This window comes from Sorangium sp. So ce381 (genome assembly GCF_051473845.1).
Lineage (GTDB): Bacteria > Myxococcota_A > Polyangia > Polyangiales > Polyangiaceae > Sorangium > Sorangium atrum.
On sequence record NZ_CP150336.1, the window covers coordinates 8,689,356 to 9,150,728 of the forward strand.

Here is a 461,373-nt window from a genome sequence, read left to right on the forward strand (position 1 = left end):
GCCTTCAGCACGGTCTCGCGCGAGATCGAACGCGTGAGTTCGCTACCGCCTTTCATGGGCACGCGCGCGAAGTGCGGCGCGGCGTCGACCCGCGCGTGCAGCGCCTCCAGCGAAATGCCCGCGATGCGCGAGACGCTCTCCTTGTCGTGGATGCTCACCCAGGAGAGGGCGAGGTCGCGCGCGAGTTCCGCGGCGTTCGCATTGTAGGTCGCGCACATCTCGACCGGGGCGCGCCATTCCTGGTTGATCGTGCAGGCGCCGGTCGGCACACGCCCGCTCGCATCGGGTGCGCAGAGGCGAAGCAGCAGCTCCTCGATGTCACCCTGAACCATGTGGTAGGCGACCGCGGCCTCGGCCTTCACGGAGCGCGGGCCGTAGCTGCCCACGAGGATCTCAAAGGGGAAAAAATCCCACGCGCGTTCGCCCGCGGTCAAGCGGAGCGGGCCCCAAGGATGGCGACGCTCGCATTCGTCGGTGTAGCACTTGAGCTCGAATATCATGTCGCGTTCGGAATCGTTCAGCCTCATGCCGGAGAGGAGGTGAGCGTTGTTCGTTCCTCCGAAGTGGACGCGGATCATCGCGAGCACTTCGTCCACGGAGCGCGTCTCGCACCCCTCCTCGGAGCTCATCATCAGGCTGATGAGAGCCCCCGGGCTGACGAGCGCCGACAGCGCCGCGGCGAACGCGTCGAGCCGTCCTGCGTCGTCACACCACGCATAGAACCAAGGTTCTGATTCGCTCATAGCCGGATCACCATGATGATTTTGTCGGAGTCTATCAGGGTCACTCTCTTGCGCGTGCTTAAGTTGAACAGGTAGCCGTCCCGAACGATAATGTTTTCATCATCGAATTTCGCGCCCTGCTCCATGATGAGCTCGTACCGGGCCACGTCCCCATCCAGCCCCTTCTCCTTCAGCGCCTTCATCGCGTTCGTGAGTTGCTTGCGCACCTTGCTGACCGGGATCGTTCCGCCCTTCGCCTCGCTCACGATCAGTTGGTGCCCGCTGGATATCGACACGAAGTCGGGCGCCGCCCCCTCGCTGCCACCAGGGCTTGAGTGCTTTGGAATGCCGACCACCTCGCGCACGCCGTCATCGCCGACCCCGACGAGCGATCGGCCGTCGTCCACCAGGAACTTGGCCGCCTTCTTCTCGAAGATGTCCACCTCGAACTTGGTGATCGCCCCGGTGAGCGTCTTGTACCCCCGGACGCGGTTCGTCTTCACGATCTTGGCGAAAAACTCCTCGATCTCGGCGATCTCCCCGGCGACCCGGATCGCGGCCGGCCGCAGCCCGCTGCTGGTCTTGACCGCGCGCCACATCGGCCCGATCGCCGCGACCCCGAACCCCACCCCAGAGAAGATCCGCTCCTCGTCGCTGAGCTCTCGCCCCGACGGCAGGCAGAACGCCTTCCCGGTGACCGCCTCGCACAGGTCGAGCGCCGGCCCGACCACGGGCACGAACCCCACCCCGATGCGCGTCGTCGCGTGCACCAGCGTCTGCATCACCTCCGCGTACGCCTCGAAGCCCTCGCCGACCGTCGACATCGCCCCCGCGAACGCGCTGATCGTCTGGTAGAGCTGCGTCTGCTCCAGATCGAACCCGTCCCCTGTCCACAGGTTGAGGTTGTCCTTCATCTGGTCCGCAAGCGCATCGAACCGCGGCTTCAGCACCGTGTCCACCTGCACCCGCAGGTCCGCCGGCACCGGCGAATCCTCGAACCAGTCCGACGCATCCATGAACTGCCGCACGAACCCGGTGATCCGGTTCTGCGCCTTCAGGAACGCGTTGGTCTCCGCGAGAGACACGCCCATCCGGTCGCGCAGCGCGATCTCCAGCGCCGCGCTGTTGGCCCTCCACGCCCGCACGTTCGCCACGAAGTCCGCCCGGAGGACCACCACCCGGCCGCTGACGTCCGCCTCCAGCGCCGCGAGCACCGCGTCCGCGTACGCCGCGTAGGGATCCCGCCCCTCCTCGAACGCCCCGTCGACCCCCGCGACGTCCGGCACCTCGACCCACGGCACCTCGCTCTCCCCGAGCGCGTACGCTTGCGGGTCGTCCGGATCCCACCCCTCGGCGCGCGCGTCTTCCGTCGCCAGGTCCGCCACCTCGTCGGCCTGCGCGCCGAACTCGTCCATCAGCCGCGCGACCTCGTCCTCGAGATCGCTGACGCTCTTCTTCAGGTCGTCGACGAGCTGCTCCATCGCCGCGCGCGTCTCCGGCGCGACCGCGTCCTTGTACCGGTCCAGGATCGCCTCGAGGTCGGTCCGCGAGATCTCATCCAGCGGCCGGCTGACCAGGTCCTTCAGCTCGGTGTCGAGCTGCTGGAGCAGGTCCAGCTTCTCCGCCAGCAGGCCCACCGCCCGTGCGTTCGCCACGAGCGCCGCGCGCTCCTTGGCGATCTCGGCCAGCAGGATCTCGATGTCGCGCGCCAGCGCCGGGTTGACCTCCGCGAGGCTCAGGTCGAGGGTCGTGGCGCCGGAGAACGCCGTCCCGCTGCGCCGCACATGGAAGAGCGGCTTGTTCAGGCCGAGCGGCTCCGAGACGAGGCTCACAAGCTCGTGCGCGTCGGTGCACCAGTCGTCACCGCCAGCGTTCCGCACACCGAAGTGGAAGTCGTTCGCTCCGAACCGGAGCAGCACCGAGTCGAACTCCGCCTCCGCCTGGTGGCTTTGCGAGCCGTCATCGTGGGTCACCAGCGTGTCCGGAACCTCGTAGGTGGGGAGCGGCGTGTCGTTCACATGGAAGTACGTCCCTCCGTTGTGAGCGAGGAAAGGGGCCTCGCACGACGCGCTGGATTCCGTGCTAACCCAGTCCAGCCTGTACGGCGTGCCGGCCCACGCGAACGAGGGCGCCACCACCGCCAGCACCGTGACCAGCGCGACGAGCCTCTTGAACACCGCGGCGCTCCGGCCGTGCAGCGCAACGTCCTTGCAGCCTCTCATGTCCCCTCCGCGCCGCGCACGGCGGCGTCATACGCGATCGCGGCGCCCTTCACGTCCCCCGCGTCGAGCCTCGCCTGAGCCGCGTCGAGCTCCGCCGCGGCCATGCCCTTCTCCCGCAGCGCTGCGAGACCCGCCGCGATCTTCTGCGGCACCCCCGTCCTGAGCTCGGCCTCCGCGGCATCGAACCTTCCTCGAAGCTCCGTGCACCCGGCCTCACGCCAGGACGACCCCGCCGCTGCGCAGAGCGGTCGCAGCTGCGCCAGCGCCAGGAGCTCCCCGCACCGCTCGGCCAAGAGCGGCAGCCCGAGCTTCTCGCTCACCGGCGGCGCCGCCGAGAGCGCCGCGACCTGCGCGCGCGCACGCTGCTCGAAGGTGTCCGACGCCTTGCGCGTCCGCGACCCTGCGACGGCCTCGCGCGCCCCCTCGTCCATCTGCAGCACGCGGAGCGCCTGCCGGCGCAGCGCGATGCCGCCGAGCAGCGCCGCCGCGGTCGCGTCGCTCCGGGCGACCCGCGCCTTCACATAACCCAGCATCGCGTTCAGCGAGCGCAGCGCGCCCGAGGTCATGTCCGGCAGCACGGCGCTGTGCGTCGCGAGCAACTCCCCGTGCGGCGCCATCGCCTCGTCGAACGAGGCCGCGAAGACCTGGAGCGTCGCCGACCACCTCAGGATCTCCGCGGTGAGCTCACCGGGCGTGCGGCTCGCCTCGCGCGCCGCCGCGAGCACGGCCTGCTCCACGCCGTCGAGCCCGTCGATGTCCGACTGAGACGCCTGCGCCGAAAGCGCCGCGTACGCCGCCGTCTCCGCCGCCTCGGTCGCGCGGTACGCGGCGAAGCGCGCCGCGACGCCCGCGTATTTCGATCGCAGCGGCGCGACGTCGCTCCGGGCCTGGTCGAAGACCGCCTGCACGGCCGCCATCGCCTGCCGGTCGGCCGCGAGCGTGGCGGCGAGCGGCTCCCGCTCGGCGCTGGCCTTGTCGATCATTGCCGCCGTGAAGTTGCCGGCCGCGTCGACCGGCGCCTCCGCGAGCAGCACCCTCTGGCGGTCCCTCGCCTCGTCGAGTAGCCGTGCGAGCTTGCCCGCGAGCGTCGCCCGCAGCGACTCGGCGTTCCTCGCGTCGTCGCGCACGTATGCGATCGCCTCGTCGATGTGGCTGAACCAGACGCCGAGCGAGGTTTCGCTCGCGACGATCTCCTCCGGCGTCTTGTTGTTCGGCCAGGTGGCCCACACCTCGATGGGCAGAGCGCCGTCCTTCTCGGCCTGGGCCCACGCGGCGCCCGGTCCCACGTTCTCGCCCACGCAGTGCTCCTCGCCGCCCACCGAGGCCGCGCAGAAGCTCCCGAACGTGTCGTCCCCAAACTTCCACAAGCACCCGGCCGCCGTCGCGCCGAACGTCAGCGCGCCGATGGCCGCCGCAAGGATCGCCCTCCGTCGCGCCGGTCTGGATCTTTCGATCATGCTCATTGCCTCCACCCCGCGAAATTTCTCGCCCGCGCACGCTCGCTCGCCGATTTTCCAGAAGCAAGCGTCCCCACCAGAGCGCTAGGACATTGCTCGGCCGTGGATCGCGCCCCGAGCGCCAGGTTGTCTGTCCTCAATGCGCGGACAGTCGCCGAACCGGAGAGGTGTGCTTGGGGGTGCGTGGCGCCACCGCCTGCGGACCGGCCGCGGGGTCGAGGCGGACGCCGCTGAGCTCGTGCCCCTCGCCGGCGAGCTCCGCGAGCGAGGTCTCGGCGTCGTGCTCCTGGGGCGCCGCGCGGCTGTCCACATCGCCCCCAGCAGGCCCGCGGGCGCTCTCGTGGAGTTCCGGGCGTGCCACCGTCGGCGCCCTGTAACTACAGGGTTCGCCTGAAGTGTCGTGATCCTATTCAGGGAAACGCAACGTCTCGACCCGGGTGCCGTCCTCCCCCCGGATCTCTTCGCCAGACCAATCCCAGCTCACGCCGCCCTTTCCCGGCGGTCCGAGAGTATAGGTCACCCCCTCGAGCGTGAGCTGAGCTTCGCCGAGGTAGGCGATGCCGATCGAGTCGCCGCCGCGCCCGGGGCCGCCGTAGCCGCCATCGCCTCCTAGTACTACAGCCGCGGCTAGTGAGCCCGGGCCTGGGCGAGCGGCCGGTTGCCGCGGCGCCGGTAGCAACAGGCGCGAGCCTGCGCGCGCTTTCGGCGTCGCCACCTTAACGACGACCGGAGGTCTTGACCCGGGATACCTACGTTCATATCGGTCCACGATGGACCAAACGTTCGATGCTTCGATCTACGTTCGCGCTCCCATCATCAACATTGCCAATGGCGTGACCCTCGCCAACGCGCTGGTCGCAGCCTGTCCGGAGACGGCGCCGGAGAACGTCGCCAAGGCGTGTACGAAGCTGAAGGCCGCCGCGGAGGCAGGCCAGAAGGCGCTCACCACGCGCCGCCGTGTCAACGGGGCCCTGTCCGAGGACGATGTACGGGTGCTCGACCGGGAGGCCGATGCGAGCATCGGGGCGCTGCGCATGCGCCTCATCGCGACCTCGATGCTACCCGAGGGGCGCTTCCCGCAGGCGCGGCGCGCCGGAGAGCTGGTCAAAGAGCTCTTCGGCGACGACGGTCTCTCGTTCCTCACCGCCGAGTACCCCGTGCAGAACACGGTGATGGCCTCCATCGCCGCGCACATCGAGGAAGCGGGCCTGAAGCCCGAGATCGACGCGGTCGCCGGGCCCGAGTTCCTCGAGCAGATCGGCAATGTCCTGCCGCGCTACGACGCGATGGTGCGAGACAAGCTACAGAAAGAGACCGCCGCGACATCGAACCTCGCGACGTACGTGCGCGCCATCCAGTCCGCCATCGTCAGCTACGCGACCAAGGTCGCCGGCATGGTCGACGAGGACGAGCCCGAGACCGTCGAGTCCGTCCGGAAGGCCCTCCGCCCGCTCGACGTGCACCGCGAGGCCAGCGCCCGGAGGGCCCAGGGCGGCGCCAAGGGCGAGGCGACGAGCGGCGCCCCGGCCGCCTCCCCGGCGACCGGCGCGGGAGCCGACGGAGCCGGCGAGCTGACCGCGCCGGTCTGACACGGTCCCGGCGTCACCCTGTCGACGCTCACGATGGCTGCTGCTCGGTCGTGCAGGCCGGTCGCTGGCCCTCACGAGGATGAGCGGTCCCACTCGCGGTCCGTGATGGTCGGCCCAAGGCCGCGGCTGCCGCGGCCGGGTCACGCAGAGCTGCTCTCTGCAACTCTTCAGGTACACCACAACGCCGTCCTGCGGCAGCGGAAGCGCTCTCTGGCCATTCAACGGCACCCGAGCGACGTCTCTCTGGAGCACCGCACTCCTGTCGTGCGCACCAGCCCGTGCGCGCTCATCGCGATCGCCACAGTCCGCTCGACATCGGGCGATGTTCACGCGTCCTGCGAGCGCCCTGGTCGTCACGAGCAACCGTCATGACCGATGCGACCGATGTAACCGATGTGACCGATGTAACCGGTGTGACCGATGTAACCGATGTGACCGATGTGACCGGTGTAACGCATGTCGTTCCTGATCCAGGCGGTCTTCCGTCACGCTCTTTCGCTCTGGATGAGGCTGCGAATGCAGAGCGCCGACAGCGTGGAGAGCCCAGATTGTGCATGCGCCGACCGGTCGCCTGCGCTATACTGAACAGGGGCTAGGGGGATTGATATATTCCTGCCGGGCAGGACAGAGGTGATCGATGTATTCAGCGAATCGTCGCCGGAATATCGAGCGGGAGGAGCGCATGCTGCTCCGTGAGAAGCGGGAGCAGGCGGCCGGCAAGCTCCTTCAGAAGGTGCCGCAGCTCGCGAGCCTGAACCTGGAAATTCGTGAGACCCGGCCCAATTCGGCCATGAATGAGACGCAGTACATCCGCCGCGTCGTCGTCGAGCATGCGCATGCGCTGTTCGAAATGCCGTGCTCGTACTCTTCCTGTGACAACGGCGGCTACGACGTGACGCAGCAGATCCTGAGCAGCCTCGCTTCGCGCACGGCGCGGTTCGAGGGTGAATGCGCCTGTCGAGGGAGCTGTGGCGGCGAGTGCTGCTCCCGGGTCCTCCGCTACGTCGCCACGGCCACGTACCGTAGCCCGGAAGCGTAGGGCGAGAGCTTATCGCCCGGGACGGCGTACGTCTCGAGCGGCGGCCGGGGCGCTGTCCGCGCCTCGGCCCGCGCTGCGCGTTTCACTCGGTAATGGGAGGCTGTGGCCCCGGGACGATCCCTGCGATGTCCGGATCCTCGCCCGGTGTTCCGCCATCACCGGGGCCCTTTTCCTTGCGGCGCGCGAGGCGGTTCGCGTCTTTCTCGCGCTGCTTTTCCTGCCGAGCGCGTTCTTTTTGCCGCTTCATTGCTGCCTGTTTCTGCTGCATAGGGAGCCAGGCCTTTCAGCGCCACCGGGCGCGTTCTTCAGCACCTCGCGGTGCGTCCTGAAGGCGCAGGCGCGGCGCACGAGCGACGCCGCGCCGCGCCCGCGAGATCAGTACCGGTCGCCGCGACCGCCGCGGCCGCCGGAGCCGCCGCGACCGCCGCGGCCACCACCACCGCCGCCGCCGCCGCCGAAGCCACCACCGCCGCCGCCGAAGCCACCACCACCGCCGCCGCCGCCGCCGCCGAAGCCACCACCGCCGCCGCCGAAGCCGCGGGCCGGGCGCTCCTGCGCCTCGTTGACCTTGAGCGCGCGGCCATCCAGGACGGCGCCGTTCAGCTGCGAGATCGCGCTGTTCGCGGCCTGGGCCGAGCCCATGGTCACGAACGCGAAGCCACGCGGCTGCCCCGTCTCACGGTCGGTCGGCATCGCGATCTCACGGACCTCGCCGGCTGCGGCGAACGCGGACTCGAGGGTCTCGCGGGTGGTGCTGAACGAAAGGTTTCCTACGTAGAGACGATTTCCCATGCCATCCTGCTTTTTTTACGGCTTTCTGGTGCGCCACTGCGGCGCTCTCGGCCTGCCATCCGACGAAGCCGTAACGGATCGAACGGAGACGTGCCGCGCGGAACTCCCGCGCGGTCACACGGTGCGTCGTCCAGTCGTCCGAGCGAGCTGCAGGCTCCCTCACGCGAGGGAAGCGGGAAAGCGTCGTATCGAGGGCCAGGGACGTTCGTGAGAAGAAGCATCCTAGCCCGATGCGCCGTCGTTCGCAAGCGGGCCGTCCGTGGTGCACGGCGTGCAGGCCCCCGCGCGAGCGCGGACGCGCGGCGCCGGCCTCGACGAGGGCGGGCGCGCCTTGGTTCGGGCGTTCGGGCCATGCCGCTCCGGCGCTGACGTGGAAGATGTCCTGCGCCTCGGGCAAGATGGCGCGGATGGATACGGCGACTCGTGACGAGGTGCTGAAGCGCTGGCGCGCGCGCGGCTTCCACGGCGGGCTCTGGACCGATCCGCCCGGCCGCGTGTGGAGGGACTACGTTCACGACGAGGACGAGCTCTTGATGGTCCTCGAAGGCGAGCTCGAGCTCACGCTCGCCGGCACGACGATCGTGCCCCGCATCGGCGAGGAGATCGAGATCCGCGCCGGCGTGGTGCACACCGTCCGCAACCGGGGCGAGACGACGGCCCGCTGGCTCTACGCCTACGGGCGGCTCGGGTGACCGCCGGTACGGGCGAGGCCGTCCGCTGCGGCCGCGACGTCCCCCCGCGGCGCGGGTGAGGCCGCGGCGGCGCCGGCCTCGGCGGGGGCGGAGCGGCTCGCGAGCCAGAGCCAGAGGACCAGCGCGCCGAGCGCGACGCGGTACCAGCCGAACGGCGCGAGGCCATAACGCTTCAGATAACGCAGGAAGACCGCGATCACGAGCAGGGCGACGGCGAACGAGACGGCGAGCCCGACCACGAGCGCCACGATCCCGCCGGGGGCGTCGAGCAAGGCGCGGCCGTTCTTGACGAGATCGAAGACGGTCGCGGCGCCGAGCGTCGGGATGGCGAGGAGGAACGAGAACTCGGCGGCCGCGGCGGTGCTGAGGCCCGAGAGCTGCCCGCCGACGATGGTGGTCATCGAGCGGGACGCGCCGGGCCAGAGCGAGAAGCACTGCGCGAAGCCGATCGCGAGCGCGCGCTGGAGCGTGACGTCCTCGACGCGCGGAGCGCCCTGATCCGGCCGGCGGCGGCGGACCGACTCGACGCCGATCATCAGGAGGCCGCCGGCGATGAGCGCGACCGCGACGGGCCCCGGGCCGAACAGGTACGCCTTGATGGCCTTGTGGAAGAGCAGGCCGACCACGGCGGCGGGGAGAAACGCGAACGCGAGGGCGAGCGCGAGGCGGAGGCTGTCCGGATCCCGCCGGACCATGCCGCGCACGGTGGTCGAGAGGCGCTCGCGGAAATAGACGACGACCGCGAGGACCGCGCCGAGCTGGATCACGATATCGAGCGTCTTCGCCGCCTCGCTCTGGTGACCGAGCCACGCGCCGAGCAGGATGAGATGACCGGTGGACGAGACGGGAAGGAACTCGGTCAGGCCCTCGAGGACCCCGAGCAGGACGGCATCGAACCAGAACATTGCGCCGAGTCTACCCTCACGCGGGCCAGAGGTGCGCGAGAGCGCGCACGGGATCGCGCCGCGTGGCGGGATCGCGGCGCGGCGGCGGCGGCGCGATGGAGAGCGCCGGCCGTCGGCGCGAGATCCCGTGGGGGCAGGGCCCCCCGACCGCCGCGCCGCCAGCCACGCGGGCGAGCGGCGCCGGCGGCAGGGCGCGCCAGCGGGGCACGCTCGACCGCGCGGCGCGCGTCGTCCTCGCGGGGACGATCTCGCCGTCGATGGCCGCGCAAAGCGCGGAGAGCCGCGCGCCGCCGTGTTCGCGGCCGCGCGTGGAGGAAGCGGGAGAAAGCGTGGTAGTCGGCGCTCGCCTGGGCCAACGAGCGGAGAGGGCGCCGGCACAGCGGTAATCGCCGCAAACATCGCCCGCATCGAGCAGGAGCCGTTTCACGAGCCATCGCTTGACGGACTCAACAGGAGTGATCGAGGCGACCTGCCGGTCGCTGCCGCAGTTCGCCCCATGGCTCGACGCGGGCGATCGCACGGACTGACGCAAGCTGCAGAGCACGAAAACGCCAGCTCCACACGAACAGGGCAGCTGACACAGGGGAAGCCCCGACAGAAACAGGGAAGTCCCGATCAGCACGTAAGTGCCAGCCGTGCGAAACCGTGCGAAACCGTGCGAAGAAGAGAAGAAGGGCATCGCGAGTGCAGTAGCTCACACGATAGTCATGTGAAGATTCGAACAAGTTGCATTTGTTTCCGCCGTGCATCGCGACCGTGACCCGAGGCGCGCGCCCGCAGCCGCACTGAACTGGGCCGTTCGCGTTGCATCTTCGACGTCCCGAGTGCCTCCACGACACCGTCCAAGCAGGTCGAACGGAACTCGAGATCTTCGCGCTGGGCTGTCGAGAGAGCATGTTGCGCGGTTGACGCGAACAAACATCGTCGTGTACACCTCGATAGAAGAGGCCGTCGGCGCCGGGGGGTGCCGTGCAGGCCCTCGACACCACGCAAGCGCGCCCGCGCGACTCCGCGGCACAGCGGCAGGAGATGCGGGCCCGCCATCGTCGCAGGGAGGCAGCCACCGTGTCATCGACCGTAAGAGTCCATCGCACCTCTTCGCAGGGTCAGCACAGGGACGCCACGATCTCGTCTTCCCGACGAAAGTATTGCGTCCTCGTCGTCGACGACGACGAAAGGGCGCTGAGGTCCATTTCCGCGGTCCTCTCCGGGGACGTCGACGTCGTGGAATGTACGTCGGCGGAGCAGGCGCTCGTATTGCTCGAAGCCAGGGAGTTTCACCTGGTCTGCTCCGACGTGGTGATGCCTGGGATGAAAGGGGACGAGCTGCTCCGGAGGGTGGCGAACATGCCCGTGTACACCAGCTGTCTCCTCATCACCGGCGCCGAGGAGTACACGCGCTCGAAGGAGGCCGTGTATCACCACGTCCTGCTCAAGCCGTTCAATCCGGCCCGGCTCACGGCGCTCGTCCTTCAGCTGGCGCGCCTCACCGAGATGAAGCGCTCGGTCCACTCGATGGCGGACTCGCTCACGCCGACGGACGCCGGGAGCGAGCTCATGTCGTGCGGCTGGCCCGACGCCGGCATGGCGCCGGAGTCGTCGCAGGCGCCGAGATCCACGAAGCTGGAGGCCTGCGTGACGTGCGGCGCCACGCCGCACGATCTGCCGCATGAGCCCGAGCCGGCGAGGGCCGCCGCGTCCACGCTCCGGGCCCGGAAGCGATGGGCCCGGTGAGCCTGCTGCGGCGCCGCCCCGCGACCGGCGCGGGCTGCGGCGCGGCCGCGTAGTGGCGCGAGGCTGACGCGGCCGACGCAGCCGACGCGGCGCGGATCAGGCGCCGCTCGGGCCCTGCTCTTCCCACCACCTCGCCATGCGCACCTGCATCTCCTCGACCGAGACGTCCTCGATGAAGGCCGACAGGATCCACTGGTGCCCGAACGGGTCCTCGATCCTGCCCTCCCGCCGGCCGTAGAACTGGTCCGCGATCGGGTAGATGATCTTGGCCCCCGCCTCGACGGCGCGCGCGGCGACCGCGTCGGGGTCCTCGACGTTGAGCGCGAGGACGATCGGCGAGCCGCCGAGCGCCTTCGGGCCGCGCGCGTTCCACTGGGGGGCCTCGTCGGCGATGCTGACGATGGAGTCGCCGATCACGAGCTCGGCGCAGACGATGGCGCCGCCGAGCTTCGGGTCGGCGAGGCGCAGCTTCTCGGTCGCGCCGAACACCTTCTTGTAGAACGCGATGGCGTCGGGCGCGCCGGCGACGACGAGGTGCGGCACGACGGCGTGGTACGGGGGCGGGGCGATGGGGTGTGGTCGCTGGGTCATGGGCGAAGGATGCCCACGCGGCCGGAGCGGGTATTGTAAAAACATGCCGGCCGGCCGAGCCGGCCGAGCTGGGAGCGCCGGCTCGGCCAGCGCCAGTGGTCAGCCGCCGAGCGGTACATGGTTCCGCTCGCGGCGCCTCGTCACGTACTCGGTGGGCGTGAGGCCGGCGAACGCGCGGAAGTCGTGGATGAAGTGCGCCTGGTCGTAATAGCCGCACGCGGCCGCGACGCCCGCCCAGGAGACGCGCTCGCCGCGCTCGATCGCAGAGACCGCCTGCTGGAAGCGCTGCACACGGCAATAACGCTTCGGTGTGAGGCCGACGCGCTCGGTGAAGCTCCGGATGAACCGCTTCGAGCTCATCCCGAGCTGCCCTGTCACGTCGGCCACGGTCCACGCGCGGGACGGGTCCGCGAACGCGGCGAGCGCGAAGTCGACCGAGGGATCGCGCTCGATCGACGCGCGCGGCCGGAGAAGGCGCGCTGCGAGGGCGGACTCGAGCGCGCGGAGCCTCTCCTCGGGGGTCTTCGCCTCGAGCACGCGCTCGCGGACGAGGGCGGCCTCGCGCCCCCACAGCGCGTCGAGCGAGACGTGGGCGCCGCCGAGCTCCCCGGCGTCCGGGCCGAAGAACGGGGCCGCGCCGCCCGGGGAGAGCTCCGCGCCCACGATCGCGCGCTGCTCCGCCGAGTCGATGGCGAAGTGCTCGGCGTGGGCGCCGCAGACGGCGATGCCGGAGAGGCGGTGGCAGCGAGCGGCGCCGTCCTCGGCAGCGTTGTCGTACCAGCGCAGCTCGTCCTCGGCGAGGTTGATGAGGAGGCTCATGGCGCCGCTCGGGAGCACGCGCTCCAGCAGGTCGGGGAGCTCGGGGGCGGCGTAGTACCAGAGCAGGCGGACGAAACGGCCGAGTGGAGGAGGCGGGGTGTACGTGACGAAGCGCATGGGCGGCCCGTGGAGAAGCATGCCACGGACGGAGCATCGGGGGGCCGAGGAGGTCGTTCCGGGCGCGTCGTGTGGCCGGGGAACGTGATCGGGTGCAAGGCGGTGCTCTGCGGCTGGACGGTGAGGAAGGCGATCTCTAGGATGCCGGCTCGTGCCGGCGGCTGGGCGACAGGTGAAGACCAGGACGGGGCAGGGCAAGACCGCCGGGGCGAAGCGCCGGTCCGAGGCGGAGCGCGCGGCGGAGTCACCCGAGGCGTTGCTCGACAGGATCTTCGCCGAGGTGCCGGATACCCTTCAGGCGAGCGACAGCTTGCCCGAGGTGGTCCGCAAGAACCGGCGAGAGCGGGCACGGCGGCGGCTGCTCGATGCGCTCGCGGCGCGCGGGCCTTACCCGGTCCCGGAGGGGCTGCGCGGTGAGCTGCGCGCGCTGGTAGAGCGGTGGGGGCAGAAGGGCTTCGAGGATGCCTTTCCGGATGCGGATGCGTTCGAGATCCGGTGCGCCGAAGAGCGCGCCGTGCTCGATGCAGCGGCCCGAGGCGACGACGAGGCGCGCTTCGCGGCCGCGGAGCGCGCCTACCGGCGGGGGATCGAGGCGAGGTACGGACAGATCGAGATCCGCGGACTCCAGCTCAGTGCGCGCGTCCGGCAAGATCTCGAGATCGCCTATGTTCCGCTGCACGTCGAGGAGCCGTCCGATGCGCTGCCCGCGGCGAAGCCCAAACGGGCGGCTGGCAGGCGGCCAAAGGGCGGAGCGAAGACGGCGGACGTCAAGGCGGCCACCGCCATGCTGCGCGCGCTGGAACGGCCTCGCGTGCTCGCGACGGATGCGCTCGTGCACCATCCACGGCTCCTGATCGTCGGCGAACCGGGCAGCGGCAAATCGACGCTCCTCGCGTACCTAGCCACGCGCGCCGCTCGGGACGAGCTGGCGCTATCGACCCAAGAACCCGATCTGGAGTCGATTCCGTTCCTCATGCCGGTGCGAGCACTTCACGAAGTCGCGGCAAGCCCGGAGTGGATCGCTTGCGCTGCTGACGCGGAACCCTGGTTCGTGGAAGCTGCGCTCCGACGCCGTCGAGCGTTGCTCCTCGTCGATGGCCTGGATGAAGCACGGACGCAGGTGGCAGGGAAGGTGCTCCCTACCCTCACGGCGATGCTCGACGCATATCCGGGGACCTCGATGGTCGTCACGACGAGGCCGGTCGCCGCTCCTGGCAAGGACGAGGCTGCCTCCAGGGGCTTCGCGCGCGCACGCCTCTTGCCCATGATACGTGACGAAGTCGGCGTCTTCATCGATCGATGGTGTCTGGCCGCCGAGCTGAGCCTCAACAAGCCGCGCGGACAGGCCGAGATCGACGGCCGCGCCGCCGCAGACGACCTGAAAGAGCGGGTGCGAGCGAGCCGGGCGATCGAGAAGCTCGCGCAGACTCCCCTCCTCTGCTCGGTCATCTGCGTTGTCCACCGGTTCCTCGGGCAGCGGATCCCGGAGCGCCGGGTCGCCCTGTACGAGGCGATCACCAACGTCTTGCTCTACGAGTGGGACCGGGCCAAATTCGCGGAGGGCGCCGCCATCGGCAAGCTCGACGCCCACGCGAAGCGCGCCCTGCTCGCCCGGTTGGCGCTCTCGATGCACAGGGCGCGCGTGGCGGAGCTGCCCGCATCGGAGGTCGTAGAGAGGCTCGCGGCTCACCTGCCGGATCTCGGTCGGCCGGAAGAGGAGGCTGCTGAGATCGTGGCCGAGATCCGCGACCGCAACGGCGTGCTCGTGGAGCGGGCGCCGGGCTCCTTCGCGTTCTCGCACCTGACGTTCCAGGAGTACCTCGCAGCGATGGAGCTGGTGAATGCGCGCGCCTACGGCGAGCTGCTGCGCAACTACAAGGACAAATGGTGGCACGAGGTCATCGTCCTTTCAGCCGGGTTTCCAGGGGCGCACGCTGACCGGATCATCCGCGGGTTGCTCGACAAAGACGGCGATGAAGTGGCTGAAGGCACGATGCTCGCGGCGCAATGTGCCGAGACGGCCATCGAGGTGAAGCAATCGCTGCGGAAGGAGATCGAATTGCGCGTGGCGAGGCTGGTTCCACCAGCGAGCCCCGTAGATTTCCAGACTCTGCTTGACCTCGACGAAGTCGCTGGGCCGGTGCTCGTTCGCTCGCTCGACAAGGCGAGCACGGAAGGCAAGGCGTCGATCATCTTTCTACTCGCCATGATTCGATACGAGCCAGCGACGAGGGCAATCTTGAAGCTCCTCAAGGATCCGAGTCAAACAGATCGCCCATTTGCCGACTATCAAGAAATGACCGCTTTAAGCTACACCCTTGCCGAATGCGCCGCATTCTTCATGGAGTGCCTGATCGAGGTCTCAGACGCAGCGTTCTCCGCATCACTCGACGCCATCCCCTCGGCCGACCCAAGCGCCATTGAATATCTGCGGGCTCGCAGGGACAAGGAGAAAGACGTCCGAGAGCGCTACAAGCTCAGCCTGCTCGTCGCGCGCGCCGAGGCCGCGGACGCAAAGTCGTCGCTTTCTTCCGCGTCGCCTTCGCCCAGGCGCGCCGCACGTTCTGGTTGATCGCTTCGGAGAACTCGTCGGGGCCGTCGATCAATAGTTTCTCGAGTGGAAAGCCGGGACGGCCTATTAACGGAACAACGTACTTGAGGTATCTCTCGATCGCCTTTCCCCGGTGCCAAGTGAGCCAGTCCCGCCTTAAATCGAGGTCCTCGATCGTGCGCTTCGCCTGCTCATCTCCCTCACGGGCCCTGATCGCGCCGCTCCTCATAAACACGAAACGGCTACCCGGCTCGCCGTCGTCGGGCCGGACGTATCCCCCGCTCGGCCACGCGTCGCCCTTGGCCACGTTGCACCCCATGCAGGCAAGGAAGTAGTTGTTCCAGTCGTATGCGTGTGCGGGGAAGCGCGCCTTGGGGCGAAAGTGATCGACCTGCCCGGGCGGCCTTTCCTTGCCTCTTGTCCCGGGGTGCGTCGAGCTGACCGGTGACTGGCAGTAGGCGCAGAAGCCCTGCGACATCGCCGCGATAGCCGTCCGCACGCAGGCCTCGGCGCGCCACACCGGAGGGAAGTCCCGCTTCCCCTTCCGGTTGGCTGGCAGCACGTCCGGCGCGTAGGACGTGAACCCCCTCTTGCGCTTCGCCCCTTGCTCGGCGAGCTTCTCGAAGGCCTTCGCCTTCTTCCAGAACGCCGCCGCATCCGGGAACGCCGCGTCGACCGTCTCTCGCCAGTCAGCGGGCGCTTCGACGCCTTCTCGCCGGAGCCGGATCATCCCGTTTTTTTCCCTTCTCAGAGAGCTGTAAGTCCAGTTGCTTCAGCAGCGCGATCTGCGTCCGCGCGATCCCGGACAGAAGCGGGCCATTGCCCTCACGCTCCTCCTCCCGCGCAAGCACGCCTTGGAGCTCATCCAGGTGCTTGAGCAGCGTCTGCCGGTCGCGCGCCGTCGCCGTGCCGTCCTCCACCTTCCGTGTCAGCACGGCGGCCTTCTTCTCCAGCGCCTCGTACGTCGGCGAGAGGCGTGACGGAACATTAAAGACAGCGTCATCGACCATCACCGAGTCGACCTCGGCACCGTCGAGCCGCTCCAGATCGCCCTTCGTCAGCCGCCGCACGGTCGTGCCCTCGCCCGGTTTCTCGTCCAGCACGAGGACCGCGATCGCGCGCTCCTTGTCGTCGATGGCGGCCTGCACCACCGCGGGCGAGTGCGTGGTCAGCACAAAGCGCGTGCCCGGAAACAAGCTCGTGAGCTGGTCGATGATCCGCCGCTGCCAGCGCGGGTGGAGGTTGAGGTCGACCTCGTCGATGGCCACCATCGCCTCGCCAGCGAGCGGATCGTCGAGCGCGGAGAAGGTCTGCGCGTAGCGGATCGCGAGATCCAGCACGACCGAAAGCATCGCGCGGTACCCGTCGGAGAGCTCGATGATCGAGAGCGAGACGCCCCCGCGGCGGAACGCCACCACCCGGCGCCCTTCCTGCTCGACGATCTCCACGTCTTCGATGCGCGTGTCGAGCCCCATGAGCCACGCGCGAAGCCGCTTCCAGACCACCAGCGCTGTGGGATCGTACTCTCCCCGCTCCTCCAGGAGCGCGACGTACGCGGCGAGGTCCCGGAAGAGGTACTCGTCGAAATCGGTCAGCGTGCGCGTGGCCTGGCGTCGCAGCGCGTCTTCGAGGTGAGCGGGAAGCGCGCGGGCCAGCGCCTGCTCCCACTCCGGACCGAGGAGCGCGGGCCCGGTCGCCTGGCGTGGCCTGACCGGCGGGCGCAGGGCGCGATACTGCCCATAACCGAAGATGTGGTGCCCGCGTGGGAGCCGCGCGCGCTCGGAGCGCCCTGCCCCATCGGTCCAGCGCGCGATCGGCTCTGCGCCAGCGCCGTAGAGCGCGATCGACCCCGCTGACTCGCCATGGCCGTGGCGCAGCGGAAACTGATCGAGCCCCTCGCCGTCGCCGGGCGCGAGCGATGCGAGCGCCTCGACGATGCTCGTCTTGCCGGAGCCGTTCTGCCCGATGATGACCGTGACCTGCGCCCCGAGCGGCACCTCGCTGCGCACGAAGCACCGGACGTTCTCGAGGACGAGCCGAGATCTACTGGCGGTGCCAGCTCCCGCCGAGGGCACGGGCGGTGACTTGCTCTGCTTGCGACGCGTCGTCACGCGCCAACTATAGCCAGAAGCATCGCAAAGGGCGCGCTTCCCGGTGTAGCTTCAGTGAGCCAGGGCGCGCTCAGCGGCGCATGTGCTCGAGGCCGCGTCGTGCGTGCATTACCGGCACGGCCTTCTTCCCGTTTCAATAGGGCGGCAGCATCCTCCGGAGTCCGTGGCCCAGCGCCAGCACCAGGAAAACTAGGTTGCGCAACGGCAATACCGGCCAGAAGAGGCCGAGAGGCCCTTCCGCTCGGGCGCTTCGCTCCTCCCCCGGCGCGGCCCCCTCCCCGGGCTCGCCCCGGAAACACCGCGCGAGCCGCGCGCCGAGCCGCCGCATCCACGCGACCGACCGTGGGAAATCGGCGATCCCGTCGAGCCACGCGCCAGGGATCCCGCGCGCTCCCAGCGTCGCGCCCGCGAGGCCGCCGACGATCGCCCCCGTGCTGTCGGCGTCGCCGCCGAGCAGGATCACGTCCTCCACCGCGCGGCGGAAATCGCCCGGGTGCGCGAGCCAGCAGAACAGGGCCGCTGGAACGGTGTCCACGATGAAGCCGCTCACGCCCTGATGGAGGCCTATCGCTGCGGCGAAGTCCTCCGCCGAGGCGCGCCGGCCCAGGAGCTCCGCCGCGCGGTCGAGCCTGCGGCGGAGCTCCTCGTCCGCCACCCGCTCGCGGAGCAGCGCGAGCAGCTCGGCCGGGTTCACCTGCTCTGGCGTGCGCACGGCGGCATACGCGGCCGCGAGGGCGATGATCTGCGCCCCCTCCTCGGCGCGCGGATCGGTGTGCGTGAGGCGCGTGGACGCGCGCACCATGGGCTCGATGCGCGACGGCGTGAGCGCGAGCACCGCGCCAAGGATCGGCGCGCGCATCGCGGCGCCGTTGCCCGCGGAGAAGACGCCGCTCCTCTCCGGAGAGAACCCGAGCCACAGCTTGAGGATCGCCCGCAAGGTGGCGTAACCGACGCCCGCCGGCAGCGAGGCGAGCCAGCCGCGGAGCTGCCACGCGAGCGCCCGCGCGAACCGCGCCGCGTCCCCCGGCGCGGCCAGGAGGGCCTGGGCCGTCATGCACGCGTGCTCGGCGTCGTCGCTGATCATCCCGCGGCCGAGCACGAAGCGGTGCTCGATCGGCGACGCGCCGAAAAGGCGGGCGGCGCGCCGGCGCGACAGGCCCTCTCTGGGCAGGCCGAGCGCGTCGCCGACCGCCGTCCCAAGGAGGACGCCGGCGAGGCGGTCCTCGCGATCGATGGGTATCGTCTCGATGGGCATGCGAGCGCGCGCTTCACGTTCCGTGCCCGGAGAGCGCAGCGGAGATCCGCGCCGCCAGGCGCCGCTGCCAGGGCGCCTGGCCTGCCAGGATGGCAGTCCCTCAACACGATGATCGACACCGTGTCGCGAGAGCCGCGGTAACCCGCTCCGGAACCAGGCCCTCCTCGGCGCCTTCGGCGCTCCGCGCGCGTGGCCGGCTACGCCCGCCGGCGCCGCCGCGCGAGCGCGAGGCCCGCGAGCGCGGCGAACGCAGCGGCGCCGCTGCCCGGGCCCGCCGAACCGCCGGCGCTGCACCCGGCCGCCGCCTGCGCACCGTCGGGCGCGTCGCCGGCGAGACCGGTCGCCTCTTCGAGATCCGACAGAGCCGGCAAAGCGTCGGACCCGTGGCGCCTCAGCAGCGCCGGCTCCTCCTCCAGCGCGTCATCGCCGATCGGCCGGACGACGACCTCCTTGTCGTAGCCCTCCAGGCCCTTCGAGCCGGCTCGCAGCGCCGCGACCGGCGGCGCTGCGGCGCCGGTCGCCTCGACCCGGAACAGCGTGTTGCCGAGCGTCACATACCAGCTCCCGTCGAACCAGCGCGCGTGGCCGAGCGCGCTGCTGATCTCCTCGGGCGCGGCGCCCGGGCGGCCGATGTAACGCTTGCCCTCGTTGAGGAACACCACCTCGCCAGCATCGCTGATGCCGTCGTGGCCGACCCGGAGCTTCTGCTGATCGAGCTGGCTCGAGGTCTCGAAGGAGCTGAGCTGGTGCAGCTCGCCGTCCGGGGTCCGCAGCCACACCTGGTTCACATCGCCGTCGCTCCTCAGGAACCCGGCGTGCCCCGCGTGCAGGAGCAGCCCCGCGGGGTCGCCCGCGATCGAGTCGCCGAGAGCCACCTCCTCGCCATCCGCCGTGTACAGGAAGCTCGAGCTCGTGCTCCCGTCCGACCACCGGCCGGCGACGTTCGTCCCGTCGGTGATGGGCCGCTCCAGGTTGCCCGGGTGATCTCCGAGGGTGCCCACGAGCAGGTGGCGGATGAACGGCTCTTCGTACGTTGCGTAATAGATGTCACCGGACGCCGCGATGTCGGCCTGGAACGGCGAGTCGCTGCCCGTCCGGCTCCAGATGCCCCGACTCCACCCCGTCGACGGCGTGTGCGCGTACGCCCTGCCCCCGTCCTCGGTGACCCACACCAGCGAGTCGCCGTTCACCGCGTCCAGCCGGCCCGAAGTGATCCTGGTCCACACGCCGTTGACCGACGTGAAGATGCGACCGTACCCCGACTGGATCGCGGCGCCCGACGGCGTGAGCGCGCCGTAGGTGGGGGTGCTCCCGGGCGGATCCTGCGGCAGCGTCGCGAGCCAGCTCACCTGCTGCGAGGCGCGGTCGAGGATGCCGAGCGACTGGAACTGACTCAGGAACATGACACGGTCAGCGTCGAAATCGAGGATCGAGCCCTGGACGCGATGCACCGCGACGAGCTTCGGGCTGCGCTCGATGTAGAGCGGTCCGTAGGTCGCCGAGGACTCGGTGCCTGCGCTCACACTGCCAGAGATCGTGAGCGTGAGCTCTTCCCCCGATTCGAACGCCGGGAAGGGGCGTGTGAGGAGCATCAACGTCCCCGGCGGCGTGCTCGAGGTGCGGTCGACGCAAGCGGTCGCCGTCTGCGTCCGGCCTCGGACATCCACGCAAAGGCGCTGGCACTCCTGGGTTGATGTCGCGAAACACCTCACGTCGAGCGGCACGTTCCCGGAAATGACGGTGTGCGGGCGCGGGCTCGAGAGGTAAAGAAGCGGCGTCTCCTGGGCCAGCGCAGCCGCGGCCGTGAGCGACAGGAGCGATGCGGCGGCGAGGCTGATCAGCGTACGAGAATCGCGCATGGGACCTCCAGTTGATGAACACTTGGATGCTGCCCCGTGGAGCCGTGTTCATGGCATCCTCGCCAGGGGCAGCGCGGCGGCTCCTTGGAGCAACGCGAGCGCGAACGGAAGCGGCTTCGCCCCCCCGCTCGCACGCTATCATCGGGTCATCCCGGTCACCCGAGCGCTCGAGTCTGCCAGCTCCGATGTGCTCCGAGCACCGACGGCGAGCTCAGCGAAGCGACCATCGCCGAGCCCGCCCCCCAGGACGCCTGCGCCTCAGGGGCAGCGCGGAGCTGTGTACTCGCCGCTGGGATCGGTGTCCCAGAGCGAGCCCAGGGTGAGACGGAAGCGCACTTCGGCGTTGTCGATGGAGAGGATCTCGAGCGTGCCCGGCCCGAACGACCCGCCTCCCCACGGGCAGTCGTCCGGCCGCGGAGAGTAGGGCTCACCCGTCTCGCTCATGTAGCTATAGCTGATGAGCGCGGGATCCTCGAGATCGTAGACGCCGACCTGCTGGTAGGCGCCGGGTAGCACGATGCTCAACTGCCAGTGCCCGCCGCAGCGGAGTTGGGTGGTCGGGGAGCCGCACGAGACACCCAGATCCGAGGCACGAAGGAAGAGGTCGTTGGGATCGAGCGCCGGGCCGTCGCCGCCGCCCGACCCGCTGCTGCCTCCGACGTCACCCTGGCTCTCCCAGTACCGGTCCCAGAGCACATCCATCTGAGCGCGCGTCAAGGCGACGGCCGGCAACGCATCACCTGGCTCCGCGTCGCCCCCGGAGCTGCCGCTGCCCGCAGTGTCGTTCGAACCGCTCTCGACCGGCAGCGCGGCGGGGTCGTTCGCGCCGCCGTCGTCCGTCGCGCCTTCGATGAAGCTCACGTTACAGGCGGCCAGCAGGAGGGGCGCCAGGACAACCAGCATGGAAGCGTTCTTTGTCTTCATGACGTCCACCACTGCATGACCAGCGCCAACGTGACGGCCAACAAAAACCACGGCAAATGGCGGTGTGACATGCAATGTGTGCCGCGGATGTGCCAGCATGCGCCTTGACGCCCTGGTACCACCCCCCGGGGTGTGCCGCCGGCTTCCTGGCGTCCCACGGCACATCGTCAACGATGGGGGCTGAGCCACCCCACGCGCCTCGATCGTCGCGGGGTCGAAGCCCGGTCGACCTCGAGCCGCCCACCCGCCGGGCCGCGTTCACTCCAGGGCCCGCGGGTACGACGCTGTCGCTCTCGGGCATGAGCCGGCCGGCTGCGGCCCGTGAGGGCCGTGCCGCCCACGCTCGTCCCTCGCACCCCCGGCAGCGCCGGAGGTGCGAGGCGCGAGCTCACCACGACGTCAGCTGAGCTTCGATCCTGTGTTCAGTCGCCTGCTCGTAATCGTAGGCGAACCCGAGCAGCTCAGCCTCGCTCCAGCGGGGGCCGACGAAGATCAGGCTGAAGGGAGCCCCGTCGCTGTATTGACCGGCGGGCACGACGACCCCAGGCAAGCCCGCGATGTTGATCGCGGACTCCGTCGTCGCGGGATAGGTGTCCGAGCCAGACAGCTCCGGCAGCGTGTCGTAGGTCTGCGGAAACGCGAGGCCGTCCAGATCGTGCACCGTCATCACGGAGTCGAAGACGTTCACGTACTGGTCGCGCAGGGCCCAGAAGCCCGACAGATCGGGCGCGTCCTCCGGGAAGAGCAGCGAGGAGGCCAGCACGGGGAGCTTGTCGACATACCAGGACAGCGGACCGTCGACCGGATCGAACGGAGATATCCCCGTGAAAAACGCCAGTCCGTCGATCGAGCCGACGATGGTGCCGCCGACCTTCACCCCCTTGAGGTAGCGCTGGAAGTCGTAGGCCACAGACTCCGTCCCTCGCATGTCATAGGGCTCATCGGGCAAGGCCAGATCGGCGAAGCCGCTCCCGGCGAAGGGATCCTCGACGACGATCGCGCCTTGGTCCTCCAGCTCCTCGATCGCTTGCTCGTACAGCGCTTGCGTCTCAGGAGACAGGCCGCCGTGACGCCACCCTGGGCCATACAGGCCGATCCGCTTTCCGCAGAGGGCGCTCTGGCTCAGCCGGCTCGTGTAGCCGCCCACGGGCAGGTGTCCATTGGACAGGCTCGTCTTGGGGTCTTCCGGGGAGTAGCCCGCGAGGACATCCATCACCACGGCGGCGTCGCGGACAGTCCGCGCGATCGGGCCCACCACGTCCCTCGTGCTGCCGGCCAGGGGCACGACGCCGGCCGTGGGGACGAGGGCGAACGTCGGCTTGATGCCGACGAGGCTCTGCGCGGCCGCAGGGTTCTGGATGGATCCCCCCGTCTCCTCCGCGAGGCCAAGCACGGCGAAGTTGCCGGCTACCGCCGTGGCCGTACCGCTGCTGCTCGCCCCGGGCACCAGGGTCGGATCCACGGCGTTGTAGGTGGGCCCCGCCCAGCTGCTGTTCGCTCGGGTGCCGTCGTCGCTGAAGGCCGGGATGTTCGTCTTTCCGAGGATGATGGCCCCGGCGGCGATCAACCGATCGACGACGACGGAGTTCTTGATGGGCAACAGATCGACACCGCCGGCGACCTGCGAGCTGAGCGGAGCCCAGCCTGCCGTCGACGGCAAGCCGACGTGATCCATCGACTCCTTGATGACGACGGGGATCCCGGCCAGGGGGCCGAGGGCCACGCCGTTCCTCCGCTTCCTGTCGATCTCGCGCGCCTGCGCGACGGCGTTCGGGTTGAACGAGGTGAACGCGTTGTAGGAGGACTCGTACTGCGAGATCCTCGAGAGATAGGCGTTCGTCAGAGCCTCCGCCGTGTAACGGCGCATCAGGTACGCCCACTGCACCTTCGCGATCGTGAGCTCAGATACGTCGATAGCGGGAACGCCAACGGAGGTCGTCGCACCGTAGGTGGTGCTGGGAGCCCCTGCGGCAATACCAACGGAAATGGCTGCTACCAAGGCAGCGCCAGATAGAATGTTCTTGTTCACGATGGACTGCTCCCTCTCACTTCAGGATATCGACCCTATGCCGAATGAATCTCCGCCGTCGGGCGCCGATTCGAAAACTCGAGCTCGAATCACACGAGCACAGCGGACCAGAGCTCGACGAGGCATGGAATCGTCAGGCTCCGCCCGATCAAGGCCATGGGACGGCGCTCGTCGCTCAGGACGAATCGCCGACTCGTGACAATGACAAAACCAACCAGTCCAGCGAACCCAATGATTCGCGCCATCTCGACGGTTCGTCGAGAGCCAATTCAGCTAGGATGTGCAGCGGCCTTGAGCAGGAAATTCTTCGCGGCTTTTTACCAGCCAAGCAGGTGACACAGAGACAGAAGAAGCGCGCCTCGAATGCGGTTGCTCTCCTACAAAGATGAAGAATATCCGAGAGCTAGGCGCATCATACTTCATGTAAGATATAGCAAGTCGGGGTTCGGTGGCAAGTTGATGTTCGAATTTTTTGAATTGTTTGGGATTGTCGCTGCCGCCCTGGTGGCTCCACGTCTCGCGGCTCTAGCGGCTCTGGCGGCTCTAGCCCCTCTGGCCCCTCTGGACGCCGCAGCGCGGCTTGCTGGCACGCACCGTGCACCGCGCTCCGACGGGGCGGGGCCTCGCCGGCAGCGACGGAGCAGCCTTGTGACCGGTTGTCATCGCCATGGCGCAAATCGCTCGCGGTGCGAGCCGGAGCCGGGGGCGGGGCGGCGTCGGTCCTGTCCATCTGGCAAGGGGCGTTGCCCGTTGCCCGGCGGCCCAGCGATGCGCGGAGGGGCACGCTCGCCGAGGCAGCCGCTGCCCCGGGCGGGCCCGTGTCGTTCACGGCGCATCAGCCATCATCCGACAGTCAGCAGCGGCCTGCCCCCGGGTCGCAGAACATTCTTTGAATCACGCAATCCGCTCTCCCTGGAAAGCGACCCCCGATCAACGGCTTACCCACCCATCGACGGGGCCTCCTTATACATACTCCACGGCCTGCGGGCGCTCGTCCACGTCGGCCCGGCTTCGCCCCCGGCGGGGCGATGCTGCAGAGCCAAGTGCGGCGCGGCGCCGGCGCACACCGCCCCGGCCACGTCAGAGAGGTTGTCCCCCGATCTGAGCTGCTCACGGAGGATCAGAACACCGGTCTCGGGGAACAGCGACAGGCTTTGAGGGGACAGACGACTCAGAATCCTTCACAAGAAATCGTCCACTGTCTCCTCGCCCCCTCTGGACGGACGGCGGCGGCGCTGTCCGTGGAGATGGGGGCGACGCTCCGCACCTCCGCGCCCGTCGGCCTCGGCGGCGAGCCCTGGCGCTCGTCGTGGACTTTCACGGCCGAGGACGCCGATACTCGAGGTGATGCAACCAGGGGAAGTGCTCGGAGACCGCTTCGAGATCGTGAGCCAGGCGTGCGCCGGCGGCATGGGGGCGGTCTTCCAGGCGATCGATCGGCGCTCGGGCGAGCCCGTGGCCATCAAAGTGTGCCTCGACGAACAGAGGACCGGCGACGAATCGCGCCTCTCTCGCGAGTCCAGGGTGCTCGCAGAGCTGTCGTGCCCAGGTATCGTGCGCTATGTCGCTCACGGGCTCGGCGCCTCGGGCGCGCCGTGGCTCGCCATGGAGTGGCTCGATGGCGAGGATCTCGAGCAGCGGCTCCAGCGCCAGGTGCTCACCGTGGACGAGGCGATCGCGCTCGCGGCGGGCGCCGCCGCCGCGCTCGCGGCGGTCCACGCGCGCGGCATCGTCCACCGCGATCTCAAGCCGAGCAACCTGTTCCTTGTGAACGGCGACGCCGCGCGCGTGAAGCTGCTCGACTTCGGCATCGCCGGGCTCCCCGAGGCCACGCGGCTCACGCGGACAGGCGCCTTCGTCGGGACCCCCGCGTACATGGCGCCAGAGCAGGCCCGGAGCGGGCAGGACGTCGACACGCGCGCCGACGTCTTCGCGCTCGGCTGCGTGCTGTTCGAGTGCCTCACGGGCCAGCCGGCCTTCTGCGGCGCTCACCTGATGGCCGTCCTCGCGAAGATCCTCCTCGACGAGGTGCCGCGGGTGAGCTCCCTCTGCCCCGACGTCCCCCCCGCCCTCGACGCGCTCTGCGCCCGGATGCTCGCCAAGGACCCGGACGACCGCCCCCGCGACGGCGCGGAGATCGTCGCGGCGCTCGAGGCCATGGGCGTCTCGCCGCTGTCGGGCGCGCCGTCGACGCCGCGCTCGAACCCGAACCGCCAGTCCTCGCTGACCCGCAAGGAGCGGCGGGTGCTCTCGGTGGTGATGATGGGGCCGGCGCCGCGGGTCGCCGCCTGCCCGGCGAGGGCCGACTCGGAGACGCTGGTCGCTGTCGTGTCGCCGGAGCTGCGCCAGGAGATCGAGGCGCTCGGCGCGTGCCTGGAGCTCCTGGCGGACGGGTCGATCCTGGTGATCCTCCTGGGAGCAGGCGTGGCGACGGATCAGGCCACGCAGGCAGCTCGCTGCGCGCTCCTGCTCCGCGCCGCCAGCGTCGACCGTCCGGTGGTCCTCACGACCGGCCGCGTGGAGGTCACGGGCGGCCGGCCCGCCGGCGACGTGATCGACCGCGCGGTCCGGATGCTGGCGCAGCCCGCGGCGGCGCTCCCGGGCGCGCCGGCGGCTGGCCGCGGGGCGCCCATCGCGCCCATCGCCATCGACGAGGTGACCGCCGCGCTGCTCGACGCCCGCTTCGAGGTCGTCGAGACGGAGGCGGGCCTGTGGCTCCGAGGCGAGGAGCCGCTCGCCCGCGGCGCGCGCATGCTGCTCGGCAGGCCCACGGCCTGCGTCGGGCGCGACTGGGAGGTGGCCACCCTCGAGGCCCTCCTCGCCGGGAGCATCGAGGAGTCGCGGGCGCGCGCCGTGCTCGTCACCGCGCCGGCGGGGATAGGCAAGTCGCGCCTCGCCTACGAGATCATCCGCCGCGTCCGGCAGCGCGACGAGCCCGTCGCGGTCTGGATCGGCCGCGGCGACCCGCTCCGCAAGGGCGCCCCGTTCGGGATGCTGCGGCAGGCCCTCCAGGGCGCGTGCGGGATCCGCGACCGAGAGCCGATCGAGGCGCGCCGGGAGAAGCTGCTCGCGCGGGTGACCGAGCGCGTCCGCGCGGCCGACGCGCAGCGCGTGGCGGAGTTCCTCGGCGAGCTCCTGGGCACGCCGTTCCCCGACGAGGACAGCGCGCCGCTCCGCGCCGCCCGCAAGGACGCCCCGCTGATGGGCGATCAGATGCGCAGGGCCTGGCTCGATTTCGCCTCCGCCGCGTGCGCCGCGCAGCCGCTCCTCCTCGTGCTGGAGGACCTGCACTGGGGCGACCTGCCCACGGTCCAGTTCATCAACGACGCGCTGCGCCGGCTCGTGGACCAGCCCCTCCTGGTGCTCGCCCTGGCGCGCCCCGAGGTGTACACGCTGTTCCCCGGGCTCTGGGCCAACAGGGATCTCCAGGAGCTGCGGCTCAAGGAGCTGAGCCCCCGGGCGGGCGCGCGGCTCGTGCGGCAGGTCCTCGGCGACGGGGTGAGCGCCGAGACCGTGACGCAGCTCGTGGCGCAGGCCGACGGCAACGCGTTTTACCTGGAGGAGCTCATCCGGGCGACCTCCGAGGGGAGCCAGGGCGCGCTTCCGGAGACCGTGCTGGCGATGGTCCAATCCCGGCTGGAGCGCCTCGACAGCGCGGCGCGGCAGGTGCTGCGCGCGGCGAGCATCTTCGGGCGGGTGTTCTGGCGCGGCGCGGTGGAGGCGCTGCTCGGAGGCCGCGGCGGCGTCTCCGGGCTCGCGGAGCACCTCGATCGCCTCGAGCGGCTGGAATGGATCGGCGCGCGCGACGAGGCGAGGTTCGAGGGGGAGCGGGAGCTCGTCTTCCGCCACGCGCTCGTGCGCGAGGCGGCTTACGGGATGCTCACCGACCAGGATCGCGCGCTCGGCCACCGGCTCGCCGGCGAGTGGCTCCAGCGCGCGGCCGAGCCCTCGGCCGCGGTGATCGCCGAGCACTTCGATCGGGGCGGCGAGCCGCTGCGCGCCGCCGCGTTCTACCATCAGGCCGCGGCGCAGGCGCTCGCCGCGAACGACCTCGTCGTGGTGCTCTCGTGGACCGGGCGCGCCATCGAGCTCGGGATCAGCGGCGAGGCGCGGGGCGAGGTCCTCCTGCACCGGGCCGAGGCGCACCACTGGCGCGGCGAGCTCGTCGAGGCCGCGCGCTGGGCGACCATGGCGGTGGAGGAGCTGCCCCGGCGCAGCGCGCCCTGGTACGCCGCCGTGCGCGAGGCCGCGATCGTGCTGGCCCGGCTGGGGCAGCACGATCGTCTCGCCAGCCTCAGCGGCGATCTCGCGGACGCCTGGACCGGAGAGGGCGCGACGGGCCCGCTCCTGGCGGCGTCCGCGGGGACGGCGCTCTACCTGACGATCAGCGGCCTCTACGCGCACGCCACGCCGCTCCAGGCGCTCATCGACGCCGCGGCCGAGCGCTTCTGCGACGATCCGGCCGTGAGCGGGGTCGTCCTCCGCGAGCGCGGCTGGCGCGAGCTGTACGCGGGCCGGTACGGCTCGGGCCGGGCGCTGTTCGCGCGCTCGGTCGCCTTCCACGAGCGCGCGGGGAACCTGCGCCTGGCCTGCTTCTGCCGGCTCGATCTCGGCTTCCAGGAGCACCAGCTCGGCGCGTACGCCGAGGCGGAGGCCATCCTCCGCGCCGCGCTCGCGGACGCCGAGCGCATGGGCCTCGACGGCTGCATGGCGGTCGCGTGGAGCACCCTCGGCGCGCCCCTCTGCCGTCTGGGCGCGCTCGACGAGGCGCGCGAGGCCCTGAGGAAGGCCATCGCGTTCCTGGAGGCGCAGGGGGATCGCCGGCTCGCGGGCGCGTCGCGCACCTACCTCGCCGGGTGCCTGATGCGCGCGGGCGATCTCGCCGGCGCCGAGGCCGAGGCCCGGCGCGCCGTGGCTCAGCTGGAGAGGATAGGTCCGCTCGTCGTGCTGGCGCGGGCGACGCTGGGGGCCGTGCTGCTCGCGCGCGGCGAGACCTCCGAGGCGCTCGCCGAGGCGCGCGCGGCGGTCGCGTTGCTCGATCGGCTGGGCATGGTCGAGGAGGGCGCGGCGTTCACCCGCCTCGTCCACGCCGAGGCGCTGTTCGCGGCGGGCGACCTCCCGGCGGCGCGGACCGCCATCGCGCACGCCCGGACGAGGCTCCTCGACGTCGCCGCCCAGCTCGACGATGCCGCGCGGCGCGAGCAGTTCCTCCAGCGCGTCGAGGAGAACGCACGCACGCTCGAGCTAGCGCGCGCGTGGGTCGACGAGGGGGCTCCGCAGGACGACGAGGAGTCTAGAACATCGATCAAGCTGAAACCCGGAGAAATTTCACAGGGAGGCGGGGAGGCGGGGAGGAAGAAAAAATGAATTTCTCCCTCTTGCCGTCTCTCGCTCCCCGCCTCCCCGCCTCCCTGTGAAATTTCTGCTCTTTCTCGTGGTTTCAGCCCGTTTGTCGCGCTAGCGCCGCCCCGCCCTGCGCCGGTAGGCTCGGCCCGTCGAGCAGCGCGCCGACCGCCGCGAGCGCCGCGAGGAGGACGGCCGCCCCTGCCCACAGCGGGCCCGCGGCCATGTGCGGCGACGCGTAGAGGTACGCGATCGCGCCGAGCAGCGCTGCGAGGAAGAGCGCCGCGGCGAGCGCGCGCGCCCGGCCGGGGCGCGCCACGTCGTGAAGGACGTAATCCGGATCGGTGCGCAGCGGGCCCTCGTCGGGCGAAGTCGCCGTGGACCGCCACTCCGGCGGCCGGAACCAGACGAGCAGCTTGCCGGAGAGGCGCGGCTCCGCCGCCGCCATGCGCGCGAGCCTCCGCCACGGGTCGACGTTGGCGCGCAGCGCGCTGAAGCTGGCGAGCGGCTGGACCACGCCGTACCGCGGGGGCGCCCCCTCGGCGCAGAAGGTGCCGAACAGCCGATCCCAGACGATGAGCACGCCGCCGTGGTTCCTGTCGAGATACGCGGAGTCGACGCCGTGGTGCACGCGGTGATGAGATGGCGTGTTCAGCACCCACTCCAGCGGACCGAGGCGGCCGACGAGCTGCGTGTGAATCCAGAACTGATAGAGGATGTTCAGCGTATACGTCGTGACGACCATCCCCGGCGGGAAGCCGAGCACGGCGAGCGGCCAGAAGAATGGCCAGTAGAGGGCCCGCTGAAGCCAGCTCTGGCGCAGCGCGACCGAGAGGTTGTAGTCCTCGCTCTGGTGATGGACCGCGTGCGCGGCCCACATGAAGTTCACCCGATGGCTCGCGCGGTGCGCCCAGTAGTAGCAGAAGTCGACCGCGACGAAGCAGGCCGCCCAGCTCCACGGCGCGCCCTCCGGCAGCCGCGCGAGCGCGGCGCGCTCGAACAGGAACAGATAGACGAGCACGCCGCCGCTCACGACGGAGACGATGACCTGCTGCCCGACCCCGCACGAGAGGTTGGCGAGCGCGTCGGAGAAGCGGTAGTCGGGGCGCCCGCGGCGGCGGCAGAGCCAGAGCTCGACGCCGATGAGCGCGAAGAAGGCCGGCACCGCGAACAGGATCAAGCTCGGCGACATCCCCCGTCCTCCACGGAGCCGCCGCCCGGCGGATCGGCTCACGCCCGCCCAGTCTAGCCTGGAATCCCCCCGGCGCGCCCGGAGACGCACCCTGCGAAAGGCGCCACACCGGCCGACCTGTTCCCTGTTGACGCTGAACCGTTTAAGTGGTCTGCCACGGGCCACGCCGGCGCGCGAGCGACCACCCGGAGCGGAGATTTGTATCGTCGCGGAATCCGCGGGAGCTCACCGGTGCCGCCGGCGATGCCACCCCGCGACGGTGGCGCAGCAGCTCGGCAGATCCCTGCGAACCGGACGCGCGCTCCGGGCTGCAGGGCGCAGCGATCCGTGAGGAACGACACTCGAACCACATGAGGAACCGACCATGAAGAAGACCTTCTTGCTCGCTTTGGGTTTGCTCTCCCTCGCCGCATGCTCCTCCTCCGACCCGGCGGACCCCACGCCCTCCGGCGGCACGGGCGGGTCCGGCAGCACCGGCGGCGGCGGAAGCGGCGCCACCGGCGGGAGCGACGCCACCGGCGGCGGCGGAAGCGGCGCCACCGGCGGAAACGATGCCACCGGCGGCGGCGGGGACGGAACCGGCGGCGGCCAGGAGCTCGACTGCGCTCAGCAACCGGAAAAGTGCTACGTCCGCGCCGAAGGTAGTAAGCTGCGCCTCGACGGGAAACCGTACAGGTATATGGGCACGAACTTCTGGTCGGCTCCCTACATCAGCCGCGAGCGCCTGCGCACCGAGCTCGACATCCTCGAGGCCCACGGCGCCCTGAACCTCAGGATCATGGCGCTCAGCGAGGGCGACATCCCTGCGGCGCAGCAGAACGATCAGCAGTACGGGCCACAACGGATCTTTCCGGCATCATCCGACAAACCGTGCGCCGATGCACAGCTCGAGGCGTTCGCCGACAACCTGGTGACGGTGCTCGACGAGATGCACAGCCGCGGGATGAAGGCGGTGATGACGCTGAACGACTTCTGGCACTGGTCCGGCGGTATGCCCCAGTACATGAAGTGGGCTCACGAGCAGCCGACCCTCTCTTGCGGAGAGGACTTCAGCGCGTACCAGGTCGGCCTGACCCACCCCACGACGGGCGCTGCCCTGCTCGCGGCGGACCACCACGTGCCGTTCGCCGGCTCGATCCGGTTCCAGCAGGGCACAGGCCAGGACTGCCAGGCCGTGGCCATCGGCGAGTGGGCCATCCCTCACTCGGGCACGCTCGATCCGAACACGAACCCCTGGCCCGACCAGATGGATCTCTCGTCGCTGTTCTTCTGCAACAAGAAGGCCCAGGAGTTCTACTTCAGCCGGGCCAAGGTCCTGATCGAGAAGCTCAAGGACCATCCGGGGATCATGGCGTGGCAGCTCGGGAACGAGCCGCGATCGTTCAAGGGCTGGGGCCCGCTCTTCAAGCTCTGGGTCGAGAGGAACGCGAAGTTCATCAAGGACATCGATCCGAACCACCTCGTCTCCATCGGCTCGGAGGGCGACCTGTCCTATAACTGGGGCGACTACGCCAACAGCGATTACAAGGCGTTCCACGACGTGCCCGGCATCGATTACCTCACCTTCCACGTGTGGCCCGAGAACTGGGAGTGGTACGACCCGTCGCTGCCGATGGACAGCGCGGCCGACAAGGGGCTCCTGGCCGCCATCACCGAGAGCAACGGGTACATCGACGCGCAGCTCGCGCACGCCAGGGCGCTGAACAAGCCGATCGTCGTGGAGGAGTTCGGGCTCGCCCGGGACGACAAGTCCGAGCCGGTCTCATCGACGGTCGCCAAGCGGAACGAGTATTACGCCTCGATGTTCGACGCCGTCGTCGAGAACCCGGAGCTCGCAGGCGTCAACTTCTGGGCCTGGGCCGGGACCGGGAGGCCGTCGGACGACGGCAACGACTACTGGCTCCTCGGCAACGACTACATCGGCGATCCGCCCCATGAGCTCCAGGGGTGGTACTCGGTGTACGATGACGACACGGAAACCCTGAATCTTATCATGAGCTACGCCGACCAGCTCAACTCGACGCAGTAGCGCCGGCGGCCAACACACAGACCCTTTCCCATTCATCTCACGCGGAGGTCACCTTGATTCGTCGCTCCACCTTTCTCATGGCGTTGTTCTCGCTCGCGTTCTCGGCCGGCTGCTCGAAGCCGGAGTCTGAAGGCGGCGCAAGCGCGAACAAGCCCGAGGCAACAGCAGCCGCCAAGGGTGCGGAGGCCAAGGGTCCGGAGAAGAAGAAGGAGAAGCTCACCATCGGCTTCTCCATGGATACCCTCAAGGAGGAGCGGTGGCAGCGCGACCGCGACCTGTTCAAGGCGAAGGCCGAGACGCTCGGCGCCCAGGTGCTCGTGCAGTCCGCGAACGGCGACGACGCCCTCCAGAACTCGCAGGCGGAGAACCTGCTCACGCAGGGCGTCGACGTGCTCGTGGTCGTGCCCCACAACGCCAAGACGACGGCCACCATCGTCGAGTCGGCGCACAAGCAGAACGTGCCCGTCATCGCGTACGACCGGCTGATCCTCGACTCCGACGTGGACCTCTACGTGTCCTTCGACAACGTCAAGGTCGGCGAGCTCCAGGCCGAGGCGCTCGTGAAGAAGTTCCCGAAGGGGAACTACATCCTCATCGGCGGCTCCCCGACCGACAACAACGCGAAGCTCTTCCGCGAAGGGCAGATGAACATCCTGAAGCCGCTCATCGACAAGGGCGACGTCAAGACGGTGGCGGACCAGTGGGCCAAGGACTGGCAGCCGGTCGAGGGGCTCAAGATCACCGAGAACGCCCTCACCAAGAACAACAACAACGTCACGGCGGTCGTGGCGTCGAACGACGGGCTCGCGGGCGCGGCGGTCCAGGCCCTCGGCGAGCAGAAGCTCGCCGGCAAGGTCGGCGTCTCGGGCCAGGACGCCGAGCTCGCCGCCTGCCAGCGGATCGCGGCCGGCACCCAGAGCATGACCGTCTACAAGCCGCTCAAGCTGCTCGCCGAGAAGGCCGCCGAGCTCGCCGTCAAGCTGGCGAAGAAGGAGCCCGTCGGCGAGAAGACGCAGACGGTCAACAACGGCAAGAAGGACGTCCAGAGCGTGCTCATCACGCCGATCGCCGTGGACAAGGAAAACCTCGCCTCGACGGTGATCGCGGACGGCTTCCACAAGGTCGAGGACGTCTACAAGGACCTCCCCAAGGACCAGTGGCCGGCCAAGTAGGCCCCTAGCTGGACATCCCAGGCCCGGCGAGCGCCCCGGCCGCCGCGAGGCGGCCAGGGGAGCCGGGTCGGGTCCGCCCCTCCCCGCCTGCGCCCGTCTCGACGGCCGCGATCTTCAATGAGGCTCTTCGCCCGGAGAGCCACCGGCACGCCACATCCCCCCTCGATCACGGCCCGTGGGCGGCGCATCGTCCGAGGCAACCCCGCTCCGCACGGCTGAACGCCGCGCGTCGTCGGGGCCTTGCGATCACGGCGATCCTCCGTGATCCAGGGGCTCCTCGAATCCGGAGCTTCCTGCGTGGACCGGAGCCGTGCGCTGGTCATGATGCTGCGCCCTCGCAGCGCCGCGCGAGGCAAGGAGACGCGATGTCCTCCATGAAGCGACGACGGCCACGGAAGCACGGTCCGACCGCGACGGGGCTCACGGCGCTCCGGCGAGGTGGCGTCGTGAATGCGGCCATGGGGGTGTGTCCGGCCGCCCCGGGCTCGGCCCCGACCCTCTCCGGCGCCGCGATCCCCAGGTACACGCGGCCGTTGCTCATCCCGCAGGTCATGCCCCTGGCCACGGGGCTCGGCGCGGGCAGCGCGGGCCGCGATGCCTACGAGATCGCCGTCCGGCAGATCGAGCAGCACCTCCTGCCACCCGAGCTGGGTTTGCCCCCGACGACCGTCTGGAGCTACGGCTCCGTCCATCACCCGGAGACGTTCGCCTATCCGGCGTTCACCATCGAGGCGACGTACCGCAGGCCGGTGCGCGTGAAGTGGATCAACGATCTCAGGGACCCAGCGACCGGCCGCTTCCTCCCTCATTTGCTCCCCGTCGACCCCACCCTGCACTGGGCCAACCCGCCCGGCGGGGCGCAGGGCCGCGACAGCCGGCCCGCGTTCCCTGGCGACTGCCCGCCAGGACCGTACCGGGGCCCGGTGCCGATCGTTACGCACCTCCACGGGATGGCCAGGATGGGGCAAGAGAGCGACGGTTATCCCGAGGCCTGGTATCTCCCCGCGGCGACCGACATCCCCGAGGGGTACGCGGCGACCGGCACCTTCTACGACTACTACCAGCGCACATCCCCGCTCGGGGACCTGTGGGAGCCGGGCGCGGCGGTGTTCCAGTACCCGAACGACCAGCGCGCCGCGACGCTCTGGTACCACGACCACACGCTCGGCATCACCCGGCTCAACCTCTACGCGGGGCCGGTCGGCTTCTACCTGCTCCGCGGCGGGCCGGACGATCTGCCGCAGGGCGTCCTGCCCGGACCAGCCCCGCGACCGGGAGACCGGCCAGGAGCGAGGGTGTACGAGATACCGCTCTTGATCCAGGACCGCTCCTTCAACGACGACGGGTCGCTCTTCTATCCAGCGTCGCGCGGGCTCGCCCCCGAGCTCGCGGACGTGTACATCCCGAAGGGCGATATCCCGCCGATCTGGGTCCCGGAGTTCTTCGGCGACGTCATCGTCGTCAACGGCCGGCCGTGGCCCTATCTCGAGGTCGAGCAGCGGCGGTACCGCTTCCGCATCCTGAACGGCAGCGCCTCGCGGTTCTTGATCCTGAAGATGGATAACGGCCTCCCGTTCTGGCAGATCGGCTCGGACGGCGGATTCCTCCCTTCCCCTGTGGAGCGCGGAACCCTCCTGCTCGCTCCGGCCGAGCGCGCGGACGTGATCGTGGATTTCAGCGGCGTCCGCGCCGGCGCCGAGCTCGTCCTCCTCAACCTCGGTCCGGACGCGCCGTTCACCGGCGGCCCGCAGACCGCCGCCGATCCGGCGACGACAGGGCAGGTGATGCAGTTCCGCGTCGTGCCGGCGACGAGCAGGGACACGAGCACGCCACCGCACCAGATCGAGCTGCCGCGGCTCGCCCCCCTCGGAGATGCGGCGCTCGTGCGCCAGGTGTCGCTGAACGACCTGAGCTCCGCGCTCCGGCCCGACGCCGGCCTGAGCGTGGCCGCGCTGGGCACGCTGGAGCCTCCTCCGCGCTCCCGCGCCGCGAGGCCGCTCTTCTGGCACGATCCCATCACCGAGAACCCGGCCCTGGGATCGACCGAGGTGTGGGAGATCTACAATTTCACCATCGACGCGCACCCGATCCACGTCCACGAGGTCCACTTCGCGATCGTCGATCGCCAGCCGTTCGACGGCGCCCCGCGCCCGCCGGAGGCCGGGGAGGATGGCCGCAAGGACACCGTCGTCGCGCTGCCGTTCGAGATCACGCGCATCAAGATGGTGTTCGAGAGCCCTGGCCGGTTCGTGTGGCACTGCCACATCCTCGAGCATGAAGACAACGAGATGATGCGGCCTTACCAGATCGGCTCGACGCCGGACGACATCCCGGGACGGTAGCCACGCCGCGCGCCCCCCCGATCCACACTTCCTCTCAAGAACAAGCGAGGACGCAAGCCGCGCGCACGGCGCGTCGCCCGGGACGGGCCCAGATCCATGCCGATACGCGCGCCTCGCGGGAGGGCTGGTGATTCCGGAGCATCTGTCATGATCGTGGTCGACGACAAATCCGGAGCTTCCTGGATTGCTCGAATCCCTTCGCCCGTCATGATGCCCCGCGCTCACGGCGCGGGCCGTGATCCAGGGAGATGGGGTGTCCTCCATGAAACGACGAGAGCTCCTGAAACATGGTTTGGCCGCGACAGGCGGGCTCCTGGTGCTCCGGCGCGGCGTTCTGGCGAGGGCGTCCCTCGACACGTGCACGGTCCTCCCGCCCGAGGAACCGACCCTCGCCGGCACCGTCATCGCTCAGTACCAGTACCGCCGCCCGCTGCTCGTGCCGCCCGTCATGCCCAAGGCGAACAGGCGCCACGACGCCGGCGCCCGATTCGACTACTACGAGATCGCCGTCCGGCAGTTCGAGCAACAGGTCCTGCCGCCCGAGCTGGGCCTGTCGCCGACGAAGGTGTGGGGCTACGGCTCGATTCACCACCCGGAGACGTTCAGCTACCCCGCGTTCACCATCGAAGCGAGGTACCGAAGGCCGGTGCGCGTGAAGTGGATCAACGAGCTCAAGGACCCAGCGACCGGCCGCTTCCTCCCTCACCTGCTCCCGGTCGACCCCACCCTCCACTGGGCCAACCCGCCTGGCGGCGTGGAAGGCCGCGACAGCCGGCCCACGTTCCCTGGCGATTGCCCGCCGGGACCCTACCCGGGCCCGGTGCCGATCGTCACGCACCTCCATGGGATGGCCGGGGTGGCGCAGGAGAGCGACGGCTACCCGGAAGCCTGGTTCCTCCCCGCGGCGAGCAATATCCCCGAGGGATATGCGGAGACCGGCACCTTCTACGACTATTACCAGGGCACGTCGCCGCTCGGGGACCTGTGGGAGCGGGGCGCGGCCGTGTTCGAGTACCCGAACGACCAGCGGGCCGCGACGCTCTGGTACCACGACCACACGCTCGGCATCACCCGGCTCAACGTCTATGCGGGGCCGGCCGGCTTCTACCTGCTCCGCGGCGGCCCAGGCGATCTCCCGCCCGGCGTGCTCCCCGGCTCCGCGCCGCCGCCGGGCCACAACCATGGATGCGGGCCGTACGAGATCCCGATCGTGATCCAGGACCGCTCCTTCAACGACGATGGGTCGCTCTTCTACCCGAAGACACGCGGGCTCCCCCCCGAGCTCGCGCACCTGTATGTCCCGAATGGCCCCTTCCCGCCGATCTGGGTCCCGGAGTTCTTCGGCGATGTCATCGTCGTCAACGGCCGGCCGTGGCCTTACCTCGAGGTCGAGCAGCGGCGTTACCGCTTCCGCATCCTGAACGGCAGCGACTCGCGGTTCTTGATCCTGAAGATGGATGATGGTCGCTCGTTCTGGCAGATAGGCTCGGACAGCGGGTTCCTCCCCCGCCCGGTGGAGCGAGCTACCCTGTTGCTCGCCCCGGCCGAGCGCGCGGACGTGATCGTGGATTTCAGCGATGCCCGCGCGGGCACCGAGATCATCCTCCTCAACATCGGTCCGGACGAACCCTTCAACGGCGGCGTGCAGCCCCCGGCCGATCCGGCGACGACAGGACAGGTGATGCAGTTCCGCGTCGTGCCGGCGACGAGCAGGGACACGAGCACGCCCCCTTGTCAGCTCAGGCTGCCGCGGTTCGAGCCGCTCGGAGACGAGGACGCGGTGCGGCGGGTGTCCCTCAACGAGCTGAGCCTCGCGAGCGCCCCCGAGGCCGGCCCGCTGGCGGTCGTGCTGGGCACGTTCTCGCCGCCGGGCTCCAACACGCCGAAGCCGCTCTTCTGGGACGATCCCATCACGGAGAACCCGGCCCCTGGATCGATCGAGATCTGGGAGATCTACAACTTCACCATGGACGCGCACCCGATCCACATCCACGAGGTCCTGTTCCAGGTCGTCGAACGCCAGCCGTTCGCCACCCCGCCGCTCCCGCAGCCCCCGCCGCGTCCGCCCGAGGCGGGCGAGGAGGGCTTCAAGGACACCGTCGTCGCGCTGCCGCTCGAGATCACGCGCATCAAAGCGAAGTTCGAGAAGCCTGGCCGGTTCGTGTGGCACTGCCACATCCTCGAGCATGAAGACAACGAGATGATGCGGCCTTACCAGATCGGCCACCCGCCGCCCGGGATCCCGACCCGCTGATCCCGCCCCGCCTCACGCCGCGCGACGTCGCGCGGCCCCGCGCACGCCTCGCGCGGCGGCGCAGGTCCTGCGAGCGCCCGGCCGGTCCCGGTGCCGTGCCCGCGCTCATCAGCCCGCCGCAGGCCCCGCGAGATCCAGGATCCGACCGCTCCCCGAGGTGCTGCTGGAGCAGGCTCGTCAGCTGTGCGGTCTGCTTCTTGCTGCGCGCAGGGGCACGCGAGCACGTCGCCACATCCGAGGAGACCATGAGCGCCCCGTCGGTCCTGCCTGAATCCGATCCCGCACGCCCGGTCCGCCAGCTCATCGATGCAGCGTTTCCTGAGGCGCGCGTCGAGGAGATCACCCCCCTCGGACCCGACGACCGCTCGGGCCACGACCAGACCGAGAAGGCCGCCGGCTACGGCGTACCCCGCCGGATCACGGTGGTGAGGCCCGATGGCTCCAGGCAGAAGCTGGTCCTGCACACGTCGACCGCGGACGCGTTCGGCCACGACAGGCGCGCGGATCGCGCGGCGGAGGCGCTGCTCGCCTTCGACACCTTCGGATCGATCCCGGCGCATGTCGAGGTCGTGGACGTCGGCTCGCTGACGCGCGACGGTCGCTTCCTGTCCCTGCGGGATGCGGGCGAGTTCTATCTCCTGACCACGTACGCGGAGGGAGACGTCTACGCCGCGGATCTGCGCCGGATCGCGAAGGAGCGGCGCGCGGGCCCGGAGGATCTCGCGCGCTGCGAGGCGCTCGCCAGGTACCTCATCGCCCTCCACGGCGCGAAGGGCGCGCAGCCGGGCAGCTACCGCCGCGCGGTGCGCGATCTCGTGGGCCACGGCGAAGGCATCTTCGGCATCATCGACGGCTATCCGGACGACGTGCCCGGCGCGCCGCCCGAGCGGCTCCAGGCGATCGAGCGGCGCTGCGTGGCGTGGCGATGGAAGCTCCGCGGCCGGGATCAGCGGCTGGCCCGCACGCACGGCGACTTCCACCCGTTCAACATCGTGTTCGACGAGGCGTCGCGGCTCACGCTGCTCGACACGAGCCGCGGGTCCCAGGGCGATCCCGCGGACGACGTCACCTGCCTCGCCCTCAATTACGTCTTCTTCGCGCTGGACGCGCCCGGCGCATGGCAGGGCGGCTTCCGCGCGCTGTGGCGGCGGCTCTGGGAGGTCTACCTCGGCTGGAGCGGCGCCGCGGGGCTGCTCGACGTGGCGGCGCCGTTCCTCGCGTGGCGCGCGCTCGTGCTGGCCAACCCCGGGTGGTACCCCGCGGTCACGGCGCGGGCGAGGGACACGCTGCTCTCCTTCGTGGAGCGCGCCCTCGACGCCCCCCGCTTCGATCCGGACGACGCCGAGAGGCTCTTCGCGTGAGCGGCGGGGTCGTCTGGATCACGGGGCTCCCGTCGTCGGGCAAATCCACGCTGGCCGCGCGGGCGCATCGGGCGCTGCTCGGCGAGGGGCGCGCGAGCTGCGTCCTCGACGGGGACGAGGTGCGCGACGCCCTGGTCCCGCGGCCCGGCTACGACCCGCGCGCTCGCGACGATTTCTACGAGACGCTCGCGCGCCTCGCGGCGCTGCTCGCGCGCCAGGGGCCGATCGTGATCGTGGCGGCGACGGCGCACCGCCGCGCCTACCGGGAGCGCGCCCGCGCGCTCGCGCCGCGGCTCATCGAGGTCTACGTGGACGTCGCGGCGGCGACCTGCAGGGAGCGCGACCCGAAGGGGCTCTACCACGCGGCCGGCGCCGGGGAGCTCGGCGCGCTCCCGGGCGCGGGCGTCGACTACGAGGCGCCGCTCGCGCCGGAGCTCGTCGCGCGCGGCGGCGAGGACGAGGCGGCGCTCGCGGCGCTGATCGAGCGCGCGAGATCCTGGTCCGCCTCGGCGGGAGCGGGGCCGTGATAGACACGGTCGCCGTGCCCGCGCAGGAGACGCTCTTCGACGAGATCAAGCGGTACGTCCGCTTCAGCGAGCAGGACGAGCGCTGGCTCGCCGCGCTCCGCGCGCACGCGGAGCCTCACTTCCCCCGCATCGCCGACGAGTTCTACGATCGCATCCGCGAGCACGAGGGCGCGCACGACGTCTTCACCGGCGAGGAGCAGGTGGAGCGGCTCAAGCGATCGCTCGTCCGCTGGATGACGCGCATCTGCACGGGGCCCTACGACGGCGCGTACTTCGACGAGAGCGCGAAGATCGGGCGGATCCACGTCCGGGTGGGCCTCCCCCAGCGGTACATGTTCACGGCGATGACGCTCATCCGGCTCGCGTTCGACGAGATCGCCGAGAGCGCGCTCGGCGCGGAGGTGAACCCGGTCAGGGCGGCGGTGAGCAAGGTGCTCGATCTCGAGCTCGCCATCATGCTCGAGACGTACCGCGACGACTTCCTCGCGCGCGCGCAGCGCGCCGAGCGCCTGGACCGCGAGGAGGTCGGCCGCACGCTCGCGCGCACGGAGCACCGGTACAAGAGCGCGGTCGAGCTGGCCCGCGTCCTCGTGGTGGGCCTCGACGCGCAGGCGATCGTGCGGCTCTTCAACCGGGAAGCCGAGCGGATCACGGGGCTCGGGCGCGAGGACATCCTCGGGATGCCGTTCGCCGATGCGCTCCTCCCCGAGGAGATCCGCGCGGATCACGGCGCGCTCGTGGAGGACGTCGCCGCGGGCCGCCGCGCCAGCGTCGATCTGCTGGAGAGCATCGTCCGCACGCGCGCCGGCAAGATCCGCGAGGTGCGCTGGCAGCTCGCGTACGCACCTTCCGCGGCCGACGACGAGGTGGTGCTGTTCGCGATCGGGCAGGACACGACCGACGAGAACGCGCTCGCCGCGCGCGTGCGCCAGAGCGAGAAGCTCGCCGCCGTGGGGACCCTCGCGGCCGGCCTCGCGCACGAGATCAGGAACCCGCTGAACGGCGCGCAGCTCCACGTGACCTTCCTCGAGCGGGGGCTCGCGCGCGCCGGCCTGAAAGATCCGGACACGCAGGAGGCGATCCATGTCGTCCGCGACGAGATCCGCCGCCTGTCCGCCCTCGTCAGCGAGTTCCTGGACTTCGCCCGGCCGCAGCCGCTGTACCTCCGGCCGACGCCCGTCGTCCCGCTCTGCGAGCGGGCGGCGCGCGTCGCGGCGTCGTCGGACGGCGCCGGCGCGCAGGCCGTCGTGAAGGTGGATCTGCCCTCGACCGACGTCGTGCTCGACCTCGATCCCGCGAAGATCGAGCAGGTCCTGCTGAACCTGCTCCGCAACGCGATCGAGGCGGCGGACGCGGCCGGAGGCGGCACGGTCACCCTCCGCGCGCGGCGGCAGCCGCGCCACGCCGTCCTCGAGGTGGAGGACGACGGCCCCGGGATCGCGAGCCCGGACGCGCCGATCTTCGATCCGTTCTTCTCGACGAAGCCGAACGGCACCGGGCTCGGGCTGGCGATCGCCCACCGCATCGTCACCGATCACGAGGGGACCATCGAGTTCCAGAGCCGCCCGGGGAAGACGCTGTTCCGCGTGACCCTGCCGCTGCGCCGCTCCGGCTGACCTACGCCGCTCTGCTCGGCGCGCGCGGCCCGCCGCCCTCACGGGCTGGCACGCAACTTGGTAGAGATCCGGGCGTGGAACCGCGCAGCACCGAACAGCCGCTGATCCTGCTCGTGGACGACGACGCTCGGAGCGCTCGCCTCCTCGAGCGTCTGCTCGAAGAGGACGGCTTCCGGGTGGAGCTGGCCACCGACGGCGCGCTCGCCATCGCGCGGCTGGCCCGCCATCCGATCCCGGACATCCTGGTGACCGATTTCCGGATGCCCCACGCCGACGGCATCGCGGTCGCGCGCTACGCGAGGTCGCTCCGGCCGGCGCTCCCGCTGTTCTTGCTCACCGGGTATCCTGAGCTCGTGGCGCGGCTCGGGCGGGGGCTCGAGCCCGCGGCGGTGGTGCACACCAAGCCGGTCGACTACATGGCCCTGAGCGCCGAGCTCCGCGCCAGCGTCGACGCGGCGCTGAGCGGCTCCGCGCAGCCGAGCTCCCGCTCCCCTTCCCCGGCCTGAACAGGGGGGCGCGCCCGACGCTGCGAACGGCTTGCGTCCGCGTGCAACGGCTGCGGCCCGCGCCCGTGTACAGTGCTCGCGGCGCGCGTCGCCCCGCCCGCGGCGCGGCCCCTCCCGCCGGCGTCCTCGGGACGCGCGCGGCCGCGCCGCGGCCGAACGAGGGTCGCGGCGCCTCGCGGACACGGTATCTTCGGAAGGAACGATATGAACGCTGAGAAGAAGCAGAGCTCGAGGGTGCTCGTCGTGGACGACGAGGCGAGCGCGCGCTCGGGGCTGGAGAAGCTCTTGCGCCAGGAGGGTTATACCGTCGACGCGGCGGCGGACGGCGTCGAGGCGGTCGAGGTCGCGGCGGAGCGGCCGCCGGACGTCGTCATCACGGATCTGAAGATGCCGAGGATGGATGGGGTGGCGCTGCTCGGGAAGCTGCGCGAGCAGGATCCGGCGCTGCCGGTGATCGTCGTCACCGCGTTCGGGGACGTGACCTCGGCGGTGCTGGCGATGCGGGCGGGGGCCGAGGATTACCTGACGAAGCCGGTCGACTTCGACGCGCTCCTCCTCACGCTGGAGCGCGCCCTCGAGCGGAGCGCGCTCCGGGTCGAGGCGGAGAACCTCCGACGGCAGCTGCGAGAGCGCCAGGGCGAGGGCGTGGAGGGGCTCATCGGGACGAGCCCGGCGATGCAGAAGGTCTACCGGATGGCCCGGCAGGTGGCGGGCGCGCGGGCGACGGTGCTCATCACCGGCGAGAGCGGCACGGGCAAGGGCGAGCTCGCGCGCGCGATCCACGCGAAGGGCCCGCGCGCCAAGGGGCCCTTCGTGACCCTGCACTGCGCGGCGCTCGCGGAGTCACTGCTCGAGAGCGAGCTGTTCGGCCACGAGCGCGGCGCGTTCACCGGCGCCGACAAGCGGCGCATCGGGCGCTTCGAGCAGGCGCACGGCGGGACGCTCTTCCTCGATGAGGTCGGCGAGATCGCCCCCTCGACGCAGGTGAAGCTGCTCCGCGTCCTCCAGGAGAGGACGTTCGAGCGCGTCGGCGGGAACGACTCCGTCACGGTCGACGTGCGGCTCATCGCGGCCACGAACCGCGATCTCGCGGCGGCGGTGCAGGAGGGCCGCTTCCGGGAGGACCTCTACTACCGGCTCAACGTCGTCCACATCGACATGCCGCCGCTGCGCATCCGCGACACCGACGTGCTGCTCCTGGCGAATCACTTCCTGCGCCGGTTCGCGTCGGAGAACCACCGCAAGATCGAGGGGTTCACCGACGAGGCCCGGGCGAAGCTCATCGCGCACCGGTGGCCGGGGAACGTGCGGGAGCTCGAGAACGCGATCGAGCGGGCGGTCGTCCTGTGCGACGACGCGCGCATCGACGCGGAGCACCTCCCCATCGACGCGGCGCCCGTCGCCAAGGGGGCCCTGCGGATCCCGGGCGCCACCATGGCGGAGATAGAGCGTTACGCCATCCTGTCGACGCTCGAGGCGACGAACGGCTCGACGACGCGCGCGGCCGAGCTCCTGGACATCAGCATACGCACCATCCAGTACCGCCTGCACGAATACGGCCTGACGGCGAAGTCCAAGCGCCCGCCGGCGGCGGAGTAGAGCGGTCTCCGCCCACCTCTCCACCACGCAGAGCAGAGCGGCGGTCACCCTCTGCACCATGCAGAGCAGAGCGGACGGTCACCCTCTGCACCACGCAGACCAGAGCGACGGTCACCCGCACAGGAGACGGGCCCAGATCGGCGTTTTCGGCGCGCAAGCGCACTCCGGTGCGCTGAGCACCGAAAACGCCGAGGTGGGCCCGTATCCGAAGCGGCTAGACCACGTCGTGCATCCAGCCGTGGCGATCGGGGGCGAGGCCGTGCTGGATGTCGAGAAGCGCGTCGCGGAAGCGCGCCGCCACGGGGCCCGTCTCGTTGTCGTGGATGGAGAAGGTCCCCTCGCGGGACTTCACGGCGCCGATGGGCGTGATGACCGCGGCGGTGCCGCACGCGAACGCCTCGGTCATGCGGCCCTCGCGCACCGCCGCGCGCCACTCGTCGAAGGTGACCCTGCGCTCCTCCGCGGCATAACCGAAATCCCGGGCGAGCTGGATGATGCTGTCGCGGGTGATGCCCGGCAGGAGCGTGCCTGTCAGCTCGGGGGTCACGATCACGGGGCGCCCCCGCTCCTCGTAGACGAAGAAGATGTTCATTCCCCCCATCTCCTCGACGACGCTGCGCTGGACGGCATCGAGCCAGACCACCTGCGCGCAGCCCTCGGCCGCGGCGTTCATCTGCGCGAGCAGGCTCGCGGCGTAGTTGCCCGCAAACTTGGCTGCGCCCGTGCCGCCCGGCGCCGCCCGGACGAAATCCTCCGAGATCCAGACCGTCACCGGCTTCACGCCCTGAGGGAAATACGCGCCTGCAGGCGACGCGATCACCAGGAAATCGTAGTCGCGCGACGCCCTCACCCCGAGCGCCACCTCGGTGGCGAACATCAGCGGTCGGATATACAGGCTCTCGCCAACCGGCGAGGGGACCCATGCGCGATCCTGGCGGATCAGGGCGTCGACCGCGCCGACGAACAGGTCGACCGGCATCTCCGGCATCGCCAGCCGGCGGGCAGAGCTATTGAAGCGGCGCGCGTTCGCCTCCGGCCGGAACGTCTTGATGCGCCCGTCCGGCTGCCGATAGGCCTTGAAGCCCTCGAAGATCGCCTGACCGTAATGCAGCACCATCGCCGCGGGATCGAGCGTGATCGGGGCGTACGGCCTGAGCTGCCCGCGGAGCCAGCCCCTGTCCGCCGCGTACGGGATCACGACCATGTGCTCCGTGAACACGCGCCCGAAGCCAGGGTTCTGCATGCGCTGCGCGCGCTCCGCGTCGCCGAGGGGATGCGGCGTGGCTAGGATCTCGAGATCGACCTTCGTGGCAGGCGCGCTTTCAGTGCTCATCGTGCTCGACTTCCGCGGCGGACAGCGGTCGACCCGGCTCGGGTGGGCCGATGCGCGTCATCGTCGCGCGGCATTTTTCGAAAGAATTCTGGCGGGATGCAAGCACTTTCTCGCGAGAAAGCACCGCGGCGACGCGCATAAGCGGGCGCGCGAGCGGGCGGCACGTCACGACCGCAAAAAGGGATTTCTGTCGCGCTCCTCGCCGATCGTCGTGGAGGGGCCGTGTCCGGTGACGACCCGGGTCGACGGATCGAGCGTGAGCAGCTTGCCCCGGATGGATGAGACGATCGCCCGCGAGTCGCCTCCCCACAGATCGGTCCGGCCGATGCTGCGCCGGAACAGGGTGTCCCCCGTGAACGCGACGGCGCCCGTCTCCGCGAGCACCAGGAACGAGACGCTGCCCGGCGTGTGCCCCGGCGTGTGGAGCACGTGCAGATCGAGCCCGCCCGCCTTCACGACCGCGCCGTCGTTCAGGTCGCCGTCGACCTCGCACCGCTCCGGCAGCGCAATGCCGAGCATCGCCGCCTGGACGGGGAGCATGTCGTAGAGGAAGCGATCGGCCTCGTGGATGCGGGCCGCGGCGCCGGACCAGCGCTGGAGTGGCGCCGTGGCGCCCACGTGATCGATATGGGTGTGCGTGTGCACGATGGCCGCGACCTTCGCGCCGGCCTGCTCGACGCGCGCGCGGATCTTGTCGAAATCGCCCCCGGGGTCGATGACCACGGCGCCCTTGCTCACAGGGTCGACGAGGATCGAGCAGTTGCACCCCAGCGGACCTACGGAGAACGTCTCGAGCAGCACGGGGCGAGCTTGTAGCACGCTGCGCCCCGACCTCCACGCGCGACATCGTCGGCGAGGCGGCGCCGCGAGCCCCGATCGACCGCCGCCCGGAGCGCGCGGCGCTGCGGCGCTGATGGGCGCGCGGAGAGCTCGCATCCTCGGGGCCTCGGACGCTCGATCCCGCGCGCTGGCGCCCGCGGCCGCTACTTCGGGGCGCTCACGATGGTGCCGTCCATGCCGAGTCCGTTGGTCCAGTAGACGCGGGTCGCGTCGAGGGCGATGCCATAGGGCGACGGCTCCCCGGCCGCCACGGCCCCGATGATGCCGTTCGGCAGCATCCTCATGACGTTCGGCGACGTGGGGTCCGCCCAGTAAACGCCCGTCGCGTCGGCGGCGATGCCCCTCGGGTTCCCCTGCCCGCGCGCGATCACCGTGGGCTCTCCGCCGGTCTTGGCCACGCGCACCACGTTGCCGGTCCTGCTGGTCGTCCAGTAGACGTACGTCGCATCGACGGCGATCTCGCGCACCTGGCCTTGATCGGCCGCCAGCGTGGTGAACGGGCCTTGGCCCCTGGAGTCCTTGGGAGCGGACATCACCATGCCGCGCTCGTCTCGCACGGTCCAGTAGACGCGCGTCTCGTCGACCGCGAGGGCGTGGGTCGTCCCGCCCCCGTCCGAGATGACGGTGAACGGCCCGTTGCCGTTCGAGTCCTTCCGCGCGCGGACCACGGAGCCGCCGCCCTCGCGGTTCGTCCAGTAAACGAACTCCTCGTCGATCGCGACGCCGAACGGCGCGGCCTGCCCTGCGGCGATCGCCACCGGCGCCTCCTGGCCGCCGACCCGCGCCCTCATCACCCGGCCGTCGTTCTCGCCGGCCACGCCCTGGTTGGCCCAGAAGACGTGGGTGGCGTCGGCCTTGATATCGGCCGGCTGGACCTGCCCGGTAGCGATGTTGATCGCGACAGTTTCGCCTTGCGTCCACTGCCTGACCACGCCCTGCTCCCCGTTGGTCCAGAACACGACGCCGTTGGCGACAGCGAGGTACAGGGGATCCTGCTGGCCCGAGATGTGGATCGAGGTGCGGATGCACGTGCCGTCGCGGCAGGTGCCATCGCACTCGACGGGGCAGGTGCCGCAATGGAGGGCGTCGTTGGTCACGTTGACCTCACAGCTGTTCTCGGCATCCGCGTCGCAATCGACGTAAACGTCCCCGCAGACGGGCGGCTCGTCGACGATGGGCCCCACGCCCCCGCTACCGCCGCTCCCCGCGGTCGCTCCTCCCACGCCCGGCTCGCCCCCGGTGCCCTGGCCGCCCACGCCCGCCGCGCCCCCATCGCCCGGCGCGCCGCCCTCGCCTCCTCCCGCGGAAGCCGTGCTCCCCGGACCGGACCCACCGGTAGTGAAGAGGTTCGACGCCTCAGGCGTGGAGCAAGCTGCCACGGCGAGTCCGGAAACGAGCCCGAGGAGAACGGTGCGACGCATTGTGCTGTGCATGGAAACCTCCACCCATACAGGCTACACGAGCCTGTCGAAAAAACGCATCTGTGAACTTGATGTGTTTTCAAACCTAATTCGTCCGCGCACGACCGGGCACGCCTCGTGCGGATCCGGAGGAGGATGACGCCGATGCGGCGGGCGAGGGCGCTCGTGGCAGGACAGCAGGCTCGACCCCGGCGCTGGTTCGGCCGCCCCGCGGGCGCGCGGCTGGAGCTCCGGCGATGTCGCTGGATCTACCGACAAGTGGTCGCGCTCCGCCGTCGACGGGCGAGCGCCGCTCGTCGACGGCGGAGCGCAACGGGCTTTCGCCACGTCCGGGGCGCGCGCGACTCCGCATCTCGTGCGGCCGGCGCTCGCCCATCGCGCGATCGCGCGGCCGCGCGGCCGCGAGGCACAGGTGATGAGCCGTCTCCGCGCGCCCCGGCCGGAGACATGATGAGGCCGCGCCATCAGAGCAGGAGACGGCGCAGCCAGGGGACTCACGATCACGGCGGAGCGGTGGAATCTCGAGAGCGCGCGCGGCCACGGCGGCGGGCGCGATCTCCCGAGGGCCTCTCGGGAGGCCTGGCTCACGCGTGCTCCGTGAGCTCCAGCTTCAGCGCCGCCCGCCCGCTCCCGAGCGCGCATCGTCCCCGCGCCCAACCGGGAAGATGGCGCTGGGCGCGGAGGGGCGCTACCCTCCGGACGCCGCGTGTGTGAGCATACGATGTCATCCAGGGTGGATCCACTGTTCCGCCGCGTGGCGCGAGGTCACGGGGGAGCGCGCGGCGCGGCTGTGCGTGCCCTGCGCTGCGGCCTCTTCAACGCCGCGCGCGGGGCTCGGCCTGGAGGCGCGGCCGTATGAGCGAGTCCGTGTTCATCGCGGGAGGCCAGGCGAGCTCCGCGGCGCGAGAGCGCGCGATGACGCTCGTCGGGCGCACGCTCGTCCACCGCTATCGCCTCGAGGAGCTCGTCGCGATGGGCGGCATCGCCGCCGTCTTCAGGGCAAAGAAGCTCGCGACCGGCGAGGACGTGGCCGTCAAGGTGCTCCACCCGGACGCCGAGGAGCTTCCGGAGCTCATCGAGCGCTTCGAGCGCGAGGCGCTCGCCGGTCGCCACATCTTCCACCCGAACGTCGCGGCGGTCTACGAGATCAACCAGCTCGACGACGGCGCGTGGTTCATGGTGATGGAGTTCATCCGCGGCACCACGCTGCGGAAGCTCATCGACCAGGGCCCCGTCCCGCCGGCGCGCGCGGCGAACATCGCGCGCCAGCTCGCGAGCGCGCTCAACGCGGCGCACGACTTCGGGATCGTGCACAGGGACGTGAAGCCGCTCAACGTCATGGTCCTCGACGGGCCGGAGGAGCGCGTCCTGCTCATCGACTTTGGCCTCGCCAAGGTGCCGATCGAGCAGTTCTCCATCACCGACGACGGCTCGCGCCGCTCGCTCACGAACGCCGGGGTGCTGCTCGGCACGGTGGCGTACATGGCGCCCGAGGCGGCGCTCGGCATGCGCTCCGTCGACCGGCGGGCCGATCTCTACGCGCTCGGGGTCATCCTCTACGAGATGCTCGCGGGCAAGCACCCCTTCACGGCGGTCGAGCCGTCGGCGCTGTTCGCGCAGCACCGGTCGGCCGTGCCGCCGCCGATCGCCGAGCGCTCCCCCGGCGTCGTCGTCCCGCCCGCGCTGGAGGCGGTCGTGATGCGCCTGCTCGCCAAGGACCCGGACGACCGCTTCCCCCACGCGCGCGCCGTGCTCGTGGCGCTCGACGCGGCCCTCCAGAAGATGAGCGCGCCGGACAGCGGCATCGCCATCGCCGCCCCGGCCAGCCTCCGGGCCGCGGCCAGCTTCATCGAGCGGCGGACCTCGCGGGCCGTGATCGTCGGCGCGGGCATCCTGTTCTTCGCGATCGGGAGCGTGATCGCCTGGCTGCTCGCGTCGCGCTGAGCGCGCGCGGCGTCGTCGCGCGCGCTCGGCGTCATCGCGCGCTCGGCGTCATCGCGCGCTCAGCGGCGCTCGGCCTGCTCGCAGGTTCCCACGGAGAGCCCTGCGAGCGCGGAGTGATCGACGCACCGCTCGCCGCCCGGGCACGGCGCGCCGCGCTCGCCGCGCGGATCGCAGAGCGCTCTGCAGGTGCTCGAGGGGTCGCAGACGCAGCCGGGCGCGCACGCAAACGCCGCGTCGCACGGCTGCCCGTCCGAGCCCGCGCCCGCGTTCCAGCACGACGTCGAGCCGTTGCCCCAGAACACGCAGGCAGCGCCGTTGGCGCAATCCTGCGCGAAGAGATCGCAGCCGTCGCCGTCGATGCAGGCCCCCCCCGTGAACGAGCCGCTGTCGAGGAAGCACGCGCTCCCGGGCGCGCAGTCCGAGGCGGCGCGGCAGGTCGCGGCGCAGACCTGGGCCGGGTTGCACGACTGCGCCGGCGCGCACTCCGACGCGGCGAGGCACGCCTCGCCGGGGCCGGCGCCCGTCCTGGGCTCCCGCGCGAGGCTCGTCTTGCGCGGCAACGCGAGCGCCTCGCGATCGAGGAGGACGCCCGACTTGTAGACGCGCGACACGCGCTCGAGCGCGCGGACGTCGGCGAGCGGATCGCCGTCGACCACGAGCACGTCCGCCAGCGCCCCCCGCTCGATGCGCCCGAGATCGGGCCGCCCGAGCACGTCCGCGGCGCGGCGCGTGGCGGCGGCGAGCGCCTCGAGCGGCGGCATCCCGACCTCGACGAGGAGCGCGACCTCGCGGCGCAGGCTCAGCCCGTGAAAGACGCCCGGGTTGCCGGCGTCGGTGCCGGCGGCGATGGTGACCCCGGCCTCGTAGCAGGTGACGAGGTTCGCGATCGCGTGGTCGCGCCGCCGCCCCACGAGCTCCAGGAAATGCGCCGTCCTGAGCTCCGCGAGCAAGGAGGGATCGCGCAGGGCCGCGATCACGCCGATCGGCACGTCGTCGACGAGGGTGGGGTCGTCGAGCTCGGTCAGCGCTCCGTGGGCGGTGCGGTACAGGCCATCCGCCACCGCGAGGGTGGGGACGACGACGGCCCCGGCAGCGGCCATCCTCCGCGCGAGCTCCGGTGAGATTCGGTCCTCGTCCGGGATGTGCGCGAAGAGCGTCACGCCGCCGTCGAGCGCGGCCTCGACGTCCGCGGCCGCCGTCGCGTGGGCGATCACCCGGACGTCAGCGGCCGCGGCGGCCTCCTGGATCGCCGCCACGGACGGGCGCGTCAGGCGCGGGAGCTGCATCGATCCGCCCGCCTCGAGCACGATCTTGATGAAATCGGGCGCCCACGGGAGGAGCGCCTCGAAGGCCCCATCGACGTCGGCGGGCGAGTCGATGAAGACGCAGGAGTCGCCGGGCGGGCTGCCCTGATAGCAGGGATGCCCTCCGGTCGGCGTGAGCAGCGGCCCGGCGGCGAAGAGCTGCGGCGCGAGGAGGTCGCCGGCGTTGATGCGCGCTCGCTGCTCGAAGATGACGTGCTGGGATGAGCCGAGGTCGAGGTACGAGGTCACGCCCGCGCGGAGCATCGCCTTCGTGTGGTCCTCGAGGTGGAGCTCGGCGTCGTAGTACGCATAGGGCCCGGCGACGCTCAGCGAGTGGACGTGGAGATCGATGAGCCCGGGGAGGACCGTCTTGCCGGCGACGTCGACGACCTCGCCGCCCCCGGCCTCGACGCCGGGCTCGGCGTCGCCGAAGACGACCTGCTTCACCCTGTCGCCCTCGATCACCACCGTTGCCCTGGCCGCGCGCGTGCCGTCGAACACCATGCCTCCCTTCAGCACGGTGCAGCCCGCACACCCCACGTCGGTCGCGCTGGGCGTCGAGGGGCGCTCCGCGACGCCGCAGCCTGCGAGCCAGTGTGACGCCGCGACGACAGACAAAGCGAGGCGACCCATCGCCGATCCGAGCGAAGTACGACGCATGACACTCCGTTGTTGATGGGCGCCTCTGGCACCCGAGGAGAGGCGGACCGGGTACCGGAGGCAGCGACGAAAAGCAATCGAATGAGGCGGCGTGCACAGGGCAGTGCGCGCGCGCCCGCAGCGTGCCGCGTTATCCAGGATCGTTCGCGCCGAGGAGGCCTGCGCGGGCGAGGCGCTCCGTCCCCGACGCCCCTCTCGGCTCTCCGGCCCGAGCGGAGGATCGCTCCGCATCGCGGGCCGGCTTGACAAATAGGCCTATCCCGGAAGCGCCGCCGCTCGATCCCACGGAGGGAGCGCAGGGTTGAACTCTCGATGTTGTCCCGGCCTTCTCTGCTGCTCCGGCGGCGTTCAGGGCCAATCGGGAGAGCCGCCGGCGCGGGGCGAGCGAGAGAAAGGAGCCCGCGGATAACCCCCTTTGGCGGCGGCATCTCTCGTGCTGTCCACGGTTCGGGGCGCCCCTGGAATGATCGGGAGTCCAACCGAACTTCCGTCGCCCGGCGACGAGCCACCGTATTGACGAAGACCCTTTGCGTGCCTCACCTACTCGTGGGAGGCTCTGCGATGAGTGATCCGAAAAGCGAAAACAATTCTCCGAAAGATCTGGACGTGACGGTGAAGGAGCTGCGCAACGCCATCAACGATTTGTCGGCCAGGCTGGACGACATGGCAATAGCGACTCCGGCCAGCTACAACTGCGGCTGCGGCGGCTGCGGCCACTGCGGCGGCTGCGGCTGCGGCGGGTGCGGGTGCAGGTGCGGCGGGTGCAGGTGCGGCGGGTGCAGGTGCGGCTGTAGCTAGCCCTCAGGCCGCCCGGGCCCAGCGATAGAGCTCTGGAGGAGGACGAGGAGCGCGAAGTTCGAGAAAGGCACCTTCCCGTCTTCCCCGGCTCACCACGACCGCACGACGTCGCGCGGTCGTGGTGAGCTTGCGAGTTTCTCCTCTCCTTCGCTTGTCGGGGCGCGACTCCCCGAGCAACAGAGTTGAACCTCTTTACCGAAGGTGCAGGGCGGCCGCTCGTCGAGGGGCCGCCGCGCTGCGCTTTCCTGGAGATCTCGCGTGGCTACTCAACTGCCCAGCTCAGCGACCACCGCTCCCTCGCTCGACGGGACCGCCCCGCCTGCGCCGGCCCAGGTGCGCGAGAAGATCGCGCGTTCGCGCGTCCTCGTGGTCGGGCTCGAACCGTGGGGCGCCATCGCGGCCACCGAGCTCGCGTGTCTGGGCGTCGGCGCGCTCCACGTCCTCGACGACAGGGAGGTCACGGCCGACGATCTCGGCCCCTTCGCCGAGGCGGATCTCGGAAAGGATCGCGCGCGCTCGCTCTCCACGGCGCTGTCGCGGCTCGCCCCCGGCTGCGCGGTCACGCCCGGGACGCTGCTCGCCGCCGCGGGTCGCCCGATCGTCCAGGAGGACACCGGCTGGGACCTGATCCTCGCCTGCGTCTCTGGCGATGATCTCCTCGTCCTTCAGGGCGTCGCCCGCTTCGCTCACGCGGCGTCCGTCCCGTCGCTCAGCGCGCACCTCGAGGGGCTCGACGCGGTGATCGGGCCGGCCGTCGTGCCGGGCGAGACCGCGTGCTGGGAGTGCTGCCGCCTGCGGAGGCTCGCGGTGAGCACCCAGCGAGAAGCGGATCACGCGCTCCACGCGTCGCTCCTCGCCGCGCGCCCGGAGCGCCGCGCGCGCACCTACCTCGCGCCGATGCCGGCGTTCCTGGGCCACGCCGTCGCGCTCGCGGCCCTCGATCTGCTGATGAACCGCGCCGCGTCGCGGCTCGCGGGCCGCTTCATGGTCCAGGGCCTGGTCGACCCGGAGGCGTCGCTCCACTCCTTCCTGCAGATGCCCTGGTGCGCGGTCTGCGGCGGCGCCGCCGAGGCCCTCCGCACCGGGGGCGCGCGTCGGGGCGGGGGCGCGCTCCTGCGCGACGCGCCCGACGCCGCGGCGCTCCGGCGGATGCTCGCCGGCGTCGTCGACGCGCGGGCGGGCATCGTCCAGCGCCTCACGCTCGACGCGACGAGCCCGGCGCTCGCCCCCGAAGCGTGCCTCACGGCCACGGCGTTCCTCAGCGACTACACCGACGGCTCGCCGCACGCCCACGGCTCGCGCGAGCCGCAGGTCGGCACCGGAAAGGGCGTCACGGCCGTCGAGGCCTTGATCAGAGCGACCGGCGAGGCGGTCGAGCGCTACTCCGCCGAGTTCGTCGACCGAAAGCAGCTCCTTCGCTCCTCGGTCGCCGAGATGAAGGGCGACTTCATCGCTCCGGAGCAGCTCTGTCTCTACAGCGAGGCGCAGTATGCAAAGCCCGGATTCCGCTACGCGCGGGTCGATCCGGCCGCGCCGATCGACTGGGCCCTCGGGCGCTGGATGGACACGGGCGCGCCCGTGTATGTGCCGGCGCTCCCGACCTACTACGGCTACTGCGCAGGACACGACGCGCACTTCTGCCAGGTGACCTCGAACGGGCTCGCGGCGGGCGCGACGCTCGAGGGCGCGGCGATGGGGGCCGCGCTCGAGCTCATCGAGCGCGACGCCTTCATGATCTCGTGGCTCGCTCGCCGGCCCGGGCGGCGGATCTTGCCTGATGACTCGCTCGACCCCGAGCTGCACGAGATCGCCCGCCAGCTCGAGGAGCGCGGCGCCCGGATCGAGCTGTATCTCCTCGACGCGGGCGTCTCGGTCCCCGTGGTGATGTGCGTGGGTTACGGCGACGGCAAGCGCTGGCCCGGCGCGGTGGTCTCGATCTCCGCCCACCTGAGCCCCCTCAACGCGATCAGGAAAGCGATCCTGGAGCAAGGCCAGATAGGCAATTACGTCTTTCGCCTGATGACGGGCGAGTCGCTCGTCATCCCCGAGCGTCCGGAGGACGTGCTCACGCTCGAGGATCACGCGATCTACTACCTCCCCGCGAGCCGCGCCGCGGCCTTCGCCTTCCTCCGCAAGGGGGGCACGGTCACCGCCGCCGAGCTCGAGGAGCCCGAGGAGGTTTCGCTGCCCGAGCTCACCCGGCGCGTGCAGGCCGCGGGACTGCGCATCGCGATCGTGGACGTGACGGCGCCCGACCTGGCGGCGACCCCGTTCCGTGTCGCCCGGGCGCTCGGGCCCGCTTTCCAGCAGATCCATTTCGGCCACCAGCTCGCTCAGCTCGGTAATCCGCGTCTCCGTTCGATGACCCCCCACGGCATCAACCCTGACCCTCACCCGATGGCCTGAGAGAGGACACCATGGCAAGGAGCAAAGAGGCGGACATTGCGCGGCTCTATCATCTCCAGTCCTCCCACGTGAGGTCGCGGCCCCTGGAGCCGCCGTTCGACGGGGATCTCCGGCCGCTCAACTTCCGCACCTACGTCGGCTCGGCGCGCACGCCGCTGCCCGGGCGCGACTTCGCGATCGACGCCCCGCTCGGCGCGGTGCTGGAGCAGCGGCGGTCGCAGCGCGAGTTCGCCCTCAGGCCGATGCCCATCGAGGCGCTCGGGCGGCTCCTCCACGCGAGCTACGGCGTCCGTGGCACGCGAAATGTCGAAGGGGCGTGGACCTGCGATCGCCCCGCGCCCTCGGCCGGCGGCCGGTATCCGCTCGAGATCTACGTCGCGACGCAGGCCGTCGAGGGGGTCCCGGACGGCCTGCACCACTACGACCCCCGTGCGCACGAGCTCGAGCTCCGCCGGGAAGGCCTCGCGCACGCCACGCTCGTGGATCTCACGGCGGGTCAGGACATGATCCTGAACACCAATGTCGTGGTCATCATCACGGCAGTGCCGTTCCGCACGATGTGGAAATACGGCCAGCGCGGATATCGCTTCCTGTGGCTGGACGCCGGGCACCTGGGCCAGAACCTCTATCTCGTCGCGACGGCCATGGGCCTCGGCCCGGTGGCGATCGGCGGATTTTACGACGAGGAGCTCAAGGCCTTCCTGGCGCTCCCGGCCGAGGAAGACACGATGTACATCGTCTGCATCGGTCAGCCCGCGCCGGCCGGGGGCCGGAAGGGGCCTTAGCGTGCCTGAACCAGAAGCGTCGGAGAGCACCATGCCCAGCATTCGACTCAGCCGCTCGGCCAGCATCACGCCCACCGACGTGGGCGTCATCCTCAGCTCCGATCTCGGCACCTTCCAGCTCACCGGCCTGGACGTGAGCGCGTTCGTCGAGCGGATGGTGCCGCTGCTCGACGGGTCGCGCGACCGGGAGGCGCTCGTCGAGGCGCTCGCGGACTACTCGCGGCAGAGCGTGACGGCGTTCCTCGACCTGCTCGCGGCGCGCGGGCTGGTCGAGCCGGTGGCCGCAGAGGCGCCGTCCGGCGACGGGGAGCGCCTCCGCGGGCAGCGCGAGTTCCTCCGCAAGTGGTCGTCGGCCCCGGAGCAGGCTGCGCAGCGGATCGCGAACGCGCGCGTGCTCGTGGTGGGCCTCGAGCCCTGGGGGACCTCGGCCGCCCTGGCGCTCGCGGGGGCGGGCGTCTCCGCGCTCCGCCTGATCGACGGCGGCGCGGTCGGCCCGCGCGACGTCGCGGTGGTCCGCGCGCGGGGGGCGGCGGCGCTCGGCGCGCCCCGCCGCGGCGCCGTGGCCGCGCTGATCCGCGAGCACGCGCCGCTCTGCCGGGTGGACGAGAGCGCCTCCGGCGCGCTGGAGGGGGACGATCTCCTCTCGCCGGAGGGGCTCCCTCACCTCCTCGTCGCGGCGGTGCGCGGCGACGACGCGGAGCTCCTGGAGCGCGTCGCGCGGTTCGGCCATCGCGCAGGGATCGCCTCGCTCTTCTCGCACCTCGCGGGGACGACGGCCGTCCTGGGGCCCCTCGTCTTCCCGGGGAAGACGGCGTGCCGGGTCTGCGCGGCGACCGAGGCGCTCAACCCCTCGCCCGCGGCGCGCTCCCTGGCCGAGCCCGCGCCGCACGCCGGCACGATGGGTCAGCTGCTCGGCCACCTCGTGGCGATGGAGGCCCTCAAGGTGCTCTCGGCGTACACGCCCTCCAGGCTCGGGGGCAGGTTCCTGATCCAGGACCTCGCGACGCTCGAGACATCGCACCACACGCTCGTGAGGCTGCCCTGGTGCAAGGTTTGCGGCGATGGATGACGCGGGGCCGGAGGTGCTCTAGCCTGCGGCCGTGAAGAGGCCTCCCCTTCCAGCCGCCTCCCGCAGGGACGACGCGCTCGCCGCCGGCGTGCCCCGGCAGCCGGACCGCCGGGCGGCCCTCGACCGGTCGGACGTCTCGCGCGCGCGGCCTTCGCCGCGCGCCCATGGCCCGGGCCTCGCGCCATGATCGGTCGAACCCTCGACGACCGCTACACGATGATCCGGCTGCTCGGCCAGGGCGGGATGGGGGCCGTCTACGAGGCCCGGCACGCGGGCACCGGCCGCCGCGTCGCGGTGAAGGTCATCCTCGGCCAGGCCGCGGACGACGAGCTCGTCCGGCGCTTCCAGCGCGAGGCGCGCGCGGTCGGCGCCGTCGAGTCGGAGCACATCGCGCAGGTGTTCGACACCGGGCGCGACCGCGAGACCGGCGCGCCGTACATCGCGATGGAGTTCCTCGAGGGCGAGGACGTGCAGGCCCTCATCGAGCGGCTCGGCCCGCTCCCGGTCGATCTCGCGCTCCGCATCGGGCTGCAGGCGTCCCTCGGCCTCGAGCGCGCGCACGAGGCCGGCATCGTCCACCGCGACATCAAGCCGGCGAACCTGTTCCTCGCGAGGAAGCAGGGCGGCCAGCGCGTGATCAAGGTGCTCGACTTCGGCGTCGCCAAGGTGACGGACAACAGCCTCGGCAACGGCGGGATGACGAAGAGCGGCGCGCTCCTCGGCTCTCCCCTCTACATGTCGCCCGAGCAGGCGCGCGGCAGCGGCGCCATCGACGCGCGCTCGGACGTCTGGTCGCTCGGCATCAGCCTGTACCACGCCCTCTCGGGACATCGGCCCAACGAGCACCTGACCGGCCTCGGAGAGCTCGTCCTGGCCATCTGCACGACCCCGGTGCGCTGGATCCAGGAGATCGCGCCCTGGGTGCCGCCGGAGGTCGCCCACGTGGTGCACCGGGCGCTGGTCATCGATCCGGCGGGCCGCACCGGGAGCGCGGGCGAGCTCGCGGCGGCGCTGCGCGCGTTCCTGCCGGGCGGCGAGGCGATCGTCGAGGCGATGCTCGTGCCGCTCGACGCCGCCACGCGCGCCTCGCGCGCGTCGTTCGGCGCCATCTCGGCCCCCCCGCACGGGTCGAGCGCGCCGTTCGGCGCTGCGCTGACCCCACCGCGCACGTCGAGCCCGTCGTTCGGCGCCGCCTTGACCCCGCCCCACGCGTCGAACCCGGCGTTCGGCGCCGCCTTGACGCCGCCGCGCGCGTCGGCCGCCCCATTCGACGCCGCCTTGACCCCGCCGCGCGCGTCGGCCGCGCCATTCGACGCGGCGGGGCGCCCGCCGGGCGGGCAATCCGGACCTTATGCGCTGTCGGCCACGGCGCCCGCCACGAGCGTGCGGCTGTCGAACCGCCCCGAGCGTCCGGCGTCGCGCCCGCCCGTCGCCCTGATCGCCGGCGGCGTGCTGGCCGCTGCGCTCGCGGGCGGGGCGGGCGTCTACCTCGCGGTGCGCAGCGCGCCGCCGGCCACGCCCGCGCCCTCGGCCGAACCGGCGCCGCCTGCGCGCACCGAGGCCGAGCCGCCGCCCCCGTCCGCCGGCGTCGAGGCCAGGCCGACGCCGACGCCGTCCGCCAGCGCCGAGCCGCCGCCCGCCGACACGCCCGAGGATCCGCGGGCAGCGGCCTCGTCGACGCCCGCGGCGCTGCCCTCTGCTGCGGCGACCGCGCGCGCCGCCGCGTCGGCGAGCGTCGTCGCTCGCCCGCCCGCGCCGAGGCCGTCCGCGGCCAGGCCGCCGCCCACCAGGCCCCCGAGGAATGACGATGACGAGACATCGAGGAAATAGCCGCGTCGCGTGGTGTGTCGCCGCGCTCCTGTCGCTCTCCGCGGGCGTCGCGCGCGCGGAGCCGTCGGCGGACCAGGCGGCCGCGGCGGAGGCGCTCTTCCGCGAGGGTCGCGATCTCGTCGCGCAGGGCAAGCTCGCCGAGGCGTGCCCCAAGTTCGCGGCGAGCCAGCGGCTGGACCCGGGCTACGGCACCCAGTGGAACCTGGCGGACTGCCTCGAGCGGCTCGGCCGCTCCGCGAGCGCCTGGGCGGCGTTCCGCGAGGCGGCTGACATGGCGAGCCGGGCGGGCCAGGCGGACCGCGAGGCGAAGGCGACCCGGCGCGCGGCCGATCTGGAGAAGAAGCTCGAGCGCCTCGTCATCACGGTGACCACGCCGGCGGACGGGCTCGTCGTGAGGCGCAACGGCGCGGTCCTCGACGCCGGCGCGTGGGGCGCGCCGCTCCCTGTCGATCCGGGCAAGCACCGCGTCGAGGCGACCGCGCCCGGCAAGAAGCCGTTCTCGGTCGAGGCGCAGACCGCCGGCCCCGGTCAGGTCGTCACCGTGGAGGTCCCGCCCCTCGAGGACGACCCCGCGGCGACCGCAGCGGCCCCGCCGCCGCCCGGCGAAGCGCCCGGGCCGCCCGCTGCGCCGCTCCGGCCGGGCGCGGGCGGCGACGGAGATGGCGGCGCGGGCACCCGCCGCACCCTCTCCTTCGTGGCAGGCGGCGTCGGCGTCGCCGGCGTCGTGACCGGCTCGATCTTCGGGCTCCTCGCCAGCTCGCGGTGGAACCGGGCCCAGGACGAGCACTGCCGGACCGAGACGCTCTGCGACGCCCGCGGCGTGGCGCTGGTCGAAGACGCCAAGAGCGCCGCGAAGCTGTCCACCGCCGGCTTCATCGTCGGCGGGGTCGGGCTCGCGGCCGGCGTCGCGCTGTTCGTGACGTCGCTCGGCGACACGGAGCCCGCGGCGGCGCGGATCGTGGTCGCGCCTGCCGTCGGCACGACCGGCGGCGGGCTGGCGATCCACGGCCGCTTCTGACGCCCGGCCGCTTCTGACGCCTGGCCGCTGCGGCTGCCGCCACGGCGCGCCGCGGCGGCGGCCGGCCCCGCTGCAGGCCAGCCGCCGTGCCCGGGAGAGCGCGACGCGCCGCTCCCGGGCGAGCGCGCCTCACTCGTCGATCACGAACTCCACGCGGCGGTTCTTCGCCAGGCTCGCCGGATCGGTGCCCTCGGCCACCGGCCTGTCCGACCCGAAGCCCTCGGCCGTGAGCCGGCCCGGGCTGACGCCCTTCTGGATCAGGTACTTCCGGACCGCCTCGGCCCGCTGCTCGCTCAGCTCCTGGTTCAGCTCGGGCGTGCCGGTCTCGTCGGTGTGCCCCTCCACCCGCAACCGCTCGATCTCGGGGTTCGCCTTCATGACGAGCGCCACCTGATCGAGCGTCCTGTACGACTCCGGCTCGAGCTCGGCCGAACCGGTCCGGAAGCGGATGGTGTCGCGTATCACGAACTCACCCTGCTCGTACGCGACGCGCGGCTCGCCCTTGTCGGGGCAGCCGTCGTCGTCCTCGACGCCGTTGATCGTCTCCTTCTCGTCCGGGCACTCGTCGTCCGCGTTCGGCACGCCGTCGTGATCGTCGTCGGCGTCCTCCTCGGGGCAGCCGTCGCTGTCGTAATCGCCGTCGCGATCCTCCGCGACGTCGGGGCACTGGTCGCGCTCGTCGTCGACGCCGTCGTGGTCCCTGTCGTGCGAGGTCGGCGTGTACTTCACGCCCGCGAACACGCGGAAGATCGGCACGCCGTAGCCGGCCAGCGCGCCGATCCCCGGGCCCGCGGTGATCTCCCACTCCTCGCTCGGGTTGATCTTCACGTAGCCGAGCGCCTCGAGCGGCGTCTCCTCCTCGTTCAGGTCGTCCGCGGCGATGCCGATGCCGCCGTTCGCCTCGGCGCCGATCTCGACCTTCCCGTCGATGCCGCCGAAGCGGTAGCCGAGCGCCGCGGCGTACGTCAGCTCGCTCGCCGCCTCGACGTTCGCGTACGTCGTCCCCTCGCGGATCGCGACGCCCGCGTTGACGCCGAACCGGAGGCCGGGCGCGAACCGGTGGTCGAGCACGATGCGCGGCCAGAACACGACGTTGCGCGCGCCGCCCGCGAAATCGCCGGTGTGCGTCGGGACGCGCAGCTCGGCCACGAGGCCGAGGCCGATGGAGTCGCGGTCGTCGAGCAGGCGCAGCTTCGGCACGAGCCGGATGTCGCCGAGGCCCGCGAACGACGGAGAGCCCTCGCCCGACTGCGCGAGGAAGAACGGGACGTCGAGGCCGATCGCGAACGGCTCGGCGATCGTGACCGACGCCATGAGATCGGCGCCCAGACGGCCGCTCACGATCTGGCTCCGCACCTCGCCGTCGCCCGTCGCGACGATCAGCGGGTTGCGCGCGTAGTTCAGGAACAGCCCGAACGCCCATGGATCGCCGGGCTCGCGGACGCCGGAGCCCTCCGTGACGACGAAGGCGTCGTGGGTGACGGCCGGCTTGAAGCGCTCGACGTCGATGTCCGTGCTCTGCGCCGACGCGGGCGTCGCGGCGGCGAGGACCGCGCAGGCAGCGCAGGCGGTGGCGGCGAGGATCGGTGCGCGCATGGATCTCCTCTTCATCGGCTTCATCGGCCGGCTCCGGGCCCGCGGCGCGGGCGCCTCCGCAACCGGAGCGCGAGCCCGCCGGCGGCGAGCAGCGACAGGGCTCCCCCTCCGTACGGCGCGGGCCCCGCCGCGCAGGCGCAGGCGCCGCCCTGGACCGCATCACCCGGCAGGAGATCCGGTTCGCCCGGACCGCCCGCGCCGCTCGACGCCGCGCCGTCGACGCAGCGCCCGGTCGGCGCGCAGCGCAGGTCCCCGCCGCACTCGGACGAGGCCGGCGAGCACGGGCCGCACTGCCCGCCGACGCACACGAGATCGCCGCACGCGGCGTTCGACGTGCAGGTGTCCCCGGGCGTTGGGACGCACCGGTGGTCCGGGGAGCAGTCCTCGTCCGCGTCGCAGTCGACATCGTCGACGCACGACACCGGCAGGATGCAGTCGCCGTCCACGCAGATGCCCCCGCCGGCGCAGTCCGCGTCGCGCGTGCAGCCGGAGGGCGGGACGATCACGTCGGGCACGCGGTCGCCGTCCGCATCGCCGGCCACGCACGGGGCGGAGATGCCGATGTCGAGATCGCCCGGCCCGAGCGCCGCCGCGTCGTTCACCGACCGGAAGTACAGGTTCGCCTCGCACGACACGCCGACGCCCAGGAGGAGATCGAGCGCGATGGATGCCTGCGCGTACCCCCGCGTCGCGTCGTTGATCAGCAGGGGGTCGACGTCCGTCCCTGCCTCGGTCGCGATCTGCGCGTCCGTCACGTCGACGGGTTCGTACTGCCCCGACGCCCCCGAGAAGGACCAGACCCCCGCGCGCGTGCCGTCGCCCTTCACGCCCAGCACGATCTCGTAGCCGCCCGGCGACTCGTCGTTCGTGAACCGTTCATCGATCCCCGCCGTCGCAGCCGTGCCGCCGGTCTGTCGGTTCCTGTCGGTGTCGATGAACACGAAGAGCGTCGCCTCCCTGCCGATCGAGGCCGTCTCCGACACATACCCGCGCACCCAGAACCGCCCATCGGCGGCGACCGCGTACGCGGAGCGAAAGTCGATCGATCGCTCCGGCGTGTCGAAGGTCGCCTCGCCGTCGCCCGCGACGTCCTCCTTGCCGTAAGGCCACCGGGGCTCCCCGGTCCTGTCGATCGCGACGATCTCGTCGAGCACCGGCGTCGTCCGCCCGCCCGTCCACGTCTGAGCGGACGAGCTCCTCGGAACGAGCGCGACGCCGAGCGCCGCGCCTACGGCCAGCGGCGCGACCCACGAGCGCCCCCGCGCGCACCCATCTCTGTGTTGTGCCATGGCGGGGAGCATCCTCGCACAGGTCGCTGCGACCCTTACAAATGAAAGGCGATTCGCGCCCAGAGTGCGCAAGGGTGCGCGCCTGCAATACCATGCATCCATACAATCGTCCTACCCACGCGCACGGGATAAGCCCTCACCGTCGATGCGCTGTCGATGCGCTCACCCTCCTTGCCGATTGAGCCGCTGATCATCGCTCCTCCCCGCGTACACAAGCGAAGCGCGGAGAGCACGGTAGAGGGCGATCGCGCGCGCCGGAGGCGCGGTCTCCGCGCGCAGCGGCCCGGAGCGCCGAGCAACCGTGACGCGGGCGACCGAGCGCCCCTTCTTTTCATCACCGAGCGGTTCGCCGCGGCCTCAGCCGTGCGCAGCTGGCTTGGCCACGCGCCTGTGTTCTGTAACTGTCCCGCGGTCAGTTACGCGTCGCTGCGCCGCCGTGGGCTCGGGGGGTCCGAGCGCTGGCGCCTGGCCTCGCGAGGTGAATCCCTCTTCCGATCGAAGGAACCGCGATGCATTGCACACTCCAGAAACACCGCCCCGGAGCGCTCCGGGTGGCTTGCCTGCTGCTTGGGTCGCTCGCCGCCGCGTGCTCGGGCGAGGGTCCGGCGCCGCTCGAGGGGAGCGCGTTCGACGTCGAGCGTTACGACCTCCGGGGCGAGTTCGACTGGGAGCGGAGCCGCCTCGTGGCGACGCTTGGCCTCACGCTGTCGCTCACCGGAGACGGCCCGAGGACGGTCGTCCTCGACAGCGCCGTCACCGAGGTGAAGGAGGTCCGGCGCAAGGGCGGCGGGGCGCTGCCGCACGCGCTCGATCCGCAGCGTCAGGCGCTCGCGATCGATCTCTCGAGCGAGCCCGAGGCGATGAGCGGCGCGCCCATCGCGCTCGAGATCGACTACGAGGCGCTCTCCGACGACGCCCTCCGCGCGGTGCCGGCGCGGATGGGCGATCCGGTCGGCGTGCGCGCCGTCTACACGGTGTCGGAGCCGCTCGGCGCGTCGCGGTGGATGCCGTGCCACAACGCGCCCTCGGACCGGGCCATCTTCTCGATCGCCATGCGCGTCGACGGCGGCGAGGCGATGATCGCCAACGGCGATCTCGTCGGCGACGAAGACCTCGGGGCGTCGGGCCACCTCGTCCGGTACGAGACCGCCTACCCGCTGCCGACTTACCTCATGGCGTTCGCGATCAGCGACTTCGAGGTGGAGCGCGGGACGAAGGGCGATCTCCCCATCGCGGTCTGGCACCGCCGCGGGCTGCCGGGCGATCACGGCGGGATGGTGGACGAGCTCTCGCGCGCCATCGGCCGCTACGAGGAGCTGCTCGTGCCGTACCCCTTCGAGAAGTACGCGCTCGTGCTCCTGCCGGACTTCTCCGTGGGTGGGGTCGAGCACGCGAGCATCACCTTCCAGCGCGAGGAGCGGAGCACGCAGCCCGCGCTCTCCTCGGATCTCCTGCTCACGACGCACGAGCTCGCGCACCAGTGGTTCGGCGACCTCGTCACGGTGGAGACCTGGGACGACCTCTGGATCAAGGAGGGCATGGCGACGCTGCTCGAGCAGGAGGCCGTCCGCGTCTACACGGACGAGAGCGGCGCGGGGACGCTGAACGGCGACGAGCTCGGCCCCCGGGACGGCGACGCCGTCCGCGATCCGTCGCTCGCGCCGGGCGAGAAGTACACGAGCGGCCCCTACGGCCGCGCCGCCTGGCTGCTCACCCAGATCCGCAGCCTCGCCGGCGAGGAGGCGTTCTGGTCGGCGCTCCGCGGGGTGCTCGGGGAGCGCCGGTTCGGGACCATCGGCACGGACGATTTCCTCGACGCCTTCGCGCCGGCGCTCGGCCCGGAGGCGGCTGCGCGCGCGCGGCGCGCGGTCGTCGCCAAGGCGCTCCCGTGGCTCACGGTCGACCCCGCGCCCTCCGGCGGGGCGTTCGTGACGGTGCACGATCCGGAGGGCGCGCTCGTCGCCCCCCTGGAGCTCGCGTGGGTGGCCGGCGACGGCCCGACCCGCGTGCAGACGCTCACGCCCGGCGAGCGCGTCGAGGTCGCGCCCGCGCGCCCGGGCGAGCTCCTCGTCGTCGATCCGCAGGACCGCCACCCCGAGTGGGCCTTCCTGAGCACCGAGCACGATCTCGAGGCCTACGCCGCGACGCTCGCCCCGCGCCGCGTCCCCGCGGGCCCCGAGGGCGTCTCGTGCTTCCTCGACGTGGGCGGCGCGCACCAGCTCGCCGCGCTCCAGGACGGCTTGCCGAAGGGGCTCGCGCCCGAGGCGTTCGAGGCGTTCGTCGAGGGCCTCGACGGCGAGGCGGCCCGGGCGGTCTCGCTCGCCGCGGCGTGCGACGCCGCGTGCGCGGCGGGCCTCGACGCCGACGTCCGCGGCGCGTGGTCGAGCGTGCTCACCGGCATCTTCGCTGGAGCGCCGTACAGCTACGGCCTCGACTACGTCGCGAGCTACGCGTCGTGCAGCGCGGTCGTGTCCCCCGAAGAGCTGTTCGCCGAGGACTGGTCCGCGCTCGAGACCGGGCTCGCCTCGGGCGGCGTCTCCGACGCGCGGCTCCAGTACCTGTCCAAGTTCAAGCTGCCGCCCGAGGCGGCGCTCCGCACGTGGGGCAGGGTCGCGCAGATGGCGAGCTCGGTGCGCGCGCGCGTGCTCGCGATCCGGCACCTCGCGACGTACCTGGACGGGCTCGACCCGGCTGCCCTCTCGGTCTTTCGTGCCTTCTTCGCCGGCGTGCTCGGCGCGACCGATGTCTCCGACGTCCTCGCCGCGGATCTCCGCGCCGTGGTGGCCTCCGCCGCGCCCGCGGCGGCCGGCAACCAGGGCGCGCTGGACGGCCTCGCTCGGGTGCTCCGCTCGCCCGCGGCCCGCTCGGCCCACCCCGCCGCCGTCTGCGCGGCGTTCGCGTTGAAGGGCGGTGACGAGCAGGCTTTCCGCCGCTTCGCCGCGGGGCTCGAGGGCGCCGACTTGACGGACACCGCCGCCGAGCTGCTGCGCTCTCCCGCCGATTGCCGCTGACGCTCGCTCGCCGCGACATCGCATCTCCTCCCGCCGGCCTCGCTCCATGGCGAGGCCGGCCCTCTGCGCGGCGACCGAACGCTGCTATGCTCCGCTGCCCATGTCGGAGCTCATCCAACTTCTTCGCCAGAACGCCCCGATAGCTCGCATCGCCGAGCACCTCGACGGCCTGACGCACGAGGAGCGCCGCAGCGCCCTGTCGACCACGACGCGCGCGGATCAGCGGGCGCTCTATGCCGCCGCGAGCCACGCCCCCCCACTCACACTCGACTTCTTCGTCCCGGACGGCACACCGCGCCGCGTGGCCGTTCATCATGAAGGCAGGAACAGCCTTCCTCTCCCGTCCACATTCCGCTCCTTCGAGAAGCGTTTTGCCTTGCCCGAGGACGGCAGCGCTCGGCTCTTCGGTTACAACGAGGGACTCACGCGCCCCTGGATTGGCCCGGGCTTCTTCGTCGCGGTCCCGACGGCCGGCAATCCTGCGTGGCAGGAGCGTGGCGCCATCGTGATCGACTACTTCCAGGTCCCTGACGGCCCCGTACCTGACGGTTGGCCCCGGGTCGTCCCCAACAGCAAAGGACTCCAGTTCTTCGTCTACAACGGAACCCGCGATTTCATGCGTCGGGTCTCGAAGGACGTGTCCATCGGCGCCGCGTTCAAGGGTGAGCGTCCGCTCGACCATTACTTCACGCTCTGCCGGTCGCCGTCCGCCTAGCCGATCCCTGTCGGATCGTATTCCCTCGTCCCCCATCGACACGGCGATAGGCCCCATCCCCTCATGGGCGCTAACCACGCTCGTTCGGTCACGTTCACGGCTCGAATCCGGCCCCCCTCCGCCGGTCACCAACGTTTACGTGGTCGTGAACGTGAACGTGAACGTTTACGTGGTCGTGGTCGTGGTCGTGGTCGTGGTCGTCAACGGTAGGTCGTGAACGACCACGACCACGACCACGTAAACGACCACGACCACGTAAACGACCACGTAAACGTTCGGATGTAGGAGAACGCGGCGCGAAGCTTCGTGAACGCCTATGCCCCCCTAGTTCGGCGGGGTCCCCCCGCCCAACCGCGCCAGCATCCCCTTTCGCAGGAGCCCCACCTTGTTCCGCATCGCGGTCACCTGTTGCCGCATCCCATCCGCCTGCTCGGCGAGGTCGACGATCCCCGCGGCCGTCGCCGCCTGGGCCAGCGCGCGCGCCTCGTCGGCGAGGCGCCCCATTCGCCCTTCCACCTCGTCCATCGCTGCCACCACCTCGTGGATCTGCTCCGGCGTCGTCGCCTCCCGCTGGCGCGCCGCGGTCTCCTGCACCAGCTGGTTGATGCTCCGCCCTTCCTCCCCGAGCGCCGCGAAGCGCTGGAACAGCTCCCCGAGCTGCTCCGCCCGCCGCTTGATCTCCTCGCCGCGCGCCGCGAGCGCCGTGGCGGTCGCCTCATGGCGATCCCGCGCCGCTGCGATCGCCGCGATGAGCGACCCGAGCGCCATGCTCACGCGCTGCTGCGCCTCGGCGGCCTCGGTCGTCGACTTCGCCGCGCGCTCGATCCCCTTGCGTGTATCGAGGGAAAGCCGCCGCGCCGACTCCGCGAGCTCCTCGAAGCGGGCGAGCTCGCGCTCGAGCGCGCACGCCGCTTCTGCGAGCTCGCCCCCGCCCTTGCCGGGCTCGTCCTTCCCACCCCCGCGGCCGTTCTTCTCGCGCTTGTTCACATCGCACTCTCCCTGCGCTGCCTGTCCCACCTCCCGGGAGGCCCCGCCGTTTCGCCCGCAGGCGATGTCCGGACCGGTATACTGTATCAAAACGGCGGCTCGTACGTCGAACGCACCTCGGAGGAACGGATGCGAAGCGCGTGGCTCGTCCTCGTCGGAGTTCATGCCCTGCTGGCCTGCGGGGCGGCGCCGCAGAGAGAGCCCGCCGCCGACGCCGACCCCACGCACGTCGGGGTCGCCGCCCCGCGCGCCGTCCCGGAGGGCTCGACCCGTGAAGCGCGCGCCGCCCTGCGCTCGCCCGAGGAGAAGGAGCGCGCCGCCCTGCGCCCGTCCAGGAGCACGCGCGCCCGCGACGCCGCGCCCGAGACCCCCAAGCCGCGCGCCCCGATCCCGCTGTCCAACAAGGCGAGCACGCCTGCCCGCTCCGCCGGGAACGCCCCTCCGCCCGCCCGCTCGCCCGTGAAAGAGCGCGCCCAGATCCCGCTCCCCGGGAAAGGCAGCGCCGCGCGCTCGATCGAGGCCGATTGCAAGGCGCTCGGCCCGGAGGTCCAGAAAGCCTCGAGGATGATCGAGGTGCTCCGGCAATCCGACCTGAACACGCCGCCCGACGTGCTCGGGAGGATCGCGGATCGGCTCGATCTCTGGGCCCGCGCGGCCGCGGTCCACACCTCCGATCCGGAGCTCGACCAGGGCGCCAGGGACATCCGGGAGAGCTACGCCCGGACCGGCGCCGCGACCCGCAAGCTCCAGGCGTCGCTCGGCACACACGACCGCAAGAAGGCTGGTGTCGCCCGCGCCGGCCTGGAGAGGGAGCTCGACCAGGATGCCAAGGTCGTGAGGGGCATCGCCGCCCGTTGCAAGAGCAACCCCTATGAGCCGAGCAAGGGCAAAGCCCACATCCCGCCTCACATCGTGCGGAGCGTCGTCCAGGAGCGCTTCGGCGAGATGCGCGCTTGCTTTGAAAAGGGCCTTCGCCAGAACCCCAAGCTCCAAGGGCGCCTGCCCGTGCACCTCGTCGTCGACGGCGAAGGGAAGGTCACCTACGCGGGTGACGCCGACCGCCCGCCTGAGGACGCGCCGCTCCTCATCGCGCTGCCCTCGCCCGGCGCGACGCCGCCGTCGTCTCCCGCTCCCCCGCTGCGCGATGCCAAGGTCGTCGGCTGCGTGCTCGACGTCTTCCGCGGCCTCCGATTCCCCTCCGCCGCAGACCGCAAGAGCGTTGCGACGGTGGTCTATCCCGTCGTCTTCGGTGTGGACGACAACCGCTCTCCAGCGACCTCCTCCAGGTGACGCACAGCGCAATCGCGGCAGCGGGGCGCTGGCCCCTTGCCGTCCGAGCGAGGCCGACGCCAAGCACGCTCAGCCTCACTTGCACCACTTGCAAAGTTATTTCCTTCTCAGGGGCCTAGGGGTAAGCATTCCGCCGATGAAGCTCTCGCTCACCGAGCTCCAGGACATCCGCCGCACGCTCGCGGCGCGCATCGTCTTCGGCCTCTCCACGCCCGGCACCGAGATCGCCGCGCTCCCTGCCTACCTCGCGCCGCCGCCGGGAGGGATGATGGGCCGCGCCGTGGTGGTCGACGCTGGGGGCACGAACCTGCGCGCCGCCATCGTGGAGCTCTTGCCGGGCGGCGAGTCGCGCATCGTCGCCGGGCCCGTGCCTGCGAAGTTCCCGGGCGGGCCGGAGATCGCGGGCGACGCCTTCTTCGATGTGCAGGCGGAGCTGGTCGAGCGCCTCGGCGCCGTGCATGGCTTGCCGGTGGGGTACTGCTTCTCGTATCCGTCGGAGACGCTGCCGTCGCTCGACGCGCGGCTGCTCCGCTGGACCAAGGGCGTCCAGATCGCTGGGGTCGAGGGCACCAGCGTGGGCGAGCGGCTCGGCCGGGCGCTCAGCGCGCGGAGGCTCCGGCCCGGTCCGGTCCGGGTGCTGAACGACACGGTGGCGAGCCTGCTCGGGGGTGCCTTCGCGCACGGCGGGTCGCAGCCCGCGGCGTTCATCGGGCTCATCGTGGGGACGGGGACCAACATGGCCACGTTCCTCCCGGCCGGCCGGATCCCGAAGCTCAAGACGGGTCACTTCGTCGCGCCGATGGCGGTCAACCTCGAGAACGGAAACTTCAATCCTCCGCACCTCCAGCCGTTCGACGCGGAGCTCGACGCGACCTCGGAGAACCCCGGAGCGCAGCGGTTCGAGAAGGCGGTGTCCGGGGCCTACCTGCCCCGGCTCTTCGGGCGGCTGTTCCCCGAACATGCCCCGCTGACGAGCGCCGCGGATCTCGTGCGGCTCCGCGATGAGGGCGCCGAGGAGACGCGGCAGGTGGCCGGCGACCTGCTCCAGCGCTCGGCCGACCTCGTGGCGGCGGGGCTCGCGGCCGTCACCGACGTGCTCGATAGCCCTCCTGGGGTCGGCGTCCTCGCGGAGGGCAGCCTCTTCTGGGGCGATCCCCGCTATGCGCCGCGGGTGCAAGAGACGCTGCGCGCCCTCGTCGGCTCGCGGGTCGAGCCCCGGGTCGCCCGTCTCGAGCACGTCAACCTCATCGGGTCGGCCTGCGCCGCGCTGTTCGCCTGATCGGCCGCGCGCCGCTGCCCCTCGCCGCTCGCTGCGCGGCGCGGGAGGCGCCGGACCTCTCGGCGCGCAGGCTGCGCGGCCAGGCGGGAGCACAGGGATGCCCGGAAATCTTCGCCCGATCCGGCCTTCGCAGGACCGGTCCAGCGCGGCAACGCCCGCGCCCGCCTGGCTGCGCGACGTCCCCGTGGGCGGTTCAGGGCGGCAGGATCACACATTTCTGGCCGAATCCGTTTTTTGCGACCACCATGACGCAGCGTTGACCCCCTGGGAGGAGTTCGGCCGGTGATGTGTGAAACAACAGCGCGCTTCGCCTCGACCGGACCGGTCGGGCGGGTGGGGCGCTTCCGGTCGTCGCGGGCGGGCCCCGGTAGCCGGAATGGCTATTGTCTTTAGAGAGATGCTCCCGTCGAACCGCAGACTCGCGTTCCGCAGGCAGCCGCACCTGCTCGATGACACCGGGAGCGTCGGCGTGTGGATCACGCAGCCGGCGGGCATGGTCGTGCAGCTCCTGCGGGAGACGGTGGCGACCGGTGAGGCGGCGCGGTTCATCTCGGTCGACGCGTACCAGAAGCTCGTGGGCGTCATGCGCCCGGGGGAGCGGGCGTTCTTCATCTACGATATGGCGCTCATGGTGCGGTACGAGAGCGAGGCGCGCGTGATACTGACCCAGTGGGGGCTCAACGTGCGCGACAAGATCGAGCACATCGTCGTCCGCCCGCCCCCGGAGATGAACAAGCTCGGGCGCATGGGGATCCAGACGATCGCGGCGGCGATGAGCCTGGCGGGGGTGCAGCTCGACATCGTCGACGACCTGGAGCCGTTCCTGCGCGAGCAGAACCTGCGGCCGCGGATCAGCCTCACCTGAGGGGGGCCTCGCCGGAAGCCCGGCCCGAGGAGACGCTAACGAAGCTTCGCGCCGCGTTCTCCTACATCCGAACGTTTACGTAGTCGTGGTCGTGGTCGTGGTCGTGGTCGTGGTCGTGGTCGTGGTCGTGGTCGTGGTCGTGGTCGTCAACGGTAGGCCGTGAACGACCACGACCACGACCACGACCACGACCACGTAAACGTTTACGTTTACGTTTACGTTTACGTCTACGTTTACGTTACGTAGTGGCCGATGGTGGGGTGGAGGAAGACGGACTTCGTACCCTGAGGACGGGAATCGCGCGGGGCGTCAGTGCCCGCCGCCGGTGCCCTTGATGTCCAGCTGAGGACGGGAGGGGTGCGGCCAGTCGAGGTGGAAGAACTTGCCGCGCGGCTGATCCGTGCGCTCGTAGGTGTGCGCGCCGAAGTAGTCTCGCTGAGCCTGCAGGAGATTTGCAGGCAGGTGGGCCGCGCGATACCCGTCGTAATACGACAGGGCCGACATGAACGCGGGCGCCCAGACGCCGTTCTGCGCGGCGATCGACACCACCTTGCGCCAGTTCGCCTGACCCTGCTTGATCTGATCGTTGAAGTACGGATCGAGCAGCAGGTTCGTCAGGCCAGGGTTGCGCGTGTACGCCTCCGTGATCTTCTGGAGGAACCGGGCGCGGATGATGCAGCCGCCGCGCCAGATGCTCGCGATCGTGCCGAAATCAAGCTTCCACTTGTACTCGGCCTGCGCCGCCGCCATGAGCTGGAAGCCCTGCGCGTAGGCGCAGATCTTCGAGCAATACAGCGCGTCGCGGATCGCCGTGATCGTCCCCTGGCGGTCCGCGACCGGGGTCGGGGTCGGGCCAGAGAGGTGCTTCGAGGCCTCGACGCGCTCGTCCTTCAGCGCAGAGAGGCAACGGGCGAACACCGCCTCCGCAATGGCGTTCGCAGGGATGCCCATGTCGAGCGCGTTGCTGCTCGTCCACTTGCCCGTGCCCTTCTGCCCCGCCGTGTCGAGGACGAAATCGACAAACGGCTTGTCCTTCTGGACAGGGTCCTTCTGCTGGAGGATGTCGGCGGTGATCTGGATGAGGTACGAGTCGAGATCTCCGCTGTTCCACTCGGAGAAGACTCGAGACATCTCGTCCTTCGACAACCCGAGCAGCCCGTCGAGGAGCGTGTACGCCTCGCAGATGAGCTGCATGTCGATGTACTCGATGCCGTTGTGGACCATCTTCACGTAATGGCCCGCGCCGTTCGGCCCGATGTACGCCGTGCAGGGGACCCCGCCCTCCACCGGCTTGCCGGGGGACGCGCCCTCGATCGGCTTGCCGGTCGCCGGATCGACCTTGGCGGCGATCGCGCGCCAGATCGGCTCCAGGTGCTGCCAGGACGCGGGATCGCCGCCGGGCATCAGCGAGGGGCCGAAGCGCGCCCCCACCTCGCCGCCGGAGACGCCCGAGCCGAAGAACTTGCACTGCTTCGCGTACTCCTGCTCCCGGCGGATGGTGTCGGTCCAGAGCGAGTTGCCCAGATCGACGACGATATCGTCCGGCTCGACGCCCGCCTCGATGAGCTGCTTGACCACCATGTCCACCGGCGGACCGGCCTTGACCAGGATCACCGCCTTGCGCGGCTTCTTCAGCGCGCGGACGAAGTCCTTCAGCGTCTCGCAGTAGACCAGGCCGCCGGGCGTGCTCGGGTTCCTCGCGACGAAGTCCTTCGCGACCTGCACCGTGCGGTTGTACACGGCCACCTTGAACCCGTGGTCGGCCATGTTGAGCGCGACGTTCTCGCCCATGACGGCCAGCCCGATCATGCCGATGTCGCAGCTGGATGTGGCATCATTCATCCCGGTTCTTCTCCTTCACACGTGGCTCTTTCGCCGCCAGCGACCGCCGTGCTGCGCGGCCAGGACGACGGGTCAGCAAGCCGCGAGCCGCGAATCGCAGGCCGCAGGCCCGCGCGCCGTCGATCTCGCTGGGTCGGCTGGGAGCCACGGGCGCGCATTCTGAGCAGGCCGGCGGCGCGGCGTCCAGTGCGCTCGCGCGTCATGGTACGCTCTCGCCGATGCGACCGGGCCCGGCGCTCGCACGCCTCCTGCTCCTCGCCTCAGCAGCCTCGGCCTGCGGGCCCGCCGCGTACAACGTCCGCGCCGCCCGCGCCTTCGCGAACGAGGACGCCCGCCGCGCCATCATCGACGATCGCGCCGCCGATCTGGAGCGAGCGGCCTGGCTTGCCGACGAGGTCCTCTCGAGCACCCCGTACTCCCCGGGAGACGCGTGGATCGCGGCGCTCCGGCTCGACGACGACGAGGGCGAGCGGCTCCGCGCGCGCCTCGAGAAGACGCCCCCCTACGACGGAGAGCACGAGGTCCCCCTCGCCAAGCTCTACCGCGCGAAGCTCGACGAGGCGCTCGCGCGCGCGGCGGCGCGCGGTGAGCGAGGCGCGCCGCCCGCGTTCGCGCGCCTCTTCGACGCGCTCGCGGCGCTCGCGGCGCCGGCGCGCGAGGCGGGGGCCGCCAGCGCCGCGAGCCGCCTGCCGGCCGCATGGCAGGCGCTCGCGGAGCACGCGCGGGCGCTCGCCGCCGAGGAGCGGGACGTCGAGCGGCTCTCGGCCGGGAGGCCCCTCGGCGCCCCCGACACGCCCGAGATCGCCGCCGCGAAGGCGAGGGCCGCCGCGCGGCGGCGGGCGCTCGCCGGAGCGCACCGGGACGTCGCCGGCGCCGCGATCGCGCTCCGCGCGGCGAGCGCAGGGCAGGAGCCCGCCCGGACGATCGCGCGCGACGCGCTCCATGTGCTGTCGTTCCTCCTGCGCATGCACATCGAGGCGCTCGCGGTGGCGCCGTACGTCGTGAAGCAGGCCCGGCGGGTGGCGCGGGACGAGCCCGGTACCAGGGCCGCCGTGGCGCGCGCAGAGGCGATCTCCAGGGTGCTCGAGGAGCAGCGCGCGGCGCTCTCCGCCTGCGCCGAGGCGCTCTCCGCGCCGGCGCGGACGCCGCTCGAGGACACGGCGGGCTTCGAGGCGCAGGAGGGCTTGCTCGAGCAGGGCCGGGCGATCAGCCTCGACGCCGTCCACCTGAAGCTGAAGGGCGACGTCGAGCTCCTATTCTTCCACCAGCTCGCGAGCGCGGGCTCCTCCGGCGGCGTCAACGATTACCGGGGCAGGACGCGGCGGCTCGCCTACGACGTCGATCCGGTGTTCATGGTGGGCGGCCGGGCGCTGCTCACGTACGACTTCGATCACGTGCGCGACGCCGCGCGCCTCAACGCCGGCTTCAAGACCGACCGGCTGTTCTCGTCGGGCGGCGACATCCGGTACGACGGCTCGCTCGGCAGGCTGCTCGGGCTGAACGGCCTCGCGAGCGACGTCTTCGACATCGGCGCCGACCTCGCAGGCGTCAGCACGAGCCTCAAGATCGCGCGGTTCACCGCCGGGAACGTGACCGAGCTCGCCGTCGATCCGGCGACCGACCGCGACGCCGGCGCCGTCGCCAGCGCGCCCTTCCAGCTCCTGCTCCGCCAGATCGACGTCGGCTTCGACGTGACGAAGCTCTTCCCGGAGGCCGCGGACGACCTCTACCTCGAGGAGCTGCTCGTGGGCTTCAGGTACATGGACTACAAGCTCCCCCGCATCTTCTACGCGCTCCGCGAGCGGGACCCGGGCGAGGGCGACGTCTACGTCTTCGAGCGGCAAAGCCCCGCCCAGAGCGCGACGTCGCGGTTCTACCAGGGCGGCTTCAGCGTGCGGATGGGCAACGGCGAGTGGCCGCGGCTCGCGCCGTTCGGCGATCTCGGCCTCTACGGCGGCGCCGGCCCGGTGCGCTACGCCTTCTCCGCGGATCCCGCGGTCCCCGGCGTCGGGCCCGAGGTCGACGAGGCGACGATGATCGCGTTCTCCGGCAACGTGTCGGTGGGGCTCCGGCTCCGCTTGACTTCGTACCTCAGCCGGCTCCGCCTGCTCACCGAGCTGTCCTACAACGTGGAGGCGATCGGCCAGGGTATCATATCGAGTATCCGCGCGACCAGGCGCGGAGACGAGACGATCTACACGATCGGTCGCAAGCTCGATATCGGCGGGTTCGACGTGTTCCACGGGCCCCGGCTGCTCGCGGTCCTCGTGCTCTGACCGCTGACAGTGCCTCTGACGATGTCTGACGATGTCGATGTGTCTGTCGTGAAAAACGGTCGGAACGGACGGGACGGACGGGCGCCACACCACCGCTGCAGAGACGCCTAACCCACGGAATCACTGGATCTTCTCGCGCCGACGAGACGAGCGACGACCGTCGAGGCTCCGCGCGGGCGGCGCGAGCGGCGCCGGTCAGCGCAGGGCGCTTACCTGTTGCCTGGTGCGCGCAGATCCAACGAACGCGCCCTACATTGGGAATGCCCATGTGGGGAGTCTCACGCTCCGCAAGTTTGTAAGGTCTGCAAGTTAACGAGTGCGGTCGTCCGACCAAGTGGTGTAACCTCGTTCGACGCGGGTGAGACTATGTCGCTGAACTTCAACGAGGGGATGCTGTTCGCTGGTAGGTACCGCGTCGTGCGCAGCATCGCGACGGGTGCGATGGGGGCGGTCTACGAGGTCGTCCACATCGAGACGGATCGCCGGCGGGCGCTCAAGGTCATGCACCCGCACCTCGCCGAGAACCCCGAGTTCCACGCGCGGTTCAAGCTCGAGGCGCGCATCGCCGCGCGCATAGCGACCGAGCACATCGTCGAGGTGTTCGACGCCGGGATCGACCTGGACACCGGCATGCCGTTCCTCGTGATGGAGCTGCTCCGCGGCGAGGAGCTCAGCAAGCGCATCCGCCGCGGCGGGCGTCTGCCACCTGAGAACGCCATCGCCTACCTGCGCCAGACCGCGCATGCCCTGGACAAGACGCACGCGGCCGGCGTGGTCCACCGCGATCTGAAGCCCGCGAACCTCTTCCTCGCGGCGAGCGACGACGACGACGAGATCCGGATCAAGGTGCTTGACTTCGGCATCGCGAAGCTGGTCGCCGAGACCGCGGTCGAAGGGGCGAACACCGCCGCCCTCGGGACGCCGCTCTACATGGCGCCCGAGCAGTTCAGCGGCGAGACGATCACGCGGGCCGTGGACCTCTTCGCGCTCGGCATGATCGCGTACACGGCCCTCGTCGGCAAGGCCTACTGGCTGAACGACATGCGCGAGTACAGCAACTCGCTGGCGTTCGCGGTGATCGCGATGCACGGCCCGCAGGAGCCCCCGTCCGTGCGCGCGGAGAAGGAGGGGGTGAAGCTGCCCCCGGGCTTCGACGCGTGGTTCGCGAAGGCGACGGCGCGCGAGCCCGGGGCGCGCTTCCCGACCGCTTTGTCCACGGTGGAGGCGCTCGCCGAGGTCTTCGACATCGCCCCCATGACGGTCAGGTCGTCGCGCCTGCTCGGGCTGGAGACGCCGATCCCGCGGATGAGCCAGCTGCACCAGGGGCCCGCGTCGTCGATGCCGGTGGCCGCCCAGTCGTCCACGGGCGTCGAGACAAGGGTCGGCACCGGAAGCGGCGCGGCCGCAGCGCCGCGGAGCCGATCCGCGATTGCCATCGCGGCCATCGCCCTGGTCGGCGGCAGCGCCATCGCGCTCGCCGCGTTCAGCAAGGGCGGGTCCCCGGCCCCCGGCAACGCCGAGCACGCGCAAGCGGCGCAGGCGGCGGCCGTCGCGCCCCCCTCCACGCCGCCCGAGGCCGCGCCGGGCGCCGCTCACCCCGACGTGGCCGGCACGCCCAGGTCGACCGACCTCGCGGCGTCTGCGAGCCCCGCCGCCGCGCCGCCCGCGAACAGCAGCCTGGGGATCGCTCCCGAGGTGTTGGCGAGCGCGAAGGCATCGCCGGCGCCGCGCACCCCGGCGCCGCCGCCCGGCGCCTGGCGCAAGATCGCGCCGACCGCCTCCCCCGCCCCCGCGGCGAAGCCCCGGGAGCGGGAGTCGCTCTACGGGGCAGACTGAGCGTCGCGCCGACCCACAACGCGCTGATTTTTTGCCTGGGGCGGTCCCAAAGGAGGTATCTCATGTTACCTCCGATGCGAACCTTCTGGCCCGGCGCCGTCTTGAGCGGATTACTGAGCATTGCTATCGCCGCGCCGGCGAGCGCGCAGCCCGACGCCGTGGCCGTGGCCGAGTCGCTCTTCAACCGGGGCCTCGCGGACATGCTAGCCGGCAAGTTCCAGACGGGCTGCCCTGCCCTCACCGAGAGCTATCGGCTCGATCCTCGCCCAGGGCGGCTGTTCACGCTCGCCGAGTGCGAGGCCAAGTGGGGCCGCACCGCGACAGCGGTCTCGCGCTACAACGACTTCCTCGCGCTCTACTCCCGCATGTCGGAGTCCGAGCAGGTCAAGCAGTACGATCGCTACAAGATCGTGCTCGAGCAGCGCGACGCGCTCGTGCCGCTCGTGCCGCAGCTCACGCTGTCGCTGCCGGCCGACGCGCCCGCGGGGACGCAGGTGCAGCGCGACGGCATCACGCTGGAGGGGCCTTCGCTCGGGATCGCGCTCCCCGTCAACCCGGGCGAGCACGTCGTGACGACGAGGGCGCCGGGCGGGCCCACGCACGAGGTGCGGTTCACGATCGAGAAGTCGGAGCAGAAGACGATCGAGCTCGAGGTGAAGCTCCCCGAGACGCCGCCGCCCGCGACGCCGACGGATCAGCCGCCTCAGCAGTCCGCCTCGCCGCCGTCGCAGCGCGACGAGGGCGCGTCGCGGACGCCGCCGGCGCCGTCCGGGACCAGCGGCCGGCGCGTGCTGGCCTACGTGACGGGCGGGCTCGCCCTGGGCGGGCTGATCGCCGGAGGGGTGACGGGGTGGCTGGCGCTCGACGAGAGCCGCCGCGCGGATGAGGACTGCGACGACGTCGGCTCCGGCAGGGCGGTATGCAAGACCGCCGAAGGGAAGGCCGCTGGACAGCGCGCGAAGGACCTGGGGCTGGTGAGCACGATCGGCTTCGGCGCCGGGGCGGCGCTGGCCGGCACGGCGCTCGTGCTCTTCCTGACGGAGCCCTCCTCGTCCAGCTCGCAGGCCAGCGCAACCACCGGCGCGCACGCCGGCGCCGCGCCCCGCCCGCAAGCAGGCGCAGTGAGCTGGTCGCTGCTCGCGGGACCGACCGGCGGCGGCGTCGTGGTGCGCAGCCAGTGGTGAACCGGCCCGCGCCGATCGCCGCCTTGGCGCGCGCACGGTAGCGCGGCCCACGCGCACGCACGGCAGCGCGGCGCGCGCACGGTAGCGCGGCCCACGCGCATGCACGGCAGCGCGGCCCACGCGCATGCACGGCAGCGCGGCACGCGCTCACGCCGCCTCGAAGCCGCGCTGTGATGCGACGTCCAGGGGAAAGCCATGACGGCCCCACCGCGCACCGTCGAAACCTTGCGCCTCGTCGTGGGGCGCGACCGAGCGTAGTATCCCATGGAAAACTACAGGCCGACGCGCCCGGGCGGGTGAGGCGGTGAGGAAAGGGCAACTCATGATCACGAAGACCACGATGGCCATGTTCGGGATCGCAGCCTCCGGTCTGCTCGCAGGCTGCACGGAGACGCTCGATTCGCAGCAGATCAAGACCGGAGGGATCTCGGCGACCCTGGAGGCGATCGCCGAGAGCGCGTCGTCGACGACCGTGCGGGCCACCCTCAAGGCCGGCGGCGACGAGAGCAACACGTACGTCATCCTGAGCGCGGGAGATCGGATCTCGGCGACCGTGGACGGCGAGGCGGTCGCGATGTCCGCCGAGAGCTCCGGTGTCTACGAGGCCGGCGTCGACGTCGGCGCAGGAGGCACCGAGATCAAGGTGCTGCTGGACCGCGACGACGAGGACGACGACGACGCGACGAACAACGTGGGGACGCTCCCCGATCCGTTCGACCTCGAGGCGCTGCCCAGAGAGCCAGTCCCGCGCGGCGAGGACCTCACGATCGCGTGGTCGCCGAGCGCGTCCGGGGACGACATGGTGATCGACGTGAAGGGCGACTGCATCTTCTCCAAGACGTTCGATGTAGGAGGCGACCCGGGGACGTACACCATCGACGCGGGCAAGCTGGAGGCGACCAGCTCGCGGGAGCCCGAGAGCTGCGACGTGGACGTCGTGATCCGCCGCTCGCGCAACGGCACGACGGACAACAACCTGGATCCGGAGAGCTCGTTCGAGCTGAGCCAGGTCCGGGGAGGCCGCTTCACCTCGGCCCCCTGACAGCGGGCTCAGCCGAGCACCTCAGCCGAACAGCGCGGCGTAGTCGTCCTCGCGGAAGCCCACGAGCACCCGGTTTCCCTTCACCAGCACAGGCCGCTTCACGAGCTTCCCATCCTCGGTGAGCCACCGCACGACCTCGTCGTCGCTCGCGGCGTCCACCCGCGCCTTACCGAGCGCGCGGTAGCTCTGCCCGCTCGTGTTGAGCCATCGGCGCACCGAGAGCCCGCTCGCAGGGACCCACCGGGCGAGCTCGGCGGCCGTCGGCGGCTCATCGACGATGGGGCGCACGGCGACGTCGATGCCGCGCTCGCCAAGCCACTTCAGCGCTCGCTTGCAGGTGCTGCAGCCGGCATAAGAGAGGATCTGGACCTTGCTCATGCCGGGCCTTCTGCCCTCTCGGCCGCGCGACATCAAGCGCGCATGAGCCCGAAAAATAGATAGAAAGCGCGCCCATAGCAGGAGAGAAAAAAACGGGCTCCTGTGCAATGCGCCCGGAATGCGCCAGAAGACGAGCAAGGCATCGATTCACCGCGGGCGGCTCATGGCGCGCGCGCCGGCGCCGACGGCGGCGGGCGAAATGCCCCATCGCGCGACGGGCCGTCTGGTATAGGGGGCGCGGAAAGGAGCCGCCCCCAGCGGCAGTGCGCCTCGTGATCCGTCTCGATTCCATCAGCAAGCAGCACGGCAAGCAGATCCTCTTCCTCGAGGCCTCCGCGGCGGTGAACCGCGGCGAGAAGGTCGGCCTTGTGGGGCCCAACGGCTCGGGCAAGACGACCATCTTCCGGATGATCACCAAGGAGGAGGCGCCCGACGGCGGCCAGGTCGCCATCGACCGCGGCGTCACCATCGGCTACTTCAGCCAGGACGTCGGCGAGATGAAGGGCAGGAGCGCCGTCGCCGAGACCATGGACGGCGCCGGGCCGGTCTCCGACGTCGCCGCGGAGCTCCGCGAGCTCGAGGCCGCGCTCGCCGACCCCGAGCGCATGGATGAAATGGAGAGCTTGATCGAGCGCTTCGGGCAGGCCCAGGCCCGCTACGAAGAGCTCGGCGGCTACGCGCTCGACGCCAAGGCGCGCGAGATCCTCGCGGGGCTCGGCTTCAGCCAGGCCATGATGGACGGCGACGTGGGCGCCCTCTCGGGCGGGTGGAAGATGCGCGTCGCGCTCGCCCGCATCCTCCTCATGAGGCCCGACGCGCTCCTGCTCGACGAGCCGACCAACCACCTCGACATCGAGTCGATCATCTGGCTCGAAGGCTACCTGAAGCAGTATGCCGGGGCGCTCGTCATGACCTCGCACGACCGAGAGTTCATGAACCGCATCGTCACCAAGATCATCGAGATCGACGGCGGCGAGCTCACCAGCTACTCCGGCGACTACGAGTTCTACGAGCAGCAGCGCGCCGTCAACGAGCAGCAGGCCGAGGCGCAGTACGAGCGCCAGCAGGCGATGCTCGCGAAGGAGATGCGCTTCATCGAGCGCTTCAAGGCCCAGGCCGCCAAGGCGGCGCAGGTCCAGTCGCGCGTGAAGAAGCTGGAGAAGATCGACAAGGTCGAGCCCCCGAAGCGCAGGAGGACGATCCGCTTCGAGTTCAAGCCCGCGCCGCGCTCGGGCGACGACGTGGCGCGGCTCAGCGGGGTGAAGAAGTCGTTCGGCGGGCGGTCCATCTACGACGGATTCGACCTCCTGATCCGCCGCCGCGAGCGCTGGTGTGTGATGGGCGTGAACGGCGCCGGCAAATCCACCCTCCTCAAGCTCGTCGCGGGGGCCTCCGCCCCGGACGCAGGCGGAGTGAGCGTGGGCGCGAGCGTGAAGCTGGGGTATTTCGCGCAGCACGCGATGGAGCTCCTCGACCCGACCCGGTCCGTCTGGGAGTCCATCGTGGCGAGCTTCCCCCAGGCCTCGATCGGCTCGCTCCGCACGCTCGCCGGCGCGTTCGGCTTCTCCGGCGACGACATCGACAAGCCCTGTCGCATCCTGTCCGGCGGCGAGAAGGCGCGCCTCGTGCTCGCGATCATGCTCTATGATCCGCCGAATTTCCTCGTGCTCGACGAGCCGACGAACCACCTCGACATGGCGACCAAGGAGATGCTCGTCGAGGCGCTCTCCTCGTTCGAGGGCACCATGCTGTTCGTCTCGCACGATCGCCGCTTCCTCGCCGCGCTGTCCAACCGCGTCCTGGAGCTCCTGCCCGACGGCCCGCGCGTGTATGGCGGGGGATACCTGGAGTATGTCGCCCAGAGCGGACACGAGGCGCCAGGCATCCGGAGCTGACCCGCGCCGACGTGGCGCTCGCGGCGCGTGGCACGTGGAGCGTGGCGCGCGCGGCGAGCAAGCTCCGCCCGTGCGCGGCGCTCTCTCGTCGATTCGTCGGTTCGATTCGGCGCGAGGTGAACACGTGCTCAACGATTCGCGCTATCGTGAGGTCCCCGATGGATCTGCTCGGTAGACCGAACCCAAAGCGGCTCTCCGACTTCATCCAGCGCCACCACGACGCGCTCCTGGATGCCTGGAAGCGTCGAGTCCAGGCGCTCAGCCCGGCGCGGCGGCTGCCAGCGCCGAGGCGGACGGACCACCTCCCGGACCTCCTCGCCTACATCGCCGAGGGCACGCGCAGCGCGGGCACGGCGGCCGCGGTCGAGCGGAAGCTCCGGGGGGTCCCTGGGCTCCACGCGTTGAGCCGACTGGCCCACGGATACGACCTCGCCGATGTCGTGATGGAGTACGCGGCGCTCCGCGCCGTCATCCTGGAGCTCTGGGAGCGGGACGGCGACGGGGCCGGGGGGCGTGAGCTCATCCAGCTGAACGGGACGATCGACGAGGCGATCGCCGACGCGGTGTCCCGTTACCAGGCGGCGCGCGTGCGCCTGCTCCAGGCGCTCGACGCCATCTCGACGGCCGCGCTCGGCAGCAGCGATCTGGACGCCTTCCTGAAGGCGCTCCTCCGCGCCACCCGGGAGGCGGCGGCCGCCGTGGACGTGGCGATCGTCCTGCTCGGGGACGGGGACGCCCTCGAGGTCCACGCGACCGCGGGCCTCGACGACGGGCCGCTGCCCGGGCCCCCGCTCGAGGCGGCGCGAGAGTTCGCCCGCGCGGTCCTCGCGCTGCGCGGCCCCACGTCGCTCGACGCCGCGGCCGGCGGCATGCCCGTGACCGCGCGGGAGATCCGGGCGAGGGGGCTGCGCGCCGTCTACGGCGTGCCGCTGATCCACGAGGGGCACCCCATCGGCGTCGCGATCCTCGGCTCCCGCAACGCCGAGGAGTTCTCCGAGGACGACGCGCTGATGCTGCGCACGATGACCAGCCGGGCGACCGGCATCATCGTGCAGGCGCAGCTCGTCGCGAAGGAGCGCGCGTCGCGGCGCCAGGCGGACGACGCCCGCGCCCTGCTCGCGACCGTCGTCGAGCAGATGCCGGCGGGGCTCGTCATCGCCGAGCCGCCGACGGGGCGCGTCCTCCTCTCGAACCCCCAGGCCGGGTCGATCTTCGGGCTGCCGCTCCTGGAGATCCAGAATGTCGATGGATACGCCGTCTGCCAGGGCTTCGACCCTCGCTCGGGCAGGCAATACGAGGCCCGGGATTGGCCTCTCGCGCGGACGATCACGACAGGCGAGGTCGTGCTCGACGAGGAGATCGACATCGTCCGCGACGACGGCGCGCGGGGGCGGATCCTCGTGCGTTCGGCGCCGGTCCGGGATCCGGTCGGGCGCGTGTTGGCGGCCGTCGTGACCTTCTTCGACATCACGGAGCGGACGCGCGCCGAGCGGGGGGAGCGCTTCCTGGCCGCCGCGAGCGCGGCCCTCAGCGACACCCTCGACTTCCAGGGCACGCTCGACCGGGTGGGGCACCTGACGGTCCCCGAGCTGGCAGACTGGTGCGTCATCCAGACGCTGCCGGATCTCGAGCAGTCGCGCGGGATCACGGTGACGCACGCGGGCCCGGAGGAGCTCCAGAGGGCGCGGGCGCTCTTCCGCGAGCAGGATCCCCCGCCGCCGCTGGCCGCGCTGCTGGAGCGGGCCCTCTGCAGCGAGCGCCCGGAGCTCATCGGGGATCTGTCGCACCCGCTGGTCGCCTCGCTCGACGAGAACGGCGCCTTCCGCCGGTTCGCCGGGGCGCTCGGGATCACCTCGGCCATGGTGGTCCCGATGGTCGCGCGGGGCCGCACCTTCGGCTGCATCACGCTGGCGACGGCGGGGTCCGGCCGGGTCTACGACGAGGCGGACCTCGCGGTGGCGCACGATCTGGCGCAGCGGGCGGCGCTCGCCGCGGACAACGCCCGCCTGTACGAGGCGGCGCAGCGCGCGATCGAGCTCCGGGACAACGTGCTCGCCACGGTGTCCCACGACCTCAGGAACCCCCTGAGCGCGATCCTCACGGCGGCCGCCGTGATGATGAAGCGCGCGGCGGCGCGGGGGGAGAAGGGCGACACGAAGGCGATCCAGGCGATCCAGCGCTCGGCGCACCGGATGGATCGGCTGCTCCACGACCTGCTCGATTTCGCCAGCCTGCGCGCCGGCCGGCTGGCGCTGCGCCGGCAGCCGCAGGATCCGCGGGAGATCGGCAGGGAGGCGGTCGAGACGTTCGAGTCGCAGGCCCAGGAGAAGGGGATCCAGCTGGGGGTCGTGGCGGCCGACGACGTCCCGCTGGTCACGTGTGATCGCGATCGGGTGCTCCAGGTGCTCACCAACCTGCTGAGCAACGCGCTCCAGGTGACGGGCGCCCAGGGGGCGATCACGCTGCGGTGCGAGCGCGGGGAGGAGCACGTCGTCTTCTCGGTGGCCGACACGGGGCCGGGGATCCCGGAGGACGAGCTTCCCCACCTCTTCGAGCGGTTCTGGCGCGGCCAGCGGAACGGCTACAAGGGCACCGGGCTCGGGCTGGCCATCGCGCGGGAGCTCGTGGCGGCGCACGGGGGGACGATCCACGTGGAGAGCCGCGTGGGGGTGGGGACGACCTTCAGGTTCACGATCCCCGTCATGGACGAGGGGTGAGCCGGGGGCGGCGGGCAGACAGGGCAGCGCCCGCAGAGGAGGAGTGGACGATCGAGCGCGCCGGTCCCAGGAGTCCTCGGGAAGGAGGAGACATGGGAGTCGAGAAGACGCACGATCCGCCGAGCGAACTGCGCCTCGCGCACGAGGTCAGCGAGGAGAAGCGGCCTCTGCCGCAGACGGATGTCCCGGGCGTCCGCGGGCCGAGCTTGCCATCGGGTGAGGGCGAGGACGCCCTCCTCCTCTGCTGCGAGATTGAGAGCTGGGGCAGCGAAGGCGGCGCCGGCTCGTACGCGGGGGGGCCGATCATCTCGACTACGAAGATCTCCGCGCCGAGGTCGCCCCGCGCGTCGGGGTAGCGGGGAAGCATCGCTGAGCCGCTCGGCCGGCGGGCGCGACACCAGGGCGACCGGTGAGCGCTGCAGACAGCGAGAAGAGACCGAGTCGACCGCGGATATTTTCAGACGCCAACCGCGCCACCTCAGGGCAGCTGCGCGGACCTGGGCGCGCACCGCTGCATGTAGGCCGGCTCGGGGCAGCCATCGTGCGTCAGGATCTCGCCGTCCAGGCACTTCACGAGCGCCGCCCGGATATCGAGGCACCTCCCCCGCCCCGCCGCCACACACCGGTGCTCCGTGGTGGTCCCGTTGGCGCAGCCGTCGAGCTGGCCCTCGGGACACTCGAGGAGCGGCCCAGTCGAACAGTCGTTCTCCCGCCGCTCGCCGGCCGCCGTCGACGTCCCCTGGGTCGCCGGCTGCTGGCTGGAGCAAGCCGCGCTCGAGACGAGCGCGAGCCCCGTGAAGACGAGCCCCGTGAAGAAGGGGCTCAGGCCCCGGCGGGGCGAGTCGCTGCGCGTGTTCATACCGTCGTTCTCCGTGGATGAAGCCCGGCCGCGGAGCCCCGATGGCGGGTCGCCGCCCGAGCGGCCGGCAGCCTACTCCACTCCACGGGACGACAGGGGCCCCGCGCGCGCCCGCCCCGTCCCGCCGGCGCGGCCCAGGTCAAGATCCGATGGCCCTGGTCAAAACGCGCCGCCGCCGTGCGCGAGCAGCGACCAGCTGTCGCCGCCCGTCCGGTTCGTCACGCCGCCGATGGTCAGATCGTCGAAGAACGCAGGGCGGAAGTTGAACCGGGCGCCCACCTTGACGTTGCGCGTGACGAGCCGCTCCACGCCCGCGGTGAGCGGCACCGACACAGCGAACGGGTCGCCGCCGCGGCCCGCCCAGCCCACGTAGCCCACGCCCGCGACCACGAACGGCTGCACGATCGCCTCGTCAGCGCGCAGGATGTTGTAACGCAGGCCCGCGTCGAGCGCGGTCATCACCAGCGATTTCCCCGCGATCGTTCGCTGGTTCACCGAGCCGGTGTAGTTGCCCTCGACGGCCACGCGCGGCGACATGGTCCCGGTCACCCGCACGTTCCAGCTCGGCCCGACGCCCGCGGCGCCGCCCACGTAGCCCAGCACGCCAAAGCCGCCCTCGACCGCGAGGGTCGGCTCGGGGATGCGCCGGATGAGCGGTTGATCCGCCGGAGGGATGTTGCCTGTCGGCCGGGCGTGCTGATCCCGGCCCGCCGTGCCCTGCGCCTCCGCCGCGCCGGCGAGCGCCATCATTCCGGCGGCGGTCATGGCAGCCGCCGCGAGTCGTCGCGTGCTCATTGCAGTTGTCTCCGGTTGGCTCGTTCCGTCTTCGACGACCGCCTCGTGCACACCCCAGGCCACACGCGGCTGTGCAGCGCAGGTCCGGCGGGCTGCGCCCTGCGCCGCACCGGCGGCCGCGACCGAAACCACGGCGCCGCTCGCACGTAGCTCGGACATGGAACCCATGGAACCGAGGCGCCGAGCGGGCGGGCGAGCCAGGGCGATGACCTTGATCTCCCTTCCCGGGCGCCGGCCTTCCTGTTCAAGTGGAGACCGCCGCGCGCCCTCGTGCGCGGGCGCGCAACAACCCGATAGATCCAGGAGAGAAGCGTGAAGACGATCCGGACAAGGACCTTGCTGCTCCTCGCGCTCGCGGCCGCCGGCCTGGGCGCGGCCGCGTGCCAGGGGGAGCAGCCGAGCCTCGCGCCCGCCGCGACAGAGCTCAAGGCGCCGGAGCCGAAGGCGCCCGCCGCGGCGGCCTTCGCGATCGACCGCGCGGGCAGCAAGGTCGAGCTCGTGATGGATGCGCCGCAGGAGAAGATCCGCGGGCGGATCGCGGGCGCCGCCGCGGGGACGCTCCAGGTCGACCCCGCCGACATCACGAGGACGACGGGCCTCATCACGGTCGACCTCTCCACGATCGAGCTCTTCCAGACCGCCGTGGGCGACGACGGCAAGCCCGGCGAGGAGAAGAAGAGCGACCTGCAGAACCAGCACGCGCGCACCTGGCTCGAGATCTCGAAGGACACGCCCGACGACGTCCGCGCGAAGAACGAGAAGGCCCAGTTCGCGATCCGGTCGATCTCGACCTCCGGAGAGAAGGACCTGTCGAAGCTGCCCGGCGCGGAGCGGACGGTGACCGTCACGGCGTCGGGCGACCTGCTGCTGCACCAGCGGCAGTCCCCGAGGACCGTGGAGCTCATCGCCACGTTCAGGTACGAGGGCGACAAGCCCGCCAGCGTCACCGTGAAGACGGCGAAGCCGTTCCCGGTGGGGCTCGCCGAGCACGACGTCCGCCCGCGCGAGGCGTTCGGCAAGCTCGCCCAGAAGACGCTCGAGGTGCTCTCACCCAAGGTCGCCAAGGAGGCCTTGGTGACGCTCGATCTGACCGCGACCGCCGGCGCGGCCCCCGCGGCGCCGGCGGCAGCGGACGGCGGCGCGCGGTGAGCGCGGCGCGCCGCCCGCGAGTGAGCCGTTGCGGCGACGCAGCGGCTCTGAGATGACACGGCGGTCCGGAAGCCGCCGGGAGCCGGATCATGCCTGTGCCCGCCGGAGGGCGCAGGCCCGTCGAGACGACAACGGTGGGCGAAGACCCGCCGAGACGAAAATCAGAGGAGCCACACGATGCTGTCGAAGAAGAGCATTTACGAGACCCTCGCCGCGTTGAGCACCGGCGCCATGGTGATGAGCGGCTGCGCCGGCGCGCAGGCGCCGGTCAACGCGAGCGAGGTCCCCGCAGAGCAGGCCCCCCCCGCCGCCCCGGCCGAGCCCGCGCCGGCGCCCGCGCCGACCGAGGCCGCCTCCGGCGACGCCGCCGCGGGCGCGAACGTCCCCGCCGCCCCGGCCGAGCCCGCGCCGCCGAGCGACGCGCAGTCCGCCGCGACCTCGCCGAAGGTCGCCCCGACGGCCACCCCGGCGGCCACGGCCGCGCCGCCCACGCCGCCCACCGCCGCCCCGGCCAAGCCCGGCGCCAAGAAGACGAGCGCCGCCGGGAAGAAGCCCGGCCACGCGGGCTGCGGCCAGGGCACCTGCGGCTGATCGCGGCCTCCCGCGCCCTCCCCGTACCCCCATGACCGGCAGCGCGCTCACCGGCGTCGGCCTCGGGCTCCGATGGGAGTTCCTCGACGAGGTGCTCGCGGCGCTCGACGCGCCCGATCGCGGCGCGCGCGACGCGGCGCTGCCCGTCCCGTTCTTCGAGCTCTCCCCCGAGAACTACATGCGGCGCGGCGGCTACTTCCCCGCCGCGATCGAGCGCGTCCGGGAGCACCGCCCGATCCTGACGCACGGGCTCACGCTGTCCGTCGGCGGGCTCGATCCGCTCGACGCCGGCTACCTGCGCGCGCTCGGGGGGTTCCTTGAGCGGCTCGATCCCCCCTTCCACAGCGACCACCTCTGCTTCTCCGGGGTCGACGGCGCGTTCCTCCACGACCTCCTGCCGCTCCCGCACACGTCCGCGGCCGCCGCCCACGCCGCGGCCCGCATCCGCGAGGCGGAGGAGCGGCTCGAGCGCCCGATGGCGATCGAGAACATCACCTACTACCTGGTCCCGGGCCGCGCCTCGCTCGACGAGGCCGACTTCCTCGTCGAGGTGCTCGAGCGCGCCGGCTGCCGGCTCCTGCTCGACGTGAACAACGTCTACGTCAACGCCCGGAACCACGGCTTCGACCCGATCGCGTTCCTGGAGAAGATCCCGCCCGAGCGCGTGGCCGCGATGCACGTCGCGGGGCACGAGTGGCGCGACGACGCGGAGCTCCTCGTCGACACGCACGGCGCGCCCGCCATCGCCCCGGTGCTCGACCTGCTCGCCCGCGCGGTCGCGCGGACCGGGCCGGTGCCGGTCGTGCTCGAGCGGGACAACGACGTGCCGCCGCTCGGCGCGCTGCTCGCCGAGCTCGCCGAGGTCGAGGCCGCGTACCGGCGCGGGCTCGCCGCGCGGGAGGCGCGGGCGTGAGCGCAGCGCGCGAGGCGGGCGAGACGCGCGAGGCGGGCGGGACGTGCGAGGCGCGCGGGACGTCGAACGCGCCGCCGCCGGAGCTCGCGGCGCTGGAGCGGGCGCTCCAGCGGAGCGTGACTGCGCCGGACGGCGAGGCGATCGCGGCCGATCCCCGCGCCTGGCTCGCCCGCGCCGGGCTCGAGGGGCCGGACCTCGAGGCGATGGCGGCGCTCCCGCCGAAGCGGCTGCTGCTCTACCGGAGCCTCATCCGCCGCGGGCTGACGGGCGCGATCCGCGCCGGGATCCCGCGGACCGCGGCGCGGCTCGGCGCGCGGTTCGAGGCGGACGTGGCGCGCTTCATCGAGGCGGAGCCGCCCCGGTCGCGCTACCTCCGCGACGTCGCGTTCGAGTTCGTGGGCTTCGCGGCGCCGCGCTGGGCCGGGGATCCGGAGGTCCCCGCGTACCTTGCGGATCTCGCGCGCCACGAGCTGGCCGCCTTCGCGGCGGCGTGCGCCGAGCAGGACGAGGAGGTCGCCGCGGGCGGGGCGTCAGGGCCGCCCGGCGACGAGGCGCTTGCGACACCGGGCGATGAGACGCCGGGCGACGAGGCGCCGGAGCCCCTCGGCGAAGCGCTGTCGCTCGACCGGGGCGCGCGCTTCCAGCGGGCCGCGGCGCTTGTGCGCTACGAGCACGCGGTCCACAGGCTGCAGGGCGACGAATCGGCGCGCGACGTGCCGGCGCGCGAGCCCACGCGCCTGCTCGTGTACCGCGACGCGGCGCACGACGTGCGCTTCCTCGAGCTCACGCCGCTCGCGGCCGAGATCCTGGGCCGCCTGCTCGCGGGCGCCGCCCTCGGGGAGGCGGTGGTCGCGGGCTGCGCCGCGCTGGGACACCCGGTCGACGGGCCGGTGCTGGAGAGCACCGCGGCCCTGCTGAGCGACCTCGCCGAGCGCGGGGCGCTCCTCGGGCCGTCCCGATGATCGCCGGCGCGCAGACGGTGTATGCCGTCAGGACCGCCATGGATGAGCTCGCCCTGAACGAAGCGATGGACCGGTACGCGTGCGGCGACGCGCGCGCGTTTCCGGAGCTGCACCGCGCGCTCGCGGCGCGCCTCCTCGCGTACCTCACCCGCATGAGCGGCTCGGAGACGCTCGCGGGCGACCTGACGCAGGAGACGTTCCTGCGGATGCACCGCGCCCGATCGAGCTTCGCCCGCGGCGGCGCCGTCGCGCCGTGGGCCTACGCCATCGCGCGCAACGTCTACCTGGATCACGCGCGCGCCCAGAAGCACCGCGGCACCGAGCGCCTCCCGAGCGATCCGGGCGCGGAGCCGCCGGACGCGCGCGGCGCGGACGCCGAGGCGGTCGCGATCGCCTCCGAGACGGCGCGGGCGGTGGAGCGCGCGCTGGCGGGCCTGCCGGCGTCGCAGCGCGAGGCGTTCATCCTGATCCGGTACGAGGGGCTCAGCGTGCAGGACGCCGCGGCGGTCCTGGGGACGACGGCGAGCGCGGTGAAGCTCCGCGCGTTCCGCGCTTACGAGGCGCTGCGGGCGGCGCTCGACGATCTCAAGCGGCGGCCCGAGGCGGAGCCAGGAGGCGCGGAAGAGCGCCGCCGGGGCAAGGGGCAAGGGGGCGTCCGGGGAGGTGCCAATGTCGACTGATCGGGACTTGCTGAGCGAGCTGAAGGACATCCCCGATCCCGCGGCCCGCGTCGCCGCCCGCCCGCCGCCGGCCCCGGTCGACGCGCCGGCCGAGCGGTCGCCGACGCGCCCGGCGCGCGAGCGCCGCGTCGCCGGCGCGATCCTGGCGGGGCTCGCGTGGATCCTGCTCCTGACGTGGTGGGAGGGCTTCCGCGACGACCTCGGCTCGCCCCGGGTCGCCCTCCCGCTCGTCCTCTGGGCGGCGCTCTCCGGCCTCGGCCTGCTGCTCGCGTTCTTGCCGCGCGCCCGGGGCCTGCCGGCCGGCGTGCGGGTGCTCCAGGCGCTCGTCGCCGCGGTGGCGGTCGGGTTCCTGGCCGCGGCGGTCGTCACGTCGCGCGTGCACGACGTGCTGGCGCCCCTGATGGTGCACCTCGAGTGCAGCGCGGTCGCGCTCGGCATGGCGATCGTGCCGTTCGCGCTGGCGGCGCTCGTGCTTCGCCGCTCGTTCCTCTCCGCCCCCGCGTGGCGGGGCGCGGCGATCGGGGCCCTGTGCGGGATCGGGGCGGCGATCGGCATCCACTCCCACTGCTCGCTCGACGAGGTCGTCCACGTCGCCTTCGCCCACGGCGTCCCCATCGCGGCCGGCGCGCTCCTCGGCGCCGCCGCCGGGGCGCTGCGCGGGCGAGCCTGAGGCGCCGCGCGGCGTCGCACATCCTCCCCGGCCATCGCTGCGGGGCGGCGCGACCGCCGCGGACCTGCCGCCGCGCGCCGCGAAGAGGACCGCGCCGTGGCGCTTGCGCCGCGGCGCTGGCCAGGTCTAACGCAGGAGGCAGGAGAAACCAGGTCGATGCAGCGCGCGCTCCTCTTTCTGACGGCAGGGCTGTGGCTCGGATGCGGCGGCTCCGGCGCCGGAGCCGCGAACGACGGCGCCACGACGGGCGTCAGCGCCGGCGGCGGCGCGAGCCAGGGCGACGGCGCGAGCGGCAGCAGCGCGAGCGTCAGCAGCGCGAGCGGCGGCGGCGCGGGCGGCAGCGGTGGAGCGGGCGGCAGCGGCGCGGGGGGCGGCGGCTCGCAGGCCGAACGCTCCTTCGTGGTCTATGTCGGCGGTCACGAGGGGCTCTTCGTCTTCCGCCTGGACGACGCCGACGGCGCGCTCTCGGCCGTGCAGGGCCCGCTCGACGCCGAGATGAACCCGACCTTCCTCGCCGTCGATCCCGCGCACAAGCATCTCTTCGCGGCGAACGAGCTGAACGAGGTGGACGGGGAGCTGTCGGGCGCGGTGAGCGCGTTCCGGATCGATCCCCAGGGCGGGACGCTCGAGCTCGTCAACAGGGCCTCCTCGAAGGGCGCGGGCCCCGCCCACCTGTCCACGGATCGCTCCGGGCGCTTCGTCCTCGTCGCCAACTACGCCGGCGGGACGGCGGCGGTGCTCCCCGTGGGCCAGGACGGCGCGCTCGGCCAGGCGGCCTTCGACGTGTCCTTCGGCCGCCGGGCGAGGTCGCACCACGCCATGACCGATCCGGCGAACCGGTTTGCGTTCGTCACCAACCTCGGGCGCGACGAGATAGCGCAGCTCACCTTCGACGCGGACACGGGCCAGATGGAGCCGAACGACCCGCCTGCCCTCTCGCTCCCCGCGGACACGACGCCTCGGCACCTCGAGTTCCACCCGAACGGCCGGTTCGCCTACGTGATCAACGAGTCTGCCGGCTCGATCACCGCCCTGAGCTACGATCCGTCGCGCGGGACGTTCACCGCCCTGGCCACCGTCTCGACCCTGCCCGACGGCGCGAGCGCCGAGGGAAACGCCTCCGCCGAGGTCCAGGTGTCCCCGTCGGGCAAGTTCGTGTACGGGTCGAACCGCGGCCACGACAGCATCGCCATCTTCGCGGTCGATCCCGAGCGGGGCACGCTCACGCCCGCCGGCCATGCGTCGACGCAGGGCATGACGCCGCGCCATTTCCAGATCTCGCCGACAGGCAAGCTGATGCTCGTCGCGAACGAGGAGTCGGGGAACATCGTCGCGTTCCACGTGGACGAGGCGACGGGCGCCCTCGAGCCGACAGGCCGTGTCACCGAGGTCCCCGAGCCCACGTATGTCGGGATCGTGGCCCTGCCGGACAGGTGACCGCCGGGGCGCCCTCTCCCGCGCCCCGGTGACGTGTCGCTACATCGCCGAGAGGCGCCTCTGCTTCTTCTACTCACGCGCCGGGATGCGGAAGACGAACCCGCTCGTGCTCGGCGACGCGACGGGACCCGAGCCGACGTCGATGGAACCGTAGAAGGTGCCGGCGACCCAGAGCGTGCCGCCGGAGGTGAGCGCCATGCCTTCGGAGGAGCCGGCGCTCGACGGGTAACGGTGGAGCGCCGTGACCTCCGAGGACGCGCTCGCGCGCAGCGCGAACGGGGTGTAGTCGAAGGTGACGAGATCGTCGTAGCGACCCGCCGCGTAGACGCCGCCCGCCATGTCGGGCGCGAGGCCGTACATCGTGCCGCTCGGCTCCGGCGTGATCACCCACTCGGCGGTCCCGCTCTCCGTGAGCTTCGCGACGAACGGCGCGCCCTCGATGTCCGCGTCCACCGTCGTCCCGAGCACATCGCTCTCGCCGCTCACCGTGCCTGCGAGGAACGTGCCCTCACCGACGGCGATCTCGTTGCCCATGTCGAACACCGGCCCGCCGAAGCGCCGCGCGAACCGGCCCTCCCCCGCGCTCGAGAAGCGGGCGATGAAGCCCATCATCGTCGAGCCGGCAGGCAGCGACAGCGCCGTGCCTTCGATGGTCAGCGCCCCGTCGGCGTAGCCCGTGATCGACACGTCGCCGCCCTCATGGACGGCGATGCCGGCCACGGCGCTGCCGGCGCCGCCGGCGTTGTTGAACACCTTGGCCCAGGCGACGTCGCCCCCCGGCGTGAGCTTCAGGAGGAACGGGGACTCGCCATCCACCGCCAGGAGGCCGTCGCCAAAGTCGATATCGTCGTCGACATAGCCACCCACGTAGACATTGCCCGTGGCGTCGGTCGCGATCGCAAAGCAGCGATCCGCGGCCGTCGAGGCGAAGCGCTTCGCCCAGAGCACGTTGCCGTCGGCGTCGAGCTTGGCCACCATCGCGTCGGGATCTTCCGTCGCGCCGGACAGCTTCATGCCCCCGATCGTGACCTCGCCATAGAGCTCGCCCGCGATGAGCACATTGCCCGCTCGGTCGACGGTCACGGCCGTCGCCGAGGATTGCTGGGCCGTGACGATCGGCGCCGACCAGAGGAGATCGCCCTCGGGATCGAGGCGGATGAGGAACGCTCCCAGCTTGGTGATCGTCCGGTCGCCCAGCGTGATCTCGCCGAACCCCTCGCCGCTCACATAGGCGCCGCCGTCGTCGGCTCCGGCGATCGCGATGTGAAACACCATGTTGCTCGCCGCCCCCGCCGGGTGGAGGAAGATGGCCTCAGGCGCGGCGAGATCGACGCCGCCGCCCGATCCTCCACCGGTCGCGTCGCCCCCGGCCCCCGCGCCGCCACCGCCGGTGCTGCCGGCATCGCCGCCGCCGCCCGCGCCGCCGCCGCTGCCCGCGGTCGCCGCGGCGGCCCCCCCGGCTCCGCCCCCTCCCGGGCCGGACGGCTCGACGTCGTCACTACAAGCCGCGCACAGGAGCCCCAGAGTCAACCAGGTCAAGATTCTCATCCACGCACCGTAGACGAGCGGACCTGCCCTCGCGCGTCATTCGCGCTCCGGCGCTGGACAGAGCACGTTCGCCACGCCGGATACCGCTGAAGTTTATCAACGCGGATAGAACCAACAGGGACAGACGCGCGCCGGCGCTCAATCTCGGTCTGTTTCGAGGGTCTGAGCCTGTGTGCACGAGGATGCGCGGCGAGCGACGCGCCGCCGTGGATCACCGCCCGAAATGGCGCTTCGGCTCCTCCCCCGCCTTCCGCAGCACCACGATCTTCCCCGTCGGCGTCCCCACGGTCTTCACGAAGGCGGCCCGCTGTCGCTCGAGGACCCAGCTCGCCTCGGCGAGCTCCTCCTCGGCGCGCTGGCCCTTCACCAGCAGCACGAGCCCGTTGGGCCGCACGAAGGGCACCGTCAGGGGGATCAGCATGACGAGGCGCCCCACCGCGCGCGCCGTCACCGCGTCGAACGCGCCGCGGAGATCGCCCTTGCCGAGCTGCTCGGCGCGCTCGGCGCGCACCGACACGTTGGTGAGCCCGAGGCCCGCGGCCACCGCGGCGAGGAACGAAGCCTTCTTCTGCGTCGCCTCCACCAGAGTCACCTTCAGATCGGGCCGAGCGATGGCGAGCGGAAGGCCGGGGAGGCCCCCGCCCGATCCGATGTCGGCGAGGCGCGCCCCCGCGCTCAGCTCCTCCAGCAGAGGCACGAGCGTGAGCGAATCGAGGATGTGTTTCTCCCAGACCTCGACCGGATCCGTGATCGAGGTGAGGTTCATCAGCTCGTTCATCGCGAGCAAGCGCGCGAGGTAGTCGCCGAGCTTGGCGATCACCGCGGCGTCGAGGGTGACGCCGATCGCCGCGAGGCGCTCCGCGAAGCCCTCCGGAGGCGTGAGCGGAGCGGGAGCCGGCAGCGGGAGAGGAGCGCGTTCGTCAGGGGGCATGGAGGTCCGCACACCCTAGCAAGCTCCCGCCCGTGAAGCGCCGCAATCCTCGCGCTCGCCCTCCCCGCCCGCTCCGAGGCCGTCCTGATTTTTCTCCAGGATCGCCGCGCAGAGCGCCAGGCCGATGCCCTCGCGATCCTCCTCGGTGATCGCCCCCGCCGGGTAGCCGGCCACGACGGCATCGCCCTTCTCCCGCGCCCCGGTGGCGGATCGCTACATCGCCGAGAGGCGCCTCTGCAGCTCTTCGGGAGAGACGTCCTCGATCCGGCTCGCGAAGGACCAGCGATGGCCGTACGGATCGCGGAGCCAGGCCGCCCGGTCTCCGAACGGCTTGTCCTGCGGCGGGCGATCGATGGTCGCGCCTGCCGCCGCGGCCTGCGCGACGAGCGCGTCGACGTCCTCCACGTAGACGACGACGGCCGGGCTGCTGCCTCCCAGCGTCTCGGGGCTGACGGCGCCGAGCTCGGGATACTCGTCGGACAGGAAGAACCGGGCTCGACCGATGGACAGCTCGGCGTGCCCGATCCGCCCGTCGGGCATCGGGATGCGCGAGTCCTCGCGCGCGCCGAACGCGCGCTTGTAGAACTCGATGGCTTCCGCGGCGCTCCGCGCGCTCAGGTAGGGGAAGCACGTCTGACCTTCCGGAACGGGGTGGACCTTGCTCTTCGTCATCGTCGCGCTCCTTCGTGCTCGTGTCGGATGGTTGCCGATCATCCTGGAGCATCGCGCCGACCGCGTATTGGACGAAATTTACCTGCGGGCCCGGCCGCGCGGGCTTGATCATGCGTAACACATCGGTTACACATCACGCCGATGGACGCCGTTGCCCAGGCGCTTGCGGATCCGATCCGGCGTGAGATCCTGCGGATGCTGCGCGATCGCACCGCCACGGCGGGCGCCATCGCCGGCGCCTTTCCGGTCAGCCGCCCGGCGGTCAGCCGGCACCTGCGCGTGCTGCGCGAGGCGGGCCTGGTGCGCGACGTCCAGTGCGGTCGCGAGCGCGAGTACCGCCTCGATCTCGGTGCGCTCGCCGAGCTCGAGGCGTTCCTGCGACAGCTGCACACGGCGAGCCCGTGGCACCGCCGGTTCGACGCGCTCGAGACCGAGGTGCACCGCGTCGGCCGGCAGCGGCGCATGGCGACCGCTCCCCCGTCCCGCGACGAAGCGAAACGAAGGAAGGAGACCGCATGAGCCCATCGCCTCGCGCTCTCGGCCAAGGACGAGCACGGCGGGTGGCGGTTCGAGCTGTCGCTCGCGGCGAAGGGCGAGATCACCGAGCTCACCTTCATCCAGCGCCTCGCCGATCCAGCGCTCGCCGGCGATGTCGGGCCCGGCTGGGAGTATTACCTCGACATGCTCGAAGCCTCCAGGCTCGGCGAGCCGCTGCCCAGCTTCGCCGATTACTATCCTGCGCAGCGCGACTACTACCTCGGCGACGCGCGCACGGAGGCGTAGCGCGACGCGCGGGCGCTCGGCAGAAGTGATCGTGATCTCCCCATCTCCGTTCGGCATGTGCAGGTCGGTGATCTTCACCAGCGCCTTGGCTTTGACCTTCTCGATGACGTACATGGCATCGCTCGACGTCGCCGCGAGGTCGCCCGTCGCGCCGTTCTTGAAGCCGGAGTCGGACACGTGGACCTTGCCGTCCGGAGCCGCCGCGATGTCGTTCAGCAACGTCGTACCGGGGATGGCGATATCACCCTTCGGCGCCCCGGTCTTGAGGTCGAATATCCGGGCGGCGAACCTACCACAACGCCGAGAGCTCTGGCCGGGCGCCGAGACGCTCGAGAACGCAAGCGGCTTCCGCTCGACGAGGCTCCTGAAGTCGTTCAGCGCCGCCCACCGTGCGCCAGAGACTCGTTCGAACCGTCCGCGCAACGGCTTGACGAGGGAGACACCTGCTATCCCATGGCGCAGGACCGCATTCGGGCCTTGCAGCGCAGAGTCGATTCATGAGATTCTCCGTGGGGAAGTTCATAAAAGGCAACGATCTGGACAGACCTGGTCCGCCGGCTTCGGTTGACCAATCGGCTGATGGTTAGGCCTTATGAGTACCACGAGAGAAAAGGCACGGTTGTACGCGGTCGCTGCGCACGGGGACCAGCGGTACGGCGACCGTCCGTACTCCTTTCACCTGGATGCGGTCGCGGCGCTGGCAGAGCCGTACGGAGACGAGGCGGTGGTGGTCGCCTATCTGCACGACGTCGCAGAGGACACCGACGTTACTCTCGCAAATATTGAAGCGGAGTTCGGATCGCGAGTGGCCACATGCGTGAGCTTGCTCACCGACGAGCCTGGCGCGAATCGCAAGGAGCGGAAAGCGAGAACCTACGCCAAGCTGGCGCAGGCCAAGGGCGAAACCGAGCTCGCTCTCGTCGTGAAAGCGGCGGACCGCCTCGCCAACGTGCGCGCGTGCATCGCTGACCGCAAGGAGAGCCTGTGGCGGCTCTATCAGAGCGAACAGAAGGCGTTCAAGCAAGCGGCCTTCCGCAGCGGACAATGCGATTCGGTGTGGTCGGAGCTTGACCGATTGCTCGCGGATGGAGCCTTCGATCGCCAGGTCTGACCCCTCCCTCGAGCGGACAGGTCGCGGCAAGCCGGGCCCTGCCGCTCATGTCGAACGGTAACCAGATTCGAGAGCGCATGAGCAGAGAGAGCGAGGTTCTGGAGCCGGAGGTCGAACGCAAGCTGGCCGCCGCGTGGCATTCGGAGGAAGACCGCGCTTCGGCTCGCGCCCAGCTCGGCCGCTACGGCGTCGAATCACACGAGCGTGACACCGAGCGCGTCCGTCTGGCGATCATCAAACTCGGCGGAGACGCCCTCGGGGAGCTTCACCTGCTGACCGACGCCGCGAAAGGCGACTACCGCGGTGTCTTGATGTGGGCCGAGTCCCCGGAGGAGGCAAAGGCACTCTGGGCAGTGAATCCGGACCTCACCGACCAACGGGTGCCTAGAGCGACAAACGGGTTGAAACCACGAGAAAGAGCAGAAATTTCACAGGGAGGCGGGGAGGCGGGGAGCGAGAGACGGCAAGAGGGAGAAATTCATTTTTTCTTCCTCCCCGCCTCCCCGCCTCCCTGTGAAATTTCTCCGGGTTTCAACGTGATCGATGTTCTAGTCGGGGTCGGGCAGCCCACGGGCGCGCCGCTCGCGGACCCGACCTTCATCCATGCTGAGTTGCACGATCAGGTAGATCCAGAGTGGGAAGAGCGTCCGCACGATGTCTATGATCCTCCCGAGCGAGGGAGAATGTGCGTCGTGGCAAACAACGGCCGGGGCGCCGAGCGCGATGCCACAGACCACGATGCCGATCGTCCTTAGTGGCTGGGGGACAATCATGACCGCTCCGCTAGAACGGGACGGCGCACAGGAGGCCCATTGCGACGCCGCCCCAGAGCCCGGTGTCGTCGCACTGCTGACGCGCCCTCGCGGTCCTAGCCCGCGGACACACCGCGTAGCGCAACGTCAAGAGAGATCCGCCGGCGTAAAGGCCGCACATCAGGAAGCTGATCGGGCCGATGCGCTGATGGGCATCGCCGGTCGGGTCGTCGCCATCGGAGACGGGCATAGCGCTCTCATCCTGCGCCGCAGCGTCATCGAGCATCGAGACGCAGGGCACGTCCGCGTAGGCTCCCGGGTCGAGCGGGTCGAAGATGCGGATCGCCGCGCCCGGGCTGTCGGCGCACGCCGCGGCCAGCTCGGGGCGCCCGGTCGCCACCATCTGCGGGATCGCGGGCTCCTCCGGGACGAGATTCAGCTCGAAGCGACGCGGCGGAAGGCCGGCCTCCTCCGCACCGCCCTCCTCTCCCGCCGTGTTCGGTTCGTCTGCTGTTCCACAGGCCGGTGCTCCGATGAGCGCGGCCATGGCCAGGCCGATCCTGGTGTGCATGGTCCACCTCCACGCGACGCATTCCGTCGCGCGCGGGACTTTGTTGCCAGCGGCATGCCAGGGCCGCATGAACCAGCGCGCGCGTGAGCTCAGGGCAAGCGCGCTCGCCCGCGACCACAACGCGACCTGGTCCCCCCGCGAGCCGCGCTCGCCCGCCACCACAACGCGTTCTGGTCCCCCAGCGACCGCGCTCGCCCGCGACCGCAAGGCATCCTGGTCCCCTCGCTCCCCGGCTCGCCCGCCACCACAACGCGTCCTGGTCCCCCCGCGAGCGCGCTCCCCCACAACCACAACGCGTCCTGGTCCATCGCGAGCGCGCTCCCCCACAACCACAACGCGTCCTGGTCCATCGCGAGCGCGCTCCCCCACAACCACAACGCGTCCTGGTCCGCGGAGTTGCATCCTGTGAATACCCCTCGGCTTTTCAAGAAAACGCAAGCCAGATCACAATCGTGGGCTCACCTCACGCCGGATCGGCCAGCGGCTCCTCTTCCGCCGCCTCCACCGGCGCCGCGGGCGCCTCGACACCGTCGCTGGCCTCGCTGCTCGATCCAGCCGGCCGCGACTCCCACGCCGCGAGCGGCGCAAGCAGCGCCGCGCTGACCTCCTCGCTGCCGGGCACGTCCGGATCCGCGTGCGCGGCGACCCGGGCCGCATAGTCGCGGAGGGCGGCGAGCGTCGCCAGGAACGCGGCGCGCACGTCGCCCGTCGGAGCGCTCTCGGGCTTCGGCGCGGTGATGTGCAGGGCCCGGCCATAGGCCTCGTGCGCCTCCTCCAGATGAGCGAGGTAGCCCTCGCCGCCCAGCTTCTTGAACGTCCTGTCGTGCCGCGCGCTCCGGATTGCGTCGAGGCGCGCCTTCGACTCCTTCCATTCGAGCTTGTACGGGAGCCGGGTGAAGGAGAGGCCGTCCGGATAAAGGAGCTTGAAGAGCTCCTTCGCCTCATCGAGGCTCGGGTTCCGCTCCAGCGGGAGCTTGCACCAGCCTCCGAGCCAATCGAACGTCGCGCTCCACGCGTTGTCGAGCATCCGATCGGCCTTCGGCTTGGTCTTCGTCTCCGCCGGATCGCCCCCTTGCGGCCGGGTGAGCGCCTCGAGCGTCGCGACCGCGGCGGCGAGCCGTCCCTTCGATCGCCCGATCGCCTCGGGGAGCTTCTTCGGCTTGAGCCGCTTCTCCCTCGCGTCAGCCACCGTGATGAGCTCCGTGGCGAGCACGACCGACTCGGCGGCGTTGAGGCGCGGGAGAGCGACGAGATCCTGGGAGGTGAATGAACGAGCCATGGCGAACTCCTTCCCTGAGACGGCACAATCGGTTGCGCCGGGGGCAAACGCCATGGCAAGAATGGGACCGCACGCGGCGACCGAGGTTTCGCGCTCTGCAGCGCGCTGCAGATGCTGCTGGGCCGGCCAAGCCAGGCCTGGCTTGGCCGGCCAGGCCTGGCTTGGCCGGCCACGCCGCGCGCCAGAGCGGAGATCGTCATCAGAGCGCCGCGCCGCGCTCTCCGCATCTATCTGGAGAGCGCGCTCCCCGGGCGCGGCTGTCCCCCTTCAGAACGAGGCATCGAGCTGGAGGCGACCGACGTGGCGGGCATCGGCGCCTTCCTTGCCGAAGATGTAGAAATAATCGCCCTGGAGCTTCAGCGCATAGCCGTTCAGGTACACGTTGAGCCCGCCGCCGACCTGCTTGCCCTGCGCGTCGACGAGATCGACGAGCTTCGGATCGGTGCCGCGCTCCGCGAAGATCTGGTCCCAGCGCGCGGCGACCTCGACCCGATCGGTCAGCAGGTAGCCCGCCTGGGCGAAGTAGCCGTAACCCGATCGGGTCCACTCCCGCACGGTCGCGCCGTCGACCTCGCCCTCGAAGGAGTCCTCCTTGGCGTGGCGCACGACGGCCTCGGCCGAGAGCGAGAAGCCGGCGTATTTGAAGACGAGATCGGCCGCGCCGTGCAGGTAGTCGGCCGCGCCGAGCGTGAGCGTCGTGCCAAAGGTGCTGTTCTGGCGGTTGGTCTGGTGGTTGTAGGCGCCCGTGACGCCCACCGCGAGCCGGGGCTTCGCCTCGCGCGCGAGATCGGCGTCCTGGTCGTCGTCGAACGCGCCGAACGGGCGGACGGCGAGCCGCGCCACCGCGAGCGGGCCGTGCTTCTGGCCGCCGAAGCGATTGCGCCCCTCGCCGCCGCCGACGAAGAGGTTGTAGGACAGCTTGCCTCCGAAGCCGAAGAGATCGGGCGACGAGAACATCAGGCCGACGTCGCGATCGAGGTTGAACTCGCGGACGGCGATCGGGCGATCGGTCTGCTGGAGCGAGGGCTCGCGCAGGGTCCGCGCCCGGTTGAACGGGGTGAGGAACTGGCCGACACGCACGTTGAGATCGCGGATCCCTGTGTACTCGATGAAGGCGTCCAGGATGGGAGAAGGGCTGTCCTTCTCGAAATCGTTGCCGCCGAAGGCGAGCTGCACGTTGTACTTGAGATCGGGCGTGAGGACATGCCCGCTCGTCGTGAGGCGCACCGTCCTCACGTTGATCTCGTGCGTATCGTCCTCTCCCGTGTGCGTGATGGTCTCGCGGACCTGCAGGCGGGCCCGGATCGTGGACGAGAACTTGTCGTCCGCCGTCTTGACGGTGAAGCCCTTTCCAGCAGCCGCCGTCACCTTGACGCCGCTGCCCCTGTCCTTCTCCGCGCTGGCCCGCTCCTCGGCGGCCGCCTTGCGCTCGGCCTCGAGGCGCTCGAGCAGCGCGCGCTGCTGCTGCTCGAGCTCTTCAACGCGGCGACTCAGCGGCTCGACGCCGGCCGCCGCCCCTGTCTCCTGCGGCGCCGGGGCCTGGGGCGGCGCCGCGGGCTGCTGAGCGGACGCCTCGAAGGGGAGCGCGGCGGCGACGAGCGAGAGCGCAGCTGCCGCGCGGACGGTGTGCGACTTCTTTCCGTTGATCGATTTCAAGCGCGTTGTTCCTCGGATCAAACCAGCTGCTGACGGCGCAGGGCGCACGGCGCGCGGCGCGCACGGCCGGCACCAGCCGCCGGCGCGAACGCGCACCACGCCCTCGCAGGCGGCGGACCGTCGCTCCCCGGCCTGCGCTCCGCGTCCCACGCACGACGCGCAGACGAGAGGCCGCGGTCAGGAGCACCCGGCTGGGCAGCAGCGACGCCAGCAGGGAACCACCGAGTGCGTCATCCAATATAACGGACGACGATCTCTGTCAAGAGATGGATCGCGATCACAAAAATCCCCAGATGCGGGTTCCCTCACCATCCAACGGGCCTTGGAACATCCGCCATATCGGACAACCGGAGCGGGCGCCGCCTCCGGATCGGGAGGGCGCCGGATCGCGCGAAAGGGTTCCAACCGACCGCGAGGCAACTAAGATGGCCCCGACGCACGCACGAGGCGCTCCGATCGGCGCCCCGCCGCGGTGCGTAGGGATCTCATGAGCCAGAACCCGGACCGCAGCGATCCGCTCAACATCGCCGGCAGCCTGATCGCCGACAAGTACAGGATCGATCACGCCGTGGGCGAAGGCGGCTTCAGCGTCGTCTACAGGGCCGAGCACGTCATCTGGAAGCAGCCCGTCGCCCTCAAGTGCTTCACCCTCCTCGCGGGCGCGCCGGCCGAGCAGCGAGAGCAGCTGCTCCAGGCGTTCATCCAGGAGGGCAAGCTCATGACCGAGCTCTCCAGCCGCTCGGCCGCGATCGTCCAGGCCCGCGACATCGGCACGTTCAACGCGCCGGACGGGCAGTGGCTGCCCTACATGGTCCTCGAGTGGCTCGACGGCAGGCCGCTCGATCGGGTCCTCTTCGACGAGACGAGCGACGGCGCGCCGCCGCGCGACCTGCGCGCGACGATGGCGCTGCTCGAGTCGGCCGCGATCGCGCTCGATCTCGTGCACTCGCGGAGCATCGCGCACCGCGACATCAAGCCGGCGAACCTGTTCGTCGTCGGCCAGCCGCGCGACGCGTCCACGTTCGTGAAGGTGCTGGATTTCGGCATCGCCAAGGTGATGGCCGACCACGCGGCGGCGGCGACGGCGCTCGCCCACACGGGCAAGGACATCACCGCGTTCACGCCGAGCTACGGCGCCCCCGAGCAGTTCAGCCGCACCCACGGCGCGACCGGGCCCTGGACCGACGTCTTCGCGATGGCGCTCATCATGATCGAGGTGATGCTCGGCGGAGCGCCGGCGCTGCAAGGCGACGACTACCTCCAGCTCGCGGTCGCGAGCCGCGATCCGTCGCGCCGGCCGACCCCGCGGACGCTCGGCCTCGCGGTCAGCGACGAGGTCGAGGCGGTCTTCGCGAAGGCGCTCGCCGTCGCGCCGGCGGACCGCTTCCCCACCATGGGCCGCTTCTGGGCGGCGCTGCACCGGGCGGTCTTCCCCGAGGACCCGGCCTGGGCGCTCGCCACGGGCGGCAGCTCGCTCGCGCCCCCGTCCGGCGCGCCGTCGCCCCGCGCGTCCGCGCCGCGGCTCCCGTCCTCGCCGCGGATCTCGCTGCAGGCCCAGACCGCGCCGACGATGGCGGCGCCCTCCACGGCCCCGGGGCCGCTGCCCACGCCCACGTCGCAGCCGGTCGCCGTGGCCGGGGCGAGCACCGCGGGGGGCGCCGCGAGCGACGCGGCGCCGAGGTCGAAGGGCCCGCTGCTGCTCGGCGGCGTCGCGCTCGCGCTCGCGGCCGGCGGCGCGATCACCTGGAACCTGCTGCGCGGCGCGCCGCCTGCGGAGGAAGCGTCACGGAGCGCGCCGGTCGCGACAGCGTCCGCCACCGCGGCGGCGCCTACGGCGAGCGCCGCGACCGCGGCGGCCGCGCTCTCCGAGCGGCCGACCGAGTGCCCTGCAGGCATGGTGCTCGTCCCGGGCGGCAAGTTCTTCATGGGCTCCGACGAGCCGGAGTTCAAGCTGTGGCAGCCCGCGCACAAGGTGACGATCGACACGTTCTGCATCGACGTCCACGAGGTGACCGCGGGCGACTACATGGCGTGCTCGGACAAGGGAGAGTGCAAGCGGCCCCCGGCCGCGCCCGACTTCCCGAACACGGACGGTTCGCCCGCCGCGGCGCACCAGAAGACGCTGACGGTCCTCGCCGAGCAGTGCACCTTCGGCAAGCCCGAGCTCGCGAAGCACCCGATCAACTGCTTGCCGTGGAGCCTCGCGAGCGCCTACTGCCAGGTCCACGGCAAGCGCCTGCCGACCGAGGCGGAGTGGGAGTACGCGGCGCGCGGCTCCGACGGGCGCAAGTTCCCCTGGGGCGACAAGCCCGGCGATCAGACCTTCATGAACGCGTGCGGCACCGAGTGCACGGCGTGGGAGAAGGCGCACGGGCTCAAGCCGAGCGAACGCATGTACGAGGCCGACGACGGCTTCTCCGGCACGGCGCCGGTCGGCTCGTTCCCGAACGGCAGGACGAAGTTCGGGGCCGACGACGTTGTCGGCAACGTGTGGGAGTGGACCGCGGACTGGTTCGAGACCTACAAGGACGAGGAGCAGGTGAACCCGAAGGGGGCGCCGGCCGGCGATCGCAAGGCGATCCGGGGCGGCGCTTACAACGGCGGCTTCGCGCTCTGGCTCAACCCGGCGTTCCGCTACCACCAGCTCGCGACGGCGAGCGCGCCTGGCATCGGCTTCCGCTGCGCCGCGCGCCTGTAGCCGTGCCGGTCCCCACGTCCCAGCTCGCGAACCCCTCCATCGCCGGCCCGCTCGGCACGCTGGCGTTCTCGCAGGTGCGCCCGCTGAGCTCGTCGCTCGCGCTGCGCGCGATCCGGTGGCACCAGAGCCTGGAGCGGCTCGGGGTGGTCCTGCCGTTCGCGCTGGTGCACGACGCGGGCCTGCTCTTCTCGACGCCGCGCGAGCAGCTGGAGCTCGGTCCGCGCTGCGACCCGAAGGAGCTCGCGGGCCGGCTCCGGGACGCGGAGCGCATCGTGGAGGGGTACCGGGCGGTGCTCCGGGAGCTCGCCGAGAGCGAGGCGGCGCGATGCGCGGCGCAGCTCCGGATGAGCGACGACCTGGTGACGGTGGTGCTGTCGCGCCTCTTCGGCGCGGTCGCGGCGCGGACCCACGCGCCGCCGGCCTACCGCGCGATGCTCCCGGCGGACGCGTCGCTCTTCGAGGGGATCGAGCCGCAGCTCCGCGGGCTGTTCCTGTCGGCGCGGCGCGAGTTCGAGCAGCGGGCGCTGGAGGCGCTCGACGTCTCGCGGCTGTACGTGCTCACGATGTCGGACGCGCTCGACATCGAGACGCTGCGGCTGTTCGGCATGCTGGGCTCGGAGGCGTCGGCGGGGGCGCTCGCCCAGGTCGATCTGCTCGCGGCGCTCTCGTCGCCCGAGGCGAACGACATCGTGAATTTCTCGCTGGAGATCCTGCCGAGCGTGCTCGAGACGAAGACGCGCCCGGCCGCGGGCACGACGGCGGCGCACGGCTATTCGGGGCTGGGGACGCGCGGCTCGATCGACAGCATGGTGCTGACGGAGCTCGCGTGGGACGACATGGAGCTGGCGCGCCGCATCGCGGACAACGAGGTGCTGTATTTCGCGCGCGAGCAGAGCCGGGACGAGCAGCGGCGCATCCACTACCTGCTCATCGACGCGTCGGCGTCGATGCGCGGCGATCGCCAGACGTTCGCCCGGGGGATGGCGATCGCGACGGGCAAGCGGCTGCTGCTGGAGGGCGAGGACGTGGCGTTCCGCTTCTTCGACGCGCGGCTCTACGAGCTCTACCGGGCGAAGAACGGGCAGCTGCCGACGGCGCACCTGCTGTCGTTCAAGGGGGAGCGCGGGAGGAACCCGGCGCGGGTGTTCGCGGAGCTCGCGACGGATCTCGATCTGACGCGGCACCACGATCCGCGGACGCCGGTGGTGCACCTCTTCACGCACGCGGCGCTCTACATCCCGCGGGAGATGGTGCAGGCGGTGCAGAGCCATGCGCACATCTCGGCGGTGTTCATGCTGCCGTCGGGGGGGCAGCTGGACCTCGACTACCTGGATCTGCTGGATGCGCACTGGGTGGTGGACCACGCGACGGTGGCTAGTGGGGCGGCTCGGGCTAGCGCGGCCAAGGCGATCCTTGGGGAGAAAGACCGGCAAGACCGGCAGGACCGGCCCGAGGAGGGAGGTGGTGCCGCACGGCGCCTGGGGGCCCCGCCTCACGGGTAAGCAGGGGGCGGCCTTGGTGGCCGCAACGGGAGACGCGGGGGTGGCCTCGATGGTCCCCGGGCGCAGCCCGGTCCCGGCCCTCGCTAACATGAGCTCGGCGCTAACGGGAGCCCCCGGCGCGCTCGGCGCACGGCCCCTACACCCGGTACACCCACCAGACCCGCAGCACGCGCTCTCGGGCGTCACGCGTCAGCCGCACGCGGTACGACCCGACGCGCAGGCGCAGCGTCACGGCGTCGTCCTCCGGCAGGCGGTAGAAGTCGCCCTCGCCCGTCTTGGCGAAGCGCTCGACGGCCTCATCGATCCGGGCGGCGTCGGTCCACGGGAGGCGCTCCAGCGCGACGCGTCCGGGCGGGGTCCAGTCGACGAGCCACGTCATCGAGGACGAGAGGCCGTGCGCCCGCGGGCCCGCATGATCTCCTCGTACTCCACCAAGGCGCCCTCGGCTTCCGCTCGCCGCCGGATCTCGGCCATCACCTCCTCGTGCGGGATGAAGGGCCCCGCCGCGCCGGCCGCGACCGCCTCGCGCTCCTCGTCCGAGATCTGCTCGTCGTAGACCACGGGTGCGAGGCGGAACGCCCGCAGGACCGGGTCCTCCTCGTCGAGGTCGGGAGCCATGGCGGGCGCGGCGCTGTCTCGTCGGGGGCTCATGCCTGCAGGCTACTACGGGCCCCTCGACGGATCGACGGTGCAGGATGTGGAAAAATAGACCGCTGACGGCAATGCACGGCGTCAGCAGAGCCGCTCCCGCTCCCAGCGTTCCTGCACGTGTCGGCAGCGCGGACGCCCTCGACGAAGAGCCCGGCGGCCTCGTGGTCGTCCAGGTCCAGGCCGAGCCGGAGCAGCACCGCGCGGTCGCGCGGCGGGACCGAGCGGAGGATCTCCGCGGCGGAGCGGCAGCGAGGCACCGGCGCGGGCCTGCCACGGACGTCGTCCGACAGCCCCGCCCAAGGATGCTGGCGTTCCCCTGCTGGCATCCCAGAGCGGACAGGCCGCGTCGTCGCCGAAGTCGACCCGCTCGGCCATCCGCCCGTCGCAGTTCTGCCCCATGGCAGTGCGCAGCTCCGTGTAGTTCGGCGCTCTCACCGAAATGGATGGGGAGATGGGGAGCGGACTTTCCTTCAGTGATGCGCGATCAAGCCCCGCATCTCGAACGGGTTCACCTCGTACTCCTCCTCGGTAATGAAATCGTCGATGCCGAGCCACTCCGCCAGAGGACGGCATTCATCCACCCTCCATGGGGCAATGAGCGCCGCGATCTCCTCGGGCGTGCGCGGGTAGACCTTGACCCCGGCGAGGGAGCCGGCGCTGCTCAGCTGGCCCGCCGCCGCGGCGCCGCGCGACATGACGAAGCTGAGCGCCAGCACGCTGCCAGGGGCGCAGAACGCGTGCAGCTTCCGCAGGAGGTCGCGCGAGCTCGCATCGTCCATCATGTAGAGGATGCCGATGCCTCCGACCGCGATGCGGCGCTCCGCGCCGAAGAAGCGCGCCGCCGCCGCGAGCAACGGCGACGGGTCTCGCAGATCGGCCTGGATGTAGCGCATGTTCTGCTTGTCAGCCAGGATCTGCTCGCCGTAGATCACGCTCACCGGGTCGACGTCCGAAAACAGGATGCGGGCATCAGGCAGGTAGTCGTTGAGATGGCCCTGCGTCGGTAACCCCGAGGCGAGATCGAGCACGCTCGTGATACCCGCCTCGGACCATTGCTGGCCCACGAGCTGGATGAACCAGCGGTTGAGCTTCGCATATTTCGGATAGGTGGGTACGAGCTTCATGATCGCCGTGGCAGCGACGCGATCCACCTCGTAGTTGTGGTGCCCTCCGAGAACGTAGTCGTAAACCCGACCGACGTGCGGCTTGGTGGTGTCAATCTCCATGGTTTCCTCCCTGGGGTGAGCTCACGGCGCGCCCGTCAACGGCCGCGATACGAGCGAGCAGCCCCTCGCTGCGGGGGCGGACTGCCACAGACCTCGAGCCCTTCCCGCCGCAGCGCATAGAGGATGCCGCTCTGAAGATTGGCCAGGACCACGATGCCCGCGAGGCGGGCGTCCTGGTCGCTCAGCGCGCGGGCTGCCTCGGGGCGGATGCCGACCAGCACCGGGTGGGTGCCGAGGAGGTCGAGCGCACGCGCGGTGCGCACGAGCGCGTCGACGGCCTCCGCGTCCATCGCCGGCACGCCGGTCACGTCGATGATCGCGGTGCGCGCTTGCCGGTCCACCACCTCTCGCAAGAGGCACTCGGTGATCCTCCCCGCTCGCTCGGTATCGAGCTTTCCAATGAGCGGCAGCACCAAGATATGATCATACACGGGCATGATCGGCGTCGAGAGCTCGATGATCACACGGCGCAGCTCGCGCTCGCGGTTATGGATGGCGCGCTCGAGCGCGAGCTGCATCTCGTCGCGCTGGACACCGACCTCGCGCTTCTCCTGCTCCGCCACCGCGTCCACGAGCAGCGTCAGGTAGTCGTTCACGCGCGCCACGGCCTCCAGCGCTCCCGGCGTACTTCCAGGCAGACGCGCCAGCACCTCGCGCAAGAGGACACGGCTCAGCCCGAGGAGAGCCCGCAGCCCGAGCCCCTGCTGCCCGAGCTCTTGCCCGAGCGACACGACGGGCGCCGTGTCGCCGGCAGAGGAGAAATGGAACAGCTCGTCGAGGATCTGCTGCGCGACCTGCGGCAATCGAAATGGTGGGAGACCGCTGCGGTTGTGTAGGGCGTTGTCCTTGAGCACCTTCGCCGCGCTCTTCGCCAGCGCCTGGCGCTCCGGGCCGATCCAGCTCTGCATAGGAGGTCCGCTTCCTCGGTCTTGGCCGTGTTATGTCGTAGAGGTGCTCATGAAGTAGGAGAGTAGACCGCCTTCGGATCGGGTTTGTTGATCTGAGAGCCAGACTGGAATGGACCTCGGCCTCATGCCGCGATCCACTCACCATGAAGGCGAATGTATGGCTTCGCGAGGAACGCGCCCCCGAGATGCGGTCTCACTCCCCCCGTGCTGTGAACCTATCGTATCAGTGTCCTGACTGTCTATGTTCCATGACAAAAGCGGCCTGCAGCGGCGAGACCACCGCACAAGGTGTGGCCCGCGCCCCTTCAGAGCCAGTTCTGCCCAGAGCGGCGCCCGACGGGGGGCGACCTCGCCTCGTACGCCTCGGGATCGTACGCCTCGGGATCGTTACGGCGTTCTGCCGTGATACGCCGGCTCGTTGCCGGGCTTCCACTTGATGTTGCAGCCGATACTCGGGCGCTGCTCCGAGGGGACAGGCGCCGAGGAGAGCACCGCGTCGATGGCGGCGCGGAGATCGCGGCCCGTCACGGGGACCTCGTTGCCAGGGCGGCTGTCGTCGAGCTGACCGCGGTAAACCAACCGGCGATCCGGGCCGAAGAGGTAGAAATCCGGCGTGCAGGCGGCGCGGTACGCCCTGGCGACCTGCTGGGCCTCGTCGAGGAGGTAAGGGAACGTGTAGCCGACCTCGCGCGCCTCTCTGGCCATCGCCTCGGCGTTGTCGGCTGGATACGCGACGATATCGTTCGAGTTGATCGCCACGATGGCCACGTCGTCAGCGCCATAATCGCGCCTCAGCCGGGCGAGCTCGTGGCGGATGTGTTTGACGAACGGACAATGATTGCAGATGAACATCACGAGGAGCGCCCGCTGCCTGGTGAAATCCGACAGCGCGACCTGCTTTCCGGTGAAGTCGGGCAGCCTGAAGTCGGGCGCCGGGGTGCCCAGCTCAAGCATCGTGGACGGGGTGCGTGCCATGACAGGATTCTCCTCTCGCTGTGACGGCGCGCACCCTACCACGCCGCGGCCCTCGCCGCTGAACACCTCCCCCGCCCCCGCGCCCGCGGCGGCCGTCCTCTGGCTCGCGCGGCTCGCGCGGCTCGCGCGGCTCGCGCTCCCCTGCCCTCTCCATCGCCGGGGCGCGCTCAAGGTCTGAGCGCCTGTCCCGGCAGGGCCATGGGGCGCCCGCGGGGCGCGGCGGTCACCTCGGGAAGTGGCGCTCGATCATCGAGAAGAACGCCGCCCCGCCCGGCTCGCCGCCGATGCTCCAGTACGTCACCCCGCCGAGCCCACCCTGCTCGGCGACGACGACCTTCTCCTCGAGCGACGCGAGGTCCTCGAAGAAGAGGCGCTCGCCGCTCGCGAGGAGCCGGTTCGGCGACCTCCCCGCGGCGAGCCGCCCGCCCTCGTCGTCCGGACACCGGCTCATGTGGTCGGTGCTCGTCTCGTAGCCGTCGCCCGCGAGCTCCAGGCACTTGCTGAGCGGCTCGCACCCCACCACGGCGCCCCCGCTCCCCGGCGCCTCCGGCCCGAGGAGACCGTAGTTCGGCAGCCCGAAGATGAACTTCTCGCGGCGCGCGCCGCCGTCGAGCGAACCGATGTACGAGACGGTCTCCTCGAGCCACCCGAGCGGCGCGACCGGGCCCACGTGCGGTCCGCCGTGCCAGTGGTAGTCGTAGCTCATCACGTGCACGTGATCCGCCGAGGCGCTCAGCGCCTCGTAATCGAATACGCCCTTCGCGGACCCGACCGCCGGCACCGCGAGCGAGAGCTCCTTTCCTTGCGCGTGGAGGGCGCGCGCGAGCTCGTCGATGAACGCCGAGAACGCGGCCCGCTCGGCCCGGACCGTCTCGCCCGGCCCGAGGACGGACGAGAGGTGCTCGTAATCGATGTCGATCCCGTCGTAGCCGTTCTCCATCACGAGCGCGACGACGCCCGCCACGTGCCGCGCCCGGAGCGCGGGATCGTGGAGCATGGCGTGCACGGCGGCGACGTCGGGGCGGTCGATGGCGGCGATGAGGGGGATGAGCCGGGTTTGCGCGCCGCCGGCCGTCGTGCCGTCGAGGACGCGCCGGTCGTGGAAGCCGGCGAACGGCGCCTCCCGGCCGCGCGGGTGGTTCTCGAAGCTGGTCGGCGAGGCGACGCGCCACCACTTCGGGTGGACGGCGTCGAACGCCCCGGCGTGGGCCGCGAAGGTGTCGTATCCGAGCTCGGTCGACTCGGGATCTCCGAGGAACTCGTGCAGCCACCCGCAGAAGCGGTGATCGCCCGGCGCGCGCGCCGCCTGGCCCGCGCGCTGCGCGCGGGGCGCGGCCGACGCCGAGAGCTCGGCGCTCCCCACCTCGTCGAGCGACGGCGCGCGCTCGGCCGCGCCACCGCAAGAGACGGAGAGCGCGGCGGAGCAGGCGAGCATCAGAGTCTGGTGAAACAGCTTCATATCGTCCGCGCTCTAGCAGCCCACCGCCGCATCGACAGCCCGGTTCTCACGCTTCCGCGGGCCGCCTCACGCCGAGCCCGCGATGCGCCGTTTGACGGCTACTCCATCCCCGCGCCCCTGAGGAATCCCCTTATTTTGCAGCCCTTCTCAGCGGGAAATTGAACAGGGAGGCGGGGAGACGGGGAGTATTTTGAAGATTTCCCTCCCCGCCTCCCCGTCTCCCTGTGAATTTTCCGAAGAATCTGAGGGGATGCCTCAAGCCCTCGCCCCACACGCCGCGCCCTCGCGCCTCGCTCCGCCGGCGGCAGGGCCGGCGACGCTCACGCGCACGCCCGCCGCTCCCTCGGCCAGGGCCGGTGTACTACGCTCGCTCCCGGCATGACCCAAGGCGTCCGCCCCCTGCACGAGCTCCGCGACGAGGCGCGCTCCGCGCTGGCCAGGAGCGATCTCACGCGCGCGCGCGACGCGCTCTTCAGCGCCCTCCAGCACACCATCGCCCGCGAGGAGGAGTACGTCGCCATGACGGACGAGCTCCGCGACGTGCTGGTCCGGCTGGGCGACGCGCGGAGCGCGCTCACCGTCTCCTGGTACGGCGGCAACGAGCAGAGCCAGCGCCCGCTCATCGCCAAGGTCCCGCCCATCGACCGCGCGCGCACCGTGCTCGCCTGGGCCGAGCGCGAGCAGGACCCCGAGCGGCAGAGGCGGCTCTACGGCCGCGCCGCCGACGAGTACGAGGCCGCCGGCCTCGTCGCGCAGGCCGCCATCGCCCGCGAGCGCGGCCAGGACTTCGCCCGCGCCCGCGCCCTCTGGTCGCGCCTCGCCCAGCTGCTCTCCTCGTCGGGCAGCGACCTCTACGCCGCCGGCCTCGCCCGCTTCAACCTCGCCCGCACCTCGCTCCGCACGGGCGACGCCGCGGCGGCGCGCGAGGCCGTCTTCGCCTCCGTCCACCTGCTCGAGGAGGCCGCCGACAGGTACGAGACCATCGGCCAGCGCGAGCGCGCCTTCGACTGCTACCAGGTCCTCATCGCCGTCGGGCGCGAGAGCCGCGCCTTCGAGCACGTGCTCGAGGGCTACGTGAACGTCATCCGCATCCTGCGCGAGGACCACCTGCGCTACTACGCGCTCCAGTCCTACGAGGAGGCCGTCGCCGCGGCCGAGAAGCAGGGCGAGATCTCCGCCGCCGCGACGCTCGCCCGCGAGATGGCCGCGTACGCCCGGAAAGAGGGGCTCACCGCCGTCGCCAACTTCGCCGTGCTCGCGCAGGCCCGCCTCTGGCAAGAGGTGTCCGCCGTCTCGCAGAAGCGCGCCGCCCCGCCCGAGATCGCCGAGAACGCGCTGCTCGCCGCCGTGATCGCGCTCGGCGAGGCGGGGCAGTACAGCAAGGTGGGCGGCGTCTACCGCGCCCTCACGCAGCTGCCGCTCGAGGAGACCCGGAAGAAGCACTACGCCCGCGCCGGCCGCCGCTACGTGAACGCGCAGGACCTGCCGATCGACGCCTCGCCGCTGCCGGCGCACCTCCGCCACGAGCTCGGCTTCCCCGACGTCTGGCACATCGACCTCGTCGAGTGGGAGCAAGCCGGCAGCGCCGCCCAGGCGTGCGGCGACATCGTGCTCGACCCGGCGCAGTGGTCCGAGGTCACCCGCCGCCGCGCCATGCTCGCCCGGCTCACCGCGCTCGCCGTCGAGGGCGCGACGCCCGAGGCCGCCCCCGCGCAGCAGCTCATCAGCCTCGCGGAGCAGCTCGCGACGGTCGAGCTCTACACGATCCTCTCGCCGCTCGAGCGCCTGTTCCGCCGCGCCGAGCCGAAGATCCGGGTCGCCGTCGTCCGCGCGCTCTCCCACTTCCTCTACAAGCGCACGTTCATCACGATCCGCGACGCGCTCGTGGATCCCGATCCCACCGTGGTCCACGAGGCCGCCCGCGCGCTGGAAGAGCTGCGCTTCGCCCACGCCTTCGATCCGCTCGCCCGCATCTACCGCGAGTCGCAGGCCGCCGCCGTGCGCGCCAGCGCCGTGCGGGCGATCGCGAAGATCGACACCCTCGAGGCCGGCGAGATGCTCCTCGGCATCCTCCAGCACGAGGGCGCCGAGGAGCGCGCCGTAGCCGTCGAGGCGCTCAAGCGCGTGCGCGGCATGAAGTTCGTGGAGCTCGCCCGCGGCTCGCTCGCCGAGCTGACAGGCTCCGCGCAGGCGGTGGTGCGAGAGATCCTCCAGAGTCGTGGCCTCGGCCCCTGAGCGCGCCTGCACGACCACGCGCCTGCACGACCGCGCGCCCGCCGGCCGCGCCGGGGCTCCACGACGAACCACGACGGAGCCGCGCGGGGGTGATCCGCTGTCCGGGCGGCGAGCGCAGACTGCGCCTGGCTCCTCCCCTCTCTCACGCACCAGAGACCGCGCCTCGGGCGAGCCTCCGACGAGGAGGACGAGCAACCCCGCGATTGTGCGCTGCGGCAAGGGGATTCCCCTAACGAGTTTGGTTCTCGCAGCGCTTCTGGAGGGTGCACGTCGACATCCAGTCGGGATACCCTGCACGCGCCAATCCAACTCATCCCGAGAGCGCCTCGGAGCGCGATGGCGTAAGCATGGAAGCGGACGGAGCGCTTGGGGGAGCGCTGGGAAACCGCCGTCCGGGCTCCCGATGGTGCGCTGCTCGACACAGGTCGACTTCTCAGCGCGCCACCGGCGGCTCTTGTCTCGTGTGGGCAGCAGCTGGGCGCCGTGCCGCGGCGCCCAGCTGCCCGCCGCCAGCGCGCGCCGCTAGCGCGCGCCGATGCCGATCCAACGGCGGCCGGAGCGCGGCAGGTGCCCTGGCGCAGGGCGGCCGCGCAGGGCGGCCGGAGCTCGACCCGGGCGCGGGCGCTCAGCTGCGGAGGATCGACTCGAGCGCGGGCACGATGCGGGCGTAGCGGAACTTGTATCCGAGCTCTTCCGCCCGCCTGGGATAGACGCGCTGCCCGGTGGTGATGATCTCGGCCGCGTCGCCCATCCCCAGCTTCACCACGGCCTCGGGCACGCGGAGCCACGACGGCCGGTGGAGCACCGCGCCGATCGCCTGCGCGACCTCGTCGCCGGTCTGCGCGTACGGCGCGGTCATGTTGAAGGGGCCGCGCACCGCCTCGTTGTCCAGGGCGAGCAGGGTCATCCCCACGACGTCGTCGCGGTGGATCCACGAGATGACCTGCTTGCCGTCGCCGACGGGCCCGCCCAGGAAGAACCGGAAGGGGGCGATCATCTTGTCGAGCGCGCCGCCGCCCTCGCCGATCACGACGCCGATGCGCAGCTGCACCGAGCGGACGCCGTGCTGCTCCTCGACGGCGCGGGCCGCCTCTTCCCAGCGGACGACGACGTCGGCGAGGAAGCCCTCGCCGGGCGCCGCGTCCTCGTCGAGCACCTTCTCGCCCGGCTGCGGGCCGTAGTAGCCCACGGCGGACGCGCAGAGGAACGTGCTGGGCTTGCGCTTGGCCTTGCCGATCGCCTCGCCCATGAGGCGGGTCGTGTCGATGCGGCTCCTCACGATCTCGCGCCGCGCCTCCTCGGTCCACCGCTTGACGATGGTCTCGCCCGCGAGGTGGACGACCGCGTCCACGCCGTCGACCTCCTCGAACCACGGCCCCGCGGCGTCCGAGCTCCACGACACGACGCGCGCCCCGGGCAGCGCCGCCTGCGTCCGCCCCACGTCGCGCGTCAGCACCGTCACCCGATCACCCCGCGCAAGCAGCTCCTTCACGAGACCGCGCCCGATAAACCCGCTGCCGCCAGTGACAAGAACCGTCTTCACGCGATCTATCTATCACGGCTCGGACGGAGGCGGGGCGTCCCTTCGAGCGCCGCCCACGGAGCGCTCGGACGGCCCGGCAGCTGTCCAGTCGTGACGCCGAGCGCTGGAGACGGTAAGACGCCGGACGTGATGGATGACCTAGAGACCTTCAAGAAGCTTCCTCTCGGCGGCCTCGATCGCCGCTCGCTCGTGGGCTCGCTGGCCGAGCACGGCGCGCGCGTGGCGACCGAGCAGCTCGCGGCGCACCGCGCCCGTATCAGCCCGGCGGGCGCGCGCATCGCCCCGGACACAGCGGTGCTGATCCTGGGCGGCTCGAACGGCATGACCCGGGCGCTCGCCCTGCAGCTGCTCTTCGGGGAGCGGGCCGCGGTCTTCGCCGTGCACTTCGACAGCGAGAAGATGCAGATCGGCCCGCACCACGTGAAGGCGATCACGGACGCGGCGGAGGCCGAGGGGCTCACCGCGCGCTTCTGGAACAACGACGCCACGAGGCCGCAGGTGATCGACGAGGTCGTCGCCGCGCTGAAGGAGCGGTATCGGGCGGTGCACCTCGTGAACGGCATCGCGGCCGGCGCGATGAAGCGGTACGCGGAGCACGGGCCGACCAAGGTGAAGGACCTCGACGTCGCGTTCGATCCGGTGCTCCAGATCCCTGATTTCTCGCGCCCGGAGAACATCCGCAAGCTCGGGCTCGTCGAGGTGGACGTCGCGAACGAGGCGGACATCGAGCGGACCAACAAGTTCATGGGCACGTCGTCGCTCTTGTGGGCCGAGCCGCTCGCCGCGGCGGGGCTCATCGCGAAGGGCGAGAGCGTTGTGTCCTTCTGCGACTACGACTACCCGAGCGACGATCCGGTCTACGCGATGGGCCCGCTCGCCGGCGCGAAGATCCTGCAGCGCAAGACGATGGCGGAGATCCAGGAGCGGTTCGGGGCGAAGACGGCGCGCATCTGCTATCCGGCCCTGGCCACGACGGCGCTCGGGGCGATCCCCGGCGGGCTGCTGATGTACGGGCTCAGCACGCAGATCTTGAAGGAGCGCGGGCAGTTCAAGGACGTCATCGATCTCGCGCGCGAGACGATGGAGATCTGGCGTCCGAGCTGGGATGGGAGCGATCTGCGGGTGGACGCGGCCTACCAGGCGTGTCTGCCGGAGTTCAACAAGCGCAAGGAGCAGATCGGTCCGAAGGACGTCCCCGGCGCGTTCCGGCAGCTGTTCGAGTGAGCCCTTGCGCGCGGGGCCTCGGCTCCGCGCGCCGCGCTTCACGGCCGGCCGCGCTGCGCGCGCGGCCGGCGGCCCGCTCTACCCTTCAGCCCGAGCGACCTCGGGCTCCAGCCGGGCGACCTGGCACTTGTCGGACAGGCGGATGATCCCCACCCAGGCGAGCACGCGGATGACCTGATACGCCGGGTCGATCTCGAACCACCGCACCGCGAAGTTCGGGCTCATCGAGTACTTGTGGTGGTTGTTCTGGAAGAGCTCGCCGAGCGTCACGAGATCGAGGGCCAGCGTGTTGCGGGAGTCGTCGTCGCTGTCGAAGTTGCGGTAGCCGTAGCGGTGGCCGCACCAGTTCACGATCGCCCCGTGCAGCGGGCCCATGGTCCAGTGGAGCGGGAGGAACAGGAACTGCCACCAGTGCGAGGCGAAGGCCACGTAGAAGAGCACGTAGCCGGTGCCCCACGCGAGCCGGCCGATCCACGCGTTGCCGATGCGATCGAGCGTGGGCCACTGGGGGTAGCCGCCGAGGAAGCGCGGCTCCACGTCGGCCGTGCCGTCGTAGATCGCGTCGTAGCGGTGCGCGGTGTCCAGCATCATCCGGACAACATTCGAGTAGTACCGCGGCGAGTGCGGGTCCTTCGGCGTGTCGCTGTACGCGTGGTGCATGCGGTGCAAGATCGCGTAAACCCAGGGCACGAGGTACGACGAGCCCTGCGTGAGGTACGTGAGGAAGTGGAAAATCCGCTCCCATGGCTTCGACATCGTGAACATCCGATGCGAGGCGTACCTGTGCAGGAAGAAGGTCTGGAAAAAGACCGAGAGCGTAGAGTGGGCGATGAGGACGATCGCGATCTCCATGTTCGCGTCCTAACCCGGTGACGCGCGGCAGGGGGTCAGCTCACGGTCACGATTCCGTAACGGGCCTCGGGTCCGCGCGGCCTCTGGTCGCTTCTATGTCCGCGGGATTCCGCGGGAATCCCCGTGATTGTCCGTGATAAACCGAGTCCGTTCATGGTAACAGCGGTGTCGTGAAGGCCGTGATCATCGGTGCGGGCCGGGGCAGCCGGCTGCGTCACCTGACCGAAGAGCTGCCGAAGACGCTGGTCCCGATCCTTGGCCGCCCGATGCTCGACGGCATCCTCGAGGCGCTCGCCGCGGGCGGCTTCCGGCGGTCGGATATCGTGTTCGTCTGCGGCTACAAGGCCGACGTCATCCGGGCCGCCTACCCGGATCTGACGTACGTCGAGAACCGCGGCTGGGAGCAGAACAACATCCTTCTCTCGCTCCTCTGCGCGCGCGAGCACCTCGAGGGCGGCTTCGTCTCGACGTACGCCGACATCGTCTACCGGCCCGAGATCGTGGCGGGGCTGGTCCGCTCACCGCACGACATCGCGCTCGCCTGCGACACGGACTGGCGGCGCCGCTACGTGGGCCGCTCGCAGCACCCCGAGACCGACGCCGAGAAGCTCCGCGCCGGCGGCGCCGAGGGGGATCGCGTCCTCCAGATCTCGCGCCGCATCCCTTCGGAGTCCGCGACCGGCGAGTTCATCGGGGTGATGAAGCTCTCGGCGCGGGGCGCCGGGCAGTTCCTGGCCGCCTTCGACGCCGCGCGCGACGCCTTCTCGAATCGGCCGGAGTTCCGCGAGGGCCGCACGTTCCAGCGGGCCTACCTCATCGATCTGCTCCAGCACATGATCGAGTCCGGCGCCGACCTCCGCAAGCTCGACACCCACGGCGGCTACATGGAGATCGACACCCTGGAAGACGCGTCGATGGCCGACGCGTGGTGGCGCGGCGCGCCCTGAGGGCTCTGATCGGTTCTAGAGGGCGTCGGCGAAGGTCGCCCCCTGGGCGAGGAGCCCGGGGAGGCCGCCGGTGTGCAGGAACAGCACCCGCTTGCCCGATAGCTCGCCTCGCTCGGCCAGGTCCCAGAGCCCGGAGAACGCCTTGCCCGTGTACACGGGGTCGAGGACGAGGCCCGACAGCCGCGCCACCTGGAGGATCCGCGCTCGCTGCTCCGGCGTGGACACCCCGTAGGCAGGGCCCTTCGCCGAGTCGTCGATCACGAGGTGAGCGGGCGAGCCGAGGCGCGGCTCGAGCGCGCGCGCGTCGTCCATGATCCCGACAACGATCCGCGCGAACGTCGCCCTGTCGTCGCAGACCGCCATCGAGCGCACCTCGCCGGCGACCTCGTAGCGGGCCGCGCCGAGCGCCGTGCCCGCCGCCGTCCCGCCCGAGCCGCACGCGTGCACGATGACGTCGAACGGCTTGCCGCCCGCGAGGCCGAGATCGAGCTGCTTCCGGATCTCCTCCATCGCCCGCACGTAGCCGAGCGCGCCTAGGCCGTTCGAGCCGCCCTCGGGGATCACGTACGGCCGGCCGCCCGCCGCGCGGATCTCGGCGGCCGCTTCGGCCATCAGGGCGCCGCGGTCCCTGTATGCCTCGGGCGAGATCAGCCGGATCTCCGCGCCGGCGAGCCGGTCGAGCAGCACGTTGCCCTCGAGCGGCGCGTGGGCCGACGGGTCGCTCGTGCGCAGGAACAGCACCGAGCGCAGGCCGAGCGAGGCGCTCACCAGCGCGGTCGCGCGCGCGTGGTTCGACTGGAGGCCGCCGCAGGTGATGACGCGGTCGGCGCCCTCCTCCCGCGCGGCGGCGAGCAGGTACTCGAGCTTGCGGATCTTGTTGCCGGCCTCCGCGCCCGCCGTCATGTCGTCGCGCTTCACGTAGAGGTCGACGCCGAGCGCCTCGGCGAGCCGCTGCGGGCGCTGGATCGGTGTCGGAAGGTGGCTCAGCGCGAGTCGTTTGCGCATCGTTTCTCTCCGCTGTCTGCCAGGGGCGCCCGCTGCTGCGCGCGGACGGCCCTCGCAACCGCCCTCTAGCACCCTGGGCGGCCCTCGTCTGCTGTGTCGCGCGCGAGCTCGACCGAGGACCCGGCGAGCCCTGGCGGGCTCAGTGGATCACGCCCAGCTTGAGCGTGAGCAGGTACTGATCGGGGAGCTCGGCGCCCGCGGCGTCGTCGAAGGCGCCGCCCGGGAACAGGACCCCGGCCTCGGTGCCGAACTGGAGGGTGACGAGCCTGCCCATCGCGATGCGCGCGTCGACGCCGAGGTCCAGCTCGAGGCCGAGATCGCGGCGGCGGCTGTCGCCGCCGTCGTAGTTGGCCAGGCTGCCGCCCGCCCGCGGGGCGCCGTAGGGATCGACCAGATCCGAGGTCGCCTCGGCGATGACCGCGCCCGCCTTGAGGTCGAGCCAGCGCGCCGGCCGCACGATGATGCGCGGGTTCACGTAGGCGGCGCCGGGCACGCCTCCCTTGGACGGCAGCGACCTGATGCCTGGCTCGGGGGACGCGGCGAAGAGCTCCCGCTCGGCGATCGTGGCCGCGCGCGCCGTCTTCCAGGCGAGCACCTCGTCGAACAGGAGGAGCCCGACGTTGTGGCTCGGGTCGAAGGTGAAGCGCCGCGACACGCCGTCCGTGGGGTCGTCGTCGCCCGAGGCGTAGCCGGCCTCGATCTCCGTGACGACGCGCCCCCACCGCGCGGCTGGCCGCGGCCCGCGGCCCGCGACGTGCACCGCGCCGAGCGTCGCCGCGCCGCCGACCGAGCGCACCGTCACGGGCGAGCGCCCGAACGCGTGGCCGGAGGGCGGCGGGGGCCCGCTCGGGGCGAACGACGCCGCCCCGAGGATCACCGCGGCCTCGAGCTCGCCGTAGACGTGGGCGCGGCCCCCCGGCACCGGCGCGTTGAATCTGCCTGCCACGTCGAGGATGCCGGACGTGAGCACCTCGCTGAACCGGGCCGGGCTCGTCTTCGCGCGGCGCTCGCGCGCCTGCCGCCGCATGGCGCCGTAGATCCCGATCTCGCCGCGCCGCTCTCGCCAGAGCGCGGACACGACCGCCTGGAAGGCGCGATCGCCCTCGCCTTCGTCCTGCCCTTCGACGTCGTTGCCGAGCAGGTCGGCCGCGTTGTCCTCGAACACGAGGTCGCCCGCCACGGTCACGTGGAGCGGCCCGCCCTTGCCCATCGGCGTGGCCGCGAAGAGGACGCGTTCCATGAGCGAACCGCGCTCGTAGTCGCCGAAGACGCTCGCATGCTCGCCGTCGTTGACGACGAGCCCCATCCCCCAGTGCGCGCTCTGCTGGCCCACCCGGACGACGCCGAGCGCCCACGGCACCTCCAGGTAGAGGGTGCGCGGGTGCACCTCGTACCACGCCAGGGCGGCGCGCGCGTCGCGCACCTGCTCGACGTCACGCGTGGTGTCCCCGGCGATGAGGCCCCGGACGACGTCGATCTGCGCCACGATCGAGGCCTTGTCCTTGAAGTGGAAGCGCGGCGAGAGGCGCAGCCAGTGGGCGATGTACTGGCTCTGCCCGAGCGTCGTCGCGCCGGGAGCCGACAGGGGCGGCGCCCGGAGCGGCAGATCGCTCATGGCGCGGTAGCGGAGCTGGTACTCGCCCTGCAGCGAGAACGTCGATCGGGCGGGATCCGGCGGGGGCGGCGGCTTGCGGCCGGTGTCGAGCACGAGCCGCTCCTCGAAGTCGTCGACGGCCGGCGCGGACGGCGCGGCCGGCGGAGAGCCTCGCCCGGCGCTCGCTTCCTCGACGGGCTGAGCCGCGCTCGGCGAGGCGAGCGCGACAGCAAACGCAAGGGGGGCGAGGGGGACGAAGGCGAAGCGCATCGGAAGCAAGCAGCCGCTCACCAGCGCCCGGCCGGGAACGCGCGCCCGAAGGATAGGCGGATCGATCCCCGCCGGGCACTGGATTCTTCCGCCAACGGCGCGCAGCTGGCTTTTCGCGGGGCATCCGCCGCTCTAGCGTGCGCCTTCGTGACCCTTTCCACGCCGAGCGCCGCCGCTGGTTCTCCTTCTTCGCCGCCTCCGCCGCCTTCGTCACCTCCGTCGGATCCGTCGCGTCCGTTGCTCCTCGGCCGCCCGCTCTCGCTCGCGGATCTCGAGGAGGTCGCGCGGCGCGGTCGTCCGGCGGCGATCTGCGCCGAGGCGCGCGAGCGGGCGGCGGCCTCGCGCCGCGCGATCGACGCGATCGCGGCGGCGGGCGACGCTGCGCCGGCGGTGTACGGGATCAACACCGGCTTCGGCGCGCTCGCGGAGACGCGCATCGCGGATCACGACATCCGGGCGCTCCAGCGCAACCTCGTGCGGAGCCACGCCTGCGGGGTCGGGCCGGAGCTCGGCGAGGCCGAGGTGCGCGCCATGATCGTCCTGCGCGCGCAGGTGATCGCGCTGGGGCACTCCGGGGTGCGCACGGAGGTGCTCGATCTGCTCGCCGCCCTGCTCGAGCGCCGCGTGAGCCCGCGCATCCCTGCGCAGGGGTCGGTCGGCGCGTCGGGCGATCTGGCGCCGCTCGCGCACCTCGCGCTTGTGCTCATCGGCGAGGGGGAGGCGCGCTTCGAGGGGCAGCTCATGCCGAGCGCGGTGGCGCTCGCGAAGGCCGGCCTCGCGCCGATCGAGCTCGCGGCGAAGGAGGGGCTCGCGCTGATCAACGGGACCCAGTACATGACCGCGCTCGGCGCGCTGGCGCTGCGGGACGCGGCCGCGCTCTGCACGGTCGCGGACATCGCCGGCGCGGTGAGCCTCGAGGCGCTGATGGGCTCGAAGCGCCCGTTCGACGAGCGGCTGATGCGCGTCCGCCCGCACCCGGGCCAGGCCTGCACCGCCGGCAACCTGCGCGCGCTCCTCGGGGGCAGCGAGATCATGCAGAGCCACGCGGACTGCCCCAGGGTGCAGGACGCCTACTCGCTCCGCTGCATGCCCCAGGTCCACGGCGCGACGCGCGACGCTGTCGCCTGGGCCGCCGAGGTGCTGACCCGCGAGGTCAACAGCGTCACGGACAACCCCACGGTGTTCCTCGGGGATGGGCCGGACGGCGGCGCCGAGCTGATCTCGGGCGGCAACTTCCACGGGCAGCCGGTCGCGCTCGCCCTGGATCTCGCCGCGATGGCGGCGGCGGAGCTCGCGAACATCAGCGAGCGGCGGGTCGAGCAGCTGGTCAACCCCGCGCTCTCGACCGGGCTCACGCCGTTCCTGGCGCCGCACAGCGGGCTGCACTCGGGGTTCATGATCGCCCAGGTGGCGAGCGCCTCGCTGGTGAGCGAGAACAAGGTGCTCTGCCACCCGGCGAGCGTCGACTCGATCCCCTCGAGCGCCGGCCGCGAGGACCACGTGAGCATGGGCAGCATCAGCGCCCGAAAGCTCGCGCAGGTGATCGAGAACGTCCGGAGCTCGCTGGCGATCGAGCTCATCACGGCGGCCCAGGGCGTGGACCAGCGGCTCCCGCTCCGCCCCAGCGCCGGCGTCGCGGCCGCCCACGCCGCCATCCGCCGCGTGGTGCCAGGGCTCACCGAGGACCGCCCCCTCTACCGCGACATCGCGGCGGCCGCGGAGCTCATCCAGAGCGGGGCGCTCATCGCCGCGGTGGAGGAGGCGGTGGGCCCTCTCAACTGATTATTTCTGTTACGAAAATTACATCTGAGACGATTTAGAGGAAATCTTACGCGAGATAAGGGAATGCGATCGGTCCATTGCGGGGCGAGTTGCTGTACATTGGCTCAGTGCCCATTCCGGTCAGCGCCCCGCCGTTTCCCTTCGATGCCGTGCGGGATCTGCTCGGGGTGGTGCGGACGATCTACGTGGCGGCGAAGGAGGGGGGGTCGTCGCGGGAGGAGCTCGCTCGCATCGCGCAGGTGGGCAAGGAGCTGAGCCGGGCGCTGGATCTGGCCGGATCGCCCCAGCAGGGGGCGTCGGGGCTGTCGGCGGCGTGGAAAGTGGCGGACAGGGCGATGCTCCAGGTGAACGACCTGGTGGATCCGCTCACACCGGCGGCGCCGCTCCTGATGGCGGCCCGGAGCCGGGTGACCGGGAGCCGGCTGACGCTGCGGAGCAAGCCGCAGGGGCGGTAGGAGACCTGCCCCCTCGGTGGCCTACTGTAGGGCTGGAATCGTCAGCTGCGACCGAAGAACCTGCGTCCACGCGACCGCTCGGCGTCGCGCCGGATGCCCTGCATCACCACGCGGATGAGCTCACGGTTGTAGGCGCGCCTGTCGTGGCGCTTGTGCTCGGGCAGCTTGACGCCCAGAGCGTGTGCGAGACGTTCTACGTTCTCTACCTTCGCCTCGCGCAGACAGTCGATGTCCAGATCCATGGAGTGGCGCTCCCATTACTCGAATCCACTCGGCTTGTCGAGCCCAGAGGACACGAGCGTGGCTGCGCGCCGTTTCCCATCGGGTTCCCGCCGGACCATGGCAGGCTCCCATCAGACCGTGACGGGCATGCGGCGTCCCGGGCACGTCGGCGCCACGAGGCGCGCCAGCTCGGCGCGCCGCACGTAGGAGGTAGCCCCGCCCGGACTCGAACCGGGACGCCCGCGAGGGCCGCGGATTTTAAATCCACCGCGTCTGCCATTTCGCCACGGGGCCAAGATGTTGATATTACTTTGATTTTTACTTTTGGGAGCCCACGCTCGCCTTCGTTTGTGCTGTTTCCGGCTAGCTCGGGGATCGCCTAGGCGAGGGAAGCTAGCTCGCCAAGGCCCAGCTCTGCAAACGTCCTGGCGGCTCGGCGGTATCTCTGGATCATCACGCTCGATCGATGGCCGGTTCTGTCGGCCACCCAGGTCTCGCTGCGGCCGTTCGCCAGGGCGACTGTGATGAACGTTGAGCGCGGGTCGTGGGCGCGGACCTGCTGGCGCTCGCACGCGGGTCGTTCGTCTTGTTCTTCTTGAGGCGCAGCGCACCGCGATCGATGTCGACGTCCTGCACCTGCGGGCGCGCCGCCTCGCTGATGCGCGGGCCCTCGCGGTTCAGGAAGCCCCAGAGGACGCGCCAGCACAGCGGGATCGAGGTGCTGGCCAGCAGGCGCGCGTCCTCGTCGGGGTAGAGGCAGGCTTTCGCCTTCGCGGGGCCGAGCTTCGGGCGGAAGTCGCGGGGGAGCGGGTTGGTCGCGAGGAGACGGCACGGGAAAACGGCCATCGCCATGAGCCGATGGAGAAGCTGCGCGATGTGGCGGCGCGACGCGGGGGACATCGGCGGGAGCGCACGCCTGCTCCTCGGTCCGCTTGGGGTCGACGGGGAAGCTCTCCCGGTCCTTGTCGCCGACGAGGACGCGGACGTAGAGCCGCCCAGCGTCGTTGCGGAAGAGCGATCCCGTGGGCTTGCGGGGCATGGCGCCCCCTGTTCTACCGCGATTCGCAGCCGCGCTCACGCCTGGAGCGGCCCGCCTGCGCAGGGGGCCCGCGCGAGGCCGACCTCAGGGAGCGCCGCCGCTACGCCGGCGAGACCGTGCTCGGCATCGTTCGCCCCGCGCGCCGCAAGCGCAGGGACGGCGTCGAGCTTCGTCTTGAGCCAGGCAATGTGTTCGGGGTGCTGCGCAGCGGGCACCGGCCCATGTCGCAACATGCCCGCCGCCTGCTCGGCCAGGTGGTGTCCTCGCTCGAGAAGCCGCGCCTCGAGGAGGCAATCGTCCTGCGGTACGTCGGGGAGATCGGCGGCAGCTCGCGGAGCGGGGGTTGTGTAGCCTGACTTTTTGCCGCCTGGACGGTCGGATCTGAGCCTGAGCCCAGGTCGCGGTGATGCGACGAAGGTATTGCAACTGCAAACGGATTCGCATATCGGTGCACTATGGGAGACCATGCGCGCCTAGCGCTCTGGTGCTGCGGAGGTATCGGGCGATCGCGGGCGGTATCCAGGCGACCGTGGGCTCTCAAGGGACCAAGTCTTTTTGGGAAGGGACAAGAATCATGAACCACCGAGCTCGATATACCCTCTCGGCGCTGATCGCAGCTGCATCGATGAGCGTCGGAGGCCCAGCCTCTGCCGACGTGACCATCTGGGGAAACGTATCGCCTCAGAACCCAACGGACCCATGGGACCTCGGACCGAACCGGCTCCGCGTGGGAACCGGCGCGGTCGAGGTGACCGATGGCGGGACGTTGATCAGCCCCGGCGCAACCGTGCGGGCGAGCTTCGATCCCGGCATCATCCTGGTCGACGGGTATGGCTCGACCTGGATCAACAACGGATCCATCGAGGTCGGCGACGATTTCGAGAGTCGGATCGTCATCCGTCACGGCGCCGAGGCGATCACCGATGATCTCGTGGTGGGCATCGGAGGCGACACGAAATCTGGCCGCGCGCTCGTCGAGGGGTACGACGCCACCCTGACGAGCAGGACGACGACCTACATCGGCACGCAGGGGCATGGGACCCTGGAGCTCAAGCAAGGAGCGAGCTTCTTCTCACACGACGTCTACTTCGGCGGCATCATCGGCCGCAGCTGCGGGACCTGCACCGGCGAAGCCATCATTACGGGCACCGCGACGAGGTGGGTGAGCACGGGAGCGTTCGTCCTGGGCATGAGGAGCCGCGGCTTGCTGGACATTCGGAGCGGCCAGCTCTCCACCGTGGACGCGCGCATCGGCGGCGATGGCTTCATGAACAGCAGCGCGAGCGTCAGAGGCTGGGGCGGCACCTGGACCAACCAGGGGCTCCTCCAGGTGGGATCGAACTACGGATATGGCACGCTTACCGTCGGCGCTTATGGGACCCTGACCACAGAAGATACCGAGATCCGCTCGGAGCTCGGAGGTGGCTTCGTCATGGTGAACGACGTCTATGCGTCGTGGCTGAACAGCGGCGATGTTTCGATCTTCGCCTCTCTGTCGCAGTCTCCGTCGCTCCTGATCGACAAGGGCGCCTCCGTGAGGATCGGCGGCCTCCTCCGGACAGCGCTGTTGTTCGGCGGCTATCCCTATCTGGGGCCCTCCGTGCGGCTCGCGAAGGGCGACCTCGTCGCAGGCGCGATCGACGTCGATGCGGGCGACCTCGACTTCGCTGGCGGGCGCCTCGAGACCGGCAGCTTCCTGGGCGATCTCGCCAACACGCAGGCCGGCGAGCTCTCCGTCGGAGAGGTCTACCCTTCGACCGGCATCGCCGGCACCTACAGCCAGGGGCCGGGCGCCGCCCTCCGCGTCACGGTCGCAGGCTCGAGCTCCTCGCCGCTCCTCCAGGTGGATGGGGACGTCAACCTCGACGGGGCGCTGGAGGTCCTGCCGGCCGCCGGGTCCGTGTCGTTCCAGGCCGGGGACACCATCGTTCTGCTCGGCTGGAGCGGTGACCTCACGGGGACGTTCGCCTCCGTGAACATCGCCTTGCCGCTCGCCCCAGGGCTCGCCTGGGACACTTCCGCGCTGTACACGACCGGCGAGATCACCGTCGTAACCGCAACCTGAGCGCCGCTGGCTTTCGAAGCAGAGGCGCCTCTCCGCGATGTACCTCCCCGACGGGGAGACCTGGATCCCGGCGCAGGTGTTCTCCCGGCTGCTCACGCCGTCGAACGTGAGCTGGGCGATGGAGTTGAGACCGAGGTTGGTGACGAAGGCGTTCACGGGGGCAGCGGATCGTCCTTCCGCTCGCGCTGCCAGAGCGCGCGAATGGCATCGACGGTCTCGGGGGCAAGCCGCGCGTTTGCAGCGGCGAAGTTGTCGAGCGCCTGCTCGACGGACTTCGCGCCGGGGATGACGGTGGATACCTGCAGCTGGGCCAGGATGTACTGGAGCGCGGCGTGCATCATCGAGGTGCCCGGGGGAAGCGCGCCTCGTACGGGCCCGAGCCGCCCCCGAGGTTCTGCGGCACGAAGACGGCGCCGATCCGGGCGTAGGCGAGGCTCTGCTCGATCATCGCGTAGAGCGCCGCTTCGCCGCGCCGTCGGGCGCGAGGGCGCGGCGGAGGTGATCGGTGAAGGCGCGCACCTTCGGCAGGACGTGGCGGGTCGGGAGCGATACGACCGAGATCGCGACCGCATCGCACGCGGTGTCCGGGAGCACTTCGACGAGCTTCCGCGCCTTGCCCGCGCGCGCCAGCATGAAGTCGCAGAGCCACGCGAGGCCGGCGCCCTCGATCGCCAGCTCGATCAGCGCCTCGCCGTCGTCGACGACGATGCGCCGCGTGGGCGCGATCTCGCGCACCTTCACGCCGTCGCGGAGGCGCCAGGGGATGAGCCGGCCGTGCAGCGCGTACCCGAGGCGCACGTGGCGCTCGAGGTCGTCGACCGTGCGAGGCCGGCCGTGCTCGCGCAGGTAGCCGGGCGCGCCGCAGACGAGCATCCGAGAGCGGCCGACCGGGCGTGCGATCAGACCCGAGTCCGGCAGCGTGCCCAGCCGGACCGCGACGTCGATCCGCTCCGACGCGAGATCGGCCGGGTCGTCGCGCAGCACGAGCTCGACGTCGACGTCGGGGTAGCGCTCGGCGAAGCGCGCGAGCACCGGCACGATCACGTGACGGCCGATCACCGTCGGCGCCTCCACGCGGAGGAGCCCGGCCGGTCGATCGCGCAGACCCGAGGTGGCGCGCTGCGCGTCGTCGAGCTCGCGCAGCGCGGCGCGGGCGCGCTCGAAGAACGCGCGCCCTTCGTCGGAGAGCGTCACCGCGCGCGTGGTGCGGTGGAAGAGCCGCACGCCGACCTCGCCCTCGAGCTGCGTGATGCGGCGGCTGACCGCGGACGGCGTGACGCGCAGCCGGCGCGCGGCGAGCGTGAAGCTCCCGAGCTCCGCGGCCTCGACGAACGCTTCGATCGCTGCGAGCCGGTCCATGTCGCACCTCGATTGATGCGTATCATGCACGAAAGTTGTTCGCCTTCGGCGATGGTTTGCGCCGCGCGCACGAGCCACGGTGCCCTGCATGAGCACCGTGAACGTCGGCGCCACCTCTCCCAGCCCGCGCGCCCGGGCGGTCACCATCGGAGCGATCACGACGCTCGTCGCGACCGCGATCCACCACGTCTACGGCGGCGTTCGGTACGCGACGCCGTGGCGCCTCCACGGCGCCGCCGTCGCGCTCGCGCTCTGCGTCCCCATCGCGCTGGCGTACGCGGGGTACCGGCGGAGCCCGGGCACGCGCGCCGGCCGCATCTCCGGGGGCTCGCTCGCGGCGCTCGCCCTCGCGTTCCCGGTGACGTCGATCGGGCTCTTCGAGGGCGCATACAACCACCTCGCGAAGAACGTCCTCTTCTTCGCGGGCGCGCCTCGCGACCTGCTCCTCCGGATGTTCCCGCCGCCCACCTACGAGCTCCCCAGCGATGCCTTCTTCGAGATCACCGGCGTCGGGCAGATCGTCCCCGCGGCGATCACCGCGATCGCGGCCCTCGGCCTGATCGGCGACCTGCGCCGCCGTGTCACGAGGCTCGCGCCCGGGGCCGTACTCGGCGCGCGCGAGCTCGTGGGCGTCCACGGCGAGCGGATCCGCATCCCCGATCCCACGCGGATCGTGCACCTCCAGCTCCGTCGCTTCGCGGGCTGTCCGGTGTGCAACCTCCACCTCCGCTCGATCACCGTGCGTCACGACGAGATCGCGGCGGCCGGGATCCGCGAGGTGGTCGTGTTCCACTCGAGCGCCGACGAGCTCCGGCTCCACACCGACGGGCTCCCCTTCGCGGTGGTGCCCGATCCCGAGAAGCGGCTGTACGCGGAGCTCGGCGCCGAGCCGTCGCTCCTCTCGGTGCTCGATCCGCGCGTGTGGCCCACCATCGTCCACTCGGTGGCGCGGAGCGCGATCGCGATCCTGCGCGGTCGCGAGCGGCCGCCCGCGCTGATCCCGACCGGCGGTCGCTTCGGGCTCCCGGCCGACTTCCTCGTGGCGCCCGACGGCAGCGTGCTCGCGAGCAAGTACGGCGAGCACGCGGGCGATCAGTGGTCGGTCGACGAGGTCCTCGCGCTGACGCGTGCGCCTGCGGTGTCGAGCGTGCGCGCGGCCGCCGAGGTGTGCGCGCCGTGAGGGAGCCCCCGAGGGCTCGGCCAACGACAACCTCGACGGTCTGCTCGAAGTCACAGCCAGGAAGACGAGCCGCTCCCGCCCTCATCGTCCCAGCCCTCGATCCTTACCGCATCTTGCACATTGAACCCGTCGAGCTCCGCCACGAGCGGTCCCCTCCGCTTCGCCTCGAACGTGGCCTCGCCGGCGCCGTCCCCCCGGACGTGACCGCGGCTATTCGGCTTCGGGGAAGCGAAGCGTCTCGTGGGCCTCGCCGCTCGGCCCCCTCACCAGCGTGCCATCGACGTTCCAGCTGATACCGCCCTTGCCCGGCGGCCCGAGCTCGACCGTGAGCCCCTCCACCGTGAGCTGGTCCTCGTCGAGGTAGGCGATGCCGATCGAGTCGCCGCCGCGTCCGGGGCCGCCGTAGCCGCCGGGGCCTCCGTCGCCCCCGTCGCCACCGGCACAGGCCCGGGTGCCGTCGCCCAAGGCGCCTCCCTTCCCGCCTCGGCCGCCTCTGCCGGCTTTCTCGGGGGCGCCAGCATTGCCGCCCGGACCGGCCTCGCCTGTCCAGATCGAGGTGTCGCGCACGGTCAGCTTGGCGTGAAGCGCGATGATGCCAATCGTCGGATGTCCGTTCTCGCCCCCTCGACCGCCTCGGCCAGCGCAGCCGCCAGCGCCCCCGGAGCCGCCGCTGGCGCCTCCCTTGGACGCCGCATCGCAGACGGCGAGCCCGCCCCGACGACCGCCTCCCCCGCCGCCGCCCTGGCCTGGCGTGCCATCGCCTCCGTAGCTGGCTCTGCCGCCTTCCCACCCTCTCGGGGTGATGTCCCCGATGCCCCCATCGACGGTGCCCAGCGCACCGGGCTCGCCATCGAGCCCGGCTTGACCCGCTTCGCAAGGGGCGTCCGTCTCCTCCCCCGCTCCCCCCCGTCCGTCCGTCGAGGTGGCCGCCACGCGCGGCTCCCCGTACTCGCCGTCGCCAGCGGCGTCGGGCAGCCCATCCCCTCCTTTGCCACCGATGCTCGGGACGGCGCTCGGGATGACTTCGAAGCACGGGTTCTCCACTGCTGCGCCGCCAGGAACGGTGGCCGCCGAGCACGCGTCTCCCCCCTCCTGCCCATCGTGTCCATCTCTTCCCCGGTTCGGCGAGGGCCACGGGTAGCCATCGTCGCCCGCCGTCCCGGCTCCGGTGTGAATCTGGCCCCGGATCAGCTCCGCCGTCGTGTTGGAGTGGACGAGCATCGCGGTCGAGCCCTCCGCCCAGAGCTGCACGTCCATGATCATCGATACCCCGTCCGCGGCTCCCGTCTCTCCGGGGGCCGACGGCATGACGGTCAAGGAGCGGGAGCTCGAGTTCAGCGATGTAATCCGCGTGGGATCGTCGTTCTCACGCTCCCACGTGGTGCAGTTGAATCCCCCGACGAGATCCACGCCGGACGGCAGCGAGATGGGAGCACGGAACGACTGGTTGCACACGAAGACGCGTCCTCGCCCGGTACTCGCGAGCTCGATGCCGCGGTCCAGGCTCTGCACCGGCCTGGACCTCGTGCCGGGGTTTTCGTCATCCGCCCCCAGGGTGTAGCCGGCGACGAACACCCCGCAGCCAACCTCCGGAATACCGACGGCGAGGCGCTCGAGACAGGAGGACTCCGACGGCGCGCCCGCTGGCGATGCGGCACTGCAGCCGGCCGCGACGAGCAACAGCGCAGAGGACAGGCATGTAAGGCTCGGGTTTCGCATGGTTCTCCGTCAATGTTACGCCGCAGGTACAGGGCCGTTCAACGCGGAGCGGCCGCGGGCCACGTGATCGAGGTCGGCCACGTCGCTGCCCTCCGCTTGACGAGGAAAAGAGATCTCCTCCCCCCGCGCCGGCTCCGCTCGCAGGGCTCACCCGGGGGCCGACGTCATTCATTCTCCGCCGCGCCGTGCGCCAGCACCGTCTCTCCACCGTCCTTGTCAAGCTCGATGAGCCGGCACGGTGTCGCCTTCCGGATTCGCTCTGCCAGCGGGCGGGAGTGCGTCGTGATCCACAGCTGACTCCGGGATGCCGCGTGCACAAGGAGATCCCCGAGCGGCCCGAGCAGATCCGGATGCAGGCTCGTCTCTGGCTCGTTCAGCGCCAGCAGCAGCGGAGGCCTCGGGCTCAGCAGCGCCGCCTGGAGGCAGAGATAGCGCGCCGTGCCGTCCGAGAACTCGCGGGCGTCGAGCGGCCGCGACATCCCTGGCAACCGGAGCTCGACGCGGAACCGCCCCTGCGTCGAGGAGACCTCGAGCGACGCGCCAGGGAACGCGCTGGAGACGGCATCCTTCAAGGCGCCCCTGTCGCCGATATCCAAGATCGTCGCCAGCGCGGCGGCCAGATCGTGGCCATCGGCGCTGAGCACCGGCGTACGCACCCCGACCTGCTCGACCCGCAACGGCGCGCCGGAGTCGGTGCGGAAGTGGTGATAGAACCGGAAGTTCATCAGCTGTTGCCGCACCACCGAGAGCAACGGAAAGCGGTGCGGCTCCACCACCTGCGCCAGCACCGATTCCGAACCCCAGAGCGAGAAGGGAAAGGTGACGCGTTGGCCGTCCGCGTCGCGCACGAAGGCCGAGCCCGCGGCCCGCTCCAGCATCGGCAGGCGGCGGCGCTTGTCGAGCAACCAGAGGCTCTCTTCCTTGATGTCCGGGTCCAGCTGGAACGGCCCTCCGGGCGGCGGCGTCAGCCCGCACTGAAGCTCGTAGACGAGCTGGTCCAGCCGCACCCGCAGCGTCATCCGCACCGGGCCCTTGCTGCGCCCGCCAGCCCAGAGCACCGAGGGCATCCCGCCCTCCTCGGCCAGGGTGCGCGCGAAGCTCCCGCTCGCCGCGGCGCCGAGCAGCACCATGGTGCGATAGAGGTTGGTCTTGCCGACGCCGTTCGGTCCGACGATGACATTGACCTGCGCGAGGGGGAGGGTCAGCTCGCGGATCGAGCGATATCCCGCGACGTGGAGCTCCTGGACCGTCATCCCGCCCAGGATAGCCCAGACGGGTTCGTTTCGGCATCGACGGGCTCCTTCCCCCGTGCGTAACACGGCGGGCAGGCCGTCCGGTTCCGGGAGATGCAGAACAGCGTGCCCCCCTCGGCGCCCTCTCGCCCCTGCCTGTTCACGTCTCCGCGCGACGGGTTGCACTCGCACGCGACGTCGTGCCGCCTGGTGGACGCCGCAAACCGCGGGCGAGCGGAGGACCCAAGGTGGAACGTCATGATCGACAGGACGGGCGATCGATACGGCCTTCACAACGAGTCGTTCCACATCTTGGCAGGGCGGGTCGACTCGGCCTACTCGGCCCGCATTTGGCTCACCGACGGAACGGCGCTCGACTTCCACGTGTCCCTGCTCGGGCCATACTACGGGATCCACCTCGCCGGTATCCCCGAGGACGAGCCGGCGGCGCGCGAGGTCGCCCAGAAGATCGAGGCCACGTACCCCGGATACCGGCCGATTCCGCCGGAGATCGCGAACGAGGTGGTACCGGATGTGGCAACGAACGTGGTGTTGATGAGCGAGGCGACGATCTACATGTGCCTCTTCTCGGAGGTGTGGGCTTGGGTCGATCCGGTATAGCCCTCCCCTGGCGTCCGCCGTCCACATGGCCGAGTTGGGCGTGCGGACGGCGAGGAGCTCGAGGCGAGTGCGGTGGCGCCCCTCTGCAGCGGCGCGACTGTGGCGGGACGAGCCGGGGAAGTTCGGGCGGCTCGCGCCTCAGCGGGGGATCAACTCCTCAGGGACAACCACGCCAGGCGAGCGACCGGGCAGGAAGCCCCCTACGATTCGCGGCACTCTTGGGCGCAGCTTTCGGGCGGCCGCGCGTGCCGCCGTTTCCCTCGCCGGCGAGTTCGCCGCCATCGTCGATGTCCAACTGGCCGGGGGTGCGAACCTGGTCGCGGAGGTCGAGGGGACACGTCGGGTTCTGGTGACTGGCCGTTCGCCGACCGTTTTGGTTCGCGAACAGCTAGGGGGAGAAGCGTTCCAGCAGCAACGGACGCACTGGCGTACGACTTCGCATCGTCACAGGCGCTATCCGGTACGCCCTATTCCAGCCTGTCGCCCGATGATGCGGTGCCAAATCGACTTAGGTAAGGTGTGCCTCGTGCATCAAATTGGCATACCCATACGTGGTCGGGATCATACGCGGTAGCACCTCCAATAGATACAGGTGGGGCCGCTTGCACCCCCGGCAGCGCGTCGAGGATCTCCTCGCTCCCCGCACGCCATCGAAAGGACCATCTCGTCATCTCGGAAGGTCTCGGGTGATGCGCGTTCCGACGTTCGATGACGCCGCCTCGCGTATGGTGATACCAATCATTGAGTCGTTTGGCTACGTACAGATCCCCCATGTGCGAAAACCATGCATCGAGCTCAGATTCAGCGTTGATCGCGTTGACAAATACTTTAACCGGCGAGAGCCACTCTTGCGATAGCTGTCGCAGGAGGAGCTCGTCAAAGCGCGATAGTAAGAGCCCATGGCCTGCCCGTCGGGGAAAGAGTCCGGCATGATAACGCCCGAGGTTGGCCAACTGCGGGTGGAACATGCTCCCAGATGCACAGAACCTGGAAAAGGCGACGGGCGAGCGGCGGCACCACAATTTCCAGAGCGTAGCCGCGAGAGTTGTCTCGAGCTTCGACCATTGAACCACGGGCGGCTTGCGTAGCAGAGCATCCGCGACATTGAGGGAGATGGCCCTGCCTGGGCCGGACCCTTGCGGGAATGCTCCGGCGGCGTCTGGGCTGAGATCAACGACGAACAGCGCGCGCCCTCGCTCGACTACGGAAGCGCAGATCCGACAGAGGCTCATCAGGCCGCCTGGTGTCGGCGGAAGCGCCACACAGACCGGCGGCCCATCAGAACGCGCAAGCTCTTCATTTAGATCGGTAGACGGCTCTCCACCCAAGTATCTAACGCGCGCAGCACGATGACGTTTCGGATCGATTCTTGATGGCCCCAGCAGGAGCTCGTCATCGTCGACCACGACGGGGGATACCACCTTGGCTAGAGCCGCTCCGGCAACCCTGCCCATGGCAACGTAGACTGCGCCCTGTATCGGATCATTCATCATCTGAATCCGCATGATCTGCATTTGCACGCTGGCGGGTATGGTGTGTCCGATTGGCAGGCCTCAAAGCAACTCCTACACGACGTGTGGCGCCATTTGTCGCATCCTGGATATCCCGTAATGCACTTGCCGCCGATGTCTTGGCAATCTACGAACATGTCTGTGCATGTCTTGTCGGGCGTGCACCCTGCCATCTCTTCAGTGGCGCCGCTCCCCACGTCGTCACCGTTCCCGAACCAGTCCCCCGTAGCTGCTGACCCCGGCGGGTATGGTTCTCCGGCCCCTGTGCCCTCCGTCCCCCTAAGATAGCACTCGCCCACGTCGTAGTTGCACGCTCACACCGTGAGACCGAGAGGAATAAGAACAGGGATCGCCTTCAGTTTCTGCCTGTGGCGCATGCTCATCCTCCAAGTTTTTCCAGATGCGTGTGCGGAGGGGCGGCGTCAACTGTGATTCGGGGCATGGATTGCGTCCCAGCGGCTACGGCCTGACAATCTCGCCCCGGTCCGAAACCGAGCTCGAGCAGAGCGCAGCGGGTTGCACATCGTCGCGGACGAGCTCGGCGCGGACCATCGGAGGTCGAGGCGCATGTCGGCACGGCCTTGAGCCCTGAGCCTGCTCGGCGCGTTGTGACGCCCGGGACGGGAGTTCTCGAGCTCGAGCGCGGCGCAGCCCCCACGGCGGGGCGCGGAGGTCGAATCGGACGCCAGCGACGGCTGGCGACGAGGAGTGCGGGCGCAAGCGCTATATGGCCCTTCGCCGCAGCGGCGCGGCCGTGGAGGTCGAGGCGCACGTCGGCCAGCTCGGCGCACGTCGTCTGCGCGGTGTACATGCCGCCGGAGCAGACAGCGCGGCTGCAGCGTCGAGGAGAACGCGGGTGAGCTCGGGGTCGTCGATGCCTGGCTGGGCGTGGAGCGGCCGTGGGGGTGGGGGGGGCGCGTCGGGAGCGGAGCTGGTGACTGGCCGTTCGTCGACCGGGACGAACACCCGCACCGCGTAACCGCATGCGCACCTGCGCCGCCCGGGACGCGTCGACCCCAGAGCATGGGGATCTGCTCGCCGAATTTCCCTTTGACGCCCACGTCATGCCCAGAAAGATCGTGCGCGCTCTCATAACGCCTGTCGCGGCTCGGCGAGGGCTTCCACCATGTCCATGCGCTTACTCGGCAAGATCGGCTTGCTCTGCGTCGGTGCGCTCGTCGTGGTTCCGGCGCCGGCCCAGGCACTCGAGTTCCACGGCGGCGTGAGCGTGGGCGGGATCCAGATCGGGACCGAACCCAGGCTTGCCGTGAGCCCATTCGCCGGATGGCTCTGGCGCAGCGAGGGGGACTTCCGGCTCGAAGTCCACAACATGTTCAGCATCGTTCCAGGGGCAGGTATCGGGGTTTACGATCGAACGGCAGTCACTCTTGGGTATGCCACGAAGACAACCACCGTCAGTCTCGGTCCGTCCCTGGCGATCTACTCGATGCCGGTGTGTGGTGCCGTGATCTGTGATCGCGTGGTGGGGGTTGCTCCAGGCGGCCGCGCCCAGTCCGACTGGTACTTCGCCGGGCCCTTGGGCATGTCCACCAGCGTCCATGCGGACTGGCATGGTCGCCTGGGCCTCAAGCTTCCTGGCGAGTTGGCTCGTGAACTCGGAACCCGTAGCTTCGTCGTAGCCCGACTGCTGGAAGGTGTCCCCATCAGCAGAAAAGCCGCCGAGATCGCCAGGAGGAGAGCGGGAGGGCCGTCCCGGCATGTCCCCTTCTACTCCCATGGTTTCTTGGCGTCACGGCGGCTCGCTTCGCTGCCTGCCTTCCTGCAATCGTGGCAGCCGTCGTGGAGGTCCGTGCCGTTCTCCCATGACGTGACTTCGGCTATTCAGGAAACCGAAACGTCTGGTGGACCTCGCCGCTCGGTCCCATCGTCGTGCTGCCATCGTGGTTCCAGCTGGTGCCGCCCACGCCCGGCAGTCCCAGCTCGAAGGTGACCCCCTCCAGGGTGAGCTGGTCCTCGTCGAGGTAGGCGATGCCGATCGAGTCGCCGCCGCGCCCGGGGCCGCCGTAGCCGCCCTCGCCTCCGAGGCCGCCGCTGCCACCCTCGCAGGACCACGTGCCGTCCCCCACGGCGCCTCCTGGTGCGCCTCGGCCGCCATAGCCGCCTTCCTCCGGCTCCCCGCCGTCGCCGCCTTTGCCCCCGTCGCGGGCGGTGATGATGCTATCGCGCACCGTCACCTTGGCGTGGAGCGCCATCATCGCGATGCTCGGTTGGCCGTTCTCGCCCCCTCGGCCGCCCCGCCCGCCGCAGCCGCCCGCGCCTCCGGAGCCGCCGCCGGCGCCCCCCTTGGAGGCCGCGTCGCACACCGCGAGCCCGCCCCTGCGGCCGCCGCCCCCGCCGCCGCCTTGGCCCGGCATCCCCCGGGCGCCGTCGCCGGCCCTGTCGGGGTGCCATCCGGTCTCATCGATCCGCCCGCGGCCCTTGCCCTGTGCACCGGCGGCACCCCACATACCGCTTCTCCCGGCGACGCCGTTGCTACAACCACCGTCTGCCCGGTTGCCACGTCCTCCATCCCCATCGTAGTTGGGGTTCGGCTGGGGTACGGGCTCGCCGTCCTCCCCATCTCGAGCGCCGTCCGCGAGCCCGTCGCCTCCCTTGCCACCGGCGCTCGGGATCCCTCCCTCGCAAGAGTTCACCGGCGGAGCCCCACCCGGAACCGTCGCTGCGGAGCACGCGTCTCCCCCATACTGCCCGTCCGGTCCCGACGCTGCCCGGCCCGGCCATTTCTCCCCATGGTTGCCCCTCAATCCCTGCGTGGTTTCGATCGAGCTTCCGATGATCTCCACCGCGGCGCCCGACCGAACAACCATTCCGATATGCCTTGGACTGCGGATGAACATGTGATCGATGATCGAGACCCCATCCGCAGCCCCCGTGTCGCCGGCCCGCGCCGGCTCGATGGTCAGCGGGGTGTGCCCAACGGGCCCAACGAGCTTGGCCGTGCCGTACACCGGATCTGAAATCTCGGGCGGCCGTTCCCATTCCAAGAAGTCGAAGCCTCCATAGAGATCCACCCCGGAGGGCAGCGTGATGGACTCCACGAAGGCATTGCGGGTGAGGAACACCCGACCGCGCCCGGTGCGCGCCAGCTCGATGGCGCGCGGCAGGGTAGTCACCGGCCTGTCCTTCGTGCCGGGGTTCGCGTCGTGACCGCCGAGAACCGGATCGTTGACGAACACGCCGCAGCCGTCGATCGCCCGCCCCGCCGCGAGATGCTCCAGGCAGACCGAATCGGGGATCGGATCACCGGCACACGTCGACGGACCGCCGCACGGCGGCGCGCCGTCAGGGTCGTTCACCCCCGGCGCCGTGCCGCAGCCGGCCGCGGCGAGCGGCAGAAGCGGGACCAAGAGGATCGCGGAATTCAGGCGCATCGGCATCCCTCGCTGGCAGCGTCTCGCGAAGCGCGAGTCAATGGGGCGGCTCGCTTGCCGCACCGAAATGATAGAGCTCCCCCCACGGGCCGTCCGCCCCTTTTCCCACCTGGTCCCCCAGGCCGGCGTTCCCTGCGAGGCCGCCTTCACCGGCGGGTCCAGCAACGATGTTGGTTCCGGGTCGAATGGCGAAGTTGGGCACGACGTAGGCGATACCGACGGATGCGCCTCCGAGCCCGCCGCCGGCATCACCTCCGCGACCGCCGTTGCCTCCCCAACCGCCAGGGCACCCCGTCCACATGCGAGCGTCAGAAGTCCCGCCCCCATTACCACCAGACCAACCGAGCCCCCCGGGTTGGCCCGTCCCGCCCACCCCGCCCTGGCCGCCTTTGCCCGTGACCACGTCGCTGGCCCCAATCGTAAGCTCCGCGCCCTCCAGCAAGACAATGCCGATGCTCGCCCCGCCATAGCCGCCGCCATAGCCGCCCCGACCGCCACAGCCGCCGCTCCCTCCCGAGCCGCCGGCGGCCCCCCCCTGGGGCAGACCTGCCCGACACTCGGCCATGTCCCCACGTGACTTGCTGCCGCCACCGCCGCCGCCCCCCTGGCCGGTGCCGCCGGGCTTCCCATCCTTGCCCCGGCCGCCGATCCATCCGTCCTTGCCAAGGTGGCCCACGCCCACCGCGCCGTCCGCGCGACCGGCGTCGGGACCGTCTGCGCCATCCTCCCCTTCGCTGCATCGCATGAGGTCCGCGCCGAGCCCCGCGTGGCCATCGCGCTCAGAAACCTGCGCGGGTGTCGGCATTCCCGAGGCCCCGTCGCTCCCCGACTCGAGCCCGCCGTCGCCACCATATCCACCGATGGACTCGATGCCATCGTCGCACACGGTGACCACCGGAAGGGCGCCAGTCGGGGAGTCCGCGGTGCAGGCAGACACCCCGTCGTTGCCCTCAAGGCCGTCGTTGGCCCGCTCGGTGTCCGCGTCCTCTCCCGGCTCCCCATCCTTGCCGTTGCCCGCGACGATCACGCTGTCCTGCACGATCGCCGTCGCCCCCGTGCTCAAAATCACCGCGATCGACGACTTTCCATCCGGCGCCGACGCGTCCGCCGCCACGACGCGCACGCCGGCGATCACCGACGTCGTGTCGTTCCCCGGGGGCTCCGAATCCTCCACCCCGAGGATCCGCAGCGGGATCCCCCCCGGCGGAGCGATGATCGTCGGGTGATCCGGCCCGTCGAATGAGCCCTCGTACGACCAATCCCCGCCGTCACACAGGCGCCCGCCCCAGAGGTCGACCCCCGAGGGCAGCGTGATCGTCTCCGCGAACTCCCCGCCGCACGCGTACACGCGCCGGGTTGCTTCCTCGCCAAGGCCTCGCCCATGCGCGGCGAGCCCGATCGCGTGTTGCAACGTCCTCACCGGTGCGTCCTTCGTGCCAGGGCTCTTGTCGTCACCCGACAACGGGCTGACGAACACCCCGCATTCATCCAGCGCCGGCGCCGTGCCAGGCTGCCCTTCGCACGGACCGGGCGGAGGCACCGGATCGGGCTCGCACGCCTCCACCTCCCAGCAAGGGTCGGAGTACGGGCACCCTGTCAGCATGCTCGCGCCGCACATGAAGATCGCGACAGCGACGACCGACGTCGCCACGCGCCGGCCTTCCTTCGAACGCATCTGCTCGGCCCCCGATGTCCTCACCACAGCCCCTCAATCATCATGCCGATCTCTCGCCCGGTCGCCACGGGCGAGGCGTGGATCCGATCCTGAGCCGGCGTGAGCCCCAGGAAGGAGAAGTCCGTGAAGAAGGACGCGGCGGTCGCTGCCCCGATCACACCGCCGGCGATGAGCATGGCCGTGCCCACGCCCGCGGACAGGTTGCGCTCGTCTCGGAGGCGGAGCAGGTCAGCGCACGCCGGGCGGTCCGCCGCTTGCCAGCACCTGGACCCGCTCGCCGTCGCACCGCCGTTGAGCCCGTCGCGCCGTTCGCTCAGATCGCCGTCAAGATTCGTGGCCCGGATCATGAGCAGGCTGCCCGCGGACAGGGTGGCCGTCGTGACGGCGATCCCCGCGATGCGCAGTGTCGTCGGCCACGACGCTGGCTGCCCGGGAGCCTGCGGGCGCGCAGGGGGCGATGCGCTCAGGGGCTTGGGCACCGCGGGCGCGTAGTCCTTGGCGCTGCTCTCGGCCGCGCGTGGTAACTGGATCGTCATGATCGGCTCGGTCGCTGGCTGCGCGTCCAGCGTCTGGGAGCCTTCCTCGCGGCCCGGTGCTCGGGCCCGCACCATGTGCTTGCCAGGCTCGAAGAACAGTCTGTAGGTCCGCCTGGGTAAGCCGATGGGCTTGCCGTCGACGAGCACCTCGGCATCCGGCGGATCCACCGACAGATAGAGCGTCGCAACGAACGGAACGGCCTTGGCCAGTCCGTCCGCGAATCCTTTTTGCTGCTCAGGAGAAAGCGCCTTGCGCCGCTCAAGGCTCCAAGCCAGGTGCTCCGCTGCGTCACGAAACTTGCGTAACTTGAGCTCGCAAAGGCCCAGCTCTCCAGCGACCTCAGCGGATTCTCGCGCTGTCACAGGTGTCGAGTCGATCGCCTCGAACGCTGCCTTGTACGCGGCGTGTGCCTCGGTCCACTTTCCCGAGGCCCGAGCTCGCCGGGCGCGGCGAAGATGGTCCTTTACGATCGAATCGTCGCTTCGTGCGGGGGCCGAATTCCGGTCCTCCGCATGGACCGGATGCGTAGTGCCGACCACGACGCCAAGCATCAAGGATATCCAGAGCGATTGCGCGACAAAACGCATGCACGACGGTACTTACGCCAGCCGTGGCGCGTCAACGGCGCTGAAAGTGACATGACCTGAACGTTCCGATGAGAAAGTCCCGCCCGTTCGGGGAATGCGGCCATCCCTGCCTATGCTGTCGCAGGACCCGCGCCTACATGTCGCACTCCATCCGACCAATGCTGGAGCCGCCCTGCATTTTCTTGAAGCCCTCCAGACGGCTCAGGTGTTTTACCGGTGATGGGCGAGCCAGCCAGCACCCCTAGCGGCTTCGAGTTCTTCCGGCGCCTCGCGCGGCGCTTCGGAGTCCCTGCGCGAGACGCGGAGGACCTCGCGCAGGACGCCTTGCTGCGGGAGCTGGAAGCGAATCAGCGGATCGAGCTCGGGGAGGCTCGGGCGGCCTACGGTGCCGCCATCGTCCGGAACCGGGCGCGGAACCACGTCCGGAACGCACGCCGTCGGGGGGAGGTCCTGACCTCGTTCGACGATCACGAGCCTCAGACGGAGTGCCCGACCCCGGAAGAGATGCTCCGCAGGCAGCAGCGGGAGGAGCTCCTCCGCGACCTGATCAACCAGGTCGACCCCAAGTACCGCGACATCTTGATCAAACACAGGCTCGACGAGGTGCCGCTCATCGAGATCGCCTCCGAGCTGGGGCTCAACCCGAAGACGGTGAGTACACACTACCTCCGAGCGCTCGAGGACCTCGACGCGGCGGTGAAACGCCGGAGGGCGCGGCAACGCTCGCGCGGATGGGACGACGCTGCATGCGTCCCGTTCGCCTTCGATCTGCGGGACCGCGAGGGGTGGCTGAGCAAGCTAGGCCGCCTGAGCATCAAGATCCTGGTGCAGGGAACGGTCGTCGTGCTGACCGGCGCCGTCATCGCGACGTTGCCGGACTCGCTCAGCCCGGAGTCGTGGCTGCGGGCAACGGTGGTGCGCACTCCTGCGCCCGCACCGGCGGTGGAGGAGATCGCGCAGCCGCCCCTCCAACTTCCCACGCGCGCGGCCGGCGCGCCGACCGCGCCGACCGTCCAGGAGATCGCGCAGCCGGCGCAGGACCGAGACGCACGGGGGCCTGCTCCGTCAGGTGCGCCGGTTCGTCGTACCTCGTTCCCCGTCCGCGCCGTGGTCCCAGCCGTCAGCGAGCGCGAGCAGAGCCTCATCGACGAGGCCCGAAGGGCCATCGAGGACCATAACGCGGTCGCAGAGGCAGAGGCGCGCCGCTTGCTTGAGACACATGCACGGGAGTTCCCGCAAGGACAGCTCGCCGCGGAGCGTGAAGCGCTCCTAACGCAAGTTCGCTGAGTCCTCGGCGTCCCTCCGACAGCCAGCGGGCAGTGATGCAGGTGATGTCTTCGGACAGCACAAGGCCGAGATCCGCCTTGCGTCCAGACAAGTACGTTCGCGTCCAGGAGACGAAAGGCGATGAATACCATGGAGGATCTACTTGGTGCGATGTGGCTCATTTCGCCGCTCGGGCTCGCGATGATATCCTGCGTCGCGATCGGCTTCGCGGTCACCGCGCGCGAAGCGCTGGGACGCGAGCGCGGGCTTCGCGAGGCGCGCGAGCACGCTCATGATGACGAGGAGGCAGCCCTCACCGATGCGAAGGAACAGGCAGCGGGCGAGCGGGACAGATACCGGCGCCTCCTGGACTGTCACGTCGATGCGGCGCTCGACTGCCGATCGCCTCGTGCACGACATGAGCCGCAACGTGATCCCCGAGGACGACGGCGCGGCTGAGGGCGCTGGCGATCGTGATGCGCGAGCTCAGGGCGATTGCCCATCATCGCCCGGCTCGTCGTCTCCCGACTCGCCCGCCTCCGACTCGCCGTCTTCCGGCTCGGCCTCCTCCGGCTCGCCGCCCTCCTCCCCCTCCTCTTCTCCTCCGCCGTAGGCGCCACGGGAGACGGGGAACGGCGCATAGTCCTTCATCTTGTCGGTGCCCGCGTACCAGTACTCCGCGGCGGCGCGCAGCCTCCGCTCGGCGTTCACGACGAGGGTGTACGCGGCGTCGCGGAGCTTGCGCGAGCGCACCGCCTCGAGAGAGAGCGTCTTGTCGGCGAGCATGCGCGCGAGCACCGGCGAGAGCTCGCGGAGGCGATCCGCCGCGGCAGCCTCGCCGCGAGGCGCCTTTTGAACGGCCTCCGCGTGCTCGGAGCAGAGCAAGAGGAGATCGGAGGCGTCCTGGACCAGGTCCGCGTCGCCGCTGCCCGCCCGGATCGCCATGAGCCGCTTTTGACCTTCGGGGCTCTTCTTGAAGCGGAGATCGAAGAAGCGGAGGAGCGATTGCTTGATCTGGGCGGCCTCGGCGGCCGGCTTCTGAAAGGCCGTGACGGCCCGCTCCTGGCGCTGCTGCGCCGCTTGCCAGCGCGATTGCACGACGCGCAGGAGCTCGATCTTTTCACGAAGCCCGCGGATCTCCTCTCGCGTAAGCTGGGGCTCGTCCTCGGCGAACGGAGTGCGCACGAGATCCGCCGCGTCGCGCTCGGCGGCGAGCTGAATGCGGCTCGCCCAGATGACGCGTCGAGCGAGCTTGCCTGGAAAGAGTGAGGCGTTATCGCCGAGCGACTCGGCTTCTCGGAGCAGCTCGGCCTCTCGCTCGGCGCTCAGCGTGAACTCGGGCGCACCGCCCGACGAGCGGTGCGCGCCTCCGGCGTCGCTCGAAGCGCGCGTGTTCTGGGCGTTCTTGGTCCTGGATGAAGCTGCGGTGGTTGCCTTCGGTGCCATGGCGATGAGATGTCTCCTTGTCGAGGTCAGCGCCCCTCCGAGCAGAGGCGCGGTCGCTCAATGAGGAAATCGGCGCCGCCGAGGCTTCGGGTCACCGGAGAGCACGATACCGACGCTTTCGTCGCAAGCTCGCAAGCTCGCAAGCGCAAGGTCGCAAGGAGACAGAGGCGCCGCGCAAACGGACGCCGAGGCTGCGCAGCAGCGGCGACAACCACGCGCAGGCGTCGAGCCATGGCAACGCAGGGCAACCAACTGGGCGCGCAGGAGGGCGCCGGGGCTGCGCAGGAGCCACCTGATCGTACGATAGGACACACAAATGGGTGCGCAGGAGGGTTGCCGGGGCCGCGTAGGAGGCACGCGATCGTACGATAGGACACATAAATGGGTGCGCAGGAGGGTCGCGGGGCTGCGCAGGAGGCATGCGATCGTACGATAGGACACATAAATGGGTGCGCAGGAGGGTCGCGGGGGCTGCGCAGGAGGACGCCGAGGCCGCACAGGAGGGCGGCCGGGACCGCGCAGCAGGAGCGCCGGGGCTGCGCAGGAGGGGTGGTGCCCTAATTAGGGCAGTCGCGCTCTCAAATTGGGGCAGTCGGTGGCAGGTCGATCGTTAGGGTGTCGTCCTGTAGCCTTGTCACCCATCCCGCGGCCCGGTAGCGCCGTTCAAGTTCGGATAACACTCCGAAGGGAATACACATCGAACCATGTGGCTCGATCCGCTCGTGAACCCTCACGGGTCGGTGACCGCGAAGCAATGCTTCATCGATCATCCGCTCGAAGGCGCCGGTGATCAGCTGATCCGCCTGTTCCCTGCTCGCGGCTAGCTGGGCCGGATCCGCCATCGCGGGGTTGGCGACTTGTTTTGGTGTAACGGCCATGCCGCGAGTGTACTACTCGCGAGGCTCGCCGAACAGCGCGAGCTGGACCGCCGCCAGCGGCTTCGGCCGCCAGGCGAGCAGGTCAAGCTGGCCGGCCCATCGAGACTTGGCACGCGCGTGCATCTCGTCCCGCAGATGCCAGCCAGGGCACCCAGGCGCCTCTAGGACGGGCCGTGTCACACGGCGCACCCGTTCCCCTTGACTGTGCACAAAACCCCTTGTTTGACGCTGGATCCACGACGGCGACTAGGACAGCTCATGTCCTAGCTACGCTGGAGACTCGGGAGACAGAGGCTATACTCACTTGCACAGGCAAAGCGCCCCGCCTCGGCTGGAACCCGAGGCGGGGCTGCGGAACGCCGGATGGTGGCCCACCCGTCGCACGTCGCGCTGCGATCATGGGCACGCGTCCGGAGAGGTGCAAGCCCATGGCGAACGTGCTCCCGGCGGAGCGGCGGCTAGAGGTGCTCGCCGCGCTCGTGAACGGCACCAGCATCCGCGCCGCGTCGCGCATGACCGGCGTCCATCAGGACACCATCGGCCGCTTCGGGCAGGCGATCGGCGAGGGCTGCGCGCGGCTCCATGACCGGCTGGTGCGCGATCTGACGTGCGCGCTGGTAGACCTCGACGAGCAGCACAGCTGGTGCCGCAAGCGCCAGAACAAGGTAGACGCCGCGAAGGACGACGCTGCGGCCGTCGGTGAGCAGTGGACCTGGGCGGCCATCTGTCGCACCAGCAAGCTCATCATCGCGTGGCACGTCGGGAAGCGTGACCAGGAGAGCGCCGACGCTCTCGTCGAAGACGTGCGCGCGCGGCTCGTGGTGATGCCGCAGATCACCACCGACGGGCTCGGGCTCTACGCGCAGCCGATCGCGACGAACTTCGGGCGCGCCGTGCCGTACATGCAGACGGTCAAGAACTTCAGCTCGCGCCCTGGGAAGCCGGGGACGTCGGAGAAGTTCGCGGTCGAGCGCGGCGTGGACTTCATCCAGAAGCGCGCCATCTTCGGGACGCCCGACCCCGCGAAGGCGACGAACTACGCCATCGAGAGGAGCAACCTCACAGCGCGGCAGTGGAACGCGCGGCTGCGGCGCAGGACCTTGGCCTTCTCGAAGAAGCTCACGCGGCACCGCGCGGCGGTCGCCTTGCACTACGTCAACGTGAACCTCTGCCACATCCCGCGGAACATGCGGATCACCCCGGCGATGGCGGCGGGCGTCACGGACCACGTGTGGAGCCTGGAGGAGCTCATGGTCGCCGCACTGTAAGCGCCCGACCAACGCCATCGTGACCGCCCCGTCGGGGCCGGTTACCAGTCCCCATCGCGAAGGAGGAAGCGATGGCGACGAAGGCGGAGTGGGCCGAGCGGGTGGAGAGATGGGGGCACAGCGGGCTGAGCGCCGAGAGATTCGCGCGCCGTGAAGGGTATAAGCCGAAACAGCTGTACTGGTGGCGCTGGAAGCTGCGCGCTGACCGGCCCTCACAGCCCTCGCCGTCGTCGTTGACCGAAGCACCGCGCTTTCTGCCGGTCCACGTCGTGACGGACGCATCGGCCGTCGCGCTGGAGCCCATCGAGATCGCGCTGCCCAACGGGCGCGTGGTGCGGGTCCGGCCGGGCTTCGACCCGGCCACGCTCGAGCGGGTACTGGCGCTCGCGGCCGAGGAGACGCCGTGCTGACGCTGCCGCCGTCGGTGCGCGTGTACATCGCCGCCGAGCCCACGGACCTGCGTAAGAGCTTTGACGGACTGTCGGCCTTGGTCTCTCAGCGCTTCGGGGCCGACCCGCTCTGCGGGCATCTGTTCGTGTTCAAGAATCGGCGTGGTGACCAGGTGCGCGTCTTGTTCTGGGACCGCACCGGCTACATGATCGTGGCGAAGAAATTGGCCCGCGGGCGATTCCATCTCGCGTGCGACCTGCCCAAGGGGGCCACCCACGTCGAGGTCGAGGCGGCCGAGCTGTCGCTGATGCTCGAAGGGTTCGACCTGTCCGAGGCCGTGCGGCGCAAGCGCTGGAGGCCCGGCGTGAGAAAAATTGCTCCGTCGAAGCAAAGCTTGATGGATTCGCGCGGGATAGCTATCCCGCGCGCCACGTGACCAGTCCTGTTCAGTCCCAGGCACAACTGCCCGCCGATCTGGCGGACGTGCGGAGCAAGCTCGAGCAGCTGGCGGCCGCCGGGCAGCTTCCGGAGCTCATCGAGCTGGTGCTCGGGCTGCTGGTCCAGCTGCGCGACAAGAACACCGCGCTCTCGGCAAGGCTCGCGAGCGCGCTGCGCGAGCTGTACGGCCGCAAGAGCCAACAGGTCTCGACCGAGCAGCTGTTGCTGATGTTCGCCGAGCTCGGGGCGGGAGCGCCGCCGGGGGCGGCGGGCTCGGAGCTCGGTGCGGACGCTCCGCCGCAACCGGATCAGGGGCTGGTGCCGCAACCCCCTGAGCCGCCGAAGCCGCCGCGAGGACGGGGTGGGCGCGCGCCGCTCCCCGAGCACCTGCCGCGTGAGACGCGCGTGGTGCCCGTCCCTGAGGCGGAGCGGACGTGCCCGCAGTGCGGCGCGGACAAGAAGTGCATTGGCCATCGTACGAGCGAAGTGCTCGAGTTCGTGCCGGCGCAGTTCAAGATCATCGAGGAGAAGCGGGAGAAGCTCGCCTGCGCGCGCTTGTTGACGCTCAGGCTGATTGATGGCGTTGCGCGCCGTCTGGTTGATGGCCATCACGAGCCTGCGCGGGCGAGGTCGAGGAGGGCGATGGCCATCACCCGCGTGCACGGGCGGCGCCGCTGGGCGATGGCCATCTCCGGCGCGCGGGGGCCCTCAACGCGCGATGGCCATCGCGGCGGATGACCCGTAGGCGCCGACGGCGCGATGGCTGCCGGCGCCTGCCACGCGTGAGCGTAGACGCCGTTCAGTCGGCGTCACTCTTCACGTCGCCGATCACCCGGGCCATGACGTCCCGCTCGACGAGCTTCTTTTTCCGCCGAGCCGACTCGCGCAGCGCGGCGGTGGCCACGCGGTCGATCTCGCGCAGGCTCGAGCCGGCGGCCTCGTGCAGCGAGGTCAGCGCCTCGGAGGTAAAGAGATCGCGATCGCAACCGGCACGGCCGAGCCGCAGGCGGACATACTCGCTCGTATCATCCGCCGTCATCGGTCCGATCGACAGGCGCCGGTCGATCCGCGAGTACAGGGAGCGGTTCTTGCGCAGCTCAAGCCGGTCCTTGAGGTCGGGTAGCCCGACCAGAATCAGACTCAGCAGCGCGCGGCTGTCCCATTCGTAATTCGCCAAGATGTGAAGATGGTCCAACGTGTCCTGATGAAGCAGATGGGCCTCGTCGAGCAGGAAGACCGGGTGAATCCGCTCTCGTCCGAGGTTCTCGACGTGCGCGCTGACCGCGTAGAAGACGGCGGCTGCGGTCGCTGCAGGGGTCAGGCCGAGGGCCTGGCAGAGCTGCCGGTAGAAGTCGCGGCGCCCGAGCGTGGCGTTGTGGCAGTAGGTCAGGCGGAATCCGGCCTGCGGCAAGCGATGGCGCAGCGCGCGCAGCACGCACGTCTTGCCGGCGCCCGGCTCGCCGACGAGCAGCACCTGGGAGCGCTCGTGGACCGCGTCGCACAGCTCCTCGACGAGCTCATGTTTCGAGGGCGGCAGCCAGAGATCGCTGTCCGGGATCTCCTTGGAGAAGGGCGACTCGGAGAGCCCGAAGCATCGGACGAAGGACTCGCTCATCGAGCACCTCCCTCGGAGCTGTCGTCGGGCTCCGGGGCCTGCGGCCTTTCGCCTCCAGCCCGCAGCAGCGCCCTCGTCGGAGCGAAGTCGGTGGGGCGGCTCGGCGCTTGTGCGAGCGGACCGCCGCGTGGCGGCCGCCGGCGCCGCGCGTTCTTCGCCGGATCGAGGTGGCGGAGCGGCAGGCGCTTGCCCTCGTGCTCGACCCACGGGGTCGCGTCCGGGGCGACGTGACAATGAGCCACCGTGACGAGCTGGCCAGCCAGGTAGCCCTGGTCGAGCTCCCACGCTTCGCCGTCGATGGAGATCACATTGTCGCTGGACACGCGCCGCCGGCTGCGCTCGGTCAGCGCGGCGCGCAGCGCCCGCTCCTCGACCGCGCCCTCGCCGGCGGGCTTTTGCGCGTACAGCTTCGCGGGGCTCTTGCCCATGAGCCCGGCGTGCGGCGCCGCGTGATAACGCCGTTCGAGGAAGGCCTTGAGCCGTGCGTCGATGTCCTTGAGCGACGCGACCTCGCCGAGGAAGCTCAGGCACCCCTCGCGCAACGTCCGCCAGAAGCGCTCCATCTTGCCGCGCGCCTGCGGGTCATAGGGCTTCGCATGCAGCAGGGTGATACCGAGTCGCGAGCACGCCGTCCGGAGGACTTCGCCCCGGTAGGTGGAGCCATTGTCCAGGTAAAGGGCATCCGGTTTGCCGTGACGGCGAAGCGCGTCCACGAGCAGCCCGAGCATGTCGACCTCCCTCTCGGTCGAGTGCGCCTCGAGCGCGACGACGTAGCGAGAGGCATCGTCGAGCAAGCCATGGATGCGGACAGGCACCGTCCGACCGCCCATGTTGCACTGCGGCAGGTGGCAGACGTCACCGTGCCAGAGCGCTCCGGGCCGCTCGGCCTGCCAGCGCAGCCGTGTCTTGGGCTGTTGCTCCGAGCGCGCCGCCCGACGCGACAGACCCGCCGCCGCATACAACCGTCGCACGGTCGGCGCCGAGACCTGGCCCGGATCGATGCGCCCCTCGTCGACGAGCGCGCTCAGGATGAGCGACACCGAGGCGGCGGGATGCTCGCGCCGGATGTCGAGCAAGAGCTCGCGCAGCTCGGCGCGCAGCTCCTGCGCGAAGCCGCGATCGGAGCGCGGCTCGGGACGAAGGCCGGCGAGGCCTGCGGCGCGGTACGCATACAGCCAGCGCTCGAGCGTGGGGACCGAATAGGTGCGTGTGCTGTCGGCGCCCGGCGGCCGGAAGCGCTGGGCGCTCAAGGCGCGCAGCTCGGTGGCGAGCCGTCCGCGGCCGAGCTCGCGGTGCATGACGGGGCCGATGACCGAAGCGCGAAAGATCGCGACGGCCTCGGCGTGATCGGCAGGTCCGAGATCCATATCGAAGGGTCCTTTCTGCGCCCTGCGGCGCGGGGCCCTTGTGCGCCACCGAGGCTCGTCGAGGGAGGGATCCTCTCAGGTGGGCCTTGTTCTCTGGGCTCGTCGCTGACAGCCGCCCTCACGCTGCGTGCGCGGCGCCGAGGAACGCTCGGTGCTCCAGCGCTTCGCCCCGGGAGGTCGGATCCGCGTAGGCGGCGAGCGAGGCCGCCGCGCTCGCTGCCACGCGGCGCAGCATCGCGCTGGGATCAGACGACGGCAGTGCGGCAAAGAGGCGTCGATGCGCGACGGCGCGCGTCCAGCGGCGGAGCGTGGCCCAGCCGGTGAAGGCCGTGGCGCCCAGGATCGTCTGCGGGCTGATCCGCCGGCGCACCTCGCGGGCGGTCGCCAGCACGAGCCCGTAGAGCGCAAGAGCGAAGCCGATCGCCGCGGCGCTGTAGTGCCGCCGCGGCAGCAGCTCGCGTGGACCGACGAGGATCACCGCCCCGCAGGGCAGGCAGCGGTAACGGCGCAGCTTGAGCACGAGAAGAACGGCGGGCGCGTTCGGGCCGGCCGGGCCACGCACCTGCCGCTCGCGAAGGCCATGGCCGTGGAGGCCAAGAGGTCCCCCGACGGGGTGGCTCGCCGCTCCGCACGCAGGGCAGCGAGCGGGGCGCACGGCCTCGACCGTGGGCAACTGCTGCTGCCAGCTCTTGATATCGAGCGCGCTGTGGACGAGACTGTGACCGCTTCGATTCCTCGACACGCGAACCGGAGCACGACGAGGAGGTTGTCCGCCAAGACTGGGCCTCCTCGTCGCCTTTTGTGGCTGGCACCGCGCCGACGCTCCGCTCCCACTCCGCGGCCGCTCCTACACCCGTGGGCGGCGGGAAAAGCGACGATGAGCATGACAATTTCGGTCGGGACGAAGCAATGCATCTCGGCGTGGCGAGCCGGGGCGGCGACGCGAACGTCCGCGTTCCCCATGATCTGAAAAAAAAGCGCAGGGAAGAGCAGACGGCGTGGGAATTTGAGATAGGTCGCGGGAATGCAGCCGGCGGGCACGACGAGGCGCCCCTGCACTCACGGTGGACGATGCCTCGTGCGGGGATGCGTACCCTCCTCCATCAAAGAGCTTGAGCGAGATGTCGGCCTGAAGCCTTATTGAGGCTGGGCGCTAACAGCGCTGCCCGGAGCAGGGCGTAACGACGGCGGACAGCGAGAAGGTGATGGACCGAGGGCGTCCAGGACCGGGGCTGCTCGCCAGCATCCTTGTCGAGAAGTTCGAGGACTCGATGCCGCTGTACCGGCAGTCGCAGCAGTACGCACGCTTCGGCGTGTCGCAGTCGCCGTCGACGCTGGGAGACTGGTCCGCGTTCGCGCTCGATGTGCTCGCGCCCGTGGCCGAGAGGCTCGGGGAGCGGGTGCTGGACTCGTTCTATCTGCGCGCCGACGACACGGGGATGCGGGTGCTGGATCGAGATCATCCGGCGGGGGTGAAGCGAGGCCACATCTGGGCCTTCGTCGGCGCGGATCTCGTCGCGTTCCTGTACGCACCGGACTGGAAGGCGAAGCATCCAGCCGCGCTGCTGCAGGGCTTCACCGGCTACTTGCAGGGCGATGGGTACGCGGGCTATGGCGCGATGCTCCGCGGAGGCGACGACGGCGAGATGATCGTGCCCGAGGAGCGCCGGCTCGGCTGTGGGATGCACGTCCGCGCCAAGTTCGAGAAGGCGGCCAAGGGCGGCGACGCGCGAGCGGCGGTGGCGCTCTCGTACTTCAAGGCCATCTACCGGATCGAGGCGACCTGCAAAGAGGAGGCGCTCTCCACGGAGGTGCGCCTGGCGCGCCGGCAGGAGCGGTCGCTCCCCGTTGTGGACGAGCTGTATCAGTGGATTCACGAGCTGCACCTGCAGCTCGTGCCAGGCACGCCGCTCTGCATCGCTACCCAGTACGCCATCAATCAGGAGGCTGCGTGGCGGCGCTCCTTCACGGATGGACGCTTCGAGATAGATAACGGCGAGGTCGAGCGGCAGCTAAGACGTGTCGCGCTCGGAAGAAAGAACTATCTATTCGCAGGCTCCGACAAGGGTGCTCAGCGCCTGGCCATCGGCTACACGATCTTCGGCTCGTGTCGGATGCACGGAGTCAACCCACTCGCCTGGGCGACAGACGTCATCGGCAAGCTGCAGGCGGGCTGGCCGCGCGACCGGCTGGACGAGTTGCTGCCCGACGCATGGGCGAGATCGTCGCGTGCTGCTCCGAGCGCCGGTGACGCCGACGTGACCTGAACAACGCGAGCTTCGCCCGGCGAACGCAGGCGGATGCCGCCTAGCTGGGCCTTCTTTCAGGACCGCCTGTGCTCGCTCCGAGTCGTGGGCCGACGCCGCCCCGCGCCCAGCATCGTCGACCCCGGCGAGAGCCGCAAGGGGCCGTGCCCATGGCGATGGCCGGGCGCTTACGCCGCACTGACCGAACCCGCGGGCGAGAAGTCGGAGCCGCAGCCGCTCGCCATCCCGAAGCCGGCGGGCGTCGCCAGGGAGCTCCCCGCCGGCAGGGGCTGGCTCCGGGTGCTCTCGGGCGGCTCCGCGCCGTCGGCGCCCTCCACGCCGCAGCCGCCGCCCGTGGCGTCCGCAGCGGCTCAACCGGAACCGGAGCCCCCGCCCTCAGAGCCGCCGCCAGCGCCACGGCCGCGTAGGATGGTGCAGCTGTCATTGTTCCCGGAGTGACACGGCCCGTTTCGCTTCGGCGATCGCACAGAGCTCAAGCAGACGTCGTGCACTAGCGACTATGCGCTACTGGTGAAAGACTACTCTGCCTTCGGCTTGGGCTTTGCCGTGCGCCGCCGTCGTTTCTTAGCCCATCTCGCCTGCGGAACCTGTTCCGGCACTGTCACCCCGGGAGGCAACTCGATCGCGCCATCAACTGGTGGTAAACCACGTCGCTCTCGCACTGCGGCAATGATAGGAAAAACGGTCCCCTCGACCGTCATGGGCGCCCCCTTGGGCGTGCCTGCCAAGGCCTCCCACCAGTTGCGCCGGGTCTTCAGTCCGCGCTCACGCCACGTGCGCATGATCTCGTCGATGGCATCGGCAAGCTTCGAGAAACCGTTGGCTCTGAGCCAAACGCGGGCATCAGTCTCGTTCGGCATCGTCGTGCACATCAGGATGCCCGTACGCTGGCACGGGACACAAATTTTTAGAACACGGTCAGGCTCGACGCGCGCACGGCCCCATGGTAGAAAGGCCCGTGCGCTGCCTGAACGAATGTCCCGATACCGTGCCTATGCCAACGGATGCGTACGCAGAGGCTCGTCCATTCGTGAAGTGGATCGGCGGCAAGCGGCAGCTCCTCGGGCACCTGATACCCACTTTCACAGAGGCCCAGGTCGGGGCCTCCTATCACGAGCCATTTGTGGGGGGCGGGGCTGTGTTCTTTGCACTCCGCGCTCAGGGTCGCGCGACGTGTGCGCGGCTTTCCGACGTTAACCAAGAACTTATTGGCGGATATCTGGCGATCCGCGATGGCGTAGACGATGTAATCTCGCATCTGAGAATTCACGCATCGCTCAACGACAAGGAATATTATTATCGCATACGCAGCCAGCATCCGCGATCTGCACCGGAAGCCGCTGCTCGTCTCATCTACCTGAACAAGACATGCTTTAACGGGCTCTACCGCGTCAACAATTCCGGTGTGTTTAACGCCCCCTATGGTCGCCACAAGAACCCGACAATTTGCGACGAGACAAATCTGCGCGCCGTTAGTGCGGCTTTAGCAACCTCAAGCCTAGAGGTGGCTTCTTTTGAGACCGTGCTAGACCATGTACACTGCAACGATGTGGTCTATTTTGACCCGCCGTACATTCCGGTTAGCGTGACGGCGTCATTTACAGAGTACAGCGCAGGAGGTTTCGGGAATTGCGAACAGCAGCGACTGGCTGACGTATTTCGCGAATTGAACAAGCGTGGTGCTCAACTGGTTCTGTCAAACTCTGACACCGACGAAGTTCGACGCCTTTATAGTGGATTCAGGATTGACCAGGTATTTGCACGCCGCAACGTCAACACCCGCGCGGATCGTCGCGGGCCTGTGGCCGAAGTGATTGTGCGCAACTTCTAAGTTAGACAGCGTAAGGTCGGAGCGTTTCCAGCCATCTGTTAAGCGTGCTGGCTCGCCGCTCAATCGTGTCTCCGGTCAGTTCGCTGCGGTCGGCGAGAAACTTCGCGGCGCTGTTAGGCGGAACGTCGCTCAGACGGATTCCGTTGCTCCACTCGATCCAGGCTTGACCGCACTCTGACGCCTCGAACGCCCAGCAGGCGCGCCTGTACCGCTCTTCGCCGATGGCCACATGAACCAACCAGCCCGTTCGGGACAGTTCCTCGGTTGGCGTTAGTAGCCCAGCGATGCGCGCAGCGGCTCTGTAGTACTGAACCTGTCGACGCGTCGACACCCCAATGCTTTCTTCGGTGACTGCCTCATTTGAGGCGACGCAGTCGACCGCCATGAAGATCTTGTCCCAGTCGTTCGCTTGTGGGATTTGTCCAGTGGTGAGCTTAAGCGAGCCAAACGACGCGGGTGCCGAGGGCCCGGCAGCCTTGTCTGGATTCACGTCGATCGATGTAGGCGCGTGATCGTCCTCTACATGAGTCACGTGGATGCGCAGATTCCGCGACTGAAGCGACTTGGCCAGCGACTCTGCTGCGGTACTGGATAGAAGGCCGTGTTTTGCGTCGCGGAGCTGTGTCGAGATAGCTTCGCGCACCTTGTCATCTGCGTCGACTCGAAACGTTACTATCAACGAACCGCTCGCCACATCCAATGGAGCAAATGAAAATTGGCACTCGTCTCCGAGCGCGGAGCGCAAGACAGCGATCCACTGCTCGATTATGCCCCATGCCGAGCTTGACTTGTCGTCTTGCCCCCTAGCGTCCTCGACATGAACAACGTGGACATCGCGATCTGTCACGGTGGTCCACGCGAGCGCTCTGACTCGCGTTCGCAATTCTCGAAGCAGGTCGTCGCCTAGAGCGCGATCCAGCCTGGGCCACATCTCTTCGAGCGTGGCCATGAGATGACGCGCATCGTTTTCGTCGATCCTGCCGTGCTCTGGGGCATCATCGAGAACGACCTCGACGCGGCTTCTCAGCGCGTCCGCCAAGTCGGCATCATCCATCTTGCTGAGCGCGTTCTCTGCAAGCCCATGCAGGACGGCCACGTCGCTGGAAGAGACGGCAGACAGATGATATGCTCCAAGTCCGCCAAGAATGTTGACGGCTTCCTCAGCGACCAAGGGCTGAGAGTCGGTAAGCCCATTACGCAGGCACCACACCGTGGCGCGACTGATGAATTTGCCTAACGGGCTATCGACGTATGGAATTCGATGGGCGAGAGATAGCAGGTTCAGGGCTGTTGTTGGCTCAGCTGGCCACTGGCCTGCCAAAAGGAGAAACGCTGCTAGCAAATGCTCCGGCTTCACCTCGGGCTGCGCAATGTTCAGGGCAACGGCACCACATAGAGCGTCATCCCAGCCAGACTGTAACAGATCACTGATGACGACGTACGGCCACAGGCCCTTCGCGGTTTTGTCAGAGGCAAATTCTTCAACGGCAACATATGGAGCCGCTGTCCGAGCACGGATGCTGTCCCATGCTTCGACGGAAGCGCGCGGGCGGGCCGTCATACGAACGCGAGTCCTTTCCATACTTCTATGTCGACCCGAATGTCGGTTTTCTCGCCTGGGCGGCCGGCTGGGAAGCTTGGCCTCGTTGGGCCGACGCCCCCGGCCCGCTGTGCGTTGTCGATAAATCGACGCGCTTGCTTGAACGGGACGGCCCTTTTTTCCCTCGCTGACCGGGAAAGCCGCTGCTCGACGCTCGTCAGGTCTTCATGCCCTTTCTTTGCCGGGTATGGTTCCGGGCACCCCCAATCCTGCGAGCAGTTGCCGGTCGGGATGTCCGAGCCTTGCGCTTGATGCCGCCCTCGATGACTCACCGTACGGACGGTTACCAGCAACCGGAAAGGATTGCAAATCTGAAACATCGGAGACGTCTGGCATCCTTGATGCTATGCGTCGCATAGGGTGGCATGCCGACCGCTGTGGGGCAACGTGGCACGGCGCATGCTGTGCGGCAGGCGCAGCAACGACCTGGCACACGTCGCGAAGTAGTAGGCTAGAGCAGGTAATGAGCGACGCCTCTCCAGCCAGCTCGGCAGCGTGCTGCACCGGGCGGACTGAGTGCTGCCGACTGGCGCCCTGGATGTCACCACGCCCGCATCGTAGATGCCCCATGGTAGCATGGTTGACGTTGGCGCTCAGTCCGTGGCGCGTCATCGCAGCGATCTCGCGTTCGGCGCGGGCCTGGCCTCCATGTCGCGGTTCTATGGGCACACGCCGGGGTAGGCGTCGAAGATGCTCAGCTGCTCCACGACGTAGGTCAGGTCTTCCTCGGTCGGGACGCGCCGCTTCTCGGTGCGGTCGCCTACCGCCGCCACCTCTTGAGCCGCAGCGCCAGCGCCTCGCGGGCGATGCGCAAGCGGCTCGCCGCCGTGCTCGGGTTCATGCGACGGCGCTTGGCGTACTGGACGAGGCTCTCCGGGTCGTCCACGGAGAGCAGCGCATCCCGTTGCCACGGCGGCAGGCTGGCCATCGCGTCGAGGACTTCGCGCGCCTCGATCTGCGCGTGCATGTCGACGCCGACGGGCTCGCGCAGCAGCCCGAGCGGGCTCGGATGCAGCACGGCGCGGCGCACGTACGCGCTGTGGATGTAGTGCGAGGCGAGGCGCCACGCGATGCCGTGGAGCCACTTCCGGAGCGCGTCGCGCGGCTTGTCCCGCGGGTCGGGCCGGTACATCCCCCGGCGGACGGCGTTCCAGGCGTTGAGCAGCACCTCGGCCTCCACGTCGCGGCGGTCGCGTCGCGGGATGCCGGCGAGCGTCGCCAGGACGATGCCACGCTCCGCGAGGATCGCCTCCATCGTCGGCTTCTTCTTGGGATGTCGTGCGGCAGGCGGGCGTCCGGCCCCCTTCCGCGGCTTGCTCATGGGGCACTCCAGCGCGTGCCGCACGTCGGGCAGCGATGAACGGAGGCGAGCCCACCGAGGAGCTGCTCAACCGGGATGCCGGCCAGCCTCGCAGCGCGCACGGCGACGCCGTAGGAGGGGCGCCGCCCGCCGATGATGCTTTGTAGGTACCCCTCCCCCATGCCCAGCATCTCGGCTAGGCATCGGGTCGAGCCCGCCATGGATCGGAGGGAACGGAGCGCGGCGCGCAGGCGCTGCGCCTCCTCGCTCCCCATGGACAAGGTGGGACGTGGGCGGGCAGAGGGCGGATCTCCGCCTTGCCTTCCGCCTCCGCGGATAGGTACAACCTTCATGTCGGACCTCGTGCTTCGGGGTTCGGCCACGCAGCCCGGACGGTTGGCGCCGTCGCGGGCTGCACTACTTCCGGCCGAACTTAGCCGCTCTTGCGAGGCCCGGAGTCAAACTAGGGCACCACCGCAGGAGGGCGCCGAGGCCGCGCAGCAGGACTGCCGGGGTTGCGCAGGAGGGCGCCGAAGCCGCGGGCCCTGTACGAGCGGAGCCCTGGTAACACTTCTGACCGGGAGCTGCGGTGACACTTCCTTGAGCTACGGGCCCCTGCTCCGGGAGGACTGGAAACAGGGACCGGATCCTCGTCGACGCGACGCGCTCGCCGCGCTCTCTCGGACCGCCTGGATCTAACCACGAACCGCTCCCCGTGGTCGCGGTACACACGAGCCTCTCTTCTCACGATCCGGCGTGAGTTCGCGCAGGTCACCGCGCCATGGCGCGCGTTGATGGCGGCGGAGGTGGCAAGGCACTTTGACGTGCGGTGATCACGCCTGCTCTGCCTGACCGACTCGAGCGGGTCGAGGCGCGCCAGCGGGCGGCGCTCGAGCGGCGCGGCTGACCGGCAGACGGCCCCGGCTGCGGCCCGCCGATGTGACGCGCCCTGGCATGTCCCTCGCAGCGCAATTCCGCAAGCGACGGATCGCGTCGCGTGGAGGTGGCACATGCACACCAGGATCGGCCTGACCATGGCCGCGCTCGTCGGAGCGTCGGCCTGTGGCACAGCCGACGAGGCGACCGAGGCACTGGCGAACCCCGATGGTAGCGTCGAGGTGCCGCCGCGGAGCTTCCACGTGGAGCTGAGTCAGGACACGACGACGGAGAGCGCGATCCCGCAGATCGTCCAAGCCGGTCGGCACGAGTTCGCCGCGGCCTGCGCCGATCGCCCGGACGCGGCGCTCCGCATCCTCAACCCGTTCGACCCCGGCGACTTCGCTGACGTGCCCTGCGCCTCGATGGTCGGCGACGGCGAGAGCGGTGGCGCGCCGATGCAGGATGAGAGCGGCGAGCCGATCGGAGCGGCTCAGCAGCCGTGGAGCCCCATCGGCTTGGGGTGCAGCATCTTCATGTTCGGGGCCGGCATGGTCGCAACTTCCGCGGTGTGCCCCAGGGCAAGGGATCCGCGGGATGCGCAGCGCTGCTCCAACTACTCAGGTGCGGCGCTCGGCACCCTGGGAGTCCTCTGCAGCTTCATCTGAACCATGAGCAAAGAGCTGAGGACCATCGGCATCTTGACCTCCGGCGTGGCGATTGTCGCCGCGGCGTGGCTCGACGCGCCTGTTCCTGAGGGGACCTTCCCGCCCCTCGGCTGGCTCCGCGCCGGCCTACCCGTCTACCTGTACGTCTTCGGCCAGTGCTGGCTGGCCGAAGGTCGTGCCCGCGAGCGGCGCGCACGCGGGCTCAAGGACGAGAAGTAGGTGCGTAGGCCTCGGATCTCCCGGAGCACGACCCGCCGAGCTCGCGCGCGACGTGCTCGCCGTCCAGGAGGTCGTCGAGGCCGAACTGGACGCCGCAATCCGGCATCACACCCATCGAAATCCGGGCGAACGTGATGAACGCAACGGCTCAGACGCTGCGCTTCTTTCGTCATGGAAACCGGCGACGATCTCCATGACACTGTCGCTGCTCCCACTACGCGCTCGGCCGAGCAAGTCCAGGGCCGCAACGCCATCGCGCTCGCGGATGCGCCTCAACCCTGCTCCGGGCTGCTACTGTCCTCCCATGCCATCCACGCGTCGCCTTGCCGCTGAGATCGTCCGTATGGTGCCACCGCGCGACCGCGCGCTGCTGCTTCGGTTCGGCCTCGACCTGAACAATCCAAGGGACGCGGAGCTCTTCGTTGAGGGCGTCCGGGCCGCCGAGGACGCCATCGCGGCGCAGCAGCGTTGGGAGCGCGTAGCGCTCAGCTCCTCGAAACGCGCGCGATCGCGTCCCTGATCCGGGCGCGCGTGTTCGAGCGCCGCCGAGCACCGGAACGCTCACTGCGCAGCGTCGCGCGTCGGCTGGCATTGAGATCGAGCTTCCGGCGCGCTCGGCTCCGCTCTGCGCGCCAGTCGCGCTCGGTCCAGAGAGTACGCCGCTCTCGATTGAGCGGCCGTCAAACTCAGGAGGGCGGAGCGGAGGAGATGCGGAAGAAGCGCGCCGGAAGTCATCGTCCCCTCTCCGGTCACGCTCGCGGCGAAGGTCGACCACGCTGGCCGCAGCGTCGGCCTGGGGGGGAGGGCTAGCTCGCCGAGGCTCAGCTCAGCAAACGTCCTGAGCGCCCGGCGGTAGCGATTGCTAACGACGGAGCTCCTGTGACCGATTCGGACCGAGGTCTCGCCGTGGCCGTTCGCCAGGCTAACCGTGATGAACACCGAGCGCGTGTCGTTACGCGCTCCTGCTGCCACTCGCATAGAGGTCTGGGTGGCAGCTGCTGCCGCAAGCACACGAGCTCCAGCATGCGCAGCCGAAACCTGGGCACTCTCTGTGGGAATAGGTTCTTAGCGCGCGTAACCACGCTCCTGCGGCCCCGTAAGCACCAGCGTTGTGGCGTCAATGCCTCGCTTCACCCTCAAAGTCGGTGTCTGCCCCTCCGGAATCCGTTGAAGCTTCAGCTCGATACATACGAGCCGAAACGCTGTCGCGACGGGCCACCGCGTCGCCCCGAGCGGACGAGGCAATCAACGCGAGGCCACGCGCTCAATGAGATCGCGGACGATGGTCCGGTGGCATTTCGAGGGGTCGACGCACGTAGACCGAGCGAGCTTAATAAAAGCTAACCGGCACGATCAAGGAGAAGGACCGGCGCGAGGAGGTGCTGCGCCACTTCCTCACGAACACGACGCACGACGTGATGATCCCGCTGACCGTGCTTCGGGGACCCTTCGCGACGCTCCGGCAGCGCGCGGCCGCGGGCCGGCCCGTCGAGCGGTCCAGCCCGCGCGACGCTCGAACGCCCGAGCGCAGGCGTGCGTGCCTGGACGCTGCTGCTCGACCCGCCGACGCTGAGATGCGCCGTACGCCATGCGCCGTCGCTGCAGTCACACACAGATCGCCTAATTGCCGCGCACTCTTCACACAAGAGAGCGTACTGAAATGTGAGGCGATTCATGGTGCCGAGGCGAGCCATGGCCGGGTGCGGTTGTCGGAGAGCTCCATTATGAGCGCGCTCCCGCGCGGCGCCGTGACGCCGCTGAAAGGCGCCGCGGCCGCCGCGATCGCCTGGCGCACGCAGGGCCGGCACTACGTCACCGTCATCGCCAAGGCGAGCTTCGCCTTTGCGATCGATGCGGTGATGTGGCGGACCGATCCGCAGGAGATCCTCCCCGCCGAGGTCCACCATGGCAAAAACCCGGCGCGTAGCATCCGCTGGAGCGGGGACCTCGCGCCCTACCTCGGTCGCGCCGATGTGGTCTTCACCGGAGACGCGCACGCGCCGCGCGGCACCGAGGTCCAGTCCTTGCCGGTGCGGCTCGCGGTCTACAGCGCGGGCGGCTGGGTGCTCGACAAGCGCCTCCTCGTCCGCGACAAGGGCCCTTTCCGGCAGATACCCCTCGTGTACGAGAGGGCGGTTGGCGGCGCGAACGGATGGGAAAATCCGTTCGATGGCGAGCCGATGGACGGCCCGGCCAGCATCCTCGACCTCCAGGATCCAACACGCCCCGCTGGCTTCGCGCCGCTCGCGCGCACTTCGCCAATGCGCCGTCGGCTGCTCGGCAGCACGCCTCGCAAGGCGCTCGAGGGGCCGAACGCCGACATCCCCGCGGGCTTCGACTGGTCGTACTTCCAGGCGGCGCCCGCGGACCAGCGGATCCCATTCCTGCAAGGCGATGAGTGGATCGTGCTCGAGCACGTGAATCCGGCGGCTCCACGGCTTCAGATGCGCTTGCCCGGGGCGCGCGGGGTGGCGCGGATCCAGGGACTCGACGCCTCGGCCTCCGCCGCGGCAGACGGCGAGCTGCTCGAGCTCAACGCCGACACGCTTCGCATCGACGGCGTCGAGCAGCGCTGCACGGTCGTGTGGCGCCGGGTCTTCCCCGTCTCCGGTGAGGACGCCCTCGCGGCCGTGCGGATCGTGGCCGGCGTCGAGATCGAAGGCGAGGAGATCGCATGGCCCGACGTGCGCCTCGACGAGCAGGAGCGCATGCAGCCGGCGCATCCGCCTTCCCTCCGCCTGGGCTCTCAGGCGACCGCCCGGATTAAGGTCGCGCCCGACGGCGCGGGCGAGGCGTGGCTCGCCCCGGAGCTCCCGATCAGCCTCTCCGCCGAGGACGTCGAGTTCGTCGATTCTCCGCCTCCGTTGTCCGCCGCGTCCCTCTTTCAAACGCTCGCGCTCCCCCAGGAGCTTGACGAGCCGTCGATGCGCGCGCCGGCGCTCCCCTTCGGGCCCGCGGCCCCTGCGCCGGCGTCGCAGGGCGAGCCTGGGCCGGTCGCAGACCAGATCCCTGCCCTCTTCACCAGCACGACGCTCCTGTCGCGCGAGGACGAGGCGCGGGCCACCGATCAGCCCGCGACGCCGTTTCCTGCCGCGCCGCCGCTTCCGCCGCGCGTCGCGCCCGAGCTGCCGATCCCTGGCGCGCCCTGGTCCGGCGAGCCCGCTGCGCGGGCGCATTCCGCGTCCGTGGAGCCCGCGACCTCCGCGACCTCCGCGCCGACGGCGACGGCGGCGGCGCCCGCGTGCTTCGAGGCTCCCCTCGACACCACCACCACCGCGGTCCCGGGGCTCGTCTCGGAAGCGTTCGAGCAGCCGGCCGCATCTCACTTTTTTCACGAGCTCCGACGCGACCGCGACGCGGTCCCGGAGCCGCTCCCGCCGCTCGGCGAGGGCGCCGAGGTCAGCCTCGAACGGTGCGCGATCGTCGCGGCGGAGCTCGCGGAGCGGCCGGTCCCCCGGGCCGACGTGCTCCGCGCGCACGGCCTCTCCGATGAGCGCTGGGAGCAGGCCGAGATGCGATGGCAAGAGGCGATGGCAGAGGAAGCCCGACGCCGCGAGCGACCGCTCCGCGATCGGTTCGATGCAGCCTATCTCGCCGCCTGGGAGTCCATCCGCGGCGTCTTGCATCCGACCGATTACGCGCGGCTGGTCGTCGCGACGGAGCGCGACGGTGCGGCCGCGGCGCTCGACTCGCTCGCCATTCGACGCACCGTGTGGGCGCAAATGAAGCGGCTCTGGGCCAGGCGGCTCGCGGGCGATCCGCGCCTGAGAGCGCACGTCGAGGCCGAGATCGCGACGCTGCGCGGAGCGCCGCGGCAGCCCGCGGAAAGCAACGCCCCCGCGGCGCAGGCCGGCTGATGCGATACGATGTCAGATGTGCGGATCGCACGATGACGACGCGCCGTCGTGACATGCAATCATCGCTTTGCTTTCCAGGAATCGCTTCTATAGTCGACGTCCTTCCGTCGCCAGGAGCCGACGCGCACCGATAACGGGGAGTTACAACCATGCAAGATGCGTTCACCGTCAGCGCCAGCGCGCTCCCCGCCGCCACGCGGGTCATTGGCTTTCGAGGGACAGAGGGGCTGTCGAAACCGTACGTCTTCGAGATCTATCTCGTGATGACGAACTACGTGGGCCAGGATCTCGACCTCGCCGACGTCGTGGGCACGAAGGCGACGCTCCGCCTCTCCCCGTCGGACGGCGGGGCTCCCTTCCTCGTGAACGGCATCTTCGCGACGGTGGAGCTCATCCACGCGTTTGGCGAGCGCACCGTCTTCCGCGCCGTGCTCGTGCCGCAGCTCTGGAAGCTCACCATCTCCCTGCATAGCCGGGTCTTCACCGACCAGACGGTGCCCGACATCATCAAGACGGTGCTCTCGGGCGCCGGGGTCTCGGAGTACGAGCTCAGGCTGATCGGCAGCTACAAGCCGCAGGAGCACGTGTGCCAGTACCGCGAGAGCGACTTCGACTTCATCTCGCGGTGGATGGAGCGCGAGGGGCTCTATTATTACTTCGAGCAAGGGGACGGCGGGGAGACGCTCATCATCACCGACGACAAGGGCGTCCACGGCCCGCTCGGCCAGAAGGCGGTCCGGTACGTCCCGCAGTTCGGCGAGCACAGGGCCAAGGGAGAGCTGCTCTGGACCTTCACGTGCCGGCACACGTCGATGCCGTCCAGGGTCCGCGTGAGCGACTACGATTACAACAATCCCGCGATCGAGATCTCCGGCAGGGCGCCCGTCGCGGCGAACGGGCTCGGCGAGATCAGCGTCCACGGCGCGCGCTTCTTCACGCCGGCCGAGGGCAGCCGCCTCGCGGCCGTGAAGGCGCAGGAGCTGCTCGCGGGCCAGGTCGTCTACCACGGCACCGGGGCGGCGTTCACCATGCGCCCCGGGTACACGTTCGAGCTCGAAGAGCATCCGAGGCCGGCGCTCAACGCGGTTTATCTGGCCACCGAGGTCGAGCACTGGGGCAACCAGACGGGCTGGGCGCCCGAGCTGATGCAGATCATCGGGCTCACCTGGGACGATGTGTATCGGATGGAGGTCAAGGCCATCTCGTCGACCGTCCAGTACCGGGCGCCGCAGCGGACGCCGTGGCCTCGTATCTACGGGACCGAGCACGCCCTCGTCGACGGCCCGGCGGACAGCGAGTACGCCCAGCTCGACCAGCACGGTCGCTACGCGGTCAAGCTGAGCTTCGACGAGAGCGACCTCCAAGGCGGCAAGGCCTCGACCTGGGTGCGCATGCTCCAGCCGCACGGCGGCGGCACCGAGGGGTTCCATTTCCCCCTTCGCAAGGGCACCGAGGTGATGTGCACCTTCCTCGGCGGGGATCCGGACCGCCCCGTCATCGCCGGCGTCGCCCCCAACGCGCTCACGCCGAGCCCCGTCACCTCGGCCAACAGGACGAGGAACGTCATCCAGACCGGGGGCAGGAACCGCATCGAGCTCGAGGACCAGGCGGGCTCGCAGCGCATCACCGTCAGCACGCCGACCGAGAACACGATGCTGCGCATGGGCGCGCCCAACGATAACCACAATTTCATCTCCAGGACGGACGGCACCGCCCTGATCAAGACGGGCAAGTCGCTCGAGATCCAGACGGGCACCTGGAGGAAAGACAACGTCGACGATCAGATGGAGACCGAGGTCGGCGGTTACCTGAAAGAGACCGTCACCGGCGCCGTCACCCTCGAGTACAAGGACATAAAGACCGAGACCGTCACGAAGGCCGTCACGGAGATCTACAAGGACACGAAGAGCGAGACGGTCACCAAGCCCGTCACGGAAAAATATCTGGACACGCAGACCACCACGGTCACCAACCTGCGCAAGTCCGAGCACGGCACCGAGGAGACGACCGTCCACGGGAAGGTCACGGAGAGGTACGAGGGCCATCACGAGACGAAGGTGACGACGGGCGGCCGGTACGAGGAGATCACCGGCCCCCAGCACCAGAAGTTCAACGACGGCTGGAAGGTCGAGATCCCGGGCGGCAACGTCGAGCACATCGCGACGGGTGACTACGTCATCCAGGCAGAGCACTTCAGAGCGAAGGGCAAATCCGACTACCGCGAAATTCAGGGCGTCAGGATTCAAAACACCTTCGGCGGCCTGATCAACCTCACCTACGGCTTCGGCACCCTGAACGTCGTCGCCCCCCAAAGGACGGAGCTGGTCGTGGGATTGAAGGTGGATGTCATCGCGGGGCTCAAGGCGGAGGTCATCCTGGGCTGGAACTACAAGAATTCAAAAGGCAAGACCGACGTTACCTTGCTCGACATGAAGAACTCGGCCGTCAAGATCGGCACCTCAGGGATAACGCTCAGCAGGACTGCCGCCGCCAAGGTGACCTCGACGGGGGCTCACGTCTGGCAATCCTTTATTCACATGTTCCACTAGCCGCGGCGCCCAGCAGAAGACCGCGGGAGCCTGCAGCGAACCTCATGAAGACCATCAAGCCGAACCGGCTGGGGCTGCTCACCAAGGTGTTCGAGAACGACGGCGAGCCGTACCTCGTCGTCACGCTCCTCGTCTTCTTCCCGTTCGAGGCGCCGAGGCACCTGCTCCACGAGCAGAGCCTCTGGAGGTTCGCCGGCACGGAGCTCGGGAGCGACGCCATCCTCGACGAGTGCATGCCGAAGCTCCGGGGAGAGCTGCTCGTGAACGGCCGCTGCTTCACCGCGGGCGCCGTGTCGCGCGCCGCGTGCTCGGTGCGGGTCCAGCTCGGGGCGATCGACAAGACGCTTTACGTCGTCGGAGACCGCCGCTTCGGGCTCCTGGGGATGACCGATCCGGAGCCGTTCACCGAGATGCCGATCACATGGCAGAACGCCTTCGGCGGCGAGGGCTACGCGCCGAACCCGATCGGCAAAGGCTTCGCGCCGGTGCGCGGCGACAACGGCTCGGTGCATCCGTTGCCCAACATCGAGGATCCGCGACGCCTCGTCCGGTCGCCCGGCGACCGGCCCCCGCCCGCCGGGTTCGGAGGTTACGATCCGACCTGGCCACAGCGCTTCTCCAAGGTCGGGACGTACGATGAAGCGTGGCTCAAGGAGCGCTTCCCCGAGCTCGCCAGGGACCTCGACTGGAGCTTCTTCAACACCACGCCGCCGGACCAGCAGATCGAGGGGTATTTCCGGGGCGACGAGGCGTTCGTCATCGAGAACATGCACCCCGGGAAGCCCCGTATCGAAGGAGCGCTGCCGGGGGTGGCGGCGCGGTGCTTCATCAACCAGAAGACCGGCGAGGGAGAGTCCTTCCGGGAGATCGCGACCCGCCTCGACACGGTCCGGCTCTTCCCCCACCACGAGCGCGGGATCCTCGTCTATCGCGGGGTGCTCAAGATCCGTGAAGACGACGCGGCCGACGTGCTCCACATCGTCGCGGGCTGCGAGGCGATGGGCGAACCCAGGCCGGTCGAGCATTACCGAACCGTCATGGCCCAGCGGCTGGACAAGGAGAAAGGGCACCTCTTCCTCCTGCGTGACGCGGATCTGATGCCGCCTCCGCAGCCGGACGCGGGGCCGCTGCCGGACGACCCTCAGGCCGAGATGACGAGGCTGCTCCGATCGGAAGGGCTCTTGCAGAAGCGCGCCCGCGCGAAGGCGGAGCGGCAGCTCGAGGAGATCAAGGCGAAGATCCGGGCGCAGGGCCTCGATCCGGAGCCGCTCGTCGCCCCGCTGCCGCCGGACGACGACGTGGTCGAGCCCAGCCTGGACGAGCTGCCGGCGTACGTCGAGCGGGCGATGACCGAGGCCGAGAAGGTCAAGGCGGACGCGGAGGCGCGCCGCGCGGCCGAGGAGCAGAGGGCGCGCGGCGAGTGCGCGAAGCACGGGTTCGATTACGACGCGATCATGGGCGAACGGCAGAAGGAAGCCGGCGGCCCGCCCCGGTTCTCGGCCAAGAAGGAGCTCGAGCGGCTCGAGGACGTCGCCCAGATGGCGCGGAACGGCGGAGTCGAGTGGCCGGAGCTCGAGGCGCAGCTCGGTGATCCGGAGCTCGCGGCGCGCCTCTTCGAGGTCGAGGAGCAGATGCGCTCTGCCTACCGGAAGCTCGCTCACCACTACCCGGCGGCCTCCCGGCTGGGCGGCGAGGAGGCCGCTCGCGTGCGGGAAGAGGTGATTGCCGGGCACCGTACCGGGGAGAGCTTTGTGGGGCGCGATCTCACGGGCGCCGATCTCTCGCACCTCGACCTGTCGGGCATCGATCTCGAGGGCGCGCTGCTCGAGGCCGCGGTCCTCACGGGCACCCGGCTGTGCGGCGCGAACCTCGCCGGCGCGGTCCTGGCAAAGGCCAATCTCCTCGGCGCAGATCTCACCGGGGCGAACCTTGCCGGCGCGAACCTCGGCGGAGCGAACCTTTGCGACGTGAAGATGCGCGGCGGGCTCGACCTCACCGGCGCCGTGCTGGCCAAGGCCAACCTGTCGGGCGCCGACCTGACCGGCGCGCGCCTGTCGGACGCGGACCTGTCTGAGGCGACCTTCGACGGGGCTGACTTCAGCCGCGTGACCGCGCGCAACCTCGTCCTCATCAACGCCGACCTCTCCGGCGCCCAGCTCTCCAGTGCAGACCTCGAGAAGTGCACCTTCATCGAGGTCAACGTGGAGGGCGTCGACTTTCGCGGCGCGAACCTCCGTGCGTCGGTGTTCATCACCGGCAAGGGCGACGGCGCCGTCTTTCGCGGCGCCAGGCTCGACAACATCCGCCTCATCGCAGGCTCGTCGTTCACCGGCGCCGACTTCCGCGGCGCTTCGCTCGAGCAGGCCAATCTTCGGGGCACCTGCCTCCGAGGGAGCGACTTCACGGAGGCCAACCTGCGGAGCTCCGATCTCAGCGAGTGCGACCTCACGGGCGCTCGCCTGGATCGCGCCGTCGCGGTGGGCGCCATGCTCATGCGGACAGACCTCTCGGGCGCCTCGCTGTCCGGAATCGATCTGATGGAGGCCGTGCTGCAGAAGGCGAAGGTCGACGACGCGAGCTTCGAGGGGGCCAACCTGTTCCGCGTCGACGCCGCGAAGATGCGCGGAAACGCCGCGACGAGCCTGAAGGGGGCCAATGTGAAGTACGTGCGCTTCATCGCGCCGCCGGAGAACCATGGACAGAAATGATCTGGTCGAGCTGGTCCAGGGCGGCGAGATCATCTCCCACGTCGACCTCTCGGGCGTCGACCTCTCGGGCGCCGACCTCTCCGGCGCGATCTTCGAGAAGGTGAGCTTTGCCGGCGCGGACCTCTCTGGCGCTCGGCTGAAGGAGTCGACCGCCACCGGCTGCAGCTTCATCGGCGCGCGCCTGTCGGGCGCCAACCTGCACCTTGCGGCGATTGTGGACTGTGACCTCACGGGGGCGAAGCTGGACGGCGCCTCCCTGATCGCAGCGCAGCTCACCGGCGGCGATCTCTCCTCGATCGATCTGAGCGGAGCAGACCTGACCCTCGCGAGCGTGATCGACACGAGCCTCTCGGGCGCCCGGCTCGCGCGCGCCAACCTGGACCGCGCCGCCATCCTGGACGTGCGGACCGAGCGGATCGACCTCTCGGGCGCCGTGCTGAAGCAGACGGCGCTCGTGCGCGCCGATCTCTCGACCGCGACCCTCGGCGGCGCCGTCCTGGAGCTCGTCGTGCTCGTGGAGGGGAAGCTCGCGGGCCAGGACCTGCGCGGGATGACGTTCACGATGACGCAGTTCACGGGCGCCGATCTCAGCGGCTGCGACTTCTCCGGCGCGACGCTGACGCAGTGCGGTTTCAAGGACGCGAACCTCTCCGGCGCCAAGCTCGACGGCGCGCTCGCGGGCCGGGCGCTCTTCGTGAATGCCAACCTCACCGGCGCGAGCCTCGCCGGGGCCGTGCTCAAGGAGTCTGTCTTCGTGGGCGCTCGCCTCATCGAGGCCAACCTCGCTGGCGCTAACCTGGAGATGTGCATCCTGACCCGGGCCGCGTGCGCGGGCGCGCGCTGGAGCGGCGCCAACCTGACGTACGCGGACCTCTCCCACGCCGACGTCTCGGCCGGCGACTTCTCGAGGGCGACCCTGTTTCGAGCGCGCCTCCATCGGATCAAGGACGCAGGGGCCGTGTGGTCCAACCGGACGGCCGCCCTCGGCGACGACGCGGATCTCGCCGAGGCGGAGCAGTGGCAATCACGGGTGTTGAGCAGCAGCCGGGGGAGCTCGGAGCCTCCGGCCGTGGGTGTCGAGACGTCTACGCGTTGACGAGGGAATCATGCGCAATCTGGCGAGAAAGCAGGAGCCGAGGGCTCTGGTCACTCAGGAGTTCGGCACCGTGGTGCGCGCCGACGGCGCGGCGCTCGTCGTGGAGACCGACGCCGGCGAATTCAGGGCGAAGCGCGCCAAGGGGTGCCTCCTCGAGCCCGAGGCGGGCGACCTCGTGCTCCTTGCCGTGGCGACCGACGGCCGTTGCTACGTGCTCTCCGTGCTGGAGCGGGAGGACGGCGCGCCCGGGAGCATCGTCGCCGACGGCGACCTGAACATCAAGCTGCCTGCCGGTCGCCTCGGCGTCGCCGCGCAGGACGGCATCGGCCTGGTCTCGGCCAAGGAGGTGGCGGTGGTCTCGGCGGGCCTCTCGGTGAACGCCGTCGACGGGAACGTCGCGCTACAAAGCCTCTCGTTCGTCGGGACGCTCCTTCGCGCGGAGATCAGCAAGGCCAAGGTCCTCGCCGGGAGCCTCGATTCCGTGCTGGAGCGGCTCTCGCAGCGGGTGAAGCGCTCCTACCGCACCGTCGAGGAGAGCGAGCAGCTCCGGGCCGAGCGGGTCGATTACGTCGCGAAGAAGACGATGAGCCTGCGCGGCGAGAACACGCTGGTGACCGCGCAGGAGCTCGTCAAGATCGACGGCGAGCAGATCCACCTGGGTTGAGGAGGCATCATGTTCGCGAACACGCAGATGGGCGGGATGAACCTGGGGTTTCCGGACGTGTGCCTCACCCCGCCGGTGCCTGCCCCGATCCCCTATCCGAACATGTCCTTTGGCCCGGTGAGCGCGCCAGCGGCGTACAACGTGCTGTTCATGTGCGCGCCCGCGCATAACCTGCTGACGACGCAGCTCATCTCCGTCGGCGATCAGCCCGGCGTCGCCCTGGGGGTCGCGTCCGGCTCGGTCATGGGGCCTTCCCGCCACATCACCGCCGCGTTCACCTGCCTCGTCGGCGGCATGCCGGCCACCCGGCTGACCAGCATGAGCCTGCAGAACTCCACGAACTGCCCCGGAATGCGGATCGTGCCGAGCCAGGTCAAGGTGCTCATCCTGTCCCCCTGAGGATCTCGGCCGCCTGGAGCCGGTCGTGCGAACTACGGCTACGGATGCGACACCACGATGACGACATGCCTCTTACCGCGAGCGGACTCGGAGCGATCGATCTCAATCGGCGCAGCAGAGCACGCCGCCGCCCGCCGCTCCAGGCTTGATGACGTGATTGGACTCGTTGTAGCCGTCGTCCCCACAGTCCCAGGGCCCTTTGAGGGCTTCGCAGAGATCGCCCGACGTGCGGTCGAGAACGCCGCAGCTGGCTGGCCTTCTGCCGACGGAGCCGCACCCGAAGAGATCGTTCGCCGTGACTCTTGAGGTGGCACAATCTCGGGCGCAGCTCCCTCCGGTGCACACATCCGGATCCTTGTTGTCCCCCAGGGTGCAATACGCACAGCCGGTGCTCCCCTGGCGCGTCGCGAAGAACAGCCCGGGCTCGGCCGCCGCGCCGTCGCAGCCGGTAGGCGAATGGCGAGCGACGTCATCCGCGCCTTCGCAGACATGAAAGCCCTTCGCGCACAGGTCGCTGGCGCTGCAGCCGAGGCCCTCGGGGTTTTGGCCGGTGTTTCCGCCGCCGAACCCACATTGGGGTAATGGATCGATCAAGACGCCCGGTACGGTGAAGCCGCCTGCGCACCCGGCGATCAAAGGATAAATGTCCTCCTCGATGAATGCCTCGCGCGTGCCGTCGCTGCAGCCGTTGTTCGCTGGCACGCAGCCCTCGTCGATCTTGCCGTCACAGTTGTTGTCGACTTCATCGCCGCACACCTCGGGCACCGGCCGACTATCGGGGATACAAGCGAGCGCGCCCTCCACACAAAAAACCCTGCCGTTCGCGCAAGGGCCCGTCTGCCCCGTGAGGCAAGTGTCGCCGGAGGTGGGGGCATCTTCGTCGATCTGACCGTCGCAGTCGTCGTCGAGGCCGTTGCAGAGTTCCTCGGAGCAGGGCACGCCGACGCCGGCGCCGCTGGATGAGGCGGAGGACGCCGACGACGCTGACGCTGACGACGCGCCCCCCTCGCCCGGAGTATCGAGCTCCAGTAGGCTGGTGCGCGCGCCGCAGGCGACAAGCGCAAAGGTGGGGACGAGGGCGAGCGTCTGAAGGAAGGGCGCGCGCATGGTGGTGATGCTCCGTTGCATGGTAGACACGACGCGCGCTGCGGCGCAAAGAATATTGCGTTTTGCTCGGTCATTTACGCGAGAGCGTCCGGATCGACACCCCCGCCTCGCCGAGTTCACCGCTCCCGCGGACCTCAAAGGCACCAAGGTCCTCATCCTCTCCCCTTCCGAGATGTACGTCTATCTGCCGTCGTTCGGCAAAGTCCGCCGCATCGCCAGCCACACCAGCGATCAGAGCGCCTTCGGCATGGCCTTCAGCCAGGAAGACCTGGCCACTCAGAAGTACGGCAGCTACACGCCGGCCGTCAGCTCCTCCAGCGGCAAGGAGGTCAAGCTCACGCTCACCCCCAAGAACGGCCAGACGACCTCCTACGCCAAGATCGAGATGACGATCACGAAGGACAAGAACGTCCCCAGCGAGCTCAAATATTACAACACCGAGGGCAAGCTGGTGAAGACCGAGACCCGCACCGGCTACTCCTGCGACAGCGACGTCTGCACCCCCGGCGCTCTCAAGATGGTGGACCACACAAAGAACCTCAGCACCACGCTCACGCGCAAGAAGGTGAAGGTGAACGAGTCCATCAACGACGACACCTTCTCCAAGCGCAACCTGGAGAAGTGAGCGACACGGCTGCCGAAAGCCACCGTCTCCCCCGCCCGCCTCTCCGCTTCAAGGGACTCATTCCCGGGCATTGAAGCCCCTGAAAGTCGGTGCGCAGGAGGGCGCCGAGGCCGCACAGGAGGTCGGCCGGTTCCCCGATAGAGCCATGAAACGCTCTTATAAAAGCGATCGGCCCGGTTCATCGGCTCCCAGCCAGTCCGGCGCAGCGAGAGGGCTTCTGAGAACATTTGGTGCTATCCAAGGTCCAACACACCGAGCGGCGATCGTTCGCCTCGCTCCTCACCCGGCGCCCCGGCGTCGCCGCTCCCGATCGATGGATCGTTGTCTCGAATGAGGCAGGATATGGCCGATTTGTTGCTCGTCGACGATAGCCACGACATCAACGAAGCCATGGAAATGCTGTTGACCGCCGAAGGGCATCGGGTGCGGATTGCCACGGACGGCAAGGCGGGGCTGCGCGCGCTGGAGGAGCGATTTCCGGATCTGATCGTCCTCGACGTGGAAATGCCGGATCTCGACGGTCCGGGGATGGCGCGTCGGATGCTCATCGAGAACAGCGGTCGAGAGAAGATTCCGATTGTCTTCGTCTCCGGGGTCGAGGGTCTCCACAAGATCGCGATGCGTATCGGCACGCCTTACATGCTCTGCAAGCCCTGCGATCCAGACAAGCTCCTCTCGGTGCTCGCTCGCGCCCTCGAGGAGCGGATCGCACCGCGCCCACCGAAGTGACATAGCCGGGCGCGTATGGCTGCTTGCGACGCCCGACCGGCGTGGTCAAGTTCAGCGCCAATCATGAGCTCTTTGCCAAAGCGCACCTCGAGCTCGCTTGCCGTACGCTACGGCACGGCCCTGATCTCCGGCGCGCTCGCGCTTCTCCTTGCCATCCAGGTGCCCCCGGTGTGGGCCTTGAAGCTCCCGCTCGTCTTGTTCTACGGGATGCTGATCATCACCAGCGCCTGGATCGGCGGGCTCTGGCCGGGGCTCCTCTCCACGGTGCTCTGCATCGTGGGAGCCGTCTACTGGATCGAGCCCTATGGAGCGTTGCAGGTCAGCCATCCCGCTGACGTCATCGGCCTGGTCCTGTTCCTCTTGATCGGCGCGACGCTCAGCGCGTTCGGCGAGGGCGTGGCGCGGGCGATGCGGATCGAGCGCGCCTCGCGCGAGCTGGCCGAGAACGCCGCGGCAGCGGAGCGCTCCGCTGCGCAGGTCAGAGAGCACACGCTCGCGATGGTCGCCCACGATCTTCGGGATCCGCTCGCCGTCATCGACCTGAACGCCGGGCTGATCGCGCGGGCCTCGACCGGAGGAGCGGGCGTCGAGATCTCGCGGCGTGCGGCCGTCGTTCACCGGACCGTGCAGCGGATGAACCGCCTCCTCCGCAGCCTGCTCGACACGGCCATGATCGACTCCGGAGCGCTCGCGCTCGACCTCGCGCCCGAGTCCCCCGCGGCGTTGCTCGCCGAGGTGATCGAGACACACGCCGATGAAGCAGAGGCGAAGCAGATCCAGATGCGCACCGAGGCTCCGGCGGGGCTCCCCCCCGTGCTCTGTGACCGCGATCGGATCCTCCAGGTGCTCACCAACCTCACCGTCAACGCGCTGAAGTTCACGCCGCCCGGCGGGACGATCACCCTGCGCGCCGGCGTGTCAGGCCGCTTCGTGCGGTTCAGCGTGACCGACACGGGGCCCGGGATCGACGCCGACATGCTGCCCCGGATCTTCGAGCGCTACTTCGGCGAGCGACGCAAGCAGAACGGCGGGCTCGGCCTCGGCCTCTTCATCGCGAAGGCGATCGTGGAGTCGCACCACGGCGCCATCAAGGTCGAGAGCAGCGTCGGAGAGGGCTCCTCCTTCGCGTTCACGGTGCCCCTCGTCCACCAGGCCTGCGCCACGGATCAAGGCCTCGGCGCAGGCTCGATCACCACGAGCGCGAACCGCTCTCCCGCGGCGTGACGGCCCGAGACGTGCGCCCGCCCCGCGTCAGCCCCCGCCGCCGCCGACCTCGCGCCAGCGGATCTCCACCCGCTTCGCGCCGAGCTGCGTCGCGAGCGCCGTGATCTGCCGCTCGGCCTGCGCCTTCGCGCGCGCCATCACGTTCCCCTCGAGCGCGGCCTTCTCGATCGCCGCCGTCGCCTCCTTCCGGGCCCGCGCCTCGAGCTGCTCGTTGCGCCGCGCGAGCAGGCTGGTCGACCGCGTGTAGACGTACGTCTCGTCCTCGTCGAGGCGGGTCGAGAAGACCTCGGGCGCCGGCAGCGTGAGCCGCGCGACCCCGGTCTCCGGATCCATCGCGACGTCGCCCTCGCCGATCCGCGCGAGATCGACGCCGATAGTGACGTGGCCGACCGCGACGAGCAGGAGGGCGTCGGTGGCCTGCACCAGGCCGAACAGGCGGCTCTGCCGGTCGGCCAGATCCACGACCTTCTCGACGTGCACCTCCGTGGTCTCGAGCCGCGACAGGTCGCGGATCGCGATGACGAGCGCAGGGGACGGCCGCGCGACCACGCCGCTCGAGGGCGCCGGAGCGCCGAGGCGCGGCGCCACCACGAGCGCGCCGAACCCGACCGACGCGAAGAGCGCCACGACGAGCAGCGCGATCCGCGCGGCGCGGCCCGCCTGCGCGCGGGGGCGCGGGGGGTGAACTGCGACCGAAGCGTAGGGGTCCTGGAGCGGGCCTTCCATCGGGGGTCTACCTGGGAGGACCACGGGCGCGCAGCAGGCGCCCGCGGCAGCTCGGCTGGACACCGACCCGAGGAGCCGCGCGTCCTCTGGAGAGAGTACCGAGAACTCGAAGGCCGGAGGGCGAGAAGAATCGATCAGCCCGCCCGCGCGGCGACCGCTAGGACGCTGCGAGCAGCCTCACGCGGCCCGCGCCGGGGACCGCGGCGGCGCCGCCGCCTGCTCCGCCCCCGAGGACGAGAGCGCCTGCTCGAGCATCCAGTCGTCGACGTCGCCCTCGGCCGCATGCTCCAGGGCGAGCCGCACGTCTCGGTTGGCGCAGCCCTCGGCCGCGATCCGGAGCCGCTCCTCGGTCTGGCCGTCGCGCGAGCCCGCGAGCGCGAGCGCGGCCCCGATGCGGAGCTCGGCCGGCGCGCCGCCGTCCTCGAGCACCGTGAACGCCTGCTCCCGCGTGAGCTTCGCCGTCCGGTAGTCGGCGCCGGCCTCGCCCACGAGGCGGCGCAGCGCCGCCCGCCAGGCGGGCGCAGGCAGGCCGCGGCGCCCGAGGAGCGCCACCGCGCGCCCCGCCTCGTGGGCGCCGCGCCCGCTCCGCTCCCGCAGCAGCGCGAGCAGGTGCTCGCGGCGCCGCTCCGCGAGCACCATGCTGAGCCCGGTCTCGCTGGGATCGCGCAGCAGCTGCGGCGGCACGAGGGTGAGCGAGAGCTCCTCGCCCCCCGCGAGCGCGAGCTGCACGCCGAGTGCCGTCTCCTCGACCCGCTCGATGCTGCCGAAGGAGATGAAGCGCTCGCCGGCGTCGTCCCGCAGCGAGAGCCCGTCGCTGCCCGCCACCAGCACGCGGCGCGCGGAGCCCTCCCTGAGCAGCGCCGCGAGCACCCACGCCGAGGCGCCCGTGACGACGCCGAGCGAGAGCGCCACGTCGAAGTCGAGCACCGACCAGCAGATCAGCGACATGAGCGCCGCGACCCCGACGAACAGGCCGCGCCGCGGCAGCGACGGCGCGTCTTCATAGAGCCGCGCGCTCCACGTGCCCCGCGCTCGCCCGGCGGCGATCACGCCGAGCAGCCGCTCCGCGTCGACCGGGTCGTCGACGCGCACCCGGATGACGTCGCCGTCGTCGGTCTTCAAGGCGACCTCGCCGCCGGAGCTCGAGAGCCGCGCGCGCGTGAGCGAGAGGAGAGGGAACGAGCGCCGATCGCCAGGGCGCTCGATCCACAGCGCGTTGCTCACCCGGACGACCGCCGCGCCGGACGAGCCCACCGCCGCCCAGAGCCAGGCGATCGGCGTGTAGAGCAGGCACGCGAGGCAGAGCAGCGCGAGCAACGACCCGAGCAGCGCGAACGGCACCATGACGGCCGCCACGATCGGGCCCGCGAGCGGCTCGACGAGCGACGCGACGGAGAAGACGACGAGGAGCCACGCCAGCGCCGACGAGAGAAGCCGGCCGATGGATCGAGCATCGGCGTAGGGCTGGATGAGGACCCCACACCGCTTGAACACGCCGTCACTGCCAGCGGTCCCAGCCACCCCACCACGGTGAAGGCACCCGCCTGCGAGTTCAAGCGCACAGCGTAATTTCAACGCAGGAGGAATCCCTGCGCTGCCGTCCCGGCGATTGCGCTCAGTACGCGTCCGCCGGGGCGCGCGCGTCCGCGGGGAGCGTGAGCGGGAGCATCTCCACGGCCGCGTCCCCGCCGGCGAGCCACTGATACCGCGCCAGGTTCGAGAGGACGCGACCCACGTAGGTGCGCGTCTCGTCGTAGGGAATGCGCGCCACCCACACGTCGGTGTCCCGGTCGATGCCCCCGTCGAGCCAGTGCGACACGGCCTTCGGACCGGCGTTGTACGCCGCCGCCGCGAGCGGCAGGCTGCCCTCGAACGTCCGGAGCAGCTTGCCGATGTAGAAGCCGCCGAGGCGCAGGTTGAGCGGCGCGCTCTTGAGCTGCCCGAGGTCGAAGCCGAGCGAGAGCTCGCCCGCCGCCTTCTCGGCCGTCGACGGCATGAGCTGCATCAGCCCGACCGCGCTCGCGGGGCTCACCACGACAGGATCGAACGCGCTCTCCTGGCGCATCAGCGCGTGAACGAGGCCCCTCGGCAGCCCGTGCTGCGCCTCGAGCGCGCGCACCTCGCCGGCGTACGGCTCCGGATAGACGCACTCCCACGCCCAGCGTTCGGCCTGAGAGGGCGCGCGCTGGAGCGCCGCCGCGGAGACCGCCTGCGTGCCCACGCGGTAGCGGCGCTTCGCGGGCGAGAGCATGCCGTACATCCGGCAGAGCGCCTCGCTCTCCTGCCCCGCATAGGCCGCCGTCGCCTCTCGCTCGTTCTCGGCGAGGTAGCTCTCCGCGTCGCCGTCGAGCCCCATCGACGCGAGCAGCGCCGCGGCCGGCGGCAGCTTCACCTCCACCGCCCGGGCGTCCCCGAGGGACGCCGGGACGAGCAGCGGCGGCATGGGCGCGCCCACCGCCGCGAGGCGCGAGCGCGAGAGCAGCGCGCCCCACGAGAGCGGCTGCTCCCGCATCACCTGCGTCCAGAGCCGCACCGCGCCGTCACGGTCGCCTCCGCGCAGCGCCGCGAGCCCGGCGAGCTCGCGCAGCCGCGCCGCGTCGGCCGGCCTCGCGTCCCGCGCGAGCTGCTCCAGCGGCCGCCGCACGCGCGCGGCGCCGCCCGTCGACAGCGTCGCGAGCGCCCGCTCGTAGGCCGCGTCGTCGCGCCGATCGCTCCGCGGATAGACCTCGAGGAACCGGCCGTACTGCGCGGCGGCCTCCGCGTAGCGCCCGACCTGCATGAGGAGCCGCGCGGCGAGCAGGCTCGAGAGCTCCCCCCAGCGGGTCTTCCGGAACCTGCGCGCGACGGCGAGGTGCCGCTCGATCGCCTCCGCCTCGCGCCGGAGCCGCGAGAGCGAGCGCGCCGCGAGGTGCAGCTGCTCCGCCTGGCGCGCCGACGGCGAGGCGGCGACCTTGAGGAACGCCGCGGCCGCGGCCTCGTAGTCGCGCGCCTGGTAGAGCGCCGTGGCCCTGCGGTGGTGGAGCTCCGACGCCGGCACGCCCGACATCTTGTCGAGCTCGGCGATCGCCTCCGCCGCGCTGCCCCCGGCGACCATGGCGTCGACCTTCTGGAGCCGCTCCTCCTGCGAGAGCTGCCCCGGCAAGGCGGCGAGGAGCGCCGCGGCGTCGCGCCCGTCGGGCGACGACGGCGCGCTCTTCACGATCCACCGGAGGTCGGCGTGCGCGAGGGCCGCCGCGGCGGACTTCTCCCCCGGGCGCTCGGCGGCGTCGCGCACGCCGAGCAGGACGCGCGCCCGCGCCATCCGCGCCGCTGCCTCGTCGCGCGACCTGCGCGCGCGCTGCGCCGCGGCCACGGCCCGATCGGCGAGCGCGCGAGCCTGCTTGAGATCGCCGCCCTTCATGGTGGCGAGCGCGGCGCGCGCGAGGCCGGGCGCGCTGCCCGAGCGCTCGAAGTACGCCGCCGCCACGTGGAACGGCCCCGCGACGAACGCCGCCTCCGCCCGGTAGCGCGCCACCTCGCGGGCGAGGAGCGGCAGCTCCTGCTCCAGGCCGTGGAGCAGCTCCACCGCCTTGCCGTGATCCCCGAGCTCGAACGCGACGCGCGCCCGCGCGTACTTCATCGAGGGCAGCGCGCGCTGCTCCATGGGCAGGGCGTCGAGCCGCTCCGCCGCCTCGGCCCAGCGCTCGAGCCGCACCGACTCGACCCAGGCGCCGTCCACCATGGGCGGCGCGGGCGACGCGAGGGCGAGGCCCGCGGGCGGCGCGAGGGCGAGACCCACGGGCGGCGCGGCGGACGGCGCGGCGCGCGCGGTGCTCTGCGACGGGGGCGGCCCTGCCGCGTGGTGCTCCGCGCACGCGGCGAGCGAGAGGCCGAGGACCCACGCGGCGGCCAGGCGGCGGCGCGCTCCCCCTGAAGACGGCTTCGGTGGCGACGGAGCCCGTTTCATAGCCGACCCGGCGCGGTGGACGACCCGCCGGCAGCGCGCCGTGAGGACGGAGCCCCGCGGGACGACGGCCTCCGCGCGCAGGCCGCTCGAACCGCAGCGCACGCGCTGCCGACCCCTCTAGCTAGCAAGCTTGGGCCCGGGGTCGCAAACAAAGTGTCGGGGCCGACGCGATCCACCGCTTCCCGATCTCCACATCCTCCTCGAACAGGAAGGCCGCGACCTCGTCGAGCGAGCCGGCGCGGTTCGGCGGCGCCCCCAGACGGAGCGCGGCGGCCTTGCCGAACGCGGCGACCACCGGGTGCGGCGAGCTCGCGAGCCGCAGGAGCTCGGGCACGAGCTCCACCGCCCCGAACGCGCCGGCGACGACCGCCGCCAGCGGCCGAGGATCCGCGGGGCAATCGTGGCTCCACGACAGCGCGGAGCGCAGCGCCGCGACCGTCTCGGGCGCCGCGGCGCGCGCCGCCGCCGCCGTGCGGTAGCCGCCCCCCGGCAGCGCGAGCTGCGCGTCGCCGCGGCTCGTCGCGCAGATGCCGTCCGCCGCCTGCAGCAGCGCCGCGGCGATCGGCTCGGTCACGCCGTCGCCCAGCACCGTCAGCCCCGCGAGGTCGGCGGCGACGGGCCGCGACGCCTCTTGCGCATACCCCTCGAGGTTGGCGAGGAGCCGCTCCAGGTCCACCGCGCCCGCGGCGCGGCCCGCCAGCACGTCGCGCTCGGTGTGCACCGTCACGAGGCTCGACACGATGGCCGGCGTCCCGCCGCGCATCGTGTGCGACACGTCCACGCTCACCCGCTGGACGGCGGGCCACCGCAGCACCCGCGGCTCCGTGTCCGGGTCGACGACGATCCCCCAGGGCACGACGGCCATCGTCACCTCGCGCGCGCCGCGCTGGATCGGGGGGCGGTGCTCGGCGCGGACCAGCGCGAGCAGCCCGAGCGCGCTCCCCATCGCGATGAGCCCCAGCGAGAGCGCGTGGCCCCCGGCGCTCCAGACGGCCGCGGAGGCGCCCGCGAGCCCCGCGGTCCCGGCCGCGGCGAGCGCGCCGGTCGAGCCGGGCTCCGGGTGGAGCCACACGTAGCGGAAATCCGGCGGAGGCAGCTTGCGCAGCACGGTGACGACCCCGGACGACGAATCTAGGCTGCGGCGCCCCCGCGCGCCACCGGGTGGGCGGGGGCGCCCGCGCGCACCCGAGGCATGCCACGGCGCGTCGGAGGCGCTCGCCGCGCCGTCGACGTCCGCGCGCGCCACGCCGACGGCGGCGTTCCACGCGCGCTGCGCGGTGGTAGCTTCGCGGGCGGTGCTGCTCTCCCGCGTCCGCCTCGTCCATGTCGGCCCGTTCGAGGATCTCTCGCTCTCGCTCGAGGACGCCGCCGGCGCGCCGCGCCGGCTCGTGGTCCTCTTCGGCGGCGACGGCGTGGGCAAGACCTCGATCCTGTCCGCGATCGCCTCGACCCGGCCCGGGTACGCGGTCGCGCAGCCGAGGCCGCGCGGAGACGACGGCGCGCAGCCGCTCGTGGTCGCCGACTGGATGCTCGGCACGGACGACCCGGCGCGCGCGCACCCGCTGCGGGTCACGAGCCCGAACGCGCGCCTCGACGAGCCCGAGGACGCGGCGATCTTGCGGCGGAGGGAGCAGTCGCTGTTCGAGCGGCGCGCGGCCGAGGGGGGCTTCGTCCTCGTCGCGCTCTCGGGAGCGCGCTGGTTCTCCCGCAGCGCGATCGTGCTGACGACGCCCGAGCGCAGCGTCCTCCGCTACGACGTCCGCGCGGCCGCGAGCTTCGACGACGCGACGCGCACCGACCTCGCCCGCGAGACGAAGCAGGTGCTCTCGTTCGTCCCGATCGCGGCGGCGATCGCGCGCGACGGCCGGAAGAGCCGGCCCGAGGCCCTCTCGGACGCCTGGCCGGGCGCCCAGGCAGCGCGGCTCGGCGCGCTCGATCGCGCGCTCAAGGAGGTGCTCGAGGCGCTGCTCGAGGGCCACGGCGTGACGTACGCCGGCGTCGATCCGCTCCGGCTCGAGCCGATCTTCGAGCGCGCGGACGGCCAGCGCGTCGACTTCGACGATCTCGGGCGGAGCGCGCGGCACACCGTCGCGTTCGGCGCGCTCGCGCTCCGCGCGCTCGCGTCCGCGCACCCGAGCGGCGATCCGCGCCTCGCCGAGGGCGTCGTGCTGATCGACGACATCGAGGCGCAGCAGCCGGTGCACCGCCAGCGATCGCTCGCCGCGCGCCTGCGCGCCGCGCTGCCCAACGTGCAGTGGATCGTCACGACCTCATCGCCGGCGATCGCCCTGGGCTGCGAGCTCGCCGACGTGATCGCGCTCCGCCGCGAGCCCTCGTCGGGGCGCGTCGAGCTGCACGAGGGCCCGGACGCCGTGCTGCACTGAGCCGCGCGGCGCGGCGCGCCTCCGGGCCGCGGGCGGCGCCGCGCCTCGCTGCGCGCGCTCCCAGGCTGCTGCGCCGCGCGCGTCAGGCGAGCGGCACGGCGAGGAGCACGATCTCCTTGCCGCGCACCTCGACCTTGTAGCGCATGGGCTTTCCGTGCTTCCGCCCGAGCTCCTGCTCGCTCGCCTTGAGGCGGGCGACGAACGCGTCGCGGGTGATGTGGTCCACCGGATCGCCGAGCGACTTCTTCGCGGCGATGTACTCGCCGAAGATGCGCGCGTAGTAGGCGTCCTCCGGCTCCTCCAGGAGCGCCTTGGCGTCGGCCGGGATCTCCTCCACGGACAGCGCGGCCATCCGCTCGTCGACCTCGAGGGCGTCCCGGAAGGACGCCGACGTCGGCGCGCGCGACGGGCGCCCCTCGGCGTCGGTCTCGTCCTCCTGCACCCCGAGCAGCTGGTTCAGGAGCGAGTTCAGGCGGAACACGAGCCCACCGAGCTCGGCGTGCTCGATCTGGAACCGGAGGTCGGTCCGGCCGTTCATGATCGCGAGCAGGCCGTCCTCGATCTCGGAGACCGGCTGCGAGATGTACGCGTCCAGGAAATACCCGGCGATCACGACGAGCACGAGCCCGAGCGCGGCGACGCCGAGCAGCGGCCAGAGCAGCGCGCTCGCGAGCCCCGGCGTCCTGAGCTGCGCGATGCTGAGGAGCACCGCGCGCCGCCCGTCGCCGTAGCCGTCGAGCGCGTGCCCGACGGCGCTGTACTCGCCGGCCAGCCCGCCGATGTCGACCGTCTGCCCGGAGCTCAGCGCCTTCAGGGCGCCGTCCTTCGCCGGCGACGCCGTGAGCGCCGCGACCAGCTGCGGGGAGGCGTCGCGCGATTTCGCCACCACGTCGAGGCCGTCGCCCGACTGCGTCGCGACGACGAGGACGCGCCCGCTCGTGCGCTCGCTCGCGTTGGTCAGCCGCTCGTCGTTCAGCGCGGTGCCCACCGCAACGGCGCCGATGATCTGCCCGGCGTCGCTGCGGATGGGCGCGTAGGACGCGAGCAGCTGCTCGTTGCGCGCCCGGCTCACCCACACGTCCGAGCCGGTCACCCCCTGCTCGATGGCGAGCTTCAGCGACGGGTAGACGGCGCCGAGGTTGTCTCCGCGCATGAGCGCGGAGGCGTTCCGCCCGAGCACCACGCCCTTCGTGTCCACCAGGACCACGAGGGAGGGCGGGGTCCTGGCGAGCTCGGGCGAGGCGGCGACCGCCTCCCGGATGGCGTTGGCGGCGCTGGTGGCCGCCTCGGCGCGGGCCGGGGCGGTGCCGGCGTTGAACGGCTCGCGCAGCTTCGGGTCGCTCGCGTGGGAGTCGAGCCACCGCTCCAGCACGAGGCCGTCCACCTGGAGCTGCGCCATGGCGGCCGCGAGCGCGCGCGGCGCCTCGCCGGGGCGCCCGATCTCCGCGAGGGAGGCGCGCGTGAGGGCGTAAAAAAGCCCTCCGACCATGAGGACAATCACGGCGAAGACTGCGATGATCTTTCCGCGCATCCTGCGTCTCCACTCCTTCTTTCCGGGGCTCAGGGCAAGCTACCATCCGCTGCGGCGCTGCTACAACTCTCCACCCAGCTCATGGTGCACTTGAATCAGCCGCACTCCGAAGCCCCGCGCCTCTACGTCGTCGACGACGCGCTGTTCGAGCAACATCGCTCGCGAGGCGCGCACCCGGAGCGCCCGGAGCGCCTCGAGGCCGCCCGCCGCGCCATCGAGCGCTGCGCCGCGGCCGGCCTCTCGCTGGAGCACGTGGCGTCGCGCGACGCCACCGAGGAAGAGCTCGCCCGGGTGCACGCCCCGCGGTACCTGGAGTCGCTCGGCCGGCTCAGCGGCCACTTTGCGGCGCTCGACCCCGACACGTACGTGGTCCCGCGCTCGGTCGAGGCGGCGAGGCGCGGCGCGGGCGCCGCGGTGGCGCTGGTCGACGCGGTGCTCGCCGGCCCCGGCCGGCTCGGGGTCGCGCTGCTCCGTCCGCCTGGCCACCACGCCACGCGGGACGCCGGCATGGGCTTCTGTCTCCTGAACAACGTCGCCGTGGCGGCGCAGGCGGCGCTGAGCAGCGGGCTCTCGCGGGTGGCGGTCGTCGACTTCGACGTGCACCACGGCAACGGCACGCAGGACATCTTCTGGGACGATCCGCGGGTGCTGTTCTGCTCGCTGCACCAGTGGCCGTTCTATCCCGGCACCGGCGCCGCCAACGAGCTCGGCGGAGGCGAAGGCACCGGTTACACGGTGAACGTGCCGCTGTCCGACGGCGCGACGGACGCGGTCTACGAGGCTGCGTTCGACGAGCTCCTCCTTCCGGTGCTCGACGAGTATGCGCCCGAGCTGATCCTGGTCTCGGCGGGGTTCGACGCGCACGAGCGCGATCCGATGGCGGCGATGAAGCTGTCGCGCGCCGCGTACGCGGCGATGGGCCGCCGGCTCGCGGCGATGGCGACCGCGAAGGCGGGCGGGCGGCTCGCCATCTTCCTGGAGGGCGGCTACGACCTGACCGCGCTCGAGAGCTCGCTCGCGGCGGCGCTGCTCGCGGCGTCCGGCCGCGAGGCAGCAGACGACCCGGCTGGAGGGTCGGTACCGCCGGCGCATCCCGCGCAGCGCGCGCCGATCTCGACCCGCCACCGCGCGGACCTGGACCGGGCCCGCCGGGCCGCGCTGCGCCGGTGGACGACGCTCTGAGCGAGGCGACCGGCGCGCGCCGGGGAACCGGGGCCGAGGCGTGAGCCGGGCCGAGGGGGGCGCCGGCGGGCCGCCGTCCCGCGGGGGTCCCCTGCTGGAGGAGTGGAGGAGGCCGGCGCCTCCTTGGGGGTCAGGGCGGGAAGCCGGGGCGAGGGGCTCGAAAGGTGGCCGGATCCAGGGGTGGGGGCTCGAAGAGCGACACGCGGTGCGTTTCCGTGATTGCACTCTGCGCGGAGCTGAGTATTCTGCCAGGCCTTCGCAGCCCAACGGGCCGCGAAGAACGGTGGGTATAGCTCAGTTGGTAGAGCACTGGATTGTGGCTCCAGTTGTCGCGGGTTCGATTCCCGTTACTCACCCCAGGTAGAACAGGCCGAGGCCGCCCAGCAGCGGCAGCCTCGGGGCCTCGGCTGCGCGAGAGCACGAAGACCGAGCGGCAGGCACGCTGATTCGTGCCCGCTGTGCTCCGTGCCGGAGCTCCACGAGTTCGACCGCGACGCCTCGATCGGGAGCGAGCGGCGACCGGCGCATCGCGAGAGATCGCGGCGACGACGATCGATCGCCTGACGCGCGCCGTGGCCTCGGGCCCCGAGCCCCGGCTCGACCCTGCCGAGCCGCCGCGCCCTTGTCCGCGGAAAGCGACGCGCGCTCTCCGCGCCCTTCCTTCTTCCATCCATCCATCCACGAACCGAAGGGCGTTCCCCTTGGCCGACGCCGCGCGAGCGCGACCCGATCCCGGTCCGAGGCCCGGCGCCGCCCGAGACCATCCATGAGCGCGCCCGCGCGCCACACCGCGAGCACGCTCGCACGCCATCACGAGCACGCTCGCTCACCACGTCATGGACGAGCTCGCACGGCGTCGAGAATCGCTCGTTTCGATAAGCGCTCTTCGCGCCCCGGAGACACCGATTCATGGATATCCACCCACCGTGGTGGGCCGATATCCATTCTCCAGGAGACAGCAAGTCTCATTTTTGTAACCAGCTCGCCACAATACCCGCGTAGCGTCGGCGCGCATGAAAACCACCCTCCCTGGGAGCCGCGCCTCGACGGCGCGCCTCATCTCCGCCGTGTTCATCGCGGTCAGCGCTCCTCAGCTCGCGGCGTGCGCCGTGGATTCGAGCGATGCTGCGGATCCTACCGAGTTGCCGGCCCCCGGCACCGTCGATATTGTCAGCCCTCTCACGCTCTCGGAGCGCGCTCGCGTGCCCGAGAAGGAGCCGGGGTTCGTCGCTGCAGTGCTCGAGGACCACGATCTCGTCATCACCCATGACGGCAGCATGGCGCCCTTCGCCGCGGGCGACGTGCTCGGCGGCACGCAGGGAGGCGGCTACCTCGCCCGCGTCGTGAGCGTGCGCACGATCGACGCGACGCGTGTGGCGCTCGCGACGACGCCCGCTCCTCTGACGGAGTTCATCACCGAGGGCCATTTCCACGTCCACTACGACGCGCGCGAGTACGCGCGCGCCATCGACGATCACGTCGCGCGCACCCGCGAGCTCGGCGTGGAGGACGACGAGCAGATCGCGAGCGCGGCGGAGGCCCTGAAGATCTCGTCCGGCGCCTCCATGAAGCTCCTCGAGCTCTCCTCGGCCTCGCTCCCGGCGTCGTGCGGGGTCACCGCGCACGGGGCGGCGGCGCTCGACGTCACGGCCGAGCTCTCGCCGGCGCTCGACCTCGAGGTCCATGTCGGCCCGAAGGGCAAGCTCAACCCGGTGCCGGAGCTGAAGCAGCTCCGCCTCGTCGCGTCGGGCCAGCTCGACGTGAGCGCCAGGCTCCAGGGCACCGGCACGGTCACGGGGACCTGCTCGGTCGACCTCCTGGAGCTCGCCGGGGGCGCCCTGAGCATACCGCTGCCGACGCTGACCTTCTGGGTGGGCCCGGTCCCCGTCATCGTCACGACGGACGTCGTGCCGAGAGCGAAGGCGGATCTGGGGCTGTCCTTCACGGCCGCCGAGGTGGACGCCCAGGTGCAGGCGACCGCCGAGATCGAGGCCGGGGTCGACTACCGGAACGGCAACTGGAGCACGATCTGGGAGCCGTCCGGCTCGGCCTCGGGCTCGGCCTCGATCGGAGCGCCCGGCCTGATCACGGCGTCCGGCAAGGTGAGCGCCGGCGCGGAGCTCCGGGCGCGCCTGTACGGCATCGTCGGGCCGAACGTCGGAGTCCAGGCGTACGCGCGCGTCACGGCGGAGACGGCGCCGCCCTACTGCTCGTACGACGCGCGGGTCGACGGCGGCGTGCGGGCCTACGCCGAGGCGGTGGCAGGCGTGTCGGTCGGCCCGCTGGATCTGACGCTCAAGCGCCTCGAGCTCGTCGATCTCGAGCTCCTGCACTTCGACGGACCGCGCGCCTCGGGCCCGCTCCGCGACGCGCCCGAGTGCGACGCGGAGCTCTGATCGCTCCGCCGCTCCTCGCGCCATCCGTCCGGGAGGCGAGGCGCCCCCGCCTCCCGCGCGCGGGCTAGGACGCCGCGTTCAAGGGTCCGCGCACGCGACGTAATCACAGGACGCCTCGTTCACGCACTCCTCGGTTCGCTCCACGAGGTCATTCCCCTCGAGGCCAAGGCACGCGGTCTCGCAGCTCGTCTTGCTCGGCGGCGGAGCGTCGTTCTCCTCCGCGCAGAGGATGCGGTGCTTGCAGAGCTCGCTGCATGCGTTCAGGATCTCTTCGTCTTTGCACCCTGCGGCCCCTGCGGCAAAGAGGCCGAGGACGGCGGCGATGACGGGCAAGATCGATCGGAGTTCTGCGTTCTTCATGGGCAGCTCACCTCGGTTGTGGAACGGCGACTCTCCCCGGTGGGCGACCCGCTGCCGACCGGCAGCCCGCGCCAGCGCACGAGAAGAAAGCGAGCGCGCGACCCGGCACGGTAGCAGCGCTTTGCAGGAGGCCAGCGCGCCTCACCATGAGGCCACGCCTCCGCGCAGAGCATAGACGAATCCCTGGCCGCCGCCCACCGCGCGACGGCACGCGAAACGCCGAAACGCGAACACCTCGGCCCCGCGCCGACGTCATCTCGGTTCCCGCTGCCGCACCCGCGCGCCCCGGCGCTGGCTCGATGCGCCGGGCGTGGTACATTGCGTCATCGCGGCTCCTGACGCGCCCTCCCCGATCGACGACGAATGCCCTCCAAGGAATCCGACACCCTGCTCGAAGCCGATCCAGCCGAGCGACCGGATCGCGAGACGCCCGACTCCACGCGGCTTCCTCTCGTGCTCCTGGTCGACGGGGACAGGAGCATCTGGCAGCCGCTCGGCGCCCTCCTCTCGAAGCGATATCGCCTCGTCGTATGCTCCTCGGCCGTGGACGGGGTCGCCGCCTTCACCGAGGACACGTGCGCGGTGATCGTCGATGTGCGGATGTCAGGGCAGGAGGGATTCTGGGTCTGCGACCAGATCCGCAAGGTGCAGCCCGAAGTGCCCGTCATCTTCTATTCGGCTCATCACGACGAGAAGGACTCGTTCGAGGTCATCAACGCGCACCGGCCCTTCGCCTATGTCGATAAAGACGGCGCCGAGGAGAAGCTCCTCGACGCCCTCGAGAAGGCGACGCGGATATTTCAAAGCACCCTCCGCAGCAGGCGGATCATCGAGCGGCTGCAGCGCCGCCGGCTGGAGGCGATCTGACGCCTCGGCAGGGCGAGCCGCGCCCGCGCGGCGATCGGCGAGATCTGTGGCGCACGCTGATCCAGCTGGCGCTGAGCCTGTCCGCGCTCTTCGCGGGGATCGCGCTCGCGGCGCACCTCGCGCGCGAACAGCTCGACGCGCTCGGCCGCGGGTTCGTGGACCGCTTCGGCCTCGCCGGGATGTTCGTCGGCACCTTCCTCGCCGATGCGTTCTCGTTCCCGATCCCGCCGCAATTCTACATGCTGACCGCGATCACGTCGGGGGGCTCGCAGGTCGCGCCCCTGATCGCCATCTCGGCCGCCTCGCTCGCCGGCGGCTGCACGGGTTACCGCCTCGCCGGCCGCATCGCGCGGCTCCGCCTCTTCGCGGCGCGCATCGAGCGGACGCGACTCAGGATAGACCGGCTCTTCGAACGTTACGGGTACTGGGCGATCGCGATCGGGAGCATCTCGCCGATCCCCTTCTCGATGCTCTGCTACCTGTCCGGGCTGTACCGGATCCCGCTGCGCTACTTCTTGACCATGGTGCTGTTCCGGGTGCCTCGGCTCCTCCTCTTCTACGCGCTCATCCGGGCGGGATGGAGCCAGTGAAGCCGGCGGCGTGAGCGCTACCTGGGGCTGTCCGTCTCCTCGGACGACGGGTTCACCCTGACGCGCTCCAGGATCTGGTCGACCATGCCGAGATCGATCCCGGAGCGCTCCACGACGTTCCTTGAGAACAGCCGAGTCGCCTCCTTCGCGAGCTCCTCGTCCGGGAGGAACGGCCGCGCGGGCGACCGCGGCGCCGGCAGGCCGATCTCCTTCTCGAGCTCGGAGATCGCCCGGATCATCTCCTGGTAGCAGGCGGAGGCGATCTGCACGGCGAACGGGAACACCTGGGCGTTGCCCCGGCCGGCGCGCACGGCGTGCAGCGTCGCGGCGGCCTGCTCGGCGAACTGGCGACTCCCGTACGCGTTGGCCATCTGCGCGTACATCGCGATGGACTCCTGGTCCGCCGCGAGGTCCTCCTCCTTCGTGCGCGGCGCTCCGGACGAAGGCACCGACGACCACCGGACGATCATCCGCGCGTAGTCGTCGAGCGCGCGCCGCTGGAGCGCCAGTCGCTCCAAGAGCGCTTCTCGCCGCTGTCTCTGGAGCTCCGCTCTCTCCTCGTGCTCGGCCCGCCGCTCCGCGCTGAGATCTGCCGATCTCCGCGCCAGGTAAGCGCCGATGAAGAGGGCGACGCCGTTGCTGACGGCGATGAAGAGCATCTCCAAGATCTTGGGATCCATGCCGGTGCCCACGACTTCTATCACGTTCGCGCTGAACGCAGTGATATGCCGCATGATGCGGAGAAAAGTTGGCCGCCGCCCTCCTCCCGTGCAGGTGCGCCGTCATCCCACAGGCGGCCGGGGCCCCGGCTCGGAGCCGCGCGGGCAGGCGTGATACGATGGTCGCATGACCGGTTCACTCGACGCCGGGGCCGGCCCGCACGTGGCTGTGCTCGCGGGCCCGCTGCGCGAGGCGCTGGAGAGGAGCCTCGCCGACCGGCTCGCGCGCCGCCCCGGGGCGGAGCTCAACCTGGACAATGCGTTCTGGGGCGCCCCCGAGCCACGCGACCTCGGCGAGGCGCTCACCCGGTTCGGGCCGACGTGCGTCAACGTCGTTGTGCGCATCTTCGAGCGACTCCGCGACATCGATCCAACGCTCGACCTGTGGATGCAGATCAGGTATCTGCGCAACGTCTGGTGCGGGGGGAGCGCCGGTTTCAAAGTGGTCTACGTGGAGCCGGCGGCCATGCGCGAGCGCCTCGACCACCACTTCGCGGGAGCGGGCGGCCGCCGCGTGGCGCGCGACACGATCCTCGGGGGGATCGAGCACCAGCGGGGCGCGCTGCTCGGTTCGCTCGCGGCGAGCGTTGCGGAGCTCTTCCGGGGCGGCGAGCCGCGCGACGCGGACAGCTGGCGCGAGGTGCACCGGCCGGATCATGAGGCGGTCCACCTCTGCGTCGGCAAACACGAACCGCGGCCGCCGGAGCTCGACGACATCCACCTCGACTGGAGGTCGCCGGTGGTGGGCGTCGACGAGGAGAGCCGCCGCTGCCGGTACGGGCTCCGCATCGGCGTGGTCCACTGGGTGCAGGCGCGGTTCGGGCTCGGCAAGCCGGTGTTTCCGTTCCAGAGCATCGATGACAGGGTCGCCGCCCTGGCCGGGCGCCGCGAGGCGCCGGCGCGCTGGGCCGAGTTCGCGGCGCGCTGGCGCGACGCGCGGTGGCCGCTCGCCCTCCGCGGCGGCGACGGCGCAAAGGAGGCGCAGGCGTGGCTTGGCGAGTGCGACGAGCTGGTCGCTGCCCAGCAAGCGGGCGCGTGAGGGGCCACAGGCGGCCGGCATGCCCTACCCCGCTCCCGACGGCACCCAGCTGATCGAGCACCTCGGCGCCGGCGCCACGTTCGACGTCGCGCTGGTCCGGCTCGGAGGCTCGCCGCCCGGCCCCACGCTCGTGTGCAAGCGCCTCGTCCCCGGCGTCCTCCACGAGCACGCGGGGCGAGCCGCCATGGTCCGCGAGGCGAAGGCCCTCTCCGTCGTCCGCCACCCTGCCCTGCCCGCGCTCGCGCGCGTCGGCGCCGATCGCTATGGCCCGTTCCTCCTCGAGAGCCGGCGCGAGGGCACCTCCCTCCGCGACGTGCTCGACGGATGGCGCGGCCGCGGCCGGCCGCCGCCCGCGTCGCTCATCACCCACGTCGCCAGGACCGCGATCGAGACGCTCGCCGAGCTCCAGGAGCTCGAGGACGCCGGAGGCCCGATCCGCTTCGTTCACGGCGATCTCGGCCCCGATCACGTGCTGCTGGGTCCGCTCGGCGACGTCGGCCTCGTCGACCTCGGGGCCGCGCGGTTCCGCGGCATGGATCCGGACCTCGAGACCGCCGACCGGGGCACGGTTCCCTTCGTTGCCCCCGAGATCGCCCGCGGCGAATCCCCGCCGACCCAGCGCGGCGACGTCTACTCCATGGCGGCGACCCTCGTCTCCTTCGCCACCGGTGCGCCCCTCACGCGCGCGCGCGAGCAGGCCGCGGCGCTCGTCGAGATCAGCGAATCCGGCCTCTGCCTCGATGCGCTCTCCGCCACGGACGCGCTCTCACCGGGCCAGCGCCGGGCGCTCGCTCGCGCGCTCGATCGCGATCCGGAGCGCCGCGTCGGGACGGCGCGGGCGCTGCTCGACGCGTTCGACGCGGCCGCTCCAGATGGGCCCGAGGCGGCGCGCTGACGCGGCCCTCCTGCGCGCCAAAACCGTGGACGCACGCGGCCCATGAGATAAGTCTCGCCCGCATGAAGCCCCACCTAGGTCACGACAAGCTCGGCCTCGACACGCTCGCGATCCACGCCGGACAGCCGCCGGATCCGACGAGCGGCGCGGTCATGACGCCGATCGTCCTCTCGAGCACCTTCGCCCAGGAGCGGCCGGGCCACCACAAGGGGTTCGAGTACTCCCGCAGCGGCAACCCCACCCGCAAGGCGCTCGAGGCGTGCGTCGCCGCGCTCGAGGGGGGGCGCCATGGCTTCGCGTTCGGCAGCGGCTCCGCGGCGACCGCCACCCTGCTCCACACGCTCCGCCCAGGAGATCACGTGCTCTCGGGCGATGACGTCTACGGCGGCACCTTCCGGCTCTTCGACAAGGTCATGCGGCCGATGGGCCTCGCCTCGACCTCGGTCGACATGAGCGACCTCGACGTCGTCCGCAAGGCCCTCACCCCGGCCACGCGGATGATCTGGATCGAGACCCCGACGAACCCCATGCTCAAGATCTTCGACATCGCAGGGCTCGCCGAGATCGCGCGCGCGCACGGGGCGCTGCTCGTCGTCGACAACACCTTCGCCACGCCGGTGCTCCAGCGGCCGCTCGACCTCGGCGCTCACGTCGTGGCGCACTCGAGCACGAAGTACCTGAACGGGCACTCGGACGTCGTCAGCGGCGCGCTGGTCACGTCCGAGGACGCGCTCGCGGAGCGGGTCGGGTTCCTGCAGAACGCGATCGGCGCCGTCCCGAGCCCCTTCGACTGCTACCTCGTGCTCCGCGGGATCAAGACGCTCGGCGTGCGCGTGCGCCAGCAGTGCGCGACGGCCGCGCTCATCGCCGAGCGGCTCGCCGAGCACCCGGCCGTGCAGGCGGTGCACTATCCCGGCCTCGCCACGCACGCCGGCCACGCGCTCGCCGCGCGGCAGATGCGCGCGCCCGGGGCGATGATCTCGTTCGTCGTGCGCGGCGGCCTCCCCGTCGCCTCGCGGTTCCTCGAGCGGCTCGCGATCTTCGCCTGCGCCGAGAGCCTCGGCGGCGTCGAGTCGCTCGCCGAGCACCCCGCCCTCATGACCCACGCCTCCGTGCCCGCGGCGGCGCGGGAGGCGCTCGGCATCGCCGACGGCCTCCTCCGGCTCTCGGTGGGCCTGGAGGCCGGCGAGGACCTCTGGAACGACGTCGCCCAGGCGCTGGACGACGCGCACACGCGCGCGACGGGCACGTAAGCGCGCGGGAACGCGCGCGGCGCGGCCGCCGTTTGATCGCGGGCCCCCGAGTACGATAGAAGCGAGGAGCGGCCTCGGGGCCGCCACCTACCACCGGAGCTTTCCATGCGTCTCGCTCGCCTCGGCTTCGTGCCCGTGCTCGGCCTCCTCCCCCTCCTCGGCCTCGGCTGCAGCGGCGCGGAGCCGTCGACCCCGCGCGGCGCCTACACCATGAACTTCGCCGACCCTGGCGCCGACTGCTCCGCACAGGGGCACCGGGCGGTCCTCGGCGACGTGTCCGCTACTCAGAAGGTCCGGCTGGTCACCGACGGCGAGGATGACGCCTCGGTCGACTGCTCCGTGTCCGGCTCGGGCACCTTCTCCGTCTCGGCGGTGGCCAAGAACCCCGCCGAAGCGGCGGAGATCCACGTCAAGATCGACGCCATCTCCCCCGCGGCGACCCAGGACGCGCCGGCCACCGGCAGCATCAGCTTCTCCTCGGCGAAGACGGGGGGCCAGACCTTCTACTCCGATACCGCGGCCCCGTGTAAGTTCTGGTTCGAGGGCAAGCAGGGGGTCGACGCGGGCAAGATCTGGGTCGGCTTCGAGTGCCCGGCGATGCTGAACGAAGGCGAGACATGCCAGCTCAGGCTGGGCGTCCTGGCCTTCGACAGCTGCGGAGGCTGAGCGGCGCTGGCGGCTGGCGGCTGGCTGTTGACAGGCGGCGCGCGGGGGGCGCGCCCCGCGCTTCAGCTCTTCTCGGAGCGCGAGGCCGACACCGCCGGGACCGTCGACCGATCGCCCATGCTGACCTGCTGCGAGTCGGCGGGCGGGCCGATCGTCGCGCTGTTCGGGAGCTCGGCGTCGTCCTGCTCGTCGATCCGGATCACGAGCGCCGTGATGTTGTCCTCTCCGCCGTTCTCGTTCGCCTTGGCGATGAGGCGGCGGCACATCTCCGGGACCTCCTCGGTCGAGCTCACGATGTGGAGGATCTGGTCGTCCGAGAGCATCCCGCTCAGGCCGTCGGAGCAGAGCAGGTAGACATCGCCGGGCTGCGGCTCATCGCTCAGCAGATCCACGGAGACGCTGTCGTGCATCCCGAGCGCGCGGGTGATGACGTTGCGCGGAAGCTCGGCCCGCTGCTCCTCGGTGAGCTCGGGCATCGCCATGATGTAGTCGTTGAACAGCGAGTGATCGCGCGTCAGCTGGCTGATCGAGCCCTTGCGGACACGGTACGCGCGGCTGTCGCCGACGTGGCCGACGTAGATCCGGTTCTTCTTCTTCGAGAAGAGCGCCCCCACGACCGTCGTGCCCATCCCGGCGCAGTCGCGCGACCGGATGCTGCGCTCGAAGATCTGGCGGTTCGCGACCCGGATGCCCGCCTGGAGCCGGTTCTCCTCCTCCGACAGGCTGGTGTCGAAGTGGAATGGCCAGGTGGCGTCCTCCCGCGACGTCGACCGGAAGAAGTCCGCGATCGACTCGGTCGCCAGCTTGCTGGCTACGTCCCCCGCGCGGTGGCCCCCCATGCCGTCCGCGACGATGAACAGATCGTACTCCGACAGGACGGCGTAGCTGTCCTCGTTGTGGTCGCGTTGGAGACCAACGTCCGTCATTCCTGAAGCGATCGCTCGCATAACCTCGGGAATCCTTGAGACGGCTCCGGGCCTTCGGCTTCGAACACCAACCATTTCACGCTAGCGAAAACCTGTCAAGCAGGGCCTCTCGCGCCCCAATGGGCGTCTTCAGAGCCTTCTCACGAGGGCCTTCTCACGCCTCACGCCTTCGCACGCCCACTCGCCGACCTTCCCGATCCTACCGACTCCGACCGGGGGGACCGCAAGCCTCTTTTTCACTTCTTTGCTTCACGGGACGGCCCATTGTGAGCTGGGCTGGTCCCTGGCGCGCCTCGCCCCGTGGCGCTCGGACGCGAGCGCCGGCGCGGGCACGGTCGCGGGTCACGCGAGCGCAGGACAACGAGGCTGCGAGGCATCATCAGGCCGGGCCGGGCTCGGCGCGCGCGGCGTCACGACACGAAGGGGCGCTGCCGGCAGGCGATGTCGCCCACCGCGCATCGCCCTCCTCGAAGAGCCCGGCCCCATCGCGCGCTGCGGGGATGGGGCGGCCGCACGGGGCTCCGGCTCGGTCGCCGACGCCCGCCCGGCCGAGGGCCCGCTCACACGTCCAGGATGTCCTTTTCCTTGCCGGCGATCACCGTGTCGACCTGCTTCGTGCCGTCGGCCACCACGTCGTCGACCTTCTTCTTGGCCCGATCGGCCTCGTCGCCGCTGACGTCGCCGTCCTTCTCGAGCGAGTCGATCATCTCGTTCGCGTCCCGGCGGTGCTTCCGGATGGCAACTTTACAGTCCTCTCCGTTCTTCTTCGTCAGCTTCACCATCTCCCTGCGCCGCTCCTCCGTCAGCGGCGGGATCGGGAGTCGGATGAGATCCGCGTCCACCTGCGGATTCAGGCCGAGATCGCTCTCCCGGATCGCCTTCTCGATCGCCTTCACCTGGTTCTTCTCCCAGGGCTTGACGCTGATGAGCCGCGGCTCCGGCACGGACACCGTGGCCATCTGCACGATCGGCGTCGGCACGCCGTAGTAGTCGACGCGGATGCCGTCGAGCATGGCCGCGTTCGCGCGCCCGGTGCGCACCTTCGCCAGGTCTCGCCGGAGAGCTTCGATGGCCTTTTCGATCCCGTCGCGCAGCTCCTTGATGACGTCCTCGAGCATGATCCGGCTTCCTCCGTGTGGGGCTCGCCCAGCCCGCCCTCTTCGCGGGCGGGGGCGGAGCTTACCGCGTATTTCCGGGCCGGCGGAGAAATCGATCCGCCCGACCTCGCCGGCGTCGCGGTCGGAAGAGCGCTCGCCTCCGCCCGGGCGCGCCCGGGCGCAGGCGGACGCGCGCGCGCCCGAGCGCCGCCGCGCCGTCCCCCCCCGTCGAGCACGCACCTCCGCTGTCGCGATCGTGCCGAGCTGTAGTAACTCTGGGAGGCAGGGCGACCCGATGCGCGATCTGGACTGGAACAGCTTCGACGTCCTCGTCGTCGACGACGAGCAGGACAACCTCGACGCGTTCCGGTTCGCCTTCAGGAAGTCGTTCAAGATCCATTATGCGCTGGGCGGCGCCGAGGCCCTCTCGCTCCTCGACCGCCTCGATCCTGCGGTGATCGTGGCGGACCAGCGAATGCCGGGGATGAGCGGTATCGAGTTCCTCAAGCAGGCGAAGGAGCGGCGGCCCGACGCGGCGGGCGTGCTGCTCACCGCCTACGCGGACATGACGGTGCTCATCGACGCGGTCAACTCGGGCGCGGTCGACCGCTACGTCCAGAAGCCCTGGAACTCGAAGGAGCTCGCCGTCATCCTCCGGCAGGCGATCGCGGGGGTCGCCACCCTCCGGGAGAACCGGCGGCTGCGCGAGCAGCTCGCGCAGTACGCGGGCTACCTCGAGCGCGAGCAGCGGGACCCGATCGATTTCGGCGAGATCGCCGGCGAGAGCGAGGCCATGCGCGAGGTCGCCGCCCGGATCGGCGAGGTGGCGAAGGCGGCGACGCACGTGCTGATCGAGGGCGAGGAAGGGGCGGAGAAGGAGGTCGTCGCCCGGGCTATCCACGTGGGCTCCCCGCGGGAAGAGCAGCCGTTCGTCAAGGTGACCTGCGCCGCGTTCCGGGGCGACACGCTCGAGCGCGAGCTGTTCGGCTGGCGGCGAGGCGCCTTCGACGGCGCGTTCGCCGAGCGCGCAGGCCGGCTCGAGCTCGCCCACCGGGGGACGATCTACCTCGACGAGCCGGCGCCGCTCACGCCCTCGCTCCAGGCGAGGCTGCTCCGCGTGCTCACCGACGGCGAGATCGAGCGGCTCGGGTCGACGGAGACCACGCGCGTCGACGTGCGCGTCGTGCTGTCGCTCACGCCCGGCATCGACGAGGCCTGGGCGCGCGCGGGCGTGCTGCCCGAGCTCGTCTCCCGGCTCTCGGTGTTCCCGCTCCGGCTGCCGCCGCTCCGGGAGCGGCGCGAGGACATCCGCGCCCTCGCCGAGCACTTCCTGCGCAAGGTCGCGCGGCGCAACGCCCGCGCGGCCACCGCGCTCTCGGACGAGGCGATCGCGAAGCTCGCGGCGTACGCGTGGCCGGGGAACACGCGGGAGCTGGAGAACGTGGTCGAGCGCGCCGCCATCCTGTCGCGCGGCGACGTGATCCTGCCCGAGCACCTCGCGTTCACGGCGCGCGCGCAGCCGGCCGAGCCGCCCGCGCGCGCGCCCAGGACCGCCGCGCCGGCGGAGCCGGAGGCGGAACCGGCCGGAAAAGAGCCCGCCGCGCCGGCGTGCGCCCGGCCAAGGCTCGACCTGAGCTCCCAGCTCGACGACATCGAGCGGCGGGAGCTCCTCGCCGCGCTGGACCGCTGCGGAGGGAACAAGGCGGAGGTCGCGCGGCAGTTCGGCATGCAGCGCACGACCCTCTATTACAGGCTGAAGCGGCTCGGAATCGACGGTTGAAGACGGTTGAAGACGGTTGAAGGCGGCTGAAGACGGCTGGAGACGGTCGACGGCGGTCGACGCTCCCTGACGACCCCCGACCGACGCTGACGGCCCCGCCGGGACGCCGCGGAGCGTGGCCACAGTCGACGCCGGGGGCGACTTGCGGCAGATTGCGTCGGCATGCTGAAGGTCGGCGAGCGCGCGCCGGAGATCGACACGCTGGCCATCGACGGCCAGCGCTTCGTGCTGTCGGCGCAGGGTGGGCTCTGCACGGTCGTGTACTTCTTCCCGAAGGCCTTCACGCCCGACTGCACCGTCGAGGCCCAGCTCTTCCGCGACAACCACGCCGAGATCGCGCTCGCGGGCGCCAGCATCGTCGGCGTCAGCACCGACGACCACACGACGCAGTGCCGGTTCGCCGAGGCGCAGAAGGTCCCTTACCCGATGATCGCCGACCGCGATCGCAGCGTGTGCCGCGCCTACGGCGTCCTCTGGCCGCTCATCGGCCTCGCCCGGCGGATCACCTACGTCATCACGCCCGCCCTGGAGATCGCGGCGGTCTTCCACCACGAGTTCCAGGCCTGGAAGCACCGCGACGACGTGCTCTCGTTCATCGACAAGCGCTTCCGGGCGGCGCGCCCCCCCGCGGGGTGAGCGCGGTGCCCGCCGTGCGCCCCACCCCCGAGCCCCGCGCGCTCAGCGAAGGCGCCGCGCTCCTCGACGGAGCGACGCCGCTGCCGCGTGACTTCTACGCTCGCCCCGCGCTCGTCGTCGCGCGGGCGTGCATCGGCAAGGTGCTCGTCCACACGACGCCCGAGGGCACCGCCGCCGGGCGCATCGTCGAGACCGAGGCGTACCGCGGCCCGGAAGACCTCGCCGCGCACAGCGCGGGCGGGCGACGGACCGTGCGGACGGAGGTCATGTTTGGCCCGGCGGGTTATGCGTATCTGTTCCAGCTCTACGGCATGCACTGGGCGTTCAACATCGTCGTGGCCTCGGAGGGAGAGCCGCACGCCGTCCTCATCCGCGCCATCGAGCCGATGATCGGCCTCCCGCTCATGAGCCGCCGGCGCGGCGTCGCGCCTGGGCGGATCGAGCTCACCAACGGGCCAGGGAAGCTGTGCAAGGCGCTGGGGCTCGACCGCTCCGCGTACGGGATGGATGTCTGCGGAGCGCAGCTCTCGCTGCTCCCCGGCGCTGCTGGGCCCATCGGCAGGTCGCCTCGCATCAACGTCGACTATGCAGGTGCGTGGGCGAAGAAGCCGTGGCGATTCTACGAACGCGGCAATCGCTATGTCTCCGTTCCGCCTCGCCATTGAGCGGGCGTGAGGGCGCGAGCGCTCGAAGCGCTCGCGCCCGGGCCCAGGATCGCGCGACAATGGGCGCATGGGATTCTGGCCTTTCGGGGGGCGTGAACCTGCCAACGTCGAGAGCGCGTCGCAGGTCGTCACAGCGGACACGCGTCGGGAGACCGTGCGGGGAAAGTTAACGCTCTATTTCAAGGAGCCGCAGACGCGGAGCGCCGCGGACAGGGCCGCGGAGCGGTGCGCGCAGCTCGCCGGAGACCTGCTGCGCGAGGCCGCAGATCACGAGCCGCTCCTCGGCAAGGAGGCCGATCTCGCCGCGGCCATCGCGGACCGCGCGCCGCGCGGCATCCCGGGGCTCCGCGCGATCGAGCTCGCGGCGCTTCACGTTGTGACCGAGCGCACCACGCAGTCGCGGCGCGGCGAGCCGACGGCGGTCCAGGATCCCACGCGGACCGTGGGCGCGCGCGCGCCGTCGAACAAGCCCTCGCCGGTCGGCGTGAGCCGGCCCACCGGCGTATCGCCGGCCAGCAGCCGCGCCCTGTCGCAGGCTCCCGGCGCGCCGCCGGCCGTCGGTCGCAACACGCCGTCGAGCATCCCGCCGCCCATCAGCGTGCGCTCGCCGCCGAGCTCCGGCGCGCCACGCTCTCGCGCCGCCGGCGCGGGCGCCGCGCGGGGGTCGAGCCCGGGGCTCATCGGCTCGCCCCCCACCGTGATCGCGGCCGCGCTCGCGCCGTTGCTGCGCGACGCGTCCACGCGGCTGCTCCTCGGATGCCTGCGGGCGCACGACCTGATCATCGTGCGCCGCGTCGCGATCGATCCGGGCGCGGCCGATCAGCTGGCCGCGCTGCTGCCCGTCTCCGAGGCGCCGCCGGGTGAGTTCGAGGCGAGCCGGGCCGCCGAGCTCTCCCGCTGGCACACGGTGCTCGGCTCGCCCGTGATCAGCCAGCTGCGCACGGAGTCGTGCGCGATCAGCGCGCAGAAGGCCCGGGCCGCGCTGGGCGCCGCGAACATCGCGGCGGGCGTCGCGGGGGAGCTGATCGACGCGCTCTGCCGCACCGCCTTCCCGGGCCTCGCGCTGTCGAGCGCCCACATCGATCGCTACGCGGAGCAGGATCTGAACGAGCTGGCGGCCGAGAGCATGGCGCGCATCCTCCGGCACCCGAACTCGAAGCCGCTCCGCCTCGCGCTCGGCCCGCTGCTCGACGCGGTGCACGGCGATGTGGACGGCATCTCCCGCCTCGCGAAGGCCTCGCTCGGCAGCGCGCACTGAGGCCGATGCCGCCGCTCGGCACGTTCCCTTCTCGGCGAGCTGGCGCTAGGAGGCGTGGGTGCGACACCATGGTCTCTTCGATGAGCTCTCTTTCTCCCGCAGATCGCTCCGCGGCCACCTGCCCCTGCTCGTCGCGCTGCTCTGCGCGTGCGGGTCGACCGAGCGCGCCGTCCCGCCGCCCGTCACGAAGGCGGCCGTCGTGAGCCCGGCCGACGCTCGATCCGGCGAAGCGGGCGCCGAGCAGGCGCTCGCGGCCTTGTCGGCGCGCGTGCTCGAGGAGTACCTGCGCGACGAGCCGGTCCGCGCCACCGAGGCGGGGGACCACCGGTACGACGCCGCGTGGCCGGACGTCACCGAGCAGGGCGAGGCCGCGCGCAGGCGCACGATCGAGGCGGCGCTGGCCGAGCTCGGAGCGCTGCCCACGGCGAGCCTGGGCGTCGAGAGCCGCGTCGACGCGGCCATGATGGAGAACCAGCTGCGCTCCTGGCTGTTCGCGATCGACGAGCTCCGCGAGGCGACGTGGAACCCGATGGTGTACACGGGCCTCGTCGGCGACGGGCTCGATCCCCTGATCACGAGGAGCTTCGCGCCGCTCGAGGAGCGCCTGCGGAGCCTCGCAGGTCGCCTCTCGGGCGTCCCCGCGCTCGTGCGGGCCGCGGAGCAGCGCCTCACGGCGGCGCCGCCGCGCATCCACACCGAGACGGCGATCGCGCAGAACAAGGGGCTCATCGCGCTCTGCAAGTCCGAGCTCCCGGCGCTGTTCGCGTCGGTCCCGGCGCAGCAGGCCGAGCTCGACGCGGCCGCGAGGGCGGCGGCGGCGGCGCTCGAGGGCTTCCAGGCGTTCCTCGAGAAGGACCTGCTCCCGAGGAGCGACGGCGACTTCCGCCTGGGCCGCGCGCGCTTCGAGAAGAAGCTCCGGTTCACGCTGGACGACGCCGCGATCGACATCGACGGCGTGGTCGCGAGCGCCCGCGCGCTGCTCGCGGCGACGCACGCCGAGATGCTCGAGACCTCGAGGGAGCTCTGGCCGGCGCTCTTCGGGAAGCAGCCCTTCCCGAGGGTCGAGGCGCAGGACGAGAAGATGGCCGCGATCCGGAAGGTGCTCGACGCGCTCGCGGCCGATCACCCGACGAACGCGACCATCGTGAAGGCGTCCGAGAGGCTCCTCGCGGAGGCGACCGACTTCGTCCGCGCGCACGACCTCGTGCGCATCCCGGAGGAGCCCTGCCGGGTGATCGAGATGCCCGAGTACCGCCGCGGCGTCGCGATCGCCTACTGCGACGCGTCCGGCCCGCTCGAGGCGAAGCAGGAGACGTTCTTCGCGATCGCGCCGACGCCGAAGGACTGGCCGAAGGCGCGCGTGGACTCGTTCTACCGCGAGTACAACTCGAGCATGCTCGCCGACCTCACCGTCCACGAGGCGATGCCGGGCCACTTCCTGCAGCTCATGCACAACAACAGGTTCCCCTCGAAGTTCCGCGCGGTCTTCTCGAGCGGCCCGTTCGTCGAGGGGTGGGCGGTCTACACCGAGTGGCTGATGGCCCACCACGGCTTCGGCGGCCCGAGGGTGCGGATGCAGCGCCAGAAGATGGTGCTCCGCATGTCGGTGAACGCCCTCCTCGACCACGGGGTGCACGCGGGCACCATGGGCGAGGAGGAGGCGCTCGCGCTCATGACGAAGGACGCCTTCCAGGAGGAAGGCGAGGCCGTCGGCAAGTGGCGGCGCGCCCGGCTCACGAGCGCGCAGCTCACCACGTACTTCCACGGCTTCACCGAGATGATGCGCCTGCGCGCCGAGCACGAGCGCAAGCCGGGCTTCACCGAGCGCGCCTACCACGACCGCCTGCTCAGCCACGGCTCACCGTCCGTGCGGCACCTCCCGGCGTTGCTCGCGCAGGAGTAGCGGTGAGGCCGCGCGCGGCCGATGAGGGCCGCGCGCGGCGGAAGGTCACACTGGAGTGATCGAACCGCCGAGCTCGACGAAGCGCGCCTTGGGGAACGCCTTCTGGCAGGCGTCGAGCTGCCAGTCGCCCTTGAAGAGCACGACGTGGTTCCCATGCACGTCGAGGGCGCCGTAGCCGTAGAGGTTCGACTCGAGCTCGGCGAGGGGCACCGGCTCGCCCTCGACCCAGCGGGCCAGGCTGAACGAGAGCCGCTCGATGCGAGCGTCGACGCCGTACTCGGCGGCGAGGCGGTGCTTCACGACGTCGAACTGGAGCTCGCCCACGACCCCCAGGATCGCCTCGCCCTCCCGGCCCTCGGGCGGCCGGAAGAGCTGGACCGAGCCCTCCTGCGCGAGCTGCTCGAGCCCCTTCTTGAGCTGCTTGCGCTTCATGGGATCGATCATGACGACGCGGGCGAACTGCTCCGGCGGGAACTGCGGCAGCGGGGCGTACTTCACGGGCGAGCCGCTGCAGAGCGAGTCGCCGATGAGGAAGAGCCCCGGGTCGAAGACGCCGATGATGTCGCCCGCGAAGCCGTCCTCCACGAGCGTGCGCTCCTGGGCCATGAACTGCACCGGGTTGGTGAGCCGGATGTCGCGGTCGAGGCGCACGTGGTGCACCTTCATCCCGCGCTCGTAGCGGCCGGAGCAGACGCGGAGGAACGCGATCCTGTCGCGGTGGGCCCGGTCCATGTTCGCCTGGATCTTGAAGACGAACGCGGTGAAGCGGTCGTCGTCCGGGGCGATGGGGCCCTTGTCGCTGCCGCGCGGCGCGGGCGGGGGCATGAGCTCGATGAAGGCGTCCAGGAACTGCGGGAGGCCGAAGTTGGTGATGGCGCTGCCGAAGAACATGGGCGTGACCTCGCCGCGGGCGAGCTTGTCGCGGTCGAGCGCGTCGCCGGCGGCGTCGATGAGCTCGATGTCCTCGCGCAGCTGGCGGGCGCCCTCCTCGTCGAGCGCCTCGACGAGCTCGGGCGCGTCGAGCGAGACGACCTCCATGGGGGCGATCTCGGCGCCGTGCGCGACGAGCTCGAAGAGGAAGACCTGCTTGCGCTCACGATGGTAAACGCCGCGGAACTTGCCGCCCGCCGAGATGGGCCAGGTGACGGGGTAGACGCCGATGCCGAGGACCTCCTCGACCTCGCCGATCAGCTCGAACGGGTCGCGCCCGGGGCGGTCGAGCTTGTTGACGAAGGTGAAGATCGGCATCTGCCGGAGCTTGCAGACACGGAAGAGCTTCTTCGTCTGCGTCTCGACGCCCTTCGCGCAGTCGAGGATCATGATGGCAGCGTCGGTCGCCATCAGCGCGCGGTAGGTGTCCTCGCTGAAGTCGGCGTGGCCGGGGGTGTCGACCAGGCTCAGGAGGCGGCCCTTGTACGGGAACTGGAGAACGCTGGTCGAGATGGAGATGCCGCGCTCGCGCTCCATCTCCATCCAGTCGCTCACGGCGTGAGCGCGCGCCTTCTTGGCCTTCACGGCGCCGGCTAGCTGGATGGCGCCTCCGTACAGCAGGAGCTTCTCGGTTAGGGTGGTTTTGCCAGCGTCGGGGTGGGAGATGATCGCGAACGTCTTTCGACGGGCGATCTCGCGGGTGAGCATCGGGTCGGGCACAGCGGCGCGGCAGGATAGAGTCCGTGGGGGCTGCGTCAACCCAAGGGGCGACGGAGCCAGGGCGGGCGGGGGTGGCGCGCGAGCGGGCGGCGGGGGTCCCCCCACGAACTCGGGCCTTTTGGGGGGCTGTTGCCGCGCTGGACGGGAGACTCGGTCAGAGAGGGGGCGCTGCGGGGCGGGCCGGCCCTCGGGGTTCGTGGGGCCCACCCCCGCCGCCCGCTCGCGCACCACCCCCGCCCGCCCTGGCTCTTTGTAAGGGGGTCTTTGGAAGTGGCGGGGCGGCCGATGGGGGTCGTGGTTCCAGCGGCAGTTGCGCGGGATGACCCGTCTCGGGGGTTTGTAAGGGGTCGTTATTTCGGGGCGCGAAGGGAGAGGGAGACGGTCACGCCTACGGGGTCGGCGCTGGGGGTGCCGATGGGCTTGTTCTTGAGGAGCTGACGGATGCAGCGCTGCGCGTCGGAGGTGACGCCACGAGAGTCGAGGATCTCGACACCCTCGGCGCGGCCACGCACCCGGACGAGGAACTGGACCTTGATGCTGCCCGACGCGCCAGAGAGGCCGCCATTGTCGGCAACACACTTCGCCAGGTCGGGGGCGACCTTTTCTAGCCGCTTGGCCACGTTCGGGACGTCGCCGTTCATGAACTCGGGCTCCTTGACCTCCACGAGAGGGAGCGGGGCCGACACGATCGATGCGTCGGGCACGCCGCCGTCGATGGGGCCGGCGTCGCCGGGAACACCGCCGTCGGGAGGGGCGCCGCCGTCGGGAGGAGGGGCGCCGCCGTCGGGAGGGGGCGGCTCGGGCTGCGGCGACGGGGGGAGCCAGCCGGCATCCGCCTCGCCCGGCTCCAGGCAACGCACGAAACCACGGTGCGGATCCTCCAGCGCGCCGTGCGGACACCGCGGAGCGCCGCCCGCGTCAGGCGTCGCCGCCGTGATCCACCCCTGATCCGGCTCCTGCCGCGGCGGCGCGCCGCCCTCGGCGACCGCGCCGACGCAGGCGCCGACAGCGCCCATCGACAGCGCCACAGAGATCGCCCACTGACCAAGACGCCCACCTGCTGCTCTCCACCGCATCGGCCGGTGTGATACTGCGGAACGGGCGCGCGTACAGGAGAAACCGCGGGGAGCTCGTCGAGGCTGCCGCGAGGCGCTCGCCTCCGGCGACGACCGGGGCCCCGAAGGCCGCGAAAGCAGGCTCAGAGGGCGATGTGGGCGAGCGAGCCCGCCGAGGCGTCCCAGAGCGCCTGTGCCCGGGACAGGGCGTCCGCATGCGCCTTGGTCCCCGCGGCGGGCCCTGTCACGGAGATCACGCCGCCCGCACCGAGCTCGATCCGCTCGATCCCTGCGTCCGGGAGCTCGTCGCGGAGCTCCTTGGTCATCCGCTCGCCGATGCGCTGGAGCAGGCGCGCGAGCCGCTCGGGCGTGATGTCCCGGAACACGAGCACCTGCGGGAGGGTGAGCTCCGAGACGAGCCGAGCGCGGTCGGAGAGGCCCTGCTCGCCGAGCCGCCGCTCGACGAGCGCCGCGAAGACGCTCCCGTACGCCCGGTCGACCTGCTCGCGCCGGAACCGCTCGTCGATGGCCGGGCCGAGCCGCGTCTCCAGCTGCGCGACGCCGTTCAGCCCGTTGGCGAAGCGCCCCTCGTTCTGCGCGAAGTACTCGCCCCGCGCGCGCAGGTCGCTCGCCAGCGACGCGAGGTGCTCGCCCATCGTCGAGAGGGCGCGCAGCACGAGATCGGTGAACTTGAGCTCCTCCCGGATCCAACCCACGTCGGTCACCCGGTCGGCCATGAACGGCCAGACGACGAGGTTGTAGTAGTTGTTGAAGTCGAGGAGGTACTTCAGCCGATAGAGCTCGAAGCAGCCGAACACCGGATACATGCGCTCATAGAGACGGAGCGTGCTGTCGTACTTGAACCGGTAGTACGCGTCGTAGGCCGCGACCCTCTCCTCGAACCCGGCGCGGTCGCCGCGGACGTCGGAGAGGATCATCTGCGTGATGAACTCGTTCGCGGTCGCGATGAAATCGGATCCGGGGCTGTAGAAGGGATCGGTGAACGCGCCGGCCTCGCCGGTGACGGCGTAACGGTCGGTCGAGAAGTACTGCTCGGCGTGGTACGGCAGGTGGGCATAGCTCTGGAAGTCCTCGAGCTCCGCCCCCTCGAGCAGGTCGCGCGCGGCGCGGTGGGCGCCCAGGAAGCGCTCGAACTCCGCGCGCGTGCGCGGCCCGGGCAGCGCCCCGGCCGGCGCGTTCCCGGCCGGCGTGTTCCCGGCGCCGATCCGGTCCTTGTCGAACACGACGCCCACGCTCATCAGGTCGCCGGCGAGCGGGATGAACCAGATCCAGTACCCGTCGTACATGAAGTGGTTCGTCGACAGGTGGCGCGACGTGTACCGCGCGCGCGACCGCCACGCCGCGTCGGTGACCGCATCGAGCCCCGCGACGCCGCGGTAGCGGCCCCACGCGGCCGCCGTGTTGAGCCGCGCCTCCTTGTGCACCTTCACGCCGAGCTTGCGGAAGAGCACGTGCCGCCGACCGGAGGCGTCGCACACCCAGCGGCAGGCGACCTCGCGCCGCTCGCCGCCCTGCTCGTAGACGACCGTGTGCCGCCCGCGCCCGTCGATCGAAACGTCGACCACCTTCGCGCCGAGCTCGACCTCGGCGCCCGCGGCGCGGTTCATGGTCACGAGATCGCGCTCCAGCCGCGCGCGCTCGAGCTGGAAGCTCGGGTGGAACGGCATGTGGTCGGAGCCGATCTCGCTCATCCGGGGCAGCGGGAGATCCTTGCCCGGAGAGTCGAAGAAGAAGCGGAGCCCGTTCTTGGGCAGCTGGTGCTGGTAGAGGTACGTGCCGAGGTTCAGCCGGCGAACCATGTAGTTCGCCGCGACCTCCACCGTGCTCTCGCCGACCTTGTAATCCTCCATCGCCTCGGCGGCCTCGAGCACGAGGACCCCGAGGTCGGGGCACGCGAGGCGGAGCTGCCGCGCGAGGAAGCCGCCGGCGATGCCGCTGCCGATGATGACGATATCGAACGTGCGCATGACGAGAGCCCTTATACCGCGGCCCCGACCGGCGGCGCGGGCTCTCCGAGCAGCTCGGCGCGGAGCGCGCCGGGCATCGCTTCCACCTCGTCCGGGCGGAGCAGCCCGTCGCCGTGGATGATCGACGCCGAGAGGCGACCGCCGAAGCGGCTGAAGATCACCTGGAAGCCGGGCGGCGCGACGACCGCGGGCAGCGGGTACGCCGAGCGCACCGGGAGCCCCGCGAACCGCTCCACCGTCACCGCGCCGGGGTTCGAGACGATCAGCGAGGCGAGCTCTCCCTGGAAGGGCTGATCCCCCAGCCAGCGGTAGATCGGGCCGGGGAGCCAGCGGGCCAGATCGAGCGCGGCGATCATGGCGAGATCGAGCCTGTCGCGCACCACGGCGCGCTGCTGCTCGGCCAGGCGAGCCACGGCGCGCGCGTCGTCGTGGAGCTCGTCGCGGCCGAGCGAGAGCAGGGCCATCGTGAGGTGATTGCCGAAGAGCCGCCGCGCGCCCCCCTTGGGGTCGAGCGAGAGGGGCAGCGGGATCACGTGGTGCGGCGGGGCGAAGCCGCGGGCCGCGAGCGCCCTGTCGGCGAGCCGCGTCGCCGCGATCAGCATGAGGCTCGTCTCGGCGAGCCGCGCTCGCTGGCGCGCCCGGAGATCGAAGGCGCGCGTCTCCTCCGCCGAGAGCGTGAGCCGGAGGACGCGAGAGGCCGAGGGCCGCACCCCAGGACAGGCGCGCGCGAGCGACAGGATGGGCGCGCGGCCGAGCGACAGCACGTGGGCCTTGTACGCGCGCGCCAGCGCGACCCGCTCGTCGCGGTCCATGGCAGCCAGCAGGCGCTCCGGCGCGTCGTGCCGCTCCTGCCGCGGCGGCGGGTCGTCGGGCGCGTCGCCGCTCCCGGAGCCCAGCCAGGCGGCGAGCCGATCCGCGCCCCTGCCATCCGTCAGCGCATGGTGGTGGCGGAGCACGACCGTGTCGCCGTCGCCCACCTCGCGCACGACGTCGAGCGCCCACGGCCGCTCGGCAGAGGTCCTGTCCGCGAGCAGCGCCTCGATGCGCGCCGCGCGCTCGCGCTCGCCCTCCACCTCGTGGAGGCGCAGCCCTGGGGCGCGCCGGTGGTGATCGACGACCCAGCGGGGCCGCCCCGCCCGCCCGAGCACGCTGTTGTCGAGCCGGAAGCGGAGCTCGGGGAGCGCCCGGGTCGCGCGCTCGAGCCGCACCGCGAGCCGCGCCAGGTCGAGGCGACCGTCGAGCTCGAGGACGAACAGGCAGTGGTTGCCCGCCTGGCCGCGCGATCGCATGGCGCGATCGTTCATGAGGTGGAAGAAGTCGATCCCCCCGAGAAGAACGGGCGATGTCATGGTCTCCGCGAGGCGCCGCCGGTCAGGGACGAGCCGCGGGCGACCCTAGCAGCCACGCGGGCCGCACGACAGCGCCCGCAGGCGCAGGATCACGCATCGTCGCCACGTCCGCCGCGCGCCCGCGCAAGATAACGAAAGTATCCACGCCATGGATACATTGTTCGTCTTATATTCCTGGAGTGAATCTTTCGGCGATCGACGTCAACCTGGTGATCGCGCTCGACGCCTTGCTGCAGGAGCGCAGCGTGACGCTCGCGGCCCGCCGGGTGGGCCTCAGCCAGCCCGCCATGAGCCACGCGCTGACGCGGCTGCGTGAGCTCTTCTCCGACCCGCTGCTCGTCCGGGTCGGCCGGCAGATGGCGCTCACCTCGCGCGCCGAGGCGATCACGCCGCAGGTCACCGCGATCGTCCACGATCTCGCGGGCCTCTTCGGCGAGATGGCGCAGGCCTTCGACCCGGCGACGAGCGATCGCACCTTCCGGATCGCCGCCACCGAGTACGTGGAGCTCGTCCTCATGCCGCGGCTCAACGCGGCGCTCGCGCAGGGCGGACCGAGGCTCGCGCTCCACCTGCTCCCGCTCGACGGCCGCGCCGTCGACGCGCTCCGGAGCGGCGAGATCGATCTCGCGATCGGCGTCTTCCCGCAGGAGAGCCTCCCCTCCGACCTGCGCCGCGCGCCCCTCTTCGACGATCGCTTCGCGGGGCTCGCGCGCATGAGCCACCCCACGGCGCGCGGGCACGTCGATCTCCAGACCTACGCGGCCCTCCCGCACGTCGTCGTCCCCAGGGGCGGCGCCCACGACGGGGTCGCGGACGATCTCATCGCGGCGCGCGGGATCGCGCGCCACGAGGCCATGACGGTGCCGCACGTGTTCCTCGTGCCGCACGCCCTCACCGCGTCGGATCTCGTGGCCACCGTGGCCACGCGCCTCGGCAGGGCGTTCTCCAGCCTGGTGCCGCTCCGCACCTTCGACCTGCCGTTCGAGCTGCCGTCCATCGAGATCGCGATGGCGTGGAACAGCCGGACCGAGGGCGATCCCGCGCGGGCGTGGCTGCGCGGCGTCGTGACGGACACCGCCCCGACCCCGCGGGAGGGGGCCCGGCGCAAGCGCGTCTGAGGGGGTTCAGGGGCGGCGAGGCGCGCCGCGCCGGGGGCTACCGGCCGAGCGCCTCGGCGCGGTTCACGATGCGCGGCGTGAGGAAGATGACGAGCTCGTTCCGCGTGTCGCTCGCGCGGCGCCGCTGGAAGAGGAGGCCGAGGACCGGGATGTCCCCGAAGAACGGCACCTGATCGAGGTTCCGGCCGGTGTTGCGGGTGAAGATCCCGCCGATCACCGCCGTGTGCCCGTCCATGATCAGGAGGTCGGTCTCCGCCTCGCGCTTCAGGATGGTGGGGTCGCCGCGGGCCGACGTCTGGTTGAAGTCGGGCTCGTCGCGGTTGATCTTCACGTGCATCGCGACGCTGCCGTCCGACGTGACGTGCGGCTTGACGAGCAGCTGGAGCTTGGCCTCCTGGAAGGTCGTCTGCACGCCCTGGGCGCTGATCTGCGAGAACGGGATCAGCGTCCCCTGGCTGATCCGCGCCTCCCGGTTGTCGAGCGTGAGGATGCGCGGGCTAGAGACGACCCGCAGCATGCCGCTCGCCTCGGCCGCCGAGAGGCGGACGCCGAGGTTGACGGTGTTGTTGATCGAGCCGAGCGTGAAGCCGAGCGCGCCGCCCTGCCCGGCGCCCACGACGGCCGGCAAGTTCACCGCGAAGTTCGGGTTCGAGACCTGGTTCGCGAACGGCGAGAGGCCGCCGGTCGGGCTGTTCGTGTCGGTCGCGCCGCCGGCGATGCCGATCGCCGAGGGGAAGACGAGCCCCGTCGGGTTGCCGGTCGCCGCGCTGAACGTCCCGTCGCCGCCCCACTGGATGCCGATGTCGCGCACGTAGCGGCTCGTCGCCTCCACCACGCGCGCCTCGATCAGCACCTGCGGCGTCTGCGTGTCGAGCGAGCGGACCAGCTCCTCGATCTGGTTCAGGTTCCCCGCGACGTCGCGCGCGATGAGCACGTTGGTCCGCTCGTCGACCGCCAGCGAGCCGCGCGGCGAGAGCATGTCCTTCGAGCGGTCCTGGAGGTCCTTGGCGTCCGCGTAGTTGATCGGGATGAGCCGCGTCTCGAGCGGCGCGAGCTGGAGCTCGCTCTTGCGCCGCGCGATCGCGAGCTCCCGCTCCTTGTTGAGATCGGCGATCGGGGCGACGCGGATCATGTTGCCCTGCCGGACGACGCCGAGGCCCTTGGCCTGGAGCACCGTCTCGAGCGCCTGGTCCCACGGGACGTTGCGCATCCGGATGGTGACCGTGCCGGTCACGTTGTCGGCGGTCACGATGTTGACCCGCCCCACGTCGGAGATCAGCCGGAGGACGTTGTGGATGTCCGCGTCCTTCAGGTCGAGGTCGATGCGCCGCCCGGTGAACCGCTGCTGCCCGGCGATCGCGGGCATGAAGGCGCCGGCCTGGTCGGGCTCGACGAGCGACTCCTGGCTGCTCGCCGCGCCCTCGAACGAGGTCTCCACCTTCGGCGCCGCGTCGTCGAGGAGCGCCTCGCGCGCCACCGTGCGGGTCCGCCTCGCCGCGCCGCCGTCGGCGGCGATCCCCGAGAGCGTCGTGGGCAGCGCGCCCTTCGCGACGCTCAGCACGAGCGCGTTGCCCTCGCGCGCGACCACGCCCGAGGCGCCCTCGGCCTGCTCGACCTCGACGACGACCCTGGAGCCGTCGCTGTTGCGCCGGAACGTCGAGATGGCCCGCACCGGGCCGCCGAAGGCGCCGACGTCGAGCTTGCGCTGGAGGGCGTCGGGGAGCCGGACGCCGCTGAGCTCGATGACGCGGCGCCCCCCCTTGCCGGTCGACTCGCGGTAGCTCGGGATCGACGAGAGCTCGATGACGACCCGATCGAGCGTCGCCTGGTGCTCGAAGCGCACGTCGGTGATCGCCGCCGGCTCGCGCGCCGGCGCCGCCGCCGAGGGGCCGGCCGGGGCCCGCGCCGCCATCGGCGCCGTCGCGTCGGCGGCGGCGAGCTCGATCACGAGCGCGCCCTGCTCGGCGCGGATCCGGTAGGCAGCCGGGCGCGCGAGCTGCACGAGCACCCGCGTCGTCCGCTGGGTCGCCTTGCCGAACCCCTGCGTCATCACCCCGGCCACGATCGCGTTGCCGCTCGTGATCGCGCCGGACGCCCCGCCATCCTCCGCGCCCTCGAGGTCGACGAGGAGCCGCTTGCCGCCGTCCGCGACCCGCGCCGAGAAGCGCGGCTCGCCGCTCGTCGCGACCACGATCTCGGCCTTGCCCTCGTCCGGCGCCGTGAGCTTCACGTCGCTGACCTTGATCGGGGCGGCGGCGTCTGCGTCTCCCGCAGGAGCGCCGAGGATCAACATCACCCCGAGTGCCGCAGCACGGCGAAGCGCGCCCCGCCTCGGGCGATAGTCTCGATTGCTCTTCATTGCACTCCCGCTTCGCGGTGACGCGAGATCTGCGTCACGCTGCCGGGAGGCTACTTCGGGTGCCCGGCGCGGGCCCAATTCGTGGCGGTCACGGGGCGCCGAGGCCCGACACGTTCTCCTCGCCGAGCGGCCTCAGCGCGATCACGCGCGTGGTCGGCGGGATCTCCGGGTGCGACGGGTCCTCGCGGATGAAGACGACGTCCGAGTCGCGGATCCGATCGATGCGCCAGTTCACGGCCACGTCGACGCCCGTGGGGCCGCCGGCGTGCACGATCTCGGCCTTGCCGACGAAATCGCCCACCTTCACCACCCACCCGAGCCCCGTGGGATCGGTGAGCAGCGCGCGGGCGGGCGCGCGCGAGACGACGCCGACCAGCCTGAGCTCGTCGAGCGCAAAGCGATCCACGAGGACCTGGCGCTGGATCGTCACCCGACCCCGGGCCTGCGTCGCGAAGAGCGACTCGAAGCTCCGGAACGGGTCGCGGCTCCGGTCGCTCTCGGAGAAGTCGGCCTCCTGGAACTCCCGGAGCGGCAGCGGCGGCAGCTCCGGCGCGCCGGCGTCCGCGGCCGCCGACGCGGCGCCGGCCGCGGGCGCGCGCGGCGGCGAGGCCGAGGCCGGCGCCCCGGCCGGGCGCGCCTGGGTGGACGAGGTCATCGGCTCTTCCTCGCCGCACCCCGCGATCGCGAGGGCCGCGGCGGTGGTCGCCCCGAGGGCGAGCAGCAGCATCCGGCCAGGCGTCACCGGACACCTCCGCTGCGCCGCTTCACGCCGCTCGTCGCGGTCTCCCCGGCGCGCACGGCGCGGAACGCGGTCGCGAGGCACTCCACCTTGATCTCCACGTCGGTCCCCACGACCTTCGGCTCCTTGATCTGGACCTCCTCGAGGTTGATGATGCGATCCAGCTGCCCCACGCCGTGGAAGAACTTCGCCACCTGGTGGAACTTGCCGGAGAGCGTCAGCTGCATCGGCACCTTGGAGAAGAACTCCTGCGGGATCTCCTCGGTGGGGCTCCATGACGTCAGGTTGACGCCGGAGACGGTCGCGACGCCCTGGATGGCGGAGAGGAAGGCCGGCGTCTCGGACTCGTCCGGGAGGATCTTCTTCTGCTCGCGGCTCATCTGCTCGCGGCGGGTCTTCTCGTCGAGGTCCTTCTGGTAAGCGGCCTTCGACGCCTGCGCCTTGGTGAGCTCCGCCTGGAGCACGCCCTGCTTCTGCACGGCGCCCTCGATCTGCGAGTCGACGTCGGCGTAGAAGCCGACGAAGTACAGGATGCCGACGAGCGCCGCGAAGAGCGCGCCGACGCCGAGCTTGGCGAGCGGCGGCAGCCGGTCGAGCGCCGAGCCGGCCTGCGCGGGCATGGGCTTCGTGGCCATCAGTACCTCACCTTCAGCTGCAGCGCGAACGAGACGAGCTCGAGCCGCGACTCCTTCTCGTTCTCCTTCTTCCCCGGGAGCAGCTGCACGTCGTAGAAGTACGAGGACAGCTTCAGCCGCTGGGCGAGCTCGTAGACGTCGGTGCCGTCCCGCGCGAGCCCCTCGACGCGCACGATCCGCTCGGACTCGACGTAGCTCGTGAGCCACAGCCGGCGGCTGTCCCAGGAGGGGTTGTAGACGGCGAGCGGGTTCTCCTTGCGGAGCTGCGCGAGCTTGTCCGGGTCGGCGGTCGGCCCCTTGCCGTTCGTGAGCAGCTGCGCGAGCTCGAGGAGCACCGCGGTCGGCCCGCTGCGCGCGGCCTGGAGCTTCGCGATCGCGTCCTCGCGCGCGCGCAGCACCTCGAGCGCCTTCTTGATCTCCTCGTGGTTCGCGACGAGCGTGCGGATGTCCTGGATCTGGCTCTGGAGCAGCGAGTTCTTCCGGTTCTGCTCGTCGAGCTCCTCGACCTTCGTCTGGTGGAAGAGGAAGAGCGCGACGATCTCGAGGATCACGACGCCGAGCGTGACGAGCAGCCACCGCTGGCTCGCCTGGGGCGCGGCCCCGCGCGTGCCGCGCCGCTGCGGGAGAAGGTTGACGCGAATCACGAGCGCTTCTCCCGGTCCTTGCGCATCGCGAGCCCGAGCGAGACGCAGAACTGCGCCGCCCGGAGCCGGAGCAGCTCCTGGTTGACTTCCTTCGCTTCCACGGTGATGCGCTCCATCGGCTGGATCAGCTCGACGGCCACCCGGGCGCGCCGCCCGATCGCGGCGGGCAGCGCCGGCAGGTTCGAGGAGCCGCCGGTCAGGTAGATGCGGTGCATGTCGCCCTCACCGCTCGTGGCCAGGAAGAAGTCGAGCGAGCGCTGGATCTCCCCGGCGATGGAGTCGCACACCTGCTCGATGGTCTCGATGACCTGCGCGGGCACGCCGCCCGGCCCCGAGGTCACGCTGGCGCACTTGAACTCCTCGGCCTGCTCGAAGCTGATGCCGAGCTTCCGCTGGATCTGCTCGGTGATGTAGTTGCCGCCGTTGCCGATGTCGCGGGTGAACGCGCTCGCGCCGCGCGACACGATGTTGATCGACGCGAGGCTCGCGCCGACGTTGATGATGGCGAACGTCTGGTCCGGCGGGATGCCGCGGTTCACCTCGAACAGGTTCTGGACGGTGAACGCGTCGATGTCGACCACCATGGGCTTGAGCTTCGCCGTCCTGGCGATCTGGGTGTAGTCGTTGATCTCGTCGCGCTTCGCGGCGACGAGCAGGAGGTCCATCTGCCCGGCCTCGGGGCGCCGGCGCAGTACCTCGTAGTCGACGTGGACGTCCTTGATGTCGAAGGGGATGTGCTGCTCGGCCTCCCACTGGATCTGCTCGTCCAGCTCGGCGGCGGTCATGAGCGGCACCGTGATCTTGCGGATGATGACCGCCTGACCGCTGATGCTGAGCGCGATCTCGCGCTGGCGGATCTTGGCCTCGGAGAAGGCCCGGCCGAGCGCCTCCACGATGGCCTGCGCGTTCATCACGTGGCCGTCGACGATGGCCTGCGGCGCGAGCGGCGCGTACCCGAGCCGCACGAGGCCATAGCCTCTGCGGCCTTCCTTGATCTGAGCGATCTTGATCGCGCTCGATCCGATATCGACCCCGATCAAGTTCTTGCCTTCCGACATCCCGTCCGTCCTGCTCCGCGCCCGCCGTGGTGAAGCAAGGGAAGCCCGGGCCGCGTTGCCCGGCTCCCGGGCGCCCGATCCCCTGTGATCGCCTCTGGTCGCTTCTGGCGAAGCTTCGCACCACCGGGGATCGCTGGGCAAAAAACCGCTTTACGCTCGCCTCCCGCCCGCCTATCGAAGTTCGACACGCGGTGCTGCGCCGCCGGTCGGGCCGGCGAGCGCGCGCCAGCCCAGGGTAGCACCGTCCGGGGCTCGGTCGTCGGGCACGGATGACGTCAGGTCAGAGTCCCCTCATGCATCCGGAGTTCTCCCGTTTCTGCGGCACCGGCCCCCGCGCCGGGGCCGCGATGGAGCCCACCTCTCGGTCGTCGCGGCCATCGCGCCCATCGCGGCTGCGATGCGCGCTCGCCGCCCTCGCGGCGGCCTTTCTCCTGAGCGCCGCGCCCGGCACGGCGGTCGCCGAGGACGGCCAGCACACGGTCTACGCCGGCCAGACGCTCGGCAAGATCGCGAAGCGGTACCGCATCACGGTCGACGCGCTCCGCGAGGCGAACGGGCTCAAGCCTGGCCAGCGCATCCACCCGGGCCTCGTCCTCGTGATCCCGGAGCGGGGTGAGCCCGGCGCGCGCGGGCGGTCCACGCGCGCCACGCCCGGCCGGGCCGCCGCGCTGCGCGACGAGCGGGAGCGGAGCCGCGGCGCCAGCGCGAAGGAGCGCGACGACGAGGCCGGTCCCCGGGGGAAGGGGTCGGCGAAGAGGGACGCGGCGAAGGCCGATCCCCGGTCGATGCCGCCGAACAAGCGCTATGCGCAGCGACCCAAGCGCCCCGGATGGGTCCGCCTGTCGCGAGGCGCCGAGCGGCTGGACCTCCAGCTGCTCACGCCGAAGGGGCGGCTCGTGCCCAAGGCCCTCCCCAAGCTCAGCCGGCTGATGCGCGCGTCCCCCACCGCCTCGATACCCATCGATCCGCGGCTCGCCACGCTGATAGCCATGGTGAGCGACCACTTCGGCGGCAGGACCCTCCGCGTCGTCAGCGGTTATCGCCCCTACTCCCCCACCCAGTACACCCCGCACTCCAACCACAACCACGGTCGCGCCGTCGATTTCATGGTCGAGGGCGTGCCCAATACCGTGGTCCGCGATTTCTGCCGAGGTTTCCGCAACGCAGGTGTCGGATATTATCCCAACTCTACGTTCGTTCACCTGGACGTCAGATCAGATAAAGTGTACTGGGTGGATTACTCGGGGCCTGGAGAGGCGCCGCGCTACGAGGGAGCGAAGAGTTCCGTCGCGGCCGATGAAGCGGCGCGCGACGTCCCTGTGTCCGCAGAGGAAGAGGTGTATGGGTCAGGCGAGCCCCGTGCCCCTCAGCCGCAACCCATGAATACTACAGGGACAAACTCGAACACCGTGCGCAGCGGCAGCGAGACGGAGAAGGTCCTGGGGTCAGGTTCACCCACCCTTGCTCCTGAAACTTCGCCCACGAAAAGGTGAGCTGTCGCGGCCGCTGGCTATAATCCACACACTGAACATCCGCACCAGACACAATTGCACGGCTCTGCCTTGCACGCTGCGAGAGTTGTGGCACCAATCCACCTCACGTGCAGCAATCGACCCGACTGCAGCGGGAGGGGCACGCTCCTCCCATGTCGCTCCCCGCATGCTGTGACGGGGGCGAGTTCGTCCAGCCGGTCGCCCTGGGCGCGACGTGTCCGGTCGTTCCGTGTGAGCACGCGCTGATCGAGGCGCCTTCTGCCCTCGGCCTCGATGGAGCGCCGAACATCGCGGTGCAGGGGGCGGGCGCGTCGCTCGCCCACGAGCTTTGGGAGTCCGCGGAGGTCGCGTCAAGGTGCGCGCACGACATTTGGGAATCCGTGGAGGCCACGTCTGCCTGCACCTACGAGGGTCCGTGGCAGTCGCTGGCGCCGGACGGCGAGCCGGACAGCGGCTCGCATAGCCCGCCGCGCTGTACCGACGCGGCCTGCCCGGGCGGGCCGCGCGACCACGAGCCGACGTGCACGCCGCTCCGCCCGGAGGTGCTGCAGGGGTACTTCCCGCTCGTCCGCAAGCTGGTGCGGCAGGTGTCGCGCCACCTGCCGCCCAACGTGCAGCGCGACGACCTGCTCAGCGCAGGGATGCTCGGGCTCGTCGACTCGATCCGCAAGAACGGCGGGAGCGACGGCGAGACGTTCGCCGGCTACGCGAAGCTCCGGATCCGCGGCGCGATCGTCGATGAGCTCCGCGCTCAGGACTGGCTCTCGCGGCGAGCGCGCGAGGCGGTCGAGGCGGAGGCCGCCGGCAAGGTCGGCGGCGCGACCGTCTTCGTGAGCCTGAGCGAGGTGACGCCGACCGAGGAGTCGGCGCACATGTCCGGCGAAGACGATCCGATCGAGGCGATCTCGGCGCAGGCGACCCGGCGGGCGCTGTCCTTCGCGATCGCGCAGCTCCCGGAGCGGGAGCGGCGCGTGATCGGCATGTACTACTTCGAAGGGGCGAAGCTGAAGGACATCGGCGCAGAGCTCGGGATCGGCGAGCCCCGCGTCTCGCAGCTGCACACGCGCGCGCTCGGCATGCTGCGAGGCATGCTGTCCCACGCCTGACCGCCGCCCGCGCTCAGGGGGCGAGCCGGCGCGCCCGGCCGGGCATCGCGACGCCGACCGCGAAGAGCGCGGTCTCCTCGTAGGTCTGCTGCAGGGCGGGGTCGCCGGAGGCCCGGTGCACGAACGCGTTGCGGTGCGCGCCGCGATCGAGCGCGACCACGCGGGCGCAGCCGAGGTCGAGCAGCGCCTCGGTCGTCGCCTCGTCGCTGTCGAAGGTGGTCGTGGCCACGAGCAGCGTGCCGTCGTCGAGCACGCAGGCAGCGCTGCGGCGGCGCATGGTCCCGATCTCGCGCGCCTCCGGGCGCAGCCTGCCGTCGTCGGCGGTGAGCGGCAGCTCGGTCGCGTCCGCGCCCGGCGCGAGCGGGGCGCCGCCCGCCGGGCGGATCTCGATGCGGCCCTGGCGGACCAGCAGCAAGCCTCCCTCGCCGCGGAAGCGAAGGCCGACGGTGCCGCCCACGGCGAGCCCGCGCGGGCCCCGCCGCCGGCCGGTGCCGACGCCGATCGCCGCGAGGACCTGCCGCCGCTCGTCGGCCGGCACCTCGGCGTCGAGCTTCGGCGCGCTCCGCGGCGAGATCTCGCGCGAGCCGGCGCGGAGGCGGAACAGGAACCGGTCCGGAGCGAAGGCGTGGACGCGGACCTGCGCGCCGAGGTGCACGGTGTCGGCGGCGTACACGGCCGGGCTCCACGCCGGGGGCGGCTGCGCGCCGCCGTCCTCGGTCCAGCCGACGCTCTCGCCCGGCAGCGACAGGTCCGGCGGCGGGGGACCGTGCGTCCAGCGCGACTCGAAGAAGAGAAAGGGGCGCGGCGACGCGGCCGAGGCGTGCTCCGGGGGCGCGATCGACATCGCGGGCGAGAGGCGCTCGGCGGTCAAGATGCCGTCCTGCTGGGGGCTCAGGAAGGCGACGCCGAGGGGGTCCGGCGCCCTGCCCAGCGAGACGCCGGAGAGGCACCCGGCGCGCTCGAGCGCCGCCCGGAGCGCGGCCGCGTCGAGGGCGCTGCCCCACGCGTGGACGACGAAGCCGCGGTCGGTCATGCACAGCGCCGCGCGCTCGACGATCAGGTCGTCGCCGTCGTCGGGTGAGAGCGCCGCGCTGGCGGGGGCGCGCTCCGCGGGAGGGCCGGCGAGGATGGCGAGCGGGGCCGCGGCGCTCCCTGCCTCGAAGAGCGAAGGGCCCTGCCAGAGCGCCCAGGGGAAGCGCGTGGATCCCTCCGCGCGGGGCGCGCCGGGGCTCGAGGCCGCCGGGCGCTGCCAGAGCGCCCAGGGGACGCGCTCGACATCCCCGCCCGACGGCCATGCGCCGAAGTACGGCCGGCCCGAGAGGTCGACCCCCAGCGTCGCCGCGCCGTCGCGCGGGGGCACGATCGCGCGGCCGCCGACGACCATGCCGAGCGCCTCCGCCCCCGCGTGGGGCGCGCCGGGCTCGCGCGTGGAGGCGCCGAGGCCGATGGCGCCGCGGAGCGTCGACGCGTGGGGGAGCTGCCCCGTGCCGCGCGGGCCGACGGTCGGCCTGGGCGCCTCGTATCCCGCCTGCAAGGTGAACCGGATGTGCCGCGTGTCGATCGCGAGCAGGTGGACGCGCAGCTCCGGCCGCCGCGGATCGGGCCGGAGGGTCGTCGCGGCGAACGGGCTGGAGGGGCGCTGCGGATCGTCCTCGACGCCGGGGAGCGCGCGCGGGAGCGAGGGCGCCACCAGCTCCCAGGCGCCCTCCCCCGGGAGCGGGGGGTCGACCGCCGGCGCGACCGGGGGCGGCGGCCAGAGCGAGGGCCACCCCTCCGGCGCGGGCTCGGGCGACGCGGGGCCGCGGGTCACGTACGCGGCGGCCTGCGCGGCGCGGACCCTCGCCGTCGCGCGGTCCGCGGCGAGCGCGAGCCGCTCGACCGCGGCCGCCGCCGTCGGACCGAGCAGGCGCTCGGCGGACGGCCCGGCGAGCTCCCCGAGCGAGGGTACGCGGCGCGGGAGGTGGTGCGCGCGGGCGACGAACGGATCACGTCCGCCCGTGTCGACCTCGCCGGTGCTGGCGTTGAGCGCCGCCGGGATCGCCTCCGGCCCGAGCGCCATCACCAGGCCCTCGTCGACGAGGTCGAGCCGCGCCGACGCGGGCGGGTTGTCGAAAGAGATCTCGGTGCGCGACGCGCCGTCGACGCTCCCGGTCTCGAGCCAGCCGTCGATCGCCGCGCGGAGCCGCTCGCCGAGGGGCCGCGCACCCGCGCGCCCATCGCCGCCAAGATCGAGCTGCGTGATCCCCTGCACGACGCCGAAGGCGGAGGTGGTCACCGCGACGCGGCTGCCGCGGGCGACGAGGCCGCGATCATCGCCGAGGGGCGTCCCGGTCAGGTTGCGCACGCCGTCCAGGCTCACCGGCCGGCCGGAGCGGGTGAGCCGCACGCGCGCGCGGTACAGGTCGGCGGCGCCGCGCCCGTCAGGGGCGCGCTCCTCGCCGCGCCCGGGCTCCTCGGCGCCCGGGGGCGGGACGCGCGGGACGCGCGGGACGCCGAGAAACAGCACCCGGCGGCCCAGAAGCGCGTCGGACAAGAACCCGCCGCGCTCCTCCCAGACGAAGTCCTCCGGGCCGACGGCGCCGCCGATCGCCTCCCCGAGCATCCCGGCGATGGCGTCCGCGGTCCGCGCCGGCGGGGGCGGCGCCGAGAGCCGCGCGACGGCCCCGAGGAGAGCGATGCCTAGGGCGATCGGGAGCCGACCGCGCAGGTGATCGAGCCAGGGCGAGAGCGGTCGGTCCGTCATCCCTGCGCGCGCTCGCTCCCTCCGGAAGCCGCGCCGGCCTGGGCCGCCGCGGCGCGCGGGCGGATCCCGAGGAGCTGGCGCGCGCGGTCCGGCTCGACCACCTCGCGGCCGACGCTCCGCGCGAAGGCGGCGGCGCGCGCGACGAGCGGCGCGCTCCCCTCGGCCAGCACGCCCTTGTCCAGGTAGATGTTGTCCTCCAGCCCGACCCGCGCGTGCCCGCCGAGCTGCATGGCGAGCTCGGTCATCGGGCGCTGGTGGCGGCCGACGGCGGCGACGCCCCAGGTGGCGCCTTGCGGGATCTGGGTGATCATGAACCGGAGCACGTCCTCGCGCGCCGCGATGCCGCCGGGCACCCCGAGCACGAACTGGAAGTGGAGCGGCTCCGCGAGGAGCCCCTCGGCGACAAGGCTGAGCGCCTCATGGATATGGCCGACCTCATAGCACTCGAGCTCGGCGACGCTCCCCCCCGCGCGGATGCGGGCCGCCATGTCCCGGATGAGGGGCCGGGTATTGTCGAAGATCCCGTCGCCGAAGTTGATCGTGCCGCAGTTCAGGGTGGCCATCTCGGGGCCGCAGAGCAGCGGCTGGGCGCGCTCGTCGACGCCCATCCCGACGGCGCCCCCGGTCGACGTCTGGACGATGACGTCCGTCCTCTCGTGGATCGCGGCGATCGCCTCGGCGAACAGCGCGCGCGACTGGCTCGGCGACCCGTCCGGGTTCCTGACGTGCAGGTGGACCACCGAGGCGCCCGCGTCGCGGCAGCGGGCGGCCTCGTCGGCGAGCTCGCGCGCCGTGATGGGGAGGTGCGGCGTCTGCGCCCGGGTCGTCTCCGCGCCGACGATCGCGGCCGTCAGGATGAGGGCGCTCTGCGGCGGCGTGACCAGGATCCGGGGGGGCGGCGTGATGATCGGCCGGGGCTCCGGGAGCTGCGCGTGGTCCGGGGGCGGCGCCGAGAGCGCCGGCAGGACGAGGCGCGGCCGACGCTGGAGCTCCTTCGGGACGACGCAGGTGCCGAGCGCCCGGCACACGATGATCGGCTCGGCCAGCGCGTCGGCCGCCGAGGGCGCCACCCCGGCTTCGCGGACGCTGGCGACGACCTTGCGCGCCTCGAACGCCATCGTGCGCGACGTGGCGCCGACCTTGGTGACCACCCCGGTCGCCTCGATGAAGTCGCCTGCTCGGACCGGGGCGAGGAACTCGACCGCCTCGTACGCGCGGAAGAGCCCCTCGTCGCCGTCGAGGCGGATCAGGAGCTCGGTGGCGACGTCGCCGAAGAGCGCGAGAATACGCGCTCCATCGCACAGCTCGCCCGCGTAATGTGCGTCGTGCGCGCCCATCCTGACGCGCAGCGTGACCGTGAGACCAACCCCTGTGCTCATGGGCGTGAAGACTCAACAGTCGACAGTCGGTAGTCAACAAGGGAAACTGCCCCCGCCGATGAACCTTGTAGAAGCCAGAAATCTCCCGCGCCACGTCGGAATCATCATGGATGGCAACGGTCGCTGGGCGGAGCTGCGCGGCGAGCCGCGCGAGGCCGGGCACAAGGCCGGCAGCGCCGCCGTGCGGCGGATCGTGCGCGTCTGCCGGAGGCTCGGCGTCGAGGCGCTGACCCTGTACGCGTTCAGCGAGCAGAACTGGGCGCGGCCCCGGAACGAGGTCGACGCGCTGATGGGGCTGCTGCGCGAGTACCTGATGAGCGAGCGCTGCGAGATCCTCGAGAACGACATCCGCCTTGTCGCGATCGGCGACATCAGCCGGCTCCCCGAGGGCGTGCGCGACGTGCTCGACCCGCTCCGGAAGGCGTCCGCGACGAACCGGCAGATGACGCTCGCGCTGGCGCTGTCCTACGGGGCGCGCGAGGAGATCGCCGCCGCGGCGCGCGAGCTCGCGATGGAGGCGGTCGCTGGCAGGCTCGATCCGGAGTCGATCGACGGGGAGCTGCTGGCCGCGCGGCTGCCGAGCCTGAGCGTGGGCGAGCCGGATCTCATCATCCGCACCGGCGGCGAGCAGCGGCTCTCCAACTTCCTGCTCTACGGGGCCGCGTACGCCGAGCTGTCGTTCACCGAGCGGCTGTGGCCCGACTTCACCGAGGACGACCTGTTCGCCGCCATCGCGGTTTACCAGCGGCGCGACGGCGCCGCCCCGCCCGCGCACGACGGGGAGGGCGGCTCCGGGGGCGAGCCGTCGTCCACGTCGCGCGCGGATGCGCTCGACGCGGAGCGGCCGTGGCGCGCGCGCGAGATCGCCGCGCCCGCCTCGCATGCTTCCCACGACGGCTCACGGACGGGGGTCTGAGATTGGCTGCTTCCAACCTCGCGATGCGGGTCACCACCGCGATCGTGGCCGCTCCCCTGCTCCTCTCGCTGCTCTACCTCGGCCCGAGCTGGGGCTGGGCGGCGCTCGTCGCGGCCGCCTCCGCCATCGGCGCGCTCGAGCTCTTCGCGATGACGCACGCGGACGACCGCGTGTCGCGGGCCATCGGCGTCGCGCTCACCCTCGCCGTCCTCGGCGTGATCTGGCGATTCAGCGGCTCACCGGGCGCGCTGCTCGCGCTGATCTTCCTGCTCCCGTTCGTCGCGATGCTCATCACGCTGGTGCGCCTCGGCGAGATGCGCACCGCGGCGCTGCGCGTGCTGGCGATGACCTTCGGCCCGCTCTACGTCGGCGGCGGGCTCGGCGCGCTGGCGCTCCTCCGCCGCGACGCGGGCGCCGACGGCCCCTCGTTCGTGGTGCTGGCCCTGCTGCTCTCCTGGTTCTCCGACACAGGCGCCTATTTCGCCGGCCGCTTCCTCGGTCGGCGCAAGCTCTACGAGGCCGTGAGCCCGAAGAAGACCGTCGAGGGCGCGCTCGGCGGCCTGCTCTTCGCCGTGATCGGCGCGCTCCTTGCCCACTTCTGGTTCCTCCGATCGCTGCCGCTCGTGGACGCGGTCGCGCTCGCGATCGTCGCGGGCGGCCTCGGTCAGGCGGGAGACCTCGGGGAGTCCCTGTTCAAGCGCTCCTTCGGGATCAAGGACTCTGGCGGGATCGTCCCCGGCCACGGCGGCATCCTCGACCGCGTCGATGCCCTGCTCGTCACCGGGACCATCACGTATCTGTATGTCCTGTGGTCGAGGTCCTGAACGGCGTCGCGCGCCGTGCGCCGTACGCCGTCCGCCGTGCGCGGTTCAACGACCGCGCATCCATCGATGCGCGACACCCACATCGCACGCACGCGCCGCCTCGCCGCCCGACGCAGCTTCCCCGCCGTCAACGCGGCGCCTCCTCGCACACTGGCGGCCTGACGCATCGCCCCGCCCGTCCGGAACCACGATGACGCATCGCATGGTTGCGCCCGACGTTGAACGGAAGGGCTCGGCGCACTAGAAAGTTACATAGCCATGGAAGAACAACTCAGTACCAAGAACACGACTCCGCCTGTGAGCGTCCCTGCTGTTCCGAGCCACAGGCACAAATACGAGTTCTTCAAAGTCGTCCAGGGTTATCTCGACGAGGCTGCCCGACTGATCGAGCTGCCGGGTTACATCACCACGATCCTGAGCCAGCCGAAGAACGAGATCATCGTCAATTTCCCTGTACGGATGGATGACGGCAGCATCCGGCTCTTCAAGGGTTACAGGATCCAGCACAACAACCTCCTCGGGCCGTTCAAGGGGGGTATTCGATATCACGAGACGGTGTCGCTCGACGACCTCAAGGCGCTGGCCGCGATGATGACGTGGAAGTGCGCGCTCATGAACCTGCCGCTCGGCGGTGGAAAGGGAGGAATCAAGTTCAACCCGAACGAGGTGTCGCGCGCCGAGCTCCAGCGGATCACCCGCCGCTTCTTCCATGCGCTCGGCGGAAACATCGGCCCGGAGACGGACATCCCGGCTCCCGACATGGGCACCGACGCAAAGACCATGGCCTGGGCCATGGACACATACATGAACACCGTCGGACAGCTCTTCAAGCAGGCGGTGAAGGGCGTCGTGACGGGCAAGCCGGTGGCGTCGGGCGGCACGTACGGTCGCGAGAAGGCGACGGGCCAGGGCGTCGTCCACTGCATCACCGAGTGGGCCGAGGACAACGACGTGAACCTCGGCGGCTCGACGCTGCTCGTGCAGGGCTTCGGCAACGTCGGCTCGAACACGGCCGTGCTCCTGTCGAAGCTCGGCGCCTCGACCGTCGCGGTCGGCGATCACACCGGGTATCTCTACAATCCGGAAGGGTTCAATCCGCACAAGCTGCAGGACTACGTGAAGAAGAACCGCTCGATCGCGGGCTACCCCGCCGGCAAGCCGATCAGCCGCGAGGAGTTCTTCCGGCTCAAGGCGGACATCTTCATCCCGGCGGCCCTGGAGAACCAGGTCGGCGTGGAGGAGGCGAGCTGGCTGCAGGTCCGCCTCGTGGCGGAGGGCGCGAACGGGCCGTGCACGCCCGAGGGGGAGAAGATCCTCCTGGAGCGCGGGATCCATATCCTGCCCGACGTCCTCGCCAACTCGGGCGGCGTCACGGTGAGCTACTACGAGTGGGTGCAGAACAAGCGCTCGGAGACATGGACGCTCGAGGAGGTCGACTCCCGGCTCGAGAAGGCGATGAAGCGGGCCTACCGCGAGGTGACCGAGATGGCGCGGCAGAAGAAGTGCACGCTGCGCCTCGCCGCCTATGCCGTGGCGCTGCAGCGGCTCGCCGCGGTGTATGGAGAGCGCGAGATCTTCCCCTGAGATGCGCTTATCCGCGCTCCGCCGGCCCGCCGTCCGGCCGCGACGGCGGGGCGCTAGACCTTGGCCCGACCCGGCCCGTCCCCCGCCCTCGGCGCGCGCGTGATCTCGGCCGCCCGGCCGGCGACCCGGAGCGCCGTGCCCTGGACGGCGTGTTTGTATTTGACGTAGCCGAGCGCGAGAAGCCCTGTCCCGCGCGGATCCTCGACCTGGCTCGTGACGGCGCCGACGGCCGCGCCGTCGGGCAGCGCGATCTCCGCGCCCGCGGGCACGCCGCCCTCCCCCTCCACGGCGAGCTGCACGAGCCGCTTCTTGGCGTGGCCGCGCGCCTGGAGCATGAACACCGTCTCCTGCCCCAGGTAGCACCCCTTGTTGAACGAGACGGCGCGCTCCTCGATCGACGCTTCCTGCGGGAAGTTCTGGTCGTCGAAGTCGACCCCGAACCGCGGGACGTTGTTCTCGACCCGGAGCACCTCCCACGCCGCCGCCGTCACCGGCAGGACCGGGCGGGCCTCGCCCTCGGCGAGGAGCGCCTCGAGGACGGCGCCCTCGGCCTGCCGGGGCGCCACGAGCAGCGCGCCCCCGAGGCCGGTCCAGTCGACGATCGCGGCCTCGGCGCCGGCCGCGCGCCCGGCCGCCGCGAGCTCGGCGGACCGCGGGCCGTGGGCGAAGACCCAGGCGTGCTCGCCGGAGGCGTCCTGGACCTCGGCGTCCTCCATGATGAGGTAGCGCTCGAAGATCTCCCGGAGCTGCTCGACGCGCTCCCGCAGCGCGCCGACGTAGATGCGATCGGCCGCGATCACGATCCACACCTCGGCGAAGATCCTCCCGGTCTTCCCCACGTTGAGCCCGTACGCGCCGCCCGCGGGAGGCGCGGCCTTCGCCCCGGCAGGCAGCGGCTTCTGCGGCGCGAGATCGCAGGTGACAAGGCCGTTCAGCCAGGTCTGCCGGTCCGAGCCGGTGACGATCAGCGTCCCGAGCTCGGGCATGGCCTGCACGAGCGCCCCTTCGCGGAGCGCGCGCCGCCGCTCTTCCAGTCCGTGAGCGTTGCTCATCGAGGCGGGATCGTGGAGGAGGGAGCCGGCGCCGTCGAGGGGCGGCCCGAACTTTCAGCGCTCAGGGATCGACCTCGGCGACGAGCGCCGGGAACTGAGCCGACTTGTGGACGCCCGGCGGGACGATCGCCGCGTCGACGTGGCCGACGAGGCGGCGGAGCGCGTCGGCGTCGGCCGAGAGGACCTCGGCGACGACGGTGAGCGCCCTCGGGAGCGACGCGACGGCCTCGATCACCGCCTCCGCCGACGCGCCCCGGACCAGGACCGCGCGCGCGCCGACCTTCGCGGCGGCCTCGGCCCCCTCCTTGCTCTCCGCCAGCGCGAGCGGGAGCATCCGCATCGTCCTCGCCCCCTTCGCGAGGCGGTCCCAGTCGTCGAGCGGCAGCGTCGCGTCGATGCAGACCCCGTCCGCCCCGTGGTAGCGCGCCGCGAGGGCGCCGTCGCGATCGCTCACCCGCGACAGGCAGAGCGACGGCACGGTCCTCGTCGCCCGCGCGGCCCCCTGCATGGCGAGCCCTGCCTCGGCGAACGCGAGCGCCGAGATGTTGAGCTCATGCAGCCGCGCCGCATCCTCCGCGGGCGCCTCCGAGCCGACGAGCCCGACAAGAGCCATGTTCTTCCTCCGGGTGGAGATCACCTGGAGAAGATCGCGTGTGGACGGGACGATCGATCCTGCATCGAAATCCGACATGGGGAGGGCCGGTAGACGAGACGAACGCGCGGGTCAAGCGAGGGATCGCTCGGGGTCCTCGAGCGCGGGTCGGGAATCCATGGCTGGAACGTCCTGCACGCGCATCCACACGGCCGTCTGATCGCCCTCGTAGCAGACGCTGCCTTCGTGACGGAACTCGAACGAATAGCGGATCATGTGCCGCTTCACGCCGAGGCGGGAGCGCGTCGCCACGCACGTCGCCTCGATGGGCGCGCCCGGCTGGACCAGCTTGCGAAAGACCACCCGGTGGATGTTGGTGCCATAACCGATCCAGCCCTCGCGGTGGCGCAGCCCGAGCAGGTGGTAGGCGTGCACGAAGCCGAGCATCCCCGTCGCGTGCACCATGATGGCGCCGGCGACGTGGCGCGGGTGCAGCAGCGGGTGCGCCCGCTGCGCGTCGACGAGCGGCATCGGCCTGTCGGTCGGCATACGACAGCGCACGAGGCCCTTCTCGGCGTCCACCTCGAGGAGCTCGTCGAAGAAGAGCACCGAGGGGTCGTAAGGGAGGTCCGCGAGGAACTCGGCATCGAACGGACCGAGCTTCACAGGAGGGGGCGCGCCGGTCGCCGCGCCGGGTGCAGAGGTCGTCATCGGTTAGCTCTGGGATCCCGAATCCCCCCGAGCCGGCTCCTAGCAGCGGCCGATCGCGTGGGCAACGCCGACCAGCGCCCCGCCTCGCGGCGCGCGCCGCGAGGCGCGGGGCCGGCGGCCTCGGCGATGCCTGCCGGCGGGCTCAGCGCGACGCTCCCCGCGCGCGACGCGGGGCGATCGCTCCCTGGACGGCGCGGCGCGCGGGCGCGTCGTCGGCCGCGCGACGCCCGGGCGCACAGGCGTCCTTATTTGACGCGTTGCCCGACGTCGCGTAATCCACTCGGCCATGTCAGGCAGTCGTGGTCCTCGCGGGCCTGCGGCGCTCGCGCTCAGCGGGTCGCTCCTGGGACTCGCGTTCAGCGCCTCATCGACGTTCGATTACATCCGGCACCTCGACCGGCAGGTCCACGACCTGCACTGCAGCTTCATCCCGGGGCTCGGCGCGCAGGCGGGCGCCGACACCGCGTGCCGCGTGGCCATGTACAGCCCCTACTCCGCCCTGTTCCGCGAGGGCTTCTGGGGCGGTATCCCGATCTCGCTGTTCGCCCTGGGCGCGTTCGCGTTCTTCGCGGCGTTCGCGCTCTATGTGCTGCTCTCGGCCGAGCACGCGCCGCGGCGCGCGGCGCACTTCCTGTTCGTCGCGGGCCTCACGCCGCTCGCCGTGTCGCTCATGATGGCGATCATCTCGGCGACGCGCCTCGGGGTGTTCTGCAAGACGTGCGTCGGCATGTACATCTCGTCGGTCCTGCTCGCGGCCGGCGGCGTCTGGGCGTTCCTCGAGGACCGCAGGGCGGCCCGCGCCGCGGCCTGGTCCAGCGCGGCGCCGCGCGCGGCTGCTCCGGCAGGCGCGGCCGGGGTGGGGCCCACCGTGCCCGCGGCGCCCCTCGGGGTCGACGCGCCGGGCGGGGCCGCCGCAGCGCCTGCCCAGCCCGCGCGGCGCATGGGCTCGCTGCTGCTCCTGCCGGGGTGGCTCGTCGCGCTCGCCGTGTGCGCGGTGACGCCGGCGCTGCTCTACGCGAGCGCGCTGCCGAGCTACGCGAGCTACATGACCGGCTGCGGCAAGCTGGAGAAGCCGACCGAGCCGAACGGCGCGCTGATCCACGTGACCCGCCCGGGCGCGGTGCAGCCGGCGACGATCTTCGTCGATCCGCTCTGCCCGACCTGCAAGGCGTTCCACCAGCGGCTCGTGTCCGAGGGGGTGTTCGACAAGCTCGACGCGACGCTCGTGCTCTTCCCGCTGGACAGCGAGTGCAACTGGATGCTCGACCGGCCGGTGCACCCGGGCTCGTGCCTCCTCTCGAAGGCCATCCTGTGCAGCGATCACCGGGCCATGGATGTGCTCGAGTGGGCCTACGAGAACCAGGAAGAGCTGCTCGCCGGCGCGAAGGCGGGGGCGGGCACCGCCAACGTGCAGGCGGCGATCCGGCAGCGCTGGCCGGGGCTCGACGCATGCATGGACTCGAAGGAGACGGCGCTGCGGCTGAACCGTATGCTCCGTTACATCGTGGACAACAAGCTCCCTGTCTCGACGCCACAGATGTTCCTGGGCACGACGCGGCTCTGCGACGAAGATACGGACATCGGGATGTCGTACGCGATAAGGCAGCTCGCGCCGGCGCTCCGGACGAAGTGAGGTGTTCATGAGAGGCGCAGGGATCATCGGGATCGTGGCCGGGTGCGCGCTTCTGGTCGCGTCCGGGGTGACGGTGCACAGCGAGGTGCAGGCCGCGTCGCAGCGCCTGAAGACGGGCCTGGCCGCGGCGGTGAAGCCGGCCGTGGCGATCGCCAACGACGCCGAGGCGCCGTATTGCACGCCCGCGTTCAAGACGGTGCTGCAGCGGGTGCTCAACGCGTGCGGCCTGGTCGGGGCGGAGGCGCGGCGCGGGTGCCAGCCGGCCGACGTGAAGACGCTCGCGTCGATCAGCGACGACGACTTCAACGCGCTCTTCACGCCGCTGAAGCAGCGCGGCGGGGTCGTGATGTTCGACGACGCCTCGGAGAAGCTCGACGACGACGGGAAGAAGATGATCGAGGAGATGTGGCTCGATCGGCGCGGCGCCCGCTATTTCTTCATCGTCGCCCGCGCGTCGAAGACGGGGGGGCCGGAGTTCAACCGGACGCTGTCGCACAAGCGCGCGAACAGCGCGTTCTTCGACATCTCCGACAAGTTCAAGGAGCAGGACCTGGACAAGAAGGTCGGGATGCTGTGGCTCGGGAACGAGTTCGCGCAGCTCGGCGCGGAATACTGCCAATGGAACGTCTCGCGCAAGAACAAGGCATGTACGGCGGAGGCCATCAACCGGAGCGCGTTCGTCTCGTGGGTGGACTGTCAGCTGTGAGCACCGCGAGGACGAGCGGCGCCCTCCGGAGCGCCTTCGTGGCCCTCACCCTGGCCGCGGGGCTCGCGGGGGGGTGCGACGCGGACAAGAAGGCCGATCTGCCGCCGCCTCCGACGCCCGGGCAGGGGCGGAGCAACGCGGTGACGGCGCCGGGGGCCGCGGCGCCCGCGAGCGCCACGGCGCCGGCGAGCGCCGCGGCGGAGGCGGCGCCGGCCGCCCCGCGGCTCCTGTGCGCGGGGCAGTCGCCGCGGCCTGCGCCCTCGTCGGGCGGGCTCACGGCGGTCGCCGCCTCCGGCGCGGAGAAGCTGCCGGCGCACATCGGGTTCGGCGTCGGCAAGTGGGTGTGGGTGAACTTCTGGGCGGCGTGGTGCAAGCCGTGCATGGAGGAGATGCCACGGCTGCTCGGGTGGCAGCAGAAGCTGCGGGCGGCCGGCGTGCTCGTCGACCTGGCGTTCATCTCGATCGACGACGACGAGCGGCAGCTGTCGCGGTTCCTGGAGGCGCAGCCGGGCACCGGGGTGCGCGCCTCGTACTGGCTGCCCGACGGGCCCCAGCGGGCCGGGTGGCTGCGGGCGCTCGGCGTGAAGGAGACGACCGAGCTGCCGATCCACGCGATCGCGGCGCCGAGCGGGCAGGTGACGTGCGTGATCCAGGGCGCCGTCGAGGACAGCGACTATCCGACGATCGCGGCGCTGCTCGGGGGGAAGAAGTAGCCTGCTCCGCGAGATCGGGCCGCAGACCATGTTCCAGATCGGCAGATACATCCCCGACAACGCCCTGTGGCCCGAGGAGATCAAGGACGTCGAGGCCGCGTTCCGCTTCATCGATGTCGCTTATCACATGAACCATCGCCTGAACGGGGCGCCCATGTTCGATGTCCAGACGGGCGCGATGGCGGAGGGCATCGGCCACTTCCGCTGCGCGCGCGTGGGCAAGCGCCGTATCGACGTGGTGTGCGACACCCCCTACCCGAGCGAGAACGACCGCGGCGTCATCGTCGGCTGCGGCCGCAGATTCGAGCCGACGCTCGACGCGGTGCTCGACGAGAGCCAACCTACGCGCCTGCGCGGCGCCAGATCCTGCACGTTCATCACGACCTGGTGAGCCCCCATCGCCGTCGGCAGATTGGTTGGCCCGTCGGCAGGTTTCGACGCACGCCGCACAGAGGCCGCGCGCTTACACGGTCAAGGCCAACGTCGTTCGCGCTTGAGCTGCTCGCGCAGGGTGGAGAGCTCCGGTCCGGCCATGGCCTCGAGGGTCGCCTCGCGTTCCGGTGACAGGGCGATGCCGAGCACCTCGCAAAGATCCCGGACCGCGATTCGCAGCCCCTGGGTGTGCCCTTCTTTCCTGCCTTCTTCCCTGCCCTCGCTTCTGCCTTTTTTCCTGCCCTCGCTTCTGCCTTCTTTCCTGCCCTCGTTTCTGCCTTCTTCCCGGACCGCCTCGATGTCTTCATAGCCCCTGCGCTGGAGCAGGTTGCGCAGGGTCGCCTCGTGCGCGGCCTCGCGGTCGTAGAGCGCCTCGACGAGCACCGGGTTCTTCAGCACGCCCGGCGCGAGCAGCGCCTCGCCCGGCAAGGCCACCCGCGCCGGCAGGCGCCGGGGCCTCTGCGCGCCGGCGCTCGCCTGCGCCCTGCGCTCCGGCGCCTTCTGCCTGGCCGAGATGGAGGCATCATAGACCTCGACGCGACGTGCGCCCTGAAGGCGCACCACCCAGATCCAGCGCGTGCCGGCCGCCAAGAGCTCGTCGATCTTGCTCTGCAGCTCCATCTCGTCCTGGCCGGTGTCCGCGTACTCGACGGCGAGCGGCGGCGCTTCGGTGGCCCAGCCGGGCTCGTCCGGGATGGGGCCGACGGCGATGTCGGGGGCGCGCAGCATCTCCGGCTGCGGCGAGACGCCGAGATCGACGGCGGCAGCCTCGGCGAGCGGATCGCTGTCGAGCACGCCGAACCCGGTGCCGTTGCGCCGGCCGCCGCGGCGACCGCTGGGCAGGCACTCGACCAGCTGGCCCTCCGACAGCTCATAGGGGTCTCCCGGGCGGAGCTGGTCGGCGGTGACGGGGTGGCGGGGCGGTGCAGTCATCGGAATTCTCATGTGGATCTATTCCGGGTAGGGCCCGGCGTCGATCAGGCCGCGTGCGAGCCGGCGTGGCCGGACGTCTGGCTGTCCATGGGCAGACGTCTGGTAATGGTCAAGGTGCCAGTCGATTGGTCAAAGTGAGCACTTCGCGATAGCGGAGCTCGGATCGGGCTCGTAGGGTCGGCCGTAAGCAAGTGCCGCCCGCAGGTGCTGGTAACACCTCGGGCGGCGTGGCCGAACCCCGTTGCTGCGAGGTCCGACATGTCCGTTGTACACTTACGCCCGAATTCGGGCAAAGGGAGCGGTGCGCCCAAGGGGCGGCACGGCTCCGTCTGCCTCACCCGAGACGAGAGCGCTGCCCTGCGCGCGGCGCTCAAGAACCTGAACCGAAGCCGCACCTGGGCGGAACTCGCCCGCGAGATCGGCGTCTGCCGCAACACGCTGCGGAGCGTGGCGAACGGGTGGGCGCCAGGGTCCGCAGGGCTCGCCCTGCGCGTCGCTCGACTCGCCGGCCTCGGCATCGAGCGCATCCTCACCCCCGGGCCCGTCAGCTCGGCGGCGTGCCCGACGTGCGGGAGGTCCGGGTGACGAAGCCGCGGAAGGTGGCGAAGAGCCAGCCTGCCGCACGACATCCCAGGAAGAAGCCGACGATGGACGCCATCCTTGCCGAGCGCCCCCTCGTCCTGGCGACGCTCGCTGGCATCCCGAAGCGCGACCGCCGCGACGTGGAGGCCGAGGTGTTGCTCAACGCCTGGAACGCCGTCCGCCGTGGGCTCTACCGTCCCGACCCGAAGGACAAGCCGCGCGACGCCTTGCGGAAGTGGTTGCACGGGATCGCGTGGCGCCTCGCCTCGCACTACGTGCACAGCGCGTGGGCGCGCCGCGCCGTGCTCCATCCGTCGCCGCTCGGCCTGCTCCGCGAGCCCGTCGGCATCGACATGCACGCCCAGATCGAGGCCCGCGAAGTCCTCGGCGCCATGGCTAGCCTGCCGCCCTGGCAGTTCGACGCGCTCCTCTCCGTGGACGACCCGGAGTCGCTCGTCGCATACGCCAAGCGGCGCCGGATGAACCCGTCGACCGCGGCGTCCAGGCTCAGGATCGCCCGGGAAGCGCTGGCCCTGCGGCTCCGGAGGTGGCGCCGGTGAGCAGCCCCGACTTCAAGAAGCGCGTGCTGACCGATGAGGGCCTCTACCTCATCGCCAGCGAGGTCCCGGCGCTGGCCGACCTCCGCGGCGCGCGCCCCTGGAACCTCGACAAGCTCTAGGCCGCCGTGCTCGACGCCCTCATCGAGGCTCGAACCAAGGACCAGCGCGCAGCGGCCCAGCAGGCACTCGGCGCCATCCAGGCGCTCGACGTCATCGACCAGCTCTTCGTCCGGCACGAGTAGGCGCACGCTCGGCGAGGCGCTGGGCGAGATCGCCATACAGGCTCAGTTGGTGAGCGGCGAGTAGGTTGCACCTATCCGCCGGACAGGAGCATCGCGTACGCGCTCGTTGAGCACGGCATCCAACATCCTTGGCATAATGCAACGGCGCAGAAATGGCCCGCTCCAAAAGCGGGACATGTAGCACAATGTCTCACATCGCCAGCGCTGCGTCAGTTGCGCCCAAAGTGGAATTCCAGTAGACATAGACGTTCCAGGAATTGCAACATGCCCCATGTTGCCCTACTATGGACGCACTTCCGCCTTGTCCTTGTAGTCTACATCCATGGCTTCCTGTGAGCAACACGCCCATCTGAGAGATCCACGTGGAGACCAGTGATCATGAGAGCGCAGTTCTTCGAAATCTGCAGTTCATGCTGCTTATTGATGAGACGAAGGCGAGCACAGAGATAGTTCAGAAGATTGCGCAGGAGCTCTCTGGCTGGAAAAAGAAGCGAGGAACTAGCTCGACGACTATCGTCGAAAGTTCTCTGCTTCCGAGCAACAGCGATGCTCCTTATTATGCGTGGTTTCATATCGACAAGTCCGAAGAAGCGGGCAAGTCCCCAGAATTTTTCCTTCATATTGGTCTCCAGTCGAAGCCCCAAAGCCGACCACCTAAGGAGATGATAGCGCGAAGGGACGCCGGAAAGGTGACGGAGTGGCTATTTGCCCTCGTGAAGCCAATTACAAATGGTGGCCTAGCCCTTGTTGATGCCGAGCTGCGGCTAGAGAATTGGCGTCGAGCTGATGTGGGTCCTGCGCCCAGGCTGGTTGTCGATGGTACATGCTCAATGGAGAGCTGCGGTGTAGAGTATAAGGCCAAGGGTCCTGGGGATATCAGGAGTTTTCGCTGGTCGTCCACCGAGCCAAAAATCACAAGAGCATGGATTTCGTACATATCAAAAGACGCATTGGTCGATGGTGACATTTGGGAGGAGGGGAATAGGCAATGCGTTCAGTACCTGAGGAAGATATTCTAAATAAGATAAGGAAAATCGTTGATCATTCGCAGGACGATGCGGACACATGGATCTCTAGCGGTAAGCAGTCCTGGGAGCCTGGCAGGTCGCACTCGCACGATCGCGCGCTCCACGCGCAATTCTTGACCCTGTTGGACAACGAGCTACGCGCATCGAAAGGCATGCACGAGCGCATCACGAGGGCCGAATCGGTCGCGTCTAGTGCCGAGCGTGTCGCCACAGAAGCACTAATTGCTGCTAGGAGCGCAGTTCGGGACATGGTACTTAGCGCCCCCAATCGGCTTCATGAGCTGATCGCGGCGTCAATCAGGGCCCGAGCACCACGAATAACAGGTGTCACAGCGGCATATGTGAGCCAAGACGGGACCAGCTTCGTTATTACTGGTCCAGAATGGACTGAAGAGCTTAGCGAGGCCGGAGCAGCCCTGGCGTCGGAGCTGCAAAGCATTTATGCACCTCATGGTGAGCCGTATATTGATGGTGCATTCGTCGAAGGAGAAGGGCGCCCCGCGGAACTCTGGATCAAGGTATTCCCGTGAGCTTGTCTCATGAGTATTTGGCAAAGAAAAACTTTGAGCAGTCTGCGGGCGCATGCACGCCAGAGTGGCGTGTGACCATGCTGTTCTATGCGGCCGTGCACGCTGTTTCACATGTTCTTTTCCCTAGCTCGCATGCGCCGATGACGTTCAAGCACAAAGAACGCGGCCAGAAGATTTTCGTCCATCCGAAGCTTCGTGCCGTAGATTCTGACTATCGCGAACTGTACGGCCTATCGGTAACATCTCGCTACATGGCTGCCAACCATCCAATGTCTCTGGCTAAAGTGAACAGAGCATTTACGCTGGCAGTACGAGTATTGAGTATCGCTGGTATCTCTACAAGCGTCGCGACTCCTGCATCTGGGGCGCGCACTGCGGACGCGGGGGCAGGATCGGCACCTGCCGCAGGAGGCGCCGCATCTAGTGATGCGGGTCAGGCGGGAACAAGTTGAGCTGCACCATCTTGCGCGGCCCCGGCGCAGGCGGCGGCCGTGACGGCGGCGGTTCCGGAGCGGGCGCAGGCGCAGCCGGCGCGGAGCCGACCAGCCGGAGGAACCCGCGTCCGTTCGGCAAGGCCCTGGCCGGCGCGGTGGGCGTCCCAGTGGGCGGCGTCCGGAGCTTGAGCGGCTGCGGGGTCGGCGGCTCGGTCTCGGGTTCCGCCAGGGCAGCCTCGACGAGCTCCGGGATCGACCAGACGTGCCGCTCGATGCCCGCCTCCATGGCCGGCGTGCAGCGGATCGACTCGTGAATTCGGCATAGGTTGTACCAGGCGACGTGGAGCGCGACCGCTGCCCGGTGGTTCGCCAGCTTCCGCGAGAACCCGTTGCACAGTCGCGTGAACCGGCGGATGTGCATCCGGATGGTCCAGTTCTGCCGTTCGATGTGGCTCGTGCTGGCATGCTCTACATCTGGTATGCCGAAGACTGGTGTTTTGGTGATGAAGGGGTCGCGCGGCGGCTCGTACCGGTGGTCATCGTCGCGCCGCGCCTTCCGGTTGTAGCGCTTGACGACCTGGCAGTAGTCGACGCCGCCAGTGAACGACGAACCGACCGCGGCGATGTACGGCTGCCACCCGTCGGTGTAGAGCTGTGGGATGGTGGTCAGTCGAGCCCGCAGATCCTTGATGAAGGCGGTGGTGTTCTCCTCGTCCCGCTTCCCGACGCGGTAGCTGATAATGAGCTTCGACGCGCTCGCCATGCCAATGAACGTGTACGCGTCGCCGAACTCGGCAGGATCGGAGGCCGTCACCCGCGATTGCTTCTTCTGGACGTAGCTCCAGATTTCATCACATTGTGCGACATGGCATGTGACGCCACGGACGATGCGATTGTGCAGCCGTTCGCACCCGGCTCCGACGCGGAGCAGCAGAGCGAGTACGGTCGGCTTGCTGACTCCGGTGAGCCTGCACGTAGAGGCGATGGAGCAGCCTTCGACGAGCTGAGAGACGACGCGAGCGCGCGCCTCCGCCGACAGCAGAGACATGGCCGGGCCTTGCCTTTCTCAGCGGCATGGCCCATGCTCGACGTTGCGGGCGACGGGCGGGCCTACCGCTCGGTGCTCTGGCGCCATGTTCGGGGTCCAGCCGGACATGGCGCTTTTGCGTGGTAGGCCCTAATTCTAGCTGATTTCGCGATTACTCGCCGTCAGAGACTCGGGTCAGCTAGGACAGCTTGTGTCCGACCATTGGTCAAGTTGAGTGGCACCTTGACCTTTACCAGACGTCTGGCTGTCCGCCTGCGTGGACGGACGCCGCACGGCAGCCGCGCGCTTACCATCGCCTCGCCAGCCCAGGGAAGCGACTATCCGACGATCGCGGCGCTGCTCGGAGCGAAGAAGCGGGCGCCTTCGTGCGCGAGCAGCCACCGCTTCCTCTCCAGGCCGCCGGCATAGCCCGTGAGCTCTCCGCCGGCCCCGATGACCCGGTGGCATGGGATCACCAGACAGACGGGATTCCGGCCGTTCGCCAGGCCGACCGCGCGGGACGCCGACGGCTGGCCGAGAGACACGGCGATCTCGCCGTAACTCCGCGTCGACCCAGGAGAGATGCGCCGGACCTCCGCCCAGACGCGGCGCTGGAAGACGGTGCCGCCAGGCTCGAAGGGGACGTCCGTGAGCGCGCCGAGGTCGCCGCCCAGATAGGCCCTCAACCGGCCGGAGAAGCCGCAGGGATCCGCGGCGCTGTGGAGCGCGACCGCGCCATACCGCGCCTCCAGCAAGCGGCGGAGGCGCGGCGCGCAGTCCGCGAAATCCAGCGCGTGAATCGCGCCGCCCCCGGCGGCCAAGAGCATGACCCCCATCGGCGACTCCACCTCATCCAGCGAGAGATCCATCCGATACCTCCCTCTCTGCGGGCCGCGCGCCCTGCGCGTCCGCCGTCCACAACAGCACCGCGGCGTAGGCGCGCCACGGCCGCCACGCCTCGGCCATCGCCGCGAGATCCGCGCCGGAGATGCCGCCGAGCGCGCGCCGCAGGCCGAGATCCGTCGCCGGAAACGCGTCCGGCTCGCGCAGCGCGCGCATCGCGATGTAGTGCGCTGTCCACGCGCCGACGCCCGGGACCGCGCAGAGCGCGCGCACCGTCTCCTCCAGGCCGCGCGAGGCGTCGAGCGCGACCTCGCCGGAGGCCACGCGCGCCGCGAGCGCCGTGATCGTCGCGGCGCGGGCGCGCGGCAGGCCGAGGTCCGTCAGATCGGCCGCGGCGAGCGCCTCGGGCGCCGGGAAGACGAAGCGCAGCCCCTCGGCGCCCTCGGGCAGGCCGCCGCGGACCGCGAGCGGCTCGCCGTGCCGCTCGACAAGGCGGCCCGCGAGCTGCGTCGCGGCGCGGACGCTCACCTGCTGGCCCAGGATCGCCCGCACCGCGAGCTCGAAGCCGTCCCACGCGCCCGGCACGCGCACGCCCGGCATCGCCAGGACCCGCGGGGCGAGCCGCGGATCGGCCCCGAGGTGCGAGGCGATCGCGTCGGGATCGGCGCCGAGGTCGAAGAGCCGCCGCAGCCGCTCCGCGCAGTGGATGAGCCCCTCGGTGCCGGGCAGCCGCAGCCGCGCGAGGAGGTACGGCTCGCCGGCCTCCGGGCGCACCTCGACGACGCCGTGCCCGCCGGCGACGCGCACCGTGCGGCGGTACGCGCCGGGCTCCGCCGACTCGACGCCGGGGATCGCGCGCGCCCCGAGGAAGCCCGCGAGCGCGCCCCAGTCGAGCGGCGGCCGGAACGGGAGGCGGAGCGCGATGTCCGGCGCGCCGCCCGCCCCTCCCCCGCCCCGCTTCGACACGGCCTTTCGCAGCTCGCGCGGCGAGCGCTCGTAGGCGGCGCGGATCGCGTCGTTGAAGCGGCGGACGCTCGAGAACCCCGACGAGAGCGCCACCTCGGTGATGGAGAGCGCTGTCTCGTCGAGGAGCTTCTTGGCGAAGAGCAGGCGCCGCGTCTGCGCCACCGCGAGCGGGGAGGCGCCCACGTGCCGCAGGAAGAGCCGCCTCAGGTGGCGCTCGCCCACGCCGAGCCGCGCCGCGAGCGCCGGGGCGTCCGCGTCGTCGAGCGCGCCCTCCGCGATGAGCCGGAGCGCCCGCGAGACGAGGGCCGACGTGCCCAGCCACGCGGGCGTCCCGGGCGAGGCTTCGGGGCGGCAGCGCAGGCACGGGCGGTAGCCGGCCTCCTGCGCGGCGGCCGCCGAGGGGAAGAACACGCAGCGCTCCCGCCTCGGCGTGCGCGCGGGGCAGATGGGGCGGCAGTAGATGCCTGTCGAGCGCACGCCCGTGAAGAAGCGACCGTCGAAGCGACGGTCGCGGGTCTCGAGCGCGCGGTAGCACGCGTCCTCGTCGATGCGCATGCAGGCGTCGTAGCGCGGGTGCCGGCGCGGCTCTGGCGCTTTTCGGACCTGTGAGGGCGGACGGGTCCCGCCCGCTTTTCGGACCTGTGGGCGGACGGGTCTCCCGCCGTCCTCGGACCGCCCCGGCTCGACAGGCCGCTGCGGCGCGGGACGCGCGGGACGTCCACGGAGCGCGCCGGCCCTGGGGTTGCCGCGGAATGGTACGCTCGGCGCGGCATGAAGAGCGTGTTCGACACCCTTGCCGCCATGGGGCACGAGCAGGTGCTGCTCTGCGCGGACGAGCCCGCGGGCTACCGCGCGATCATCGCGATCCACAGCACCGCGCTGGGCCCGGCGCTCGGCGGGACGCGGCTCCTCGGGTACGCGAGCGACGAGGACGCGCTGGTGGACGCGCTGCGCCTGTCGCGCGGCATGACCTACAAGAACGCGCTCGCCGGGATGGACGTCGGCGGCGGCAAGGCGGTCGTCCTCCGCAGCGGCGCGGAGCCGCTCGACCGGGAGCGGCTGTTCCGCGCGCACGGGCGCTTCATCGAGCGCCTCGGCGGCAGGTTCATCACCGGCGAGGACGTGGGCACTACCCCCGCGGACATGGAGCTCATCCGGCGCGAGACGCGCCACGTGAAGGGCCTCGCCGGCGAGGGCGGCGACCCGTCGCCGTGGACCGCGCGGGGCGTGCTCCGCGCGATCCAGGCCGGGGCCCGCCACCGGTGGGGCAGCGACGAGCTCGCCGGCAGGACCGTCGCGCTCCAGGGCTGCGGCAGCGTCGGCGGCCGGCTCGCGGCGGAGCTCCACCGGCTGGGCGCGCGGCTGCTCGTCGCGGACGTCGACCCGGATCGCGCCCGCCACGTCGCCGCCGAGCTCGGCGCCACCGTCGTGCCGCCGGACGCGATCGCCTCGGTCCAGGCCGACATCTTCGCCCCGTGCGCGCTCGGCGGCGTCCTCGACGACCGCGCCGTGCAGGCGCTGCGGGCCGAGATCGTCGCGGGCGCGGCCAACAACCAGCTCCTCGAGCCGCGCCACGGCGACGCGCTCGCCGCGCGCGGCGTCCTCTACGTCCCCGATGTCGTGGCCAACGCAGGCGGTGTGCTGAGCGGCGGCGCGGATCTCTTCGGCTGGACCCGCGCCGAGGTCCACCGGCGCGTCCAGGCGATCTACGACACGGTCCTCAGGGTCCTCGAGATGGCGGCGAGCGACGGCGTGTCGCCGCAGCTCGCCGCCGAGCGGCTGGCCGAGGCGCGCCTCCGGGAGCGCGCCGCGGCCGGGTGATCGCTACCGCGTCAGCGCTCCTGGTCCGGGCGCCGGCTCGGCGGCCGGGCCGTTCTTCAGCGCCTTCACCGACTCGACCATCAGCGACACAGCGAGCCCGATCAGCGCGAGCCCCACGACGCCGTTCATCGTCGTCGCGTTCAGCGCGAACCCCTCGGTTGCCACGGCGGCGAACGCGGTCCGCACCTGGAGGATGAGCGCCCACACCGTGATCGTCATGACGAACACCATCGGGATCGCCGTGTACCAGATGCGCCGCTTCTCACGGTGCAGCCAGACGGTGACCGCGAGGAGCGTCAGCGCCGCGAGCAGCTGGTTGCTCGTGCCGAACAGCGTCCAGAAGTCGAGGTACGCGGGCCGCACGCCGGGCGCGGGCGGGCGCGCGGTCATGATGAACAGCGTGGGCGGCGCCAGCGAGATCGCTGTCGCGGCCGCGGACGCCGCGCGCCCCTTCCAGTTGAAGAGCTCCTGGAGGATGTAGCGGCTGAGGCGCGTCGAGACGTCGAGCGTGTCGAACACGAACGTGGAGAACGCCATGGCGCCGAACGTCGCGGCGAACAGGAAGTGATCCTTGCCGATGATGACGGTGAGGAACCTGCCGATCCCGTCGCCGTAGATCTTGCCCGGCCCGGGCAGCTTCGTCCCCTGCGCCACGATGACGAGCGTCGCGAGCGCGATCAGCGCGACGAACGCCTCGGCCAGCATCGCGCCGTAGCCCACCGGGTGGGTGTGCGTCTCCTTCGAGATCTGCTTCGACGTCGTCCCCGAGCAGACGAGCCCGTGGAAGCCGGAGCAGGCGCCGCAGGCGATGGTGACGAACAGGAACGGGAAGAGCATGCCGGTCGCGCCGCCGGCGTTGAACGTGGTGAACGCGGGCTGCCGCAGCTCGAACTCCCCCGGGTAACGGAGGTTTCCAAAGAAGATCCCGATCACGCCGACCGCGAGCGCGATGTAGAGGACGAACCCGCCCAGGTAGCCGCGCGGCTGGAGGAGCAGCCAGACCGGCAGGAGCGAGGCGATGAGGCAGTAGACGAGGATGATGAGGCCGAACGCGCGCTGCGGGTTGTCGAGCGGCAGGACGAACGCGGTCGAGATCTTGGTGCCGAGCCAGACGACGCCGAGCGTCGCGGGCACGAAGATGAGCGTGGTGAGCCAGAGCGGCGGCTTGAGGTACTTCTCCACCACGCCCATCACGATGGAGAGGCCGAGGTAGGCGGCGCTCGCCGCGGCGACGGCGCCGCCGGGGTTGAACTGGAACGTGCCGCCCTCGAACTCCTCGGTCTTGCCGACGAAGGTGCTCGCCGTGATGTCCGTGAAGGCGACGATCACGTAGGCGAGCGCGAGCCAGATGAAGATCATCATCGACAGCCAGGCGCGCCGGCCGATGTGCCGCTTCGCGATCTCGGCGACGCTCTCGGCCTCGTGGCGGACGCTCGCGATGAGCGCCGAGAAGTCGTGCACCGCGCCGATGAACACGACGCCGATCGCGATCCAGAGGATGCACGGGAGCCACCCGAACGCCTGGCCGGCGAGGATGGGGCCCGCGATCGGCCCGGCGGCGGCGATGGCGCTGAAGTGCTGCCCGAAGAGGTAGAACGGCTTCGTGGGGACGTAGTCCTCGCCGTCGTTCACCTTCACGGCGGGCGTCACGGCGCCGTCGTCGAGCGCGTAGTTGCGCGCCACGATCCTCCCGTAGAAGCGGTAGCCAAGGCACAGCACGACGATGACGGTCAGAGCGAGCAGCGGCAGCACGCGGCAGAGTATACGCGCCTTCCGCGCGCGACGGTGATCCCGCAAACGAAGGGGAAGGGCGGCTGTGGGTCGCCGGACGGGCGCAGGCCCCCGCCCATCACGGCGCTTGAAGCGTCCGGACTCGACGCCGAGCTACACCCCCTCGGCGGCGCCCCGGGGCTCCGGGTCGATGCAAGGCGCTACGACGCCGGAGATCTCGACGGTGCCGGTCCGGCGGAGCCCCCTCGGAGGCGCGCGGCCCTCAGAGGCTGGCGTTCATCGTGTCCCAGTAGCTGTGCAGGCCGCGGAGGTTGTTCCCGCCGTCGACGAACACCGTATCGCCGGTGATCCAGCGCGACTCCTCGCTGCACAGGAACGAGACCACGGGCGCCACGTCGGTCGTCTCCCCGATCCGCCCGAGCGGCGTGCGCTCGAGGAACCTCTGGGCGCTGAGCCCCGTCGTGAGCCCGAAGTCGTCGACGAGCGGGGTCCGGATGAGCCCCGGCGCCACGACGTTCACCCGGATGCCGTGGCGCCCGAGCTCGGACGCGGCCCCCTTGGTGAGCTGCGCGAGGGCCGCCTTGGAGGCGCAGTAATGCGACAGGCCGTCGGTCGCCAGGACCTGGTTGATGGAGCTGATGTTGACGAACGCGCCAGGCTGCTTCGCGGCGATGAGGCCGCGGGCGACCGCCTTCATGAAGAGGAAGGGGCCCTTCAGGTTGATGTCGATGACGCGGTCGAAATCCTCCTCCGGCAGGTCCGTCAGGAGCGCGAGCGTGGCGATCCCCGCGTTGTTCACGAGGATCCCCGGCAATCCGAACGCCGACGTCGCCGCCTCGACGGCGCGCGACACGTCTTCTGCGCGGGACGCGTCGCCCAGGAAGGGCAGCGCGCGCGCCGGGCCGTCGGCCGCGCGGTTCAGCTCCTCGGCCGCCGCCTCGACCTTCGCCGCCGTCCGGCCGAAGAGCAGCACGTTGCTGCCCCGGCTCATGAGATCTCTCGCGATCTCGAGGCCGATCCCCTGACCAGCCCCGGTGACAATTGCGCTCTTGGAAATAAGCTTCATCTCGACCTCCGTGGATGCGGAAAGCAAATCTGACGTCCGATTGCCTAGCAGAACTTCGGCCGGCCGAGCGCCGATCTCGCTCAGACCGTCAGCATCATCGGCGCGCGCACCTTCGCGGCGATCTCCTCGCCCCGGAGCCGCGCGACGAGCGCGAGCGCGAACGCCATCGCGGTGCCCGGCCCCTGGCTCGTGACGAGCAGCCCGTCCTCGACGACCGGGCTCGCGAGGAGCTGGCCGTGCGCCGACACCACGTCGTTCACGGACGGGTGGCACGCCATCCTGCGGCCCTGGAAGAGCCCGTGCGCCGCCAGCGCGATCGGCGCGGCGCAGATCGCCGCGACGACCCGGCCCGCCTGCGCCTGCGCATGAAGGCGCTCCCCGACCGCCGGCGAGCTGGCCAGCCGGTCGGCCCCGCCCTTGCCGCCCGGGAGGACCACCACGTCGAAGTCGCCCGTCACCGCCGAGAGATCGGCGTCCGGCACGAGGCGCACGCCTCGGCTGCAGCGCACCGGGCCCGGGCCATCGAGCCCGGCGAGGACGACCTCGACCTCGGCGCGGCGCAGGACATCGACGATGATCGTCGTTTCCATCTCCTCGGCTCCCTCGGCAAGGATCACGAGCGCTCGCGGCGTCTTCATGAGCGTCGGCATGGGGCCGCGGGCCGCCGGATGCAAGCCGGACGCACCCCGGACGCCGGGGGGCGCAAGCCGGACGCAGGCTGAGCGAGCGGATGCAAGCGAATGCAAGCAGATGCGAGCAGATGCAAGCCCATGCATGCAGACACAAGCCGCGCGAGCGCGTGCGCGCGCCGGCGGAGACGGGCGGCGCGGAAGCCCCTTTGCCTGGGCACGGCGACGCGCTAGGAGCGGGGCATGGCGGAGCCGTCCGACGATCCGTTTGGCCTCTCGGGGCAGACCATCGAGGGGAAGTACCGCGTCGCCGCCGTCATCGGCGACGGCGGGTTCGGCGTCGTCTACCGGGGGATGCACGAGGGCTTCGGCGAGCTCATCGCGATCAAGTGCCTGAAGCTGCCGGCCTCGCTCGACGCCGCGGAGCGGGACGCGCTGCTCGAGACGCTGCGGGGCGAGGGGCGGATCCTGCACCGGCTGTCGCGGGCCACCTCGGGCATCGTGCAGGCGCTCGACGTCGGCGCGTTCACCACCCAGGCCGGCGTGTGGGTGCCCTACCTGGTGCTGGAGTGGCTCGAGGGCCAGACGCTCGGGCAATACCTCCGGGAGCGCCGCGAGCGGGGCGAGGCCGGCATGTCGATCGCCGAGGCGATCCAGCTGCTCACGCCGGCCGCGCGCGCGCTCGCCGTCGCGCACGCGCACAAGGTCGCGCACCGGGACGTGAAGCCGGCGAACCTGTTCCTCACCCAGGTCGGCGGGGCGCGGACGCTGAAGGTGCTCGATTTCGGCATCGCCAAGGTGCTGTCCGATCATCCGACGTTCACCGAGGCGCTCGCCGCGACCCGGCAGGGGCCGAGCGCCTTCACGCCGCGCTACGGCGCGCCCGAGCAGTTCAACAAGGCCCGCGGCGCGACGGGCCCGTGGACCGACGTGTTCGCGCTCGGGCTCATCTTCGTCGAGCTCGTGAGCGGCAGGCGCGCGCTCGAGGGGGACGACCCCACGCAGCTCTACGTCGCCTCGGCCGACCCTGCGGTGCGCCCGACGCTGCGCGCGCGCGGGCTCCCTGACGCGCCCGAGGCGATCGAGCGCGTGCTCGACAAGGCGCTCGCGATCGAGCCCAAGCACCGCTTCACGAGCGCAGGCGAGTTCTGGGACGCGCTCTCGGCCGCGGCGCACGGTGAGCGCGCGGGGTCCTTCGCGGGTCGGGGCGGTTCCTCCCCGGAGCACGCGGCGGGGCAGTCGACCGCGGAGTACGCGGCAGCGCAGGGGCTCGGCGTGGCCGTCGGGCCGAGCGAGCCGACGATGCTCGCCGACGCGCACGCGCCCGCCCCGGCGCGGCCTGCCGTCGTCAAGGTGAGCCACGGCGCACGCGGGCCGCAGGCCGCCGGCGCGAGCGAGCCGCAGGCCGCCGGCGCGACGGGCGGCGCGGCGCCTCGGGCGAGAGACGGGGGCGGCGCGCTGGCGACGGGGGGCTCCAGGACCGCGCAGGTCGAGGACTCCATGATCGAGACGGTCGCGCCGGCCAGACCCCCTGCGGCCGGCGCGGCCCCGCACCCCGGCGCGGCCCCGCACCCCGGCGCGGCCCCGCCCCCCCAGGCCGCGGCGGGCGGGCCGCCGCACGCCACGCCGCCGCCGCACGCCGCGCCACCGCGCCGTCGCAGCACCGCGCGCGCGGCGCTTCCCTGGTTCGTCGCGGCGCTCGTGCTCGGGGGCGCCGGCGCGACGGCGTATGTCCTGACGCGGGCGCCCGACAAGAAGCCGGCGAAGGCGCCGGCCGCGCGCACCACCGCGGCATCGTCCGCCGGGCGTACCGCGCCGGCCGCGGCGGGCGTGCCGGCGCCCGCCAGCGCCGCGCCGACGGCGAGCGCCTCGGCCGCGACGCCTTCCGCCGAGCCCGCCGCGCCTGCGGCGCCGCCGGCGGACATGGTCTTCATCGGGCCCATCTCGACCACGATCGGCGCCGCGGGCGAGGCGCGCCAGGTGACGCTCACCCGCGGGTTCTACATCGATCGCAACGAGGTCACCGTCCGCGCCTACCGGGCCTGCATGCAGCAGCGCATGTGCTCCACGGCCGATCACGTCTCGCTGACGCCCGAGCTCCTGCCCGGCGCGCAGGCGCCGACGACGCCCGAGGAGCAGCGGGAGGTCGAGCTCTGGACGCGGCGCTGCAACGAGCCCCGCAACGCGACCGGGCACCCGATCAACTGCGTCGACTACTCCCAGGCCGAGAGCTACTGCCGCTTCCGCGGCCGGCGGCTGCCCACCGAGGCGGAGTGGGAGGTCGCCGCGCGCGGCGCGGCCGGCCGGGCCTTCGTCTGGGGCGACGAGGCGCCGGCCTGCGAGCGCGCTTGCTACGATCGCAACGAGGGCTGCCTCGCGCGCGGCGCCGACGTCTCGACCTGCGCGTCCGGCGCCCACCCGAGCGATCGCACCCCGGAGGGCGTCTACGATCTCGCCGGCAACGTCTCCGAGTGGGTCTCGGACGGCCTCGTCTTCCCGCCGCCCGGCGGCGAGAACCCGCAGGGCGACCCGTCCTTTCCGCTGAAGGTCGTGCGCGGCGGGAGCTTCCTGGACGGCCCCGAGAAGCTCTCCGCCACGTACCGCACCGCCGCGGCGCCCGTGACGGCGCACGCGTGGATCGGCTTCCGCTGCGCCATGGATGCGCCGGCGCAGGACGGCGCCGCCGCGCAGCCGCCCGCCCCCGCGCCGCAGGCTGCGCCGGCCGAGCAGGGAGCGGCGGCGCCCTGAGCTGAAGCGCTGAGCCCTCGTCCTCCAGCGCGGCATGGCCGGATCCGGTGCCGTGAGTCCGCGGATCATCGATCCGACAGCGCCCGGGTGGAGCGTTTAGCTGGATTCCTGAGCGTTTTTTCTGAATCCTGGGTAGATCAATCTGGTTCCCAGAGTCGATTCTCTCGATGTGGCTTTCGATCACCTGGATCCTAGAGAATCAATTCTGAGCGGAGCTTTTATTTAGCCAGAATACAGAGCTAACTTTCTAGATTCCGTCTAGTAGCCGCCCCGCTTGCGTCTGCTCTCCGCATCGGACGTCGTCGAGCGCACCGTCACCCTCCGCCGTCAGGAGATCACGGGGATGCCTCCGAAGTAGAGACTCCGAGCGTCGCCGGCGGCTTGTCGCACGCACGCCGCGCGCCGGCCGGGCCCAGAAAGAGCGAGCCGGTCGGAGGGGGATGCGCCCCTGGAGGCCCGGACGGAAGCGCTGCGCGGAGGGTTACTCCAGCTCGATGAGCCCGCAGGCGATGCGGCCGCCGGCTTGCGGGTCTGCCGCGGCGTGCACCACGATCGCGTACTTCGTCACGTCGGTGGCCTCGTCGCCACCGACGGTCCAAATATCGGTCCCGCGCTTGACCATATGCGTGCCCTGGCCAGCCTCATCGCACTTGAAGCTGCCGAGCCCTTCGCCGTTGGGGATCCAGTGGGCGCCCGCAGCGTCACCGTTGTTCTCGCAACTCTTGTTCTGGTGGATGTGAGCGGAGTGCTCGCCGGCAGGGCAGCCGGACACCGTGATGGTGAGCGTCACCTCCTCTCCGGCCTGCGTGAACGTCGCAGTCCCGGTCAGACCGCTCGAGTTCAACCCCTGGAGCTCCGCCTCGGCCCGCAGGGACTCGCCGCCGCCACTCCCGCCATCGCCGCCGCCGCTCCCGCCATCGCCGCCGCCGCTCCCGCCATCGCCGCCGCCGCTCCCGCCGTCGCCGCCGCCGCTTCCGGACGCAGAGGTGCTCGTCGAAGCGTCGCCGCCGCCCGAGCCGCTCGCGGCCGACGTGCTCGCGCCGCTGCCGGAGCCAGCGGACGACTCACCGTCATCCCCGCACGCGGCCAAGAGAGCACTGGCACCAAGGGCGAGCAACGAGAGCTTCAACCATCGTGACATAAGTCTCCTTTCCTCAGCGCGACCCGAGCGGGCAGGCAATTGCCCCCGGATGCGGCCAAGCCATCGAGGGGACCAGTATGTCCCAACACGGCGAGCGTCCAAGCAGCTTTGCTACAAAAATCACGCATCGATCGACTTTTTGGCCAGGGAATTGCGCTGATGGTAGAAAGATAGGGTCCTGCTTCCCGAGCTCGGCGCTTGAGCTCGCCGTGAGCGCTATCCAGCCTTGAGCGCCCCGGTGAAGGAGGCTGTCCTGGCGGCGAGGCGATCGCAACCTGCGCCGCGCAGCGATAGCGCATAGGTAAAGGAAGCCGGATCGCTTCGCAAGGAAGTGTGGCGCGGCGAACCGAAGTGGCGGGACCGCGCGCGTCGCGACGCCTCGTCTATGGGTCGAAAGAGCAGGGCGAGCGCGGCGCAGAGCGCGAAATGGGGCGCATCGGCGTGCCGCGGGCACACGTCGCCCTCCGGGCGTTGGTCTGGCCCGGGATGCTCTTGCGGCTACGCCGCTTCCCCGAGCGCCTTGCGGCGCAGGACGGTAGCGCATCATGCGCCGGCGGACACAAGCCATCTAACGTCAGGAAGTATGATATCAAATGTTCACTTGGCAAGCATTACAGTATATCCAATTGTCGATTCAAATACAAATCGTATGGAAAGCGACCCGGCAAGGTCGTCCTTGACGTGGCCAGGGGCCGGGCTCCACGTGCTCCTCGGGGGAGCGCATGAGACGGCTGCTGTGCGTGCTGGGTCTCAGTCTCTCAGGAAGGCTGGGCTTCCCGTCACCTGGTGCGACGGAGAGCCCGGAGCGACGGGCTTCCCCGTGGCCGTGCCGTACATTTTTGGCCGCGCTTTCGAGGACAGGATGGAGCGTCTGATCGAGGATGAGATCGAGAAGGCCGTGGAAGCGAAGAAGAAGGGGGCTCCCGGCTGACCCCCCTCCCGGAGCGCCATGCCCCGAGAGGGGGCTGGACCGCAGGTGTCCCGATCACCTGAGCCCAGGCAAATGGACCGGTTCACGGGCGTCCGCGAGCGTCGGCCGAGTCCACCCCCCGGTCCCCGCGGCGACCGATCCGCTGCGCAGGCCGCCGAGGCGGGTCCTTCGGGACGCCAGCCGTCGAGGTCCTTCCGGCAGATTCGTTGCCATCTCGGCGTCAGCGCTTGATCTGGGCATCAGGCCAGAGCCCGAGGATCTCTTGCAACTGCTGCTCGGGACCGAACTCCTCCCAGACAATCCCATTGCAATCCCGCGTGTCGGAGAAGGCGCTGGCGGCGTCGTCCTCCCAGCCCAGATGACGCAACGCCGGAGCTTCGCCGGCGGGGATCTGACGAATGGAGAAGTTCACCGTGTCGGTGCGCCAGAGCGCGTACTGGTCCGGCACGATCACGTGCGGCTGGATCGCCAGGCGCTGCGTGTAATCCGCGATGGAGTCCGTCAGTGAACGCACGCCCAGAGCGATGTGAATTCTTCGCATCTACGACCTTTCGCACAGCGCCAGCTCGATGAGACACACAATGACGGAGCGCTGCGCAGGTACCGATACCATGGGTCAGGCAAGGGCACCAGCCTCGGCGTGCATGCCCGGGGGGGCGGAGAGGTAGATGAAGCGATCATCGCGGTAGTTCGCGGGCCTGTCCATCACGAGGAGCGCCTCCGTCTCGCGGGTGCCGATCGTCGACCCGCGCGCGGCGACGATTACCAGCGGCCCCAGCGTCTCGAAGCGGAAGTGGGCGGAGTGGTCGCCGCTGCTGTAGTCGGTCTTCTCGATGATGAGGAAGCTCTCCGGCACCATGTGATAGCGGATCGTCGAGCCCTCGACGGCTCGCCCGCAGAGACGGACGGCATCATCTCCGCGTCGGTGCGCCCCGAGACCGACTGACAGGCCCGCCGGGCGGTTCGTGCGTGGCGCATCGCCCCCGCGGGGCGCCGGCGCCACCGGCACGAGGATTCCGCTGCTATCATATCATCGAGAGTCGTCTCGCCTGCGGATTCGCCTCCGTGGGCCTCATCGCCTCCGTCTCCCGGCTTGCCGATGCCACGTAGTGATTTCGGAGCAATTCATCCCTGGGTCTCAGCGCCAGGGAGATGAAGTGGCCTTCCACCTCGAGCGCGAGGCGCCGCTCGACGAGCTCACCGAGCAGCCGCAGGACCTTTTCCTGCTGGAGCCCGGCGGCCGCTGCCGCTCGCCCTGGCTCCATGCCGGCGTGGCACAGATCATAGATGCGCGCCAGCTCCCCATCGAGAACCGTCTCGACGAGATCCCCGGAGCGCTCGTCCCTGATGAGCAGCTCGCCCGGGCTCACCCTGTGGACTTCCATGGCCGGGATCCCACGCTTCCACTGGACGTGCTCCTCGTACCACCCAGCAAAGCTACGCCAGCCTTCCATCACGCCGGGCTCAAACCATCCCTCGGGCGCGGAGTAGCCGTAGTATGGCACGAGGAATCGCTCGACGCCCTCCAGTCCTTCCAGATAGGTATCGGGCCTGAGCCGCGCCATCTCATCAGGACCGAGCTGGTTGAAGAGAGGGCTTCCATAAGACAACGTATAATCCGACAGGCTGTAGCTCCCCAGGTGAGGCGTCTCCTCGATGATCCGCTGTGTCTCGGCGATATCATCCATCGTCGAGCGGGGGTGCCCGATGATCAGGTTCGAGAGCGAGCGGATGCCCAGCTCCTTCAGCCACTTTTGAACGAGGATGTTCTGCCGCGCCTTGGTCCCCTTGTTCATTCGTCGGATCAGGGACGAGGACAGGGACTCGATCCCGACCTGAGCAGCGTCGACCCCGGCCAGGACCAGCTTTGTCCAGAATCTTTGAGGGTGGTGCGCCCGGAGCTCCATCGTCGCCGGAATCTGGATGTTGAGCCGTATCAGCTCATCGGCATAGCCCTCCGCCCACGTGTCGCAGACGTTGTCCATGAACAGGATACGTCGCACCCCGTAGCGCTTGATCATAGCCAGCACATCCTTGACGATGTCCGCCGCGAGCCGCTTTCTGAAGCCCTCCCAGTTGACGTTGATGCCGCAAAAATCGCACTTGGCGAAGCATCCCCGGCTCCCCTCGACGGGAAGCATCACGTTCTTGCTGAACGGTCGGATCGCCTCCGCGCCCCGGAACACCCTCCTGATGGCCCCGAAGTACTCCTCCAGATCCGGGACGCCGAGGTCCCGGATGGATGCGAGCTGCGAAGCGAAGTTCGCCGGATCTCTCCTGAAGAGATCCATCTGGTTGGTCTGGATGTCATAGATCCCCTGCACCTCGCCGGGGATGCTGTCGTGGAGACGCTCCATCTCGCTCAGGGGGGTGCGCAGGTAGGCGCCCGCGAGCAGCTCCAGCTTCTTCTCCCCCTCTCCGAGGACGCCAAACCCGCGGATACCTAGCCGCTTCAGCACGCCGGCGACGCTGGTCGCCGCCGCGCTCGCCCCGCCGAACACGAAGACGCACCTGTGATCCGGGTACCTCTGGCCCAGGTAGAGGGCGCAGTAAATGGACGAATAGACCTGGTTGTAATTGAGCGTGAAGCCGACCAGGTTCACGCCGTTCCGGATGAGCTCCGGCCCCAGCGCGGCGTCGATGTACCTGTGCGTCGCGCTCCTCAGGCGGGTCAGCGAGCGCTTCGTGAGCTTGACGCGACCGCGCTTCGGAGCGTTCACGATCGAGAGCAGCTCGTCGAGGGAGGGGGCCCCCTCGACGGACCCGCGCGGCCTGATGAACCGCTCCAGCGCGAGGAGGAAGTACGGGAACTCCCTGAACTCCGAGAGCTCGGAGTACAGGTCCGACTCGCCGGCGTCGAGGAACACCGAGCAGAATGCAGAGTATGTGTTGGTCGTGAAACGGCCGGGGAACGCGACATCGAGGTGCGCCTTCAGCGCGCCGAGCTGGACCGAGGGAACATAGACATCGGCCCACGGCATCGACACCAGGTGCGTCTTGATCCTCATGGCGACCCCCCATCGATTGAATTCGTGCTTCCCGTTCCGCGAATCGCCGCTCTCTTCCTGAACATAGCGCCTCGATCACGCGTCCCGCGGCCTGCTCGAGCGATACTCCCGGGCGTCCTTCGCGGACGGCGTATACTTCATGGCCAGCGTGAACCGCGACACGGGGCACACCCTGCTCGGAATGCCCGCGCAGTGCCATGTCGCGCCCGGGAAGATCAAGACGCGCCCAGGGGCCGGCAAGACAGCCAGGTTGAAGGCCCCCGAGTCGTCGTAGAGCATCGTCTCTCCCCCCCATTCGCGGTCCCAGCGCGGGTTGGCGTAGTAGAGCACCGTCACGTCTCGGCGACGCGGCTTGCAGTCGACGTGCGGGTAGTTGACGTCGCCGTAGGACGTCTGGTTGACGTACGCCTTGTAGAGGTGGTGGGGCACGTCCGCGCAGCACTGCTTCATGAGGCCGAAGACGTCCTCGTAGAAGAAGAGCGACTGGAACGCCTCGAGGTCCACGAAGTGCGCCACCATCTTCGGGAAATGATCCGCGCTCGAGCTGAGCTGCCCTCGGTAGTAGACGTAGGACTCCGAGAGGGTCCGGTAGACCTGCTCGATCTTCTTCTTGCGGAAGAGGTGATCCACGAGGATGACCTTGCGTCCGTTGACCGTCGTTTCTTGTATCTTCATCGCCCGCGATGTCTCAGGGAACAGAGGCCAGCATCCGGGAGGGGAGAGGGAGCGCCGTGGAGCCCTATGCGCCGACGAATCCATGGAACATGGTATGTAGATCCTCCATGTACTCGTCGAAATCCTCCCACATGCGCGAGAGGAGGAGGCCACGACGGCCGAGCTCCTCCGCCTCCCTGGGGTTGCGCGCGACCCATTCGAGCTTGCTGGCCAGGGCTTCGTGGTCCCTCGGATCCGGCACGAGGAGGCAGTTCTCTCCGTCCACGAGGCCCTCCTTGTAACCTCGTTTCTTGTGGATATCACCCGACAGGACGAGGCAGCTGCCGCACGCGAGCACCTCTCTCGGTACGCCCGGCGTGTGGTAGTCGATGAAGAAATCTCGCTCCAGGAAGCACGTCGCCGTGGTGGCGTTGATGAGGCTCGGGATCACCCAGTTCGGCATGAACGGGAGCAGCCAGACGTTCTCCTCCACCCGGTTTTCGCGGATGAACGCGGCGAGCTCGCGGCAGCTTTTCTCGGCGCCGCCGCACATCATGATCGCCTGGACGTCGACGCCCCGGCGCTTCACCATCCCCAGCGCCCGGATGAAGTCGAACATGCCCTTCGCATGATCGATCTTGCCGTACATCCCGAGCGTGGGGACACGGGGATCGAACGTCTTCGGGGCGGATTCGCGGAAGCACGCATGGAGCCAGTCGTTGCCGGCGAGCGCCTCCGCCAGGCGCTCGTTCACGTCGAGCCTCGGCGCGCCGGGGCGGAAGCAGTGCGTGGGGAGGGAGTCGGAGCCGAGGTGGTAGAGCCGCCTCTTCTTCACTCCGAGCCCCACGAAGAGGTCATCGAAGTGCTTCGCCGTCACGACCCTGTGCGCCCGCTTCAGGATCTCGGCATAGGAGGTCCTCAGCCACGGCCTCGTCATCAGGACCGATATGTCGCTCCCCGCGTGCGCCAGGACGCAGGGGACCCCCGTCCATTGCGCCGCGAGAGATGCAGCCATCCCGTACGGTTCCAGGTAGTAGGCGTAGATCAGATCGCAGGCGTGCTCCCTGACGATGTCCGTCGCCATGGAGGCCAGCTTGGTCACGTACGGGTTCGCCCAGGGGACGTAGAGGTCGTACGCAGGGCGCTCCGACGAGACGCAGCGGACGGAGCCGCCGTTCGCGAAGCGGATGTGCAGCCGCCGCTTGTCGGATGGGGTCATGACCATCCGGTAATCTGCCTCTGCTTCGTCGGCGTTCGTGACGACCCAGACCTGATTGCCGCGCTTGGCGAGCGCATACGCCATCCAGTAGGTCCGGGTGCTGACGCCCCCTTGAATGGGTGGGAACTTGCTGATGATGCAGATCTTCATCGCGCAGATCTCCTCGCTGCAGGCGCAGGCGTGCCGGGCGTCCGCCTCAGCTCAGCTCACCTCTCAGCAGATTGCTGGGATCCTCGGCGGCTTGCTTCGAGAGCCGATGCGTCATCACGCTCTGCCTGTCGCGGGAGTAGTAGATCGCGTAGATGGATTCTCCTCTGCCCTGAAGGACGCTGATGCGATCGATGGCTGGATACAGGTCCATGACGTTCGAGGCGAGCTTCATGCAATAGAGGTGGCCGCTGTCATGGATCCCGAAGCGGGAGGTGTCTACCTTGAGGCGCCCCGTGATCCGGGGCCGCGCCTGATGAAACTGCGCGAGGGCGACCGCCCGCTCCACCCTCAGGAGGTCTTTGTACAGACATGCGCCGTCCAGGCGCTCCGCCCATGAATACAGGACGCCGAAGATCTTCTTGATCATGGCTCCTCGATCGGTATCCATGCTGACTTGAGAATAGAGGCAGTCCCAGAGCCGCCGCCTCCTCGCCGTGAGCCTGCAGAACACCGGGTAATGGCTCTTGACCGAGCGCTGTATCGAAGCCCTGAACGACGCGGCGATGCTCGCCAGGCACGACTCGCTGTACCGGGATAGCTCGTCGCCGAGCGCGGCTCCCTCGACAGGCCCGCCCTGGACGAGGCTCCTCAGGTAGCGCTCCTGCCAGCGGGCGACGCTCGTGCGGCTCATCGCTGGCACATCCGTCGAATCCGGACGAGGTCATCCCACACCCTGGGGAGGTCCTTGAAGCGCGCCTCACGCTCCAGGATCACGGCCTCCGGGGTCACCCGTGCCAGAAGGTATTCCAGCAGCTCGAAGACGACCTGGGGGACCTCGTGATCGTGGCCATCATAATAGTAACCATCGTGCGAGGAGCCTCCGGCGAGGTGGAGCTGCCTTATACGATGCGCCGGCATGCGATCGATGAACGCCCTCGGGTCCAGCCCGTGGTTGAGCTGGTCGGCGTACAGGTTGTGGAGGTCGAGCAGGATGCCGCAGTCGGCCATCTCGACGGCCCGGGCAAAGAAGTCGTCGTGGGCGATCGTCGATCGCTTCAGCTCCCACATCGTGGCGATGTTCTCGAGCAGGAACGGCGCAGCGAGACCCTCCTGAAAGAGCTTTATGTTCTCCACGAGGATCTGCAGCGTCTCGTCGGTCCGCAGCAGCGGCAGGTTCTTCTCGAGGTCGAAATCGCCGATGCGGCAGGACGTCATGTGATCCGAGCACCAGCGCGGGGCCAACCGATTGACGATGTCGCGACGCTGCCGCGCGTTGCGATCGAGGCGATAGTCGGCGCTGCCCAGCGAGTTGCAGGCGAAATGAAAGCAGTACGGAGTGCCGAAATCGGAGAGTAGCCGCTTCATCTGGCCCCTCTCGAAATGACTGTAGATGTATCGCTCCGGCTGTATTTCCAGGAAGTCGACGAGCCCCTCCTCCCTGGCTCGCCACAGCAGGTCGTGAAGCTCCGGATGGTAGCTCATGCCGATGTGAACAGCCATCGGATCACTCCCGTGAGGAGGCCGCTGCCGCGGGCGATGAGACGTTCCTCGGGTCCACGACGTCTGCCCGAGAATCCGTGGATCCGGCTCGCCCGTCGCCGTGCGACGACATGGGTCGGGATGGGCGAAATCGCGAGGTATGCAGGGGGAGTCCTTGCAGGCGGTCGTCCCCTCCGGGGCGTGTCGTGTCACCCAGCGGCCGGAGGGAATGGCGACGCACCTCCAGCACTACGGCTAAATTTTGGTCTTCTTGCTCGGCGTCGGGTCGTGCCGGCAAACGTGGGCGCTGGCGGCGGGCTTCGGGATGCTGATCTTCCGCGTGATGGGCGTCGGATCATGTCGGCAAACGTGGGCGCTGGCGGCGGGCTTCGGGACGTTCACCTTCTTGGATCGGGGCGTCGTAGACATCCGAGGTCTCCTTGGAGCAATGGGCTATGAGCAGTGCGCGGCGGTGCAGCGGCCGCAGGAGAGGTGGCCCTCACAAGTTACCGAGAATCCGCATCTGTCCGCAAGAAGAAGCGCCTCGCGCGAGCGGGCCCGGGGCTGGCCCCTAGCTCTCTTCCCCGTCGGCCGGCTCGGTGAGGGACTGGAGCACCTCCGCTGCATCGATCTCGCGGAGCCGCTTCACCAGCGCCTCGACGCGGGGCGCGATCCCCTCTCGGACGGTTGCAGCAAGGTGCGCCCCCCCTGCGGGGCAGTCTCCCCGGAAGGTCAGGTCCTCGGCGCACTCCCGCAGCGCGTCAGCCACCATCACCTCGACGAGGCGGTGCCAGGTGATCCGGTGGATCCCGGTGGAAATGTGGAGCGAGGGGCCCTCGACAGCGGTCGCCTCATGGAGATAGCCGCGGGGGATGTACAGCGCTCCACCCGGCTGCATTTCGATCTCGCCCCAGCGCGGGGACATCTCGCGGAGCTCGGCGGTGCGGCAGGCGTGGTGGCGGTGCAGCGGCGCCTCGAGGAGGGGCTCGTAGATGGTCCACCGCTTGCGCCCCTCGAGCTGGAGCACCACCACGTCGTGGGTATCCCAGTGGCGGGGGAAGGTCTGCGCCCCGCCCGGCGTGAGGTAAAGGTTCGTGTTGGCCTGGGCCAAGAGCGCTCCGGACAGGGCGCTTGTGAGCGCACCGACGGCCGGGAAGCAGTCCTGCACCCCCGCGAGGAGCAGGCTACCCCCCTCCACCTCGAAGAAGCGCCGCACCCCCGCGCCGTCGAGCGCAGCGTCGGGCTCCGCCCGGAGGAAGCGTTTGGCGTCCACGTACTCCGACGTCGCGTCGATGAAGAACACCTTCTCGGGATGCACCCGGCCTTCCGCTATCGCGTCCAGCACCGCCTCGACGGTGGGCAGGTCGGCGAGGCCATCCCCGCCCTTCGGCGGTGAGGCGAGGGGCCGGCTCGGCGAGCGCCCGGAGGTGCGAGCGCCGCGGAGGAGATCGTCGAGCGAGCCGGGGATCAGCGACTCCATGGGGCAAGGCATGAAAAACGCCGCGGAGGACAGGAGACGCCAGGGCGGTCGTTCCTGTCAAGCACGGCCTGCCCGTGGGACCTCGGGGCGACAGTCCCTTCGCGCGCCTCCGCCGCGATGATCCTCAGCCAGCCACCCGCACCGCCAGCGTCGCGCCCTCGGCGCTCGCCAGCCGGGCCAGCAAGCGCTCCTTCACAGCAGCCCATTCGCTCGCCAGGATCGAGAACAGCACGCTGTCGCGCAGGCTGCCGTCGGCGCGCCGCATGTGCGACCGCAGCACCCCCTCCCGGGTCCCGCCGATGCGCTGGATGGCGGCCTGGGAGCGCAGGTTGCGGACATCGGTCTTCAGCTCGATGCGCTGGCAGCCGAGTTGCTCGAAGCCATGCGTCAGCTGGAGCAGCTTGGCTTCCGTGTTGACGCGGGTGCGCTGCCACGCTGGCACGATCCAGGTGCCGCCGACCTCGACGGACGGCAGCGCGGCGTCCACGCAGCGAATGCTGGTGCCGCCGATCAGCTCGCCCGTCGACGCGAGGCGGGTTCCGAAGGAGATGGCTTCTCCGCGGCTCTGCATCGCGAGCGCAAGGCGGATGACCTTCTCGACGTCGGCCGCATCGCGCATGGAGTAGGGGATGAACCGCCAGACGTCGGGAGCGGACAGCGCGGCCCGCTTGATCTCGGGCAGCTGATCTTCAGACAGGGGCTGGAGCACCACGGCTTCGCCGCGGAGCGTGCTCGGGGTGAGGTGCATGTGGGTTCTTTCCGGGAGGCCGACCCCGCCAACGAGCCGCGCCTCTCCCGGATGTCTAGCGCAGGCTGGTTGCAGCATTTCGTCCAGATGTGTGTTTATACTTCGACCAGATGGGCTCCTCTCCGAAGCCGCGCAGCGCCGTCTCCCGCGACGGTCGGCGCACGCGCTGGGTGCCCGTCGCGCAGGCGCTGCGCCGGGCGCTGGCGAGCGGCAGCCGCGTGGCGGGCGAGCTGCTACCGTCCACGCGCGAGCTGGCGAGCACCTATGGGGTGCACCGGCAGACGATCATGGTGGCGCTGGACGCGCTATGCGCGGAGGGGCTGCTGTGCGCGGAGCCGCGCCGTGGCTATCGCGTCGCCCCGCCCGAGCCCGGGCCGCCTGCGCCGCGGCACGAGGAGCGCAGCGCTACGCACTACCAGTTTCGCGTCGTGCGCGAGCCCGGGCCGCCCCCCGCGGCGCTCGGCCAGGTGCGGTATCCGCTGCACGCCGCGACGCCCGATCCGGCGCTGTTGCCCCTGCGCGAGCTTCGGGCATCGTACGCGCACGTGCTCGCGCGGCACGGCACGAGCGCGCTGCATGCTGCCGACGCGGACGGTAATCCGGCGCTCGTGCGGGAGCTGCTCGCCTACCTGCGGCGCGCGCGGGCGGTGCAGTTCGAGCGCTTGCTGGTCACGTGCGGCTCGCAGGAGGGCATCGCGCTCGCCGCGCACACCTTGCTCGGACCCGGCGACGTCGTGGCCGTGGAAGATCCAGGATACTTCCCCGCCTGGCGGGCGTTTCGAGCGGCGGGAGCCGAGGTGGTGCCCGTCCCGGTGGACGCGCGAGGCCTGCACGTCGGCGCTCTCGAGCGTCTGCTGCGGCGGCGGCGCGTCCGGCTCGTGTACGTAACGCCGAATCATCAGTATCCGACCACGGTCACGCTCTCGGCGCCGCGCCGCCGCGCCCTGCTCGACCTCACCCTCGCGCACGGCGTGCCCATCCTCGAGGACGACTACGATCACGAGTACCACTATCGCGGCGAGCCTCAGCCTCCGCTCGCCGCCAGCGCGTCGGCGCCGCACGTCCTGTACGTCGCCAGCCTCTCGAAGCTGGTCGCGCCGGGCGTTCGCGTCGGCATGGTGTGCGGCAGCGGCGAGCTGCTCGACGTGCTCGCGCGGCAGCGCCAGAGCACCGTCAGGGCGGGGGACGGCGTGACCCAGGCAGCGCTCGCCGATTGGATCGCGGAGGGAGGCTTCGAGCGCCACGTGCGGCGTGCCCGGCGCGCCTACGCCGAGCGCCGCGACGCCGCGCTCGAGTCGCTGGCGCGCGCGGCGCGGAAGGTCCCTCTCGAGGTCACGCCTCCCGACGGAGGCCTGGCGGTCTGGACGCTCTGGCCCCGGCACCCGATCGTGGAGCTGGCGCGCCGCGCCCTGGTGCGCGGCGTCGCCGTCCTGCCAGGCCCGCTCGCCACCCTCGAAGCGAGCAGCGCGGGCATGCGGCTCGCTTACGGCCGGGTCAGCCCCGCGCAGTTCAGCGCCGCGGTGAGCATCCTTGTCGACGAAGCAAAGCGGATGTGATCGGTGGCTCCCGAGGCACTCACGTGCTGAACTCCTGCATCTCCGTACTGCGAGCCTACGGTTCGCTCGGTTCGACGTCGGCCCTCTCTCGGGGTTCGACAATGCGCTCGTCGACGAGCTCTTCTTCAAGGGCACCTCGCTGAAGTCGAACTTTATCTGCATGATCGGCCACGGAAAACCGGAAGGGCTCTACCCGCGCGGCCCCCGGCTCGATGATGAGACATCAGTGAAAACAGCTTAAACTTCGATTTCTCGCACGCGAGCGGATCGACCCTCGGCACGTTCGGGCCCGCGCTGCCGCCCGGCTCGAGCTTCTGGTGGATGACGTCATGTCCGACGCCGTGATGTCGAGCGACGCGGTGAATGTTCACGCGACCCCGCGCAACGAAGGCCGCGGAGGCCAAGAGGACCATGCGATCGAGTTGGAGGTTCGGAGCCGCCCTCACGTGCGGGATCGTGGCGCTGCCCGCGGGCGTCGCGTGGGCGGCCAGCACGCCGTCGTGGGAGGCCGTGCCCTCGATGATCACCCCGCGGGCCGAGCACTCGGCCACGGTGCTCCAGGACGGCCGCGTGCTCGTCGCGGGTGGATTCACGGAGGTGGACGACGGGTCGCCGGACGCAGCGCGCACGGCGGTGGGCCTCGCGGCGGTCGAGATCTACGACCCCGCGACCAGGACGTGGTCGCCTGCGGCGCCGCTCTACCAGGGCCGGCACGGTCACGCGGCCGTCCTCCTGCCGGACGGGCAGGTCCTCGTGGCGGGCGGCCGGATCAGACGCGAGCAGAGCGGGACAGAGCTCAGCTCGGCGGAGCTGTATGACCCGACGAACGACACCTGGACCAAGGTGGGGTACCTGGCCAAGCCCCACCCCGCGCCCTCGATGGTGCTCGTCGACGGCAGGCCCGTGCTGGTCGGCATGGCCTGGTCCAACTCGCTGTTCATCGACGAGATGAACGCGGCCGTCTACGACCCGACGTCGCGCTCCTGGACGCCAACGGCCTTGTGCCGCGAGTCGACGATCAACCCCGTGAGCGCGACGCTGCTCCGCGACGGGCGGGTGATGTCGGTCGGGAGCAGCTGCAGCATCTATGACCTGGAGACCCGGCTCTGGACCAACGAGCGCAGGCCTGTCCTGTCAACGTCGAGGTACAGGTACCCTGACGCGATGACGCTCGCGAGCGGCGGTGTCCTCGTCACGGGAGGCACCCTCTTCGGTCCCGACCCGGCGGTCCACGCCTTCTCGCAGGTCTACTTCCCCCAGGAGGACCGCTGGACGGCGACGTCCGGGTCCTATGCTCCGGCCTCGTCGTGCGGGACGGCCCAGAGCTCGAGCAGCATCCGGGGGACGCGCACATCGCTGCTCCCGAGCGGGAAGGTGCTGCTGACCGGAGGCATGGAGACCTGCGGCACGTACACGTTCTACGGGACGAAGGCGCTCTTCGACGAGGCGACCCTCGCCTGGTCGAGCCTCGACCTGGAGTCGCCGGTCACCCTGGCGCGCGCGTTCCACTCCTCGACGCGCCTCGAGGACGGCAGCGTGCTCATCGCCGGCGGGTACGTCGGCGCCACGACCCCGACGGCGTCGGCCGTGCTCTTCCACGAGCGCTCGCCGCTCGGCGCGGGCTGCGCGAGGGACAGCGACTGTGGCAGCGGCTCCTGCGCGGACTCGGTGTGCTGCGACGCGCGCTGCGACGGCCCCTGCGACGCCTGTGCGGCCGCGTCGGGCGCATCGCAGGACGGCGCCTGCACGCCGGTCACGGGCGTCGCCTGTGACGACGCGGACGCGTGCATCGCGGGCGGCGTCTGCGAGGCGGGCGCGTGCGTCGGGGGCGCGGCGGCGCCGGACGGGACTCCATGCAGCGACGGCGACGTGTGCTCGACGGCGAGCGCCTGCGTGGACGGCGCCTGCGTGGGGTCGAGCCTCGCGGTGTGCCTGCCCGCCGACGAGTGCCACGAGGCGCCGGCGTGCGACCCCGCGGCCGGGTGCGCGGCGCCCGGACCCGAGCTGCCGGACGGCACCTCCTGCGCTTTCCCGGGCGCCGAGGATCGGTGGCAGGAGACGGCGCGGATCGACGCCTCCATCCTCGCCGGGTTGCAGACCACGGTCCTCCTGGACGAGACGGTCCTCGTCATCGGCGGGGCCCCGGTGCCCGGCCGGAACCAAACTCAGCGTGTCTGGACCCGCTACGATCCGAGCACGGGCGCGTGGGCGGCGACCCAACCGATCGACGGCCTGCGGAGCGCGCAGACACCCACATTGCTTCCGGACGGGACGGTCCTGGTGATCGGCGACAGCCCGTTCGTGAGCACCGACTTTGGCCCTGCGCCGACGAGGCGATTCGCCCCGGCGGCGGGCGTGTGGACGCCGGCCGCGTCCACGGTCGCGCCGCGCTTCTTTCACACCGCCACGCTGCTTCAGGACGGCCGGGTGCTCGTCGCCGGCGGCGACAAGCCCGGCGGTGCCGGTGGTGTCCTGGTCGAGGTCTACGATCCGGTCGCCGACACGTGGACCGCGAGAGCGCCCATGAACGTCGCGCGCCAGAACCATTCGGCGACGCTGCTCCAGGACGGCCGGGTCCTCGTCGCGGGCGGCGCTGACGGGTATCCCCCCGAGAGAGCGGATCACCACCTGACGAGCGCGGAGATGTACGATCCGGCGACCGATACGTGGACGCCCGTCGCCTCGATGCGCTGGGCTCGCATGCGGCACACGGCGACGCTGCTTCCGGACGGCCGGGTGCTCGTGGCCGGAAGCTGGGGTACCGAGAGCGGCAAGACGGTCGAGATCTACGATCCTGCGAGCGATACGTGGACCTCGGCGGCGGAGATGACCACGGCGCGGAGATCTCCTGGAGCGGCGCTCTTCGCCGACGGTAGGGTCATGGTGGCGGGCAACTCGCATGACGAAAGCGATGGCGCCCTCGCCGCCGAGCTCTACGATCCGGCGAGCGACACCTGGGCGCTCGGGCCGGCGCTGGACGTGATGGTCAACGACCACGCGACGGCGCTGCTCAACGATGGCCGTGTCCTGATCGCCGGCGGCAACGCCGGTTCTGTGGTCGCGCCTTATCAGAAGATCGACCATGCGTGGCTCTATGTCCCGGCGCAGCCCGCGTCGCGCGGCGCGTGCCAGGCGGGCGCCTGCGTGCCGGGTGGAGGCGGCGCAGGCGGAGACGGCGCGGGCGGCGGTGCCAGCGGCGGGGCGGGCGGCGATGGCGGGGCGGGCAGCACGGCCACAGGCGGTGACGGCGGCGGCATCAGCGCTGGCGTCGGCGGCGACGCGACCAGCGGCGGCGGCGACCCGACCAGCGGTGGCGGCGGCGACCCGACCAGCGGTAGCGGCGGCGACCCGACCAGCGGTAGCGGCGGCACAGCCACAGGCGGTGGCGGCGGCGCGAACAGCGGTGGCGGCGGTAGCGCCACCGGCAGTGCCAGCGCAAATGCAAGCAGTGGCGCCGGCGGCGATGCGACCAGCGGCGTCGGCACTGGCGCAACCGCCGGTGGCGGTGGCGAAGGCGGCGCTGCCACCGGCGGCGACGGCGGAGGTGCCAGCAGTGGAGTTGGCGCCACATCCACCACGACCGCCGCCGGCGGCGATGACGCCAGCAGCGCCGGCACCGGCGCAACCGGCGCGCAGAGCAGCGGCGGCGGCGACCTCCCGAGCGCAGGAGGGGGCGGCGGCTGCCGCATGACGCCAGGCAGCCAGGGCGCGCCGGCCTGGCTGCTCGCCCTCGGGGCGCTCGCCACCGCGCGGCTGCGCAGGCGCCTCGCGAGGTCCAGCCGATCCACCTGAGTGGCGGCCGGCTATCCAACCCGGGTTGTTCCCCTGGACGGCTCAACCCGGGTTGGCCATCCGTCGAGCGCATCGTTGGACGGACGGCCGGCGGCGAGGGAAACCGCGCGGCAGGAGACATCGGCGTCGAGGCAGAGCGCCTCGCGCCACCCGATGCCGGGTCGACATCGACTGGCACCAGAAACGATGAGCCGCACAGGAAGGAGCCGGCGTCCCCTTCCCTCTTCCTTTCCCGCGCCGCGCCGTTCCCGCGCCGCGAGACACGCGACGTTCAGCTCCTCCGACAGGTATCGGCGCCGCCAACAGATCCACCACACAAGCTCAGGGATCTCGACACATGCCCTGGATCGGCTCGGCGGCTCTTCGACGGCGCCGCGCCGCGCGTGCTGCCGCTGGGCGTGCCCGAGGCGATCGTGCCGCGAGTCCCGCGGCGGCGAGCAGCGCCAGGGCAGGGGCAGGAACGATCAGGCTCCCCCCGCCAGTCTGTCCAAATCCGCCCGCATCATCATCTCCACAAGTTCGGGGAAGCCGACCTTGGGCTTCCAACCCAGTTTGGTCCGGGCCTTGGTCGAATCCCCCAGGAGGAACTCCACCTCGGCGGGACGGTAGAACTTGGGGTCCACTTCCACGATCACCTTGCCGGTCTTGCGGTCGCGCCCAATCTCGAAATCGCGCTCGCCCTCCCAGGCGATGTCAAACCCGGCGATGGGGGCGGCCTGCTCGATGAACTCGCGCACGGTGTGGGCCTCCCCGGTGGCGGCCACGTAGTCGTCGGGCTCGGGCTGCTGTAGCATCATCCACATCATCTCCACGTAGTCCTTGGCGTAGCCCCAGTCGCGCTTGGCGTCCATGTTGCCAATGCGCAGGGTGGGCTGGAGGCCGGCCTTGATGCGGGCAAGGGAGAGGGTCACCTTGCGGGTCACGAAGTTCTCGCCGCGGCGCGGCGACTCGTGGTTGAAGAGGATGCCGTTGCTGACGTGCATGCCGTAGGACTCGCGGTAGTTCTTCACGATCCAGAAGCCGTAAAGCTTGGCCACGCCGTAGGGCGAACGCGGGTAGAATGGGGTCGTCTCGGTCTGGGGCGTCTGCACCACCTTGCCGTAGAGCTCCGAGGTGGAGGCCTGGTAGAAGCGGGTGTGGAGCTTGTTGCTGCGAATGACCTCGAGCAGGCGCAGCACCCCGGTGGCGTCCACGTCGGCGGTGAACTCGGGGCAGTCGACGGACACCTTCACATGGCTCTGGGCCGCCAGGTTGTAGATCTCGTCAGGGCGCACGGCGGCGACCACGCGGTTGAGGCTGCTCGAGTCACCCATGTCGCCGTAATGGAGCTCGTAGACCTTGCCCGCCTTGCGGGCCTGGTCGCGCACCTCCTCGATGCGGCTGCGGTTGAATAGGGAGGTCCGGCGGATGATGCCATGGACGTCGTATTCCTTCTCCAGAAGGAGCTCGGCCAGGTAGGAGCCGTCCTGGCCCGTGATGCCGGTGATGAGCGCGGTTTTTCGACCCATGTTTCCCCCTTCGTGCGCGGGAAGTGCCGTTCCCGCGAAGGCCAAAAAATAGCAAAAAACGCGCGCCATTGGCATCGGGAAGGCCCTTTTACAACCTTTCGGCCCCCATTTAGATCCGCTCGGGGCGAAGGACGCTGCGCTTCAACGCTCGGGGCTCCGTCCCGCTTGCGTTCGGGAGCGGGCTCGTCGGTGTGGAAGCGCGGCAGCGGGACGCTGGTCGCGAGCCGGCACGACGGCGAGAACGGATCCATAGAGGCCGCGACCGTCCCGTCGGCAAAGGCGTGCTTGAGCGACAGCCGCACCAACCCGCCCTGTTGCAGCTCGACGCGCTCCTGCGCAATCGGGGTCTCAGGACGTAGCGCAAAAGCGCCTCCCTCGCCGCGGCATGGTGCGCTCCGGCGCGCGTCGCAGCGTGCAAGGCCAAGCCATCCAGCGAGGCGCACAGCGGCTTGTCGTAGGCGAGCGCGCTCGGTAACAGTGACGGCAGCCCGCGGAGCCATTGCGGTCCGGCGGGAGGCTCTCGTCCATACACGGCGGAGGCGCATAGCGCGGCCTCGAGCTCGTCGTCCTTGTCGATGCATGCTCGAGATCGAAGAGCCCGCGCCGTCGCAGAGTGCGCACCATGCGCCGGACGGCGTCCTCGAGCACCCGTCCAGGTGCGGGCGCCGGCGCTCGCTCGCGCTGTCAGCGCTCGGCGCCGGCTGATCCATGCAGGCCGTTCGGCCATGAGGCGCGCGGCCGCGAACGGGCGTGGTCGCCCCGCCGCGACGAGCCCCAGCCTGCTGAGAGACAGTCCGACCTCGACGAACCGCAAGCTCTCCGGCTCGACGGGTCACGAGCGTCAATCGACCCGGCGCGGGCGAGCCGCGATTCACGCCTTCACTCCCTTTTCGACCTCGACGCTTGTAGATCACGGTTGCAAGCGCAATCGCTCTGTCGCACATCCGGTGAGACCTGACCCCGCAATCATGTGTCATCCAAGGGTGCGGGCCGACTTTCCTGCTATACCTGGCAATACACGTCGGGTCATTTGCCCGATTATCCAAAGACCCAACATGACTCTGGTCTGAGGTATTCGATGGCTTTTCGCAAGCAGACAGCGGCTCTGGGGGGAGCGCCGACGCTCACTCTCGCAGCAGACTGCGCAGTCCTGGTCCTTGCATCGATCGCTTCGTCGGCGACGGCCGGAGGTGTCGTCCACTGGGGCTCTGTCGTCACGATGGCACCGATAGCGCTGGCGGGATGGCTGCTCGGTAGCCGCATCCTGCACCAGTACGACGTCTTCAAGGCGCAGGGCCTTGCGGGCGATTTGGTCCTCACGTCCGTCTTGGTGCTCGCCGTCGCGTCCATGCTCGCTCTTTTCAGGGCGACAGTAGATGGGTACGCCGCGGATGCGACGCTGAAGCACTTCCTCGCCGTGCTCTGGTCCGGCACGCTCCTGCTCCGCATCACGCTCCCCGGGGGGCGGGGGCTAGCCAGGAACGAGCCCAACGACACCCTCGTCATTGGCGTCGGCCCGCTCGGCCGCCACACCGCCCGTCAGATCCGCGCTCGGAAATCGTCGCGCGAGGCGATCTGTCACCTCGCCTTCGTCGACGAGGTGAATAGCGGTCGAGTCGATGGTCGAATCCTCGGGACGAGCGACGACCTCGAGCGCATCCTGCGGGAGCGCGTGTTCGACGAGGTGTACATCGCGGGCAACTCGCTCCGGCACGGCAGTGCGATGCAGGCCAGCATCCGGGTGTGCGAACGGTTCGGGATACCCTTCGCGCTTCCGGCCAGTCATTTCCGGTTCGATCGGGCGCGCCCGGCGGACGCCCGCGCCATCTCCGATGGCTACGTGCATTACCTCAGCGTGGAACACAAGCCCTACCAGATGGCCGTCAAGCGCGTCCTCGACATCCTCGTATCGAGCTGCTTGCTCGTCCTGCTCTCGCCGTTGCTCCTCGTCGTTGCGGCGCTCATCGCGCTGACCTCGCCAGGTCCGGTCCTATTCCGGCAAAAACGGGTAGGGCGCTATGGGCGCACATTCGAGATGCTCAAGTTTCGCTCGATGGTGGTCAATGCAGAGGCGCTGAGGTCGAGCTTGATGACGAGGAACGAGCAAGCCGGGCCTGTGTTCAAGATCAAGAAGGACCCGCGGGTGACGCGCGTCGGCAGCATCCTTCGCAAGTACAGCATCGACGAGCTTCCGCAGCTCGTCAACGTGCTGCGCGGCGATATGGCCCTCGTCGGGCCGCGCCCGCCGCTTCCCAGCGAGGTTGAAAAATACGAGGCCTGGCAGCGCCGGCGCCTCTCGGTGCGTCCCGGCCTGACGTGCGTGTGGCAGGTGAGCGGTCGCAACAATGTCTCGTTCGAAGAGTGGATGTACCTTGATATGCGGTACATCGACCACTGGAGCATAGCGGAAGACATCAAGCTGATCCTGAAGACTGTCCCGGTCGTGATTGCCGGCCGCGGCGCCAGCTGAACCCTGGCCGCCCCGCGCGGCGCGCAAGCTCGCGGCGACTCACGTCGCGCCCTGAGCATCGATCGGCTATCGCTCACTGGAATCAATCAACGAGGAGATGAGCATGTCGTCAATCATGACCGACTTTACGAACATTTTTCCATACCTTGCAGGCACAAAGTTCAACGAGAGCATCGCCGTGACTTACAGCGGCAAGATCGATATCCGGCACCGAAGCGACGTGTTGATCGACATGTGCCGTGGCAAGCGGGTGCTTCATGTCGGATGCTGCGACCACGCACCTCTCATCAAGAAGAAGATCGAGCACCGAGATTGGCTCCACGGTCTGATCACGGAGTGCTCCGAGTACACGCTCGGCGTCGATATCGATCAGGACACGGTGCGGAAGGCGAGCCAGATTTCCGGACTGGACAATATGGTGTCCGGCGATGTGACGTCCCGCCATAAGATAGAGCAGATTTCCGCCCGGAAGTTCGACATTGCCTTGTTCGGCGAAGTCGTCGAGCACATCCCGAATCCGGCTTCCTTTCTCGGCCAATTTAGAGAGAACTACGGTGACGTCGTCAAGAAAATCGTGATTACCGTGCCGAACGCTTTCACGGGCGGCAACATCAAGGGAGCCCTGAGTAACACCGAAACGATCAACTCGGACCATCGATTCTTCTTTACGCCTTACACGATCGCAAAGATTGCCCTGGACGCCGGATTTTCTCCGGAGGAGATCCAGATGGCGACGTTCACGAGGGCCGGCATGATGAAGACGATGCTGCTGCGGCGTTTGCCTCTGCTGGCCGAGAACATCATCTTCACCGGTTCGGTTACGCCCGGGCGGGCGTAAACCGCTCGGCGATCTGATACGTCGTGGAAGAGCGACGTGAACTTTGCGTTCCTGTCCTGCTGTGCCCTATGTCGTACACGGTCGAGCGCACTGGGCGCACCTTCGATCCGGCTCTGCGTCCGGGTGCGTTTTGCTCGTCCGTGTTCCCCTTGGCCAGGCCCCTTCCCTCCACACCATCCGTTCGGCGACCACCATCCTGACGCGGAGCGGGCTGCGGACATAGGCTTGGAGGGGGGCCGGCCGCGCGCCTGCGGGGCCGGCGCGCGGGCGCGAACGGGCGTGGTCGCCCCGCCGCGACGAGCCCCAGCCTGCTGAGAGACAGTCCGACCTCGACGAACCTCGCGCTCTCCGGCTCGAGAGGTCACGAGCGTCAATCGACCCGGCGCGGGCGAGCCGCGATTCACGCCTTCGCCCCATTTTCGACCTCGACGCTCGTCGATCACGGCTGCAAGCGCAAGATCTCTGTCGCACATCCGGCGAGGCCCGACCCCGCAATCATGTGTCATCCATGAGTGCGGGCCGACTTTCCTGCTATACCTGGCAATACACGTCGAGTCATTTGCCCGATTATCCAAAGACCCAACATGACTCTGGCCTGATGTATTCGATAGCTTTTCGCAAGCAGACATCGGCTCGAAGACCGTTCCGGTCGTGATTGCCGGCCGCGGCGCCAGCTGAACCCTGGCCGCCCCGCGCGGCGCGCAGGCTCGCCGCGGCCAACGTCGCACGAAGGTCCTGGCAGCTCGTTCGCGCTTCCGCCGGGGACACGGTGTTCATCAATGAAACCGCTTTCTCAGCGCCCATTGCTCCGACGACCCCGGGCCGACGGCGGGGCGCACCGCCCGCGGGCGAGCGCGTGCGAGGCCGGTTCGTCGTCCCGTGGGATGCGTACTCTGGGAGCGGCGCCCACGGCGCCGCAGGTTCTGCTCTGAACGGCTCCTCGATGAATTGCTGCTATTCCAATTCGCAGAATTTTTTCTTGCGACTGCCGTGTTTGTCGCTATATACGCAATGTCTATGTTCTGGTGTGGGGGGAGCGATGACTGACAAAAAGCAATGGCGAGTCCTCGTTGTCGATGATGAGCCAGTATTTACCGCCAGGTTGACAATCGCTTTGAGGAGACTTGGATTCCTTACCGAGGCGGCGATCGACTGCGAGGCGGCGAACCGACGCATCCTGGAGGACCCGCCCGACGTTGTCTGCGTCAGCCTGAGCCTTCCTCGCGATTCGGGATACCACCTCTGCGAACTGATCCGCAGGAGCCCAGCGCTGCATCATTTGAAGATCATCGTGATGAGTGACAGGCACTCTCCTGAGGTCATCGCCTACGCCGAGGAGGCGGGGGCGAACGCATTCCTCAAGCGGCCATTCAAGCACGAGCTGCTCGCGGAGTGCATGGTCACGGTGCTAGAGGAGCCTCGGGCGCCGCAGGTCGAGGCGTCTCAACACATCCCGGGCACGGCCTTCGCATTGGGGTGAGCGGCGTCGATCCGGGGCGCCTCGCGCCGTGTTCCTGGAGCTGATCCAACCCGAGCGGAGGGGGCACCGACAGCGCTCAGGCCGCGCGCACGCGTGAGCTCGCCCGTTTGTCCTCCTCGCGGCGGCCGAGACCGTGCTGCTCCCGCGACACGGCAAATGCTGGATGCTGACCAGCATGGCCCCGGCCGACGTGAAGGATCAGCGAAGCGAGCTGTACCTGTTCTCGGGGCCGTCGACGCTGGGCACGGGCTGGACGCCTTGCGCGGTCAACCCGGTGCGCGTCGATCCGGCCGGAGGATGAAGTGCGGGTGAAGGTCGACCTGATCCATCCGCGGCTGGTCGTTCTGGTTCGGCACGCAGATCATCCTGCGCACGCCGGCGTGCGTCCTGCTCCGGCGCAACGCCTACCGAGAGCGGCACGGGCGGCTTGAAACGGGTATTTGGCGGTATGGCAGCGGGCACCGTCCGCTGGCCCGCGGGGGATGCTACGATGGACACGATATCAGTCATCATTCCCAGCTACAGGCGCTGTGAAGACCTGGATCGCTGCCTGCGCGCGCTGGCGCGGCAGCAACGGCCCGCCGACGAAGTGGTGGTGGTGGCGCGCGCCGACGACGCGCCCACGCTGGCGCTGCTCTCGCGCTGGCTGCGCACGGCCAGCCCCGACGCGCTGCCAGGCCTGCGCCTGGTCACCGTGGACGAGCCCGGCGTGGTGGCCGCCTACAACCGCGGCTTCGGGGCCGCGCGCGGCGACATTCTGTGTGTGACCGACGACGACGCGGCGCCGCACCCCGACTGGCTGGCGCGTATCGGCGGCCATTTCGCGCGCGATCCCGGCCTGGGCGGCGTGGGCGGGCGCGACCATATGCATGAGGGCGGCCGCGTGGTGCAAGGCGCCGCGCGGTGCGTGGGCGAGGTGCGCTGGTACGGGCGCGTGATCGGCAACCATCACATCGGCGCCGGAGCGCCGCGCGACGTGGACGTGCTCAAGGGCGTCAACATGGCGTGGCGCCGCAGCGCCGTGACAGGGCTGCGCTTCGATACGCGGCTGCGCGGTGCCGGCGCGCAGGTGCATTGCGAGTTCGCGTTCAGCCTCGCGGTACGGCGCGCGGGCTGGCGGCTGCTCTACGACCCGAAGCTCTGCGTCGATCACTTCCTCGCGCCGCGTGCCGATGCGGACCAGCGCGGGGTGTTCCACGCCGAGTCTTATTACAACAGCAGCTACAACTTTTACTTCGTGCTCGACGAACACCTGCGCGCCACCGGCGCGCCGGCCGCGCGCCGCGCGCTGGTCGGGGCGTACCAGGTGCTGGTGGGCGCGCGCGACAATCCGGGCTTGCTGCGCGCATTCGCGCTGTGCATAGGCGGCGAGGGCGGGCGGGCCTGGCGGCGCATGTCGCTGGCGCAACGCGCGCGGGCCGATGCGCTCCGCGCCCTCCGACAGGCGCCCCACGTGGTGTCGCCCACGCTCGCAGCGTCGGAACGTGCGGAAACAGACGTGCTGAAACAGACGTGCGTCCGGGTGCCGTGAGCGCTTCACTAGCTCCCATCGGTATACAGCAACAAGGGTGCACCAGCTTCGATCAGGAGAAGCTGCCATGGTAAACAAGATCCTCCCCACGCTGGCCGTCGCGGCCGCCTTGTCCGCGCTGGGTGGTTGCACCTTGGCACCGGGGCCCGCGCTCGATGCCAGCCGCCTGCAGGACGACCTGTCCACCAAGACCGGCACCGACGTCTATCCCGTCAAGCTGATCACCGCGGAGCTCGTGCGCGCACAGACGGACTCCATCGCGCTGGCCGCCGCCGTGCCGGATTCGCCGGCGCGCGCGGGCAACCTGGCCCAGTCGCTGAGCGAATACGAATACGAAATCGGCCCGCAGGACCTCGTCGGCGTGACCGTGCTCGATCACCCGGAGCTGAGCTCGGGCCTGATAACCGCCCCGGCGACCGGCGCCGCCGCGCCGGTGCCGGGCGTGCCGCAGATCACGCCGACCACCCCGCCGGCCGACCAGAGCGGCTATCGCGTGAACCGCAACGGCGAGCTGTACTACCCGCCCGTGGGCAAGCTGCAGGTGCGCGGCAAGACCGTGGACGATGTTCGCGGGATGATCACCCGGGCTCTCCGCGTCACAGTGCGCGACCCGCGCGTGGACGTGCGCGTGATTGCCTACCGCAGCAAGCACGTGGACGTGACCGGCCAGGTGCGCGCACCAGGCATGCTGCCGGTGACCGACGTGCCGATGACGCTGGTCAACGCCATCACGCGGGCAGGCGGGTTTGCGCCGGACGCCGATGTGCAGAAGGTGCGCCTGATGCGCGACAGTCAGCTCTATGAGTTCGACCTCGAGGCGCTGATCGAGCGCCGCAACGGCGCGCACGACTTCCTGCTCAACGGCGGCGACGTCGTCTATGTGCCGGACCGCCTGTCGAGCCGCGTGTTCGTGCTCGGCGAGGTGGTGCGGCCGCAGTCGCTGCTGATGAACAAGGGGCGGTTGTCGCTGGCCGATGCGCTGGCCGGCGTCAACAGCATCGACATCCGCACCGCCGATCCGCGTCAGATCTTCGTGGTGCGCGGCATGCGCGACAAGCCGCAGACGCCCGACGTGTACCGGCTCGACATGACGCAGGTGGACGCCATGCTGCTCTCCACGCAGTTCCGGCTGGAGCCGCTCGATGTGGTCTACGTGGGCACGTCCGACGCCGTGCGCTTCAACCGCGTGCTGGAGCAGATCACCCCCGCCATCCAGACCCTGTTCTTCAGCAAAGAACTGGCTCGCTAGCCTGGTCAGTACGGAGCCGACATGAACCCCCCTGTCCAGCGCCCCTACGGTACGCCGCTACCCCTGGAAGACGACGAGTTCGTCCTGCGCGATCTGGTGCGGATGGTGCGCCAACAGCTTGGCTGGGTGATCGGCATCACGGCCGCGGTGGCCGCCGCCGCCACGCTGTACGCCTACTCGATGCCGGCGATCTATTCGGCCGACGCGCTGCTGCAGGTGCAGGCGAGCAACCCGGACAGCGCACCGCTGGCGCGCGCCTCGCAGATGATGGGCGGCGACAAGCCGCTGCCCACCGAGACCGAGATCGAGATCATCCGCAGCCGCTCGGTGCTGGAGCCGGTCGTCAACGCGTTCCGGCTCAATGTGTCGGTGGCGCCCGTGACCATGCCGTTCATCGGCAACCTCGTGCGTCGCTTCGCCACGACGGGCGAGCCGGCGCCGGCGTGGTTCGGCCTGAAGCGCTATGCGTGGGGTGACGAGCAGATCGACGTGGAGCTGCTCGGCGTGCCGCCGGCGCTGGAGGACGTGCCGCTGACGCTGCGCGTGCTCGAGGACGGCGCGTTCGCGCTGTTCGATCCCAATGGCGTGCAGCTGCTGACCGGACGGGCCGGAGCCACCGTCGACGACGGCCCGCTGCAGATCCGCGTCGGCAAGCTCGCGGCGCGGCCGGGCACCGAGTTCACCGTGACGCGCGCCAACCAGCTCGCGGCCATCGAGAAGCTGGGCAAGTCGCTGCTGGTGCTCGAGCAGGGCAAGCAGACCGGCGTCGTGCAGATATCGATGGAGAGCAGTGACCGCGTGGCGGCCATGCAGATCGCCAACGCGGTGGCGCAGTCGTATGTGCGGCAGAACCTCGAGCGCCACCAGGAGGAAACCGCGCGCACGCTGGACTTCGTGAACGCCGAGGTGCCGCGCGTACGCGCCGACCTGGAGAAGGCCGAGGACGCGCTGGCCGCGCTGCAAGAACGGCAAGCCGCGGTGCGGCCCGCGTCCGAAGCGCAGTCGTACCTGCAGGGCAGGCTCGAGATCGACCGCCAGATCGCGATGCTGACCCTGCAGCGCACGCAGCTGCTGCAGCGCTTCATGCCGGAGCACCCGGACGTGCAGACCATCGACGCGCAACTGGGCCAGCTGCGCGCCATGCAGCAGAAGCTGGAGGCGCGCTTCCGCGACATGCCCGCGTCCGAGAAGTTGGCCGTGCGCATGGAGCGCGACGTCAAGATCGCGCAGGAGATCTACATCTCGCTGCAGAACAAGGCGCAGGAGCTGATGATCAATCGCGCCGGCATGGTGGGCAACGTGCATATCCTCGATGAGGCGCTGACCCCGTCGTCGCCGGTCAAGCCCAAGCGCGCGCTGATCATCGCAGCCGGCCTGATCCTGGGCTTCGTGCTGGCGGTGCTCACGGTGTTCATGCGCCGCGCCGTGTTCGGCCGCATGCGCGAGATCGAGGAGATCGAGCACCGCCTGGCGCTTCCGATGTTCGGCGAGATTCCGTTCAGCCCCGCGCAGAGCCGGCTCGCGGACTGCTCGCGGCTCGAGGCCAGGGAGCCGCCCAAGCTGCCGATGACGGTGGAGCTGGCCGGCGCGGAACACGTGCCGGTGACGCCCGAACGCGCCGAGGAATGGCTGCCCGCCGCCGCGCGGCCGGTGCTGGCGGAGAGCCACCCGCATGACGAGGCCATCGAGGCGCTGTGCGGCATCTGCACGCAGCTCCAGTTCACGCTGAAACAGATGGGCCATCGCGTGGTGGCGACGGTGGGCGCCACGTCGGGCGTGGGCAAGAGCTTCGTGGCGGTAAACCTCGCCACGCTGCTGGCCAAGTCGAACCGGCGCGTGCTGCTGATCGATGCCGACCTGCGCCGCCAGCGCCTGTCCGGCTACTTCAACCGTGCCGCGGGCATGGGCCTGTCCGAGCTGCTCGGCGGCCGGCTCGATGCCAACCAGGCCGTGGTGCCCACCGGCGTGCCCGACCTCTGGCTGGTGCCGGCCGGCAACTTCGGCGCCACGCCGGCCGAGTTGCTGCTGAACACGCGCTTGCGCCAGGCGCTGGAGAGCTATGCGTGCACCTACGACCTCGTCATCATCGACACGCCGCCGGTGCTCGACCACAACGACGCCATGCTTGTGGCCGCGCTGGCCGGTGCCACGGTGATGGTGCTGCGCGCGGGCGTGCATACCGAGCAGCAGATCGTCGCGGCGGTGAAGCGGCTCAAGCGTGCCGGCGGCAACGTGGTGGGCGGCATCCTCAACACCGTGAGCCGCAATGGCGGCCACCAGCCGGCCGACAGCATGGACGACGTGGTGACCCGCACCACGGGCCAGGCAGCATGACGCTTGACGGAGCACGCCGGTAATGGACCTCGCCCTCGCCCTCGACGCCCCCGCGCGACGCAAACAGCGGCAGCTGCATCCCGCGCTGCTGCCGGGTCTGTTCTTCGCGTTCGTGCTGTTGCTGATCCTGCTGCGGCTGGGGCGCGTGGTGGAGCTGTTCTATCCGGCGGGCGCGGTGCTCGTGGGGCTGCTGTGCTATCGGCGCAGCCCGACCCAGTACGTGTCGTTCCTGTGCTGGCTGTACTTCCTCTCGCCCGAGGTGCGCCGCATCGCGGACTTCTCCAACGGCGCCTACAACCCGATCAGCCCGATCCAGATGGCCCCCAGCCTGGTGGCCGTGATGAGCGGGTTGACCGTGCTCACGCACTACCGCGTCGTGGCCACCAAGCGCGCGTTCCCGTCGCTGCTGCTGGTGCTGGCGCTGATCTATGCGCTGGTGGTGGGCTGCATCCGAAACACCATTCCGTCGGCGGTGTTCTCGTGCGGCGAGGCCATCATCCCGATCTTCGTCGGCTTCCATATCCTCGCCACGTGGAAGCACTATCCGATCTATGCGCGTGTGCTGGTCACCACGTTCAGCTGGGGCATGTTCGTGGTGGGGGCCTACGGCGTGATCCAGTACGTGCTGATGCCGCCGTGGGATGCCATGTGGTTGTTGCGCTCGGGCATGGACTCGGTGGGCCAGCCGTCCCCGTTCAGCTTCCGCGTGTTCAGCACGCTCAATGCGCCGGGGCCGCTCGCCAACGTGCTGATGAGCGGGCTGCTGTTCATCCTGGCCGGGCGCGGCAAGGTGGTCTGGGTGGGCGCGGTGTCGGGGCTTTCGGTGCTGCTGCTGACGGAGGTGCGCGCCGCATGGGGCGGGCTGATCGTCGGCGGACTCTACGCGCTGGCCTGCATCGATGGCCGCACGCGCTCGCGCGTGATCCTGGCCATCCTGATCGTGGCCGCGCTGTCGGTGCCGATCTTCGCGATCGATGAATTCGCCAATCGGGTGCTGGACCGCATGCAGACCGTCTCGTCTATCAAGGACGACCACAGCTTCCAGGCGCGGCTGCAGTTCTATGAATCGTTCCTGTCCGTGGCCACCAGCGACATCGCGGGGCAGGGCATGGGGTCGATCGGCATCGGCACCAAGCTCGACTCCGCCACGAGCCAGCTCGGCAAGTTCGGCGTGTTCGACAGCGGCCTGATGGAGATTCCGTATGTGATGGGCTGGCCCGGCACGTTGCTGTACGTCACCGGGCTGCTGTGGATGATTGGCCGGTCGATGAAGCACGGGATGGCGATGAAGTCGAACCGCCTGCTGGCCGCGGCCGCGGGCACGTCGATTGGGCTGGTGTCGATGCTCGTGTTCTGCAATCCGCTGAACGCGTCCGGCGGCATCCTGTTCCAGATCGGCGTGGCGCTGCCCGTGATCGGCCATCGCCATGCCCGCATGCTGGCCGCGCAGGGAGGACCCAGCGCATGAGCGCCCGCCAGCGTGCCGCTGCTGCTGTTTGCCGGCGATCTGCGCACACCGCGCAAGGACCTCGGCACGGTACTGGCCGCCGCGATCCGGCAGCTCACGGCGGGCCCCGATGCGCTGCGGCGCATGGACCAGGCCGGCCGCGCCGCCTTGCTGGACCAGGGCTGGGACGCGATGCGCGAACGCTATCTGCAGTTGTACCGCCGTCTGGCACGGCGGCCCGCAGCGGCGGGCGTGCCAGACATTGACATGACGCTGAAGGGAGAATCCAGATGACCGCACCTTGCACACTTGCCGAAACCTCAGCGCTGCATCCGCCCGGGGCATTGCGCACGCATGCCGGCGCGCCCGACAAGGGCCGGGAATCGCTGGCCGCGCAACGGGACGAGGCCGCGCGCACGCCGCTGACTGCCTTCCAGATCGGCATGCACTGGTTCCCGGAGCGCCCGGGCGGACTCGATCGGCATTACCACGCGCTGGCCGGCGCATTGCCCGGTGCGGGCGTCGCCGTGCGCGGCATGGTGGCGGGCTCGGGCGCGGCGGCGGCCGACACGCACGGCGCCATCGTCGCGTTTGCGCCGCCTGGCGCCAGCGTGCCGATGCGCCTGCTGCATGCGCGTCGCACGCTGCGCGAGATGCTCGCGCGCAACCGGCCCGACGTGGTGGTCTCGCACTTCGCGCTCTACACGCTGCCCGGGCTGGACCTGATCCGCGCGTATCCCACCGTGATGCATTTCCAAGGGCCGTGGGCGGCCGAGAGCCAGGCCGAGGGTGCGGCCGATCTGGCCAGCCGCATCCAGCATCGGATCGAGGCGGCCGTGTATGCGCGCTGCCAGCTCCACATCGTGATGTCGATGGCGTTCGGCCGCGTGCTGGAGACGCGCTACGGGGTGGACCCGGCGCGCATCCGCATCGTGCCCGGCTGCGTGGACGCGGCGCGCTTTGGCGTGCCGATGGAGCGGCGCAGCGCGCGCCAGGCGCTGGACCTGCCGACGGACCGGCCCATCGTGCTGACGGTGCGGCGGCTGGTACGCCGCATGGGGCTCGGAGACCTGGTCGATGCGATGGCGACGGTGCGCAAGCACGTGCCCGATGCGCTGCTGCTGATCGTGGGGCGCGGCACGATCGAAGCGGAGTTGCGCGAGCGCATTGCCGCGATGGGCCTGCAGCATCACGTGCGGCTGATGGGCGCGCTGCCCGACGCGCAACTGCCGCTGGTCTATCGCGCGGCGGACCTGAGCGTGGTGCCCACGTTGATGCTTGAAGGGTTCGGGCTGACCACGTTGGAATCGCTCGCGGCCGGCACGCCGGTGCTGGTGACGCCGGTGGGCGGCCTGCCCGAGGCCGTCAGCGACCTGTCCGGTTCGCTGGTGCTGCAAGCCAGCGGCGTGGCGGCGCTGGCGGCCGGCCTGACCGATGCGCTGCGCGGCACGCTGCGCCTGCCCGATGCCGAGGCGTGCCGCGCCTACGCGCGCAGCCGCTTCGATATCCCGGTGATCGCCGCCAAGACGGCCCAGGTCTACCGCGAGGCGGTCAACCGCTGCGAATGAGCCGATGCGCCGATGAGATGAGGAAGTGAGGGGGAGCCGAGATGAAAGTCGCAGTAGTGCATGACTGGCTGGTAACCTACGCCGGTGCGGAACGGGTGCTGGAGCAGATCTTGCGCTGCTATCCAAACGCCGACGTCTTCAGCCTGATCGACTTTGCCGAGGAGCGTGCCTTCCTGCAGGGCCGGCCCGTCACCACGTCGTTCATCCAGCGGCTGCCGTTCGCGCGCACGCGCTATCGCGGCTACCTGCCGCTGATGCCGCTGGCGATCGAACAGCTCGACGTGTCCGGCTACGACCTCGTGATTTCCAGCTCGCACGCGGTGGCCAAGGGCGTGCTGACCGGCCCGGACCAGCTCCACGTGAGCTACGTCCACACCCCCATCCGCTACGCGTGGGACCTGCAGCACCAGTACCTGCGCGAGAGCGACCTGCAGTGCGGGCTCCGCTCGGTGCTCGCGCGCATGCTGCTGCACTACATCCGCAACTGGGATGCGCGCACGCGCGATGGCGTGGATCACTACATCGCCAATTCGGCGTTCGTGGCGCGGCGCATCCGCAAGATCTACGGGCGGCATGCCAGCGTGATCCATCCGCCCGTGGACGTGGACGCCTTCGTGCCGGGCGGCCCGCACGAGGACTATTACGTCACGGTGTCGCGGCTGGTGCCTTACAAGCGCGTGCCGCTGATCGCGGAGGCGTTCCGCGCCATGCCGGGCCGCAAGCTCGTGATCGTCGGCGCGGGACCGGAGCTGGACAAGGTGCGCGCCGCCGCCGGCCCCAATGTGCAAGTGCTCGGCAATCAGCCGTTCGAGGCGATGCGCCGCATCATGCAGCATGCGCGCGCGTTCGTGTTCGCGGCCGAGGAGGATTTCGGCATCTCCGTGGTGGAGGCCCAGGCGTGCGGCACCCCGGTCATCGCCTATGGCCGGGGCGGCGCGCTGGAGAGCGTGCGTGACGAAACCAGCGCGATGCCGACCGGATTGTTCTTCGCCGAGCAGAGCGTGCCCTCCATCGTCGATGCGGTGGAGCGGTTCGAGCGCAATGCCGCGCTGTTCCGCCCTGAATACTGCCGGCTCAACGCCGAACAGTTCTCGGCCGACAATTTCCGTGAGGCGCTGCTGGGCTTCGTGGCGCGTGCGCAGGCCATGGCGGCTTCGGGCCGCCAGCCGGACCAGCCCGAAGGCGGCCCGGCGCGTGCCGTGCGCGACGACCAGCTCGACCGCACCGGCCGGCAGGTGGGCGTGATGACGCCGGGCCCAGAGGTGGGCCGCGACTGCGGCTGGGTGGACGTGCCGATGGGCATCACGGCGCTGCGGCGTGCCGATGGCGAGTACGTGGTGTTGGTCGGGGAAGACGCGCGCGGCAAGAACCTGATGTACCGGTGGCGGCCCGCGCTGGCGGCGGAAGCGACCCGGCCATGATGGACGTGACGCTGCGGCGCAACCTGCTGATCAACCTGACCGGACTGGCCCTGCCGACGCTGGTGTCGCTGGTCACGGTGCCGCTGTACATCAAGGTGCTGGGCGTGGACCGCTTCGGCGTGATGGCGCTGGTGTGGGTGCTGATGGGCTACTTCGCGCTGTGCGACTTCGGCATCAGCCAGGCCGTCGAGAAGCGCATCGCGCGCGCGCTGGCCACGGCCGATCGCGAGGACATCGTGCGCACCTTCTGGAGCGCGTTCTGGACCAACCTGGCCACCGGCCTCGTCGGCGCGGCCATCCTGTGGGCGGTGGCCGGCGCGTACTTCCACTGGGTCACGCATGCGTCGGAGGCGCTGCTGGCCGAGGTGGCGCAGGCGTTGCCGTGGCTCGCGCTGTCGATCCCGGCGGGCAACGTGGCACTGGTGCTTGCCTGCGCCATCAGCGCGGCCGAGCGCTTCTCGGTGTTCAGCATCAACCAGATCATCGGCATCGTGCTGTTTCAGGTGCTGCCGGTGACGGCCGCCTTCGTGTTCGCGCCGACGCTGCAGGTGGCGCTGTGCGCCGCGGCCGTCGCGCGCGCGGTCAGTACGCTGACGCTCGGCGTGTCGGCGCTGCGGGTGCTGGAAATCCGCACCGTGCAGCACGCGCAGCGGTCCAGCGTGCGCGCGCTGTTCGGCTACGGCCGCTGGATGCAGCTCACGTTGGCCGCGAACATGATCGGCGAATCGCTCGACCGCGTGGTGGTGGGCGCGCTGCAACCGCCGCGCTTCGTCACGTACTACGCGGTGCCGCAGAACGTGGTGTCGCGGCTGGACCTGCTCTCCGTTGCGCTCTCGCGCACACTGTTCCCGCGCCTCGCGGCCGCGCCGCGCGAAAAAGCGGTGGAGATCGCCCACCACTCGCTGGGCTTCCTGCAGACGCTGCTCACGCCGGTCACCATTGGCGCGCTGTTCGTGCTCGAGCCGTTCCTGCACCTGTGGGTGGGTCAGGAGCTGTCCACCAGTTCGGGCGATGCCGGTCGGATCATGATCATCGGTGTGTGGCTTGCCGGACAGACCACCGTGGCGCGCAACCTCATGCTGGCACAAGGCAAGGAGGCAGGCGTGGCGCATGTGTCGTTGCTGCTGCTGCCGGCCTTCGCGTCGTTGCTGTGGGGCGGGGTCTACCTGTTCGGCATCCAGGGCGCGGTGATGGCCGCGCTGGTGCGCCGCGTGGTCGAGTATGCGGCGCTGCTGCGGTACTGCGGCATGCGCGCGCGGCCGCTGTTGCGCGAGATGGCGCCGCACCTGGCGTTCGTCCTGGTGGCGCTGGTGATGGCCTCGCACGTGGATGGCTGGATACCTTGCCTGGCGGTGGGCACGGCCCTCGCCCTATGCAACATGGGATGGTCGCTGCACAGCTCGGCCACGTTCCGCGACGTGGCGCAATCGGCCTGGCAGCGGCTGACGCGACGCGCGCGGGATGCCGCCCCGCAGGACATTGCCACGCAGGCGAACCACGGAGGCAAGACATGAGGATTCTTCACCTGGCCAACCACGCGCTCGATGTCGGCAACGGCATCGTCAACGTCATGGTGGACCTGGCGGTGGCGCAGGCCGCGGCCGGGCACGAGGTGGCCATCGCGTCCGCCGAATGCGGGTTTGGCGACTGGCTGGCCGGCACCGGCGTGCGCCACGTCACGCTGCCGCAGCGCAAGCCGCTGGCATTGCCGCTGGCCGTGCGGGGACTGCGCCGGTTGACCCGCGCGATAAGGCCGGAGATCGTCCATGCGCATATGGTGTCTGGCGCGCTGGTCGGCTGGCTGGCGCGGCGTACGGGCGGCGAGCGCTACGGGCTGGTGACCACGGTCCACAACGACTTCCAGCGCAGCTCGGACCTGATGCGGCTCGGTGACCGCGTGGTGGTCGTCAGCGGCGCCGTGGCGGCATCGATGGTCCGGCGCGGCATTCCGGCGGACAAGACCAGCGTGGTGCGCAACGGCACCATTGGCTCGGCGCGGCTCGCGCGGCTGCCGGTGACCGACATGTCGCTGGCCGGGCCGTCGATCGTCACGGTGTGCGGGCTGTACGCACGCAAGGGCGTGCTGGACCTGATCGCCGCGTTCGCCGATGTGCGCCGCGCGGTGCCGGCGGCGCAGCTCTACCTCGTGGGCGATGGCCCGGACCGCGCCACTTGCGAGCAGCTGGCGCGCGACGTCGGCCTGGCCGATGCCGTGCACCTGCCCGGCTTTGTGCGCGATTCGCGCCCGTGGATGCGGGCCGCCGACGTGTTCGTGTTGGCATCGCATACGGAATCGTTCCCGCTGGTGCTCAGCGAGGCGCGCGAAGCCGGTTGCGCGATCGTGGCCACGGCGGTGGGCGGCGTGCCCGAGGCCCTCGAATACGGCGCGGCCGGCATGCTCGTGCCCGCGCAGCGTCCGCGCCTGATGAGCGAGGCGCTGACAGCCCTGCTGCGTGACCGCGCCATGCTGGACCACTGGCGCACCCGCGCCGCCACGGGCACCGCCTGGCTGCGCGTGGACCGGGTGCAGCGCGAGTATGCCGAGATCTACGGCGCGTTGCTGTCCGGCGCACGCCAGCCGGCGCACGCCGGCACCGTCGCTGTGGCCGATGCCGCGAAGGAGCTGGTGCGCCATGGTTGAAAAGGCCCCCCCCGCCACGATGCGCGTGAGCTCGACGGCGCATGAAGCCAGCCCGGCGCGCGCGCCCCTGACTGGCGCGCAGCGCGTGCTGTTTGTCGACCAGAGCGGACAGATCGGCGGCGCGGAGCTGTGCCTGCTCGATATCGCGCGTCATCGGCGCCATGACAGCGAAGTGCTGCTGCTCGAGAATGGCCCGTTCCGCGAACGGCTGGCCGCGCAGGGCGTGCCGGTCAGCGTGGAGGCAAGTGCCGCCGTGCGCGCGCTGCGGCAGCGCGGGCTGGGTGCGGGCACGCTGCGCGGCCTGCTGGCGCTGCCCTCGCTGGTGTGCCGGGTGGCCCGGCGCGCGGCCCGGGCCGAAGTGGTCTATGCCAACACGCAGAAGGCCATGGCCGTCTGCGTGCTGGGCAAATGGCTGCACCGCCGGCCCGTGGTCTGGCATCTGCACGATATCGTCGATGCGAGCTTCTTCGGCCCGTCGCAGCGGCTGGCCATCCGCTGGCTGTCGCGCAGCCTCACGCGCGTGGTGGCCAACTCCCACGCGAGCGCCGACGCATTTCGCGCGCTGGCCGGCTCCGCCGTGCCTGTGGACGTGGAGCACAACGGCATCGAGCCGGCGCCGTTCGACGCCGCGTTGCAGCGCGACCGCCTGGCGCTGCGCGCGGCCAACGGCCTGCCGGCGGATGGCCTCGTGGTGGGGCTGTTCGGCAGGCTGACGCCGTGGAAGGGGCAGCACGTGCTGATGGATGCCATCGCGAGCATGCCCGGCGCGACGCTGGTGCTGGTGGGCGCGCCGCTGTTCGGCGAGCACGCCTACGAAGCCGCGCTGCGCACGCGCGCGGCGCAGCCCGATCTCGCTGGCCGCGTGCATTTCCTCGGCTTCCGCGCCGATGTGGCGGAGCTGATGCACTGCATGGACGTGGTGGTGCACGCCTCGGTGTGCGCCGAGCCATTTGGCCGCGTGGTGGTGGAGGGCATGCTGGCCGCGCGGCCCGTGGTGGCCACGGCGGCGGGCGGGGTGAAGGAGATCGTCGACCACGGCGAGACTGGCCTGCTGGTGCCGCCCGACGATGCCGGCGCGCTGGCGGCGGCGCTCGCGTCGCTGTCGGACGCCGGCGTGCGCGACGCGATGGGGGCGCGGGCGCGTGCCGCCGCCATGACGCGCTTCTCGCCGCAGACCATGCTCGCGGGCGTGGACCGCATCGTTGCCGACGTGGCCCGTGCCAACGGCGCGACGCGCGATGCACCGGCCGTCTGAGTCCGGATTGAAGCGATCCTATCTGATGGCGGTGGCGCCGAACCGACAGCTGGGAGGTGCTCGCATGGACGGCTTATAACACGCTCTGGCGCGCTGGCCCTCCGACGCGCCGAGACCCTGCTACCACGAGGCTGTACGATCGGCCGCTCGTTACGAGGGGCTTAAACTTCTGAACGTGTTTTGACATTCATCCATTGGGGGACTATATGGGAGCCGCATTTCTTCCTGTCGCCAAGCCCGATCTGACCTCGCTCGAGGAGCGCTACGTGCTCGACGCGCTCCGCTCCGGCTGGGTCTCCTCAATCGGTGAGTACATCGAGCGCTTCGAGGCCGGGTTCGCGGCCCTGTGCGGCGTCAAGCACTGCGTGGCCCTCTCCAACGGCACGGTCGCGCTGCACGTGGCGCTCGCGGCGCGCGGGCTTCAGCCCGGCGACGAGGTCATCGTGCCGGATCTCACGTTCGTGGCCACCGCGGCCGCGGTGGTCCACGCGGGCGCGACGCCGGTGCTCGTGGACGTGGACCCGCGGACCTGGTGTCTGGATCCGGAGCTCGTCGAGCGCGCCGTCTCGCCGCGCACGCGCGCGATCATCCCCGTGCACCTCCTGGGCCACCCGGCCGACATGACGGCGCTGCGGAAGATCGCCGATCGCGCGTCGCTGTTCCTGCTCGAGGACGCGGCCGAGGCGCACGGGGCCCGGTGGGGCGGGCGCACCGTCGGGAGCATCGGAGACGCCGCGTGCTTCAGCTTCTATGGCAACAAGCTGCTCACGACGGGCGAGGGCGGGTGCATCACGACGAACGACGCGGGCTACGCGCAGCACGTGCGGTTCCTGAAGGACCACGCGATGAGCCGCGAGCGCCGATATTTCCACCCGGCGGTCGGCTACAACTACCGGCTCACCAACCTGCAGGCCGCGATAGGGTGCGCGCAGATCGAGCGCTTCCCCGAGCTCCTCCAGAAGAAGGCGAATCTCCTCGCGTGGTACCGCGAGGCGCTGGACGGCTCCGGGATCGCGTTGAATCCGCAGTCGAAGGGCGCCGAGACGGTCTGCTGGCTCGTCGCGGCGCTGCTGCCGGGGGAGTGGTCGGGCGAGCGGCTCGACAAGGTGATGGGACGCCTGCGAGAGAACGGGATCGACTCGCGACCATTCTTCGTGCCGCTCCACGAGCTCCCGCCCTACCGCGGGCTCCGGTTCGAGCGAGGCGCGGAGGCCGTCGCGAGCAGCCTCGCCGTCCGCGGGATCTGCCTCCCCTCGTCCATCAGCCTCACGCGCGCGGACGTCGAGCGCGTGGCGAGCCAGCTGCGCGCGGCCCTCTCCAACGTCTAGACGGGACGCGAACGCGTCGACGGTGATGTCGTCACGTGAGCTCTTCGCGCCGGCGGCTTCCGCGACAGCGCGACGGAAGGTGTGGGAATCTTGCCCGCGCACCCGATCGATCGCTCAGGATCGACATCACGCATGAGGAGCATCGCTTGGTAGGAGCAAGCGAGAGAACAGGCATCGCCGATGGCCCGGCATCGCGCGGGGGCGCTCAGGCCGTCAGCTCGAGGAGCTGCAGGTAGCTGAGCCGGCGCGTGGCCGGGACCCGACTGTAGAGATAGTCGTCGAGACGGGCGATCGCCCCCGTGACGCGAGAGAAACGCGGTGCATTCCTGAAGACGTACGTGTTGATCATGCGCAGGAACACGAGCTCGGCGAAGTGCACCGAGACGTCCGAGAACTGTCCTCGCAGGATGTCGATCTCACGGGGCTCGAGGGGATGCTCCTCGTCGTCGCCGTGCTTCGGGATGCCGTACTTCCCGACGAGGTTGCGCCGCGCGAACATCAAGAGCGGGTTGCGAGCGCTGTTCTCCACGAACAAGGCCCTGCCGCCCGGCTTGACGACGGAACGCAGCACGCGCGCGAACTCCTCGAACGGCTCGAGGTGGTGCAGGATGAAGATGCCCGCCACGAGATCGAACCGCTTGCCGAGGCTGCCTATGTCATGTGCCGGGAGCGCACGCCCGCGCACCCGATCGCCAAAGCCCATCCGCGCGGCGTTCGCGAGCGTGTTTTCGACCGCAGCCGGCGACAGATCGACAGCGGTCACGTGGGCGCCGCGGCCCGCGAGGTGCAAGGTGAGCTGGCCGGGCCCGCAACCCAGGTCGAGCACCTGGAGTCCTTCGAGGTCGCCCAGGAGCGACACGAATCGCTCGATGGTCGGCCCCTCACCGAGCCTCGGGATCTCGCTCGATGCACCGAGCTCGACGTACTTCGATTGCCAAAACTGGGCTGAAGAAGAGCTCACGCGCGCCCCTTTCTGCGGATCTTCACGCACGCCTGCAAGGAAGCAAGGATACGATCGTCCTCGAAGGCGCGGTGAATTTTACTCGGGAGGCGTTCGGCGCGCGGGCGTCTCGACCAGACACGGCCGGCCGCAAGACAACCGCTGCGAGCGATAGCCTCATTGCAGGAGTTTGATGCCGCGGATGTAATCGAGCAAGGGAAACTCGGCGGTCAGATATGCGTTGCCCTCGGTGTCCATTCGCTCCGGCGCCGGGGATTGCCGTTTGGGTTAGAAGTCGCCGTCCCCCGCGTAGAGACGATCGGCGACCTCGAGCTCTCGCTGGCGACCGCCTCCGCGGCCTACGCCGGTGCCGGCGCCCATCTGGGCAGCGGCTTCGTCACCCTCACCCGACGCCAGCGCCACCAGGGAGCTGCCTCCGGAGACACGAATATTGCCGGTTGAATTGTCCTAGGGGCCGACGGCTGCATCAGCGTACAGGGCACTGCCTGTGATGTGCACTGCGTGCTGAGCGCGCACGCCAGCATCCGTGTACGGCCAGGACGCCCGCCTCCGTCCAGCGCCTCGATCTCGCGGCGCCTTGCTTCGTTCCAATCGTGTCCAGGCCGCAGATCCGCGCGGACGTCGAGCGCGTCGCGAACCAGCTGCGCGCGGCCCTCTCCAACGTCTGGACGGGACGCTCATGAAAGGTCTTGTCCTCGCTACCGGCACCGCCCGGGCCGGCTTCGCGTAGGATGGCGAGCGCCATGAGCAACCCGGAGATCGAGGCAGCGCTCGCGCTCGCGCGCGAGCGCTGGGAGAAGATGTTCCCCGTCGAGGACGAGCGCGCCAAGCTCGCGAGCTGGGACCCGCCGCACTTCGCGCCGGGGCTCGGCCTCGTGGCGGAGTTCAGCCTCTTCGAGGCGCGCACGAACCGAGGGCCGTCCGGCGAGCTGGTCGTCGTGCCGCTCGCGCGGATGGGCGAGCCCGCAGCGGCGCTCGACGAGCTCGCCGCGACGCTCGAGGGGCTCAGGTCTCGCGGCGTCGCCTCGCAGCTCGACGCGCCGCTCGAGGCGACGGTGGGCCTCGCGCCGGCGCGCTACACGGAGGGCATGTTCGCGACCGACGAGCTCGGGGCGCGCCGCCGCGCCGAGGCGCTCGCGTCGATGAACGCCCGCTTCGAGGCCGTGGCCACGCGAATGAAAGAGGTCTATGGCCTGCGGCTGCCGCGCTACCTCGCGACCTTCGCGGCGTTCTGGCGCAGCCTCGACGAGATGGAGCGCCGGGGCATGAGCGACCTCGGGCGATCGCCGGGCGGGATCATGATCTGGTTCGAGGACGGCGGGCTCGAGCGGAAGACGCGCGGCGGGCTCGACCCGCGGCTCGAGTGCCGGTTCCGCGCCGACCCGCCCGAGCTGGTCACCGTGATGTGGGGCGACTCCGACGGGCTGCACCATGGCCTTTGGTACGACGACCCCGCGGATCCGCCAACGTGCATCGCGCACAATTATGCCCGCGACTCCGCGGAGACCTGGAGAGACAGCGAGCCCACGCCCCTCGCGGTGCTCGCTGCCCGCGCGCGCGAGCGCATCTCGAGCCCTGACGAGCAGGAGCCGGCGCCGCTGCAGGTGTACGCCGCGCTCGCCGCGATCGAATGGTTCGAGGAGGCCGACCGCGAGGCCCTCGCCGAGGACCCGCCCGCGCAACGCTGGCTCGAGGCGGACCGCATCCCGACCCTCGGCACGTTCGGGCCCGCGCTGCCGCCCGGCGCCGGGAGCATCCGCGTGGGCTCGCCCGACGAGCGCGTGAAGGCGTGGAAGACGCAGCCGCCCCGCGTGCAGAAGTGGATCGAGTCGGCGAAGCGCGATTGCGCCGAGGGGCGGCCCGCGGCGGCGCTGACGTTCGGGCTCGACCTGCACTGGCTCGATAAGGAGGAATACCGCGACGCCGCGCTCGAGCTGCTGGTGATGGCGTACGAGGAGCTCGGACGGCGCGCGCACGCGGAGACCGTGAAGGTGCATTATGCGCACCGCGATCTCCGGACCGTGGGGGTGTTCCTCCGGCCGGGCGAGGAGGATGGCGGACCGTAGCGCTGCGAGCGGCTCAGAAGCCGTTCACCGCCTTGCGCCGGGCACCTCGGCTCGGTACTGTGCTCGCTCATCACGACCGATCTGCGAAGTCACGAGCCCTCGGAGCGATGACGTCGTGCGTAGAGCCAGCCTTGCCATCGCTCCGTCAGAGCGTGTCGGTACTGACGAAAGTGAGGTGGTGCGCGCGCTCATCGAAGGGGAGCCGTGGGCGGCAACCGCGGTGTGGAACGCACATGCGCCCAAGGTGTTCCGGATCGTCGCGCGCGTGCTCGGGCCCGGCGCCGACGCAGAGGACGTCACCCAGGAGGTCTTTCTTCGCGTGTTCTCCAGAGTATCGGGCTGAGAGACCCCGATGCGCTGGGGCGCCCTGGTACGCGGCGGCCCTCATGCAGTTCAACAATGCGCCCGACAAGGCGAGCGTCGCCGCTGGGCTCCACGAGCTCGCTCGAGACAGCTCAAGGACCCGCGTCGCGCGCGCGGTACTCGGCGATCATCTCCTTCGTCACGTCGTGATCATAACAGAGAGGCGCTGCGCCTCCCGGCCGCGAATAAGCGCTGCGCTTGCCGCATTGCCTGCCCGCTCGATCGGTATCGTAAGGACACGGGCAGCTCCCGCTGTACGCCGCTCGTGACTCGGCGATGAGAGCCTTCCGGATCGCGGCGTCCGTCTTCGGGGCATCTGCCTTGGCCGACGACGCCGCAAACAGCGCCATTCCAACGACGAGCCAGTACCCATGCCGCATAAACAGGCATCGTACCGACCCTCCGGAACCTCACAACATGTTCTTTCGTTCAGGTGCCCCCGTGTGTTCACATCGGCCGAACGGCTCCCCCGTGGGGCCGTCACCGCCCTCTGTGCCAACGTCGGTTGAGACAGGCTCCCACTGGAAATCTGTCGTGCGAGGGCGGAGAATGGACCTGACCCGCGCCGCAGAACACCAGGCGATCGACGCGCAGCACGTTCGCCTCGTTCTCGTTGCCAGACGCCCGGGTTACCCAGCGTGCGATCGACCTGCTCGACGCCACTCTTCGCCGTGATCTTCGCCAGATTCGCGTAGAATCGAGCGGAGTGAACAGGTCGTCGACGTCATGTGGACCTCTCATCGATGCTCCGCAGCGGTCGCCCACCCAGGCCGGTGAGCAGCTCGAGCTGCGCGCGGGCTGTCAGGTCGTCGAGGCGACGGCGGATGTCGCGGTAGGGTATTGGAGCTCCCTGGCCACCGCGGTCTGGATGAAGACGACCCACCCGCACCACGCCGCCTCCCTGAGGGCGGCGATCGTGGGGGCCCAGGCAAGCTCCCCGTCCCGCAAGGTGTGGCTGCTGCAGATCGTGACCCCTGAGGCCATCGTACCCGACACGCGCAGCCGCAGCGCTCTCGCCGGGATGTTGTGTTCGGTGGATGGCATCGTGTCCCACTCGGCGGTGATCCACATCGGGTCGGGCTTCCGCGCGGCCCTCGTGCGCAGCATCGTCACGGGGCTCAACGCCCTGGGACGCCAGCAGTTTCCACATTGTGTCTTCGCCACCCTCGAGGAAGGCGTCGCCTGGCTGGCCACCCACGGCCTGCCGGACCGGGCGGCCGCCCATCGCGACCTCTCGGCGTTCCATGAGGCCGCGGTCGCGGGCCAGCTCACGAGCGTTCGGACGTGAGCGCCCGGCCCAGAGCATCGTGGCCTCGATCCTCGCGTTCCCGCGCGTCCGCGGCCACGTTCTCGACCGATCGAGAGACTCTCCTCGTCTTGACGGGCGCGCCGCGACCAGGGATCCTCGCCGGCATGCGTTTCGCCGCGTTCGGGGTGATCCTGTTGCTCGTGGGCAACGCGCACGCCGAGTCGACGGCGCCGGCGCCCGCCGTCGACACCACCCGGCGCGACGTGGGCACCGGCCTCTCCGTGGGCGGGCTGGTCCTCGGCTCCGTCGGAGCAGGGATGTTCTTCCTCACCCGAAGGAGCGGCGACGACTCCTGCGGTTGCGCGTCTCGCGCATGGGTCTTTCCCACCGTGCTGATGAGCGCCGGAGGCGCGATGGTCCTCACGGGTGTACCGCTCTGGATCACGGGTCAGATCAAGCTCGATCGCGCCACGACCCAGGCGGAGCTGCAGCTCGGTCCGCTCGGCGGAAGCGTCCGGCTCCTGTTCTGAAGGCGTGCGACGCTCGCCCCGCCGCCCCCGCCGTCACGTGACCGCGGGCCCCGCGGCGAGCCCGCCGCTCACCGCTCCACCGGCGCCCCGTCGCGTATCCCGAGCGTCTCCTCGCGCGCCGACAGGCACGCCTCGCTCCCCACGACGAATGCGCGGCAGTTGTCCGGCCTGATCTCGTAGATGGCGCAGCGCCGGTCCTCGCAGAGGTGCTGGCACCGCCCGCTCGCCGCGAAGCGCAGCGTGATCTTCCCGTCCCGCGCCCGCCGCACGTAGGTGCGTCCCGTGAGGTCGCCGCGCCCGGCCTCCCGGAAGCGCGCGAGGTCCACCTCGTCGAGCACCACGTTGGCGTCGTGGCAGCAGGCGCCGCACGCCAGGCAGTCGAGCGCCACCTCGCGGAGCGCCCCGGGGTGCGTGCTGTCGCGCTCGCACCAGTCGAGGACCGAGCCCTCGTACTGCCGCTTCACCCGCGCCGTCGCGAGCCCCTTGGCGGGCCCCTCGCTCACGCGGCGAAAGCGCTGCTGCTCGATCGACAGGAGCGACCACAGCCCGAGCTCCGTGAGCTTCCCGTCCTCGCCGATGGAGAGCAGCAGGTCCACCCGTTCGTCCGGCAGCACGATGGCGGCGTGCCCGCCGGCCCTCACGTGCGCCGCTGCGCGGCTCAGGAAACGCGGGCGAAACCGCCGCCAGACGGGGCGAGACACGACGTACGCGGACATCGGGGCGCATCTTCGCGCTCCGGCCCCGCGCTGCCAAGCCCCGCCCTCGCTCGACGGCCGCGCTGCGCTATGTTGGAAGGGTGCGACATCGCAAGAAGATCGTCATCGTGAAGACCGGTGAGCCCGTCCCCCCGGTCCTCGAGCGGCGCGGTCAGTTCTCCGTCTTGATCGAGCAGACGATCGGCGCCACCTGGAGCGGCGGATACGCCACCGTCGATGCCCGCACGGACGAGCTCCCCGCCCCCGACGCCCCCGAGACAGCCGCCTTCGTCGTCACCGGCTCGTCGGCCAACGTCCCCCACCGCGAGCCCTGGATGCTCCGCTGCGAGGCGTGGCTGCGCGGCGTCGTGCAGGCGGGCACCCCGACGTTCGGCATCTGCTTCGGCCACCAGATCCTCGCCCAGGCCCTCGGCGGCGAGGTCGTCCGCAACCCGCGCGGCCGCGAGATCGGCAGGATCCGCGTCCAGCGCCGCGCCGACGACCCCCTCTTCGACGGCCTGCCGTCGAGCTTCGAGACGCACGCGACCCACGTCGACACGGTCGGCACGCTGCCCGAGGGCGCCACGAGCCTCGCGTTCACCGAGCTCGACGACCACCAGGTCATCCGCTTCACGAGCGCCTGCTACGGCGTGCAGTTCCACCCCGAGATGGACCACGACGTCATCGCCGGCTACATCGCGTGGCGGCGCGAGATCCTGCAGGCCGAGGGCCACGACGTCCCGGCGCTCCTCGCCCCCATCGCGCCGGATCAGCTCGGCACACGGACGCTGCACAATTTCATCCGGCACGTGGTCGTGCGCGGCGCTTGATCCCTACACAGCCGACCTGACCGGGGTAGTCCATCCCCTGACTGACGCGCCGGTCATCTCGAACTGACGTGCCGGTCAGTCCCCGCGCGACCTGGCCCGCCGACCGCGCGACGGGCTCGCCCGCTCCGGCGCCTCGCCGGGGGCGTCCCCCGCCGCGGGCGCGGCGCGCTCGCCCTCCGGGCGCCGAGCCGCGAGCCCGGCCGCGGGGTCCATCCGGAGGTAGCCGCGCCGCAGGAAATCGTGGAGCGCCGTGACGATCCGCTCGCGCGGGCGGGCCTGCTCCTCGAGGGCGTTCTCGAACAGCACCTCCTTCAGCGCGCCGATCGTGAACGTCGCGTAGAGCTCGGTGTCCCCCGGCTCGATGACGCCGAGCCGCTGCCCCTCCGCGAGGCTCTGCTGCAGCAGGAGCTTCACCTCCTGCCGGAAGGCCCGCAGCTCCTTGACGAACGCCGGGTCGAGCCCGGCCGCGTGCGACAGGAGGATGCTCGTCAGCGCCGGATCGTCGAGCAGGACGGCCACGATCGCGCGGATGTTGTGCTTGACCTGCGCCTCGACGTCCGCCGACGGGTCCACGCGCAGGATGGCGCCGCCGAGCCGCGAGAAGAGGCCGCGCACGAGCTCGCCGAACACCGAGCGCTTGTCGGGGAAGTAGAGGTAGAACGTCCCCTTCGCGACCTTCGCGAGCGCGACGATGTCGTCGACCTTCGCCTCGTGATACCCCTTCTCGGAAAACACGGTGCGCGCCGCGCGGAGGAGCGCTTGGCGGCGCTCGGCCTTGTCCATGGGCCGGTCGCTTTACCATCACCGGCCCGCCATCTGGGGATCGATGTCTCCCCTCCGGCGTCGAGCAGGCCCGCCGCCTGAAAAGTTCCGGAAAATTCGCGGAACAGCGCACGACACGCGGATGCTGGCGGGAACCGCGCGCAAGCAGACGCAACCAAACGCAAGCAGACGCAACCAGCCGCAACCGCCCGCCACCGAGCGCCGCGTCGGAACCTTGCACCCTGGACGCAGCGACGGCCCGAGATGGCCGAAAAACAGCGTTGCGCGACGACCAAGACGCACCGGATTGCTTGATTTCCCGGGCACCCCGTTGTAGCCATCACGACTGACCAGCCAGTCAGTCGGACGCTGGGGACCGGCGACGGCGGTGGGAGGAGCCCCGATGGGAAGGCAGATCCAGGAACCGGTCGTGGTCGGCATCGACGTCGGCTCGACGACGGTGAAGGCCGTCGTGCTCGATCCGCAGACGCTCGAGATTCTCTGGAGCGACTACCAGCGGCATCAGACCAAGCAGCCGGAGAAGGTGCTCGAGCTCCTCGAGACCATCGAGGCGTCGTTCCCCGCGTCGCCGAGGGACAGCTGGCGGGTGTTCATGACGGGCTCCGGCGCCGCGCCCCTCTGCCCCGGCCTGGGCGCCAAGTTCGTCCAGGAGGTCAACGCGGTCACGCTCGCGGTCGAGAACCTGCACCCGGACGTGGGCAGCGTCATCGAGCTCGGCGGGCAGGACGCGAAGATCATCATCTTCCAGCGCGACGAGAAGACGGGCGACAAGACCGCCGCGCCGTCGATGAACGACAAGTGCGCCTCCGGCACGGGCGCCACCATCGACAAGTGCATGATCAAGGTGGGCCTCCCGCCGTCGGAGGTGGTGAAGATCCACTTCGACGACTCGAAGCTCCACCACGTCGCCGCGAAGTGCGGCGTCTTCGCCGAGACGGACATCGTGAACCTCGTGAAGAGCGGGATCCCCTCGACGGAGATCCTCTGCTCCCTCGCCGACGCGATCGTCCTCCAGAACCTGTCGGTGCTGACGCGCGGCTCGACGCTGAAGCACAAGGTGATCCTGCTCGGCGGCCCCAACACCTACCTCCCCTTCCTCCAGGAGTGCTGGCGCAAGCGGATCCCCGAGACCTGGGACGAGCGCGGCTACAGCTGGCCGAAGGACCGGCCGGTCGAGGAGACGATCTTCGTCCCGGAGAACTCGCAGTACTACGCGGCGTTCGGCGCGTGCGTGTACGGGCTCAAGGAGGCCCCGGAGGTCGGCCTCTACGCCGGCAAGGCGGGGCTCATCGAGTACATGACGAACGGCAGGAAGGCCCGGCTCGGCGAGAGCGCGGGCCCGCCGCTCGTGAAGACCCGCGACGAGGTCGACGAGTTCCGGAAGCTCTACAGCATCCCGAGGTTCACGCCGATGAAGCTCGCGCCCGGCCAGGTGGTGCGCGGGGTCATCGGCCTCGACGGCGGCTCCACCTCGTCGAAGGCGGTGCTCATCGACGAGGACGGGAACATCGTCTGCAAGGCCTACCAGCTCTCCAAGGGCAACCCGATCCAGGACGCGAAGGAGCTCCTCTCCCAGCTCCGGCAGTACGTGCTCGATCAGGGCGCGACGCTCGAGGTGCTCGGCTTCGGCGGCACCGGGTACGCGGCCGACGTGCTCCAGGAGTGCATGCGCGCCGACGTCAACATCGTCGAGACCGTCGCCCACATGATGAGCGCGGTGAAGTTCTTCGGCGACGTCGACGTCATCTGCGATATCGGCGGACAGGACATCAAGGTCCTGTTCATGAAGAACGGCGATATCGCGAACTTCCGCCTCTCCAACTCGTGCTCTGCGGGCAACGGCATGTTGCTCCAGGCGATGGCCGACCAGTTCGGCCTGAAGGTGACCGACTACGCCGACACGGCGTTCGGCGCCGAGCTCGCGCCGAAGTTCAGCTACGGCTGCGCCGTCTTCCTCGACACGGACCGCGTGAACTTCCAGAAGGAGGGCTTCTCGAAGGAGGAGCTGCTCGCCGGCCTCGCCCAGGTGCTGCCGAAGAACGTGTGGCAGTACGTCGTGCAGATCCCGCGGCTCGCGGCGCTCGGCACGCGCTACGTGCTGCAGGGCGGCACGCAGTACAACCTCGCGGCGGTCAAGGCGCAGGTCGATTACATCAAGGAGCGCGTCCCCGGCGCCGAGGTGTTCGTCCACCCGCACACCGGCGAGGCCGGCGCGCTCGGGGCCGCGTTCGAGACGCTCCGGGTCGTGAAGCGCAAGGGCCAGTCGACGTTCATCGGGATCGACGCGGCGATCGCCCTCGAGTACACGACGAAGAACGACGAGGAGACGGTCTGCCACTTCTGCCCGAACGAGTGCAAGCGGACCTTCATCGACACGAAGCGGCCTGACGGGACGACGAGCCGCTACATCTCGGGCTTCTCGTGCGAGAAGGGCACCGTCGAGAGCGAGCAGGCGATGCTCGCGCTGGTCGCCGAGCGGAAGAAGATCGCGAAGCAGTTCCCGAACCTCGTCGACTACGAGTCGAAGCTCGCCTTCCGGCACTTCTACGCCACGGCGCCGCTCCCGGAGGACGGCGCGCCGGTGAAGGACACGGTCGTCAAGAAGGGCTTCCTCGGCATCCGCCGGGTGGAGACGACGCGCCCGTTCCGGCGGAGCGGCACCGAGGTGCGCGAGCGCCTGCGCCGCGTCCGCATCGGCATCCCGCGCGTCCTCAACATCTACTCGACCGGCCCGTACTACCGCGCTTACTTCGAGGCGCTCGGCATCCCCAAGCAGAACGTCGTCTTCAGCGACGCGACGAGCGAGGAGATGTGGGTCGAGGGCGGCAAGTACGGCTCGATCGATCCGTGCTTCCCGTCCAAGGTGGCGCAGGCCCATGTCCACAACCTGCTCTTCCACCACCACTCGGACGAGAAGAAGCTCCATTACATCTTCTTCCCCATCCTCACCCATGTGCCGAGCTTCGGCGAAGGGGTGATGGACAAGACGAGCTGCCCGATCGTCGCGGGCGTGCCGGACGTCATGAAGGCGGCCTTCACGAAGGAGGTCGACTTCTTCAAGACGCGCGGGATCGAGTACCTCGATCCCGCGCTCACGTTCTCCGAGATGACGCTGACGGCGCGCCGGATGTTCGAGACCTGGGGCCCGCGGCTCGGCATCACCGAGGACGAGAGCGATCACGCGCACCGCGAGGGGATGCGGGCGCTCTCGCAGTTCGAGCGCGATCTCCAGGACAAGGGGCGGGCGATCCTCGAGACGGTCGAGTCCGAAAATCGCGTCGCCATCCTGATGATCGGGCGGCCGTACCACTCCGATCCGGGCCTGAACCACGGCATCCCGGAGGAGTTCCAGGTGCTCGGCTATCCGATCCTCTCGGTGCGATCCATCCCGCGCGACATGGAGTACCTCGCGAGGTACTTCAAGGACGAGATCGCGACGGGCCAGCACCCGCTCGACATCAACGACGTCTGGCCGGAGAACTACTCGGCCAACAGCGCGCAGAAGGTCTGGGCGGCCAAGTTCGCCGCCCGCCACCCGAACGTCGTCCTGCTCGATCTCTCGAGCTTCAAGTGCGGCCACGACGCGCCGACGTACGGGATCATCGACAGCATCGTGAGCTCGAGCGCCACGCCGTACGCGGCGCTGCACGACATCGACGCCAACAAGCCGGGCGGCTCGATCAAGATCCGCGTGAAGACGTACGCGCACAGCCTCAAGCTGCACGAGGAGGCGCTCGAGGACGCGGCGAAGAAGAAGGCGCAGCTGGTCCAGCGCATCGAGGAGAAGCGGCTCGAGCTGCTCCAGCTGAAGCGCGACCAGCAGGCGGCGCGCAAGATCACGGATCCCGCGCTCGAGCGGGAGATCGCGGCGCTCGCCGAGAAGGTCCGGAGCTACGTCGCGCCGGTCTCGCCGCCCGAGGCGCCGAAGACGGGCCTCGTTCAGCTCAAGAAGAAGCAGTCCGACGGGACCGTCGTCCCCCTGGAAGCCTGAACCACGTCGAAGGTCGAGGGGGGGACGGCGGGGCCGCCCCTTCCAGCATCCAAGCGAAGGGAAGCCACGCCATGCAACACACGAGCACGACGAGCACGACCACCACGCAGAAGACGCGCCTTCCTCTGGTGGGCGAGGCGCGATCCACCAAGACCGACGTCGACATCGAGGCCGAGCTCAGGGCCTTCGAGGAGGCCGAGCGGGAGCGGCTCGGGCTCAAGGCCGAGCGGCGCCAGTGGGTCGACAACATGCTCAAGCCGAAGATGACCAAGAAGGAGCGCGACAACGTGACGCTCCTCATCAGCGGCCTCACCGCCGCGCAGGACTTCCTGTGCGAGGGCGCGCTGAAGGGCCTCGGCTACAACGTCCACTACTTCGGGATGAGCGACAACGCGGGGCTGCAGACGGGCAAGGAGTTCGGCAACCGCGGCCAGTGCAACCCGACGTACTTCACGGTCGGCGGCCTCGTGAAGTACCTCATCGACCTGCGCGACAAGCAGGGGATGTCGACCGAGGACATCATCAAGAACTACGTCTTCCTGACGGCGGGCGCGTGCGGCCCCTGTCGGTTCGGCATGTACGTGACCGAGTACAGGAAGGCGCTCCGCGACGCCGGCTTCGACGGCTTCCGGGTCATGCTCTTCCAGCAGACGGGCGGCCTCTCGCAGGCGACGGGCGACGACGTCGGGCTCGAGATGAACCCCGCGTTCTTCATCGCGATCATCAAGGCCATCGTCTGCGGCGACACGCTGAACGCGCTCGGCTACCGGATCCGGCCTTACGAGGTGGAGCCGGGCGCCACGAACCGCGCGATGGAGAGCGCGAAGCGCATCCTCTACAAGGCGCTTTTCGAGCAGACGAACGTGTTCAAGGCGCTCTACGAGGCGCGCAAGGAGTTCGAGGGCGTCCGGGTGGACAAGCTCCGGCCCAAGGCGAAGACGTCGATCATCGGCGAGTTCTGGGCGATGACGACCGAGGGCGACGGCAACTACGCCCTGCAGAGGTTCCTCGAGAGCGAGGGCGGCGAGAACGACATCCAGCTCACGACGGCGTGGCTGCTCTACAACATCTGGGAGTGCGCCCGAGACACCCGCGAGAGGCGCGACCTGCGCGGCGCCGACGAGGGCAATTACGGCCTCGCCGGCCTGGACGAGTTCGGCGTGGCGAAGCGCCTCGCGACGATGCGCCTCGCCGAGGGGGCGCTGCGCGTCGGCTTCCAGGCGTTCGCGCTGCCGCTCGGCCTGCTCGACTACCACCTTCCGGACATGGATCTCGTGGCGGAGGTGGCGAAGGACTACTACTCGAACGACCTCCGCGGCGGCGAGGGGCACATGGAGGTCGGCAAGCTCATCGTGAACGCCGTGAAGTCGAAGGCGCACGTGACGGTGAGCGTGAAGCCGTTCGGCTGCATGCCCTCGTCGGGCGTCTCCGACGGCGTCCAGTCGCTGATCACGTCGCGCTACCCCGGGACGATCTTCTGCGCGGTGGAGACGAGCGGCGACGGCGCGACGAACTTCTACTCGCGCATCCAGATGTACATGTTCAAGGCGCGCATCCTGGCCGAGCAGGAGCTCACCCGCGCCTACGAGGAGGCGGGCGTCACGGAGGCCGAGGTGCGCGCGTTCCTCGCGAGGAACCCGAAGTACGCGAGCCCGCTCCACCACGCGCCGCATCGCGTCGCCGGCTCGGCCGCCAACCTGGTCTACGAGGTGGCGCCGCTCATCAAGCAGACGGCCGCCGAGCGCGCAGTGGGCAAGGCCAAGGCGGCGGCGGGCGCGCTCCGCGACGCCGTGATGGCCGCCCCGGCCAAGGCGAAGGCGGCAAAGGAGTTCCTCACGGACCCGGAGACGCTCGCCCGGGCGCGCGAGGACGTCGCGCTGCTCCGCGACATCGTCGGCGGCAAGGCGGCGGAGCGGTTCAGCCCGCTGGTCAAGCGCCTGGCCGGCAAGGCGTACTTCGAGAACAACCCCGAGGTGAGCCACGTGAGCCACGCGGCGAACAGCGTGGAGCCGATCGCCGCGGAGTGAGGCGGACGAGGCGGACGCCGCCGGGCGAGCTGCGCCCGGCGGCTTCCCGGCCTCTCGCGCCTCTCCCCGATCGACGCACCGCCCCACCCGCCGCGCGCCGTCCGGCCGCGACGCACGCGCGAAATTCTGCTAGATATCGCGCGCCATGACCGAACTGCGCTCGTTGTCTCCCGATGCTCTTGCCTCGCTCACCCGTGAGCTCGAGGCGCGTTTCGCTGCCTTTGAAGCTCGCGGCCTCAAGCTCGACATGACGCGCGGCAAGCCGTCGTCCGAGCAGCTCGATCTCGCGAACGGCATGCTCGCGCTGCCCGGCGCGGGCGACCTCATCGCCTCGGACGGCTCGGATACGCGCAACTACGGCGGCCTCGACGGCCTGCCCGAGATGAAGGCCATCTTCGCCGAGATGCTCGAGGTCCCCTCGGAGCAGGTCATCGTCGGCGGGAACAGCAGCCTGACGATGATGCACGACGCTGTGGTCCGCGCGCTCGTCCACGGCGTGCCCGACGGCAGCGGCCCCTGGGCGAAGCAGCCCAAGGTGAAGTTCCTGTGCCCGAGCCCCGGCTACGATCGTCACTTCGCGATCTGCGAGCACCACGGCATCGAGATGATCACGATCGACCTGCGCGACGACGGGCCGGACATGGATCAGGTCGAGAAGCTGGTCGCCGAGGACGCGGCCATCAAGGGCATGTGGAGCGTGCCGAAGTACTCCAACCCCACCGGCACCACGTACAGCCCCGAGGTCGTGCGCCGGCTCGCGGCCATGAAGACGGCGGCCCCGGACTTCCGCCTCTTCTGGGACAACGCCTACGCGGTCCACGACCTGTACGCCGAGGGCGACAAGCTCGCGAACATCGTGCCGGCGTGCCAGTCCGCGGGCCACCCCAACCGGCCGTTCGTCTTCGCCTCCACGTCGAAGATCTCGTTCGCCGGCGCCGGCGTCGCGGCCATGGCGTCCAGCCCCGCGAACGTGGCGGACGCGAAGAAGCACCTCGGCATCCAGACCATCGGTCCGGACAAGGTGAACCAGCTGCGGCACGTGCGGTTCTACAAGGATTACAAGGGCCTGCTGAGCCACATGCAGCGGCACGCCGAGCTCATGCGGCCCAAGTTCGAGGCGGTGACGACCACGTTCGAGCGCGAGCTCGGCGGCAAGGGCATCGCCAGCTGGACCTCGCCGCGCGGCGGCTACTTCGTCAGCCTCGACACCCTCGACGGCTGCGCGAAGGAGGTCGTGCGCCTGGCCAACAAGGCGGGCGTCAAGCTGACCGGCGCCGGCGCGACATACCCGTACGGCCGCGATCCTCGCGACCGCAACATCCGGGTCGCGCCCTCGATGCCGCCGCTGGATCAGATCCGCGTCGCCATGGACGTCGTCGCGGTCTGTGTCCAGCTCGCGAGCGTCCGCAAGCTCGCTGGCTGATCGCCGTCATCGTCGCTCGCCCGCATTGCGATCGACGCACCGCAGTGCAAGGGTGGGCGCTCCCTCCTCCTGGAGCGCCTCACCATGCAGCAACTCACCGTCGAAGGTCAGCAGAGAGTTTCCGACCTGTCACAGCGCTATTTCGTCAGCACCGACGCGGTGATGACGTTGTTGCAGGCGCTCGTGAACGGCCATGGAACGATGGCGCAGTTCTACCACCCCGAGCTGGGCGGCGGAGGGCAGTGGATGCAGGGCGGCATGACCATGGTCGGGGACATGTTCAACAACGGTCTCAAGGCCAAGGTGGACGGCCTTTGCTCCGAGCTGTCCAGTCTGCTGGCCAGCCAGCCGTTCGTTCCAGCGCCCGCGAGCTATCCATCGCAGGGCGGTCAGCAGCAACAGCAAGGTGGCAGTGGAGGTTTTGGGGGATCGCCGGTCAGCCTGTTCGTCCCGGGGTCGGGAGGGGGCTCGGGCAGCTGGTGGCCGGGGGAGCTCGGCGTGCCGAGCTCCAGCGGATCGCAGAACAACGTCCGATATGCCTACTTCCCCGGCGCGCGGCGCCTGGCCGTCGAGGTCAACGGGCGCGTCAGCGTCTACGACACGCTCGATCACCAGATCGGCGGCGTGTCGCAGCAGCAGGGGTCAGGGTCGTCGGTGACGTTCACCAGCCAGTACGGCGTGGTGAGCGTGCTGAGCTTGCCAATCATCTCCGGCGATCTTGCCGTGAAGCAGGCGCCGATCGCCCCGCCCGCTCCGGCGCAAACGCCCGCTCCGGCGCAGGCGCCCGCTCCGGCGCAGGCGGACGCCTCCCTCCCCCGCCCTGCTCCTGCGCAGGAAGGGGATATCTTCGCCGCCATCGAGCGACTCGCCGATCTCCGGCAAAAGGGGTTCATCACCGAGCAGGAGTTCGCTGCAAAGAAGACAGAGCTCCTCAGCAGGCTCTGAAGCAGGATCTGAGCGCGGGGAGAGGACGGTCGCCGAGGGCGACGAGGAGCGGGCGGCGAGCGCCGGAGAGGAGCGCTCGCCATGCTCCGTCATCCCTCACCCGCCGTGACAGACCGCTTCGACGTTGTGCCCGTCCGGATCCCGCACGAACGCACCGTAGTAGCCAGGGTGGTACTGCGGCCGCGGCCCCGGCGGACCGTTGTCGACGCCTCCAGCCGCCAGCGCGGCCCGGTAAAACGCGTCGACGTCGGCCCGTGTCTTCGCGACAAAGGCGACATGCAAGCCGCCCTTCAGGGGGGTTCCCGTGCCGATCCAGAAGTCCGGCTTCCCGTCGGCCCCCAGGCCGGCGTGGCTGCCCGCGCCCCCGGTCATCTCCGGCGTGATCTCCATCAGGAGCCCGTAACCAAGGGGGGCCAGGGCCGCCTGATAGAAGGCCTTGCTCCGCTCATAATCCGATACTGGAAAACCGATGTGGTCGATCGCCATGCGCGCCATCATCGCCCAAACGGGCGCGCACCGGCCGAAGAAATGGGGCTGCTGCTCCTCCTCCCTCCTGCCGAGGCACGCTCATCCAGCGCACTGCGCGCCGTTGCGATAGGCCACCTCGGATTGCCGTCTTCAGCAGGAATTCGGTGTTGCGCGCCACGGCCGCCCGGACGTCGCTCCCTTGTCCGCCCGGCGCCGTGACGTTCAGCGGGCGGCACGCAGCCGGGCTTACCGAGCGGGGCGCGCGCTCGCGCGCTCGAGGCCGCGGAGGACCTCCTCGAGCGCTTCCTGGGTGATGAGACCCACGTGCCGGAATACCTCCCGGCCCCCTGCGTCCAGGACGACGACGCTCGGCACGTGGTGCAGCCCGGCGAAGGGCCCCTCTCCGGCGATCGTCGGGGCGTCCGCGAGCGCGACCGGGTACGGGAGCCTGAGCGCCGCGACGAAGGCCTCGACGAGCGGCCGGTTCTCGCTCGCCTCGAGGACAAGGAGCGCCGCGTTGACGCGCGGCGTGTGATCGCGGAACAGCCCCGCGAGGAACCGCGCCTCCGCCTGAGACGCCACATCGTAGGTCGCGACGAAGCCGATCACGCTGAACCTGCCCGAGAGCGACCCGGTCGAGAGCTCGCGGCCGTCGAGGGTCTCGTACGAGAAGCTCCGCACCGGGCCGGGCGCCGGGGCCGCCGCGGCGACCGGCGGCCCCGCCGCTGGCTCCCGGACGGCGTCGCCGCCCCCGCCGCAGCCGATCGCGATCAGCAAGAGCGGCGCGAGCGACCTCATGGCAGCGGATCGCCCTCCAGGTGCGCGTCGAAGAGATCGGCGCAGAGCTGCAGCGAGGGTGGGAGCTCGGCGCCCTTGCGCTGCTGCGCCAGGACGGCATGGCACAGCTCCTCGATGACCAGCTTGATCGGCGTGGCCTCGAGCTGCGCGCCGTCGAGCAGGATCCCCGGACCCGGCGCGTCCTCCGCGCGGACGATGGGATCGTGCCGCGCCCAGGCGATGCCGTCCTCGGGGAGATAGCGGCACCAGAGCACCCGGACGAAGCGCAAGTAGAGCGGCGTCACGAGCGCCACCACGCGATCGCCCCCCGCGGCGACGCCGCGCAGCGCGAAGCCGCCCGCCGGACGCGGAGCGCGCTCACCTTCCCCGATCGCGACCTCGATGCGCTCGCGGCGCCCGGCGTCGCTCTCGACCGACAGGAGCGGGGCATAGATCGCCACCGCAGGGACCTGCAGCTTGGGCGCGTCTTCCGCGAGGACATCGAGCCACGCCTCGCGCGCCTCGGGGCCGAGCTCCCCGTACACGTGGGCCGCAGCGATGGCAGCCTCGGCGTCGGTCGCGAGCGCGGCGAGCCACTCCCGCCAGGCAGCGAGGATGCGCGGGTCGAGCAGCGCGCCCGACGGCGCGGGCAGGCCCTGCGCCGCTCCGTCGTGAGCGGCAGCGTCCAGCGAGGGCTCCTCGACGAGATCGACCGAGCTCGGGTCGCGGCGCTCCGTCATGCCACCCTCAGCGCAGCGCGTCGCGGCGACGCGCCCCAACGTCGCGCTCGAGATCGAGCAGGAGCTCGGCGAGCTCGTCGCCCCGACCGAGCGGCGCGGCGAGCGTGATCTCTCCGCCGCGATCCGCGAGCAGGAGCGCGACGCCGTCGCTCGCCTCGACGATGCTCTTCACGAACACGACGTCCGCTGGATGGACGAGGACGTGCTGCACCAGCATCCCGGCGCTCGCGTCCGCGATCGAGAGGGGGCCGCGCGCGGGCCCGAGCTGCCCCGCGGCCCCCGAGGGGTGCCCGCCGGCCGGAGACGCGGATGCGACTCGCCTGGAATTGCTGTCGTTCCGGCCCATGGACGGCGGAGCTAAGCACCGCTCGCCGGAGGGATCCAGCGGGCACACCCGGCGGGGATGGCCAGCCTCCTCGCCGCGTCAAGATGCCGCGTCCCTCCCTCGATCCGCGGGCGCCGCGGCGTTCTCGAGCCCGCCAAAGCGCAGCGAGATCGTCGGGCCGCTCACCTTCACCCCTCCATGATCCGCGCCCGCGGCGCGCCGACGGCGCCATCGGGAGCGTGACGGGCCGCGGGCCCGAACCAGACGAGAACCGACGAGAACCGACGAGAACCGACGAGAGCCGGCGAGAGCCGCCGCCGCGAGCCGGGGCGGACGGGCTCTGGGGCCCACGGCGCGCACGAGGATCGCCGCGCGGGGCGAAAGCGCCGCGAGGGGCGCTACACTCCCGCCGATGTCAGCCTCACGAGCCTGCAGCGAGCGAATGGAGGAGCGCCGCGAGACGTGCCCGGCGCCGCAGCCGAAGACCGCCGTCGACGACGACGAGCGCGAGCACGACGAGCACGACGAGAACGACAACAAGCTCGTCGACCTGCCGCCGCTCGGGCACGACGAGGAAGAAGGGGGCGACGAGGGCTTCGACGACCTCCTGCAGACGCTCGACGACGCGGAGCAGGGGCTCGACGACACGAACGCGAGCGACCTCGAGATCGGCGTCGAGCTCGCCCTGGACGACAGCGGGACCGGGGAGGACGAGCCCGCGGAAGAAGGCGTCGATGTCGGGGCGCTCCACGAGGGGATCGCGGACGCCGACGCGGGCTCGTGGCTGTCCGATGAGGCCGTCGAGCAGAGCGACGCCGAGCAGGACGATCTCGACGATCACGGCGGGGCGCACGGCGACGACGGCGGCGCGGAAGGGACGGGAGAGGACCCGGCGGACGACGTGGACGAGGGGCAGCTGCCGGCGCTCGACGCGGACCAGGACGGCGCCTACGAGGGCGAAGATCTGCTCGCAGAGCTGCCCGATCTCCCGGACGACCAGGCCCCCGTCTGGGATGCGCTGCCCTGGGTCGTCGTCGAGGACGCGGGCGCCGCCGTCCCGTGCAGCACGCTCGCGGTGACCGGCGGCTACGTCGTCGCGGGCAGCGCCGGCGCAGAGCCCGGGCTGACGAGCGAGCCCGCCGCGCGATCGGGAGGCCGCCCGCGCCGCGCGGAGCGGGCGGGCGCCGATCGCGGGACCGTGCTCGTCATCGACGCGGGGGCGCTGTCCGCGCGCCGCGCCGGCATCGACACGTCGGCGTCTTCCATCGCTTTGTCGGACAGCGCGATCCTCATCGCCACGCGCCGCGGCAACCTGCTGCGGAGCGACGACCGGGGGAAGAGCGCGAGCCCGCTCGGCGCGTGGGGCTCGGGCGGCGCGCCGGTGACGCTCGCGACGACGCCGGGGCGCTTGTGGGTGCTGGCCGGCAAGACGCTGTGGTCGCCCGCGGCCGGCGCGGTCGTCCCGCCGCCGGAGACCGGCTCCGCGGCCACGGGCTCGCCCCGCCGCGACGGCGCGCCGACGCCGTCGAAGGGCGCGCTCTCCCTGACGCCCGGGCCCGCGCTGCGGGACGGCGTGCTCCGGATGAGCGCGAGCGAGGGGGTGATCGTGGCGCTCACGAGCGCGGCCGAGGGACCGCAGCTCGAGCGGCTCCGCGGCGACGACGAAGGCTCGCCGGTCGTGCCGCTGTCCGGGGCGGCGCGGCGCGCGGCCGAGGCCGACGACTGCCGGCTCGCAGCGGCGGCCGGCGGTCGCTCGATCGCGATCTCCGGCGCCGGGCTCCTCTGCGTGTCGCGCGACGGCGGCGAGACGTTCCGCGTGCTGGAGGGGCTCGCGGTGGTCGTCGCCCTCGCCTTCGCGGGCGACCACAAGGCCTCGCCGCTGCTCGCGCTCGTCGCCCGCGAGGGCGAGCGCCGGGCGCAGCTCGTCCACGTGCCGTCGAACGCCGCCCCGACGCTCGTCGCCGAGCTCGGGGCGACGCCCCCCGGCGCCCCCGAGGAGGAGGCCGCGTCGATCGGACCTGCGGCGATCGCCTGGGACGCGTCGCGCGAGATCGTGTGGGTCGCGTGCTGGGCGGGGCTCGTCGCGCTCACGCGACAGAGAAAGCACTGACGGTCGTCCTCCGCCTCACGAGCGGCCACACGAGCGCCGGCTCGCCGCGCTCAGGCGTCGCTCGCCGAGCGTCGACCCGCCGCGCTCGCACGTCGCTCGCCGAGCGCCGGCGGCGCGCTCAGCCGCCGACGAACGACGCGTGCAGCAGGCGCTGCGCGGCCGCGGCGTCCGCGGCGTCGACGAGGGCGCCGAGGCGCAGGGGGCCCGCGACCGTGAACCGAGGCGCGATGCCGGCGCGCCCGAGGACCTCGACGAAGCGCGCGAGCGGCTCCGCCGTCGCGGAGAGCCCGTCGCCGACGACGCTGACCGCCGCGAGCCCCTCGACGAGCTCGAGCGACGGCAGCAGCGCGGCGAGCTTTCGCCTGGCCCCCTGCCACTCGGGTACGTTGAGGAGCGGGATCACGAGCGCGCCGCCGCCGTGACCGAAGGAGAGATCCCGGAAGCCCAGCCCGAGCTCGCCCGCCGCGCGGAGGACCTCGTCGAGCCGGAGCCCGCCGTGAGCCCGCGCGAGGACGACGTTGCCCTCGGCGACGATCGCGCGCGCCGCGAGCGCCTTCGGCGCCGAGCCCGGCGCGAACCGGCGCACCACCGTCTCCCGCGCGCCGGGGCCGGTATCGAAGGTCGACCGCGCGTACAGGGCCACGCCGGAGCGCCGCGCCCACTCGACCGCCTGGGCGCAGACGACCTTCGCGCCGCACTCGGCCATCTCCTGGAGGACCGCGCAGTCGAGCTCGGGCAGGTGGCGGGCGTCCGGGACGACCCGCGGGTCGGCCGAGTACACGCCGTCGACGTCGCTGTAGATCTCGCAGCGCTCGGCGCTGAGCGCCGCCGCGAGCGCCACGGCCGTCGTGTCGGAGCCCCCGCGGCCGAGCGTCGTGATCTCGCGGCGGTAGCTCATCCCCTGGTAGCCGGCCACGATCACGATGCGGCCGCGGGCGAGCTCGTCCTCGATGCGGAACGGGCGGACCTCGATGATCCGCGCGTCGAAATGGCGATCGTTCGTGAGGATGCCGGACTGGGAGCCCGTGAACGAGATCGCCTCGAAGCCCCGCGCCTGGATGGCGATCGAGAGGAGCGCCATCGAGACGCGCTCGCCGGTCGAGAGCAGCATGTCGAGCTCGCGCCGGGGAGGATCCGCGGCCGCGCTCGCCGCCTGCCGGGCGAGCGCGAGCAGGCCGTCGGTGGTCTTGCCCATCGCGCTGACCACGACGACGACGTCGTTGCCGGCGCGCTTCGCGGCGACGACGCGCTCGGCGACCTTGCCGATCCTGTCGACGTCGGCGACCGATGAGCCGCCGTACTTCTGCACGATGATCGGACGGCCCGCCCTCGCGGGCGGGGCGCCCGGCTCGCACGGCGAGCCCTCCTGCTGGGCGCGGTTCGACGGCTGCTCGGCCATGCTGCACCTCCAAGCGCTGCGCGCGCTGCGCAAGAGCTCGGGCTATCACGGGCGCGGCGCGCGGGCCAAGCGCGCGGCTCGCCGCGAGGGCGCGGGCCGCGAGGGAGCGATCAGGCGAGCTCGCTCTGGAGCAGCATCTCGTAGAGCTCCGCCTCCGAGGCGCGCCCCTCGGCCCGCGCCCTCACGGCGAGCCGCGCGAGCACGCTGCGCCGCCGCGGCGCGACCTCCTGGCGGACGGCGTCGTCCCCCTCCTCCATCCGCGCCGAGAGCAGGGCGAGGAGATCGAGGTCGCGACCGAGCCGCTCGAGCGCATCGGCGAGCGCCATCGCCACCGCCTGATCGGCGGGATCTGCGCGGAGCCGATCGGCGAGCCGCTCGGCCAGGAGCTCGTCGTCGACGCCGAACGCGCGGGCCAGCGGCACCTGCCCCTCCGCCAGCGTGACGCTGCTGGGGATGGGCGCCGTCAGGTCGGTCGACGTGTCGGTGCCATCGAGCGTGGGCATCTCGTCGATGATCCCGGGGTCGACCGGCGCGGCCTTGGGCGGGGCGGCCGGCGCGCGGGGGCCAGGGGGAGGCTTGTTCGGCGCCGGGGCGACCACCACGGGCTCGGGCGGGAGCGTGCGCCGGCGCGGTGCGGCGACGTGGACCTCGATCCGCTGCTCGGCCGCGCGGGGCCGCTCGACCGGGACAGGGGGCGCCGCCGGGGCAGGCGCGATCGGCCGCGCGATCTCGCCGGAGACGCGGCGGAACGCGGCGGTGATGCCCGGATCGCGCGGCCGGAGGCGCAGCGCGAGGCCCAGGTGGCGCTGCGCCGCGAGGAGATCCCCCCGGGATCGCTCCTCGATCTCGGCGGCCTCGGCGAGCAGGGCCGCGACGGCGGCGGCGCCGTCGCCGAACGGCGCTCCCCTCGCGCGAGCGGGGCCCGCGTCGTCGGCGCGGCCCTGGAGGGCGAGCTCCACCGCGTCGCGCAGCCGCCCGAGCGCGACCGACGCTCCGCCGAGATCGCCGAGCCCGGCGCACCAGCGGCCCTCGAGCAGCCGCGCCTCCAGCGCCTCCGGCACGCCGGGCGGGACGCCCCGCACGCGCGCGATCGCCGCCGGCAGATCCCCCGCAATCTCCGCGAGGCCGCGGCCGAGCTCCAGGTCGAGCGCGCACGCGGGCGCGCCGCTGCGCGCGGCGAGGGCGCGCGCCCGGGCGAGGAGGTCGAGCGCGCGCCTCCCCTCCCCGGCGGCCCGCAGCGAGCGCGCCAGGCCCGCGACCACGTCGGGGCTCTCCGGCGCGTAGCGGAGCGCCCGCTCGAAGAGCACCCGCGCGTCGGCGACGTCGCCCCGCGCGAGGAACGCCTCCGCGGCCCTGCGAGACACGGCGTGGCGCGCCTCGGCGCCGCGCGCGGAGGCCTCGAGGTGCTCGGCGTCCGCGAGCGCGCCGCGCACGTCCGCGACGTCGAGCCGCGCGTCGAGCCGCGCCCACCGCAGCGCCTCGATCCCGGGCGCGCGCGCGACGCCGAGGTTCAGCGCGTCGAGGCGCACGTCGACCGCGTCCGCGAGCGCCGCCGCGCGCAGCCACGCGAGCGCGGCGAGCGGGCCGTAAGGCTCGGCGTGCGCGGCGCGGGCGAGCGCGGAGAACGCGCCGTCGCGATCGCCGACCGCCTCGAGGAGCGCGCCGCCGAGGAGGCCGGCGTCCACGGCGGGCATGGCGTCGACGACGGTCGACAGCGCCCCCTCGGCGCGCTCGCCGATCACGAGGTCGAGCCAGGCGAGGCGCGAGGAGATCTCGGGGTGCCGCGGGGCGCGCTCCAGCGCGGCGAGGTAGGCGCGGCGCGCCTCGTCGAGCCCGCCCGCGGACGCGAGCTCGTCGGCGGCGCCTGCGAGCTCGGCCACCTCGAGCGCCCTGAGCGCGCGGTCGCCAAGCGCGGGAGGCGCCGCGCCCAGCGCGCCCTCGGCGCGGAAGCGGCCGGCCTCCGCGCTGACCACGGCCCACTGCGCCCCCTCCACCGCGGGCGCCCTCGCGCCCGCCGCGGGCAGGAGCAGGCGGACGATCCGCTCGACCGCGGCGTCCAGAACGATCGCGCCCTCGACGAGGCGCCCGTGCGCGCCCGCCATCATCGACAGCGCCTGGAGCGCGAGCGCGTGCGGCGGGGCGGCGAGGCCGATGCCGCGGGCGCGCTCCGGCAGGAGCCTGAGCGCGCGCTCCGCCGGTGCCACGGCGACGTCGAACGCGAGCGCCGCCTCGCCGGATCGCAGCGCGACCAGCGCGCCGTCCTCGATGGGCGCGATGATGAGCTGCGGCGCGCCGTCGCCGAGGAGGCCGCGGAGCCGCGGCGCGGCCCAGCCGGCGAGCTCGGTCCCCTGCGCCTCGACGGAGAGCCGGACGAGCTGGCCGCGCCGGTGCCGGAAGCGCGCCACGCCGCCGGAGAGATCGACGGGGAACCGGATCCCGGCGAGCCGCACCACGAGCTCGGTGACGCGGAGCGGTCCGAGCGCGAACGGCTCCCCGAGCTCGATGGCGAGCGCGCCCTTGCTGACGGCGAGCCGGAGGACAGGGCGGTCGTCGGGCGGGCGCGGGGCCGCGCCGCCGCCGGGCGCGAGCGCGCGGATCGACGGCGCAAGGCCCAGCGCGCGCGCCGACCGGCCGCGCCTCTGTCCAGCAGCCATACCCGCCAAGGGTATCAACCCGGCGGCATTTCAGGCGAGTTCACGGCGATCGCGCCGGACGAGGCGCGCCGGGGCGGGTCAGACGTCGCCCTTGGCGAGCTTGTCCTTCATTTTCTGGATGAGCGCCGGGAACCCATCCTTCTTGATGATCTTCGTGAACTGGGCGCGGTAGCTCCCCACCAGGCTGACGCCCTCGGTGACGATGTCCTGCACGAGCCAGGCGCCCCCCTTCTGGGAGAGCTTGAAGGCGATCTCGACCGGCTCCTCGCGCGCGTCCTTCTTGGAGACGGCCTTGGTCTTGACCGTCATGACGCCGTTGCTGTCGGTCTCGCCGACGTACTCGACGTTGAAGTCGAGCGTCTTCTTCAGGTTGCGCTCGTAGGCCTTGCGCACGAGCTGCTTGAGGAGCTCGCTGAACTGCTTCTTCTCGGCGTCGGTCCGCGCGGCCCACTCGCTGCCCAGCGAGGCCTCCGCCAGCGCCGAGTAATCGAGCATCTCGTCGAAGACCGCGCCCACCTTCTTCTGGTTCTCGACCCCCCCCTTCTTCAGGAGGTCGAACAGGGCCGTCTGCCTGGCCTTGACGACGTCCGTCGCCGGCCCGGCGCTGGCGAGGCCCACCGGGCCGAGCGTGAGCGCGAGCAGCGAGAACGCCGCCGCGAAGAGATGGTTCATCCTGCGTGTCACGTATGGTTCTCCTTCTGTGCCTGCGGGCCGCGAGCGCGCCTCGGGACGCTTCTACTGCTCACCCTGTCCTTCGGCAAACGGCATGGCAAACGGCCTGCCAGGTCGGACGCAGGCCCCGGTGGCCCGGCGACGTCGCATCCCTGCTCTCCATGAACACCGCGAAAAGAGACAGCAATCCGCCTGCACTGGCCCGCTTCCCAGGGGCAGACGACGGCCTCGGCGGCCTATTCACGCGCGGAGGCGGGCTCGGCCGCGATCTCCCGGCTGGGCGCTCGGGCGAAGCCGCGCGCGGCGGCGGCGCGGGGCGTGAACGGAGCGCCACGCGTCCCCTGTGACGATGACGATGCAGCGGGCGCGATCGTGGGGCGGGCTCCGCGTCAGCCCGCCGGGCGCGATCGCGGGGAGAGCTCCGCGGCGACGGCGAGGCGCTCGGCGTGGCCTGCGTCGGATGGCCGATCCGGGATCCTCACCCGGAACGCGGTGCCCTCGCCCTCGCGGCTGTCCACCTCGATCGCGAAGCCGTGGTCGTCGAGGATCCGCTTCACCACGGCCAGGCCGATGCCCATGCCGTGCGTGCGGGTCGTGAAGAACGCGTCGAAGAGGCGATCGCGGGCGCCCGCGGGGATGCCTCGCCCCTGGTCGCGGATCTCCAGGAGCCACGCGCTCGCGTCGCGCCAGAGGCGCACGGTCACGACGGCGCCCGCGGAGCTCGCCTGGATCGCGTTCCGCACGAGGTTCCAGACGACCTGGCGCATCTGGGCTGCGTCGGCGGTCACGGGCGCGGACGACGGCCCATCGAAGCGGACCTCGACGTCGACGCCGCGGCCCGAGCGCCCCGCGAGCACGACGACGTCGCGCGCCGTCGCCGAGAGGTCCACGCCCTCGAGCGTGGGCACCCGCGGGCGCGACAGATCGAGCATGTCGCCCACGAGGTCGTTGAGGCGCGCGGTCTCGCGCTCGATGATCTCGCAGAGCTTGCGGTCCTCGTCGGAGAGCGTGCCGCCCGTGCGGAGGAGCTCGATGGATCCCGCGATCGAGCCGAGCGGGTTCCTGATCTCGTGGGCCAGCCCCGCGGCGAGGCGGCCCAGCGCCGCGAGCCGCTCGGCCTGCTCCGCCCGCGCGGTGGCCTGCACGAGCCGGCCGCCCGTCGCGCGCAGCCGCTCCGCCAGGTAGCTCGCGAGCAGCGTGACCACCACGATCGCGAGCAGGTTGACGAACATGGGGTACCGGAGCTCGCCCCACTGCGTCGCGTACGCCCCGGCGGGCTGGTCCGGCGGCACCCCGACGAGGTGCAGCCCGAGCGTCGCGCACAGGACGAGGTACGCCGCCGCCCCCGACGCCGCGGCGACGATGGCGCCGGGGAGCCCGAGGAGGATCGCCCCGGTCAGGCAGGTGAGGCCGTAGAGCGACGTCGCGCCGCTCGAGGCCCCGCCGGTGATGTACACGAGCGCGGTCCAGGTGATCTGATCGGTCACGAGCTGCGCCCGCGCGATCGCCCGGAGGGCGCGGTTCATGCGCAGGAACACGGCGTAGATGCCGGAGACGCCGTACGCGGTGGCGACCGTGACCAGCGCGACGTTGCTGGAGAAGCTCCCGGGGGTGAAGCCGCCGAGGTACACCGCCGCGGTCACGACGAGGAAGACCGTGAGCACCGCGAGGCGCAGCGCGATGAGCCAGGTGAGCCGGCTCGCGAGCGGCGCCTCGGCGCCGGCGGGAGCGCCGGACGGGAGCAGCATCGACGGCGTCGAGAGGCGGGCGTCGCGCGACGGCCCGGCCTCGGCGTGATCTCGCGGCGCCCCGGCCTCGCCGCCCTGGCTCGCCGGGGAGGCCGCGGGCGACATCACTCCGCCTTGATCTTGCCGGCGAGATCGAAGATCGGCAGGTACATCGAGATGAGCACGACGCCCACCATGCCGCCGACGATGACCATGAGGAGCGGCTCGAGCAGCGACGTCAGCGCGGCGACGGCGACGTCGACCTCCTCTTCATAGAAGTCGGCGATCTTGTTGAGCATGGTGTCGAGGGCGCCGGTCTGCTCGCCGACCGCGACCATCTGCACGACCATGCCGGGGAAGACGTTCATCTCGCCGAGCGGCTCGGCCATGTTCTTCCCTTCGGAGATCTTCTGGCGGGAGTACATGAGGCCCTCCTCCACGACGACGTTGCCGGCCGTCTTCGCGACGATGTCGAGCGCGTCGAGGATCGGCACGCCGGAGCCGAGCAGCGTGCCGAGCGTGCGCGAGAACCGCGCCACGGCGATCTTCTGCATGACCGGGCCGATGATGGGGAGCCTGAGGATGAGGCGGTGCACCATCCGCTTGCCGGCCGGCGAGCGATAGAAGTAGGTCGCGCCGAAGGCCGCGGCCGCGGTCAGGACGACGATGAGCGGGAGGTAGGTGACGAACGTCTTCGAGACCGCGATGACGATCTTCGTGAGCTGCGGGAGCGCGTCCTTCGCGCCGAACTCCGCGAACATCGTCTCGAACGACGGGATGACGAACGACATCAGCACGATCATGACGACGACCATGATCACGATGACGGCGATCGGGTACGCGAGCGCGCCCCGCACCTGGCGCGCGAGCTTCACGCGCTTCTCGATGTAGATCGCGAGCCGGTTCAGGATGCTGTCGAGGATGCCGCCCACCTCGCCGGCCTGGACGAGGTTGACGAACAGGTCATCGAAGATCTTCGGGTGGCGCCGGAGCGCGTCGCTGAACGTGGCGCCCTGCTCGACCGTGTTCTTGATGTCCTTCAGCGCCGCCTGGAAGACCTTGTTCGGCTCCTGGTTCGAGAGGATCTCGAGGCACTGGACCAGCGGGAGGCCCGCGTCGATCATCGTCGCGAACTGGCGGATGAACTTGACGAGGTCCTTCGCCTCGACGCCCGAGCCGAAGGTCAGGTTGAGGCGGAACTGCGCCCCCTTCTTCTTGACCCGGGTGGGGTTGAGCTGCTGAGCGCGGAGGCGGTTCTGCACCGCCGCCTCGTTCTCGGCCTCCATGGTGCCCTTCCGGATCTCTCCGGTGCGGCCGCGCGCCTCCCAAACGAACTCCGCCATAGTGCTCCCGGTCTTCTCCCTGGTCCACGACGGGCGAGCCGACGCGCCGGGGCGGCCCCGCCTCGGGGAGGCCAGGATAAAGTTCCAGGCGGTCCAGGGTCAAAGACGGTGGGGCGTTCTCTGATCCGGTGGGCGGGGCGACGCGACGGGGAAGGGAGGGGAGAAAGAGAAGAGAGAGAGGGCGCCGCGCCGAGCAGCACGCGCCGGCGGGGGTCTCCGCGCGGCGGGGGCGGGCGGGCGCTCGGCCATCCGCCAAGACCGGAGCGGGAGAACTTGCGCTGAGAACACCGCCCGGCATGTCTCCCTTCGGGCCATGCCACCTGGAACGTTTCGTCGCGCGCCACACAAGGCGCGCCTGAGACGCCGCGCCTCCTGAGACCGGATGGCACCTCGGTCGGTGCTCGCCGAGCGCCCACCCGCCCCCGCCGCGCGGAGACCCCCGCCGGCGCTCACCTCGATCCAGCCCTCGCGCTTCCATCAGAGCGGGTGGCCCTGAGCCATGAGCCCGGATCGCCGCGGCTCACACACGGACACGAGGGTGTGCCATCTGGACAGGGGGGTGGGTCATCAGGACATGAGGGTGTGCCATCTGGACAGGGGGGGTGGGTCATCAGGACATGAGGGTGTGCCATCTGGACAGGATCATGGGCCATCTGGACAGGGGGTGGGTCACACGGACGTGGGACAGATCCACCCGGACGGCACAGGTCGCCGGCGCGGGATCGTGAGATGGATCTCCTTGTCCGGAGGGCGTAGCGGCTTGTCCGGAGGGCGTGGCGGCCGGTCCGGGTGGGTCACCACTGGCCGGACGCCGAGGCTTCGCCGCGCTCCACGAGCGGCACGAGATGCTCCCTCACCTCGCGCACGAAGCGTGCGAGGCCACACGCCGCGCCGCTCGCTTCGAGGCGCTCAACGAGCACGTCGGCCCAACGCGCGTCCGCATCTCGCCCCGTGGTCGTCAGCACCGCGAGGACCCGCTTGGCATCCTTGCGGTCCGCTTCGCTCTTCGAGGTGAGTCGCTCGGGCTGCACGCAGGGGTCGAAATGGAGCTCACGGCGGAGAGCATCAAGGCGCTGGCGTTCCGAGTCGTCCTCGGGGACCCACGCCGCAACCAACCAGGCTTCGATCTCGGGCTCTGGAAGGGCACCGAGGACGACATCGAACGGCCAGCTCCCAGCCGCTACCGCCTGGGCGAAGCCCTCGGCGCGCTCCGCCCTGCCGTCCATGTCACGCGCGATCACCACGGCTACGGGGGGCTCGACCTCCTCCGCGAAGAGCAGGAGCGCGGCTCGGTGCATTTGCGCGTCTTCCTCGGCCCGCTCTCCTTCGAAGGAACCATAGATGCGGAGGCCGCGCTCCCGAGCGCGCTTCCACGCGCCGTGGAGATCGAGCCAGCCGAAGCCCTCCACCCCCTGCCAGCTCCGGCACGGTGAAAGGGGATCCGTCATCGAGCCTTGACACGCCTCGACGGTCTCTTTCACCCACGCGATGCGGTCGATGAGCATGCGGTCGACGAGCTTCTGGATGATCCGCGTATCGCCGACGCTCTCGGCGGCGATACCGATGCCGAGAGCGCTCACTCTCGCCCCTCGCTCACCCATCCCTCGCCGACGAGGCTCCACAACTCACCCGGGCGAAGATAGGCGCCCCGCTTCTGGGATGTCGGGTGCTCGTCGAGCCGGCGCAGCCCCGAGCCCCGCGCTCCGCAGCTCATGACCATGACCTCCTGCACGCGGAGCTCATCGAGGAGGAACGGCGAGTGGCTCGTCGCCACGATCTGCAGGTGAGGCGTCGCGTCGAGGATGCCACGGAGGTGCGCGACGAGCTTGCGCTGCGCGACCGGGTGAAGCGCCTTGTCCAGATCGTCGAGCAGGACGAGGCGCGGTGCGTCGAAGCGCATGACCGTGATCAGGCCGAGGGCAAGCAGCGTCCCCTCGGAGAGCTGACCGGCCGGCACCCACCCCAGCCCTTCCCACTCGACCTCGAAGCGGGCGCCAGTGACCTCGCGCGACTGATCGGCCCAGAAGTCCTGGCCACCCACGGATATCCGTTGCTTCTCCCGGCGCCGGACGCGAGCAGGGAGCGCGCGGATACGCCGGGCGCCGGGGACGATCGTCGCCAGATCCCGTTCGATCACCTCCAGGGTTCCGTCACGCAGCCCCTGCAGGTACTGCAGCACGGAAGCCAGACCCTCACCGTCGTGTCCGACGGCCGGGATCTCCTCTTCAGAGTAGTGCTCCGCGGCGAGCGTCTCGGCGTGCAGCTTGAGCCGGACGACCGATCCGAGCTTCGCCTCGCGGGGGCCTCGAAAGAAGAGCCGTTCTTCCTCCTGATCGTCGCTGGGCAGAGAGAGCTCCGTCTCCTGCCCTTCCCTGCCGAACCACAGGTGGAACCACTCAGGTCCCGGCTCCTCCTTCGCAGCCCCTGCGCGAAGACGGAACCGTCTGCCGTCCTCCAGGACGGCCTCCAGCTCGAGCTCGGTGGCGTCCGGCTTCGCGACCAGGTCTTCCACCACGCGTTCGCCCCAGAAGAACGACCCCGGACGGAGGGGCGCGGACCCGGGCTTCACGGCGGCAAGCTGGAGCAGGCGGTGCATCCCCTCCAGCACGGTGCTCTTGCCCACGGCGTTCGCGCCGACCAGCACGTTGAGCCGACCGAGAGGCAGCCTCACGTCTCGAAGCAGCTTGAAATTCTTGAAGTTTGCTTCCGTCAGCATCGCCGCTCTCTCGTTAACCCGAGATCGGGGCCGGGTACAGGAGCCTACCCTGCGCCGCTCCGGCGCGTCGCCGTGAACCAGGAAGCCCTACGGCGCGCATGACCAGCCTCCGACGGCCGTCGAGCGAACACCTGCGCGCGATGCAGCGGCGGACGCGGGCTGGTACACCGCCGGCGGACGCGCTTCCCGGCATCGCCCAACGAGCAGCCTACCCGCGCCCGCGCTCCGCCACGTAGCGGACCGCGCCGTGCACCTCGCGGAGGAGCGCGCCCTGACGGCGCTCGACGCGCACGAGCTCCTGGTGGCCCTCCCACGCGCCGACCGGCGCGACAAGGACACCCCCGTCGCTCAGCTGCGCCTCGAGCGCCGTGGGAGGCTCGGTCAGCGCGTAGGTCACCGCGACCTTCCAGGGCCGCTCCGATGACGAGGTCGGCCAGCGCGCTAGCACGCGCTCGGCGAGCGAGCGCCCGTCGCCGCACAGCAGCGTGACGCCCGCGCCCTCGTCGGACGGGCCGGCGGCGCTGGCCGCGAGCGCCTCGTCGCCCTCCTGGCGATCCGGCCGCGCGCCGAGCAGACGGACCGCGCGCGCGTGCAGCACGGGGTCGATCTCGATCGAGGCGACGTGCCCGGTCGGGCCGACGATGCGCCGCGCGAGCGCAGCCCCGTAGCCGGTGCCCGTGCCGAGCTCGAGCAGGCGATCGCCCGGGCCGAGATCGAGCAGGCTGTACGTGAGCAGGTACGCGTGCGGCGCGCTCACGGTCGCGTGCCCCGCGCGGTCGAGCGGAAGCGGGGTGTCGTCCGCGGACGCGGCGAGATCCTCCGGCAGGACGAAGCGCTCGCGCGGCACGAGGAGGATCGCGTCCAGGTAGTGGGCGAGGAACTCGAAGCGGCGCGCGAGCTCCGCCACGAGCGGCGCCCGCGCGACGCGCCCGGCCTCGGCGAGCTCGACGTCGCACGCGATGGCCGCGTCGAGCCGCTCGGGAACCGGCTCCCAGCGATCGGGCCGGCGATCGTCGTACCTCGCCGCGAGCGCGGCGAGCGGCGCAACGGCCGCGCGTGTTTCGGTGCCCCCGGGAGAAGCCACGGGGAGATCCTGAAGCAGGACCGGCCGTGCGGCTCGGTTTTTCGGGGAGCGCGTCGCGATTGTCCACGCGTCTTCCGGCTCGTCCGCCGAGTCATCCGGCCGGACGCCAGAGCTCGTTTGACACGGGCGCCCTGCCCTCCTCATCCTCGGCCATGACCCCCGTCGATCTCACGCCGATCGCAGCGCTCGCGATCGAAGCGCACCGCGCCGCGCCGTGCGCGTGCGTCGCAGCAGCCGTGCGCACGCGAGACAACGTCCGGTACGGAGCGGGCGCCGCGGGACGCTTGTGGCTGGAACACAGCCCGCCGGCAGGCGCCCGCGGCGCGACGCCGGCCGCGGCGACGGGCGACGCGATCTTCGATCTGGCGTCCGTGACGAAGCCGTTCACCGCGCTCGCGTTCGCCCGGCTCGCCCGCGCCGGCAAGGTGAGGTTCGACGAGCCGCTCGGGCGGGTGCTGCCAGAGCTCGCCGGCACGCGGTCGGCGCGCGTGCCGCTCGAGCTCCTCGCCGCCCACCGCGCCGGGCTCGAGGCGCACCGGCCGCTCCATCCGCCCGGCGTCGACGCGCCGATCGATCCCCTCGGCGCGCTGCTCGCCTGCGCGAACGGGCGCCGCGCGGAGTGCGAGGGCGATCCGCCCGCCGGCGGGTTCCCGCCGGTGTACAGCGACCTCGGGTACCTGCTGCTCGGCGCAGCGGTCGCGCGGCGCGGCGAGGCCGAGCTCGACGAGGTCGTCGCGCGGGAGGTGACGGGCCCCCTCGGGCTCGCGGTCGCGCCGGTCCGCGCGCTCCGGCGGCGCGATCCGCGGTTCGACGAGCGGGTCGTCCCCACCGAGGACGTCGCGTTCCGCGGGGGCATGATCCGCGGCGCGGTGCACGACGACAACGCGTGGACGATCGCGCGCGACGGGATGGCCGGGCACGCGGGCCTCTTCGGCGACGCCATGTCCGTGGCGCGGCTCGGGGTCGCGCTGCTCGAGGCGCTCGCGGGCGAGCGCCCGGAGTGGCTCTCGCGCGACGAGGTCCGGCGGCTGATCGCGCCGCGCCCGGGCGGGTCGCTGCGCGCGGGGTTCGACGGCAGGAGCGGCGAGAGGCCGAGCTCCGGCGCGCACTTCGGCCCGCAGACCTTCGGCCACCTCGGCTTCACCGGGACGAGCCTGTGGATCGATCCGGAAGCGGAGCTCGTCGGCGTGCTGCTCACGAACCGCGTCCACCCGACGCGCGCCTCCGACGCGATCCGTCGCGCGCGGCCCGCCGTCTATGACGCGATCGCAGAGGCCATGGCGCGGGCGCGATGACGCGAGGACGGATGGCGCGCCGCATCGCTCCCGCGTTTTCGCGGGCCGGCGCGGAGCGATGCTAGGCTGCCGCGGTGTCACACGGCGCCGTCCCCGAAGAGCTGGGCCCGTCCTCCGGGCTGGTTCGCTCGCCCGCAGAGCCGCCGCGCGCGCCCGGCGAGCCGCACCCCGGCGTGATCCAGCGCGAGCACGATGCGGACGGTGCGCCGAGGCCTCCCGACGCGGACCACGCGCCGCCGCCCGGGTCCGCCAGGGCGCCGCGGCGCGCGCAGACCCCCGCCGCGACGCCGAGCTCGCTCCGCCAGAACGCCGCGCAGAGCGGCCGCTTCATCCGCGCGTACCTGACGACGTTCACCGTCCTCGCGAGCTACCTCTGGTTCTTCTTCCTCCGCCGCCTCTTCGGGGAGACGTGGGCGAACAACCGCGTGGACGAGGTCCACGCGAGGAACGCCCGCCGCATCGAGCGCACGATCGTCGAGCTCCAGGGCCTCTTCATCAAGGTCGGCCAGATGCTCAGCATCATGGCGAACTTCCTCCCCGCGACGCTGCGCGCGGGGCTCGAGGGGCTGCAGGACCAGGTGCCGCCGCGCCCCTACGAGGAGATCGAGGCGCGCATCGCCGAGGAGCTCGGGCGCCCCATCGGCGAGGTCTTCGCCCGCTTCCACAGGGAGCCGCTCGCGAGCGCGTCGCTCGGCCAGGTGCACGAGGCGTGGCTCATGGACGGCACGCGCGTGGCCGTGAAGGTGCAGCACCGCGACATCGACGAGATCGTCCGCCTCGACCTGCGCACCATCCGCCGCATCATGGCGATCGTCGCGCAGTTCGTGCCCGTGCAGGGGCTCGACGCCTACCACCACCAGATCCGCTCGATGATCCTGGAGGAGCTCGACTTCGTGCGCGAGGCCAGGAACATCGTGCGCATCGCCGACAACTTCGCGAAGCAGCCGCAGGTCCGGTTCCCCCGGCCCATCGAGGCCTACTGCACGCGCCGGGTGATGACGACGACGTTCGTCGAGGGCATCAAGGTCGGCGACGTCGCGGCGCTCGACGCGCACGGCGTCGATCGCAAGGCGCTCGCGCGGCAGATCGTGCAGGTCTTCTGCCAGCAGATCTTCATCGACGGCATCTACCACGCGGATCCGCACCCGGGGAACATGCTGGTCGGGCCGGGCGGGGAGCTCATCCTGCTCGACTTCGGCGCGGTCGCCGAGCTCTCCCAGGAGATGCGCGAGGGCATCCCCGAGTTCCTCGAGGCGGTGATCCGCCGCGACACGGAGGGGATCATCAAGGCGCTGCGCAAGATGCGCTTCTTCTCGCGGCGGGACGCCGTCGACGTCAGCGAGAAGGTCGTCGAGTTCTTCCACCAGCGCTTCCAGGACGAGGTGAAGCTCGAGTCGTTCAACCTGAAGGACATCAAGCTCGACCCGCAGAAGGGCATCGAGAGCCTGATCGACCTCCGGCGCATGAACATCGGGCTGAAGGAGCTCTCCGGCGCGTTCCACGTGCCGCGCGACTTCGTGCTGCTCGAGCGCACCCTCCTCCTCTTGACCGGCGTCTGCACGCAGCTCGATCCGGACCTGAACCCGATGGACGTCGTGCGCCCCTACCTGCAGGACTTCGTCCTCGGCAGCCGCGACTGGGCCCAGATCGCCCTCGAGGCGGCGAAGGACATGGGGATCAAGGCGCTGACGATCCCGGACGATCTGCGCAAGTACCTCACGCGCGCCAACCGCGGCGAGGCCGAGGTGAAGATCCGCGGCCTCGCCCAGGCCGCGTCGCTCGTCTATACGGGGGTGCGCCAGCTCATCTACGCGGCGCTCGCGATCGCCGCGGGCTTCGCGGGGCTGCAGCTGTACCTGGCTGGCCAGGCGGCGCTCGCGCGCTATTGCCTCTACGGCGCCGCTGCGGCCGGGGCGCTGCTCGCAGGGAGCCTGCTGTTCACGAACCGAGGGTGACGACACGCCATGAGCTCGATCGATCTGTCCCAGTACGAGGCCGACGTCGCGGCCGCCGAGGCCGAGGTGACGCGGATCAGGGAGGAGAACGCGGAGCTCGCCGAGGAGTACCGCGGCGTCCCAGCGGAGGACGCGCGCGAGATCCTCCGCCGCGGCGCGGCGTCGCTCGCCGCCGCGCGCGACCGCTGCGAGGCGGCGCGCGTCGCGCTGAAGCTCGCGCAGACGACCGGCTCGCCGCACGGGCTGCTCGCGAAGGGCGGGGTCGTCGCGGGCTCGGTGGCCGTCGCCATCCCCGCCGGCTCGTCGAGCAGCGAGCGGGCCCGCCTCGTCGAGGAGGCGCTCTCCGTCGAGCTCACCGGCGCCGCGCGCGACCTCGGCGTGGTGCTCGCCGCGCCCGCCGAGCGCTACACGCGGGAGCGCCCCGGGCGCGACGCGGAGGGGCGCACCATCCTGGACGTCTCCGGCCACGTGGAGGGCGACCTGCTGATGCCCGCCGTCTCCAAGGCGGCCAAGAACGCGCGCAGGAGCTGAGCGCGGCGCCGGCGGCCTGCGCCTCTCGATCGACAAACGGATCGAAAAGGCGAAGAAGGCGCGAGAATTCAACGCAAAGGCGCGAAGACGCAAAGGCGCAACGAGAAGATCTCTTTTTTGCGCCTTTGCGCCTTTGCGTTGATCTCTCGGCTTCCCAGCCGATCGGCGCTCAGCCCCGGAACGCGGCGATGATCGCCGCGGCCCGCTCCTCGACGCGCGCGCGGAGCGGGGCGAAGCGCGCGTCCGCGCGCGCGCCGTCGAGCACAGCGCAGCGCTGCATCCAGAAGGCGTCGAAGAGCCCCGCGTCCACCGCGCCGGCGAGCACGCGGAAGAGCGCGTCGTCCTCGCCGAGGAAGGCGAGGATCTCGGCGTACATCTGGAAGAAGAGCGGGCGCAGCCGGCTGCCCGGCTCGGAGCTGTCCGCCTTCGCGCTCAGGAACGCCCGCTGCTCGTCCGAGAGCCGCGACGTCGCGAGCACGTCACGGTAGATGCGCGCGTACTGGATCGGGATGGTCTCCATCGCGAGCGGCAGGTCGTCGATGGAGAACGCGGCACCTCGCCACAGCCCGAAGCGCGCGCGCATCACCGCCTTGTGAAAGCGGCTCGACGGGTCCTCCGCCGGCAGGTCGAGCAGCACGCTGGCCGCAGGCCAGTCGCCGAGCAGCGCGCGGCCACGCGCCAGCTCCCAGCGCGGGAACGGCTCGCTCGGATCGAGCGCCAGCGCCGTGTCGAGACGGAACATCGCCTCGTCGACGAGCCCCGCCTCGAGGAGGATGCGGCCGAGCAGCTCGTGCGCCTTGGCCAGGCTCGGCGCGCACTGGAGCGCCTTGCGCAGCGCCGGGACGGCGCCGACCGGATCGCCCGCGCTGAAGCGGACCGTGGCGAGGGCCACCCACGGCTCGCCGAGCGCGGGGGCCAGCGCGATCGCGCGCTCGGCGGCCTGCTGCGCCTTCGCGAACTGCGCCGCGCCTTCGCCCCGCGCGCCCATCAGCCGCGCGAAGGCGATCGCGTAACCGGACAGGATGTTCGGATCGTTCGGGGAGAACGACAGCGCCTCCTCGAAGAGCGCCACGGCCGGCGCCGCGTCCCCGTACCAGAGGCGACGCATCTGGTGGCGCGCGCGCAGGTAGAGGTCGATCGCGCGCGGGTCGCTCGGCGACTCGCGCTCGCGGCTCGCGGCGTCGACGGTCAGCGCCGCGGCGATCGCGCCCGCCGCGTCGTCGCTCACCGTGAGCAGCGCCTCGGGTGAGCTGTCGAACCGCTTCGCCCAGAGCTGAAACCCGTCCTCGACGCCGATGACACGCACGGTCACGCGCACGCCGCCAGGCGGCATGCGCGACCCCGGCCGCGAGTACGGCGCGGCGGGCTGCGAGCGCGGCCCGTCCGGCCCGTAGCCGCCGCCGCCGCCGGTGCGGCGGATCGACCCCTCGACGACGACCTGCACGCCGAGCTCGCGGCCGACATCCCTGGGATCGCGGCCGTCGAGCCGCACCCGCGAGACCGCGGCGCGCGGCCGGACCTTGAGGCCGGCGGTCATCGACAGGGTGTCGGTGAGGTCCTCGGTGAAGCCGTCGGCGAGGTACTCGTCGTCCGGCGCGCCGACGTTGCGGAACGGGAGCACGGCGACCGTCTTCAGCGACGACGTCGGCGTCGGCGCGGGCGTGGGCACGGGCGCCGCCAGCGTGGGCGAGTTGAGGCGACGCTGCGGCGCCGTGACCTCCTCGACCGGCGCCGCGGCGACCCGGGTCGGGTTCTGCTCGATCGGCTGCGGCGCCGTCGGCGCGGCCGTGGCGGCGGACGCGGCGATGGCGGACACGAGCGACTGCGCCGGCTGCGGGGCGATCGACACGCGCGAGCGCGCGAGCAGGAGCGCGCGGTGGGCCTCGGCCGCGCTGGCGTAGCGATCCTCCCGGCGTATCGCCATGCACCTCAGGACGACGTCCGCGACGGCGAGCGGCACGTCCGGACGGACGGAGCGCGGGTCGGGCGGCGGGGACTTCAGCCTGGACATGGCGGCCGCGATCGCGCCGGCGCCCGGCCACGCGCGGCGGTGGGTGAGGCACTCGAAGAGGATCATGCCGAGCGCGTAGATGTCGGTGCGCGCGTCGAGATCAGGCTCGCCGGTCAGCTGCTCCGGCGACATGTACGCGGGAGAGCCGAGCACGAAGCCCTGCGATTCGCCGGCGCTCGGCCCGGACGAGGTGCGCGCGATGCCGAAATCGGTGATGACGACGCGCCCGTTCCTGTCGATGAGCACGTTCTCGGGCTTGAGGTCGCGGTGCACGATGCCCGCCGCGTGCGCGGCGCCGAGCCCGTCGCAGAGCGAGCAGCCGATGCCGATGGCCTGCTGCGACGGCATCGGGCCCGTCCGCGCGAGGACGCTGTGCAGCGACTCGCCCTCGACGCACTCCATCGTGAGGAACTTCTCGCCGTCGTGGTCGCCGAAGTCGAACGTCCGCGCCACGTTCCTGTGCGTGACGCGGCGCGCGAGCTTCACCTCTTGCCGGAAGCGCTCGAGCATGCCGGCGGAGTCGGCGAGATCACGGCGGAGCATCTTGAGGGCGACGATCTCGTCGAGCTCCACGTCGCGGACGCGGTACACGCTGCCCATGCCGCCGGTGCCGAGCAGGCCGAGGATCTCGTAGCGCCCGGCGATGCGCTGAGGCGCCGCGACGAAGCCAGACCCATGGCTCGGCTCGCTGCGCGGCTCGGTGCGGGGCGTCGGCTCGGAGGCCGTAAATCGCCTGTCGCTCACCCGCTCAGTCTACCCACGCTGAAGGGCAGAAGTCAGCGCGAGCGAACCACCGGACAGAAAACATGAAATTCGCCGAGTCCCGCTCACCTCGACATACCTTCTTCCCGCTTCCGCTCCTGGCGTCGCTCCGTTATATGTATGCGCTCCGCGGGTGGATGAATGCAGCATCGCACCAAGCATGAGCCGTCGTCCTCGCTGCTGGAGGTGAGCCTCGATCCGGGCGAGGCGCTGCTCGCGGAGGCGGGTGCGATGGTCGCGCGGTCGCCGAGCCTGCGGACGGAGGTCCGGCTCAACGCGGGCCGCGGGGCCGGGCTCCTCGGGCGGCTCAAGGCGTTCCTCGTCGCGCTGCTCCGGAAGCTCGCGGGGGGCGAGACGTTCTTCGTGAGCTGGATCGAGGCGCCGGAGGGCGGGTGGGTGTGGCTCGCCCCGCCGCTCAGCGGCGGCATCAAGCACGTCCGCCTCCAGGGAGAGACGCTGCTCTTCAGCGCGGGCTCGTACCTCGCGAGCGCGGGCGACGTCGACGTCAAGGTGCGCTGGGGTGGGCTGCGCGCCATCCTCGCGCGGGAGGGCGTCTTCTTCATCGAGGCCTCCGGCGTCGGGGATCTCTGGATCACGAGCTACGGGGCGATCGAGGAGCTCCCCTGCGACGGGTCGCTCGTCGTGGACAGCGGGCACCTCGTGGGGTTCGACGCGTCGCTGGCGCTCAAGATCAGGAGCCCTGGCGGCGGGCTCACGGGCCTCATGGTCTCTGGCGAAGGCATGGTGTGCGAGCTCTCGGGCCGCGGCCGCGTGCTGATCCAGTCGCGCAGCGCCGGCGCGCTCGTGGGGTGGCTCGCGCCGCTGCTCCCGCCCTGAGGGAGCGGCGGAGACGTCCGATGCAGGTGAATCTCCTCTACCGTCCCTCCCAGGCCCTCGCGCAGTGCTGGCTCGACCCGGGCGAGCGCGTGTTCGCGGAGAGCGGCGCGCTCGTGGGCATGTCGACGAACGTGCGCGTGGAGACGCAGTCGGGCGGCCTCATGTCGGGCTTGAAGCGGATGCTGGCCGGAGAGTCCTTCTACAGGAACGCGTTCGCCGCGGAGGGCGGGCGCGGAGAGGTGCTGTTCGCGACACCGCTGTCCGGGGACATGGCCGTGCTGGAGGTGGGTGACAGGCAATGGTGCGTCCAGAGCAGCGCCTATGTCGCGTCCAGCCCCGATGTCGACGTGAGGACGCGCTCTTCCGGCCTGCGCGGCTTCTTCTCGGGGGCGGGGCTCTTCGCGCTGGAGACGGCGGGGCAGGGTCAGATGATCATCGGCGCGTTCGGCGCGCTCGAGGAGCTCGAGGTGAGAGGCCACGTCGTCATCGACACGGGGCACATCGCAGCGTGGGAGTCGACGCTCGCCTGCCGGATCGGCAAGAACACGTCGACGTGGCACGGCACGTGGCTCTCGGGCGAGGGCCTCGTCTGCCACGTCGAGGGGAACGGCAGCCTGTGGGTCCAGTCGCGCAACGCCGGCAGGTACGGCGCGGCGATCGGCGCGCGGCTCGCCCCGCGGCAGCCCTAGGGATCGGGGGACGGCGTGCGCGACGAGATCCGAGGCAACCCCGAGTTCGGCGTGCTCCACGTGACCTTCGAGCACGCCGGCGAGCAGATCGTCGCGGAGAGCGGCGCGATGGTCGCGCGCGACCCGGCCATCGACGTGAAGACCAGCCTGCAGGGCGGGCTCGCCAGCGCGCTCAAGCGCAGGATGACGGCCGGAGAGAGCCTCTTCCAGGACACCTTCACGGCGACGGCGCCCATGCAGTCGATGCGGCTCGCGCCGGCCCCCGAGGGCTCGATCGAGCGCCTCGTGCTGCGCTCGGGCATGGAGGTGTTCCTCCAGTCGGGCGCCTATCTCGCCTCCACGCCGGGCATCACGCTCGACGCGAAGTGGCAGGGGGCCAAGGGCTTCTTCGCCGGCGGCCTGTCGCTGCTCCGGGCGTACGGCGAAGGGCTGATCTGGTTCTCGAGCTACGGCGGTATCCACGCGATCGACGTCGGCCGCCAGCACGAGGGATATCTCTGCGACAACACCCATCTGCTCGCGTTCACCGAGGGCCTGAGGTATCAGGTGCGCAAGCTGGCCGGGCTGAAGGGTCTGTTCCTGTCCGGCGAGGGGCTCGTCTGCGAGTTCCGCGGGCACGGGAGGCTCTGGCTGCAGACCCGGAACCCGGGGGCGCTCTCGGCGTTCCTCCATCCGTTCCGGCCCGTGGGCGGCGGCCACTAGCTCCGCCCGCCAGAAGGCCGGCCAGTCCTTCCGGGCTCGCCGCGCGGGCGGGCGGCCTGCCTGGCCCGCCCGGTGCTTGCTGCGCGCGTGGCCCCTGCGCGCGCCTCGGAGCCGCGCGCATGCCCCCTGCGCGCGCGAAGGTCCGAGGAACGCTCGTGGATTTCGGCGCCGGCGACGGCGCGGTCCCGGCCGCCCGCCGTGGGCCGGCGCGCCGTCATTGCCTTCCCGGAGGCGGACTCGCTAAAGTAGTCCCGCCTCGCTGAGGAGGCTCGTACGGCGAGCGGTGGTTGCCACGGATCCACAGGGGCTCGCGGGGCGAGCCTGGCCCCGCCTGAGTACCCCGAACCCGCTATGTGGAAGCTGACGATCGAGGATGACGAGGGGAAACAGACGGGGCTCCCCCTCGCCCATGAGGAGTACGCGCTCGGACGCGGAGAGTCGAACTCGATCCGGCTGACCGATCGCAACGTCTCGCGCACCCACGCCACGCTGGCCAAGAACGGCCAGGGCTGGCTCATCCGGGATCTCGACAGCTACAACGGCACGTACGTCAACGGCGGGCGCGTCAACGGCGAGCAGCACCTGCGCCACGGCGACCTCGTGCAGCTCGGCGACTACCGCATCGAGATCGTCGATGAGGCGCTCTCGTCCGCCGTGACGAGCCCGACGCCGCCGCCGGGCAGCCGCAGCACGGCGCACATGCCGCTGCACACCCGCCCGAACCGGCTGGTCATGGTCGTCGGCCCGACCCCCGGCGCGGAGTTCCCGCTCGACGGCGAGCGCTTCACGATCGGGCGCTCCGAGGACGCGACCATCTCGATCAACCACAGCTCCGTGAGCCGCCTGCACGCCGAGCTCATCAGCCTCGGCAGCGGTCGCTACGAGGTCGTCGACAAGCAGAGCGCGAACGGCGTGCGCATCAACGGCGTCGAGCTCAAGCGGGGCCTTCTCGAGGCGGGCGACGCGCTCGAGCTCGGCGACGTCCGCCTCCGCTTCGTCGCTGCAGGCAAGATCTTTCGCGCGGGGCCGGACGGCGGGCCTGGCGTCGCGCCGGGCGCCTACGGGAGCGTGGCCCCTTCCGCGCAGTCGTCCCGCTCGCTCGGCGGGGCGAGCAAAGCGATGGGGCTCCTGCTCGCGGTCGCCTTGATCGTCGTCATCGCCGTGATCGTGGCCACGCGCGCCCGGTCGCACGGGTCGACGACGCCCGAGCCGGACGTGAGGCCCGCGGCGCCGGCGCTGGCGGGCAACGACGCGCAGATCCTCGACGCGGCGCAGGAGCACCTCCTCTCGGGGAACATCGACGCCGCGCACCGGAAGCTGCAGGAGATCGCCGAGACGTCGCCGGTCCGGGAGACGCCGCGCTTCAAGGAGATCGAGGAGCGCTGGGCGGAGGGGATGTTCCGGCAGGTCGAGCAGGCCGGGACGAAGGCGGAGAAGCTCGCGCTGCTCAACGAGATCGCGAAGACGACGGGCGTCCCGACGGCGCTCCGCGCGCGGGTGGCCGAGATGCGGCGGCAGGTCGACCCCGAGGCGCCGCCCGAGCCGGAGCCGGTGCCGGCGCACGTCGGCTCGCCGGCGTCCTGGCTGCCGCAGCAACCCGCGCCCACGCCTGCGCCTGCGCCCACGCTCTCGGCCTCGGCGCCCGCGCCCTCGGCCTCGGGCGCCGCGCCGGCGAGCTCCGCCCTCGACTCGAGCTCGTACCCCGCGCAGCGGCGGGCGCTCGAGCCGAAGGTCTGGAACGGGAAGGCGTCGGCCAGCGAGATCAAGCTGCTGCGCGCGATCTGCATCCACCAGGGCGACGCCGTCTGCCGCGACAAGGCGACCGCGGCCCTGGACAAGCTGGACAAGAAGGGCCTGTAGCCGCCGGGCGCTTCCATCGTCCTTTCCGCGTGCGTCGATGACCTCCAGGAGCAGCACCAGGGCTCACGAGCCGGCCGTCCACGAGCCGGATGTCCGCGAGGCACACGTCCACGAGGCGCCGGAGCCTGGCGGGCGTGATGTTCCTCCGGCGGAGCGCGGCGGAGGCGCCGTGCGCCCCATCCCCGAGGCCTCGCCGGCGCGGAACGGGCTCGCGTCGCCGGCTGCGCGGGCGATGGCGACGCTCGCCCTGCTCGTGCTCGTCCCCTACGCGCACCCGAGCCTGTCGCGGCTGCGGGTGCTCACGCCGCTGCCCGAGGGGGAGGGGCTCGTCGTGGTCCCGGCGCCGGCGCCGGTGGCGTCGGTCGGCGAGACGACGCTCGCCACCGAGACCACCGAGCAGGCCGAGCTGCGCCAGCCCGAGGAGGTCGCGCTGCCGGCCGCGGCCGCCGAGCTCGTGCCGGCCGCTGTCGCCTCCGAGGGCAAGCCGCCGCGGCCGATCGAGGACCCGAGCGGCAAGGCGATGACGCCGTTCTTCCGCGCGCTCGCGGCGGTGGAGCGCAAGGCGCCGCAGTCGATCGCGCGCATCACCTACTTCGGCGACTCCATCGTGGCGAGCGACTTCGTGACGGCGACGCTGCGGCGCAAGCTGCAGAAGCGGTTCGGGGACGCGGGCCACGGGTTCATGCTGATGGCCAACGCCTGGCCGGGATATTTCCACAACGACGTTGTCCGCTTCGCCGGCCCGGGCTGGCAGGTGAGCCGCGTGGTGGGCCCGTTCGCCAAGGACGGGCTCTACGGGCTCGGCGGCGTGTCGTTCCGCTCGCAGGGCGCGGGGGTGTTCTCGCGCTTCGGCACCGCGGAGTCCGGGACCTTCGGGCGCGCGGTCTCGCGGTTCGCCGTCGATTACCTGAAGCACCCCGAGGGCGGGCGGATGGAGATCAAGATCGACGGCGAGAGCCGCGAGATGATCGACACGCGGGCCGACGCGGCCACCTCGGCGATCGCGACCTACGAGGTCCCGGACGGGCCGCACGCGATCGAGGTGCGGGCGCACGGCCCGGGGGTGCGGGCGTTCGGTGTCTGGATGGAGCGGGACACGCCGGGGGTGGTGCTCGACGCGATCGGCATCCAGGGCTGCCGCATCCGCTTCCTCGACAAGAGCGACGACGCCCATTTCGCCGAGCAGCTGCGCGCGCGGAGCCCGTCCTTGACGGTGTTCCAGTACGGCATGAACGAGAGCGAGGACGGCGAGCTGTTCCCGCTCGATCAGGTCGAGTCGACGATGAAGGCGGTGCTCGAGCAGGTGACGGCGGCGCTGCCCGGGTCGTCGTGCCTGCTCGTGGGGCCGATGGATCGAGCCGACAAGAAGGGCGAGGTGTACCGGAGCCGACCGGTGATCCCGAAGCTCGCGGCGATCCAGCGCAGGGTGGCCGGGCAGGTCGGCTGCGGCTACTTCGACACCTTCGGCGCGATGGGCGGCTCCGGCTCGATGGGGATCTGGGTCCAGCGCGGGCTCGGCGGCGCTGACCTCGCGCACCCGTCGGGCGCGGGGGCCGAGGTCATCGGCCGCTGGCTGTACCTGGCCTTGATGGAAGCCTACGAGGGCTGGAAGGCGAACGCCGCGCGGCCCTGAGGCTTACGCAGCCTCGCGGTCGTCGGACGCCGCCGCCGCCGGCTCGTCCGCGGCGCGCCGCCTGTGCTCCCGGGCGATGCCGACCACGACGCCGAGCCACACGAGCGCGAGGGCGATGTTGACCATCGCGAAGTGGCGTGTGGAGAGCGCGAGCACCTGGCCTGCGATCACCCCCACGGCGGCGAGCACGTCGCCCGCGCGGACGACGAAGGTGTCGATGGCCGCCTTGGCGCTGTACTTGGCGTCGCGGCCGACGGGCAGGAAGAGCGCCTGCCGCGCGGTGTTCTGGATGGAGTAATCGGCGCTGTTCTCCGCGATCTTGGCGACGCGCACGACGGCGAGCGCCGGCAGGACGGCGAGGGACGCGTAGCCGAGCAGGGCGATGGCCGGGAGGATGAACAGGGCGAATCGCACGCCGAGGTACTTGAAGATGCGGGAGACGAAGAAGAGCTGCAGGACGACGCCGAACGTGTTGACCCAGTAGAAGAAATCTCCCTTGAAGGTCCCGATGATCGCGCCGAGCGCCGCCTTTTTCCCCTTCTCGGTGCGCGGGTGGACGAGCCCCGCCTCGGCGCCCTCGACGATCTTGCCGCCGGCCTCGACGTCGAACGCGCCGTCCTTGACGGCGGCGATCTTCCCTTCGAGCAGGCGCGACGCCTGCGGATCGACGAGGTAGACCGGCGCGCCCGCCGCGAGCGGCGCGCCCGGGGCCGCGCCGGCGGGGGCCGGCTCGGACGCGCCCCGCTGCTCGCTTCCCGGATCGAGCGCGCTCGTGGCGGACTCGATGAGGGTGCGATCGAGGATGTACTCGCCGGTCGAGTTCACCCAGTTGAGGACGAGCGTCAGGCCGGCGATGAGGAGGAGATAGCGGTCGCGCGCGATGATCTTGAAGCCGCCCGCCGCGCCCCCGGGCGGCGCGTCGGCCTTGTCCGCTGCGCTCTTCGAGCCCGCGAGGTCGTCGCGGTGGACGAGGTAGGTGAGCCCCAGGCAGGCGAGCAGCACGCCCGCCGCGAGGAGCATCATGTTGTACGGGCCGATCGGCACGTAGACGCGCTTCGCGATCTGCGCGCCGAGCATGGCGCCGAGCGAGCTCCCGATGCCGACGATGGCGAAGAGCCGCTTGCCCTGCTCGGGCGTATAAACATCGTTGGCGAACGACCAGAACTGCGCGATCACGGTGAGGTTGAAGCAGCCCACCCACAGATAGAAGGGCACCCCGAGGGGGACGCCGAGGCGCGCGAGGACGAAGAAGAGGACGAGGTTCGCGGCGAAGAAGAGCGTGAGCGCGGTGGTGAGCTGCATGCGCCCGAAGCGCCTGGCCAGGGCGCCATAGGCGCGGACCACGCCCACGAGGAGGAGCGCCTGGCCCGCCGCCGCGTAGGCCTTCACCTCGGGGCCGTCGAGGTCGAGCCGGCGCCCGCCGATCTCGAGCCCGCCGCCCGCGAGGATCAGCGGCTCGCGGACCACCTTGAGGAGATAATAGCCAGTGAGCAGGAGGAATACGTTCAGCGTGAGGACGAGGACGCTGAAGACCTCGCGCGGCTTCACCTCGGCGAAGATCGAGAGGAGCCTGTGAAGCACGCCCCGGGCCCGTGTCTCGTTCTCTCCTGTGCTCGCCACCCGCCGCTCCATCCCGGGAAACCCGCCGTCCTGGCGGCACCGGAACCGGAACAGGACCGATCCCGAGCGCGCGAGGCTATCGAGCCTGGTCCCGGCCGGCAACCTCCCTCTCGCGACCGGGCGTGTGAACCGCCGCGTCCGCCGCGTGGACGCTCGACAGGCGCGCGCCGCGCAGACAGGCGTCTCTCGGGTCGTGAACTCCGCTATGCTCCCGCGCCGCGACGTGTTTGCGTGCGAGAGGCGAGGCGGATTGGGCACCAACGAAGAGGGACCGACGCGCGCGCTCGGCACGGCCTTTCGGCGACGCGCGGCCGCGCTCGCGGGCTGCGCCGCGCTGTCGCTGTGCGCCGAGGCGCAGGCCGCGCCGCAGGCAGAGGGCGCCACACCGCCGCCCGTGCTCCCGGGGGCTCCGCCGGCGGCTCCTCGCGCATCGGCTGAGCCTGCTACGCCGCCGCCCGTGCTCCCGGGGGCTGCGCCGGCGGCTGCTCGCGTATCGGCTGAGCCTGCTATGCCGCCGCGGCCTCCCGCCGTGGCGCCGCCGGCGTCCGGCGCGAAGCGCCCTGTGCCGGATTACGATGGTCGCCCGGACGAGGCGACGAGCGCCGGTGACGTGCTGCTCTGGGTGCCGCGGGTCGTGTTCTTCCCCGCTTACCTCGCCAGCGAGTACCTGGTCCGGCGGCCGCTCGGCGCTCTCACCGTCGCGGCGGAGCAGGGCGAGTGGATCAAGGAGCTCAAGGACATCTTCACCTTCGGGCCCAACGACAACATCGGCATCGTCCCGACGGCGCTCTTCGACTTCGGCTTTCGCGCGAGCGTCGGCGTCTACTTCTTCTATGACGACCTGTTCGTCCCCGGCAACGAGCTCCGCGTCCACGCCGCGACCGGCGGGGTCGACTGGTGGAGGCTCACGGTGGCCGACCGGATCCCCCTCGGCGGGCGCGCTCACCTGAAGCTCCGCGGCGAGGCGGACATCCGGCCTGACTGGCTGTTTTCCGGGATCGGCCCGAGCTCACTGGAGCGCGACTGGGCCCGCTACAACGCCCGCAGCGTCGAGGGGACCGCGACGCTCCACGCCGATTTCGGCGCGTTCAGCTTCGTCGAGGCGACAACCGGCGCGAAGACCGTCGACTTCCACGACATCTGCTGCAAGCCGACGGTCGGCTTCCGGGTCGCGCACGGCCGTTATCCGATGCCCCCGTCGTACGAGACGGGGTACACGGCCTACCGGATCGGGGCCCGCGCCGGCCTCGATTCGCGCCGGCCGCGCCCTGCGCGGGGCAACGGCGTCCGGCTGGAGCTCTCCGGAGAGCACGCCGCCGACCTGGAGCGGCCGCTGGAGAGCCGGTGGATCCGCTACGGCGGCTCGCTGGGCGGGTTCGTCGACCTCACCGGGCACGATCGCGTCGTGAGCCTCGTCCTCTCGGCGGCCTTCGCCGACCCGCTCGGCCCCGCGGAGGTCCCCTTCACCGAGCTCGCCGAGCTCGGCGGCGACGCGCCGATGCGGGGCTTCCGCGAAGGGCGCCTCCGCGGGCGGAGCGCCGCCGCGGCGACGCTCGAGTACCGTTATCCGATCTGGGCGTTCGTCGATGGCACGATGCAGGTCGCCGCGGGCAACGTGTTCGGCGAGCACCTCCGCGACTTCGATCTCGACCTGCTCCGCATGTCGTTCGTGCTCGGCCTGCGCACGAGCGGCGAGCGCGACCACTCCATCGATGTCCTGATCGGCTCGGCGACCGAGACCTTCGAGCAGGGGGCCGGTCTACAGGAGCTGCGCTTCATGGTCGGCGCCACCCACGGCTTCTGATCGAGCAAGGGGAATGTCCGGTGGGGATCTGAAGCATCCCCTCGAACTTTTCGGGAAAATTCACAGGGAGGCGGGGAGACGGGGAGTAAAATCCCAAAAATCTCCCCGTCTCCCCGCCTCCCTGTTCAATTTCTCTCTGAAAATGCCAACAAGATGAGGGGATTGTCGGGGTGAGGACCTCAGTTGGGCGGCTCGGCCTCGTCGGGGCGCTCGATGCCGACGAGCTTGTAGCCGCGGCGCGGCCCGAGGTCGTAGAGGTGGGCGCGCAGCGGACCGGGCGCCTGCCCGTTCAGGACATCGATGATGGCATAACGCGAGGGCGCGTCGTCGGGCGCGCCGCCGTCCTCGGCGATGTGGGGGAGCGACAGGCACACGCCGCCGTCCGGCGAGAGGCGCACGACCGGCCGCGTGTGCAGGGCGAGCGACTCGCCGGCGTACATCGCGGCCTCGTAGCGGAGGTCTTGCGGGCGGGCGACGCCGGTGCGCCGCGCGAGATCGACGCCGCACAGCGCCGCCGGCGAGGCCAGGGCGACGTCGGCGATGGGCGACAGGCGCGTCAGGTACCGCGCCATGATCGCGCGCTGTCGGGCGAGGAGCTTGCCGATCAGGAACGCGGTGTGCCGCGGCGCCGTGAAGTCGCCGGTCCGCACGGCAGCCTCGATGAGCTCCGGCGTGAAGCGCGCGAGCGCCCTGGCGGCCCAGGCGCCGTCGAGCTCGGTCATTCGCCCGAAGGCCGGGTTGGGGTAGCCGCCGCGCCAGGCTTCCGGCCGGAAGTCGCGATCGCTGAAGAAGCCGAAGATGTCGCCCTGCGGGTCGTGGCTCGCCCGGTCCCAGGGCCGCTCGGGGATGCCGAGCGTCACGAAGTCGAGGAGCGCGTACTCGGCGTCGAAGTAGAAGGCATGGCCGAGGCGCTTCGAGATCTCCTCCCACTCCCACTCGCTGCCGAAGCAGTCGCCGAGATCGATGTAGTAGTGGCGCACGTGGCCCGGCGACGCGTCCTTGTCCTTCGGGTCCTCGGCGAGCCAGACATCCATCGAGTTCTGCTCGCGCGAGTCGAAGTGGTTGAGCCAGGCGGCGAGCAGGCGCCCCCCGCGGAGATCGCGGCGGTCCTCGTGCGGGATCACGTCGTTCGGATCGTCCTCCCGGGTCCCCTCATACCTGAACGGGCCGATCGCGCGGCCCGGGAGCCAGCGCGAGGCGACCATGCGGACCCGGTCGCCGCGCTTCGAGGCCTTGGCGAGCACGCCGTCGAGCGCCGCCTGATCGAAGGGCCTGGCGACGCCGCTGTTGTCGGTCACGGTGAGCCCGGGCGACAGCTTCAGGATCGACGGCTTCAGGTAGACAACGCTGTCGCACGGCGCCCAGAAGCCGGCGGCGTGGTAGAGGCGCGCCGCGATGGCGGTGGCGCCGGTGGCCCGCTCGGGCTGGTCCGAGGGGTCGGCCTTGAGCATGAACTTGCCGACGCCCTCGACCTTGATCCGGAAGCCGGGGTTCGCGCCGTTCGGCTTGCCCATGTCGATGACCCAGGACCCGTCCGGCGCCTCGGGATCCAGCGTCTTGTCGCCGCACGGCCCGCGCACGAGCTCCTCGACGGAGAGCGGCCGCTTGCCGATCCGGTTCGTGAACCAGCTGGAGTCCGGCACCTCGTCGACGCTGTTCACGTTGACCGCCTCGCCCCCTGGATCCACGGCGAAGAACCGGGTCACCGGGCGAAAGACGAGGTTGTCGGCGGCGTCCCACGCGAACGAGGACTCGTAGGGCGCGGGCGAGCAGAGGCGGTGCTGCGGATCGTCGCTGGGCGCCTCGGGATCGGGCCGGCAGGGCAACGAGACGGGGCTCAGGTCGGCGTCGCGCCAGACCGGATCGCGCAGGGGGAACCGGCGCACGTCGCCGCTGCACGCCGCGCTGAGCAGGGCGAGCAGAGGGAGCGAGCAGGTGAGCGGCGCCTTGAGCATCGGCGGGTGATGGTAGTGGAGAGGTCGCCGCTCGGGGCGGTTTTCGGCGGATCGAGCGCGGGCGAGCGGCGAGCGGCGAGCGTGGACGACGGCGGGCTCGTCAGAAGCCTTCTTGCCGGAGCCGCGCGATCACGGAGCGGTAGAAGTCGAGATAGAGCCAGGGGTTCCCGTCGCCCGGACTCTGTCCGAAGAGCTGGCCTATCTCGTCGAAATGGTCGGCCGGGATACAGCCCCAGAAGTCCCCCCACCGCGCGTCCCGCGCGCGCACCAGGCCGTCGTTCGGGAACGACTCGCCGATGCCGCCGTCGAGGAGGGTCTCGGTCAGCGACAGCAGCGGGTGGACCGGGTCGAGGCCGTCATCGAACTGCGCGACGAAGGGCGCTGGATTGAGCGTCGAGCAGTCCCTTCCGCCGCGCGCGCGGTTCGTCCGCCCGCCGAAGGAGGCATAGTACACCCCGGGAGAATCGGTGAACCTCGCGTTGAACTCCGCGATGCCGGGCGTCGAGAACTGCTCGAGCGCCGCGAAGACGCTCGTCTCGTTGCCTATCTGATCGTAGAGCGGCGCGCCGATGGCGTTGATGAGATCGTCCAGGATGTCCTGCAGGTGCTCATCGGCGACGAGCTCGAGCGCCACGTCGGCGACCTTGGAGCCCAGGTGCGGTGTGGCGACGGTGACGATGGAGGCGACGAGATCGGGCCGATCGTGCGCGACCACCCGGGCGTCGAGCCCCCCCTGCGAGTGGGCGATGATGTTCACCTTCTCGTGGCCTGTCGCCGCGAGGATCTGCTCGATCCGCGCGAGCAGCTGCGCGCCGCGGACCTCGGAGCTGTTGAACGGGTCGACGGAGGGCGTGAAGACCGTCTCGCCGCTCTCGGCGAGGGCCTCTTTGAGGTTGTAGAAGTAGCTGACGTATCCCGCGCCCGCGAAGTCCTCGAATCCGAAGAAGCCGTGAGCGAGCACGATGGGATACGGCGGGCCGAGCTTCCCTGACGGCCAGCCGCCGCCGGCTTCGCCCGAGTCGTCCGGAGAGCCCGACGAGCTCGTCCAGACGCCCGAGGCGGAGCCGCCGCCCGCGCCCGTGAGCACTTCGCCGGTGCTCGCCGGCGGATCGAACTGCTCCCCGGCCGCGCTGCAGCCCGCGAGGAGAGCACTGGCGGCGACCATCACACACCCTCCTAGAGCAGCGGACACTCGCCGTCGCCTTCGACGAGCACCCGTGTGAGACTTGGACTTACGCGAACCCCCAACACACGATGACGAGAATGCCGACGAAGAAAGATCCAGCACGACCACCTCCTGCCGGAATCAGCTCAGACTCTGCTGATGGGATGCTGATGTCAAGCGCTGTCGGAAATTTGAACCATTCAAGGCATTCAGCGCATTGCGTCGCGGGCAGCGGAGGGCCTCCTGCCAATGCACCACGTGTTTTGACGCCGTGGTGGCGCATTGCGTCGCGGGTCGACGTTGTTTTTCCATGCGGAGGGGCGGGCTGGCTCCGGTAGGTTCGTCGGCCATGCGATCTGTCCAGAGCTCGTTTGCGCTTGTCCTGGTGGGTACCCTCGTCGCTTGCGGTGGCGCGGCGCCTCCTCCGTCGGAGCCGGATCGTGCGGAGGCCGAGGTGGCATCTACGGCGCCGGCTGCGAAGGAGGGCGGCGAGGCGGCGGAGGGTGAAGGTGGGAAGAAGGAGGATGACGCGGCGGCCGAGGCGTCACGGCAGATCCCGACGACGTGCGAGCAGCGGGGCAACGAGTGTTTGCCGCCGGTGGCGTTCGTGAAGCGCCTCTGCAGCGGGTTCCATCCGGACGTGGCGCTCACCCTGTTCGCGAAGGGGTCGCCGTTCACGCGTGGGTACCTGACGCGGGACACCGACGCGGTGAACGCCTCAGGCGGGTCGTCCTCGAACGACAAGTTGGTCTTCGATGAGGAGGTGCTGATCCTCTATCACCGGGAGCCGGAGACGGGGGGCATGGTCGTGAGCGGAGCCGGCGGCGGATACGAGGTCCTGCGATGGGACGGGACGTGCGCCACGCTGATGGCGGAGGAGGTCCGGCAGCACGTGCCGCCGAAGCCGAAGTTCGCGGCGATCCCGTGGAAGAGCCTCGATCAGAAGACGCGCGACGCGTTCCTGGCCGACGAGAAGACGGGCAAGCTCATCATCGAGCGGAAGAGAGAGTGCAAGGGCGCGACGATGGGGGCGGTCACCGCGAAGTGCGAGAAGGTCGACAAGCAGATGGCGGCGGCGCTGATCGAGTACGTGCGCGGAGGAGGGTCGTTGCCGGCGCCGGGTCCTCTGCCCTGAGGGGCGGGGCAGCGGCCCTGGGGTTAACCAAGAGCGCGCCACATTCTCCTACATTCGAACGTTTACGTGGTCGTGGACGTGAACGTGGTCGTGGTCGTGGTCGTCAACGATAGGCCGTAAACGACCACGACCACGTTCACGTCCACGACCACGACCACGTTCACGTCCACGACCACGTTCACGACCACGACCACGTTCGTGACCGGGGGCGGGTTGGACCGCGGCCGGGCAGGGCCGCCGCGGTCGGGTCGGCTACTCCGCCTTGTCCTTGGGCGCCACGTAGTCGGGCGGGAGCTGCGCGGCCTCGTTCCCGCCGGTGAAGAAGTACTTGTCGAGCTCGGTCATCCAGATCCGCTGGCCGGCCTCGGAGATGAGGTCGAGGCGGTACTCGTTGATGAGCATCTTCGAGTGCTCGAGCCACATCCGCCACGCCTCCTTCGAGACGTTGTCGAAAATCCGCTTGCCCAGCTCGCCCTTCAGCGGCGGCTTCTCCAGCCCCTCCGCCTCACGGCCGAGCTTCACGCACTGGACCATCCTCGCCATAAGTTGCCCGACTCCTTTTCCTTTTCGCGGGCTTCTTAGCCGAGCCGCGAGGAGCCGTCGAGAGCGGCAGGCGCGCGGGCGAGGTCAGCGGGTGGCCAACCAGATAGCCGAGCCGCGGGGAGCCGTCGCGCGCGGCAGGCGCGCGGGCGAGGTCAGCGGGGCCGAGCAGGTAGCGGCCCGACCAGAGCGGGCAGGCGGGGCGAGCGGACGGGCAGGCAGCAGCAGGTTGAGGCAGGTGCAGGAGGACGAGGAAAGGGGCGGAGGGCAAGGCCGGTGGAGGCGCGTGGAGGCAGCAGCCGCCAGGAAATCCGGAAGAACCGAACGGGAACGGCCTCGACCGGCGCACGGCGCCGTCCGCGACGGCGTCAGCGACGGAACGATCTGACACCGAAGGGTTGACGGCGGCACGGTTTCTAGCAATATTCGGTCCGTCTGAACGAACCACGAGGGGGCGATCGGCTTCGACGTGGGGACTGAAGGTCTGTCTGCGTGCTGGCGGCTCCTGCTCCGCCTATCAAGCGGGACGTTACAAGTGCGAACGACAACGCATACGCTGTCGCGGCCTAATAACCGCTAAGCCATCCGAGGAGAAGGTCGTCCTAGTACTCTAAGGGTGTCAACCACAGGGCTGGGTCGCGTGAGGACGCCCTCGATAACGCGGCCGAGATTCAGTGAGGGATAGGTCGTAGCCGAATCTACGAACGCCGTCGCCGGCGCATGGCGACTACGCACGTGAACGAAGGTAGACTGGATGCCTTGCGGACCCGGGTTCGATTCCCGGCGCCTCCACCATGATTCCGCGCACTTGCGCGCCTTCCGGACGATTCCCAGACGAAACACCACCCTCCCACAACGAGAGAGGTAGCGGCGGGAAGACGTCGCCGAACCCCGCCCGGACGGCTTCAGCCTCGCGGATGTAGCCCTGCGTCGTCTGGAAACCGGCATGGCCGGCGCGCTGCATGATCCTGAGCGGCTCGTCCCCCCGGATGGCCAGCCAGGTGATGCCCGTGGCGCGGAGGTCGTGCCAGGTCATGTTCTTCCGCGTCGCGTCCGCGGCGAAGAGGTCGGAGCGGTCGAGGCGCGCCGCGGTCATGAGCCCGCGGAGGGCGCGCGACAGGTGGCGATCGTCGGGGAGCCGGACGACGCGGCCCCGGCCGCCTGACTCTGCGTGCATGGCGCGCAGCAGGGGCATCAAGGCCAGCTCGATGGAGAAGCGGCGCGTCTTGCCCGTCTTGGTCGGCTTGGCGCCGCCCTCGCGGTCCAGGCTGCGATGCACGTGGATGATGCCGCGCTCGAGGTCGATGTCGTCCCAGGTCAGGGCGCGGAGCTCGCTCGCCCGCACATACAGGTAGGTCGCGAGCGCCACGGCGCGGCGCCACTCGATCGAGATGTTCGGGCTCGACACGAGCGACAGGAACTCCGACGGGTAGAGATACGCCTTCGCCTTCTTGATTCCCCGGTCCGGCCCGCGCACGTCCGCGGCCGGATTGCTGGCGAGGACGCGCAGCGAGAGCGTCTTGGCGTTGCAGGCGTCATCGAACAGCTTGGAGACGAGCCCCCAGGTGTTCACCGCGGTTTTCCATGACTGCTCGCCGGCTCGCACCGAGTTGTCCAGGTGTTCGACGAACGCCTCGACATCACGCCGCGTCACGGCGGTTATCGGATTGTCGCCCAACTGAGGAAACAGCCACTTCCGCAGGCGCCCGAGGTCGCCTGACGCAGAGGACAGGCCCCGTTCCTCTCGCGCGGCGGTCCAGCGCTCGATCCACGCGGCCACGGTCTCACCCGCGGGAGCCGCTGCGGAGCGGCGCCGCGGCGGCTTCGTGGCGCCCGTGGCGCGGGCGGCCTCCGAGAGGCGCTTGGCGTGGTCGCGGGCGCGAGCCTCGGAGTAGCCGGCAGGGCAGCAGAACCACTGCCGCGAGCCATCCTCCAAGGTGATGCGCGCGTCCCAGTGATCGCGGTGGCGTTGAACCGTTCCGGTGCGAGGTCGGGGCATGCGTCGGTCTCTCCTTCAGAGCGCAGCAGGCGCGGTCTACTTCTGTTTCGCCTCCCACGCGCGCAGGGCGTGGGCGAGGGCTGTCACCTTCTCGGGGGGCAACGGCGGCTTCGTGGCGTTCTGCGTGTGAAAGCGGCTGATCTGGGACCGCTCGACACCGGAGAGCTTCGCCAGCTGGGCTTGGGTAAGGCCCCGCTCAAAACAGCGGGCCATGAGCTCGCGGACGTCGCTCTCGCTGCTCTCGCGAGCGGGAGAGCGCCCGGGCGGAGCCGCGGGCGCGGGCTCTGCGGCAGGCTGGCGCAGCGTCGAGATCAAGCCCTTGATGACCGACGACCGCGACACCTTGTCCGCGAGGCCGGGCGGCGCGATCGCGCGCTGGCGCTCGACCTCCGCATCGACCGTCTCGACCTCTCCCGGCGTGAGCCGGACGTGAACCATGACACCCGCGACGGTGCTCCGGTCTTCCTTCGGGGGGCGGCCCATACGTGCCATGCTCTTGATCCTTTCCTTCACGGCTTCGTCGACCTCTCGACGCTCTTCTCCGGAGACGATGCGAACGATCGCGCAGAACCGCGGCCAGGGCTGCGCGAGCGCCCACGCGCGGAAAGCGCCGGGCGGGTCCGCGTGCTTCAGGATCTTCTGGCAGAGCTCGCGGGTCGCCGGGTCGGGGTTCGGCTCGGCCAGGGCATGCCGAACCGCTGCGCTACCCCATATCTTGCACGCGATGGAGAAACTCACTCTCTCGACCTCGCGAGCACCTTTCGCACGGTTTCAGCCGCCCAGCTACCGCCCCGCTTCGTCCGATACCCCTCGTCGGTCAGGGTCGCGGCGATCTCGCGCAGCGAGAGGCCATCGGCGCGGAGCGCGAGGATCCGATCCACGGTCGCAGCCTCATCCTGCACGCGGGCGATGATGCGCCGGCCGTCCGCATCGGCCTCCCCGGTGTGAACCCACCCGAGCGCCGCCCCGCCGAGCCGTACGCCATCGGCGCGGAGCTGGGCCAGCGCGTCGCGCGTGCGCTCGGCGGTCGCTTCGCGCTCCCACTGCGAGACCGACGCGAGGACGTTCAGCACGAGGCGACCCGCGGCAGAGCGCGTGTCGATCGAATCGGCGACCGACAGGAGCGAGAAGCGATCGGCGAAGTATCGGGCGATCAACGTGTCGAGGTCGCGCACGCTGCGCGTGAGCCGATCGAGCTTCGCCACGAGCAGCGCGGAAGCTTGGCCGGCGTCGAGCATGCCGAGCGCGCGTTGCAGGCCGGGGCGGTCGAGCGTCTTCGCGCTGACGCCGGGATCTTCGATGATGTCCACGAGGTCGAGATCCATGGCGGTCGCGTAGGCTTCGAGCTTCGCCCGCTGCGCCGCGAGGCTCACGCCGCCGTCCACCTGATGTTCGGTCGAGACCCGCACGTAACCGATCGCCCTCGTCCGCTCGCCCATGTGTACATTGTGTATCTCAATATGTATTCGGTCAAGGGGGATTGCGATCGAGCTCCGCCGACATCACCCACGACTGCGACGCGGGCGCGGACGCCTCCTCGCGGCTCGTGCTCCACGCGACCGCAGCGGCGTCCCGTGCATGCTCGCTCGACCGGGCGGGCCAGCCGACGACCCGCGCACGGACGGCAGCGGCGAGCGCGCTGTCCCCTGCTCTCGCGCATCCCAGGGCCGAGCGCACCGCCTGGAGCGTCGCGGTGCGGACGATGAGCCCGCGAGCCGCCGCGAGCCCGGCGAGCTCGGCTCCGACCCACGAGGCGCCACAGAGCTCGCTGGCCATCGCGGGGCCGAACCGCGGGCGGGGGAAGACCCGGACGACGCGCTCGACGGCGACCAGCGCGGGGCGGTAGCGCGAGAGCAGCGCCCCCGCGGCCGCGCGCAGGGCCTCGAGTCCTGGATCGCCCGCGAGGTCGACGGGAAGCACACCGGAGCCGACGTGCCGCGCGCCTGCCGCGTCCACGTCGAGCGCCGCCCATCCCACGCGGGCAGCGCCAGGGTCGAACCCGAGCACGATGGTTTCCATCGGGAAAGCCTCACGTCCCCCAGCACGCGGCATGCCGGCCCGCGCTGATTTACTTGCGGGTAAATCAGCGCGGGCCGGCATGCCGCGTGCTGGGGGACGTCGGAAGAACAATGTCCTAGCGACGCCCTGTCAAGATATTTCGCGTACGAAGAATCAGGCGCCATCGTAGCCTCGTGGATCGGGAGCGGCGGAGCGCTCCGTTCGCGTTCCGCTTCGCACCTCGGTCATGGGCCTAGAAGCCGACCGCGACGAGCACGCGGGGCCCTGGCTCGCTGCCGGTGTCGCGAGCCGAGGACCACGAGCGCCGGGGCTCGGCAGGGCAGGAACGCCCTTCCGCGTCCGCGCCACGCCGATCTCGATCACCGTCCCGCGCGGAGCCGCGTCGGAGCCGATGAGCCATCCGAGCGCGTCATGCGCGATGCGTGCCGTATCCATGTCGCCCGCCGCGTGCGCGTCTGTCATTCCCTGGATCAAGTAATCGGCTATCATCATTCGCGGATTGACCTGCTTCGCACTGACTTGATCCGAGCCATGCGCGTCCGCGGTCTCCGAAGTGGCGCCGCCGAGCCGCGCCCATCCGGCGCTCACGCGCGCCGTGAGATCGACTGCCGCCTCCGGGGCACCCACGGCGTGCAGGAACGCTCGGATGTGGCGCTCGGCTTCGTCTTGGGGGATCCCCGCTCCGGCCAGGCGCGAGACCACGGCGCCAATGACCTGAGGCCACGTGGCGCCGCCCCGAGTTCGATGCATGCGCACCGCGGGGAGCGCTCCGGACTGCGTGAACACGGCTTGTTGCAGAACCGCCCAGCGTGGATCCACCTCGCAGCGCTCCTTGCGCGTTGCTGTTCCGGGGAGGACAAGACGCAGCGTCTTGCGGGTGAACCTCTGCCACACGGGATCAAGATGTTCGGGCAACGACGACGGCGAGCGTAGGCCGAGCTCGGTCAGCTGGCGGCCGCGCAGGCGAATCTCCGTCCGCCAGACTTGCCCTTCCCCGTCCCAACCGTGCGCCATCCACCCCGCGTGCTCCATGGCGGGGCGGGCGGAATCGCGCTTCCCACGCAGGTCCTCTGTCTTGTTGTAGAGCGCAAAGATCAGGTTTCGCCTGTCGCCTATGTGCAAGCCCGTGACCATGGGCCCGTTGCGCGTCCGCCGCATCTCGGTGCAGAAGCTGCTCATGCGGCGCAGCCGGCCGACGAACGCCTCCCGATCGGCCTCGCTGAACGTCGTGCCTGCGACATCAACGCAGAGATCGAGCTCTTGGACCTGGCCTGCTGGCGTCTCGGAGTCGGGGCCGGCGAAATGCACGGCGATCTCTGCGGCGTGGTTCACGGCTTCCGCCAAGGGACGCGACGCGAGGAACGGAACCGCCAGATCCACGACGATGTCACCCTCCCCGACGAAGATCCGGCCGCTCGGACCGACCGCGGAGAACGGTTTCCCCCGCCTGCCCCGCCGCTCGACCGCGAAGCGCTCGCCTGCGATCACGACGCACGCCCCGCCGCTGCGCGCTTCCAACGTGGCGCGCGCCAGCTCTTGCAGCGCCGCGGGGCAGACGCGCATCGGGTAGCGGATCGCCAGCGCATCCACCCGTGCCCCGACGACGTAGGGGCTGCTCCCGGCGTGCGGGGCGGTGGTGTTTGAACACCCCTTCATAAGGCTGCCGTCCGGTCACCTTCGGCCAGCGCGGCGGTTCGCCGGTGGGAGCTGAAGACCCGCGCCGATGAGCAGCGCGCGATCGTCGTCTGCTTCGTCTACGGGCTTGCGTTCGCGAGGCACGATCTTCCGGCTCTCGATCCAGGTTTCGACGTCGGTCCAGACCGCCCAGACTTCCTTTCCGCATTTGAACGTGGGGAAATTCTTGCGGCGCCCGGCGTCCAGAAACGCCCGGGCGGAGCCGAGCGGGTTCGCCTTCGAGGTCGCATAGCGCGGCGTCCGCTGCGCGATGACCCCGCCTGCCTCGAGCGCGTCCGCCTGCACGCGCAGTATGCGGGCTTGCACATCGAGCGCATCCGCCTGCGCGCGCAGTGTGCGGGCTTGAACATCGAGCGCGTCCGCCTGCGCACGCGATGTGCGGGCTTGCACATCGAGCGCGTCCGCCTGCGCACGCGATGTGCGGGCTTGCATACCGAGTGCATCCGCCTGCGCGCGCAGCAAGGCCACGACGTCCACCGCGGCCTTCACGACGAACGCTCCTGTGTCGACTGGGCGCGCTCGATCTCCGCCAAGCGAAGGCGAAGCCCCTGCTCTGCGATCCGGCACTGCGGGATCCCCGTTTCTTCGGAGATGACGCGGAGCCGTTCTCGAACATCGACGGGGAGACTGAGATTTGTGGGGGCGCGGTTCGCCTTCGTCCGCGGTCCGCGAGCAGGTGCGTGCTGGTCCATGCGCAAGACCGTGCATCGCGGTGGTTCGTCCCGCTAGAAACTGCCCCCCACCGGGGGGATGCGGGGCACCTGCTGCCCCCCACGGGGGGGATGCGGGGCACCTGCTGCCCCCCACGGGGGGGATGCGGGGCACCCTCTTGACATCATCGCGAGCGCGGCTTGTGGTCGAGGAACTTGAAGGCGTTGCGGATTTCTGAGCGGCTTTTTCCGGAGAGCTCGAGCTCTTTGCGCAGCAGCCGTTCGGCGATCGTTTGCCCCAATGATTCCGAACGCTCGCCCGAGAGCGTCTCGCTAACCGCGAGCAGTGCTTCGTGCACACGAACCACGATCTGAGCCTGCCGCTTGAAGACGTCTGGATCCCTTGAAAGGCTCGGGATCGAAGGGAAGTTGTGGGCCATACACGCGGTGATTTGGGTGGCCATGCCTTCGAGCGTAGCCGTATTCGCTCGGAATTTTTCGATCTCGACCCGGATCAGGCTCGCGAGCATGTAAAAGCCACCGGACAGCCCCGAGATATCAAGCGGACGCCCCATTGCATCTTCAAGCGGTAAAAACCCAAAACGGCCAGCTGAACCGGGAGGAGGGCGAAGGCGGTCGCGTGCCCACTTGTCCGGCGCGCGCAGCGCTGCATAGTCGCCCTTCTCCACGGCGTCGCACACCGCATGAAGGATGTGCATCACGGGTACTGCGTCTGGGTTGGCATGCTGGATCGCGAGCTCGTAGAACTCCCGTGTAAGTCTCTTCAGATCGACCATCGCTGGATGCAAGGCGGGTCGGGCTTGGATACGCAGTTCGTTTCCGTCGGGCGTCTGCCCGACGATCGCGGGCAGATCCGCCACGAGTTCGCCGGCGGCCTCCGCGTCTGTCGATGCCGTGAGCCTCGCATGCGCCCACGTCTCGACCTCCTCGGGATCGTCCGAGCGGATCTCTTCTGGGCCGACTCGGAACCGCTTCACCTCGCCGTTGCCGTGCCCGCCTGCCTTGCTCCTGCCTTCGCTTGCGCGTACCTTCTTAGCCACAGTCACCTCGCGCGTGATTGCCCGCGGCCGGGAGGCTCCACCCTCGCCGGCCGCATCCTTTCGAGCCTACAGCATGTGGGAGTGATCTCAGGGCCGCACGACCGGGGGGCGATCGAACCCCGGCGTCGTCGGCGGTGGCGATGCTGAGGCCGACGGGCTGCGCCGCGCTTCGCCAGGCGTGCGTGGGGGCGAGGCTCCGCGTAGCTCGCCTGGCATGCGCCGCCCGTGGAGCGCCTACCTGTCGTGCCGCACGAAGTGCCGCTCGATGGCGTCGAGGATCTGCAAGGCGCCGCGCGCTTCGGCGACGGCCTCGCGGTCCGCGCGAGTCGTCGCGCTCATCTGAGCGGCAAGCACGGCGGCCCAGAGCCGGTCATGGTCCCAGGGGTGGATGACGTACGGATCAAGGGCGCGCGCCCGCTCCGCGAGGTAGGTGAGGTCCTCCTCGGTCAGCACGCGACGTGTCTCACGGTCGTTCATCGCCTCCACCTCCGCAGCTTCAGCGCCAGCGCCTCGCGAGCGATCCGCAACCGCGACGCCGCGGTGCTCGGGTTCAGCCGGCGGCGCTTCGCGTACTGGACGAGCGACTCTGGCGAGTCGACGGAGAGCAACGCGTCCCGCTGCCAGTCCGGAAGCTCGCCCATGGCGTCCAGCACCTCGCGCGCCTCGATCTGGGCGTGCATGTCGACGCCGACGGGCTCGCGCAGCAGCCCGAGCGGCGACGGGTGGAGCACGGCGCGGCGCGCCCACGCGCTGTGGACGTAGTGCGAGGCGAGGCGCCAGGCGATGCCGTGGAGCCACTTCCGCAGCGCGTCCCTGGGCTTGTCCCGCGGGTCTGGCCTGTAGAGCCCACGGCGGACGGCGTTCCAGGCGTTGAGCAACACCTCGGCCTCCACGTCGCCGCGGTCGCGCCGCGGGATGCCAGCGAGCGTCGCCAGGACGATGCCGCGCTCCGCGAGGATCGCGTCAATGCTCGGTCGCTTCCTGGGGTGTCGTGCGGCAGGCGGGCGTCCGGCCCCCTTCCGCCGGGGCTTCACGCGCGCCTCCTGTGGTCCTCGTGGGGGAACCGCGGGCCGGCGAGCTCGTCTGCGGAACAGGAAGCGGACGGGCGAGCGGCCCGTCCTGAAGGCGGATCGGTTCCTTGGCCCGCCGGGGGGCGTAAGTATACAACGGACATGTCGGACCTCGGGTGATCGGGGTTCGGCCACGCCGCCCGGGGTGTTACCAGCACCCGCGGGCGGCACTTTGCTTGTCCGGCGAGCTTACGTGGTCAGCACGAGAAGGGCAATCGATACCCACACTCGAAGTCAACCGAATCGTGCCGTCCGGGTTTCTGACAACGAGACGGACGTCTCGTTGACAATCTACGCGAGCGTTCTGGACTCCAGGCATGACGACGCCGCCCTCGCCCCAGGTAGCAGGATCCGCGGGGTTGCCGATGCCCCGCCCTCGCCGGGTTTCCGCAGCGGCGGCCTCTCTTCGGAGATGCGCGGATAGGTCGCGAAAATCGCTGCCTATTCACGGGAATACGCAGATGTGCCGCGGAGCATCGCGACCTATTCGCGTGAATACTGAGATTGGCCGCGGCGCCTCGCCGCCTACATGCTATAGACCGCCGCTAGGCCGCGCAACGCAACTGATTGCGATGTTGGGCAGGCAACGGGGCAGCTATCTACTTCGGGTGACGTATGACTCACACCAAGGTCCTCCTCAGTTACATCGCAGCGGCGCTTGCATCGAGCCTTGTATCGGTTTCCTGCTCGCGACGCGAACAGTCGGAACCCGGACGAGACGAATCAACTGCTCCGTCGCACGCGCCTTCCGTAGCGAGGTCCGCGATCTCGGATCCCGTGGAACCAAGCCCGGAGCCCACGCTTCAGCCACAAGCCGCGAACGACTTACCTCAACCTACGCCTCGCTCCCCTCCGATCCTCGAGGCGGACCCGAATTCGAAGGGAGTGAGAATGGGCAAGCCGCTTTTTTCCTGCTACTACGTGAGTTTTGCCTGGGGCCTTAGTAAGCATCACGGGCACGTCATTGATGATCAGGGCCGGATTTGGTTCTATGACCTGGGAAGGACCTGGGATCCCCAACCCGCCGGGGACGGACTCTATCTTGAGACCGGGCTGAGAGAGCGATTCAGAAATCCCGTCCTCCAGTCGCGCCGCGTTCCTCCTGCGCAGCTGGCCGACATGCGGAAGAAGGCGGAGATCGCTCGAAGCGGTCTAATCGAGAAGAAGTCCATGGCGCGTGATGCGGGCAGCGCCGGCTGCGAGGCCTACCTGTGGGAGAGATCCGACGCGTACCGGGAAGTTAAGCTCGGCACCAGTGGCGGCCATGAGATTCGCAACTCCAGCTTGGAGGCCGGCCATCTCCAAGAGTGGCTACGGGAAGAAGTCGGCATCGGCATCCCTCCGCAGTCCCGGCAGAAGTAATGGCTCCGAAGCGTACACGAAGCTGCCCAACGAGGCCATGCACCCGACCGGCGCGGTCGCTCGCCTCCGGCTCGCTCGCGCGACGGCGGGTGATGGCCAAGTCGTTAGGCCGCTTACGCGCCGGAATGCTCGACATCCTTGTCTCTGCTGCAGCGAGCAGCCGCCCGATGGTCTCGTGGGCGACGCGAGCCGCCTTGATGTCGCCCGCGGCGAGCGCCGCTCCGGCCGACGCTACCCGCCGCGGCGAACGCGCTCGGCGGCGAGGTCAATGACGCCGGCAGCATCGGCTTCCGGCGCGCCGAGCAGCCGCCCGATGGTCTCGTAGGCGATGCGAGCCGCCTCGACGTCGCCCGCGGCGAGCGCCGCCCTCATGCCTTCCGCGAGCTGGCCGAGCAGCACCGTCCGCGGGTCGGCCGGTTTCGTCTGTGATTCGTCCGGCTCACGAGGTTTCGCGCACTTAGCCGCCATCAACGGCACGCTTGCCGCTCCCGTCGCATGCGGAAGCCTACGCGATCCCTGCGGATCCCCACCCTCGGAAGGCGTTTCGATTCCCGGCGCCTCCACTAGTTAAGCCCCGGCAATGCCGGGGCTTTTTTTCTGACGCTTCGGCTTGTACCCTTCACGCCGCGAACTTCTCCGCGTTCAGCCCGCTGCGCTCCCATCGACCCACCCGCTCGGCCCACTCCTCCCTCGTCGCCATCGCTTCCTCCTTCGTCGCGATGGGGACTGGTAACCGGCCCCGACGGGGTGGTCACGATGGCGTTGGTCGGGCGCTTACGATTATTGGCCCTCCTTCATCCGCGGCTCGATGGGCGGATCGAGCGCATCACCATGGACCTCGCGCAACACGATCGCGGCATGCCTGGCTCCGCTCTCGACTGCATCGAGAGGATCGACCCCGTATGTGGTAAACCGGCGCCCGTCGAGATCCACCGTGACGGCCCAAGGCCACTGAATCTCCGGAGGGTTCCGCGTCGGCTCGTGGATCCTAACTACGACGTCGCGCGGCTCGCCACCGTCAGGAGTCAACTTGAACGTTAGCTCAATCATCACTTACACCTCCTGTCGCACTCTTTGAGGCATCGCCCGTATTCTTGCGAGCACTCGTTCAAGCAGTTCTTGTCACCTCTTGGGCAGTCATCGCGACATCGTTCCCATGCTTGGTCGCACTTTTCTTTGCACGCCTCTAGGCAGTCGGGGGTGCACCCTGCCATCGCCTCCGAGGCTCCGCTTCCCACCGGTGCGTTTTGCGGCCTTGCCGGCACATCCCCGAAGGCCCCATCCCCTCCTGTCGGGGTGATGATGCTACCGCCGGCGCCTTCGTTCCCCTCACCGCGGACATAGCACTCTCCCACATCGTAGTTGCATGCCGTGAGACCGAAGCAGAGAAAAATATATAGCTTGTTCATTTTGACTTCGCCCTGAATCTCCAAACAGGTCCAGCGGTCACCATCACAACCAGACTTCCGGGGAGAACGCGACTACTGCCGCCAGCCCAGTCCACATGGACGCTGGAGGACACACCCAAGGGCCCGGCCAAGTACCACTCGGACTGGGCGCGGCCACCTGGAGCAACCCCCACCACGCGGTCACAGATCACGGCACCACACACCGGCATTGAGTAAATCGCAAGGGACGGCCCGAGGCTGACGGTCGTTGTCTTCGTGGCATACCCAAGAGTGACGGCCGTTCGGTCGTAGAGCCCGACACCAGCGCCTGGAACGATGCTGAGCATGTTGTGGGCTTCGAGCCTGAAGTCTCCCTCGCTGCGCCAGAGCCACCCGGCGAAGGGGCTCACGGCCAGCCTGGGCTCGATCCCGATCTGGATCCCGCCCACGCTGACGCCGCCGCTGAACTCGAGTGCGTGTGCCGGCACCGGAGCACTACTGGCGAGCGCGCAGGCACAGCCGCACAGCACGAGCACGCGCGCCTTTGCCTTCAGCCCGTGCCCCATGCCCTCCCCCGATCCCGGATGCTTCTCCTAACGGAAGGCGGCGTCAACAGGTGACCTAGGCCACGTTACGTCCAAGCGTTCCTTGCACACGAGGGCCTAAGCGCGACCGGCAACGTGGATGGTCAAGGTGTGGGTCAGCGAGTTCGGCACCGTCCCGTTCACCCGCTCGTTCACTACGTCCGAGGCGGATCGGTCGACGGCTCTCCGTCCCGTTACTGCGTCGGCTGGGCTTGTTTGCCGCCGTGTGACCTCCGTGTGCCCCGACTCCAGGGCACGGCGCTCCACGAGAGGGCACTCGGGTATACGATAGGAATCGAGCCTTCGATGGCCTCTGACACCGCTCCGACGCGGCGTCTGCCGTGTCTCTCGCGCATGCTGTCCATCAGTTCATCTCCGGGTTCGATTCCCGGCGCCTCCACCAAGAAGACACGGCGAGAGCCGTGTCTTTTTACTTTTGTGTGCCCTGCGTGTGACCTGACAAATTTTCCGCAGGCAGCAGCGGGAAGCAACCATGCGCGACCTGATCGAGCAGGTCGACCCCAAGTACCGCGACCTCTTGGTCAAGCACGAGCTCGAGGAGAAGTCCCTCGCCGAGATCGCCGCCGAGCTGGGGCTCAAGCTGGCCACCGTGAGGAGCCAGCACCGCAGGGCACTCGAGCAGCTCGACGAGGCAAAGCGGCGCTGGATGGCGCAGCAAGAATTCCGAGGCTGGGACAAGGAGCCCTGCGTTCCGGTGGCGTTCGGCCTGCTCCGTCGCTCGTGGTGGACGACCGCGCTGCACCTGCAGAAGGTCGGGGCAAAGGTCTTCGCGCAGGCGACGCTCGTCGTGCTGGCGGGCGCCGTCGTCGCGACAGCTCCACCCTCGTCAGGCTCGGCCAGCACGACCCCGTGGTTACGGCCGGCAGCGATCCACGCCGGTGCGGCCACGCCCCCGCAGCAGCACACCACACCGCCCCTCGACCAGCCAGACGCACGCCGTGCGGTTGCCACGGCCTCGCCCCCAGTGCAGGGCGGCATCCCAGCACCCGGCGAGCCTGCACCGGCCGCAATGAACGGCAAGCCTGCTTCACCGGCCGCAACAGCTGCGCGCTCCTCGCCGCCCGTCGGCGCCGTACGCACGGTCGCGAGCGAGCGCGAGAAGGACCTGATCCTCCAGGCGCGCAAGGCCATCGAGGCCTACAACGCCAGGGCTGACGTCGAGGCGCGACGCCTGCTCGACATGCACGCCATGGAGTTCCCTCGGGGTCAGCTGGCCCGGGAGCGCGAGGCGCTGCTGCTGCAACTTCGCTGAATCGGCGGCCGGAGCGCCCCGCGCCCTCGACCACGAGGCTTTCGTCCGATGCCGCAGCGGGCGTTACCCGCCGCCGGGTGCGCTCGGCGGCGAGGCTGATGACGCCGGCCGCGCCGTAAGCGGCCGAGGTGTGGCGCCCCGTTCACGCGTCGCGTCTCGCGCTGCGATTTGGACGGAACATCCGCATGGATCGGGGAGGTACGAGCTTTGCTCCCCACCGCCGTCATGAGGAACTACTTTCGTTCGCTGGTTCTCGTGGGGGCTCCTTTCATCTTCGTCGCGGGCTGCGGCGGATCGGACGGCGACACGATCGCCGAGCCCACCGAGGCGCCGGCAACCCCGTCGACTCCGGCGGAGGTAGACACCACCTATGAACAGATCGGGCGCGGCTGCGGTGACAACGGCTCCCTCGTTCGCTCGCTGACGCACGTCCCCGCGCTCACCACCAACAACCTCTGGATCGCCCCAAACAACGACGCCGCCGGCCTGGCCGCGTCCAAGGACGACAATGGCTGGGGAGCGAGCGTGGGCGTCTACGCGCTCGGGTTCGAGTCGATCGGCGACAACATGGAGAGCCACTCCGCCGAGCAGGCCGCACGATGCGACGCGGTCAGCGAGATCTTCGACCCCGCCGGGGACGGCGCGCGGCAACGCTTCCTCAACGTCCTCGTCTACGCCGGCGATCACCCGCACGCCGAGGCGATGCCCGCCGAGGGTCTCCCCGCCGCGGTCGAGGCGCCGGTCCGCCTGAAGGGCTATCTGGACGTGGCGGAGGGCACGCGCGAGGAGATCGAAGACGGCGTCGTGTACCGGGACACGCAGCACCAGTACCTGCCCATCTACGTTCGCTGCGAGGAGCCCATGAAGATCACCTACGAGGAGCGCCTGTTTTCGCGCGCGGAGGTCGAGGCGCTGAAGATCGACACGCGCATCTGTCGCCCCGCCGCCGAGGACGGCTACGGCTGCCTCTCCGAGCGCCCGCAGCCGATCGAGGGTGCGTGCACGTTCGTGGCGGCCGACGCGAAGTACGTGGCGACGAGCGGCGAGGAGCACAACATATCGCTCGGTGGCCGCATCGAGCGCGGCGAACAACTCAGCTACAAGATCACGGTCGACCGCTTCGCCTTCCGCTGAACGAGGGTCCTCGGTCTCGATCTACGACGCTGACCCGAGCCCGAGCGTCTGCTGGATCATCGCTTCGATGGCCTCGAACGGCTGCGCGCGGCGAGCGGCCGCCACGGCCTGCGCGTCGGCGCCGACAGGTTGCTGGAACGGCGTCTCCAGTTCGTGCACCGCGCGCCAGATGGCCTCGATCACGAGGCTTTCGTCCGGCGCCGGTGCGGCCTTCTGGAACGAGCTCATCGCCGACTCGAAGGCGTCCAGGTGGGCCTGGTAAGGAGATCCGAAGTGACGCGCCGCTCCCAGAGCCTTGCGCAAGATCTCCGTCGTTGGAAAGGCGCCGGGCTCCACGACCCGCACGCGGACGCCGAAGGGCTTGGTCTCATGGTAGAGGGCTTCGGACATGCCCACGAGCGCAAACTTGGTCGCGGCGTAGATGCCGTGCCCCGGCATTCCGAGGAAACCGGCGACGGAAGACACATTGACGATCACCCCTTGTCTTCGGGCGCGCATCGAGGGCAGCACCGCCCTGCTCATCCGCAGCGGACCGAAGAAGTTCGTCTCGAACATGCGGTATGCCAGGGCGTCCGACGTCTCCTCGACCGCAGCATGCAGGAAGATCGCCGCGTTGTTGACCAGCGCGTCGAGCGGGCCTGCCGCCAGCACCTGGGCGACACCGCGCTCGACAGCCACGTCGTCGGTGACATCGATCACGACCGGCGTCACGCCGAGCTCCCTCAACTCGCCGACGGTTCTTCCGCTCAAGTCACGCACGCCGGCGAACACCTCGTCCCCACGAGCTCGGAACGTCTTGGCTGCCTCGAAGCCGAACCCGCTGCTGCACCCGGTAATCAATACCCTTGCCATAGGATTCCTTTGTTGTCGTGACCGGCATTGTCCAGCCAGCCGCCGACGGTCTGACACCCTTCGAAGCTGAGTCAGAAGCAGGCCAGCGCCGCCGCGCGCCCAGGTGCCATGGAGGTCTCAGGCGCTGGCGTCGCGCGATCGTGAGCATCCGCCGCCAAGTCAGACCTGGCCGCCTCGGCCAAGCGGTTCGGCAAGGTCGATCCAAACGGAAGCTGTAAAGGCGCGCTGAGCCCCGTTCGATCGCGGGATCGTGGAGCGATCAAGCGCCGGAACGCGACTGAAAGCAGCTACCCAGGCACAATAGCCCCTGAGTGGCATTTGTCAAGAAGGCGCGTTTCCTCTCGCGAGCGCTCCTCGCCCGCAGACGAACCGGGGGCGCGCCTCAGGCGGAGACGACCGAGCCGGCGCTCATTGCGGCGAGGTGCCGCTCCCACCGCGGCCGAACTCGCGTGCGAGCGTCCGGAAGGCCTCGTCCACGAGCTCCGGCAGGTCCTCGGTGGCCCCGCGCGCGACCCACGCGTCCATCGCGGATTGCACGACCGCCATCGCGCAGCTCGCCAGCACGCGCGGCGCGAGATCGTGCCGCGCGTCCAGGCCCATGCGCTCGGCCAGCGGCTGGCAGATCTCCTCCCCGCAGTGTCCCAGCCGCTCGCGCTGCCTCGCGCGGATCGCCGGCGTCCGCGCGACGAACTGCTGGATCAGGGCGAAGCGGGGCAGATCCCCCTCGTGGAGCTTCACGATCGCCTTGAGGGCGTTTCGCAGCGCCACGACGGGCGGCTCGCTCCGCGGGCGCGCCCGCACCGCCTCGCGCGCCGCCTCGATGAACTGGTCCATCCACGCGATCACGAGGTCTTCCTTCGACTCGAAGTAGCGGAAGAACGTCCTCCGCGAGACCTCGACCACCCCGAGCACGTCATCGAGGGTCGTCTGCTCGTAGCCGTTCTTCAAGAAGAGCTCGATCGCGGTCTCGATGATCTGCGCGCGCGTGCGCTCCTTCTTGCGTTCCCTGAGCCCCGAGGGGCCGGCCTCCTTCATGCGGGCCAAGGTACCACGCACACGCTCCGGGTGCTCCTCCCCGAAGACCGCGGAGCGTCGCGACCGTATTCGCGGGTATACGGAGGTTGGCCGCGGTGCCCCGCCGTCCACATGCTATAACCGGCCGCCAGGCCCTGCGACGCAGCTGATCGCGACGTCGACCGGACATGGAACGAATCGAGGGGACGAATGAACGGAGGAGACCAGATCGCGAGGGCTGTCGGAGCGTTCGTGGACTCTGGCGCGCTCGCCAACGCAGCAACGATGGTCTGGCGCGACGGCGAGGCGGTTCATCGCGCGTCTGTCGGGTGGCGAGACCTGGAGGCCAAGCTGCCCCTCGAGCATGACAGCCTGTTCCGCATCGCGTCGATGACGAAGCCGATCACCTCGACGGCGGCGCTCATGCTGTTCGAGGAGGGGCGCGTCGCGCTGACCGATCCGATCGCTCGCTGGGCACCGGAGTTCAGAGACATGCGCGTCCTGCGTTCCCCCACGGGCCCGCTCGACGAGACCGACCCGGCAGAACGACTGATCACCTTCGAGGGAGAACTCATGTTTGACCACGTCAAATTCGGAGTCAGCGACTATGCAGCGAGCAAAGCGTTCTTCCTCAAGGCGCTCGAACCGCTCGGCGTAGCTGTTGTCTCGGAGGGGCCGCCGACGTACGGTGTCGAGCTTAGCTCGACGGGCAAGGCTTCATTGTGCCTGTACCAAACCGAGGAGAAGCCGGCGCATCTTCACCTGGCGTTCACGGCCGAGAATCGTCAGCAAGTCCAAGCTTTCTATCGCGCGGCGCTGGAGGCGGGTGGCAAAGACAATGGCGCGCCTGGTCTGCGCCCGCACTACCACGCGAACTACTATGCGGCTTTCGTCATTGGTCCGGACGGGCACAACATCGAAGCGGTTTGCCACGAACCCGAGGCCTGACCCTTCGTCGCACCCGACTCGCCACAGCCGCGAGGGCCGGTCGCTCGTCGCGCCGGCCCACGGCGCGCCCTCGCAGCGCTCCTAGCGGATTATGGAACGAGACGAAAACGTTGGTTGTTGCCGCCGTTGCATCCCCACTGCTGGATGGTCGTCCCGAAATTCCTGCTGAAGCCCGGGACATCCAGGCACAGGCCGCTGTTCTCGGAAACGATGTAATAGTTATCCCCGCCTGCGCTCACCAGCGAGAACCGCTGATTGCTGCCGCCGTTGCATCCCCACTGCTGGACGGTCGTCCCGAAGTTCCTGCTGAAGTTCGGGACATCCAGGCACAGGCCGCTGTGCGTGGCGACAATGAAATAATTGCCGCCGCCCGCGCCCACCAGCGAGAATCGCTGGTTGTTGCCGCCGTTGCATCCCCACTGCTGAAGAGTGGAACCAGGACTCGTGCTGAAGCCCGGGACATCCAGACACAGGCCGCTGTTCTCCGAGATCACCTGAACTGGTCCACTCGGCACAGTCTGGGCCAGACCGTGAGACGCGAACAAGAAGGCGACACTGGCAGCGGCCATGCCCGCCGAACGGTACACGAGAAATTGCATAGGACCCCCTCAAAGAGAGCCAGCAAATGAACTGCAGGCAGCGCTCTCTTCGCCGGTCTCATAAAGCGGCCTTCAGACTTCCGGAAGCGGCGCCGCACGACTCACGGGTGTGGCCGCGAGCTGCCGTTGGATTGGTCGTGGTAGGAAGCGCTCTCTCAGCGCTGACCGGCGTGAAGGTGGGAATTGGGGCACCTCCAGGAACCTGCTCGCCTTTCTGTAAAATGATCGACGCGGCGCCCGTGAACAGAGGGAACGCCCCGTCGGCATCCAAGGCCCAGTGTCCGGCGCCGCGCGCGTACGCGTAGGCCCTCCGATCGTCGAGGCGCTCGATCGGAGCTCGCGCGACGAAGCGCTCGCCCGAGGGGAACCCGCTGGCCCTGCAGCCATACGCGTATGCCGTCGTACCCTCGACCAGCACGGCCTCGCCGCACGCCGGCCGATCGGCGGTCCAGCGCAGCGCGTCGCCGGCGACGTGGCGGCCGCTCGCCGCGTCGACGCGCGCCGCGCCCACGCCTCGCCGGCTGGATCCACGCGCTTGACAATCAATAAGCCGTGGCTTATAAGTCGTCCATGCAGAGCGCGGCCGTGCTCGAAGACAAGATCTTCCAGGCGCTGGCGGACCCCAGCCGCCGGGCGATCTTCGAGTCGCTCACGCGTGGCGAAGCGGCCGTGAAGGACCTCACGGCGCGCTTCGACATCTCGCAGCCGGCGATCTCGCAGCACCTCGCCACGTTGAAAGACGCCGGCCTGGTGAGCGGCCGGCGCGAGGGGCGCTGTGTCTACTACCGGGTGGAGCCGCGCGGGTTGAAGCCGCTCGTCGACTGGATCACGCACTACCGCGCCTTCTGGACGGAGCGCGTCGATCGCCTCGAACAATTGCTGGAGAAAATGGACGAATGAACCTCACCGACACGACCGCACAATCGCAGACCGAATCCATCTCGTTCGAGTTCGATTTGAAGCACTCGCCGGCGAAGGTGTGGCGCGCGCTCACCGAACCGGCGCTGCTCGCGGAGTGGCTCCTGCCCACCATCGGCCTCCAGCTCGAGCCGGGGGCGGCGTTCACGCTCAAGACGCAGCCCTACCCCGGCTGGGACGGCACCGTGAATTGCCGGTTCGTCGAGATCGAAGCACATCGGAAGCTCAGCTACACCTGGAGCGTCCCCTTCCTGGAGACCGTCGTGACCTTCACGCTCACGCCAACGGCGTCGGGCACGCGCCTGTCCCTCGTGCAATCGGGCTTCAAGCCGGACCAGAAGCAGAACTTCGCCGGCGCGCGCTACGGCTGGAAGATGATGGGCGGGAAGCTCGTCGACCTGCTCGAGAGGGTGTCATGAGCCGGGCGAGGCTCGTGGCCTACTGGGTGACCACAGGCCTGGTCGCGTCGTCCATGATCTCGGGCGGCGTGGCCCACGTCCTCCACGCGCCAGCGAGCGTCGATGGCTTCGTGCGCCTCGGCTACCCGATGCACTTCGTCACGTTCCTCGGCATCTGGAAGATCCTCGGCGCGCTCGCGCTGCTGGCGCCGAGATTCCCGCGCTTGAAGGAGTGGGCGTATGCGGGCCTCGTGTTCGACCTCACCGGCGCCGCCTTCGCCTGGGCCGCCGTCGGCGCCAGCGACTCCACGAGCAACGCTGGCCACATCGTCGCGCCGCTCGTGGTCCTCGCGCTGGCGGTGACGTCGTGGGCGCTGCGGCCGGACTCGCGCAGATTGCCGGAGCCCCTTCACAGACCGTCGGTGTTGGTGACATGATCGCGGACATGGCCTCCTCCAGACAGCACGCCACAGACAGACAGCACGCCGCAGACAGCCACGACTTGATCCGCGTCCAGGGCGCCCGGGAGAACAACCTCAAGGACGTCAGCGTCGAGATCCCCAAGCGGCGGCTGACCGTGTTCACCGGCGTCTCGGGATCGGGCAAATCGTCGCTGGTGTTCGGCACCATCGCGGCCGAGTCGCAGCGGCTGATCAACGAGACCTACAGCGCGTTCGTGCAGGGGTTCATGCCGACGCTGGCCCGGCCCGAGGTCGACGTGCTCGAAGGGCTGACGACCGCGATCATCGTCGACCAGGAGCGGATGGGCCAGAACTCCCGCTCGACGGTCGGCACGGCGACCGACGCCAACGCGATGCTGCGGGTGATGTGGAGCCGCCTCGGCAAGCCGCACATCGGCTCGTCCAACGCCTTCTCCTTCAACGTCCCGTCGGTCCGCGGCGTCGGGGCGATCTCGATCGAGAAGGCCGGCGGGAAGAAGACCGAGAAGCGCGAGTTCGTGGTCAACGGAGGCATGTGCCCGCGATGCGAGGGCATGGGATCGGTCTCCGACTTCGACCTCTCCCAGCTCTACGATGACAGCAAGTCGCTCAACGAGGGTGCGCTCACCATCCCCGGTTACTCGATGGATGGATGGTACGGGCGCATCTTCAACGGCTGCGGCTTCTTCGACCCGAACAAGCCGATCCGCAAGTTCACGAAGAAGGAGCTCCACGACCTGCTCCACAAGGAGCCGACCAAGATCAAGGTCGAGGGCATCAACCTGACCTACGAAGGGCTGATCCCGAAGATCCAGAAGTCGATGCTGTCCAAGGACGTCGACGCGATGCAGCCGCACATCCGGGCGTTCGTGGAGCGCGCGATCAAGTTCTCCACCTGTCCCGAGTGCGGCGGCACGCGGCTCAGCGAGGCTGCCCGGTCCTCCAAGATCAAGGGGATCAACATCGCCGAAGCCTGCGCGATGCAGATCAACGACCTGGCCAAGTGGGTGCGCGATCTGAACGAACCGTCCGTCAAGCCGCTGCTGGCGACGCTGCGGCACACGCTCGACTCGTTTGTCGAGATCGGGCTGGGGTACCTCAGCCTCGACCGGCCGTCGGGCACGCTGTCGGGCGGGGAGGCGCAGCGCACCAAGATGATCGGCCACCTCGGGTCGTCGCTCACCGACGTCACCTACGTCTTCGACGAGCCGACGGTCGGGCTGCACCCCCACGACATCCAGCGGATGAACGAGCTGCTGCTGCGGCTGCGCGACAAAGGCAATACCGTCCTCGTGGTCGAGCACAAACCCGAGACGATCGCGATAGCCGATCACGTCGTCGACCTGGGCCCCGGCGCCGGTACCGCCGGCGGTGAGGTGGTCTTCACAGGCACCGTCGACGGGCTGCGGGCGAGCGGCACGCTCACCGGGCGTCACCTGAGCGACCGGGTGTCCCTGAAGCAGTCGGTGCGGAGACCGTCGGGTGTGATGAAGGTGCGCGGCGCGCGCGCGCACAACCTGAAGAACGTCGATGTCGACATTCCGCTCGGCGTGCTGGTGGTCGTGACCGGCGTGGCGGGGTCGGGCAAGAGCTCGCTGATCCACGGCTCGGTGTCCGGCCGTGACGGGGTGGTGTCGGTCGACCAGACCCCGATCCGCGGCTCGCGGCGGAGCAACCCGGCGACGTACACCGACCTGCTGGAGCCGATCCGCAAGGCGTTCGCGAAGGCCAACAACGTGAAGCCTGCGCTGTTCAGCGCCAACTCCGAGGGTGCCTGTCCGACCTGCAACGGCGCCGGGGTGATCTACACCGACCTCGCGATGATGGCCGGCGTCACCACGGTCTGCGAGGACTGCGAGGGCCGGCGGTTCCAGGCGTCTGTGCTGGAGTACCGCCTCGGCAAGCTCAACATCGCCGAGGTGCTCGACCTGTCGGTTACGGAGGCTGTCGGCTTCTTCGGTGCCGGCAAGGCGCATACGCCGGCGGCGCACGCGATCCTGCAGCGCATGGCCGACGTGGGGCTCGGCTACCTGCGGCTCGGTCAGCCGCTCACCACGCTGTCGGGCGGCGAGCGGCAGCGGCTCAAGCTCGCGACGCACATGGGCGCCGACGGCGGCGTCTACGTGCTCGACGAGCCGACCACCGGGCTGCACCTGGCCGACCTCGAGCAGCTGCTCGGGCTGCTGGACCGGCTCGTCGACTCGGGCAAGTCGGTCATCGTGATCGAGCACCACCAGGCGGTGATGGCGCACGCCGACTGGATCATCGACCTCGGGCCGGGCGCAGGCCACGACGGCGGGCGGATCGTGTTCGAAGGCACCCCGGCCGACCTGGTGGCGGCGAAGTCGACGCTGACCGGCGAGCACCTTGCGGCGTTCGTCGGGAGCCAGCCGAAGGCTGCCCGAGCTGCGCGATCTCGCTGAGCGAGGCCGCGTTACCCACCCGCCGGCGCCCCGAGCGCGCCGGCCGGGAACGCGATGGTTCTCATCAGGCTGACTGGGGCTGCCCTGCGGGTGCGTCACCCGCGAGGTCTCGCCGATTTCCGGATCATCCACCTCGGGCAACTCGCGGCGATCTTCGCGGCCAGCGCGCTGCCCATTGCGCTTCACCCAAGGCTCTGGCTCACCGGCATGCGCGTCACCGTGCTAGGAGCGATACTCGCCTTCTGGCTGGTGTCCTGGTACCGAAAATTCCGGTACGATTGATGGTGAGCCAGCGCGAATCGTTTGGTCTGATCGGAGGTCGACGTGGAGCTGCTCGAGAATTTGCTGTGGCTGTGCAAGATCCCCTCGCCGTCGGGTGAGGAACGTTCACTGGCCGACGAGCTGGCTCAACGTCTCGCGGCGCTCCCCTTGGCTTCACCGCCGCGCCGCTATGGGGACTCTCTGGTGGCGCCGCTGACGCGCGGGTCGGGAGGCCCCAAGATTCTGCTCGTCGGGCAGCTCGACGTGGCGAACGCGGGGCAACGAGGCGAAGCGCGGACGGAGAAGAACCGCGTGCTCGGCGCTGGAGCCGCCGAGAAGAGCGGCCTCTGCCTGATGCTCGATCTGGCCGAGCGCCGGCCGCAGGTACACGCCGATATCACCCTCGTGTTCCACGCGCGCGGAGCGTGCGGCTTCGACGCGAGCGAGCTCAGGGTGGTCATGAAGCAGGATGCCGAGCTCCGGGGGGCCGACTTCGCCCTGGTGCTCAAGCCCACGGACAACAAGCTCCAGCTCGGCTCGGGAGGCTCCACGCACGCGACGCTGGCCTTCGCAGGCCGCACGGGGCACAGCGGGCTGCCCGGGGCCGGCGTGAACGCGATTCACAAGTTCGCGCGCGTGCTCTCTCAGCTTGTCGCGTTCGAGCCCGTACCCGACGTCGTCGACGGCCTCACCTGGTACGAGATGATGAACGCCACCTGGGCGCACGGGGGCCGCTCCGGCAGCGTCGTGGCGGACCACCTGGAGGTGAACGTGCACCACACGTACGGTCCGAGCACGAGCTCCCATACCTCACAAGAGCGGCTGATGGCGCTCGTGGACCGCGTGGGAGCCGTCCGGTTCGAGGAGCTCTCCCGTCCGGCGCCGCCGAACCGGAGCCACGCGCTCATCGCCGCTCTCGAACAGAGCGGCGTTCAAGGCGTCGAGGCGCGGCAAACCTGGACGGAAGTGGCAAGCTTCACGACGCTCGGGATCCCGGCGGCGAATTTCGGACCGGGCGCGGAGCGGACGATGCACGCTCTGAACGAGGTGACGGAGCTCTCGGAGCTCGCGCGGGCGCAAACCATCCTCGACAGCTGGTTCGCCAAGATGACGTGACTGTCGTTGGCATCTCGAGAGAGAAAATTGAACAGGGAGGAGGGGAGCGTCATGGGACTTTACTCCCCTTCTCCCGATCGCCGTTGCGGCTGGACAACAAGCGCCGAAGCCCGTCCTGGAGACTCGCGACGATGGGGACGCCATCGAAGCCGAGATCGCAGTCGATCAGCAATCTCGCCATGGCCGGCGAGATGCCCGCGACGATGCACTGCGCCCCGAGCAACGAGGAAGCGCGCACCGTATTGCCGAGGTGGCGTGCCCCTTCGGCGTCCATGAAAGGCACGCCGGTGACGTCGAGGATCACATGCTCCGCCTGCGTGTCCACGATGGCCTGCAGAAGCACCTCGAGGAGATGGGCGGCGCGCTCGGCGTCGATGCGACCGATGAGCGGCAGCGCGAGGATGCCGTCCCAGAGCCTGAGCACGGGCGTGGACAGCGCGGCAATGGCGCGCTGCTGCTCCTCGCTCACGCGGAGCTGCTCCTCGAGCCGCTGGGTCCGCTCGGCGATCGCGGCCTCGAGCTGCGCCGTCTGGACCCGCAGCTCGTCCTCGGACTGCTTGAGCTCGCCGACGTCCACGTGGATCTGCAGCACCTCGCGCACGTTGCCCGCTGCGTCGCTGATGGGATGGAGCGAAGAGGCGACCCAGCGGGCCAGTCCCTTCTGGAGCGTGTCTGCCTGGACCGGATCGTAGCGAATGGTGGGCAACGCCGTGGCCTCGCCCCGCCAGAACGCCCGCTCGACGAGGGGCATGGACCCATTGGCGGATACCTGCTCGTCCTTCAGCAACCGCCACTCGGCGACATCCCGGAGGCTCAAGCTCCAGAGCTGCTCCCACCGACGATTCACCTCGAGCACGCGGCTCTCGCCGTCGTAGATCATCATGCTCACGATGCCCCCGTCGAGCAGGGCCTGGTAGCGGCGCGCGGGGATCTCCAGCTCGGCAACGCGTCGGCGCAGCGTATCGATCTCACGCTCGAGCTCGGTGATCGTCGGAGTTGTCTTCTGTTCCATGTTCTTTTGGTCCGCGTGCTCCGTGACGAGCGTCCTCCCCGGGAAAGACGGCCTCGGTGTGGGCTGGATCGCGTCCGACGAGCGCGGCGCGGGCGCGCGTCGATGACAGGGCGGCCCGCGCAGACAGGAGGCACGTAGCGTTGTATCTCCGGTCGCGGCGAGCTTCAAGCCGGCGGACGTCTGCTGGATGAGGAGCTCACTCGCGTCGCTGATCACGACGGCGCGGCGGATCCTGCTGTCGAGTCCGGTGAGGTCCGGCCAGGTTCCCGGGCTCGTCACACCATGAGATTGCCGATGGTCGCCTCGACCCGGGTCGGGTTGTCGGTTGTCGTCTCGACCGGATCGGGTTCACAGGCCCGATCGGGTCCGGCTCAGGGCGACCCCTGCTTCGCGCACGGGTCCGCCGTCGCCGCCGCGCTGCGGCCCTCCCAGAGGCGAGCGAGGGGGCTCCTCGGTCCGACCGCGCCGGCACCGGCGAGCGCCGCCCACGTCAGGATGGGGCCATCCCCCTCGAGCACGCGCAGCGGCGGCGGATATCCTGTCGCGGCGAGCTTCAGCCCGGCGGGCGTCGGCAGGAGGAGCAGCTCCGGGTTGTCGAGGCTCACGCGCTCCCGCAGCAGCTCGAGCACGGTCGCGTCGCCGTCGGCGAGCGGCGCGAGGCAGCGCTCCAGCAAGGGCCGTAGGGCCTTCTTCGACGCGGCGGACCGGTCGAGCAGCTGGGTCACGGGCGCGCCCGTGCGCGCGTCGAGCACCTGCCAGCGCTCGGGCCCAGGATCCCAGGGGTGCGTGCCACCCTCGTAGCGCATCGCATCGTGGGAGCGGACCGCGAGCAGCCCCTTCTCGTTGAGGGAGATCTCGAAGGTGCGCGAGGCGGCCATTCGCTCGCCCGTCTTGCACGCGCGCAAGCTCGCCTCATCCCCCTGCCCGAACACCCACGCGCCGCTCTCGAGCGCGCGGTTGAGGGCCGCCTCGCTCTTCGCCGTCGCGGCGCCGAAGATCTCTGGCCAGGCGAGCTCCTCGCTGCACACCTCGCCTGGCTCGAAGGGGATCCCCATCCCGTCGGATGGGCCATCGGGGTTCGGCTGCGGCGGGAAGCGCCGCGCCCTCTTCTTCGTGGCCACGAGCAGCACATCGCGCGCGCCCACCGAGGCGAGATCGAACGGCAGCGAGGCGCCCCGCGGGCTCGTCCACGTCCCGATGAGGTGGCCGTCGGCGCGGCAGGTGCCCGCGAACTGGCCCGTCGGGCGCGCCGGGTTGCCCTCGACAAGCGCGAGCTCGCCAGCGTCGGTGACAGTCCCGGCCAGCGGGATGTCGACGCCGACGTGGGCATAGAAGTAACGGCCCCGCACCGTCCCTCCGTCGCGCTCGAGCCGCGCAAAGACCTCGAGCTTCGGCCCGATCATGCCGTGAAAGCCGCGCTCCAGCGCACAGGCGCTCTGCGGCGCCGGCGCGGCGCTCGCTGCCGTCGCAGGCGCGACGCCCACGGCGGGCGCCGGCGGAGACGGCGCCGCGGGGGCCGCCGCCTTGGCCACGGCGGGCGCAGCGCTCGCGGCAGGCGAGGGAGCGGCCGCCGGGCCGCACGCCGGTAGCGCGAAGACCAGCGGCAGGAACGCTCGATATCGCATGGACAGCCATTGTGCAGAACAGGGCCTGACAAATCCCCTCATTTCGTTGGCATGTCAGGCCGGCATGAAGCGGAGCGGCAGCGACACGGGGCCGCGCACGGTGAGCGTGCGGTTGTAGGGGATCTCGCCCGGCGCGCGGGTCACCTCGCCGATCCTCGGGAGCAGCACCTCGAGCGCGACCTTCGCTTCCATCCGGGCCAGCGCAGCGCCAAGGCAGAAGTGCGCGCCGTGCCCGAAGGTCAGGCTCGGCTGCCCGCGGTGCAGATCGAACCGATCGGGATCCGTGAAGCGCAGCTCGTCGCGGTTCGCCGACCCGACAAGGGCCAGCACGAGCGAGCCCGCGGGGATCGTCACGCCGGCCAGCGCGACGTCCGACGTCGTGAGCCGGGGGACGGACTGGGTCGGGCCGTCATAACGCATCATCTCCTCGATGAACCTCGGGATGAGCTGCGGCGAGGCGCGCAGCCGCTCGAGCTCCGCGGGGCGCTCCGCGAGCAGGAGCATCGAGCTGCCGAGGAAGTGGGTCGTGGTCTCGAGGCCGCCGCCGAGGATGCTGACGAGCAGATCGATGATCTCGCGATCGCCGAGGAGATCGCCGGCGCGGGCGAGCTCGCTCACGAGGTCGTCGGAGGGCGAGCGCCTGCGGGCCTCGATGACGTCGGCCATGTACCGGTCGAGCTCCGCGATCGTGGCGCGGACGCGGGCGGCGTGCTCGGCGCTCGCCGGCTCGGGCGTCACGGACAGGAGGTCGTCCATCCACCGCTTGAAGCGCGGCTCGAGCGCGTGATCCAGCCCGAGCAGCTCGCTGATCACGAACGCCGGCAGCGGCGCCGCGACCGCGGCGATGAAGTCGACCTCGCCGTCGAGGCGGCCCGCGAGCCGCTCGCACAGATCCCGGGCCCGCTGCTCGATGCGCGCGATCGCCGGCGCCCCGAAGGCCCGGCTCACCAGGCCGCGGAGCCGCGCGTGATCCGGGCCATCCATGGCCAGGATCGAGCTCGCGAGCGGGTTGTGCCCCACCCACGCCGGCTGCCAGGCGGCCCGGAACCCCTGGGACGAGAACCGCTCCGGGCTGCGGAGGACCGTCGCGACATCGGCGTACCGGCTCACCGCCCACATCCCGCCAGGATCCACCTGGCAGACCGGCGCCTCGCGGCGCATCACAGCGTACGGCGTATAAGGATCCGCCCGGAAGGCGGGTGTCATGATGTCCACGCGCTCGCTCATGCGAAGAGACCTCCCGCGATGGCCCCGAGCACACGCCGGGCCCGCGCGGGAGAGGCCGCTTTCATGGGGGATCGGGGGCTCCTCCGTGGCGCCTCGCGAGCCCGCCGGTCAGGGTGACCGGTCGCTCCTGTCACGTTGAAAGGTCGTCCCATGCGCGCAGCCGATCTCGACATCCGGAAGCTGCTCGACGTCGACGCGCGCGGCGGCGTCGTCCGCTTCGCCGGGGAGCGAGCGGTCATCGTCGACGCCGGGGCGCTCGGGAGGCTGCGCGAGGAGCTCGTCCGGCTCGCGGGGTACGCGGGGGCGCGCGCCGTGCTCACGCGCTTCGGCGTCGAGCACGGCGCCCGGATGGCGGAGGCGATGACGTCCCGGCTCGCCTGGGACAGCGACGCCGAGCTGCACGGCGCAGGGGCCCTGCTCCACACGCTGCAGGGCTTCATCCGGCTCGCCCCCGGGGACACGACGCCCCTCGCCTCACGCGGCGCCACGCTCCTCTCGTCGTACGAGGCCGAGCAGCACCTCCTGCACCTCGGCCGCGCGGACGAGCCGGTGTGCTGGATGCTCGCCGGCATCGCGAGCGGCTACATGACCCGGGCGACGGGCGAGGCGGTCTACGTCATCGAGGATCGGTGCATCGGCCGGGGCGACGACGTCTGCCACTTCCAGGGCCGGACGCGCGCCGCGTGGGGCGGCGCGCTCGACGAGCACCTGCCGTTCTTCCGCGAGAGCGATCTCGACCCGTCGCTCTGCCAGCCCGCGCCGCCCCGGAGGGCGACGACAGGGCGCGCGCTCGTCGCGAAGGCGAGCGCCCTGCCCTTCGCCGCGCCGCGGGGCGAGCCGCCGACCCCGCTCGTCGCGGAGAGCCCGGCGATGCAGCGGGCCCTCGACCGCGCGCGGCGGGTCGCGCCGGTGGACTCGACGATCCTGCTCACGGGCGAGAGCGGCGCCGGGAAAGAGCGGGTCGCGCGGCTCATCCACGGCGCGTCGGCGCGCGCCGCGGGCCCGTTCGTCGCAATCAACTGCGCGGCGATCACCGAGACGCTGCTGGAGAGCGAGCTCTTCGGGCACGCGCGCGGCTCGTTCACCGGCGCGACCCACGACCGCGCCGGGCTGTTCGAGGCGGCGCGCGGGGGCACGCTGCTGCTCGACGAGGTCGGCGAGGCCCCGCCCGGGGTGCAGGCGAAGCTCCTCCGCGCGCTCCAGGAGCGGCAGGTGCGCCGCGTCGGCGAGAACACGAGCCGCCCCGTCGACGCCCGGATCCTCGCGGCGACGAACCGCGATCTCGCGGCCGACGCCGCGGCGGGCCGCTTCCGGCGGGACCTCTACTACCGGCTGCGGGTCATCGAGATCCGCCTTCCGCCGCTCCGCGAGCGCCGCGAGGACATCCTGCCGCTCGCGCGGGCGCTGCTCGGGGCGGCGTCGCGGCGGCTCGATCGGCCTGTCGCGGGCTTCACGCCGGAGGCCGAAGGCGCGCTGGAGCGCCACGGATGGCCCGGCAACGTGCGCGAGCTGGAGAACGCCGTGGAGCACGCGGTCGCCCTGGCGCGGGGAGGCGCCGCCGATCTGGACGATCTGCCGGACGACGTCCGCGGCGCCGCGCCGACCGGCGGCGAGGCGAGCGAGGCGCCGGCCGCGCGGACGCTGGAGGGCGTCGAGCGGCGAGCGATCCTCGCGGCGCTCGAGAGGCACGGCGGCAACCAGGCCCGCGCCGCCGCGGAGCTCGGGATCGGCGCGTCGACGCTCTACAGGAAGCTCAGGAAGTACGCGCGCGGCGCGGGGTAGAGGTGTGCGAGGGGTCCCCTCGACGGCAACCGGGCCCCGCCGGTGCCGAAGCCCGGAAAACCACGGCGCCCGGATCTCCGTCGCTGAGAAGCGCCACGACCACGCACATCAGTGCTTGACTATGGCGACGTCGGTTGATACTCCTGCGCCCCCATCGACGGAGACGGCCTCTGAGGAGGTCCCGGCGCACCCAGCCTCATCGCTGTTGGCGTCGCACGAGAGTGGTTTCCTGAGCCATGGGACCGCCGTTCGCGGGAGTAACTCAGTGGTAGAGTGCAACCTTGCCAAGGTTGACGTCGCGGGTTCAAATCCCGTCTCCCGCTCCGCGATATAGACGCTGCAACACCGGACGCCGCTGAGCACCGCTCAGCGCGTCTTGAAGCGGGGTGCAGATTCGTGTGATACGGGCTCAGCCGCTAGGCAGGCGAGTGAGGCGTACGAAAGTACGCCGCAGCGAGCCGAACGACGCGGATGAGCCCGTAGCGCACGAAGATGCGCCCCGCGTCGTGGCGCGTCAATCAGCGCCCTCGCCCAGCGCGAGGAGGGCGAAGCTCGCCAGCCAGTGCTCGCCCATGTAATCGCCGGCGACGTGCGGCAGGCTGGCGTCGAGGTGACGCTCCGCCGCGTCGAGGGCGCGGACGCGGACCGTGTCCCCTTCGGGCAGCGCCGCGGCGAGCGAGCGCCAGCACCAGGCGCGGCTCAGGTTGAGCCCGTCGAGGTGGGCGATCTTGCCGTCGCTCCGGTCGCTGACCGTCGCTGGCTCGAACAGGGTCGCGGGCTCGCCCCGCGCCGCCCGCGGCAGGAACCGCGCGAGCCAGCCGCGGAACTCCGGTCCGGGCAGGGCCCTGCGCATGCACTCGGCCTCCACGAGGGCGGGCGAGAGGAAATCGTCCTGCGAGGGCTCCCACGCCTGGCAGTCCGCGTCCCGGCCGTACCAGGCCCGCGCGGCCTCGGCGCAGCGCCGTGACAGCCGCTCGTCGCCCTTCACGGCGGCGTACTCCTGCGCGAGCGCGAGCGCGAAGGCGCTGTTCGTGTGCGCGCCGGCGCGCACCGGATACGTGGCCCTGGGCAGGTACTCGAGGAGCCGCCCCGCGAACGCGTCGCCGAGCGGGGCCAGCGCGGCCGACCAGCGCCGCCCCTCCTCGGTCTCGCACCGCGAGAGCTCGGCCGCCAGCATCAGCAGCCACGCCCACCCATAAGGCCTCTCGAAGCCGCGGCTCGACGGCCGCTGCAGATAGGTTAGCTCGCCGGCGACCTTCTCCTCCGTGAGCTGCGCGTCGAGCAGCCCGCGGACCGACGCGGCGCCGGGCACGCCGGGGAAGAGGCGGTGGATCCGCGCGAGGAGCCAGTGGCCGTGGACGCATGAGTGCCAGTCGAAGCTGCCATAGAAGATGGGGTGAAGGTCGCGCGGGCCCTTCACGTCCTCGGGGCCGGCCATGACGTGATCGAGCTTGTTCGGATACTCCCGCGTCACGTGCCCGAGCGCGATGGCGGCGAAATGCGAGGCGATCTCGGGTGTCAGGACGTGCGTCATGGAATGGCGACCTCAGCGCCGGAAGACGAGCAGGTACATGAGGAGCGTGTTGCCGATCAGCAGGAGCAGCGCGGTGGGGAGCTGGACCTTGATCACGCCGTCGCGATCGGGCAATCCGAGCAGGGCCGCCGGGACGATGTTGAAGTTCGCGGCCATGGGGGTCATCAGCGTCCCGCAGAAGCCGGACAGCATGCCGAGGGCGCTCATGATCGCCGGGTCGCCGCCGAGCCGGCGCACGATCAGGGGGAGCCCCACGGCCGCGGTCATGACGGGAAACGCCGCGAAGGCGTTCCCCATGATCACCGTGAACAGCGCCATGCCCACGGTATAGGCGGCCACCGCGGCGAGGCGGCCGCCGCGCGGGAGCGCGCTCCCGGCCAGCTCGCCGATCACGTCCCCCACGCCCGCGGCCGCGAACACGACCCCGAGCGCGGCCAGCAGCTGGGGCAAGATCGCCGCCCAGCCCACGATGTCGAGCAGGCGCCGGCCTTCCTGCAGAGGCGCGAGCAGCGGCGGGCGCAACCACGCCACGGAGACCACGAGCGCCAGCACCACGCCGAGGGCGAGCGAGATCAGCGTCGCCTGCTTCGGGTCGAGCAAGTGCGCTCCGCGGATCTCGACCCGCTTGAGGACCAGCGCGCCCAGGAGGGCGGTCGCCGGGATGATCAGCGCCGGGACGAAGAGCAGGTCGCCGCGCCGCTCGGCGCTGGCGCGCCGCTCCTCGGGTGTCGTGGTGGCGGGGCGCCCCTGGCCCAGGCCCCTGACGCCCGCGAGGAGCACGAGCGAGATCACGAGCACCCCGTTGCCGAGATCCCCAAGGCGCGAGCCGAAGAGGAAGCTCATCGCCAGGAGACCCCAGAACAGGGTGTTCTTCCATCGCCTCGAGTTCTCGCGGTCAAGCGCGCTCAGGACGGCCGACGCCGCGAAGAACAGCCCTCCCACGACGTAGACGACATCGAGCGTGATCATTCGGGCGCCTTCCCCGCGTCCGCGCGGGCGAGGTCGCGGTGGAGCCGCCGGTCGAGCAGGAGGAGCCGAGTCCCGTGGATCAGGAGCGCCAGGACCGCCGTGGGGATGGCCCAGACCGACAGCTGGAGCGGCTCCACGAAGATGCCATTCTGCTCGAGAAACGCCTTGATCAGCAGGATCGACGCGATGGCGAGGAAGATGTCCTCTCCGAAGAACAGCGCCACGTTGTCGGCCGCCGCCGCCGAGGCGCGGATCAGCCAGCGCGTCCTGTCCGGCAGCGGCCCGTACCGGTTCTCCGCCACGGCCTCGGCCATGGGCGCGATCAGCGGCCGGACCATCTGCGCGTGGCCGCCGAGCGAGGTCAGGCCGAGCGCAGCGCTGAGCTGCCGCACCGCGAAGTACACGAGCAGGATGCGCCCGGTCGTGGCCGTCTTCACCCGCGAGATCAGCGCGCGCGCCCGCTCCTGGAGGCCCGAGCGCTCCAGGAGGCCGATGACCGGCAGGACGAGCCAGACAAGGCTCACATAGCGGTTGTCGTTGAACGCCTTGCCCAGGACGGAGATCCCCTCGATGAGGCCCATCCCCGCCGAGAGGCTTGTCACGATGGCGGCCGCCGCGACGACCAGGAGCGGATGGATCCGGGCCACGAAGCCGACGACCACGACCGCGACCCCGAGGAACGTGAGCATGCTCCTTACCCTCGTGTCCGCGGGCGACGCCGCAAGCCGGTGACGGCACGGTCCACGGCGCCTCGTGCGCGACCGATGCCCCCGGCGGCTGCCGTCTCGAATTTCAGCTTTTCAATCCATCCGGGCCGCTCGCGGCGGCCTCCGGTCGATCCCCCCGCGCCCTGCCCTCGTCACAGCCCCAAACGCCGCAGCGGGAGCTCCCTCGCGCGGGTCTTCGTCAAGGCGAACACCGCGTTCGCGATCGCGGGCGCCACCGGCGGCACCCCGGGCTCGCCGACGCCCCCGGGCGGGGCGTCGCTCTTCACGATCTCCACGTGGATCCGCGCCGGCACCTCGGGGCTCCGCACCACCGGGTAGTCGCGGAAATTCGTCTGCTCGACCGCGCCGCCCTTCATCGTGATGGCGCCGTGGAGCGCGATGCTCATCCCGAAGACCACCGCGCCTTCCATCTGCGCGCGCACGCGGTCCAGGTTGATGACCGTGCCGGGGTCCGCGACGAGCCACACCTCGTCGACCTTCACCTTGCCGAGCGCGTCCTTCGAGACCGCGGCGACGACCGCCACGTACGTGAGGAAGCTCCGGTGCGCGGCGAGGCCGAGCGCGCGGCCCGCCTTGCGCGCGGCGTCCCACCCCGAGAGCTCCGTCACCCGCTCGATGACGTGCCGGAGGCGGCCCACGTCGACCGGGTGCTGCTCGATCGGCGCCCCGTAGTTCGGGACCTTCTCGACGCCCAGCTCGGCGGGCGTCGCCTTCCGGGCGGGGCCGAGCACCTCGAGCAGCACCTCGCGCGGATCGGCCTGCCGCGCGTGCGCGATCTCATCGATGAAGCTCTGCACCGCGAAGGCGTGGAAGATGTTGCAGACCGACCGGAGCCAGCCGATCCGGACGTGGGCCGGCGCGTCGCACGCCTCGGCGCGGACGTTCGGGGCCGAGAGCGCGAGATCGAGCACGCCGAGGCCGAGCTCGTTCTCGCTCGGGGTCTTCACCCTCGCGTCGAACGTCGACGGGATCGGCGGAAACGCCGTCCGGTGCAGCCAGGCGGTCACCTTGCCGCCCGCGTCGAGCCCCGCCGTGAGGTGCTGCGCGCTGACGGCGTGGAAATAGCCGTTCTGCACGTCGTCCTCGCGGGTCCACTGCACGCGCACCGGCGCGCCCACCTCGCGCGCGAGCAGCGCCGCCTCGGCGACGTAGTCCGGCTTGGACTTCCGGCCGAAGCCGCCGCCGAGGAGCGTCACGTGCACGGTGACCTTGCCCTCGTCGACGCCGAGCGCCCGCGCCACCTCGGTCCGGGCGGCCTGCGGGTTCTGCGTCGGCGCCCACACCTCGCAGCCGTCCGGGTCGACCTTCGCCACCGCCGAGGGCGGCTCCATGGCCACATGCGCGAGGTGAGGCACGTAGTACTCGGCCTCGACCGTGCGCGCCGCCGCCTTGAGCGCCCCGTCGACGTCGCCGACCTTCCGCACGACCTTGCCCGGCGCGCGCACCGCGCGCGAGAGCGCCTCGCGGTAGCTCGCCGAGTCGTACGACGCGTTCGCGCCGTGATCCCACACGATCTCCAGCGCCGCGCGGCCGCGCATCGCGGCCCACGTCGTGTCCGCCACGACCGCCACGCCCCCGAGCGGCTGGAACCCCACCCCGACGCCCTTCGGCGCCGATAGCTCCACGAGCTTCTTCACGCCCGGGACCGCCAGCGCGCGCGCACCGTCGTACCGCACGACCTTGCCCCCCACGACCGGGGGGTGCGCGATGACCGCGGTGAGCATGCCCGGCAGGCGCACGTCCGCGCCGAACTGGGCCGCGCCCGTGACGATGGCCGGGCCGTCGAGCAGCGGGAGCAGGCCGCCGACGCGCTTGAACTCCGAGGTGGGGCGGAGCGCGACCGACTCCGCGTCGGGCACCGGGAGCTTCGCCGCGTCGGCAACGAGCTCGCGGAAGTCCAGCGAGCGCTTCGACTTCGCGTGGTGGACCGCGTGCTGCTGGGCGACGCACTCCGCGGCGGGGACGCGCCACCTCCTGGCCGCGGCCGCGACGAGCATCGCGCGCGCGGTCGCGCCCACGCGCCGCATCGGCTCGTAGCCGCCGCGCACGCTGCGCGAGCCGTCGGTGTTCTGATCGCCGTAGGCCTTGTCGCCGTCGGCTTGCACGATCTTCACCCGCGCCATGTCCGCGCCGAGCTCGTCGGCGACGAGGACCGGCAGCGAGCTGCGGATCCCCTGCCCCATCTCCGATCGGTGGCAGACGATCGACACCGTCCCGTCGGGCGCGATGTGGAGGAACACCCCGGTCCGGAGCCCCGGCTGCGCCTTCGCGCCGCCGGGCGTGGGCGGCGCAGGCGGCGGCCGGTCGACGTCGCCGCGCGCGGGCGGCGCGGCCTCGGCGACCCCGAGCGCGAGCCCGCCCACCGCGAGCCCGAGCCCCGCGAGGAAGGAGCGGCGGAGGAGGACGACCCGTTGCTGTTCCATCTTCACTCCGTGGGAAGGCCGGCGGCCTTGCGGACCGCCGCGCGGATGCGCGTGTACGTGCCGCACCGGCAGATGTTGCCGGCGAGCGACCTGTCGATGTCGTCGTTCGAAGGCCGCGGGTTCTTCCGCAGGAGCGCGGCCGCGCTCATGATCTGCCCCGCCTGGCAGAAGCCGCACTGCGGGACGCCGAGCTCCACCCACGCGCGCTGCAGCGGGTGATCGCCGGTGGGGCTGAGCCCCTCGATCGTCGTCACCGAGCCGCCCGCGGCGCGCTTCACCGGCGTCACGCAGGCGCGCACGGTCTCGCCGTCGAGGTGCACGACGCACGCCCCGCAGAGCGCCTGGCCGCAGCCGTACTTCGTCCCCGTGAGGCCGAGCACGTCGCGCAGCACCCAGAGGAGCGGCATGTCCGGATCCACGTCGAGCCTCTGCTCCGCGCCGTTCACCTTCAGGATGATCATCGTCGGGACTCCTCGGGCGGGCACGCCGCGCCCGCCTTCACCCACGCGTCGACGAGCGCGCCGAAGGCCGCCTGCGAGCCGGGCGCCTTCGTGCGGCCATGGCCGGGCGCCCACCCCCACGCCACGAGCTCGTCACGCTCGGCGTGCTCGACGATCTGCGCGAGCGTCTTCTTGCCGTTGCGCGCCGGATCCTTGATCTGCGCGCAGATCGCCGCCGGCGACCGCCCGAGCCACGCCATCTCCGCCGGCGCGAGGTGCCAGCCCGGCGCCCCGGGGACGCGGGCGAGCTCGAGGTTCTGCGCCTGATGGCACGAGGTGCACTCCATCGCCGCCACCCCGCGATCGTTCGGACCGCGCTCGGCCGGCGGGCTGTGGCGCTCGCCGGCGTCGCCCTGGCGCGGGACGCCATCGTGAGGATGGCAGTTCACGCAGCGCGGGTGGAGAAGCACCTTGCTCGCCTCGAGGAAGAGCGAGGCCGCGCGCGCGTCGTCGTCCCGGATCGCCGCGAACGCCTCCGGACTGCGGAGCTCGCCCGGGGCGACGGGCGGAAGAACGACCGGCCTGGGCGCCTCCGCGGGAGGCGAGTCGCACGCCGCGGCGAGGAGGCCGACGCCAGCCAGCAGGGAACAGAGGAGGAGAGGCTGCATCGCCCGGCCTACCCTGGTGACCCGGCGCGCGGACGACAAGCCCCCTAGCGTGGTGACTCCGCGCGCAGACGACAAGCCCCTGCTCGACGCGCGCCCTTGTCGCGTCCAGCGTCCTAGCGTCCACCGACAGCGCAGCTCGCGTTACGTCACGGTTTCCGGCGACAGCGCGGCGCCTGGAGCGCGCGATGACGGCGGCCGCGAGCCGTCCGTGAGCCGGTGTCGACGGCGCGCACCGCGGCCGCTACGGCGCCTGTAGCGAACTGTCACGAGCGCGCCATGCAGCGCGGCTCCACGCCACGACAGGACGCCCCGACACCGGCGCATGTCCCGGCAACCCCTCCGCCGGAGCGATGGCTCGAGGCGTGCAAGCCGGCTCCGGTATGAGCAAGACGCTAGGAATAGGCGAGGCCACCCAGCCATCGCCCTGCCTGATCGCCCCAGCTGAGGCAGGCTGCCACACCGCGTCGAGCTCGGAGCGCGGTCCACTGCCGGGGATGCACGTGGGCTCCCAGCTCCGCCTCATCCGCGCGCTCGGCCAGGGAGGGATGGGGAGCGTCTGGCTCGCCGAGCACGTCGCGCTCAGGACCCACGTCGCGGTGAAGTTCCTCCGCGACATGTACATGGACCACCCGCTGGCCATCGTGCGCCTCCACCGGGAGGCCGAGGCCGCGGCCCGCATCCAGAGCCCGCACGTGGTGCGCGTGTTCGACGTGAGCTTCACCGACCAGGGGGTCCCCTACATCGTGATGGAGCACCTGGAAGGGCAGACGCTGCAAGATCTGGTCGAGCGCCGCCGCCGGCTCACGGTCGAGGAGACGGCCTCCATCCTTCGCCAGCTCTGCGCCGCGCTGGCCAGGGCGCACGAGGCGGGCATCGTTCACCGCGACATCAAGCCCGAGAACATCTTTCTCGTGGAAGGCGAGCGGGAGCCCTTCGTGAAGGTGCTCGACTTCGGCATCGCCAAGGACACCGCCGACGAGGCCGAGCGGCTCACCGTCACGGGCGCCATCCTGGGGACGCCGCACTTCATGTCGCCCGAGCAGATGGCGGGCGGAGCGCGGGTCGGACCGCACAGCGATCTCTGGGCCCTCGGCGTCGTGGCCTACTTCTGCTTGACCGGGCAGATCCCCTTCGGCGGCGCCACCGTCGCCGCGGTGGCGGTGGCGATCGACCGCGGGCCGCCCCCGCCGCCGTCCCGGCTCGCCCCGGAGGTGCCGCCCGCGATCGACGCCTGGGTCCTCTCGCTGCTCGAGCCCGACCCGGCGCGCCGCGCCCGCAGCGCCCGCGCCGTCCTCGATGCGCTGGACGCCGCCGTCGCCGCCCCGCGCGGCACGCGGCCCGCCCAGACCGAGGTCATGCCCCCGCGCGAGTCCCTCTGCTCGGGCGAAGGCTTCTCGTCGCTCGTGACCACGCTCATGCCGTTCGGCACGCTGGGCGTGGGCGTGAGCTCGCCTCGGCATCGGGCGCGGACGCGCACCTGGGCCCTCGCGGCGGGCGCCGTCATGGGCCTCAGCACCCTGGCGTGGGCGGGGGCCTCCGGCGTCACCCGGACCGCGCCGGCAGCGCAGTCCGCGTCGCTCGCGATGGTGGCGGGTGGAGCGCCTGGGCGCGCCGCTCCCGCCGTCGAGCCCGCGGCCCAGTGCGCGACGATCGCGCAGCAGCCCGAGGCGCACGCCGAGGCCACGGCGCCGCAGGTCGAGGCGCACGCCGCGGCCACGGCGCCGGAGGTCGAGGCGCACGCTGCGGCCACGGCGCAGGCCGACGTTCGGCCGCCCCAGGCCGAGGCGCGGGCTTCGGCCACGGCGCAGCCTGCGGTCAGGGCGGTAGCCGACGCCAGGGTGCCGGCCGCGTCCGGCGCCCAGAACGCCCCGACGCCGGCGCTCGCCGCGCCGACCGCGACGCCAGGCAAGACGGTCGCGACGCGCACGCGCTGGCGCCGCGATCTCGGCTTCTGACAGGAGAGGAGACCCATGCGCCCCCGGTCCAGCACGCTGATGGTGATCGCCAGCCTGATCCTCGCGGCGCCGCCGGCGCTCGCCGGCGACGCGGCGGACACCGCCGGCGGCGCCGCGGACGAGAAGGCGCGGCGCGACGCCCGGGAGCTCGTGTACCAGGGCGACGAGCTCTTCATCCTGAGGAGGTACGCGGAGGCGCTCCGGGCCTACCAGCGCGCCGAGCAGCTCGTCCGCGTGCCATCGACCTCCATCGAGGTGGCGAAGGCGCTCGCCGCGATCGGCCGGCTCAGCGAGGCGCGCGAGCTCGCGGCAACGATCGCCTCGTCGCGCGCGCTCCCGGGGGAGCCCTGGCCGTTCATGCAGGCGCGGCGCCGCGCCGACGCCCTGCGCGACGAGCTCGACGACCGAATCCCCAGGCTGAAGGTGCGGCTCGTGCCGAGCCCCGCCGGGGCCAGGCTCAGGGTCGACGGCCAGGAGGTGAAGGTCTCCTCGGAGGGGACCCTGATCGATCCTGGCAACCACTGGGTCGAGGTCGAGGCCGACGGCTACGTCGGCGCCCGGCAGCGGGTCTACGTCCCGGAGCGGGAGACCACGGCGCTCGACGTCGCCCTCACGCCGGAGCCCCGCCCGCACGGCGTCTCGCCGTGGGCCGTCGGCGGGTTCATCGCTTCGGGCGCCGGGCTGGCGGTGGGGATCGGCGTTGGCGCGGCCTACCTGAGCGCGAGGAGCGACCTCGCCGAGGCGTGCCGGCAGGGCACCTCGGGCTGCTCCGCAGGCGCGCGAGGCGACGCGAACGCCCTGGGTTGGGTCTCGAACGTGGGGTTCGGCCTCGCGATCGCCGGCGCGGCCGTCGGCGGCATCGCCCTCGGCATGGAGCGCTCGAAGGCCCCGGAGTCGAGCGTCACCTGGGCGGTCGGTCCGGGCTACATCAGCATGCGAGGGACGCTGTGAGGGCGCGCCTCGCTGCCGCCTGCGCGTTCGCCGCGTGGGTCGCCGGATGTCAGGTCGTGGCCCCGCTGCCCGACGGCGAGGACAGCGCCACCTCGGCCGTGGGTGACGGCATCGACAGCGGCGCTGCCACGGGCGACGCCGGCGATGGGAGCCCGGAGAGCTGGACTCCGCCCACGCAGGAGGGCGGCCCGTGCGAGATCGCCGCGTGCTCGGCGCACTGCGCCCGGTCGATGGATCTCTGCGAGCTCACGCCGCAGTATCCGTCGGTCGAGGCGTGCTGCACCGTCTGCGAGGCGATGCCGTCGCCCGAGGGGTATGCCGGGTGCCGCGCGGCGCAGGCCGGCGATCCCGCCGGCTGCACCGCGGCCGGGCCGCTCGGCCCGGAGGGCGACGCCGGGTGCGTCGGGCGGTGCGAGGCGATGTGCACGCTCTACGCGGCCATATGCCCGATCGAGCTCGCGGACATCGCGGCCTGCGAGGCCCTCTGCGCGCCCTTGCCGGCGCCGGAGGTGTTCGACGCGTGCGGCCCGCTCATGGCCGAGGGCTCGCTCGGGTGCAGTACGCAGCAGATCTACGCCGCGCTCGGCGCGGTCGACAAGAAGGAGCGCGACAAGGTGTGCCGCGACATCCTGGAAGGTCGCTGCCCCCCCAAGCCGGCGTGCGCGGGCGGCGACTAGCTCGATCCCGCCTCGCGAACGGCACCGCAAGCGGGGGAGTCTGCCTGCCCTCCGCCGGTGCGTTCGCCTGGGCAGCCGATCCTTGGGAGCGGGAAGCGCTCGCCGCGGAGGCGGGCGGCGATGTCTAGCCGGTAGGCGCCGCGCCGTTCGGTGCGGCGCCGGGCACGGCGGGCGCTGCCGTGCCGTTCGGCGCAGCAGGCGCCGCCGTGCCGTTCGGCGCTGCGGGCGTCGCAGCGCCGGGCGCCGCCGGTTCAGCCGGCGCCTCGTCGCCCGGGGCGGCGACGGTGTCGCTGTGCGCCGCCGCGCGGCCAGTGCGGCCCTTGTAGAGAGAGGGGGCGATCGTATCGGCGTCCTCCTCGTCCCAGCGCAGGTACGTGACGGCGCGGCGGGTCTGGTCGTAGGCGTGGACGAGCAGCGAGAACGCCCGCGCCCTCCTGTCCGCGGCCTCGGTCGGCCCGGGACCTTTGCCGTGCTCCCGCACGCCCAGGGCCGCGAGCAGCTGCGGCCCGATCTCCCCGGCGCGCCTCACCTCCTCCTCGGTCGCCGCCGTCTTGTTGGCGACCTCCGCCCAGCTCGCAGTGAACAGCGCCGAGAGCGCGACAAGGTCGTTCGCCGTGTCGATGTGCCCCAGCCCCGCGCGGATCTCCGCGACCGTGTCCGCGTCGAGCAGGCCGCGCCGGGCCAGCGCATCGGCGTCGCTCAGCAGGTTCTCGCGCAGCGGGGCCGCCTCCGCGAGCAGCTGCTTCAGCGAGTTCTCGGCGCCTCCGCTCGACAGCCACGCGAGGTGCGCGTACCACGCGGCCAGCGCGTAGGTCTCGAGCCGGTCGAGCAACGCGACATCGTGCGTCGGCACGTGCTCCGCGATGGCGGAGCGCAGCGCGAGGAGGCCGGGCAGCACGCCCAGCACCTGGGAGACGACCCGGGGAATATCGAGGTTGATGGCGATCAGCCGATCCGGTCTCAGGGCCTCTATCTCGGGCAGGATCTTGTCGAACGCCGCCGCCGCCTGGGGCGGGGCCGCGGGCTTCTTGGGAGCGGGCTTCTTCTTGAGCGGAGAAGGCTTCGTCATGAGGGGATGACCTCTCGTTGTTCGTCGTCGCGGAGCAGCGGAGAACAGGTACGACGCGCTCCACCCCTGCGCGCTGGACGTGTAGAGAACGTCAGGCGCACGCCGAACGTTCCGGGCAGGGATAATCCCCCCCGCGCACCCGTCAATCGACATGCCGGCTGATTTTCTGACGGCGTGCCGCCCCTCGTCGTGATCTTGCTTCATGGACTGAGCCCCGCGAGGCTCGCGAGAAGTCGCCTGAAGGTGTCATGTGCCCGGCGCGCGGCGGGGTGGCGTCGAGTGTGCTGCTCTCGTCACGGCGTCTGGCAGCTGTCAGCACGCATGTCGGCACGCACCGTGCCATCCACGTGTGGCGGTTCGCGGCCGACCGTTACCGTTGCCGGGAGGGCTGCCGGCTGCCTCCCCCAGACCGTTTCCGTTGCCAGGAGCGCTGCCGGCTGCCTCCCCCAGACTCGACCGAGCCGCCGATCGACAGGCCCTTGAAGCGGCCGGCGATCGCCTTGCCCGGCTCTTCGATCTCGAGCATGGCATCGACAAGGACGACGAGCCCGAGGCAGCGCCGTGCGCCTCCGGCGGGGGCCAGGAACCCGTCAGGCGGACGTGCGCGAGGTCGGCGCCACGGCCTGGTAGACCGCGGACCGGCCGTGGCGTCGAGATGGACGCCGGCAAGCTCGGGGCCGTCGCCATCCACCTGGCCGGGCACGGAGCGGCCGCGCAGGTCGAGGGCCACGTCGGGCGCTGGTGACTGGCCGTTTGCCGACCGGTTTGGTTGACGAACAGCCAGGGGGAGGAGCGTTCCAGCAGCAACGGACGCACTGGCGAAGGACTTCGCATCGTCGCAGGCGCTATCCGATACGCCCTATTCCAGCCTGTCGCCCGACGATGCGGTGTCAAATCGGCTCAGGTAAGGTGTGCCTCGTGCATCAAATTGGCATACCCATACGTGGTCAGGATCATACGCGGTAGCACCTCCAATAGATACAGGTGGGGCCGCTTGCACACTCGGCAGCGCGTCGAGGATCTCCTCGCTCCCCGCACGCCATCGAAAGGACCATCTCGTCATCTCGGAAGGTCTCGGGCGATGCGCGTTCCGACGTTCGATGATGCGGCCTCGCGTATGGCGATACCACTCATTGAGCCGTTTGGCTATGTACAGATCTCCCGTGTGTGGAAACCATGCAGCGAGCTCAGATCCGGCGTTGAGTGCGTTGGCATACACTTTAACTGGCGAGAGCCACTCTTGCGATAGCTGTCGCAGGAGGAGCTCGTCAAAGAGCGACGGTAATAGCCCATTGCCTGCCCGTCGGGGAAAGAGTCCGGCATGATAACGCCCAAGGTTGGCCAACTGCGGGTGGAACATGCTCCCAGATGCACAGAACCTAGAAAAGGCAACGGGCGAGCGGCGGCACCACAATTTCCAGAGCGTAGCCGCGAAAGTTGTCTCGAGCTTCGACCATTGGACCACGGGCGGCTTGCGTAGCAGAGCATCCGCGACATAGATGGATATAGCCATGCCTGGGCCGGGCCCTTGCGGAAATGTTCCGGCGGTCTCTGGGCTGAGATCAACGACGAACACCGTACGCCCGCGCTCGACTACGGAAGCACAGATTCGACAGAGGCTCATCAGGCCGCCTGGTGTCGGCGGAAGCGCCACGCAGATCGGCGGCCCATCAGAACGCGCAAGCTCTTCATTGAGATCGGTAGACGGCTCTCCCCCACAGTATCTAAGGCACGCAGCACGATGACGTTTCGGATCGACTCTTGATGGACCCAGCAGGAGATTGTCATCGTCGGCCACAACCGGGGATGCAACCTTGGCTAGAGCCGCTCCGGCAACCCTGCCAACGGCAACATGTATTGCGCCCTGTATCGGAACATTCATCCACTGAATCCGCACGATCTGCATTTGCATGCTGGCGGGTATTATGTTTCCTTTTGGCAGGCGTCGCGGCAACTTTCACACGGCGTGTGGCCCCATTTGTCGCAGCCTGGATATCCCGTGATGCACTTGCCGCCGATCTCTTGGCAATCCACGAACATGTCTGTGCATGTCTTGTCGGGCGTGCACCCTGCCATCTCTTCAGTGGCGCCGCTCCCCACGTCGTCACCGTTCCCGAACCAGTCCCCGGTAGCTGCTGACCCCGGTGGGTATGGTTCTCCGGCCCCTGTGCCTTCCGTCCCCCTAAGATAGCACTCGCCCAGGTCGTAGTTGCACGCCCGCACCGTGAGACCGAGAGGAATAAGAACAGGCATCGCCTTCAATTTCAGCCTATGGCGCATGCTCATCCTCCAAATTTTTCCAGATGCGTGTGCGGAGGGGCGGCGTCAACTGTGATTCAGGGCATGGATTGCGTCCCTGCGGCTACGGCTTGTCAGTCTCGCCCCGGTCCGAAGCCGGGCTCGAGCTGAGCGCAGCGGGTTGCACATCGTCGCGGCCGAGCTCGGCGCGGACCATCGGAGGTCGAGGCGCACGTCGGCGCCGCCTTGAGCCTGCTCGGCGGTCCCCTAACGCGGGCCGGTGCCGCGGCCTGGTCGAGCACGCGGGGGTGTTGATGATCGCGGCAATCCGCGGGGGTTCGGTGAAGTTCACCGGTGAAACCCGCATCCGACGCCGGTGAAGTTCACCGGTGAAGAGGCGGCTCAGTGCTTCTTGGCGCGGCGCTGCTTGATGCGGGAGGCGCTCAGCTCCTTGGCTTCCTTGAGCCGGTATCTCTCGGCCTCGATCTCGATCACCTCGGCCCGGTGCACGAGCCGGTCGACGAGCGTGACGACGCAGGCGGCGTGCGGGAAGACCTGGCCCCAGTCGGAGAAGGCCTTGTTCGTGCTGAGCAGGATCGGCTTCTGCGCGTCGTAGCGACGAGTGACGACCTCGAACAGCAGGTCGGCGTAGCGGCCGTCGTAGGAGAGATAGCCGACTTCGTCGATGCAAAGAAGGGCGGGAACCGTGTAGCGGTGCAGCCGGCGCGCGAGCGCGGCCGAGGACTCCTGCGCGGCGAGGTCGGCGAGCATGTCGCTCGCGGTCGAGAAGCGGACCGTGTGACCGCGGATGACGGCCTGGTGGGCGACGTTCTTCAAGATCATGGTCTTGCCGACACCGTTGGGGCCGACGAGCACGGCGTTGTGGCCGGCGGTGATGAAGCCGGGAGCGAAGAGGTCGTCGACGGCCTCGCGGTCGATTTTCTTGGGTCAGGACCAGTCGAAGTCGGCCATGGGCTTGAAGGCGGCTACGCGGGAGTTTTTGATGCGGCGTTCAAGGCTGCGCTTGTGGCGCTCGCGCTCCTCGATGGCGAGCACCTCGCGAAGCCAGGGCTTGTCGGCGAGCTCCTCCCAGCACGCGAGCAGACCAAACAGGCCGAGGCCCTTCAGGCGGGCCTTCGTCTCGGTGGGCGTTAGATCGGTCATGGCGTCGGGTCCTTCTTCAGGGCGTCGTAGCTGGCGAGCGAATGCGGCGTGACGACGAGGGCGGCGTGCTGGCCGCGCGTGACGGGGCGGCCGTTTGGACGAGCTCAGTAGTGTACAGCTATACGGTAGAATGCCTTCCGCTTGGTGCCAGCAGTGTACAGCTATACGGTAGGATGCCTTCCGCTTGGTGCGACGTCGCGGTAATCGCAGGCGTTTCACGAGTGGAAGGCCTGTCTGATCGCATACGGCCCGTTCTGTCGATAAGCTCGTACAGTCGGACTGCACGAGCCAGGAACGGCTCCGAGAATCTTGACTTTGCGGAACGCGTTTGCTTGTCCTATCCGCCAAAGCGCTTGACGACGCTGAGCGGCTGGGCGAGGACAGAGTCACCATGAGGCGTTGGCTACTGGCTTTGGGCGTGTGCGTTTCCACCGCGGCGTGTGGTAACGGATCGAATGGGGACGCTGCCGCGAGCGGGGGCGCGGTTGGCACGGACAGCGGTGGGACGGGCAGCGGGGGCACGGCCTCCGGTGGTGCGACGGGCTCTGGGGGAACGGCCGAAAGCGGCGGCGCATCCAGCGGCGGCGCATCCAGTGGTGGGGCTGGCGGCTCGGGGTCGGGCGGCTCGAGTGGGGCCACGGGTGGCGCGGCTTCGGGCGGGCAAGCGGGCAGCGGCGGCCAAGGAAATGCCGGAAGCGGCGGCACGACCGGTAGCGGCGGCTCGGTCAGTAGCTGCGTCGGCGACCCGTTCCCCACGGCCGATCCTACCAAGACGGGCCCCTTCTCGGTCACCGCAGACAAGAACGTCGGCCCCCTCGCCGGCGTCGTTCCCGATCCGATCTATGGGGACGAGCAACAGCGCTTCAACGTGTACCGCCCGAGCAATATCGCAACCAGCGGCCACTGCCATCCGATCCTGATCTGGGCCAATGGCTACCGGGACAATCCGGAGCAGAAACCGCCGAAATGCGTCGTCAACTCCGGCAGCAATCAGTGGTGCGGACAATACGGACCGATCGTCAACCATCTCGCGTCCCACGGTTTCGTCGTGGTGGCTTCTCTCAGCACCGCGACCGCCGAAGGCGATCCTCTTCCCACGACCGCGGGCCTCGATTGGATCTTGGAACAAGCCGAGGATGCGAGCAGCCCGTACTATCACGCCCTCGACACCACGAAGATCGGCCAGCTTGGCCATTCCTATGGGGGCATGTCGACTTGCAAGACGGCCTCCGATCCCCGTTTCTCGGCCCTCGGCACGATTTGCGGCACCACTGCCCTCAAGGGAGTGCACACCCCCATGTTGTTCTTCTGCGGGGGGAACGACTCCACGGTGAAATGCAGCGGGGTCCACGATGTCTTCAAGACGGTCACCGATCAGCCCGCGTTTTTCCTCAACGAGCTCAAAGCGGATCACGGTAGCTGGGTCTATCAGGGCGCAAATGGCGTGTCCCTGTCGTCGGCCGCGGCCTGGTTCCGCGTTCATCTGATGGATGACACAGCGAACAGGAACTTCTTCTACGGCGACAACTGCAAGTTCTGCACCGATGGCCGCGCGCAAGCAGAGCAGAACGCCCTGATGAAGGTCCCCTGAGCGACGGGGCCGATCTGGCTAGGCTTCACTGACTCACGAACGTCGTCACGCTCATGGCTTCGAGGGCCATCGGGAGCGTGGCGTCCGTTACGGTGACGGGAGTTCCTTCGGCCCAGTTCTTCGAAGCGGCGGTCACGAAGGGGACCATCGCGCTTGGCGCGGTGCCGCCTGCGAAGGCGAGCGCGGCCCAGATCGGCGTGGGTGCCGGCGGTGAACGGTGAACGCTGCCGATCATGGGGCCGCGGTCTTCACCGATCGGACGCGGGACGCGATGATCACCGACAGGGGGGGCCGCGGGGTCGAGGTCGACGCCGGCGAGCGCGGGGCCGTCGCGCAGGTCGAGGGCGACGTCGGGCGCTGGTGACTGGACACCGGTGCTAAGCGCCGGCGAGCTCGTGGCCGTCGCAATCCACCTGGTCGAGCTCGGCCACGTCGCTGGCGAGCTCCTCGAGCGCGGGCTCGGCGTCGCGGCCTGGTCGTCCGCGGAGCGGCCGCGGGCGTCGAGCTGGACGCCGGCAAGCGCGCGATCGCGGCGCCGGCGTCGTACATGGCGCCGGAGCAGGCAGCGCGGCGGTGGCGTCGAGATGGCGCTGCCCGGCCTGCAAGGGAAGGATGAAGCTCGTCGCCATGATCACCGAGCCGAGCAACATCGTCCGCTTCCTCACTGCGCTCGGTGAGTCGACCAACGTTCCAGGCCGCTCACCCAGCGCCGACGCGGCGGCCGCCGTACTGGGGGTTCGGGGCGCAGGACGCCGCAGGCGACCCGGAGCCCCGTGCGTTGAAGAGCACCGTCCTGCGCCGCAAGGCGCTCGGGGACGCCGCGTCGCCGCGAGAACATCCCGGGCCAGACCAACTCCCGGAGGGCGATGTGTGCCCGCAGCACGCCGATGCGCCCCTTGGCGCGCTCTGCGCCGCGCGGGGCCCGCTCTTTCGACCCGTGAACGACGCGGTCGCGCGGCAGATGAGTGGTTTTGTCAGCGTCGCCCCGCTCGCTGCGCTCAACCGAGCGACTGCAAGATCGAGCTGAATCCGTGCTGGCCGTGGCGGCTGCCCTGCGGGGACAGCCACGCTTCGTATGTGTCGCCGCTCGGCGAACGGAGCTGGATGAACTCGAGGCTCACGAGAGGGTTGAAGGGGTTGCCCGGGCGGGGGCCGATGTCTTGGCCGGGATACGCCGCGTCTTGGTTGAAGGCGCGCGTGCCCTGATCGAGGGCGGCGAGGTGCTTGTAGTTGCCGCGTTTGCCGAAGTCGCTGTACTCGCGAGAGACGAGGACGCGGCCGCGGTTGGTGAGGCCGACGTGAACGTTGGGAACGTAGGTGGAGACGCCGATCACGGCGGCAGATGCGGCGTTGAGGACTCCGCCGGCGATGCGGCGGGCCGTGCCGGCGGGCGCCTGGTACTCGACTCCGCTCCAGTTGCCGATGATGCGCTCGTCGGGCTGGAGCTCGTAATACTGGGCGTAGAAGTCGCTGAATTTTTGCTCGATCTCCTCCGGGGTCATGTTGGCGGCCTCGGCCATGGCCTTCTTGCGGACGTACATCGAGTACGCGAAAGCGGCCGCCATCAACACGAGCGGGAGCAAGTAATACAGTTGCACGACCATATCCTCCTAGAGAACACACGCTCCACGCTGGAGCCACCGAAGGCGATGGTTACGCGGCGGCGCACGTCAGGTCAAGGGGGCGCACTTCGAGTGATCAACCATCGATCGGATAACCGTCGATACGCAAACGCCCCATCAACGGCCGTGGCGCCCTCCTGTGCAGCCCCGACGTCCCTCCTGCGCAGCTACTTCGGTGTCCTTTGTGACCGTCGCACGGGTCCTGCGCCGCTGGCGGCGTCCTCCTGCGCACCCTCGCGCGTGTCCTGCGCAACAATACTTTGATTCCTGTGCCGCCGCGGCGTCTTCCTGCGCCCTTGTCGAGAGAGGCCACGTTGCCTCCGCCGAAGGGCGTGATGACCATGCCCTCGGCGCCCGCCGCCGTCACTGCCTCTTCTATCTGTTGACTCTGGAGCTCCATGGATTTCCGTTGATCACCCGGAATCTCCTTGGGCCCGTTCCCCGTGCCCCGGAGCTCACCCATGGCGCGGTTCGCGCCTGTCGCGATCGGCGCGAAGAAGATGCCGCGACTCTTCATTAGCAAGGCTCAGGGCGCGCTGCGCGCTCGGCTCAGTAGGGGCGCTCGCCGACGAAGTTGCCGGGAGGATCGTAAGTGCACACCCAGAACTGCCAGGCGCTGCCCCCTTCGAACGGTGAGCCGTCCGCACAGATGGCGATCCCGCAGCCGAGCCGCAGGGAGTCGGCCCAGACCACCTGGGTGTAATGGCCGCACGTGGCGGCGCTGCAGGCGTTGCTCGCGAGGTCGTAGCTGACCGCCTCGTTGATCCACGAGCCGACGACATCCTCGGGGGCGGGTGAGGCGCCGCTCGACGTCGCGAAGAGGTTCTCTCCGTAGCCGTTCGCGCTGTGGCGGAACACACACTTATCGGCATGGGCCTGAGCCACCGCGGCGAGCTCGGACGACCACGAGAGCGGGGGCAGCGGCTCATCGGCGGGCGGGTCGACCGCGGCGCGCGCCGCGTTGTGGGCCGCCGTCATCCCGACCATCCGGGGCGGCTCGTCGTCGCCCTGGCCGCTCGCCGGGGCGTCGGCGTCGTCGGACGAGCTGCCGCACCCGGCAGAGACGGCGAGCATCAGGGAGAACAGCGCGAACCCGTGGAGACGTGAGCCGAGCGTATTCACGGAACGATTGTCCTACAGCTCGGCCGCGCGCCGCAACAACTAATTCGATGATGGGCTATGTCAACTCACGACAGACCTTGTACCGTTTACCTACGTGCATAGGTCCTTCAAGGCAACGAGGGAACATCCAATGACTCGATCGACGCGCATCGCGCGAACGGCACCCGTGTCGACTGCGACGCTGGGACTCTTCCACGCTCTGCCCGTCCATGCACAGGGCGCGGTGGATCCGTCGCGTGACGCTCGGGGCGCACCGTGATACGGAGCGATCCATGAAGCTCCCGCTCATCTTCGGCACCCGCGAGCGGGTGGAGCGATCGGGGGAGAAGTTCCGGGGCGGGTGTCCGCAGTGCGGGACCGCCGGGGTCTTCTACCGGGCGAAGAAGACGTTCAACGTGAGCCTGTTCGTCGCCGTCTCGCTATGGGACAGCGCCGAGGACGTCGTCCAGTGCGGCCAGTGCCTGACGGCGTTCGACCCGGCCGACGTCCCGCAGCTCCCGGAGGAGCCGAAGGCCTCGCTCACCGGGCGCGTCGCGCGAGCGGTCGGCCTCGACCGTGAGAAGCCCGCGCCGGTCGCCCCTCCGGAGGTGCCGTCCCCGAGCTCCGCCCGGGAGCTCCCCTCGAGGGACGTGGACGCCGAGATCGACGCGGAGCTCGCGGCGATGAAGAGGCGCGTGGGGAAGAAATAGGAAATAGGCTCCGGCTTCTTTTACCTGCGCGCCACGTCCCGCGCGAGGTGCGCCTGGTCGCAGTAGCCGAACCGCTGGGCGAGCTCCGCCCACGTCCCGTGGCGCCCGTCTTGAGGTGCCGCACCAGCCGGTCGAAGCGCACGAGGCGTGCGAGGAGCTTGGGGGGACGCCGACGTGCTCGCGGAACAGGCCGATCACGTGCTTCTGGCTGTAGCCGGGCTCGCGCGCGAGGGGGCGCATGTCGACCTCGCCCCCGCGCTCCTGCTCAGGCGCCTGCGAGGAGCCCTGGGCATTTCACGTTGACGGCCGCGCACGCCGCGGGTTGCGGCGAGAAGTCGTCGATGGACGACGCACACGTGATCGCCTCGAAGGCGTCGCCCGTGGCGATCATGCAGGCCTTGAGCTCCGCGACCGTGGCGGTGCACCCCGCGAAGCCGGCCGTGTCGCACGAGCCGGCCGGCTCGGGCGCCTCCGGAGCGCGGATGCAATCCGCCCTGGCGGTCTCGCAGTCCGTTCCATCCACGACGCTGGCGAGCACCCCGGCGAGGTCGCACAGGTCCTCCTTCGAGAGATCGAGTGACCCGGTGACGTCGTCGCACACCTGCTGGGCCTCTGCGGCCGTCAGCTCGCCGAGCTGCTCGCCGTCGAGAGGATCCTCGCCGCCGGTGTCGGTTCCGCTGCCGGTGTCGCTTCCGCTGCCGGTGTCCGTCCCGCCACCGGTGTCGCTTCCGCCGCCGGTGTCGGTCCCCTCGCCGGTGTCCGTCCCGCCGCCGGTGTCGCTTCCGCCGCCAGTGTCGGTCCCGCCGGTGTCGCTGCCGCCGCCGGTGTCGGTCCCCTCGCCGGTGTCCGTCCTGCCGCCGGTGTCGGTCCCACCGCCGGTGTTGCCGCCGGCCTTGCCCCCATTGCTCCCCTCGCCATCGCCGCATGCCACGACCGAGAGCGAGAGGCCGGCCATCAACAATCCAAGAAGCTTGATCCGTATCATCGGGCCCCCATCAACGAGAATGTTCACCTGCGTGTCCACGCGGCGCTCGAGGACGGCTCCGCCGAAGGATGCGAGCGGGGCTCGCATCGTCGCTCGGGCAGGCGCGCAATGCGTGAACCTACCACGAACAGGATTAAATTCTCCTTCCCGCTCGGCGAATTGGTCGCGCTGGCCGGCCAGGGCCGGCGGGGACGGGCGCCTCGTCGAAGCGTTCGGTCTGGGACGACGCAATGGCGTCTCCAGCGCTCCATGCCATTCGACCGGCGCGGAGGCAGCCGGCCCTCGTACAGGACGGATACCGGAGGGCAAGCCTTGCACCTCGGGGCCAGCCCTCTTCGATGTACAGACTCGCCAGCATCTGGATGACAAGGAAAGGCTTTGATGAAAGCCCGCTCGGCTCGTCTGCCTGGCTCTTTCCTGTTACGCTATCCTCATGGTTCCTGCGGTTGTCCCGATTGACGTATTCATCTCGTATGCAGCCGCGAACGAGCGCGGATCATCCCCATCCTCCTCGACGCGTGCGACTGGGATGGCACGCCGTTCTCCGCTCTGACGCCGCTGCCCGCCCGGTTCGACCCGAGCGAGGACGGCGCCTCGTCGCCGACCGTCTGCGCGTGCTCGAACGGAGTCTGCCCTCCGAACATCCCGAAGAACTCGCACCACCAGGACGCCGGCGTCCGGGATGTCATCCCCCAGGATGCCATCGCGATCGAGCCTCCGTAGCACGCCGCGGGGCTCGGAGAGCGCGGGCTCGGTCGATCCAGAAATCGACCGAGCCCGTGTCGGGTTTTCCTCTCCGTTTGCGGAAAGGGTTTGAAGCGCGTGGAGCGAGGGGCATCGGCGCCCCCACCGCCCGCGCGTCCAACCTCACCCTGCAACGAATGTTCCGGGAGGACCCCCATGCGACAATTCACCTTTCTGGCTCGCCTCTCTCCCCTGGCCCTCACCCTCTTGGCCGCCGCGGGCTGCGGGGGCATTGCCCCAGAGACCCAGGCGGATCCTTTCACTGACCCTGAGCCGGACGCCGCGGAGCCCAGCGGCCCGGCCGCGGAGCCCGCCGATGTCGCGACGGGCCCTGTCGTCGCTCTCACGTCCATTCGACGCGAAAAGGCCCCTCTGCTCGCGGAGCTCATGGACGGCGCCCCTTCGAGGTTCCGGGCGGACCTCATCGCGGATCCGAGCCCCGCGAGCCGCGTGGCAGAGGCGTCCGCCGTGCTCATCGACGCCGAGGCCGCGAGCGTGGACGACATCCGCTCCTACGCGTCCGTGCTCCGGGCAGCGCGCCTCGCGGGGGTGCCTGTGATCCTCGAGAACGCGCGCGACGCCGAGAAGGTCGCGCTGGCGCTGGGCATCGGGATGTCCGCGCAAGTCGTCTACGCGGCGCCCAGCCCAGGCGGCCAGCGCTTCGACGTGCGCGTCTTCGGCGACGTCACCGGCGAGGAGACCGAGGAGCACAGCTCGGTGCGCTTGCCGGCCTCCGCGAAGGCGAGGTACGCCCGGATGACCGCGGACGAGCGGACCGAGCTCGGAAAGAGGCTCGAAAGGAGCGAGGCCGAGCTCGACGCGCTGTTCGACGCGGCGCCCGAGGCCGAGCCCATCACCATCGACGCAAAGCCCCGGATCGCCTCGAGGTCCGAGGTCGCGCAGACGGCGTTGCCTGACCGGGGCGAGCTCCTCGCCGAGATCAAGGGCCTGCTCGCGGACCACAAGACCCACGCGCTCGCCCAGCTCGTGACCGAGCCTCTGCCCGAGGGCACCTACCGCTCGTACAACGTGACGTCCCCCTCCATCAACTGGGAGTGCGGCGACGACGGCCAGCGCTCCGTCATCGACCGCAACTTCACCGTGACGCTCCTCGCCTCCAACGCGCCGGAGGGCAAATACGTCGTCTTCGCGGGCAATGGCACCCAGTACAACCCCGGCGGGCTCAAGTGGAACTCGGGGAACAACCGCGGCTACTTCCAGGAGACCCTCCAGCACTCGATTCGTCCCCTGTCGGGGGGGCTCTCGCCCTACGCCCACAGGCCCCACTCGGCCAACGAGTCCTCGACGTTCACCACGTCGAACGGGTTCTCGGTCGGCGCGGGCGTGGGCGTCGAGGGCCCGTCCACGAGCTTCAGCTTCGATGTGAGCGAGCAGGCCTCTCAGTCCTTGAACGACTTCGACGTGATCGATTTCTCCTCGGGTTCGATCTTCGGCTGGCAATACAAGCTGGCCTCGGTGAGCGGGCATTCTTACAAGAAATGGGAGGACCTCCACAACGACACGTGGGGCGGCCTCTACGGCCTGCCCAACCTCGCCAAGAGCACGCTCACGGACGAATACGAGGGTATCTACGCGGCGAGCCTCCAGGATCAGTCGCTTTACCCGGTGGAGAACGTCAACCTGCAGTCGGTGCGGCACACCTGGGTCTCCCACGATTACGTCCTCTGGGAGGAGATCAAGACCACCTCATGCGGGAAGGCGGCCGGCTCCGTCGTCACCGTGGACCTGAGCTCGGTCAACGTGGCCAAGCAGGGCACCATCCCCTTCAAAGAGACGTTCGATCAAGGCGTCGCGCCGAGCGTCTGGACGGTGATCAACGAGGGCATCACCGACAGTTCGCCGAGCTGGAGGGGGGCAGGCGGAGCGGCGGCCGAGACGGGCAGCGCGTTCGATTACCCCCAGACCGCGGCCGACGGAGCTGTCGACATGCGCGGGACCTACCTCGTCGCGCCCCACACGGCCTTCGGACAGGGAGCGCTGTCGGCGAAGATCTACGCGGGCGACCCCGACGGCTTCGGCCTCATGTACGCCATCAACGACACCGGCTCGAGCTACTACCGGGTGATGTTCGACGCGAGCTTGAGCGTCGCGCGCCTGGTCCGGGTGGACAACGGCGTCTTCACCGAGCTCGCGGTCAACACGAGCTATGTGCCGCCGCAGAACGCATGGATGACGGTGCGGGTCGAGCGCGAGGGGACGACGCACCGGATCAAGGTCAATGATCAGGTGGTGCTGGCGGTGCCGAGCGAGGTGACGTACGCGTGGGGTTCGGTCGCCCTGTTCTCGTGGGCGATGAGCGACGTGCGCTTCGACGACGTGACGATCACGACCCTTTGACGCGATCCTGAGACGCCTGGGCGGCGCGGGGCGACGGCGCCCGACCCGGCCTGCGTGACCCCGCGCCTCGCGGGGTCGGCGCGGCCTCAGCGCTCGTCGGCGCCGATGTCGATGCGCGTGCCGCTCGTCCGCGCGCCGCCGTCGATGTCGGTGGCGCCGCTCCGGCTGCCAAGATCGATGCCAGCGTCGACGGCCGGCGAGCCGCTGGTCAGGTGGAGGTCCGACGGGGGCCCGACGAGGAGCGGGTCGACGAACCTCGCGCGCGGGTCGGAGAAGGCGCCCGCCGAGCTGCGGCTCGCGCCGAAGAAGATGTTGTTGTCGACGGTCACGTTCCTGTTGTTGCTGCCGCTGCTCACGTAGTCGTTGCCCGACGTGGCGCGGAGGATGTTGTTCTGGATGAGCACGCCGTTCGAGTTGTTCTGGAGGATGATCTCGCCGCCGGCGCCCTGGTAGAGCGTGTTGTTGAGCACCGCGATGTCCGCCGCGTTGCCCCTGCTCGTGTCGTAGGCGCCGATCATGATGTTGCCCTGGTAGCTCCGCGACACGAAGTTGTTCCGCACGGTGATGTTGCTGGTGGTCTTGCCCGCGTGCTCGCTGGCGATCTCGATGCCGATGTCGCTCGAGTCCACCTTGTTTCGCTCGATGACGATGTCCTTGCCGCCGTCGACGTAGATGCCGTCAGCCGACCGCTCGCCGTCGTACGCGGGGTTGCCGGCCGAGGAGATGTTGTAGACGATGTTGTCCACGCACACGCCGTCCCTCGCCTGGTCCGAGCCCGAGGGGCCGGTGCCCTCGAAGCCGATGAAGTCGATGCCGATGTTGTCGTTGTCGTGGACCGTGTTGCGCGAGACGACGAACTTGGTGACGTTGCCGTTGAGGACCATCGCCTCGCTCGAGCCGAGCTTGCAGTTCCGGATCTCGTTCCCGTCGATGAGGAGGTCGGTCATCGGCGTCGCGGACGTCCCGTAGAAGGCGATGCCGTGGGCGTCCTGGGAGCTCTCGATGTGGTGCACGAGGTTGTTGCGGATCTCGAGGAAGCTCGAGCTGCCGCTCACGCTGATGCCCATCGGCGTGTCGCCGCTGCCCTTGAAGTTCTGCACCGTCATGCCGGTGACCTTGATGTAGTTCTTGCTGGAGATGTCGATTCCGACGCCGCTCTTGCCGGTCCCGTCGAGGATCGCGCCGGCCTCGCCCTTGAGGGTGATGCAGCCGGCTGCAGCGGTGCCGCTCCTCGTGAAGGAGACCTTCTCGTTGTAGGTGCCCGCCTTGACGACAACGGTGTCGCCTGCGGCCGCCGCGTTGAGGCCGGCCTGGATCGTCCTTTGGTCGCCGCCCGATGGCGCGACGGTGATCGTCCTGCCGCTCGAGCGATCGCCGCACGCCCCGGCCACCGGGCTGGGGGTGGGGTTAGGGTCGGAGGTGGAGCCGGCGTCGCCGCACACGCCAGGCGACCCGCCACCGCCGCACGTCTGGGCGCCAGAGCACGTTCCACAGCTCGCCACGGTGCGGGAGTTACCGCAGCTGTCATTGGCGGAGAGCGGGCCGCAGCTCCTGGCGAGCCGCGAGCAGAGCTGCGCGTCGGTCTCGGGGACGCACTCGGGCGGCGGCCCGCTGGTGAGGGTGGCGTTGAGGACCAGCAGGTCGACGTCGGACACGTCGGCGGTGCTCGTGGTTCCATAGCGGATCTTGAGCTTGCCGCCCGACACGAACCGAGCGTGCGGGGACGGGAGCGCGATGGTGGCGGCGCTCCAGGCCCAGGACGAAGCGAACGCGTTGTCGCCGATCTTGGCCCAGGTGCTGGTGCTGTAGTCCCAGGCGTCGAAGGTCCAGAGCATCTCGGCCTTCGCGGGTCCTCGGTAGTTCACCGACAGGCTGAGCGCCGAGACGTCGGCGTCCGAGGCGCCGGCCGGCAATGCGTACTCGCACTGAGCCTGGCTGCCGGGGTTGAACTCGACATACTTGCTCCACGTATCGGCCGTGCCGCTCAGATCTTTCGTCGCCAGGGCCTGAGCGCCCTGGCCTCCGGTGGACCCCTTGAGGACGGTCAGCTTCGAGCAGGTCATCGTCGCGCTCGAGGCGAGCCCGGCGCCGAGCGTGTCGGAGTCGGACTCATCGGGTCCGCCTTGCGTCGCGCATGCGGGAAAGAGCCCGACGGCGAGCAGCAGGGCGCCCGGCGGAGCGTACCGATGCATCGTGGGAGTCATCCGGTTCTTGCGCGATCGGTTCATGGGTCGTGGTCCTCGTTGTTTGGCTGATGACGCTGGGGTCGCGTACACGACGCGTGCACCAGGTGCTTCGACGCGAGGACATTGCAAGCAGGCGGCCATGACGCTCATCGTGGGGAACGACGAGGCAATCACCTCGATGGCGCGATTCGATGGCTGGAGCGATCACGCGATCTTGCGCAACGATCGTACAGTCGCGCATCGTTCGGACAGCCGTCGGTTCGCGAGGCGTCGGGGCGAGGAGGGGTTCAGCACGAGCGAATAAGGCTGATGGCAATGGATTTCTACCCTGGCAGAGATTTCTGACTGCGTGCAATCCAACCTGGGTCGGGTCGCCGCTACGTCGAGGCCGGGATCTACTTCGACGCGGCGCGCCTCCACGTCCTGGATCACCGGGGCAAGCACGACTCGGTGCGCGGTCCCTTGAACATCGCGCGCCCGGTCCAGGGCTGACCGGTGATCGTGCGGGCGGGCGCCTCGGAAGCAGGTCGGCAGCTCGCGGCCGAGACCGACAAGCAAACGCGCTCCGCAAAGTCACGATTCTCTTGTGCCGATGCGCCACCCCTCGACCGATCCCCTTCGCTTGCGCCTGCTCGTCTCCATCGGCGTGGTCCTCCTGGCGGGGCCTGGGTGCAGCCGCGAGCCGGCGCCGGCGCCCCCAGCGGGGTCGGCGGCGGCGCGTCCGTCGTCGGAGACGCCGTCAGCGGGGCCGGTCGCGCCTCCGCCGCCGGCGGGAGCGCCGGGGAGCACCACCCGGGGCGAGATCGCGGGCGTGCGCTACCTCGAGCACATGACGGGCGGGGCGCGACCCGACGAGCGGGTGCCGATGATCGTCGCGCTGCACCCCATGGGCGGGGACCCCGCGGACTTCCTACAGCTGCTCCGGCGCTACCGCCGCCGCGCCCGGCTCATCCTCCCGTACGGCCACCCAAGCGGCGGGATGTACATCTGGTACGACTCCGTCAGCGACGACGTAGCCGCCCCCCTGGTCACGCGGGAAGCAGATCGGATCGCCGCCGCGCTCGCCGCCCTGGTAGCCGCCCGCCCCACTGTCGGCAAGCCCCTCGTCACCGGCTTCTCGCAGGGCGGCATCATGACCTTTGCCCTGGCGGTCACCCACCCCGAGGCACTGGCGGCCGCCTTCCCCATCAGCGGTCTACTCCCGCCATCGCTCTACCCGTCGGCGGCGCTGAGCTCGGGGCCGCGCCCGGCGACGCTTCCGCCGGTCACGGCCTTCCACGGCGCCTCCGACTTGGCGGTGCCGACCCGAGGCGCGCGCGCCTCGATCGCCGAGCTGCGGCGCGCCGGGTACACCGCGGAGCTGCGCGAGTACGCCGGGGTCGAGCACGACACCTCCGACGAGGAAGTGGGCGAGATCTTTGAGCGGATCGGGCGGGCCGCCGACGGCCTCGCGGACGCGGCGCCGGCGCCTTGAAGCGCGCGCTCGTCGACTTCTGGGCGGGGCGCGCGAGGGGGGTAGCTCAGGGCAGGACGCTCGCACCCTCGCCGAACGCCGGGAGGCCCCATGTCCGCAGCGGCCCCGACTGAGAAGCTTCTGGGTGTACAAGTGGACATGCGGTATGGCGCTCGATGTCCTCGAGTGCCCGGCCTGCAACGGCAGGATGAAGCTCGTCGCCATGATCACCGAACCGAGCAACATCGCCCGCTTCCTCACCGCGCTCGGCGAGCCGACCGACGTTCCAGGCCGCTGCTGACGATGGTGCATGGCGAGGTCGAGCGCGAGCGGGTGTCGACTGCGCTGGGCGTGCTGCCGTGGGCTGATGTTGGATTCGACACGCCGCGAACCGCGACGGCGGCCGTTTGGACGAGCTCAGTACGGTACAGCTATACGGTAGGATGCCTTCCGCTTGGTGCTACGTCGCGGGAATCGCAGGCGTTTCACGAGTGGAAGGCCTGTCTCATCGCATGAGGATTGTTCTGTCGATGATCTCGTACACTCGGACTGCACGAGTCAGGAACGGCTCCGAGAATCTCGCCTTTGCGGAACGCGTTTGCTTGTCCTATCCGCCTGCGTCACTGCAACATTGACGCGCGAGCGCCAAGGTGGCCGCTGCGGTTTGGAGGAGCAAAGATGAACCTTTCTACCATGATGGGCCTCGCAGTGGGCGTCTCGTTGGCTTTCGGAGCAGGCTGCTCCGGAACCGGCGATGACGACGGAGGCGGAACGAGCAGCGGCGGCACGGTCATTCCTCCAGCTTCGGGCGGCGTCACAGCCGGCGAAGGAGCGGGCACCGGCGGAGGAGCAAGCACCGGCGGAGGTGAGATCGGCGGCAATGGCGCAGGCGGAAGCGGCAGTGCAACCAACGCGGGCGGCAGTGCCGCGGATGGTGGGGCTACCTCGGGCTCGGGCGGTGAGGCGGGTGGAGGCTCGGGAGGTGAGACGGGCGGTGGAGGCTCCGGCGGGGCCGCGCCCATCGATTGCGATTCCGACGGGGCAGTGCTGACCTACCCTACCCTTCCCGGCGCCTCCGAGAGCCCGCTCTATACGGTGACGGCCAACGGAGCGGCGCAATTCGTCGAAAAGATGACCAAGTTTGGCCAGGAGATGCAGGTGCACTACGCCCACTTCGGCGTGGCAAGCGGCTGCAAGGCGACCGTCGCCGTCACGGTGAACGGCGGCTTCAGCTCCTACACCTTGAGCCCGAAGAGCCGAATGCTGTCGGCGACCAAAAACGGTGACACGCTCACCTTCGACAGCGGGCCCAACTACTTGATTCTGCAGATCGCCTCCAAGGAATTGCTGTTCGTCCTCATTGACGACCAAGAGGTCAATCCGCCGAAATTGGGCGATCCCAACGTGAAGAACCTCGCAGACTACGACGTGGACAACACGGGTGCTGCGCTCGTCACCTCCAAGGTGCAGTCCGCCATCGACGCCGCCTCCGGATCCGCGCAGAACATCCTGTACGTGCCTCCCGGACGCTACAAGACCGGGGAATTGTGGCTGAAGAGCAACATGACCATGTATCTGGCGGCCGGCGCCATCCTGGACGGCTCGACCAGCACGGGCGACTACAATGGCACGGGCGCACCGGCCGTCGAAAACACTTCCCACGGCGTGGTTCACATGAACAAGGTGAGCAACACGAAGATCCTCGGTCGGGGAGTGATCGACGGCAACGGCTCGAAGATCCGTGGCACCGACAACGATACACCCTCTTTCAAGATCAACACCCTCCGGATCGACGACAGCACGGACGTGCTGGTCGACGGCATCGTCGTGCGCGATCCAGTCTTCTGGAACACGCTGATCTTCGACAGCGACAAGGTGACCATCCAAAACTTCAAGGTGATCAATCGCCGCCCCACCACAACAGCTTACAACCAAACCGACGGCGTGGACTTCGACTGCTCCACGAACGGTAAGCTCTACAATGCCTTCATCTACAGCGGGGATGACAGCATGTCGCCGAAGCGCGAGCAAGAAGGCAAGCTGGACACCAAGGCCATCACCTATGAGAAGGTGGTCGCCTACAGCAACTCAGCGGCGACGAAGATCGGAACCAAGACCTACGGTCAGCTGATCGAAGATATCACCTTCAAAGACCTCGATATCGTCAAGGCCGGCCGGGCCCTCGGGATCAACGCGGACGACACCGCTGTCATCCAGAACATCACCTGGCAGGACGTCAGGGTCGAGACGGTCGACGGCAGGATCATCGACTTCGAAGAAGATGCAACGGCGACCTGGCGCAACGCTCCCAACCGGGCCACGGTCAAGGAGCTGTTCATCAACAATGTTGCCTCTTCCGTGAACAAAGAGATCTACATTCACGGCAAGTCGAGCACCGTGAACTTCAATGGGATTCACTTCGACAATTTCACCATCCAGGGCAACAAGGTCACGGGTCGAAACGGCTGGAACGTGAACCAGTACGTGTCCAACATCACGTTCAAGTGAAAGAACGCCGCCCGCTCCCGCTAGGGCTGCGGATCCACGGTCAAATAATCGGTGACGCCCGCGAAGACGACACCAGGCGGCGTGAAATAGATGTCCGTGATCGGCGCCCCGCCCGGGGTCGTCGAGATGACCGGCGCCCCGCCTCCCCAGTAGTTGTGCTCGGCGAACAGGTAAATGCGCGAATCCGGAACCACGTTTTCCGGCGAGAACGACACCGACACGTCTCCGTCGACCGGGGCGACAGGATCGATGCCGGCTGGATTCACTCCTGGCGGCAGATTGCCGGGTACGCCATTGTTGACGAAGCGGTTGTTCCCGACGCTCCCGAGCGTCCCGCCGCCCAGATCGATGATAGCCCCGCCAACCGCTCCAATCGGCACGCTACTCGACTGCGACCAGTAGACGGCCTCTCCCGTCAGGTCCTCGAACGAGGAGTTCTCGACCAGGACGTGAAGCTGGTCGATCTTGTTCGTATTCACGGTCCGGGTCGGTGCCACCCTCAACCCGATCCCGCGGCCGAGGCCCGAGATATCGACGTTCCGAACGGTGAGATTAATTGCCTTGGTCTGAGGCATCTCCGTCCCGCTGTACCGAATTTGCGCGTCCTCGTTGCCGTTGTTGTTGGTCACGGGGTCGTAGATGCCGTTCGTGTTCCTGTTGCTGAGAACGGAGTCGCTGATCGAGACATTGTAGGTGCCGTTCTGCGGGTTGGCGGCATCGATGAGCTTGACGTTCGTGCTCGCTGGATCGCTCAGATGAGCACGGCGAATGTCGACGTTCAGGATGCCGTCCGCGCTCGCGTGGTGCTGGATTTCAATCGAATCGCCGTTGGCGTTGTCGCCCGTGAGGAACGGATTGCTGATCGAGACGTCCCACACGTTCGCGTCCACGAGGGGGCTGTAGCCGCAGGCCAGGAACACCAGGCCATCGGCCGCGAACGTTCCGAACGGCGAGAGGTTCGACGCGTCGTAGTTGGTCAGCTCCAGGTTCGAGACGGAGTGGTCGATCGTGATGAGCGTGATGCCTCTCGACCGGACCACGTGGTCGGTGATCCCGACCGTCGTCGGATCGGGCAAATCTTGCGACAGGTCCTTGATGATGTTGTGATCGACGTCGAACGTGGAGGTCACGCCCGTGTCGTCGATGAGCATGATCCCGTCAGAATGGCTGTCGCGAATCACGTTGCTCTTGATGGTGACGGTCCCAGCGTCGGCGATCGATCCCGGTGCGCCGAGAAAGCTGCAGTAGCTCTGGGCCTGCAGCTGTGGATCGAGCAGCGGCGTCCCCCGCCCGCCCGGCCCGCACGACACCAGGGTAATGGCGCCGAAGTGGTTCGTCTGAGGCAAGAAGAGGATGTATCCGTTCGGCCATTCGTTCTCGATCTCGAGCAGATCGTGGACCGCCATATCGTTGGTCATCAGGTTGTCCTCGATACGTGGATTCTCGGCGTTGATGCCGAGAATCGACGAGCGGAACGCGTTGTCGATATGGATGTTCTGAACCACGTTGTTCTTGGCCAGCCGGATCACGTCTCCGTCGTAGCGGGCGCCGCTCGTATTGGTGAGCGTCGCGCGGGCGCTATGGGGGTTGGCGACCGTCACCTTGGGGCCCAACCCAATCAGCCGTTGTCCGTCCTTCAGCTGAATTCCACCGTCGAGCACGCCTCGCGACTGAATTACATAAAGGGTGTCGCCGGGGCCGGACCGAGCCTCCAGGTCCTGCAACGAGCTGAAGGGCCGACTCTTCGAGCCGTTGCCTGGATGCGGCGGATCAGCCTTGACGTACCACGTGGCGGCCTCGCTGCTGCCTGCAATCAGCAACATGCCCAGCATGACAAGCGACGAACCGCCTACCGACAGTCCTCTGTCGCGCAACCTCATCTGTGACCTCCCCCGAATCGATTGATGGCAGCAAACAGCGGCCTGATTATTTGTAGTACAAGGAAATTGTCAAGGCTCGGATGACGGCGATCGAGCGTCGGTCAGCGGACATCTCGTGGCGCTGACGTCGAGGGCGCGACGAGGGCGTCGAGATCGGCTCCAGCGAGTTCAACGTCGCTGTCCACGACGATCAGGGGAGAAGGAATTCCAAACCGATCCTGACTCGTGTTTCGCCCTTCTTGTTGCCTATCGACCGGGGCACCTCCCAGAGGATCTTGACCAGGGGCGTGCGTCTATCTCGCAAGGCATGCAGGCAGCAACGATGCGTCGCGACGCTCGCGGTCCCGCCACTTCGGGTCGCCGCGCCACACTTCTTCGCTCAACGATCCGGCTTCTTTATCCACGCGCTCCCTCCGGCGTGACGACGCCCTCCGCCGCGATGCCGAATGCCGACGACTCCGCGCCGCGCGCTCGCGCGTCGCGCTGCCATGCCGCGCATCCCTCCATCTTCGTCCGCAGGGGTCCGTCGATGGGCGCGATGGGCGCGCGGGGCGGCGAGCGCGCTGCTTCGGACGGCATCCCGCGGCGGGAGGTGCTACCCCCTCGCGCACCGTGAGTCCCCGCGTTCCGCAAGAGCAGCCCCCCGCTCCGCCCGCCCCCGGCGGCCGGACCTCGTCCCCGCCCGCGTCGGGGGGCCCGGTCCGCTTTCCCGAGGAGCTGCCCATCTCGGCGCGGGTGCTCGACATCGCCCGGGCCATCGAGGCGCACCAGGTCGTCATCGTCGCGGGCGAGACCGGCTCGGGCAAGACCACGCAGCTCCCCAAGATCTGCCTCGCCATGGGCCGCGGCCTCTCCGCGCGGATCGGCGTCACGCAGCCGCGCCGCATCGCCGCGACCAGCGTCGCGGCCCGCGTCGCCAAGGAGCTCGGCGTCGAGCTCGGCAAGGAGGTCGGCTACAAGATCCGCTTCTCGGACAGGACGAGCCCGGCCACGTACGTCAAGTACATGACCGACGGCATCGTCCTCGCCGAGATCCAGGGCGATCCGCGGCTCTCGGGCTACGACACGCTCATCATCGACGAGGCCCACGAGCGCAGCCTCAACATCGATTTTTTGCTCGGCTACCTCAAGCGCCTGCTGCCGAAGCGCCCGGATCTCCGCGTCATCGTCAGCTCCGCGACGCTCGAGACCGACAGGTTCGCGGCTTACTTCGGCGGCGCTCCGGTCATCGAGGTCTCCGGCCGCACGTACCCCGTGGAGGTCATCCACCGCCGCCCGGAGAGCGGGGAGGCCGAGATCGCCGACGCCGTCGCCGCCACGGTCGAGGAGATCACCTCGATCGATCCGCGCGGGGACATCCTCGTCTTCCTCCCCGGAGAGCGGGAGATCCACGACACCATGGCCGAGCTCACGCGCCACGGCCTGCCGCACACGACGCTGCTGCCGCTCTACGGGCGGCTCCCTCAGGGCGACCAGCAGCGCGTGTTCCAGTCCTTGCCGGGGCGGCGGATCGTGCTCGCGACCAACGTCGCGGAGACGTCGCTCACCATCCCGGGCATCGTGTACGTCATCGACTCCGGGCTCGCCCGCGTCAACCGCTACAGCCCGCGCACGGGCGTCACCCAGCTCCAGATCGAGCCCATCTCGCGCGCGAGCGCCGATCAGCGCAAGGGGCGCGCGGGCCGCGTGCAGAGCGGGGTGTGCTTCCGGCTCTACGACGAGCAGGACGACCGGGGGCGGCCCGCGTACACCGATCCGGAGATCCTGCGCGTCGGCCTCTCGGGCGTCATCCTCCAGATGAAGGCGCTCGGGCTCGGCGCCATCGAGGATTTCCCGTTCCTCGACGCGCCGTCGAAGCGCGCCGTGGACGAGGGCTACCGGGTCCTCGAGGAGCTCGGCGCGCTCGACGACGCGGCTGAGCTCACGGACATCGGCAGGAAGCTCGCGCGGCTGCCGCTCGATCCGCGGCTCGGCCGGATGGTCCTGGGCGGCGAGAGCGAGGGGGCGCTGGCCGAGGTGCTGATCATCGCCGCAGCGCTCGGCGTGCAGGATCCGCGGGAGCGGCCGCTCGCCGCCCAGAAGCAGGCCGACGACGCGCACCGGAAGTTCAAGGACGAGGCCTCCGATTTCGTGGGGCTCCTGAAGCTGTGGAGCTTCTACCAGGACGCGCAGGGCCGGCTGACCCAGAACCAGCTCAGGAAGGCCTGCCGCGACCATTTCGTCTCGTACCTCCGCATGCGCGAGTGGGCCGACGTGCACCGTCAGATCAGCCGGATCACGAAGGAGATGGGGTTCTCGCCGAACGACGCGCCCGCGAAGGGCGACGCCATCCACCGCGCGCTCCTGCCCGGGCTGCTCAGCCGCATCGGCATGTGGAACCAGGAGAACAAGGTGTACCTGGGCGCCCGGCAGACGCGCTTCCAGCTCCACCCGTCGTCGGGCCTCGCGAAGAAGCCGCCCGCGTGGATCATGGCCGCCGAGCTGGTCGAGACGTCGCAGCTCTTCGCCCGGATGGCGGCGGCCCTCGATCCCGCGTGGATCGAGGCCGCGGCCGGGCCGCTCTGCAAGCGCAGCCACAGCGATCCGCACTGGGCCGCGAAGCCGGCGGCCGTGATGGCCCGGGAGCAGGTGACGCTGTACGGGCTGCCGATCGCGCGGGATCGGCGGGTCGACTTCGGGGCGATCGACCCGAAGTCCGCGCGCCAGATCTTCCTCCTCCACGCGCTGGTCCGGCAGGAGTACGCGACGCGCGCGCCGTTCATGGACGCGAACCGGCGGCTCTTCGAGGAGGTCAGCCGGCTGCGCGACAAGGCGAGGAGGAGCGAGATGCTGGCCGACGAGCACGCGCTCGAGCTCTTCTTCGACCGGCGCGTCCCCGAGGGCGTTTATAGCGGCAAGACGTTCGAGGCGTGGCGGAAGGAGGCCGAGGCGGAGGACCCGCGGGCGCTCCACCTGTCGCTCGCCGACGTCCTGCTCGACGAGGCCGCGGAGCTCACGCCCGAGCGCTTCCCCGATTCGCTCGACCTCTACGGCGCCGCCGTGCCGCTCTCGTACCGCTTCGATCCGGGCGAGGACGACGACGGCATCTCCATCTCGCTGCCGCTCGTGCTCCTGCCGCAGGCCGATCCCGACGAGCTCGAGTGGATGATCCCCGGGTGGCACGCCGAGAAGATCGCGCAGCTGCTCGAGTCGCTGCCGAAGTCGCTCCGCAAGGCGCTCGTCCCGCTCGCCCCCCTCCGCGAGGTCGCCCGGGAGATCGCGGCGGAGCTACGGCCGTTCCAGGGCCCGCTGCGGGCCGTCCTCGCGCGCGCGGTCGAGGACCGCACCGGCGAGCGCGTGCCCGCCGACGCGTTCCGGCCCCAGGATCTGCCGCCGTACCTGCGCTTCTATTTCCGCGTGCTCGACGAGGACGGCCGGGTGATCGGCGAGGGGCGCGAGCTCCGGGAGCTCAAGGAGCGGCTGTCCGGCCGGGCGCGCGAGGCCTGGGCGAGGGTCGGCAAGGCGGGCCTCGAGCGGGACGGGCTCACGTCGTTCAGCGTCGAGGCGCTGCCCGAGCGCGTCCAGGTCGACGCCGGGCGCCACAAGGTGTTCGGCTACCCGGCGCTGATCGACGGGGAGACGTCCGTGTCGGTGCGCGTGCTCGCCTCGAGGGCCGCCGCGGCCGAGGCGACGCGCGCCGGGCTGCGGCGGCTCCTCTTGCTGCAGCTCGGGGGCAAGATGAGCCAGCTCGAGCAGCCGCTGCGGAGCGCCGTGGCCGTGAGCGGCCTCGGCGCCAAGGTGGCCCCGGGCGAGCCCGGCCTCGCCCGGCAGATCGCGCTGCGCGCGCTCGACGAGGCGTTCCAGCTCGGCGATCCCGGCGCATTTCCGAGGACGAAGGCCGCGTTCCTCGCGCGCCTGGACAAGGGCCGCGGGTCGCTGCAGGGCGTGCTGGGGAAGCTCGCGGGGCTGGCGCGGGAGATCGGCGTCGAGCTCGACCGCGTGCAGGCGATGCTCCGGTCGATGACGGGGAAGCCGGGCGCGCCGAGGCCGGCGCTCGACGACGTGCGCACGCAGGTCGACTTCCTGCTGCCGGTGGGGCTCTTCTCGCGCGCCCCGGTCGATCGGCTCGCGCACCTGCCCCGGTACCTGCGCGCCGCGCAGATCCGGCTCGAGCGGCTGCCCAACGGGCCGCAGAAGGACCAGAGCAAGGCCGCGCAGGTGCTGCCGTTCTGGCAGGACTACCTCAAGCACCAGCAGGGGCTGCGCGACAAGGGCGTGCCCGCGGAAGAGCTCGAGTCGTTCCGCTGGCTGATCGAGGAGCTCAGGGTGTCGCTCTTCGCGCCCGAGCTGAAGGCGGCTGTCCCCGTGTCGGCGCAGCGGCTCACGGAGCAGTGGAAGCGGCTGCTGGGATAGCGGCGCAGGGGCGCGCTCGACCACGGCCCCGAACAGGCCCCAAGCCCCGAACGGGGCCCCGGGACCGCGCCGCGCGCTGTCCGACGCACGGCCGCCACCGGTCTCCCCGACCGGGTTTTTCCTTAAGACGTACGCCCGCTTGGCCGCGGCGCACCCGCTCCAATGAGCACTGGACGCAGCGCTCACCCCGCTGGCAGGCTGCGCGCCGGCGAGGCTCCTCGTCCGGGTCCTCGGTGAGCGATGCAGGCAGGTGACATCATCGACGGCCGGTTCTGCATCGAGCACCTCGCGGCCTCGGGCGGGATGGGGGCCATCTACCGGGCCCGCGATCAGGAGACAGGCGAGGCGGTCGCGATCAAGCTCCTGACCACCGAGAGCGCGCAGCACCTCGTCCGCTTCGCGCGCGAGGCCCACATGCTGGCAACGGCCCGGGTGCCCGGCGTCGTGCGCTACGTCGCGCACGGCGCCACCACGTGGGGACAGCCGTTCCTCGCCATGCAGTGGCTCGACGGCGAGACGCTCTCCGACCGGCTCACCCGCCAGGGCCTCACCCTCGAGGAGACCCTCGATCTCGGCCTCCACGTCGCGAGGACGCTCGGCGCCGTCCACAGGCTCGGCCTCGTCCACCGCGACCTGAAGCCGAGCAACCTGCTGCTCGAAGGCGGCTCGCTCGAGCGCGTGCACCTCATCGACTTCGGCCTCGCCCGCGCCGTCGCCGACGAGCCGCTCACGGCCGCCGGCCTCGTCCTGGGCACGCCCGGGTACATGGCCCCCGAGCAGGCGCGCGGCGAGCTCAGCGTCGACACCCGCGCCGACGTGTTCGCCCTCGGCTGCATCCTCTACCGCTGCCTCACGGGCCGCGCCGCCTTCCAGGGCAACGCCGGGCTCGCCGTGCTGATGAAGGTCCTCCTCGAGGAGCCGCCCCGCGCGCGCGACCTCCGGCCCGGCACCCCCGCCGCGCTCGACGACCTCGTCGCCCGCATGCTGGCGAAATCCCCGCTGGACCGGCCGGCCGACGGCGGCGCCGTGGCGGCCGAGCTCGCCACGATCGGCGCGCCCGAGAGCAGCGTCGGAGGGCCCCGCTCCTTCCCGCCGCGCGCGGTGGAGCTCACGACCGGCGAGCGGCGCGTGACCTGCCTCGTGGTCACCCGCGAGCGCGCTATCAACACGAGCAGCGCGCCGGAGCCGCGCTGGGGCAACTCAAGCAGCGCGCCGGAGCCGCGCTGGGGCAACGCGAGCAGCGCGGCGGAGCCGCACCGGGACGGCGCACGCGACGCGTCGGAGCCGCGCCAGGCGGAGCTCTGGCAGCTGCATGACGTGGCCGAGCAGTACCGCGGCGAGCTCGAGCTCCTCGAGGGCCGCTCGCCGCTCATCGTGCTGTCCGGCGCGGGCGCGCCGACCGACCTCGCGGCGCGGGCCGCCCGGTGCGCGCTCGCGCTGCAGGAGCTGCTCGGCGGCGCGCCCGTCGCGCTCGCCACCGGCCGGGCGGAGCTCTCGGCGCGCGTGCCCGTCGGCGAGCTCATCGACCGCGCCTTCCAGATGCTCGCGGCCCACGACGACGGCTCGCTCCCCGCGGGCGTCCGCATCGACGAGGTGACCGCGGGCCTCATCGGCATGCGGTTCGACGTCACCGAGGACGCCGCGGGCCGCGTCCTGCACGGGGCACGCGACGAGCGGACCGCGCAGCTGCTCGGCAAGCCGACCACCTACGTTGGCCGCGAGCGCGAGCTCGCCATGCTCGTGGCCGAGGTCGATCGCTGCATCGACGAGGGCGCCGCGGGCGCGGTGCTCGTGACGGCCGAGGCCGGGATGGGCAAGTCGCGCCTGCGCAAGGAGCTCATCCGCAAGCTCCGCGAGCGGGGAGACAGGATCGATGTCTGGATCGGCCAGGGCGACCCCATGGGCGCCGGCGCCGCCTTCGGCCTGCTCGCGAGCGCGCTCCGGGACGCGCTCGGCGTCGCGGACGGCGAGCCCCTGGAGGCGCGGCAGCGCAAGATCCGGAGCCGCGTGGAGCAGCACGGGGGCATCGACGCGCCCCGCGTCGCGGCCTTCCTCGGCGAGCTCGTCGGCGCGCCCTTCCCCGACGAGCACGACATGCAGCTCCGGCTCGCGCGGCGCGACGCCGTGCTGATGGGCGACCAGCTCCGCCTCGCCTGGGAGGACTTCCTCCGGGCGGCGTGCCGCGCGGGGCCCGTGCTCCTCGTGCTCGAGGACCTCCAGTGGGGCGACCTCCCCACCGTCACGATGGTCGACGAGGCGCTGCGCCAGCTCAAGGACATGCCGCTGCTCGTGCTGGCGCTGGGGCGGCCCGACGTGCGCCGGCTCTTCCCGAAGCTCTGGGAGGGCCGGCTGGCCCACGAGCTCCACCTCACGCCGCTCCCGCGCCGCGCGAGCGAGCGGCTCGTGCGCGAGGCGCTGGGCGCGCACGCCCGGCACGACCTCGTGGGGCGGCTCGTCGAGCGCGCGGACGGCAACGCGTTCTTCCTCGAGGAGCAGATCCGCGCTGCCGCCGAGGGCAAGAGCGAGGGCCAGCCGGAGACGGTGGTGGCCATGGTGCAGGCGCGGCTGGAGACGCTCGACGCCGAGGCGCGGCGGCTCCTCAGGGCGGCGAGCATCTTCGGCGAGACGTTCCGGTCGAGCGCGGTCGCGGCGCTCCTCGGGAGCGCCGACATCGCGCAGGTCCTCGCGGAGCTGCTCCGGCGCGAGGTGATCGTGCGGCGCGGCGAGCGGCCGCGGGACGACGCGGAGTACTGCTTCCGCCACGCGCTCGTCCGCGAGGCCGCCTACGGCATGCTGACGGCGCGCGACCTCCGCATCGGCCACGCGCTCGCGGGCAGCTTCCTCGAGGCGGCCGGCGAGGGCGATCCGAGGGCCCTCGCCGAGCACTTCGAGCGCGGCGAGGAGCCCGAGAAGGCCGCCGAGTGGTACCTGCGCGCGGCCGACAACGCCCTGCGCGGCAACGACCTCGCCGAGGCGATCGCCTGCGCCGAGCGCGGCATCGCCTGCAGGCCGGATCCGGCCGCTGTGGGCGCGCTCCGCCTCGTCGAGGCCGAGGCGCTGCTCTGGCGCGGCGAGCCGGCCCTCGCGGAGCAGCGCGGGATCGAGGCGACGCGGCACCTCGTGCCGGGCTCCGTGGCGTGGTTCTCGGCGTTCACGCAGCTCGCGGGGGCGGGGCACAAGCAGGGCCACTACGAGCGCGTCGAGCGCTGGATGATGGTCGTCCTCGGCACGGAGCCGCTCGACGGCGCGCGCATCGCGAGGAACGCCTGCCTGCTCGAGGGGGCGATCGTGCTCCTGCTCGGCGGCCGCTACGCGTGCGTCGACGCGCTGATCGACGCGGTCGAGCGGGCGACGGAGGACGCGTCGGCCGCGGATCTCATGATCGAGGCGAAGCTCCTCTACCTGCACGGCCTCCTCCGGCAGCACAACGGCGATCCGAGCGCCTGCATCGCGAGCATGAGCGCGGCGCTCGCCGCGTTCGAGGACATCGGCGATCGCCGCGAGGCGTGCCGGGCGCGGCTCAACATGGGCCTCTGCTACGTTCAGTTCGGGTACTTCGAGGCGGCGGCGGGGGTGCTGCGCGCCGGGCTCGAGGAGGCGGAGCGGATGGCGCTCGACGACCGGGTCCCGAACGCGCTGCAGAACCTCGGGCTCGCGCTGGCCCACGCGGGCGAGGTCGACGCGGCGAGGGCGGCCCTGCGGAGCTCGATCGAGGCGCTGGAGCGCCGCGGCGACCGGCGGCGGGAGTGCGAGAGCCGGCTCCAGCTCGCGCGCGTCCTGCTCCTCGCGGGCGAGCCCGCGCTCGCCGAGGCGGAGGCGCACGCGGCCGAGTCGCTCGCGCGGGGGGTGCCGGAGCGGCTCCCCGCGGCCATCGCGGCGCGCGCGCGCGCGCTGCTCGATCTCGGGCGCGCCGGCGAGGCGCTCGCCGCCACGACGGAGGCCCTGTCCCTGCTCGAGTCGGGCCGCCGTGACGAGGAGGGCCCGCTGGTGCGCCTTGTCCACGCCGAGGCGCTGGCGGCGACGGGCCAGATGGCCGAGGCCAAGGGCGCCATCGCCCTGGCCCGCAACGGGCTGCTCGTGCGGGCCGGGAGGATCGGCGATCCTGTGTGGCGCGAGCGCTTCTTGCGCGATGTCCCCGACAACGCGCGGATCCTGGCGCTCGCGCAGGGCTGGCTCGACGGACAGCCGCCCTGAAGCGCCAGCCGCGCTGGGGCCAGAGCGAGAGGCCATCACGGCGCCCAGGGGCGCCCGTATGGCGGTGATTCCGGCCGTCTGGCGGGAGCATCTTTTTGTCGCCCGGGACAGGCGACGTCGCAAGTAAGCTGATCCTCTACCTCTGACCTCGTGTTCGAACACAGGAAGGCAGCTCCATGCGCAGATCGTCCGTCGCTCTGATTCCCCTCGTGGCCCTCGCCGTGTCTGTCTCGTGCAGCAGCGAAGACAGATACCGGCCTCCCACGACGGGGGACCTGCCCTCGAGCGGCGTCACGACCAGCGGCGGACAGGGCAGCGGCACCGGCGGGCAGGGCGGCGCCGGCGGGCAGGGCGGCGCCGGCGGGCAGGGCGGCGGCACCGGCGGGCAGGGCGGCGCCGGCGGGCAGGGCGGCAGCGACATGCCGAGCTGTTCCAACGGCGCGAAGGACAGCAACGAGACGGACATCGACTGCGGCGGCGCCTGCGCGACGCCGTGCCGTGTCGATCAGGCGTGCGCGGAGGCCGCGGACTGCTTCTCGGGGCGGTGCGAGGAGAGCGGGGGCAGCGGCGGCGCTGAGCGCGCGTGCGTGGCGGCGCAGTGCGACAACGGCGTGAAGGACGGCGACGAGACGGACACCGACTGCGGCGGCGGCGCCGCGCCGCGCGGCGGCAACCCGGCGTGCCCCCCGTGCAAGACCAGCAAGGGCTGCGCAGCGGGCTCGGATTGCGAGTCGATGAGCTGCGTGAACGGCCAGTGTCTGGAGCCGACCTGCAGCGACGCCGTGAAGAACGGCCAGGAGACCGACGTCGATTGCGGCGGGATCTGCCCCGGCTGCCCGCCTGGCGACGCGTGCTCCAAATCGACCGACTGTATCGAGCTCGTCTGCCACGAGCAGGTCTGCCAGGACGCGACCTGCAGCGACGGCGTGAAGAACGGCAAGGAGACCGACATCGACTGCGGCGGGACGGACGGGTGCAACACCCGGTGCCCTGCGGGGCAGCGTTGCAACGCCAACACCGATTGCGCGACGTCGATCTGCAACACCACGAACCACGTCTGCGCGTGCCCGGCGTGGATGGTGATCTCGCCCGTGAGCGGCGGCGGGAGCTACTGCATCGATCAATACGAGGTGACGAAGCAGGAGTACGATGTCTTCCTCATGGCGAACCCGGTGCTCGCCGGCATGCCGGCGGAGTGCGCAGGGAACATCTACCGTCCCTCGAGCGGGTGGCCCTTCACGGAGGGGCGAGTGCCCGTCACCTACGTCGACTGGTGCGATGCCTACGCGTACTGCTCCTACATGGGCAAACACCTCTGCGGCAGGATCGGCGGAGGCGCGAACTCGCCTGCCGACTTCGCGACCCCGACGCGGAGCGAGTGGTTCAACGCGTGCTCCGGCCAGGGCGTGAACGAATACCCGTACAGCGATCTCTACAGTGAGGCGACCTGCAAGGTGGAAGACCCGACCGGCGAGCTCGCCAAGAAGCCCGTGCCCCCCAACCCCATCCCGCCGATCTCGCCCTGCGAAGGCGGGATCACGGGCCTCTTTCACATGAGCGGCAACGTGGCGGAGTGGGAGAACTCCTGCGACGCGCAGGGCAATTGCCTCGTCCGCGGCGGCTCGCGGGCCTCGCAGCAGGACGCGGATGACATTGCGCGCGACGCGCTCAAGGCGGCCAGGTGCGACGCGCTCCTGGACCAGGATCGCCTCACCCCGTCTCCGGACATCGGCTTCCGCTGCTGTCTCTGAGCGCCCGCGCCGGATACGCGCCAGGCGGCGGCCGCGCTCACGGGCGCCGCCGCCCGGCCGACGAGCTCACTGCGCCGGTTCGGGATCGCAGCCGTAGAGGACGTCGACAGCGGCCATGGCGTCGTCCTGGACCAGCCGGCACGCGTCGGGACAGAGCGTGATCATGTCGTTCGCGATGTAGAAGGAGCCCGGGGTGCACGCCGCCGCGCTCGCCACCTGGTTGAACGATTGCGGATCGCTGCCGTCGCCGGGCGTGTACTGGACGACCACGGTCGAGAGATCGATGACCTCCCCCGGCGGCGAGTCCGGCACCTCGAACTCGCACGCGACCACCGCGCCCGTGATGACGCCCTCCGCGATCGCCTGGAACACAACGTCATAAGAGCTCGTCTGGCAGAGCGGGAACCTGAGGCCGCCCGTCCTCTTGCTGAGCGTCTGGTAGCCCGTGCCCGGCGCCACGGCGGTGCCACACATCTCCTCGACCACGTCCGCGTCGGGCGCGTAGGCGTCCGTGGCGACCGTGTTCTCGTGGAGCCCGACGATGCTGTGAAAGACGTAGTTGGGCGCGGTCACGTCGCCGAAGACCGCCGGATCCAGGCCGAACAGCATCTCTTCGAAGTCCGTGGCGACGTCCTCCCAGTCCTGCCGCGTGTCGTCAATATAGATGTTGCGCGGCAGGTGCGTCGACTGGCAGCCCACGTGGTCGTCGGTGATCACGGTGATCACCTTGAGCGAGTCCTCGCGCACCCACTCCGACCACCCGGCCGGCGCGACGCCGAACTCGTCGGGCAGGCCGCCGTTGTAGCTCCCGAGGAGCACGCAGAGCGCGTCGTTGCTCCTGATCTCGTGGCTGTAATGGTAGAAGACGGGCGGGTTGTTCCCCGGCGCCTCGGGGACCGGGGAGCAGCTCGCGCTGCTGAGCGGGGCGCCGACGCAGATCGAGTCGTCTGCCTCCGCAGCGCCGTGCGCGGAGATCATGATGACGCGGTAATCGATGCCGCTCTCGCCGATGATCGAGGCGAAGCTCTCATTGATGTTGTTCTGTACGCTGATGATCTCGTTCGCCATGCTTGGCGAGTTGTCGATGACGAACACGATGTCGACCGGCCGCTTCGTGAGCGTGGCGTGGGCGACCGTGGCGACACAGGCGGTGTCGGGCGTCACGGGGCCGCTGCCACCCGTGTTGGAGCCGCTGGAGCCGTTGCCGATCATCCCCCCGTCTTCGCCGCCCGCGCCGCCCACGCCCCCGCCCGCGCCGCCCTCGCCGCCCCCACCCACGCCGTCGCCTCCACCGACGCTCGCTCCAGCCGTCGCGCTCGCCTCGCCCTCCGCCCCGGAGCTGCAGGAGCACCCTGTGGCGCCGGTCATCACCAGGACACCCAACCCAACAAGCGGAACCAACATGGTAGACCGGGAGAGCTTCACATGAACCTCGACCGCTAGGGCGCATGAACGCGCCATTACAGATTGCACAATTGCAACGAGATGTGGTGACGATTTTGACCCGACCGCGATTTTTCTCGGGGGCTGTTCCATGACATGTGTCATGGAAGGGCCTTTGTCATTCCACGTGGTGCGCACGGCGAGGCGCGGTGGATGGAGGCGCGGGCAGGCGGCCGGTCACCGGCGCCGGCCACCGGTCACCGGCCGCGAAGCGCGGGCGCCAGCTGGAACCCGGCGCCGCGGCGCGTCGGGCGCCTCGGCTCCTCCGACGCTCCGCGTGGGCTGGATGGTCTCTGCACAATGCGCCCCTAGGATGCAGGTATGAGCCTACGTCATGACTTTCCTCGCATCGGCATCGATGCGATCGCCCTCGCCGTCCCCCGCCGCTTCGTCGAGCTCACCGAGCTCGCCGAGGCGCGAGGGATCGCGCCATCCAAGTACCTGACCGGCCTGGGGACCCGCCGGATGGCGATCGCCGCGCCCGACGAGGATCCGATCACCCTCGGGGCCAACGCGGCCCGCCGGCTGTTCCAGCGGTCGGGCGCGAGCCCTGCGGACATCGGGCTCTGCGTCGTGGGCACCGAGACCGCCGTGGACCACGCGAAGCCGGCGGCCTCCTTCCTCCACGGCCTGCTCGGGCTGCCGAGCGCGTGCCGGGTCTTCGAGGCCAAGCACGCCTGCTTCGGGGGCACCGCGGGCCTCCTCAACGCGGTGGACTGGATCGCCTCGGGCTCGGCCCGCGGCCGCGCCGCGCTCGTCGTGTGCTCGGACGTGGCGCGCTACGCGCTCGGCTCCGCGGGCGAGCCCACCCAGGGCGCCGGCGCCGTGGCGCTGCTCGTGCGCGAGCGCCCGCGCCTCGTCGAGATCGAGGTCGGCCAGACCGGCACGTACGCGCGCGACGTCTACGATTTCTGGCGGCCGCTCCACCACAAGGAGGCGCTCGTCGACGGTCACTACTCGGTGCAGTGCTACCTCGACGCCCTCGCCGGGGCCTACGGCGACTGGCGCCGCGTGGCGGGCGACGGCGATCCCCTCGCGCGCACCTGCTATCACGTCCCCTACGGCAAGATGGCCCGCAAGGCGCACCGCCACCGGCTGGCGATGGACGGCCTGACCGAGCAGGCCGCCGACGAGAGCTTCGCCGTCGAGGTGGAGCCGTCGCTCGATCTGCCGTCGCGCATCGGCAACATCTACACGGGCTCGCTCTACCTGGCGCTCGCGTCCCTGCTCAACGCGGAGGCCCGCGCGCTCGAGGGGCAGCGCGTCGGGCTGTTCAGCTACGGATCGGGCTGCTGCGCCGAGTTCTTCGCGGGCAGGATCGGGCCGGAGGCCGGGGCGGTCGCGGCCGCCCTCGAGATCGACGCCCCGCTCGACGGGTGCCACCGCGCCTCCGTCGTGGAGTACGAGGCGCTGCGCAGAGGCGACGAGGCCGCCGACCGCCGGCCGGCGCCCGAGGGCGCCGAGCGCGCGGCCGCGAGCCTCGACAGCCGGGTGGTGTACCTGGGGCTCGACTCGAGCGAGCGGCGCGTCTACGCCAACGAGTGAGCGCCGGAGCGGGCAGCTCGCTCAGCCGGAGCCGGACGAGAGGGACGTGAGGTCCGAGAGCTTCACGGTGAAGAGCTCCGCCCCGCCGGCCGCTGCGACGACGACCCGCAGCGTGCCGGAGGGGGCCGGTCGCTTCAGGCGCGCGGCGACAGCGCGCGTGACCGGCGCGAGCGGCGCGATGATCTCGGCCATCGCCGAGCGCGCCATCACGCCGACCAGCATCGGCGCGCGCTCGCCGGCGGCCAGGGCGGAGCGGAGCACGCGCTCGGGTTCGAGCGCCGGGTCGCGCTGCTGCAGGCCGATCGCGATGAGGTAGCCCGTCGGTTCTCGCAACGAGAGGAGATAACCCGCCAGCGGCGAGGAGGCGCTGCTGCGGGCCGGAAGGCGCTGCAGCAGGCGCGCGAGCTCCGGGCGGTGATCGGCGAGCAGCTCGGCCCGCTCCTCGTGATCGGACATGCCCGCCCGCCCTTGCTTCGCGTAGGCGTTCGGCGTGAGACCGCGATTCCGCGGGGTGATCGTCGCTGCGTCTTTCGGGACCATGTTCCTCCAGCGAGGGCTCCTGCCCTCCGTGTGTTTGTTCCGGTCACCGCGCCGCGGGTGTCACGAAATCGGACGCGACCGCGCATCGCTCGCAAACGCCGGCCGCACGGCGCTGTACCGGGGCGCTTCGAGCCCGCTCCGCCGCGCGCGCGCCCGTTCGCGCCCCGGCGGACGACCGCCCGGCGCGCACGGCCGGCGGAGAGAGCACCTCCTCGTACGGCCGATGGCCGGCCAGGGGCCAGAGCGGGCCGCGAAGGCACCCTGGACCCCGCCTCGATCGGCGGAGAGCGCGCGGCGACGGCTGCGCTCCTCGTCCATCGCGGGGGCGCGGCGCATGAGCCGGCCCACACGCGCGCCGTCGCTATCGACGGCGCGGACAACGTGATCTTCGGCGGCTGCGCCTACGAGCTCCGCGCGCGGGCGGTCGACTCCAGCCCGCCGGGCACGAAGTCCGTCCCCTTCTGGACACGGTCGTTCCACGTCTCGGGGGGCTTGCCTGAAGGCACTTCCCGCATCGTGATGCACCCCGGCACCGGGCACACCAGCGCGCACAGATTGCAGCCGATGCACTCCTCCTCGTCGACGAACGGGACCCGCGACGGCGCCGCGTCCCCGCTCGGATCCGCCGTCACCGCGCGATCCGGGAGGACCTTCGGGAGATGGGTGTGGCCCGCCGCGCGCGCCTCCGCCTCCGTCCTCCCCGGCAGGTGGATGCACTGGTGCGCCCCGTCCATGCAGGCGACGTAACAGAGCTGGCACCCGATGCACTTGTCGGCGCTGATGTCCGCGACCACGCGGTACGACAGGTCGAGCTCGCCCCACTCCTGGACCTGCGGGATCGCCCTGCCGCGCAGCTCGTTCACCGAGCGCATCCCGTGATCGTCGAGCCAGTCGCTGAGCCCCTCGATCATCTCCTCGACGATGCGGTAGCCGTAGTGCATCACCGCCGTGCAGACCTGGACGCTCGTCGCGCCGAGCGCGATGAACTCGGCGGCGTCGCGGGAGTTCGAGATGCCGCCGATGCCCGAGATGGGCAGCCGGCCGACGCCGGGGTGGCGCGCCAGCTGGCTCAGGAGGTGGAGCGCGATCGGCTTGACCGCGGGCCCGCAATAGCCGCCGTTCGTCGACGCGCCGCCGACCCGCGGGAGCGGGACCATCCGCTCCAGATCGACGCCCATGAGCGATTTGACCGTGTTGATCAGCGAGACGCCGTGCGCCCCGGAGCGGAGCACGGCCTCGCCCGGCTCCAGGATGTCGCCGACGTTCGGCGTGAGCTTCACGATGACCGGCGTCGTCGCGAACTCGACGGCCCAGCGCGCGATCTCCTGGAGGACCGCCGGCTCGTTGCCGACGGCCGAGCCCATGCCGCGCTCGCACATCCCGTGCGGGCAGCCGAAGTTGAGCTCGAGCCCGTCCGCGCCCGTGTCCTCGGCCTTGCGGATGATCTCGCGCCACTCGTCCTTCGTCTCGACCATCAGCGAGGCGATGAGCGCGTGGTTCGGGTAGCGCCGCTTGATCTCGCGCATCTCCTTGAGGTTCACGTCGAGCGGGCGATCGGTGATGAGCTCGACGTTGTTGAGCCCCATGAGCCGCGTGTTGCCGTAGTCGATGCCGCCGAACCGGCTCGACACGTTGACGATGGGGTTCCCGAGCGTCTTCCAGACCGCGCCGCCCCAGCCGGCGTCGAAGGCGCGCCGGACCTGATCTCCTGTGTTGGTCGGCGGCGCCGAGGCGAGCCAGAACGGGTTCGGGCTCTTGATCCCGGCGAAGTCGATAGAGAGGTCGGCCATCGCTCAGCTCCCTTGCGGTGAGGGCCCGGGCGCCGCGCCGCCCGCCCGCGTCGTCATCGTCATCATCGCTTCGTGCATCGCGCGCGCGGCGATCTTCGCCTCGGCGACCGCGTTGACGACCTCCTTGCCGCCGTTCACGCAGTCGCCGCCGCTGTAGACCCTCGGGTTGCCCGTGCGGTGCGTCGCCGGGTCGACCACCACGCGCCCCCTCGCGTCGAGCACCACCCCCTCGAACGCGAGCGCCACCTGCGTCGCCCGGCTCTGCCCGATCGCGACCGCGACGAGGTCGGCGGGCAGGAGCTCCTCTTCGGCCGGCCCCGGCGCGGGGCCCCGCGCGCCGGTGTCGGCGGGCGCATCGGCGGGCGCGATCCGCAGCGCGACGACCTTGCCGCCCTCGCGCACCACCTCGACCGGCACCCGGTTCTCGACGAGGCGCGCGCCGGCGACCCGCGCGCCCTCGAGCTCGTGCGCGTAGCCCGACATCTCGGCCTCGGAGCGGCGGTACACGACGGCCACGTCGACCCCGAGCAGCGCGAGCTCGTGGGCGACGTCGAGCGCCGTGTTGCCGCCGCCGATCACGACCGCGCGCCGCACGCCCGCGAGGTCGAGGCCCGGATCGGCCTTGAGCCGCTCGATGAACGCGGTCGCGCCCACCACGCCGTCGCCGTCCTCCCCGCGGAGGGCGAGGCGCGCGTCGGCGCCCAGGCCGAGCCCCAGGAAGACCGCGTCGTGCTCCGCGAGCAGGTCGCGCGCGGAGACCTCGCCCGGCCCGGCCGCCTGCGCGACGACCGAGACGCCGGCGCGGAGCTCGACGTCCCCGAGCGACAGGACCCACTCGAGCTCGCGGAGCGCCTCGTGCCCCTTCATCTTGTACGGCGCAATCCCGAGCGTGTTCAGGCCGCCCGGGATCGCCTTCCGCTCGAAGATCACGGCGCGGTGCCCCTCGAGGGCGAGGTAGCCCGCCGCGGCGATCGACGCGGGCCCCGCGCCCACGAGCGCGACGCTCTTGCCGGTGGGCGGCTTCGCCCGGAAGATCCCCGGATCGCGCGCGAGGGCCGACTCGACCGCGTACCGCTGGAGGCGGCCGATCGCGATCGGCTCGCGCCCCCACGCGTTGTAGACGCAGTCGCCCGCGCAGAGCACCTCGACGGGGCAGGCCTGCCCGCACGACTGGCCAAGCAGGTTGGCCGTGAGGATGGTGCGGGCCGCGCCCTTCACCTGGCCGGCCGCGATCTTCCGGATGAACGTCGGGATATCGATCGCCGTCGGGCACGCCTTGACGCAGGGCGCGTCGACGCAATAGAGACACCGGTTCGCCTCGGCGATCGCCTCGGCATCGGTGTAGCGCGGGCTCTTGTCCTCGAATCGCTCTTCGATCCGACCGGACGGGAGGGCTGAGAGGCGTATCGGGGCTCGGGTCATGCTGGTGCTCGCGCGGCTCCTCTCGGTGAGTGGTGACTAGAAGGCCTGGGCTCCCTGGGTCGGGCCGAGCCGGCGCGGGAGGTAGCGCCCGGCGCCCCGCTCCACGTCGAGCTTGCCGTCCGCGCACTGGACCCGGCCGTTCACGATGACGTGCGTCGGCTTCCCCTTCACCTCGAAGCCCTCGAAGATGCTCCTGTCGCACCGGTGATGATGGGTCTTCGCGGAGATCGTGCTCGTCCCCTTCGGGTCGAAGACCACGAGATCCGCGTCGCCGCCCGGCACGATCGAGCCTTTGCGCGGGTACAGCCCGAAGATCTTGGCCGGCTGCGTCGAGAAGAGATCGACGAAGCGGTGGACGTCGATCCGCCCCTCGAGCACCCCGTAGGTCCAGAGGAGGGCGAGGCGGTTCTCGATGCCGGCGGCGCCGTTCGGGATCCGCGAGAAATCGTCCTTGCCCATGTCCTTCTGGCCGACCTGGTTGAAGGGACAGTGGTCGGTGGCCACGGTCTGGATGAGCCCCGACGAGAGCGCGGCCCACAGCGCGTCCTGGTGGCCCTTCGGCCGGATCGGCGGGCTCATCACGTAGGCCGCCCCCTCGAAGCCGGGCTTCTCGTACACCGAGTCGTCGAGCAGGAGGTACTGCGGGCACGTCTCGGCCATGACCACCTGGCCCCGGCTCCGCGCCTCGGCGACCGCGGCGAGCGCCTCCTTGCAGGTGAGGTGGACGATGTAGATCGGCTCGCCGATCATCCGGGCGAGCATGATCGCGCGCCCCGTCGCCTCGCCCTCGATCGGCGCGGGGCGGCTCTGCGCGTGGTACCGCGGGTGGGTCTTGCCCTCCTTCAGGAGCTTCTTCTGGAGCGCGACGACCGCGTCGCCGTGCTCGGCGTGGACGGTCACGAGCGCGCCGAGGCCCTTGGCGGCCTCCATCACCTGGATGAGCTCCGGATCGTCGACGCCGATGGCCCCGCGGTAGGCCATGAAGGTCTTGAACGACGGGATGCCGTGCTCGCGCGTGCAGACGGCCATCTCGTCGAGGGTGTCGTCGCCGAACCAGGTGACGGCCATGTGGAAGGCGTAATCGGAGACCGCCTTCTTCGCCTTCTCGTTCCACATCGCGAGCCCGTCCAGCAGCGCTTGCCCTCGGGCCGGGATCACGAAATCGATGATCGAGGTCGTGCCCCCGGCGACGCCCGCCGCGGTGCCGGTCTCGAAATCATCGGAGCTCTCGGTCCCCATGAACGGCAGCTCCATGTGCACGTGGGCGTCGACCCCGCCGGGGAAGATGAGCTGCCCCGAGGCGTCGATCACGGTGTCCCCCGCGCGCTCCTTCGACAGCCCCGCGCCGACCGCGGCGATCTTCCCATCCTCGCAGTAGACGTCGCCGATGAACCGGTCGCTCGCTGTGATGATCTCGCCGTTCTTGATCAGGATGCCCATCTTGCTCCTCCGCGGGTGAGCGCCGGGCGGCGGGTCCCCTCCGGGGGGCGGCGCCGCCATGGCGAGGGAAACGCCGGGGGAGAGGGCCGGCCGCGACCAGCGCCCCGGCGCTGCTGGTGTCTTCGCGGTGGACTTCGCATCGATCGTCGCGCGTCGCGCTCGTTGACTGACCTCGCCGTCCTCCCGCCGCCCCGGGCCCTCAGGGCAGCTGTTCCGTGAGCTCGCCGTACGTCTCGGGCCGGCGATCGCGGTAGAACTGCCACGTCCTCCGCACCTCCTCGATCAGGTCGAGGTTCATCTCGGCGACGACGAGCTCGTCCTTGTCCTCGCTCCCCGTCGCGAGGAAGCTGCCCCTCGGGTCGCAGAAGTAGCTCGTCCCGTAGAACTTGCCGATGTTCCACGGCGCCTCGGTGCCGACGCGGTTCGAGGCGGCGATGAAGTAGCCGTTGGCCACGGCGTGCGCGGGCTGCTCGAGCTTCCAGAGGTACTGGGAGAGCCCGGCGACCGTCGCCGAGGGGTTCCACACGATCTCGGCGCCGTTCAGGCCGAGCAGCCGCGCCCCCTCCGGGAAGTGGCGATCATAGCAGATGTAGACGCCGATCCGCGCATACCGCGTCTGGAACGTGGGATACCCGAGGTTCCCCGGCTTGAAGAAGAACTTCTCCCAGAACCCGTTCGTGTGCGGGATGTGCGTCTTCCGGTACTTGCCGAGGTACGTGCCGTCGGCGTCGACCACGGCGGCCGTGTTGTAGTAGACGCCCGCCATCTCCCGCTCATAGATCGGGATGATCATCACCATCTTGTACTTCTTGGCATACGCCGCGAGCCGCTCGACCGTCGGGCCGGGGACGGGCTCGGCCACATCGCACCATTTCGCGTCCTGCGAAGGACAGAAGTAAGGTGTGTTGAAGACCTCCTGCAAACAGAGGATCTGCACACCCCTCTTCCCCGCCTCGTCGATGAACGGCAGGTGCTTCTCGAACATCGCGTCCCGGATGGCCATGACGGAGGCGCCGTCGTCGCCGATCGGGGTGGAGCACTGGATCAGCCCGCCAAGTACATTCCTTGCCATCAGAACCACCTCGTGATGACGATCTTGCGCTCCGTGTAGAAGTCGATGGCCGTCGGGCCGTGCGCCTTCAGATCGCCGAAGAAGCTGCCCTTCTGGCCGCCGAAGGGGAAGAAGGCCATGGGCGCCGCGACGCCGATGTTCACGCCGACCATCCCGGCGCCCACGCGGTGCTGGAACTCGCGCGCCGCGCGGCCGCTCGACGTGTAGATCGACGCCGCATTGCCGTACTCGCTCCGGTTCGCGATCGCGATCGCCTCGTCGAGGTCGTTCGCGCGCATCAGGCACGCGACCGGCCCGAAGATCTCCTCGGTCGCGATCACCATCCCTGGCCGCACGTCGTCGAAGACCGTGGGCCCCACCCAGTTGCCGTCCGGATACCCCTCGACCCTGGCGTCCCGGCCGTCGAGGAGGAGCGTCGCCCCCTCCGCCACGCCCTGGTTGATGTACGAGAGCACCCGGTCCCTGTGCGCCGCCGAGATCACCGGGCCCATGGTCACGCCCGGCTTCGACCCGTCGCCCAGCACGATCCCCTTCGCGTGGCGCACGAGCCCGTCGCGCACGGCCTCATAGGTGTCGCCGACGCACACGACGACGCTGCCGGCCAGGCATCGCTGGCCGGAGCAGCCGTAGATGGACTCGGCCACGTTGGCGACCGTCATCTGCCGCTCGGCGTCCGGCATCACGACGAGGAAGTTCTTCGCCCCGCCGAGCGCCTGGACCCGCTTGCCCGCCTCCGCGGCGCTCTTGTACACGTGGCGCGCGACCGCCGACGAGCCGACGAACGACACGCCCGCGATGTCCCTGTGCGCGCAGAAGGCGTTCACGACGTCGCGGCCGCCGTGGACCAGGTTCACCACCCCGGGCGGCAGCCCGGCCTGCTCGATCAGCTCGAAGATGCGCTGCTGCGAGAGCGGGACCTGCTCCGACGGCTTGAGCACGAACGTGTTCCCCGTCGCGATCGCGTACGGCAAGAACCAGAGCGGCACCATCGGGGGGAAATTGAACGGCGTGATCGCCGCGAAGACGCCGAGCGGCTGGCGGATCGTGTGGCAGTCGATCCGGGACGCGACGTCCTCGAGGCCCTGCCCCATCAGGAGGGCCGGGATGCCGGCGGCGTGCTCGACGTTCTCGATGCCGCGACCGAAATCGTTCCGGGCCTCGGACAGCGTCTTGCCGTGCTCGGAGGTGCAGATCGCCGCGATCTCGTCGCGGTGGGCGTCGAAGATCTCGCGCAGCTTGAAGAGGTAGCGCGCCCGCTGCACCGGCGGCGTCGCGCTCCATGCGGGGAACGCCGCCTGCGCGGCCTTCACCGCCGCGTCGACGTCGGCCGCCGTCGAGAGGGGGACCTCCGCAAGAGATTCCGCGGTCGCCGGGTTCTTCACCTCGAGGCGCGTCGTCCCCGAAGCTCGAGACCAGGCTCCGCCGACGAAGTTTTCCAGCACACGCATCGTGAAAAACCTTTCCCCCCGGCGAGGTCGTCACTCGGCATCCCCGACCGACAGGCCGGGCGCCGCCCCTGGCTGCTGGGCATCACAGCCCACCGATCGAGCGCTACATGCGGTGGGGGCCATCCGTCAAGCCTCGGTGCGACGCGGCGCGCACCGCGCCCGCCTGCGGAAGATCCCCAGCGCACATCCCGTAGTATAGACCACAGCGCAGCTGACGGCCCACCGTGCAACTGCCCAGCAGGACGTCATGAAATACTTTGGAAATAACTCGGGTATGCCCTGGGTGGGCGGCGCGAACGACGCGAACGAGAGGACCATGCCGCTCGAGCGACTCCATCCGCCTCGACGCCCCACGTCGAGCCGGCCCGGCGCGGCTCCTCCCTGGCCGCGCGCGGCGCGTCGCGCGCGGCCAGGGCGTCACGCGCGGGCAGGGAAGAGTCGCGCCGAAGCACGGCGCGGCACCTCGACCGGAGCACCGCATCGAAAGTCTCTCGTGGTCGTTGCCCCGTCGATCGAACCGTCCTAGGTGCACCCCATGGACCTCGCGGATCCTTGCCCGGTGGCCAGGCGCACGACTATCCCAGGGGATGGCTGTGCACGCTGGCGGCTCGGCGGTGCGCAGACGTAAGATCGGTGCGCGCTCGGTGAGACGATGACCAGACCCAGCATGCTGTTCGACACGACGGAGCACGTGCTCATCGCCGTCCACGGCAGGGAACCGCCGAGCGACGAGGAATGGGAATCGTATATGGTGGCGGCGGGCAGCCTGCCGCCCACCTGCACGAAGACTCTCGTGGTGACCGCCGGGGGGGGACCCAACGCGAAGCAGCGGGCATCCATCAACGACTACGTCAGCAAGACCGCGCTCACCGTGGCGATCTGCACGGACGCGCTCCTCGTCAGGCAGATCGGGACTGCGCTCAGCTGGTTCAACCCGCGGGTCAAGGCGTTCCGGGGCAACGACGTCGTGGCCGCGCTGCGCTATCTGGAGATCACCGGGCCTGAGGCCGCCCTGGTGCAACACAAGGTCACGAAGATGAGACTCGAGATCGAGGGCCGGCCGTCCCGCGCGCCGCGCTGACCCGGGGGCCGCCGGGGAGATCGGGGCGACGCGCGGGGCGCGGGGGTGGTAGGACAGGGACCGGACCACCGCGATGAACACGACCCGCTGGCAGCAGCTCATCTCCCTCCGAGAGGCGCGAGAGGCCCCGAACGGCGCGTGGCGGCCCCGCTTCTTCCGCCCGGCGCGCGAGGACGACGCGGAGGAGCTCGGCCGCTTGCTCCACGACGACGCCCGGATCGAGATCTTCGACACGATCGACCGGCAGCTCGCCGATCTCGTGAAGACCCGCCACCCCCGGGAGCGCCTCGGTGAGCGGGACATCGCGCGGCTCGTGGGAGAGCGCCTGAACGGCGTCCCAATCGAGGCCTATGGAGTCTGGGTCTATTATCCGTGGTCGCACCGCCTCGTGCACCTGCTCGATGAGGCGGAGTTCGTCGAGCTGCGGACCGACCGGAACAAGCACAAGATCAGCGGCGAGGAGCAGGCGGCGCTCGCCCGGCGGCGCGTGGGCGTCGTCGGCCTCTCCGTGGGGCAGTCCGTGGCGATGACCATCGCGCTCGAGCGGGGCGCCGGCGAGCTGCGCCTCGCGGACTTCGACCACCTCGATCTCTCGAACCTGAACCGGATCCGGACCGGCGCGCACAACCTCGATCTGCCGAAGGTCGTCGCCACGGCGCGCGAGATCGCCGAGCTCGACCCGTTCCTCGACGTGAAGTGCTTCCCCGAGGGGGTCACGGCGGACAATATCGATCGCTTCCTGCTCGACGGGGGCAAGCTCGATGTCCTCGTGGACGAGTGCGACAGCCTCGATATCAAGCTCCTGCTCCGCGCGAACGCGCGCGCCCACCGCATACCGGTCGTGATGGAGACGAGCGACCGGGGGCTCATCGACGTCGAGCGCTTCGATCTGGAGGGCGATCGGCCGATCCTCCATGGGCTCGTCGGCGATCTCACGCCCGAGCGCCTCCGCGGCCTGTCGACCGAGGACAAGGTGCCTTATGTCATGCAGATCATCGGGCAAGACGCGATCTCGCTCCGGCTCCGCGCGTCGCTCATCGAGGTGCAGCAATCGGTGAGCACATGGCCTCAGCTCGGGTCGGCGGTCGTCCACGGCGGGGCGGCCGCCGCGGACACGGCGCGCAGGATCGCCCTCGGCGAGCCGGTGCGGTCGGGCCGGTACTATGTCGACCTGGAGCAGCTCATCGGCGGCCCCGAGGGGGAGCCTGCCGCCGCGGACGCGCCGCGCGCGCCGGGCCCTGCCCTCGCCGCGGCGGCGGGCCCGCTCCCGGCCGCCGAGGCGGGCGCCGTCGAGCTCGACCCGGCGCGGCTGCGGCGGCTCGTCGCGGCGGGCGTCGCGGCGCCCTCGGGCGGCAACTGCCAGCCCTGGCTCTGGGTCCACGAGGGCCGTCGCCTCGGGCTGTTCCACGACCGCGCGCGCTCCGAGTCGCTCGCCGACTTCCAGGGCGCAGGCGGCGTGGTCGCGCTCGGCGCGGCCGCCGAGAACGTCGTCCTCGCCGCGCACCGCGAGGGGCTCAGCGTGCGCGTCTCGCCGTTCCCGCGCGAGGGCGACGAGGACCTGGCCGCGACGTTCGCGTTCTTCGGCGCGCCGCCCCCCGGCGCCGAGGAGCACCTGATGGACGGCCTCGCGGACGCCATCGGGATCCGGCACACGAACCGGCGCCCCGGCCAGCGGGCGCCGCTCGCGGACGAGCACCGCGCCGCCCTCCGCGCCGCGGTCGAGTCCGTCCCCGGGGCGCGCCTCGCGCTGCTCGAGGCGCCGGCGGAGCTCGACGAGATCGGCGCCCTCATCGGCGCCGGGGATCGGCTCCGGATGCTCGCGAGGCAGACCCACGCCGACATGATGAGGGAGGTCCGCTGGACCGAGGCGGAGGCCGAGGCGCGCCGGGACGGGCTGTTCGTCGGCACGCTCGAGCTCTCGCCGACCGATCTCGCGGGGTTCAAGATCTGCCGGGATTACCGCGCCCTGGAGCTCGTGCGGCGCTGGGGCGGCGGCCGGGGGCTGGAGAGGATGGCGCAGAAGGCGATCCGCTGCGCGACGGCCGTCGGGCTGATCACCCTGCCGCGCGCCCGGCTCACCGACTATTTCCAGGGCGGCAGGGCGGTCGAGCGCGCGTGGCTCACCGCGGCGCAGCTGGGCATCGCGGTCTACCCGATGACGACGCTGCCTTACCTGTTCGCGCGGCTGATCCGGGGCCGCGGCGAGGGGCTCGACGCGGAGACCGCGGAGGCCGCGACCGGGCTCCGGGAGCGCTATCTCCGGCTGTTCGACGTCACCGACGCGACGGCGGAGGTCCTGCTCTTCCGCCTGTCGCTCGCGGGCCCCGTATCGGCGCGCTCCCTCCGCCGCCCCCTCGACGACGTGCTCGTCGTGCGCTGACCCGGCAGCGCGGGCTGCCCGCGCCGCTCCGCGGCGGCCTGCGCGGAGCCGCGGCGGCCCGCGCGGCGCCGGCCCTCACGGCGTCGGGCGATCGCCGAGGAGCCAGCTGCGCGCGGCCCCCTCGTCCTTGAAGACCCGCACGAGCTGCGCGGTCCCCGCCTCACGGGCGATCCGGCTCGCCTGCAGCGCCGCGAGATCGCTTTGCACGAGCTCGGCGGCCCTGATCACCCCCATCGCGGTCGAGGTCGCCGCGATGTCGCGGAGGAGCTCCGTCGCCTCCTCGGAGGCGATGGAAAAGCCTCGAAAGTCCACGAGGACGCGAATCCTCCGGCCGTAGAGCGAGCCAAGGGCCTTCTTGTACTCCGCGGCGTACGCTTGCGCCTCCTCCGTGCGCACGACGCCCTGCAACGTGACCTCGATGAGAGCGTTGATGAGGTCGATCTTGAGCTGGTACATGCCGCCTCACCTGGAGAAACGAGACCAAGAGACCATAGCGTCCCGCCGCCGCCGATCCAGGCCGTTATCGCAGCTTCGGCTCCGTGAGCCGGTAGACGTGCTCCACGAACTCCGGGACGAGCTCCCTGGCGACGAGCCACAGCCGTCCTTCGCCGAGGTCGAGCAAGCCGGCTGGCCCCTCGTACGTCAGCTTGCCGCGCTCACCGAAGTAGATGAACGACTTCCTGTCATGGGCGCGGAACCAGCCGCACGCCGCGTCGAGCAGCGGGCCGAGCGCGGCGTCTCCGCCGGGGTGCATCGGGAAGATGCGCACCGAGTCGAGGAGGCGGAAGAGGTTCGTGCCGAGCTCGCCGAGCTCGAGGACCGCGACGGCCAGCGGCTCGCCGTGCTGGCGCGCCACGAGGAGCGCGCGCTCCCGCTCCAGGCCCGCGCTGCGCCAGCGCTCGACGCAGGGCCCCATCCCGAGCCTTCCTGGCACGAGATCGAGCGCCTCGGCGTACATGCGCGGCGACGTCGCGCACACGAGGCCGAGCAGCGCCGCCTGCTCCCCGGGGGTCGGCTCGCCGATCTCGATCTGCCCGCCGGCCACGTGCGGAGCGCGCGGCGCGGCGCGCGCGTCCACCCCCATCAGGCGGAAAGGCAGCGACAGCACGTGGCCCGTCTCCTGGCGCGCGCGGGCGAACTCGAACAGCGATCGCTCGTTCCACGCGACGTGCGCCTCCGCGTAGGCGATGATCCAGCGGCACTCCGGGTCGGCCATCGCGTGCTCGAAGCAGCGAGTGAACATGTCGCGGAGCACCTGCCGTGAGCTCAGGTTCGACGCGGACTTTGGCCGCTTCGCGAGCTGATGAATCATCCACGTGCTGTGGTATGGCTTCATGATCGAGAAATTGCCCTCGATCCCGTGCTCGGACAGACACGCCACGTTGTACAGGAGGTGCGGCACCGCCGCGGCCTTCTGCGCCATGGTCAGGAAGCTCGGCTTGATGGCCTCGAAGTGCTCTGGCCGCCGCCCGGAGAGGTTGAAATAGCCGGACGAGTCGAAGAGATCCCAGAGCTCCGCCTGCCACGCGGTCCCCCCGTAGGTCGTCGCGTGCAGGATGCGGGACACGAGCCTGAGCCAGCGCCGCTCGTCCTCGCGCCGCGCGGCGGTCACGTGCACGCTGCAGAGCTGGGTGTCCGAGCCCTCCACGGCCGACACCGACCGCACCTCGCCCCGCAGGTGGACGACCCCGTCGTCGCCGTCGGGGAGCTCCAGCGAGAGCTTGAGCCTGGGGAGCAGCGGCGGGTGCCCCCTCGTCAGCGCCATCCGCAGGCCCGCGAAGGACACGTCGACCACCTCGGCCTCGATCGGCGGGATGTGGAGCCACTGGGGGTGCAGGAAGCGCGCGGTGAGGTCGGCCTCGACGCCCCGCTGCTGCAGGCTCTTGCGGAGGCGCTCCACGCGCGCCGGCAGCGCGGAGACGAGCTCGCCCGGGCGCACCTCGTCGGCGCGGACGTTGAAGCGAAAGACGGAGTTCTGCCCGGCGATCTCGACCGCGGCGTCCTCGCTCCAGCCCTTGATGCCGAACCACGTGACCGTCCCGGCCCCCACCTCGCCGAGCATCACGCAGAGGGGCGGCGCGCTCTCGGCGGAGCGGCGGACGACGCCCTTCCTCCGCAGCAGGAAGCCGAGGATGTTGCGCACCCTCCTGGGGTCGTCGATGATCTCGCGCACTTGCCCCGCGTCCGTGGCCGAGGGCCTGAACAGGCTCGCCGCGGCCGCCTTGGCCACGCCCTCATCGACGAGGGCGCGCAGCACGTCGTGGATCTGCCCCGCCGCGCGCGAGGGGGTCGCGTCCTGGAACGACAGCCCGATGAGCGGCCCCCGCAGGCCCATCGACTGGAGCACCAGCACGGCGGAGAGCGGACCGATCTCGACGTCGCGGGCGTACAGGCGCGCCCGGACGGCGCTGCCGAAAGGGAACGAGGTCCGATAGTCGGGCTCGATCCAGGCGCCCATCGAGCCGAGCAGGACGACCGGGTAGCTCGGATCCCGCCCCTCGATGCGCAGCCGGACCGCGCCGCCGTCCAGCCAGCACGCCTCCGGCACCCCGATCGCCGGATCGCCCCCGAGGAGCGCCCGATCCAGCGGCGCTCCATCGGCGCTGCCGCCGGCGGTCCAGCGCGCGTCCTGCCCGAAGCCGACCTTCGGAATCACGGTCACGCGGTCGCCCCCTCTGCCGTGATGCCACGCGCTCCAGAGGAGGAACAGGCAACGATGCTGCTTCGCCGACGTGGCGAGGAAGCACGACGCCGTTCGGCGAGCTCGCCAACACCCCGCAGGAGCTCACCTGGAAGCCGGGAAGGAGGCAGATCCACTTGCGCGTACTTCCATATCCTCTGTACCGGATGTCAACATCCCGCGTCAAGCGCCGCCCGTGCCGCGCGCCGACGTGCATCGCCGTCGTCGACGGCGCCACGTACCACGTACCACGTACCTTTGCGTTCACGCGTCCGTCGTAATCGCGGTCGCCCCGCGCCCTGAACACGGGAGCAAGATCGCGATGGATCCACGGGAGAGCGGGGCGATGGTCCGGACGCGGCAGGCGGTCACGGCTGTCCGTGCTACAAAGCGCCACCCCGATGCCCGACTTGAGCGCCTTTCTGCACGCCGACGGCTGGATCACGCTGGCGACCCTCAGCGCGCTGGAGATCGTGCTTGGGATCGACAACATCGTCTTCCTCTCCATCATGACGGCGAAGCTGCCGCGGGAGCAACAGCCGCTCGCCCGCCGCATCGGCCTCCTGCTCGCCCTCGGGATGCGGCTGCTCCTCCTGCTCGCGATCTCGTGGGTGATGGGACTCAAGGCCACCCTGTTCAGCCTGCTCGGACAGGACTTCAGCGGGCGTGATCTGATCCTGCTCGGCGGCGGTGTGTTCTTGATTGGCAAGGCGACCCACGAGATGTTCGACAAACTCGAGGTCGACGATCCCAAGGAGGAGCAGCCGAAGGCGAAGGGGTCGTTCGTCTCCGTCATCACGCAGATCGTGCTGCTCGACATCGTCTTTTCGCTCGACTCGGTCATCACCGCCGTCGGCATGGCGCAGCACATCTCGATCATGATGGTGGCCATGTTCATCGCGGTGGGCGTGATGCTCGTCTTCGCCGGGAGCATCGGCGCGTTCATCCAGCGCCACCCGAGCATGAAGATCCTCGCGCTGAGCTTCCTGCTCCTCATCGGCGTGGTGCTGGTGGCCGACGGCATGGGCCAGCACATCAGCAAGGGGTATATCTACTTCGCGATGGCCTTCTCGCTCGGCGTCGAGCTCATCAACATGCGCCTCCGGGCGCGCCAGCGGCCCGTCCAGCTGCGCACGAAGATGGGGAGCTCTCCAGACCTCTCGCCCGCGCCCGAGCAGGCTCCTCCGGGGAGCTGAGGCCACGCGGGGATCTCCGCGGAAGAGCCGGAGAGGCGGCGGAGACCGGGGCTCTTGGAGCGAGCACCGGGAGAGCCTGTAAACAATTCGCACAGAGGTGGTCTCCGAGGGTAGACGGCGAGAGCGGCCGGTCCCAGAAGTGACACCGGGGTTCTCCACCGAGGTGAGTGTGAGCGACGAGCGAGACGACCAAGGAGACTCAGAGCGGGGAAAGCGGCGGCGCATCGTCGTCGTCGACGACGACGACGCGATCGTCGAGACGCTGGCGGAGGTGCTGCTGGCCGAAGGGTACGAGGTCGAGGGGTACACCGACCCCCTCGAGGCCCTGGAGCGGCTGCGCTCCCAGGCGCCGCCCGACGCCATCGTCATCGACTGCGTGATGCCGTTCCTGGACGGGCCGCGCCTCATCGAGACGCTCGCGGCCGAGGGGAGAGCGGCGCCCGTCGTGCTCGTGACCGCGCTGAGCGATCCCGGCTTCTGCATCGATCCGAACCACCCGGACGCGACGAGGATCATCAACAAGCCGTTCGACCTGGATCAGCTGCTGGAGACGCTCGACGACCTCACGAGCGCGCCCCCGGTGAGCGCGCCAGAGGCGCGGCGGCGCGCGCGGACCGCGTCGACGCAGCGGACGTAGCGGCGTCGGACGCGCGCGTCATGCGCAGGCGCGCCGTGGTCGGGGCGCGCCTGCGCACGAGACCGGCGCGGCGCCCCGCTCAGGGGCCGCCGCGCCTGCGCGCCGTGGTCGCGCGGAGCGGTCAGGGCCGGGGGAGCGCCGCGGAGAGCCCGTGGACGGCCTCGGCGCCCACGGGGACGGTGACGCTCGACCCCTTGAAGTCGCCGCCGACCGGCTCGTAGGAGCCGTCGAGGCACTGCGCGAGGAACGTCTCCGCGATCGCGTTGAACGACATGGAGTTCTCCGGGCGGGCGAAGCCGTGTCCCTCGTCGGGGTACAGCACGTACGTGACCGGGATCCCCTTGCTCGTCATCGCCTTGACGATCTGATCGCTCTCGGCCTGCTTCACGCGCGGATCGTTGGCGCCCTGGCCGATGAGGAGGGGCCGCTTGATCTGGTCGGCGCGGTAGAGCGGCGAGCGCGTGCGCAGGAGATCGCGGCCGTCCTCTGTGCGGGGGTCGCCGACCCGCTTCGCGAAGAGCTCGAGCATCGGCGCCCAGTAGGGCGGGATGGACTGGAGAAGGGTCACGAGGTTCGACGGGCCGACGATGTCGACGCCGCAGGCGAAGGTCTCCGGCGTGAAGGTCAGGCCGACGAGCGTCGCGTAGCCGCCGTAGCTGCCGCCCATGATCGCCACGCGGGCCCTGTCGGCGATGCCCTGCGCGACGGACCAGTCCACCGCGTCGAGCAGGTCGTTGTGCATCTTGCCCGCCCACTCGAGGTCGCCCGCGTTGACGAACTTCTTCCCGAAGCCCGTCGATCCCCGGAAGTTGACGCTCAGCACGGCGTAGCCGCGGTTCGCGAGCCACTGGTGCATCGGATCGAGGCGGAAGGAGCTGCGCGCCCAGGGGCCGCCGTGGACGAGGAGCACCATCGAGAGCGGCCTGTCCGGCTTGCCGTCGCCGTCGGGGTCGGCGCCGCGCGGCAGCGACAGGTAGCTCACGAGCTCGAGGCCGTCGCGCGCCTTGATGACCACGGGCCGCAGCTTCACGAGCGGCTGCGACTCGAGCGCGGCGCGGTTCGTGAAAAGGAACGTCGCCTTCTTCGCGTCACGATCGTAGAGGTAGTATCGGACCGGGCCGTCCGAGACCGTGTATCCGACGGTCCAGCGCTTGTCGTCGAGCGACCGGCTCAGCACGTCGAGCTCGCCGTCGGCGACCGCGCGGAGGGCGTCGAGATCCGGCTGGATGCTCTTGTCGAGCACCTGCCAGCGCTTGCGCTCGCGCTCGGAGGCCGCCGCCTGGACCTTGCCCGTCTTCGGGTGGACGATCACGTCGCTGACGTCGGCCTTCGCGTCCTCGGCGAGCACCGCGGGCTTCGCGTTCCGCAGATCGAGGGTGACGAGCGCGGAGGTGTCGCGGCCGCGGCTGTCGCGGAAATAGAGCGCCTTGTCGGCCGCGTCGAAGCCGATCGCCTCGCTCGTCACGGCGTCCTCGGGCCCGAACGCGACGAAGGGCTTCGACTCCTTGCCCGTGAGGTCGAGGTACTCCTGGCCTCCGTCGCGCGTCATCCTCGACGCGAACCGCACCTTGAAGTCATGGTCGGTGACGAACCCCACGAACCCGTCGTTCTGCCGCACGAGCTTGCGCTCGCCGGTGCGCACGTCGACGCGGTAGAGGTCGTGGACCTTCTTGTCCCGATCGTTCATGCCGATCAGGATCTCGTTCGGGATCTTGGGGCTCATCCCCTCGAACATCGCGGAGATGCCGTCGAAGGGGGTGAGATCCTTGATCTGCCCGGTCTTGAGCTCGACGGCGTAGATGTGCCAGTTCTCGTCGCCGGCCTTGTCCTGGCGATAGAGGACGTAGTCGTTCGCGTAAGGGAACAGGAAGGTGCGCACCCCGCGGCTCTGCTCCTTCGTGACAGGCTTGGCCGACGCGGGCGCCTGGGCCGGGCCGACCCACACGTTGAGCACGCCGTCGGAGGGGGCGAGGAACCCGAGCCGCTGGCCGTCCGGGCTGATCTGGGGGGACATGCGATCCGGGTTGCCGAAGAGCATGCGCCGGGGCATGAGCGTCGCGTCGGCGCGCGGCCCGGCCTTCGTCGGCGCGGCCGGGGCGGCGGCCGCCGGGGCCGCGGCCGTCGGGGCAGCGGGCGCAGCCGGGGCCGGCGCTGCGGCCTGTCGGGGAGGCGGTGGCGCGGACGCCGGAGCGCCGCCGCAGGCAAGCGGCGCGACCAAGGGCAGCAGGAACAGGGATCGGAGCTTCTGGGGCAAGTCCATGGGTTCACCCGGGGCGCGGAGCCGCCGGCGGCACCCCGCATGCGCCGGGCCCGCGCGCCGAGCGTCATAACCGAGATCCCGGAGGCCGGTCTACGGCGCCGCGCGTAAGGCGCCTGCGATCCGCCCAGCTCGGATCGCCCGAGCCGGCGGTGTGCCAGCTCGGCGTCAGGCGGCTTGCTGCGGGGTCGTGCTGGTGGGCGCGCCGCGCGCGTCGAGCGCGAGCTTGCTCGACAGCCACGCTCGCACGCGCTCGAGGTGGAGCGCCTCGTGCTGCTCGGCCACGCGGAACTCGGCGGCCATCTCTTCCTGGCCGTAGGCGATCGCCAGGTCGATGAGCATCCGCCAGCCGTCGTTGTCCGTGAGCTCGGCGACGAGCAGCGCCTGCAGGCTCTGCCCGAGGTTGATCCTCGGCTCGACGGCGACCGCGAGGACGCCGGTCGACGCCAGGCCGATGACGTCGGCGCCGGGCGTCATCGCGGTCGGATCGGCCCCGAGCCGCTCGATCGCGCGCTTCAGCAGCGCGAAGTGCAGGAGCTCCTCGTCGCGGATCGCCTCGAGGTCAGCGCGCGTCGGGCCTCCCTCGAAGCTCCCCTCCGCGTCGTGCTTGGCGATCATCGCCTCGTAGAGGCGCGTGCCCGAGCGCTCGAACTGGAGGCGCTCGCCGAGCTTGTCGATGAGGAGCGCGGGGGGCCTGCCGTGGATGAGCTCTCCGGCTGCCTTGACGACCCCCTTGACGCTCGCCGGCGGCGGCACGCTCCCGACCGTGCCCGACTCCCTCGCGTACTCGCTCCTGACCGCCGCGGCGTCGGCCTCGCTCCCGGGGGAGCTCGGCGGGATCACCTGCGCAAACTCGATGAGCTCCTTGCTGTCGATGGGAGAGGTCGCGATGCCCGTGGTGTTGGTCCCCATCTTGATCTGTTTCATGGCGTCGCCTCCTTCTGTCCGTCGATCTTCTCGGCGCGCCGCGAGAGCTCGGTGCCCGGCGTGAACCGGTAGCCCGCGGCCACGATCTCGGAGGGGGAGCCGGCGGAGTTCATCTGCTGCCGGTAGGCGATCGTCGCGGCGCTCTCCGGGACGACCCTCGGATCGACGATGTCCTCGCCGACGGCGCGGAGGTGCACCTCCCTGGACAGCACGTCGCGCACGAACTGGCGGTGGCTCTCGTGGGAGATCGGGTCCGGGAGCGAGGCGGGGAGGATCTCGGCCGCGTCGCGCCCCTCGATCCGGTTGAGGTGGTCGATGGCCACGTGGAGCTGCCCGAGCTCGTAGTCGAGGAACCGCTCCCAGATCCGCTTCACGCGGGCGTTCTGCTCCTGCTGGAGGCAGCTCCAGTAGTTGTAGACCTCGGTGGCCTCATGGAGGACCCACTTCTCCAGCCAGGTCTCCTCGGGATCGATGATCGCCTCGTACTGCGTCACGTGCTGCTCCTCGATCGAGGCGATCTCGGCGTAGAGCAGCCGCGCCACCGGGTCCGTGAAGAACGGCCCGACGTTGACGTAGTAGTTGTGCGTCTGCTGCTCGGCCGCCATGATGGTGAGCGCGTTGAGCTTCGTGATCCCGCTCGCGGTCCGCCGGTCGTACGGCGCGCGCACGTCGTCCTCGGGGGCGCGGTGCTCGACCGCGGTCGGACGCCCCGGCGTCACGTCGGTGTACGATTGCAGGATGTTGTTCGCGTCCTTGCCTTCCAGGCGGTCCAGGAGCGCCGCGTAGCGATACAGGTGATCGTAGTCCTCGAGCATGCCGAAGCGATAGACCTGCGCGAGGTACGGATCAGGCTCGGCGAGCGCCACGTGGGCGGTGATCTCGATCGCGACCTGCTCGTATCCGATGGTGGTCTCCAGCGGCGACTGATCCGGCGGGTTGAGCCAGTTCACCAGCGTGGCCTGGTGGTGATCGACGCGCCGCACCTGGGCGAGCACGCGCCGCAGATCCCGGTTCATGCGCGCGAAGCTGTGCAGGAACCGCACGCTCTCGAGCTCGATGCCGTTCATCAGGATGACGCGCACGCGGGTGAACGCGTCGTCGTCGAGCTTGCTGAACGGCACCTGGACGAGATCACGCCAGTTGAACGACTGGCGGTCGAGCGGTGTCCCCCGCTCTCTCAGGAGATCAAGAGCCATGTTGCCCCTCCTCGCGCGTCGCGCTCGTACGCCGATGCGCCGATGCGCCGATGCGCCGATGAATGACCGCTGCGGCGGTACCTGAAGCCGGCGTCACCACGGCGCAAGCGCGGGCACATCCCGAGAGGCCGGGTCCGCGCGCCGGTCTCTCCCCCATGAATCCGCCAGACGCACGTGCGCGCTCGTGCCCGAGCTGTGCTAGAGCACCGCTCGATCCGAAGAGAGAGCAGAGCGCCGGGGCCGAGAGAGAGAACCTCGCTTCTCTGGCGTCCTTGGCGCCCTGGCGGTCTCGCCCCTCCGTCGCTCCGGCCCCGCGGCGGCGCGCCGGCGGGCCGATCGTGGAGGAGGTGTCGTGATCTCCAGCAGCGTCCCCGAGCTCCGGCTCCGCACCCGCAACGCGATGCCCGTCCGCGAGGACGGCGATTATGTCCTTTACTGGATGATCGCGAGTCGCCGGACACGGTACAATTTCGGTCTGGAGCGCGCGATCGCCTGGTCGATGGCGCTCGATCGACCGCTCGTCGTGCTGGAGGCGCTCCGGTGCGGCTACCGCTGGGCGAGCGACAGGATCCATCGCTTCGTGATCGACGGCATGGCCGACAACGCGCGCCGCCTCGCGGCGGCCGGCGTCGCGCATCACCCCTATGTCGAGCCGGCCGAGGGGGCCGGCAAGGGCCTGCTCGGCGCGCTCGCGGCGCGGGCGTGCGTGGTGGTGACGGACGACTACCCCTGCTTTTTTCTCCCGCGGATGGTCGCCTCGGCCGCGCGGCAGGCGCCGGTCCGCCTCGAGCAGGTGGACTCGAACGGCCTCTTGCCGATGCGCGCGGCCGATCGGGTGTTCACGACCGCGCGCTCGTTCCGCATCTTCTGGCAGCGGGTGATCGGCGAGCACCTCGGCGCGCAGCCGGCGGCCGATCCGCTGAAGCGGGCGAAGCTCCGGCCTGCGGCTCCCCTCCCCCGCGCGATCGCGCGCAGGTGGCCGGCGGCCTCACAGGCGCTCCTCGGGGGCGACCCTGCGGCGCTCTCCGCGCTCCCCATCGATCACACCGTCCCGCCGGCGCCCTGCCGGGGCGGACCGGAGGCGGCTGGCAAGGCGCTCGCGCGCTTCGTCGCGGAGCGGCTGCCGCGCTACCTGGAGGAGCGCGATCACCCCGACGCCGGCGCGACGAGCGGCCTGTCGCCGTACCTGCATTTCGGCCACCTCGCGGCGCACGAGGTCTTCACCGCCGTCGCCCGGCGCGAGGCCTTCCGCGTCGAACGGCTCGGCCTCCCCGGGGACGGCGTGAAGCGGCCGAGCGGCAGCCGCGAGGGGTTCTGGGGGATGAGCGCCTCTGCCGAGGCGTTCCTCGAGCAGCTCGTCACCTGGCGAGAGCTCGGCTTCAACGCCTTCGCGCTCGGGGCGAGCGAGGGAGACGGACCGCGCCCCTCGTGGAAGCGCGATCCGACCGATTACGCGTCTCTCCCGGACTGGGCGCTCGCGACGCTCGAGAAGCACGCGCGCGACAGGCGCCCGCGCGTCTACCCGCTCGAGGCGCTCGCGGCGGGGGCGACCTACGACCGGATCTGGAACGCGTCGCAGGTCGAGCTCCTCCGCGAGGGGCGAATCCACAATTACCTGCGGATGCTGTGGGGCAAGAAGATCCTGGAATGGTCGCGGACGCCGCGCGAGGCGCTCGAGATCATGATCGAGCTCAACGACCGCTATGCGCTCGACGGCCGCGACCCGAACTCGACCTCCGGCATCTTCTGGGTGCTCGGCCGCTACGATCGGGCCTGGGGCCCAGAGCGGGAGATCTTCGGGACGATACGTTACATGTCGTCAGAGAACACGGCCCGGAAGCTGCACCTCAAGGAGTACCTGGCGCGCTATGCGCGATAGCGCGCGCGGCCACTGACGGCGCGGGCGGAACGCGGGGGGCTCGCCCTCGGCGCTCGGGGAGGTGGAGCCGGGGAGCTCACCCGGGAGCGGCCCGGCAGGCCGTGAGCAGCGCGGGGCGCCTCGCCGCCGGCGGCTCCCACGCCGGACACTGGCGGCGCGCAGGCGGCCAGGGCGCACGCGGGGTTCGACGCGGCCGCCGAGGTGAGCTATCGAGCGGCCGTGGATCTCCTCCGTGAATTTTTCAGCAGGCTGAGGGAGCTCGAGTCGCTGCTCCAGTGGGGCGGCTACCCCGTCCTGATGATCATCATCTTTGCCGAGACGGGGTTGCTCATCGGGTTCTTCCTTCCCGGGGACTCGCTGCTCGTCACCGCCGGGGTGCTGGTCAACGCGGGGCTCATCAACCCGCTCGGTCTACCGAACTTCCAGAACCTGCTCCTGATGAACGTCACGCTGATGGCGATGGCGATCATCGGCGACGCGGTGGGCTTCACGATCGGGCGGCGCGCCGGCCCGAAGATCTTCACGCGCGAGCAGTCGCTCCTGTTCCGCAAGGATCACCTGATCGCGACGCAGAAGTTCTACGAGAAGCACGGCGGCAAGACGATCATCCTCGCGCGCTTCATGCCGTTCGCCCGGACGTTCGCGCCCGTCGTGGCGGGCGTGGGGCAGATGCAATACCGGCGCTTCGCGATGTTCAACGTGGTGGGCGGCGTGCTCTGGGTCTTCTCGATGACCTTCCTCGGCTACTTCCTTGGCAAGGTCTTCGACGCCAAGCAGATCGAGCGGGTCGTCTACCTGATCATCTTCGTCTCCGTGGCGCCGGTCCTCTTCGGGGCGATCAAGCACAGGCTCCAGCAGAAGAAGGACGCCGCGCGGATCGAGGCCAAACCGTAGGCGCTGTCCGACGGACGTCGCGAGCGGATCGCGTCGAGTACGTCATCGCGCGAGCCCTCCCGGGTCGTGCGCTCTCGAGAGCCCCAGGAGGCTGTCCGCCTCTTGTACTCGGCACCACCTCCCCGCTACGCTCTCCTCCCACCATGGCGCAGCAGCCCGCTGTCCCCTCCGGCGTCCCCGTTCCCGGCGACGTCCTCGCGGGCAAGTACCGCATCGAGCGCGTCCTCGGCGCAGGGGGCATGGGGGTCGTCCTGGCGGCCTGGGACGTCGTCCTGGAGCGCCGCGTCGCCGTCAAATTCCTCCTTCCCGAGGCCGCTGCGCTCCCCGACGCCGGCGCCCGCTTCCTCCGCGAGGCCCGCGCCGCCGCGGCGCTCGACGGACAGCACATCGCGCGTGTCCTCGACATGGGCGCGCTGAGCACCGGCGCCGCCTACATGGTGCTGGAGTACCTGACCGGCGACGATCTCGGCCACGTGCTCCAGACCCGCGGCCACCTCCCGCTCGCCGACGCCGCCGACTACCTGCTCCAGGCCTGCGAGGCGATCGCCGAGGCCCACGCGCGCGGCATCATCCACCGCGATCTCAAGCCGAAGAACCTCTTCCTCACCCGCCGCCCCGACGGGACTCCCCTCCTCAAGGTCCTCGACTTCGGCCTGTCGAAATTCATCGCCACGGGCGACTCCGTCAAGGAGGCGAGCCTGACCGCGACGGGCCTCATCATGGGCTCCATCCATTACATGTCGCCGGAGCAGATTCGCAGCTTGAAATACGCAGATGTCCGCACGGACATCTGGGCACTCGGCGTGATCCTGTATCGCATGCTCACCGGGCGGCACCCGTTCGAGGGAGACAGCATCACCGCGGTCACGGCGGCCATCATCATGGACACGCCCACCTCCATCCTCGCCCTGCGGCCGGACCTGCCGCCCGCCGTCGGGGAGCTCGTGAGCCGGTGCCTCGCGAAGGACCCGGGCGCCCGCGTCCAGAGCGTCGCGAAGATCGGCCGCGTGCTCGCGCCATTCGGGACGCAGCGCGGGCGGCTCTCGTTCGAGAGCATCGACCGGATCCTGCCGGAGCGTGCTTCCCGCGCCGGGTACCCGCCGGTGGGCGCTCCCCCCGCGGCCCCCGGCGCGCTCGGCATGTCCTCGCCCGCGTGGGGTAGAGCGCCCGGAGCGGCCGAGGCCGCGACGGCGCCCATGCCGCACCGCCCGGACATGCCGTCGTCGCCCGGGAGCGAGGTGGCGGGAGCAGCGCACGCGACGCTGCCGCACGCTTCCTGGGGCAACACGACGCGGACCCGGGGGCCGCGCAGCCGCGTGGCGCTGCTGGCGGGCGCCGCCGCCGCGCTCGTCCTGATGACCGGGTTCTTCCTTGCGTGGCGGCTGACGGCGAGCGTGTCCCCTGACAGCGACTCGCCGGTGGCCTCATCGAGCGCTGTGCCGGAGCGCGAGCCTGTGTCCCCCGGCGCGGCCGGCGCTGTGACGGCGACCCCCACCGTCGCCGCGATGGAGACCGCGAGCGCTGCGCTCGAGGCCAGCGCAGCGCCGGTCGCGAGCGCCTCCCCGGACGCCGGCGCGAAGGCAGCGGCATCTTCGACAGCGACGACCGCTTCGACAGCAGCGACACCGCCGGTGAAGGCGAGCGCGACCGCCGTGAGCACGACCAGACCGCCGTCGTCTTCACAGGTCAGGACGCAGAACAAGCCCGAGGATCCTTGGAAAAAATGGGACTGAGACGAACAAGAGGTACTCGCGCGCTGCGCTGCGCCGCCCTGTGCGCCGTCCTCTGCGCGATGAGCAGCCCGGCTTCCGCGCAGCCCAAGGATCCGAAGGCACAAGCACAGGATCTCTTCGAGCAGGGCCGCGCAGCGGTGGAAGCGCGAGACTGCGCGCGCGCGATTCCGCTCTTCCGCCGGAGCCAGGCGACCTATCCGTCGCGCGGCACGCTGCTCAACCTGGCCCAGTGTGAAGCGGACCTCGGGCGCGTGGCGAGCGCATGGCAGCACTTCAAGGAGCTGCTCACACAGCTGACACCGGGCGATCCCCGTCTGCCCATCACCGAGCAACGCATCCGGGAGCTGGAGCCGCGCCTGCCCAAGCTGGTCATCGAGCTCGCGGCGGGCGCACCGGCGCCGACGGAGCTGCTCCTCGACCAAGCGCCGCTGCCGCAGGCCAGCATCGGCGGCGAGCTCCCGCTCGACCCCGGGAACCATACCGTCGTCGCGCGATGGCCAGGCGGCCGGCAGACCGACGCGCCCGTGACCCTCGCGGAGGGTGCGCGCAACGTCGTGCGCCTCGAGCCGCCGCCGGCCGCCGCGCCGCCTCCGGTCCCCGTACCCGACGCGCCGCAGGCCCCCGCGATCTCCCCGGGCTCGCCCGCCATTTCCCCTCCCCCGTTGCCCCCTCCCTCGAGCTTCAGGCGCACCCTCGCTTTCACCATCGGCGGCGTCGGCGTCGCGGCCCTGGGCGGGAGCTTCATCACGGGCGGGCTCGCGCTCGGCACGAAGGGCGACCTCGAGAAGGAATGCCCAGATCCCTCGCGGTGCAGCGACGACGGCATGTCCCTCAGCTCGCGGGGCCAGACGCTCACCACCACGAGCACCGTGCTCGGCGCCGTCGGCCTCGCCGGGATCGGCGCTGGCTTGGTGCTCCTCCTGACGGCGCCGGAGGAGCGCAGCTCGGTCGCCCTCGCGCCCGCGATCCTGCCGGGCGGTGGCGGCGCGCTGCTGCGCAGCCGCTTCTGAGGGCCCGGAGCGGCGCGGCGGGCGGCGCCAATTCCACAATCATCAACAATTACGTACACTTGACAGCATCTCAAAAAAAGATCGCCCGGCGTGTCGATCCCGCGTACCGCCGTTCGTCGTGACGATGAAGCCACGGTTCGCCCCGGGCAAGAGACCCTCCGGAGCCCAGCTCCACCACGGAAGCAAGGAGACACGACCATGCGATTCATGATCCTGATCAAGGCCACCAAGGACAGCGAAGCGGGCGTCATGCCGAGCGAGCAGCTCTTCACCGAGATGGGGAAGTTCAACGAAGAGCTCGTCAAGGCCGGCGTGATGGTCGCGGGCGAGGGGCTCCACCCGAGCGCGAAGGGCGCGCGCATCCGGTTCTCGGGCGACAAGAGGACCGTCGTCGACGGGCCCTTCGCCGAGACGAAGGAGCTGATCGCGGGCTTCTGGATCTGGGACGTGAAGTCGAAGGAAGAGGCGATCGAGTGGGTGAAGCGCTGTCCCAACCCCATGAACGAGGAGTCCGAGGTCGAGATTCGCCAGGTGTTCACGGCGGACGACTTCGGCCCTGCGCTCACGCCCGAGCTCAGGGAGCAGGAGGAGCGCCTGCGCGCGCAGGTGGCGGAGAAGAAGTAGCCCCGCGCGCATCGGGGGCGCGCGCCGGCGGCGGGGGGCTTGCGCCGGCGGCGGAAGGTGTTCTGATCGGGCGCCGTGACGGCCCCCGACGTACATCGCACCATCCACGCGGTCTTCCGGATCGAGTCGGCCAGGCTCATCGCCGGCCTCGCGCGGATGGTGCGCGACGTCGGCCTCGCCGAGGAGCTCGCGCAGGACGCGCTCGTCGCCGCGCTGGAGCGGTGGCCGGAGTCGGGCGTCCCGGACAAGCCGGGCGCGTGGCTCATGGCCACCGCGAAGCGCCGCGCGATCGACGAGCTCCGCCGGAGCAAGCGGCTCGAGCGCAAGCACGAGGAGCTCGGCCACGAGATCGAGGCCCAGCACGCGCTGGCCGCGCCGGATCTGGACGCCGCGCTCGACGATGACGTCGGCGACGATCTCCTGCGCCTCGTCTTCACGGCCTGCCATCCGGTCCTCTCGACCGAGGCGCAGGTCGCGCTCACGCTCCGCCTGCTCGGAGGCCTGACGACCGAGGAGATCGCGCGCGCGTTCCTCGTCCCGGAGCCGACCGTCGCCCAGCGGATCGTCCGCGCCAAGCGGACCCTCGCCGAGGCGCGCGTCCCCTTCGAGGTCCCCCGCGGGGCCGAGCTCGCGCCCCGCCTCTCGTCGGTGCTCCAGGTCATTTACCTCGTCTTCAACGAGGGCTACTCCGCGACGGCCGGCGGCGACTGGATGCGGCCTGCCCTCTGCGAGGACGCGCTCCGCCTCGGCCGCATCCTGGCCGAGCTCGTGCCGAAGGAGCCGGAGGTCCACGGCCTCGTCGCGCTCCTGGAGATCCAGGCGTCGCGCTCCAGGGCGCGGGTCGGCCCGTCGGGAGAGCCCATCCTGCTCCTGGATCAGAACCGCGCGCGCTGGGATCACCTGCTGATCCGCCGCGGCCTCGCGGCGCTCGAGCGCGCCGAGGCGCTCGGCGGCGCGCGCGGTCCCTACGCGCTCCAGGCCGCGATCGCCGCCTGCCATGCGCGCGCGCGCGCCGCGGCGGAGACGGACTGGGCGCGCATCGCGGCGCTCTATGCGGCGCTCGCCCAGGTCACGCCGTCGCCCGTCGTCGAGCTGAACCGCGCCGTCGCCCTCTCGATGGCGTTCGGCCCGGCGGCGGGCCTCGCCGTCGTCGACGCGCTCACCTCGGAGCGCTCCCTCGAGGGCTACCACCTCTTGCCGAGCGTGCGCGGCGACCTCCTCGCGAAGCTCGGCCGCCTCGACGAGGCCCGCGTGGAGCTCGAGCGCGCGGCGTCGCTCACGCGCAACACGCGCGAGCGCGACCTGCTCCTCGCGCGAGCCGCCGCGTGCGCGGGCGGCTCGGCGCCGCCGTCGCGGTGATCACGGCGGGGGCGGCGCCCCTACCGAGCGGCGGACAGCCGCCGGCTCACCCTCGATCCACGGCCGCCGCGAACACCGCCCCGCTCGCCGCCGTCGCCGCGCTGGCCAGCCATCGCTCCAGCGCCGCAGGCTCGTCGCACGCGAGCACCCGCGCCTGCACCGCTTCCGGCACCGCGAGCCCCCGCGCCGAGAGCACCGCGAGGATCGCGCGCGCCTGGGTGCGCGCCTGGGTGCGCGCCTCGACCCACTCGTCCGTGAACCGCGCCGCGTCGCGCTCCTCGAACAGCGCCGCGACCGGCACGGCGCCGAGGCCGTGCTTGCCCAGCTCCGGCAGGAGGGGCACCTCCGCGCCCGGACGGTAGGTGATCGACGCCGTCCCCGGCCGCACGACCTCGAGCTCCCGCCGCTCCGCGTGCGCGATCCACACCCACGGCCACTCGTGCTCCAGGTAGAGCTTCACCTTCTCCTCGAGGTAGCGCCTCGACTGCGTGCCCCGGATCTCCACGGCCAGCAGCGGCGTGCCGCGGTAGGCGTCGTTCCGCGGCGACGAGAGATCGCCCACCACCACCACGTCCGGCGCCCGGAGCGACGGCCCCCCCGGGTCGCTGAGATCGCAGTACACGTCGGTCATCACCGTGAAGCCCTCGCGCGCGTGCGTGCGGAAGAGGGCCGCGAGGAGCGCCATCACGATGCCATGGATGTCTTTGCTCCCCATCTGCTCGATCAGCTCCCCGCGGTGCAGCTCCCACGGGCTGCCGTCGTAACAGTCGTCGGGCGTGCCCAGACGGCGGCCGGTCGGGCCGAAATCGCGCAGCTCGATCGGCCCCGTGTTCCGGGGCGGACGGGTCGGCAGGCCGTTCGTGCGTGCAGTCATGCCCACGATCCTAGCACGTCGCCGCGCCCCCCTTCGCCGGGCGCGCTCGCCGCAGCCACAGACGTGCTCTTCCGGCGGCCCGTGAAGGGCCGCGTCGCGCCCGAGGTCCTCAGGCCGAGAGCCGCTGGTCCGCCACGTCGAGCGCCGCGTCGAGCGCCGCGATCCCCTCGTCGATCTCCGCCTCGCTGATGATGAGCGGCGGCGCCACGAGCAGGTGGCTCACCCACCCCATGACGGACACCCCGCGCTTCGCCGCCTCGGCGACCACCGCGTCGACCACCAGGGGCCGCCGAGCCGCCTTGTCCTGCGGCACGTTGAACGGCTCCTTGGTCGCGCGGTCCTTCACGAGCTCCACCGCCCAGAACAGGCCGATCCCGCGCACGTCGCCGATCGAGGGGTGCTTCTCCTTGAGGGCGCGGAGCTTCGCGCCCACGACGTCTCCCATCTTCGTCGCGCGCTCGAGGAGGTCCAGCCGGCGATACTCGTCGATCGCGGCGATCACCGGGGCCAGCGTGAGGGGGTGGGCCTCGTAGGTGTGGCCGTGCGCGAACATGTTGTCGTCGAAGTAGTCCGCGATCGCGCGGGAGGTCGCGACGACCCCGAGCGGCGCGGCCGCGTTGGTCACGCCCTTCGCGGTCGTCAGGATATCCGGCACCACCCCCCAGTGATCGACCGCAAACCACTTTCCGGTCCTGCCCCAGCCGCTCATCACCTCATCCGCGATGAGGAGCACGCCGCGCTTCCGCGCGACCTCGGCGATCTTGGGCAGGTAGTCGGCCGGCGGGATGAGGACGCCGTTCGTGCCCACGACCGGCTCGACGATCACCGCCGCGACGTTCTCCTCGTGGTCGATCATGTAAGCCAGGTAGTCGGCGCACGCGACGCCGCACTCGGGGTGGCTCCGGCCGAGCGGGCAGCGGTAGCAGTTCACCTCCGGGCCGAACACCACGCCCGGGATCTTGCCGGCCGGCTCGATGAACCAGCGGCGAAAGTCGCCGGTCGCCGCGACCGAGCCCGCGGTCGACCCGTGGTACGACGTGTAGCGGGCGATGATCTTGTGCTTGCCCGTGTAGAGCCGGGCCATCTTGAACGCCGCCTCGTTCGCCTCCGTGCCCGACGTCGCGAAGAAGAACTTGTCCAGCCCCTTCGGCATCACCTCCAGGAGCTTCTGCGCCACCCTGGCCCGCACCTCGCACGTGTGCGCCGGGCTGATGTAGGCGAGCTGCCTCGCCTGCGCGCAGATGGCCTCGATCACGGCCTCGTTCTGGTGGCCGAGGTTCGAGCAGATGAGCTGCGAGGACAGGTCCAGGTAGCGCTTGCCGGACGCATCCCAGAACGCGCAGCCCTCCGCGCGGGTGACATGGATCGGCTTCCAGCCGCGCTGGGCGCGCCAGGTGCCGTACGTGTGCTTCGTGGTCAGCTCGACGATGTCATCGTTCATGGCAACCTTCGCGGTTCGAGGAGGCGCTCAGCGTAGAGGGTGATCAGACCTCCTCGCACGCGAATTTCCCGGCGCCGCTCGCCCGCTCCCGCGCGCCGCGCCCGCGATTCCGTGCAGCGCGCCCGCGATTCCGCGCGGCGCTTCGCCGTCGCCGCCGCGACGCTCGGACGGATCGAGCGCGCTCGCGGCGCCGCGCGCGATCCCGTCGCCAAGGACGGTCGCGATCCGTCCATGAGCGGGCGAGCTCGCCGCCATGCCGGTCGGAGCCCCGGTGAGAAGCGCTCAGGAGAAGCCCATCGGGCACCGCCCTGCAGGCTGCGGCGCGGCGGGCCGGAGCGCCGGCTCCGCCGGGCTGCCCTGGACCGCAGCCGAGCGGCCTTCCGCGCTCGCTCGCTCGCGCTCCCCTTCCAGGATCATCGCCACATCCCCGCTCGGCCCCATGGTGAGCCCGCGGCGCACGTGTCGAATGGGCGCCTGGCTCTCGAGCCGGAGCCGGTATCTCCCGAGGATCGTGCCGAGGACGACCTTCATCTCGTACATCGCGAACGCGGCGCCAAGGCACCGGCGGGCGCCGCCGCCGAAGGCGATGAACTCGAAGGGCGTGAACTTCCGCTCGAGGAACCGCGAAGGGCGGAATCGCTGAGGCGACGGGTAGATGTCCTCGCGGCCGTGCAGGAGCAGCGGCGAGGCGGCGATCGCCTCGCCGGCCGGGACGGTATAGCCCTTGAGCTGGAACGGCCTCTTCACGACGCGGGCCACGTCCACCACCGGCGGGTGGATGCGGAGCGCCTCCAGGCACACCGCCTCCAGGTACGGCAGCGACGCGAGCGCGTCCGGCTCGGGCGCGGGGCCGAGCGCGTCGAGCTCGTCGAGGAGGCGCGCGAGCACGGCCGGCTCGCGGTGCAGCCAGTACATCGCCCACCCGAGCGACATGGCCGTCGTCTCGTGGCCAGCGAACAGGAGCGCCCGGAGCTGGTCCGCGATCTCGACGTCGCTCATGCCCGCGCCGTCGTCGTGGCGGGCGCTCATCATCAGGCCCAGGATGTCCTGCGAAGCGTCTCCCTCCGCGCGCCTTGCCCGGATCTCCTCGAAGAGCAGCGCGTCGAGCGCCCTGGCCGCGCGCTTGTGGCGCGCGTAGGGGCCGAAGCCGGCGAAATCGCGGCGGAGCGCAGGGACGATCATGAAGCTCGGGCTCAGCGACTCGATGAGCCCGAGCACGGCCTCGCGGGTCCTGCCGACGCGCGCCTCGCCCCGCACGCCGAAGACCACGCGGACGATCACGTCGAGCGCGATCGCCTGGGTCGCCGCGAGCATCGAGAACGAGCGGCCCGGCCGCCACCGCGACGCCACGTCCAGGCCGATGTCCGCGATCGCGCCGCCATAACCCCGCATCGCGCCGGCGCTGAACGGCGGGGCGAGCAGCCGCCGATCGCGCCGGTGCCGCGCGCCCGCCGTCACGACCACCGACGAGGTCCCGAAGACCGGCTCCGTCAGCTGGACACCCCAGACCTCGAACTCGTCGGGATCCGCCGTGTAGACCGCGCGGATCGCCTCCGGATCGCCCGTGATGGTCAGTATCCCGTTCGGCGACCTCAGACGGAACGTGGGGCCGTACTCGGCGGCGTAACGCCTGAAGACGGGCTCGGAGGAGATGAATCCTGAGCGAATGAAATCCACGAGGCTGAGCGACTTCGGCCCGGGCGGCATAGTTCCCATCGAGCTGCTCCGTGAGTGAACGAGGGTTATCGGGATGTCCCCGGCCGGAGGAGACCAGGACGCCGGGGACATTCCGACACGCGGACCGGCATTCAGTTCCGCCGGTTCCGTCGATTCCGAGCGATCGCCGGCCCGCGCTCAGACGAGCGGCGCGCACCGCTGCGCCACCTCGACAACGGCCTCCTCGAGCAGAAGCTCGCGCTGCTGCCCGCCCTCCCGCTCACGGATCGTCACGGAGCGGCGCTCGGCTTCGCGTCTTCCGATCACCGCGACGAGCGGGATCGCCGCCGCGTGCGCGACGGCGATCTTCCGCGAGAGCGTGTCGTCCCCTGCGTCGAGGATCGCGCGCACCCCCTTCCGCTGGAAGTCGAGGAGGACCTCGTCGGCATAGGCGCGCTGCGCGTCCGTCACAGGGGCGACGACGAGCTGCTCGGGAGACAGCCAGAGCGGCAGCGCGCCCCGATAATGCTCCAGCAGGATGCCCAGGAAGCGCTCCACGCTGCCGAACAGCGCGCGGTGCAGGATGGCGGGTCGCCGGCGCGCGCCGGACGCGTCGACATAGGTGATGTCGAAGCGCTCCGGCAGCACGAGATCGAGCTGGATCGTGCCGCATTGCCAGCTCCGGCCGAGCCGGTCGCGCAGCACGAACTCGAGCTTGGGCCCGTAGAAGGCCCCTTCCCCGGGCTGCAGCCTGTACTCGAGCCCCGCGCTCCTCGCCGCGCCGGACAGCGCCGCCTCCGCCCTGTCCCACACGGCGTCGCTCCCGGAGCGCTCGGCGGGGCGGGTCGAGAAGCCGACCACCATGTCGCGGAAGCCAAAGCCAGCATAGAAGTCGCGCAGCGCGCTCGCGAAGCGCACGACCTCGGCCTCGACCTGGTCCTCGACACAGAAGATGTGGCCGTCGTCCTGGGTGAACTGGCGCAGGCGAAAGAGGCCGTGGAGCGTGCCGCTCGGCTCGTCCCTGTGCACCATGCCGAGCTCGCCGATCCGCAGCGGGAGATCCCGGTACGACGGCGCCATGCGCGCCACGATCTGCATGTGACCCGGGCAGTTCACCGGCTTGATCGCGGCGGCGTGATCCTCCTCGTGCAGCCGGAACATGTTCGAGGAGAAATTGTCCCAGTGGCCGCTGGCCTTCCAGATCGCCTGTCGCAGGATGAGGGGCGTCCGGACCTCTCGATAGCTGTCACGCATCATCTGGCGCCGGACCGCCTCCTCGAGGAGGCGATAGAGCGTGAACCCGCGCGCGTGCCAGAACACCATGCCTGGCGCCTCCTCCTGGATGTGGAACAGGTCGAGGCGCTGGCCTAGATACCGATGATCGTCTTCGTCGAGCATGTCAGTCTCCGTCGGCGGTGGCCGGCCAGACGGAGCGCTGCAAAGCGACGTGCCCCGTCCGGATCCCGGCGGGGCTTGGTTCCTCGTATGCTCGTCAGCTCACCGCACGCACACGAGACCAATCCCGCCGGTGCGGGTCGTGGTCGTCGTGGTCGCGGTGAAGCCGGCGCTCACGTGGACAGGTGTATCGCGGCGTCCGGATCTCGTCAAGCCGGACGTTTCTCGTCAGGTTCAGGTTCAGGGACGGACAGCGACCGCGCGGGACAGGAGCAGCGCGCCGGTGAAGAGGTAGCCCGAGCAGGACCGGAAGACATCGTAGGAGCGGCCGAGCAGCGGAGCGCACCGAAGAATGTCCCCGATGCGCCACATCTCCTCGATGCGCGTGATCTCGAAGCTCTCGCCGCCGTCGATCATGCAGAAATCGTAGGTCAGGATCACCCGCACGGGATACGCGCAGCGCGGGAACAGCCTCAGGTACAAGGTGCTGTCGACCAGGGCGCGGCCCGCGTCACGCGGCTCGGAGAGCTGGACGTCCAGCTGGGAGATGTCGAGGTCGAAACGGACGCCGACGCGAGATCCCGAGAGGCCGACCTGGTACGTCTCGATCCCGCGCACGCGCCGCCATGGATTGACGAACTCGATGCCACGGGCGAGGTAGGGATAGACCTCCTTCTCCAGCGTCGCGATCGGAACCTTCGTGTCGTACATGAGGAGCGAGAGGCGTCGGAAGCGCGCCTCCAGGTCGGCGAGCCCGAGGCGCGGCATCGTGGGGATCGTGAACGGGAGGCAGTTCACCTTTGTCGCCATGTCGTGACTCTCCATCCGGGTACGCCCCCCGCCCGGTGTGAAGCGCCGGTCCGGGCGCGGGACGATGAAGGCCGAGACGCAATGGATGGGCCGAGGCGGAGCGTGCTGGAGGTGCGTGCTCTGCGGCGCGTCGCGCCGACCCGCGCGCCGCGTGTGTGCCGCCGCGCAGAGCGCTCGAAAGGCGCTGTTCTCCGCGCGGTTCAGGGAGAGAATCGGCGCGTCCGCCGTGGATTGCGCTGGTCCCCGGGGCGCCCGCGGTTATCTTCCCGGGCCGTTCGGCACGAGGCGCGCGGCGTTTCGCCCTCTCTGCCGGCGGCGAGTCACGAGGAGAGGAAGTGTCACGGGTCGTGGAGCGCGCAGCGAAGGCCGCCAGCAGTATCACGGAGCGGCGCAGGGCCGCGGCGCGGCGGGTCGCCGCGCTCATGGCGCTCACCCTCGCCTCGGCGGGGTGCGCCGCGCAGGGAGCGCCGCCGCGCGCCGCGCGCGGGGGCGCAGACCCCGGCGCGAGCGCGGGAGCTCCGGCGCCCGCCGCGCGCGGGGGCGCAGACCCCGGCGCGAGCGCGGCGGCCGAGCCGCTCTTCCGTGAGGCGGAGTCGCTCGCGGGGCGCTACCGCGTGATCGGCGTACAGCTCTTCGTGCTCGACGAGGCCGCGGAGGCAGGCGCGGCTGACGCGCGCGGCGCGGCGCGGCGGGCGGCGCTGGAAGCGGAGGCCGCGCGGCTGCGTGCGAGCATCGCGGCGGCCTACGCCGCGCTCGTCGACGCGCCGGCGCTGCGGGCAGCGGAGCAGCGGCCTCGGGCGCTCCTCGCGCTCGCGCGGGCGCTCCAGGACGGCGGGGATGCGCGCGGCGCCGAGGCGCGGCTGCGCCAGCTCGCCCTCGAGCACCCGGCGTCCAGCGAGGCGGCCGAGGCCTACCTCGCGCTGGCCGACCTGGCGTTCGCCGCGGGGCGCCTCGACGAGGCGGTGAGCGCCTGCGACGGCGCGCTCCGCGGCGCCGCGGGGGCGCCGCTGCGCAAGCGCGCGCTCTACGTGAAGTCGTGGAGCCTGCGGGGCATCGGCGGCCGAGGCGCCACCGAGGGGGCCATGAGGGCGCTGCGCGCGATCGTGCAGCTCGGCCCCGGGCGCGCCGGCTCGCTGGAGGCGACGATCGACGAGGCCGCGGAGCGAGAGCTCGTCGAGCTCTACGCGGCGCACGGCGACCTCACCCAGGCCCGCGCCTTCTTCGCGGGCGCGGGCGAGCGCGCGGGCCCGCGGCTGCTCGGCGAGGTGAAGGCCCGCGCCGCGCGGCGCGGGCGCCCGGAGCCGCCCGACCGGCCGACCCTGTGAAGAGCGCCGCCGCCCGGGAGCATCACCCTTCGCCTGCGTCGATCCGGAACCGCGGCGCCTCGATGCGCTCTCCACGGCATGCGGGGCAGCGGCTCGGCTTCGCGAGCGACCGCCGCTCGTCGAACGCGTAGCCGCAGCGCAGGCAGCGCGCCGGCGCGACCGAGAGCCGCTCGCCGCGCGCGCGCAACGAGCGCGCGAGGTGCTCGAGGTGCGGCGCCACGTCGCGCTCCCGCATCCCGAGGCGGGTGGAGAGCTCCCACGCGGTCGCCGCTCCCCTGCGGAGCTCCTCCAGGAGCGCCTGCCGCACCGTCTCCGACCGGGGCGCTGGGCTCGGCGGTGGCTTCGGGTCGCTCATCGCTCTCCGCGAGCGTGACACCGCGGCGGCGCCGGTCCAGCGCGCGAGCGCGCCCGCGGCTCGCGGCTCGCGCGAGCGCGCTCGCGCCGCTCTCCAGCACGGCGTGGGCAGGACAGGCGCACAGGTGCTGACTCTCACGACGGCGGGGCAGCGCAGCGCGGCAGAGCCCGCGCGGCCATTGCGCTGCACACAGCGCGCACGGAGAATGCCGCTCCGGAGAACAGCAGCGCATGACCCCGTGCCCGTCCGACGACGCCCTGGCCACCTGGCTCGCGGGCAACTTCCCGCACGACGACGCGGCGAGCATCCGCGGGCACGTGGCCGGCTGCAACAGCTGCCGCGCGCGGATCTCGGCGCGCCCGAGCGACAGCGACCTCGGGGCGCCGCTCTTCCTCCACGCGACGCACCAGCGCTTCGGCGAGAGCGAGCTGCCGCCGCCGCCCCCGCTCTCCTGGACGCCGCCCTCGGCCTTCGACGACTACCGCGTGGTGCGGCCGCTCGGCCGTGGGGGCATGGGGCAGGTGTACCTCGCCCACGACGAGGTCCTCGACCGGCCCGTCGCGCTCAAGTTCGTCGCGGCGGACAGCCCGGATCCCAGGACCATCGAGCGGCTGCGCGTCGAGGCCCGCGCGATCGCGCGCCTCCAGCACCCCAACGTCGTCGCCGTCTACCGGATCGGCGAGGTGCGCGGGCGGCCGTACATCGCCTACGAGTTCGTCGAGGGTGAGCCGCTCGAGCTGCTCCCGAAGCCGCTCCCGTGGCCGTCCGCGCTGCGCCTCGCGCTCGGCCTCGCCCGCGGGCTCGCCGCGGCGCACCGGCGGGGCGTTCTCCACCGCGACATCAAGCCGGCGAACGTGATGCTCGACGCGAGCGGCGAGGTGAAGCTGCTCGACTTCGGCCTCGCCAAGCTCGCCGACCGGCCCGGCGCCCCCGCCCTCGACGCGGGCCATCGCGCCGCGCCGAGGGCCTCCGTCGCGCCCGCGCCGTGGGCGCTCGCGGACATGTCCGCCCTGACGACCGCGATCCCGGTGGCGCTCGACGCGGTCGGCCCGCTCGGGACCGCGAGCCTGACCGACGGCGGCATGATGATGGGCACGCCGCTCTACCTCGCGCCCGAGCTCTGGGCGGGCACCGCCGGCACGCCCCGCTCCGACGTCTACGCGCTCGGGCTGGTCTTCTACGAGCTGTGCGCGGGCCGGCTGCCTCACGCGGGGCTCGAGGTGCACGCGATCGCCAGCTGGGTGACGGCGCGGGCGCTCCCGCCGCTGCGCTCGATCTGCCCCGACGTCCCGGAGATGCTCGCGGCCGTCATCGATCGCTGCGTCCTGCGCGAGCCGGAGGCGCGCTTCGCGTCGGCCGAGGAGGTGCAGGCCGCGCTCGAGGAGACCGAGGCGCTCTGCCGGGCGTTCCAGATCGTGCGCCCCGCGTCGTCCCCCGCGAGCGCGCAGGACGCTGGCGCGGACGTCGTGCGCGCCTCGTTCGAGCGCCTCGCCCCGCGCGCCGAGGCGCTCGTTACGCGCTTCTACGAGCGGCTCTTTGCCCGCGAGCCGGCGCTCCGGGCGCTGTTCCCGCCGGACATGCGCGAGCAGCGGCTCAAGCTCGCCGCGGCGCTGCAGCTCGTGATCGACAACCTGCGCGCGCCGGACAAGCTGGTCGAGATGCTCGAGGCGCTCGGGCGCCGCCACGCCGCGTACGCCGCGTTGCCCGAGCATTTCGACGCCGTGGGCCGCGCGCTGCTCGAGGCGCTCGAGGAGCTCGAAGGAGACGCGTGGGCGCCCACCACCGCGCGGGCGTGGGCGGGCGCGTACGCGCAGGTCGCCGAGGCGATGCGGCGCGGGCTCGAGGCCGCGCGGGAGGGGGCGGTCTCCTCCACGCGGGCGCCCGCGCGGCTGCACGCGGCGGAGACCCGCTTCGCCACGAGCGCCGACGCGAGCCTTGCCTACAAGACCACGGGCGGCGGGCCGATCGATCTGGTGCTGGTCCAGGGGTGGGTGACGCACGTGGAGGCCGCGTGGGAGGGCGCGCTCATCTCCCGGTTCTTCGCCGAGCTCGGCGCGTGGGCGCGGCTCATCGTGCTCGACCAGCGCGGCACAGGGATGAGCGAGCGCGAGGGCGCGGGCGTCCCGGCCGAGCAGCAGGCGGAGGATCTGCTGGCGGTGCTGGACGCGGCCGGCGTGGCGCGCGCCGCGCTCCTCGGCGTCGGCGCCGGGTTCGCGCCGTGCGCGCTGCTCGCGGCGGCGCACCCGGCGCGGGCGCGCGCCCTGATCGCGCTCGGGAGCGCGGCGCAGATGTCTGCCTGGCCGGGGTGCCTCTTCGGGCTCGCCGGCGAGGACGCCGAGGAGGCGGAGCGCGCGCTGCGGAGCGGCTGGGGCGAGCCGCTCTTCCTCGATCGCCTTGCCCCGTCCGCGGCGGATGACGGCGCGTTCCGGCGCTTCTGGGCCGCGTACCTGCGCCACGGCGCGAGCCCGGGCGGGGCGGCGCGCATGCTCCGGGCACACGCGGCGGCCGACGTCCGGGCCGCGCTGAGCCGTGTGAGCGCCCCCACGCTCGTGCTGCACCGGGCCGGCGATCGGGCCGTCCCGGCGGCCGCCGGGCGCGACCTCGCCGGCCGCATCCGCGGCGCGCGCTACGTCGAGCTGCCGGGCGTCGATCACCTGCCCTTCGTCGGCGAGTCGGGTCCGCTGCTCGCCGAGCTGCAGGCCTTCCTCGGCGCGGATGCCGGGGGGAGCCCCGTCTCGAGCCTCGTGCCCTCCACGGCGCTCGGCGCCGCCTCCGGCGGCTGACGCGCTCGGCGCGGGGCCAGGTACGCGGTGCGTCGTCGCCCGGCTCGCGCCGCAAAGCTCTCGCGGACACTCCTGCGCTCGCACGACGAGCCGCCGGGCGCGCCCGCCTCTCGGACGCTCGCGCTCGCTGCGCTTCCTCAACCGATGTTTGCCCGCGTCACGATGGGCTCGAGTTCAGCGTGCGGACGTCCGCGTCTCCGGCTTCGCCCGATACGACTTGAGAGTTCTCCTTATCTCGATGTCTCGCCCGAAAAAAAGGAAACATCCTATCTACCTTGCGATCGCGGGACTCGGCCGCTAGCTTGAATTGATGATGGGATGGTCACGCCCGTTGACCTGCTGTGTCGCTGCCGTGCTTGGCGCATTCGCGAGCGCTTGCTCCGGGACGGAGCAGGGCTCCGCCGGCGCAGCCGCAGGCGTGGCGGGCACAGACGGGGCGGGAGGCGACGGCAGCGCCGAGGGCACGGGCGGCGCCGAGAGCGCAGACGTCGAGAACGCGGGCGGGGGCGCCGACTGCCCTCCTGGTGAGGAAGGCTGTCCGTGCGGGCCTCTGGGTCGGTGTGACGACGGGCTCTGCTGCGCAGGCAGCGAATGTATTTCGGAGTGTGCCAGCGCCGATGATGACGCGACGGTCCACGGCGACTGCGACTGGCGGGGAGGCCTGCAGGACCCGTCGTTCCAGCGCTCGGATACGTGGGTCACCACAGGGGAAGCGCTCGTCTCCCCCGAGATCGAGGGCAACGGCAACCTGGGGGCCGGCGTCATCGGGAGAGAAGCGGTGTGCCAGATGGCCGGCTTCTATCAGCGCCTCTCGCTGCCGGACCTCGCGTGCGTCGGCCCGCTCCTCCTCACGTTCGCCGCGCGCATCGGCTGCGAGCTCGCCATGGACTGCCTCGGCCCTCCGGGGGTCGGGGTCCGGATCGACGGAGGGTTCACCGACCTCGATCTCATGCCCTCTTCGTCCTTTGCCCCGCAACGCGTGTGCCTGGGAGAGCGCGCCTACGGCAGGCCGATCGAGCTGCTCCTCGGGCCCGCCCGGCGTTCTCCCCTGTGCGATGAGGGCGCCGGACAGGACTTCACGCTGACGTTCGATGACGTCGCCCTTCAGCCTGATGAAATGAACGAGTGCCCGCAGCCTGGCCAGGTGTTGAACGGCGACTTCGAAGCAGGCGCCGCCGGCTGGAAGGCGACCCCCGAGGGCGGCGTCTCCGAGATCGGGGGCGGCCTGGGCCAGGGCGGCGACAAGGGTGGACATCTCGCCACCACGCGGTTCTGCCAGGCTCCCTCGCTCGAGGGCACGCTCTCGGCGCCCTTGCCGTCCGCCGCGCTGCCGAGCCCGGCGCTCCGCATCTGGAGCCGCGGCAGCCCCGGGGCGATCGTCGACGTGATGCTGAGCGCGCACCGGCTGACGGCCCTGACGGGCACGGGCGAGGCGCGGGTCTCGCATGCCTGCTTGCCCCGGTGGGCGCTCGGCATGGCGCACCGCCTCGCGTTCGCCTTCCGGAACCGGCACAGCCAGCCTTGCATGGACGAGAACGAGCGGGACTTCACGGTGGATGATCTCGCCATCGTCTCTGACGACCGCTGCCCCGAAGACGCGCCGCTCTTCGACCCCGGCTTCGAGAACGACGGCGCCGACGCCGGCCTCTCGCCGACATGGGTCCTCAACGCGGAGGACCCGGCGCGCGGCAGCGCCAGGCTCGCCGTCGACTCGGCGGCCGCGCACGCCGGCGACGTCTCGCTCTCGCTGTCGGTGCGGAAGCCGTGCCGCGAGCCCTCGGCCTCCACCGTGTTCACCGTCCCCGAGCCCCAGGGGACGGCCGGTCCGGCGCTGAAGTTCTGGTACCGCACGAGCCGCCTCCTCGAGGCGACCGCCTCCTCGACGCCAGGGGGCGCCCTGGCGGCCAGCGAGCGCTGGACGCAACAGACGATCTGCCTGGATCCGCGCACGGCGGGCAGGCCCCAGCAGCTCTCGTTCAAGATAAGGGCCAGCGGGACCTGCGACGCGCCGCTCGACGACGAGGCCTTGCACGTGGACGACGTCGAGGCGACGACCGACCCCTCCTGCCCGGCCGCGCCGCTCCCCTGAGCCGCGGAGTCCTGGCGCCTCGATCGAGTCGCTGGGCAGAAGGGGCCTCTCGGCTCAGCCGCGCTTTCGGCCCACCAGGATGACGATCGGATAGGCGAAGTGGACCTCGTCCCCCCGGAGCTCTGCGCCCACGCCGAGCGCATCGACGCCGACGTCGGCGCGGTAGAGGGCCCGGAGCCGGTCCGCTCCGCCGGGCTCCGGGAAGGAGGCCCGGAGCGCGGCCTCGAGCTCCACCTCGAGCCGGTACCGCGTCGTCGTCTCGATCTCCAGCCCCGCCGCGTCGAACAGGGCTCGGAGCTCCCGCTCGGTGAGCGCGCTCGCGTGCGACGGATCGCGGATCTTCTCCGCGGCATCGTACGCTGCCTGCTTGTCCTCGGCGGGCGCCACGTCGATCACGGCGACTCGCCCGCTCCTCTGGCACACGCGGGCCATCTCGCGCAGCGTCACGAGCGGCTCCAGCAGGTGATGGAAGCTGTAGCGCGTCGTGACCAGGCGATAGCTCTCGTCCGGATAGGGCAGCCGGCTCGCGTCGCCGAGCTCCCAGGTGACGTTGGAGAGGCCGAGGCTCGCCTGCCTCTTCCGCGCCTCGTCCAGCATCGCCGGGACGATGTCGAGCCCCCGCACGCTCGCCACGCGCTGGGCCAGCGCGCAGGCGACGATCCCCGGCCCGCAGGCCACGTCGAGGGCCGCGTCGCTCGGCGCCGGGGCGAGGGCGTCGAGCAGCAGCCCCATGGCGGACTCCGCCGAGTGGGCCTGGACCTCGGCGAACGGCCTGGCCTGGCGGGTGAACTGTTCCTGTATCAACGCATCGTGCGCCGTGGGAGTGGCTTGCTTCATGGCGTTCGAGGGTGGTCGCTCTTCGGCTTTACGGCTGCCGGCGAACGGACAAAGATCACCGCCGAGAGGCCACGCCTTGCAAGCCCGCGTCCTGACCCCGACGGAGACCACCGAGCACCTCGCGCGCCTCGGGCTCGATCATGCCGGCGCGCGCGCGTTCTCCTACGAAGACGAGCTGCCGGGAGCCGCCTACGGCTGGCACACGCACGCGCGGCACCAGTTGCTCTGCCCGCTGGCCGGCACGGCGCGCCTCGAGGTCGAGGACGCGTCCTTCCTGCTCCCCCCGCAGCTCGCCGCGCTCATCCCCGCGGGCGAGCGGCACGCCACCACCTGCGGCGACGCGTCCATCGTCTCGATCTATTTCGAGCCCGCCGCGTTCCCCTCCCCCCTCGCGGCGGTGAGGATCTTCGAGATCCCCGCGCTCCTGCGCGAGATGGTGATCTACGCGCGCCGCTGGCCGGTCGCGCGGCGTCCGGACGACGCCGCGGCCAACACGTTCTTCGCGGCGATGGCGGACATCATCGGCCCGCTCCTCGATCGCGGCGCCACGTACCGGCTGCCCCGCGGCAGGACGCGGCCGGTGCAGCGCGCGATCGAGTGCGCGCTGCGCGACGTCTCCAGCGCCGATCTCTCGCGGGCCGCCGCGTTCGCGGGGGCGACGGAGCGCACGCTGCGGCGGCGGTTCCGCGAGGAGACCGGCGTCACGTGGCGCGGCTTCGTCACGCGCGCGCGCGTGCTCCGGGCGATCGACCTGCTCTCCGGCCCGAACGCCAGCGTGACGCAGGTCGCGCTGGACGTCGGCTTTCAGAGCCTCGGCGCGTTCGCCGCCGCGTTCCGCGCCGTCACCGGCCAGACGCCGAGCGAGTTTCGCAGGACCGCCCGGCCATCGCCGGGCGGCGGACACAAGAGCTGACCCGAGCCGACCCGACGGCGCGGACGCGACCGTCGAAGAGCGCGCCGCGGGCGGCGGCGCGCGCCGCGAGGTCGCGGGTTACTGCGTGATCGCCCGGAGGTCGAGCATCTCCTCGACGCTCGGCACCACGATGAGGTCGCAGCGGCGGTTCTTCTGCCGGCCCTCGTCGGTGTCGTTGGTCGCGACCGGATCGGTGTCCGCGAAGCCCGCCGCGCTCCAGTTCGCGACGGGGAGCGCGCCCCCGCCGCCCTTGACGTCGGCCGGGCTGACGAGGAACACGAGCACCTCGCGGGCGCGCATCAGCGACAGGCCCCAGTTGTCCCGGAACTGGCCGCCCGCGAGCGGCCTGTTGTCCGTGTGGCCGGCGACCTGGTAGTCGCGCTGGAGCAGCGACTTGTCGTTCTTGACGACCGTCGCCACCTTGAGGAGGATCTCCTTGCCCTCCTTCTTCAGCGTCTCGCGCCCGGAGTCGAAGAGGACGTCGCCCGGCAGCGAGATGACCATCCGGTTGTTCCGGATGTTCACGGCGAGGCCGAGCTTCGTGAGCTCGTCCAGCTTCTTCTTGAGCGTCTCGAACCGCGCCTTGATCGCCTCCAGCTGGCGGGCGCGGGCCTTGAACTCGGCGAGCGCCTTTTCACGCTCCTCCAGCGTCGAGCTCAGCTGCGACACCTGCGTGCTCGTCGCCTGGAGGTTCTCGTTCAGCTTGCTGATGTCGACGCCGGCCGCCTCGAGCTGCTTCGTCAGCTCCGCGACCTTCGCCTGGGTCGCCTCGAGCTCCTTCTGCGTCTCGGCGAGGCGGCCCTCCGTGGTCTGGTGCTGGCTCTGAAGGCGGTTGTACTTGTCGAGCTGGGCCTTCCACTCCTCCTCGGAGTAGCCGCACCCCAGCGAGGACGACGCGATCACAGCAAGCAGGAAGGCCGCGAAAGCGGTTCTGCAGCCTTTCAAGACACGAGGGTGCATGAGCACGCTCCTTCACTCTAGTTGGTGAACATGAGCTGGGGCCGATCGCCCGGCCCTCGCCCGGTTCGAGGTGGCAGCGGCCTGTCAGGCCGTGCGGACGCGTACCCTACCGAGGTCGCGCGCGATTGTAAAAGGGCGCATCGAGCCGCCCGACCCGCTGCCTCGTGCGCCTCTCTCCGTCGCCGCGTCCCGTCACCGCGTCGGCCAGGCGCGGCGCGCTGACGCGGCGCGTGTAGGCGCCATCGCACCACGGGTGCGCTTGTCCATTGTTCCCGCCTGCACACCTGCTAATGGGACGGCCCATGGCCTATCGCATCACGCTGATCCCGGGCGACGGCATCGGCCCGGAGGTCGTGACGGCGACTCAGGATGTGGTCTCCGCCGCCGGCGTCGCCGTCGACTGGGAGATCCACCACGCGGGCATCGAGGTCGCGAAGCTGACCGGATCGCCGCTCCCCCTCCCCGTGATCGACGCCGTGCGGAAGAACCGGATCGCCCTGAAAGGCCCGGTGACGACGCCGATCGGGGGCGGGTTCCGCTCGGTCAACGTGACGCTCCGGCAGACGCTCGATCTCTATGCGAACGTGCGGCCGATCCGCAGCCTGCCGGGCGTCGACACGCGGTTCGACGTCGACATGGTCATCGTGCGCGAGAACACCGAGGGCCTCTACGCCGGGCTCGAGCTCATGATCCTGCCCGGCGTGGCCCAGAGCATCAAGCTCACGACCGAGCGGGGCTCGACGCGCATCGCGGAGTTCGCGTTCCGGTACGCGAAGAAGCACGGCCGGAGCAAGGTGACGATCGTCCACAAGGCGAACATCATGAAGATCTCCGACGGCCTCGCGCTCGACTGCGCGCGGCGGGTGGCCGTGGGGCACCCCGAGATCCAGCTCGGCGAGATGATCGTCGACGCGGCGGCCATGACGATGGTCCGCGATCCGAACCGGCTCGGCGTGATCGTGACGGAGAACCTCTACGGCGACATCCTCTCGGACCTCGGGGCCGGCCTGGTCGGCGGGCTCGGGATCGTGCCCGGCGCGAACATCGGCGACGACGCGGCGGTCTTCGAGGCGGTGCACGGGTCGGCGCCGGACATCGCGGGCAAGGGCTACGCGAACCCGACGGCGCTCGTGCAGAGCGCCGTGATGATGCTGCGGCACCTCGGCGAGCACGACGCGGGCGATCGGATCGAGCGGGCGCTGACGACGCTCTACCGGGCCGGCCAGGTGCGCACGCGCGACCTTGGCGGTACCGCGAGCACAGGCGACTTCACCCGGGCGCTCTGCGCGGAGATCGAAAAGCCTCGCGCGGAGGCCTAGCGGAGGGCATCCTGATCCCGCAGAGGTGGGATCCGCCTTCACGTGGCTGCTCGAGTGGTGCGCCGAGCTCGTCGGCGCGACGGACGGGGCTATCGGCGCCGCGGGCGATGACGCGAGGCGCCGGCGGCGGCTTGTGCTGTTCCTCGCGCTCTCGACGATCGTCGCGGCGAGCTACTTCCTCAGCGAGATCTGGGGCGTGAAGGGCCTGCTCCCCGCCGTCACATTCTTCGTGCTCGCGGTGCAGGCGACGCGCGCCGTCCTCGACGCGCGCGCGTCGCTGTGGCGCGCCGCCGCGCTCGACCTCGAGGACCCAGCGCAGCGTCCGCGCGCTGGCGCGGATCCGTGGTTCTCTCCGCCGACGGCGAGGGTCCTGCGCGCGCTGGCCGCCGTGATCGACGCCACGCGCCGCGAGCGCTACGCGGCCGCGCTGGAGCGGCTCCCGTCGGTCGATCGGGCCGCGCTCCGGCCCGACGAGGCGCGGCTGCTCGAAGCGGCCCGCGCGCTGCTCTCCCTGGGCCTCGGCGACCCGGCGCGCGCGGCGCAGCAGGCGATCGTCGCGCTGCCCACGGGGATCGACGCCATCGACGCGCGGCTCGGCCGCGTGGTGATCGCCGACGCGTGGAAGAGCCCCGCGCGGCTCGAGGCGATCGATCGCGCGTGGCGGCAGGAGCTCCAGGGTGGCGTGGCGTCCGAGGCGCTCGAGCGCCTCCTGTCGCTGTCGCGGCTGCGCCTCGCGCCGCACGCGGTGGAGGCGCTCCAGCCCGTCGAGGCGCGCGCGCTGTCGGCCGAGGCCTGGTCGATCGGCGAGGAGGAGCTCGCCGCGGCGCTCGAGTCCCGCGCGCGGAGCGGCGTCTACCGCTGAGCCGGCGGCTCACCGCGGCGGCTCACCGCGGCGGCTCGCGCGGCACGGCGGGCGCGGTCTCGCGCATGAGGCGGAGGCCGCCGAGCGAGATCTCGACCACCGCGGCGAGCCGCTCCGCCACGAGCTGCTCCGCCGAGGGCCCCGCGGCGCGCGTCTCCGCGATGAAGGCGAAGCAGCGCCGGCCGGAGCCGCCGAAGGCGACCGCGAAGCCGTCGATCGGCGCTCCCGGCGGGGTGTCGGCGACGCCGATCGCCACGACGGTGTCGAACCCCTCCGGCACGTCGATCCGGCGCTCGGCGGCGGTGAGGCCCTCGCCGGGGCTCGGCAGGTCGCGCCAGAGCCGCGCGCGCGCCTCGCACGCCGCGCGGCTCGCGCGGCCGTCCTCGCGCCAGGTGCGCACGAGCAGCGACGTCGACGACGCGGCGTGGGTCGCGACGAGCCAGGGGCCCTCGCCGTCCTCGACGCGGAAGCCACGCGCGTCGGGCAGCGGGAGCCGGAGATCGAAGCGCTCCGAGCGGTATTCGCCGAGCTCGCCGTCGCCGAGCGTCGACGCCGCCTGCGCGGGCGGCGCGGGCCTCGGCGGCTCGGGGGGCGCGGCCGGCGCCGGCGCGCACGCGGGCACCAGGGCGAGCAGCGCGGCGGCCGGCGCGAGGGCGCGGCGCGGCGCGCGCGCCTTCGGCTGCGACCCGTGCCCCGGCGCTCCGCCGGGCTCGGCGCGCGACGCCGACCTCATCGCGTGAGCAGCACGAGCAACGCGCCTGCGCCGCCCTCCACGTCCGGGGCCGTCGCGAAGGCGGCGACGTGGCGGGCGACGCGGCCGTTGCTGAGCCAGGCGGCGATCTCGCCGCGGAGCACGGCGTGACCGCCGGGCGAGTGGTTGCCCTTGCCGTGGACGATGGCGACGACGCGGTCTCCGTCGCGCTGCCGCTTGCAGACGAACGCCTCGACGGCCTCGCGCGCCGCCTCGAGCCTCAGGCCGTGCAGATCGAGGGTGCCGTCGACGGCGTAGCGGGCGCGGCGGAGCCGCCTGAGCTCGCGCGGATCGACGTCGAGGCGCCGGCCCTCGATGCGCTCGCTGTCGTCCGTGGTCTCGAACTTGATCCCCTCGATGACGAGCGAGCGCATGCGCGAGCGCGCGTCCTCGTCCGGGTCGAACGCGATCGTCGGGAGCGCGGCCCGCTCGACGCGGCTGGCGGTGACCGGGATCCGGGTCGCGCGATCCTCGAGCACGCGGACGCCGGCCATGTAGATGGCGAAGGTCTCGGGGTCGACGGGCCGCGGCGCCTGCTCGGCGCCTGCCCGCGGCGCCGCGCCGGTGCCCGGAGGCGCGGTCGATCTCGCCTTCGTCTTCGCCTCGGGCGCGGACGCCGTCGCCTTGGTCTTCGCCTCGGGCGAGGACGCCGTCGCCTTGGTCTTCGCCTCGGGCGCCGGCTTGGCCTTGGGCTTGTTCAGCTGCCGGAGCGTGGCGAACGGCTGATAGAACGCCTCATCCGCCTTGCGCGCCGCCGCCTTCGCGGCTCGCGCCGGGCTGGCCGCCGATTTCGGGTCTCTCTCGCGCTTCGCGCCCTTCGCCATCCCCCAGAACATCGCTCGCGAGGCCGCGGAGTGCAAACCGGACGGCTTCGATGCCGGCGAGCTGCCCGTCTTCGAAGTGCCAGTCGGGGTCGTCGAGGCCGGGGAAGTCGTGCGGGTTGCGGATGTCCTCGGCCGTGAGCGTGGGGATGAGGCGCCGCGCGAGGTCGATGACCTTGGCCCTCTGCGCTCCCTCCATGTCGGCGAGTAGCTCGAAGATGCGATGGAAGAGCTCGGCGGGCGAGGGGGCGGCTTGCGGCGCGCCGGGGCGGGCCGCGTCGTGAGAGCGCATCGGGCGCAGCATACGCCATCGGGCCGAGCGCGCCGCGCCCCGCCGCCCGACCGCACGTGGAGCTCAGCCGCCTCCGGCGCGCGGGAGCGCGGGCCGCGGCGAGGGCAAGCGGGGCTCCGCCGGCACCCCGAAGGCAGCCAGCGTGAGCACCGGCATGATGGCGCCGAACACGCCGAGCCCCATGAAGGCCGCGATCCCGAGGTGCAGCAGGGAGGTGGCCACGACGACGGCGCGCCGGGTGAGCCGTGGCCAGATCAGGAAGGCGTACCCGAGCTCCACGGCGAGCACGGACCACCCTGCGGCCTGCGCGACCCACGGGTGACTCGCCAGCCAGGAGAAATCGAGCTGGCGATACTCCGGGAGCATCACCGAGCGCCAGATCGCCTCACCGTTCCACCAGGCTTGGCCTGCCGCCTTTTCCAGTCCGCTCGCCAGGTAGGCGACACAGAGGTGCAGCTGGACGACGCGCAGCCCGAGCCGCGCGGCAGGCGTCGGCTCGTCGGGCGCGCAGGCGAGGGCGCGCCGTGACCCATGCCCCCGCCGATCGAAGGACAGCGCCGCGCCGGAGGGCACCCAGACGAGATAGAAAAGAAAGATGTTGGCGAACACGTCCGCTCCGTAGACGGTGGGGTCCGCCGTCACCATCAGCATCCTGTGGGTGCTCCAGGCGAGCAGCGCAGCGGCCCTCGTCCTGAAGCCACAGAGCAGCGCGGCCAGGGAGAGCGCGTAGACGGCTCCGGTGCCCACGAGGATCGGGGCTTCGCCGATCCCGAGCGGGGCGAGGAGCTCGGTCAGCCAGCCGATGCCGGGCAGCTCGCGCGGTGTGAACGCGTCCCGGAGCGGGTCCTGCAGGATGCCCGCGGGGCCGTAGAGATCGAAGAGCAGCGGAGCGACGAGCGCCGCCTGGGTGAGGAGCACGGCGGCGAGCCCGATGCGGAGCGCCGCGAGGGGCGCCGCGGACGCCGGGGCGAGCGCGAAGCGTTCGATCGCCGAGGCCGCCGAGGCGAGCGCGGAGACCGGGGAGAGCCCGGCCCTGCCCGAGGCGCCGCTCGGCTCGCTGCTCACGGTCACGGCGCGCCGCCCTTCGCGCGCGAGGCGGCCTGGAACCTGCGTTGGGGGACGAGCTTCGCCTGGTAGATCAGGCCCCACGTCGGCCGCTTGCCCTCGCGGTATTCCTGCATCGACGGGAGATCGCAGACGTCCAGCCGGACGATCACGCTCGCGGCTCCTGGGTGCCTCGCGAGCACCTTGCCTGCCCACGAGGCCGCGAGCGAGCGTCGCAGCGACTCGTCCTCTTCGGTCATGAAGAGCGCCACGATGCTCCTGACCCGGAGATCCGCCTCGTGGTTCGCCCCGGATTCCAGGACGTCGGAGATCACCCTCCCTCGCGCGTCCGTCACCTGAAACCTCGCCCAGGGCAGCGCGCTGACCGAGGGAGCGAAGAAGTTGTAGCCGCTGTCGGCCCCGGAGAGCGCCCCGTAATACGCGACTGCCTGGCCGAGCCGCCCCGCCTTGTGCAGATCGACCTGGAGCGCCCCGAGCACGACGATGCCGAGGTGCGCTGCCGCCGCGGCCATGGCCAACCGGGCGAGGCGCCGACGTCCTTGTCTTCCACCCATGAGGCTCCCTCCGTCGGCCCCCGCGCTCGAGGACCGGCACCTCCCCCGCGGCGCGCGCGCGGAGTCATCGGTTCTCCGGCTGGACCGGTCCTACGGTTTCCACACAGCGCGACGCGACGAACGGGGCCCGCCGCGCCCAGGCGCCGCTCCTGGATCGAGGTCAGCGAGGCTCTCCGAGGCTCATGATCGGCCCGGAGGGGTCCTCTGCCGGCGCTGCCTCCGATCGCCCGTGGTCATGGGGCCGCCCGTAGGGATGGAAGTCCCCGTAGGGCCGGACCGGTCTGAACGGCCGGAAGCTCCCATACGGCCTGTACGGCCTGTACGGCCGGAAGTACCCATACGGCCTGTATGGCCAGAATGGCCTGAACGGCCGGAAATGCCCATGATAAGGGGCATCATCGGGGGGAATCCTGGCGTCGGGAAAGTCCGAGCTCGTTGTCTCCTCGACGAGCACGAGATCTTGGATGGGTGTCGTGCTCTCCGCAGCAGCGATCTGCGCGGTGCCGAGCGCCATTCCGGACAGCGCCAGGGCCCCGAGCGCTTTCACCAGCTTCATCACGGAATCCTTTCACGATGCGAGCGCCTTGCCGGGCGTCATCCCGTGCAGGCTGCGTCCATGGCGATGCAAGCGTGAGGCCCGTTCGCGGCGGACCGCTGGTGTCGCGCGCGGCGGCGCGGGTTCCTGATAACCACGGCTCGGCGCCGCGCGCGCCTCGCACGCCGCGGGGCGTCGCGTGTGCGCGCGGTGGACAGCGACCGGCACCGGCCTGAGCGCGTCGCTATCGTCGCGACGGCCCCCTGCCCAGCTCAGGGCGTGATCAGGACATTCGACAGATCATCGACGATCCTGCCGACATCGCCGCCCTCGAGATTGACGAGCACGGTGATAGAAGCATCCTTGTCGACCGCGTAATAAGACGACGACGTGAAGCCCCAGATACCGCCGTCGTGACCGACCAGGACGCCGAGCGGAGATTCCCGGCGCAACAGCCCGAGGCCGTACCCGGTGACCTCGCCGAGGGGCGTGTCGACCCACGCGGTCATCTCTTCGAGCTCGGCGGGGCCGAGCAGCGCGCCGTCGAGCACCTTGCGGTAGAAGCTCGTGAGGTCACCCGTGGTCGAGACCAGCGCGCCCGCCGCGCCCGCCGCGGACGCGTCGATCGCGGAGGTCATCTCGACGAGCTCCCCTCGGCTCCGCCCGTAACCGTGCACGAGGCCCGGCACGGCCTCCTCGGCGCCGTCGAGGTACGTGTGCGCGAGCCCCGCCGGCTCGAGGACGCGGCTGCGGAGCAGCTCGCCGATGGGCTCTCCCGAGGCCGCTTCGACGATCAGGCCGGCGATGATGTAGTTCGTGTTGGAGTAGGCGAAGCCGCGTCCTGGCTCGAAATACGGCGGCTTCGACGCCGCGAGCTCGATGAGCTCCGCGGGCGTCCACGTGCGCTTCGGATCGTCGAGGGCCGCGGTCCAGAAGTCGTCGAGCGCCGTGTAGTCGAAGACGCCGCTCGTGTGGTTCAGGATCTGTCGCACGGAGATCTGCTCTCCGTGGGGGACGCCGCCGACGTACGCGGAGACGGCGTCGTCGAGCGACAGCCGGCCTTCTGCGCGGAGCATCAGCGCCAGCGTGGAGACGAAGGTCTTCGTGATGCTCCCTGCGCGGAAGAGATCGCCGGGCTGGATGGCCACGTCCACCTCGGTGTCCGCGACCCCCGCGGCGCCGAGCCAGCTGCACCCGCCGAGGTGCACGGCGGCGGCCGCGCCGGGCAGCCGCTGCGCTTCCACGGCCGCGTCGAGCGCTCTCTGGAGCTCCAGCGAGAGCTCGTCGCAGCCGGCGCCCGGCGTATCGCCTGAGCCGCCGGGTCCGGCGGCGGCGCTGCCGACTCCGACGCTCCCACCGCCATCGTCGTCCGTGGTGGCCACCATGTCGAGCGGAGCAGGCGAGGAGCTCATGCACCCCGCGAGCAGGACAACGCCGATGCAAGAGAAGAAAACGGTCGGCCGAAGAACACGGCTCATCGATCGGGTCTCCATGGCTTTCCCGTGAGGTCCACTGCGGCGCTCTGCCGCGCCGCTCCCGAGCTCCCGGGGCGGCCCCGCGAAGGGCGCGCATCAAGACGCGACGGGTCCGACCGTGTCAACCGGCCCGCATAGATGCGAGTGCTCTCGCCCACGCTGGACGTCGATAGCGCAGTTTATCGTGTGAGTCGGCGGACAGGCCGTTCCCACGAATCATGCGGTCAGCGCGGCGCCGCGGTCGCGACGGCGAGCGCCCGCAGCAGGGTGATCACGGCGATCGAGTGGCTGATCCGGCCGTCCTGCATCGCTGCCATCACGTCGTCTGGGCTCATCACGACCGCTTCCGTGCTCTCGTGCTCGTCGCCCTCGGGCTCACCGACCCGCCGCGCGCCGCGCGCCAGGTAGAGGAAGCAGCGATTCGCCTGGAGCGCGGGATTCGGGTGTACCCACCCGAGCGTCTCGAGCGACTCCACAGCATACCCCGTCTCCTCCAGGAGCTCGCGCGGCGCAGCGGCCGCCGGCTCTTCCCCTGGATCGACGAGGCCGCCTGCCGTCTCGATGGTCACCGCGTCGACCCCGTGCCGGTACTGCCGCACCAGGACGAACTGGCCTTCATCCGTGATCGCGGCCACCGAGATCCAGTCGGCGAGCTCCAGCGTGAAGGCGGGATAAGACGCGCCCGCGGCCATGACTTCGTGGCGATGGATCGCGAGCGGACCGAACGTACCGGCGAGCGCCGAGGCGTGCCGGCGAGGAATCGTGATACCCATCCCGCCTCACTACTACGGCGCGCTCCTCGCCGCCGTCTCCGGCGCGGCGCCCGCCTTCTCCGGCGCCGCTGCCGTCTTCTCCGGCACGGTGCTCGCCTTCTCCGGCGCCGCACTCGCCGCCTTCTCCGGCGCCGCTCCCGCCGCCTCCAAAGCGGAGCTCGCCTTCTCCGGCGCCGCGCTCGCCTTGTCCGACACAGGGCCCGCCATCTTCTCCGGCGCCGCGCTCGCAGACCTGTCGCGGCGCTCCCGCCGGAGCACCTCCTCCGCGTCCTCGCCGGGCATCCCCTCGGTCGCCCCTCGCCCTTCGTCCTGCGGCGGCGGCCACGCGGTCACATAGCGGGGTGCCTCGCCGGGTCCGGACGCATCGATCCACGAGACGCTCCCCGTCCCTGGCGCGCGCACGTCGACGTGCACGAACGAGCTGTTCGGATAGTACCCACAGCCCGTGTCGGCGAGCGCGCGGCAGGCGGCTGCGAGCTCGTCGTTCCTCACCCCGGCGATGCGCAGATCGAGCGCCCGCCCCGTCTGGTGCAGGCTGCCCTGGCTCTGCGGCCGGTACCCGCTCACGAGCGACACGAGCCGGCCCGGGTACCGCCGCGCCAGCGCGTCGATGCGGGAAAGCAGCCCGGGATCGAGCAGCCGCACGCCGGGCGCGACCTCCCCCGCGTGCACCGCGCTCGCCCTGCTCCCCGCGGCTCGCGGCTCATCGCCAGCGCGCCGCCCCTTGCGGCTCGCCGCTTCCGGCCTCCGCGCGGGCGCGCCCTCGTCGGGCAGGATCGGCCGCGGCGTGCCCCACGGGCGCGCAAGCAACGAGAGGGCGCGCCGGGCCTCCTCGCGCGGCTTCCCCTTGCAGTCGACAAGCTCGAGGCGCTCGGGCTCCAGCCCGCTGCGATCCATCGAGAGCACCGGCCCGTGGCACGGCTTCGGAGGCGCCTCCCGCTCCATCCCCTTCTTCGCCCCGCGCCGCTTGCTCTCGACCGTGCGGGCGGCCCGCCTCTTCTCCTTCTTCTCGCCGCCTGCCTTCTTCTTGGCGACCCGCTTTTTCCCGCCGCCCGCCTTCGCCGAACCGCCCGCGTTTTCCTCCGCGTCTGCAGCCGCGTGCGGCGCCTTCCCGCGGGAGCGAGCCGTCCCCGTCCGGTTCCGGTCCCCCGCCCCGCTCGTCTTCTCGTCACCGGTCGCGGCCGACGCGCTCTTCGCACGGCCATGGTGCGAGCTCTCCCGCGTCTTCGTTCGCGGAGCTCGCTCCGCACCTGCAGGGCTCGCTGGCGCGCGATCCCGACGGGTCTGCACGCTCTCCGCTTCCCCGGATTCCCCGGACCTCTCGGCAGCGGCGTGCGCCCCGGGCAGCGGCTCCGCGCGGACGGGCCCCGCCAGGATCGCCGGCACCGCGATGCTCACCAGCACCGAGAGCGCGGCCGCGCGAGCACGCCTCAGGCGCGCACGCGGCTCCCCCCTGCGCACAGCTCCCCCTGCGTCCCGCGGCGCCGCGCCTGCACTGCTCACGGATCGAAGGCTCATCATGGAAAGCTCCAGTCGGGTCGGGTGCGAGTGCCATCCACCACGAAGCAGATCTCCAGGACACGGCGTCGCCGCCCGTCCGCAGGATGGGGATTGGGAAGGGCAGTCGGCGGTCCGCTTCTTGAATCGACCTGGGACGAGACCGGCAACCTCGAAACGGCGTCTCCGAGACGCCCCTCGCGGAAGCTCGAAAGCTCGGAAGGGAGACTCGGAAGGCAAGCTCAGAAGGGACCGAACCCTGAGGACAGGAATGGCATGAAGTGCGGAGGGCAGCCCAATTTTCTGCGGCGCTGACCAAAGGCTGTGGTAGGAACCAGCTGCCTCGCGACTGCGGTCGGGTCGTGAGCGCGGCTCCGGGGTGCATGGGGGCAGAGCCCCTCGTCACGCGGTCCGCGGTCGGGTATCGCCCGGCGCACCACGCACTGCGGCGTGGCCCTACCTTCACGATCAACGCGGCCAGCGTGATCAGCGCGGAGATAGGCGTCGCGTCCCTTGCGCAACATCGTCCGGGCCATCGCGGATCGCGGGGGAAGCGCCCGGCCCAACACGCACCAGCCTCATTCACCACACCATCGATGCAAGCGGGGCGCCACACGCGGGATGCGGAAGCCGAACCCGGTGGCGCGTCCATGATCGCTCCGAGGTCACCAGGGGCACGACATGCGCCGAATTCGTAGAGACGCAACCAAGGTCTGGCACAATCCCGAGCTCCACACGGCCTATGGCCGTGGTCAGCCGAACAGCGCGGGGCTGCCGCGTCCGACGCAGACCGGCGAGGACCGGCGGGCAGCCAAGCAACACCGCGCCGCGCTCGAGGCGCTGTTCTCTCCGCGCAAGGAGCCGGAGGCAGAGGACAGCAAGGGCGGGCGCGTCAAGTCCGGACGCGACGCCGCGTCCAAGGCGCCGGGGCGCATCGTCCTCGCGCCGCCTCCGCAGAGCGACCCGAAGGCCGTCGAGCGCCAGCGGCTCCTGTCGAAGCTGCTCTGCGCGTCGGGCCGGCCCAACATCTCCAAGGCCGCGAACGAGTTCCTCCGCGCCGGCCACGCGTTCCCCGCGGAGCAGGACGTGTACCTGCAGCTGCTCGAGCACAGCGACGAGCAGCGCATCCAGGAGGCGATCGACGAGCTCGCGGGCATCCTCGTCGGCGAGCTGCCGAAGCGGCGCGCCGTGCTCGAGTCGCGGCTCCGCCGCATCGAGGAGTTCGCGGAGGAGCCCGCGACGCGCGAGGCCGCCGAGCGGCTGCGCCGCCAGGTGAGCGGCAGGCCCGAGGCCCCGGCCGCGGACGGCGCGCCCCGGCGCAGCGCGGGCGGCGACATCTCCGAAGCGAGCGGCGAGGCGGAATGACGCGCGCGGAATTCGAGGCCGAGCTCCGCAAGCTGATCCAGACGTTCGAGACGGGCACCGGCAACGAGCGGTGCGTCGCGTGCGTGTCGTGCGAGCGCTGCGTCGACTGCACGTTCTGCCGCAACTCGAAGGCGCTGCAGCGGTGCCACTACTGCGTCGACACCCAGCGCTCCTCGGACAGCACGCACTGCCGCGGCTGCCGCGATCTCATCGCGTGCAGCCACTGCGTCGCGTCCGAGCGGTGCACGCAGTCGTCGTACCTCGTGCGCTCGGTCGACTGCACCGGCTGCACCTACTGCTTCGGCTGCGTGGGCCTCGTCCGGAAGGACTTCCACATCCTCAACCAGCCGTACGATCGCGGCACCTACTTCAAGCTCACGGCCAAGCTGATGCGCGAGCTCGGGCTGAGCGCGGGCACCGGGGCGGAGCCCGCCGCCGCGCCGAGCCGAAGCGCGGCCGCGCAGCGCTAGCGATGCGCGCGGTCGTTCAACGCGCGCTCGGCGCGCGCGTCGAGGTCGAGGGCCAGGTGGTCGGCGCCATCGAGCGCGGCCTCGTGGCCTTCGTCGGCGCCGCGAAGGACGATGGCGACGCCGACGCCGACCACGTCGCCGGCAAGATCGCGGGCCTCCGCGTGTTCAGCGACGACGCCGGCAAGATGTCGCGGGCGCTTTCGGACGTGCGCGGCGCCGGCGTGCTCGCGATCAGCCAGTTCACGCTCTTCGGGGACGTCCGGCGCGGCCTGAGGCCGAGCTTCGACGGCGCCATGGATCCCGTGCGCGCCGAGGCGCTGTACGATCGCTTCGTCGCCGCCTTGCGGGCCCGCGGCCTCACGGTGGCCACGGGCCGCTTCCGCGCCGACATGCGCGTATTCGTCGAGAACGACGGCCCGGTCACCATCCTCATCGATTCGAAGCGGACGTTCTGAGGGATCCGCCGCGATCGACGGCGACAGCCACCCCCTTCTCCCCGAGCGCCGCGCAGGCTACGGGGGAGCCATGCGGGTCACCATCGTGGGCGCGGGGGCGCTCGGGCGGATCTACGGCGTGCGCCTCGCCGCCCAGGGAGACGACGTCACGTTCGTGGTCCGGCCCGAGCGCGTCGACGACGTACGGCCGTTCGTGGTCGAGCAGGTGAACGGCGCCGATCGACGCGACACGCTCGATCGCCCGCGCCTCGCGGCCGAGATCCCGGCCGACGCGGACGTCGTCCTGATCACCGTGCGCTTCGATCAGCTCGTCCCTCGCGCCGACCTCGGCGGCGCCGCGCAGCGCGGGGCGGGCGGCAGGTCGGTGGCGGATCTGCTCCGTGGCGGCCCGGCCGCGCCCGCCGTGGTGCTCACGCCGCTCCTGCCCAGGGAGCGCGCCGACCTCGAGGAGGCCGCCCAGCGCCGCATCACCCCCGCGATGCCGGGCGTCTCGGGCTACCTGGACGAGCGCGGCGTGGTCCGCGCCTGGATCACCGAGCTCGCGCCCACGCTCATCGACGAAGAGGGGGGCGCCCCCGCCGAACGGCCGCTGCTCGAGGAGCTCGCGCGCCGCCTCACGAGCGCCGGTGTCCCGGCGCGGCTCGAGCCGGACGTGGGCGCGCAGAACGTGGCCACCACGACCGCGTTCTTCCCCCTGATCGCCGCCATCGACGCGGGCGGCGGGGCGAGCGCCCTCCTCGAGAACGACGCCGTGCTCGGCACCGTGGTCGAGGCCACAAGGGAGACCGTGGCGCTCGCC

Annotated in this window: 373 protein-coding genes, 3 tRNA genes, 1 other RNA gene and 8 pseudogenes (2 of these 385 running past the window's edge); 194 read left to right on the forward strand and 191 right to left on the reverse strand. The window is 70.7% G+C overall.

What is annotated here, in order from left to right; genetic code table 11:
• From WMF29_RS32335 to WMF29_RS32355, 5 genes and pseudogenes are all read right to left on the reverse strand, one after another.
• Positions 1–743: the 5' portion of a hypothetical protein gene (locus WMF29_RS32335; protein WP_437323976.1), read on the reverse strand. Its footprint begins 319 nt before the window's first position; only the first 743 of its 1,062 coding nucleotides appear in the window; it begins with the start codon at positions 741–743; the stop codon falls past the left edge of the window.
• On the reverse strand, positions 740–2,944 hold the full coding sequence (locus WMF29_RS32340; RefSeq protein WP_437323977.1) for a hypothetical protein: 2,205 nt from the start codon (positions 2,942–2,944) through the stop codon (positions 740–742). Before WMF29_RS32340 ends, WMF29_RS32335 begins: the two co-directional genes overlap by 4 nt.
• Complete coding sequence (locus WMF29_RS32345) at positions 2,941–4,401, reverse strand: hypothetical protein (protein WP_437323978.1); 1,461 nt, start codon at positions 4,399–4,401, stop codon at positions 2,941–2,943. The genes WMF29_RS32340 and WMF29_RS32345 overlap by 4 nt, the downstream gene beginning before the upstream one ends.
• A gap of 136 nt (positions 4,402–4,537) precedes the next feature.
• Entirely contained in the window at positions 4,538–4,762 is a 225-nt protein-coding gene (locus WMF29_RS32350; RefSeq protein ID WP_437323979.1) for a hypothetical protein, read from the reverse strand.
• A gap of 45 nt (positions 4,763–4,807) precedes the next feature.
• Positions 4,808–5,011, reverse strand: a pseudogene (locus WMF29_RS32355) (hypothetical protein); the annotation flags it as partial.
• A gap of 160 nt (positions 5,012–5,171) precedes the next feature.
• Here WMF29_RS32355 and WMF29_RS32360 point away from each other — a divergent pair.
• Together WMF29_RS32360 and WMF29_RS32365 are read left to right on the forward strand one after the other, a co-directional pair.
• Positions 5,172–5,990, forward strand: coding sequence for a hypothetical protein (locus tag WMF29_RS32360; RefSeq protein ID WP_437323980.1), 819 nt, complete (start codon positions 5,172–5,174; stop codon positions 5,988–5,990).
• A gap of 682 nt (positions 5,991–6,672) precedes the next feature.
• Positions 6,673–7,029: a hypothetical protein gene (locus WMF29_RS32365; protein ID WP_437323981.1), complete on the forward strand. Its 357-nt coding sequence runs from the start codon at positions 6,673–6,675 to the stop codon at positions 7,027–7,029.
• Positions 7,030–7,111: 82 nt separating this feature from the next.
• Here WMF29_RS32365 and WMF29_RS32370 read toward each other — a convergent pair whose 3' ends face one another.
• Positions 7,112–7,297 carry a hypothetical protein gene (locus tag WMF29_RS32370; RefSeq protein WP_012238616.1) on the reverse strand — a complete coding sequence of 62 codons (186 nt, stop codon included), beginning with the start codon at positions 7,295–7,297 and terminating at the stop codon, positions 7,112–7,114.
• A gap of 107 nt (positions 7,298–7,404) precedes the next feature.
• On the reverse strand, positions 7,405–7,821 hold the full coding sequence (locus tag WMF29_RS32375; protein WP_437323982.1) for an RNA recognition motif domain-containing protein: 417 nt from the start codon (positions 7,819–7,821) through the stop codon (positions 7,405–7,407).
• A 407-nt stretch (positions 7,822–8,228) separates the two neighbouring features.
• Here WMF29_RS32375 and WMF29_RS32380 point away from each other — a divergent pair, with 407 nt between their 5' ends.
• Positions 8,229–8,513, forward strand: a complete 285-nt coding sequence (locus tag WMF29_RS32380; protein WP_272094932.1) for a cupin domain-containing protein — start codon at positions 8,229–8,231, stop codon at positions 8,511–8,513.
• On the opposite strand, the gene WMF29_RS32385 is transcribed toward WMF29_RS32380, so the two are convergent.
• A complete protein-coding gene (locus tag WMF29_RS32385) occupies positions 8,495–9,418 on the reverse strand; it encodes an undecaprenyl-diphosphate phosphatase (RefSeq protein WP_437323983.1) in 924 nt (307 codons plus the stop codon). The two genes, WMF29_RS32380 and WMF29_RS32385, sit on opposite strands and share 19 nt — an antisense overlap.
• A 1,125-nt stretch (positions 9,419–10,543) precedes the next feature.
• On the opposite strand from WMF29_RS32385, the gene WMF29_RS32390 reads away from it, so the two are divergent.
• Positions 10,544–11,152, forward strand: a complete 609-nt coding sequence (locus WMF29_RS32390; RefSeq protein ID WP_437331185.1) for a response regulator — start codon at positions 10,544–10,546, stop codon at positions 11,150–11,152.
• Between the two features lie 96 nt (positions 11,153–11,248).
• On the opposite strand, the gene WMF29_RS32395 is transcribed toward WMF29_RS32390, so the two are convergent.
• Together WMF29_RS32395 and WMF29_RS32400 are read right to left on the reverse strand one after the other, a co-directional pair.
• Positions 11,249–11,743 carry a VOC family protein gene (locus WMF29_RS32395; protein WP_437323984.1) on the reverse strand — a complete coding sequence of 165 codons (495 nt, stop codon included), beginning with the start codon at positions 11,741–11,743 and terminating at the stop codon, positions 11,249–11,251.
• Between the two features lie 99 nt (positions 11,744–11,842).
• Complete coding sequence (locus tag WMF29_RS32400; RefSeq protein ID WP_437323985.1) at positions 11,843–12,679, reverse strand: helix-turn-helix domain-containing protein; 837 nt, start codon at positions 12,677–12,679, stop codon at positions 11,843–11,845.
• Between the two features lie 172 nt (positions 12,680–12,851).
• Here WMF29_RS32400 and WMF29_RS32405 point away from each other — a divergent pair, with 172 nt between their 5' ends.
• The gene (locus tag WMF29_RS32405; protein WP_437323986.1) at positions 12,852–15,251 is read left to right on the forward strand and encodes an NACHT domain-containing protein; all 2,400 of its coding nucleotides are present in this window, start codon (positions 12,852–12,854) and stop codon (positions 15,249–15,251) included.
• Here WMF29_RS32405 and WMF29_RS32410 read toward each other — a convergent pair.
• The 6 genes from WMF29_RS32410 to WMF29_RS32435 all read right to left on the reverse strand — a co-directional run bounded on the left by WMF29_RS32410 (position 15,157) and on the right by WMF29_RS32435 (position 23,246).
• Positions 15,157–15,960 carry an HNH endonuclease gene (locus WMF29_RS32410; protein ID WP_437323987.1) on the reverse strand — a complete coding sequence of 268 codons (804 nt, stop codon included), beginning with the start codon at positions 15,958–15,960 and terminating at the stop codon, positions 15,157–15,159. The genes WMF29_RS32405 and WMF29_RS32410 overlap by 95 nt on opposite strands.
• Positions 15,920–17,341, reverse strand: a complete 1,422-nt coding sequence (locus WMF29_RS32415; RefSeq protein WP_437323988.1) for an AAA family ATPase — start codon at positions 17,339–17,341, stop codon at positions 15,920–15,922. Before WMF29_RS32415 ends, WMF29_RS32410 begins: the two co-directional genes overlap by 41 nt.
• A gap of 133 nt (positions 17,342–17,474) precedes the next feature.
• Complete coding sequence (locus WMF29_RS32420; RefSeq protein WP_437323989.1) at positions 17,475–18,596, reverse strand: ADP-ribosylglycohydrolase family protein; 1,122 nt, start codon at positions 18,594–18,596, stop codon at positions 17,475–17,477.
• Between the two features lie 197 nt (positions 18,597–18,793).
• A complete protein-coding gene (locus WMF29_RS32425; protein WP_437323990.1) occupies positions 18,794–20,455 on the reverse strand; it encodes a hypothetical protein in 1,662 nt (553 codons plus the stop codon).
• 258 nt (positions 20,456–20,713) lie between these two features.
• Positions 20,714–21,379, reverse strand: a complete 666-nt coding sequence (locus tag WMF29_RS32430) for a hypothetical protein (protein WP_437323991.1) — start codon at positions 21,377–21,379, stop codon at positions 20,714–20,716.
• A 388-nt stretch (positions 21,380–21,767) separates the two neighbouring features.
• Positions 21,768–23,246: an amidase gene (locus tag WMF29_RS32435; RefSeq protein ID WP_437331186.1), complete on the reverse strand. Its 1,479-nt coding sequence runs from the start codon at positions 23,244–23,246 to the stop codon at positions 21,768–21,770.
• Between the two features lie 206 nt (positions 23,247–23,452).
• On the opposite strand from WMF29_RS32435, the gene WMF29_RS32440 reads away from it, so the two are divergent.
• Positions 23,453–23,797, forward strand: a complete 345-nt coding sequence (locus WMF29_RS32440; protein WP_437323992.1) for a hypothetical protein — start codon at positions 23,453–23,455, stop codon at positions 23,795–23,797.
• A gap of 958 nt (positions 23,798–24,755) precedes the next feature.
• Positions 24,756–28,775 (forward strand): serine/threonine-protein kinase, encoded by a 4,020-nt coding sequence (locus WMF29_RS32445; RefSeq protein WP_437323993.1) that lies wholly within the window; start codon positions 24,756–24,758, stop codon positions 28,773–28,775.
• Positions 28,776–28,848: 73 nt separating this feature from the next.
• Here the strand turns inward: WMF29_RS32445 and WMF29_RS32450 are convergent, their stop codons facing one another.
• Positions 28,849–29,943: a sterol desaturase family protein gene (locus WMF29_RS32450; protein WP_437323994.1), complete on the reverse strand. Its 1,095-nt coding sequence runs from the start codon at positions 29,941–29,943 to the stop codon at positions 28,849–28,851.
• A gap of 679 nt (positions 29,944–30,622) precedes the next feature.
• Here WMF29_RS32450 and WMF29_RS32455 point away from each other — a divergent pair.
• The 9 genes from WMF29_RS32455 to WMF29_RS32495 all read left to right on the forward strand — a co-directional run bounded on the left by WMF29_RS32455 (position 30,623) and on the right by WMF29_RS32495 (position 43,349).
• Complete coding sequence (locus WMF29_RS32455; RefSeq protein ID WP_437323995.1) at positions 30,623–31,972, forward strand: glycoside hydrolase 5 family protein; 1,350 nt, start codon at positions 30,623–30,625, stop codon at positions 31,970–31,972.
• Between the two features lie 77 nt (positions 31,973–32,049).
• On the forward strand, positions 32,050–33,144 hold the full coding sequence (gene xylF / locus WMF29_RS32460; RefSeq protein ID WP_437323996.1) for a D-xylose ABC transporter substrate-binding protein: 1,095 nt from the start codon (positions 32,050–32,052) through the stop codon (positions 33,142–33,144).
• A 458-nt stretch (positions 33,145–33,602) separates the two neighbouring features.
• Positions 33,603–35,486 (forward strand): multicopper oxidase family protein, encoded by a 1,884-nt coding sequence (locus tag WMF29_RS32465; RefSeq protein ID WP_437331187.1) that lies wholly within the window; start codon positions 33,603–33,605, stop codon positions 35,484–35,486.
• Positions 35,487–35,748: 262 nt separating this feature from the next.
• Positions 35,749–37,740, forward strand: a complete 1,992-nt coding sequence (locus WMF29_RS32470; RefSeq protein WP_437323997.1) for a multicopper oxidase family protein — start codon at positions 35,749–35,751, stop codon at positions 37,738–37,740.
• A gap of 245 nt (positions 37,741–37,985) precedes the next feature.
• On the forward strand, positions 37,986–39,101 hold the full coding sequence (locus WMF29_RS32475; protein WP_437323998.1) for a phosphotransferase: 1,116 nt from the start codon (positions 37,986–37,988) through the stop codon (positions 39,099–39,101).
• Complete coding sequence (locus WMF29_RS32480; protein WP_437323999.1) at positions 39,098–39,628, forward strand: adenylyl-sulfate kinase; 531 nt, start codon at positions 39,098–39,100, stop codon at positions 39,626–39,628. Before WMF29_RS32475 ends, WMF29_RS32480 begins: the two co-directional genes overlap by 4 nt.
• A complete protein-coding gene (locus WMF29_RS32485) occupies positions 39,625–41,244 on the forward strand; it encodes a protoglobin domain-containing protein (protein ID WP_437324000.1) in 1,620 nt (539 codons plus the stop codon). The genes WMF29_RS32480 and WMF29_RS32485 overlap by 4 nt, the downstream gene beginning before the upstream one ends.
• 74 nt (positions 41,245–41,318) lie before the next feature.
• Positions 41,319–41,750: a response regulator gene (locus WMF29_RS32490; RefSeq protein WP_437324001.1), complete on the forward strand. Its 432-nt coding sequence runs from the start codon at positions 41,319–41,321 to the stop codon at positions 41,748–41,750.
• 204 nt (positions 41,751–41,954) lie between these two features.
• The gene (locus tag WMF29_RS32495; RefSeq protein WP_272094956.1) at positions 41,955–43,349 is read left to right on the forward strand and encodes a sigma-54-dependent transcriptional regulator; all 1,395 of its coding nucleotides are present in this window, start codon (positions 41,955–41,957) and stop codon (positions 43,347–43,349) included.
• Between the two features lie 214 nt (positions 43,350–43,563).
• On the opposite strand, the gene WMF29_RS32500 is transcribed toward WMF29_RS32495, so the two are convergent.
• From WMF29_RS32500 to WMF29_RS32510, 3 genes are all read right to left on the reverse strand, one after another.
• Entirely contained in the window at positions 43,564–44,682 is a 1,119-nt protein-coding gene (locus tag WMF29_RS32500) for a branched-chain amino acid aminotransferase (RefSeq protein WP_437324002.1), read from the reverse strand.
• A 165-nt stretch (positions 44,683–44,847) separates the two neighbouring features.
• Complete coding sequence (locus WMF29_RS32505; RefSeq protein WP_437324003.1) at positions 44,848–45,483, reverse strand: MBL fold metallo-hydrolase; 636 nt, start codon at positions 45,481–45,483, stop codon at positions 44,848–44,850.
• 182 nt (positions 45,484–45,665) lie between these two features.
• Positions 45,666–46,943, reverse strand: coding sequence for a hypothetical protein (locus tag WMF29_RS32510; RefSeq protein WP_437324004.1), 1,278 nt, complete (start codon positions 46,941–46,943; stop codon positions 45,666–45,668).
• 855 nt (positions 46,944–47,798) lie between these two features.
• Between WMF29_RS32510 and WMF29_RS32515 the strand changes: the two genes are divergently transcribed.
• On the forward strand, positions 47,799–48,887 hold the full coding sequence (locus WMF29_RS32515) for a serine/threonine-protein kinase (RefSeq protein WP_437324005.1): 1,089 nt from the start codon (positions 47,799–47,801) through the stop codon (positions 48,885–48,887).
• A gap of 59 nt (positions 48,888–48,946) precedes the next feature.
• Here WMF29_RS32515 and WMF29_RS32520 read toward each other — a convergent pair whose 3' ends face one another.
• Positions 48,947–50,824 carry an amidohydrolase family protein gene (locus WMF29_RS32520; RefSeq protein ID WP_437324006.1) on the reverse strand — a complete coding sequence of 626 codons (1,878 nt, stop codon included), beginning with the start codon at positions 50,822–50,824 and terminating at the stop codon, positions 48,947–48,949.
• A 1,083-nt stretch (positions 50,825–51,907) separates the two neighbouring features.
• Between WMF29_RS32520 and WMF29_RS32525 the strand changes: the two genes are divergently transcribed.
• From WMF29_RS32525 to WMF29_RS32545, 5 genes are all read left to right on the forward strand, one after another.
• Entirely contained in the window at positions 51,908–54,055 is a 2,148-nt protein-coding gene (locus tag WMF29_RS32525; protein ID WP_437324007.1) for a TOMM precursor leader peptide-binding protein, read from the forward strand.
• An 11-nt stretch (positions 54,056–54,066) separates the two neighbouring features.
• Positions 54,067–54,840, forward strand: a complete 774-nt coding sequence (locus WMF29_RS32530; RefSeq protein WP_437324008.1) for a SagB/ThcOx family dehydrogenase — start codon at positions 54,067–54,069, stop codon at positions 54,838–54,840.
• A gap of 31 nt (positions 54,841–54,871) precedes the next feature.
• Positions 54,872–55,909, forward strand: a complete 1,038-nt coding sequence (locus WMF29_RS32535; protein WP_437324009.1) for a TOMM precursor leader peptide-binding protein — start codon at positions 54,872–54,874, stop codon at positions 55,907–55,909.
• A gap of 183 nt (positions 55,910–56,092) precedes the next feature.
• Positions 56,093–57,739, forward strand: coding sequence for a protein kinase domain-containing protein (locus WMF29_RS32540; RefSeq protein WP_437324010.1), 1,647 nt, complete (start codon positions 56,093–56,095; stop codon positions 57,737–57,739).
• Positions 57,717–58,757 carry a hypothetical protein gene (locus tag WMF29_RS32545; RefSeq protein ID WP_437324011.1) on the forward strand — a complete coding sequence of 347 codons (1,041 nt, stop codon included), beginning with the start codon at positions 57,717–57,719 and terminating at the stop codon, positions 58,755–58,757. The genes WMF29_RS32540 and WMF29_RS32545 overlap by 23 nt, the downstream gene beginning before the upstream one ends.
• Before the next feature lie 129 nt (positions 58,758–58,886).
• On the opposite strand, the gene WMF29_RS32550 is transcribed toward WMF29_RS32545, so the two are convergent.
• Both WMF29_RS32550 and WMF29_RS32555 read right to left on the reverse strand, forming a co-directional pair.
• Positions 58,887–60,353: an OmpA family protein gene (locus WMF29_RS32550; RefSeq protein WP_437324012.1), complete on the reverse strand. Its 1,467-nt coding sequence runs from the start codon at positions 60,351–60,353 to the stop codon at positions 58,887–58,889.
• A gap of 20 nt (positions 60,354–60,373) precedes the next feature.
• Entirely contained in the window at positions 60,374–61,642 is a 1,269-nt protein-coding gene (locus WMF29_RS32555; RefSeq protein ID WP_437324013.1) for a hypothetical protein, read from the reverse strand.
• Positions 61,643–62,151: 509 nt separating this feature from the next.
• Between WMF29_RS32555 and WMF29_RS32560 the strand changes: the two genes are divergently transcribed.
• Entirely contained in the window at positions 62,152–64,653 is a 2,502-nt protein-coding gene (locus WMF29_RS32560; protein WP_437324014.1) for a M1 family aminopeptidase, read from the forward strand.
• Between the two features lie 100 nt (positions 64,654–64,753).
• Positions 64,754–65,368, forward strand: coding sequence for a hypothetical protein (locus WMF29_RS32565; RefSeq protein ID WP_437324015.1), 615 nt, complete (start codon positions 64,754–64,756; stop codon positions 65,366–65,368).
• Positions 65,369–65,692: 324 nt separating this feature from the next.
• On the opposite strand, the gene WMF29_RS32570 is transcribed toward WMF29_RS32565, so the two are convergent.
• A complete protein-coding gene (locus WMF29_RS32570) occupies positions 65,693–66,355 on the reverse strand; it encodes a hypothetical protein (RefSeq protein WP_437324016.1) in 663 nt (220 codons plus the stop codon).
• Between the two features lie 129 nt (positions 66,356–66,484).
• On the opposite strand from WMF29_RS32570, the gene WMF29_RS32575 reads away from it, so the two are divergent.
• From WMF29_RS32575 to WMF29_RS32585, 3 genes are all read left to right on the forward strand, one after another.
• The gene (locus tag WMF29_RS32575; protein ID WP_437324017.1) at positions 66,485–67,645 is read left to right on the forward strand and encodes a hypothetical protein; all 1,161 of its coding nucleotides are present in this window, start codon (positions 66,485–66,487) and stop codon (positions 67,643–67,645) included.
• Positions 67,646–67,781: 136 nt separating this feature from the next.
• A complete protein-coding gene (locus WMF29_RS32580) occupies positions 67,782–68,924 on the forward strand; it encodes a hypothetical protein (RefSeq protein WP_437324018.1) in 1,143 nt (380 codons plus the stop codon).
• Positions 68,925–69,321: 397 nt separating this feature from the next.
• Positions 69,322–69,789 (forward strand): hypothetical protein, encoded by a 468-nt coding sequence (locus WMF29_RS32585; protein WP_437324019.1) that lies wholly within the window; start codon positions 69,322–69,324, stop codon positions 69,787–69,789.
• Positions 69,790–70,098: 309 nt separating this feature from the next.
• On the opposite strand, the gene gndA is transcribed toward WMF29_RS32585, so the two are convergent.
• Positions 70,099–71,631, reverse strand: a complete 1,533-nt coding sequence (gndA, locus tag WMF29_RS32590) for an NADP-dependent phosphogluconate dehydrogenase (protein ID WP_437324020.1) — start codon at positions 71,629–71,631, stop codon at positions 70,099–70,101.
• Between the two features lie 218 nt (positions 71,632–71,849).
• On the opposite strand from gndA, the gene WMF29_RS32595 reads away from it, so the two are divergent.
• The 4 genes from WMF29_RS32595 (at position 71,850) to WMF29_RS32610 (ending at position 77,969) form a co-directional block, all read left to right on the forward strand.
• The gene (locus WMF29_RS32595) at positions 71,850–73,907 is read left to right on the forward strand and encodes a hypothetical protein (protein ID WP_437324021.1); all 2,058 of its coding nucleotides are present in this window, start codon (positions 71,850–71,852) and stop codon (positions 73,905–73,907) included.
• A 366-nt stretch (positions 73,908–74,273) separates the two neighbouring features.
• Positions 74,274–75,743 (forward strand): serine/threonine protein kinase, encoded by a 1,470-nt coding sequence (locus WMF29_RS32600; protein ID WP_437324022.1) that lies wholly within the window; start codon positions 74,274–74,276, stop codon positions 75,741–75,743.
• 101 nt (positions 75,744–75,844) lie between these two features.
• Positions 75,845–76,927, forward strand: coding sequence for a hypothetical protein (locus WMF29_RS32605; protein ID WP_437324023.1), 1,083 nt, complete (start codon positions 75,845–75,847; stop codon positions 76,925–76,927).
• A gap of 322 nt (positions 76,928–77,249) precedes the next feature.
• A complete protein-coding gene (locus WMF29_RS32610) occupies positions 77,250–77,969 on the forward strand; it encodes a hypothetical protein (RefSeq protein ID WP_437324024.1) in 720 nt (239 codons plus the stop codon).
• 21 nt (positions 77,970–77,990) lie between these two features.
• On the opposite strand, the gene WMF29_RS32615 is transcribed toward WMF29_RS32610, so the two are convergent.
• Positions 77,991–78,347, reverse strand: a complete 357-nt coding sequence (locus WMF29_RS32615) for a Spx/MgsR family RNA polymerase-binding regulatory protein (protein ID WP_437324025.1) — start codon at positions 78,345–78,347, stop codon at positions 77,991–77,993.
• A gap of 272 nt (positions 78,348–78,619) precedes the next feature.
• On the opposite strand from WMF29_RS32615, the gene WMF29_RS32620 reads away from it, so the two are divergent.
• From WMF29_RS32620 to WMF29_RS32630, 3 genes are all read left to right on the forward strand, one after another.
• Positions 78,620–80,242 carry an ABC-F family ATP-binding cassette domain-containing protein gene (locus tag WMF29_RS32620; RefSeq protein ID WP_437324026.1) on the forward strand — a complete coding sequence of 541 codons (1,623 nt, stop codon included), beginning with the start codon at positions 78,620–78,622 and terminating at the stop codon, positions 80,240–80,242.
• Between the two features lie 146 nt (positions 80,243–80,388).
• Positions 80,389–82,959: an ATP-binding protein gene (locus tag WMF29_RS32625; protein ID WP_437324027.1), complete on the forward strand. Its 2,571-nt coding sequence runs from the start codon at positions 80,389–80,391 to the stop codon at positions 82,957–82,959.
• Between the two features lie 92 nt (positions 82,960–83,051).
• Positions 83,052–83,315: a hypothetical protein gene (locus WMF29_RS32630; protein ID WP_437324028.1), complete on the forward strand. Its 264-nt coding sequence runs from the start codon at positions 83,052–83,054 to the stop codon at positions 83,313–83,315.
• Between the two features lie 122 nt (positions 83,316–83,437).
• Here WMF29_RS32630 and WMF29_RS32635 read toward each other — a convergent pair whose 3' ends face one another.
• Together WMF29_RS32635 and WMF29_RS32640 are read right to left on the reverse strand one after the other, a co-directional pair.
• Positions 83,438–83,818, reverse strand: a complete 381-nt coding sequence (locus tag WMF29_RS32635; RefSeq protein ID WP_437324029.1) for a hypothetical protein — start codon at positions 83,816–83,818, stop codon at positions 83,438–83,440.
• 159 nt (positions 83,819–83,977) lie between these two features.
• Positions 83,978–84,613 carry a hypothetical protein gene (locus WMF29_RS32640; RefSeq protein WP_437324030.1) on the reverse strand — a complete coding sequence of 212 codons (636 nt, stop codon included), beginning with the start codon at positions 84,611–84,613 and terminating at the stop codon, positions 83,978–83,980.
• 312 nt (positions 84,614–84,925) lie between these two features.
• On the opposite strand from WMF29_RS32640, the gene WMF29_RS32645 reads away from it, so the two are divergent.
• The 7 genes from WMF29_RS32645 (at position 84,926) to WMF29_RS32675 (ending at position 91,015) form a co-directional block, all read left to right on the forward strand.
• Positions 84,926–85,762, forward strand: coding sequence for a hypothetical protein (locus WMF29_RS32645; protein ID WP_437324031.1), 837 nt, complete (start codon positions 84,926–84,928; stop codon positions 85,760–85,762).
• A 177-nt stretch (positions 85,763–85,939) separates the two neighbouring features.
• Complete coding sequence (locus WMF29_RS32650; RefSeq protein ID WP_437324032.1) at positions 85,940–86,353, forward strand: hypothetical protein; 414 nt, start codon at positions 85,940–85,942, stop codon at positions 86,351–86,353.
• Positions 86,354–86,384: 31 nt separating this feature from the next.
• The gene (locus WMF29_RS32655; RefSeq protein ID WP_437324033.1) at positions 86,385–87,266 is read left to right on the forward strand and encodes a DUF692 domain-containing protein; all 882 of its coding nucleotides are present in this window, start codon (positions 86,385–86,387) and stop codon (positions 87,264–87,266) included.
• On the forward strand, positions 87,263–88,228 hold the full coding sequence (locus WMF29_RS32660) for an HvfC/BufC N-terminal domain-containing protein (protein WP_437324034.1): 966 nt from the start codon (positions 87,263–87,265) through the stop codon (positions 88,226–88,228). The genes WMF29_RS32655 and WMF29_RS32660 overlap by 4 nt, the downstream gene beginning before the upstream one ends.
• Before the next feature lie 38 nt (positions 88,229–88,266).
• On the forward strand, positions 88,267–88,908 hold the full coding sequence (locus WMF29_RS32665) for an RNA polymerase sigma factor (RefSeq protein WP_437324035.1): 642 nt from the start codon (positions 88,267–88,269) through the stop codon (positions 88,906–88,908).
• Positions 88,898–89,578 (forward strand): NrsF family protein, encoded by a 681-nt coding sequence (locus tag WMF29_RS32670; RefSeq protein WP_437324036.1) that lies wholly within the window; start codon positions 88,898–88,900, stop codon positions 89,576–89,578. The genes WMF29_RS32665 and WMF29_RS32670 overlap by 11 nt, the downstream gene beginning before the upstream one ends.
• A gap of 156 nt (positions 89,579–89,734) precedes the next feature.
• A complete protein-coding gene (locus tag WMF29_RS32675) occupies positions 89,735–91,015 on the forward strand; it encodes a lactonase family protein (RefSeq protein WP_437324037.1) in 1,281 nt (426 codons plus the stop codon).
• 69 nt (positions 91,016–91,084) lie between these two features.
• Here WMF29_RS32675 and WMF29_RS32680 read toward each other — a convergent pair whose 3' ends face one another.
• The 4 genes from WMF29_RS32680 to WMF29_RS32695 all read right to left on the reverse strand — a co-directional run bounded on the left by WMF29_RS32680 (position 91,085) and on the right by WMF29_RS32695 (position 94,166).
• Positions 91,085–92,563 (reverse strand): hypothetical protein, encoded by a 1,479-nt coding sequence (locus WMF29_RS32680; RefSeq protein ID WP_437324038.1) that lies wholly within the window; start codon positions 92,561–92,563, stop codon positions 91,085–91,087.
• A 211-nt stretch (positions 92,564–92,774) separates the two neighbouring features.
• Positions 92,775–93,494 (reverse strand): 16S rRNA (guanine(527)-N(7))-methyltransferase RsmG, encoded by a 720-nt coding sequence (rsmG, locus tag WMF29_RS32685; RefSeq protein ID WP_437324039.1) that lies wholly within the window; start codon positions 93,492–93,494, stop codon positions 92,775–92,777.
• A gap of 15 nt (positions 93,495–93,509) precedes the next feature.
• Positions 93,510–93,668, reverse strand: a complete 159-nt coding sequence (locus WMF29_RS32690) for a hypothetical protein (protein WP_437324040.1) — start codon at positions 93,666–93,668, stop codon at positions 93,510–93,512.
• Between the two features lie 39 nt (positions 93,669–93,707).
• Complete coding sequence (locus WMF29_RS32695; RefSeq protein ID WP_437324041.1) at positions 93,708–94,166, reverse strand: VOC family protein; 459 nt, start codon at positions 94,164–94,166, stop codon at positions 93,708–93,710.
• A gap of 195 nt (positions 94,167–94,361) precedes the next feature.
• On the opposite strand from WMF29_RS32695, the gene WMF29_RS32700 reads away from it, so the two are divergent.
• From WMF29_RS32700 to WMF29_RS32710, 3 genes are all read left to right on the forward strand, one after another.
• Positions 94,362–94,685: an ArsR/SmtB family transcription factor gene (locus WMF29_RS32700; protein ID WP_437331188.1), complete on the forward strand. Its 324-nt coding sequence runs from the start codon at positions 94,362–94,364 to the stop codon at positions 94,683–94,685.
• Positions 94,686–95,541: 856 nt separating this feature from the next.
• Entirely contained in the window at positions 95,542–96,060 is a 519-nt protein-coding gene (locus WMF29_RS32705) for an HD domain-containing protein (protein WP_437324042.1), read from the forward strand.
• Between the two features lie 77 nt (positions 96,061–96,137).
• Positions 96,138–96,815, forward strand: a complete 678-nt coding sequence (locus tag WMF29_RS32710; RefSeq protein ID WP_437324043.1) for a hypothetical protein — start codon at positions 96,138–96,140, stop codon at positions 96,813–96,815.
• Positions 96,816–96,843: 28 nt separating this feature from the next.
• On the opposite strand, the gene WMF29_RS32715 is transcribed toward WMF29_RS32710, so the two are convergent.
• The 3 genes from WMF29_RS32715 to WMF29_RS32725 form a co-directional block, all read right to left on the reverse strand.
• Positions 96,844–97,383, reverse strand: coding sequence for a hypothetical protein (locus WMF29_RS32715; protein WP_437324044.1), 540 nt, complete (start codon positions 97,381–97,383; stop codon positions 96,844–96,846).
• A gap of 463 nt (positions 97,384–97,846) precedes the next feature.
• The gene (locus WMF29_RS32720; RefSeq protein ID WP_437324045.1) at positions 97,847–98,662 is read right to left on the reverse strand and encodes a hypothetical protein; all 816 of its coding nucleotides are present in this window, start codon (positions 98,660–98,662) and stop codon (positions 97,847–97,849) included.
• A gap of 267 nt (positions 98,663–98,929) precedes the next feature.
• Positions 98,930–100,318 (reverse strand): porin, encoded by a 1,389-nt coding sequence (locus WMF29_RS32725; protein WP_437324046.1) that lies wholly within the window; start codon positions 100,316–100,318, stop codon positions 98,930–98,932.
• Between the two features lie 487 nt (positions 100,319–100,805).
• Between WMF29_RS32725 and WMF29_RS32730 the strand changes: the two genes are divergently transcribed.
• Positions 100,806–103,016 (forward strand): SUMF1/EgtB/PvdO family nonheme iron enzyme, encoded by a 2,211-nt coding sequence (locus WMF29_RS32730; protein WP_437324047.1) that lies wholly within the window; start codon positions 100,806–100,808, stop codon positions 103,014–103,016.
• Positions 103,017–103,018: 2 nt separating this feature from the next.
• Positions 103,019–104,518, forward strand: coding sequence for a hypothetical protein (locus WMF29_RS32735; protein ID WP_437324048.1), 1,500 nt, complete (start codon positions 103,019–103,021; stop codon positions 104,516–104,518).
• A gap of 136 nt (positions 104,519–104,654) precedes the next feature.
• Here the strand turns inward: WMF29_RS32735 and WMF29_RS32740 are convergent, their stop codons facing one another.
• The 5 genes from WMF29_RS32740 to WMF29_RS32760 all read right to left on the reverse strand — a co-directional run bounded on the left by WMF29_RS32740 (position 104,655) and on the right by WMF29_RS32760 (position 108,278).
• Entirely contained in the window at positions 104,655–104,897 is a 243-nt protein-coding gene (locus WMF29_RS32740; RefSeq protein WP_437324049.1) for a type II toxin-antitoxin system RelE family toxin, read from the reverse strand.
• Positions 104,894–105,169 (reverse strand): hypothetical protein, encoded by a 276-nt coding sequence (locus tag WMF29_RS32745; RefSeq protein ID WP_437324050.1) that lies wholly within the window; start codon positions 105,167–105,169, stop codon positions 104,894–104,896. The genes WMF29_RS32740 and WMF29_RS32745 overlap by 4 nt, the downstream gene beginning before the upstream one ends.
• Positions 105,170–105,639: 470 nt before the next feature.
• Positions 105,640–106,395, reverse strand: coding sequence for an SAM-dependent methyltransferase (locus tag WMF29_RS32750; RefSeq protein WP_437324051.1), 756 nt, complete (start codon positions 106,393–106,395; stop codon positions 105,640–105,642).
• Between the two features lie 35 nt (positions 106,396–106,430).
• Positions 106,431–107,303 carry an STAS domain-containing protein gene (locus tag WMF29_RS32755; protein ID WP_437324052.1) on the reverse strand — a complete coding sequence of 291 codons (873 nt, stop codon included), beginning with the start codon at positions 107,301–107,303 and terminating at the stop codon, positions 106,431–106,433.
• 387 nt (positions 107,304–107,690) lie between these two features.
• Positions 107,691–108,278, reverse strand: coding sequence for a thioredoxin family protein (locus WMF29_RS32760; protein ID WP_437324053.1), 588 nt, complete (start codon positions 108,276–108,278; stop codon positions 107,691–107,693).
• Between WMF29_RS32760 and WMF29_RS32765 the strand changes: the two genes are divergently transcribed.
• Positions 108,277–108,456, forward strand: coding sequence for a hypothetical protein (locus WMF29_RS32765; protein WP_437324054.1), 180 nt, complete (start codon positions 108,277–108,279; stop codon positions 108,454–108,456). The two genes, WMF29_RS32760 and WMF29_RS32765, sit on opposite strands and share 2 nt — an antisense overlap.
• A gap of 45 nt (positions 108,457–108,501) precedes the next feature.
• On the opposite strand, the gene WMF29_RS32770 is transcribed toward WMF29_RS32765, so the two are convergent.
• Positions 108,502–109,737, reverse strand: coding sequence for a glycosyl hydrolase family 18 protein (locus tag WMF29_RS32770; RefSeq protein WP_437324055.1), 1,236 nt, complete (start codon positions 109,735–109,737; stop codon positions 108,502–108,504).
• A gap of 378 nt (positions 109,738–110,115) precedes the next feature.
• Here WMF29_RS32770 and WMF29_RS32775 point away from each other — a divergent pair, with 378 nt between their 5' ends.
• Positions 110,116–111,972, forward strand: coding sequence for a HEAT repeat domain-containing protein (locus WMF29_RS32775; RefSeq protein WP_437324056.1), 1,857 nt, complete (start codon positions 110,116–110,118; stop codon positions 111,970–111,972).
• A 625-nt stretch (positions 111,973–112,597) separates the two neighbouring features.
• On the opposite strand, the gene WMF29_RS32780 is transcribed toward WMF29_RS32775, so the two are convergent.
• Positions 112,598–113,515 carry a TIGR01777 family oxidoreductase gene (locus WMF29_RS32780; protein ID WP_437324057.1) on the reverse strand — a complete coding sequence of 306 codons (918 nt, stop codon included), beginning with the start codon at positions 113,513–113,515 and terminating at the stop codon, positions 112,598–112,600.
• Positions 113,516–113,644: 129 nt separating this feature from the next.
• Here WMF29_RS32780 and WMF29_RS32785 point away from each other — a divergent pair, with 129 nt between their 5' ends.
• Positions 113,645–114,739, forward strand: a complete 1,095-nt coding sequence (locus WMF29_RS32785) for a hypothetical protein (RefSeq protein WP_437331189.1) — start codon at positions 113,645–113,647, stop codon at positions 114,737–114,739.
• A gap of 78 nt (positions 114,740–114,817) precedes the next feature.
• On the opposite strand, the gene WMF29_RS32790 is transcribed toward WMF29_RS32785, so the two are convergent.
• Positions 114,818–115,591 (reverse strand): acyl-CoA desaturase, encoded by a 774-nt coding sequence (locus tag WMF29_RS32790; RefSeq protein WP_437324058.1) that lies wholly within the window; start codon positions 115,589–115,591, stop codon positions 114,818–114,820.
• Between the two features lie 170 nt (positions 115,592–115,761).
• On the opposite strand from WMF29_RS32790, the gene WMF29_RS32795 reads away from it, so the two are divergent.
• Positions 115,762–116,538, forward strand: coding sequence for an NTP transferase domain-containing protein (locus WMF29_RS32795; RefSeq protein ID WP_437324059.1), 777 nt, complete (start codon positions 115,762–115,764; stop codon positions 116,536–116,538).
• A 15-nt stretch (positions 116,539–116,553) separates the two neighbouring features.
• Here WMF29_RS32795 and WMF29_RS32800 read toward each other — a convergent pair whose 3' ends face one another.
• Complete coding sequence (locus tag WMF29_RS32800; protein ID WP_437324060.1) at positions 116,554–117,543, reverse strand: D-cysteine desulfhydrase family protein; 990 nt, start codon at positions 117,541–117,543, stop codon at positions 116,554–116,556.
• Positions 117,544–117,682: 139 nt separating this feature from the next.
• Entirely contained in the window at positions 117,683–119,407 is a 1,725-nt protein-coding gene (locus WMF29_RS32805) for a hypothetical protein (protein ID WP_437324061.1), read from the reverse strand.
• Between the two features lie 237 nt (positions 119,408–119,644).
• Between WMF29_RS32805 and hutH the strand changes: the two genes are divergently transcribed.
• Positions 119,645–121,189 (forward strand): histidine ammonia-lyase, encoded by a 1,545-nt coding sequence (gene hutH, locus WMF29_RS32810; protein ID WP_437324062.1) that lies wholly within the window; start codon positions 119,645–119,647, stop codon positions 121,187–121,189.
• 107 nt (positions 121,190–121,296) lie between these two features.
• A complete protein-coding gene (locus WMF29_RS32815; protein ID WP_437324063.1) occupies positions 121,297–121,644 on the forward strand; it encodes a hypothetical protein in 348 nt (115 codons plus the stop codon).
• Positions 121,645–121,685: 41 nt separating this feature from the next.
• On the opposite strand, the gene WMF29_RS32820 is transcribed toward WMF29_RS32815, so the two are convergent.
• From WMF29_RS32820 to WMF29_RS32830, 3 genes are all read right to left on the reverse strand, one after another.
• Positions 121,686–121,886 (reverse strand): hypothetical protein, encoded by a 201-nt coding sequence (locus WMF29_RS32820; RefSeq protein ID WP_272095040.1) that lies wholly within the window; start codon positions 121,884–121,886, stop codon positions 121,686–121,688.
• 191 nt (positions 121,887–122,077) lie between these two features.
• Positions 122,078–122,160, reverse strand: a tRNA-Leu gene (locus tag WMF29_RS32825).
• Between the two features lie 159 nt (positions 122,161–122,319).
• Positions 122,320–122,718 carry a hypothetical protein gene (locus tag WMF29_RS32830; protein ID WP_437324064.1) on the reverse strand — a complete coding sequence of 133 codons (399 nt, stop codon included), beginning with the start codon at positions 122,716–122,718 and terminating at the stop codon, positions 122,320–122,322.
• 303 nt (positions 122,719–123,021) lie between these two features.
• Between WMF29_RS32830 and WMF29_RS32835 the strand changes: the two genes are divergently transcribed.
• Positions 123,022–123,261 carry a hypothetical protein gene (locus tag WMF29_RS32835; protein ID WP_437324065.1) on the forward strand — a complete coding sequence of 80 codons (240 nt, stop codon included), beginning with the start codon at positions 123,022–123,024 and terminating at the stop codon, positions 123,259–123,261.
• Positions 123,262–123,632: 371 nt separating this feature from the next.
• The gene (locus WMF29_RS32840; protein ID WP_437324066.1) at positions 123,633–124,970 is read left to right on the forward strand and encodes a hypothetical protein; all 1,338 of its coding nucleotides are present in this window, start codon (positions 123,633–123,635) and stop codon (positions 124,968–124,970) included.
• 152 nt (positions 124,971–125,122) lie between these two features.
• Here the strand turns inward: WMF29_RS32840 and WMF29_RS32845 are convergent, their stop codons facing one another.
• Complete coding sequence (locus WMF29_RS32845) at positions 125,123–125,311, reverse strand: aldo/keto reductase (RefSeq protein ID WP_437324067.1); 189 nt, start codon at positions 125,309–125,311, stop codon at positions 125,123–125,125.
• Positions 125,312–125,414: 103 nt separating this feature from the next.
• Positions 125,415–126,329 (reverse strand): LysR substrate-binding domain-containing protein, encoded by a 915-nt coding sequence (locus tag WMF29_RS32850; RefSeq protein WP_437324068.1) that lies wholly within the window; start codon positions 126,327–126,329, stop codon positions 125,415–125,417.
• A gap of 88 nt (positions 126,330–126,417) precedes the next feature.
• Between WMF29_RS32850 and WMF29_RS32855 the strand changes: the two genes are divergently transcribed.
• Positions 126,418–127,509 (forward strand): peroxiredoxin-like family protein, encoded by a 1,092-nt coding sequence (locus WMF29_RS32855; protein WP_437324069.1) that lies wholly within the window; start codon positions 126,418–126,420, stop codon positions 127,507–127,509.
• A gap of 210 nt (positions 127,510–127,719) precedes the next feature.
• Here the strand turns inward: WMF29_RS32855 and WMF29_RS32860 are convergent, their stop codons facing one another.
• Both WMF29_RS32860 and WMF29_RS32865 read right to left on the reverse strand, forming a co-directional pair.
• A complete protein-coding gene (locus WMF29_RS32860) occupies positions 127,720–129,228 on the reverse strand; it encodes a hypothetical protein (RefSeq protein WP_437324070.1) in 1,509 nt (502 codons plus the stop codon).
• A gap of 164 nt (positions 129,229–129,392) precedes the next feature.
• Positions 129,393–130,481: an AAA family ATPase gene (locus WMF29_RS32865; protein WP_437324071.1), complete on the reverse strand. Its 1,089-nt coding sequence runs from the start codon at positions 130,479–130,481 to the stop codon at positions 129,393–129,395.
• 237 nt (positions 130,482–130,718) lie between these two features.
• On the opposite strand from WMF29_RS32865, the gene WMF29_RS32870 reads away from it, so the two are divergent.
• Positions 130,719–131,081, forward strand: a complete 363-nt coding sequence (locus WMF29_RS32870; protein WP_437324072.1) for a hypothetical protein — start codon at positions 130,719–130,721, stop codon at positions 131,079–131,081.
• 2,600 nt (positions 131,082–133,681) lie between these two features.
• On the opposite strand, the gene WMF29_RS32875 is transcribed toward WMF29_RS32870, so the two are convergent.
• From WMF29_RS32875 to WMF29_RS32890, 4 genes are all read right to left on the reverse strand, one after another.
• A complete protein-coding gene (locus WMF29_RS32875) occupies positions 133,682–133,933 on the reverse strand; it encodes a hypothetical protein (RefSeq protein ID WP_437324073.1) in 252 nt (83 codons plus the stop codon).
• Between the two features lie 497 nt (positions 133,934–134,430).
• Positions 134,431–135,984 carry a hypothetical protein gene (locus WMF29_RS32880; protein ID WP_437324074.1) on the reverse strand — a complete coding sequence of 518 codons (1,554 nt, stop codon included), beginning with the start codon at positions 135,982–135,984 and terminating at the stop codon, positions 134,431–134,433.
• A gap of 37 nt (positions 135,985–136,021) precedes the next feature.
• The gene (locus WMF29_RS32885) at positions 136,022–137,659 is read right to left on the reverse strand and encodes a hypothetical protein (RefSeq protein WP_437331190.1); all 1,638 of its coding nucleotides are present in this window, start codon (positions 137,657–137,659) and stop codon (positions 136,022–136,024) included.
• A 20-nt stretch (positions 137,660–137,679) separates the two neighbouring features.
• Entirely contained in the window at positions 137,680–138,783 is a 1,104-nt protein-coding gene (locus WMF29_RS32890; RefSeq protein ID WP_437324075.1) for a hypothetical protein, read from the reverse strand.
• Positions 138,784–139,002: 219 nt separating this feature from the next.
• Between WMF29_RS32890 and WMF29_RS32895 the strand changes: the two genes are divergently transcribed.
• Together WMF29_RS32895 and WMF29_RS32900 are read left to right on the forward strand one after the other, a co-directional pair.
• Positions 139,003–140,070: an RNA polymerase sigma factor gene (locus tag WMF29_RS32895; RefSeq protein WP_437324076.1), complete on the forward strand. Its 1,068-nt coding sequence runs from the start codon at positions 139,003–139,005 to the stop codon at positions 140,068–140,070.
• 120 nt (positions 140,071–140,190) lie between these two features.
• A complete protein-coding gene (locus tag WMF29_RS32900; protein ID WP_437324077.1) occupies positions 140,191–140,508 on the forward strand; it encodes a hypothetical protein in 318 nt (105 codons plus the stop codon).
• A gap of 27 nt (positions 140,509–140,535) precedes the next feature.
• Here the strand turns inward: WMF29_RS32900 and WMF29_RS32905 are convergent, their stop codons facing one another.
• Complete coding sequence (locus WMF29_RS32905) at positions 140,536–141,495, reverse strand: ATPase (RefSeq protein WP_437324078.1); 960 nt, start codon at positions 141,493–141,495, stop codon at positions 140,536–140,538.
• A 1,306-nt stretch (positions 141,496–142,801) separates the two neighbouring features.
• Between WMF29_RS32905 and WMF29_RS32910 the strand changes: the two genes are divergently transcribed.
• From WMF29_RS32910 to WMF29_RS32925, 4 genes and pseudogenes are all read left to right on the forward strand, one after another.
• Positions 142,802–143,641 (forward strand): IS1 family transposase, encoded by an 840-nt coding sequence (locus tag WMF29_RS32910; protein ID WP_437324079.1) that lies wholly within the window; start codon positions 142,802–142,804, stop codon positions 143,639–143,641.
• 71 nt (positions 143,642–143,712) lie between these two features.
• The gene (gene tnpA / locus WMF29_RS32915; protein ID WP_437324080.1) at positions 143,713–144,051 is read left to right on the forward strand and encodes an IS66 family insertion sequence element accessory protein TnpA; all 339 of its coding nucleotides are present in this window, start codon (positions 143,713–143,715) and stop codon (positions 144,049–144,051) included.
• The gene (gene tnpB / locus WMF29_RS32920; RefSeq protein WP_437324081.1) at positions 144,045–144,467 is read left to right on the forward strand and encodes an IS66 family insertion sequence element accessory protein TnpB; all 423 of its coding nucleotides are present in this window, start codon (positions 144,045–144,047) and stop codon (positions 144,465–144,467) included. Before tnpA ends, tnpB begins: the two co-directional genes overlap by 7 nt.
• A pseudogene (locus WMF29_RS32925) lies at positions 144,464–145,024 on the forward strand (IS66 family transposase zinc-finger binding domain-containing protein); the annotation flags it as partial. The gene tnpB and the pseudogene WMF29_RS32925, both read left to right, overlap by 4 nt.
• A gap of 244 nt (positions 145,025–145,268) precedes the next feature.
• On the opposite strand, the gene WMF29_RS32930 reads toward WMF29_RS32925, so the two are convergent.
• From WMF29_RS32930 to WMF29_RS32940, 3 genes are all read right to left on the reverse strand, one after another.
• Entirely contained in the window at positions 145,269–146,084 is an 816-nt protein-coding gene (locus tag WMF29_RS32930) for an ExeA family protein (RefSeq protein WP_437324082.1), read from the reverse strand.
• Positions 146,081–147,451: a DDE-type integrase/transposase/recombinase gene (locus WMF29_RS32935; protein WP_437324083.1), complete on the reverse strand. Its 1,371-nt coding sequence runs from the start codon at positions 147,449–147,451 to the stop codon at positions 146,081–146,083. The genes WMF29_RS32930 and WMF29_RS32935 overlap by 4 nt, the downstream gene beginning before the upstream one ends.
• A 118-nt stretch (positions 147,452–147,569) precedes the next feature.
• Positions 147,570–148,193 (reverse strand): hypothetical protein, encoded by a 624-nt coding sequence (locus WMF29_RS32940; protein WP_437324084.1) that lies wholly within the window; start codon positions 148,191–148,193, stop codon positions 147,570–147,572.
• A gap of 418 nt (positions 148,194–148,611) precedes the next feature.
• On the opposite strand from WMF29_RS32940, the pseudogene tnpC reads away from it, so the two are divergent.
• Both tnpC and WMF29_RS32950 read left to right on the forward strand, forming a co-directional pair.
• Positions 148,612–149,718: pseudogene (gene tnpC / locus WMF29_RS32945) on the forward strand (IS66 family transposase); the annotation flags it as partial.
• Positions 149,719–149,889: 171 nt separating this feature from the next.
• Positions 149,890–150,156, forward strand: a pseudogene (locus WMF29_RS32950) (IS1 family transposase); the annotation flags it as partial.
• A gap of 80 nt (positions 150,157–150,236) precedes the next feature.
• On the opposite strand, the gene WMF29_RS32955 reads toward WMF29_RS32950, so the two are convergent.
• Positions 150,237–150,578, reverse strand: coding sequence for a hypothetical protein (locus tag WMF29_RS32955; RefSeq protein WP_437324085.1), 342 nt, complete (start codon positions 150,576–150,578; stop codon positions 150,237–150,239).
• Positions 150,579–150,748: 170 nt separating this feature from the next.
• Between WMF29_RS32955 and WMF29_RS32960 the strand changes: the two genes are divergently transcribed.
• Entirely contained in the window at positions 150,749–151,549 is an 801-nt protein-coding gene (locus WMF29_RS32960) for a DNA adenine methylase (protein ID WP_437324086.1), read from the forward strand.
• 1 nt (position 151,550) lies between these two features.
• Here WMF29_RS32960 and WMF29_RS32965 read toward each other — a convergent pair whose 3' ends face one another.
• The gene (locus WMF29_RS32965; RefSeq protein WP_437324087.1) at positions 151,551–153,110 is read right to left on the reverse strand and encodes a hypothetical protein; all 1,560 of its coding nucleotides are present in this window, start codon (positions 153,108–153,110) and stop codon (positions 151,551–151,553) included.
• A 799-nt stretch (positions 153,111–153,909) separates the two neighbouring features.
• Positions 153,910–154,470, reverse strand: coding sequence for an RNA polymerase sigma factor (locus WMF29_RS32970; protein WP_437324088.1), 561 nt, complete (start codon positions 154,468–154,470; stop codon positions 153,910–153,912).
• Positions 154,471–155,459: 989 nt separating this feature from the next.
• Here WMF29_RS32970 and WMF29_RS32975 point away from each other — a divergent pair.
• The 9 genes from WMF29_RS32975 to WMF29_RS33015 all read left to right on the forward strand — a co-directional run bounded on the left by WMF29_RS32975 (position 155,460) and on the right by WMF29_RS33015 (position 167,485).
• Entirely contained in the window at positions 155,460–155,993 is a 534-nt protein-coding gene (locus tag WMF29_RS32975) for a hypothetical protein (protein WP_437324089.1), read from the forward strand.
• Positions 155,994–155,996: 3 nt separating this feature from the next.
• Positions 155,997–156,212, forward strand: coding sequence for a hypothetical protein (locus WMF29_RS32980; RefSeq protein WP_437324090.1), 216 nt, complete (start codon positions 155,997–155,999; stop codon positions 156,210–156,212).
• 52 nt (positions 156,213–156,264) lie between these two features.
• Positions 156,265–156,732, forward strand: coding sequence for a hypothetical protein (locus WMF29_RS32985; RefSeq protein WP_437324091.1), 468 nt, complete (start codon positions 156,265–156,267; stop codon positions 156,730–156,732).
• 859 nt (positions 156,733–157,591) lie between these two features.
• Positions 157,592–160,069, forward strand: coding sequence for a DUF2169 domain-containing protein (locus WMF29_RS32990; RefSeq protein WP_437324092.1), 2,478 nt, complete (start codon positions 157,592–157,594; stop codon positions 160,067–160,069).
• Positions 160,070–160,218: 149 nt separating this feature from the next.
• On the forward strand, positions 160,219–162,618 hold the full coding sequence (locus WMF29_RS32995; RefSeq protein WP_437324093.1) for a type VI secretion system Vgr family protein: 2,400 nt from the start codon (positions 160,219–160,221) through the stop codon (positions 162,616–162,618).
• A gap of 44 nt (positions 162,619–162,662) precedes the next feature.
• Positions 162,663–165,326, forward strand: coding sequence for a DUF2169 domain-containing protein (locus tag WMF29_RS33000; protein ID WP_437324094.1), 2,664 nt, complete (start codon positions 162,663–162,665; stop codon positions 165,324–165,326).
• The gene (locus tag WMF29_RS33005) at positions 165,313–166,422 is read left to right on the forward strand and encodes a pentapeptide repeat-containing protein (RefSeq protein WP_437324095.1); all 1,110 of its coding nucleotides are present in this window, start codon (positions 165,313–165,315) and stop codon (positions 166,420–166,422) included. Before WMF29_RS33000 ends, WMF29_RS33005 begins: the two co-directional genes overlap by 14 nt.
• A gap of 10 nt (positions 166,423–166,432) precedes the next feature.
• Entirely contained in the window at positions 166,433–167,086 is a 654-nt protein-coding gene (locus WMF29_RS33010) for a DUF3540 domain-containing protein (protein ID WP_437324096.1), read from the forward strand.
• Positions 167,087–167,095: 9 nt separating this feature from the next.
• Positions 167,096–167,485 (forward strand): DUF4150 domain-containing protein, encoded by a 390-nt coding sequence (locus tag WMF29_RS33015; protein ID WP_272095087.1) that lies wholly within the window; start codon positions 167,096–167,098, stop codon positions 167,483–167,485.
• A 102-nt stretch (positions 167,486–167,587) separates the two neighbouring features.
• Here the strand turns inward: WMF29_RS33015 and WMF29_RS33020 are convergent, their stop codons facing one another.
• Entirely contained in the window at positions 167,588–168,613 is a 1,026-nt protein-coding gene (locus WMF29_RS33020) for a MopE-related protein (protein WP_437324097.1), read from the reverse strand.
• On the opposite strand from WMF29_RS33020, the gene WMF29_RS33025 reads away from it, so the two are divergent.
• The 3 genes from WMF29_RS33025 (at position 168,612) to WMF29_RS33035 (ending at position 171,170) form a co-directional block, all read left to right on the forward strand.
• Entirely contained in the window at positions 168,612–169,217 is a 606-nt protein-coding gene (locus WMF29_RS33025) for an outer membrane lipoprotein-sorting protein (protein ID WP_437331191.1), read from the forward strand. The genes WMF29_RS33020 and WMF29_RS33025 overlap by 2 nt on opposite strands.
• 342 nt (positions 169,218–169,559) lie before the next feature.
• Positions 169,560–169,946, forward strand: a complete 387-nt coding sequence (locus WMF29_RS33030) for a response regulator (RefSeq protein ID WP_437324098.1) — start codon at positions 169,560–169,562, stop codon at positions 169,944–169,946.
• A gap of 63 nt (positions 169,947–170,009) precedes the next feature.
• Positions 170,010–171,170 carry a sensor histidine kinase gene (locus WMF29_RS33035; protein ID WP_437324099.1) on the forward strand — a complete coding sequence of 387 codons (1,161 nt, stop codon included), beginning with the start codon at positions 170,010–170,012 and terminating at the stop codon, positions 171,168–171,170.
• Between the two features lie 27 nt (positions 171,171–171,197).
• Here the strand turns inward: WMF29_RS33035 and WMF29_RS33040 are convergent, their stop codons facing one another.
• The 4 genes from WMF29_RS33040 to WMF29_RS33055 form a co-directional block, all read right to left on the reverse strand.
• Entirely contained in the window at positions 171,198–171,896 is a 699-nt protein-coding gene (locus WMF29_RS33040) for a DUF4230 domain-containing protein (protein WP_437324100.1), read from the reverse strand.
• 177 nt (positions 171,897–172,073) lie between these two features.
• Positions 172,074–173,390 carry a hypothetical protein gene (locus tag WMF29_RS33045; RefSeq protein ID WP_437324101.1) on the reverse strand — a complete coding sequence of 439 codons (1,317 nt, stop codon included), beginning with the start codon at positions 173,388–173,390 and terminating at the stop codon, positions 172,074–172,076.
• A 121-nt stretch (positions 173,391–173,511) separates the two neighbouring features.
• Complete coding sequence (locus WMF29_RS33050) at positions 173,512–175,842, reverse strand: transglycosylase SLT domain-containing protein (RefSeq protein WP_437324102.1); 2,331 nt, start codon at positions 175,840–175,842, stop codon at positions 173,512–173,514.
• A gap of 121 nt (positions 175,843–175,963) precedes the next feature.
• Positions 175,964–176,950 (reverse strand): hypothetical protein, encoded by a 987-nt coding sequence (locus WMF29_RS33055; RefSeq protein WP_437324103.1) that lies wholly within the window; start codon positions 176,948–176,950, stop codon positions 175,964–175,966.
• A gap of 187 nt (positions 176,951–177,137) precedes the next feature.
• Here WMF29_RS33055 and WMF29_RS33060 point away from each other — a divergent pair, with 187 nt between their 5' ends.
• Positions 177,138–178,226 carry a hypothetical protein gene (locus WMF29_RS33060; protein ID WP_437324104.1) on the forward strand — a complete coding sequence of 363 codons (1,089 nt, stop codon included), beginning with the start codon at positions 177,138–177,140 and terminating at the stop codon, positions 178,224–178,226.
• 82 nt (positions 178,227–178,308) lie between these two features.
• Here the strand turns inward: WMF29_RS33060 and WMF29_RS33065 are convergent, their stop codons facing one another.
• Positions 178,309–179,757: an MXAN_5187 C-terminal domain-containing protein gene (locus WMF29_RS33065; protein ID WP_437324105.1), complete on the reverse strand. Its 1,449-nt coding sequence runs from the start codon at positions 179,755–179,757 to the stop codon at positions 178,309–178,311.
• A gap of 81 nt (positions 179,758–179,838) precedes the next feature.
• On the opposite strand from WMF29_RS33065, the gene WMF29_RS33070 reads away from it, so the two are divergent.
• The 3 genes from WMF29_RS33070 (at position 179,839) to WMF29_RS33080 (ending at position 183,335) form a co-directional block, all read left to right on the forward strand.
• Complete coding sequence (locus WMF29_RS33070) at positions 179,839–180,939, forward strand: histone deacetylase family protein (RefSeq protein WP_437324106.1); 1,101 nt, start codon at positions 179,839–179,841, stop codon at positions 180,937–180,939.
• A 283-nt stretch (positions 180,940–181,222) separates the two neighbouring features.
• Positions 181,223–181,298: transfer RNA gene (locus tag WMF29_RS33075), tRNA-His, on the forward strand.
• A gap of 654 nt (positions 181,299–181,952) precedes the next feature.
• A complete protein-coding gene (locus tag WMF29_RS33080) occupies positions 181,953–183,335 on the forward strand; it encodes a hypothetical protein (RefSeq protein WP_437324107.1) in 1,383 nt (460 codons plus the stop codon).
• A 78-nt stretch (positions 183,336–183,413) separates the two neighbouring features.
• On the opposite strand, the gene WMF29_RS33085 is transcribed toward WMF29_RS33080, so the two are convergent.
• Positions 183,414–183,695: a hypothetical protein gene (locus WMF29_RS33085; RefSeq protein WP_437324108.1), complete on the reverse strand. Its 282-nt coding sequence runs from the start codon at positions 183,693–183,695 to the stop codon at positions 183,414–183,416.
• A 363-nt stretch (positions 183,696–184,058) separates the two neighbouring features.
• On the opposite strand from WMF29_RS33085, the gene WMF29_RS33090 reads away from it, so the two are divergent.
• Complete coding sequence (locus WMF29_RS33090; protein ID WP_437324109.1) at positions 184,059–184,562, forward strand: response regulator; 504 nt, start codon at positions 184,059–184,061, stop codon at positions 184,560–184,562.
• A gap of 155 nt (positions 184,563–184,717) precedes the next feature.
• Complete coding sequence (locus WMF29_RS33095; RefSeq protein WP_437324110.1) at positions 184,718–185,152, forward strand: YqaA family protein; 435 nt, start codon at positions 184,718–184,720, stop codon at positions 185,150–185,152.
• A 17-nt stretch (positions 185,153–185,169) separates the two neighbouring features.
• Here the strand turns inward: WMF29_RS33095 and WMF29_RS33100 are convergent, their stop codons facing one another.
• Positions 185,170–185,886 carry a hypothetical protein gene (locus tag WMF29_RS33100; RefSeq protein ID WP_437324111.1) on the reverse strand — a complete coding sequence of 239 codons (717 nt, stop codon included), beginning with the start codon at positions 185,884–185,886 and terminating at the stop codon, positions 185,170–185,172.
• A 112-nt stretch (positions 185,887–185,998) separates the two neighbouring features.
• On the opposite strand from WMF29_RS33100, the gene WMF29_RS33105 reads away from it, so the two are divergent.
• The 4 genes from WMF29_RS33105 (at position 185,999) to WMF29_RS33120 (ending at position 189,724) form a co-directional block, all read left to right on the forward strand.
• Complete coding sequence (locus WMF29_RS33105; RefSeq protein ID WP_437324112.1) at positions 185,999–186,910, forward strand: hypothetical protein; 912 nt, start codon at positions 185,999–186,001, stop codon at positions 186,908–186,910.
• Between the two features lie 19 nt (positions 186,911–186,929).
• On the forward strand, positions 186,930–187,805 hold the full coding sequence (locus WMF29_RS33110; protein WP_437324113.1) for a protein kinase domain-containing protein: 876 nt from the start codon (positions 186,930–186,932) through the stop codon (positions 187,803–187,805).
• A 62-nt stretch (positions 187,806–187,867) separates the two neighbouring features.
• Entirely contained in the window at positions 187,868–189,058 is a 1,191-nt protein-coding gene (locus WMF29_RS33115; protein ID WP_437324114.1) for a cystathionine gamma-synthase, read from the forward strand.
• Between the two features lie 105 nt (positions 189,059–189,163).
• The gene (locus WMF29_RS33120; protein WP_437324115.1) at positions 189,164–189,724 is read left to right on the forward strand and encodes a hypothetical protein; all 561 of its coding nucleotides are present in this window, start codon (positions 189,164–189,166) and stop codon (positions 189,722–189,724) included.
• A gap of 62 nt (positions 189,725–189,786) precedes the next feature.
• On the opposite strand, the gene WMF29_RS33125 is transcribed toward WMF29_RS33120, so the two are convergent.
• Together WMF29_RS33125 and frr are read right to left on the reverse strand one after the other, a co-directional pair.
• Positions 189,787–190,650: a Stp1/IreP family PP2C-type Ser/Thr phosphatase gene (locus WMF29_RS33125; RefSeq protein WP_276596419.1), complete on the reverse strand. Its 864-nt coding sequence runs from the start codon at positions 190,648–190,650 to the stop codon at positions 189,787–189,789.
• Positions 190,651–191,210: 560 nt separating this feature from the next.
• Positions 191,211–191,768, reverse strand: coding sequence for a ribosome recycling factor (gene frr, locus WMF29_RS33130; RefSeq protein WP_437324116.1), 558 nt, complete (start codon positions 191,766–191,768; stop codon positions 191,211–191,213).
• 274 nt (positions 191,769–192,042) lie between these two features.
• On the opposite strand from frr, the gene WMF29_RS33135 reads away from it, so the two are divergent.
• From WMF29_RS33135 to WMF29_RS33155, 5 genes are all read left to right on the forward strand, one after another.
• Positions 192,043–193,527: a sigma-54-dependent transcriptional regulator gene (locus WMF29_RS33135; protein ID WP_437324117.1), complete on the forward strand. Its 1,485-nt coding sequence runs from the start codon at positions 192,043–192,045 to the stop codon at positions 193,525–193,527.
• A 162-nt stretch (positions 193,528–193,689) separates the two neighbouring features.
• Positions 193,690–194,163 carry a peroxiredoxin gene (locus tag WMF29_RS33140; RefSeq protein WP_437324118.1) on the forward strand — a complete coding sequence of 158 codons (474 nt, stop codon included), beginning with the start codon at positions 193,690–193,692 and terminating at the stop codon, positions 194,161–194,163.
• 5 nt (positions 194,164–194,168) lie between these two features.
• Entirely contained in the window at positions 194,169–194,828 is a 660-nt protein-coding gene (locus WMF29_RS33145; RefSeq protein WP_437324119.1) for a DNA-3-methyladenine glycosylase, read from the forward strand.
• A 67-nt stretch (positions 194,829–194,895) separates the two neighbouring features.
• Positions 194,896–196,086 carry a hypothetical protein gene (locus WMF29_RS33150; RefSeq protein WP_437324120.1) on the forward strand — a complete coding sequence of 397 codons (1,191 nt, stop codon included), beginning with the start codon at positions 194,896–194,898 and terminating at the stop codon, positions 196,084–196,086.
• A 58-nt stretch (positions 196,087–196,144) separates the two neighbouring features.
• Positions 196,145–197,989 (forward strand): DUF885 domain-containing protein, encoded by a 1,845-nt coding sequence (locus tag WMF29_RS33155; RefSeq protein ID WP_437324121.1) that lies wholly within the window; start codon positions 196,145–196,147, stop codon positions 197,987–197,989.
• 45 nt (positions 197,990–198,034) lie between these two features.
• Here WMF29_RS33155 and WMF29_RS33160 read toward each other — a convergent pair whose 3' ends face one another.
• From WMF29_RS33160 to WMF29_RS33175, 4 genes are all read right to left on the reverse strand, one after another.
• A complete protein-coding gene (locus WMF29_RS33160; RefSeq protein WP_437324122.1) occupies positions 198,035–199,627 on the reverse strand; it encodes a peptide chain release factor 3 in 1,593 nt (530 codons plus the stop codon).
• A 362-nt stretch (positions 199,628–199,989) separates the two neighbouring features.
• On the reverse strand, positions 199,990–200,655 hold the full coding sequence (locus tag WMF29_RS33165; protein WP_437324123.1) for a hypothetical protein: 666 nt from the start codon (positions 200,653–200,655) through the stop codon (positions 199,990–199,992).
• Positions 200,656–200,837: 182 nt separating this feature from the next.
• Positions 200,838–202,682: an NAD(P)/FAD-dependent oxidoreductase gene (locus WMF29_RS33170; protein ID WP_437324124.1), complete on the reverse strand. Its 1,845-nt coding sequence runs from the start codon at positions 202,680–202,682 to the stop codon at positions 200,838–200,840.
• An 11-nt stretch (positions 202,683–202,693) separates the two neighbouring features.
• Entirely contained in the window at positions 202,694–204,031 is a 1,338-nt protein-coding gene (locus tag WMF29_RS33175) for a hypothetical protein (protein WP_437324125.1), read from the reverse strand.
• 179 nt (positions 204,032–204,210) lie between these two features.
• Between WMF29_RS33175 and WMF29_RS33180 the strand changes: the two genes are divergently transcribed.
• Complete coding sequence (locus tag WMF29_RS33180) at positions 204,211–205,149, forward strand: LysR family transcriptional regulator (protein ID WP_437324126.1); 939 nt, start codon at positions 204,211–204,213, stop codon at positions 205,147–205,149.
• 37 nt (positions 205,150–205,186) lie between these two features.
• On the opposite strand, the gene pilQ is transcribed toward WMF29_RS33180, so the two are convergent.
• From pilQ to pilM, 5 genes are all read right to left on the reverse strand, one after another.
• Positions 205,187–207,442 carry a type IV pilus secretin PilQ gene (gene pilQ, locus WMF29_RS33185; protein WP_437324127.1) on the reverse strand — a complete coding sequence of 752 codons (2,256 nt, stop codon included), beginning with the start codon at positions 207,440–207,442 and terminating at the stop codon, positions 205,187–205,189.
• A 154-nt stretch (positions 207,443–207,596) separates the two neighbouring features.
• Positions 207,597–208,250 carry a pilus assembly protein PilP gene (locus tag WMF29_RS33190; RefSeq protein WP_437324128.1) on the reverse strand — a complete coding sequence of 218 codons (654 nt, stop codon included), beginning with the start codon at positions 208,248–208,250 and terminating at the stop codon, positions 207,597–207,599.
• The gene (locus WMF29_RS33195; RefSeq protein WP_272095126.1) at positions 208,247–208,882 is read right to left on the reverse strand and encodes a type 4a pilus biogenesis protein PilO; all 636 of its coding nucleotides are present in this window, start codon (positions 208,880–208,882) and stop codon (positions 208,247–208,249) included. The genes WMF29_RS33190 and WMF29_RS33195 overlap by 4 nt, the downstream gene beginning before the upstream one ends.
• Positions 208,882–209,526, reverse strand: coding sequence for a PilN domain-containing protein (locus WMF29_RS33200; RefSeq protein WP_437324129.1), 645 nt, complete (start codon positions 209,524–209,526; stop codon positions 208,882–208,884). The genes WMF29_RS33195 and WMF29_RS33200 overlap by 1 nt, the downstream gene beginning before the upstream one ends.
• A complete protein-coding gene (gene pilM, locus WMF29_RS33205; RefSeq protein WP_012238809.1) occupies positions 209,523–210,584 on the reverse strand; it encodes a type IV pilus assembly protein PilM in 1,062 nt (353 codons plus the stop codon). Before pilM ends, WMF29_RS33200 begins: the two co-directional genes overlap by 4 nt.
• A gap of 293 nt (positions 210,585–210,877) precedes the next feature.
• Between pilM and WMF29_RS33210 the strand changes: the two genes are divergently transcribed.
• Both WMF29_RS33210 and WMF29_RS33215 read left to right on the forward strand, forming a co-directional pair.
• Positions 210,878–212,077: a DUF882 domain-containing protein gene (locus WMF29_RS33210; protein WP_437324130.1), complete on the forward strand. Its 1,200-nt coding sequence runs from the start codon at positions 210,878–210,880 to the stop codon at positions 212,075–212,077.
• Between the two features lie 152 nt (positions 212,078–212,229).
• Positions 212,230–213,183: a sigma-70 family RNA polymerase sigma factor gene (locus WMF29_RS33215; RefSeq protein WP_437324131.1), complete on the forward strand. Its 954-nt coding sequence runs from the start codon at positions 212,230–212,232 to the stop codon at positions 213,181–213,183.
• Positions 213,184–213,196: 13 nt separating this feature from the next.
• Here the strand turns inward: WMF29_RS33215 and WMF29_RS33220 are convergent, their stop codons facing one another.
• Together WMF29_RS33220 and WMF29_RS33225 are read right to left on the reverse strand one after the other, a co-directional pair.
• On the reverse strand, positions 213,197–215,926 hold the full coding sequence (locus WMF29_RS33220) for a hypothetical protein (protein WP_437324132.1): 2,730 nt from the start codon (positions 215,924–215,926) through the stop codon (positions 213,197–213,199).
• On the reverse strand, positions 215,923–217,305 hold the full coding sequence (locus WMF29_RS33225) for a 3-keto-5-aminohexanoate cleavage protein (protein WP_437324133.1): 1,383 nt from the start codon (positions 217,303–217,305) through the stop codon (positions 215,923–215,925). The genes WMF29_RS33220 and WMF29_RS33225 overlap by 4 nt, the downstream gene beginning before the upstream one ends.
• On the opposite strand from WMF29_RS33225, the gene uppS reads away from it, so the two are divergent.
• From uppS to WMF29_RS33240, 3 genes are all read left to right on the forward strand, one after another.
• Complete coding sequence (uppS, locus tag WMF29_RS33230) at positions 217,304–218,221, forward strand: polyprenyl diphosphate synthase (protein WP_437324134.1); 918 nt, start codon at positions 217,304–217,306, stop codon at positions 218,219–218,221. The genes WMF29_RS33225 and uppS overlap by 2 nt on opposite strands.
• Before the next feature lie 2 nt (positions 218,222–218,223).
• Positions 218,224–219,045, forward strand: coding sequence for a phosphatidate cytidylyltransferase (locus WMF29_RS33235; protein WP_437324135.1), 822 nt, complete (start codon positions 218,224–218,226; stop codon positions 219,043–219,045).
• Between the two features lie 258 nt (positions 219,046–219,303).
• Positions 219,304–220,629, forward strand: a complete 1,326-nt coding sequence (locus WMF29_RS33240; protein ID WP_272095135.1) for a Glu/Leu/Phe/Val family dehydrogenase — start codon at positions 219,304–219,306, stop codon at positions 220,627–220,629.
• A 53-nt stretch (positions 220,630–220,682) separates the two neighbouring features.
• Here the strand turns inward: WMF29_RS33240 and ygfZ are convergent, their stop codons facing one another.
• From ygfZ to WMF29_RS33255, 3 genes are all read right to left on the reverse strand, one after another.
• A complete protein-coding gene (gene ygfZ / locus WMF29_RS33245) occupies positions 220,683–221,681 on the reverse strand; it encodes a CAF17-like 4Fe-4S cluster assembly/insertion protein YgfZ (protein ID WP_437324136.1) in 999 nt (332 codons plus the stop codon).
• 61 nt (positions 221,682–221,742) lie between these two features.
• Positions 221,743–222,294, reverse strand: coding sequence for a hypothetical protein (locus tag WMF29_RS33250; protein WP_437324137.1), 552 nt, complete (start codon positions 222,292–222,294; stop codon positions 221,743–221,745).
• Positions 222,295–222,405: 111 nt separating this feature from the next.
• Positions 222,406–222,984 carry a hypothetical protein gene (locus tag WMF29_RS33255; protein WP_272095139.1) on the reverse strand — a complete coding sequence of 193 codons (579 nt, stop codon included), beginning with the start codon at positions 222,982–222,984 and terminating at the stop codon, positions 222,406–222,408.
• A gap of 286 nt (positions 222,985–223,270) precedes the next feature.
• Between WMF29_RS33255 and WMF29_RS33260 the strand changes: the two genes are divergently transcribed.
• From WMF29_RS33260 to WMF29_RS33275, 4 genes are read left to right on the forward strand one after another with little or no spacing between them, the layout of a single operon-like run.
• Complete coding sequence (locus WMF29_RS33260) at positions 223,271–224,617, forward strand: vitamin K epoxide reductase family protein (RefSeq protein WP_437324138.1); 1,347 nt, start codon at positions 223,271–223,273, stop codon at positions 224,615–224,617.
• A 7-nt stretch (positions 224,618–224,624) separates the two neighbouring features.
• The gene (locus tag WMF29_RS33265; protein ID WP_272095141.1) at positions 224,625–225,323 is read left to right on the forward strand and encodes a hypothetical protein; all 699 of its coding nucleotides are present in this window, start codon (positions 224,625–224,627) and stop codon (positions 225,321–225,323) included.
• Complete coding sequence (locus WMF29_RS33270; protein WP_437324139.1) at positions 225,320–226,036, forward strand: thioredoxin-like domain-containing protein; 717 nt, start codon at positions 225,320–225,322, stop codon at positions 226,034–226,036. The genes WMF29_RS33265 and WMF29_RS33270 overlap by 4 nt, the downstream gene beginning before the upstream one ends.
• Before the next feature lie 28 nt (positions 226,037–226,064).
• Complete coding sequence (locus WMF29_RS33275; protein ID WP_437324140.1) at positions 226,065–226,427, forward strand: hypothetical protein; 363 nt, start codon at positions 226,065–226,067, stop codon at positions 226,425–226,427.
• Between the two features lie 80 nt (positions 226,428–226,507).
• On the opposite strand, the gene WMF29_RS33280 is transcribed toward WMF29_RS33275, so the two are convergent.
• Positions 226,508–227,401, reverse strand: coding sequence for a Uma2 family endonuclease (locus tag WMF29_RS33280; RefSeq protein ID WP_437324141.1), 894 nt, complete (start codon positions 227,399–227,401; stop codon positions 226,508–226,510).
• 258 nt (positions 227,402–227,659) lie between these two features.
• Between WMF29_RS33280 and WMF29_RS33285 the strand changes: the two genes are divergently transcribed.
• The 5 genes from WMF29_RS33285 to WMF29_RS33305 all read left to right on the forward strand — a co-directional run bounded on the left by WMF29_RS33285 (position 227,660) and on the right by WMF29_RS33305 (position 230,795).
• Positions 227,660–227,986 carry a hypothetical protein gene (locus WMF29_RS33285; RefSeq protein WP_437324142.1) on the forward strand — a complete coding sequence of 109 codons (327 nt, stop codon included), beginning with the start codon at positions 227,660–227,662 and terminating at the stop codon, positions 227,984–227,986.
• A gap of 62 nt (positions 227,987–228,048) precedes the next feature.
• Positions 228,049–228,543, forward strand: a complete 495-nt coding sequence (locus WMF29_RS33290; protein WP_437324143.1) for a sigma-70 family RNA polymerase sigma factor — start codon at positions 228,049–228,051, stop codon at positions 228,541–228,543.
• The gene (locus WMF29_RS33295) at positions 228,540–228,662 is read left to right on the forward strand and encodes a hypothetical protein (RefSeq protein ID WP_437324144.1); all 123 of its coding nucleotides are present in this window, start codon (positions 228,540–228,542) and stop codon (positions 228,660–228,662) included. Before WMF29_RS33290 ends, WMF29_RS33295 begins: the two co-directional genes overlap by 4 nt.
• Before the next feature lie 485 nt (positions 228,663–229,147).
• Positions 229,148–229,804: a hypothetical protein gene (locus WMF29_RS33300; RefSeq protein ID WP_437324145.1), complete on the forward strand. Its 657-nt coding sequence runs from the start codon at positions 229,148–229,150 to the stop codon at positions 229,802–229,804.
• Between the two features lie 535 nt (positions 229,805–230,339).
• Complete coding sequence (locus tag WMF29_RS33305; protein WP_437324146.1) at positions 230,340–230,795, forward strand: hypothetical protein; 456 nt, start codon at positions 230,340–230,342, stop codon at positions 230,793–230,795.
• On the opposite strand, the gene WMF29_RS33310 is transcribed toward WMF29_RS33305, so the two are convergent.
• The 3 genes from WMF29_RS33310 to WMF29_RS33320 all read right to left on the reverse strand — a co-directional run bounded on the left by WMF29_RS33310 (position 230,764) and on the right by WMF29_RS33320 (position 234,168).
• A complete protein-coding gene (locus WMF29_RS33310; RefSeq protein ID WP_437324147.1) occupies positions 230,764–231,825 on the reverse strand; it encodes an IS1 family transposase in 1,062 nt (353 codons plus the stop codon). The two genes, WMF29_RS33305 and WMF29_RS33310, sit on opposite strands and share 32 nt — an antisense overlap.
• A 317-nt stretch (positions 231,826–232,142) precedes the next feature.
• On the reverse strand, positions 232,143–232,673 hold the full coding sequence (locus tag WMF29_RS33315; RefSeq protein ID WP_437324148.1) for a methylated-DNA--[protein]-cysteine S-methyltransferase: 531 nt from the start codon (positions 232,671–232,673) through the stop codon (positions 232,143–232,145).
• Entirely contained in the window at positions 232,654–234,168 is a 1,515-nt protein-coding gene (locus tag WMF29_RS33320) for an AlkA N-terminal domain-containing protein (protein WP_437324149.1), read from the reverse strand. The genes WMF29_RS33315 and WMF29_RS33320 overlap by 20 nt, the downstream gene beginning before the upstream one ends.
• Positions 234,169–234,384: 216 nt before the next feature.
• Here WMF29_RS33320 and WMF29_RS33325 point away from each other — a divergent pair, with 216 nt between their 5' ends.
• Positions 234,385–235,434: a Leu/Phe/Val dehydrogenase gene (locus tag WMF29_RS33325; protein ID WP_437324150.1), complete on the forward strand. Its 1,050-nt coding sequence runs from the start codon at positions 234,385–234,387 to the stop codon at positions 235,432–235,434.
• Between the two features lie 3 nt (positions 235,435–235,437).
• Here the strand turns inward: WMF29_RS33325 and WMF29_RS33330 are convergent, their stop codons facing one another.
• From WMF29_RS33330 to WMF29_RS33340, 3 genes are all read right to left on the reverse strand, one after another.
• Positions 235,438–237,186 carry a carbon starvation CstA family protein gene (locus WMF29_RS33330; protein ID WP_272095153.1) on the reverse strand — a complete coding sequence of 583 codons (1,749 nt, stop codon included), beginning with the start codon at positions 237,184–237,186 and terminating at the stop codon, positions 235,438–235,440.
• Positions 237,187–237,427: 241 nt separating this feature from the next.
• Positions 237,428–238,231: an SDR family NAD(P)-dependent oxidoreductase gene (locus WMF29_RS33335; RefSeq protein ID WP_437324151.1), complete on the reverse strand. Its 804-nt coding sequence runs from the start codon at positions 238,229–238,231 to the stop codon at positions 237,428–237,430.
• Between the two features lie 80 nt (positions 238,232–238,311).
• Entirely contained in the window at positions 238,312–238,869 is a 558-nt protein-coding gene (locus WMF29_RS33340; protein WP_437324152.1) for a DJ-1 family glyoxalase III, read from the reverse strand.
• Between the two features lie 234 nt (positions 238,870–239,103).
• Between WMF29_RS33340 and WMF29_RS33345 the strand changes: the two genes are divergently transcribed.
• Positions 239,104–241,608, forward strand: coding sequence for an SUMF1/EgtB/PvdO family nonheme iron enzyme (locus tag WMF29_RS33345; protein WP_437324153.1), 2,505 nt, complete (start codon positions 239,104–239,106; stop codon positions 241,606–241,608).
• Positions 241,609–242,089: 481 nt separating this feature from the next.
• On the opposite strand, the gene WMF29_RS33350 is transcribed toward WMF29_RS33345, so the two are convergent.
• The 11 genes from WMF29_RS33350 to WMF29_RS33400 form a co-directional block, all read right to left on the reverse strand.
• Positions 242,090–242,749 carry a superoxide dismutase family protein gene (locus WMF29_RS33350; RefSeq protein ID WP_437324154.1) on the reverse strand — a complete coding sequence of 220 codons (660 nt, stop codon included), beginning with the start codon at positions 242,747–242,749 and terminating at the stop codon, positions 242,090–242,092.
• Positions 242,750–243,900: 1,151 nt separating this feature from the next.
• Positions 243,901–244,221, reverse strand: coding sequence for a hypothetical protein (locus WMF29_RS33355; protein WP_437324155.1), 321 nt, complete (start codon positions 244,219–244,221; stop codon positions 243,901–243,903).
• A 75-nt stretch (positions 244,222–244,296) separates the two neighbouring features.
• A complete protein-coding gene (locus WMF29_RS33360) occupies positions 244,297–244,539 on the reverse strand; it encodes a hypothetical protein (protein ID WP_437324156.1) in 243 nt (80 codons plus the stop codon).
• Between the two features lie 166 nt (positions 244,540–244,705).
• A complete protein-coding gene (locus tag WMF29_RS33365) occupies positions 244,706–246,688 on the reverse strand; it encodes a radical SAM protein (protein WP_437324157.1) in 1,983 nt (660 codons plus the stop codon).
• A gap of 75 nt (positions 246,689–246,763) precedes the next feature.
• Complete coding sequence (locus tag WMF29_RS33370) at positions 246,764–247,363, reverse strand: 2OG-Fe(II) oxygenase (RefSeq protein WP_437324158.1); 600 nt, start codon at positions 247,361–247,363, stop codon at positions 246,764–246,766.
• Positions 247,364–247,427: 64 nt separating this feature from the next.
• Positions 247,428–248,711 (reverse strand): glycosyltransferase, encoded by a 1,284-nt coding sequence (locus WMF29_RS33375; protein WP_437324159.1) that lies wholly within the window; start codon positions 248,709–248,711, stop codon positions 247,428–247,430.
• 46 nt (positions 248,712–248,757) lie between these two features.
• Positions 248,758–249,402 carry a hypothetical protein gene (locus WMF29_RS33380; protein ID WP_437324160.1) on the reverse strand — a complete coding sequence of 215 codons (645 nt, stop codon included), beginning with the start codon at positions 249,400–249,402 and terminating at the stop codon, positions 248,758–248,760.
• Positions 249,399–250,211 (reverse strand): multinuclear nonheme iron-dependent oxidase, encoded by an 813-nt coding sequence (locus WMF29_RS33385; protein WP_437324161.1) that lies wholly within the window; start codon positions 250,209–250,211, stop codon positions 249,399–249,401. Before WMF29_RS33385 ends, WMF29_RS33380 begins: the two co-directional genes overlap by 4 nt.
• A 234-nt stretch (positions 250,212–250,445) precedes the next feature.
• Positions 250,446–250,619 (reverse strand): hypothetical protein, encoded by a 174-nt coding sequence (locus WMF29_RS33390; RefSeq protein WP_272095172.1) that lies wholly within the window; start codon positions 250,617–250,619, stop codon positions 250,446–250,448.
• Between the two features lie 142 nt (positions 250,620–250,761).
• On the reverse strand, positions 250,762–251,670 hold the full coding sequence (locus WMF29_RS33395) for a JmjC domain-containing protein (RefSeq protein WP_437324162.1): 909 nt from the start codon (positions 251,668–251,670) through the stop codon (positions 250,762–250,764).
• Between the two features lie 124 nt (positions 251,671–251,794).
• Positions 251,795–252,418, reverse strand: a complete 624-nt coding sequence (locus WMF29_RS33400) for a GNAT family N-acetyltransferase (RefSeq protein WP_437324163.1) — start codon at positions 252,416–252,418, stop codon at positions 251,795–251,797.
• A 110-nt stretch (positions 252,419–252,528) separates the two neighbouring features.
• Between WMF29_RS33400 and WMF29_RS33405 the strand changes: the two genes are divergently transcribed.
• The gene (locus WMF29_RS33405) at positions 252,529–253,974 is read left to right on the forward strand and encodes a PLP-dependent aminotransferase family protein (RefSeq protein ID WP_437324164.1); all 1,446 of its coding nucleotides are present in this window, start codon (positions 252,529–252,531) and stop codon (positions 253,972–253,974) included.
• Between the two features lie 411 nt (positions 253,975–254,385).
• On the forward strand, positions 254,386–257,766 hold the full coding sequence (locus WMF29_RS33410; RefSeq protein WP_437324165.1) for a Kelch repeat-containing protein: 3,381 nt from the start codon (positions 254,386–254,388) through the stop codon (positions 257,764–257,766).
• A 464-nt stretch (positions 257,767–258,230) separates the two neighbouring features.
• On the opposite strand, the gene gmd is transcribed toward WMF29_RS33410, so the two are convergent.
• Complete coding sequence (gmd, locus tag WMF29_RS33415; protein ID WP_437324166.1) at positions 258,231–259,274, reverse strand: GDP-mannose 4,6-dehydratase; 1,044 nt, start codon at positions 259,272–259,274, stop codon at positions 258,231–258,233.
• 1,078 nt (positions 259,275–260,352) lie between these two features.
• On the opposite strand from gmd, the gene WMF29_RS33420 reads away from it, so the two are divergent.
• The 15 genes and pseudogenes from WMF29_RS33420 (at position 260,353) to WMF29_RS33490 (ending at position 278,836) form a co-directional block, all read left to right on the forward strand.
• Positions 260,353–261,744: a sugar transferase gene (locus tag WMF29_RS33420; protein ID WP_437324167.1), complete on the forward strand. Its 1,392-nt coding sequence runs from the start codon at positions 260,353–260,355 to the stop codon at positions 261,742–261,744.
• Positions 261,745–261,847: 103 nt separating this feature from the next.
• Positions 261,848–262,582 (forward strand): class I SAM-dependent methyltransferase, encoded by a 735-nt coding sequence (locus WMF29_RS33425; protein ID WP_437324168.1) that lies wholly within the window; start codon positions 261,848–261,850, stop codon positions 262,580–262,582.
• 1,039 nt (positions 262,583–263,621) lie between these two features.
• On the forward strand, positions 263,622–264,062 hold the full coding sequence (locus WMF29_RS33430) for a response regulator (RefSeq protein ID WP_437324169.1): 441 nt from the start codon (positions 263,622–263,624) through the stop codon (positions 264,060–264,062).
• A gap of 133 nt (positions 264,063–264,195) precedes the next feature.
• Positions 264,196–264,363: a hypothetical protein gene (locus WMF29_RS33435; protein WP_437324170.1), complete on the forward strand. Its 168-nt coding sequence runs from the start codon at positions 264,196–264,198 to the stop codon at positions 264,361–264,363.
• A 189-nt stretch (positions 264,364–264,552) separates the two neighbouring features.
• Positions 264,553–265,593 carry a glycosyltransferase family 2 protein gene (locus WMF29_RS33440; RefSeq protein WP_437324171.1) on the forward strand — a complete coding sequence of 347 codons (1,041 nt, stop codon included), beginning with the start codon at positions 264,553–264,555 and terminating at the stop codon, positions 265,591–265,593.
• A 67-nt stretch (positions 265,594–265,660) separates the two neighbouring features.
• The gene (locus WMF29_RS33445; RefSeq protein WP_437324172.1) at positions 265,661–266,842 is read left to right on the forward strand and encodes a polysaccharide biosynthesis/export family protein; all 1,182 of its coding nucleotides are present in this window, start codon (positions 265,661–265,663) and stop codon (positions 266,840–266,842) included.
• A 21-nt stretch (positions 266,843–266,863) separates the two neighbouring features.
• The gene (locus WMF29_RS33450) at positions 266,864–269,176 is read left to right on the forward strand and encodes a polysaccharide biosynthesis tyrosine autokinase (protein WP_437324173.1); all 2,313 of its coding nucleotides are present in this window, start codon (positions 266,864–266,866) and stop codon (positions 269,174–269,176) included.
• Between the two features lie 22 nt (positions 269,177–269,198).
• A complete protein-coding gene (locus tag WMF29_RS33455; RefSeq protein ID WP_437324174.1) occupies positions 269,199–270,644 on the forward strand; it encodes an O-antigen ligase family protein in 1,446 nt (481 codons plus the stop codon).
• Between the two features lie 12 nt (positions 270,645–270,656).
• Positions 270,657–270,917 (forward strand): glycosyltransferase, encoded by a 261-nt coding sequence (locus tag WMF29_RS33460; protein WP_437324175.1) that lies wholly within the window; start codon positions 270,657–270,659, stop codon positions 270,915–270,917.
• 149 nt (positions 270,918–271,066) lie between these two features.
• Entirely contained in the window at positions 271,067–272,191 is a 1,125-nt protein-coding gene (locus WMF29_RS33465; protein WP_437331192.1) for a glycosyltransferase family 4 protein, read from the forward strand.
• A gap of 41 nt (positions 272,192–272,232) precedes the next feature.
• Positions 272,233–273,420 (forward strand): annotated as a pseudogene (locus WMF29_RS33470) (glycosyltransferase family 4 protein); the annotation flags it as partial.
• Between the two features lie 188 nt (positions 273,421–273,608).
• Positions 273,609–275,126 carry an oligosaccharide flippase family protein gene (locus tag WMF29_RS33475; protein ID WP_437324176.1) on the forward strand — a complete coding sequence of 506 codons (1,518 nt, stop codon included), beginning with the start codon at positions 273,609–273,611 and terminating at the stop codon, positions 275,124–275,126.
• The gene (locus tag WMF29_RS33480) at positions 275,123–276,253 is read left to right on the forward strand and encodes a glycosyltransferase (RefSeq protein WP_437324177.1); all 1,131 of its coding nucleotides are present in this window, start codon (positions 275,123–275,125) and stop codon (positions 276,251–276,253) included. Before WMF29_RS33475 ends, WMF29_RS33480 begins: the two co-directional genes overlap by 4 nt.
• On the forward strand, positions 276,246–277,508 hold the full coding sequence (locus WMF29_RS33485; protein ID WP_437324178.1) for a glycosyltransferase: 1,263 nt from the start codon (positions 276,246–276,248) through the stop codon (positions 277,506–277,508). Before WMF29_RS33480 ends, WMF29_RS33485 begins: the two co-directional genes overlap by 8 nt.
• 206 nt (positions 277,509–277,714) lie before the next feature.
• Positions 277,715–278,836, forward strand: a complete 1,122-nt coding sequence (locus tag WMF29_RS33490) for a DegT/DnrJ/EryC1/StrS family aminotransferase (protein ID WP_437324179.1) — start codon at positions 277,715–277,717, stop codon at positions 278,834–278,836.
• Between the two features lie 205 nt (positions 278,837–279,041).
• On the opposite strand, the gene WMF29_RS33495 is transcribed toward WMF29_RS33490, so the two are convergent.
• Positions 279,042–279,797 (reverse strand): class I SAM-dependent methyltransferase, encoded by a 756-nt coding sequence (locus WMF29_RS33495; protein WP_437324180.1) that lies wholly within the window; start codon positions 279,795–279,797, stop codon positions 279,042–279,044.
• A gap of 743 nt (positions 279,798–280,540) precedes the next feature.
• On the opposite strand from WMF29_RS33495, the gene WMF29_RS33500 reads away from it, so the two are divergent.
• On the forward strand, positions 280,541–281,863 hold the full coding sequence (locus WMF29_RS33500) for an ADP-ribosylation family protein (RefSeq protein ID WP_437324181.1): 1,323 nt from the start codon (positions 280,541–280,543) through the stop codon (positions 281,861–281,863).
• 178 nt (positions 281,864–282,041) lie between these two features.
• Positions 282,042–282,206 carry an RNA polymerase sigma factor gene (locus WMF29_RS33505; protein ID WP_437324182.1) on the forward strand — a complete coding sequence of 55 codons (165 nt, stop codon included), beginning with the start codon at positions 282,042–282,044 and terminating at the stop codon, positions 282,204–282,206.
• Between the two features lie 112 nt (positions 282,207–282,318).
• Here WMF29_RS33505 and WMF29_RS33510 read toward each other — a convergent pair whose 3' ends face one another.
• Positions 282,319–282,606, reverse strand: a complete 288-nt coding sequence (locus tag WMF29_RS33510) for a hypothetical protein (RefSeq protein WP_437324183.1) — start codon at positions 282,604–282,606, stop codon at positions 282,319–282,321.
• A gap of 488 nt (positions 282,607–283,094) precedes the next feature.
• On the opposite strand from WMF29_RS33510, the gene WMF29_RS33515 reads away from it, so the two are divergent.
• Complete coding sequence (locus WMF29_RS33515; protein ID WP_437324184.1) at positions 283,095–283,514, forward strand: hypothetical protein; 420 nt, start codon at positions 283,095–283,097, stop codon at positions 283,512–283,514.
• 125 nt (positions 283,515–283,639) lie between these two features.
• Positions 283,640–284,005 carry a hypothetical protein gene (locus WMF29_RS33520; protein ID WP_437324185.1) on the forward strand — a complete coding sequence of 122 codons (366 nt, stop codon included), beginning with the start codon at positions 283,640–283,642 and terminating at the stop codon, positions 284,003–284,005.
• A gap of 68 nt (positions 284,006–284,073) precedes the next feature.
• Here WMF29_RS33520 and WMF29_RS33525 read toward each other — a convergent pair whose 3' ends face one another.
• On the reverse strand, positions 284,074–284,721 hold the full coding sequence (locus WMF29_RS33525) for a YkgJ family cysteine cluster protein (RefSeq protein WP_272095190.1): 648 nt from the start codon (positions 284,719–284,721) through the stop codon (positions 284,074–284,076).
• Positions 284,722–284,801: 80 nt separating this feature from the next.
• Here WMF29_RS33525 and WMF29_RS33530 point away from each other — a divergent pair, with 80 nt between their 5' ends.
• The gene (locus tag WMF29_RS33530) at positions 284,802–285,530 is read left to right on the forward strand and encodes a glutamine amidotransferase (protein ID WP_437324186.1); all 729 of its coding nucleotides are present in this window, start codon (positions 284,802–284,804) and stop codon (positions 285,528–285,530) included.
• Between the two features lie 75 nt (positions 285,531–285,605).
• Here WMF29_RS33530 and WMF29_RS33535 read toward each other — a convergent pair whose 3' ends face one another.
• Entirely contained in the window at positions 285,606–286,313 is a 708-nt protein-coding gene (locus tag WMF29_RS33535; protein WP_437324187.1) for a TetR/AcrR family transcriptional regulator, read from the reverse strand.
• A gap of 382 nt (positions 286,314–286,695) precedes the next feature.
• Between WMF29_RS33535 and WMF29_RS33540 the strand changes: the two genes are divergently transcribed.
• The 4 genes from WMF29_RS33540 (at position 286,696) to WMF29_RS33555 (ending at position 294,699) form a co-directional block, all read left to right on the forward strand.
• A complete protein-coding gene (locus WMF29_RS33540) occupies positions 286,696–290,304 on the forward strand; it encodes a BadF/BadG/BcrA/BcrD ATPase family protein (RefSeq protein WP_437324188.1) in 3,609 nt (1,202 codons plus the stop codon).
• Between the two features lie 71 nt (positions 290,305–290,375).
• Positions 290,376–292,331, forward strand: a complete 1,956-nt coding sequence (locus WMF29_RS33545) for a 2-hydroxyglutaryl-CoA dehydratase (RefSeq protein ID WP_272095195.1) — start codon at positions 290,376–290,378, stop codon at positions 292,329–292,331.
• Between the two features lie 145 nt (positions 292,332–292,476).
• Positions 292,477–293,754 (forward strand): aminotransferase class I/II-fold pyridoxal phosphate-dependent enzyme, encoded by a 1,278-nt coding sequence (locus tag WMF29_RS33550; protein WP_437324189.1) that lies wholly within the window; start codon positions 292,477–292,479, stop codon positions 293,752–293,754.
• 84 nt (positions 293,755–293,838) lie between these two features.
• On the forward strand, positions 293,839–294,699 hold the full coding sequence (locus tag WMF29_RS33555) for an SHOCT domain-containing protein (RefSeq protein ID WP_437324190.1): 861 nt from the start codon (positions 293,839–293,841) through the stop codon (positions 294,697–294,699).
• A gap of 96 nt (positions 294,700–294,795) precedes the next feature.
• Here WMF29_RS33555 and WMF29_RS33560 read toward each other — a convergent pair whose 3' ends face one another.
• The 4 genes from WMF29_RS33560 to WMF29_RS33575 form a co-directional block, all read right to left on the reverse strand.
• Positions 294,796–295,185, reverse strand: a complete 390-nt coding sequence (locus WMF29_RS33560; protein WP_437324191.1) for a VOC family protein — start codon at positions 295,183–295,185, stop codon at positions 294,796–294,798.
• Between the two features lie 228 nt (positions 295,186–295,413).
• The gene (locus WMF29_RS33565; protein WP_437324192.1) at positions 295,414–295,965 is read right to left on the reverse strand and encodes a TlpA family protein disulfide reductase; all 552 of its coding nucleotides are present in this window, start codon (positions 295,963–295,965) and stop codon (positions 295,414–295,416) included.
• A complete protein-coding gene (locus WMF29_RS33570) occupies positions 295,962–296,684 on the reverse strand; it encodes a hypothetical protein (protein WP_437324193.1) in 723 nt (240 codons plus the stop codon). Before WMF29_RS33570 ends, WMF29_RS33565 begins: the two co-directional genes overlap by 4 nt.
• A gap of 7 nt (positions 296,685–296,691) precedes the next feature.
• Complete coding sequence (locus WMF29_RS33575) at positions 296,692–297,030, reverse strand: DUF4911 domain-containing protein (protein WP_437324194.1); 339 nt, start codon at positions 297,028–297,030, stop codon at positions 296,692–296,694.
• A 391-nt stretch (positions 297,031–297,421) separates the two neighbouring features.
• Between WMF29_RS33575 and WMF29_RS33580 the strand changes: the two genes are divergently transcribed.
• A complete protein-coding gene (locus tag WMF29_RS33580) occupies positions 297,422–299,119 on the forward strand; it encodes a hypothetical protein (protein WP_437324195.1) in 1,698 nt (565 codons plus the stop codon).
• A gap of 118 nt (positions 299,120–299,237) precedes the next feature.
• Here the strand turns inward: WMF29_RS33580 and WMF29_RS33585 are convergent, their stop codons facing one another.
• From WMF29_RS33585 to WMF29_RS33620, 8 genes are all read right to left on the reverse strand, one after another.
• Positions 299,238–300,518, reverse strand: a complete 1,281-nt coding sequence (locus WMF29_RS33585) for an aspartate kinase (RefSeq protein ID WP_437324196.1) — start codon at positions 300,516–300,518, stop codon at positions 299,238–299,240.
• Positions 300,519–300,628: 110 nt separating this feature from the next.
• A complete protein-coding gene (locus WMF29_RS33590; RefSeq protein ID WP_437324197.1) occupies positions 300,629–303,172 on the reverse strand; it encodes a tetratricopeptide repeat protein in 2,544 nt (847 codons plus the stop codon).
• A gap of 78 nt (positions 303,173–303,250) precedes the next feature.
• A complete protein-coding gene (locus WMF29_RS33595) occupies positions 303,251–303,844 on the reverse strand; it encodes an MlaC/ttg2D family ABC transporter substrate-binding protein (protein ID WP_437324198.1) in 594 nt (197 codons plus the stop codon).
• Positions 303,845–304,233: 389 nt separating this feature from the next.
• Positions 304,234–305,697 (reverse strand): sensor histidine kinase, encoded by a 1,464-nt coding sequence (locus tag WMF29_RS33600; RefSeq protein WP_437324199.1) that lies wholly within the window; start codon positions 305,695–305,697, stop codon positions 304,234–304,236.
• The gene (locus WMF29_RS33605) at positions 305,697–306,914 is read right to left on the reverse strand and encodes a type II secretion system F family protein (protein ID WP_437324200.1); all 1,218 of its coding nucleotides are present in this window, start codon (positions 306,912–306,914) and stop codon (positions 305,697–305,699) included. The genes WMF29_RS33600 and WMF29_RS33605 overlap by 1 nt, the downstream gene beginning before the upstream one ends.
• 794 nt (positions 306,915–307,708) lie before the next feature.
• A complete protein-coding gene (locus tag WMF29_RS33610; RefSeq protein WP_437324201.1) occupies positions 307,709–308,494 on the reverse strand; it encodes a hypothetical protein in 786 nt (261 codons plus the stop codon).
• Complete coding sequence (locus WMF29_RS33615) at positions 308,491–309,630, reverse strand: AAA family ATPase (RefSeq protein WP_437324202.1); 1,140 nt, start codon at positions 309,628–309,630, stop codon at positions 308,491–308,493. Before WMF29_RS33615 ends, WMF29_RS33610 begins: the two co-directional genes overlap by 4 nt.
• A gap of 208 nt (positions 309,631–309,838) precedes the next feature.
• A complete protein-coding gene (locus WMF29_RS33620) occupies positions 309,839–310,714 on the reverse strand; it encodes a protein-L-isoaspartate O-methyltransferase family protein (RefSeq protein ID WP_437324203.1) in 876 nt (291 codons plus the stop codon).
• 152 nt (positions 310,715–310,866) lie between these two features.
• Between WMF29_RS33620 and WMF29_RS33625 the strand changes: the two genes are divergently transcribed.
• The 3 genes from WMF29_RS33625 (at position 310,867) to WMF29_RS33635 (ending at position 314,495) form a co-directional block, all read left to right on the forward strand.
• Entirely contained in the window at positions 310,867–312,009 is a 1,143-nt protein-coding gene (locus WMF29_RS33625; protein ID WP_437324204.1) for a serine hydrolase domain-containing protein, read from the forward strand.
• A gap of 74 nt (positions 312,010–312,083) precedes the next feature.
• Positions 312,084–313,964, forward strand: a complete 1,881-nt coding sequence (locus WMF29_RS33630; protein ID WP_437324205.1) for an AarF/UbiB family protein — start codon at positions 312,084–312,086, stop codon at positions 313,962–313,964.
• A 9-nt stretch (positions 313,965–313,973) separates the two neighbouring features.
• On the forward strand, positions 313,974–314,495 hold the full coding sequence (locus tag WMF29_RS33635) for a hypothetical protein (RefSeq protein ID WP_437324206.1): 522 nt from the start codon (positions 313,974–313,976) through the stop codon (positions 314,493–314,495).
• 169 nt (positions 314,496–314,664) lie between these two features.
• Here WMF29_RS33635 and WMF29_RS33640 read toward each other — a convergent pair whose 3' ends face one another.
• A complete protein-coding gene (locus WMF29_RS33640; protein ID WP_437324207.1) occupies positions 314,665–317,250 on the reverse strand; it encodes a protein kinase domain-containing protein in 2,586 nt (861 codons plus the stop codon).
• A 159-nt stretch (positions 317,251–317,409) separates the two neighbouring features.
• Here WMF29_RS33640 and WMF29_RS33645 point away from each other — a divergent pair, with 159 nt between their 5' ends.
• The 5 genes from WMF29_RS33645 to WMF29_RS33665 all read left to right on the forward strand — a co-directional run bounded on the left by WMF29_RS33645 (position 317,410) and on the right by WMF29_RS33665 (position 322,989).
• Positions 317,410–318,105, forward strand: a complete 696-nt coding sequence (locus WMF29_RS33645; RefSeq protein ID WP_437324208.1) for a TIGR00266 family protein — start codon at positions 317,410–317,412, stop codon at positions 318,103–318,105.
• A gap of 20 nt (positions 318,106–318,125) precedes the next feature.
• Positions 318,126–318,794, forward strand: a complete 669-nt coding sequence (locus tag WMF29_RS33650; RefSeq protein WP_437324209.1) for a TIGR00266 family protein — start codon at positions 318,126–318,128, stop codon at positions 318,792–318,794.
• A gap of 15 nt (positions 318,795–318,809) precedes the next feature.
• The gene (locus WMF29_RS33655; protein ID WP_437324210.1) at positions 318,810–319,496 is read left to right on the forward strand and encodes a TIGR00266 family protein; all 687 of its coding nucleotides are present in this window, start codon (positions 318,810–318,812) and stop codon (positions 319,494–319,496) included.
• A gap of 351 nt (positions 319,497–319,847) precedes the next feature.
• The gene (locus WMF29_RS33660) at positions 319,848–321,356 is read left to right on the forward strand and encodes an FHA domain-containing protein (RefSeq protein WP_437324211.1); all 1,509 of its coding nucleotides are present in this window, start codon (positions 319,848–319,850) and stop codon (positions 321,354–321,356) included.
• A gap of 169 nt (positions 321,357–321,525) precedes the next feature.
• The gene (locus tag WMF29_RS33665; protein WP_437324212.1) at positions 321,526–322,989 is read left to right on the forward strand and encodes a GDSL-type esterase/lipase family protein; all 1,464 of its coding nucleotides are present in this window, start codon (positions 321,526–321,528) and stop codon (positions 322,987–322,989) included.
• Positions 322,990–322,992: 3 nt separating this feature from the next.
• Here WMF29_RS33665 and WMF29_RS33670 read toward each other — a convergent pair whose 3' ends face one another.
• Positions 322,993–324,609 carry an NTP/NDP exchange transporter gene (locus WMF29_RS33670; protein WP_437324213.1) on the reverse strand — a complete coding sequence of 539 codons (1,617 nt, stop codon included), beginning with the start codon at positions 324,607–324,609 and terminating at the stop codon, positions 322,993–322,995.
• A gap of 562 nt (positions 324,610–325,171) precedes the next feature.
• On the opposite strand from WMF29_RS33670, the gene WMF29_RS33675 reads away from it, so the two are divergent.
• The gene (locus tag WMF29_RS33675) at positions 325,172–326,413 is read left to right on the forward strand and encodes a BamA/TamA family outer membrane protein (protein ID WP_437324214.1); all 1,242 of its coding nucleotides are present in this window, start codon (positions 325,172–325,174) and stop codon (positions 326,411–326,413) included.
• 179 nt (positions 326,414–326,592) lie between these two features.
• On the opposite strand, the gene WMF29_RS33680 is transcribed toward WMF29_RS33675, so the two are convergent.
• Together WMF29_RS33680 and WMF29_RS33685 are read right to left on the reverse strand one after the other, a co-directional pair.
• Complete coding sequence (locus WMF29_RS33680) at positions 326,593–328,368, reverse strand: hypothetical protein (protein WP_437324215.1); 1,776 nt, start codon at positions 328,366–328,368, stop codon at positions 326,593–326,595.
• A gap of 100 nt (positions 328,369–328,468) precedes the next feature.
• Positions 328,469–329,533 carry an esterase/lipase family protein gene (locus tag WMF29_RS33685; RefSeq protein WP_437324216.1) on the reverse strand — a complete coding sequence of 355 codons (1,065 nt, stop codon included), beginning with the start codon at positions 329,531–329,533 and terminating at the stop codon, positions 328,469–328,471.
• Between the two features lie 454 nt (positions 329,534–329,987).
• Here WMF29_RS33685 and WMF29_RS33690 point away from each other — a divergent pair, with 454 nt between their 5' ends.
• Complete coding sequence (locus WMF29_RS33690) at positions 329,988–330,668, forward strand: hypothetical protein (protein ID WP_437324217.1); 681 nt, start codon at positions 329,988–329,990, stop codon at positions 330,666–330,668.
• A 252-nt stretch (positions 330,669–330,920) separates the two neighbouring features.
• On the opposite strand, the gene WMF29_RS33695 is transcribed toward WMF29_RS33690, so the two are convergent.
• Entirely contained in the window at positions 330,921–331,211 is a 291-nt protein-coding gene (locus tag WMF29_RS33695) for an oxidative damage protection protein (protein WP_437324218.1), read from the reverse strand.
• Positions 331,212–331,658: 447 nt separating this feature from the next.
• Between WMF29_RS33695 and ssrA the strand changes: the two genes are divergently transcribed.
• Positions 331,659–332,003, forward strand: a transfer-messenger RNA (tmRNA) gene (ssrA, locus tag WMF29_RS33700).
• Between the two features lie 124 nt (positions 332,004–332,127).
• On the opposite strand, the pseudogene WMF29_RS33705 reads toward ssrA, so the two are convergent.
• From WMF29_RS33705 to WMF29_RS33750, 10 genes and pseudogenes are all read right to left on the reverse strand, one after another.
• A pseudogene (locus WMF29_RS33705) lies at positions 332,128–333,207 on the reverse strand (tyrosine-type recombinase/integrase); the annotation flags it as partial.
• Positions 333,208–333,243: 36 nt separating this feature from the next.
• Positions 333,244–333,945 (reverse strand): hypothetical protein, encoded by a 702-nt coding sequence (locus tag WMF29_RS33710; protein ID WP_437324219.1) that lies wholly within the window; start codon positions 333,943–333,945, stop codon positions 333,244–333,246.
• Positions 333,942–334,646, reverse strand: a complete 705-nt coding sequence (locus WMF29_RS33715) for a recombinase family protein (protein WP_437324220.1) — start codon at positions 334,644–334,646, stop codon at positions 333,942–333,944. Before WMF29_RS33715 ends, WMF29_RS33710 begins: the two co-directional genes overlap by 4 nt.
• Before the next feature lie 31 nt (positions 334,647–334,677).
• The gene (locus WMF29_RS33720; protein ID WP_437324221.1) at positions 334,678–335,226 is read right to left on the reverse strand and encodes a crossover junction endodeoxyribonuclease RuvC; all 549 of its coding nucleotides are present in this window, start codon (positions 335,224–335,226) and stop codon (positions 334,678–334,680) included.
• Positions 335,227–335,379: 153 nt separating this feature from the next.
• On the reverse strand, positions 335,380–336,882 hold the full coding sequence (locus WMF29_RS33725; protein WP_437324222.1) for a hypothetical protein: 1,503 nt from the start codon (positions 336,880–336,882) through the stop codon (positions 335,380–335,382).
• 15 nt (positions 336,883–336,897) lie between these two features.
• The gene (locus WMF29_RS33730; protein ID WP_437324223.1) at positions 336,898–337,410 is read right to left on the reverse strand and encodes a hypothetical protein; all 513 of its coding nucleotides are present in this window, start codon (positions 337,408–337,410) and stop codon (positions 336,898–336,900) included.
• Entirely contained in the window at positions 337,407–337,613 is a 207-nt protein-coding gene (locus WMF29_RS33735) for a ribbon-helix-helix domain-containing protein (RefSeq protein WP_437324224.1), read from the reverse strand. Before WMF29_RS33735 ends, WMF29_RS33730 begins: the two co-directional genes overlap by 4 nt.
• Before the next feature lie 143 nt (positions 337,614–337,756).
• Positions 337,757–338,632 (reverse strand): hypothetical protein, encoded by an 876-nt coding sequence (locus WMF29_RS33740; RefSeq protein ID WP_437324225.1) that lies wholly within the window; start codon positions 338,630–338,632, stop codon positions 337,757–337,759.
• Between the two features lie 234 nt (positions 338,633–338,866).
• Positions 338,867–339,109: a hypothetical protein gene (locus WMF29_RS33745; RefSeq protein ID WP_437331193.1), complete on the reverse strand. Its 243-nt coding sequence runs from the start codon at positions 339,107–339,109 to the stop codon at positions 338,867–338,869.
• Positions 339,106–339,666: an RNA polymerase sigma factor gene (locus WMF29_RS33750; RefSeq protein WP_437324226.1), complete on the reverse strand. Its 561-nt coding sequence runs from the start codon at positions 339,664–339,666 to the stop codon at positions 339,106–339,108. Before WMF29_RS33750 ends, WMF29_RS33745 begins: the two co-directional genes overlap by 4 nt.
• Positions 339,667–340,593: 927 nt before the next feature.
• On the opposite strand from WMF29_RS33750, the gene WMF29_RS33755 reads away from it, so the two are divergent.
• Positions 340,594–341,064, forward strand: a complete 471-nt coding sequence (locus WMF29_RS33755) for a hypothetical protein (protein WP_437324227.1) — start codon at positions 340,594–340,596, stop codon at positions 341,062–341,064.
• Positions 341,065–341,295: 231 nt separating this feature from the next.
• Here the strand turns inward: WMF29_RS33755 and WMF29_RS33760 are convergent, their stop codons facing one another.
• The 3 genes from WMF29_RS33760 to WMF29_RS33770 form a co-directional block, all read right to left on the reverse strand.
• On the reverse strand, positions 341,296–341,532 hold the full coding sequence (locus WMF29_RS33760) for a hypothetical protein (RefSeq protein ID WP_437331194.1): 237 nt from the start codon (positions 341,530–341,532) through the stop codon (positions 341,296–341,298).
• Positions 341,533–341,844: 312 nt separating this feature from the next.
• Positions 341,845–342,114 carry a hypothetical protein gene (locus WMF29_RS33765; RefSeq protein ID WP_437324228.1) on the reverse strand — a complete coding sequence of 90 codons (270 nt, stop codon included), beginning with the start codon at positions 342,112–342,114 and terminating at the stop codon, positions 341,845–341,847.
• A 355-nt stretch (positions 342,115–342,469) separates the two neighbouring features.
• On the reverse strand, positions 342,470–343,018 hold the full coding sequence (locus tag WMF29_RS33770; RefSeq protein WP_437324229.1) for a hypothetical protein: 549 nt from the start codon (positions 343,016–343,018) through the stop codon (positions 342,470–342,472).
• A gap of 511 nt (positions 343,019–343,529) precedes the next feature.
• Between WMF29_RS33770 and WMF29_RS33775 the strand changes: the two genes are divergently transcribed.
• Both WMF29_RS33775 and WMF29_RS33780 read left to right on the forward strand, forming a co-directional pair.
• On the forward strand, positions 343,530–344,309 hold the full coding sequence (locus tag WMF29_RS33775; protein ID WP_437324230.1) for an RNA polymerase sigma factor: 780 nt from the start codon (positions 343,530–343,532) through the stop codon (positions 344,307–344,309).
• A gap of 255 nt (positions 344,310–344,564) precedes the next feature.
• A complete protein-coding gene (locus tag WMF29_RS33780; protein ID WP_437324231.1) occupies positions 344,565–345,443 on the forward strand; it encodes a hypothetical protein in 879 nt (292 codons plus the stop codon).
• A gap of 21 nt (positions 345,444–345,464) precedes the next feature.
• Here the strand turns inward: WMF29_RS33780 and WMF29_RS33785 are convergent, their stop codons facing one another.
• Positions 345,465–346,295, reverse strand: a complete 831-nt coding sequence (locus tag WMF29_RS33785) for an SDR family oxidoreductase (protein WP_437324232.1) — start codon at positions 346,293–346,295, stop codon at positions 345,465–345,467.
• A 408-nt stretch (positions 346,296–346,703) separates the two neighbouring features.
• A complete protein-coding gene (locus WMF29_RS33790) occupies positions 346,704–347,330 on the reverse strand; it encodes an acyl-CoA-like ligand-binding transcription factor (RefSeq protein WP_437324233.1) in 627 nt (208 codons plus the stop codon).
• A gap of 189 nt (positions 347,331–347,519) precedes the next feature.
• Here WMF29_RS33790 and WMF29_RS33795 point away from each other — a divergent pair.
• A pseudogene (locus WMF29_RS33795) lies at positions 347,520–347,786 on the forward strand (serine hydrolase domain-containing protein); the annotation flags it as partial.
• A 96-nt stretch (positions 347,787–347,882) separates the two neighbouring features.
• A complete protein-coding gene (locus WMF29_RS33800; RefSeq protein WP_437331195.1) occupies positions 347,883–348,257 on the forward strand; it encodes a VOC family protein in 375 nt (124 codons plus the stop codon).
• An 89-nt stretch (positions 348,258–348,346) separates the two neighbouring features.
• Here the strand turns inward: WMF29_RS33800 and WMF29_RS33805 are convergent, their stop codons facing one another.
• Together WMF29_RS33805 and WMF29_RS33810 are read right to left on the reverse strand one after the other, a co-directional pair.
• A complete protein-coding gene (locus WMF29_RS33805) occupies positions 348,347–348,856 on the reverse strand; it encodes an RICIN domain-containing protein (RefSeq protein ID WP_437324234.1) in 510 nt (169 codons plus the stop codon).
• A 58-nt stretch (positions 348,857–348,914) separates the two neighbouring features.
• Positions 348,915–349,367 (reverse strand): hypothetical protein, encoded by a 453-nt coding sequence (locus WMF29_RS33810; RefSeq protein ID WP_437324235.1) that lies wholly within the window; start codon positions 349,365–349,367, stop codon positions 348,915–348,917.
• A 59-nt stretch (positions 349,368–349,426) separates the two neighbouring features.
• Here WMF29_RS33810 and WMF29_RS33815 point away from each other — a divergent pair, with 59 nt between their 5' ends.
• The 6 genes from WMF29_RS33815 (at position 349,427) to WMF29_RS33840 (ending at position 354,412) form a co-directional block, all read left to right on the forward strand.
• On the forward strand, positions 349,427–349,756 hold the full coding sequence (locus WMF29_RS33815; protein WP_276596697.1) for an ArsR/SmtB family transcription factor: 330 nt from the start codon (positions 349,427–349,429) through the stop codon (positions 349,754–349,756).
• The gene (locus tag WMF29_RS33820) at positions 349,753–350,193 is read left to right on the forward strand and encodes an SRPBCC family protein (protein WP_437324236.1); all 441 of its coding nucleotides are present in this window, start codon (positions 349,753–349,755) and stop codon (positions 350,191–350,193) included. The genes WMF29_RS33815 and WMF29_RS33820 overlap by 4 nt, the downstream gene beginning before the upstream one ends.
• Entirely contained in the window at positions 350,190–350,609 is a 420-nt protein-coding gene (locus tag WMF29_RS33825; protein ID WP_437324237.1) for a DoxX family protein, read from the forward strand. Before WMF29_RS33820 ends, WMF29_RS33825 begins: the two co-directional genes overlap by 4 nt.
• Positions 350,606–353,035: an ATP-binding cassette domain-containing protein gene (locus WMF29_RS33830; RefSeq protein ID WP_437324238.1), complete on the forward strand. Its 2,430-nt coding sequence runs from the start codon at positions 350,606–350,608 to the stop codon at positions 353,033–353,035. The genes WMF29_RS33825 and WMF29_RS33830 overlap by 4 nt, the downstream gene beginning before the upstream one ends.
• Before the next feature lie 54 nt (positions 353,036–353,089).
• The gene (locus tag WMF29_RS33835) at positions 353,090–353,317 is read left to right on the forward strand and encodes a hypothetical protein (protein ID WP_437324239.1); all 228 of its coding nucleotides are present in this window, start codon (positions 353,090–353,092) and stop codon (positions 353,315–353,317) included.
• A 183-nt stretch (positions 353,318–353,500) separates the two neighbouring features.
• Positions 353,501–354,412 (forward strand): peptidase dimerization domain-containing protein, encoded by a 912-nt coding sequence (locus WMF29_RS33840; protein WP_437324240.1) that lies wholly within the window; start codon positions 353,501–353,503, stop codon positions 354,410–354,412.
• A 49-nt stretch (positions 354,413–354,461) separates the two neighbouring features.
• On the opposite strand, the gene WMF29_RS33845 is transcribed toward WMF29_RS33840, so the two are convergent.
• The 3 genes from WMF29_RS33845 to WMF29_RS33855 all read right to left on the reverse strand — a co-directional run bounded on the left by WMF29_RS33845 (position 354,462) and on the right by WMF29_RS33855 (position 358,276).
• Positions 354,462–355,424, reverse strand: a complete 963-nt coding sequence (locus WMF29_RS33845; protein ID WP_437324241.1) for an STAS domain-containing protein — start codon at positions 355,422–355,424, stop codon at positions 354,462–354,464.
• 371 nt (positions 355,425–355,795) lie between these two features.
• Positions 355,796–357,049 carry a hypothetical protein gene (locus WMF29_RS33850; protein ID WP_437324242.1) on the reverse strand — a complete coding sequence of 418 codons (1,254 nt, stop codon included), beginning with the start codon at positions 357,047–357,049 and terminating at the stop codon, positions 355,796–355,798.
• A gap of 54 nt (positions 357,050–357,103) precedes the next feature.
• Entirely contained in the window at positions 357,104–358,276 is a 1,173-nt protein-coding gene (locus WMF29_RS33855; RefSeq protein ID WP_437324243.1) for a cytochrome P450, read from the reverse strand.
• A 150-nt stretch (positions 358,277–358,426) separates the two neighbouring features.
• On the opposite strand from WMF29_RS33855, the gene WMF29_RS33860 reads away from it, so the two are divergent.
• The gene (locus tag WMF29_RS33860) at positions 358,427–360,058 is read left to right on the forward strand and encodes a sigma 54-interacting transcriptional regulator (protein WP_437324244.1); all 1,632 of its coding nucleotides are present in this window, start codon (positions 358,427–358,429) and stop codon (positions 360,056–360,058) included.
• 251 nt (positions 360,059–360,309) lie between these two features.
• A tRNA-Gly gene (locus WMF29_RS33865) sits at positions 360,310–360,381 on the forward strand.
• A 191-nt stretch (positions 360,382–360,572) separates the two neighbouring features.
• Here WMF29_RS33865 and WMF29_RS33870 read toward each other — a convergent pair.
• The 6 genes from WMF29_RS33870 to WMF29_RS33895 all read right to left on the reverse strand — a co-directional run bounded on the left by WMF29_RS33870 (position 360,573) and on the right by WMF29_RS33895 (position 366,820).
• Positions 360,573–361,592 (reverse strand): DUF2891 domain-containing protein, encoded by a 1,020-nt coding sequence (locus WMF29_RS33870; protein WP_437324245.1) that lies wholly within the window; start codon positions 361,590–361,592, stop codon positions 360,573–360,575.
• Positions 361,593–361,604: 12 nt separating this feature from the next.
• Positions 361,605–362,561, reverse strand: coding sequence for a DUF979 domain-containing protein (locus WMF29_RS33875; protein WP_437324246.1), 957 nt, complete (start codon positions 362,559–362,561; stop codon positions 361,605–361,607).
• On the reverse strand, positions 362,558–363,250 hold the full coding sequence (locus WMF29_RS33880; protein WP_272095271.1) for a DUF969 domain-containing protein: 693 nt from the start codon (positions 363,248–363,250) through the stop codon (positions 362,558–362,560). Before WMF29_RS33880 ends, WMF29_RS33875 begins: the two co-directional genes overlap by 4 nt.
• 170 nt (positions 363,251–363,420) lie before the next feature.
• Entirely contained in the window at positions 363,421–365,712 is a 2,292-nt protein-coding gene (locus WMF29_RS33885; RefSeq protein WP_437324247.1) for a molybdopterin cofactor-binding domain-containing protein, read from the reverse strand.
• A 2-nt stretch (positions 365,713–365,714) separates the two neighbouring features.
• Positions 365,715–366,173, reverse strand: a complete 459-nt coding sequence (locus tag WMF29_RS33890) for a (2Fe-2S)-binding protein (protein WP_272095274.1) — start codon at positions 366,171–366,173, stop codon at positions 365,715–365,717.
• On the reverse strand, positions 366,170–366,820 hold the full coding sequence (locus WMF29_RS33895; protein WP_272095275.1) for an Isoquinoline 1-oxidoreductase subunit: 651 nt from the start codon (positions 366,818–366,820) through the stop codon (positions 366,170–366,172). Before WMF29_RS33895 ends, WMF29_RS33890 begins: the two co-directional genes overlap by 4 nt.
• Before the next feature lie 494 nt (positions 366,821–367,314).
• Between WMF29_RS33895 and WMF29_RS33900 the strand changes: the two genes are divergently transcribed.
• Genes WMF29_RS33900 through WMF29_RS33910 form a run of 3 tightly spaced genes read left to right on the forward strand, consistent with a single transcriptional unit; the run spans position 367,315 to position 370,403 of the window.
• A complete protein-coding gene (locus WMF29_RS33900) occupies positions 367,315–368,775 on the forward strand; it encodes a protein kinase domain-containing protein (protein ID WP_437324248.1) in 1,461 nt (486 codons plus the stop codon).
• A 15-nt stretch (positions 368,776–368,790) separates the two neighbouring features.
• Entirely contained in the window at positions 368,791–369,726 is a 936-nt protein-coding gene (locus WMF29_RS33905; protein WP_437324249.1) for a PEGA domain-containing protein, read from the forward strand.
• Positions 369,723–370,403, forward strand: coding sequence for a hypothetical protein (locus tag WMF29_RS33910; RefSeq protein ID WP_437324250.1), 681 nt, complete (start codon positions 369,723–369,725; stop codon positions 370,401–370,403). Before WMF29_RS33905 ends, WMF29_RS33910 begins: the two co-directional genes overlap by 4 nt.
• 124 nt (positions 370,404–370,527) lie before the next feature.
• On the opposite strand, the gene WMF29_RS33915 is transcribed toward WMF29_RS33910, so the two are convergent.
• A complete protein-coding gene (locus tag WMF29_RS33915) occupies positions 370,528–371,472 on the reverse strand; it encodes a hypothetical protein (protein ID WP_437324251.1) in 945 nt (314 codons plus the stop codon).
• A 2,640-nt stretch (positions 371,473–374,112) separates the two neighbouring features.
• Positions 374,113–374,874, reverse strand: a pseudogene (locus tag WMF29_RS33920) (ATP-binding protein).
• Positions 374,875–375,265: 391 nt separating this feature from the next.
• Here WMF29_RS33920 and WMF29_RS33925 point away from each other — a divergent pair.
• Positions 375,266–376,465 (forward strand): poly(ethylene terephthalate) hydrolase family protein, encoded by a 1,200-nt coding sequence (locus WMF29_RS33925; protein WP_437324252.1) that lies wholly within the window; start codon positions 375,266–375,268, stop codon positions 376,463–376,465.
• Positions 376,466–376,490: 25 nt separating this feature from the next.
• On the opposite strand, the gene WMF29_RS33930 is transcribed toward WMF29_RS33925, so the two are convergent.
• Positions 376,491–376,700, reverse strand: a complete 210-nt coding sequence (locus tag WMF29_RS33930; protein ID WP_272095166.1) for a hypothetical protein — start codon at positions 376,698–376,700, stop codon at positions 376,491–376,493.
• Between WMF29_RS33930 and WMF29_RS33935 the strand changes: the two genes are divergently transcribed.
• Entirely contained in the window at positions 376,683–376,829 is a 147-nt protein-coding gene (locus WMF29_RS33935) for a hypothetical protein (protein ID WP_437324253.1), read from the forward strand. The two genes, WMF29_RS33930 and WMF29_RS33935, sit on opposite strands and share 18 nt — an antisense overlap.
• A gap of 13 nt (positions 376,830–376,842) precedes the next feature.
• Here WMF29_RS33935 and WMF29_RS33940 read toward each other — a convergent pair whose 3' ends face one another.
• The 3 genes from WMF29_RS33940 to WMF29_RS33950 form a co-directional block, all read right to left on the reverse strand.
• Complete coding sequence (locus WMF29_RS33940) at positions 376,843–377,115, reverse strand: hypothetical protein (RefSeq protein ID WP_437324254.1); 273 nt, start codon at positions 377,113–377,115, stop codon at positions 376,843–376,845.
• A gap of 348 nt (positions 377,116–377,463) precedes the next feature.
• Positions 377,464–378,063 carry a hypothetical protein gene (locus WMF29_RS33945; protein ID WP_437324255.1) on the reverse strand — a complete coding sequence of 200 codons (600 nt, stop codon included), beginning with the start codon at positions 378,061–378,063 and terminating at the stop codon, positions 377,464–377,466.
• Between the two features lie 573 nt (positions 378,064–378,636).
• Positions 378,637–379,209, reverse strand: a complete 573-nt coding sequence (locus tag WMF29_RS33950) for a CAP domain-containing protein (RefSeq protein ID WP_437324256.1) — start codon at positions 379,207–379,209, stop codon at positions 378,637–378,639.
• A 272-nt stretch (positions 379,210–379,481) separates the two neighbouring features.
• Between WMF29_RS33950 and WMF29_RS33955 the strand changes: the two genes are divergently transcribed.
• Positions 379,482–379,898, forward strand: coding sequence for a hypothetical protein (locus WMF29_RS33955; RefSeq protein ID WP_437324257.1), 417 nt, complete (start codon positions 379,482–379,484; stop codon positions 379,896–379,898).
• A 265-nt stretch (positions 379,899–380,163) separates the two neighbouring features.
• On the opposite strand, the gene WMF29_RS33960 is transcribed toward WMF29_RS33955, so the two are convergent.
• The gene (locus WMF29_RS33960) at positions 380,164–380,853 is read right to left on the reverse strand and encodes a hypothetical protein (protein ID WP_437324258.1); all 690 of its coding nucleotides are present in this window, start codon (positions 380,851–380,853) and stop codon (positions 380,164–380,166) included.
• Positions 380,854–382,014: 1,161 nt separating this feature from the next.
• On the opposite strand from WMF29_RS33960, the gene WMF29_RS33965 reads away from it, so the two are divergent.
• Entirely contained in the window at positions 382,015–383,985 is a 1,971-nt protein-coding gene (locus WMF29_RS33965; RefSeq protein WP_437324259.1) for a hypothetical protein, read from the forward strand.
• A gap of 86 nt (positions 383,986–384,071) precedes the next feature.
• On the opposite strand, the gene WMF29_RS33970 is transcribed toward WMF29_RS33965, so the two are convergent.
• Complete coding sequence (locus tag WMF29_RS33970; RefSeq protein ID WP_437324260.1) at positions 384,072–386,177, reverse strand: right-handed parallel beta-helix repeat-containing protein; 2,106 nt, start codon at positions 386,175–386,177, stop codon at positions 384,072–384,074.
• 586 nt (positions 386,178–386,763) lie between these two features.
• Here WMF29_RS33970 and WMF29_RS33975 point away from each other — a divergent pair.
• The 3 genes from WMF29_RS33975 to WMF29_RS33985 all read left to right on the forward strand — a co-directional run bounded on the left by WMF29_RS33975 (position 386,764) and on the right by WMF29_RS33985 (position 390,132).
• Positions 386,764–387,645 (forward strand): alpha/beta hydrolase, encoded by an 882-nt coding sequence (locus WMF29_RS33975; protein ID WP_437324261.1) that lies wholly within the window; start codon positions 386,764–386,766, stop codon positions 387,643–387,645.
• A gap of 124 nt (positions 387,646–387,769) precedes the next feature.
• The gene (locus WMF29_RS33980; protein WP_437324262.1) at positions 387,770–387,925 is read left to right on the forward strand and encodes a hypothetical protein; all 156 of its coding nucleotides are present in this window, start codon (positions 387,770–387,772) and stop codon (positions 387,923–387,925) included.
• A 377-nt stretch (positions 387,926–388,302) separates the two neighbouring features.
• Positions 388,303–390,132 carry a glycosyl hydrolase family 28 protein gene (locus tag WMF29_RS33985; RefSeq protein ID WP_437324263.1) on the forward strand — a complete coding sequence of 610 codons (1,830 nt, stop codon included), beginning with the start codon at positions 388,303–388,305 and terminating at the stop codon, positions 390,130–390,132.
• A 20-nt stretch (positions 390,133–390,152) separates the two neighbouring features.
• On the opposite strand, the gene WMF29_RS33990 is transcribed toward WMF29_RS33985, so the two are convergent.
• Positions 390,153–392,012: a hypothetical protein gene (locus WMF29_RS33990; protein ID WP_437324264.1), complete on the reverse strand. Its 1,860-nt coding sequence runs from the start codon at positions 392,010–392,012 to the stop codon at positions 390,153–390,155.
• A 612-nt stretch (positions 392,013–392,624) separates the two neighbouring features.
• On the opposite strand from WMF29_RS33990, the gene hrpA reads away from it, so the two are divergent.
• The 3 genes from hrpA to WMF29_RS34005 all read left to right on the forward strand — a co-directional run bounded on the left by hrpA (position 392,625) and on the right by WMF29_RS34005 (position 402,349).
• Positions 392,625–396,404: an ATP-dependent RNA helicase HrpA gene (gene hrpA, locus WMF29_RS33995; protein WP_437324265.1), complete on the forward strand. Its 3,780-nt coding sequence runs from the start codon at positions 392,625–392,627 to the stop codon at positions 396,402–396,404.
• Between the two features lie 240 nt (positions 396,405–396,644).
• Positions 396,645–400,598, forward strand: a complete 3,954-nt coding sequence (locus WMF29_RS34000) for a serine/threonine-protein kinase (RefSeq protein WP_437324266.1) — start codon at positions 396,645–396,647, stop codon at positions 400,596–400,598.
• 176 nt (positions 400,599–400,774) lie between these two features.
• The gene (locus WMF29_RS34005; protein ID WP_437324267.1) at positions 400,775–402,349 is read left to right on the forward strand and encodes an SUMF1/EgtB/PvdO family nonheme iron enzyme; all 1,575 of its coding nucleotides are present in this window, start codon (positions 400,775–400,777) and stop codon (positions 402,347–402,349) included.
• Between the two features lie 66 nt (positions 402,350–402,415).
• Here the strand turns inward: WMF29_RS34005 and WMF29_RS34010 are convergent, their stop codons facing one another.
• On the reverse strand, positions 402,416–403,753 hold the full coding sequence (locus WMF29_RS34010; protein WP_437324268.1) for a hypothetical protein: 1,338 nt from the start codon (positions 403,751–403,753) through the stop codon (positions 402,416–402,418).
• Positions 403,754–404,113: 360 nt separating this feature from the next.
• Between WMF29_RS34010 and WMF29_RS34015 the strand changes: the two genes are divergently transcribed.
• On the forward strand, positions 404,114–405,337 hold the full coding sequence (locus tag WMF29_RS34015) for a hydroxymethylglutaryl-CoA synthase family protein (RefSeq protein WP_437324269.1): 1,224 nt from the start codon (positions 404,114–404,116) through the stop codon (positions 405,335–405,337).
• Positions 405,338–405,358: 21 nt separating this feature from the next.
• On the opposite strand, the gene WMF29_RS34020 is transcribed toward WMF29_RS34015, so the two are convergent.
• The 6 genes from WMF29_RS34020 to WMF29_RS34045 all read right to left on the reverse strand — a co-directional run bounded on the left by WMF29_RS34020 (position 405,359) and on the right by WMF29_RS34045 (position 413,049).
• Positions 405,359–405,877, reverse strand: a complete 519-nt coding sequence (locus tag WMF29_RS34020; protein WP_437324270.1) for a hypothetical protein — start codon at positions 405,875–405,877, stop codon at positions 405,359–405,361.
• 401 nt (positions 405,878–406,278) lie between these two features.
• Positions 406,279–407,667, reverse strand: coding sequence for an NAD-dependent dihydropyrimidine dehydrogenase subunit PreA (gene preA / locus WMF29_RS34025; RefSeq protein ID WP_437324271.1), 1,389 nt, complete (start codon positions 407,665–407,667; stop codon positions 406,279–406,281).
• 3 nt (positions 407,668–407,670) lie between these two features.
• A complete protein-coding gene (locus WMF29_RS34030) occupies positions 407,671–409,089 on the reverse strand; it encodes an FAD-dependent oxidoreductase (protein WP_437324272.1) in 1,419 nt (472 codons plus the stop codon).
• 36 nt (positions 409,090–409,125) lie between these two features.
• Positions 409,126–410,529 (reverse strand): dihydropyrimidinase, encoded by a 1,404-nt coding sequence (gene hydA / locus WMF29_RS34035; RefSeq protein ID WP_437324273.1) that lies wholly within the window; start codon positions 410,527–410,529, stop codon positions 409,126–409,128.
• A gap of 199 nt (positions 410,530–410,728) precedes the next feature.
• Positions 410,729–411,601 (reverse strand): nitrilase-related carbon-nitrogen hydrolase, encoded by an 873-nt coding sequence (locus tag WMF29_RS34040; protein ID WP_437324274.1) that lies wholly within the window; start codon positions 411,599–411,601, stop codon positions 410,729–410,731.
• Complete coding sequence (locus tag WMF29_RS34045) at positions 411,601–413,049, reverse strand: CoA-acylating methylmalonate-semialdehyde dehydrogenase (RefSeq protein ID WP_437324275.1); 1,449 nt, start codon at positions 413,047–413,049, stop codon at positions 411,601–411,603. The genes WMF29_RS34040 and WMF29_RS34045 overlap by 1 nt, the downstream gene beginning before the upstream one ends.
• Positions 413,050–413,701: 652 nt before the next feature.
• Here WMF29_RS34045 and WMF29_RS34050 point away from each other — a divergent pair.
• Together WMF29_RS34050 and WMF29_RS34055 are read left to right on the forward strand one after the other, a co-directional pair.
• The gene (locus WMF29_RS34050) at positions 413,702–414,130 is read left to right on the forward strand and encodes a hypothetical protein (protein ID WP_437324276.1); all 429 of its coding nucleotides are present in this window, start codon (positions 413,702–413,704) and stop codon (positions 414,128–414,130) included.
• A gap of 73 nt (positions 414,131–414,203) precedes the next feature.
• A complete protein-coding gene (locus WMF29_RS34055) occupies positions 414,204–416,510 on the forward strand; it encodes an Rv1355c family protein (RefSeq protein ID WP_437324277.1) in 2,307 nt (768 codons plus the stop codon).
• Positions 416,511–416,585: 75 nt separating this feature from the next.
• Here the strand turns inward: WMF29_RS34055 and WMF29_RS34060 are convergent, their stop codons facing one another.
• Positions 416,586–416,966 carry an STAS/SEC14 domain-containing protein gene (locus tag WMF29_RS34060; protein WP_272095325.1) on the reverse strand — a complete coding sequence of 127 codons (381 nt, stop codon included), beginning with the start codon at positions 416,964–416,966 and terminating at the stop codon, positions 416,586–416,588.
• Positions 416,967–417,030: 64 nt separating this feature from the next.
• Positions 417,031–419,172, reverse strand: a complete 2,142-nt coding sequence (locus WMF29_RS34065; RefSeq protein WP_437324278.1) for a hypothetical protein — start codon at positions 419,170–419,172, stop codon at positions 417,031–417,033.
• Positions 419,173–419,591: 419 nt separating this feature from the next.
• Between WMF29_RS34065 and WMF29_RS34070 the strand changes: the two genes are divergently transcribed.
• Together WMF29_RS34070 and WMF29_RS34075 are read left to right on the forward strand one after the other, a co-directional pair.
• Complete coding sequence (locus WMF29_RS34070) at positions 419,592–420,386, forward strand: TerC family protein (RefSeq protein ID WP_437324279.1); 795 nt, start codon at positions 419,592–419,594, stop codon at positions 420,384–420,386.
• A gap of 169 nt (positions 420,387–420,555) precedes the next feature.
• Complete coding sequence (locus WMF29_RS34075; RefSeq protein WP_437324280.1) at positions 420,556–421,023, forward strand: response regulator; 468 nt, start codon at positions 420,556–420,558, stop codon at positions 421,021–421,023.
• Positions 421,024–421,144: 121 nt separating this feature from the next.
• Here the strand turns inward: WMF29_RS34075 and WMF29_RS34080 are convergent, their stop codons facing one another.
• The 3 genes from WMF29_RS34080 to WMF29_RS34090 all read right to left on the reverse strand — a co-directional run bounded on the left by WMF29_RS34080 (position 421,145) and on the right by WMF29_RS34090 (position 425,403).
• Positions 421,145–423,283 (reverse strand): S9 family peptidase, encoded by a 2,139-nt coding sequence (locus tag WMF29_RS34080; RefSeq protein WP_437324281.1) that lies wholly within the window; start codon positions 423,281–423,283, stop codon positions 421,145–421,147.
• Between the two features lie 165 nt (positions 423,284–423,448).
• Positions 423,449–424,207 (reverse strand): ferritin-like domain-containing protein, encoded by a 759-nt coding sequence (locus tag WMF29_RS34085; RefSeq protein WP_437324282.1) that lies wholly within the window; start codon positions 424,205–424,207, stop codon positions 423,449–423,451.
• Positions 424,204–425,403, reverse strand: coding sequence for a hypothetical protein (locus tag WMF29_RS34090; RefSeq protein WP_437324283.1), 1,200 nt, complete (start codon positions 425,401–425,403; stop codon positions 424,204–424,206). The genes WMF29_RS34085 and WMF29_RS34090 overlap by 4 nt, the downstream gene beginning before the upstream one ends.
• Before the next feature lie 352 nt (positions 425,404–425,755).
• Between WMF29_RS34090 and WMF29_RS34095 the strand changes: the two genes are divergently transcribed.
• From WMF29_RS34095 to WMF29_RS34120, 6 genes are all read left to right on the forward strand, one after another.
• The gene (locus WMF29_RS34095) at positions 425,756–427,282 is read left to right on the forward strand and encodes a deoxyribodipyrimidine photolyase (protein WP_437324284.1); all 1,527 of its coding nucleotides are present in this window, start codon (positions 425,756–425,758) and stop codon (positions 427,280–427,282) included.
• A 201-nt stretch (positions 427,283–427,483) separates the two neighbouring features.
• Positions 427,484–428,176, forward strand: a complete 693-nt coding sequence (locus WMF29_RS34100) for a VTT domain-containing protein (RefSeq protein ID WP_437324285.1) — start codon at positions 427,484–427,486, stop codon at positions 428,174–428,176.
• A gap of 143 nt (positions 428,177–428,319) precedes the next feature.
• Positions 428,320–429,909: a serine/threonine-protein kinase gene (locus WMF29_RS34105; protein ID WP_437324286.1), complete on the forward strand. Its 1,590-nt coding sequence runs from the start codon at positions 428,320–428,322 to the stop codon at positions 429,907–429,909.
• A gap of 59 nt (positions 429,910–429,968) precedes the next feature.
• The gene (locus WMF29_RS34110) at positions 429,969–430,919 is read left to right on the forward strand and encodes a tetratricopeptide repeat protein (protein ID WP_437324287.1); all 951 of its coding nucleotides are present in this window, start codon (positions 429,969–429,971) and stop codon (positions 430,917–430,919) included.
• 198 nt (positions 430,920–431,117) lie between these two features.
• On the forward strand, positions 431,118–431,543 hold the full coding sequence (locus WMF29_RS34115; protein WP_437324288.1) for a YciI family protein: 426 nt from the start codon (positions 431,118–431,120) through the stop codon (positions 431,541–431,543).
• A 75-nt stretch (positions 431,544–431,618) separates the two neighbouring features.
• Positions 431,619–432,902, forward strand: coding sequence for an RNA polymerase sigma factor (locus WMF29_RS34120; protein WP_437324289.1), 1,284 nt, complete (start codon positions 431,619–431,621; stop codon positions 432,900–432,902).
• A gap of 46 nt (positions 432,903–432,948) precedes the next feature.
• Here WMF29_RS34120 and WMF29_RS34125 read toward each other — a convergent pair whose 3' ends face one another.
• From WMF29_RS34125 to WMF29_RS34145, 5 genes are all read right to left on the reverse strand, one after another.
• Positions 432,949–433,776: a Uma2 family endonuclease gene (locus WMF29_RS34125; protein WP_437324290.1), complete on the reverse strand. Its 828-nt coding sequence runs from the start codon at positions 433,774–433,776 to the stop codon at positions 432,949–432,951.
• A 109-nt stretch (positions 433,777–433,885) separates the two neighbouring features.
• On the reverse strand, positions 433,886–435,217 hold the full coding sequence (locus WMF29_RS34130; protein ID WP_437324291.1) for an aminotransferase family protein: 1,332 nt from the start codon (positions 435,215–435,217) through the stop codon (positions 433,886–433,888).
• A 282-nt stretch (positions 435,218–435,499) separates the two neighbouring features.
• On the reverse strand, positions 435,500–436,933 hold the full coding sequence (locus WMF29_RS34135; protein WP_437324292.1) for a cytochrome P450: 1,434 nt from the start codon (positions 436,931–436,933) through the stop codon (positions 435,500–435,502).
• A 138-nt stretch (positions 436,934–437,071) separates the two neighbouring features.
• Positions 437,072–438,271, reverse strand: a complete 1,200-nt coding sequence (thrS, locus tag WMF29_RS34140) for a threonine--tRNA ligase (protein ID WP_437324293.1) — start codon at positions 438,269–438,271, stop codon at positions 437,072–437,074.
• A 237-nt stretch (positions 438,272–438,508) separates the two neighbouring features.
• Positions 438,509–439,078 (reverse strand): hypothetical protein, encoded by a 570-nt coding sequence (locus WMF29_RS34145; protein WP_437324294.1) that lies wholly within the window; start codon positions 439,076–439,078, stop codon positions 438,509–438,511.
• 335 nt (positions 439,079–439,413) lie between these two features.
• On the opposite strand from WMF29_RS34145, the gene WMF29_RS34150 reads away from it, so the two are divergent.
• Positions 439,414–440,403: a hypothetical protein gene (locus tag WMF29_RS34150; RefSeq protein WP_437324295.1), complete on the forward strand. Its 990-nt coding sequence runs from the start codon at positions 439,414–439,416 to the stop codon at positions 440,401–440,403.
• A 22-nt stretch (positions 440,404–440,425) separates the two neighbouring features.
• Here the strand turns inward: WMF29_RS34150 and WMF29_RS34155 are convergent, their stop codons facing one another.
• Entirely contained in the window at positions 440,426–440,758 is a 333-nt protein-coding gene (locus WMF29_RS34155) for a transcriptional regulator (RefSeq protein ID WP_437324296.1), read from the reverse strand.
• A 230-nt stretch (positions 440,759–440,988) separates the two neighbouring features.
• Here WMF29_RS34155 and WMF29_RS34160 point away from each other — a divergent pair, with 230 nt between their 5' ends.
• A complete protein-coding gene (locus tag WMF29_RS34160; RefSeq protein WP_437324297.1) occupies positions 440,989–443,541 on the forward strand; it encodes an alpha/beta fold hydrolase in 2,553 nt (850 codons plus the stop codon).
• Positions 443,542–443,893: 352 nt separating this feature from the next.
• Positions 443,894–445,630, forward strand: a complete 1,737-nt coding sequence (locus WMF29_RS34165) for a hypothetical protein (protein ID WP_437324298.1) — start codon at positions 443,894–443,896, stop codon at positions 445,628–445,630.
• A 54-nt stretch (positions 445,631–445,684) separates the two neighbouring features.
• Here the strand turns inward: WMF29_RS34165 and WMF29_RS34170 are convergent, their stop codons facing one another.
• Positions 445,685–446,467 carry a class I SAM-dependent methyltransferase gene (locus tag WMF29_RS34170; RefSeq protein ID WP_437324299.1) on the reverse strand — a complete coding sequence of 261 codons (783 nt, stop codon included), beginning with the start codon at positions 446,465–446,467 and terminating at the stop codon, positions 445,685–445,687.
• A 76-nt stretch (positions 446,468–446,543) separates the two neighbouring features.
• Here WMF29_RS34170 and WMF29_RS34175 point away from each other — a divergent pair, with 76 nt between their 5' ends.
• Positions 446,544–447,380 carry an AraC family transcriptional regulator gene (locus tag WMF29_RS34175; RefSeq protein WP_437324300.1) on the forward strand — a complete coding sequence of 279 codons (837 nt, stop codon included), beginning with the start codon at positions 446,544–446,546 and terminating at the stop codon, positions 447,378–447,380.
• Between the two features lie 78 nt (positions 447,381–447,458).
• Here WMF29_RS34175 and WMF29_RS34180 read toward each other — a convergent pair whose 3' ends face one another.
• Positions 447,459–448,340 carry an OmpA family protein gene (locus WMF29_RS34180; protein ID WP_437324301.1) on the reverse strand — a complete coding sequence of 294 codons (882 nt, stop codon included), beginning with the start codon at positions 448,338–448,340 and terminating at the stop codon, positions 447,459–447,461.
• 302 nt (positions 448,341–448,642) lie between these two features.
• On the opposite strand from WMF29_RS34180, the gene WMF29_RS34185 reads away from it, so the two are divergent.
• Both WMF29_RS34185 and WMF29_RS34190 read left to right on the forward strand, forming a co-directional pair.
• Positions 448,643–449,659 carry an isocitrate/isopropylmalate dehydrogenase family protein gene (locus WMF29_RS34185; RefSeq protein WP_437324302.1) on the forward strand — a complete coding sequence of 339 codons (1,017 nt, stop codon included), beginning with the start codon at positions 448,643–448,645 and terminating at the stop codon, positions 449,657–449,659.
• Between the two features lie 25 nt (positions 449,660–449,684).
• Positions 449,685–450,521 (forward strand): hypothetical protein, encoded by an 837-nt coding sequence (locus WMF29_RS34190; protein ID WP_437324303.1) that lies wholly within the window; start codon positions 449,685–449,687, stop codon positions 450,519–450,521.
• A 22-nt stretch (positions 450,522–450,543) separates the two neighbouring features.
• On the opposite strand, the gene WMF29_RS34195 is transcribed toward WMF29_RS34190, so the two are convergent.
• The 9 genes from WMF29_RS34195 to WMF29_RS34235 form a co-directional block, all read right to left on the reverse strand.
• On the reverse strand, positions 450,544–451,254 hold the full coding sequence (locus WMF29_RS34195) for a hypothetical protein (RefSeq protein ID WP_437324304.1): 711 nt from the start codon (positions 451,252–451,254) through the stop codon (positions 450,544–450,546).
• Positions 451,251–452,096 (reverse strand): Smr/MutS family protein, encoded by an 846-nt coding sequence (locus tag WMF29_RS34200; RefSeq protein ID WP_437324305.1) that lies wholly within the window; start codon positions 452,094–452,096, stop codon positions 451,251–451,253. The genes WMF29_RS34195 and WMF29_RS34200 overlap by 4 nt, the downstream gene beginning before the upstream one ends.
• Complete coding sequence (locus WMF29_RS34205; protein ID WP_437324306.1) at positions 452,008–452,385, reverse strand: hypothetical protein; 378 nt, start codon at positions 452,383–452,385, stop codon at positions 452,008–452,010. The genes WMF29_RS34200 and WMF29_RS34205 overlap by 89 nt, the downstream gene beginning before the upstream one ends.
• 63 nt (positions 452,386–452,448) lie before the next feature.
• Complete coding sequence (locus WMF29_RS34210) at positions 452,449–453,456, reverse strand: hypothetical protein (RefSeq protein WP_437324307.1); 1,008 nt, start codon at positions 453,454–453,456, stop codon at positions 452,449–452,451.
• Positions 453,453–454,004, reverse strand: a complete 552-nt coding sequence (locus WMF29_RS34215; protein WP_437324308.1) for a hypothetical protein — start codon at positions 454,002–454,004, stop codon at positions 453,453–453,455. Before WMF29_RS34215 ends, WMF29_RS34210 begins: the two co-directional genes overlap by 4 nt.
• Positions 454,005–454,164: 160 nt before the next feature.
• Positions 454,165–454,560 carry a hypothetical protein gene (locus WMF29_RS34220; protein WP_437324309.1) on the reverse strand — a complete coding sequence of 132 codons (396 nt, stop codon included), beginning with the start codon at positions 454,558–454,560 and terminating at the stop codon, positions 454,165–454,167.
• Positions 454,561–454,811: 251 nt separating this feature from the next.
• Positions 454,812–456,017, reverse strand: coding sequence for a serine hydrolase domain-containing protein (locus WMF29_RS34225; RefSeq protein WP_437324310.1), 1,206 nt, complete (start codon positions 456,015–456,017; stop codon positions 454,812–454,814).
• A 221-nt stretch (positions 456,018–456,238) separates the two neighbouring features.
• Positions 456,239–456,787, reverse strand: a complete 549-nt coding sequence (locus tag WMF29_RS34230) for an NUDIX hydrolase (RefSeq protein WP_437324311.1) — start codon at positions 456,785–456,787, stop codon at positions 456,239–456,241.
• 12 nt (positions 456,788–456,799) lie between these two features.
• The gene (locus WMF29_RS34235) at positions 456,800–458,185 is read right to left on the reverse strand and encodes a YcbK family protein (protein WP_437324312.1); all 1,386 of its coding nucleotides are present in this window, start codon (positions 458,183–458,185) and stop codon (positions 456,800–456,802) included.
• Positions 458,186–458,965: 780 nt separating this feature from the next.
• Between WMF29_RS34235 and WMF29_RS34240 the strand changes: the two genes are divergently transcribed.
• The 4 genes from WMF29_RS34240 to WMF29_RS34255 form a co-directional block, all read left to right on the forward strand.
• Positions 458,966–459,649 (forward strand): hypothetical protein, encoded by a 684-nt coding sequence (locus WMF29_RS34240; RefSeq protein WP_272095366.1) that lies wholly within the window; start codon positions 458,966–458,968, stop codon positions 459,647–459,649.
• The gene (locus WMF29_RS34245) at positions 459,646–460,119 is read left to right on the forward strand and encodes a hypothetical protein (protein WP_437324313.1); all 474 of its coding nucleotides are present in this window, start codon (positions 459,646–459,648) and stop codon (positions 460,117–460,119) included. The genes WMF29_RS34240 and WMF29_RS34245 overlap by 4 nt, the downstream gene beginning before the upstream one ends.
• Before the next feature lie 2 nt (positions 460,120–460,121).
• Positions 460,122–460,574, forward strand: a complete 453-nt coding sequence (gene dtd, locus WMF29_RS34250) for a D-aminoacyl-tRNA deacylase (RefSeq protein WP_437324314.1) — start codon at positions 460,122–460,124, stop codon at positions 460,572–460,574.
• 70 nt (positions 460,575–460,644) lie between these two features.
• Positions 460,645–461,373, forward strand: partial view of a ketopantoate reductase family protein gene (locus tag WMF29_RS34255; RefSeq protein ID WP_437324315.1) — the 5' portion only. 264 nt of this gene lie beyond the right edge of the window; 729 of the gene's 993 nt are visible here — the first part of the coding sequence; its start codon is at positions 460,645–460,647; its stop codon lies off the right edge, out of view.

Coding starts and splice junctions, on each gene's coding strand:
- WMF29_RS33510 (WP_437324183.1), bottom strand. CDS start 282,606: ATGCGGCATGGGTACTGGCTCGTCGTTGGAATGGCGCTGTTTGCGGCG.
- tnpA (WP_437324080.1), top strand. CDS start 143,713: ATGGCGACGAAGGCGGAGTGGGCCGAGCGGGTGGAGAGATGGGGGCAC.
- WMF29_RS33015 (WP_272095087.1), top strand. CDS start 167,096: ATGTTCGCGAACACGCAGATGGGCGGGATGAACCTGGGGTTTCCGGAC.
- WMF29_RS32450 (WP_437323994.1), bottom strand. CDS start 29,943: ATGTCGCCGAGCTTGATCCTGTTCGCGGTGCCGGCCTTCTTCGCGCTC.
- WMF29_RS32650 (WP_437324032.1), top strand. CDS start 85,940: ATGCTGTCGAAGAAGAGCATTTACGAGACCCTCGCCGCGTTGAGCACC.
- WMF29_RS32425 (WP_437323990.1), bottom strand. CDS start 20,455: ATGCGCGATTCTCGTACGCTGATCAGCCTCGCCGCCGCATCGCTCCTG.
- WMF29_RS32395 (WP_437323984.1), bottom strand. CDS start 11,743: ATGACCCAGCGACCACACCCCATCGCCCCGCCCCCGTACCACGCCGTC.
- WMF29_RS33790 (WP_437324233.1), bottom strand. CDS start 347,330: ATGAAGGAGGCCGGCCCCTCGGGGCTCAGGGAACGCAAGAAGGAGCGC.
- gmd (WP_437324166.1), bottom strand. CDS start 259,274: ATGGGTCGAAAAACCGCGCTCATCACCGGCATCACGGGCCAGGACGGC.
- WMF29_RS34080 (WP_437324281.1), bottom strand. CDS start 423,283: ATGGACTTGCCCCAGAAGCTCCGATCCCTGTTCCTGCTGCCCTTGGTC.
- WMF29_RS33370 (WP_437324158.1), bottom strand. CDS start 247,363: ATGAAGATACAAGAAACGACGGTCAACGGACGCAAGGTCATCCTCGTG.
- WMF29_RS33260 (WP_437324138.1), top strand. CDS start 223,271: ATGTCAGGCAGTCGTGGTCCTCGCGGGCCTGCGGCGCTCGCGCTCAGC.
- WMF29_RS33635 (WP_437324206.1), top strand. CDS start 313,974: ATGAGCTCGATCGATCTGTCCCAGTACGAGGCCGACGTCGCGGCCGCC.
- WMF29_RS33280 (WP_437324141.1), bottom strand. CDS start 227,401: ATGACTGCACCGCCCCGCCACCCCGTCACCGCCGACCAGCTCCGCCCG.
- WMF29_RS32580 (WP_437324018.1), top strand. CDS start 67,782: ATGAAGCTCTCGCTCACCGAGCTCCAGGACATCCGCCGCACGCTCGCG.
- WMF29_RS32955 (WP_437324085.1), bottom strand. CDS start 150,578: ATGCCGAACGAGACTGATGCCCGCGTTTGGCTCAGAGCCAACGGTTTC.
- WMF29_RS33225 (WP_437324133.1), bottom strand. CDS start 217,305: ATGAGCACAGGGGTTGGTCTCACGGTCACGCTGCGCGTCAGGATGGGC.
- WMF29_RS33770 (WP_437324229.1), bottom strand. CDS start 343,018: ATGGGGCACGGGCTGAAGGCAAAGGCGCGCGTGCTCGTGCTGTGCGGC.
- WMF29_RS33100 (WP_437324111.1), bottom strand. CDS start 185,886: ATGCGGCATATCACTGCGTTCAGCGCGAACGTGATAGAAGTCGTGGGC.
- WMF29_RS33520 (WP_437324185.1), top strand. CDS start 283,640: ATGCGTTTCGCCGCGTTCGGGGTGATCCTGTTGCTCGTGGGCAACGCG.
- WMF29_RS34105 (WP_437324286.1), top strand. CDS start 428,320: ATGGCGCAGCAGCCCGCTGTCCCCTCCGGCGTCCCCGTTCCCGGCGAC.
- WMF29_RS34005 (WP_437324267.1), top strand. CDS start 400,775: ATGCGCAGATCGTCCGTCGCTCTGATTCCCCTCGTGGCCCTCGCCGTG.
- WMF29_RS33335 (WP_437324151.1), bottom strand. CDS start 238,231: ATGAAGCTTATTTCCAAGAGCGCAATTGTCACCGGGGCTGGTCAGGGG.
- WMF29_RS33605 (WP_437324200.1), bottom strand. CDS start 306,914: ATGGCGGAGTTCGTTTGGGAGGCGCGCGGCCGCACCGGAGAGATCCGG.
- WMF29_RS33990 (WP_437324264.1), bottom strand. CDS start 392,012: ATGAGGTTGCGCGACAGAGGACTGTCGGTAGGCGGTTCGTCGCTTGTC.
- WMF29_RS32930 (WP_437324082.1), bottom strand. CDS start 146,084: ATGAGCGAGTCCTTCGTCCGATGCTTCGGGCTCTCCGAGTCGCCCTTC.
- WMF29_RS33175 (WP_437324125.1), bottom strand. CDS start 204,031: ATGACATCGCCCGTTCTTCTCGGGGGGATCGACTTCTTCCACCTCATG.
- WMF29_RS34090 (WP_437324283.1), bottom strand. CDS start 425,403: ATGGCTCTTGATCTCCTGAGAGAGCGGGGGACACCGCTCGACCGCCAG.
- WMF29_RS33010 (WP_437324096.1), top strand. CDS start 166,433: ATGCGCAATCTGGCGAGAAAGCAGGAGCCGAGGGCTCTGGTCACTCAG.
- WMF29_RS32980 (WP_437324090.1), top strand. CDS start 155,997: ATGAGCAAAGAGCTGAGGACCATCGGCATCTTGACCTCCGGCGTGGCG.
- WMF29_RS33845 (WP_437324241.1), bottom strand. CDS start 355,424: ATGGAACAGAAGACAACTCCGACGATCACCGAGCTCGAGCGTGAGATC.
- WMF29_RS33290 (WP_437324143.1), top strand. CDS start 228,049: ATGGACGCCATCCTTGCCGAGCGCCCCCTCGTCCTGGCGACGCTCGCT.
- WMF29_RS32640 (WP_437324030.1), bottom strand. CDS start 84,613: ATGAGCACGCGACGACTCGCGGCGGCTGCCATGACCGCCGCCGGAATG.
- WMF29_RS34010 (WP_437324268.1), bottom strand. CDS start 403,753: ATGTTGGTTCCGCTTGTTGGGTTGGGTGTCCTGGTGATGACCGGCGCC.
- WMF29_RS33000 (WP_437324094.1), top strand. CDS start 162,663: ATGAAGACCATCAAGCCGAACCGGCTGGGGCTGCTCACCAAGGTGTTC.
- WMF29_RS32935 (WP_437324083.1), bottom strand. CDS start 147,451: ATGGATCTCGGACCTGCCGATCACGCCGAGGCCGTCGCGATCTTTCGC.
- WMF29_RS33195 (WP_272095126.1), bottom strand. CDS start 208,882: ATGGCCACGAAGCCCATGCCCGCGCAGGCCGGCTCGGCGCTCGACCGG.
- WMF29_RS32410 (WP_437323987.1), bottom strand. CDS start 15,960: ATGATCCGGCTCCGGCGAGAAGGCGTCGAAGCGCCCGCTGACTGGCGA.
- WMF29_RS32510 (WP_437324004.1), bottom strand. CDS start 46,943: ATGCGTCGCACCGTTCTCCTCGGGCTCGTTTCCGGACTCGCCGTGGCA.
- WMF29_RS33135 (WP_437324117.1), top strand. CDS start 192,043: ATGCGCGATCTGGACTGGAACAGCTTCGACGTCCTCGTCGTCGACGAC.
- WMF29_RS33870 (WP_437324245.1), bottom strand. CDS start 361,592: ATGACGCACGTCCTGACACCCGAGATCGCCTCGCATTTCGCCGCCATC.
- WMF29_RS34225 (WP_437324310.1), bottom strand. CDS start 456,017: ATGAGCCGTGTTCTTCGGCCGACCGTTTTCTTCTCTTGCATCGGCGTT.
- WMF29_RS32880 (WP_437324074.1), bottom strand. CDS start 135,984: ATGCGCCTGAATTCCGCGATCCTCTTGGTCCCGCTTCTGCCGCTCGCC.
- WMF29_RS34055 (WP_437324277.1), top strand. CDS start 414,204: ATGAACACGACCCGCTGGCAGCAGCTCATCTCCCTCCGAGAGGCGCGA.
- WMF29_RS33765 (WP_437324228.1), bottom strand. CDS start 342,114: ATGATTGAGCTAACGTTCAAGTTGACTCCTGACGGTGGCGAGCCGCGC.
- WMF29_RS33070 (WP_437324106.1), top strand. CDS start 179,839: ATGGTGCACTTGAATCAGCCGCACTCCGAAGCCCCGCGCCTCTACGTC.
- WMF29_RS34155 (WP_437324296.1), bottom strand. CDS start 440,758: ATGAGCGACCCGAAGCCACCGCCGAGCCCAGCGCCCCGGTCGGAGACG.
- WMF29_RS34215 (WP_437324308.1), bottom strand. CDS start 454,004: ATGGGTGGAAGACAAGGACGTCGGCGCCTCGCCCGGTTGGCCATGGCC.
- WMF29_RS34160 (WP_437324297.1), top strand. CDS start 440,989: ATGACCCCGTGCCCGTCCGACGACGCCCTGGCCACCTGGCTCGCGGGC.
- WMF29_RS32710 (WP_437324043.1), top strand. CDS start 96,138: ATGAGCAGAGAGAGCGAGGTTCTGGAGCCGGAGGTCGAACGCAAGCTG.
- WMF29_RS33925 (WP_437324252.1), top strand. CDS start 375,266: ATGAGGCGTTGGCTACTGGCTTTGGGCGTGTGCGTTTCCACCGCGGCG.
- WMF29_RS33240 (WP_272095135.1), top strand. CDS start 219,304: ATGGAAGAACAACTCAGTACCAAGAACACGACTCCGCCTGTGAGCGTC.
- WMF29_RS33080 (WP_437324107.1), top strand. CDS start 181,953: ATGAAAACCACCCTCCCTGGGAGCCGCGCCTCGACGGCGCGCCTCATC.
- WMF29_RS32970 (WP_437324088.1), bottom strand. CDS start 154,470: ATGAGCAAGCCGCGGAAGGGGGCCGGACGCCCGCCTGCCGCACGACAT.
- WMF29_RS32535 (WP_437324009.1), top strand. CDS start 54,872: ATGCCCAGCATTCGACTCAGCCGCTCGGCCAGCATCACGCCCACCGAC.
- WMF29_RS33150 (WP_437324120.1), top strand. CDS start 194,896: ATGGGATTCTGGCCTTTCGGGGGGCGTGAACCTGCCAACGTCGAGAGC.
- WMF29_RS33570 (WP_437324193.1), bottom strand. CDS start 296,684: ATGACGGAGCGCCGCGACCCGAGCTCGGTCGATCTCGTCGAGGAGCCC.
- WMF29_RS33715 (WP_437324220.1), bottom strand. CDS start 334,646: ATGGGCGAGCGGACGAGGGCGATCGGTTACGTGCGGGTCTCGACCGAA.
- WMF29_RS32360 (WP_437323980.1), top strand. CDS start 5,172: ATGGACCAAACGTTCGATGCTTCGATCTACGTTCGCGCTCCCATCATC.
- WMF29_RS32585 (WP_437324019.1), top strand. CDS start 69,322: ATGCTCCCGTCGAACCGCAGACTCGCGTTCCGCAGGCAGCCGCACCTG.
- WMF29_RS33315 (WP_437324148.1), bottom strand. CDS start 232,673: ATGGATCTCTCGCTGGATGAGGTGGAGTCGCCGATGGGGGTCATGCTC.
- WMF29_RS34230 (WP_437324311.1), bottom strand. CDS start 456,787: ATGGGTATCACGATTCCTCGCCGGCACGCCTCGGCGCTCGCCGGTACG.
- WMF29_RS32905 (WP_437324078.1), bottom strand. CDS start 141,495: ATGGCACCGAAGGCAACCACCGCAGCTTCATCCAGGACCAAGAACGCC.
- WMF29_RS33265 (WP_272095141.1), top strand. CDS start 224,625: ATGAGAGGCGCAGGGATCATCGGGATCGTGGCCGGGTGCGCGCTTCTG.
- WMF29_RS32830 (WP_437324064.1), bottom strand. CDS start 122,718: ATGGCGATGGCCGTTTTCCCGTGCCGTCTCCTCGCGACCAACCCGCTC.
- dtd (WP_437324314.1), top strand. CDS start 460,122: ATGCGCGCGGTCGTTCAACGCGCGCTCGGCGCGCGCGTCGAGGTCGAG.
- WMF29_RS32700 (WP_437331188.1), top strand. CDS start 94,362: ATGCTGCGCGATCGCACCGCCACGGCGGGCGCCATCGCCGGCGCCTTT.
- WMF29_RS32600 (WP_437324022.1), top strand. CDS start 74,274: ATGTCGCTGAACTTCAACGAGGGGATGCTGTTCGCTGGTAGGTACCGC.
- WMF29_RS32745 (WP_437324050.1), bottom strand. CDS start 105,169: ATGAGCCCCCGACGAGACAGCGCCGCGCCCGCCATGGCTCCCGACCTC.
- WMF29_RS33725 (WP_437324222.1), bottom strand. CDS start 336,882: ATGAAGGGGTGTTCAAACACCACCGCCCCGCACGCCGGGAGCAGCCCC.
- WMF29_RS32800 (WP_437324060.1), bottom strand. CDS start 117,543: ATGCGCAAACGACTCGCGCTGAGCCACCTTCCGACACCGATCCAGCGC.
- WMF29_RS33755 (WP_437324227.1), top strand. CDS start 340,594: ATGGGCAAGCCGCTTTTTTCCTGCTACTACGTGAGTTTTGCCTGGGGC.
- WMF29_RS34050 (WP_437324276.1), top strand. CDS start 413,702: ATGACCAGACCCAGCATGCTGTTCGACACGACGGAGCACGTGCTCATC.
- WMF29_RS33600 (WP_437324199.1), bottom strand. CDS start 305,697: ATGTCGCCCGCGGCCTCCCCGGCGAGCCAGGGCGGCGAGGCCGGGGCG.
- WMF29_RS32375 (WP_437323982.1), bottom strand. CDS start 7,821: ATGGGAAATCGTCTCTACGTAGGAAACCTTTCGTTCAGCACCACCCGC.
- WMF29_RS33960 (WP_437324258.1), bottom strand. CDS start 380,853: ATGGCCGGCCTCTCGCTCTCGGTCGTGGCATGCGGCGATGGCGAGGGG.
- WMF29_RS32385 (WP_437323983.1), bottom strand. CDS start 9,418: ATGTTCTGGTTCGATGCCGTCCTGCTCGGGGTCCTCGAGGGCCTGACC.
- WMF29_RS34135 (WP_437324292.1), bottom strand. CDS start 436,933: ATGGGAACTATGCCGCCCGGGCCGAAGTCGCTCAGCCTCGTGGATTTC.
- WMF29_RS33680 (WP_437324215.1), bottom strand. CDS start 328,368: ATGCTCAAGGCGCCGCTCACCTGCTCGCTCCCTCTGCTCGCCCTGCTC.
- WMF29_RS33375 (WP_437324159.1), bottom strand. CDS start 248,711: ATGAAGATCTGCATCATCAGCAAGTTCCCACCCATTCAAGGGGGCGTC.
- WMF29_RS33410 (WP_437324165.1), top strand. CDS start 254,386: ATGCGATCGAGTTGGAGGTTCGGAGCCGCCCTCACGTGCGGGATCGTG.
- WMF29_RS32520 (WP_437324006.1), bottom strand. CDS start 50,824: ATGGGTCGCCTCGCTTTGTCTGTCGTCGCGGCGTCACACTGGCTCGCA.
- WMF29_RS34060 (WP_272095325.1), bottom strand. CDS start 416,966: ATGTACCAGCTCAAGATCGACCTCATCAACGCTCTCATCGAGGTCACG.
- WMF29_RS32790 (WP_437324058.1), bottom strand. CDS start 115,591: ATGGAGATCGCGATCGTCCTCATCGCCCACTCTACGCTCTCGGTCTTT.
- WMF29_RS33125 (WP_276596419.1), bottom strand. CDS start 190,650: ATGACGGACGTTGGTCTCCAACGCGACCACAACGAGGACAGCTACGCC.
- WMF29_RS33815 (WP_276596697.1), top strand. CDS start 349,427: ATGCAGAGCGCGGCCGTGCTCGAAGACAAGATCTTCCAGGCGCTGGCG.
- WMF29_RS32465 (WP_437331187.1), top strand. CDS start 33,603: ATGGGGGTGTGTCCGGCCGCCCCGGGCTCGGCCCCGACCCTCTCCGGC.
- WMF29_RS33885 (WP_437324247.1), bottom strand. CDS start 365,712: ATGGAACAGCAACGGGTCGTCCTCCTCCGCCGCTCCTTCCTCGCGGGG.
- WMF29_RS32475 (WP_437323998.1), top strand. CDS start 37,986: ATGAGCGCCCCGTCGGTCCTGCCTGAATCCGATCCCGCACGCCCGGTC.
- pilM (WP_012238809.1), bottom strand. CDS start 210,584: ATGTCGGAAGGCAAGAACTTGATCGGGGTCGATATCGGATCGAGCGCG.
- WMF29_RS33985 (WP_437324263.1), top strand. CDS start 388,303: ATGAACCTTTCTACCATGATGGGCCTCGCAGTGGGCGTCTCGTTGGCT.
- WMF29_RS32440 (WP_437323992.1), top strand. CDS start 23,453: ATGAATCTCCGCCGTCGGGCGCCGATTCGAAAACTCGAGCTCGAATCA.
- WMF29_RS34130 (WP_437324291.1), bottom strand. CDS start 435,217: ATGAACGATGACATCGTCGAGCTGACCACGAAGCACACGTACGGCACC.
- WMF29_RS33385 (WP_437324161.1), bottom strand. CDS start 250,211: ATGGCTGTTCACATCGGCATGAGCTACCATCCGGAGCTTCACGACCTG.
- uppS (WP_437324134.1), top strand. CDS start 217,304: ATGGGCGTGAAGACTCAACAGTCGACAGTCGGTAGTCAACAAGGGAAA.
- WMF29_RS32595 (WP_437324021.1), top strand. CDS start 71,850: ATGCGACCGGGCCCGGCGCTCGCACGCCTCCTGCTCCTCGCCTCAGCA.
- WMF29_RS33170 (WP_437324124.1), bottom strand. CDS start 202,682: ATGCGCACGTTCGATATCGTCATCATCGGCAGCGGCATCGCCGGCGGC.
- WMF29_RS32995 (WP_437324093.1), top strand. CDS start 160,219: ATGCAAGATGCGTTCACCGTCAGCGCCAGCGCGCTCCCCGCCGCCACG.
- WMF29_RS33380 (WP_437324160.1), bottom strand. CDS start 249,402: ATGAGCCGCACGAGCGTCGCCCGCTGGCAGGAGCGCTACCTGAGGAGC.
- WMF29_RS34240 (WP_272095366.1), top strand. CDS start 458,966: ATGCGCCGAATTCGTAGAGACGCAACCAAGGTCTGGCACAATCCCGAG.
- WMF29_RS33830 (WP_437324238.1), top strand. CDS start 350,606: ATGATCGCGGACATGGCCTCCTCCAGACAGCACGCCACAGACAGACAG.
- WMF29_RS33350 (WP_437324154.1), bottom strand. CDS start 242,749: ATGTCACGATGGTTGAAGCTCTCGTTGCTCGCCCTTGGTGCCAGTGCT.
- WMF29_RS33325 (WP_437324150.1), top strand. CDS start 234,385: ATGAAGAGCGTGTTCGACACCCTTGCCGCCATGGGGCACGAGCAGGTG.
- WMF29_RS33785 (WP_437324232.1), bottom strand. CDS start 346,295: ATGGCAAGGGTATTGATTACCGGGTGCAGCAGCGGGTTCGGCTTCGAG.
- WMF29_RS33035 (WP_437324099.1), top strand. CDS start 170,010: ATGAGCTCTTTGCCAAAGCGCACCTCGAGCTCGCTTGCCGTACGCTAC.
- WMF29_RS32720 (WP_437324045.1), bottom strand. CDS start 98,662: ATGGCTCGTTCATTCACCTCCCAGGATCTCGTCGCTCTCCCGCGCCTC.
- WMF29_RS32420 (WP_437323989.1), bottom strand. CDS start 18,596: ATGCCCATCGAGACGATACCCATCGATCGCGAGGACCGCCTCGCCGGC.
- WMF29_RS33760 (WP_437331194.1), bottom strand. CDS start 341,532: ATGGCGGCTAAGTGCGCGAAACCTCGTGAGCCGGACGAATCACAGACG.
- WMF29_RS32670 (WP_437324036.1), top strand. CDS start 88,898: ATGTCGACTGATCGGGACTTGCTGAGCGAGCTGAAGGACATCCCCGAT.
- WMF29_RS32515 (WP_437324005.1), top strand. CDS start 47,799: ATGAGCGAGTCCGTGTTCATCGCGGGAGGCCAGGCGAGCTCCGCGGCG.
- WMF29_RS33915 (WP_437324251.1), bottom strand. CDS start 371,472: ATGACGAAGCCTTCTCCGCTCAAGAAGAAGCCCGCTCCCAAGAAGCCC.
- WMF29_RS33455 (WP_437324174.1), top strand. CDS start 269,199: ATGGACCTCGCCCTCGCCCTCGACGCCCCCGCGCGACGCAAACAGCGG.
- WMF29_RS33090 (WP_437324109.1), top strand. CDS start 184,059: ATGCCCTCCAAGGAATCCGACACCCTGCTCGAAGCCGATCCAGCCGAG.
- WMF29_RS33975 (WP_437324261.1), top strand. CDS start 386,764: ATGCGCCACCCCTCGACCGATCCCCTTCGCTTGCGCCTGCTCGTCTCC.
- preA (WP_437324271.1), bottom strand. CDS start 407,667: ATGGCCGACCTCTCTATCGACTTCGCCGGGATCAAGAGCCCGAACCCG.
- WMF29_RS32545 (WP_437324011.1), top strand. CDS start 57,717: ATGACGAGACATCGAGGAAATAGCCGCGTCGCGTGGTGTGTCGCCGCG.
- WMF29_RS33030 (WP_437324098.1), top strand. CDS start 169,560: ATGGCCGATTTGTTGCTCGTCGACGATAGCCACGACATCAACGAAGCC.
- WMF29_RS33685 (WP_437324216.1), bottom strand. CDS start 329,533: ATGGTCGCCGCCAGTGCTCTCCTCGCGGGCTGCAGCGCGGCCGGGGAG.
- WMF29_RS33800 (WP_437331195.1), top strand. CDS start 347,883: ATGTTTGACCACGTCAAATTCGGAGTCAGCGACTATGCAGCGAGCAAA.
- WMF29_RS33535 (WP_437324187.1), bottom strand. CDS start 286,313: ATGGACAAGGCCGAGCGCCGCCAAGCGCTCCTCCGCGCGGCGCGCACC.
- WMF29_RS33365 (WP_437324157.1), bottom strand. CDS start 246,688: ATGAGGATCAAGACGCACCTGGTGTCGATGCCGTGGGCCGATGTCTAT.
- WMF29_RS33545 (WP_272095195.1), top strand. CDS start 290,376: ATGCAACACACGAGCACGACGAGCACGACCACCACGCAGAAGACGCGC.
- WMF29_RS33855 (WP_437324243.1), bottom strand. CDS start 358,276: ATGAGCGAGCGCGTGGACATCATGACACCCGCCTTCCGGGCGGATCCT.
- WMF29_RS32865 (WP_437324071.1), bottom strand. CDS start 130,481: ATGACGGTCCAGGAGCTCCACGTCGCGGGATATCGCTCGATCCGCGAG.
- WMF29_RS33475 (WP_437324176.1), top strand. CDS start 273,609: ATGATGGACGTGACGCTGCGGCGCAACCTGCTGATCAACCTGACCGGA.
- WMF29_RS33970 (WP_437324260.1), bottom strand. CDS start 386,177: ATGCATCGGTACGCTCCGCCGGGCGCCCTGCTGCTCGCCGTCGGGCTC.
- WMF29_RS32895 (WP_437324076.1), top strand. CDS start 139,003: ATGGGCGAGCCAGCCAGCACCCCTAGCGGCTTCGAGTTCTTCCGGCGC.
- WMF29_RS33160 (WP_437324122.1), bottom strand. CDS start 199,627: ATGCTCACCCGCGAGATCGCCCGTCGAAAGACGTTCGCGATCATCTCC.
- WMF29_RS33900 (WP_437324248.1), top strand. CDS start 367,315: ATGCACGTGGGCTCCCAGCTCCGCCTCATCCGCGCGCTCGGCCAGGGA.
- WMF29_RS32785 (WP_437331189.1), top strand. CDS start 113,645: ATGGATGACCTAGAGACCTTCAAGAAGCTTCCTCTCGGCGGCCTCGAT.
- WMF29_RS33250 (WP_437324137.1), bottom strand. CDS start 222,294: ATGGCTCTTGTCGGGCTCGTCGGCTCGGAGGCGCCCGCGGAGGATGCG.
- WMF29_RS32380 (WP_272094932.1), top strand. CDS start 8,229: ATGGATACGGCGACTCGTGACGAGGTGCTGAAGCGCTGGCGCGCGCGC.
- WMF29_RS33590 (WP_437324197.1), bottom strand. CDS start 303,172: ATGGCTGCTGGACAGAGGCGCGGCCGGTCGGCGCGCGCGCTGGGCCTT.
- WMF29_RS32740 (WP_437324049.1), bottom strand. CDS start 104,897: ATGACGTGGCTCGTCGACTGGACCCCGCCCGGACGCGTCGCGCTGGAG.
- WMF29_RS33860 (WP_437324244.1), top strand. CDS start 358,427: ATGCGCGCAGCCGATCTCGACATCCGGAAGCTGCTCGACGTCGACGCG.
- WMF29_RS32765 (WP_437324054.1), top strand. CDS start 108,277: ATGACAGGATTCTCCTCTCGCTGTGACGGCGCGCACCCTACCACGCCG.
- WMF29_RS32885 (WP_437331190.1), bottom strand. CDS start 137,659: ATGCGTTCGAAGGAAGGCCGGCGCGTGGCGACGTCGGTCGTCGCTGTC.
- WMF29_RS32345 (WP_437323978.1), bottom strand. CDS start 4,401: ATGATCGAAAGATCCAGACCGGCGCGACGGAGGGCGATCCTTGCGGCG.
- WMF29_RS32965 (WP_437324087.1), bottom strand. CDS start 153,110: ATGACGGCCCGCCCGCGCGCTTCCGTCGAAGCATGGGACAGCATCCGT.
- WMF29_RS32680 (WP_437324038.1), bottom strand. CDS start 92,563: ATGAGAATCTTGACCTGGTTGACTCTGGGGCTCCTGTGCGCGGCTTGT.
- WMF29_RS33025 (WP_437331191.1), top strand. CDS start 168,612: ATGGTAGACACGACGCGCGCTGCGGCGCAAAGAATATTGCGTTTTGCT.
- WMF29_RS33565 (WP_437324192.1), bottom strand. CDS start 295,965: ATGAGGTCGCTCGCGCCGCTCTTGCTGATCGCGATCGGCTGCGGCGGG.
- WMF29_RS33340 (WP_437324152.1), bottom strand. CDS start 238,869: ATGAAGACGCCGCGAGCGCTCGTGATCCTTGCCGAGGGAGCCGAGGAG.
- WMF29_RS33320 (WP_437324149.1), bottom strand. CDS start 234,168: ATGCGCATCGACGAGGACGCGTGCTACCGCGCGCTCGAGACCCGCGAC.
- WMF29_RS34115 (WP_437324288.1), top strand. CDS start 431,118: ATGCGATTCATGATCCTGATCAAGGCCACCAAGGACAGCGAAGCGGGC.
- WMF29_RS32855 (WP_437324069.1), top strand. CDS start 126,418: ATGAGCACCGTGAACGTCGGCGCCACCTCTCCCAGCCCGCGCGCCCGG.
- WMF29_RS34145 (WP_437324294.1), bottom strand. CDS start 439,078: ATGGCGACAAAGGTGAACTGCCTCCCGTTCACGATCCCCACGATGCCG.
- WMF29_RS33285 (WP_437324142.1), top strand. CDS start 227,660: ATGTCCGTTGTACACTTACGCCCGAATTCGGGCAAAGGGAGCGGTGCG.
- WMF29_RS32775 (WP_437324056.1), top strand. CDS start 110,116: ATGACCCAAGGCGTCCGCCCCCTGCACGAGCTCCGCGACGAGGCGCGC.
- WMF29_RS32875 (WP_437324073.1), bottom strand. CDS start 133,933: ATGCTGAACATGTTGTGGACTTCGAGCCGGAAGTCCCCCTCGCTGCGC.
- WMF29_RS33720 (WP_437324221.1), bottom strand. CDS start 335,226: ATGGAAACCATCGTGCTCGGGTTCGACCCTGGCGCTGCCCGCGTGGGA.
- WMF29_RS33465 (WP_437331192.1), top strand. CDS start 271,067: ATGCACTGGTTCCCGGAGCGCCCGGGCGGACTCGATCGGCATTACCAC.
- WMF29_RS34030 (WP_437324272.1), bottom strand. CDS start 409,089: ATGACCCGAGCCCCGATACGCCTCTCAGCCCTCCCGTCCGGTCGGATC.
- WMF29_RS32530 (WP_437324008.1), top strand. CDS start 54,067: ATGGCAAGGAGCAAAGAGGCGGACATTGCGCGGCTCTATCATCTCCAG.
- WMF29_RS33040 (WP_437324100.1), bottom strand. CDS start 171,896: ATGGAAGGCCCGCTCCAGGACCCCTACGCTTCGGTCGCAGTTCACCCC.
- hydA (WP_437324273.1), bottom strand. CDS start 410,529: ATGGGCATCCTGATCAAGAACGGCGAGATCATCACAGCGAGCGACCGG.
- WMF29_RS33215 (WP_437324131.1), top strand. CDS start 212,230: ATGTCGCTCCCCGCATGCTGTGACGGGGGCGAGTTCGTCCAGCCGGTC.
- WMF29_RS32370 (WP_012238616.1), bottom strand. CDS start 7,297: ATGCAGCAGAAACAGGCAGCAATGAAGCGGCAAAAAGAACGCGCTCGG.
- WMF29_RS32495 (WP_272094956.1), top strand. CDS start 41,955: ATGAACGCTGAGAAGAAGCAGAGCTCGAGGGTGCTCGTCGTGGACGAC.
- WMF29_RS32540 (WP_437324010.1), top strand. CDS start 56,093: ATGATCGGTCGAACCCTCGACGACCGCTACACGATGATCCGGCTGCTC.
- WMF29_RS33650 (WP_437324209.1), top strand. CDS start 318,126: ATGCAGGTGAATCTCCTCTACCGTCCCTCCCAGGCCCTCGCGCAGTGC.
- WMF29_RS34195 (WP_437324304.1), bottom strand. CDS start 451,254: ATGAGGTCGGCGTCGCGCGCCGAGCCCGGCGGAGCGCCGGGGCACGGG.
- WMF29_RS33220 (WP_437324132.1), bottom strand. CDS start 215,926: ATGACGGACCGACCGCTCTCGCCCTGGCTCGATCACCTGCGCGGTCGG.
- WMF29_RS33140 (WP_437324118.1), top strand. CDS start 193,690: ATGCTGAAGGTCGGCGAGCGCGCGCCGGAGATCGACACGCTGGCCATC.
- WMF29_RS32445 (WP_437323993.1), top strand. CDS start 24,756: ATGCAACCAGGGGAAGTGCTCGGAGACCGCTTCGAGATCGTGAGCCAG.
- WMF29_RS33775 (WP_437324230.1), top strand. CDS start 343,530: ATGCGCGACCTGATCGAGCAGGTCGACCCCAAGTACCGCGACCTCTTG.
- WMF29_RS33515 (WP_437324184.1), top strand. CDS start 283,095: ATGAAGACGACCCACCCGCACCACGCCGCCTCCCTGAGGGCGGCGATC.
- WMF29_RS33345 (WP_437324153.1), top strand. CDS start 239,104: ATGGCGGAGCCGTCCGACGATCCGTTTGGCCTCTCGGGGCAGACCATC.
- WMF29_RS32435 (WP_437331186.1), bottom strand. CDS start 23,246: ATGCGCCGTTACACGGCGGAGGCTCTGACGAACGCCTATCTCTCGAGG.
- WMF29_RS33540 (WP_437324188.1), top strand. CDS start 286,696: ATGGGAAGGCAGATCCAGGAACCGGTCGTGGTCGGCATCGACGTCGGC.
- gndA (WP_437324020.1), bottom strand. CDS start 71,631: ATGAATGATGCCACATCCAGCTGCGACATCGGCATGATCGGGCTGGCC.
- WMF29_RS33955 (WP_437324257.1), top strand. CDS start 379,482: ATGAAGCTCCCGCTCATCTTCGGCACCCGCGAGCGGGTGGAGCGATCG.
- WMF29_RS32470 (WP_437323997.1), top strand. CDS start 35,749: ATGAAACGACGAGAGCTCCTGAAACATGGTTTGGCCGCGACAGGCGGG.
- WMF29_RS33580 (WP_437324195.1), top strand. CDS start 297,422: ATGTCAGCCTCACGAGCCTGCAGCGAGCGAATGGAGGAGCGCCGCGAG.
- WMF29_RS32755 (WP_437324052.1), bottom strand. CDS start 107,303: ATGCAGAGCTGGATCGGCCCGGAGCGCCAGGCGCTGGCGAAGAGCGCG.
- WMF29_RS33050 (WP_437324102.1), bottom strand. CDS start 175,842: ATGAAACGGGCTCCGTCGCCACCGAAGCCGTCTTCAGGGGGAGCGCGC.
- rsmG (WP_437324039.1), bottom strand. CDS start 93,494: ATGCCCCCTGACGAACGCGCTCCTCTCCCGCTGCCGGCTCCCGCTCCG.
- WMF29_RS33695 (WP_437324218.1), bottom strand. CDS start 331,211: ATGGCGAGGATGGTCCAGTGCGTGAAGCTCGGCCGTGAGGCGGAGGGG.
- WMF29_RS33085 (WP_437324108.1), bottom strand. CDS start 183,695: ATGAAGAACGCAGAACTCCGATCGATCTTGCCCGTCATCGCCGCCGTC.
- WMF29_RS33115 (WP_437324114.1), top strand. CDS start 187,868: ATGAAGCCCCACCTAGGTCACGACAAGCTCGGCCTCGACACGCTCGCG.
- WMF29_RS33445 (WP_437324172.1), top strand. CDS start 265,661: ATGGTAAACAAGATCCTCCCCACGCTGGCCGTCGCGGCCGCCTTGTCC.
- WMF29_RS33450 (WP_437324173.1), top strand. CDS start 266,864: ATGAACCCCCCTGTCCAGCGCCCCTACGGTACGCCGCTACCCCTGGAA.
- WMF29_RS32910 (WP_437324079.1), top strand. CDS start 142,802: ATGGCGAACGTGCTCCCGGCGGAGCGGCGGCTAGAGGTGCTCGCCGCG.
- WMF29_RS33645 (WP_437324208.1), top strand. CDS start 317,410: ATGCAGCATCGCACCAAGCATGAGCCGTCGTCCTCGCTGCTGGAGGTG.
- WMF29_RS33275 (WP_437324140.1), top strand. CDS start 226,065: ATGTTCCAGATCGGCAGATACATCCCCGACAACGCCCTGTGGCCCGAG.
- WMF29_RS32430 (WP_437323991.1), bottom strand. CDS start 21,379: ATGAAGACAAAGAACGCTTCCATGCTGGTTGTCCTGGCGCCCCTCCTG.
- WMF29_RS34020 (WP_437324270.1), bottom strand. CDS start 405,877: ATGGTCCCGAAAGACGCAGCGACGATCACCCCGCGGAATCGCGGTCTC.
- WMF29_RS33310 (WP_437324147.1), bottom strand. CDS start 231,825: ATGTCTCTGCTGTCGGCGGAGGCGCGCGCTCGCGTCGTCTCTCAGCTC.
- WMF29_RS32365 (WP_437323981.1), top strand. CDS start 6,673: ATGCTGCTCCGTGAGAAGCGGGAGCAGGCGGCCGGCAAGCTCCTTCAG.
- WMF29_RS33575 (WP_437324194.1), bottom strand. CDS start 297,030: ATGGGCCGGAACGACAGCAATTCCAGGCGAGTCGCATCCGCGTCTCCG.
- WMF29_RS32630 (WP_437324028.1), top strand. CDS start 83,052: ATGGGAGTCGAGAAGACGCACGATCCGCCGAGCGAACTGCGCCTCGCG.
- WMF29_RS34125 (WP_437324290.1), bottom strand. CDS start 433,776: ATGACTGCACGCACGAACGGCCTGCCGACCCGTCCGCCCCGGAACACG.
- WMF29_RS33165 (WP_437324123.1), bottom strand. CDS start 200,655: ATGGGCGCTGTCGGCGCCTGCGTCGGCGCGGTCGCCGAGGGCGGCGCG.
- WMF29_RS34170 (WP_437324299.1), bottom strand. CDS start 446,467: ATGAAGCAAGCCACTCCCACGGCGCACGATGCGTTGATACAGGAACAG.
- WMF29_RS32870 (WP_437324072.1), top strand. CDS start 130,719: ATGATCGACAGGACGGGCGATCGATACGGCCTTCACAACGAGTCGTTC.
- WMF29_RS32805 (WP_437324061.1), bottom strand. CDS start 119,407: ATGCGCTTCGCCTTCGTCCCCCTCGCCCCCCTTGCGTTTGCTGTCGCG.
- WMF29_RS32860 (WP_437324070.1), bottom strand. CDS start 129,228: ATGCGAAACCCGAGCCTTACATGCCTGTCCTCTGCGCTGTTGCTCGTC.
- WMF29_RS34200 (WP_437324305.1), bottom strand. CDS start 452,096: ATGGCGAAGGGCGCGAAGCGCGAGAGAGACCCGAAATCGGCGGCCAGC.
- WMF29_RS32610 (WP_437324024.1), top strand. CDS start 77,250: ATGATCACGAAGACCACGATGGCCATGTTCGGGATCGCAGCCTCCGGT.
- WMF29_RS32565 (WP_437324015.1), top strand. CDS start 64,754: ATGTCGGAGCTCATCCAACTTCTTCGCCAGAACGCCCCGATAGCTCGC.
- thrS (WP_437324293.1), bottom strand. CDS start 438,271: ATGCTCGACGAAGACGATCATCGGTATCTAGGCCAGCGCCTCGACCTG.
- WMF29_RS32635 (WP_437324029.1), bottom strand. CDS start 83,818: ATGAACACGCGCAGCGACTCGCCCCGCCGGGGCCTGAGCCCCTTCTTC.
- WMF29_RS33440 (WP_437324171.1), top strand. CDS start 264,553: ATGGACACGATATCAGTCATCATTCCCAGCTACAGGCGCTGTGAAGAC.
- WMF29_RS33905 (WP_437324249.1), top strand. CDS start 368,791: ATGCGCCCCCGGTCCAGCACGCTGATGGTGATCGCCAGCCTGATCCTC.
- WMF29_RS32730 (WP_437324047.1), top strand. CDS start 100,806: ATGAGCCAGAACCCGGACCGCAGCGATCCGCTCAACATCGCCGGCAGC.
- WMF29_RS32890 (WP_437324075.1), bottom strand. CDS start 138,783: ATGCGTTTTGTCGCGCAATCGCTCTGGATATCCTTGATGCTTGGCGTC.
- WMF29_RS34085 (WP_437324282.1), bottom strand. CDS start 424,207: ATGAAACAGATCAAGATGGGGACCAACACCACGGGCATCGCGACCTCT.
- WMF29_RS33355 (WP_437324155.1), bottom strand. CDS start 244,221: ATGCGAAGAATTCACATCGCTCTGGGCGTGCGTTCACTGACGGACTCC.
- WMF29_RS33595 (WP_437324198.1), bottom strand. CDS start 303,844: ATGAACCATCTCTTCGCGGCGGCGTTCTCGCTGCTCGCGCTCACGCTC.
- WMF29_RS32500 (WP_437324002.1), bottom strand. CDS start 44,682: ATGAGCACTGAAAGCGCGCCTGCCACGAAGGTCGATCTCGAGATCCTA.
- WMF29_RS33880 (WP_272095271.1), bottom strand. CDS start 363,250: ATGCTCACGTTCCTCGGGGTCGCGGTCGTGGTCGTCGGCTTCGTGGCC.
- WMF29_RS33485 (WP_437324178.1), top strand. CDS start 276,246: ATGGTTGAAAAGGCCCCCCCCGCCACGATGCGCGTGAGCTCGACGGCG.
- WMF29_RS32655 (WP_437324033.1), top strand. CDS start 86,385: ATGACCGGCAGCGCGCTCACCGGCGTCGGCCTCGGGCTCCGATGGGAG.
- WMF29_RS32340 (WP_437323977.1), bottom strand. CDS start 2,944: ATGAGAGGCTGCAAGGACGTTGCGCTGCACGGCCGGAGCGCCGCGGTG.
- WMF29_RS33850 (WP_437324242.1), bottom strand. CDS start 357,049: ATGCGATATCGAGCGTTCCTGCCGCTGGTCTTCGCGCTACCGGCGTGC.
- WMF29_RS33020 (WP_437324097.1), bottom strand. CDS start 168,613: ATGCAACGGAGCATCACCACCATGCGCGCGCCCTTCCTTCAGACGCTC.
- WMF29_RS33820 (WP_437324236.1), top strand. CDS start 349,753: ATGAACCTCACCGACACGACCGCACAATCGCAGACCGAATCCATCTCG.
- WMF29_RS32770 (WP_437324055.1), bottom strand. CDS start 109,737: ATGAAGCTGTTTCACCAGACTCTGATGCTCGCCTGCTCCGCCGCGCTC.
- WMF29_RS32615 (WP_437324025.1), bottom strand. CDS start 78,347: ATGAGCAAGGTCCAGATCCTCTCTTATGCCGGCTGCAGCACCTGCAAG.
- WMF29_RS33560 (WP_437324191.1), bottom strand. CDS start 295,185: ATGGCGATCGACCACATCGGTTTTCCAGTATCGGATTATGAGCGGAGC.
- WMF29_RS32695 (WP_437324041.1), bottom strand. CDS start 94,166: ATGACGAAGAGCAAGGTCCACCCCGTTCCGGAAGGTCAGACGTGCTTC.
- WMF29_RS33255 (WP_272095139.1), bottom strand. CDS start 222,984: ATGACGACCTCTGCACCCGGCGCGGCGACCGGCGCGCCCCCTCCTGTG.
- WMF29_RS33585 (WP_437324196.1), bottom strand. CDS start 300,518: ATGGCCGAGCAGCCGTCGAACCGCGCCCAGCAGGAGGGCTCGCCGTGC.
- WMF29_RS33895 (WP_272095275.1), bottom strand. CDS start 366,820: ATGCAGCCTCTCCTCCTCTGTTCCCTGCTGGCTGGCGTCGGCCTCCTC.
- WMF29_RS34180 (WP_437324301.1), bottom strand. CDS start 448,340: ATGCACCCTCGTGTCTTGAAAGGCTGCAGAACCGCTTTCGCGGCCTTC.
- WMF29_RS33425 (WP_437324168.1), top strand. CDS start 261,848: ATGTCGTCAATCATGACCGACTTTACGAACATTTTTCCATACCTTGCA.
- WMF29_RS32845 (WP_437324067.1), bottom strand. CDS start 125,311: ATGATGCACGCCGCGCTCCAGTACATCCTGGCCCAGCTGCAGGTATCC.
- WMF29_RS34045 (WP_437324275.1), bottom strand. CDS start 413,049: ATGCGTGTGCTGGAAAACTTCGTCGGCGGAGCCTGGTCTCGAGCTTCG.
- WMF29_RS33660 (WP_437324211.1), top strand. CDS start 319,848: ATGTGGAAGCTGACGATCGAGGATGACGAGGGGAAACAGACGGGGCTC.
- WMF29_RS33005 (WP_437324095.1), top strand. CDS start 165,313: ATGGACAGAAATGATCTGGTCGAGCTGGTCCAGGGCGGCGAGATCATC.
- WMF29_RS33500 (WP_437324181.1), top strand. CDS start 280,541: ATGAGCAACCCGGAGATCGAGGCAGCGCTCGCGCTCGCGCGCGAGCGC.
- WMF29_RS33110 (WP_437324113.1), top strand. CDS start 186,930: ATGCCCTACCCCGCTCCCGACGGCACCCAGCTGATCGAGCACCTCGGC.
- WMF29_RS33065 (WP_437324105.1), bottom strand. CDS start 179,757: ATGCGCGGAAAGATCATCGCAGTCTTCGCCGTGATTGTCCTCATGGTC.
- WMF29_RS33940 (WP_437324254.1), bottom strand. CDS start 377,115: ATGTTGCTCGGCTCGGTGATCATGGCGACGAGCTTCATCCTTCCCTTG.
- WMF29_RS33430 (WP_437324169.1), top strand. CDS start 263,622: ATGACTGACAAAAAGCAATGGCGAGTCCTCGTTGTCGATGATGAGCCA.
- WMF29_RS34110 (WP_437324287.1), top strand. CDS start 429,969: ATGAGCAGCCCGGCTTCCGCGCAGCCCAAGGATCCGAAGGCACAAGCA.
- WMF29_RS32820 (WP_272095040.1), bottom strand. CDS start 121,886: ATGGATCTGGACATCGACTGTCTGCGCGAGGCGAAGGTAGAGAACGTA.
- WMF29_RS33615 (WP_437324202.1), bottom strand. CDS start 309,630: ATGCTGACGGAAGCAAACTTCAAGAATTTCAAGCTGCTTCGAGACGTG.
- WMF29_RS32900 (WP_437324077.1), top strand. CDS start 140,191: ATGAATACCATGGAGGATCTACTTGGTGCGATGTGGCTCATTTCGCCG.
- WMF29_RS34070 (WP_437324279.1), top strand. CDS start 419,592: ATGCCCGACTTGAGCGCCTTTCTGCACGCCGACGGCTGGATCACGCTG.
- WMF29_RS33405 (WP_437324164.1), top strand. CDS start 252,529: ATGGGCTCCTCTCCGAAGCCGCGCAGCGCCGTCTCCCGCGACGGTCGG.
- WMF29_RS33400 (WP_437324163.1), bottom strand. CDS start 252,418: ATGCACCTCACCCCGAGCACGCTCCGCGGCGAAGCCGTGGTGCTCCAG.
- WMF29_RS33735 (WP_437324224.1), bottom strand. CDS start 337,613: ATGGACCAGCACGCACCTGCTCGCGGACCGCGGACGAAGGCGAACCGC.
- WMF29_RS34040 (WP_437324274.1), bottom strand. CDS start 411,601: ATGGCAAGGAATGTACTTGGCGGGCTGATCCAGTGCTCCACCCCGATC.
- WMF29_RS33105 (WP_437324112.1), top strand. CDS start 185,999: ATGACCGGTTCACTCGACGCCGGGGCCGGCCCGCACGTGGCTGTGCTC.
- WMF29_RS33625 (WP_437324204.1), top strand. CDS start 310,867: ATGACCCCCGTCGATCTCACGCCGATCGCAGCGCTCGCGATCGAAGCG.
- WMF29_RS32455 (WP_437323995.1), top strand. CDS start 30,623: ATGGGCACGAACTTCTGGTCGGCTCCCTACATCAGCCGCGAGCGCCTG.
- WMF29_RS32750 (WP_437324051.1), bottom strand. CDS start 106,395: ATGGAGATTGACACCACCAAGCCGCACGTCGGTCGGGTTTACGACTAC.
- WMF29_RS34015 (WP_437324269.1), top strand. CDS start 404,114: ATGAGCCTACGTCATGACTTTCCTCGCATCGGCATCGATGCGATCGCC.
- WMF29_RS34185 (WP_437324302.1), top strand. CDS start 448,643: ATGGCCTATCGCATCACGCTGATCCCGGGCGACGGCATCGGCCCGGAG.
- WMF29_RS33525 (WP_272095190.1), bottom strand. CDS start 284,721: ATGTCCGCGTACGTCGTGTCTCGCCCCGTCTGGCGGCGGTTTCGCCCG.
- WMF29_RS33835 (WP_437324239.1), top strand. CDS start 353,090: ATGGTTCTCATCAGGCTGACTGGGGCTGCCCTGCGGGTGCGTCACCCG.
- WMF29_RS33490 (WP_437324179.1), top strand. CDS start 277,715: ATGGGAGCCGCATTTCTTCCTGTCGCCAAGCCCGATCTGACCTCGCTC.
- WMF29_RS33480 (WP_437324177.1), top strand. CDS start 275,123: ATGAGGATTCTTCACCTGGCCAACCACGCGCTCGATGTCGGCAACGGC.
- WMF29_RS32705 (WP_437324042.1), top strand. CDS start 95,542: ATGAGTACCACGAGAGAAAAGGCACGGTTGTACGCGGTCGCTGCGCAC.
- WMF29_RS32760 (WP_437324053.1), bottom strand. CDS start 108,278: ATGGCACGCACCCCGTCCACGATGCTTGAGCTGGGCACCCCGGCGCCC.
- WMF29_RS33930 (WP_272095166.1), bottom strand. CDS start 376,700: ATGATCGGCAGCGTTCACCGTTCACCGCCGGCACCCACGCCGATCTGG.
- WMF29_RS32715 (WP_437324044.1), bottom strand. CDS start 97,383: ATGCACACCAGGATCGGCCTGGCCATGGCCGCGCTCATCGGAGCACCG.
- WMF29_RS32575 (WP_437324017.1), top strand. CDS start 66,485: ATGCGAAGCGCGTGGCTCGTCCTCGTCGGAGTTCATGCCCTGCTGGCC.
- WMF29_RS34220 (WP_437324309.1), bottom strand. CDS start 454,560: ATGAAGCTGGTGAAAGCGCTCGGGGCCCTGGCGCTGTCCGGAATGGCG.
- ygfZ (WP_437324136.1), bottom strand. CDS start 221,681: ATGAGCAACGCTCACGGACTGGAAGAGCGGCGGCGCGCGCTCCGCGAA.
- WMF29_RS32850 (WP_437324068.1), bottom strand. CDS start 126,329: ATGGACCGGCTCGCAGCGATCGAAGCGTTCGTCGAGGCCGCGGAGCTC.
- WMF29_RS32400 (WP_437323985.1), bottom strand. CDS start 12,679: ATGCGCTTCGTCACGTACACCCCGCCTCCTCCACTCGGCCGTTTCGTC.
- WMF29_RS33120 (WP_437324115.1), top strand. CDS start 189,164: ATGCGTCTCGCTCGCCTCGGCTTCGTGCCCGTGCTCGGCCTCCTCCCC.
- WMF29_RS33210 (WP_437324130.1), top strand. CDS start 210,878: ATGCATCCGGAGTTCTCCCGTTTCTGCGGCACCGGCCCCCGCGCCGGG.
- xylF (WP_437323996.1), top strand. CDS start 32,050: ATGGCGTTGTTCTCGCTCGCGTTCTCGGCCGGCTGCTCGAAGCCGGAG.
- WMF29_RS33825 (WP_437324237.1), top strand. CDS start 350,190: ATGAGCCGGGCGAGGCTCGTGGCCTACTGGGTGACCACAGGCCTGGTC.
- WMF29_RS32665 (WP_437324035.1), top strand. CDS start 88,267: ATGGATGAGCTCGCCCTGAACGAAGCGATGGACCGGTACGCGTGCGGC.
- WMF29_RS34245 (WP_437324313.1), top strand. CDS start 459,646: ATGACGCGCGCGGAATTCGAGGCCGAGCTCCGCAAGCTGATCCAGACG.
- WMF29_RS33395 (WP_437324162.1), bottom strand. CDS start 251,670: ATGGAGTCGCTGATCCCCGGCTCGCTCGACGATCTCCTCCGCGGCGCT.
- WMF29_RS34205 (WP_437324306.1), bottom strand. CDS start 452,385: ATGCGCTCTCACGACGCGGCCCGCCCCGGCGCGCCGCAAGCCGCCCCC.
- WMF29_RS34000 (WP_437324266.1), top strand. CDS start 396,645: ATGCAGGCAGGTGACATCATCGACGGCCGGTTCTGCATCGAGCACCTC.
- WMF29_RS33745 (WP_437331193.1), bottom strand. CDS start 339,109: ATGAACGACCGTGAGACACGTCGCGTGCTGACCGAGGAGGACCTCACC.
- WMF29_RS33965 (WP_437324259.1), top strand. CDS start 382,015: ATGGACGGCGCCCCTTCGAGGTTCCGGGCGGACCTCATCGCGGATCCG.
- WMF29_RS33390 (WP_272095172.1), bottom strand. CDS start 250,619: ATGTCTACGACGCCCCGATCCAAGAAGGTGAACGTCCCGAAGCCCGCC.
- pilQ (WP_437324127.1), bottom strand. CDS start 207,442: ATGTTGATCCTCGGCGCTCCTGCGGGAGACGCAGACGCCGCCGCCCCG.
- WMF29_RS33550 (WP_437324189.1), top strand. CDS start 292,477: ATGACCGAACTGCGCTCGTTGTCTCCCGATGCTCTTGCCTCGCTCACC.
- WMF29_RS33360 (WP_437324156.1), bottom strand. CDS start 244,539: ATGGTGCCGGAGAGCTTCCTCATCATCGAGAAGACCGACTACAGCAGC.
- WMF29_RS33890 (WP_272095274.1), bottom strand. CDS start 366,173: ATGATCATCCTGAAGGTGAACGGCGCGGAGCAGAGGCTCGACGTGGAT.
- WMF29_RS32975 (WP_437324089.1), top strand. CDS start 155,460: ATGCACACCAGGATCGGCCTGACCATGGCCGCGCTCGTCGGAGCGTCG.
- WMF29_RS32550 (WP_437324012.1), bottom strand. CDS start 60,353: ATGCGCGCACCGATCCTCGCCGCCACCGCCTGCGCTGCCTGCGCGGTC.
- WMF29_RS32675 (WP_437324037.1), top strand. CDS start 89,735: ATGCAGCGCGCGCTCCTCTTTCTGACGGCAGGGCTGTGGCTCGGATGC.
- WMF29_RS33420 (WP_437324167.1), top strand. CDS start 260,353: ATGGCTTTTCGCAAGCAGACAGCGGCTCTGGGGGGAGCGCCGACGCTC.
- WMF29_RS33555 (WP_437324190.1), top strand. CDS start 293,839: ATGCAGCAACTCACCGTCGAAGGTCAGCAGAGAGTTTCCGACCTGTCA.
- WMF29_RS33875 (WP_437324246.1), bottom strand. CDS start 362,561: ATGATCACGCTCGATGTCGTCTACGTCGTGGGAGGGCTGTTCTTCGCG.
- WMF29_RS32555 (WP_437324013.1), bottom strand. CDS start 61,642: ATGGCACAACACAGAGATGGGTGCGCGCGGGGGCGCTCGTGGGTCGCG.
- WMF29_RS33805 (WP_437324234.1), bottom strand. CDS start 348,856: ATGCAATTTCTCGTGTACCGTTCGGCGGGCATGGCCGCTGCCAGTGTC.
- frr (WP_437324116.1), bottom strand. CDS start 191,768: ATGCTCGAGGACGTCATCAAGGAGCTGCGCGACGGGATCGAAAAGGCC.
- WMF29_RS32560 (WP_437324014.1), top strand. CDS start 62,152: ATGCATTGCACACTCCAGAAACACCGCCCCGGAGCGCTCCGGGTGGCT.